This window comes from Streptomyces filamentosus, from assembly GCF_014654895.1.
Lineage (GTDB): Bacteria > Actinomycetota > Actinomycetes > Streptomycetales > Streptomycetaceae > Streptomyces > Streptomyces filamentosus.
In genome coordinates, this window is record NZ_BNBE01000004.1 from 1 (window position 1) to 450609 (window position 450609).

Annotated in this window: 398 protein-coding genes, 22 pseudogenes and 2 riboswitches (1 of these 422 only partly in view); of the genes and pseudogenes, 212 read left to right on the plus strand and 208 right to left on the minus strand. The window is 74.0% G+C overall.

Annotated elements, in window-relative coordinates; all coding sequences use genetic code 11:
• Window positions 1-940 (minus strand): peptidoglycan-binding domain-containing protein (locus IE326_RS41760; RefSeq protein WP_190044291.1); only part of this gene is annotated, 940 nt, incomplete at its 3' end.
• A gap of 495 nt (window positions 941-1435) precedes the next feature.
• Window positions 1436-2593, minus strand: a complete 1158-nt coding sequence (locus IE326_RS33795; protein WP_308440362.1) for a peptidoglycan-binding domain-containing protein — start codon at window positions 2591-2593, stop codon at window positions 1436-1438.
• 120 nt (window positions 2594-2713) lie between these two features.
• Here IE326_RS33795 and IE326_RS42090 point away from each other — a divergent pair, with 120 nt between their 5' ends.
• Window positions 2714-4525, plus strand: coding sequence for a peptidoglycan-binding protein (locus IE326_RS42090; protein WP_506417384.1), 1812 nt, complete (start codon window positions 2714-2716; stop codon window positions 4523-4525).
• A gap of 661 nt (window positions 4526-5186) precedes the next feature.
• On the opposite strand, the gene IE326_RS33805 is transcribed toward IE326_RS42090, so the two are convergent.
• From IE326_RS33805 to IE326_RS33820, 4 genes are all read right to left on the minus strand, one after another.
• Window positions 5187-5405, minus strand: coding sequence for a hypothetical protein (locus tag IE326_RS33805; protein WP_190042298.1), 219 nt, complete (start codon window positions 5403-5405; stop codon window positions 5187-5189).
• Between the two features lie 291 nt (window positions 5406-5696).
• The gene (locus IE326_RS33810; protein WP_190042299.1) at window positions 5697-6215 is read right to left on the minus strand and encodes a HEAT repeat domain-containing protein; all 519 of its coding nucleotides are present in this window, start codon (window positions 6213-6215) and stop codon (window positions 5697-5699) included.
• Between the two features lie 609 nt (window positions 6216-6824).
• Complete coding sequence (locus tag IE326_RS33815) at window positions 6825-7316, minus strand: hypothetical protein (protein WP_190042300.1); 492 nt, start codon at window positions 7314-7316, stop codon at window positions 6825-6827.
• A gap of 372 nt (window positions 7317-7688) precedes the next feature.
• Window positions 7689-7943, minus strand: a complete 255-nt coding sequence (locus tag IE326_RS33820; RefSeq protein WP_190043535.1) for a hypothetical protein — start codon at window positions 7941-7943, stop codon at window positions 7689-7691.
• Window positions 7944-8030: 87 nt separating this feature from the next.
• On the opposite strand from IE326_RS33820, the gene IE326_RS33825 reads away from it, so the two are divergent.
• Both IE326_RS33825 and IE326_RS33830 read left to right on the plus strand, forming a co-directional pair.
• Entirely contained in the window at window positions 8031-8678 is a 648-nt protein-coding gene (locus IE326_RS33825; RefSeq protein ID WP_190044293.1) for a Type 1 glutamine amidotransferase-like domain-containing protein, read from the plus strand.
• Window positions 8679-8732: 54 nt separating this feature from the next.
• Window positions 8733-9020 (plus strand): hypothetical protein, encoded by a 288-nt coding sequence (locus tag IE326_RS33830; RefSeq protein WP_190044294.1) that lies wholly within the window; start codon window positions 8733-8735, stop codon window positions 9018-9020.
• Window positions 9021-9126: 106 nt separating this feature from the next.
• Here IE326_RS33830 and IE326_RS33835 read toward each other — a convergent pair whose 3' ends face one another.
• The 3 genes from IE326_RS33835 to IE326_RS41640 form a co-directional block, all read right to left on the minus strand.
• On the minus strand, window positions 9127-9894 hold the full coding sequence (locus IE326_RS33835; protein ID WP_190044295.1) for a hypothetical protein: 768 nt from the start codon (window positions 9892-9894) through the stop codon (window positions 9127-9129).
• A 63-nt stretch (window positions 9895-9957) separates the two neighbouring features.
• Window positions 9958-10200, minus strand: coding sequence for a hypothetical protein (locus tag IE326_RS33840; RefSeq protein WP_190044296.1), 243 nt, complete (start codon window positions 10198-10200; stop codon window positions 9958-9960).
• Window positions 10201-10983: 783 nt separating this feature from the next.
• Window positions 10984-11109 (minus strand): hypothetical protein, encoded by a 126-nt coding sequence (locus IE326_RS41640; protein WP_268983056.1) that lies wholly within the window; start codon window positions 11107-11109, stop codon window positions 10984-10986.
• A gap of 223 nt (window positions 11110-11332) precedes the next feature.
• Between IE326_RS41640 and IE326_RS33845 the strand changes: the two genes are divergently transcribed.
• The gene (locus IE326_RS33845; protein ID WP_190044297.1) at window positions 11333-12955 is read left to right on the plus strand and encodes a tetratricopeptide repeat protein; all 1623 of its coding nucleotides are present in this window, start codon (window positions 11333-11335) and stop codon (window positions 12953-12955) included.
• A gap of 45 nt (window positions 12956-13000) precedes the next feature.
• Here the strand turns inward: IE326_RS33845 and IE326_RS33850 are convergent, their stop codons facing one another.
• Together IE326_RS33850 and IE326_RS33855 are read right to left on the minus strand one after the other, a co-directional pair.
• Window positions 13001-13510: a hypothetical protein gene (locus IE326_RS33850; protein WP_190044298.1), complete on the minus strand. Its 510-nt coding sequence runs from the start codon at window positions 13508-13510 to the stop codon at window positions 13001-13003.
• A complete protein-coding gene (locus IE326_RS33855) occupies window positions 13507-13725 on the minus strand; it encodes a ParA family protein (RefSeq protein WP_190044299.1) in 219 nt (72 codons plus the stop codon). Before IE326_RS33855 ends, IE326_RS33850 begins: the two co-directional genes overlap by 4 nt.
• Before the next feature lie 912 nt (window positions 13726-14637).
• On the opposite strand from IE326_RS33855, the gene IE326_RS33860 reads away from it, so the two are divergent.
• Window positions 14638-15003 (plus strand): hypothetical protein, encoded by a 366-nt coding sequence (locus IE326_RS33860; protein ID WP_190044300.1) that lies wholly within the window; start codon window positions 14638-14640, stop codon window positions 15001-15003.
• Between the two features lie 47 nt (window positions 15004-15050).
• Here the strand turns inward: IE326_RS33860 and IE326_RS33865 are convergent, their stop codons facing one another.
• From IE326_RS33865 to IE326_RS33880, 4 genes are all read right to left on the minus strand, one after another.
• Window positions 15051-16226 (minus strand): macrolide family glycosyltransferase, encoded by a 1176-nt coding sequence (locus IE326_RS33865; RefSeq protein WP_229915794.1) that lies wholly within the window; start codon window positions 16224-16226, stop codon window positions 15051-15053.
• A gap of 409 nt (window positions 16227-16635) precedes the next feature.
• Window positions 16636-17529, minus strand: a complete 894-nt coding sequence (locus tag IE326_RS33870) for a phosphatase PAP2 family protein (RefSeq protein WP_190044302.1) — start codon at window positions 17527-17529, stop codon at window positions 16636-16638.
• Window positions 17530-17567: 38 nt separating this feature from the next.
• On the minus strand, window positions 17568-18527 hold the full coding sequence (locus IE326_RS33875) for a hypothetical protein (RefSeq protein ID WP_190044303.1): 960 nt from the start codon (window positions 18525-18527) through the stop codon (window positions 17568-17570).
• Window positions 18524-18865, minus strand: a complete 342-nt coding sequence (locus IE326_RS33880; RefSeq protein WP_190044304.1) for a PadR family transcriptional regulator — start codon at window positions 18863-18865, stop codon at window positions 18524-18526. Before IE326_RS33880 ends, IE326_RS33875 begins: the two co-directional genes overlap by 4 nt.
• Before the next feature lie 68 nt (window positions 18866-18933).
• Here IE326_RS33880 and IE326_RS41940 point away from each other — a divergent pair.
• Window positions 18934-19083: pseudogene (locus IE326_RS41940) on the plus strand (IS5/IS1182 family transposase); the annotation flags it as partial.
• Between the two features lie 584 nt (window positions 19084-19667).
• Window positions 19668-19937 (plus strand): GlsB/YeaQ/YmgE family stress response membrane protein, encoded by a 270-nt coding sequence (locus IE326_RS33885; protein WP_150226157.1) that lies wholly within the window; start codon window positions 19668-19670, stop codon window positions 19935-19937.
• A gap of 1114 nt (window positions 19938-21051) precedes the next feature.
• Here the strand turns inward: IE326_RS33885 and IE326_RS33890 are convergent.
• The 5 genes from IE326_RS33890 to IE326_RS33915 all read right to left on the minus strand — a co-directional run bounded on the left by IE326_RS33890 (window position 21052) and on the right by IE326_RS33915 (window position 27107).
• On the minus strand, window positions 21052-21792 hold the full coding sequence (locus IE326_RS33890) for a VOC family protein (RefSeq protein WP_190044305.1): 741 nt from the start codon (window positions 21790-21792) through the stop codon (window positions 21052-21054).
• Window positions 21793-23789: 1997 nt separating this feature from the next.
• Entirely contained in the window at window positions 23790-24239 is a 450-nt protein-coding gene (locus IE326_RS33900) for an ATP-binding protein (RefSeq protein WP_190044307.1), read from the minus strand.
• Window positions 24240-24458: 219 nt separating this feature from the next.
• Window positions 24459-24878: an STAS domain-containing protein gene (locus IE326_RS33905; protein WP_190044308.1), complete on the minus strand. Its 420-nt coding sequence runs from the start codon at window positions 24876-24878 to the stop codon at window positions 24459-24461.
• A gap of 311 nt (window positions 24879-25189) precedes the next feature.
• Window positions 25190-25345 (minus strand): hypothetical protein, encoded by a 156-nt coding sequence (locus IE326_RS33910; RefSeq protein WP_190044309.1) that lies wholly within the window; start codon window positions 25343-25345, stop codon window positions 25190-25192.
• A 953-nt stretch (window positions 25346-26298) separates the two neighbouring features.
• Window positions 26299-27107, minus strand: a protein-coding gene (locus tag IE326_RS33915) for an IS5 family transposase (protein ID WP_190044310.1) whose coding sequence is annotated in 2 segments (ribosomal slippage) — window positions 26299-26768 and window positions 26768-27107 — 810 coding nt in all. Because the reading frame shifts where the segments join, the coding sequence is not laid out codon by codon here.
• A 314-nt stretch (window positions 27108-27421) separates the two neighbouring features.
• Between IE326_RS33915 and IE326_RS33920 the strand changes: the two genes are divergently transcribed.
• A complete protein-coding gene (locus IE326_RS33920) occupies window positions 27422-28045 on the plus strand; it encodes an SMI1/KNR4 family protein (RefSeq protein WP_190044311.1) in 624 nt (207 codons plus the stop codon).
• Window positions 28046-28508: 463 nt separating this feature from the next.
• On the opposite strand, the gene IE326_RS41645 is transcribed toward IE326_RS33920, so the two are convergent.
• The 5 genes from IE326_RS41645 to IE326_RS33930 all read right to left on the minus strand — a co-directional run bounded on the left by IE326_RS41645 (window position 28509) and on the right by IE326_RS33930 (window position 30648).
• The gene (locus tag IE326_RS41645; RefSeq protein ID WP_268983057.1) at window positions 28509-28640 is read right to left on the minus strand and encodes a hypothetical protein; all 132 of its coding nucleotides are present in this window, start codon (window positions 28638-28640) and stop codon (window positions 28509-28511) included.
• 30 nt (window positions 28641-28670) lie between these two features.
• Window positions 28671-29249, minus strand: a complete 579-nt coding sequence (locus IE326_RS41155) for an RHS repeat-associated core domain-containing protein (RefSeq protein WP_229915795.1) — start codon at window positions 29247-29249, stop codon at window positions 28671-28673.
• A gap of 5 nt (window positions 29250-29254) precedes the next feature.
• Window positions 29255-29470, minus strand: coding sequence for a hypothetical protein (locus IE326_RS41160; protein WP_229915796.1), 216 nt, complete (start codon window positions 29468-29470; stop codon window positions 29255-29257).
• 4 nt (window positions 29471-29474) lie between these two features.
• A complete protein-coding gene (locus IE326_RS41165; RefSeq protein WP_229915797.1) occupies window positions 29475-29912 on the minus strand; it encodes a hypothetical protein in 438 nt (145 codons plus the stop codon).
• Window positions 29913-30237: 325 nt separating this feature from the next.
• A complete protein-coding gene (locus IE326_RS33930; RefSeq protein ID WP_229915798.1) occupies window positions 30238-30648 on the minus strand; it encodes a hypothetical protein in 411 nt (136 codons plus the stop codon).
• Window positions 30649-31043: 395 nt separating this feature from the next.
• Here IE326_RS33930 and IE326_RS33935 point away from each other — a divergent pair, with 395 nt between their 5' ends.
• Window positions 31044-31553, plus strand: a complete 510-nt coding sequence (locus tag IE326_RS33935; RefSeq protein WP_190044312.1) for an SUKH-4 family immunity protein — start codon at window positions 31044-31046, stop codon at window positions 31551-31553.
• A gap of 168 nt (window positions 31554-31721) precedes the next feature.
• On the opposite strand, the gene IE326_RS33940 is transcribed toward IE326_RS33935, so the two are convergent.
• Window positions 31722-31943 (minus strand): hypothetical protein, encoded by a 222-nt coding sequence (locus tag IE326_RS33940; protein WP_229915879.1) that lies wholly within the window; start codon window positions 31941-31943, stop codon window positions 31722-31724.
• Window positions 31944-32025: 82 nt separating this feature from the next.
• Here IE326_RS33940 and IE326_RS33945 point away from each other — a divergent pair, with 82 nt between their 5' ends.
• The 4 genes and pseudogenes from IE326_RS33945 (at window position 32026) to IE326_RS33960 (ending at window position 36177) form a co-directional block, all read left to right on the plus strand.
• Complete coding sequence (locus IE326_RS33945) at window positions 32026-32883, plus strand: hypothetical protein (RefSeq protein ID WP_190044314.1); 858 nt, start codon at window positions 32026-32028, stop codon at window positions 32881-32883.
• Window positions 32884-33069: 186 nt separating this feature from the next.
• Window positions 33070-33882 (plus strand): annotated as a pseudogene (locus IE326_RS33950) (transposase family protein).
• Between the two features lie 247 nt (window positions 33883-34129).
• Window positions 34130-35191, plus strand: a complete 1062-nt coding sequence (locus IE326_RS33955) for an AraC-like ligand-binding domain-containing protein (protein WP_444545380.1) — start codon at window positions 34130-34132, stop codon at window positions 35189-35191.
• Between the two features lie 212 nt (window positions 35192-35403).
• Window positions 35404-36177, plus strand: coding sequence for an alpha/beta hydrolase (locus tag IE326_RS33960; protein ID WP_308440363.1), 774 nt, complete (start codon window positions 35404-35406; stop codon window positions 36175-36177).
• 157 nt (window positions 36178-36334) lie between these two features.
• Here IE326_RS33960 and IE326_RS33965 read toward each other — a convergent pair whose 3' ends face one another.
• Window positions 36335-38587: an ATP-binding protein gene (locus IE326_RS33965; protein WP_190044316.1), complete on the minus strand. Its 2253-nt coding sequence runs from the start codon at window positions 38585-38587 to the stop codon at window positions 36335-36337.
• A gap of 64 nt (window positions 38588-38651) precedes the next feature.
• Between IE326_RS33965 and IE326_RS41170 the strand changes: the two are divergent.
• The 9 genes and pseudogenes from IE326_RS41170 to IE326_RS34010 form a co-directional block, all read left to right on the plus strand.
• Window positions 38652-39676: pseudogene (locus IE326_RS41170) on the plus strand (DEAD/DEAH box helicase); the annotation flags it as partial.
• Window positions 39561-39962, plus strand: a complete 402-nt coding sequence (locus IE326_RS33975; protein WP_190044318.1) for a redoxin domain-containing protein — start codon at window positions 39561-39563, stop codon at window positions 39960-39962. The pseudogene IE326_RS41170 and the gene IE326_RS33975, both read left to right, overlap by 116 nt.
• 152 nt (window positions 39963-40114) lie before the next feature.
• Complete coding sequence (locus IE326_RS33980; RefSeq protein ID WP_229915799.1) at window positions 40115-41353, plus strand: NAD(P)/FAD-dependent oxidoreductase; 1239 nt, start codon at window positions 40115-40117, stop codon at window positions 41351-41353.
• Between the two features lie 20 nt (window positions 41354-41373).
• A complete protein-coding gene (locus tag IE326_RS33985; protein WP_190044320.1) occupies window positions 41374-42129 on the plus strand; it encodes a DUF1365 domain-containing protein in 756 nt (251 codons plus the stop codon).
• Window positions 42126-43463 carry an SAM-dependent methyltransferase gene (locus IE326_RS33990; protein ID WP_190044321.1) on the plus strand — a complete coding sequence of 446 codons (1338 nt, stop codon included), beginning with the start codon at window positions 42126-42128 and terminating at the stop codon, window positions 43461-43463. The genes IE326_RS33985 and IE326_RS33990 overlap by 4 nt, the downstream gene beginning before the upstream one ends.
• Entirely contained in the window at window positions 43460-44746 is a 1287-nt protein-coding gene (locus tag IE326_RS33995; RefSeq protein WP_190044322.1) for a class I SAM-dependent methyltransferase, read from the plus strand. The genes IE326_RS33990 and IE326_RS33995 overlap by 4 nt, the downstream gene beginning before the upstream one ends.
• Complete coding sequence (locus tag IE326_RS34000) at window positions 44743-45573, plus strand: DUF1295 domain-containing protein (protein WP_190044323.1); 831 nt, start codon at window positions 44743-44745, stop codon at window positions 45571-45573. The genes IE326_RS33995 and IE326_RS34000 overlap by 4 nt, the downstream gene beginning before the upstream one ends.
• Window positions 45570-46331, plus strand: coding sequence for an alpha/beta fold hydrolase (locus IE326_RS34005; RefSeq protein WP_190044324.1), 762 nt, complete (start codon window positions 45570-45572; stop codon window positions 46329-46331). Before IE326_RS34000 ends, IE326_RS34005 begins: the two co-directional genes overlap by 4 nt.
• A gap of 56 nt (window positions 46332-46387) precedes the next feature.
• Window positions 46388-46783, plus strand: a complete 396-nt coding sequence (locus IE326_RS34010; RefSeq protein ID WP_190044325.1) for a DoxX family protein — start codon at window positions 46388-46390, stop codon at window positions 46781-46783.
• Between the two features lie 68 nt (window positions 46784-46851).
• Here IE326_RS34010 and IE326_RS41175 read toward each other — a convergent pair.
• The 3 genes and pseudogenes from IE326_RS41175 to IE326_RS34020 all read right to left on the minus strand — a co-directional run.
• Window positions 46852-47131 (minus strand): annotated as a pseudogene (locus IE326_RS41175) (transposase); the annotation flags it as partial.
• A gap of 239 nt (window positions 47132-47370) precedes the next feature.
• On the minus strand, window positions 47371-48810 hold the full coding sequence (locus tag IE326_RS34015; protein ID WP_190044326.1) for an MFS transporter: 1440 nt from the start codon (window positions 48808-48810) through the stop codon (window positions 47371-47373).
• On the minus strand, window positions 48810-50189 hold the full coding sequence (locus IE326_RS34020) for an FAD-dependent oxidoreductase (protein ID WP_190044327.1): 1380 nt from the start codon (window positions 50187-50189) through the stop codon (window positions 48810-48812). The genes IE326_RS34015 and IE326_RS34020 overlap by 1 nt, the downstream gene beginning before the upstream one ends.
• A gap of 1087 nt (window positions 50190-51276) precedes the next feature.
• On the opposite strand from IE326_RS34020, the gene IE326_RS34025 reads away from it, so the two are divergent.
• From IE326_RS34025 to IE326_RS34045, 5 genes and pseudogenes are all read left to right on the plus strand, one after another.
• Window positions 51277-51621 carry an ArsR/SmtB family transcription factor gene (locus IE326_RS34025; protein ID WP_190044993.1) on the plus strand — a complete coding sequence of 115 codons (345 nt, stop codon included), beginning with the start codon at window positions 51277-51279 and terminating at the stop codon, window positions 51619-51621.
• Window positions 51618-51965, plus strand: coding sequence for a hypothetical protein (locus IE326_RS34030; RefSeq protein ID WP_190044328.1), 348 nt, complete (start codon window positions 51618-51620; stop codon window positions 51963-51965). Before IE326_RS34025 ends, IE326_RS34030 begins: the two co-directional genes overlap by 4 nt.
• Before the next feature lie 58 nt (window positions 51966-52023).
• Window positions 52024-52278, plus strand: coding sequence for a hypothetical protein (locus tag IE326_RS34035; RefSeq protein ID WP_229915800.1), 255 nt, complete (start codon window positions 52024-52026; stop codon window positions 52276-52278).
• A gap of 44 nt (window positions 52279-52322) precedes the next feature.
• Window positions 52323-53152: pseudogene (locus IE326_RS34040) on the plus strand (IS5 family transposase).
• 31 nt (window positions 53153-53183) lie between these two features.
• Entirely contained in the window at window positions 53184-53408 is a 225-nt protein-coding gene (locus IE326_RS34045; protein ID WP_190044329.1) for a hypothetical protein, read from the plus strand.
• A 71-nt stretch (window positions 53409-53479) separates the two neighbouring features.
• On the opposite strand, the gene IE326_RS34050 is transcribed toward IE326_RS34045, so the two are convergent.
• On the minus strand, window positions 53480-53773 hold the full coding sequence (locus tag IE326_RS34050; RefSeq protein ID WP_373310357.1) for a hypothetical protein: 294 nt from the start codon (window positions 53771-53773) through the stop codon (window positions 53480-53482).
• A 173-nt stretch (window positions 53774-53946) separates the two neighbouring features.
• Here IE326_RS34050 and IE326_RS34055 point away from each other — a divergent pair, with 173 nt between their 5' ends.
• Window positions 53947-54375, plus strand: coding sequence for a thiol-disulfide oxidoreductase DCC family protein (locus IE326_RS34055; RefSeq protein ID WP_190044330.1), 429 nt, complete (start codon window positions 53947-53949; stop codon window positions 54373-54375).
• Window positions 54376-54809: 434 nt separating this feature from the next.
• Here IE326_RS34055 and IE326_RS34060 read toward each other — a convergent pair whose 3' ends face one another.
• Window positions 54810-55139: a hypothetical protein gene (locus IE326_RS34060; RefSeq protein WP_190044331.1), complete on the minus strand. Its 330-nt coding sequence runs from the start codon at window positions 55137-55139 to the stop codon at window positions 54810-54812.
• A 120-nt stretch (window positions 55140-55259) separates the two neighbouring features.
• Between IE326_RS34060 and IE326_RS34065 the strand changes: the two genes are divergently transcribed.
• Complete coding sequence (locus IE326_RS34065) at window positions 55260-55601, plus strand: hypothetical protein (RefSeq protein WP_190044332.1); 342 nt, start codon at window positions 55260-55262, stop codon at window positions 55599-55601.
• A gap of 123 nt (window positions 55602-55724) precedes the next feature.
• On the opposite strand, the gene IE326_RS42055 is transcribed toward IE326_RS34065, so the two are convergent.
• From IE326_RS42055 to IE326_RS34130, 12 genes are all read right to left on the minus strand, one after another.
• Window positions 55725-57305: a PP2C family protein-serine/threonine phosphatase gene (locus tag IE326_RS42055; protein ID WP_444545381.1), complete on the minus strand. Its 1581-nt coding sequence runs from the start codon at window positions 57303-57305 to the stop codon at window positions 55725-55727.
• 281 nt (window positions 57306-57586) lie between these two features.
• Window positions 57587-59581 carry an outer membrane protein assembly factor BamB family protein gene (locus IE326_RS34080; protein WP_190044334.1) on the minus strand — a complete coding sequence of 665 codons (1995 nt, stop codon included), beginning with the start codon at window positions 59579-59581 and terminating at the stop codon, window positions 57587-57589.
• A gap of 980 nt (window positions 59582-60561) precedes the next feature.
• Window positions 60562-60822 (minus strand): DUF6199 family natural product biosynthesis protein, encoded by a 261-nt coding sequence (locus IE326_RS34085; protein WP_150233259.1) that lies wholly within the window; start codon window positions 60820-60822, stop codon window positions 60562-60564.
• A gap of 105 nt (window positions 60823-60927) precedes the next feature.
• Window positions 60928-61212, minus strand: a complete 285-nt coding sequence (locus IE326_RS34090) for a hypothetical protein (protein ID WP_308440355.1) — start codon at window positions 61210-61212, stop codon at window positions 60928-60930.
• Between the two features lie 792 nt (window positions 61213-62004).
• A complete protein-coding gene (locus IE326_RS34095) occupies window positions 62005-62313 on the minus strand; it encodes a hypothetical protein (RefSeq protein WP_190044335.1) in 309 nt (102 codons plus the stop codon).
• Window positions 62314-62617: 304 nt separating this feature from the next.
• A complete protein-coding gene (locus IE326_RS34100) occupies window positions 62618-63718 on the minus strand; it encodes a DUF5954 family protein (RefSeq protein WP_190044336.1) in 1101 nt (366 codons plus the stop codon).
• Between the two features lie 299 nt (window positions 63719-64017).
• The gene (locus IE326_RS34105; protein ID WP_229915801.1) at window positions 64018-64536 is read right to left on the minus strand and encodes an SDR family NAD(P)-dependent oxidoreductase; all 519 of its coding nucleotides are present in this window, start codon (window positions 64534-64536) and stop codon (window positions 64018-64020) included.
• Between the two features lie 508 nt (window positions 64537-65044).
• Window positions 65045-67657 carry a DEAD/DEAH box helicase gene (locus IE326_RS34110; RefSeq protein WP_229915882.1) on the minus strand — a complete coding sequence of 871 codons (2613 nt, stop codon included), beginning with the start codon at window positions 67655-67657 and terminating at the stop codon, window positions 65045-65047.
• Window positions 67658-67872: 215 nt separating this feature from the next.
• Window positions 67873-68211, minus strand: a complete 339-nt coding sequence (locus tag IE326_RS34115; protein ID WP_190044337.1) for a hypothetical protein — start codon at window positions 68209-68211, stop codon at window positions 67873-67875.
• Window positions 68208-68771 carry a telomere-protecting terminal protein Tpg gene (tpg, locus tag IE326_RS34120; RefSeq protein WP_190044338.1) on the minus strand — a complete coding sequence of 188 codons (564 nt, stop codon included), beginning with the start codon at window positions 68769-68771 and terminating at the stop codon, window positions 68208-68210. Before tpg ends, IE326_RS34115 begins: the two co-directional genes overlap by 4 nt.
• Window positions 68772-68774: 3 nt before the next feature.
• Window positions 68775-70934 carry a telomere-associated protein Tap gene (gene tap, locus IE326_RS34125; RefSeq protein WP_190044339.1) on the minus strand — a complete coding sequence of 720 codons (2160 nt, stop codon included), beginning with the start codon at window positions 70932-70934 and terminating at the stop codon, window positions 68775-68777.
• Window positions 70935-72226: 1292 nt separating this feature from the next.
• On the minus strand, window positions 72227-72868 hold the full coding sequence (locus tag IE326_RS34130) for a type III effector protein (RefSeq protein WP_190044340.1): 642 nt from the start codon (window positions 72866-72868) through the stop codon (window positions 72227-72229).
• Between the two features lie 123 nt (window positions 72869-72991).
• Here IE326_RS34130 and IE326_RS34135 point away from each other — a divergent pair, with 123 nt between their 5' ends.
• The 4 genes from IE326_RS34135 to IE326_RS34150 all read left to right on the plus strand — a co-directional run bounded on the left by IE326_RS34135 (window position 72992) and on the right by IE326_RS34150 (window position 75915).
• Window positions 72992-73423, plus strand: coding sequence for an Hsp20/alpha crystallin family protein (locus tag IE326_RS34135; RefSeq protein ID WP_030763701.1), 432 nt, complete (start codon window positions 72992-72994; stop codon window positions 73421-73423).
• A gap of 228 nt (window positions 73424-73651) precedes the next feature.
• The gene (locus IE326_RS34140) at window positions 73652-74062 is read left to right on the plus strand and encodes a DUF2267 domain-containing protein (protein WP_190044341.1); all 411 of its coding nucleotides are present in this window, start codon (window positions 73652-73654) and stop codon (window positions 74060-74062) included.
• 73 nt (window positions 74063-74135) lie between these two features.
• A complete protein-coding gene (locus IE326_RS34145) occupies window positions 74136-74573 on the plus strand; it encodes a DUF2267 domain-containing protein (protein ID WP_150233276.1) in 438 nt (145 codons plus the stop codon).
• 661 nt (window positions 74574-75234) lie between these two features.
• Complete coding sequence (locus IE326_RS34150) at window positions 75235-75915, plus strand: Lsr2 family DNA-binding protein (RefSeq protein ID WP_190044342.1); 681 nt, start codon at window positions 75235-75237, stop codon at window positions 75913-75915.
• A gap of 236 nt (window positions 75916-76151) precedes the next feature.
• On the opposite strand, the gene rpsR is transcribed toward IE326_RS34150, so the two are convergent.
• The 4 genes from rpsR to rpmG form a co-directional block, all read right to left on the minus strand.
• Window positions 76152-76388: a 30S ribosomal protein S18 gene (gene rpsR, locus IE326_RS34155; protein WP_150233278.1), complete on the minus strand. Its 237-nt coding sequence runs from the start codon at window positions 76386-76388 to the stop codon at window positions 76152-76154.
• A 70-nt stretch (window positions 76389-76458) separates the two neighbouring features.
• A complete protein-coding gene (locus tag IE326_RS34160; RefSeq protein WP_190044343.1) occupies window positions 76459-77610 on the minus strand; it encodes a CobW family GTP-binding protein in 1152 nt (383 codons plus the stop codon).
• Window positions 77610-77855: a type B 50S ribosomal protein L31 gene (locus IE326_RS34165; protein ID WP_150233282.1), complete on the minus strand. Its 246-nt coding sequence runs from the start codon at window positions 77853-77855 to the stop codon at window positions 77610-77612. The genes IE326_RS34160 and IE326_RS34165 overlap by 1 nt, the downstream gene beginning before the upstream one ends.
• 35 nt (window positions 77856-77890) lie before the next feature.
• Entirely contained in the window at window positions 77891-78055 is a 165-nt protein-coding gene (gene rpmG / locus IE326_RS34170) for a 50S ribosomal protein L33 (RefSeq protein ID WP_030036050.1), read from the minus strand.
• A gap of 67 nt (window positions 78056-78122) precedes the next feature.
• Between rpmG and rpmB the strand changes: the two genes are divergently transcribed.
• Window positions 78123-78359: a 50S ribosomal protein L28 gene (gene rpmB / locus IE326_RS34175; RefSeq protein ID WP_150233284.1), complete on the plus strand. Its 237-nt coding sequence runs from the start codon at window positions 78123-78125 to the stop codon at window positions 78357-78359.
• Window positions 78359-78664 carry a 30S ribosomal protein S14 gene (rpsN, locus tag IE326_RS34180; protein WP_190044344.1) on the plus strand — a complete coding sequence of 102 codons (306 nt, stop codon included), beginning with the start codon at window positions 78359-78361 and terminating at the stop codon, window positions 78662-78664. Before rpmB ends, rpsN begins: the two co-directional genes overlap by 1 nt.
• 399 nt (window positions 78665-79063) lie before the next feature.
• Here rpsN and IE326_RS34185 read toward each other — a convergent pair whose 3' ends face one another.
• Window positions 79064-79624 (minus strand): GNAT family N-acetyltransferase, encoded by a 561-nt coding sequence (locus IE326_RS34185; RefSeq protein ID WP_190044345.1) that lies wholly within the window; start codon window positions 79622-79624, stop codon window positions 79064-79066.
• Between the two features lie 147 nt (window positions 79625-79771).
• Window positions 79772-80521, minus strand: a complete 750-nt coding sequence (locus tag IE326_RS34190; protein WP_190044346.1) for a helix-turn-helix transcriptional regulator — start codon at window positions 80519-80521, stop codon at window positions 79772-79774.
• An 86-nt stretch (window positions 80522-80607) separates the two neighbouring features.
• Here IE326_RS34190 and IE326_RS34195 point away from each other — a divergent pair, with 86 nt between their 5' ends.
• The gene (locus IE326_RS34195) at window positions 80608-81567 is read left to right on the plus strand and encodes an LLM class flavin-dependent oxidoreductase (protein WP_190044347.1); all 960 of its coding nucleotides are present in this window, start codon (window positions 80608-80610) and stop codon (window positions 81565-81567) included.
• A gap of 250 nt (window positions 81568-81817) precedes the next feature.
• Here the strand turns inward: IE326_RS34195 and IE326_RS34200 are convergent, their stop codons facing one another.
• Window positions 81818-83077, minus strand: coding sequence for an amidohydrolase (locus tag IE326_RS34200; RefSeq protein ID WP_190044348.1), 1260 nt, complete (start codon window positions 83075-83077; stop codon window positions 81818-81820).
• 517 nt (window positions 83078-83594) lie between these two features.
• Window positions 83595-84035 carry a hypothetical protein gene (locus IE326_RS34205; protein WP_190044349.1) on the minus strand — a complete coding sequence of 147 codons (441 nt, stop codon included), beginning with the start codon at window positions 84033-84035 and terminating at the stop codon, window positions 83595-83597.
• A gap of 307 nt (window positions 84036-84342) precedes the next feature.
• Here IE326_RS34205 and IE326_RS34210 point away from each other — a divergent pair, with 307 nt between their 5' ends.
• Complete coding sequence (locus tag IE326_RS34210; RefSeq protein ID WP_150233301.1) at window positions 84343-84615, plus strand: hypothetical protein; 273 nt, start codon at window positions 84343-84345, stop codon at window positions 84613-84615.
• 351 nt (window positions 84616-84966) lie between these two features.
• On the opposite strand, the gene IE326_RS34215 is transcribed toward IE326_RS34210, so the two are convergent.
• Both IE326_RS34215 and IE326_RS34220 read right to left on the minus strand, forming a co-directional pair.
• Window positions 84967-86928, minus strand: a complete 1962-nt coding sequence (locus IE326_RS34215) for an acyl-CoA dehydrogenase family protein (RefSeq protein WP_190044350.1) — start codon at window positions 86926-86928, stop codon at window positions 84967-84969.
• 293 nt (window positions 86929-87221) lie between these two features.
• Window positions 87222-88196: a DUF1444 domain-containing protein gene (locus tag IE326_RS34220; protein WP_190044351.1), complete on the minus strand. Its 975-nt coding sequence runs from the start codon at window positions 88194-88196 to the stop codon at window positions 87222-87224.
• A 660-nt stretch (window positions 88197-88856) separates the two neighbouring features.
• Between IE326_RS34220 and IE326_RS34225 the strand changes: the two genes are divergently transcribed.
• The gene (locus IE326_RS34225; protein ID WP_434093632.1) at window positions 88857-89138 is read left to right on the plus strand and encodes a DUF3592 domain-containing protein; all 282 of its coding nucleotides are present in this window, start codon (window positions 88857-88859) and stop codon (window positions 89136-89138) included.
• A gap of 242 nt (window positions 89139-89380) precedes the next feature.
• On the opposite strand, the gene IE326_RS34230 is transcribed toward IE326_RS34225, so the two are convergent.
• Entirely contained in the window at window positions 89381-89932 is a 552-nt protein-coding gene (locus IE326_RS34230; protein WP_190044353.1) for a hypothetical protein, read from the minus strand.
• A gap of 94 nt (window positions 89933-90026) precedes the next feature.
• Here IE326_RS34230 and IE326_RS34235 point away from each other — a divergent pair.
• From IE326_RS34235 to IE326_RS34245, 3 genes and pseudogenes are all read left to right on the plus strand, one after another.
• A pseudogene (locus IE326_RS34235) lies at window positions 90027-90677 on the plus strand (transposase family protein); the annotation flags it as partial.
• Between the two features lie 284 nt (window positions 90678-90961).
• A complete protein-coding gene (locus IE326_RS34240; protein ID WP_190044354.1) occupies window positions 90962-91135 on the plus strand; it encodes a CsbD family protein in 174 nt (57 codons plus the stop codon).
• Window positions 91136-91568: 433 nt separating this feature from the next.
• Window positions 91569-91919 (plus strand): PRC-barrel domain-containing protein, encoded by a 351-nt coding sequence (locus tag IE326_RS34245; RefSeq protein ID WP_190044355.1) that lies wholly within the window; start codon window positions 91569-91571, stop codon window positions 91917-91919.
• A 540-nt stretch (window positions 91920-92459) separates the two neighbouring features.
• Here IE326_RS34245 and IE326_RS34250 read toward each other — a convergent pair.
• The 8 genes from IE326_RS34250 to IE326_RS34285 all read right to left on the minus strand — a co-directional run bounded on the left by IE326_RS34250 (window position 92460) and on the right by IE326_RS34285 (window position 99997).
• Window positions 92460-92933 (minus strand): hypothetical protein, encoded by a 474-nt coding sequence (locus IE326_RS34250; protein ID WP_190044356.1) that lies wholly within the window; start codon window positions 92931-92933, stop codon window positions 92460-92462.
• Window positions 92934-93121: 188 nt separating this feature from the next.
• Entirely contained in the window at window positions 93122-93616 is a 495-nt protein-coding gene (locus IE326_RS34255; protein WP_229915802.1) for a DUF3237 domain-containing protein, read from the minus strand.
• A 692-nt stretch (window positions 93617-94308) separates the two neighbouring features.
• On the minus strand, window positions 94309-94812 hold the full coding sequence (locus tag IE326_RS34260; RefSeq protein WP_150233328.1) for a hypothetical protein: 504 nt from the start codon (window positions 94810-94812) through the stop codon (window positions 94309-94311).
• Between the two features lie 687 nt (window positions 94813-95499).
• Window positions 95500-96081 (minus strand): 3'-5' exonuclease, encoded by a 582-nt coding sequence (locus IE326_RS34265; protein ID WP_190044357.1) that lies wholly within the window; start codon window positions 96079-96081, stop codon window positions 95500-95502.
• Between the two features lie 244 nt (window positions 96082-96325).
• The gene (locus IE326_RS34270; RefSeq protein WP_190044358.1) at window positions 96326-96778 is read right to left on the minus strand and encodes a hypothetical protein; all 453 of its coding nucleotides are present in this window, start codon (window positions 96776-96778) and stop codon (window positions 96326-96328) included.
• 138 nt (window positions 96779-96916) lie between these two features.
• Window positions 96917-98650 (minus strand): SulP family inorganic anion transporter, encoded by a 1734-nt coding sequence (locus IE326_RS34275; protein ID WP_190044359.1) that lies wholly within the window; start codon window positions 98648-98650, stop codon window positions 96917-96919.
• A gap of 35 nt (window positions 98651-98685) precedes the next feature.
• A complete protein-coding gene (locus tag IE326_RS34280; RefSeq protein WP_150233336.1) occupies window positions 98686-99027 on the minus strand; it encodes an ArsR/SmtB family transcription factor in 342 nt (113 codons plus the stop codon).
• Between the two features lie 538 nt (window positions 99028-99565).
• On the minus strand, window positions 99566-99997 hold the full coding sequence (locus tag IE326_RS34285; protein WP_190044360.1) for a winged helix-turn-helix transcriptional regulator: 432 nt from the start codon (window positions 99995-99997) through the stop codon (window positions 99566-99568).
• Between the two features lie 97 nt (window positions 99998-100094).
• On the opposite strand from IE326_RS34285, the gene IE326_RS34290 reads away from it, so the two are divergent.
• The 3 genes and pseudogenes from IE326_RS34290 to IE326_RS34295 all read left to right on the plus strand — a co-directional run bounded on the left by IE326_RS34290 (window position 100095) and on the right by IE326_RS34295 (window position 102122).
• Entirely contained in the window at window positions 100095-100445 is a 351-nt protein-coding gene (locus IE326_RS34290; protein WP_150233340.1) for a DoxX family protein, read from the plus strand.
• Window positions 100446-100596: 151 nt separating this feature from the next.
• A pseudogene (locus tag IE326_RS42060) lies at window positions 100597-100918 on the plus strand (hypothetical protein); the annotation flags it as partial.
• 577 nt (window positions 100919-101495) lie between these two features.
• A complete protein-coding gene (locus IE326_RS34295; RefSeq protein WP_190044361.1) occupies window positions 101496-102122 on the plus strand; it encodes a DUF5753 domain-containing protein in 627 nt (208 codons plus the stop codon).
• Window positions 102123-102229: 107 nt separating this feature from the next.
• Here IE326_RS34295 and IE326_RS34300 read toward each other — a convergent pair whose 3' ends face one another.
• The 4 genes from IE326_RS34300 to IE326_RS34315 form a co-directional block, all read right to left on the minus strand.
• Window positions 102230-102631 carry a hypothetical protein gene (locus tag IE326_RS34300; protein WP_190044362.1) on the minus strand — a complete coding sequence of 134 codons (402 nt, stop codon included), beginning with the start codon at window positions 102629-102631 and terminating at the stop codon, window positions 102230-102232.
• 358 nt (window positions 102632-102989) lie between these two features.
• Window positions 102990-103229, minus strand: a complete 240-nt coding sequence (locus IE326_RS34305) for a hypothetical protein (RefSeq protein WP_190044363.1) — start codon at window positions 103227-103229, stop codon at window positions 102990-102992.
• A gap of 382 nt (window positions 103230-103611) precedes the next feature.
• Complete coding sequence (locus IE326_RS34310) at window positions 103612-104754, minus strand: FAD-dependent oxidoreductase (protein WP_190044364.1); 1143 nt, start codon at window positions 104752-104754, stop codon at window positions 103612-103614.
• A 191-nt stretch (window positions 104755-104945) separates the two neighbouring features.
• On the minus strand, window positions 104946-105641 hold the full coding sequence (locus tag IE326_RS34315) for a TetR/AcrR family transcriptional regulator (RefSeq protein ID WP_190044365.1): 696 nt from the start codon (window positions 105639-105641) through the stop codon (window positions 104946-104948).
• A gap of 72 nt (window positions 105642-105713) precedes the next feature.
• On the opposite strand from IE326_RS34315, the pseudogene IE326_RS34320 reads away from it, so the two are divergent.
• Window positions 105714-105878: pseudogene (locus tag IE326_RS34320) on the plus strand (SDR family oxidoreductase); the annotation flags it as partial.
• A 123-nt stretch (window positions 105879-106001) separates the two neighbouring features.
• Here IE326_RS34320 and IE326_RS34325 read toward each other — a convergent pair.
• On the minus strand, window positions 106002-106568 hold the full coding sequence (locus IE326_RS34325) for a DUF4291 domain-containing protein (protein WP_150233349.1): 567 nt from the start codon (window positions 106566-106568) through the stop codon (window positions 106002-106004).
• A 232-nt stretch (window positions 106569-106800) separates the two neighbouring features.
• Between IE326_RS34325 and IE326_RS34330 the strand changes: the two genes are divergently transcribed.
• Window positions 106801-107643 (plus strand): PP2C family protein-serine/threonine phosphatase, encoded by an 843-nt coding sequence (locus IE326_RS34330; protein WP_190044366.1) that lies wholly within the window; start codon window positions 106801-106803, stop codon window positions 107641-107643.
• 94 nt (window positions 107644-107737) lie between these two features.
• On the plus strand, window positions 107738-108772 hold the full coding sequence (locus IE326_RS34335) for an MASE1 domain-containing protein (RefSeq protein ID WP_190044367.1): 1035 nt from the start codon (window positions 107738-107740) through the stop codon (window positions 108770-108772).
• A 24-nt stretch (window positions 108773-108796) separates the two neighbouring features.
• Here the strand turns inward: IE326_RS34335 and IE326_RS34340 are convergent, their stop codons facing one another.
• Window positions 108797-109729, minus strand: a complete 933-nt coding sequence (locus IE326_RS34340) for a DMT family transporter (protein ID WP_190044998.1) — start codon at window positions 109727-109729, stop codon at window positions 108797-108799.
• A 107-nt stretch (window positions 109730-109836) separates the two neighbouring features.
• On the opposite strand from IE326_RS34340, the gene IE326_RS34345 reads away from it, so the two are divergent.
• Window positions 109837-110787 carry a LysR family transcriptional regulator gene (locus IE326_RS34345; RefSeq protein WP_190044368.1) on the plus strand — a complete coding sequence of 317 codons (951 nt, stop codon included), beginning with the start codon at window positions 109837-109839 and terminating at the stop codon, window positions 110785-110787.
• Between the two features lie 842 nt (window positions 110788-111629).
• On the plus strand, window positions 111630-111977 hold the full coding sequence (locus IE326_RS34350; RefSeq protein WP_150233357.1) for a VOC family protein: 348 nt from the start codon (window positions 111630-111632) through the stop codon (window positions 111975-111977).
• Window positions 111978-112010: 33 nt separating this feature from the next.
• Here IE326_RS34350 and IE326_RS34355 read toward each other — a convergent pair.
• Together IE326_RS34355 and IE326_RS34360 are read right to left on the minus strand one after the other, a co-directional pair.
• Window positions 112011-112884 (minus strand): annotated as a pseudogene (locus IE326_RS34355) (IS5 family transposase).
• Window positions 112885-112928: 44 nt separating this feature from the next.
• Window positions 112929-113339 (minus strand): VOC family protein, encoded by a 411-nt coding sequence (locus IE326_RS34360; protein WP_190044369.1) that lies wholly within the window; start codon window positions 113337-113339, stop codon window positions 112929-112931.
• Window positions 113340-113401: 62 nt separating this feature from the next.
• Between IE326_RS34360 and IE326_RS41945 the strand changes: the two are divergent.
• A pseudogene (locus IE326_RS41945) lies at window positions 113402-113794 on the plus strand (ATP-binding cassette domain-containing protein); the annotation flags it as partial.
• Between the two features lie 162 nt (window positions 113795-113956).
• Here IE326_RS41945 and IE326_RS34370 read toward each other — a convergent pair.
• The 6 genes from IE326_RS34370 to IE326_RS34395 all read right to left on the minus strand — a co-directional run bounded on the left by IE326_RS34370 (window position 113957) and on the right by IE326_RS34395 (window position 124463).
• A complete protein-coding gene (locus tag IE326_RS34370; protein WP_150233363.1) occupies window positions 113957-114454 on the minus strand; it encodes a DinB family protein in 498 nt (165 codons plus the stop codon).
• 92 nt (window positions 114455-114546) lie between these two features.
• Window positions 114547-115584 carry a hypothetical protein gene (locus IE326_RS34375; RefSeq protein WP_190044370.1) on the minus strand — a complete coding sequence of 346 codons (1038 nt, stop codon included), beginning with the start codon at window positions 115582-115584 and terminating at the stop codon, window positions 114547-114549.
• A gap of 232 nt (window positions 115585-115816) precedes the next feature.
• Window positions 115817-120118: a GDSL-type esterase/lipase family protein gene (locus tag IE326_RS34380; RefSeq protein ID WP_190044371.1), complete on the minus strand. Its 4302-nt coding sequence runs from the start codon at window positions 120116-120118 to the stop codon at window positions 115817-115819.
• Between the two features lie 1260 nt (window positions 120119-121378).
• Window positions 121379-121624 (minus strand): ferredoxin, encoded by a 246-nt coding sequence (locus tag IE326_RS34385; RefSeq protein WP_190044372.1) that lies wholly within the window; start codon window positions 121622-121624, stop codon window positions 121379-121381.
• 52 nt (window positions 121625-121676) lie between these two features.
• Window positions 121677-122876 (minus strand): cytochrome P450, encoded by a 1200-nt coding sequence (locus IE326_RS34390; protein ID WP_190044373.1) that lies wholly within the window; start codon window positions 122874-122876, stop codon window positions 121677-121679.
• A 330-nt stretch (window positions 122877-123206) separates the two neighbouring features.
• A complete protein-coding gene (locus IE326_RS34395; protein ID WP_190044374.1) occupies window positions 123207-124463 on the minus strand; it encodes an MFS transporter in 1257 nt (418 codons plus the stop codon).
• A 154-nt stretch (window positions 124464-124617) separates the two neighbouring features.
• On the opposite strand from IE326_RS34395, the gene IE326_RS34400 reads away from it, so the two are divergent.
• Both IE326_RS34400 and IE326_RS34405 read left to right on the plus strand, forming a co-directional pair.
• Window positions 124618-125502, plus strand: a complete 885-nt coding sequence (locus tag IE326_RS34400) for a winged helix-turn-helix transcriptional regulator (protein WP_150233377.1) — start codon at window positions 124618-124620, stop codon at window positions 125500-125502.
• Between the two features lie 250 nt (window positions 125503-125752).
• Window positions 125753-126622 (plus strand): D-alanyl-D-alanine carboxypeptidase family protein, encoded by an 870-nt coding sequence (locus tag IE326_RS34405; protein WP_150233379.1) that lies wholly within the window; start codon window positions 125753-125755, stop codon window positions 126620-126622.
• A gap of 65 nt (window positions 126623-126687) precedes the next feature.
• Here the strand turns inward: IE326_RS34405 and xdhC are convergent, their stop codons facing one another.
• From xdhC to IE326_RS34420, 3 genes are read right to left on the minus strand one after another with little or no spacing between them, the layout of a single operon-like run.
• A complete protein-coding gene (gene xdhC / locus IE326_RS34410; protein ID WP_190044375.1) occupies window positions 126688-127497 on the minus strand; it encodes a xanthine dehydrogenase accessory protein XdhC in 810 nt (269 codons plus the stop codon).
• A gap of 1 nt (window position 127498) precedes the next feature.
• On the minus strand, window positions 127499-129853 hold the full coding sequence (xdhB, locus tag IE326_RS34415) for a xanthine dehydrogenase molybdopterin binding subunit (protein ID WP_190044376.1): 2355 nt from the start codon (window positions 129851-129853) through the stop codon (window positions 127499-127501).
• The gene (locus IE326_RS34420; protein ID WP_190044377.1) at window positions 129850-131310 is read right to left on the minus strand and encodes a xanthine dehydrogenase small subunit; all 1461 of its coding nucleotides are present in this window, start codon (window positions 131308-131310) and stop codon (window positions 129850-129852) included. The genes xdhB and IE326_RS34420 overlap by 4 nt, the downstream gene beginning before the upstream one ends.
• A gap of 470 nt (window positions 131311-131780) precedes the next feature.
• Here IE326_RS34420 and IE326_RS34425 point away from each other — a divergent pair, with 470 nt between their 5' ends.
• On the plus strand, window positions 131781-132680 hold the full coding sequence (locus tag IE326_RS34425) for an MBL fold metallo-hydrolase (RefSeq protein ID WP_190044378.1): 900 nt from the start codon (window positions 131781-131783) through the stop codon (window positions 132678-132680).
• A gap of 123 nt (window positions 132681-132803) precedes the next feature.
• Here the strand turns inward: IE326_RS34425 and IE326_RS34430 are convergent, their stop codons facing one another.
• Entirely contained in the window at window positions 132804-133103 is a 300-nt protein-coding gene (locus IE326_RS34430) for a YkvA family protein (RefSeq protein WP_150233390.1), read from the minus strand.
• A gap of 164 nt (window positions 133104-133267) precedes the next feature.
• Here IE326_RS34430 and IE326_RS34435 point away from each other — a divergent pair, with 164 nt between their 5' ends.
• A complete protein-coding gene (locus IE326_RS34435; RefSeq protein ID WP_190044379.1) occupies window positions 133268-133951 on the plus strand; it encodes a class I SAM-dependent methyltransferase in 684 nt (227 codons plus the stop codon).
• Window positions 133952-134323: 372 nt separating this feature from the next.
• On the opposite strand, the gene IE326_RS34440 is transcribed toward IE326_RS34435, so the two are convergent.
• A complete protein-coding gene (locus tag IE326_RS34440) occupies window positions 134324-135019 on the minus strand; it encodes a nitroreductase family protein (RefSeq protein WP_190044380.1) in 696 nt (231 codons plus the stop codon).
• 108 nt (window positions 135020-135127) lie between these two features.
• On the minus strand, window positions 135128-135568 hold the full coding sequence (locus IE326_RS34445; protein ID WP_190044381.1) for a pyridoxamine 5'-phosphate oxidase family protein: 441 nt from the start codon (window positions 135566-135568) through the stop codon (window positions 135128-135130).
• A 202-nt stretch (window positions 135569-135770) separates the two neighbouring features.
• On the opposite strand from IE326_RS34445, the gene IE326_RS34450 reads away from it, so the two are divergent.
• The 3 genes from IE326_RS34450 (at window position 135771) to IE326_RS34460 (ending at window position 138732) form a co-directional block, all read left to right on the plus strand.
• Window positions 135771-136109 carry a thioredoxin family protein gene (locus tag IE326_RS34450; protein ID WP_150233398.1) on the plus strand — a complete coding sequence of 113 codons (339 nt, stop codon included), beginning with the start codon at window positions 135771-135773 and terminating at the stop codon, window positions 136107-136109.
• A gap of 430 nt (window positions 136110-136539) precedes the next feature.
• Window positions 136540-137712, plus strand: coding sequence for a hypothetical protein (locus IE326_RS34455; RefSeq protein WP_190044382.1), 1173 nt, complete (start codon window positions 136540-136542; stop codon window positions 137710-137712).
• 177 nt (window positions 137713-137889) lie between these two features.
• Window positions 137890-138732 (plus strand): PaaX family transcriptional regulator, encoded by an 843-nt coding sequence (locus IE326_RS34460; protein WP_229915804.1) that lies wholly within the window; start codon window positions 137890-137892, stop codon window positions 138730-138732.
• 392 nt (window positions 138733-139124) lie between these two features.
• Here the strand turns inward: IE326_RS34460 and IE326_RS34465 are convergent, their stop codons facing one another.
• From IE326_RS34465 to IE326_RS34485, 5 genes are read right to left on the minus strand one after another with little or no spacing between them, the layout of a single operon-like run.
• The gene (locus tag IE326_RS34465) at window positions 139125-140126 is read right to left on the minus strand and encodes a LacI family DNA-binding transcriptional regulator (RefSeq protein ID WP_150233402.1); all 1002 of its coding nucleotides are present in this window, start codon (window positions 140124-140126) and stop codon (window positions 139125-139127) included.
• Complete coding sequence (locus IE326_RS34470) at window positions 140123-141895, minus strand: glycoside hydrolase family 36 protein (RefSeq protein ID WP_268983058.1); 1773 nt, start codon at window positions 141893-141895, stop codon at window positions 140123-140125. The genes IE326_RS34465 and IE326_RS34470 overlap by 4 nt, the downstream gene beginning before the upstream one ends.
• A gap of 2 nt (window positions 141896-141897) precedes the next feature.
• Window positions 141898-142734, minus strand: coding sequence for a carbohydrate ABC transporter permease (locus tag IE326_RS34475; RefSeq protein WP_150233406.1), 837 nt, complete (start codon window positions 142732-142734; stop codon window positions 141898-141900).
• Window positions 142731-143627, minus strand: coding sequence for a carbohydrate ABC transporter permease (locus IE326_RS34480; RefSeq protein ID WP_150233408.1), 897 nt, complete (start codon window positions 143625-143627; stop codon window positions 142731-142733). Before IE326_RS34480 ends, IE326_RS34475 begins: the two co-directional genes overlap by 4 nt.
• Window positions 143624-145018 carry an ABC transporter substrate-binding protein gene (locus IE326_RS34485; protein WP_150233410.1) on the minus strand — a complete coding sequence of 465 codons (1395 nt, stop codon included), beginning with the start codon at window positions 145016-145018 and terminating at the stop codon, window positions 143624-143626. The genes IE326_RS34480 and IE326_RS34485 overlap by 4 nt, the downstream gene beginning before the upstream one ends.
• Window positions 145019-145175: 157 nt before the next feature.
• On the opposite strand from IE326_RS34485, the gene IE326_RS34490 reads away from it, so the two are divergent.
• Both IE326_RS34490 and IE326_RS34495 read left to right on the plus strand, forming a co-directional pair.
• Window positions 145176-147146 (plus strand): hypothetical protein, encoded by a 1971-nt coding sequence (locus tag IE326_RS34490; protein ID WP_190044383.1) that lies wholly within the window; start codon window positions 145176-145178, stop codon window positions 147144-147146.
• A gap of 58 nt (window positions 147147-147204) precedes the next feature.
• The gene (locus IE326_RS34495; protein WP_229915806.1) at window positions 147205-148347 is read left to right on the plus strand and encodes an aminotransferase class V-fold PLP-dependent enzyme; all 1143 of its coding nucleotides are present in this window, start codon (window positions 147205-147207) and stop codon (window positions 148345-148347) included.
• A 108-nt stretch (window positions 148348-148455) separates the two neighbouring features.
• Here IE326_RS34495 and IE326_RS34500 read toward each other — a convergent pair whose 3' ends face one another.
• The 3 genes from IE326_RS34500 to IE326_RS34510 form a co-directional block, all read right to left on the minus strand.
• A complete protein-coding gene (locus IE326_RS34500) occupies window positions 148456-150054 on the minus strand; it encodes an MDR family MFS transporter (RefSeq protein WP_190044384.1) in 1599 nt (532 codons plus the stop codon).
• A 73-nt stretch (window positions 150055-150127) separates the two neighbouring features.
• A complete protein-coding gene (locus tag IE326_RS34505; RefSeq protein WP_190044385.1) occupies window positions 150128-150826 on the minus strand; it encodes a TetR/AcrR family transcriptional regulator in 699 nt (232 codons plus the stop codon).
• A gap of 101 nt (window positions 150827-150927) precedes the next feature.
• Window positions 150928-151275: a hypothetical protein gene (locus IE326_RS34510; RefSeq protein WP_150233419.1), complete on the minus strand. Its 348-nt coding sequence runs from the start codon at window positions 151273-151275 to the stop codon at window positions 150928-150930.
• Between the two features lie 407 nt (window positions 151276-151682).
• Between IE326_RS34510 and IE326_RS34515 the strand changes: the two genes are divergently transcribed.
• Together IE326_RS34515 and IE326_RS34520 are read left to right on the plus strand one after the other, a co-directional pair.
• A complete protein-coding gene (locus tag IE326_RS34515; RefSeq protein ID WP_150233421.1) occupies window positions 151683-152309 on the plus strand; it encodes a hypothetical protein in 627 nt (208 codons plus the stop codon).
• A gap of 581 nt (window positions 152310-152890) precedes the next feature.
• Window positions 152891-154519: a sensor histidine kinase gene (locus tag IE326_RS34520; protein WP_190045001.1), complete on the plus strand. Its 1629-nt coding sequence runs from the start codon at window positions 152891-152893 to the stop codon at window positions 154517-154519.
• Between the two features lie 84 nt (window positions 154520-154603).
• Here the strand turns inward: IE326_RS34520 and IE326_RS34525 are convergent, their stop codons facing one another.
• On the minus strand, window positions 154604-155365 hold the full coding sequence (locus IE326_RS34525) for a response regulator (RefSeq protein ID WP_190044386.1): 762 nt from the start codon (window positions 155363-155365) through the stop codon (window positions 154604-154606).
• Window positions 155366-155903: 538 nt separating this feature from the next.
• On the opposite strand from IE326_RS34525, the gene IE326_RS34530 reads away from it, so the two are divergent.
• Complete coding sequence (locus IE326_RS34530; RefSeq protein WP_190044387.1) at window positions 155904-156380, plus strand: pyridoxamine 5'-phosphate oxidase family protein; 477 nt, start codon at window positions 155904-155906, stop codon at window positions 156378-156380.
• Between the two features lie 126 nt (window positions 156381-156506).
• On the opposite strand, the gene IE326_RS34535 is transcribed toward IE326_RS34530, so the two are convergent.
• Window positions 156507-157949 (minus strand): globin domain-containing protein, encoded by a 1443-nt coding sequence (locus IE326_RS34535; RefSeq protein ID WP_190044388.1) that lies wholly within the window; start codon window positions 157947-157949, stop codon window positions 156507-156509.
• A 327-nt stretch (window positions 157950-158276) separates the two neighbouring features.
• On the opposite strand from IE326_RS34535, the gene IE326_RS34540 reads away from it, so the two are divergent.
• Complete coding sequence (locus IE326_RS34540; protein ID WP_190044389.1) at window positions 158277-158771, plus strand: SRPBCC family protein; 495 nt, start codon at window positions 158277-158279, stop codon at window positions 158769-158771.
• Window positions 158772-158922: 151 nt separating this feature from the next.
• Here the strand turns inward: IE326_RS34540 and IE326_RS34545 are convergent.
• A pseudogene (locus IE326_RS34545) lies at window positions 158923-159660 on the minus strand (MerR family transcriptional regulator); the annotation flags it as partial.
• 155 nt (window positions 159661-159815) lie between these two features.
• On the opposite strand from IE326_RS34545, the gene IE326_RS34550 reads away from it, so the two are divergent.
• Window positions 159816-160271 carry a DUF6194 family protein gene (locus IE326_RS34550; protein WP_190044391.1) on the plus strand — a complete coding sequence of 152 codons (456 nt, stop codon included), beginning with the start codon at window positions 159816-159818 and terminating at the stop codon, window positions 160269-160271.
• Window positions 160272-160286: 15 nt separating this feature from the next.
• Here the strand turns inward: IE326_RS34550 and IE326_RS34555 are convergent, their stop codons facing one another.
• On the minus strand, window positions 160287-160751 hold the full coding sequence (locus tag IE326_RS34555) for an SRPBCC family protein (protein ID WP_150233432.1): 465 nt from the start codon (window positions 160749-160751) through the stop codon (window positions 160287-160289).
• Between the two features lie 210 nt (window positions 160752-160961).
• On the opposite strand from IE326_RS34555, the gene IE326_RS34560 reads away from it, so the two are divergent.
• Complete coding sequence (locus IE326_RS34560) at window positions 160962-161594, plus strand: VOC family protein (RefSeq protein ID WP_190044392.1); 633 nt, start codon at window positions 160962-160964, stop codon at window positions 161592-161594.
• Here IE326_RS34560 and IE326_RS34565 read toward each other — a convergent pair.
• Together IE326_RS34565 and IE326_RS34570 are read right to left on the minus strand one after the other, a co-directional pair.
• Window positions 161563-162036, minus strand: coding sequence for a DUF3291 domain-containing protein (locus tag IE326_RS34565; protein WP_190044393.1), 474 nt, complete (start codon window positions 162034-162036; stop codon window positions 161563-161565). The genes IE326_RS34560 and IE326_RS34565 overlap by 32 nt on opposite strands.
• Before the next feature lie 31 nt (window positions 162037-162067).
• Entirely contained in the window at window positions 162068-162832 is a 765-nt protein-coding gene (locus tag IE326_RS34570) for a helix-turn-helix transcriptional regulator (protein ID WP_190044394.1), read from the minus strand.
• Window positions 162833-162979: 147 nt separating this feature from the next.
• Between IE326_RS34570 and IE326_RS34575 the strand changes: the two genes are divergently transcribed.
• From IE326_RS34575 to IE326_RS34600, 6 genes are all read left to right on the plus strand, one after another.
• Window positions 162980-163837 (plus strand): DUF4132 domain-containing protein, encoded by an 858-nt coding sequence (locus tag IE326_RS34575; protein ID WP_150233440.1) that lies wholly within the window; start codon window positions 162980-162982, stop codon window positions 163835-163837.
• Window positions 163834-168819, plus strand: a complete 4986-nt coding sequence (locus IE326_RS34580; RefSeq protein WP_444545382.1) for a DNA-binding protein — start codon at window positions 163834-163836, stop codon at window positions 168817-168819. The genes IE326_RS34575 and IE326_RS34580 overlap by 4 nt, the downstream gene beginning before the upstream one ends.
• Before the next feature lie 302 nt (window positions 168820-169121).
• The gene (locus IE326_RS34585; RefSeq protein WP_190044395.1) at window positions 169122-170276 is read left to right on the plus strand and encodes an ATP-binding protein; all 1155 of its coding nucleotides are present in this window, start codon (window positions 169122-169124) and stop codon (window positions 170274-170276) included.
• A complete protein-coding gene (locus IE326_RS34590; protein WP_190044396.1) occupies window positions 170273-173794 on the plus strand; it encodes a vWA domain-containing protein in 3522 nt (1173 codons plus the stop codon). Before IE326_RS34585 ends, IE326_RS34590 begins: the two co-directional genes overlap by 4 nt.
• Window positions 173791-175683: a hypothetical protein gene (locus tag IE326_RS34595; protein WP_190044397.1), complete on the plus strand. Its 1893-nt coding sequence runs from the start codon at window positions 173791-173793 to the stop codon at window positions 175681-175683. The genes IE326_RS34590 and IE326_RS34595 overlap by 4 nt, the downstream gene beginning before the upstream one ends.
• A gap of 236 nt (window positions 175684-175919) precedes the next feature.
• Entirely contained in the window at window positions 175920-176213 is a 294-nt protein-coding gene (locus IE326_RS34600) for a hypothetical protein (RefSeq protein ID WP_150233449.1), read from the plus strand.
• A 45-nt stretch (window positions 176214-176258) separates the two neighbouring features.
• Here the strand turns inward: IE326_RS34600 and IE326_RS34605 are convergent, their stop codons facing one another.
• The gene (locus tag IE326_RS34605; protein ID WP_150233451.1) at window positions 176259-176999 is read right to left on the minus strand and encodes a GntR family transcriptional regulator; all 741 of its coding nucleotides are present in this window, start codon (window positions 176997-176999) and stop codon (window positions 176259-176261) included.
• A gap of 201 nt (window positions 177000-177200) precedes the next feature.
• On the opposite strand from IE326_RS34605, the gene IE326_RS34610 reads away from it, so the two are divergent.
• From IE326_RS34610 to IE326_RS34630, 5 genes are all read left to right on the plus strand, one after another.
• The gene (locus IE326_RS34610; RefSeq protein ID WP_190044398.1) at window positions 177201-178364 is read left to right on the plus strand and encodes an ABC transporter substrate-binding protein; all 1164 of its coding nucleotides are present in this window, start codon (window positions 177201-177203) and stop codon (window positions 178362-178364) included.
• The gene (locus IE326_RS34615) at window positions 178361-179260 is read left to right on the plus strand and encodes an ABC transporter permease (RefSeq protein ID WP_190044399.1); all 900 of its coding nucleotides are present in this window, start codon (window positions 178361-178363) and stop codon (window positions 179258-179260) included. Before IE326_RS34610 ends, IE326_RS34615 begins: the two co-directional genes overlap by 4 nt.
• Complete coding sequence (locus IE326_RS34620; RefSeq protein ID WP_190044400.1) at window positions 179248-180093, plus strand: ABC transporter permease; 846 nt, start codon at window positions 179248-179250, stop codon at window positions 180091-180093. The genes IE326_RS34615 and IE326_RS34620 overlap by 13 nt, the downstream gene beginning before the upstream one ends.
• A complete protein-coding gene (locus IE326_RS34625) occupies window positions 180090-181151 on the plus strand; it encodes an ABC transporter ATP-binding protein (protein WP_190044401.1) in 1062 nt (353 codons plus the stop codon). The genes IE326_RS34620 and IE326_RS34625 overlap by 4 nt, the downstream gene beginning before the upstream one ends.
• A gap of 129 nt (window positions 181152-181280) precedes the next feature.
• Window positions 181281-182780, plus strand: a complete 1500-nt coding sequence (locus IE326_RS34630) for an HAD-IA family hydrolase (RefSeq protein WP_268983059.1) — start codon at window positions 181281-181283, stop codon at window positions 182778-182780.
• Between the two features lie 27 nt (window positions 182781-182807).
• Here the strand turns inward: IE326_RS34630 and IE326_RS34635 are convergent, their stop codons facing one another.
• Window positions 182808-184238, minus strand: a complete 1431-nt coding sequence (locus tag IE326_RS34635) for a DUF11 domain-containing protein (RefSeq protein ID WP_190044402.1) — start codon at window positions 184236-184238, stop codon at window positions 182808-182810.
• 648 nt (window positions 184239-184886) lie between these two features.
• On the opposite strand from IE326_RS34635, the gene IE326_RS34640 reads away from it, so the two are divergent.
• The 4 genes from IE326_RS34640 to IE326_RS34655 all read left to right on the plus strand — a co-directional run bounded on the left by IE326_RS34640 (window position 184887) and on the right by IE326_RS34655 (window position 190281).
• A complete protein-coding gene (locus IE326_RS34640; protein WP_190044403.1) occupies window positions 184887-186236 on the plus strand; it encodes a discoidin domain-containing protein in 1350 nt (449 codons plus the stop codon).
• Window positions 186236-187531 (plus strand): MFS transporter, encoded by a 1296-nt coding sequence (locus tag IE326_RS34645; protein WP_150233466.1) that lies wholly within the window; start codon window positions 186236-186238, stop codon window positions 187529-187531. The genes IE326_RS34640 and IE326_RS34645 overlap by 1 nt, the downstream gene beginning before the upstream one ends.
• A gap of 3 nt (window positions 187532-187534) precedes the next feature.
• The gene (locus IE326_RS34650) at window positions 187535-188524 is read left to right on the plus strand and encodes a TolB family protein (RefSeq protein ID WP_150233468.1); all 990 of its coding nucleotides are present in this window, start codon (window positions 187535-187537) and stop codon (window positions 188522-188524) included.
• A 356-nt stretch (window positions 188525-188880) separates the two neighbouring features.
• Complete coding sequence (locus tag IE326_RS34655; RefSeq protein WP_190044404.1) at window positions 188881-190281, plus strand: APC family permease; 1401 nt, start codon at window positions 188881-188883, stop codon at window positions 190279-190281.
• A gap of 81 nt (window positions 190282-190362) precedes the next feature.
• Here IE326_RS34655 and IE326_RS34660 read toward each other — a convergent pair whose 3' ends face one another.
• The gene (locus IE326_RS34660; RefSeq protein WP_190044405.1) at window positions 190363-191037 is read right to left on the minus strand and encodes a response regulator; all 675 of its coding nucleotides are present in this window, start codon (window positions 191035-191037) and stop codon (window positions 190363-190365) included.
• Window positions 191034-192188, minus strand: a complete 1155-nt coding sequence (locus IE326_RS34665; RefSeq protein ID WP_150233474.1) for a sensor histidine kinase — start codon at window positions 192186-192188, stop codon at window positions 191034-191036. Before IE326_RS34665 ends, IE326_RS34660 begins: the two co-directional genes overlap by 4 nt.
• A 312-nt stretch (window positions 192189-192500) precedes the next feature.
• Here IE326_RS34665 and IE326_RS34670 point away from each other — a divergent pair, with 312 nt between their 5' ends.
• Window positions 192501-194738 carry an MMPL family transporter gene (locus IE326_RS34670; protein WP_190044406.1) on the plus strand — a complete coding sequence of 746 codons (2238 nt, stop codon included), beginning with the start codon at window positions 192501-192503 and terminating at the stop codon, window positions 194736-194738.
• A gap of 107 nt (window positions 194739-194845) precedes the next feature.
• On the opposite strand, the gene IE326_RS34675 is transcribed toward IE326_RS34670, so the two are convergent.
• The 3 genes from IE326_RS34675 to IE326_RS34690 form a co-directional block, all read right to left on the minus strand.
• Complete coding sequence (locus IE326_RS34675; protein ID WP_190044407.1) at window positions 194846-195454, minus strand: GNAT family N-acetyltransferase; 609 nt, start codon at window positions 195452-195454, stop codon at window positions 194846-194848.
• Between the two features lie 525 nt (window positions 195455-195979).
• Window positions 195980-196690, minus strand: coding sequence for a type 1 glutamine amidotransferase domain-containing protein (locus tag IE326_RS34685; protein WP_190044408.1), 711 nt, complete (start codon window positions 196688-196690; stop codon window positions 195980-195982).
• 615 nt (window positions 196691-197305) lie between these two features.
• Complete coding sequence (locus IE326_RS34690; protein WP_190044409.1) at window positions 197306-197881, minus strand: TetR/AcrR family transcriptional regulator; 576 nt, start codon at window positions 197879-197881, stop codon at window positions 197306-197308.
• Window positions 197882-198220: 339 nt separating this feature from the next.
• On the opposite strand from IE326_RS34690, the gene IE326_RS34695 reads away from it, so the two are divergent.
• Entirely contained in the window at window positions 198221-199141 is a 921-nt protein-coding gene (locus IE326_RS34695) for an NAD-dependent epimerase/dehydratase family protein (RefSeq protein WP_190045004.1), read from the plus strand.
• A gap of 202 nt (window positions 199142-199343) precedes the next feature.
• Here the strand turns inward: IE326_RS34695 and IE326_RS34700 are convergent, their stop codons facing one another.
• The gene (locus tag IE326_RS34700; RefSeq protein WP_150233485.1) at window positions 199344-199913 is read right to left on the minus strand and encodes a helix-turn-helix domain-containing protein; all 570 of its coding nucleotides are present in this window, start codon (window positions 199911-199913) and stop codon (window positions 199344-199346) included.
• A 140-nt stretch (window positions 199914-200053) separates the two neighbouring features.
• On the opposite strand from IE326_RS34700, the gene IE326_RS34705 reads away from it, so the two are divergent.
• From IE326_RS34705 to IE326_RS34720, 4 genes are read left to right on the plus strand one after another with little or no spacing between them, the layout of a single operon-like run.
• A complete protein-coding gene (locus tag IE326_RS34705; RefSeq protein ID WP_190044410.1) occupies window positions 200054-200833 on the plus strand; it encodes an ABC transporter permease in 780 nt (259 codons plus the stop codon).
• Entirely contained in the window at window positions 200830-201546 is a 717-nt protein-coding gene (locus IE326_RS34710) for an ABC transporter ATP-binding protein (RefSeq protein WP_190044411.1), read from the plus strand. The genes IE326_RS34705 and IE326_RS34710 overlap by 4 nt, the downstream gene beginning before the upstream one ends.
• A gap of 60 nt (window positions 201547-201606) precedes the next feature.
• On the plus strand, window positions 201607-202602 hold the full coding sequence (locus IE326_RS34715; protein ID WP_190044412.1) for an ABC transporter substrate-binding protein: 996 nt from the start codon (window positions 201607-201609) through the stop codon (window positions 202600-202602).
• 40 nt (window positions 202603-202642) lie between these two features.
• Window positions 202643-203752 carry an aryl-sulfate sulfotransferase gene (locus IE326_RS34720; protein ID WP_190044413.1) on the plus strand — a complete coding sequence of 370 codons (1110 nt, stop codon included), beginning with the start codon at window positions 202643-202645 and terminating at the stop codon, window positions 203750-203752.
• A 24-nt stretch (window positions 203753-203776) separates the two neighbouring features.
• Here IE326_RS34720 and IE326_RS34725 read toward each other — a convergent pair whose 3' ends face one another.
• Complete coding sequence (locus tag IE326_RS34725) at window positions 203777-207352, minus strand: hypothetical protein (RefSeq protein WP_190044414.1); 3576 nt, start codon at window positions 207350-207352, stop codon at window positions 203777-203779.
• Between the two features lie 167 nt (window positions 207353-207519).
• On the opposite strand from IE326_RS34725, the gene IE326_RS34730 reads away from it, so the two are divergent.
• Together IE326_RS34730 and IE326_RS34735 are read left to right on the plus strand one after the other, a co-directional pair.
• Window positions 207520-208812: a hypothetical protein gene (locus IE326_RS34730; protein ID WP_190044415.1), complete on the plus strand. Its 1293-nt coding sequence runs from the start codon at window positions 207520-207522 to the stop codon at window positions 208810-208812.
• A complete protein-coding gene (locus tag IE326_RS34735; RefSeq protein WP_190044416.1) occupies window positions 208796-209572 on the plus strand; it encodes a hypothetical protein in 777 nt (258 codons plus the stop codon). The genes IE326_RS34730 and IE326_RS34735 overlap by 17 nt, the downstream gene beginning before the upstream one ends.
• A gap of 34 nt (window positions 209573-209606) precedes the next feature.
• On the opposite strand, the gene IE326_RS34740 is transcribed toward IE326_RS34735, so the two are convergent.
• Together IE326_RS34740 and IE326_RS34745 are read right to left on the minus strand one after the other, a co-directional pair.
• Window positions 209607-210095: a MarR family winged helix-turn-helix transcriptional regulator gene (locus IE326_RS34740; RefSeq protein WP_190044417.1), complete on the minus strand. Its 489-nt coding sequence runs from the start codon at window positions 210093-210095 to the stop codon at window positions 209607-209609.
• A 172-nt stretch (window positions 210096-210267) separates the two neighbouring features.
• Window positions 210268-210801 carry an EF-hand domain-containing protein gene (locus tag IE326_RS34745; RefSeq protein WP_150236147.1) on the minus strand — a complete coding sequence of 178 codons (534 nt, stop codon included), beginning with the start codon at window positions 210799-210801 and terminating at the stop codon, window positions 210268-210270.
• A gap of 310 nt (window positions 210802-211111) precedes the next feature.
• On the opposite strand from IE326_RS34745, the gene IE326_RS34750 reads away from it, so the two are divergent.
• The 4 genes from IE326_RS34750 to IE326_RS34765 are packed head-to-tail and all read left to right on the plus strand — an operon-like array spanning window position 211112 to window position 215332.
• Window positions 211112-211867: a (5-formylfuran-3-yl)methyl phosphate synthase gene (locus tag IE326_RS34750; protein ID WP_190045005.1), complete on the plus strand. Its 756-nt coding sequence runs from the start codon at window positions 211112-211114 to the stop codon at window positions 211865-211867.
• 8 nt (window positions 211868-211875) lie between these two features.
• Window positions 211876-213306 (plus strand): aldehyde dehydrogenase family protein, encoded by a 1431-nt coding sequence (locus IE326_RS34755; RefSeq protein ID WP_190044418.1) that lies wholly within the window; start codon window positions 211876-211878, stop codon window positions 213304-213306.
• Window positions 213303-214409, plus strand: coding sequence for an NAD(P)-dependent alcohol dehydrogenase (locus tag IE326_RS34760; protein ID WP_190044419.1), 1107 nt, complete (start codon window positions 213303-213305; stop codon window positions 214407-214409). Before IE326_RS34755 ends, IE326_RS34760 begins: the two co-directional genes overlap by 4 nt.
• Window positions 214406-215332 (plus strand): class I SAM-dependent methyltransferase, encoded by a 927-nt coding sequence (locus IE326_RS34765; RefSeq protein ID WP_150233509.1) that lies wholly within the window; start codon window positions 214406-214408, stop codon window positions 215330-215332. Before IE326_RS34760 ends, IE326_RS34765 begins: the two co-directional genes overlap by 4 nt.
• Before the next feature lie 6 nt (window positions 215333-215338).
• Here the strand turns inward: IE326_RS34765 and IE326_RS34770 are convergent, their stop codons facing one another.
• Window positions 215339-216163 (minus strand): IclR family transcriptional regulator, encoded by an 825-nt coding sequence (locus IE326_RS34770; protein ID WP_229915807.1) that lies wholly within the window; start codon window positions 216161-216163, stop codon window positions 215339-215341.
• 536 nt (window positions 216164-216699) lie between these two features.
• Here IE326_RS34770 and IE326_RS34775 point away from each other — a divergent pair.
• Genes IE326_RS34775 through IE326_RS34800 form a run of 6 tightly spaced genes read left to right on the plus strand, consistent with a single transcriptional unit; the run spans window position 216700 to window position 222334 of the window.
• Window positions 216700-217719, plus strand: a complete 1020-nt coding sequence (locus IE326_RS34775; protein WP_190044421.1) for an ABC transporter substrate-binding protein — start codon at window positions 216700-216702, stop codon at window positions 217717-217719.
• Between the two features lie 54 nt (window positions 217720-217773).
• On the plus strand, window positions 217774-218784 hold the full coding sequence (locus IE326_RS34780; protein WP_190044422.1) for an ABC transporter substrate-binding protein: 1011 nt from the start codon (window positions 217774-217776) through the stop codon (window positions 218782-218784).
• Window positions 218781-219626 carry an ABC transporter permease gene (locus IE326_RS34785; protein ID WP_190044423.1) on the plus strand — a complete coding sequence of 282 codons (846 nt, stop codon included), beginning with the start codon at window positions 218781-218783 and terminating at the stop codon, window positions 219624-219626. Before IE326_RS34780 ends, IE326_RS34785 begins: the two co-directional genes overlap by 4 nt.
• Complete coding sequence (locus tag IE326_RS34790; RefSeq protein WP_190044424.1) at window positions 219623-220387, plus strand: ABC transporter ATP-binding protein; 765 nt, start codon at window positions 219623-219625, stop codon at window positions 220385-220387. Before IE326_RS34785 ends, IE326_RS34790 begins: the two co-directional genes overlap by 4 nt.
• Complete coding sequence (locus IE326_RS34795) at window positions 220384-221247, plus strand: ABC transporter substrate-binding protein (protein WP_190044425.1); 864 nt, start codon at window positions 220384-220386, stop codon at window positions 221245-221247. Before IE326_RS34790 ends, IE326_RS34795 begins: the two co-directional genes overlap by 4 nt.
• Window positions 221248-221251: 4 nt before the next feature.
• Window positions 221252-222334: an LLM class flavin-dependent oxidoreductase gene (locus tag IE326_RS34800; RefSeq protein WP_190044426.1), complete on the plus strand. Its 1083-nt coding sequence runs from the start codon at window positions 221252-221254 to the stop codon at window positions 222332-222334.
• A 99-nt stretch (window positions 222335-222433) separates the two neighbouring features.
• On the opposite strand, the gene IE326_RS34805 is transcribed toward IE326_RS34800, so the two are convergent.
• From IE326_RS34805 to IE326_RS34815, 3 genes are all read right to left on the minus strand, one after another.
• On the minus strand, window positions 222434-222805 hold the full coding sequence (locus IE326_RS34805) for a fic family toxin-antitoxin system, toxin component (protein WP_150236148.1): 372 nt from the start codon (window positions 222803-222805) through the stop codon (window positions 222434-222436).
• A 2-nt stretch (window positions 222806-222807) separates the two neighbouring features.
• The gene (locus tag IE326_RS34810) at window positions 222808-223068 is read right to left on the minus strand and encodes a hypothetical protein (RefSeq protein WP_030758226.1); all 261 of its coding nucleotides are present in this window, start codon (window positions 223066-223068) and stop codon (window positions 222808-222810) included.
• 154 nt (window positions 223069-223222) lie between these two features.
• Complete coding sequence (locus IE326_RS34815; protein ID WP_190044427.1) at window positions 223223-224140, minus strand: NAD(P)-dependent oxidoreductase; 918 nt, start codon at window positions 224138-224140, stop codon at window positions 223223-223225.
• 49 nt (window positions 224141-224189) lie between these two features.
• Here IE326_RS34815 and IE326_RS34820 point away from each other — a divergent pair, with 49 nt between their 5' ends.
• Entirely contained in the window at window positions 224190-225185 is a 996-nt protein-coding gene (locus IE326_RS34820) for a LysR family transcriptional regulator (RefSeq protein ID WP_190044428.1), read from the plus strand.
• 81 nt (window positions 225186-225266) lie between these two features.
• On the opposite strand, the gene IE326_RS34825 is transcribed toward IE326_RS34820, so the two are convergent.
• Window positions 225267-226085: a MerR family transcriptional regulator gene (locus IE326_RS34825; RefSeq protein WP_190044429.1), complete on the minus strand. Its 819-nt coding sequence runs from the start codon at window positions 226083-226085 to the stop codon at window positions 225267-225269.
• On the minus strand, window positions 226078-226617 hold the full coding sequence (locus IE326_RS34830) for a VOC family protein (RefSeq protein WP_190044430.1): 540 nt from the start codon (window positions 226615-226617) through the stop codon (window positions 226078-226080). The genes IE326_RS34825 and IE326_RS34830 overlap by 8 nt, the downstream gene beginning before the upstream one ends.
• A gap of 540 nt (window positions 226618-227157) precedes the next feature.
• Window positions 227158-227333, plus strand: a riboswitch (cobalamin riboswitch).
• A gap of 83 nt (window positions 227334-227416) precedes the next feature.
• Between IE326_RS34830 and IE326_RS34835 the strand changes: the two genes are divergently transcribed.
• The 4 genes and pseudogenes from IE326_RS34835 (at window position 227417) to IE326_RS34850 (ending at window position 231799) form a co-directional block, all read left to right on the plus strand.
• Window positions 227417-228463 (plus strand): ABC transporter substrate-binding protein, encoded by a 1047-nt coding sequence (locus tag IE326_RS34835; protein WP_150233536.1) that lies wholly within the window; start codon window positions 227417-227419, stop codon window positions 228461-228463.
• A gap of 98 nt (window positions 228464-228561) precedes the next feature.
• On the plus strand, window positions 228562-229587 hold the full coding sequence (locus tag IE326_RS34840) for a FecCD family ABC transporter permease (RefSeq protein WP_190045006.1): 1026 nt from the start codon (window positions 228562-228564) through the stop codon (window positions 229585-229587).
• Window positions 229584-230414, plus strand: coding sequence for an ABC transporter ATP-binding protein (locus tag IE326_RS34845; protein ID WP_190044431.1), 831 nt, complete (start codon window positions 229584-229586; stop codon window positions 230412-230414). The genes IE326_RS34840 and IE326_RS34845 overlap by 4 nt, the downstream gene beginning before the upstream one ends.
• 186 nt (window positions 230415-230600) lie before the next feature.
• Window positions 230601-231799 (plus strand): annotated as a pseudogene (locus IE326_RS34850) (dihydrofolate reductase family protein).
• Between the two features lie 33 nt (window positions 231800-231832).
• Here IE326_RS34850 and IE326_RS41660 read toward each other — a convergent pair.
• Together IE326_RS41660 and IE326_RS34860 are read right to left on the minus strand one after the other, a co-directional pair.
• Window positions 231833-232378 carry an EF-hand domain-containing protein gene (locus IE326_RS41660; RefSeq protein WP_190044432.1) on the minus strand — a complete coding sequence of 182 codons (546 nt, stop codon included), beginning with the start codon at window positions 232376-232378 and terminating at the stop codon, window positions 231833-231835.
• A 117-nt stretch (window positions 232379-232495) separates the two neighbouring features.
• Entirely contained in the window at window positions 232496-232792 is a 297-nt protein-coding gene (locus tag IE326_RS34860; RefSeq protein WP_190044433.1) for a hypothetical protein, read from the minus strand.
• Between the two features lie 360 nt (window positions 232793-233152).
• Between IE326_RS34860 and IE326_RS34865 the strand changes: the two genes are divergently transcribed.
• The 9 genes and pseudogenes from IE326_RS34865 to IE326_RS34900 all read left to right on the plus strand — a co-directional run bounded on the left by IE326_RS34865 (window position 233153) and on the right by IE326_RS34900 (window position 248242).
• A complete protein-coding gene (locus tag IE326_RS34865; RefSeq protein WP_190044434.1) occupies window positions 233153-233830 on the plus strand; it encodes a macro domain-containing protein in 678 nt (225 codons plus the stop codon).
• Between the two features lie 97 nt (window positions 233831-233927).
• Window positions 233928-235577, plus strand: coding sequence for an ADP-ribosyltransferase domain-containing protein (locus IE326_RS34870; protein ID WP_190044435.1), 1650 nt, complete (start codon window positions 233928-233930; stop codon window positions 235575-235577).
• Between the two features lie 104 nt (window positions 235578-235681).
• Window positions 235682-237013 carry a GH1 family beta-glucosidase gene (locus IE326_RS34875; protein WP_190044436.1) on the plus strand — a complete coding sequence of 444 codons (1332 nt, stop codon included), beginning with the start codon at window positions 235682-235684 and terminating at the stop codon, window positions 237011-237013.
• A complete protein-coding gene (locus IE326_RS34880) occupies window positions 237010-238278 on the plus strand; it encodes an MFS transporter (protein ID WP_190044437.1) in 1269 nt (422 codons plus the stop codon). The genes IE326_RS34875 and IE326_RS34880 overlap by 4 nt, the downstream gene beginning before the upstream one ends.
• Window positions 238279-238508: 230 nt before the next feature.
• Window positions 238509-239879 (plus strand): acyltransferase domain-containing protein, encoded by a 1371-nt coding sequence (locus IE326_RS41665; protein ID WP_190044438.1) that lies wholly within the window; start codon window positions 238509-238511, stop codon window positions 239877-239879.
• A complete protein-coding gene (locus IE326_RS34890) occupies window positions 239876-245665 on the plus strand; it encodes an SDR family oxidoreductase (RefSeq protein ID WP_190044439.1) in 5790 nt (1929 codons plus the stop codon). The genes IE326_RS41665 and IE326_RS34890 overlap by 4 nt, the downstream gene beginning before the upstream one ends.
• Window positions 245666-245780: 115 nt before the next feature.
• Window positions 245781-246200 (plus strand): annotated as a pseudogene (locus IE326_RS41950) (4'-phosphopantetheinyl transferase family protein); the annotation flags it as partial.
• Window positions 246201-246316: 116 nt separating this feature from the next.
• Window positions 246317-247090 carry an SDR family NAD(P)-dependent oxidoreductase gene (locus tag IE326_RS34895; RefSeq protein ID WP_150233554.1) on the plus strand — a complete coding sequence of 258 codons (774 nt, stop codon included), beginning with the start codon at window positions 246317-246319 and terminating at the stop codon, window positions 247088-247090.
• Window positions 247091-247327: 237 nt separating this feature from the next.
• Window positions 247328-248242 carry an eCIS core domain-containing protein gene (locus tag IE326_RS34900; protein WP_190044440.1) on the plus strand — a complete coding sequence of 305 codons (915 nt, stop codon included), beginning with the start codon at window positions 247328-247330 and terminating at the stop codon, window positions 248240-248242.
• Between the two features lie 510 nt (window positions 248243-248752).
• On the opposite strand, the gene IE326_RS34905 is transcribed toward IE326_RS34900, so the two are convergent.
• Entirely contained in the window at window positions 248753-249715 is a 963-nt protein-coding gene (locus tag IE326_RS34905; protein ID WP_229915809.1) for an AraC-like ligand-binding domain-containing protein, read from the minus strand.
• Window positions 249716-250466: 751 nt separating this feature from the next.
• Between IE326_RS34905 and IE326_RS34910 the strand changes: the two are divergent.
• A pseudogene (locus tag IE326_RS34910) lies at window positions 250467-250703 on the plus strand (IS256 family transposase); the annotation flags it as partial.
• A gap of 58 nt (window positions 250704-250761) precedes the next feature.
• A complete protein-coding gene (locus tag IE326_RS34915) occupies window positions 250762-251259 on the plus strand; it encodes an HAD domain-containing protein (RefSeq protein WP_150233561.1) in 498 nt (165 codons plus the stop codon).
• 106 nt (window positions 251260-251365) lie between these two features.
• Here the strand turns inward: IE326_RS34915 and IE326_RS34920 are convergent.
• Window positions 251366-252491, minus strand: a pseudogene (locus tag IE326_RS34920) (MFS transporter).
• A 182-nt stretch (window positions 252492-252673) separates the two neighbouring features.
• Between IE326_RS34920 and IE326_RS42065 the strand changes: the two are divergent.
• The 4 genes and pseudogenes from IE326_RS42065 to IE326_RS34945 all read left to right on the plus strand — a co-directional run bounded on the left by IE326_RS42065 (window position 252674) and on the right by IE326_RS34945 (window position 255139).
• Window positions 252674-253521: pseudogene (locus tag IE326_RS42065) on the plus strand (winged helix-turn-helix domain-containing protein).
• A 72-nt stretch (window positions 253522-253593) separates the two neighbouring features.
• Complete coding sequence (locus IE326_RS34935) at window positions 253594-254133, plus strand: GNAT family N-acetyltransferase (RefSeq protein WP_150233563.1); 540 nt, start codon at window positions 253594-253596, stop codon at window positions 254131-254133.
• Window positions 254134-254241: 108 nt separating this feature from the next.
• Window positions 254242-254349: pseudogene (locus tag IE326_RS41965) on the plus strand (RHS repeat-associated core domain-containing protein); the annotation flags it as partial.
• A gap of 415 nt (window positions 254350-254764) precedes the next feature.
• Window positions 254765-255139 (plus strand): hypothetical protein, encoded by a 375-nt coding sequence (locus IE326_RS34945; RefSeq protein WP_190044442.1) that lies wholly within the window; start codon window positions 254765-254767, stop codon window positions 255137-255139.
• Window positions 255140-255597: 458 nt separating this feature from the next.
• Here IE326_RS34945 and IE326_RS34950 read toward each other — a convergent pair whose 3' ends face one another.
• Complete coding sequence (locus IE326_RS34950; protein WP_190044443.1) at window positions 255598-256101, minus strand: MarR family winged helix-turn-helix transcriptional regulator; 504 nt, start codon at window positions 256099-256101, stop codon at window positions 255598-255600.
• Between the two features lie 374 nt (window positions 256102-256475).
• Here IE326_RS34950 and IE326_RS34955 point away from each other — a divergent pair, with 374 nt between their 5' ends.
• Window positions 256476-257036 carry a peptidoglycan-binding domain-containing protein gene (locus IE326_RS34955; RefSeq protein WP_150233569.1) on the plus strand — a complete coding sequence of 187 codons (561 nt, stop codon included), beginning with the start codon at window positions 256476-256478 and terminating at the stop codon, window positions 257034-257036.
• A gap of 96 nt (window positions 257037-257132) precedes the next feature.
• On the opposite strand, the pseudogene IE326_RS34960 reads toward IE326_RS34955, so the two are convergent.
• From IE326_RS34960 to IE326_RS34980, 5 genes and pseudogenes are all read right to left on the minus strand, one after another.
• Window positions 257133-257243: pseudogene (locus IE326_RS34960) on the minus strand (IS5/IS1182 family transposase); the annotation flags it as partial.
• A gap of 282 nt (window positions 257244-257525) precedes the next feature.
• The gene (locus tag IE326_RS34965) at window positions 257526-257957 is read right to left on the minus strand and encodes a hypothetical protein (protein WP_190044444.1); all 432 of its coding nucleotides are present in this window, start codon (window positions 257955-257957) and stop codon (window positions 257526-257528) included.
• A gap of 228 nt (window positions 257958-258185) precedes the next feature.
• A complete protein-coding gene (locus tag IE326_RS34970; protein WP_190044445.1) occupies window positions 258186-260624 on the minus strand; it encodes an FtsX-like permease family protein in 2439 nt (812 codons plus the stop codon).
• The gene (locus IE326_RS34975) at window positions 260624-261412 is read right to left on the minus strand and encodes an ABC transporter ATP-binding protein (protein WP_190044446.1); all 789 of its coding nucleotides are present in this window, start codon (window positions 261410-261412) and stop codon (window positions 260624-260626) included. Before IE326_RS34975 ends, IE326_RS34970 begins: the two co-directional genes overlap by 1 nt.
• Before the next feature lie 255 nt (window positions 261413-261667).
• A complete protein-coding gene (locus tag IE326_RS34980; RefSeq protein WP_190044447.1) occupies window positions 261668-263020 on the minus strand; it encodes a COG1470 family protein in 1353 nt (450 codons plus the stop codon).
• A 254-nt stretch (window positions 263021-263274) separates the two neighbouring features.
• Between IE326_RS34980 and IE326_RS34985 the strand changes: the two genes are divergently transcribed.
• The 5 genes and pseudogenes from IE326_RS34985 to IE326_RS35005 all read left to right on the plus strand — a co-directional run bounded on the left by IE326_RS34985 (window position 263275) and on the right by IE326_RS35005 (window position 270534).
• Window positions 263275-263904, plus strand: a complete 630-nt coding sequence (locus tag IE326_RS34985; RefSeq protein ID WP_030758266.1) for a helix-turn-helix transcriptional regulator — start codon at window positions 263275-263277, stop codon at window positions 263902-263904.
• A gap of 258 nt (window positions 263905-264162) precedes the next feature.
• Window positions 264163-266244 carry an HYR domain-containing protein gene (locus IE326_RS41770; RefSeq protein ID WP_190044448.1) on the plus strand — a complete coding sequence of 694 codons (2082 nt, stop codon included), beginning with the start codon at window positions 264163-264165 and terminating at the stop codon, window positions 266242-266244.
• Between the two features lie 10 nt (window positions 266245-266254).
• Window positions 266255-266830, plus strand: a pseudogene (locus IE326_RS34995) (Pvc16 family protein); the annotation flags it as partial.
• Between the two features lie 5 nt (window positions 266831-266835).
• A complete protein-coding gene (locus IE326_RS35000) occupies window positions 266836-268830 on the plus strand; it encodes an ATP-binding protein (protein WP_190044449.1) in 1995 nt (664 codons plus the stop codon).
• Window positions 268831-268884: 54 nt separating this feature from the next.
• Window positions 268885-270534 (plus strand): annotated as a pseudogene (locus IE326_RS35005) (ISAzo13 family transposase).
• Window positions 270535-270568: 34 nt separating this feature from the next.
• Here the strand turns inward: IE326_RS35005 and IE326_RS35010 are convergent.
• Together IE326_RS35010 and IE326_RS35015 are read right to left on the minus strand one after the other, a co-directional pair.
• Window positions 270569-271090 carry a hypothetical protein gene (locus IE326_RS35010; RefSeq protein ID WP_190044450.1) on the minus strand — a complete coding sequence of 174 codons (522 nt, stop codon included), beginning with the start codon at window positions 271088-271090 and terminating at the stop codon, window positions 270569-270571.
• On the minus strand, window positions 271087-274536 hold the full coding sequence (locus IE326_RS35015) for a hypothetical protein (protein ID WP_229915810.1): 3450 nt from the start codon (window positions 274534-274536) through the stop codon (window positions 271087-271089). The genes IE326_RS35010 and IE326_RS35015 overlap by 4 nt, the downstream gene beginning before the upstream one ends.
• A gap of 242 nt (window positions 274537-274778) precedes the next feature.
• Between IE326_RS35015 and IE326_RS35020 the strand changes: the two genes are divergently transcribed.
• The 13 genes from IE326_RS35020 to IE326_RS35080 all read left to right on the plus strand — a co-directional run bounded on the left by IE326_RS35020 (window position 274779) and on the right by IE326_RS35080 (window position 286636).
• The gene (locus IE326_RS35020; RefSeq protein WP_190044451.1) at window positions 274779-276332 is read left to right on the plus strand and encodes a phage tail sheath family protein; all 1554 of its coding nucleotides are present in this window, start codon (window positions 274779-274781) and stop codon (window positions 276330-276332) included.
• 10 nt (window positions 276333-276342) lie between these two features.
• The gene (locus IE326_RS35025) at window positions 276343-276786 is read left to right on the plus strand and encodes a phage tail protein (RefSeq protein ID WP_150233589.1); all 444 of its coding nucleotides are present in this window, start codon (window positions 276343-276345) and stop codon (window positions 276784-276786) included.
• The gene (locus IE326_RS35030; RefSeq protein WP_190044452.1) at window positions 276786-277223 is read left to right on the plus strand and encodes a hypothetical protein; all 438 of its coding nucleotides are present in this window, start codon (window positions 276786-276788) and stop codon (window positions 277221-277223) included. The genes IE326_RS35025 and IE326_RS35030 overlap by 1 nt, the downstream gene beginning before the upstream one ends.
• Entirely contained in the window at window positions 277220-277363 is a 144-nt protein-coding gene (locus tag IE326_RS35035; RefSeq protein ID WP_170313940.1) for a DUF6760 family protein, read from the plus strand. The genes IE326_RS35030 and IE326_RS35035 overlap by 4 nt, the downstream gene beginning before the upstream one ends.
• A gap of 21 nt (window positions 277364-277384) precedes the next feature.
• Window positions 277385-279079, plus strand: coding sequence for a hypothetical protein (locus IE326_RS35040; protein ID WP_190044453.1), 1695 nt, complete (start codon window positions 277385-277387; stop codon window positions 279077-279079).
• 36 nt (window positions 279080-279115) lie between these two features.
• Window positions 279116-279556, plus strand: a complete 441-nt coding sequence (locus IE326_RS35045; protein ID WP_150233596.1) for a phage tail protein — start codon at window positions 279116-279118, stop codon at window positions 279554-279556.
• 5 nt (window positions 279557-279561) lie between these two features.
• Complete coding sequence (locus IE326_RS35050) at window positions 279562-280368, plus strand: CIS tube protein (protein WP_150233598.1); 807 nt, start codon at window positions 279562-279564, stop codon at window positions 280366-280368.
• Window positions 280368-282209 (plus strand): VgrG-related protein, encoded by a 1842-nt coding sequence (locus IE326_RS35055; RefSeq protein WP_190044454.1) that lies wholly within the window; start codon window positions 280368-280370, stop codon window positions 282207-282209. Before IE326_RS35050 ends, IE326_RS35055 begins: the two co-directional genes overlap by 1 nt.
• Before the next feature lie 19 nt (window positions 282210-282228).
• Window positions 282229-282513, plus strand: a complete 285-nt coding sequence (locus IE326_RS35060) for a PAAR domain-containing protein (RefSeq protein ID WP_150233602.1) — start codon at window positions 282229-282231, stop codon at window positions 282511-282513.
• 7 nt (window positions 282514-282520) lie between these two features.
• Window positions 282521-282925 carry a GPW/gp25 family protein gene (locus tag IE326_RS35065; RefSeq protein ID WP_190044455.1) on the plus strand — a complete coding sequence of 135 codons (405 nt, stop codon included), beginning with the start codon at window positions 282521-282523 and terminating at the stop codon, window positions 282923-282925.
• The gene (locus IE326_RS35070) at window positions 282922-284889 is read left to right on the plus strand and encodes a putative baseplate assembly protein (RefSeq protein WP_190044456.1); all 1968 of its coding nucleotides are present in this window, start codon (window positions 282922-282924) and stop codon (window positions 284887-284889) included. Before IE326_RS35065 ends, IE326_RS35070 begins: the two co-directional genes overlap by 4 nt.
• Before the next feature lie 5 nt (window positions 284890-284894).
• A complete protein-coding gene (locus IE326_RS35075) occupies window positions 284895-285446 on the plus strand; it encodes a phage tail protein (protein ID WP_190044457.1) in 552 nt (183 codons plus the stop codon).
• A 407-nt stretch (window positions 285447-285853) separates the two neighbouring features.
• The gene (locus tag IE326_RS35080) at window positions 285854-286636 is read left to right on the plus strand and encodes an NADase-type glycan-binding domain-containing protein (RefSeq protein ID WP_229915891.1); all 783 of its coding nucleotides are present in this window, start codon (window positions 285854-285856) and stop codon (window positions 286634-286636) included.
• 94 nt (window positions 286637-286730) lie between these two features.
• Here IE326_RS35080 and IE326_RS35085 read toward each other — a convergent pair whose 3' ends face one another.
• A complete protein-coding gene (locus IE326_RS35085) occupies window positions 286731-287936 on the minus strand; it encodes an MFS transporter (protein WP_190044458.1) in 1206 nt (401 codons plus the stop codon).
• A gap of 193 nt (window positions 287937-288129) precedes the next feature.
• On the minus strand, window positions 288130-289113 hold the full coding sequence (locus IE326_RS35090) for a GlxA family transcriptional regulator (RefSeq protein WP_190044459.1): 984 nt from the start codon (window positions 289111-289113) through the stop codon (window positions 288130-288132).
• A 103-nt stretch (window positions 289114-289216) separates the two neighbouring features.
• Between IE326_RS35090 and IE326_RS35095 the strand changes: the two genes are divergently transcribed.
• Window positions 289217-290056 carry a dienelactone hydrolase family protein gene (locus IE326_RS35095; protein ID WP_150233615.1) on the plus strand — a complete coding sequence of 280 codons (840 nt, stop codon included), beginning with the start codon at window positions 289217-289219 and terminating at the stop codon, window positions 290054-290056.
• 21 nt (window positions 290057-290077) lie between these two features.
• Here IE326_RS35095 and IE326_RS35100 read toward each other — a convergent pair whose 3' ends face one another.
• Complete coding sequence (locus IE326_RS35100) at window positions 290078-290929, minus strand: helix-turn-helix domain-containing protein (protein WP_190044460.1); 852 nt, start codon at window positions 290927-290929, stop codon at window positions 290078-290080.
• Between the two features lie 195 nt (window positions 290930-291124).
• Here IE326_RS35100 and IE326_RS35105 point away from each other — a divergent pair, with 195 nt between their 5' ends.
• Window positions 291125-291922, plus strand: coding sequence for an SDR family oxidoreductase (locus IE326_RS35105; RefSeq protein WP_190044461.1), 798 nt, complete (start codon window positions 291125-291127; stop codon window positions 291920-291922).
• Between the two features lie 55 nt (window positions 291923-291977).
• Here the strand turns inward: IE326_RS35105 and IE326_RS35110 are convergent, their stop codons facing one another.
• Entirely contained in the window at window positions 291978-292859 is an 882-nt protein-coding gene (locus tag IE326_RS35110; protein ID WP_150233619.1) for a diacylglycerol kinase family protein, read from the minus strand.
• A gap of 31 nt (window positions 292860-292890) precedes the next feature.
• The gene (locus IE326_RS35115) at window positions 292891-294486 is read right to left on the minus strand and encodes an FAD-binding oxidoreductase (protein WP_190044462.1); all 1596 of its coding nucleotides are present in this window, start codon (window positions 294484-294486) and stop codon (window positions 292891-292893) included.
• A 74-nt stretch (window positions 294487-294560) separates the two neighbouring features.
• Between IE326_RS35115 and IE326_RS35120 the strand changes: the two genes are divergently transcribed.
• The 3 genes from IE326_RS35120 to IE326_RS35130 all read left to right on the plus strand — a co-directional run bounded on the left by IE326_RS35120 (window position 294561) and on the right by IE326_RS35130 (window position 298624).
• A complete protein-coding gene (locus tag IE326_RS35120; protein WP_150233624.1) occupies window positions 294561-295160 on the plus strand; it encodes a TetR/AcrR family transcriptional regulator in 600 nt (199 codons plus the stop codon).
• The gene (locus IE326_RS35125) at window positions 295157-296731 is read left to right on the plus strand and encodes a glycerol-3-phosphate dehydrogenase/oxidase (protein WP_190044463.1); all 1575 of its coding nucleotides are present in this window, start codon (window positions 295157-295159) and stop codon (window positions 296729-296731) included. Before IE326_RS35120 ends, IE326_RS35125 begins: the two co-directional genes overlap by 4 nt.
• 69 nt (window positions 296732-296800) lie before the next feature.
• The gene (locus tag IE326_RS35130) at window positions 296801-298624 is read left to right on the plus strand and encodes an alpha/beta hydrolase (RefSeq protein ID WP_229915811.1); all 1824 of its coding nucleotides are present in this window, start codon (window positions 296801-296803) and stop codon (window positions 298622-298624) included.
• Between the two features lie 7 nt (window positions 298625-298631).
• On the opposite strand, the gene IE326_RS35135 is transcribed toward IE326_RS35130, so the two are convergent.
• Window positions 298632-299621: an EamA family transporter gene (locus IE326_RS35135; protein WP_190044464.1), complete on the minus strand. Its 990-nt coding sequence runs from the start codon at window positions 299619-299621 to the stop codon at window positions 298632-298634.
• A gap of 41 nt (window positions 299622-299662) precedes the next feature.
• Between IE326_RS35135 and IE326_RS35140 the strand changes: the two genes are divergently transcribed.
• Both IE326_RS35140 and IE326_RS35145 read left to right on the plus strand, forming a co-directional pair.
• On the plus strand, window positions 299663-300268 hold the full coding sequence (locus IE326_RS35140) for a MarR family winged helix-turn-helix transcriptional regulator (protein ID WP_190044465.1): 606 nt from the start codon (window positions 299663-299665) through the stop codon (window positions 300266-300268).
• A 144-nt stretch (window positions 300269-300412) separates the two neighbouring features.
• Window positions 300413-302020: an amidase family protein gene (locus IE326_RS35145; RefSeq protein WP_190044466.1), complete on the plus strand. Its 1608-nt coding sequence runs from the start codon at window positions 300413-300415 to the stop codon at window positions 302018-302020.
• A 267-nt stretch (window positions 302021-302287) separates the two neighbouring features.
• Here IE326_RS35145 and IE326_RS35150 read toward each other — a convergent pair whose 3' ends face one another.
• Window positions 302288-302683, minus strand: coding sequence for a RidA family protein (locus tag IE326_RS35150; RefSeq protein WP_190045008.1), 396 nt, complete (start codon window positions 302681-302683; stop codon window positions 302288-302290).
• A 138-nt stretch (window positions 302684-302821) separates the two neighbouring features.
• Here IE326_RS35150 and IE326_RS35155 point away from each other — a divergent pair, with 138 nt between their 5' ends.
• The 4 genes from IE326_RS35155 (at window position 302822) to IE326_RS35170 (ending at window position 306521) form a co-directional block, all read left to right on the plus strand.
• Window positions 302822-303793, plus strand: coding sequence for a helix-turn-helix transcriptional regulator (locus IE326_RS35155; protein WP_190044467.1), 972 nt, complete (start codon window positions 302822-302824; stop codon window positions 303791-303793).
• An 86-nt stretch (window positions 303794-303879) separates the two neighbouring features.
• On the plus strand, window positions 303880-304608 hold the full coding sequence (locus IE326_RS35160; RefSeq protein ID WP_190044468.1) for a VanZ family protein: 729 nt from the start codon (window positions 303880-303882) through the stop codon (window positions 304606-304608).
• Window positions 304609-304714: 106 nt separating this feature from the next.
• The gene (locus IE326_RS35165; protein ID WP_190044469.1) at window positions 304715-305437 is read left to right on the plus strand and encodes a response regulator transcription factor; all 723 of its coding nucleotides are present in this window, start codon (window positions 304715-304717) and stop codon (window positions 305435-305437) included.
• Entirely contained in the window at window positions 305430-306521 is a 1092-nt protein-coding gene (locus tag IE326_RS35170; protein WP_190044470.1) for a sensor histidine kinase, read from the plus strand. The genes IE326_RS35165 and IE326_RS35170 overlap by 8 nt, the downstream gene beginning before the upstream one ends.
• Here the strand turns inward: IE326_RS35170 and IE326_RS35175 are convergent.
• Entirely contained in the window at window positions 306518-308020 is a 1503-nt protein-coding gene (locus tag IE326_RS35175) for a glycosyltransferase family 39 protein (RefSeq protein ID WP_190044471.1), read from the minus strand. The genes IE326_RS35170 and IE326_RS35175 overlap by 4 nt on opposite strands.
• 170 nt (window positions 308021-308190) lie before the next feature.
• Here IE326_RS35175 and IE326_RS35180 point away from each other — a divergent pair, with 170 nt between their 5' ends.
• On the plus strand, window positions 308191-308811 hold the full coding sequence (locus IE326_RS35180) for a GNAT family N-acetyltransferase (protein WP_190044472.1): 621 nt from the start codon (window positions 308191-308193) through the stop codon (window positions 308809-308811).
• Here the strand turns inward: IE326_RS35180 and IE326_RS35185 are convergent.
• Window positions 308774-310330: a serine/threonine-protein kinase gene (locus tag IE326_RS35185; protein ID WP_190044473.1), complete on the minus strand. Its 1557-nt coding sequence runs from the start codon at window positions 310328-310330 to the stop codon at window positions 308774-308776. The genes IE326_RS35180 and IE326_RS35185 overlap by 38 nt on opposite strands.
• Before the next feature lie 107 nt (window positions 310331-310437).
• Window positions 310438-311643 carry an NADH:flavin oxidoreductase gene (locus IE326_RS35190; protein WP_190044474.1) on the minus strand — a complete coding sequence of 402 codons (1206 nt, stop codon included), beginning with the start codon at window positions 311641-311643 and terminating at the stop codon, window positions 310438-310440.
• 84 nt (window positions 311644-311727) lie between these two features.
• Here IE326_RS35190 and IE326_RS35195 point away from each other — a divergent pair, with 84 nt between their 5' ends.
• The 3 genes from IE326_RS35195 to IE326_RS35205 all read left to right on the plus strand — a co-directional run bounded on the left by IE326_RS35195 (window position 311728) and on the right by IE326_RS35205 (window position 313897).
• The gene (locus IE326_RS35195) at window positions 311728-312708 is read left to right on the plus strand and encodes a DUF2804 domain-containing protein (RefSeq protein ID WP_150233646.1); all 981 of its coding nucleotides are present in this window, start codon (window positions 311728-311730) and stop codon (window positions 312706-312708) included.
• Window positions 312709-312879: 171 nt separating this feature from the next.
• Complete coding sequence (locus IE326_RS35200) at window positions 312880-313329, plus strand: SRPBCC family protein (protein ID WP_190044475.1); 450 nt, start codon at window positions 312880-312882, stop codon at window positions 313327-313329.
• A 25-nt stretch (window positions 313330-313354) separates the two neighbouring features.
• A complete protein-coding gene (locus IE326_RS35205; protein WP_190044476.1) occupies window positions 313355-313897 on the plus strand; it encodes a cysteine hydrolase family protein in 543 nt (180 codons plus the stop codon).
• A 37-nt stretch (window positions 313898-313934) separates the two neighbouring features.
• Here the strand turns inward: IE326_RS35205 and IE326_RS35210 are convergent, their stop codons facing one another.
• The 6 genes from IE326_RS35210 to IE326_RS35235 all read right to left on the minus strand — a co-directional run bounded on the left by IE326_RS35210 (window position 313935) and on the right by IE326_RS35235 (window position 319563).
• Window positions 313935-315521: a phytoene desaturase family protein gene (locus IE326_RS35210; protein ID WP_190044477.1), complete on the minus strand. Its 1587-nt coding sequence runs from the start codon at window positions 315519-315521 to the stop codon at window positions 313935-313937.
• 138 nt (window positions 315522-315659) lie between these two features.
• On the minus strand, window positions 315660-316652 hold the full coding sequence (locus tag IE326_RS35215; RefSeq protein WP_190044478.1) for an SDR family NAD(P)-dependent oxidoreductase: 993 nt from the start codon (window positions 316650-316652) through the stop codon (window positions 315660-315662).
• Between the two features lie 139 nt (window positions 316653-316791).
• Window positions 316792-317460 carry a class I SAM-dependent DNA methyltransferase gene (locus tag IE326_RS35220; RefSeq protein ID WP_190044479.1) on the minus strand — a complete coding sequence of 223 codons (669 nt, stop codon included), beginning with the start codon at window positions 317458-317460 and terminating at the stop codon, window positions 316792-316794.
• Window positions 317461-317558: 98 nt separating this feature from the next.
• The gene (locus IE326_RS35225) at window positions 317559-318047 is read right to left on the minus strand and encodes an isochorismatase family protein (RefSeq protein ID WP_150233656.1); all 489 of its coding nucleotides are present in this window, start codon (window positions 318045-318047) and stop codon (window positions 317559-317561) included.
• 85 nt (window positions 318048-318132) lie between these two features.
• Complete coding sequence (locus IE326_RS35230) at window positions 318133-318690, minus strand: GNAT family N-acetyltransferase (RefSeq protein WP_150233658.1); 558 nt, start codon at window positions 318688-318690, stop codon at window positions 318133-318135.
• A gap of 174 nt (window positions 318691-318864) precedes the next feature.
• On the minus strand, window positions 318865-319563 hold the full coding sequence (locus IE326_RS35235) for an alpha/beta fold hydrolase (protein WP_190044480.1): 699 nt from the start codon (window positions 319561-319563) through the stop codon (window positions 318865-318867).
• 129 nt (window positions 319564-319692) lie between these two features.
• Between IE326_RS35235 and IE326_RS35240 the strand changes: the two genes are divergently transcribed.
• Together IE326_RS35240 and IE326_RS35245 are read left to right on the plus strand one after the other, a co-directional pair.
• Window positions 319693-320970, plus strand: coding sequence for a hypothetical protein (locus IE326_RS35240; RefSeq protein WP_190044481.1), 1278 nt, complete (start codon window positions 319693-319695; stop codon window positions 320968-320970).
• A gap of 126 nt (window positions 320971-321096) precedes the next feature.
• Window positions 321097-321627, plus strand: a complete 531-nt coding sequence (locus IE326_RS35245) for a DinB family protein (RefSeq protein WP_190044482.1) — start codon at window positions 321097-321099, stop codon at window positions 321625-321627.
• A 218-nt stretch (window positions 321628-321845) separates the two neighbouring features.
• Here the strand turns inward: IE326_RS35245 and IE326_RS35250 are convergent, their stop codons facing one another.
• The 4 genes from IE326_RS35250 to IE326_RS35265 all read right to left on the minus strand — a co-directional run bounded on the left by IE326_RS35250 (window position 321846) and on the right by IE326_RS35265 (window position 324407).
• A complete protein-coding gene (locus tag IE326_RS35250) occupies window positions 321846-322109 on the minus strand; it encodes a GlsB/YeaQ/YmgE family stress response membrane protein (RefSeq protein WP_150233667.1) in 264 nt (87 codons plus the stop codon).
• A gap of 45 nt (window positions 322110-322154) precedes the next feature.
• Window positions 322155-322610, minus strand: a complete 456-nt coding sequence (locus IE326_RS35255; RefSeq protein WP_030755788.1) for a tellurite resistance TerB family protein — start codon at window positions 322608-322610, stop codon at window positions 322155-322157.
• Between the two features lie 102 nt (window positions 322611-322712).
• Window positions 322713-323732, minus strand: coding sequence for a HEAT repeat domain-containing protein (locus IE326_RS35260; RefSeq protein WP_150233669.1), 1020 nt, complete (start codon window positions 323730-323732; stop codon window positions 322713-322715).
• Between the two features lie 3 nt (window positions 323733-323735).
• The gene (locus tag IE326_RS35265; protein ID WP_229915812.1) at window positions 323736-324407 is read right to left on the minus strand and encodes a HEAT repeat domain-containing protein; all 672 of its coding nucleotides are present in this window, start codon (window positions 324405-324407) and stop codon (window positions 323736-323738) included.
• 410 nt (window positions 324408-324817) lie between these two features.
• Here IE326_RS35265 and lanL point away from each other — a divergent pair, with 410 nt between their 5' ends.
• The 4 genes from lanL (at window position 324818) to IE326_RS35285 (ending at window position 329688) form a co-directional block, all read left to right on the plus strand.
• On the plus strand, window positions 324818-327484 hold the full coding sequence (lanL, locus tag IE326_RS35270) for a class IV lanthionine synthetase LanL (protein WP_190045009.1): 2667 nt from the start codon (window positions 324818-324820) through the stop codon (window positions 327482-327484).
• 42 nt (window positions 327485-327526) lie between these two features.
• On the plus strand, window positions 327527-327682 hold the full coding sequence (locus IE326_RS35275; RefSeq protein WP_170313941.1) for a VenA family class IV lanthipeptide: 156 nt from the start codon (window positions 327527-327529) through the stop codon (window positions 327680-327682).
• 84 nt (window positions 327683-327766) lie between these two features.
• Entirely contained in the window at window positions 327767-328843 is a 1077-nt protein-coding gene (locus IE326_RS35280; protein ID WP_190044484.1) for an ABC transporter ATP-binding protein, read from the plus strand.
• Window positions 328840-329688: an ABC transporter permease gene (locus tag IE326_RS35285; protein WP_190044485.1), complete on the plus strand. Its 849-nt coding sequence runs from the start codon at window positions 328840-328842 to the stop codon at window positions 329686-329688. Before IE326_RS35280 ends, IE326_RS35285 begins: the two co-directional genes overlap by 4 nt.
• 28 nt (window positions 329689-329716) lie before the next feature.
• On the opposite strand, the gene IE326_RS35290 is transcribed toward IE326_RS35285, so the two are convergent.
• Both IE326_RS35290 and IE326_RS35295 read right to left on the minus strand, forming a co-directional pair.
• Window positions 329717-330136 (minus strand): cytidine deaminase family protein, encoded by a 420-nt coding sequence (locus IE326_RS35290; protein WP_190044486.1) that lies wholly within the window; start codon window positions 330134-330136, stop codon window positions 329717-329719.
• A 151-nt stretch (window positions 330137-330287) separates the two neighbouring features.
• Complete coding sequence (locus IE326_RS35295) at window positions 330288-331133, minus strand: SDR family oxidoreductase (RefSeq protein WP_190044487.1); 846 nt, start codon at window positions 331131-331133, stop codon at window positions 330288-330290.
• 114 nt (window positions 331134-331247) lie between these two features.
• Here IE326_RS35295 and IE326_RS35300 point away from each other — a divergent pair, with 114 nt between their 5' ends.
• The gene (locus IE326_RS35300; RefSeq protein ID WP_190044488.1) at window positions 331248-331850 is read left to right on the plus strand and encodes a TetR/AcrR family transcriptional regulator; all 603 of its coding nucleotides are present in this window, start codon (window positions 331248-331250) and stop codon (window positions 331848-331850) included.
• Window positions 331851-331894: 44 nt separating this feature from the next.
• Here IE326_RS35300 and IE326_RS35305 read toward each other — a convergent pair whose 3' ends face one another.
• A complete protein-coding gene (locus IE326_RS35305) occupies window positions 331895-332542 on the minus strand; it encodes a hypothetical protein (RefSeq protein ID WP_190044489.1) in 648 nt (215 codons plus the stop codon).
• Between the two features lie 98 nt (window positions 332543-332640).
• Between IE326_RS35305 and IE326_RS35310 the strand changes: the two are divergent.
• The 3 genes and pseudogenes from IE326_RS35310 to IE326_RS35320 all read left to right on the plus strand — a co-directional run bounded on the left by IE326_RS35310 (window position 332641) and on the right by IE326_RS35320 (window position 335332).
• A pseudogene (locus tag IE326_RS35310) lies at window positions 332641-333041 on the plus strand (VOC family protein).
• A gap of 156 nt (window positions 333042-333197) precedes the next feature.
• The gene (locus IE326_RS35315) at window positions 333198-334469 is read left to right on the plus strand and encodes an MFS transporter (protein ID WP_190044490.1); all 1272 of its coding nucleotides are present in this window, start codon (window positions 333198-333200) and stop codon (window positions 334467-334469) included.
• 158 nt (window positions 334470-334627) lie between these two features.
• Window positions 334628-335332, plus strand: coding sequence for a glycoside hydrolase family 16 protein (locus IE326_RS35320; protein ID WP_190044491.1), 705 nt, complete (start codon window positions 334628-334630; stop codon window positions 335330-335332).
• Here IE326_RS35320 and IE326_RS35325 read toward each other — a convergent pair.
• Entirely contained in the window at window positions 335329-336036 is a 708-nt protein-coding gene (locus IE326_RS35325; RefSeq protein WP_229915813.1) for a substrate-binding domain-containing protein, read from the minus strand. The two genes, IE326_RS35320 and IE326_RS35325, sit on opposite strands and share 4 nt — an antisense overlap.
• A gap of 109 nt (window positions 336037-336145) precedes the next feature.
• Here IE326_RS35325 and IE326_RS35330 point away from each other — a divergent pair, with 109 nt between their 5' ends.
• The 9 genes from IE326_RS35330 (at window position 336146) to IE326_RS35370 (ending at window position 344681) form a co-directional block, all read left to right on the plus strand.
• Window positions 336146-336913, plus strand: a complete 768-nt coding sequence (locus tag IE326_RS35330; RefSeq protein ID WP_190044492.1) for an IclR family transcriptional regulator — start codon at window positions 336146-336148, stop codon at window positions 336911-336913.
• Between the two features lie 198 nt (window positions 336914-337111).
• Window positions 337112-338326 (plus strand): 4-hydroxybenzoate 3-monooxygenase, encoded by a 1215-nt coding sequence (locus IE326_RS35335; protein ID WP_190044493.1) that lies wholly within the window; start codon window positions 337112-337114, stop codon window positions 338324-338326.
• 32 nt (window positions 338327-338358) lie between these two features.
• Window positions 338359-339384, plus strand: a complete 1026-nt coding sequence (locus IE326_RS35340) for an amidohydrolase family protein (RefSeq protein WP_190044494.1) — start codon at window positions 338359-338361, stop codon at window positions 339382-339384.
• A gap of 27 nt (window positions 339385-339411) precedes the next feature.
• On the plus strand, window positions 339412-340101 hold the full coding sequence (ligK, locus tag IE326_RS35345; RefSeq protein ID WP_150233696.1) for a 4-carboxy-4-hydroxy-2-oxoadipate aldolase/oxaloacetate decarboxylase: 690 nt from the start codon (window positions 339412-339414) through the stop codon (window positions 340099-340101).
• Between the two features lie 10 nt (window positions 340102-340111).
• Window positions 340112-341032, plus strand: a complete 921-nt coding sequence (locus IE326_RS35350; RefSeq protein ID WP_190044495.1) for an amidohydrolase family protein — start codon at window positions 340112-340114, stop codon at window positions 341030-341032.
• 23 nt (window positions 341033-341055) lie between these two features.
• Window positions 341056-342360 (plus strand): protocatechuate 4,5-dioxygenase subunit alpha, encoded by a 1305-nt coding sequence (gene ligA, locus IE326_RS35355; RefSeq protein WP_190044496.1) that lies wholly within the window; start codon window positions 341056-341058, stop codon window positions 342358-342360.
• A gap of 1 nt (window position 342361) precedes the next feature.
• Window positions 342362-343354, plus strand: coding sequence for a Gfo/Idh/MocA family oxidoreductase (locus IE326_RS35360; protein ID WP_190044497.1), 993 nt, complete (start codon window positions 342362-342364; stop codon window positions 343352-343354).
• 141 nt (window positions 343355-343495) lie between these two features.
• Window positions 343496-344158 carry a hypothetical protein gene (locus IE326_RS35365; protein ID WP_190044498.1) on the plus strand — a complete coding sequence of 221 codons (663 nt, stop codon included), beginning with the start codon at window positions 343496-343498 and terminating at the stop codon, window positions 344156-344158.
• A gap of 37 nt (window positions 344159-344195) precedes the next feature.
• Window positions 344196-344681 carry a GNAT family N-acetyltransferase gene (locus IE326_RS35370; RefSeq protein ID WP_190044499.1) on the plus strand — a complete coding sequence of 162 codons (486 nt, stop codon included), beginning with the start codon at window positions 344196-344198 and terminating at the stop codon, window positions 344679-344681.
• Here the strand turns inward: IE326_RS35370 and IE326_RS35375 are convergent.
• Window positions 344678-346144 carry a chlorohydrolase family protein gene (locus IE326_RS35375; protein WP_150233710.1) on the minus strand — a complete coding sequence of 489 codons (1467 nt, stop codon included), beginning with the start codon at window positions 346142-346144 and terminating at the stop codon, window positions 344678-344680. The two genes, IE326_RS35370 and IE326_RS35375, sit on opposite strands and share 4 nt — an antisense overlap.
• Window positions 346145-346290: 146 nt before the next feature.
• Window positions 346291-346959 (minus strand): aspartate/glutamate racemase family protein, encoded by a 669-nt coding sequence (locus tag IE326_RS35380; protein WP_190044500.1) that lies wholly within the window; start codon window positions 346957-346959, stop codon window positions 346291-346293.
• Window positions 346960-347598: 639 nt separating this feature from the next.
• Here IE326_RS35380 and IE326_RS35385 point away from each other — a divergent pair.
• Window positions 347599-348201, plus strand: coding sequence for an ankyrin repeat domain-containing protein (locus IE326_RS35385; protein ID WP_190045011.1), 603 nt, complete (start codon window positions 347599-347601; stop codon window positions 348199-348201).
• 61 nt (window positions 348202-348262) lie between these two features.
• On the opposite strand, the gene IE326_RS35390 is transcribed toward IE326_RS35385, so the two are convergent.
• Window positions 348263-348904 (minus strand): TetR/AcrR family transcriptional regulator, encoded by a 642-nt coding sequence (locus IE326_RS35390; protein ID WP_190044501.1) that lies wholly within the window; start codon window positions 348902-348904, stop codon window positions 348263-348265.
• Window positions 348905-349038: 134 nt separating this feature from the next.
• Here IE326_RS35390 and IE326_RS35395 point away from each other — a divergent pair, with 134 nt between their 5' ends.
• From IE326_RS35395 to IE326_RS35405, 3 genes are read left to right on the plus strand one after another with little or no spacing between them, the layout of a single operon-like run.
• Window positions 349039-350388, plus strand: coding sequence for a flavin-containing monooxygenase (locus IE326_RS35395; protein WP_190044502.1), 1350 nt, complete (start codon window positions 349039-349041; stop codon window positions 350386-350388).
• Window positions 350385-351230, plus strand: a complete 846-nt coding sequence (locus tag IE326_RS35400) for an SDR family NAD(P)-dependent oxidoreductase (RefSeq protein ID WP_150233721.1) — start codon at window positions 350385-350387, stop codon at window positions 351228-351230. Before IE326_RS35395 ends, IE326_RS35400 begins: the two co-directional genes overlap by 4 nt.
• A complete protein-coding gene (locus IE326_RS35405; RefSeq protein ID WP_229915814.1) occupies window positions 351227-352579 on the plus strand; it encodes an MFS transporter in 1353 nt (450 codons plus the stop codon). Before IE326_RS35400 ends, IE326_RS35405 begins: the two co-directional genes overlap by 4 nt.
• Before the next feature lie 64 nt (window positions 352580-352643).
• On the opposite strand, the gene IE326_RS35410 is transcribed toward IE326_RS35405, so the two are convergent.
• Together IE326_RS35410 and IE326_RS35415 are read right to left on the minus strand one after the other, a co-directional pair.
• Window positions 352644-354074, minus strand: coding sequence for an MFS transporter (locus IE326_RS35410; protein ID WP_190044503.1), 1431 nt, complete (start codon window positions 354072-354074; stop codon window positions 352644-352646).
• The gene (locus IE326_RS35415) at window positions 354071-355279 is read right to left on the minus strand and encodes a M20 metallopeptidase family protein (protein WP_190044504.1); all 1209 of its coding nucleotides are present in this window, start codon (window positions 355277-355279) and stop codon (window positions 354071-354073) included. Before IE326_RS35415 ends, IE326_RS35410 begins: the two co-directional genes overlap by 4 nt.
• Before the next feature lie 108 nt (window positions 355280-355387).
• Here IE326_RS35415 and IE326_RS35420 point away from each other — a divergent pair, with 108 nt between their 5' ends.
• Both IE326_RS35420 and IE326_RS35425 read left to right on the plus strand, forming a co-directional pair.
• Window positions 355388-356458 (plus strand): Lrp/AsnC family transcriptional regulator, encoded by a 1071-nt coding sequence (locus tag IE326_RS35420; protein WP_190044505.1) that lies wholly within the window; start codon window positions 355388-355390, stop codon window positions 356456-356458.
• An 88-nt stretch (window positions 356459-356546) separates the two neighbouring features.
• Complete coding sequence (locus tag IE326_RS35425) at window positions 356547-357407, plus strand: maleylpyruvate isomerase family mycothiol-dependent enzyme (RefSeq protein WP_190044506.1); 861 nt, start codon at window positions 356547-356549, stop codon at window positions 357405-357407.
• Window positions 357408-357420: 13 nt separating this feature from the next.
• Here IE326_RS35425 and thpR read toward each other — a convergent pair whose 3' ends face one another.
• On the minus strand, window positions 357421-358014 hold the full coding sequence (thpR, locus tag IE326_RS35430; RefSeq protein ID WP_150233732.1) for an RNA 2',3'-cyclic phosphodiesterase: 594 nt from the start codon (window positions 358012-358014) through the stop codon (window positions 357421-357423).
• A gap of 187 nt (window positions 358015-358201) precedes the next feature.
• On the minus strand, window positions 358202-359260 hold the full coding sequence (locus IE326_RS35435) for a hypothetical protein (protein ID WP_190044507.1): 1059 nt from the start codon (window positions 359258-359260) through the stop codon (window positions 358202-358204).
• Window positions 359261-359394: 134 nt separating this feature from the next.
• Here IE326_RS35435 and IE326_RS35440 point away from each other — a divergent pair, with 134 nt between their 5' ends.
• On the plus strand, window positions 359395-359862 hold the full coding sequence (locus tag IE326_RS35440) for a PadR family transcriptional regulator (RefSeq protein ID WP_150233736.1): 468 nt from the start codon (window positions 359395-359397) through the stop codon (window positions 359860-359862).
• Window positions 359859-360440, plus strand: a complete 582-nt coding sequence (locus tag IE326_RS35445) for an HAAS signaling domain-containing protein (protein WP_190044508.1) — start codon at window positions 359859-359861, stop codon at window positions 360438-360440. Before IE326_RS35440 ends, IE326_RS35445 begins: the two co-directional genes overlap by 4 nt.
• Window positions 360441-360499: 59 nt before the next feature.
• Here the strand turns inward: IE326_RS35445 and IE326_RS35450 are convergent, their stop codons facing one another.
• The 5 genes from IE326_RS35450 to IE326_RS35470 all read right to left on the minus strand — a co-directional run bounded on the left by IE326_RS35450 (window position 360500) and on the right by IE326_RS35470 (window position 367890).
• On the minus strand, window positions 360500-360670 hold the full coding sequence (locus IE326_RS35450) for a hypothetical protein (RefSeq protein WP_190044509.1): 171 nt from the start codon (window positions 360668-360670) through the stop codon (window positions 360500-360502).
• Window positions 360671-360754: 84 nt separating this feature from the next.
• On the minus strand, window positions 360755-362173 hold the full coding sequence (locus IE326_RS35455) for a GH1 family beta-glucosidase (protein ID WP_190044510.1): 1419 nt from the start codon (window positions 362171-362173) through the stop codon (window positions 360755-360757).
• 85 nt (window positions 362174-362258) lie between these two features.
• Complete coding sequence (locus IE326_RS35460; protein WP_190044511.1) at window positions 362259-363350, minus strand: DUF1996 domain-containing protein; 1092 nt, start codon at window positions 363348-363350, stop codon at window positions 362259-362261.
• Between the two features lie 45 nt (window positions 363351-363395).
• Window positions 363396-365564 (minus strand): discoidin domain-containing protein, encoded by a 2169-nt coding sequence (locus tag IE326_RS35465; RefSeq protein ID WP_190044512.1) that lies wholly within the window; start codon window positions 365562-365564, stop codon window positions 363396-363398.
• 133 nt (window positions 365565-365697) lie between these two features.
• On the minus strand, window positions 365698-367890 hold the full coding sequence (locus IE326_RS35470) for a discoidin domain-containing protein (protein WP_150233746.1): 2193 nt from the start codon (window positions 367888-367890) through the stop codon (window positions 365698-365700).
• 190 nt (window positions 367891-368080) lie between these two features.
• Here IE326_RS35470 and IE326_RS35475 point away from each other — a divergent pair, with 190 nt between their 5' ends.
• Window positions 368081-369100: a LacI family DNA-binding transcriptional regulator gene (locus IE326_RS35475; protein ID WP_190044513.1), complete on the plus strand. Its 1020-nt coding sequence runs from the start codon at window positions 368081-368083 to the stop codon at window positions 369098-369100.
• A gap of 72 nt (window positions 369101-369172) precedes the next feature.
• On the opposite strand, the gene IE326_RS35480 is transcribed toward IE326_RS35475, so the two are convergent.
• The 4 genes from IE326_RS35480 to IE326_RS35495 all read right to left on the minus strand — a co-directional run bounded on the left by IE326_RS35480 (window position 369173) and on the right by IE326_RS35495 (window position 373800).
• Window positions 369173-370540: a GH1 family beta-glucosidase gene (locus IE326_RS35480; RefSeq protein WP_150233750.1), complete on the minus strand. Its 1368-nt coding sequence runs from the start codon at window positions 370538-370540 to the stop codon at window positions 369173-369175.
• Between the two features lie 71 nt (window positions 370541-370611).
• On the minus strand, window positions 370612-371451 hold the full coding sequence (locus tag IE326_RS35485) for a carbohydrate ABC transporter permease (RefSeq protein ID WP_150236156.1): 840 nt from the start codon (window positions 371449-371451) through the stop codon (window positions 370612-370614).
• Between the two features lie 37 nt (window positions 371452-371488).
• Window positions 371489-372481: a carbohydrate ABC transporter permease gene (locus IE326_RS35490; RefSeq protein WP_150233752.1), complete on the minus strand. Its 993-nt coding sequence runs from the start codon at window positions 372479-372481 to the stop codon at window positions 371489-371491.
• Between the two features lie 11 nt (window positions 372482-372492).
• Window positions 372493-373800 carry an ABC transporter substrate-binding protein gene (locus tag IE326_RS35495; RefSeq protein WP_190044514.1) on the minus strand — a complete coding sequence of 436 codons (1308 nt, stop codon included), beginning with the start codon at window positions 373798-373800 and terminating at the stop codon, window positions 372493-372495.
• Between the two features lie 171 nt (window positions 373801-373971).
• Between IE326_RS35495 and IE326_RS35500 the strand changes: the two genes are divergently transcribed.
• Window positions 373972-375387 carry an ROK family protein gene (locus IE326_RS35500; protein ID WP_190044515.1) on the plus strand — a complete coding sequence of 472 codons (1416 nt, stop codon included), beginning with the start codon at window positions 373972-373974 and terminating at the stop codon, window positions 375385-375387.
• Window positions 375388-375474: 87 nt separating this feature from the next.
• On the opposite strand, the gene IE326_RS35505 is transcribed toward IE326_RS35500, so the two are convergent.
• Window positions 375475-376242: an NPP1 family protein gene (locus tag IE326_RS35505; RefSeq protein WP_190044516.1), complete on the minus strand. Its 768-nt coding sequence runs from the start codon at window positions 376240-376242 to the stop codon at window positions 375475-375477.
• Window positions 376243-376493: 251 nt separating this feature from the next.
• Here IE326_RS35505 and IE326_RS35510 point away from each other — a divergent pair, with 251 nt between their 5' ends.
• A complete protein-coding gene (locus IE326_RS35510; RefSeq protein WP_308440356.1) occupies window positions 376494-377414 on the plus strand; it encodes an endonuclease/exonuclease/phosphatase family protein in 921 nt (306 codons plus the stop codon).
• 69 nt (window positions 377415-377483) lie between these two features.
• On the opposite strand, the gene IE326_RS35515 is transcribed toward IE326_RS35510, so the two are convergent.
• The gene (locus tag IE326_RS35515; RefSeq protein ID WP_229915815.1) at window positions 377484-378365 is read right to left on the minus strand and encodes a PhzF family phenazine biosynthesis protein; all 882 of its coding nucleotides are present in this window, start codon (window positions 378363-378365) and stop codon (window positions 377484-377486) included.
• A 286-nt stretch (window positions 378366-378651) separates the two neighbouring features.
• On the opposite strand from IE326_RS35515, the gene IE326_RS35520 reads away from it, so the two are divergent.
• The 4 genes from IE326_RS35520 to IE326_RS35535 all read left to right on the plus strand — a co-directional run bounded on the left by IE326_RS35520 (window position 378652) and on the right by IE326_RS35535 (window position 385601).
• Window positions 378652-380499, plus strand: a complete 1848-nt coding sequence (locus IE326_RS35520) for a ricin-type beta-trefoil lectin domain protein (protein ID WP_229915895.1) — start codon at window positions 378652-378654, stop codon at window positions 380497-380499.
• A gap of 32 nt (window positions 380500-380531) precedes the next feature.
• Window positions 380532-383618, plus strand: a complete 3087-nt coding sequence (locus tag IE326_RS35525) for a glycoside hydrolase family 3 protein (protein WP_190044520.1) — start codon at window positions 380532-380534, stop codon at window positions 383616-383618.
• Between the two features lie 93 nt (window positions 383619-383711).
• Window positions 383712-385160 carry an argininosuccinate synthase gene (argG, locus tag IE326_RS35530; RefSeq protein WP_190044521.1) on the plus strand — a complete coding sequence of 483 codons (1449 nt, stop codon included), beginning with the start codon at window positions 383712-383714 and terminating at the stop codon, window positions 385158-385160.
• Between the two features lie 201 nt (window positions 385161-385361).
• On the plus strand, window positions 385362-385601 hold the full coding sequence (locus IE326_RS35535; protein WP_150233770.1) for a hypothetical protein: 240 nt from the start codon (window positions 385362-385364) through the stop codon (window positions 385599-385601).
• Window positions 385602-385665: 64 nt separating this feature from the next.
• Here IE326_RS35535 and IE326_RS35540 read toward each other — a convergent pair whose 3' ends face one another.
• From IE326_RS35540 to IE326_RS35570, 7 genes are all read right to left on the minus strand, one after another.
• A complete protein-coding gene (locus tag IE326_RS35540; protein ID WP_190044522.1) occupies window positions 385666-385815 on the minus strand; it encodes a hypothetical protein in 150 nt (49 codons plus the stop codon).
• A gap of 92 nt (window positions 385816-385907) precedes the next feature.
• The gene (locus IE326_RS35545) at window positions 385908-386564 is read right to left on the minus strand and encodes a DUF7691 family protein (RefSeq protein ID WP_150233772.1); all 657 of its coding nucleotides are present in this window, start codon (window positions 386562-386564) and stop codon (window positions 385908-385910) included.
• 81 nt (window positions 386565-386645) lie between these two features.
• Entirely contained in the window at window positions 386646-387644 is a 999-nt protein-coding gene (gap, locus tag IE326_RS35550; RefSeq protein ID WP_190044523.1) for a type I glyceraldehyde-3-phosphate dehydrogenase, read from the minus strand.
• A 125-nt stretch (window positions 387645-387769) separates the two neighbouring features.
• Window positions 387770-388726, minus strand: a complete 957-nt coding sequence (locus tag IE326_RS35555; RefSeq protein WP_150233774.1) for a GlxA family transcriptional regulator — start codon at window positions 388724-388726, stop codon at window positions 387770-387772.
• A 218-nt stretch (window positions 388727-388944) separates the two neighbouring features.
• A complete protein-coding gene (locus IE326_RS35560; RefSeq protein ID WP_190044524.1) occupies window positions 388945-389985 on the minus strand; it encodes an NAD(P)-dependent alcohol dehydrogenase in 1041 nt (346 codons plus the stop codon).
• Window positions 389986-390144: 159 nt separating this feature from the next.
• On the minus strand, window positions 390145-391245 hold the full coding sequence (locus IE326_RS35565) for a C45 family autoproteolytic acyltransferase/hydrolase (protein ID WP_190044525.1): 1101 nt from the start codon (window positions 391243-391245) through the stop codon (window positions 390145-390147).
• 391 nt (window positions 391246-391636) lie between these two features.
• Entirely contained in the window at window positions 391637-392050 is a 414-nt protein-coding gene (locus IE326_RS35570) for a Fur family transcriptional regulator (RefSeq protein ID WP_150233780.1), read from the minus strand.
• A gap of 267 nt (window positions 392051-392317) precedes the next feature.
• Between IE326_RS35570 and katG the strand changes: the two genes are divergently transcribed.
• From katG to IE326_RS35590, 4 genes are all read left to right on the plus strand, one after another.
• Window positions 392318-394549 carry a catalase/peroxidase HPI gene (gene katG, locus IE326_RS35575; RefSeq protein WP_190044526.1) on the plus strand — a complete coding sequence of 744 codons (2232 nt, stop codon included), beginning with the start codon at window positions 392318-392320 and terminating at the stop codon, window positions 394547-394549.
• A gap of 156 nt (window positions 394550-394705) precedes the next feature.
• Entirely contained in the window at window positions 394706-395416 is a 711-nt protein-coding gene (locus tag IE326_RS35580) for a response regulator transcription factor (RefSeq protein WP_190044527.1), read from the plus strand.
• A 151-nt stretch (window positions 395417-395567) separates the two neighbouring features.
• Window positions 395568-396623: a glycosyltransferase family 2 protein gene (locus IE326_RS35585; RefSeq protein ID WP_190044528.1), complete on the plus strand. Its 1056-nt coding sequence runs from the start codon at window positions 395568-395570 to the stop codon at window positions 396621-396623.
• A gap of 30 nt (window positions 396624-396653) precedes the next feature.
• Window positions 396654-396845: a hypothetical protein gene (locus IE326_RS35590; protein WP_190044529.1), complete on the plus strand. Its 192-nt coding sequence runs from the start codon at window positions 396654-396656 to the stop codon at window positions 396843-396845.
• Between the two features lie 8 nt (window positions 396846-396853).
• Here IE326_RS35590 and IE326_RS35595 read toward each other — a convergent pair whose 3' ends face one another.
• From IE326_RS35595 to IE326_RS35605, 3 genes are all read right to left on the minus strand, one after another.
• A complete protein-coding gene (locus tag IE326_RS35595) occupies window positions 396854-397702 on the minus strand; it encodes an SDR family NAD(P)-dependent oxidoreductase (RefSeq protein ID WP_229915816.1) in 849 nt (282 codons plus the stop codon).
• Between the two features lie 94 nt (window positions 397703-397796).
• On the minus strand, window positions 397797-398633 hold the full coding sequence (locus IE326_RS35600; protein ID WP_190044531.1) for a class II fructose-bisphosphate aldolase: 837 nt from the start codon (window positions 398631-398633) through the stop codon (window positions 397797-397799).
• 41 nt (window positions 398634-398674) lie between these two features.
• The gene (locus IE326_RS35605) at window positions 398675-399598 is read right to left on the minus strand and encodes an SIS domain-containing protein (RefSeq protein ID WP_190044532.1); all 924 of its coding nucleotides are present in this window, start codon (window positions 399596-399598) and stop codon (window positions 398675-398677) included.
• A gap of 231 nt (window positions 399599-399829) precedes the next feature.
• On the opposite strand from IE326_RS35605, the gene IE326_RS35610 reads away from it, so the two are divergent.
• Both IE326_RS35610 and IE326_RS35615 read left to right on the plus strand, forming a co-directional pair.
• Window positions 399830-400636, plus strand: a complete 807-nt coding sequence (locus IE326_RS35610) for a DeoR/GlpR family DNA-binding transcription regulator (protein ID WP_190044533.1) — start codon at window positions 399830-399832, stop codon at window positions 400634-400636.
• Window positions 400637-400819: 183 nt separating this feature from the next.
• On the plus strand, window positions 400820-402856 hold the full coding sequence (locus tag IE326_RS35615) for a phosphocholine-specific phospholipase C (RefSeq protein ID WP_190044534.1): 2037 nt from the start codon (window positions 400820-400822) through the stop codon (window positions 402854-402856).
• A 12-nt stretch (window positions 402857-402868) separates the two neighbouring features.
• On the opposite strand, the gene IE326_RS35620 is transcribed toward IE326_RS35615, so the two are convergent.
• A complete protein-coding gene (locus tag IE326_RS35620; RefSeq protein ID WP_190044535.1) occupies window positions 402869-403528 on the minus strand; it encodes a DUF6197 family protein in 660 nt (219 codons plus the stop codon).
• Between the two features lie 331 nt (window positions 403529-403859).
• Window positions 403860-404047, plus strand: a riboswitch (cyclic di-AMP (ydaO/yuaA leader).
• Window positions 404048-404049: 2 nt separating this feature from the next.
• On the opposite strand from IE326_RS35620, the gene IE326_RS35625 reads away from it, so the two are divergent.
• Window positions 404050-404979: a LysM peptidoglycan-binding domain-containing protein gene (locus tag IE326_RS35625; protein WP_190044536.1), complete on the plus strand. Its 930-nt coding sequence runs from the start codon at window positions 404050-404052 to the stop codon at window positions 404977-404979.
• Here IE326_RS35625 and IE326_RS35630 read toward each other — a convergent pair.
• From IE326_RS35630 to IE326_RS35640, 3 genes are all read right to left on the minus strand, one after another.
• Window positions 404973-406295, minus strand: a complete 1323-nt coding sequence (locus tag IE326_RS35630) for a phosphoribosyltransferase (RefSeq protein WP_190044537.1) — start codon at window positions 406293-406295, stop codon at window positions 404973-404975. The two genes, IE326_RS35625 and IE326_RS35630, sit on opposite strands and share 7 nt — an antisense overlap.
• A 98-nt stretch (window positions 406296-406393) precedes the next feature.
• Window positions 406394-407317, minus strand: a complete 924-nt coding sequence (locus IE326_RS35635; protein WP_190044538.1) for a universal stress protein — start codon at window positions 407315-407317, stop codon at window positions 406394-406396.
• Window positions 407318-407442: 125 nt separating this feature from the next.
• The gene (locus IE326_RS35640; protein WP_190044539.1) at window positions 407443-408207 is read right to left on the minus strand and encodes an alpha/beta fold hydrolase; all 765 of its coding nucleotides are present in this window, start codon (window positions 408205-408207) and stop codon (window positions 407443-407445) included.
• Window positions 408208-408413: 206 nt separating this feature from the next.
• Here IE326_RS35640 and IE326_RS35645 point away from each other — a divergent pair, with 206 nt between their 5' ends.
• Entirely contained in the window at window positions 408414-410999 is a 2586-nt protein-coding gene (locus IE326_RS35645) for a SpoIIE family protein phosphatase (RefSeq protein WP_190044540.1), read from the plus strand.
• Between the two features lie 130 nt (window positions 411000-411129).
• On the plus strand, window positions 411130-411390 hold the full coding sequence (locus IE326_RS35650; protein WP_150233814.1) for a type B 50S ribosomal protein L31: 261 nt from the start codon (window positions 411130-411132) through the stop codon (window positions 411388-411390).
• A gap of 108 nt (window positions 411391-411498) precedes the next feature.
• Here IE326_RS35650 and IE326_RS35655 read toward each other — a convergent pair whose 3' ends face one another.
• From IE326_RS35655 to IE326_RS35675, 5 genes are all read right to left on the minus strand, one after another.
• A complete protein-coding gene (locus tag IE326_RS35655; protein ID WP_190044541.1) occupies window positions 411499-411996 on the minus strand; it encodes a peptidylprolyl isomerase in 498 nt (165 codons plus the stop codon).
• Between the two features lie 124 nt (window positions 411997-412120).
• Entirely contained in the window at window positions 412121-412339 is a 219-nt protein-coding gene (locus IE326_RS35660; protein ID WP_229915817.1) for a hypothetical protein, read from the minus strand.
• Window positions 412340-412417: 78 nt separating this feature from the next.
• Window positions 412418-412921: an NUDIX domain-containing protein gene (locus tag IE326_RS35665; protein ID WP_190044542.1), complete on the minus strand. Its 504-nt coding sequence runs from the start codon at window positions 412919-412921 to the stop codon at window positions 412418-412420.
• Window positions 412922-413119: 198 nt separating this feature from the next.
• The gene (locus IE326_RS35670) at window positions 413120-413827 is read right to left on the minus strand and encodes a response regulator (RefSeq protein WP_190044543.1); all 708 of its coding nucleotides are present in this window, start codon (window positions 413825-413827) and stop codon (window positions 413120-413122) included.
• Window positions 413824-415077: a sensor histidine kinase gene (locus tag IE326_RS35675; RefSeq protein ID WP_190044544.1), complete on the minus strand. Its 1254-nt coding sequence runs from the start codon at window positions 415075-415077 to the stop codon at window positions 413824-413826. The genes IE326_RS35670 and IE326_RS35675 overlap by 4 nt, the downstream gene beginning before the upstream one ends.
• Before the next feature lie 133 nt (window positions 415078-415210).
• Here IE326_RS35675 and IE326_RS35680 point away from each other — a divergent pair, with 133 nt between their 5' ends.
• Both IE326_RS35680 and IE326_RS35685 read left to right on the plus strand, forming a co-directional pair.
• Window positions 415211-416122 carry an ABC transporter ATP-binding protein gene (locus tag IE326_RS35680; protein ID WP_190044545.1) on the plus strand — a complete coding sequence of 304 codons (912 nt, stop codon included), beginning with the start codon at window positions 415211-415213 and terminating at the stop codon, window positions 416120-416122.
• Entirely contained in the window at window positions 416119-416991 is an 873-nt protein-coding gene (locus IE326_RS35685; RefSeq protein ID WP_229915818.1) for an ABC transporter permease family protein, read from the plus strand. Before IE326_RS35680 ends, IE326_RS35685 begins: the two co-directional genes overlap by 4 nt.
• A gap of 26 nt (window positions 416992-417017) precedes the next feature.
• Here the strand turns inward: IE326_RS35685 and IE326_RS35690 are convergent, their stop codons facing one another.
• Both IE326_RS35690 and IE326_RS35695 read right to left on the minus strand, forming a co-directional pair.
• The gene (locus tag IE326_RS35690) at window positions 417018-417893 is read right to left on the minus strand and encodes a YhjD/YihY/BrkB family envelope integrity protein (protein WP_190044546.1); all 876 of its coding nucleotides are present in this window, start codon (window positions 417891-417893) and stop codon (window positions 417018-417020) included.
• 73 nt (window positions 417894-417966) lie between these two features.
• On the minus strand, window positions 417967-418419 hold the full coding sequence (locus IE326_RS35695) for a winged helix-turn-helix transcriptional regulator (protein ID WP_190044547.1): 453 nt from the start codon (window positions 418417-418419) through the stop codon (window positions 417967-417969).
• Between the two features lie 114 nt (window positions 418420-418533).
• On the opposite strand from IE326_RS35695, the gene IE326_RS35700 reads away from it, so the two are divergent.
• Window positions 418534-419052, plus strand: a complete 519-nt coding sequence (locus IE326_RS35700) for a PaaI family thioesterase (protein ID WP_150233829.1) — start codon at window positions 418534-418536, stop codon at window positions 419050-419052.
• Between the two features lie 64 nt (window positions 419053-419116).
• Here IE326_RS35700 and IE326_RS35705 read toward each other — a convergent pair whose 3' ends face one another.
• A complete protein-coding gene (locus IE326_RS35705; protein WP_229915819.1) occupies window positions 419117-419482 on the minus strand; it encodes a luciferase domain-containing protein in 366 nt (121 codons plus the stop codon).
• A gap of 444 nt (window positions 419483-419926) precedes the next feature.
• Between IE326_RS35705 and IE326_RS35710 the strand changes: the two genes are divergently transcribed.
• Window positions 419927-420514 carry a nucleosidase gene (locus tag IE326_RS35710; protein ID WP_190044548.1) on the plus strand — a complete coding sequence of 196 codons (588 nt, stop codon included), beginning with the start codon at window positions 419927-419929 and terminating at the stop codon, window positions 420512-420514.
• A gap of 31 nt (window positions 420515-420545) precedes the next feature.
• On the opposite strand, the gene IE326_RS35715 is transcribed toward IE326_RS35710, so the two are convergent.
• From IE326_RS35715 to IE326_RS35730, 4 genes are all read right to left on the minus strand, one after another.
• Window positions 420546-422234 carry an alpha/beta hydrolase family protein gene (locus IE326_RS35715; RefSeq protein WP_229915820.1) on the minus strand — a complete coding sequence of 563 codons (1689 nt, stop codon included), beginning with the start codon at window positions 422232-422234 and terminating at the stop codon, window positions 420546-420548.
• Window positions 422235-422352: 118 nt separating this feature from the next.
• Window positions 422353-423495, minus strand: coding sequence for a PP2C family protein-serine/threonine phosphatase (locus IE326_RS35720; protein ID WP_190044549.1), 1143 nt, complete (start codon window positions 423493-423495; stop codon window positions 422353-422355).
• A 54-nt stretch (window positions 423496-423549) separates the two neighbouring features.
• Window positions 423550-425013, minus strand: a complete 1464-nt coding sequence (locus IE326_RS35725; RefSeq protein ID WP_190044550.1) for an MFS transporter — start codon at window positions 425011-425013, stop codon at window positions 423550-423552.
• Entirely contained in the window at window positions 425010-425660 is a 651-nt protein-coding gene (locus IE326_RS35730; RefSeq protein ID WP_150233842.1) for a TetR/AcrR family transcriptional regulator, read from the minus strand. The genes IE326_RS35725 and IE326_RS35730 overlap by 4 nt, the downstream gene beginning before the upstream one ends.
• 294 nt (window positions 425661-425954) lie before the next feature.
• On the opposite strand from IE326_RS35730, the gene IE326_RS35735 reads away from it, so the two are divergent.
• Entirely contained in the window at window positions 425955-426539 is a 585-nt protein-coding gene (locus tag IE326_RS35735) for a TMEM165/GDT1 family protein (protein WP_150233844.1), read from the plus strand.
• A 98-nt stretch (window positions 426540-426637) separates the two neighbouring features.
• Here the strand turns inward: IE326_RS35735 and IE326_RS35740 are convergent, their stop codons facing one another.
• Window positions 426638-427648, minus strand: a complete 1011-nt coding sequence (locus IE326_RS35740) for a GlxA family transcriptional regulator (protein WP_190044551.1) — start codon at window positions 427646-427648, stop codon at window positions 426638-426640.
• Window positions 427649-427700: 52 nt separating this feature from the next.
• Here IE326_RS35740 and IE326_RS35745 point away from each other — a divergent pair, with 52 nt between their 5' ends.
• From IE326_RS35745 to IE326_RS35760, 4 genes are all read left to right on the plus strand, one after another.
• Window positions 427701-428096 (plus strand): cupin domain-containing protein, encoded by a 396-nt coding sequence (locus IE326_RS35745; RefSeq protein WP_190044552.1) that lies wholly within the window; start codon window positions 427701-427703, stop codon window positions 428094-428096.
• 194 nt (window positions 428097-428290) lie between these two features.
• On the plus strand, window positions 428291-428818 hold the full coding sequence (locus IE326_RS35750) for a hemerythrin domain-containing protein (RefSeq protein WP_190044553.1): 528 nt from the start codon (window positions 428291-428293) through the stop codon (window positions 428816-428818).
• A 72-nt stretch (window positions 428819-428890) separates the two neighbouring features.
• The gene (locus IE326_RS35755; RefSeq protein WP_190044554.1) at window positions 428891-430186 is read left to right on the plus strand and encodes a M20 metallopeptidase family protein; all 1296 of its coding nucleotides are present in this window, start codon (window positions 428891-428893) and stop codon (window positions 430184-430186) included.
• 82 nt (window positions 430187-430268) lie between these two features.
• Complete coding sequence (locus IE326_RS35760) at window positions 430269-430589, plus strand: cupin domain-containing protein (RefSeq protein WP_150233853.1); 321 nt, start codon at window positions 430269-430271, stop codon at window positions 430587-430589.
• A gap of 81 nt (window positions 430590-430670) precedes the next feature.
• Here IE326_RS35760 and IE326_RS35765 read toward each other — a convergent pair whose 3' ends face one another.
• Window positions 430671-431222, minus strand: coding sequence for a tetratricopeptide repeat protein (locus IE326_RS35765; protein ID WP_190044555.1), 552 nt, complete (start codon window positions 431220-431222; stop codon window positions 430671-430673).
• Window positions 431223-431447: 225 nt separating this feature from the next.
• Here IE326_RS35765 and IE326_RS35770 point away from each other — a divergent pair, with 225 nt between their 5' ends.
• Window positions 431448-432893, plus strand: a complete 1446-nt coding sequence (locus IE326_RS35770; protein ID WP_190044556.1) for a threonine/serine exporter family protein — start codon at window positions 431448-431450, stop codon at window positions 432891-432893.
• A 30-nt stretch (window positions 432894-432923) separates the two neighbouring features.
• On the opposite strand, the gene IE326_RS35775 is transcribed toward IE326_RS35770, so the two are convergent.
• Together IE326_RS35775 and IE326_RS35780 are read right to left on the minus strand one after the other, a co-directional pair.
• The gene (locus IE326_RS35775; protein ID WP_190044557.1) at window positions 432924-434267 is read right to left on the minus strand and encodes a L,D-transpeptidase; all 1344 of its coding nucleotides are present in this window, start codon (window positions 434265-434267) and stop codon (window positions 432924-432926) included.
• Window positions 434268-434413: 146 nt separating this feature from the next.
• Window positions 434414-434902 carry an SRPBCC family protein gene (locus IE326_RS35780; protein ID WP_150233862.1) on the minus strand — a complete coding sequence of 163 codons (489 nt, stop codon included), beginning with the start codon at window positions 434900-434902 and terminating at the stop codon, window positions 434414-434416.
• A 195-nt stretch (window positions 434903-435097) separates the two neighbouring features.
• Between IE326_RS35780 and IE326_RS35785 the strand changes: the two genes are divergently transcribed.
• The 6 genes from IE326_RS35785 to IE326_RS35810 all read left to right on the plus strand — a co-directional run bounded on the left by IE326_RS35785 (window position 435098) and on the right by IE326_RS35810 (window position 439507).
• Complete coding sequence (locus tag IE326_RS35785; protein ID WP_150233864.1) at window positions 435098-435697, plus strand: PadR family transcriptional regulator; 600 nt, start codon at window positions 435098-435100, stop codon at window positions 435695-435697.
• An 87-nt stretch (window positions 435698-435784) separates the two neighbouring features.
• Window positions 435785-436243, plus strand: a complete 459-nt coding sequence (locus tag IE326_RS35790) for a peroxiredoxin (RefSeq protein ID WP_150233865.1) — start codon at window positions 435785-435787, stop codon at window positions 436241-436243.
• Window positions 436244-436348: 105 nt separating this feature from the next.
• Entirely contained in the window at window positions 436349-436756 is a 408-nt protein-coding gene (locus IE326_RS35795) for an SHOCT domain-containing protein (RefSeq protein ID WP_150233867.1), read from the plus strand.
• Between the two features lie 100 nt (window positions 436757-436856).
• Complete coding sequence (locus tag IE326_RS35800) at window positions 436857-437300, plus strand: RrF2 family transcriptional regulator (protein WP_190044558.1); 444 nt, start codon at window positions 436857-436859, stop codon at window positions 437298-437300.
• An 88-nt stretch (window positions 437301-437388) separates the two neighbouring features.
• Window positions 437389-438576, plus strand: coding sequence for a globin domain-containing protein (locus tag IE326_RS35805; protein ID WP_190044559.1), 1188 nt, complete (start codon window positions 437389-437391; stop codon window positions 438574-438576).
• Between the two features lie 166 nt (window positions 438577-438742).
• Complete coding sequence (locus IE326_RS35810; protein WP_190044560.1) at window positions 438743-439507, plus strand: rod shape-determining protein; 765 nt, start codon at window positions 438743-438745, stop codon at window positions 439505-439507.
• Window positions 439508-440386: 879 nt separating this feature from the next.
• Here the strand turns inward: IE326_RS35810 and IE326_RS35815 are convergent.
• The 6 genes and pseudogenes from IE326_RS35815 to IE326_RS35835 all read right to left on the minus strand — a co-directional run bounded on the left by IE326_RS35815 (window position 440387) and on the right by IE326_RS35835 (window position 445126).
• Window positions 440387-441172, minus strand: coding sequence for a polysaccharide deacetylase family protein (locus IE326_RS35815; protein ID WP_150233875.1), 786 nt, complete (start codon window positions 441170-441172; stop codon window positions 440387-440389).
• Window positions 441173-441344: 172 nt separating this feature from the next.
• Window positions 441345-442661, minus strand: coding sequence for a phytase (locus tag IE326_RS35820; RefSeq protein ID WP_190044561.1), 1317 nt, complete (start codon window positions 442659-442661; stop codon window positions 441345-441347).
• Between the two features lie 283 nt (window positions 442662-442944).
• Window positions 442945-443355 carry a hypothetical protein gene (locus IE326_RS35825; RefSeq protein WP_229915821.1) on the minus strand — a complete coding sequence of 137 codons (411 nt, stop codon included), beginning with the start codon at window positions 443353-443355 and terminating at the stop codon, window positions 442945-442947.
• Window positions 443356-443381: 26 nt separating this feature from the next.
• A complete protein-coding gene (locus tag IE326_RS41670; RefSeq protein WP_190044562.1) occupies window positions 443382-444278 on the minus strand; it encodes a DUF6397 family protein in 897 nt (298 codons plus the stop codon).
• A gap of 198 nt (window positions 444279-444476) precedes the next feature.
• Window positions 444477-444566 (minus strand): annotated as a pseudogene (locus IE326_RS41675) (hypothetical protein); the annotation flags it as partial.
• Window positions 444567-444721: 155 nt separating this feature from the next.
• The gene (locus IE326_RS35835; protein WP_150233879.1) at window positions 444722-445126 is read right to left on the minus strand and encodes a roadblock/LC7 domain-containing protein; all 405 of its coding nucleotides are present in this window, start codon (window positions 445124-445126) and stop codon (window positions 444722-444724) included.
• Window positions 445127-445343: 217 nt separating this feature from the next.
• Between IE326_RS35835 and IE326_RS35840 the strand changes: the two genes are divergently transcribed.
• The gene (locus tag IE326_RS35840) at window positions 445344-445769 is read left to right on the plus strand and encodes a PPOX class F420-dependent oxidoreductase (protein ID WP_190044563.1); all 426 of its coding nucleotides are present in this window, start codon (window positions 445344-445346) and stop codon (window positions 445767-445769) included.
• Window positions 445770-445929: 160 nt separating this feature from the next.
• On the opposite strand, the gene IE326_RS35845 is transcribed toward IE326_RS35840, so the two are convergent.
• The 4 genes in view from IE326_RS35845 to IE326_RS35860 are tightly spaced (at most 18 nt apart) and all read right to left on the minus strand, a layout consistent with a single transcriptional unit that may run on beyond the window.
• Window positions 445930-446538, minus strand: coding sequence for a GTP-binding protein (locus IE326_RS35845; RefSeq protein WP_150233883.1), 609 nt, complete (start codon window positions 446536-446538; stop codon window positions 445930-445932).
• The gene (locus IE326_RS35850) at window positions 446519-447019 is read right to left on the minus strand and encodes a DUF742 domain-containing protein (protein ID WP_190045015.1); all 501 of its coding nucleotides are present in this window, start codon (window positions 447017-447019) and stop codon (window positions 446519-446521) included. Before IE326_RS35850 ends, IE326_RS35845 begins: the two co-directional genes overlap by 20 nt.
• Before the next feature lie 18 nt (window positions 447020-447037).
• The gene (locus IE326_RS35855; protein ID WP_150233885.1) at window positions 447038-447472 is read right to left on the minus strand and encodes a roadblock/LC7 domain-containing protein; all 435 of its coding nucleotides are present in this window, start codon (window positions 447470-447472) and stop codon (window positions 447038-447040) included.
• A protein-coding gene (locus IE326_RS35860) for a sensor histidine kinase (RefSeq protein WP_190044564.1) crosses the window boundary here: on the minus strand, window positions 447469-450609 show its 3' portion. Its footprint extends 102 nt past the window's final position; the window shows 3141 of its 3243 coding nt (coding positions 103-3243); its start codon lies off the right edge, out of view; its stop codon occupies window positions 447469-447471. The genes IE326_RS35855 and IE326_RS35860 overlap by 4 nt, the downstream gene beginning before the upstream one ends.

The following is a 450609-nucleotide window of genomic DNA, read 5'->3' on the forward strand; positions in this document are numbered from 1 at the left end:
CCCAGCGGGTGGAGTCGTCGCGGCCGGGGGTGTCCTTGCCCTGGCCTCCGGTGCGGGTCATCTCGCTGTGGATGAACAGCTCGGTGCGCTTGACCGGCTTGTGGCCGGGCTTGGGCTTGCAGGTCTTGTCGGCGAGCTGGATGGCGTAGCCCTTGATGACGGAGCCGTTCCAGGTCGTGGAGTGGGTGGTGATCGGGTAGGTGCCGTTGGGCAGCCATCCGCGGGCCTTGGCGCATTCGTCGGTGCTGCCCAGGCCGGAGCCGGCGCGGTAGCTGTCGATCTCCTTGCCGTCGCGCAGGAGGATGAGCCGGGAGTTGGTGGGGTTGGCGGGGTTCTTCTTGAAGCGGAGGGAGTAGCCGCGGGGGGCGGGCTTGGTGCCGGGGGTGGTGGCCGAGGGGCCGGTGATCAGGGCGGTCCAGGTCTTGGGGCCGGCGACGCCGTCGTTCTTGAGACCGGCCCGGGTCTGGAAGGCGCGGACTGCGTTGTAGGTCTTGGTGCCGTAGATGCCGTCGGGGTGGAGGCCGAGCTGGACCTGGACGGCCTTGACCGCGGGGCCGCGGCTGCCGGTGCGCAGGGTGAGGGCGGTCAGCTTGGCCCAGGTCTTCGGCCCGACAGTCCCGTCGGCCTTCAGGCCGGCGCGCTTCTGGAACTTCGCGACCGCGGCCGCGGTGTTCCTGCCGAAGACCTTGTCGGTCTTCACCGTGTGACCGTGGGCGGCGAGCAGGTGCTGGACGGTCAGGACGTCGTTGCCCCTGGCGCCGGTCTTCAGCACCGGCCACGCGGCGGCCTTCAGGGGGGTCGCGTGGGAGCCGGTGCGGGCCGTCGGCTTCGTCGAGGCGTTGGCCTGGTCGCCGGTGGCGTTCACGGCGCCGAGCGCGCCGCCGGCGAGAAGGACGCCGGCGAGGGCCTGGAGCAGAAGGTTCCTGGTGTTCTTGCGCATGGGGTGTGTCCTCATTCGTGTGGTGGGGGCCTGGCCGCGGGCTGCGGAGGCGGGGCGGGCCGCAGGCTGGGCGGCGCCGGTGAGGTGAAGAGTTCGCGTGCCGGCGTTCCTTCGGAAGCCCGGCTCGCGTTCCGCGCGTTCCGGCCGTTCCGGTGTGCCTGGTGGCGTGTGCCGCAGGCCGTTGAGCTGGTGAAACGGCGATCAGCTGGAACAGCGGTACGCGGCGCAGAAAGGCGAAGGCCGCGTGCGTCCGGATGAGAGGCGGGGCGGCCAGCCAGATCCTGCTGGACCGCGGACCGGGGACGGCGAACCGCGGGCCACCGGCGGGCCGGGGCGGCGGACGGCGGACGGCGGACGGCGGACGGCGGACGGCGGACGGCGGACGGCGGACGGCGGACGGCGGACGGCGGACGGCGGGAAACGCCGACCGCCCCCGGCAGGTGCTGCCGGGGGCGGTCGGGGCGGGGGTGGGGTGGGGTCAGTTGACGTAGAGGGTCAGGTTGTTGGGCCAGCGGGCCTGGTCGAGGCGCTTGAAGAGGTCCTTGATGTCGGTGGGGGTGAGCTTGATGCAGCCGAGGGACTTGTAGTCGTTGGTGTTCTCCCAGCGGTTCGGCGTCGTCGCGACCCGGGTTGTCCTTGCCCTGGGTGCCGTAGCGGGTCATCTCGCTGTGGATGAACAGGCCGGTCCGCGTGACGCGCTTCTGCTTGGTGCCGGCCTTCGGGCGGCAGGGCTTGCTGGGGAGCTGGATGGCGTAGCCGTCGATGGCGTCGGCGTCGCGGTTGGTGAAGTGCGCCTGGACCCGGTAGGTGCCGCTGGGCAGCCAGCCGGCGTCCGAGGCGCACTCGTCCTTGTTCTTGCCGGAGCCGGCGCGCCAGGACTTGAGGGTCTTGCCGTCGCGGACGAGGGAGAGCTTGGAGTAGCTGGGGTGCTTCCAGTTCTTCTTGAAGTGCAGGGAGTAGCCGCGGGGGGCGGGCTTGGCGGAGGAGCCGGTGACCAGGGCGTCCCCACGTCCTGGTGTCGACGGTGCCGGTGCCGGCCAGGTTCTTCCTGGTCTGGAACTTCGCGACGGCGGTGGTGGTGTTCGGGCCGTAGATGCCGTCGGGGTGGATGCCGAGCTGGACCTGGACGGCCCTGACCGCGGGACCGCGGCTACCGGTGCGCAGGGTGAGGGCGGTCAGCTTGACCCAGGTCTTCGGCCCGACCGTTCCGTCGGCCTTCAGGCCGGCGCGCTTCTGGAACTTCGCGACCGCGGCCGCGGTGTTCCTGCCGTAGGCGCCGTCGGCCTTCACCGCGTGTCCGCGGGCGGCGAGCAGGTACTGGACGGTCCTCACGTCCGTACCGCGGGAGCCGGTCTTCAGCACCGGCCACACGCCCCGGAAGCCTCCCGGTGCGCCGGGAGTGCCGTAGGCGCCGCCGCGCGGCTGGGCAGAGGCGTTGGCTTCATCCCCGCCGGCGTTGACCGCGCCGAGCGCGCCGCCGGCGAGCAGGACGCCGGCGAGGGCCTGGAGGAGGAGGTTCCTGACGTTCTTGCGCATCTTCATCCCTCGATCGCGTGACCCACGTTCCCGCTGGTGCGGGGCGGCGTGGGAGCGGTGTCGCCACCCTGGAGGGCGGCGCTGACGAGGTGAAGGTTCAAGGGCCCGGCGTTCCATCGGTAGCCTGATCCACTGTTCCAGTCGTTCCGTGTGTTCCAGCCGTTCCGTTTGGCCGTTGAGCTGCGGAAACAAGGGAAATTGGAACGCCGGTTTCCATGATCGTGTCGAGGGGGACGCGTGCAGTCCGAGGACGAGGGGCGCCGAAACGGGAATCTCCCGGAGGTCGAGGCCCTACGGGCCGAGCTGGTACGGATCAAGGAAAAGAAGAAGCTCTCCCTGGACGCGCTCGCCCATGACAGCGAGATCTCTCGGTCGACCTGGAACCGGGTGCTGAAGGGCGAGTCGTTCCCACCCCGCAAGGACATCGAACGCCTCAGCAGGCGGCCCTCGGTGAAGGCACCGCACCTGGTGGGGTTGTGGGAGGCCGCCGACGCGGCCATCAAGCAGGCCAAGGCCGCCGGCGCCGCGCCGGGCGGCGGGTCTGCGAGTGCGGATGATGCCGGTGCGGTCTTTGCGGCAGCGTCCGGTGCGGCCCCTGCCGGGGGCACGCCGGACCATGTCCCCGCTCCCGTTTCCGCGGAGGAGGCCGGGAGCGCGACCGGCGCCGGGGATCAGGCCGAGGCGCAGGCCACCTCCCTGGCACTCCAGGAAGCGTCCTCCGCGGACGCGCTCCCGGCCACGGGCACAGGCGCGGACGCGGGCACGAACGCGGGCACGAACGCGGGCACAGGCATGGGCGCGGATGCGGACGGGGACGGTGGGGTGCCGGGGACGGCCGGCGGCGTCCGGGTGGGCACTCCGGCCGGGGCGGACACCGTCCCGGCACCGGCGGGCAACCCCGCCAAGACCGGAGGTGAAGCCGGGGCCGGGGGCGCCGGGCCGAGCGGTACGGCTCCCAGGGGCGAGGCACCCGAGCCCGCCGGGCGGGTCCTCCCGGCAGCCGCCGGGGTGGCCGCGGCCGGGGGAGCGGCCGGGTCTGCGCCGGCCGCTGCGGACGCGAGTACGAAGACCGGCTCTGGCAGGCCGGCGCCGGGCGCCTCCTCGCCGGGCTCAGCCGCGGACACCACAGCGGCTGCCGGACAGGCCGCGGCGGATGGGGAACGGAAAACGACCGGGCCCGGTCCGGACGCGGCCGGCACCGAACTCGGAGTCGTCCGACCGATCCCAGCACCGGCATCGGCGCCGGCCGTGAAGACCGGCCGGGCGGCCAAGCTGCTGATCGCCCTCCTCGCGCTCACGGTGGTGCTCCTCATCGGCCGCTGGGCCGCCATGCCCGACGGCGACACGAACAACACCGCGACGCCCGGTGCGCAGGGCGAGACCCTGCCCACCGACACCGGGAACACCGGCGAGAACAGCGAGAGCAGCGGGAACCCGGACACCGGGAACACCGGCGAGAACAGCACCGGCGAGAACACGGAAGACGAAAACGCCGGCGGCAGCACAAAGAGCGGCGGACAAGACGCTCCGGAAGGAGACGGCCCGGCAGCAGGAGGAAGCGACAACAAGCCGCAGGACGCCTCCGACAGCCCCCTCGGCGACGACTCCCCCGCACCCGACACCCCGGCCGGCGGCGGCAAGACCACCCCCCGGCCCGGCCCCGCACCCCAGGACGAGAACCCCGCCACCACCCCACCGGCCGCCACCACCCCGCCGGCGGAAACCCGGACAACCGCTCCGGCACCCACCACCCCGGCCCCGACCACAGCCGCCCCGCTCGGCGAGGAAGGGCGCACCGCGTGCGCCCACTACCGGCCCAACCGCCGCGTCATCCTCGCCGAGGGCATGGTCGGCACCAACGTCGCCCAGGTCCAGTGCCTCCTCAACCACAACTACGGCTACTCCCTGGACGAAGACGGCGTCTTCGGCCCCGCGACCACCGCCGGCGTGAAAGCGATCCAGCGCTGCTCCGGCATCACCGCCGACGGCAAAGTCGGACCCGACACCTGGAAATACCTCGACTACCCCAAACCCGCCTGCACCCCCTGACCCGGGCGGGCCAGCAGCGTCTTCTCGGGCCGCCCAGAGACGTACAGGCGCCCCGGACGCCGATGGGGCGACCGGGGCGCCTGTCAGGACGAGCCCCCGGAAGCCGAGAAACGCACACGGCAGCGGGGCATTCTCGAATCTGAGAATGCCCCGCTGCCGTGTACGGACGACCCGGCGGTACTGCCCCCCGGGGGGGGTGTGCCATGGGCACCAGGCCTCACCCGCACACGCCATACCGGCACGGGCTGCACCCGACCCCACCGGCGGCCGGGCGTAGGGCCGAGAGGGGCGGCGGGTGCGGTACCGGGATCCGCAGGACCGTCCCCGAGCGGGCGCGGAGGACAAGCTGGGCGACGACGGCGAGGAAGACCAGGCGCAGGGCCGGGCCGCCGAGGAGACCGGGCCGGGACCCCGGTTACCGGTTACCGGTTACGGGTTACGGGTTACCGGTTACGGGTTACCGGTTCGGTACTGCCCGGACACCGCCCTGAACAGCACGGACCGGCGCTCCCGGCGGCCTGTAACCGGTAACCGGCAACCGCGGTGGCGGGCGGTTGGGGGCTGGGGGGTGGGACGGCCCGGCGGTACTGCCCCCGGGGGGTGTGCCCTGGGCGCCGGGCCTCACCCGCGCACGCCATATCGGCACGGGCTGCGCCCGACCCTACCCGGGCGTGGCGGGGGCGGTGCCGGGGTCGGCGGGCCCGTCCCCGAGCGGGCTGCGGCCGGCGCGCGGCGCGGGCGGGGTGGTGGTGTCGGGGGTGGCGGTCCACTCTCCCGCGGCAGCGAGGCCGGCGGCCGTGCGCGCCCACGGGTCGCGCACGGGGCGGTCGGGGACGTCGGGACCGGGACCGAGAGGACGACGGTGCGGTGCGGTGCTCACCCCGCACAGTCTCCCCCGCCCCTGACGGGACGCCGGCACTTCCTGGTGACTGGGCTGGCTTTGTACACAAGAACGGAAGTCGCCTGTCGACGGCTTCGGGAGTCACCGCGTGGGCCGGTTCCTTGATCAATGTCGATGAGTTTGGGAGTCACTCCCGGCCCGGCGGGTGGTTTGTGCGACACCCCGTGAGTGGTTGAGGTACGGGAAATCCTGGCGAGATTGATCTTGGTCGGAACGGCTGGCCAAGGAAACGCGGCCGGGCGTTCTGGGTGAGCGGCTACGACTCCGCGGTCAGAGTTCGCCGCGGCGTGCGAGCTGCTTCAGCGCATTCTCACGGATGATCTCGTTCTCGTCGTCGCGCAGGGCTTCGAGGGATTCCTGGGCCTCCGGGCCGGGAATGGCGCCGAGAGCCCAGATCGCCTTCACCGCGAGCGCCCGGTTCTCGTCCCACTCCAGGTGCTCGGGAACCCAGTGGGTCGCCAGGGCCAGCGTCGGCACCGTACGGGGCGAGCGGAGGCGGCCCAGCATCCTGACGATGTCCTCGTGGTCCCTGTGCCAGTCGGCGGGGAACAACTCGGTCAACGGCTCCAGGAACTCCTCGACCGAGGCGCCGGCGGCGGCATGGAGGATCAGCGCCATCTCGACGTCGTCGGCGTCCTGGCGCTCCATGGCGTCCCGGAGCAGCCTCAGCGCCAGGGCCTCGCCGTCGGACTCGCCGAAGTGGGCGAGCACCTCGTCGAGCGTGCGCGTCGGACCATTACCCAGTCCGACCGCCAGGCCCATGATCAGTTCCTGCTCCTCGGGGGTCATCGCTTGACCACCTCCCATGCGTTGAACGCCCTTTGACCGGACCCTAACAAGATCATTCCCGGCGGGTGCCTCCCGGACTCGTGAACATCGGCCTGACCGCCAGCAGAGCGCCTTCTGAACCCATCGACAAACGACTCCCGTTCTCGGGCTCTGGCGCAACTTCCGTGCAGTCGGGCAGATCCTCGGTCTCCGGGGCCGGCAGCTTCGGGGAACCGGCAGGTCGACGGAGAGCCCAGAGGCAGGAACGAGTCCAGCCGGCGTGGTTTCACGGAAGTTGTGCCAGAGCCCGTTCTCGCGAACAGAGCTACCGGGCCACCGCCCCGTACCGCCGGCGCCCGCCGCCCGCCCGCCGGGAGAAGGGGGAGAGAAGGACCTCTTCTGGTATCCAGAAGAGGTGTCGGCGCGGGAATCGACTGACCCACAGGCCCTGACCAGCCCGAACACGGGGGGTGGCTGAAGGGGTCCGCAACCGGTGACGCAACCTATGGCGCAACTGGTGGCGCAACCTACTGCGCAACCGGTGACGCAACCGGTGACGCAACCTCGGCGGTGTCGGCGTACAGGTGAACGTACCCAGTCAGGCACAGACGAACGTGCCCGGCTGGGCCGTCAGGCGATCCGCCGGGGAGGTAGTCCCTCTTGGGCGCGCCAATGGTCGGCGTCGTGTGGATCGGCCAGCCAGCCGGTCAGACGTTCAGCGCCAGCACGGAATGCATCGGGCAACGAAGTCGTCTCGCCGACCGCGAGCCTGAGGGCGTCGACGTCATGCGTGGCGTGATCGGTCTCGCACCAGCAAGCCACGTTCACCGCCGCGTCAACCACAAGCTGGCCCGGGCCGGTCCTCACCACCTGCAACAAGAACTCCAGCTGGTCACCCCCAGCAGCGTGCTCGATCACCACCAACCCAAGGACGATCGGCGTCCCGGGCTGCGAGTCTGCGAAGGCAGCATGCTCCAGTACCCACTCCCAATCCGCCGTGGTTCTGCCTGCACGAGCCGCATCGACCGTGCTGGCTGTCTGGTTCAAGGAGTCCACATCCGCGGGCGTCAGGAAAGGAAAGAGCGCGGCCAGAGGGACGTCGTCGAAGGCACCTCGCATCATGAGGTGATCATCCCTGTCCCCAGCTCATGCCACTGCTCTCCCGCGAAGAAGACCCACGGCTGAATGGCTGTCCACCTGGGCACGTTCATCCGTACCTGGGTGCGTACTCCGACGTGGACGCCGACACGCGGGACCCCGGGCTGTTCACGAGAACGGGAGGCACCCGCCTGCGCTTCGCGCCCCGGACAGGCAGCACGAAGCAGGGGCGGACCGGCCGGGGGTGGGGGGAGGAGTGACCCAAAGACTGACCCTCGCAGGTCACAGCGGTGCGGGTCACGGCTTGGTGAGTGCGGTGGTAAGCACGGTGGTAAGCGCGACCAAGATCATTTTTGCCCAATTGTGCAAACGGCCCGCTTCCCTTGCGGGGCTTGGTCAGGGGGCGACGTTGACGACCTGGACCTCGACCACGCGGACGGTGAACGGGGTCTCGCGGGTCTCGGTGAGGGTGCCCGAGTCACCGAGGACCGGCACCTCCCACCCGACCGTCCAGGCCGAGGTGCCCTTCCCCTTGCCGACGTCGGAGACGCGCGTGTAGCGGTGCCCGCAGTCCGGGGACATGCTCTTGCCCCGGTCGTGGGTGTAGGGGGTGCCGGGGCCCGCGCAGGTGACGGTGGTGCCGTCGCCCATGTCCCAGCGGACCGAGGTGAGCGTCGGCCCCCCGAAAACCCCGGCATCTCACCACCCGGCCGCGCACGTACTCGTTATGGTCCGTGAATGCGCCTCTACCTATCATCCTTCCGCATCGGCAACCATCCCGGCCGCTTACTCAAGCTCCTCGGGTCGAGACCCGGCCGGATCGCCGTCATCGCCAATGCCATGGACTCCGCCCCGGGCGATGTTCGCCAAGCCGGAGTCGACCGTGAAACCGATGCTCTCGCCGGGTTCGGTTTCGACCCCCAGGAGCTCGATCTGCGGAAGTTCTTCGACCGCCCCACCGACGAGGTCGAGGCTGCGCTCGACGCGTTCCCCGCCGTCTGGGTCCGCGGCGGCAACACATTCATGCTCCGTTACGCGATGGCCCGCAGCAGAGCGGATGCCGTCCTGACCTCACGGCTCCGCCAGAACACGATCGTCTACGCAGGCTACAGCGCGGGCCCCTGCGTACTGGCTCCAAGTCTTCACGGCCTGGAACTCAGCGACGACCCCAGCGACGTGACGAAGACCTGGGGTGACGAACCGATCTGGGACGGACTGGGCATACTCGACCACGCCTTCGTCCCCCACATCGACTCCCCCGGACACCCCGGGACCGAGATCTGCGAACGGGTCGCGGAGCACTACCGGACCAACGGCACCCCTCACCGCACCCTGAGCGACGGCCAAGTCCTCGTGACCGACGGCAATGAATCGGTAATCGCCTGACCCACACGGAAACTAAATGATCGTTTCAGAATGAGTTCGGGGCACACTCAGGGGATGAGCCAGCCCATCGAGTCCCCCGATTCCCTCCTGCGTGCCACCGTCGTGACGATCGCCCGCCGGACGGCGGAGGATCCGAGACAAGCCGGGGCGTTGCAGTCGGTTCTCGAACTCGTCGACAACGACGAGGCGGAGCTCGCCCTGGACCACCTCGCGCGGACCGTGGAGTACCACCGCATCCCGCTGCTGCGGGAGGAGTACGACCAGTTGGTTGCCGAGGCGGCCTGTCTGGGATCCGAAGATTCACTGTCGGAGACGGATCTCAAACAGTTCGTCATCGACTGAGCCCACACGTGCCGCGTCCCTGCAACTGTGATGCCGGGCGGCGTGACCGATGAGTGCCCCACCCGACACCGCCGCATGAGTGCCTACGAACCTCATTCTGAAACGATCAGTAAGACAAAAAGCTACCAAGATCATTCTTCTCCCATTTCGCAAGCCGCCCGCGGCGCACACCACGACGTACATGGCGGCACCCTCGCAGAACCCGCCACCGGGACCGGCCGCGTGCGCGGCCGGGGCGAGGACTGCGGCCAGGAGCACGCCCACGGCGGCTGCCCGCCTCAGCACGACGGCTGCCCGTGGGGGTGTAGATGGTGACGATCCATCCGGTCGGCCACTTCTCCAAGACGGTGGCCGCGGCGTAGCGCATCGGCTGCTCGATGGGCAGCGGGATCACCTCCTTGCGCATGGTGCTGTACGCCTCGCAGGTGGTCATGTCGACACAGCTGGTGAGCATCGCGGTCGGGATCTCGACGGCGAGGTCGAGCGAGGTCACCGTGGCGGCGGTCTGACGGGGCGCGCTGCGCACGACAGTGCCGGCCTCCCGCATGCGGGCGAGGTCGAAGCGGATCTTGCCGAGGGCGCCGGCCGTCGCGAACTTCTCCAGCGAGGTGCCCTTCAGGTCGGCCTTCGCGTACACCTTCGCCCGCTCCGCCCACATCGAGGCGAACACCTTGAGGGCGGCGGCCTTCTCGGCGGCCTGCGGATCGGCCGGCGTCGTCGCCGGGGCCGGGGTGACCGTGACGGCCGGGGCCTCGGTGGGTGTCGCCGTGGCCTTCGCGCCGGTGTCGGCGGTGCAGCCGGTGAGGGTGAGGGCGAACGCCAGGCCGCCGCCGCGGACGGCGGCGCAGGCACGTGGGTGTCGGGTCGTCAGCATCGGGGCCCCCGGGGGGTCGGTGCGAGTGGATCATCCGCGCCGTAGCGGGACGATCACCCCCGGTCACAGTCGGGCCGGAGGAGTTCGTCGCGACGTCGAGGAGGACGGCGGCGGGGGGAGGAGGAACGTGGCGATCGCGGTGCCGAGGCCGGCGATGCCGAGGAACGCGGCTCCGGCGGCCGTCACGGACGCGAGGGTGCTGGCGCCGAGGTGGGCCGTGACGATCCCCGCACCGAGGGCGGCGATGACGGCGAGGAGGACGACGATGACGACGGCGGTGATCCGGGCGGTCTGGCGGGTGGACACGGGTGAGTTCCTCTCGGGCGTGGTCTGAGCGGCACCGGTGCGGTGCCGGCGGTAGGTGAGCAGGCCCGGACGGCTAGCGTCCCGGGCCTGCGATGACTCGCTGAACGGGAACGCCCGGCAGCGGACCCGCCCGTCGGTGACAGGCGCGGTGTCGTCGGGGTCGTCGGTGAACAGCCCGACCGTGCCCTCCTGGGCGGGGCGCGGCCCAGCTCAGGGACGTCGTGGAGCCGTTCTCCAGGACGGGCAGCAGGTCGTTGGGCAGGTCGATGTCGCTCTTGTCGAGCTCGTCGATGAACAGGACGCATGGCAGTCCGTACGGCAGCAGGGCGGTGCCCAGCGGGCCAAGGACCCGGACGTGAGCGGCATGAGACTCCTCATCGCAAGAGGACGGGCCGACGCCAGGGACGACAGTCACGGGCCGGCCACCAAGCCGCACAACCCCGATCCGTCAGTACGACTTAGTTATGGGGCGGTGAAGGATCGTTTGTGACGCGGAGCCCCACCTTTTTCTAGGAAGTCGACTGCCGGGCCGTGCAGCGGTGGACGGTAGGCCGGGGATGTCCTGTACGAGCCGCCCCGCGACGGGGCCGGTCGAGCCGGAGCGCGCCGGGCCGGCGGCATGGTGCCGGGGCCGGAAGCTAGTCGCGCAAGAGGAGGTTCGTCGGCACCCCGGCCCGAACTTCGTCCCGGCAGTGGACTGCCCGGCCGGGCCGGGCAGGGGCGGACGGTAGGCCGGGGCGTCTTGTATGGCCCGCCCGGCGGCGGGGCGGTGGGGGCCGGGGGTCACTTCTGGGGCGGTTCGTTGTCGTCGCGGGCGGCCCGTCGGGCGCGGTGGAGTTCGAAAGCGGCGTTCAGGAAGACGCCGAGGAGGGTGGCGATGTCGGCGGCGAGGGAGAGTGCATCGTTCATGGTCTGTCCCTTGGGTGGGGTGGGTGGTCACTGGCTGGTGGCCGTGGGGCAGACCATGGCGGGGAGTTGGGTTGTACGGGCCGTGTGGTGCGGACATCGCAGGTAGGTTCCGGATGTACGGCCCGTTGTTCGCGACGGGCCGGACAAAGGGTGATCGTGGCCGGGGGTCGTGCGGGTGGCAGAGGCGAAGAAGAGCGGGCGCAGGTGGGCTCCGGTGCGGCCGGTGAACACGCATGCGGGGCTGCTGGCGGAGTTCCTGCGGCTGCGGATCGACGAGTCGGGCAAGACGCTGGCGGTGCTGTCGCAGCAGGTCGGGTACTCCACGAGCCAGCTCAGCACCCACCTCAGCGGGCGTGTCCCGCCGCAGCGCCTGGTCGTCGGCCTGATCGCCGCCACGGTGCCCCCGGCTTTACGTGAACGGCGGGAGGCCGAGGCCGTACGGCTGCTGCGCGACGCCCAGCACCCGCCCCGCACCCCGGCCAGACCCATCCCGCCGGTCGTACCGGTCGTACCGGTCGTACCGGGTCAGGATTCCGCCGTGAGTCTGGCTCAGGCGCAGGCGCAGCAGCTCCAGGTGTACGAGCGGCTGACGCGGGCGCTGGAACAGGAAGGGGAACTGCGGCAGGCCGCGGAGAACTCCGCCCGGCTGGTGTGGGTGCTGCTGGGCATGGTCAACACCCTCGAGGACCGGGTCCGGAAACTGACCGGCGAACGCGACCAGCTCGCGGCGAACATGGACGGTGGGGAGCTTGACGCGGCCCGCCGCCGGGTCGGGCGGGCGGAGGAGCAGAAGGCGACGGCGGAGTCAGAGCTGGCCCGGGCACGGGAGAAACAGCGCCAGGCCGAGGAACTCGCCGACCGGCTCCGCCAGGAGATCGAGGCCCTCACCGACGACCTCGACCGCCTCCGCGGCGACGGCACCTCACCCCACGACCACCTCCCCACCCGCGCCACCCCCTCAACGGGGCCGGGTGACCAACGGGATGCGGAGGCCGACGACATCGACGCCGCCCTCGCCCGCGCGACCGCGGTCAACGACCAGGACGCCGACACCATCGACCGCATCAGCACCGAACTCACCGGCACCCCCGCCCCGGTCCCGGAAGCACCGCTGCTTGTTCCGGACAACCCTCTGACCAGCCCGGACACGGCGAACAAATCCGCCGCCCGGCTGAAGGAAGAAGCCGAAGCGGCCGCCGAACGCGAAGACGCTCCCGAAGCAGCGCGGCTGTACGGCACACTCGCGGCGGTCTCGACCGCCTACTTCGGCTCCGACCACCGGAACGTCCTCCTCATCCGTGGCAACCACGCGTACTGGGTCGACGAGGCCGGCGACCCGGCCGGCGCACGCGATCTGTTCGCCACCCTCATCACCGACTGCACCCGCATCCTCGGCCCCGACCACCCCGACACCTTGATCAGCCGGCACAACCACGCGTCCTCTACGGGAAAAGCGGGGGACCCGGCCCGCGCACGTGACCTGCACACCGGCCTCATCAAAGACCGCACCCGGGTCCTCGACGCTGACCACCCCGATACCCTGATCAGCCGGCATGAGCACGCCTACTTCACGGGAAAGGCGGGTGACCCGGGCCGCGCACGCGACCTGCACGCCGGCATCATCGAAGCCCGCACCCGCGCCCTCGGACCCCACCACCCCCACACCCTGACCAGTCGACACGAGCACGCGTACTGCACGGGAAAGGCGGGTGACCCGACCCGCGCACGCGACCTGCACGCCGGCATCCTCAAAGACCGCACCCGCGCCCTCGGACCCCACCACGAAGACACTCTGCACAGCCACCGGCAGTTCGATTACTGGACGAGGGAAGCCGCCGGGGCGTAGCCGAGGCGTCGGGCGGTGGTGGTGATGGCGGCGGCGGTGAGCTTCTTACCGCCGGCCTGGACTTCGGTGATGACCTCGGCCGCCTTGTCTTCGCCGCCGTCGAGCGCGAGGAGCGGGGCGAGTGCCTTGGCCTGGGAGACGTTCGGCGGGGTGTAGAAAATTCAGGATCGCGAGCGGGGTGCCTTTCTCGATGGTCCAGCGGACCTTCGCGGCGCGGACGCTGCGGCCCGCGCGGGCGTCGGCCGCATGGAGCGCGGCCTCGACCTGGGCGAGGCGTTCGGCGGGGGTGCCGGTGAGGGCGGCGGGGTCGAGGGGAGTGGGGGCGAAGGGGTCGGGGACGACGTCGCCGGCCGCGAGGGCGGCCTCCTGGGCGGCGCGAGCGACCTGGTCCCCGACCGCCACGCCGTCCGGGAGGATCGATGCGGCGGCCTGGGCGGACAGCTCGGTCTGCTGCGGGTCCTGCGGCTCGGTGAAGGTGGGCTGGAGCGGCAGGTTCATCGGGGCGGCGGTCTGGCCGTTTCGGCGGCTGCGGCGGCGGTTGGAGGGCTGGCTCACGGGGCGGGCACCGCCTTCAGGAACGACTGGGCGAGGAGCTCGTACATGGCGCGGGGCTCGGCGACGCGGCCGTCGGTGAGCGGCAGGGCGTCGGTGTTCGCTTCGGCGAGGGTGGTGCGGACCTTGATGGCCGGCTCCCACACCAGGTCACCGAAGATCTCCCGGATGGAGTCGCGCTGCTCGGCCTGGAGGGCGGTGGGCGCGAGCGCGCTCACGACGACCCCGCGGACGGTCAGGGTGGGGTTGGCGAGGTCCTTCGGGGCGCGCTGGACACGAACTCGCAGACGCGCTCGGGGAGCCGGGCCACCAGGCGCCGGGGGACGGGGTGGTGGTGCCGGGTCAGGTCCACCCCGAGCCGCCCTCGGCCTGGGCGGGCGCGGCGGCGGGTACGGCGGCCGGGGACGACGGGGCGCGCCGGCGGCGGTGGGCCGGACGGCGCTGGCCACTGGGGCGTGAAACGCCGGAGGGCGGCACCCCGGGGCGGGGGTGTCGCCCTTCTCGGTGCGCGGAGGCAGAGCGTGTGGGGGCCTGCGAGTTGTCCAGGACAGGCGGGGCGTAGCCGCCGTCGAGCAGGGTCTGAGCGTCGGCGCACAGGTCGCTGGCGGCGCTCTGTCCGAGCGCGAAGCGCTCCTGGATGCCGGCGCGAGCGGGACGGTCTTGACGTCGATCTCGGCGGCGGAGGGACGGCCGGGTGCGAGGCTGTCAGGAGCCGGGCGGCGCGGCGTATGTCGCGGTCACAGGGGCTCGAACGGATGAAGTCCCCTGGAGCGTCGGCCCCCGCGGCACGACGTTGCGCAGCGTCGGCCGCCAACAGCTCCGCGTTCGCCTGTCCCTCCTCGCCACGGCGGACGTCGGCGTCGGATGGGGCGACGGGCGGTCTCCGCAGGCCATGGGCATCGTTTCGACGGCACTGTGTGTCGCTCGCTTCGTTTTCCTCCGGAGGGAGCGCCGGGGGTAGGGACGAAGCGGAAGCTCCTGTCCGGAAAAAGCTGCCGTGCGGAAGCGGGTCCGTCCGCACCCTCCACACGATTGGTTGAACCTGCAAGAATTTTGTTCTGGATGCATCCGACCGGACGGACACGGCAACGCCTGCCCGGCTTCGCCCACACACGGAAAGACGAGGCCACATGGTCCCTTCCCGAGCGAGGAAGCGCGGTGCCGCCGTTGCCACGGTCATGACGGCGGCTCTGATCGGCATCGGCGTCGGTGCGGGAACGGCGCACGCCGCCGGCTGGCCGCCATTGCAGCGGGGCGGTCACCTCTACGGCGGGACGAACGGAACGGGCGCGGTGACGGAGGCCGACCTCGGTGACTTCGGCACGTGTCACACGCCGGCGGATCCGGTCTCCTCGGCCCAGATCGTCTCGGGCTCCGCATCGCTGGTGCTCTACCCCCAGGCCGGGTGCGGCGGTTCCTGGGCGTGGGCCAGCGGTTCGCTGGCCCAGAGCAACCTGCCCGGGCAGGCGCTGAGCTACCGCGTGGTCACGCCGTAGCCGGATCGCCGGCCCCGCACGGGACGGGGCCGGGGCCGGCGGCCGGGTCAGGGCAGCAGGGCCTCGATGAGGTCGGCCGCGTGCGCGGTGCCGCCCTCGGCGCGGGTGGTGGCGCTCAGGCGGGCCGAGCGGCGGGCGACCTCCGGGTCGCCGGTGAGGTCGAGCAGGGCCGTCCTGAGGGTTCCGGCCGTGGCCTCGGCGGTGTCGATGCGGTGGGCGACGCCCAGTTCCACGAGCCGGTCGGCGTTCATGAACTGGTCGACGCCCTGGGGCACGGCGATCATCGGGACGCCCGCCCGGAGTCCTTCGCCGCAGCCGCCCATCCCCGCGTGGGTGACGAAGGCGTCCGCGTGCTCCAGGATCGCACGCTGCGGGACCCAGGGATGGACCTCCACATTGGCCGGGATCACGCCGAGTTCCTCCGGGTCGGTGTGCCTGCCGATCTGGAGGACGACGTGCCAGCCGGGGAGGTTTCCGTACGCCGCCAGGCACTGGCGGTAGAACTCCGGCTGACGGGTGTACGCCGAGCCCAGGGAGACCAGCAGGACGTTCTCCGCTCCGGCGGGGCGGGTCCAGTCGCCCGCCTCTGTGCGCGGGTCGAAGCAGGGGCCGACGAAGGTCACCCTGTCGGTGTCGACCCGGTCGGCGTGCGGCTGCATCGCGCTGGGGATCAGGGCCAGACAGCGCGGCGGGCGTCCGGAGAAGGCGTCCACGTCGGTGGTGGTCGCCCCGCAGGTGGCGAGCCACCGCGCGAACTTCTCCCGGTGGGCGTCGGCGCCCGGCAGGGCGCGCAGGTGGACTCCGATCTCCTCCTCGTAGCCCTCCCAGGCCACGAACGTCGGGGACAGCTGGACGAGGGGCCGGCCCTGCTCCTCGGCGAGGGCGCGGGCGGCGTAGGCCCCGATGTCGTACAGGTACAGGTCCGCCGGGTCGTCCCGGTAGGCGGTGCGCAGTCGGGGCAGCGCCTGGACGGCGTCGTCGAGGAAGAGGTCCATCGCGGCGACGGGGTCCTCGGGCCAGTCGTTGTCGGCGACCGGCAGGACGGAGGCGCAGGGGACGAGTTCGGCGCCGGTCCCGGTGATCAGGGCGGCGACCGCGGGGTCGTTGGCGTAGGTGACGCGGTGGCCGCGGGCGACCAGTTCGCGGATGACGTCGAGGCTGGGGCGGATGTGGCTGATGGCGGGGATTCCGGCCATCGCGATATGGGCACGGCGACGTGGCATGGGTGTTCACTCGCTTCAGGTCTCGGTCTGGAGGACGGGCAGGCCCGTGCGCCGCCCCCGCCGAGGGTCTCGGTCGCGGGGGCGCGGGCGGGCGTGGAGGGGAGGCGGGGGCCGCTTCCCTGCCGTGTCGTCAGCCGTAGATCTGCTGCATGAAGAACATGGCCGTGACCGTACCCCACTGCCGGGGAGGCCCACGAACGGTTTTCTCCGGCGGGACCGGGCGGGGTGAGGACGGTGGGACGGGGTGAGGGGGACGGGGCGGGGTGAGGATGGCGGGGCAGGTGTGCCCTGAGACGCCGGGATCCCGTCCGGCCCGGTCGGACGGGTCGGACGGGTCGGACGGGTCGGCCCGGTCGGCCCGGTCGGACGGGATCCCGTGGGCGTTTTGCCGGGGAGGGTGCGGGTGGGCTCAGGGGCCGTCGGCCGGGCGGGGGCGCGGGGCGTGCCGGGTCGCCGTGAAGTGGAGCAGGGCCGCGCTCAGGAAGCCCGCCGCCGCGAACGTCAGCGACTGTGCGAGGGAGTCGTCGCGGGCCCCGGCGAGAAGCGCACCGATCGCCGCGAGGGCCAGGGCGACGGCGGGCAGGGCGCGGGGGTGCGCGGGGGCCGGTTCGCCGGTCGGGGGCAGCAGGCGGGTGGCGAGGGCGTAGCAGGCGCAGGCCAGGAGGGCGGAGCCGAGGACGTCACTGGGCCGGTGGTGATAGGTGGCCTGGACGGCGGCGGCGGTGACGGCGAACCACAGGGTGCCGGCCGTGAGGACGTAGGGGCGCAGCCGCGGGGAGGAGACGAGGGCGGTGCCGAGGGCCAGTGCGGCGGGCACGGCGGCGTGTCCGCTGGGGAAGCTCGCCTCGGTGAGCAGGTCGCTCGCGCCCACCAGGTCGGGGCGGGGCAGGAGCGTGCGGGTGACCTCCTTGGCGCCGATCGTGGCCACGACGACCCCGAGCGCCGCGCACCCCTGCCACCAGCACCGCCGGATCGCGGTGACGGCGGCGATGAGCGCGAGGCCCGCGAGCAGGGTGGGCACGGCGCTGTGTTCGAGGGGCGGCAGGGCCGTGGAGCCGTAGGCCGCGCCCGAGAGGTCGTGGATCCAGGCGGGTCCGGCGCCGGCGTCGCCGTCGAGCAGGGCGTTCTCCGCCCGCTGTCCGAAGGGGGTGCAGACCGCGAGGAGGTAGAGCGCCAGGAACGCCAGGAGGTGGAGCGGGGCCGGGAGCCACGACCGGACCGCCGGAGCCGTCCGGGGTGCCGGGGCCGTCCGGGGTGCCGGGGCGGTGGGCCCGGTCGGGGTCAGGAGGTCTTTCCGGGGCATCGTTCTTCTCTGTCTGCGGGAGGGGCGGGGCGGCTGGCTCAGCCGAGGAGGGCGCGGTCCTGGCGGCGCTGGGCGGCGATGGCCAGGGCCGGGAGGGGGGCGACGAGGAGCAGGAGGACGACCAGGTCCGGCAGGGACCTCATGAATCCGTCCGGCTGGACGACGATCGCCTGGACGCGGACGAACGCGAACGCCGCGACGGGGATCAGCCAGCGGTGGTCGCCGGTGGCCGCCGTCGCCGCCCACGCGGTGAGCAGTCCGGCGATCTCCAGGAGGAACATGCCGCGCTGGAAGGCTGGGCTGACGGCGATGACGTGCAGGCCGCCGGCGACGAAGAGGGCGAGCAGGAGGGGGAACAGCCAGCGGTAGGAGCGGCGGCGCAGGCGGCCGGGGCGGTAGAGGGCCAGTACGGCGCAGGCGGCGCACAGGGTCGCGGACAGGACCAGGTCGCGGGCCGTGATCGGGGCGCCGAGCCCGTAGTAGCCGAGGCCGGCCTTGCCCTCGTCGCCGAAGAGCGTGCCGTGGGGGAAGGAAGCGCCCGCGTAGATCATCGTCGCCGCGGCGGGCAGGGCGACCCACGCCTTGCCGCGCAGCAGTGCGAGGAGGCAGACCAGCGGGAGCAGCCCGTAGGGCAGCAGCCTGGTCCTGCCTCCCTCACCCTGGGCCCAGGGGTACCAGCCGGAGAAGCGGAAGGCGATGGCGTGCGGGCCGGGGTCGACGCGCAGGGCCCAGTGCCAGACGTCCTGGAGGTAGGGGACCAGGGCCAGGGCGGCGAGGACGAGGGCGGCCAGGTGGATGCCGTCCAGCCACCAGGGCCGGGCCGTCTCGTCGACGACGGCCCGCGCGCGGGCCTGCACCCCGGCGCGCGTCAGGGCGGCGACCTCTCGGGCCGGGGGCCAGGAGCGGCCGGGGTATGCCTCGGAGAGGCAGGCCAGCAGTTCGTCTCCCTGCCGGGCGCGGTGTTCCTTGGGGTAGGCGGCGAGCAGCAGGCGGTTCACGCGGGGGCCACCCCGGTGTCCCGGGTGCGGCCGAGGACGACGGCCGCCGCCTGCCGCATGCGCAGCGCCTCCCGGTCGAGGGCGGCGGTGCCCTCCTCGGTGAGCAGGTAGTAGCGGCGTGCCCGTCCGTCGACGATCTCCTCCGCTCCGGGGGCGACGAGGCCGGCGCGTTCCAGCCGTTCCAGCGCGCCGTAGAGGGTGCCGACGGCGATGCGGAGCCGGCCGCCGGTGGCCTGCTCGGCGGCCTTGATGATGCCGTAGCCGTGCAGGGGGCCGTCCAGGAGCGCGGCGAGGATGAAGTACTGCGGTTCCGTCAGGGACGGGTTCGATCGCGTCATGGAGCGAGCATATATCGACGTACGAAGTATATTTTCCGGACGGGTGTCTCGGAGGGGATGACATGACCGACACCCGCCTGCTTGTCGTGGCCGGCCGTCCGCTCGCCGGGAACCGCAACGACTGCACGGCGCGGGAGGAATCCGGTGCCGAAGCCGCCGCAGGCAAGACCTGCACGATCGAGGCCAGACGTCCGCCCGCGTACGGACCGACCCCGCCCGCACCCGGGCAGCCTCCGCCCGGCCCTGCCCGTCGGCCGCGACCTCCTCCGCCACCGCCCTCCCGGCACCCCCGAGGACGCCGAAGGCGGGGACGACGGCCGCACGGTCGCCGCGCACGAGCACGGGCAGGCCACACGGGCACGACCTGCCCGGGCGCGGCCCGATCCGGAGCAACTCGACCCGGAACAGCCCGACCGGACGCGGCGAAGATCACGGCGGTGAAGCCAGACCAGTCGGAGCCGGCCCGGCCTCCCCGCTCACCGGGAACACCGACCCACAACCGGCATACGCCAAAACGCCGACCCATCCCCCGATCACAGAGAGCAGCCGCCCCACATCCCACACCCGACCAACCGGAGAACCGGAGAACCGGATAAATCCATCCCCCGGACCGAGCGGAGAACAGACCTCGGCGGTGGGATGCACCCGCCTGGGAGGCGGGGGTGAAGGAGGTCAGGGCGGTGACGACTGCCCTTCCCATCGGTTTGCACGCAGACGACAGGGAATGAGGGGTTTGAAAGCTCTCCGATCGCGCAGACGCTACGTTGACGCAGCCTTTATATGAGCAGGTAGGAGACGCATCATGGGCATTATCGCGTGGATTCTCATCGGTCTGATCGCCGGTTTCATCGCCAAGGCGATCATGCCGGGCAAGGACCCCGGCGGTGTCATCATCACCATCCTGATCGGCATCGCCGGCGGCCTGCTGGGCGGCTTCCTGGGCAAGGTCATATTCGGCGTGGACTCCATCGACGGCTTCTTCGAGATCTCCACCTGGATCGCGGCCATCATCGGCTCCGTCATCCTGCTCGCCCTCTACCGCCTCGTCACCGGCAACCGACGCCACGCCTGACGGCTCCCCGGCCCGCACGAAACGGCTCCCCCTCTTCCGAGGGCGGAGCCGTTCGCCGTACCCGGGCTTGCTCTCCGAGCACAACGGAGCGACCGGACCGCCACCCCGCCCTGCTTCGGGGACACCACACGAAGAACGGTGTCCGCCCGCGCCCACAAGCCCTCACCTCCGAGCGCGGCCTGCCCGGCCGTTCGTCCGGATCCTGTCTGCCCCAGGTGCGGGGGCCGGAAGGGCAAGCGCCGCCGAGCCGTACGCTTCGGTCGTGGCCGATGTCTCCCTTGCCTCCAGGCAGCGGCTGACCACTTCTGCCCCTCCCTCCGGCAAGACGGAGCAGCGAACCGTGACAGAGAGTTCGTTACAGCAGCCGCACCAGACCGCATGGCCAGCCACGACCGGCGAGCCCACACCGGACTGCACGCCCTCGGCATCGCTCTCAGCAACGCACCCGGCCGATACAGCCGCTGCATCGCAACGATCGATCGGCTCCTCGCCGCCGCTCCAGTCCCGATCCGAACCTGGACCCCGCGCGACATGGACACCGCCCTGTACCGGCTCAGCCACCCCACCAGAACCAGCGCGTAGCGGTGCTCGGCGAACCTGATCGACGCACCCGGAATGCCACCGCGCCTGGCCCATACTCGCGAGAGCGGGAGCGGCCGACGTGCGGGATCACCGTGCGCTCGACCCGGGGGAACTCCGCGCGGGCGCGGCGGCCTTGACTGAGGGGGCGTCTCCCTCAGGCGCGGAACGTGTTCGTGCCGGGGGCGGCCTTGCTTCCTTGGTCGATGTTCCTGAGGCTGCGGAAGCACTGGTGGGACTGCTGCCGGGCGTCGAGGACACGGCGGGCGGCGGCTCTCTTGCAAAATCGAGAAGGGCATGACGGGAGCGAAGAGAGCCCGGTGCGGGAAGGGTGGGAGCTGCCCTCGCCCGGGAAGGCCCGGGCGAGGGCCGGTTGACGGCCGGTTGATGGCCGGGAATGCGCCTGGAACGTGAGCCGCGCGTACGCGGTCCTGGAGGTGTCTCTCTCGCTCCATCACGCCGTCCACCCCCGTACGGGGCCATGGCCCCATAAGCGCACCAGCGTCGCGCGTCGGGGTGTCGTCAGGGCTCCGCGTCAGGACGGGGCGAGGACGCAGAATTCGTGGCCCTCCGGGTCGGTCAGGCATGTCCACGGGACGTCGCCCTGGCCGAGGTCGAGGTCGGTGGCGCCGAGGGCCCGCAGCCGGGCGACGTCCGCCGCCCTGTCGTCACCGGGGTACGGCAGCAGGTCGAGATGAACGCGGTCCGGCACGGTCTTCACGTCGGGTGTGCGGAGGAATTCGAGGTAGGGGCCGGCGCCTTTGGAGGAGCGCAACACCGTCTGATCGTCGCTCGCCTCGTGCAGGGTCCAGTCGATCGCCTCGCCCCAGAACCGGGCCATGGCCCGTGGGTCCGCGCAGTCGACCACCACCGCGGCGATCGGCCCGGTGTCCCGGTAGATCTGGCGAGGTTCCAGCACGCAGAACTCGTTGCCCTCGGGGTCGGCGAGGACCGTCCACGGCACCTCTCCCTGGCCCACGTCGGCGGGCGTCGCACCGAGAGCCCTCAGGCGCGCGACCAGTTCCGCCTGATGGGCCGCGGAGGTGGTGGCGAGATCGAGGTGTACACGGTTCTTCGCCGGTGTCCCGGGTTCGGGGACGGGGACGACGTCGATGCCGACGAAGACCGGGTCCGGCCAGACGAGGCCGCCGGGAGGTCCGACGTAGACGGTCACGCCGGGGCTGTAGGCACTCCAGCCGAGCGCCTCCGCCCAGAACCCGCCGACCGCCGAGGGATCAAGAGCCTTGATGTTCACCATGACAGGTCGCAGCGCCATGCCGACGATCCTATGCGCCCGCCCCGCACCGGCATCTGCGCCGTCGCTGAACAGAGGGCGGCTCGCTCATGAGCCGCCACGGCCGACCGGCCGACGAAGGCTCAGCCTCGCCGAGGGGACTTCTCACTCGTCAGGTGAAGCACTCAGTCACACCAGAACTCTCTGGGCGGGGTGGTCCAGGTCGCTCCACGGCTCGAACTCGGCCCGCTCGATGCCGGTGAGCTCGGTGTCGAGGCCGTGGGTGCGGGTGCCGCCCTGGCGGAGGCAGGTCTCGCCGAGGGCGTCGGCGGTGCCTGCTGGGGCCGGCGGTCGGTGGCGCCGGTGGCCTGGGGATCGAGGATGGGGGCGGCCGACACGGGGGCTCCTCGGCGCCGGCGGTGGACTCCCCCCCCTGTCTTAGCACTCGGATCAGACTCACTGCTCCCCCGAAGGCCCAGGAGGAACGCCCCCGTGGGACCTGGAGGGGCGGAGGCTGCCCCTGCTCGTCGAGGAGCCTGCAGGGCATTCTCGGGCCGGAGACCCGCGGAGGCCCTGCTCGCCGATCTCCCGCCCCCAGCAGCGGCCGCCTCCGCACCGGGCGAGGCCAGGGGCCCGGCCGAACGGCACGCAGGGCCGGAGGGCGGACGGAGTGCGGCGTCGCGGGAAAACGGGAGCGACCCTCGCCCGGGGATGCCGGGCGAGGGCCGGTTGATGGCCGGGAAGCGCGCAGCCGGGGGGATGGTCCGCGCGTACCCGGTCCTGGAGGTGTCCACTTCGCTCCGTCGCACCGCCTACCCCGACCGGCCGCGCACACACCCGCCGTCTCCACCGGTTTCTCCCGAGCGCCGGGCGAAGGGGCGGGGGCCGTGTCCCAGGGGTCCGTCGCCTGCCGGCGGGCAGCAGCCGGCCGGGGTACGCCGATGCCCTCACAGCCGGGGGCCACAGCCGCTGGGACGGGGAGGAGCAGGTCACGGTCCCGGACAACGTGTGCACGGTGTCCGTGGAGGCGTTCGGGGCCTCCTGAGGAGGAGGCCGGTACGGCGTACCGGGCGGCCGGGGGCGAGGGTGTCGGCGACGTTCGGCGTGACACCGGGAGAAGTCCTCACGGTGGACGTGGGCGGCGCCGGGCACTCCGGGAACGACGGCGACCCGGCACGTGCGCAGGGTGGCTACAACGGGGGCGGGCGGAGCGGCGCCCACATCGCGGACGGCCAGTTCTCCGGTATCGCCGCCGGGGGCGGCGGAGGCCGCACCACGATCAGCACGGGGACGACACCTGTCGTCGTGGCGGGTGGAGGCGGTGGGGGCGGCGCGTCGTTCTTCGCCACCGGCATCGGCGGAGGCGACGGGGGCGAGGACGGCGACCCGGGCACCGGGCTCCCGGGCGACGACGAAGGCCGGCCCGGCGGCCAGGGCGGCGTCAACGCGCCCTACACCGATCCCAACGGCGAGAGCCGCCGGGGCGGCCGGAGGAGCGGGCGGGAACAGCATCCTCGACCCCCACGGGCGCGGGCGGCGGCGGAGGCGCGGGCGCTACGGGCGACGATGGCGGAGGCTCCGGCAGCGGCCCCGCGAACGACGGTTACGGCACGCCCGACCGCGCAGCCCACGCCACCTGACCGAAGCCCCCGCACACCTGCCCACGGCGCGCAGAGGACGCGGCAGAACGGCCCACGTCTCTGAGCGCCGAACAACGGCTGCGCGGCCGGGCCGGGGCCGTCTGCCCCGGACGGACGGGGGCCGCGGGGCGGACGGCCCCCGAAGCAGCCACCGTCGAGCAGGGCGGGGCGATCGGTACCGCCCCGGCGTTCCTGCCGCTGCAGGGGGCGGCGGGCAGAGGAAACGACAGCGGTCTCCGCCCGGGCATCCGGGCGGAGACCGCTGTCCGACCGGTCAGCGCGCAGCCGGGGGGATGGTGCGCGCAGACCCGGTCCAAGAGGGGTTCCACTCCGCTCTGCGGCGGCTTCTACCCCAGCGCGCCGCGCACACACCCGAAGAAGCCGGTGGGATGGCGGGGTCTACGCGGGGTCGTCCTCCAGCAGGATCGTCGTGGTGATCCTCTTGCCCACCGGTTCGCGGTGGATGGCGAAGCTCTGCCCGAGGGCCATCACGATCTCCAGGCCGTGCCGACCGATGCGGGACGGGTCGGGTGCGAGGAGCGTGGGCGGGGTCGGGTCGCTGTCCCAGACGGTCACGTGGACGACGGCGCCGGTGAGCTCCAGGGTGAGCAGGCAGGGGCCGGGGGCGTACTTGCGGGCGTTGGTGACCAGCTCGCTGACCACGAGCTGCACCCTGCTCATCGTGTCCGGGGACACCGGCAGGCCGTGGACGGCCTGGACGTCGGTGAGGAAGGAGCGGGCCAGGTCGCGGGCGAGGGCGATGTCCTCGCTGCCCTCGAAGACGCCGGAGACCGTGATCGTGTCCGCCATCGACAACTGGGCGTCTTCATCGGCCGTCACCTGGTGCATCTCAGTCCCCGCTTCCGTCGGTACGCACGTGCGCGGGACGTCTACCCCCGATCCTCCGCCTCACGCAGCACACGGACGAAGATGTGGGGCCTTCGTGTGACACAGCGACCGGAACAGGGGTTTCGGGGTGGAGACGCAGGGACGGGAGAAGACACCGCGCCGGGGCGGGGCCGGGCCTCTGTTCTCCCTGCGGGGGAGAGCAGACGCGTGGACGGCCGTTCAGGGGGCGTCGTCGAGAGCGATGTCGAGGGTGTGGCGGGTGCCGGTGAGGGCGAGCAGGCGCGCGACCCGCCGTGGGAGAGGGCCGAGGAGGACGTGCCGCTGCGGGCGGCTCCGGGCGCCGGTCAGCTCGTGGACGAGCGCGCAGTCGCCGAACGTCACCCCGATCAGGTCCAGCAGCACCAGCTCGACCTGCGGCGTGCGGACCGCATCGAGGACCTCGCGCAGACACGGGACCGTCTCGGCGTCGAACTCGCCGCTCAGCAGCAGGACGGCCATGGCGGGACTGTCGGCGGGGACGCAGCGCACGAGGCCGTCACTGCAGGGCGGACGCCAGACGAAGGTGCCGGCGACGAGGTCCAGGCGGATGAAGGGCCAGTCGCCCGGCGAGCCGTCGCGCAGGAACCGGCCAGAGGTCACGGGAATCCACCTCGATCCGCAGGCGGAGCCCTCCAGGAGGACGCTCCCCCGGCCTCCGCGGAATCCCGGGCGTCGAGGCCCGGTCTTGAGACGACATCGTCGGCGGCGGGAAGGGGAGGCGCCGACAGCAACCCGGATCGGTCCGGCACTCCCCACGATCCTCTCCCCCGGCCCGGAACGCCCCATGGGGGCCACCTGGTGAGACAGACACCCGGGAGGCTGGGGGTGGCCCGGGGTACTGACCCCGGAGGGTGAACCCCCTGAGCACCGGGCCTCACCCGCGCGCCATACCGGCAGGGGTGCGCCCGGTTCTACACGGCCGCGGCGGTACCGGTCCCCGGGTCGGCGGGGTCGTTCACGAACGGGCGCCGGCAGGTGCGCGGGGCGGGCGGGGCGGTGTCGGGGGTGGCGATCCACTCCCCCGCGGCGGCGAGGCCGGCAGCCGTACGGGCCCACGGGTCACGCACGGGGCGGTCGGGGACGCCAGGGCCGGGACCGGGAGGACGACGGTGTGGTGCGGTGCTCACCCGCACCAGTCTCCCCCTGCCCCTGACGGAACGTCGGCACTTCATGGTGACCGGGCCACCGCCCCGGGCCTCCGGCGCCCGCCGCCCGCCCGTCGGGAGAAGAGAAGAGAGGGACCTCTCCTGGTATCCAGAAGAGGTGTCGGCGCGGGAATCGACTGACCCACGCACTCTGATCAGTCAAAAAGCGGGGCACCGCCGTGGTGGTCCGCAACCGGTGGTGCAACCCTCGACGCAACTGGTGGCACAACCGGTGATGCAACCTCGGCGGAGGCCGGGGCTGTTCACGAGAACGGGTGGCCTCGAAGCTGCGGTTAGCGCCGGACGGGACCGCCCGTGCGAGGCCGTGCAGGCGAGGGCGGACATGGTTCTGGCGGACGAGGGGCGGCCCAGCCCAAAGGCGGGCAGAACAGTGACCCAAATACTGACCCACGCAGGTCACAGCGGTAGGGGCCACGGCTTGGTGAGTGCGGTGGTAAGCCCGGCGGTAAGCACGGCCAAGATCATTCTCACCCAATTGTGCGAACGGCCCGCTTCCCTTACGGGGCTTGGTCAGGGGGACGTTGACGACCTGGACCTTGACGACGCGAACGGGGAACGGGGTCTCGCGGGTCCGGTGAGGATGCCCGAGTCGCTGAAAGCCGGCGCCTCCCACTCGACCGTCCAGGTCGAGATGGCCTCCCCTGGTACCGCTCGTCGGGGCCGACGTCGGAAACCTGCGTGTAGCGGTGCCCGCAGTCCGGGGACATCGACTTGCCTCGGTCGGGTGTACGGACGAACGCCAGGGGCTGGCATCGGCCATCAGTCGTGAGTTTGACCCACGAGGTCCAGGCACCCCATCCACTGCCGACTTTCGGGCCGTGGATGGGGCGAGCAGCTAGCGCTTACTGATCGTTTCAGAATGAGATTCGGAGTCGTCGCAAGCAGATGATGCTGCAAGCGAGTTGGAGCAGGCCGAGGTGGAGGTCGGCGCGTATCTCGTAGCGGATGCAGAGGCATTTGAACTGGTGGAGCCGGGCGAAGGTCCGCTCGACGACCCAGCGTGTCCTGCCCAGTCCGGAGCCGAGCGGGACGCCGCGTCGGGCGATCATCAGTTTGATGCCGCGGGCTCTGAGGATGCGGCGGTACTTGTCGTAGTCGTAGCCGCGGTCGGCGAACAGCCGGCCCGGCCGGTGCCGCGGCCGTCCGACCAGGCCCCGGATGCGGGGGATCGCGTCCAGTAGCGGCGTCAGCTGGGTGACATCGTGCCTGTTTCCGGCGGTCAGCCACGCGGCGAGGGGTGTTCCGTGCCGGTCTACGATCAGGTGGTGCTTGCTGCCCGGCCTCGCGCGGTCGACCGGCGAAGGTCCGGTGTGAGCCCCCCTTTCAAGGCCCGGACGTGCGAGCCGTCGATCGCGCAGTCGTCCATGTCCAACAGGCCGGCCTTGCACAGCTCGGCCAGAAGAACCTCGTGCAGGCGGGGCCAGACACCGGCCTCGGTCCAGTCCCGCAGCCGCCGCCAGGCCGTCACCCCGCTGCAGCCGGTCCGCTCGGCCGGCACGTCCCTCCAGCTCACGTTCTTGCCCAGCACATACACAATGCCTCGCAGGGCCGCACGGTCGTCCCCCAGCAACCGCCCGGGATACCGATGACGCCGCGGAGGCCGGGGCGGCAGCAGAGGAGCGATGCGTTCCCACAGGTCATCAGGCACAAGATCATCCGACACCCGCACCACTCTGCCGCCACCCGACCCGACCGCCAAGCCCTCACGCCGAACTCATTCTGAAACGATCAGTAAGTCGATCGGACACAAGACACCGGACCCCCCCCGTGACAGGAAGTGACCCGGATCACTCCGTGAAGGGCATGGCGGGGCCGGAGAGCGAGGGCCCCGTCGGCCGGACTCCGGCCGCCTCAGGGGCGTCGAGCGGTTCTCGCGCTCAGGGCCGTCCGTACAGAGAGGGCCGCTGCAGGGCCCTGGCGAACGTGCTGGACCAGGCCGGAACGTCCGCCCTCGCGCACGGCGTCTAACCTCACGGCATGAAGATCGACTGGAGGACGGAGTACCCCCGCCTCTTGGGCGGCCGTCGCTCCGGGTTCTTTGACCCGGACATCATGCGGCGGGAGGGTTTTCCGCTGCAGCGGAGGCTGACCGAGACGGACCTGCGGGAGGCGGAGGGGGAGCTCGGGATCACGTTTCCGTCCGAGTACCGCGAGCACCTCCTGCGGCGTGGAAACCCCGAAAGGGGCTTCAACCGGCTGTGGCGCGGCCCCCGGGGCTGGGGCTGGTACGGCGACACCCAAACCAACTACGAACTGCTGACCGAGCCGTTCCCCCACCCCGATTCCTACCGCGTCGCCGACGACGACCTCGACGAGCACGAACCGCCCCGCGAGGACACAGAGGCCTGGGAGGCGTGGGACGACGAGTGCGGGGTGCTGGAGGAACGGAAGACGGCTGGCGCAGTGTACCTCCAGGAGGGCGGCTGCGTTCTCCACCCTCCTCGTCGTCACAGGTCCTCACCGCGGCGAGATGTGGTTCGACGGCCGCGCCACCTGCGAGCAGATCCTCCCCCTGAGATGGGCCGGTCGGCCCGTGTTCTTCACGGAGTGGGTCGAGCGGGGCATGAGCCTGACCCCGTGGTGAACCAAGAGGCTTACTGAGTCCGTCTACGTGTCCAGTACTCCGAGGCGTACTGCGTCAAACACTTCGAGGCGCAGGAAGCGGCGTGGCGCCACACCACCCGACTCGCGGAGTACCTAAGCGCCGTACGCACCCGGGGGTTCACCGGCCCGGCCGGGGCCGCGGCCGCACTTGGGGGCAGGCCGGCCGGCGGCCGGGGGTGGGGTGGTATCGACGGTGCCGGGCGACAGGACCCGCAGCGCTCGTACGACGGAGGAACCCACGTGGTCGTTGGCGGTGGCGATGATCCGGGCGGTCAGAAGGCGGAACTGGGTGGTGTGGGCGGGCGAGTCGGGGCGCGGGCCGAGGCGGCCGGTTTCGGGGGCGTAGCCGGTGGCCTGGGCAACGGATCCCGCTCCTGGGCGTGGGGGGACACTGTGAAGTGTCCCCCCACGCCCACACACCGAATACATCTCCTATGGAGCCAAGGCACGTCGGCTGCGGTTACTTCCTCTTCCGTGCTTGTGCGATGCCGAAGAGGACGAGGGCGAGGATGGCGATACCGAACAAGAGCCACAGGGGGACACCGTCGAGCCCCTTGTAGGCCATGACCGCCGTATCAGTAGCTGGTTGCACGAGAGCTCCTTCGGTCGAGGTTTCCTTGGTTCAGCTTGTGGCGTCTTCGTGGGCCGACTCGGTTGCTTCGCCGACCGCTATTCCGCCGACGGCGCAGGGGATTGCTCCGGCGCCTCCGGTCAGGCCGGTGCAGCCGGCGGTGAACGTCTTGTCGGCGGCGAAGCTGAGCGCTGTTCCAGCAGCCGCCTTGTAGTCGCCCGTCACCAGCTGACCGACGAATTCACCGACCGCGATGGCGTCTCCGGTCTTGTCCACGGTGTCCATCACGCCGTTGAGGCTGAGAGACCCGTACGGGTCGATGCGGTTGACGGGGTTGCCTTCGGCGTAGGGGTAGGTGTTCTTCTCCTGGCCGGAAGGGTCGGGCTGGGTGAAGCGGCCGATGTTGGGGGCGTAGTAGCGGGCGGCGAAGTGGTAGAGGCCGGAGACGTCGTGGTGGCCGCCGGCAAACTGGTCCGGCTGCGGGACCTGTCCCGAGGCCCCGGCGCGCTGGGACGCCGTGGGGAGGCTGTAGGAGTACGAGTTGGCCTTGGTGCCGGTCTCGTAGGCGAGCGCCACGAGCGAGCCGAGCGCGTCGGTGAGGTAGTAGTAGGACTTGCCGCCGGTCGTCATGGAGTTCAGGGTGCCCCGGGTTCGCGGTTGAATCCCATGTCGACTCCCCCAAGGCCCTTCGCGGAAAGGCCGAGCGGCCCGTGGCCGTCCCGCTGCAGAGTCGTGCCGGTGCGCCGCTTCGGTTTCTTCTTCTGGGCGCCGTTCTTCTTCGCCGCCTCCCGGGCGGCGAGCAGGGCCTGGCGGGCGAGGTCGACGCCGGACAGCTCCGGGACGGCGTTCACGCGATCACTTCCAGTACCTCGCCGCCCAGGCGGGCGGCGAGGTCGGGAAGACGCCGCGACCACGGCTCGGGCCGGACCGGCTCCGGGCGGGCCTGAGCGGGCAGCAGCTCCAGCTGCGCGGCGAGCAGGTGCTCGGCGGTGCGGGTCTGTGCCCTGCGGCGGCCTCGGTCGCGGCGCGCTGGGTGTCATCGCTGTCGGGCAGGGCCTGGTGCCAGGGTCTGGCGAGCTCGGTGGCGTATGCCTTGCGGGCCTCGGCCTGGGCGTCCTCGCTGCAGCCGAGCATCACCAGTGCCTCGTTCCGGTACTCCGCAGCCGCGCTCTCGGCGGTCAGCATGGCGTTGTGCGCGGCGGCGTCCTCGACGGCGTCCGGACCGACTGCCTCCAGAGCGGACGGCCCAGCCCGGCCCCGGCGCCGGAAGCCCTTCTGCGTACGGGACAGCACCCGCTGTGCCTTCGCCAGCCGCTGCTCGGCGCGGGCGGCGTCACTGTACGGGCGCTCCCCCGCCTCGTGGGGCGGAACCGGATGCTTTTCGCCGCCGTGGCAGGCGACCGGGTTGTGCGCTCGACGGCAGCCATGTGCTCCCCGCAGCCCCGGCCCAGCGCAAGGGTCGTCACGAGTACGAGAACCTGGTCAGCGCCCTCATACCCTGACCATGATCGGTCTCACCGATAACCGCTGTGCTGATGTTCCCCGAGGCCATGGAGGCCCGTGGGTTCAGGGAAACCGAAGTCTGTTCAGCGGGAACTCGCCGGTCGGTCTGTGTGCATCAGCTGGGCGGATCCGTGGGTTCGGCGGGAACCGGGGGGTGGGCTGCGAGCCGGCGGGCTTCGGCGGTGACCTCGGCATTGACCTGGTCCACGGTTCTGTCGCCGTATTCGAGGATGTCGTACTCGTCGTCGAGTTCAGCGAGGCGCTCGGTCAGGGGCAGCTCGTGTCCGTGGCGCTGGTGAATCCGGAAGGTGAGCTCCCGTGGCGTGAGCTCTCCGGCGAGCATGCAGCGTGCCAGGGCTCGGGCGGCGGCTTCCTGACCGGCCTCGCTGCCGACCGGATAGAAGGAGAGGCCGAGTTCGTCGAGTGCGGCGGGGAAGCAGGTCGTGGACGTCGTAGTCCGCCTCGGCGCGCGTGCAGGCGGCGAGGATGCGAAGGCCAGGAGTGCCGAGTCCGGCGACGAGCGCATCGCAGGCGGCATTCACCACGTCGCTCGCGCGGATTTCTCCCATGCTCCAGAGAGCGGCATGGTCCTGGAGAGCGGTTGCTGCTGCTTCGGTCGACGTCACTCGTCCATGATTCCCTTCACGGCGCGTCCAGGTCGAGCAGGTTTCATCGAAGGTGCTGTTCAGCGGCCTGTTCCAGCAGGGCTCCTGCGGAGTCCGCGTAGCGCATCGCGGTCTTCTCATCGAGCCCGAAGACTTCGGCGAGATGCAGTGGGTCAGGGCCTCTTCGAGCTGCCGGTCAACACGGAGCCGTTCCAGGGTGGCGTCCTGTCCCCGCATCGGAGCACTAGGTCCTGTCCGATGGGTCGTCCACGAGGTCTGAGAGGATCGGCGGGACGGATCGAGGAGGGAGTGCCGGTTGTCGAGCGGGCAGTGGCTGTCGTATGACGTGAGTTCTCTCGCGCGCCTGGGTGTAGGCCGCGAGGGGGTGTCCCGGCTGGGAGAGCAAGGCCTTCCGGCCGACTGCAACCGCATGTTCGTGCGGGACTCGGGTCGGGAGCTGGAGGTCCGCGGCCTTCCGCCGGGGCGGGCGGTGTTCCTCGGTGCGTTCGAGGACGGCGTCAACACGTACTGGCTGGTGATCGACAGCGGCGAAGTCTGGATGGTCCGCGGCTATGGCAGCGATGGGGACCAGCAGTACGGGCTGGTCAACTCTTCGGTTGCGGGTCTGCAGAACGTCCTGGAGGTATGGGAGGCGTTCATCGGCTCCGGAAGGAGCGACGCGGACGACGACTACGAGGACCACGTCGAAGACGTGATGGAACGGGCCCGGCAGTGCGATCCGCGGGTTTTCGAGGACGAGGAATCCTGGTGGTCCCGCGTTTTCGAGGAAGTCGAGCTTGGCGCCCTGGTCCCGGAAGACCAGTAGGCGAGGACGTGGCGGTCACGGACGGAGCCGGAGCCGGATCGCCGCGACCGCGACCGTGACCGTCCCGTGGAAGACGTAGGCCCTCTTGTCGTAACGGGTGGGTGCGTCTTCCTCGGGACCGCAACCGTCGCAGCCCTCCTCGTCTGGCTCCGCTCGTGAGGGCGAGGATCAGTCCTCATCCTCAGGCAAGTGGAAGTAGACGGTTCCCGACCGCCAGGGACCGTGCTCGGTCATTTCGGACGCGATCACCACGTCCTGGATCTCGGCGGGACCCAGTGCCTCGATGGAATCCGCCAGCCGCCGCAAGAGGGCGGGAACGCTGTCGCAGCCGGGGCCGGTGGGGTTGGCCTGCGAGAAATGGCGCACGGTCCAGTGCGTCGGGGTATCCATCACGGGCCGATCGTAAGACCTGTCATCGCCCGGTCGGCAAGCGATGGCAGGGCCAGGCAACACATGCAGGACAGTCGAGACGGTGATCGCCCGGATAAGTCCTAGCAGGGGCTTCGACTGTCTGTCAGGCCAACTGGGCTACACAGTTGCCAGTTGGGATCCGATTCAGTTCCTCAAGATCCAGGTCGGCGGCCTGCTCGCGACGGCCTTTCTCCACCTCGGCTCCATCGGCCTGCACCGCTTGTGCGCCCTGCTCGTCAAGGCATCGCGGGAGCCATGCCGACGGCAGCCCTTCGCCCTCGGAGTCCTCCGATCATTCCTGGTGACAGTCCGAACCAGCGGGTGGCACCATGCGGCCATGTGCGAAGTCTGCCTGGTCGGCTACACACGCTGTGTCCACGTCACCGCTGACGCCACCGACGCATACCGCCAGGCCATGCGACTGTGCGCGCTGATGGAACACTACGGCGATGAGGCGGAACTGCTGACGCACCTGGAGAGCGTCGGCGAGGTCCGCCGAATGGCCGCAGTGCTGCCGAACTCCCGCTTTGTGTATCGCCCTTACCCTGGCGCCCGATCCTCTTGCGGCGCCGGCGGCTGCGAACCGGACGTGCCGGTCATGGACGACCGTGAACTGGAGGCACACCTGCCGCTCGAAATGTCGGCACGGTTCGCACCGGCGACGGCCGAGGACCAGGTCATCGCGGCACTGGGCGGCAACGGCAACGCGGTCTTCCTCGTATGGTCAGGCCGCTGGCCGGACAGACCCGAGCACGGCCTGCACGGCTCCCGCCACGACGCGGTACAGGTCGCCTTCCGCGGCGACCATTCCGACCCTGCACTGCTGTCCGGCCGGCACGCGGTCCACGTTCACGTGTCCAAGGAGTCCGGCCACTGCGGCGTCGAGTATCTGGCTGCGCAGGCGGGCGTTCACCCGTGACCAACTCGGCGCTCGTGCACGCCGCCGTACGGTCCGCATCACCGCACTCGTCCAAGCCGTCCTCGCCCTACATCTGACCAGCTCAGTGTGAAGTTGGAAAGAGCTCAGTGAGCCATTTTCATCCTGTCTCTGCGGGGTGAAACGGCAGGTCAGCAGGGGTGTGTGACGAGACGAGGCTCCTGGTCGTTGCGGTGGTGTTCTCTACGCACCACCGCACCGTCCGAGGAGCCTTGCCTGGTCCCGTATCGTGCCCGGTCGACGTCCCGCATGAGCTGATCGAGCATGTTTCCTGGCTCGTCTACGCACGAAGGTGTGAACGCCGCTCGCGGTGGCGGAAGCTGGCTGCACCCGGCAGGCCCTGCTCATGCTGGTCCATCTGCGGAAGAACGAGCCCCTGCCCGCCCTGGCAGCCGGCTTCGGCGTCTCGACAGCCACAGCCTGGCGCCACGTCGACGAGGTCCTCGACGTCCTCGCGGCCTGGGCACCGGGCCCGCACGAGGCCCTGACCTGCCTGGGCGAGGGCGACCACGTGATCATCGACAGCCGCCCTGATCCCCATCGACCGCATCGCCGCCGACGAGCCGTACTGCTCCATGAGACATCGCAAGCACGGAATGAACGTGCAGGTCATCGCCCGTCCCGACGGCACACCGCTGCGGTTCTCCCGCGCGGCACCGGGCCGCACCCAGGACCTGACCGCGGCCCGGCCCCACAGCCGTCGTCCAGACCTGCCTCACCCGGCAGGTCCTCGCCCTCGCAGACCGTGCCTACCAGGGAGCCGGCGCCACCTTCCGCACCCCCTACTACCACCACCGCGAACAGCCCGCCCACTACCAGCAGTTCAACCGAGACCACGCACGGCTCAGAGCCCCCGGAGAACGCGCCTTCGCACAGCTGAAGTCCTGGCGCATCCTCCGTCGCGCCCGATGCTCCACCCACCACATCAGCACCATCGTCCAAGCCGTCCACACCCTGCTGACCTGCAGCTATCCAGGATGAAAACGGCTCACTGCCACAAGCCCGAGAGATCGCAGATCTGGAAACAGGGGTTGCCATTCCTGCCTGCTGTTCTGCCTGGAGACACATGTGTTCCGCTGCTTGGCTGTTCAGGCAGGTACCGGGCCCACCGAAACGAGCCCGGTCCCGTCCAGCGCGATCGCTGGAGCCCGTGATCTTCTGGGGCGCGACGCCCAGGTTCCCGACCGTCGCGACCCCGGATGCGGTTTCCTTCTGACCGGAGAGCAAGTTGCGTTTGGTGTTGACGACCGCCTCCGTGCCTGACCCACACAAGGTCTCGTACTGGAGCGAAGTGATGAGCAGGACGCTTGTACCGATGACGGTCACCTCCCTGAGTGAGGGTCCGTTCGAAGGGCGGATCGTCACCGGCCGTCTCGGATACCTCCAGGTGGCCACAGTGGAGGCGGACGCGGAACGGGTCAGCCGTACTCCGTCCCTGGTCGCAAAGTCGCCCGACCCCCTGGTGGCCGTCGCCGTCCAGGTATCCGGCACTGCTGTCCTCGTCCAAGGTGACCGGCGGGTCGAGGTGAGCGAGGGCGAACTGGTCGTGTACAACACTGCCCACCCGTACTCGATCCACTATCCACGGCGGTTCGCCACCCATGTCTTCCAGCTTCCACGACGCGCGCTGGGCGTGTCCGACGAGGAGCTCGGGCAAGCCACGGGACAAGCCATCGGCAGGGAGTACGGCCTGGGCGCGATACTCCTGCCGTTCCTGGCGAGGCTGGCCTCCTCATCGGCCGACGACTACCAGCCGGCAGTGGCGGACAGGCTGGCCGGCAGCGTCGTCGAGCTGCTCGCGACGCTCATCGCGGAACGGGCCCACCAGCAGGGGAGGGACGACGACGGCCGCGGCCATCTGATGATGCGCATCCTCTCCCACATCAACAGGAACCTCGGGGACCCGGACCTGTCACCGGAACTCATCGCACAGGCTCACCAGATCTCGGTCCGCTACCTGCACCGGCTCTTCGAGGGCGAGGGGACGACGGTGAGCCGGCTCATCCGGCAGCGGCGTCTGGAGGAATGCGGCCGCGAACTGGCTCGTCGTGGAAGGACCTCCCCCACGGTGTCCGCCGTGGCCCAGAGGTGGGGGTTCCTCAACCCCGCCCACTTCAGCCGCGCCTTCCGCGCCCACTACGGGGTCTCCCCTCGTGAATGGCGCATCCTGCGCACCACCGCCGGGCTGCCTCCGGCTACTTCCTCGGCGATGGGGACGGCGTCGTCGGGGGCCGAAGGAACACCCGAGGGCCCCCGGTACGGGGCCGGCCTCGCGGCGGCCGGACAGTGACTTCCTCACGTGACCGACGCCCCGCCCTGGATCACGACACGCAGGCCTTCGTGGCCCGGCACTCCCGCTTGCTGTCGGCCGACGGACCGAACGTGGAGCGGGCGCGGTCGGACCTGGTGCGCCTTCAGGAGACCACCCCTCCTCCTCACGACGAGGAGGCGACGCACACCGAGTGGTTCGCACTGCCGGGTGGCCCAACCGGACACGTGCGCGTGCAGGTCGTCCGGCCCGCTGACAGCGTGGGTCAGATCCCCGTCGTGCTGTTCCTCCACGGTTTGGGCTGGGCTCTGGCGGACGCCGCCAGCCACGAACGGATCGTACGCGCGTTCGCCCTCGGTGCGGACGCGGCCGTGGTCTTCGTCGAGTACGAGCGCGTCCCCGAAGCGCGCTATCCGATCGCCGTCGAACAGTGCTACGCGGTCGCGCGGTGGATCTGCGAGCGAGGGGGCGAGATCGGGCTGGACGGCGGTCGCCTGGCAGCCGTGGGCGACTCGGCGGGCGGCAACCTGGTGGCGGCGCTCACCCTGCTCGCCAAGAAGCGCGGAGGAGTGAGGATTCTGCAGCAGGTGCTGATGTGCCCGGTCACCGACGCCGGTCTGGACACCCCCTCCTATAGGGAATTCACCGAGGGCTACTTTCTCGGTGGCGAGGCCATGCGCTGGTTCTGGGACCACTACGTGCCCGACGTGCGTCAGCGGGGCCGGGCCACCGCATCCCCCTTGCGAGCGACCCTGGAGGAACTCGCGGGACTGCCGCCCGCGCTCGTGGTCACCAGTGAGGCCGATGTCCTGCGCGACGAGGGAGAGGCGTACGCGGACAGACTGCGCGCAGCCGGGGTGCCTGTGGTCTCGGTGCGCTATCAGGGGACGATCCACGGCTTCCTGGTGCTGGATCCGCTGCGCGACACCGACGCCGCACGCGCCGCTCTCGTCCAGGTCCTCGACACGGTGCACGTCGCCCTGCACCGCTCTCGGCGGCCCGTCTGATCCACCGGCCCGCCGCCGACCGCGAGGCTGCACGTCACGGGCCAGCGGCACACGGAGGCCACAGACTCGGAAGCGCGGCTGTCGGGCCGGCCCGTCAACTCCGTCGCCCTCGCCTGGTACGGGTGACCTGTTCGGTTCGGTCGCCGTGTCGAGCAGGTCACCCGTTCAGTTCGGCGAGGCGGCCCCGGGCCTCGGTGAGACGAGTGGGGTCGGCCTCGACGCCGAGGGCGAGGCAGCAGGAGAAGGCGTCCCGGGCCTCGGCATGCAGGCCGGCGTTCAGCAGGCTGTTGCCGAGATGGACCAGGGCACGGCTCTCCATCGCCGTGTTGCCGCTGGTGCGGCAGAGGTCCACGGCGATGCGCAGGTGGTCGGCGGCCTCGGCCCAGTTCCTGAGCTGGGTGTGCGCCCCGCCGATGAGGACCCTGAGGTTCGTCCGGGTGAAGTCGGCGACGTGCGGTTCGATGCGGTCGCCGACTGCGTCGAGGAAGGAGAGCGTGTCCAGGATCTCTGCGATGGACTCCTCGTGCAGTCCCCCGTCCACGAGGATCTGATCGTGTTCGACCCGGCTCTGAAGAGCACCATGGAGGTCACCGGCGATCTCGAAGAACGTGGCCGCCTGACGGTTGTGACGCGCAGCCGCCGCGAAGTCGCCGAGCAGCCTGAAGGCCCAGGCAGAGTACTTGTGGGCCCAGCCCTGCTGGGCCGAATCAACGGCTCGCCGGGCCGCGTCGAGAGCCTCGGCAGAACGTGCGAGGCTGTCGTGGTGGCGGCCCTCACAGACGAGCAGAGCCCAGGCATGGTAGTTGAGGTGGGTAGCCTCCAGAAGAGGGTTTCCCAAGATCTGGGCGGAGCGAGCGCCTGTGGCGAAGACCTCGGGCCAGTGTCCCCAGAAGATCCACTGGTCGGAGAACCAGTGCAGCGCCTCGGTGACCTCGACGACGCGGGCGTGGTCACCCTCGGCGGCGGCCGCGCGCAGGGCGGCCAGCCAGTTGGCGCCCTCCGCCTGGAGCCACCGGCGGGCGTGTTCCGCGGTGGACAGGTCGACGGTGCCCTGCCACGAGGCGGGTGGGGCGCCGTGGTCGGGCTCGTACCAGCGGCCCGCCATGACGGTGTTCTCCAGCAGCCAGCGATGAAACGCCGATCGGGCAGCAGCGGCCACTTCCGGCGACTCCTCGTCGCGCAGACGGCCTCGAGCGTAAAGGCGCAGCAGGTCGTGGAAGCGGTAGCGGTCCTGGTCCGTGTTCAGGAGGCCTGTCTCGACGAGCTCTTCGAGGGTGTCCTCCGCTTCGAACAGGGACTGCCCCGTCAGCCGGGCGGCGCCGGCGGCCGCGGCATCGGGGCCGTCGACCAGGGAGAGCAGCCGGAACATGCGGGCCGCGGTAGGGGTGAGCTGGCGGTAGGACAGGTTGAAAGCGGCCGCCAGGTGAAGGTCACCGGCGGTCAGGGTGTCCAGGCGATGCTCCTCCACGGCAAGACGGTCCGCGAGGCGGCGTACGGTCCAGCCGGTGCGGGTGGCGAGCCAGTTGCCGGCCACCCGCAGGGCCAGCGGCAGGTTCCCGCAGTGACCGGCCACCTCGGCGAGCGCGGCCGGGTCCGCCTCGGCACGCTCGCGTCCCACCAACCCGGCCAGGAGAGCGCCGGCCTCGGCAGGGGAGAGCTCGCCGAGGGCCAGGCGGTGCACGCTCTCCAGGCCGGTGAGCATCCGCCGGCTGGTGACCACCACCATTCCCTCGCCTGCGCCCGGAAGCAACGGACGGATCTGCGCCTCGTCCCGGGCGTTGTCCAACACCACCAGGCAACGCCGCTCGGCCAGCACCCGCCGGCACAGCTCCGCGTGCCCCTGCGGGCCGGCCATGCCCAGGTCACGGTCGGCCACCCCGAGGGCCTTCAGCACGAGGAGCAGGACCTCGGCCGAGTCGGGCGGGTCCTCGTCCGTACCCCGCAGGTCGAACATCAGCTGACCGTCGGGAAAACGCCCGGCCAGCTCCTGGGCGGCGCGCAGCGCCAGAGTGGTCTTGCCGGTGCCGGGTGGCCCGGACACCGCCACCACCACGGGTATGTCCTCGGCTTCCTGCCCTGCCAGCGAAGTCAGCCGTGCCAGTTCCGCTTTCCGACCCACGAAGTCGTTGATTCCGCGCGGAAAGGCGCGCAGCCCTGTCGGCTGCGGACGAGGTGTGCGACCGATCCGAGCGGCGGCGAGCAACCGCTCTCGCTCCGTCGTGCTCAGCCGCAAGCCCTCCGCGAGCGCGGCCACCGTCCTGCGCTGGGGCGTGGTGACGCGGCCTCGCTCCAGGTCGCCGATCCCCCGAACACTGACTCCCGAGGCCTCCGCCAAGGCTTCCAGCGTCAGCGACGCCCCCAGACGCAACCGCCGCAGCAGTGCCCCGAACTCCAGACCGGCGCCGGTCACCTGTTCAATCCTCCCGCTCTGCAAACGCACATGTGGTGACCATTCTGCCTGAGAGTGATCTTCGGACCTGCATGTGCGGACTGCCCAGGCGTGGCACGCCGCGACCACCGGGGCCGGACGGTCGCGGCGTGGTCGCTGGAGAACGACGCCGTCCCCGGCTCGCTGGGCGTACGGGGGACCACCACTCGCCCGATTCAGCTCGCCCTGTGGACCGGGGCCGATTGTCGTACTCGCCGCGTACGCCTTCCTCATGGACCGCGAAGACATCGACGCTGTCAAGGGACAGCGGAAGGTTCGAGGGTCGCCGGAGGCCGCTCTGGCGGGCGGGGAGCGGCTCTACGGGCAGCGCATGGACGGCTTCGACCTCGTCATCGTGGACGTGACCCACGGAACCGCCGGTGATCTTGGCCGTCCGTGGCGGCGATCCACGACAACCAGCGGATCCCCGCCGACTTCCGGCTCTGCCTGACCGCGATGCCGCGCATCCTCGCCGCGCCCCGGCCGCAGAAGGGCACGGACGGCCAGGAGGTGGAGCTCGCGACGACGGCCGACGACCCGGACGGGACGTACGGCGCGTGGCTCGCCGAGCTGGGCCTGCCGGAGGTGATCGAGCGGGAGATCCTCGCCGGGTTCGAGATCGACGTCCTGGAGATCCGCGACTCCTCCCCCGTGCTCGGGGAGTCGGAGAAGGCGCGGCGGGACCGGCGGCTGGCGCTGCTGCAGACGGCACTCCTGGAACACGCCGCCACGTGGAACCTGCGCATCGTCATGACCTTCCACCAGAAGGTCGAGAAAGCCGCCGCGTTCGCGGAGAAGCTGCCCGAGACCGCCGCCTCGCTGTACGTCACCGACGCCACAGGCGCCGATCTGGCGGCCGCCGGGAAGCTGCCCACGTCGTCGATCGAGGCCGAGTTCTACGAACTGGAGGTCGGCCCCCACGTCCCGCCGGACCGCGTCTGGTCGGCGTGACTGTGTGGCGACCACCTCGTCGCCGAGCGCCGCGAGGTCCTGCGCCGGTTCGCAGGCGGCACCGACGCCGACAACCGCCGGGTCCACCGCGCAGCTGTGCCCGCACTCCGACGGCTCGGACCAGCTCCGGTCCGCCGGAGCCACTGCGTGGGGCATCAGCCCGCAAGGGCTCGACCGTCATGAGAAGTGCGCCCGCAACCGCAGGCCGGGCATGCCCCTGCTGCCCGACGAGGAGCGGGCGGTGGCGACGTCCTTCGGGAACAGCGCACCCCTGATCGGCCTGCGCCGGTCGGTGTTCATCATCAACGGCTGCGGCCGCCTGCACCGGAAGCACGTCACCGCCGTAGGAGCCACCTCCCTGCCCACCGTCACGCCGAGCACGCGTCTCGCCGGTCTCACCGGCTGAACCGGCACGCCCCTCCGGTCGGCCTTTCCACCCAGCCATCGCACATCGCGTCCAATCCGCTGCCCCGGCTGCTGCGAAGTACGGGTGAAACGCAGCAGCCGAGCGGCGTGGCGAGTGGCGGGAGGCTTGTGGTGGAAGACCGGAAAGTAGCCGTGGTTGGCGCCGGGGTAGCCGGACTGACCGCCGCCTACATCCTTGCTTCCTCGAACCAGGTCACCCTGTACGAGGCCGAGGGACGGCTCGGCGGCCACGCCCACACCCGCGAACTGGCCGTGCCTGGTGGCGGGGCGGTGCCCGTGGACTCCGGCTTCATCGTCCACAACGAACGCACCTATCCGACCCTGCTGCGGCTCTTCGACGAGCTGGGGATCACCACGCAGGACGCCGAGATGAGCATGTCGGTGCGGTGTGACGGCTGCGGGCTGGAGTACGCGGGAGCCCGCGGCCCGGCCGCTCTGTTCGCCTCCCGTCCCACGTGGCGGGGCCGTTACCTGCGACTGCTGGCGCAGGTTCCGGTCTTCCACCGCGGCGCCCGTCGCCTGCTGGCCCGCGCCCCGCACTCGGGCATCACGTTCGGGGATTTCCTGCGCGAGGGAGGGTTCTCCGCCTACTTCGTCAGCCACTTCGCCCTGCCGCTCGTGTCCGCCGTGTGGTCCTGCCCCGCACGTACCGCGCTGTCCTACCCGGCCGCGTACCTGTTCGCCTTCCTCGACCACCACGGCCTGCTCTCCGTCACCGGCTCCCCCCAGTGGAAGACCGTCACCGGCGGCTCGTCCGCCTACGTCGACGCCGCCGCCAAGCACATCCAGCGCGTCCGCACCTCCAGCCCCGTCCACACCGTCCGGCGCACCAGCCGAGGCGTGCTGATCACCACCGGCGATGGAGCCATCGACGCCCACGACGTCGTCGTGATCGCCACCCACCCCGACCAGGCATTGCGCATGCTCGCCGACCCCACCACGGACGAGAAGCGGCTTCTGGGGGCTTTCACCTACTCCCGCAACCCCACCGTGCTGCACACCGACACCACCGTCCTGCCCCGCGCGCCGCGCGCCCGCGCCTCCTGGAACTACCGCATGTCCGGCTGCGAACCCTCCGCCGACTCCGTCCGTGTCAGCTATGACATGCAGCGGCTTCAGCAGCTGCCCGCCGGCTCCGGCTACGTCGTCACCCTCGGCGGCGAGGACGGCATCGCCGCGGACCGGGTGGTGGAGAGGATGGTGTACGAGCACCCGGTCTACACCCCGACCTCGGTCGCGGCCCAGCGGGAGCTGCCCCGGCTCAACACGGGCGTGACCGCGTACGCCGGAGCGTGGCACGGCTGGGGCTTTCACGAGGACGGCTGCCGCTCGGGTGTCGAGGCGGCCCGGTCCTTTGGGGTGGACTGGTGACGCGCGCCGAAGGAGACGTCATGTCCGCGGGCCCTCTGGGCGCGGAGTCCGTCGCGGCGCTGTACGACTGCGTGATCACGCACGTCCGCCGCAAGCCCCTGCGGCACGCTCTGCGGCACCGCACCTACCTGTGGTGCGTGGATCCGGACCGGTTGCCGGTGCTGCCCCGTCCGCTGCGTCCGCTGGCCCGTTTCGACACCCGCGACCACTTCGGAGGCACCGCCGGGTCCATCCGCGCCGGCCTCGACGCCTTCCTGGCCGCCCACGGCATCGACCTGCAGGGCGGACGGGTGGTGATGCTGGCGCACGCCCGGGTCTTCGGGTACGTCTTCAACCCGCTCAGCGTGTACTGGTGCCACGACTCCTCCGACGCCCTGGTGTGCGTGGTCGCGGAGGTCCACAACACCTACGGGCAGCGCCACTGCTACCTGCTGCGGACGGACGAAGCCGGTGAGGCTGAGGTGGACAAGGAGTTCTACGTCTCGCCGTTCTTCGCGGTCGAGGGCCGCTACCGGATGCGGCTGCCGCTGCCCGGCGAGCACCTCGGCCTGACCATCCGGCTGGAGCACGAGGGAGGCCGGGCGTTCACCGCGGCGGTCCGGGGTGTCCGTCGCCCCGCGAGCGTGCCCGCCCTGCTGTCCGCGGCCGTGCGCAGGCCCTGGTCCACCGCCGCGGTCTGGGCCGGAATCCGCCGCCACGGCGTCCACCTGCTGCTGCGCGGCCTGCCCGTGCGCCCCCGTCCCCGTCACACTCCGCAGAAAGGCATGCTGCCGTGACCCGCCCCGTCCTCACATCCGAACCCCGGCCCCAGCCCGCCGGCCGCATCGTCGGGATCCCTCACCAGACGATCCCGAACAGCGGGTCCGCAGCCGCGCCGACGGCCTGCCGTGCGGACGTCGACGCCGGCCGGTGGCCGGATGTGGCTCGGCTGCCGTCGGCGGCCCCTGCCCGCACCGCCCTCGCCAGGCACTTTGTCGGCCGGGCTTTGGACCGGCTGGCCCTGACCGGGCCCGCCACCGGCGTCCGCTCGTCAGCTGTCGGGCCGCGGCTGACGCTCCACGATCCGGATGCCTTTCACCGCCGGATCGGCCGCCACGGGCTGATCGGCTTCGGCGAGTCCTACATGGCGGGCGAATGGGACAGCGACGACCTGGCCGGCGCCCTGACCGTCCTCGCCGCCCACACCGACGACCTGGTGCCCGCTCGGCTGCGCCGGCTCCGCGGCCTGTGGGTGTCCGCCCGTCCCACCGCCGACCGCAACACGCGCACCGGTGCCCGCGACAACATCCAGCGCCACTACGACCTGTCCAACGATCTGTTCGCCGCCTTCCTCGACCCCACCCTCAGCTACTCCTCCGCGGTCTTCACCGCGTTCCCCGCCCGCTCGGAGTCCCTCGCCTCCGCCCAGCACCGCAAGATCGACAGGCTTCTGGACCTCGCCGGCGTCGGCGAGGGCACCCGGCTGCTGGAGATCGGCACCGGCTGGGGCGAACTCGCCCTGCGGGCCGCCGCCCGCGGCGCGCGAGTCACCACCCTGACCCTCTCCGTCGAACAGGCCGCCCTGGCCCGCGAGCGAATCGCGGCAGCCGGTCTCGCCGACCGGGTGGACGTCCAGCTGCGCGATTACCGCGACATCGAGGGCCGCTATGACGCCGTGATCAGCGTCGAGATGATCGAAGCGGTCGGCGCCGAGTACTGGCCCGCCTACTTCACCGCCCTGCGCCGCGCGCTCGCGCCCGGCGGCAGGATCGCCCTGCAGGCCATCACCATGGGCCACCGGCAGATGCTGCACACCGCCGCCACCCACACCTTCATCAGCAAGTACGTCTTCCCCGGCGGACTGATCCCCTCCCGAGAAGCCATCGCCGAGCACTCCGCCGCCGCCGGCCTGCACACGGCCGCCGACGACGGCTTCGGCGAGCACTACGCCGAGACCCTGCGCCTGTGGCGGGAACAGTTCGTCGCCAACCGCGCCGCCGTCACCGGACTCGGCTTCGACCCGGTCTTCCGGCGCATGTGGGAGTTCTACCTCGCCTACTCGGAAGCCGGATTCCGCTCCCGCTACCTCGACGTCCGCCAGCTCCTCCTCACCGAAGGAACCCCCCGATGAGCCCCGCCGCCGACCGACTCGCCCGACTCCTCGGCCACTTCCTCCCGGGGCCGCTCCCCGTGCGCGTCCGGGCCTGGGACGGCAGCCAGACGGGTCCCGCCGGCGCGCCCCTGGTGCTCCTCCGCTCGCCCGACGCGCTGCGCCGCCTTGTGTGGCAGCCGGGCGAGCTCGGCCTGGCCGAGGCGTACGTCACCGGCGACCTGGACGTCGAGGGCGACCTCGCCGACGCCCTCTCCAGGGCCGGCCGAAGCGTCCGCGACCGGCCCGCGACACGCCCCGGACCCGCGGGCATGACCGCGGCCACCGCCCTCGCGGTCCGCCTCGGTGCCGTCGGGCCGCCCCCGAAGCGCCCCGACGGGCGGGCTCGCCTGACCGGCGGCCTGCACAGCGTCGCGCGGGACCGCGCGGGGATCAGCCATCACTACGACCTCTCCAACGACTTCTACGCGCTCCTCCTCGACGAGTCGATGGCGTACTCCTGCGGCTACTGGACCCGGCCCGGCGATCCGGCCTACACCCTGGCCGACGCGCAGCGCGACAAACTCGATCTGATCTGCCGCAAACTCGGCCTGGGGCCCGGGGACCGGCTGCTCGACGTCGGCTGCGGCTGGGGCTCCCTCACCGTCCACGCGGCGCGCGAACACAAGGTCCGCGTCACCGCGGTCACCCTGTCCCGCGCCCAGCACGAGTTCGTCACCGCGCGGGCCGCACGCGAGGGGGTGTCCGACCTCGTGGACGTCCAGCTGCGGCACTGGCGCGACATCGACGGCGGCGGCTACGACGCGGCCGCGGCCGTCGAGATGGGCGAACACGTCGGCGACGCCGAATACCCCGCCTTCGCGACGAAGCTGCACGACGCGCTGTGCCCCGAGGGCCGGCTCCTGATCCAGCAGATGTCCCGCGGCGCCCACGCACCCGGCGGAGGCGCCTTCATCGAGACGTACATCGCACCCGACATGCACATGCGCCCCGTCGGCCGCACCGTCGACGTGCTGGAGACCGCCGGTCTGGAGGTCCGCTCCGTCGAATCGCTCCGCGAGCACTACACGACCACCATCGACGCCTGGCGCGCCACCCTCGAACAGCGCTGGAGCGACATCGAGGCCCTCGTCGGAACGACCACCGCCCGCGTCTGGCGCCTGTACCTCGCCGGCGCGTCGCTCGCCTTCGCCGAACGCCGCATGGGCGTCGACCAGATCCTCGCCGTCCGTCCCGCCCGCGAGGGGACGTCCGGCATGCCGGCGACCCCCGCCGGCTGGTACGCCGAGGCGGGGCCCGCGTGAGCGGCACCGCTTGGGGCGCCCTCGGCGTCAACCTCGCCGTCTGCGCGGGCACGGCGGCGGCGGTGCTCCTCGCCACCTTCGCCGTCGCCGTACGCCGCAGGCTGCACCGGATCGTCGACATCGCCTGGGGACTCGCCTTCGCCGCCGTCGCCGCCGTCACCTGGCTGCTCTCCGCCGGTGACGGCGACGACGGCCGACGCCTGCTCGTCGCCGCGACGACCGTCCTGTGGGGGCTGCGGCTGGCCGCCCACGTCGCCCACCGCTCCCGCGGCCACGGCGAGGACCCCCGCTACACCGACCTCCTCGACAAGGCCCCCGGGAACCGGACCCTCTACGCGCTGCGCACCGTCTACCTCGGCCAGGCGGCCCTCGTCTGGCTGATCTCCCTCCCCGTCCAGGCCGCCTCCTACAGCTCCGCGCCCCTGGACGCCCTGGCGTACTGCGGGCTCGCGCTGTGGGCGACCGGTCTCGTCTTCGAGGCGGTCGGCGACCACCAGCTGGCCCGCTTCAAGGCGAACCCGACCAACCGGGGACGGATCATGGACCAGGGCCTGTGGGCCTGGACCCGGCACCCCAACTACTTCGGCGACAGTCTCGTCTGGTGGGGCCTGTACCTCCTCGCCTGCACCGCCTGGCAGCCGGCCCTCGCCGTCCTCGTCTCCCCGGTCCTCATGACCCTGCTCCTCACCGTCGGCAGCGGCAAACGCCTCCTGGAAAAGCACATGGCCCACCGCCCCGGCTACACCGCGTACACAGCCCGCACCAGCGGCTTCCTCCCCCTGCCACCCCGGAAGACGGCTCGCGGCACACCGGAGAGCACGAAATGAGCGGATCCGAGCGAAGCGCCGCCCTCCCCGCCCTCCACCTCCCCGAGCCCCGATTTCTGCCCGCGGTCGGCGCGGTACTGCTGCTGCACGGCGGACGCGCCGACTCCCTCGCACCCCCGTCTGCCCTCAACCTGCCCGACCTGCGGATGAGAGCCTTCGCCCGTGCGCTCGGTCAGGACCCCCGCCACGCCGACGTCCTCATCGGTTACGTCCGCTACCGGATGCGCGGCTGGAACGGAGAGCGCGCCGACCCCGTCCACGACACGCGCCGGGCCCTGGCCGAACTCGCCGACCTGGCCGGTCCGCTGCCCGTGGTGCTGCTGGGGCACTCCATGGGCGCCCGTGCCGCGCTGCGCGCCGCCGACGATCCGCACGTCCGCGGCGTCGTGGCACTCGCCCCCTGGTGCCCTCCGGGTGAGCCGGTCACCCACCTGGCGAATCGCAGCGTGATCGCCCTCCACGACCCGGCCGACCCGGTCACGTCCGCCACCGACACCTGGACCTACCTCCGCCGTGCGGAGGCGGCCGGAGCCCGGGTCCGAGGCATCCGCATGCCCGGCGGCCGCCACACCATGATCGGCCGCTCACGCCTCTGGCACAGCCTCGCCGCCCGCAGCACAGTCGAGGTCCTCGGTCGGGATTCCCCGCCCAGCACCTCCGCCCCGGAGACAATGTGGGGGGCAGGACCGCTGGACGCCGTCATGTTCATCCCGTCTGTCGGTGAGCGTCACCCGATCCGTCCGCGCCGCCGCAACTGATCGGTTTCCCGGCCGCCTGCTCCTACGCCCTGCTGTCTCTTGATCGAAGGAACCCCATGTCCCCTGCTCGTTCGGCGCTTCTGCTCGCCGGTCTGATGGCCTCGGCGGGCCTCGCCCACTTCGCCGCACCCAGGCAGTTCGACTCCCTCGTGCCGCGCTCCCTGCCGGGCAGCCCCCGGGCCTGGACCACGGCCAGCGGCGTGGCCGAGCTGGCCCTGGCCGCCGGTCTCGCGCTGCCGGCGACCCGAAGGGCGAGCGCCCACGCGACCGCCCTGTTCTTCGCCGGAGTGTTCCCGGCGAACGTCAAGATGGCCTACGACTGGCGTGACCGCTCGACAACCGCGAGAGCCGTCGCCTACGCGCGGCTCCCCCTCCAGGTCCCGCTGATCCTCTGGGCCCGCCACGCCGGTACGCCGGAGGTCCGGCGTGGCCCCGTCGGCGACCACGGGTGAGAAGGAGCACTGGGGTGGCGAGAAGTGCGAGCACTTGGGCGATGACGACGAGATTCTTGTCAGTGAACCAGGCCGGATCCGTGGGCGGTGCCCTTGCGGGCGGTCTTCGGTGTGGTGCCGCGGGCCCGGAGCAGGCGTCGGTACGTGTCGTAGCCACGGTCGGCGAGCGGCCGACTCGGCCGGTGTGGGGGCCGGCCCACCAGACCGCGGATGCGGGGGATGGTGGGCCGACAGCGGTACGAGCTGGGTGACGTCGTGTCGGTTGCCGCCGGTCAGCGAGACGGCGAGGGGTGTTCCGTGCCGGTCGGCGACCAGGTGGTCATGCTCGTGCGCAGGACACAGGCGATCCCGTGCGGAGCTGAACGATCGTCCGCCGGCAGCCGGGCCATACGTGCTGGTCGCGGAGGGCCCGGCTGAGGTCGGCGCGGTTCCCGGCACCGCGTCGAGGGCGGGGGCAGGGGAATGGGAGCGACCCCCGCCCAGGATGCCTGGGCGGGGGCCGGTTGACGGCCGGTCCACGCGCGCCCGGGGGGGTGAGCCACGCGCAGCCGGTCCAGGAGGTGTTCCACTTCGCTCCGCTGCACCGCCTACCCCCACATGCCGCACCCACACCCCACGTCGCCGATCGGTTTTCCCGGACGGTCGGCGAGAGGGCGGGGCCGTGTCACACGGGCCTGTAACACGGCGGCCGGGGCGGGGTTCGCGAGGTGCAGGCGCAGGTGGGAGCACTTGTGTCGCACAGCTCGCCCGCGGCCCTCGTTCACAAGGGGCGCAGGCGGCTGTGTGCGTTCCGTGATCGGCCAGGTGATGTGGGTGCGGACGGTGGCACCGAAGGCGGTGAGCGCGGCTGCGGCGCCGAGGGCGGCGAGGAGGGTGAAGAGGTGGGGGGTACCGCCGAGGGGCGGGGCGAGGAGGGCGGCGGCGAAGGGGGCGAGGGCGGAGGCGGTCATGGCGGGTGCGCTGAGGGTGCCGGAGAGGCGTCCGTAGTGGGTGGTGCCCCAGCGGTCGGTGACGGCGGTGGCCTGGAGGAGGGTGAGGTTGCCCCGGACGACGCCGGCGAGGACGGAGACGGCGACCAGCAGCCCGTACGGGCCCGGGACGAGGGCGAACGCGACGGTGGTGAAGGCGCCGAGGAGGATGAGGGCGACGGTGCGGGTGGTGGTTCCGGTGTGGCGGGCGAGCGTCGCGTAGAGGGTGCGGCCGAGGGTCTGCCCGGCGCCGCCGAGGCCGAGGATCCAGGCGGCCTGGCCGGTGGTGTAGCCGCGTTCGAGCATGAGCGGTACGAGGGTGACGACGACCGCGTACATCGCGAACGCCGAGAGCAGGAAGGTGAGTGCGAGGAGGAGGAACGGGCGGCTGCGGATCACCTCGTGCGGCGCGGAGGCGGTGTCGGTGGGTGCCGGTGGGGCCGGGGGCCAGGGGGCACGCAGGGCGAGGGCGTGGGCCGGGACCGTGAGGGCGGCGAGGATCGCGGCGAGTACGAGGAAGGTGGCGCGCCAGGTGAGGTGGTCGGCGAGGTAGGCGGTGAGGGGGGCGAAGACGGTGGAGGCGAGGCCGCCGGCGAGGGTGACGATCGTGAGGGCGCGGATGTGGTCGGGGGCGTACCAGCGGGTGACGGCCGCGAAGGCGGGCTGGTAGAAGGTGGTGGCCATGGCGAACCCGGCCAGGAGCCAGCCGGTGAAGAACACCGGCAGGTTCGGCGCCAGGGCCACGGCCACGAGGCTCGCCGTGCCCGTGATCGAGCCGGCGGTCATGACGGTGCGCGGGCCGTGGTGGTCGATGATCCTGCCGACGCGTATGCCGGCGATGCCGGAGACGACGAGGGCGAGGGAGAACGCGGCCATGGTCGCGGTGCTTGACCAGCCGGTGTCGGCGGTGATCTCGGGGTTGAGGACGGGAAAGGCGTAGTAGACGATGCCCCAGCTCGTGATCTGCGTCGCGCAGAGCGCGGGCAGCACGGCGCGGGGCCGTGACCGAACCCCCGTTTCGGTCACGGCCCCGCGCGTGCGGGTGGTCGGTTCTGCCATCAGCCGCAGGACGGCGCGGGGGCCGCGGTGCCGCCGAGCTGGATGAGGGCCGGGGCGGGGGCGCAGCAGCCTCCGCCGTTCGTCGCGTTCTCGTCCGCCCGGGGCTGGTCGAAGAGGCCCGCGCCGCCGCAGACGCCCGTCTCCGGGAGGACGAGTTCGACGCTCTCGGCCGAGGCGTGGTCGCCGGCGATCGAGGCGACGACGGAGCGGACCTGCTCGTAGCCGGTGAGGGCGAGGAAGGTCGGCGCGCGGCCGTAGGACTTCATCCCGACAAGGTAGATGCCTTCCTCCGGGTGGGACAGCTCCTTGACGCCGTGGGGGTAGATGGTCCCGCAGGAGTGCTGGTTGGGGTCGATGAGCGGCGCGAGGGCGACGGGGGCCTGGAGGCGTTCGTCGAGGCCGAGGCGGAGCTCGTCGAGGAAGGTGAGGTCGGGGCGGAAGCCGGTGAGGACGACGACCTCGTCGACCGGGTCGAGGCGCCGGCCGTCCTCGCCGACCAGGACGAGGCGGCCGTCGCCGTCGCGCTCGATCGCCTCCGTGCGGAAGCCGGTGACCGCGTCGGCGTGACCCTGGTCGACGGCCGCCTTCGCGGCCAGGCCGAGGGCCCCGCGGGCGGGGAGCTGGTCGGAGGCGCCGCCGCCGAAGGTGGAACCGGAGATGCCCCGGCGCAGGATCCAGAGCGCCTTCGTCCCTGCGCCGTCCTCGGCCTCGGCCAGGTCGGCGAGGTACGCGAGGGCGGTGAAGGCCGAGGCTCCCGAACCGATCACGGCCGTCCGCTTCCCGGCGTGCCGGGCCCGGACGGCAGGGTCCTTGAGGTCGGGGACGCGGTACGAGATCCGGTCGGCGGCGGCCTTCTCGCCGAGGGCCGGCAGGCCGGAGGCTCCGGCCGGGCTCGGGGTGGACCAGGTGCCGGAGGCGTCGATCACCGCGCGGGCGGAGAACCGCTCCTCACGTCCGTCGGCGTAAGTGACGTGGACGACGAACGGCTGGGCCTCGCGGTCGGCGTCGACGATCCGGTCCCGGCCGGCGCGGGAGACGCCGGTGACGCGGGCGCCGAGGCGGACCTTGTCGCCGAGGGCGTCGGCGAGCGGCCGGAGGTAGCCGGCTGCCCAGTCACCGCCGGTGGGGTACGCCTTCTCGTCGGGCTTCACCCAGCCGGTGGGGGCGAGGAGCTTCTCGGCGGCCGGGTCGATGACCTCGCTCCAGGGGGAGAAGAGCCGTACGTGCGCCCATTCGCGTACCGCCGCGCCGGCCGTCGGGCCGGCCTCCAGGACCAGCGGCTCGATGCCCCGGTCGGTGAGGTGGGCGGCTGCGGCCAGGCCGGTGGGGCCGGCTCCGATGACCACGACGGGCAGCTGCTCGGTGGCGGTGGCGTTCATGACGAATTCCCTTGCTTCGACGTCTGTCGATCTCTTGCTCCCTCAGGATGGCACTCGATATCGATGAACGTCAACATAGACATTCATCGAAATGGAGTGGTCGCCCGTCGAGCGCATCGATGTCGCCACCAACGGCCTCACCGTCTTCTCGCCCACCCGGTACGGCGCCCGCCGGGGCTTGCGTTCGGCGGCGCCCCGGACCGCCACCCACACCGCGACGAGGTGGTGGCCTACCTGCTCCGGTACACCGAGCACCTGGACGCCGACGCCCTCACGGGGCACCGTGCCGCTTCGGCACGCCGGGCCGGGAGGGCTTCGAGCTCGACCTCGACGGCGGACCGCCCCTGAGCGCCCGTGCGGTGGTCGCCGCCAGCGGAGGCTTCGGCCACCCGAACCGGCCCGTCCTCCCCGATCTCGGCACCTTCACCGGCGCGCTGCTGCGCGTCCCGGAGTGCCGCGCCCCGGCCCAGCCCTGCGGCCGACGGGGCGTGGTGGCCGACGCGGGAAACTCGGCGGTGCAGGCCGCCACCGAAATCACAGAGAGGGCGCAGGGGGCCCTGGCGCCCCGGGCCCCAGTGCACTGGCTGCCGCAGCGGCCGCCGGGGCGCGACCTGCGCTTCTGGCCGGCGGTCACGGGCCTGGACTCCGCCTCGCTCGGCCGCTTCCAGAGGCATTCGACCACGAGGGCGGCCATCGACGACGGCCGCCACCGCGCCACCCTCGCCGCCGGCCGGGCAGGCGCCCACCGTTCACAAGCAGCGTCGACGACCCCTCGTGACGTAGAGCGACGGCACGGCGGAGGAGGTCGACCCGACCATCCTGGCCACCGGCTACCGGCTACCGGCCCGACATCGCCCCCGGCCCGGAGCCCTCGACGGCGCGGACCGGCACGGCACCTCCCTCACCCACCCACGCCTCGCGCACCTCGGGCTGGAGTGGCAGCGCAGCCTGTCGTCGGCATCTCTGCGGGGGTGTGGGCCGGGACGCCGAACGGGCCGCGCAGGCTCGGTCGGCAGCTACGTCGCCCGTAGCCCGCACCCTCCTGGTTCGACATGCGTCAACATAGAAAGATGCCGAACACGAGGGGCTGCCGCTGCTCCAGAGCGAGGTCGAGCCGTGCTGCCCGCCGCTGGCCGAGCGCCCGCTGACGACCGAGGAGGCGGAGCGGGCGGCCTTGATGTTCAAGGCGCTGGGTGACCCGGTGCGACTGCGGCTGTTCTCGGCCGTCGCCTCGCACGAGAGCGGCGAGGCGTGCGTGTGCGACATCTCCGACGTGGGCGTCTCCCAGCCCACCGTGTCCCACCACGTGAAGAAGCTGAAGGAGGCCGGGCTGCTGTCCTCCGAGCGGCGCGGGACGTGGGTGTACTACCGCGTCGAGCCCGCCGTGCCGGCGGCGAGGGGGCAGGCGCCGACCGAGGCGGCCACCGTGTGACCGCCTCCGCCCTGGTGATGCCCCTCACCACCGCCCACGCCGGTGAAGTCCTCGCGATCCGCCAGGCCGGGATCGACGAGGGCAACACCGCCTTCGAGACCACCGCGCCTGCCTGGGAGCAGTTCGGCCCGGCCCAGCTGTCCGAGCACCGCTCCGCCACCCTCGACGAGACCTGCCGGGCCCTAGGTGCTGTCGTCAAAGTGGCCTCGGTGAGGCCCGTGGCATCCAGCACCGTAAGCCGCGCGGCGGAGCATCCAAGTGAGGGGAGACGCTCGGACATTCCGGCAGCTGTGGCCACTGGATGCGCCGATATCCTCTCCGAGAACAGCCCCGACGAATTGTGAGAAGCCAGTGATCCGAGACCTGTACAACGTCCGGGTGCAGCCTGGGGAAGACGGCTCCATGCCGCTGACCGAGGAGGAAGAGCAGCGCGTGCGGGCGGTGTTCTTCAGCGATCTCGGCAACACCATCGCCGAACGAGGCTGGGTCCGGTTCCCCGCATACTCGCCGGAGGAACGTCGCCGACTGGTCGATGTCGCGCACCGTCTCAGTGCTCATTGGGGGCAGCAGGTGTTCATCGAGGCCGAAGACCAGTGCGCCATGAAGCTCTATCTCGCCGGGCACGGATCGCAGCCGGCGAATCCGTTGCTGCCGTAGGCGGGAGGTCGCTGTCTGCGTGACTAGTGGATCATGGTCGGGTGATAGGTCGCCATGAACTGTCGGACGCCGAGTGGGAGTTCATCCGTCCTCTGTTGCCTCGGTCGGAACGGGGGAGGAGACGGCTGGATGACCGGACGGTCCTGAACGGGATCGTTTGGAAGTTCCGGACGGGCACGGCTTGGCGGGACGTCCCGGAGAGGTTCGGATCCTGGGCCACGCTGCACACCCGCTTCCGTCGATGGGCCAAGGACGGCACCTTCGAGCGGATGCTCCGGGAAGCACAGGCGCGGGCGGACGCCGCCGGTGAGGTCAACTGGTTGGTATCAGTCGACTCCACCATCGTCCGCGCCCACCAGCACGCTGCCGGGGCCCGAAAAGGGGGCTCCGCAGCCCTGGTCTTGGACGCTCCCGAGGCGGCCTGACCAGCAAGATTCATCTCGCTTGCGATGCCTTGGGCCGCCCGCTCGCGTTCACCGTCACGGGCGGCAACACCAACGACTGCACTCAGTTCACCGACGTGATGGTCGCGATACGGGTACCTCGCATCGGTCCGGGACGGCCCCGGGTGCGGCCTGCCCACGTCTTGGGCGACAAGGGATACAGCTCCAAAGCTATCCGCACCTGGCTGCGGCGGCGCGGCATCGCCCACACCATCCCCGAGCGGGCCGACCAGGTCCGCAACCGGCTCCGGCGCGGCAGCCTAGGCGGTCGCCCTCCGACCTTCGACAAGGAGCTCTACAAGCGCCGCAACGTCGTGGAACGGTGCTTCAATCGCCTCAAGCAGTGGCGCGGCATCGCAACCCGGTACGACAAGACCGCCGAGTCCTACCAAGCCGCCGTCACCCTCGCATCGCTTCTGATGTGGGCGTGACATTTGACGACACGCTCTAGGCCGGGTCGCCGTGTCGAAGGTGTCCGACCGGTGGGCGCACGCGGGCGTGGTCGAGCACTCCGCCCACGTCCACCCCAGCACCCTCGGCCGGAGTAGCGCCTTCTCCCTGCCCGAGGCACCCGTCGACCCCACCGCGGCGGCCGGAATCTGGACCGTCCGGGCCGGCGTCTTCCCCGAGAGCACGACGAGCCTCGCCGTCCACGACACGACAGGGATCGGCATCGCGGGGAAGTGAGCCCAGCGTGTTCCGACCGGAGTCCCGAGTACGGCTGTCCCTGGGCCCCGGTGGCGGGTGCCCGGGCCCGCTCACGTTTCGCCGGTGTCCCGTTCACCGTGGTCGTCGAGTGCGGCCAGGGCGTCGCTCCAGCGGGCGCGGCGCTCGGACTCCTGTTGGTCCCACCAGGGCGTGCCGCGTTCGCCGAGGGCGACCTTCGCGGTGTGCACGCGGTCGCGGGCCGTGCGTTCGGCAGCCGTGTCCTGAGCACGGCGGGCCGCGGCGACGGCGCGCCGCGCGGCCATGAGGTGGGACCGCAGCCGGGCTGCCACGTCCTCGGGCACGGCGGGGTCCGTGGCCCGCCAGCGCCGGCCGTCGATGATCACATACCGTCCGTCAGGGGTGCGGGCGGGCTCTCGCGCATCAGCGGTCACCTCTCCACCCTGACAGACGCCCGCCCTCGCGGACCGCCGGCGCCACGCCGCTCCGACGCCGGGAAAGAGGGAAAGACGAAGGGGGCCTTCGGCGCGATCCAGGCGAGGCGCCGCATGATGGAGGTATGCGCTCTCGGCCTGTGCTCGTCTACGACGGAGACTGCGGATTCTGCACGACGGCGGCAGACTTCGCCGAACGGCGTGTGCGGCCGCGCTGCGAGATCGTTCCGTGGCAGTTCACGGACCTCGATGCTCTTGGCGTCACGCCCGAGCGTGCCGCGTACGAGGTGCTGTGGGTGACGCCCTCGGGAGCGGTGGACGGCGGAGCGCGAGCCGTGGCGAAGGCCCTCCTGAGCGCGGGCGGCTTCTGGACACCTGTGGGCGCGGTGCTCCTGCTGCCTGGTGTGCGGTGGGGCGCCCGAGGCGTCTACCGGCTCATCGCGGCCCACCGACACCGGCTGCCCGGAGGAACTCCCGCCTGCTCCCTGCCCCCGCCGCCCCGGGTGACCGAGACCACCGTCTCCGTACGTCCAGGCAATGACACCAGCCGGTGAACCCGGGAAAGGCCCGTCCCCGGAAACACGGGCGACAACCGACTAGCCCTGGTGGATCAGCAGCGTCCGGGCCTCCTTCATCGTCGCACCGCCGTCCCCACGGTCCGTGCAGGCGTCGCTTCGGTCGCAGCCGCAGCAGACCGCGCCGCTGGTCTCCCGACAACCCGCCGCCACGGACGGCGCCTGAACGGTGACCACCCCGGACGAAAGGCACCCGCGGGACCGGCAGGGAACAGGGCCGCAGCCCGTACGCCGGCCGAAATCGGCGCGAGGAGCAGATCAAGGCGAGGAACGAGGCCGACCGGAAGCGGGGCCGTCCCCGCTCGTCGGGGGGGCAGCACGTCGGCAGCGTCACCGCCCGATCGCCAGCGGCCGGCGCGTGGGAGACGATCCTGCGGCCCGTACAGGTCGGCGCCCGCCGGTCCGTGACTTCCCTAGACCCAGTTCGCCCAGCCGAAGGCGAAGAGATAGGCCCGCCGACCTGCGTCCGATCCCCGGATGCCACGAAGGAACATCACCACCAGCGCGACAAGGAACAGAACAGCAAAGGATCCAGCCACCAGGGCTCCGACGACGGGTCCTGCAAACAGGCCGACGACCACACTCGCCACGACGACGATCCCGAGGCCGAAGTGCGCGGCCTGCAGATCGGCCCTGATGACCTCTCGCAGAGCTTTACGCGACGCCCGCGTATCGGAAACATAGCGTTCCCGCGCCGCCTCCGGATCAGCGGTGGGCCCCTCAGGCCACTGTTCCATCGCCATCCCCCTATTCCGTGCGGACAGAGCCTAACCCCTGAGTCACGCGTCTCGCGGCGGTCAGCCGAGACGGCCCTGGGCAAGACCGCCGCGATCAGCGGGACGCCCCGAAAGTGAGGAGCGCTCATGCGCGAGAACACCGTCGCCGCGCCGCGCGCCCCGATGGAGCCGGACGACGTCGCCGACGCCTTCGCCTGCCTCCGGACGATCCTCACCGCCGACATGGACACCGCCTGCGCGGTCGCCGACGACGCGGGCCCGGAGCTGGACCGGCTGCTCCTGGACGTCGTTGCGGGCACCTTCGTCCCCGTCACCGCCGCGGACGACCACGACGGGGAACTGTGCGAGCACTTCGTCCCCGTCCCCGCGCGAGCGCACTGGGCGGCGGGAGGCGGGCCTGGGCGTGCTGCTGTCCGGAGGCGGTCTCGGCGTCCTCGGCCGAACCGCGAGGTGGGGGCGCGGGGTTGAAGCGGGAGTTCGGGGGCACCCTCGACTCCGTGGCCACTGGGGGCGTGTCCTCGTCGCGGCGCCGGTCGGGGGCACGGTTGTCGGCGGAGAGGGGCACGGTTGTCGGCGGAGTCGGGAGCGAGGTCACGTTCGACGCGGCCTCCCCGGTGTGTGGCCGCGGGAGCAGGGGCGTCGTCGGTGACGGAGGCTGTTCCTGCGTACGGGGGCAGCGGCCATCGCTGCCCGGGCCGGCCCGGGCGGGGAAATGAAGAACCAGGAGATCGAGGAGGAAGTCGTGACGGAGCAGGCCGCGATCTGGTTTCCGAGCGGCACCGGCGGCATCACGCTGCTGGCCGTGGCCGTTCTGGTGATTCTGGCGGGCGTAGCCATGGGGCGGTCGAGGAGGCGCCGGTAGGCATGGCGGCCCTGGCCCCCGGCGGATGGGGGCGGTGGGCCTCGTGTTCCGGTGTCCGGCCGCGCTCCCGTACGCGTTCGCTGCCGTCGGGCGCGGGGCGGGCGTTCGGGGCGGCAGGGGGCGCTCACCGACGGGTGCCGTCGGTGGTGGGATGCCATTCGGCCAGGACGATGGTGGCGTCGTCCTGCAGGCGGCCGTGGTGGTGGTCGAGGAGGGTGTGGACGAGGCGGCGCAGGGCTTCGGGGGCGGGTTCGCCGGCGGCCAGCGCCCGGGTGACGAAGTCGACGAGCCGCTCTTCGCCGAACAGCAGGCCGGAGGCCGAGCGGGCCTCGGTGACGCCGTCGGTGTGGAACGCCGGGTTCCAGCTGGGCCTCGTGCACGGTGCGGGAGCGGGCGTGGTCCGGGCCGAGTCCCAGCGGCAGCTCGCCGTGGGATTCCAGGGCTCCCGGGACGACGCGGTGGGCGCGGATCAGCAGCGGGGGCGGGTGGCCGGCGTTCACCCAGGACAGCTGTCCGGTCTCCAGATGGAGGTGCGCGAAGACACCGGTGAGCAGTCCGTCGGGCTGCCAGCGGTGCAGGTCCTCGTCGATCCGGGCGGTGATGTCGGTCAGGGAGCCGCCCGCGCGGCGGACGGAGCGGCAGCCGGCCAGCGCGACGGCGGAGGCCAGTCCCGCGGCGAGGTCGTGGCCCATCGCGTCGACCACCGTCACGTGCAGGCGGCCGTCGTCCAGGCCGTGGTCGAAGGCGTCCCCGCCGATCTCGTAGGCCGGCTCCAGCGCGGCCGTGGAGGTGACCGTGTCGGTGCCGAGCGTGCGCGGCGGGAGGAACGCCCACACCATCTCCGCGGCGGTGGTCATCGGGCGCCGGCGCGCGGTGCGGCTGAACAGGTCGCTGAACCCGCTCTTGGACACCAACGTCAGCGCGGTGACCGCCGCCAGGTGCCGGGCCCAGTCCAGCGTGGCGGGCGTGACCTGTTCGGCGGTCACCCGCAGCACCCCGATCCGCGCGATGCCGTCGACCAGCGGCAGCCACACCGCCGGCGGCCGGGAGCGCGACAAGCGCGGCGACATCGTCCGGTACGCCCAGCCGGCCACCGTGCCCTCGATCGCCGGCGTTTCGCCGCCGTCGTCCACGCCCGGGCGGGGCAGCGGCACCAGCTCGTCCTCCTGCACGTCCGCCAGGTAGACGGTCGCCGACAGCATCCCCAGCCGGCGGGCCGTCTCCTCGACGAGCCGCGGCACCTGCAGCGGAGCCGTGGTGTGCGACCGCTCCAGGAACACGGCCAGCGCGGCCCCGGGGTCCTCCGTCATCGCACCGGCCCTTCCGCCGCCTCGGTCCCCCGCCTTCGAGTCTGGATCCGGTCCGGTCCTGGCGCACGGCGGCTGGTGCCGGCCCGAGGCTCCTCGCGTGCCGGGACGGCCCCGGGCCGGGCTGCTGCCCCTGCGGTCGCCGGGAGAGGGCCCCCGCATCGCGGGCCGGTACGGGCGACGCTTGCTGTTTCCTGACCGGCCGCGGGTCCTCCGCCCGTGTCCGGACCGCCGCGAGCGCTTGTGGTCGCGGGCTGCCTGTCGGCCTGGGGCGCCGGGCAGCGTCAGGTGAGGCGGAGGGCCCGGAGGTCACCGCCGCGCGTGACGAAGTACAAGACCCCGTCGGTGACCGTGGGAGTCCCTTGGAGATCGACGTCCCACAGCGCGTCCTGGTAACGGACCGACAGCGGTCTGCCGGTGCCGATGTTCCAGGCATGCAGCCGGCCGGTCCGGTCGGCCGCCCAGACCGTGTCGCCCACCAGGTGGGGCGTGCTGACGAATGCCCCCTTGCCGACGCCGGCCTTGGGCCAGGCCGGTTCGCCGGTCCGCGTGTGGAGGGCGGTGACGCGCCCTGGGGTGTGGCCGGCGACAAGAACCAGGTCCTGGGCGACGACGGGCGGCACGGTGACGCGCGTGCCCACACGCACGGTCCACTTTCGGGTGCCTGTGGTGGCGTCGATCGCGTGGACGGTGCCGTCTCGGGTGGTGAGGTAGACCGTGTCGCCCGCCGCGACGGGCTTGGCGACCGGCGCGTCGGGCAGGGAACGGTCCCAGCGCCGGACACCGCTTGCGGTGTCGAGTGCGGTGAGGCGGTGTCCGGCGGCTGCGTGACGCACGAGGTGGACCGCCTGCTCCGTCGCCGTCCACTGCTCGATGCCGGGCAGGGTGACGGGTCGCGGCCAGCGTGGCGTCCCCGTGTCGACGTCCAGGGCCAGCACCTGGCCGGGCCCGGCGCCGGGCGGCTGCGCGTCCGCTTCGAGGACGGCGACGAGGGCACTGCCGGCCATCTGGACGGGCGCAGTGACCAGAGTGCCGGTCGGCGCGGTCCACAGGCGGGTCGCAGAGGCGGTGTCGGTGGCGTGGAGGCGGCCGCGGGCGTCGGGGGCATACAGGGTGCCGCGGTGGTGGACGGCTAGTCCGTCGACGATCTGTCCGGGCAGCGGTGACCTCTTGTTGCCGGTCCGCAGGTCGCGCGGGAGGGGGTACCGGTCCTTGTCCGCGACGTAGACCGCGCCACCGCCGACGGCGGGCCGTCCGCGGTAGGCGGTGTGCTTGGTCCACAGGGCGGCACCGGTCAGGGCGTCGAAGGCGGACATCCGGTAGCCGTGGCGGACGACGACGGTGCCCTCGCAGACCTGGGGCTGTTCGGCTCCGGGCAGCAAGTGCCGTTTGGGCGGCCACAGCTCACGCGGCGGCCCGATCCGTGCCGCGGTGCGGCGCTGCGGGGCGACGGCCTCAGAGGGCTTGCTCGGCGCCGTCGTCACGGGGGCAGCGGGCTCGGGGAGCAGCACGATGCCGTCGCGGAGGCCGGGAAGGCCCTGGAGGTCGGCGAGGAGCGTCTGCCGGTTCACCGTGGCGCCGGCGGGCGCGTACGTGCCCGCTTTCTCGACCAGCGCGGAGAACAGGGCGTCGCCTTCGGCGGGGGTCCCCGACGGTGTCAGGTGCTGCAGGCGGCCGACCGAGTGGGAGCGGTCCTCCTTCCGGGTTCCCTCGAGGCGCAGTTCCACCACGGACAGTCGGGAGAGCAGGCGCCAGGTCACCTCCGCCTGGTCGGCGCCCCCGTCGGGCGCACCCTGGTGGAGGGCTGCGGCGACCAGGGCGTCGAGCTGGTCGAGGCGTCCCAGGACGGCTCGGCCGGGGCGCCCGGGTTCGGTCATGCGGGCGCGGAAGCGGGAGTTGCTGCCCGTCGCGGCCGCGGCGAGAGCCAGTTCGGCGAGCTGGTGCGCGGGGACGCTGACGGAGGCGACAGCGAGGGCGAGGCTCCAGCGGCGGCTTTGGAGCAGGGGCCAGCGGGCCGCGACCGTGGTCAGGTAAGAGCTGATGAGGCGGACGGAGTCGCTGTCGGCTGCGGTGAGCTTGGGGCGGCGGCGGACGCCGATCGACAGGCGGTGCCGCGCCCCGCCGGGGGCGAGTCCGGTGACGTGGATGTCGTCCACGTCGTCGACGGCCTTCGCCTGGAAGCGGACGTCGGTCGGCGTGACGTGGTCCCCCAGAGCCGGGACCGGGGTTTCGGTGAGCAGATGGGACAGCAGCACTGCACCGTACAGGTGTTCCAGCACGGTCCCGCCGCCGCCGGTCGAATAAGGAGTGGCTCCCCGCCTCGTCGTCCTGCCGTTCATCGCCTCACCCGTGCGTGGAGAAGTCCGGACAGCATACCGAGCCACGGGGACGCCGAGTCCGGCATCGCGCGGGGCGCCGGGAGGCGTGGGCCGGGCCCGTGACAAGAGCCGGCCTGGGGCCGACTCCGAAGCCACTCAATGGTGTTGCCGAGGTGATGCGCGTGCCGGGCGGGCGCGGGTACCGTCCGGGCCACTTCTCCCAGAAGGGGCAGGCCGTACCGTTCTCCCCTCGACCGAGACGCCGTGGAGGCTCACCGATTCGCCCCGCGTCGTCCGCTCGGTGTGCTCGCCGGGTTCCTCGGGTGCGGTGTCCCGTCGCAGCCGGACGCCGTGCTGGAAGAGGTGGGACCCGATGCTCCCCCGGGCGGCACTCCTTCTGGGTGCTTCGTCGCGGTGCGCCCGCGTCGCCTCGTACCGGTCGGGCGGGGACTCGGGTCTGTCCGGTGGGCGGCGACGGTGCAGCATCCTCCGCAGAGGCGGCGGATGATGTGGACAGCGAGGTACGGGCCGCTTCCGGAGCCGCGCCGCATCGTGTCGTGTCGTGTCGTGTCGTGTCGTGTCGTGTCGTGTCGGGGCGAACGCGGTCCAGGACGAGGAGGACGCCGGATGGCTCGTTGGTCCCACCGAAGTCGTCGTGGTGGTCGTGTCGTGGCCGCTGTCGGCGAGGGCGGCGCCGGCGATGCCCTCCGGGTCGCCGGAGTGTGCGCCGACTGCTTCCCGTCGGTTGCGCCCGGGCGCAGGTGCACAGCCGATGCAGGGTGTCCGCCGGTCTCGCTGCCCTGCTCCGGCGCCTGGGCGCGGCCCCACGTCGGCACCGATGTCTTCGGCGACGTGGAGACCGGCCGCGCGAAGGCATCGGGGCCGGGGTCTTGGGGCCGTCACACGGGTGGCGCGGGCGGATGCCGGGATTCGTCGAGGGTTCAGAGGGCTCGGACCAGCATCCAGGTGGCCACGGCCAGAAAGATCACTCCGGTGATGCGTTGCACGGCGTATCCCTTTCCTGTGGGCTCGGTGGCGCCCGGATCCTTCACCCACCCCTTCTGCAGGCGGGCGTTGGCTCTCCACAGCAACTGCGGTCGTACGACCTGGATCAGGCCGAGGACCAGGAAGAGGCACAGGAGCGGTATCAGAAGGGCGCTGCTGGTACCGGAAGCGGTCTGGGTCAGCGTGTCGGGGTTCATGGAGCCCCGCATGCCCTGGCTTCCCGTCAGAAAACGGCCGGGCCCCGGAGCGGGCCCGGGGCCGGATGCGGAAGGCTGGAGGAGGCGCTGTGGCGGGGAGGGGGGTCAGGCACCGACGTGTCCTGGGGTGACGGCCCGTCGGGGTGCGGCGTGACGGGCCGGCCGATGGCCCCGGGCGGACCGCAGTCGCGACAGCCAGACGGAGGTGGTGGCAAGCAGGCCGGTGAAGACCGACAGCAGGAGGAGAGAGACCCACATCTGCCGGCTCCCGGGGTGTGTCCATCCCGACCAGGCCCCGGCGGACGCCCACAGGAGGACGCCCGCGGTGTAGAAGGAGCGGATCCGGCGGAGTTCGCGTACGGCCCGCAGGGACGTGAGGTGTGTGCTCATCGGTGCCATGCCGGCCCGTCTACCCCGTGGATCGCGATCCATCGGCGGGAGGGGGACACGGGGCCGGAGGGGCGTCCACGGCACATCCTTATTGCAGGTCCACGGGCAGCCGGGCGCCGCCCACGGCCGGACCGACCACCGCCCCGGCTGGAGGGATTCGGGTGGGCGATGGTCGCTCCACAGCTCGAAAGCGCTCCGGCCGGTGCCGGTTCCGCCCAACGGTCGCCCCGGGCCGGGGCCGGTATCGGTGAAGTCCGGTGACTCCCTCGTGCACGAATTAGGACGCCTGTCGAGACGGACGGGCTGGATTCCGGTCTTCATCTCCTACGGACCTTCGTCATGAAGAACGCCCCTCCTACGATGGCGATCAGAACGATGGCGATGATCCAGAAGGGCGGAGAGCCCTGCCCTGCCCCTTTGGCCAAGAGCTGTACGTGCGACATGCCTTCTCCGATCCGGCCGTAGCGGCTGTGTGTGGCGGTCAGCCGAGTACCGGAGGCACGCATACCCTGTGAACCCTTGCGACTTCGGTGGCAGACACGCCGATTCCGCCGACGCAGGCCGGCGAGGCTCGGAGGCTGGGGCTGGACAGCTCCCCTCCGGAGCACCGCTCCGGCCGTTTCGGTACCCCGGGGCAGAGAGTGATCGGGTTCGTGTTGCCGTAGACCCGCCAAGCGCCTTCGGCGGCCGAGGCGGGCCCGGCCGTCGCCAGGCCCGGTCCGAGGGCAGCAAAGACGTTGCACTCCGCTCCGTCGCACCGCCCTCCCCCACACGCCGGACACACCCGCCGTCTCAGCCGACTTCTCGCGGCTGCCCGGCAAGAGGGCGAGGCCATTGCGCGTGCGCCTGGCATACGTAGGCACGGGCGGTGTGGGGCTCATCGTCCCGGACCGGATGTGAGGCCCACAACGGTCCGGAGGCGTAGACGCCGTCGGTGCTCACGTCGAAGGCGCACAGCGCCGCCACGGTGGTGTCGGCGCGGGCCAGGGCCCGTTCGGCCCGGGTGAGAGTGGCGTCGCAGCTCAGCTGGTCGAGCTCGGTGGTGCCGGCGGGGCGGCCGGCGAGCACTGCCCTGCGCAGCAGGAGCAGTCGGCGGTCCATCGGGTCCGGGCGGCGTCGCCGACCGCCTCCGCCGCTGCGGTCGCCGTGTCGAGGTCGGCTTCCAGGGCGGTGAGGGCGTCGTCCTCTTCGTGCTCGGGCGGGGGCTGTGTGGTAGGCGGTGCGGTAGCCGGGGGCCGGTGAGGGTGAGGTGTCGTACGGCGGCCGGATTCTCCGGCGCGTCGCGGGCCGGTCCGCCCGGACCTGTCCAGCGCCCCCGCTGGTACTCCCCTCACCCGGCCGGGGTGTTCCGGGTCCCGCCTCGGGCTCGGCGGGCGACCGTCCGCTCCGTGCGCCCCGACCTGCGTCAGCGGACGGGTCCGTCATCTGCGAGGCCATCTGTGTGGACGGTGCCGTCGTCGTCGAGGCGCGGATGGAGCGCTGCGGGGGCGTGGGTGCTGATGTCGGAGGAGCGGGGGCCTTCGGGCCCGTCGGGGCCCCAGCGCAGGAGGCGTCGGGAGCGGGTGACGCGGTAGACGGTGCCGTGGACTTCGACCTGGTCGCGGCGGTCGGCGCGCAGTGCGTCCGCGGCCTTCGCGAGTTCCACGAGCTCTGCGGCTGCCTCGTCGGTGGTGCCGACGGGCGGATTGCGGGCGTCGACGGTGCGGTCGGCGTCGTACGGGATCAGGCCGCGGGTGCGGGGTTCCATCCAGGTCAGGGCGAAGTCCAGGGTGCGGCGGGCGTCGTGGGCGGTGGCGTGGAGGCTGCTGCCCGCAGACCACTCGCCGTCGCCGGACCGCTCGGTGATCAGGAACGCCGCCGGCATCAGCAGGACGTCCGGATGGCTCTGTACGGCCCCTGCGGAATCGGCGAGGACCTCGACGGGGAAGCGGATGCCGCTGTAGGCCAGGGGACGCAGGGCGACGCGTTCCGCCGCCTGCAGCGGAGAGAGGGGCGCGTCCGGGTCGAGGACGAGGCCGTCGTCGACCCGCGCGCTGCGGGCGCCGGGGCCCCAATCGAGGGTGAGGGGTTCGGGGTCGGTCGGCCGCGGCGTCTCGATGCCGCCGCGGCTGTCGACGGCCGCGTACTCCTCTGCCCGCACGACCCGGTAGCGGGCTCCGAGCACGGTGAGCTCGTCGAGGGGCTCAGTCTCCAGACGGGCGACCGCCGCCAGCAGCGCGCGGCGCTCCTGGCGGCTCTGCGCATCGTCCTTGGCACGGAACCAGAACAGCGAGTTCAGCGCGTCCCGGGCCTCCTGCGGGCAGCCGTGGGTGACCCCGACGACCACCCGCCACCGCCGCCCGCCCTCCGCGTCCTGTGCGGCTGCACCGAACAGGGGGCCCCGGACCGCCAGCCCGCTGTAGCGGTCCGCGGCGTCACGGGCATCAGCCTCCCTCACAGCGTCCACGGGCTCCACCGGAACCCTCACCACCACCGAGTCTCCCGGCCCCGCGTCCTGTTCGCTCATGTCACCATCGTCCCGGCCCCGGCGCGCCCGCAGCGCGGGATCCGCGAAATTCCACGTCGGTCCCGGGCCGATGGGCATGGCCGTGGTAGCGGGCGGAGGCTGAAGACGCGGCAACAGCCCCGTCCGCTGCCTGGGTTCAGCGACCGGGACTACGGGCGGGGGTGCAGCGGTAGCGGGGAGCGGAGCACGGCGGCCCATGGCCAGGCCGCCGTACTCTCACCCCTGGGACCGTCCCCGTGCGAGCGGGAAGCGGACACGGTGAAGACGCGTTCGGCTTCGTCGTGCTGCGTGTGCAGGTCTCAGTAGAGGGAGGCGATCTCCTCGGCCGGGGCCGCCGGTACTCCGGGCGGGCCGCCCGTGCCGATCCACGCGCCGATGGCGACGTGCGCGGCCTGGACGCCGGTGCCGGCCAGTTCCTTGTGCAGGCCGAGCACCCAGTTGCGCAGCGCGGCCTGGGCGGCGTTGAGGTTGCCGAGCACCGGATCGGGATCGACCGAGCCGGCGCCGTTGGTGTAGAGCAGGGTGCCGGCGCCGGCCTCGCGCATGGCGGACAGCACGGCCCGGGTGGCGGCAAGGGCCCCGTGGAGCAGGACGTCCATCGCCCACCGCACATCGGACGGGCCGGTCCCGGACGGAGCGGTGAGCGGCGTGGATTCGAGGCTCCCGCCCGGGGAGTACTCCAGGACGTCGATGCCGCCGAAGCGGGTGGCGGCGTCCTGGAGCGCCTGGGTGAGCGCGCCATGGTCGAGTACGTCCGCCGGGAACGCGGCGGCGGCTGGTGAGCGTCGCTCCCCCGACGGCCGGCGGACACCTGGCAATCCTGCGAGACGCCGGATCGCTCGACAGCAGCCAGGCCGGTCGCACGGCCACGCACGAGCTCACCCAGGCCGGAACCCTCGGCGCGACGCCTGGGCTCTCGCAAAGGGTCCTTCGCCCGAGCAGGATCGATCACGGGCCGCCGGACCCGGGCGCCCCCGCGGGCGCGGGGGCGGTACGAGCAGATGACGCCCTCCCGCCGACTCCCGGCTCGGCCAGGGACCGTTCCTGTCGGGGGGAGGGCGGGGCGGTTTCCTGTCGGTCGAGGCAGCGGACCAAGCCTCCGCCGTCGCGGCGGCCCAGGCCCGTCGGGCGGGCCGTTCGGTCAGGCGAGCCGGGCACCGGGTCGGTGCCTGCCGACCGCGCGAAGCGGAGCCGAAGCGCACCGCAGGCGGGCGGGTCCGGCACACGGCCGGCGCGGAGGCCGGGCCGACACGGTCGAAGCGGGCAGCGGAGCACCGGCCCGCTGGTCAGCGTGGCCCTGGGAACGGAGCCGGACCGGCCGAGCGGTCAGGCCCAGGCGACTCCCAGGGTGGTGAGGGCGGCGCGCTGGGCGGGGTTCAGCTTGTCGCGGCGCTGGCGGGTGTTGGCGTACCAGATGCCGAGCTTGTGGTCGTGCTGTTCTCCGTCGGTGTGGAGGGTTTCGATGTGACCGCGGGCGGGGGCCGCGCCGACGCCTTCGCGGGCGGTGAACTGGGCGAGGGCTTCGACGCCCCGTAGGAAGGGCGTTGTCAGTTTTCCGTTCGGCGTTCCTCCGGCGGGGGCCGGCGGGGTTCGGGGGGCGGTCAGGCCCATGCCGGTCAGGCGGGTGCGCTGTCCCTCCGTCAGGGTGTCCCACGCCCGGTACTGGCGGAGGATCCAGGCACCGAGGTCATCACCTTCGTGGACGACGCCGGGAGCGACCTCGGGCAGGCGACCGTCCGGTTCGTCGGCGGCAAGACGGCCGAGGACGCGGTAGTGGCGCTGCCAGTCCAGCGGCCAGGGGCAGTTCCAGTCCGGGTCGATCGCCGCGAGCTGCGCCTCGCGGGCCGAGACGCGGTCGGGGTCCTTGCCGAGGGCGCCGGGGCGGCGGAGGTTGGCCATCGACTGGCCGATCGCGAGCATGTCCTGGTCGGTTTCGCCCCATTGCGCGTCCTGGCGGGGGGCGAGGTGGCCGTGGGCCCGGTGGTAGGAGCGCAGGGCGGCGAGTTTGGCCTCCCATGCCTCGTCGCCGGGCTCCCACACCATGCCCTCCTCGTCGAGCCGGGTCCTGCGGTGGTCCTCCAGGGTGTCGGCGCGGAGGTTCTTGCGCTGCTGGTGGACCCAGCGGCCCAGCGGAAACTCCTTCGTCCCGTCGGCGGTGGCGAGGGTGGTCACGGTGTCGTAGGGGACGGCGTACGGGCCGGTGATGCCGTGGCCGGCGCGCCAGCGGCGCAGGGCTTGGTAACCCTCCAGCCAGACCAGGGACTCGGGCCGGTAGACGCGGGTGCGGAGGAACGCGGAGATCGTGGCCGGGTCGCGGGGCCCGGCGAAACGCAGCAGGGCGGACTCGCCGGCCTGCGCTGCGGTCTCCTCGTCGGCTTGCCGGGCCTGGCCGGCGCCGGTGGCGGGGGCGGTGTCGTCGTTCTCGTCGCGGTGGACGTGGGGTGAGCGGGTGCCATGGGTGAGGGCGCGGGAGGCGAGGTCGGCGACGAGGCGTTCGGAGTGGGCGCGCAGGCCGTTGAGGACGGCGACGAGGGGTTCGTAGGAGGCGGAGGCCACCATGTCCTTCGGGTCTTCGCCGGGCTGGAGGAAGACGGGGACGAGGATCCGGGCGGTCTTGGTGGTGCCGTCGGGGTTCGGTCGCAGGGCGCGGCCGATGTTCTGGACGATCTCGACCTGGGAGCCGCGGGTGTCGGCGAAGCAGACCGCCTGCACTCCGCGTGCGCCGGTGATGTCGACGCCTTCGCCGAGGACGCGGACGCTGGCGAGGAAGGCGCGGTGGACGCGGTGGCCGGTGGCGTCGATGCCGTTCGCGAACTGCCGGACGGTCTCGCGGCGCTCGGCGACCGTGTGGTCCCCGCACAGCCACGCCGACCACACCCGGTCCGGCGGGAGGTGCCGGCCGGGGTCGAGGTCGTAGAGACGGGCCCCGATCGACGAGTCGGGCAGCTTCTCCGCCTTCGCGAGCGCGTCGAGGGACGGTTCGGTGGCGTGGAGCTCGGCCGCGGTCCGGGGGAGCCGGGCGGCGAACGCCTCGGCCTCTTCCACGCGGTGGTGGAAGGTCATGACGGTCTTGAGGCTGTGACGGGCGGCGTGCTCCAGGAGGGCGGTCTGGAGGAGGGCGAGGCGACGGCCGCGCAACGCCTCCTCGGAGATGCCGAGCATCGGGTCGGGGTCGCGGATCTCCAGGACGTCGATCTCGAAGCCGGCGAGGATCTCCCGGGTGATCGCCTCGGACAGGCCGAGCTCGTGGATCCACTCGCCGTAGACGCCCTCCGGGTCACTCGCCATCGACACGACCGGCGCCTCCTCGCCGTCCCCGCCGGGACGGGGTACGGCGAGGACCCGCGGAGTCGCGGTCATGTAGAGGCGGAAGGCCGCGGGGATGCGGGTGTTGTCGTGGATCGCGGCCCAGGGACGGGCGGCGTCCCCCGTGGTGACGTGCGCCTCGTCGACCACCGCCAGGTCGAAGCCGTCCAGGCGCTGCCCGTACGTCCGCTCCCCGCCCGCCAGCGCCGTCTCCAGCGGGCCTCGGACCTTCTGCAGGCCGGTGAGGGGGTCGTCGCGGTCGACGAGGGAGGCGTACGTCGCGAACACGACGGCCGGGCCGGTGCCGGCCCACAGGGCGAGCTGGGTCGGGTTCGTGGTGGTGCGCACCCCGATCGCGGCAAGGGCGGCGTCGGCCTCCAGGGAACAGACCGCGACCATGGGCGCGGTGTGGCCGACCCGGCGCCAGGCGGCGGCGGTCTGGGCGAGCAGGTCGAGGGTGGGGACCATGACCAGGATCCGGCCGCGGGGGAAGAACTCGCGGGCGGCGGCCGCGGCGGTGATCGTCTTGCCGGAGCCGGTCGCGGACACGTACGTCGCCCGCTCCCCCGCCGGCCCGGGCGTCCTGGTGCGCGGCCATCCGAGCCAGGAGCGGATCGCGGCCAGGCCGGTCATCTGGTGCTCGCGCAGCTGGACGGTGGCGTTCACGGGGCCCCTCGTCTCCTTCGCGGTCGAGTGCGGGTCAGGGGTGGTCGGGGTGGAAGGGGGGACGGACAGGGTCCCGTCAGGGGCGGTCTGGACGCGGACGGCGAGCGGCGCGAGGGCCTGTCCCGGCGTCAGGCCGGTGGGGCGGTCGCCCGCCGAAGCACGGCGGCCCGGGCCGGAGTCGGTCACGGCTGCGTGCTGACGGCCGTCCGCCGCTCGCGCACGCGGTGCGCGGCGGCCACCGCGGGACGCTCCTGGCGGTGGATCTCCCGCTCGCGCGCCCACGTCGTGCCGGTGGTTTCGGTGTCCGACTGGTGCACGGGGCGGCCGGTCGTCTCCGGCGGGGTTGGGATGCGCTGCCGTCCGGTGTGCCCGGCCGACCAGGCCGCGGGGAGGCGGTGGGGGTCGGCGGCCGTCAGGTCGCTCATGGAACCATGCCGCGGGAGGCGGCGTGCCTCGTCGGAGGTCTCCTGCTTCCGCCGGGCCGTCTCGGTGGCCTTCTCCGCGGCCCGGGTGCCGGTCACAGGTCGAACTCGATGTGCTGGACGTTGAGCATGCGGACTTCGTCCAGGCTCGCCGCCCGGGTGCCGCGCTGCTGGAAGTACACCTCCTTGAGCGCGTCGGCGACCGCCTGGCGCATCTGCGGCTCGCCGCCGTGCTGCTGGGCGTCGAAGATCCGTGCGGCGTGGTGCGGGGGCAGGGCGAGGGTGAGGTGGCGCTCGCGGGCCTCGTCGGTGCTGCCGGCAGCGGCTTCGTAGCCGAGGCTGGCGCGGACGTCGACCATCAGACCCTGGGTGCTGGCGGCTGCCTTCCTCGCCCGCTCCTTCACCTTCGGCTGCCACCGCTTGCGGACCTCCTCGCCCAGCCGGCCGGCCAGGCGGGGGTCGCGAGGCCGCTTGATGTCACCCTTCGCGTACCGCTGGACGGTGCGCTGGGAGACGCCGAGGAGGTCTGCGACGGCCTTGGTGCTCTTCATCTGCTTGACCAGGTAGCGGACCTGTGCCCCGGCGGACTGCGGCGCCTTCCTCGTGACCGCCTTGTCCAGGACGCGGTCCAGGCCCTCGGCGACCGACTTGACCACCATGGTCTACTCCCCCGTGTCCGGGCCGGCCGCGGCCCCGGTCCTGATGGTGCGGGCCAGGTTGAGCAGCGGGTTGCCGGTGTGCTCGCGCAGGCGCTCGGCCCACTGGGGGGTCTGGGTGCCTTCGTGCTTGACCATCCCCGGCGAGACCCCGATCCGGAACGAGCCCGGGACCGTCTTGCCGTCCGCATAGGGGAGGACGTCGAGCGGGGAGGGGCCGTTCGCGGCGTAGACGGCGCAGTCGGACAGGACGGAGACCGGGTAGCGGCCGGTGGCGGCGGCAAGCGCCACCATCTTGCGGTGCATGCCGATCCGCGCCCGGGAGATGACCGCGGCGCGGATGTCGGGGCGCCAGGTCGGGCGGGAGAGCGCCGGCCAGGGCTGTCCCGGCGTCCAGCCGCCGCCGGCGGCCTTCTGCTGGAGCTTGCCGAGGCCGAACTTGACCGTGCCCTTGATGGCGTCCAGGACGATCGCCGCGTCGGGGTCGCGCTCCTTGTGGCCGTCCATCGCGGCCAGGAACTCCTCGGGGGCCAGGCCGTCGGGCACGCCGAGGTCGGCCATCGTGGCCATGTAGGCGTCGCGCAGGCGTTTGTACCAGGCGTCGAGGTAGCGGCCGGAGTCCGGGCGGAGCCAGGCTTCCAGCGGCTGGACCTGGTAGCCCAGTTCGACGGCGTAGGCGACGGTCGGGGTGGCGTACCAGGCAGGGCCCGCGGGGTGCTCGCCGTACTGCGTGAAGGGGCTGGGCAGCAGGTCGCCGCACAGGTCCACCCACTTCTTGCCGACCAGGACCCGGTCGAGGCTGACGTGGGAGAGGTCGACCAGCCACGACCCGGGAACCTTGGGGTCGAAGGCGGGGTCGACGGTGTGCACGGGCGGTGTGGCCAGCCCGACGAGGGCGCCGTTCGCGGCGGCGGCGAAGGCCATGTTGACGTCGATGCCCACCAGGTGGGTGTGCCGGCGGTCCTCGTCGCTCAGTGGCCGCGCCCAGTCGTACGCCTCCTCGAAGATCCGCTCGGCGGGGGTGCGTTCGTGGAAGCGGGGCAGGTGCGCGAGGACCGGGTGGCCGTTGACCGCTTCGCACGGCGGGGGATCCATCGGCTCGGTACCGAGGGATCCCGGGTTGTGGACGCTGTGGCGGCGCCCCTCCGCGTCGGGGGCGGAGGCACGGGTCGGGGGGTGCAGGGCCGTCATCAGCTCCAGCCCTGTCACGGCCGTCGAGCCGCGCGGGGTCATGACGCGGGAGGCGTACAGGCTCATCACCCGGGCCAGGTGGGCCGGCTCCAGGGCGGCGGCGTTCTTCCAGGAACGTGCGTCGAGCGCGTGCCAGGACGGGATGCACAGCTGGACGCACAGACGGCGGCTGCCCTGCGCCGGACGGTAGATCCGCGCCCAGGGCCCGAAGCCCCGGCGCGTCAGCTTCCACTCAGCCGCCTCCAGTCCCTTGACCGCCGGATGGTCCGGGGCGAGGCGGCCGGTGTCCCGCTCGTCCTCGGTCAGCTCGGCCGGCAGGCCGAGGTGCTCCAGCGCAGACGGCGTCAGTACGAGCAGCGGGTCGGCGTCCCGGCCCGAGCCGTCCAGCCTCGGGGCACCGAGGCGGCCCTCGGCGAGCGTCCACTCCACGAGCGCGGGCAGCGTCGCCGCGGGGACGTCCAGGACGAGACCGCCCGCGGCGTGGCCGACGAGCTCGCCGTCCTCGACGGTCAGGACGGCCAGCGGCCCGTGAGCGAAAGGACCGTCCCCGGCCGGCGGGACGGGGCGGGCGGCCGTCTTGCGTACGGGGGGCCGCTTCGAGGTCGGCGCCGGGCGTGCCGTGCCGGGTCCGGGTGGGGCCGCCGCCGGGGCGGGTTCCTGGGCCTGCTCCGGGACCTCGACCGGAGCAGGGGTGGTGGGCGGCCGCTCCTCACGGGGAGCGGGGTACTTCTTCGCCCAGCCCTCCAGCAGCGCCAGATACGGCCCGCGGCGCGGCGGACGGGGCTCGCTCCTGCCCGCCTCCCAGTTCTTCACCGTCTGCGGAGTCGTCTCCAGAGCGCGGGCGAGAGCGGCCTGTGTGACACCGGCCGCCTCACGCAGTCGCGCCCGTTCAGCGGGCGCGGGAAACTCCGGCCCCCCGGCCAGCAGCTCCTCCACAGCCCTGAACAGGGCCTCTTCCTGCGGATCCTTCTTCATGACTCACCTCAGAGGGAACCGTATCGGTTTTTACCCTGGATTTACGGTTGGATTTCAAAAGTATCACCAAAGACGCAGACAGAATGGGCGCATCTGCGAATCCAGTTGGCTCGTTCACCCTGAGGATGCAGTGACAGGGTGCGGACAGGTCAGCGCGGGCCCCTGCCCCGGGGCTCGCCGAGGGGCGAACGGTGTCGCGCCAGACGCAGCGGGCCTCCGACACCCCCGCCGGCAACGAGCGCGCGCACGTGAGGGAGGCCCTGCGGCGGAGGAGCGGCGCCTCGGGCTCCTGCGCTGCAGGCGCTGCGTCCCCCACCCGGAAGCACCCGTCCCGGAAGAGGTCTTCCAGGACTCCCTGTTGCGGGCCACCGGCGGGGGGCCGTGCATCGGGATCGCACCGCGGGGCCGACTGCGGCGCTCGGTCGCCTTTCCGACTCGGGTCCACAGCGCCCCGGTTCATGGGGTTCCCGAGTCGGCCGTCAGCCTCGGCGGATGACTCCTGGGCCGCCGCCGAAGGTCGTCACGCGTCTCCGCGACGGACGGATCCACGCCTACGTCGCGGGCACCGGCACCCACGGGATGCTGGAGCCCGCAGCCGTTTTCCCGCCGCGGGACGGCGAGGAGGCCGTGGCGTCGGTGGTCCGACAGGGTCCGGAGCGGGTCGTCCGCACGACGCCGAACGGGGTGGTCCGCCTCACTCGCGCCGGCGACCTCGTGCGGGCCTCGGACCTCGAACCGCGCTCCCGCGTACGCCATGGCCACCGGCCCGGCTGCGCGTTGCCCCTGGACGGCCGGACGGTGTGGGTCCACCGGCCGGACACGATGGCGGGCCGAGGGGGCGGGGACCAGTGGGTCGTGCACGATGCCGGCAGCGGTGCGGTTCTCGCCCGCTGCGAGCCGGAGACGGTCGGGCACGGTGCCTCCCACCGCGTACATCCCGTGGACGGCAGCGTCTGCCTCGACATCGGCGAGGGCCAGGACGGCTCCGCCGTTCTCCGGGGCGCGGTCGGGGCGGACAGCGAGCCCGAGTTCGTGCTTGCGGACCGACCAGCGGGTGAAGGGACCGCCCGCCACGGTGGGCCGGGTGGCGGCCGTCCGGACGACGAAGTCCTCGCCGCACGGCCTGCTGAAGCTTCTGCCCCCCTGTCCCGCCGGCCTCCGGACCCTGATCGGTGGCGCCGTCCCGCCTCCCCCGCCGGAGCGGGATTCCGGGGCCGGGAGCCCGGGACCAGGAGCCCGGGGTTCGAGGACGGAGGCCTGGGCCGGGGTCCGCTCCGGTGACCGCAGTGCGGTCAGGGGGGAGTCAACGCGTCCAGTCGGGCGGCGAGTTCGGGGTGGGTGGGGGCGATGTGGCGGCGGGTCGCCGCCAAAGGAGCGACGAGGTCGGCCGGATCGTCGTGGGCGAGCGCCGCGTGGAGCTCGCCCACCGGGCCTCGGGCGGCGGGCGGGAGGCCGGTGAGCGCGGTGATCTGGCCGGCGAGGCGCCGCAGGTCGGCGGCGTTCTCACGGGCCCAGTCGGCCGCGGTGCGATCGTCGGCGCGCTGCCGGCGCGTGGCCTGGACGCGCTCCTCGCCCGTGGAGCCCTCGGGGCCCGGGCGGCCGCGCAGGTAGCGGCGCTCGGCGGCCTGGCGGCTGGCGACGCCGAGGGGACCGGCCAGCTCGGCCCAGCTGGCGCCCGCGTCGCGCGCCGCTTCGATCAGGCCGGTCTCCCACCCGGCGAGCTGCTCGCGGACCTGTCGCAGCAGCAGCAGCGAGTCCAGGGCCTGCGCCGGAGCGGGGCCGGTGCCGGGCGCGTCGGCGGGTCCGTCGCCGGCGGCCCGCAGCGCCCGGTCGATGGCCCGGAGGGCCTCGGACGTCGCGAGGAACGACACCGGCCCCGGCCCCGGCTCCGGGGCGCCGGCGCCGGACGCCGTCGGCTGGTCGGAAGGGTTCACGGGCGACTCCTCGGTTGTCATCCAATGGACGACATTGAGTTTGTCATCCATTGGATGACATGTTACAACGGTTTCCGTGAGGCGCATTGGCAGTCACTGCCCGACCCTCTGGAGGTGTTTTCCATGTTGATGCGCACTGATCCCTTCCGTGAACTCGACCGGCTGACCCAGCAGCTGATGGGTCCCGCCACCTGGTCCCGGCCCTCCCCGATGCCGATGGACGCCTACCGCGAGGGCGACGAGTACGTGGTCGCCTTCGACCTCCCCGGCGTCACCGCCGACGCGATCGACATCGACGTCGAGCGGAACATGCTGACCGTCAAGGCCGAGCGGCGGCCGCCGGCCAAGGCCGACGACGTGCAGATGGAGCTGTCCGAGCGGCCGCTGGGCGCCTTCTCCCGCCAGATCGTGCTCGCCGACACCCTGGACACCGAACGCATCGACGCCCACTACGAGGCCGGTGTCCTCACCCTGCGCATCCCCATCGCGGAGCGCGCAAAGCGCCGCAGGATCGCCGTCGGCGGCGACACGGGCCGCAAGGAGATCTCCGGCTGACCGTCCGGTGACACCCACCTGACACCCATCCGGGCAGACGCGGAGGAGCGGGCCGGGCGGCCCCGAAGGGAAGGGCGAGGCGGACGGCGCAGACGGGGCGGGCAGGACGTGCGGCGGGCGGAGACCCCCGCGCTCCTCATCCGCCCGCCTCCCGTCCGCCCCTCCCCCTCACGTCCGTCTCCGCGCCCGTCCGCACTCCGAGGAGAAGGAGAACGGGAGGCGAGCACGATGGCTCTGCGACGCGAGGCGTTCCTCGACCTCGTCCGGGAACGGGGCGCGTACGACACTCTCTACGAGGCGGACCGGGCCGCCCGGGTGGTACTCGCCCTGCTCGGCGCCCACCTCGTCGGCGACGTCCGCGCCCGGCTGGCCGCGCGCCTGCCGGACGACTTCGCCCTGATCCTGCTCAACCCCCTCCAGAGCGCCGAACCCCTGACACCGGAACGGTTCGTCAGGGCCACCGCCGCCTGGATCGAGGGCGCCACCGAACAGACCGCCACCTGGGACGTCAGCGCGGTCCTGTCCACCGTCGCCGACACCGCAGGCGACGACCTGACCGGGCAGGTCCTCCTCCAGCTCCCCACCGGCTACGACCTCCTCTTCGGCCGCCCCCGGACAACCCGACCACCGTCCCCCTGACCACAGAACACCTGGCCACCGACCACCCCGGTGCCCCGCACCGGCGACAGCGAGAAAGGCGACCACCCCAGTGATGACCGACCGGCCCACGCCCCTTCCCACGAACCTCCACGGGGCGGCGTACGAGCAGATGCTGGAGAAGGTCCGTTACGAGGGGGCCTACCCCACCCGGGAGCGAGCCGAGGAAGCCGTCCACCTGGTCCTCTCGGGCCTCGGGCGTCAGCTCACCGGCGACGAGCGCGTCGACCTGGCCGCCCGGCTGCCCTTCGAGGCCGCCCGCGTGCTCACCGTGCAGATCCCCGACACCGAGCCCCTGACCGGCTGGGCCTTCGTCAAGGACCTCGCCGCCCGCTCCGGCGCCTCCCTGGCCACCACCCGGTGGGACACCGGCTCCGTCTTCGCCGCCGTCGCCGCCTACGCGGGCCCCGACCTCACCACCCGCATCCTCCGCGGCCTCCCCGGCGGGTACGCGCTGCTGTTCGGCCGCCCCGAACTCACCCCGGCCGCCTAGCAGGGCTCCTTCGGCACGGCGGCGCCCGGCCCTCGCCCCGGTGGCGTACAGCGGCGACCACGGTCTGTCACTTTGCGGCAGTGTCCACCACAGCGCCGGGGCCACAGGGCCGGGCCCACGGCATCGGTGCCATGGACGCGGTAGACCTCGTGGCTGTCGCCACCGCTTCCCTCACGCTCCCCGTCACGCGCCTGGCCGCCTTGTGGGCCAGGCGCGGCGGCAGGCAATCGGCGGACGCGACGGCCGTTTCAGGTGTCGGCCGGGCCCATGGGTCCGGCCGCGGCTCGTGTCCAAGGGGCGCAGGATGAATACCTGTGACTCTGCAGCAGGTTTCGCTCTCAGCCTTTGATCTGAAGACGTGGGGGCGCGGCGGCACCTTCGATTCGGGTGCCCTGGGAGGGCACTGTCAACGTCTGCCCCAGCCAGTCCGGCGCCTCGGCGACTGCGGTCGGTTCCTCCGCGTCGTCTCCGGGTCCGGCCAACCGACAGGCAGGTGTGCAGCCCTGCAAGACTTGCTCGACCACGTGCCATGGCACGAAGGTCCCATGGCACGAAGTAAGGACCACGGCGGAGGTCTGTTCTTCGACCAGGAAGGCTTCTCCGGCGATCCTGTCCGTCTGGGGCCCCGCCCCGGCGCCGTCCTTGAGCACAGAGGGAACAGATGACCGCTCTCACCGCGCTGACCGGGCTGTGCCCGCCCCCTGCTGCCGCTCGCCCCTCCCCCGACTGGCTGCGGGTCGAAAGCATGCTGGGCAAGGGGCTGCCCCAGGACTACAAGGAGCTCGTCACCGCGTACGGACCAGGTCAGTTCTCCGGGTTCATCACCCTCTACCAGCCGCATGCCCCCAGCGAATGGACCGATCTGACCGGCCCCATGCCGGCGCGGCTGCGCGGGCAGATCGAGGAGGTCCGGCGGGCCGCCCAACGCCCCTGGCGACTCCCGCACTCCCCCGAGGACCTTCTCGCCATGGGAGTCACCGACAACGGGGACCACCTCTTCTGGGTCACCCGGCCCGCCGGCACCCCGGACGAGTGGCCCGTCGCCGTCAGCGAAGCCCTGGGCGCACCCTGGTTCACCTACGACGGCTCCTTGACCGAGTTCCTCGTCAGCGTCCTCAGCGGGACCACGAGCGTCCCCATGTTTCCCGAAGACCTCCTCGACCACGCTCCCGTTTTCACCCCGTCGGCTCTCGCGAGCGGCGCGTCCGCCGCGGACGCTCTGCCACCGGTCAGCACACGTGTCATCCGGGACTGGGCCAATGCCCACGGATACGACCTTCCCGACCGCGGACGCGTCCCGATCAAGATCGCCGAGGCGTGGAGGCGGGCGAACTCGCGCTGAGGCGGGAACCCGGCGGAGCCGCATCGCCTCGGGCCTCCCGTTCCGTCAACAGCGACAGGGATGTGGGGCGGGGCGGTCGGTCCGCCGTGTCAGGGCCAGGAGGCTCCGAGCGACACGTCGGGTGAGCGATGCGGCACGTCACGGATGCGACCTCGCCGGGCGGGAAGCGAAACGACGGTCACCATGGTCGTCCCTCCACGCCGCCGGTACCTCCAGCGGACCGTCGCGTGGGTCCGTCAGCGACTGGAGTACGGCAGCAGGGCCATCTCCCGCGCGTTCTTGATGGCGGTGGCGAGGGCGCGCTGCTGCTGGGCGGTCACGCGGGTGACGCGGCGGCTGCGGATCTTGCCGCGGTCGGAGATGAACTTCCTCAGCAGGTCGGTGTCCTTGTAGTCGATGTACGTGATGCCGGCCGCGTCGAGCGGGTTGGGGCGGGACTTGACGGGCTTGCGGGGGTCCTGGCGTCGGGCCATGGCAGGGTCTCCTTGCGGAAAGGGCTCCGTCACGGCCGGGCCGGGCCGTGGACGGGCGTACGGGTGGGTGTCAGACGGCATCGAGGAGGGTGTCGAAGGCGGCGGGCAGGTGCTTCCACGCCTCGCGTCCCGACGCGTACTCCGCGTCCGTCAGGAGGCAGGAGTCGAGGAGGCGTTCCAGGCCGTCGCGGTCGAGGCCGGGCGAGGTGAAGACGAGGTGCTGGCAGCAGTCGCCGTGCTCCGGGTGCCAGTCCAGGGCGGCCGCCGCGCGGCGCACGGGCGGGACCATCTCCCAGGCGGCGTCCGGGAGCGACGCCAGCCAGGGGCCGGCGCTCTCCACGCAGAGCGCGCCGCCGGCCGCGTCCCAGGCGAGCAGGGTGTCCGGCCGGTCGGCGAGCCAGAACCGGCCGCGGCTGCGGGCCGCCGCACAGCACAGGTCCTCCAGTGCCTCGTACAGCCGCTCCGGGTGGAACGGGCGGTGGCGGCGCCAGACGAAGGTGGTGACGCCGGCCTCGTCCGCCTCCTGGGGCAGCAGCGCGCACGCGGGGTGCTGGGCGGCGGCCGCCGCCTCGACGTCGAAGCCGGCGAGGGCGACGCGGGCGAGTTCGGCGGAGGCCGCCGGCACGCGCAGCGCGGTGGGATGCAGCTGGGCGAGGAGCACGCGGTCCTCGTCGTCGGCCTCGTCGCTGTCGACGACGGCGAGGACCGGGGCGTACTCCAGCTGCCGGGCCCAGGTGTCGCCGACGGTCCGCCGGTCGGTCGGGGCCGCGGCGAGTCCGGCCTCGGCCAGGTCGTCGCCGTTGGCGAGACAGGGCAGGACGAGGGCGGGGTCCACGGCGGTGATCACGTTCGTCAGGGTCAGGCGGTCCCCGCCGTGGGCGGCGATGACCTCGGCCATCGTCTTCGGCTCGACCGAGTCCCACAGCTCGACCACCGCGAGGCGGATCAGGCCGCCGTCGGCCATCCGCTGCAGTTCCGGTACGAGGTCCTCGCGCAGGGCGCAGCACGCGCAGTCGTCGACCAGGGGCGTCTCCCCGCGCGAGAGGACGCCGTCGGCGTCGCGGATCAGCCGCAGGACGCTGCCGTCGGTCGCCCCCGCCAGGTCGTGGTGGAGCGCCACGCTGCCGGGGACGGACCGCAGGAGGCGGTCGACGACCTCGGCCCGCGCCTCGGAGTGGAGCCCGGCGACGATGACGACGGGCAGTCTCCCTTCGCGCTCCATCAGCGGGCTCCGTAGCGGCGCTGGAACTTCTCGACGCGACCGGCCGTGTCGAGCACGCGTGCCGTGCCCGTGTAGAAGGGGTGGCTCGCGGAGGAGATCTCCACGTCGACGACCGGGTAGGTGTTGCCGTCCTCCCAGGTGATCGTCTTGTCGCTGGTCATGGTGGAGCGGGTGAGGAAAGCGGTGCCGGAGGCGGAGTCGCGGAAGACGACGGGCTCGTAGGCGGGGTGGATGCCGGGCTTCATGGCGGGACCTTTCAGGGGTGGGACGGGGTGCGGGGTCAGCGTTCTTCGCGGAAGTCCACGTGGCGCCGGGCGACGGGGTCGTACTTGCGCAGGACCATCCGGTCGGGGTCGTTGCGCCGGTTCTTGCGCGTCACATAGGTGAACCCGGTGCCCGCCGTGGAGCGGAGCTTGACGACCGGGCGGATCTCGTTGCGTGCCATGGGGGCTACTATATGGGAACGATTTCCATTATCAATACGCCCCCCGGCGAGAAAGGCGGCCGCATCCATGTCGGCCCACTGCCAACTGACCGGCGCCAAGCCCGGCTTCGGCAACACCGTCTCCCACTCGCACCGGCGCACCTCGCGCCGCTTCGACCCGAACGTCCAGCGCAAGCGCTACTGGCTGCCGAGCGAAGGGCGGCACGTCCGCCTCGTCCTGAGCGTCCGGGCGATCAGGACCGTGGACACGATCGGCATCGAGGCCGCCGTGGCACGCATCCGTGCGCGAGGAGGGAAGGTCTGATGGCGAAGAAGAGCAAGATCGCGCAGAACGAGAAGCGCAAGGAGACCGTCGAGCGGTACGCCGCCCGCCGGGCGGAGCTCAAGGAGGTCATCCGCCACCCCTCCTCCACCGCGGCAGAACGCGAGGCGGCCCGGGCCGAGTTGGGCCGGCAGCCGCGCGACGCCAGCGCCACCCGCGTGCGCAACCGCGACAGCGTCGACGGGCGCCCCCGCGGCCACCTGCGCAAGTTCGGGCTCTCGCGGGTGCGGACGCGACAGCAGGCGCATGCGGGGTTCCTGCCGGGGGTGACCAAGTCCTCCTGGTAGACACCGGACCCGCCCCGCGTCCGGCCGGTGGGGGCATCCCGGTCGGACGGAGCGGACCCTATTGAAAATGGCTACCATAAGCATTTATGGTCGCTTCCGTGCGCGTGCGGCGCTCCACGGGCCCGCGAGGGGGACCACGGGGAGCCGCACGTGCACGTACCGCCTCCCCCTTCCGCGGCGCCTTCGGCATCAGGTCTGGAACGAAGCGACGCACGCCGAGCGGCGAGGCGACGCCGAAGGGCGTACGGACGTCCTCGTCGGCACCACCCCCGAAGCGCGCGGCGAACTCACCCTGCGGCCGGTCCGCAATCGCCCCGAAGCCGTCACGCTCTCCGTGTCCGTGCAGGCCGGCCGACCACCGGAGTGATCGTCAAAAGTTCCGGATCGGGCCGTTGACGTCTATCGAGGCTGCTCCCACTGGGTCCGGGTGAGTTCATACTCGACCTCGCCGTGCTCGGAGCCCTCGATCGCCTCCGGCCAGTCCCCCGTGAAATTCCGGACGAAGGACAGGCCCGACTTCTCCATGACGCGGCGGGAGCGGGCGTTGACGGCCATGGTGTTCGCGGTGACCCGCTCCACCCCTAGTTCCGCGAACCCCTTGTGAACCAGGGCCCGGGACCCCTCGGTGGCATAGCCACGCCCCCACGCCGCCTGGTTCAACCGGTAGCCGAGTTCGACCACGGCGGGGCTCCGCTCCTCCAGCGGCCGGAACTCGAACCAGCCCAGGAACGTGCCGGTGCCCCTCTCCTGCGCGGCCCAGTAACCGCGGGTCTCCCAGCACGGATAGTCGTGCAGGAGCCGCGGCAGGGTCCGCGTCTCGATCGCCTCCCGACTGGTGGGGCGGCCGCCGTTGATGAAGCGCATGACCTCGGGGTCGTTGTCCAGGGCGAGCAGGTGGTCGATGTCGGCCGCCGTGAACGCGCGCAGGACGAGCCGGTCGGTCTCCAGGAAGTGGGGCATGCCGCGATCTTCACCACGGGCAGGCCGGGCCTGCCACTGATTTTCCGACCGGCGGCAGGCGGTGGCGTTCATGCGGCGCGGGCCTCGGGTGGCTCGGCCAGGGCGCCCCGCTCGCCGTCTCCCCGGCCGGTGGAAACCGCCATGACGTCACTCAGTCGATGCCGCTGCCGCTTCCAGGAGAGCGTCGGCTGTCGCCGGGTCGGCCGGGAGGAAGGCTTCGAGCTTCAGCTCGGAGAGGGTCACGTCGACGGCGGTGGCGAAGCTCGTGACGGTCGTCATGAGGCGGAGTTCGCCGTACGGGGAGCGCAGGTGCAGCGGCACCGCGAATCCGAGGGTCGTCCCGGACGGGTCCGGAGCGGGTACGTACCCGGCGAGTTCGTCCCGGAGTTCTGCCAGGTGGCCGAGGCGGGCCAGGACGTGGCGGCCCCACTCGGCGAGGTTGAGGACGCGGGGCGCGATGCCCAGAGGGTGCAGGGCGAGCCGGTAGACGTTCGCGCCCGGGCCGAGGAGTTCGGGGGCGGCGCCCTCGGCGAGCAGGTCGAAAGCGGTGTTGGCGGCGATCAGGCCGCCTCCGCCGTCGACGACCAGGGCCGGGTAGGGGAGGTGTCCGCGGAGGATGTGGGCGAGGGCCGTGCGGACCGGGGCCAGGGCCGGTCCGTCGAGCGGGGTCTCCGGGTGGGCGGGGGCGTAACCGGCGCGCAGCAGCAGTTCGTTGCGCTCCCGGAGGGGCAGGTCCATCGAGTCGGCCAGGCGCACGACCATGTTCCGGCCGGGGGCGGACCTGCCGGACTCGATGAAGCTGAGGTGGCGCTGGGTGGTGCCCGCCCGCAGCGCGAGGTCGAGCTGACTGAGACGGCGGCGGGCGCGGTGTTCGCGGAGGGCGCGGGGGAAGTCCACGGTCCTGTTGTAACGGCGGGCGGGCTTCCGGGCCATTCCCCCGGGGGAATTGAGCCGGGCCGCCGGCGCCCGCGACGATCCCCGGCATGGACATCGGTGTACTGCTTCCGACCGGATCCGCCCAGTGGGGACCGGCCGACGACCCCCGGGACCTGATCGCCTTCGGGCGCCGGGCCGAACGGGCCGGTTTCTCCTCCCTCTTCGTCAACGACACCCTGATCGGCCCGCGCATCGAGGCACTGACCATGCTGGCCGCGCTCGCCCCCGCGACGCAGACCGTGACGCTGGGGACGGCGGCGCTGCTGCCGCACCTGCGCCGGCCGGTGCAGGCCGCGCAGTCCCTCGCCTCGGTCGACCTGCTGTCCGGGGGCCGGCTCGTGGTGACGGTCGGCGCCGGTTTCCCCGGCCGCTTCGGTCGGCCCCTCTATACGCTGTCCGAGCTGCCGTGGGCCGGGCGCTTCGCGCGCCTGGACGAGACCGTCGCCCTGTGGCGGGCGGTGTGGGACGGGGAGGACTCCTTCCACGGCGCGTTCCTGCGGTTCGACGGCATCCCGGCCGTGACGAGGCCCTACCGGGAGGGCGGGCCGCCCGTCTGGCTCGGTGGGGCCGCTCCCGCGGCCCTGGCCCGGACCGGCCGCTCGTACGACGGCTGGCTGCCCTATCCGCCCGATCCCGGCGACTACGCGCGCGGGCTCCGTACGGTCCGGGCGGCGGCGGCCGGAGCCGGACGCGCCGCCGGAGACGTCACGCCCGCGCTGTTCGTCTCGGTGCGCGTCGAAGACGACGCCGAGCGCGGCCGGCGCGCGCTGGACTCCTACGCGCGGGCCACGTACGGCATGCCGCTGGAGGAGCTGGAGAAGGTCCAGGCCGTCGTCACGGGCCCCGCCGATGAGGTGCGCGAGCGGCTGGCGCAGTACGCCGCCGCCGGCGCCCGGCACGTCGTCGTCCGCCTCGGCGCCCTGGACCTGCGCGCCCAGCACGAACAGCTCGACAGGGTCGCGGGCCTGCTCCCGGCGCTCCGGGGCGAACCTTCGGGCAGGTCCTAGCTTTTGAGCCAGGATTCTGTTCGGACATGAGGCGAGGCGTTCGAAGGTCTCGTCCGCGCTCTGGGGCAAGACGCAGGGCTCGGGACCGGTGTTCCAGGCGGCGGTCCGGTCCGGGCCCGGATGTCCTGTTCCAGGGCCTGGACGGTCCTGTGAATGCTTCGCCGTTCCCTGGGCCGCCCCCGGTCAGAGACCGGGGGCTTGTCGGCGTCATGGCTGCCCGCTGTCCTCGCCCGGCCTGTAGGTGTGGCGGTCACCTGGTCTTCAGCCAGCTGAGAGCTGCTGTCGTCATGGCCGTGACACCTGTGGTGAGGGTGGGCTCGACGACCGGGGCGAAGTGCGGGGAGTGGTTGGAGGGGACGTCGCGGGCGACCGTGCCGGACTTCTGCGCCTTCTCGTACGCGGCGGGGTCGGTACCGCCGAAGAACCAGTAGCAGACGGGCGCGCCGGAGGCGGTGCCGAAGGCGGCGCAGTCCTCGCTGCCGGTCGCGGGGCCGGGGTCGAAAACGCGCTCTTCGCCGAAGCGTCCGCGGAAGGCGGTGAGGGTGCGGTCCGTGGCGCCGGCGTCGTTGACGAGGACGGGGAAGGTGTCGAGGGTCTCGATGAGGGGTTCGCGCGGGGCTCCGGCGGCGGCCGCCTCGCCTTCGACGATGCGGCGGACGGCGGCCAGGACGGTGGCGCGCACCTCGTCGGTGTAGGTGCGGATGTTGAGCTTGAGCTCGGCGGTGTCCGGGATGACGTTGTCCGTCGTGCCGGCGTTGAGCGCGCCGACGGTGACGACGGCGGTGTCGCCGCCCGCGATCTCGCGGGAGACCACGGTCTGCAGGCGCATCACGGTGGCGGCGGCCATGACGACCGGGTCGACGGCGGCCTCGGGACGCGAGCCGTGGGCTCCTTTGCCGAACAGGGTGACCTTGAGCGCGTCGGTCGCGGCGAGCGCCGGGCCGGGATGGCAGCCGACCGTGCCGGCGGGGAACGGGCCGACGTGCTGGCCGAGGACGACGTCCGGGATCCCGACCCGGTCGAACAGGCCGTCGTCCACCATGGCCTGCGCACCGGCGCCGATCTCCTCGGCGGGCTGGAAGACGGCGGTGATCGTGCCGGACCAGGAGTCGCGGCCGGCGGCGAGCAGGTCCAGTGCTCCCAGGAGGCAGGTGACGTGCATGTCGTGGCCGCAGGCGTGCATGACGCCGTCAGTGGTGCTCGCGTACGGCAGACCGGTCTGCTCGGTGACGGGGAGGGCGTCGAAGTCGGCGCGCAGCAGGACGTGCGGGCCGGCGCCGTTGGCGAGGACGCCGACGACGCCGGTGCGGCCGAGCCCGGTGATGACCTCGAGGCCGAGAGCCCCCAGGCGTTCCGCGACCAGGCCGGAGGTGCGGTGCTCCTGGAAGGACAGTTCGGGGTGGGCGTGCAGGTCCCGGTAGAGGTCCGCCAGGCCCGGAGCCGTCTGGGGCAGCCCCGCGAGGACGGTGTCGGCAGCCGTCGTACCGGAGGGGTGTCCCGCATCGCTCATGATCACATGCTGTCGGACCGGCCGCGGTCCGGCCCGCCCGGCGGACCGTCCGGGTGACGCCTCGGCCGTGCTCCCGGTCAGGCGCTGCGGCGGACGGTCTGCTCCCGGATGGCTTCGGTCTCCGGCTCGGTGCCGGCGTCGAGGCGGCGGTCGACGGTGAACGGGGTGGTGCAGGCGGTGCGCGGCGCTCGGCCGGGTGAAGGGGGTGCGGCGCGCCCTCGTCGTGGTGACGGTCATCTCACCGACCTCTGCCCCGAGCCACCACGGCTGCGCGTTGCGGGTGACTGCAGTGCGCCGGGCGGCCGTTGCCGGTCGCGTCGCCGAGGAAAATTCCGAGGGAGCTGCCGAGGGAGCTGCCGACCACGAACGACGGGGCGCCTGTGGGTACGGCATGGCCGCGGTGGTGGCCGCCGTCTCCCAGGGCTTGCCGGTACGCAGGACGGGCCGGGCAGGTCACCAGCGCCCGCTCGCCCTGCGCGAGCGTCGCGGGCGGGTAGGTGCGGAGTCGGTGTCTGGCTCAGGCCGGTGGTCGGAAGCCGACCTGCCAGTGCCACGTGCCACCCCGGCAGCTCAGGACCGTGCCACCGTCCCTCACATACAGGACGTCCTCGTTTTCGTCCCAGGCCATGCGCAGCAGCTCGTCCCGGGGGTCGCCTTGCAGCACCCGCTTCCACAACGTGCCCGTCGGAGCTCCGACGGTCTCCACGCCGAGGGACCGCACGTCTTCGAGGGCCAGGAGCACAGGCCCGATTCGCCGGTACGGCGTCGCTTCGGACTCCACGTACGCATCGGAGAAAGCCAGCTCGACGTGGAGGGACCCGTCCGACGGCAGCACCGACGTGCGGTACCCCTCGGATTCGACGTCCATCTCGCCGATGCCGGGGATCTCCCAGCCGGTGATCTCCCGGAGGGACGGCTCGGACTCTGTCCCCAGAACCGGGGTGCAGCCTTCCCACATGGTCGACCTTTCGTTTCGAGACAGTCGATCGTATCGACCCTTCAACCAGCTTCTGCGGGGCCGCCAGGTCGCGGGCGGGCGCGGCGCCCCGTCGCCCCCCCGGGGGCAGGGGTATACGCACCTCCCGCTGGGCGTCCGGGATCTGTCCGCGCGGCGTCCTGGGCTGCGCCGCCCGCCTCGCGGAGGGGTCCCGTCTGCTTCCCGGACCGTCCGATGGGCGTGTGCGGGCCGGATTCGGGGGCACCCGGGCGTCGAAGGCGGGTCCGACCGGACCGGCCCGGTACAACTGCTCGTGGAGGAGAGGCAGATGACGACGCACTACAGCAACCAGCCCACCGGACAGCAGTCCTACGGCGCGCCGGAGCGCACCGCGACCGACAACGTGCTGAGCATCATCGCAATGGTCCTCGGCGTGGTCGCGCTGCTTTTCCTGCCGATCGTCCTCGGCGTGATCGGCGTCGTGCTGGCCGTCGTCGCCAAGGCCGTCCGGCACGAGCGGCTCGCGGTGCCCGCGATCGTCGTCGCCGCGGTCGGCCTGATCGGCGGCATGGTCCTCGGCGCCCTCGTCGCCTCCGCCTGACCCGCGGACCGGACCGGTCCGTACCACGGGCCCTCCGCATCCGCCCGCCTCGGTCGGCGGCCGTCCCCGTGCTCGACGGAGGGAGACGGCTACCGGCCGAGGCGGTCCGGTGTCCGGGCCCTGTCCTGCCCGCTCAGCGCCGAGCGGCGTACGCCATCGCTCGCGGGTCGTCACGCCCGGGTCCGTACACGGCCCTCCGGAGCGCGGCCCACGGACGAGGCTCCGGTCACGCGGACGGCTGATTCCGAACACACGTGAACGAAGGGCTCCGGACCACGCGGACGAGGTCCCGGGCACCCGCGGACCGGACCCGGGACACGCGGACAACCCGCCCCGGACAGGGCGGCCCCGTCAGCCCAGCAGGTCGGGCGCGCGCAGCAGCTGCGGCGGGATCCGCCAGGCGTCGACCAGGTCGACGGCGAGGGGGCGGACCTCGCGGCACAGGTCGTTCACCTCGCGGCTGATCGCCTTGGACCGCTGCACGGTGAGGCGCCCGTGCTCCATGAACCAGGCCCGGTCCGCCTCGATCACCGTCAGGGCGTGGAGGTCGCACAGCAGCTTCAGGGCGGCCTTGTTCCCGCCGTCGGGCAGGGCCTTCACGGCGTCGACGAACGATTCGAGCACCAGCCGTTCCGCGTGGGCGTGGGCGAGCGCGATCACGTGGTCCTGCACCGAGGAGAAGACCGCTCCGGGGTCGCCTCCCCCGTCGACGCCGGCCTTCAGGCGGCGGGCCAGGCCGCCGAGCATGTGCTCCTCGCGGAAGCGGACCATGGCCAGCTGGTACTCCGGGTCGAGCAGTCCGGCCTCCCGGTCCCACTCGTCGCCGCCGGGCAGCAGGTCGCGGACCCGCTCCAGGAGCTTGTGGGCGGAGGTCTTCTCGATGACGGTCTCGACCGCGAGGCCCGTGACGTAGCGGACCATCCCCAGCTGGTCCAGGTCCTCGAACTCGCCGGCGTGATCGGTGAGCAGCCCCTTCGCCACCAGCTGGAGCAGGACGTGGTTGTCGCCCTCGAAGGTGGTGAAGACGTCGCTGTCCGCCTTGAGGGCGGCGAAGCGGTTCACCGCCAGGTACCCGGCGCCGCCGCACGCCTCGCGGCACTCCTGCACGGTGCGCGTGGCGTGCCAGGTGCCGAGCGCCTTCATGCCCGCGGCCCGCGACTCCAGGCGCCGGCGTGCCTGCGGTGAGTCGTCGTCGCCGGAGAAGACGGCGTGCAGCTGCCCGCGTACGGCGTCCTGGGCGAAGTGCAGGGCGTACGTGCGGGCGAGCAGCGGCAGCAGCCGTCGCTGGTGCAGTCCGTAGTCCAGCAGCAGTTGTTCCCCGGCGCCCGGGGACGCCCCGAACTGCCGCCTGCGCACGGCGTACTTGACGGCGAGGGTGAGCGCGACCTTCGCCACGCTCACGCCGGCGCCGCCGACGCAGACCCGGCCCTGGACGAGCGTGCCCAGCATGGTGAAGAAGCGGCGGTCGGGATTGTCGATGGAGCTGACGTACGCGCCCTCGGGCGTGACGTCGGCGAAGCGGTTGAGGAGCGCCTCGCGCGGGACGCGGACGCCGTGGAAGCGGATGCGGCCGTTGTCGACGCCGTTGAGGCCCATCTTGAGCCCGTCGTCCTCGATCTCGACGCCCTCCAGGACCTCGCCACCGGACCGCAGCGGCACGATCAGCGCGTGTACGCCCCGGGCCTCGCCGCCGACCTCCAGCTGGGCGAAGACGACCGCGAGCTCCGCGTGGCGGGCGGCGTTGCCGATGTAGTCCTTGCGGGCCGCCTCGCCCTCGGTGGTGATCACGAACTCGCCGGCGGCCGCGTCGTAGCGGGCGACCGTGCCGAGCGCCTGCACGTTGGAGCCGTGCCCGGACTCGGTCATCGCGAAGCAGCCCAGCAGCCGGCCGGCCACCAGGTCCGCGAGGTAGGCGTCATGGTGGCGGGCGGTGCCCAGTTGCAGGATCGCCCCGCCGAACAGGCCGAACTGCACCCCGACCTTGACCAGCACCGACAGGTCGCCGAACGCGAGGGTCTCGAAGGCCGCGACGGAGGCGCCGATGTCGTCCCCGCCGCCGTACGCCGCCGGGAAGCCCATACCGGTCTGCCCGGTCCCGGCCATCGTGACCGCGACGTCCCGCACCCGCTCGCGGAACGCCTCCCGGTCGAGCCGCTCGGCGTCGTCCAGGACGGAGGAATGGGCCGCCAGGTTGGTCCGTACGAGGTCGCGGACCCCTGCGTGCTCCCCGTCCAGGAGGCGCGCCAGGGCCTCGACGTCGATCTCGGGCCGTACGGAGCCGCTCGCGGCGGCGGAGGAGTCGTCGGATGCCATGGGCGTCCGTTACCCCGCCGCGCCCGTGTCATACCGGACGTGATCACGGGAAGGAGGAGTTCCGGGTCCGTCAGGAAGAGGACGACGCCGAGCACCGACGGGCGGGAGCCCGTGCCGAGCACGCCTTCGCCCGGATGAAGAGCGGGAAGGTCATGCGCGACTGCCTGGACGGGACGACGGCCTCCACCGCCCCGTCCAGGCCGTCGTCCCATCCGCAACCTCGCCATGACAGGGTGGACCACCCGCGCGAAGCGCCTTCAGACGTGCCCGAGCCGGACCTTGCGCAACGCCCTTCAGGACCCCCGACCTGGCGGGTCGAACGACGACAGGAGGCGCACGAACTCCTCCGATCCGCTGATCGTGCCCGGCGCGTCGCTGCCCGGTGGGGCGGGGGTCACCCCGACGGACTCGATCCGGTCCTCGTGGATCCACAACACGCGGGGGCAGAGCCGGGCGGCCTCCGGGGCCTCGTCATGGCGCTGGAGCGTGACTTCCGAGTAGCCGATCACCGACCACTTGAGCTCGGGCCCGTCGACCGCCTGCATCATCAGGAAACCCTCGTGGGGAACCATCACGAGGATGCCGTGCGGGGCCGGGCGGCCGAGGATCTCGGCGGCGCGCAACAGATGGGTGCAGGTGAAGCCGGCGGGATCGGTCACGCTCACCATCGGGTTGGCCCCGCCGTCGTCCTCCAGGGAGAGCGGTAGGGCACGCAGGTTCGCCAGCGCGGCGTCCCACGCCTGCTGGGGAGTGGCGCCCCAGCGGTCGATCTGCCCCGGCGGTACGGGTGCGGCCAGGCCGCCCTCCAGGCGGATCGCCAACACCGTGGACATCTCCCGCGTCAGCGGGAAGGCCAGGTCGTGCAGATCGTCGGAGACGTGCTCAGCACGGACGACGCGCGGCAGGAGCAGGTGGCGGACAGGGTCGAAAGACCCCGCGTACAGGGCCTCGCGCTCGTCGCCCCGGTGCAGACGCTCCTCCACGAACTCGACGGTCCTGGAGCGCCATCGGTCCTGGGGCGCGTCCCGGAGGGCGACAGCCAGGGAAGACAGGTCGAGGGTGACGGGCGACCCGTCCGGGCCGGCCAGCCGCAGTACGCGGTCAGCGCCCAGGACCAGGGGCGGGCCCGAGGAAGTGCCGTCGACGAACACGTCGCTCAGCAGGGCCTGGAACGTCTGCCACTCGGCGGGACTGAACCAGGAACACCATCCGGGCACGGGAGACGCGGCGGGACTGTCGGACTTCTTGGCTCTCCGGAACAGCGGCATGCCGGACAGGCTAGAGGCACGCGAATCGCCGCGATAGGGGTTGATCCGGGCACCGGAGGAGGTGAATTCCGGCCTGAGCGGGCCGCGCGGGGGCCGGCCACGGGCCGCCGTACGCCACTGCGGGCCACCGCGCGGGTCGTGTCGGTCCCCGTACGCCGCGGCGGGCCGCACGGGGTCCGGCACGACCCGCCGCCGGGCGACAGGCCAGACCCTCCCGCGCCTCCGGCGGCATGCCGTCCGCCGCCCACCAGGTAGTGCAGGACGTCGGTCAAGCTCCCGCAGCGGGAGCAGACAACGGGAGCAGACAACCCGTTGGGGTGCGCGCCCGCACCGTCACGGAGCAGAACAGCCCGCTTCATCCTCCAGCACGAGAGGGAAGAAACTCGGTGACACCCTGCGGCGTAGGCGCATCGGACACCTGAGCCGCCTGTAACGCCAAAGTTTCAACCCCAGGGTGGACGCCCCTCCCAAGGCACCTCCCTAACCTCTATAGCTCCGCAGCATCTGCGCCTGCGTCAGCCGTACAGAAAGAAGGGGGTTGCGATGCGCTTGTTTCAGATGTTCATGCTGATTCTGCTGGGAGGCGCTCTCATATGGGGCTCGGCCGCCGAGGTGACCGGATATCTGCGATCACGTTCACGCCTGGTACGAACCACAGGCGTGGTCATAGGAATAGACGAAGAAGAAACACGGCCCGGCGTCCGCAGACGATCGGCCCTCTTCCGGTTCACCACCGACGACGGCGAGACGATCGAGACCGTCAGCTCCGCCCAGACCTGGCCGGGCCCCAAAGTAGGCGCGCCGATCGCCATAACCTACGACCCCGAGCGCCCCTGGGACGCCGAACGAACGGGCGTCCTCGTCTTCAAGCTGTGCCTGATGCCGTTCACCTTCGCCCTGGGCGTCTTCTTCATCGTCCTGACGGCGCAAGAGCTTCTGTAACCCATTCGTACACGACGCACGGCCGAAACGCCCTCGAAATCCTCGATCAAATTTGTTCGTGAGGCACGAGAGGGCATTTCACTCAGCGCGAAGAGCGCTCTCATTCCCGGGGAAGTGATGTCGCTGAATTTTGAACCCTGAAAAAGAACTTGGGGAGCTTTACCTCGTTTTTGTTTTCCGAGGACTGTCTCGCAGAGATCTCGGTTGCGAGTGCGGAGGTGCCTGCCGAGCCGGCAAAGTGCTCAGATGGTGGTTCGTGAGGTGTCAAGGGACTGGGCGAAGTCGGCGAGCGCGTGGAAGTCGTTCTCACGTAGGCCGATCCGCGGGTTGACGTGGTGGAGGAGCCCGGGTCCTTGGTGGTGGGCGGTCACGTAGCTCTGATCCAGTTCGCTCTGCTCGTCGTCCACCCAGGCGAAGGGACGGCCGCCTGCGTAGCTCACCAGCGGTCCGGTCTTCCAGTGGACTCCATCAGAGCGCTCTTGGAACAGGACGTCGCCGAAGTCCACGAAGGGAAGTTCCGGAAGGCCCAGGACCGGTGCGATCCATCGGTTGGCGTCGTCCATCCATGTGGTGGCCCAGCACAGCTCGAAGCCGAGCCGGAGCAGGAGTGGTCCGTGCTCCGGGTTGAGCCAGACCCTCAGGGGGCGCCGTCGGGGAGCAAGGCCCCTGTCGTCCCCATGGGCATCGTTGCGGGGAATCCGGAGTGTGGTGTAGCCGTCGGGGCGCCTCTCCGGCTTGGCTGCATAGGGGTTGAGCGGCCCGTCCACGTCGAGGAACAGCAGAGGCTGGTTCACGGTTCCCCCCGGGTCTTGCTCACTGTTGACTGCCCCCAGCAGCGTAGCTGCGGGACTGTCTCGGCATGAGGCCGGCCTGCGCGGTGATCATGACGTGGCGAGTGTGATCACGGCATCGGAACCGTCCTGGATGACCCCGTTCCCGGGGCTGAGGCTCCGCCGCTTCGGCAAACCGCTGACCACGCTCCGGCGCCTTGGAGCAGATGTGGTCCACCAGGGGCGGCCGTGGAGCCTGCCCCGGGAAGACCGATTGCTGCTGGTCACGGCCTACTGGCGAACCGACCTGACGTTGCGGCAGCTCGCCCCGCTGTTCGATGTCTCGAAGTCGACGGCGGCCGAGTCATCAACCACCTCGGCCCCCTGCTCGCACTCCAGCCCCCGCAATCTGTTCGCCAAGGACGCCGTCCTCATCGTGGACGGCAGCTTGGTGCCCACCCTTGACCGCACCATCACCGAGTGGTCGAAGAACCACCGATACTCGACGAACCACCAGGTCGCCATCGACACCGATACCGGTCTGGTCGTCGTGGTCGGCCGGCCGCTTGCCGGGTACCGCAACGGCTGCAAGGCGTGGGAGGAATCCGGCGCCAAGGCCCCCGTCGGCAAGACCACCACGATTGCCGACGGCGGCTATCCGGGTATCGGCCTCGTCATCCCGCACCGCCGACAGCGCAGCCGGAGCGAACTCCCGGACTGGGAAGAGGAACACAACAAGTCCCACAGGCAGGTCCGTGCCCGGGTCGAGCTGACAGCGGGTCCCGGCCGGGAACCCACTGCTGTCCGGCGGCGACGCCCTCGCTTTCGCGGTCTCCCCCTGACTGGCGAAGGGCCGAGAGATCGCGCTTACGTGCTTCTTATACGCGCAGGTGGGCGAACGGATCCGTTTGCACCGGGTTGTCGTGCGGCGCCGTCGACTCCGGTCCGCGCCCACGTCCCGCCCGAGCAGCTCGGCAACTCCGCGGTTTAAGTCTCGCCATCCCGAGTAGGCGGTGGTCAAGACCAAACCGGTTACTTCACGAGGAGGTCCCGATGTCGGGCACGGAGAAGAGCAAGGCCCACGCCGAACAGGCCAAGGGCAAGGTCAAGGAGACCGTCGGCCGCGCCGTCGGCAACGAACGCATGACCGCCGAAGGCCAGGCCGACCAGACGAAGGGCAACGCCCGCCAGGCCAAGGAAGACGTCAAGGACATCTTCCGGCGCTAGAACCGGGAACCCCATGCCGAAAGGCCCCGGCCCTTCCCCTTGCCGGGGCCTCTCGGCATACCGGGACACGCCGGAGGAAACCGCCCCGGCTGGACGAATCGATGCTTCCCGAGATCCGAGCCGGCCCGGGGGCCTGCTTGACGCTCCCCTCAGGCCATGGAGGAGAGGCTCCGCTTCGAACGGGCCGCTGGACGACAGGCCCGCGGGCGGCGGGAGCGCGACCGCTTCCGGGCTCCTTCCCGGAGCTACGACGATCTTGGATCCAGCAGAGGGGCATCCGCGGGACAGAACGTCGCACGGGCTCCCCTCCCCCTCCACGCATCGGCCGACGCGGCTCCGGAAAAGATCTTTTGTTTTGAACGGAGTGTTCGGCGAACCCGCCGCTCACACCACCTCGCATTCCGCACTACAGGTATCGACCGAGGAGTCCTGAATGAACAACGACATGTGGAGCTACGTCCCGACTGCCGGCCACGGCCCGGACAGTGACCTCACGGGGTACAGGGTCGAAGCCACCGACGGACACATCGGCAAGGTCGACAAGCATTCCAACGAAGTCGTCAACCAGTACATCGTCGTCGACACCGGTGTGTGGATCTTCGGCAAGGAAGTTCTGCTCCCCGCCAGCACCGTGACGCACATCGACAACGAGGAACGGCGGATCCTGGTGTCGCTCACCAAGGAGCAGATCAAGAACGCGCCGGAGTTCGACAAGGAGAAGCACCTGGGCGACCCCGCCTATCGCGACCAGCTCGGCGGGTACTACGGCGGCTCGGGCCACTGAGCCCATTCACAGGCACACCGGCTCCGCAAGGTATGGCTGCCGTCCACGGGATCGTCCGGGCACCGTTCCTTCCCGCGGCCGCAGGAGCCTCGAAGACATAGCCCCGCTCTCCGCCTAGACCTCCGGGCAGTGGTTCGAGACGTCTGACGTCTCGATCGCTCTGGCCGGAGGTCTCGGCTTTTTCCGTGGCCGACCGTCACTCGGCCGGCGGCCACGAGCCTTTTCCCACCTCACGCCGAGGGGTGAGGAAGGACGAGGACGGCTTGGACGATGGCAGTGATCCGGTTGGTGCTGCAGCGGATGGAGCCGCCCGCGCCCTGGTGCGCCTCGCCGACTCAGTACTTGAGGCCGGCCTCGGGGAGTGCCTCGACGATGACGCGGGCGCGGTGGGAGAGTGCCTGGGTGCCTGCTTCTGGACCTCGGTTGCGCTCTGCACGACGAGGGGCGGGGGGCTGCCGAAGTTCAAGACCGACTCCTGCTGCCTCGTCACCGCCCGGGCCCAAGCGGAACGAGCAGCAGTCTGAGCGTGGTCCGCTTGTTCTATCGAACGGGCCCGCACTCATCGACGGTCACGATCGGCTCCGACAGGAAGACGTCCCGGTCGACGGAGCCGTAAGCGATGTTGAAAGTGTCGAGCCAGTAAGACCAACCTCGGATTCCCAGAGCGCTGGTGAACCTGTAGTTCAACTGCCAGCGGACCCACTGTCCGGGAAGCAGCCGAACTGCCGGCGGTCTGCGCGACCGGGGCGGCAACCCGTAGAGCGGTTCCACACGAGCGAGCACTCGGAGCCGATCGCCTTCGTCCCGCAGGCTGACACCGATCTCGCGAAGGTCTTTTCGACCCGAACGCGGCTCGAAGCCATCACGCTCGGACATCTGGACGAAGTGGGCACAGCCAGAGGGCGCCTGAGGCAGCGAGAAGCCGACCGGTACCGCGTTCCTGCGGGCAGCGGCCTCTCCGCCCCGCGACTGCTTCGTCCAGGATGTCTTGATCCACTGCACCATGATGTCCACCGCACCTGCCCTTCGCCGAGAGCCTACGGTCGGCATTCGTTTGCCGTCACTTGGGTTCCGGCGCAACTGCCTGCTGCCGGTTCTCAGCAACATTCCACAGGGGCAGGGGCCCAGACGGCTCTCCGGAACCGCCTACAGGCGCTCGCCGGTCTCACCTGCGCAGCCACTTGCGGCTTTCGCGGTGGTGGTCACGTCACGGAGTAGAAGCGGATGGCCACTTCGGAGTCGTCGCCGCGGGCGAGGCCGACGAAGACGGTGCGGGCGAGCCAGAGGTGAGCGGGGGCGTCGGTGCGAAAGACGGGGGATGTTCGGTAGTACACGCCCGGCTCGGACACCCGCAGGGCGCCGTCGTACTGGGCGGGGGCGGTGGGATCGTCCTCGTGGTAGTAACCGCGGTTGGTGATGTCGATGACCGCGCCGTCATCGGTCTCAAGGAGGTACCGGGCATCGAGCTGGTAGACCCCGCGACGTCTGTCGCACCAGTCGCCGCCGCCTGCCAGGACGGTGCCGCGCAGGCGGGGGCCGTCGACGGTGCCGCCGGTGATGGGGACGTACTCGGTGACTTCGCCGCCCCCGTGCCCTATGTGCAGAGAGGGAGCGAGGAAGACGCGGACCTCGAAGGCGAAGCTGAGGGCGGGGGTGAAACCCGGCCCGACGACAGGATGCGGCTCTGGGGCAATCACGGCACTCCGTAAGGCTGCGGGGGCTGGCGTGGCGGTCCGGCAGATCCTAGACAGGACACGCCCCTCTCGGTCAACGGTGTTGACGTAGTGCGACTCCGCACCGCTGCAGCTCAGCGGGCATCGACTACACAAGGCGGAACCCTGAACTCTTGCTGAGCCGGCGTTTCGCTTTCCGTTGTCCCGATACAGGTTTCAGCGGGAGCAGTACCAGCAGCACCCTCGCAAGGCCACAGAGAGCCCCAGGGCTCCTGTCGCATGCTCTCCGGACGCGGGCGTGGTCGATCCAGGGGTGAGCGGCGGTGCGCGGCTGAATGCCTTCGCAGTCGTAGCCCTTGTCGACAGGGCTGTTCTTGGCCATGCGGGTGTCACGGATGACCGCGTCGCACGTTTTGGTGTTCGGAGGCGGGACGGGCCTCGATGCTGGGTGCCCTGGGCACGGTGGGTGGTTGTCCGCGTTCTGCCACCGGGCCAGTGCCGGGCCGGCCGGGCCGGCGCCGATCGGCTGCAACCGGCGCTCCTGGCCCACGACCGACACCGCCAGCCTGCCGTACGTCACCCACCGTGCGCTTCCTGCGGAGCGCTCCACCGAACCCAACCGGTTGGTGCTGCGGTTCTTGACCCGGCAGGAGCGCCCGGCGCGTCACGGCGCCCGGCCGGAGGACCGGTCGGACGCCTGCGTGCGGCGGTGCGGATCAGCAGTTCTTGATCTTCCAGATCGGGTCCCAGCTCCACCAGGAGGGAGCGATGTCGGGGGCGGTCGAGCTGTGGGCAACGGCTCCGGAGGAGTTGTAGAACCGGGCGACCGTCCCGTTGGTCTGGGAGTTCTTGTAGCCGCCTCCGTCCCCGCCGCCGCCCCAGTAGGACAGCGAGTAGGTGTTGCAGTAGTACAGGTCGAAGACCTTGTACGAGCCCTGGGTCGGATCCCATACGCGGGCGCACAGGCGCCCGGCCGGACAGGTGTAGGTGCCGTCGCTGACGTAGCGGACGCGCTCGGCGGCCGGCGAGATCGTCGGTGCCGACGCCCTCACGCGCGCCCCGGCCGGGGCGTCGGCCGGAGCGACGGTGACGGCCGGCGCGCGGTCGCCCGCAGGCCGATCGGCGGGAGCGGCTGCCTGGGCTGGCGAGGTGGCCAGGAGGCCGGCGACGGCGAGCCCCGTGCCTGCGATGAGCGCCGCAAACTTTTGACGTGCCTGCATGCGTGATCCTCCGTGTCATTGTCGGAACAAGATGCGTACGCGGTTCAGTATGTGGCGAAGTCGTCTGATCACAGGGCAAGTAAGAAGTTATGGCGAGAAGGCGCCAACAGGTCTTATCGGTCCACCCTTTGAGGTCTCATCAGGTGACCACCCGGCCCCGGTCAGGCTGTTGGAGGTGTTCGGTGCACTGGCACGCGGGGCGGCGGGGCGTCCTCCGGGCGACCCGCCGGAGCGGTCCCGCTCGCCCAGCACGAGCAGTGCCGCCGCGGGGCGCTCGGGTCCGGACCGCCGCCTGCCCTCAACGGCAGCCCGGCACCCAGTAGCCACAGAAGGACGGCTGGGATTCGATCGTGAAATCGGTCCCGGTTCGAACTCCGCGAGTGTCGGAGCACCGCCTCGGCCGGGCTTTCGCCCTCCGCGTTCACTCCTGGGCGCCGGACGCTCTCGAACGGAGAATCAAGTCACCGAAAGTCATGGGGCGATCCCCTTTGTCGCGAAGGTGAGTTCGTCCAGAGGGGGATCCATGCGCATCGCGAAGAGGGTCAGGGCCGTTGTCGCCGCGCTCGCGGTCGCCGGGGGCACGCTCGCCGCGTCGGCCGGTTCCGGGGTCGCGGCGCCTCCGCCACACCCGAGGTCTTCGTCATGATCAAGACCAACCAGCGTCAACAACGGTCGTGATCAACACACCTAAACGGCTGTGACCGGCCATGCCCCGCGGCCCGACAGATCGAGAACGAGTGCCGCGATGTTCCACGCGTCGTCCTCGCCGCGGTGGTGGCGTCCCTCGAGCGGCAGTCCGGCGATCTGCAGGGCCTGGTCCATCCCGGGTTTCTTGCGCAGCCCGTATGCCTCGGTGAACACGGCCTTGGCGTTGGTGTGGGTGCGCTCCGTCGGATGGCCGAACGGGTAGGCCACCCCGTCAGCCCGACTCTGCCGAGCGAACTGCCGGCGGTCGTACTCGCCCCAGCTCGCCCAGGGCCGCTCCCCAGCCCCGTACTCCTCGACGAGGATCCGGCATGCCTCGGCGAAGGAGACGCCCCGGTCCACCTCAGCTTGCGTCAGTCCGGTCAGTTCGGTGCAGAAGTCGCTCACTTTCGACCGGGTAGGGCGGACCAAGAGACGGTGCCGGGACACGCGGCGTCCTGCCGACACGTCCACGACGGTGAGGCCGACCTCGATGATCTCGTTCACAGAGCCGGGCGGCGGCTGCCCGTCCCAACAGGTGGCTTCCACGTCGATGACGTTCAGCAGGGCGGATTCGTGGCGCATGGGATCGAGGATAGGAATGCCCGCCCGGTTCCGGCACCTCGATTTCCGCATGTCCACGCCGCCACCGTCACCACCGGCTTCTTCGGCGTGAAGCTCACGCCTGGATCCGACGGTTCGGCTCATCGTGCTGGGCACGATGAGCCTTGCCGAGCGGTTGGTGGAGGACGGGCCGGCATTCCTCGACGACCGCAGTCCGCCTTGCCGCTTCCTGCGGGACGCACCCCGGCGACGTGGTCGAACATGGCTAGGCCTGCCTGCCCGAACTCGCGCGAGCGATGGTCCAGGGCGGGTGGCCGTGCCGTGCGGCGTGGGTGCGGAAGTCGAAGAAGCCCAGACCGTCGACCTTGTACTCGGCGTCGATCTCTTCGGGCGTCCAGCAGTGGTCGGAGTAGTCGTCGAGGGCGACGCCGCCGGCTTCGAGGACGTGTGACACAAAGGCGCGGATCTCGGCAGTGCCGTCGATGTGGCTGGAGACGCCGACCAGCAGGGCCCAGGACGGGCGATGGCCGAGCGCGGAGTCCAGCAGGCGCACGCCCTCGGGATCCCAGCCGGCGAACAGGTGGCCTTCCTGATCGTCCATGAAGTCGACGAAGAGCTTTTCGTCCGACCAGTACCCGTCCTTGCCGGGCATCAGCCGGTCAAGCCGTGCGACCGTCGCCGTCGGCCCTCCATCGGGGAACACGAAGGCACTGCGCATGGGTGGAGCGTAAACGGGGACGCAGGGCCGCGGCCAGGGAGCTTCAGCCCGGTCATGGACCGGATTCGCCGATGGCGGACGGCGAACGCGAGGGCGTACTCGCCGGCCGCGAAGGTGGCCGTCATGGCCGGGGAGGCGTCAGCGGCGTGCGGGACGCTGTTGGCGACCGGTTCGCCGAGGGTCGGCAGGGCCGGTCCCCTCGTGCTCGCGCGCCGGGACGGCGGTGAGCAGGCCCGTCGTCTGGAGGTGGGTGCGTGCGCCGGCGATGGCCTCGGGGGTCGTCGCGTACTCCCGGCCCTCGTACCGCAGCAGTTCGAGGGCGCCGACCGAGTCGAGGACCTGCCGCTGCCCTGCCCGGATGCCGGAGGTCATGACGACGATGCCGCGCCGGTTCAGCTTCTCCACCGCGTCCTTGAGGACGAGCGCACCGGTCGCGTCCATGGTCGTCACCCGTGACATGCGCAGGATGACGACTCGGACGTCGGCCACTTCGGTCAGCTCGAGGAGGAAGCGGTGGGCGGCGGCGAAGAAGAGGGGGCCGTCGATCCGGTAGGCGACGATGTGCTCGGCGAGGAGCGCGTGTTCCTCGTCGGAGTGCTCGCCGGGCAGGTCGGGGCGGAAGTCCACCTGGTCGATGCGCGCCTGCTTCGCCACCGCTCGCAGGGCGAGGGCGCCCGCGACGGCGAGCCCGATGACCACGGCGTACACGAGGTCGAACGCGACGGTGGCGACGGCGGTGAGGACGAGGACGGCTGCGTCGGAGCGCGTGGCCCGCGCCATCGCGCGCAGTGAGCCGACCTCGATCATCCGTACCGCGGTCGCGAGCAGGACACCGGCCAGGGCGGCGAGCGGGATCTTCGACACGAGCGGGGCGGCGGCGAAGACGATGACGGCGAGGACCGCCGCGTGGGTGAGCGCGGCGAGCCGGGACGACGCTCCCGTACGGACGTTGACGGCGGTACGGGCGATGGCACCGGTCGCCGGAACTCCGCCGAACAGCGGGGCGGCGATGTTCGCCAGGCCCTGCCCGAACAGCTCGCGGTCGGGGTCGTGCTTCTGGCCGACGGTCATGCCGTCGGCGACCTGGGCCGACAGCAGTGACTCCAGCGCCGCGAGCGCCGCCACCGCGACGGCCGGAGCGATCAGGGAACCCAGAGCGGAGGGGTCGAGGAAGCCGAGGGAAGGGGCGGGCAGGCCGGCGGGCAGTTCGCCGATCGGCTCGGCCCGGTCCAGACGGAAGATTTGCGCCACGACGGTGGCGGCGATCACCGCGAGGATCGAGAAGGGGACGGCGGGCCGCCACCGGGCGCCGCCGAGCATGAGTCCGGCGACGCCCAGGGCAAGCCCGAGGGCCGTCCAGTTCGGGGCCTGGACGAACTCCTCGACGGCGCGCCACGTCACCGTCAGGACCCGGTCGCCTCCGGGCTCGGGGACGCCGAGGGCGTTGGGAATCTGCTGGAGGCCGATGACGAGCGCGATGCCCAGGGTGAAGCCCTCGACGACGGAGGCGGGGATGTAGGCCATGTAGCGGCCCGCTCGGAGCAGGGCCAGGCCGACGCAGATGAGGCCCGCGAGCAGGCCCACGGTCAGGACGCCGCTCGTCCCGTGCTGGGCGACGATGGGGACGAGAACGACGGTCATCGCCCCGGTGGGGCCGGAGACCTGGAGGTTCGAGCCGCCGAACACGGCGGCGAGCGCTCCCGCGACGACCGCGGTCGCGAGGCCGGCCGCGGGGCCGAGCCCGGAGGTCTCGCCGAATCCGAGGGCCAGGGGCAGCGCGACGACGGCGACCGTCAGGCCGGCGAGCAGGTCGCGCCGCGGGTCACGGGCCGTCGCGGCGAGGTCGGCGCGGGTGGGCAGCAGTGAACGCACCCGCCTCCCCGGGGCGTTCACCGCCCCTGAGGTGGTCACCGCCCCGCCGTCTCAGTATCCCGCAGCTCGGCGAGGAGCTCGTTCTGCCCCGCCAGCATTTCGGTGAGGATCCGGCGCGCGGCCTGCATCAGGTCACGCACATCGCCGCCCGCCAGGGTGTAGACCACCGTCGATCCCTCGCGGCTGGAGTTCACGATTCCGGACCGGCGCAGCACGGCGAGCTGCTGCGACAGGGCCGGCGCCTCGACGTCGATCTCCGTCAGGAGGTCGCGCACCGGCATCGGGCCGTCCTGGAGGAGTTCCAGGACCCGGATGCGTACCGGATGCCCCAGCATCCGGAAGAACTCGGCCTTCGCCTGGTACAGCGGAACCGGCACGTCCCGACCCTCCTCGTCGTCGAGCCCGTCGGATTCGTGGACGGGGTCTCGGGCTGGCGCTGTGCCCGCGGCTACCTGCGGGCGCAGCCACGCCAGCATCCATGGAAATGCAGAATTACGCAATTGTGTAGTTCACGGATTCGTGAAGTGGAGTGGGTCTTCCCGTGACCCAGAACACCGAGAACCGGCGCACGAGCGCCACACCCCGTACGACGAAAGCGGGCGAGGCGGGAAGCGGATGGCGACCGGACGGCCGAGGGATGCCTCGGGTACGGAGACACCGTGACCGCTCGAAGGCGGCAAACGCGGCACCTGGTGATCCGGGTCGGAGATCGGTCGGTGGTGAGCGGCGGCTTTGCCGAGGATCTCGTCGGCTGTCCTGGTCGGGACGAACGGTCCGGGGTGCTCGTTCCCGTCGGCGAGCCAGGCCCGGCTGCCGCGTTCGAGGGCCCGGACGGAGCGGTGGACGCCGCGCCCGAGCCCCTTCCGCGTGAGTTCGGCGGACCACCGCTCGACCGGGTCCAGCCCCTTCCATCGATCAGAAACGGCTCGGGTTCCCCTCACCGCGAGGGGGCTTCACCGGAGTCGCCCGATCCGCCTCGATGGTCCTGGCCGCCTCGGCTGCTTCCCGGAAGGTGACGACCGCCTCGCCGTTCTCCCGCGCCCATGCGGTGAGCATCCTGATGGGCTCCTCCAGGGTTCGCCCGAGATCGGTCAGGCCGTACTCCACGCGCGGCGGCGCCTCGGCGTACGCGTGCCGCTCGACGAGCCCGTTGGCCTGGAGCCGACGCAACGTCTGGGTCAGCACCTTGCGCGAAATGCCACCGCTCAGCTCGACCAACTCGCCGTGGCGCAAAGGGCCGTCGGTCAGCGCGAAGAGCGTGACCATGGACCACTTGCTGGCGATGATCTCCATGGCCAGGAGAGCGGGACAGTCGGAGAGGAAGACGATTCCGGGGCGCAGGCTCATGCCCCCGAAGGTTACCTGGAGGTACCTGACGGCCGCCTATCGTCGTCGAGGTGCGCACGCTCCCTTACCCGCATCTCGCACGATTGAGGTTCCAGCCGTGTTCGTCTCCCTTGTCGTCGTCACCGTGTTCATGTCGGCACTTCTCCTGGTGTCGGCCGGGGCCAAGTCCCTGCGGACGCGGCACATCACCGAGCAGATGTCCACCCTCGGGGTGCCGCAGGGCATGATGGGTTTCCTGATCGGCGCTCAGATCGCGGGCGCGGCCGGTGTGATCGCCGGTCTCTGGTGGGGACCCGTGGGAATCGCCGCCGCGATCGGCCTGACCCTCTACTTCGCCGGGGCGGTCGCATTCCACCTGCGCGTCGGCGACCGCAAGGGCGCGTCTCCGGCGGCGGTCCTCACCCTGGCCTCCGTCGCCCTGGCCGTGCTGCGTGCCGCCACCCTCTGACAGCGGACAGCCGGTCCGGCGTCGGCCTTGGATCGTGCTGGGCGAGGTGGATCTCCGGTGAGGACGGCCACCGTCGGTCATCGTGAGGTGTGCCGACAAACGGGGATGAGCCGGTGGTCGTGGGCCACGGCGCAGATCCTGCTCGGTGGCAATCGGTGTCCGGGGACCTGGTGGGCAAGGGGCGGGCCGGTTCGCCCGAGTGGAACCCCGCCGCCGAGCAAGGGCGTTCGTGCCGGGGCCGCTCGCGGGCCCGCCGAGGGAGAACTGCCGGGCGATCGCCGAGCACGCCGGTGACGCCGGCGCGGGCGGCGTGCGGCACCTGCTCGGCCGGGCTCGCCGGGGTGCCGACCGAGTGCGTGACGTCATAGGGGGCCCAGGACCCGCAGCGGTGCCGCTCAGTCGGCATCCCCGACGGCCTGAGGTTCGCGACCAAGGCCGCCCTGGCCGCCGAGATGGTCGCACGGGCCCTGGACGAGTGAACTCGGCCTGCTCCAGGGCCTCCCGACCGATGCCACCGGCCTCTCCGGGGAAGCGGCCCGCTGAGAACTCGTGCGCCGGTGGTCCGGCTGACCGCGAACGGCAGCCTCGCCCCCGGCGCCGGTGGTGACCTGATCACCTTCGAGGGGGGGTGCACTGGGCCGCCCTCGGCGACTCAGGTCACTGGTCGAGAAGACCGACGCCCACAACGACTGGGCGGCGGTGGGGCCGGGAGACCGGGAAAACCTGGCGGACCGGATCGTCGAGGAGGCGGGCCGCCTGCTCGACGGTCCCCGGCCACCGCGGGGGTGATCTCTCACCGGTGGCACACCGGAATGCCGCCGCGACAGGAGCTCTCGTACGTCCCCGGGGCGGGCGGTGCGGTCGGCCGCCGAGGTACCGGCGCGGGCGAAGGACACGTCATGCCGGTCCGCCCGGACGATGCCGAAGGCCCGTCCGGCACCGGCCTGGCCGATTCCCGCTCTTACAAGATCGGACGCCCGGCATCGTCCTCGACCGGAACGGCGACGCCCGCCGAAGCCGCCCCGGCGGCACCACCCGGGAGGAGGTGCGGTGACCAGTTCGGTTCCCTGGACGGATCGTCTGTCCGCCGGTACGGAAGCGGTCCGGGAAGACGTGGTGCGCTGGTACCGGAGCACGCGCGAGGGCAAGGCGTACGTGCCCCACATGATCTGGGGCACGCTCCAGACCGAGGCGTACGCCACCGTGGTCCTCGGCCAGGTCGTCGACTTCCTCGGGATCCCGAACGACGTGCCGGCCGGTGTCGCCATGCGCATGCGGCGGCAGCGCGTGCTGTACGACGGCGAGCACCACTACGACGTCGTCCTCGGGGAGCAGGCGCTCTACACGAACATCGGCGGGCCCGACGTGATGCGGGACCAGATCGAGCGGCTCCTGCGCGAACTCGACCTGGCCTCTCTCACCCTCGGAATCCTTCCCTCCACCGCACGGGTGGACCTGTTCCCCGTCCACGGGTTCAACATCTACGGGGACGGGGACGGCGGCCGGGCCCACGTCGAGCTCGTCTCCTCCTCCGTGGACGTCACGGAGCAGAGCGAACTCGCCCTCTACGGCAAAGCCTTCGCCGCGCTGAGCAGTGCGGCATCGTACGGCGGCGCCGCGGAAGGGCTCCTGAGGAAGGCCCACTCCTTCTGGGCCGACGCCTCGCTTCGCGGGTAGGCCCCCTCGCCGGCCGCGCAAAGGGGACGGTCTCGGCCGGAACGTGCGCGGTGGCCGTCCGGCCGGGCCGGCGCGGGCTGTTCCGAAGCGTGCTGCTGCGACTCGGGCTATTCCGATTCGGGGTGTTGCTGGACCCACCGGCCGTCCACCTTCTTCATCTCGACCCCGTAGTAGGGCTGGGGCGTCGAGGAACGGACTCCGATGCGCGGGCCGGCGGGCTTGGGCATGGGCTTGGCGCGAGTGCGGGGCTGCTGCCGTGCGGTGGCCTTCGCCCGCTTCTTCGCGTCGGCCTTTCGCAGTTCCTCTATTCGTTTCAGCAGCGTGGCACGGCTCATCTGCTTCTGCTTCGGCGCCTGGGGCAGACCGACGAAGGCGGGAGAGGAGCCGGGGCCGACACGGACGGGGGCGAAGGTGACCGTGACGGTGCTGGTATCGGGGGCGGGGGCGGGGCAGCAGGCCCGGTGAGCCGGTCTGCCGCCGCTGATGGTGGTGAGCTTCTTCTTGCTCACCGGAAGACGGCAAAAGACGCAGCGCTTGAGCGCAGCCATGACGGTCCCCCAGTCTTTGTTGCCCTACCGAGGCGGAACGATCGAGCGAACCACCCTCCTCGCGTCCTCGTCAATCGTGTTCGGGGCTCGGGCTTCCGGAGGGTGCGGTCGAATCGTCGTACATGGGTCCTGGGGGGGGTCTTCCCCGGGCTCGCCCCGGGCGGGGCCCGACCCGGCCCCCGGCCACCCTGCCCCGGCTTCCGGCCCGGTCCGGGAGCGGCGGCTCGATCCGCGTCCAATGCGCGTCGGTCGACGGCACGGCCGGACCAGCGGGTCGACGACCGGGACGAAACGGCCGCACCGCCTCGCCCGGCGGGAGCTACCGCCCTGTCGGCCCAGGACGGTAGTTCGGATTCGCCTGGTAGCCGCCGGACAGCCTCCCATGGGCGTCCACTTCCCAGGCCGCGATGATGGCCTCCGGGGGCACGGCCCCGTTCGGATCGTCGACCATGCTCCCGTCGATCTCGTAGACCCAGCCCCCTGGATTCGCCTTGGCCTCGGCAACCAGTTCGGGCGGCGGTGGCCGCCGCCCGCTGCGCTTCCTTCCGAAGATTCCCATGTCCCATGCCTTCCCGGTCCTGAGGAGGGATGTTACGCGGCGCCGGATGCCCCGGACGGAGTCGGAGAAACCGAAGGGGTCGCCGGCGTCGGCGAGTTCTTCGGGACAGGCCGAGCCCGACGCCGCACGAGTTGCGCGTGCGCCGAGCACTCCGCTCCAGAAAGCCGGTCAGGACAGCCCACCGGACAAGGGGCGCGGGCCGAGCTTCCGCCGAGAGGCGGAACGACGCGGGGAGAAGCAGCGGCTTTCCGCGCACCGCGATGAAGCGCCCGGTGTCCCTCCTCGACGTCAGAAGGCGGGCGGTGACCCACGGCGCCGGCGGTGTCCGGCTCTGCGGGGGAAGGCCGGTGGGGCCGCGGCCGCGCGGTCGTGAAGGGCGGGGTCAGGGGTTTGCCGGGCCGGCGGTGAAGAACGCCGCCGTCCGCTCCAGGCCCTGCGGGCCGAACATCGTGTCCAGGCTCCGGGCGGAGTCGGCGGCGGAGGCTTCGCTGCGCGGGAAGAGGGCTTCCTCGTAGGCGGTCAGGGCCGCCTCGACGTCGCCGGGGTGGGCGGCGATCGCCGAGGCGAGTTCGGCGCCGTCGAGCATGGCGAGGTTCGCGCCCTCGCCGGCGAAGGGCGACATCACGTGGGCGGCGTCGCCGAGCAGGGTCACGCCCGGCACGCGGTTCCAGCGGTGGCCCACCGGCAGGGCGTGGATGCGGCGGGGGGTCAGGGTGTCCGCGTCGGCGATCAGGCCGCGCAGGGCCTCGTCCCAGCCCTCGAAGCGGGAGAGCACGGCCTGCTTGGCCGCCGGCAGGTCGGTGAAGTCGACCGTGTCGAGCCAGTCCTCGTCCGCCTTGAGGGCGGTGTAGACGTGGAGGCTGCCGTCGCCCTCCTTGTGGGCGAGGAAGCCGCGTTCGTCGCCGAGGCAGATGAAGAACCCGCCGCCGACGATCGCCGCGCTGCGCGGATGGCGGGCGTCCGCGTCCGGCAGATCGGTCTCGACGAAGGAGACGCCGGTGTAGGCGGGCCGGGCGTCGGAGAGCAGGGGGCGCACGCGCGACCAGGCGCCGTCGGCGCCGATCAGCAGGTCGGTGGTGATGGCGGAGCCGTCGGCGAAGGCCACCTCGTGGCGCCCGCCGTCCAGGGCGCGGACGCCTGTGACCTTACGGCCCCACCGGACGGTGCCGTCGGGGAGGGCGTCGAGGAGCAGGTCGCGCAGGTCGCCGCGGTCGACCTCGGGTCGGCCGCCGGTGCCGTCGTCCTCCTCCGAGACGTGGACGGTGCCGTCGGGGCCGAGCAGGCGCATGGCCTGACCGCCCTCGTGAACGATCTTGAGGAAGCCGTCGTGGAGACCTGCCGCGCTCAGGGCCTTCTGGCCGTTCTCCTCGTGGATGTCGAGCATGCCGCCCTGTGTACGGGCCTCCCGCGAGGGCTCCAGTTCGAAGACGGCGGCTTCGATGCCGTGGACGTGGAGGACGCGGGCGGCGGTGAGACCGCCGAGGCCTCCGCCGATGATCGCGATGGGGTGGTGGTGCGTGCTCATGGGGTCCTCCTCGGGGTGGTGGTGACACTGCGCCCGCCCTCTGTCGGGCCGCTCTTCCACCGTAACGAACATGTTCGTAGCGAACAAGTTCGCTCGAGGGTGCGCGGCGTCCCACCCGCGCGGTCCCGGTGGGGACCGGGACCGCGAAACGGCCCCACGGAACGGGAAGTCCCAGCTCAGGGGCGCAGGGATCAGACAGTGGCGTGCGGGACGGGGGTGTGGAGGATGCCGTTGATCACGAGGTCGAAGCCCCAGGACAGACGGGCGTCCTGCGTGCCGGACAGCAGGGCCGGGAGGTGCGCCTTGATCATCGGGTGTTCGGACTCGTCCACGCCGTGCGCGGCGCGGGTGAGCGCGTCCCAGTCGTCCCGGCTCGTGGGGTCGCTTTCCTGGGTGCCGTGTTCCGCCGCGGTGGCGGTCGCGTACTGGAGGAGGTTGTCCACGCCCCAGGCGACCTGCTCGCGCGGGGCACCGCTGCGGGAGAGCAGGCGCAGGAGGCGTTCGACGAGGTCGAGGTAGTTCGCTCCGCTGGGGCGAGCGACCAGGGCGGAGCGGGCTAGCTGCGGGTGCTCGAAGAGCAGGCGGGTGTAGGAGGTCAGGGCCGCGACGAGATCCTCGCGCCAGCCGGTCCCGGACCGGTCGGCGGGCAGCTCCACCTCGCCCAGGAGCGCGTCCAGGACGGCCGCGTGCAGCTCGGCGGTGTTGGCGACGTAGACGTACAGCGAGGCCGGGCCGGTGTCCAGCTCCTGGGCCAGGCGCCTCATGGTCACCTTCTCCAGCCCCTCGGACCGCATGACCCGCACCGCCGCCCCGACGATCCCCCGCCGCGTGAGGGCGGGCTTCGCGGGTCGTTCACGTCTGCTGATCGGTTCTCGCTTCGCAGTCATGCCCTGATCGTAACGAACGCGTTCGTCGCTGGGTGAGAGCCTGGTGGGGCACGGGCCGACGGGAGGGCCGCCAATGAGAAGGAGGGCGCGCAGCTCACTCCGCTGGGGCGGCACGCAGAGCCGGAGGAGATCGCGGCCGCGGTGCTGTACCTCGGGTTCGACGCGACGTTCTCGACGGGGACGGTGCTGCACGCCGACGGCGGGATGGGGCAGGGCATTCCGCCGCTGTTCGAGTGACCGGGCGCCAGATCTCGGCTGCCGGGTGTCGGATGCCGTCGCTTCGCCGGCTGTCCCTTCAAGCCGCTGAACCGGCTCGGTGCGGAGCGGCTCGGTTCAGCCGGGTGCCCCGGCCGGCGGCCTTCACCCACCCGGGAACAGACGGTCCTCCAGAGCCCTGGGCAGCGGGTAGACGCGCTCTGCCGGGAACAGCCGGCGCGCCTGTGCGGCATGCCCGTTCTGCATCAAGGAAGCAGCCTTGCGGACCCGTGGGGTGAGGTCGGTGAGGCCCACCACCCAGTCGTCGGTGAACGTGCGGATCAGACGGCGGCCGATCCCCACCTGGATGCTGTAGTGGTTGAGCGCCGCCCCGCGCGGCGAACGCTCCGGGTCCCACTGGACGTGGACAGCCGCCTCGGCGACGGCCGCCGGATCCCCGGTCGTGAGCGCCGCCCGGGACAGGGCCTCCTCCCAGCCCTCCCTCGTCATCCGCACCGCGAGGACACGCTCCTGCGCGGGCTTGCGGGCCCAATTGCTGCGGTGCATCAGCCACAGGAACGACGGCTTGATCCACGTCATCCTCTGGAACGAGAACGGCGCGACGAAGCGGCCCGCCCTCAAGGCGGCGTCGGCGACGGCGGGCGCGTACGCCTGGTAGACCACGATCGTGCGGGCATCGTGATCGGCACGGATCTGATACTGGGGCGGCATGCGTCGCACCCTGTCATCCGTCCCGCGAGCCTCGCGAGCCGTTTTCCGCCCCCTCACCGCACAGCCGGTCGCGGAAGCACCGAAACCGGAGCGCGCGGTCGATGAGATGCGGGGGTCGTGCTCTGCGGGCACAGTGGGGAGGGAAGTGTTCCCACCGAGGTGGTCCCTATGGTCCTGCACGCCGGAGACGGAACGGGTTGATGCGGGGATTCTCGTGACGGCGGAGTGATCGATGTTCCGCAGACGGCCGGCCGACAGCGGCGAGGACCTTCTGGTCCGGCTCGGGTGGCTGACCGCCAGGGCGCGGGAGCTGGCCGAAACGCAGCGTTCCCGCGTCGAGCTCGCCGTAGCCCTTCAGCAGGGCATGCTGCCCCGGGACCTTCCCCGTTTTCCGGGTGCCCGGCTGGCCGTCCGCTACGAGCCCGCCAACCACGGGCTCAACGTGGGCGGTGACTGGTACGACGCCTTTCCCCTGCCCGGCGGGCAGATGGGCATGTCCATCGGTGACGTACAGGGGCACAACATCGAGGCCGCCGCCTTCATGGGGCAGGTCCGCGTGGCCCTGCGGGCGCTGGCCTCGGTCACGGGAGACCCGGGAGAGCTGCTCGGCCGCACCAACGACCTGTTGGTCTCCCTGGGCGCCGACCTCTTCGCCACGTGCACCTTCCTGCGGCTCGACCCCGCCGCCGGCACCCTGGAGTACGCCCGTGCCGGCCACATCCCCCACATCTGGGCCACCGCGGACGGCCATTCCGGCATCGACGACGGCGAGGGCGGGCCTCCCCTGGGGGTGCTCAGTGGCATCGACTACCCCACCACGCGCCGCCGGCTCACCACCAGCGGTGTCTTCGTCCTCCTGACCGACGGGGTGGTGGAGGGGCCCTCGCTCCACCTCGACGACGGGCTGGACCAGGTGACCCGGCTCGCCGGGATCACCGCCGTCGCCGGGCTGGACGTCGACGCCCTCGCCACCGCCGTCATGAAGATGGCGGCCACCGTGGGGCACGAGGACGACGCGGCCGTCCTCGTCGTCGGCCATGACGGCGGCCCGGCCCGGCCGACGGCCGAGGGGTGAAGGAGGGAGGGGCGCATCGAGGCGGACCCGTACGTACGGTGACGTCCGACACGCAGGCGTCCTTGCCCCGTCATGGCGGCTCCGCCGGTGTCTGATGGCGGACGTGTTGGTTATTCGGCAGTTCCGGCCCTTCACCGAGGTGGCTCTGATTTCGCTGGCCACGGCGGCCTGCTACTACGCGGCCGGGCGGCTCGGCCTGCTGGGCAGCCTGGTCGTCGGGGGCGCGGTGGCCACCCCCATCTGGCCGCCCACCGGCATCGCCGTCGCCGCCCTGCTGCTGTTCGGCACGCGGGTCTGGCCCGGGATCGCCCTCGGTTCCTTCCTCGTCATCGCCTCCCTCACCACCCCCGGACCCACCACCGTGGTCAACGTGGTGAGCAACACCGTCGCGCCGCTCTGTTCCCTCCTGCTGCTGAGACGGGCCGGGTTCCGGCACGACATGGCGCGGTTGCGGGACGGGCTCGCGCTGGTCTTCCTCGGCGGGTTCGGCGCCATGCTGATCAGCGCGACCGCGGGCGTCGGACTGCAGGTGGCGACGGGGTCCCTGGACAGGGACGAGTTCTGGGCCGTGTGGCTGGCCTGGTGGGTGGGCGACACGATGGGGGTGCTGCTCGTCACCCCGCTCCTGCTCGCACTCGCGGAGCCGTCCGTGCGGTTCCCGGCGCGGCGCTGGAAGGAGGCCGTCCTCCTGGGGCTGACGGCCCTGGTCCTCGTTCCCGTGGCCGTGCTCAGCCCCATGAGCCTGCTCTTCCTCGTCTTCCCCCTGCTGGTCTGGGCGGCGCTCCGCTTCCAGTTCGTCGGCGGCGTGCTGTGCGCGCTCTTCGCGTCCGTGTTCGCCACCTTCGGGGCGGACGCGGACAAGGGCGCGTTCTTCGGCCTGTCGGAGGTCGAGATCATGATCAAACTCCAGACGTTCAACGGTGCCGCCGCGCTGACCGCCCTGCTCCTCGCCTCGATCATCACCGAGCAGCGTGCGACCCGCCGTTCGGTGCGCCGCGCCTGCGAGGAACTGGTGGAGGTCCTGGAGCACCTCGCGGCGGGCGAACCCTCCCCCGGGCCGCCCGCCGGCTCCCCGCCCGGCCCCACCGGCAGCCGGATGGCGCCACCCGGCGACCAGCGGGGTCCGTGACCCCCGCGTCCGCGGCGGATCCGCTCAGCGGTGGCCGCGGCCCTCGTAGGCGGGCCGTCGGCCCGGGGACCGTGGCGGGAAACCGGGCGGCGCCGACCGGCGGGTCAGGGCGACACCGGCGAGGACGACGGCCATCCCCAGGGCGATCCGGAGGCTGAAGTCCTCGTGGAGGACGACGGCCCCCAGGGCCACGGAGACCACGGGCAGCAGGTAGCCGACCGTGGCCGTGTGGGTGGCGCCCTCGGCCGCGATGTTCCGGTAGGTGAGGTGGAAGGTGACGCCGGTGGCGACGACGCCGAGGATCACCGTGGCGACCAGCTGTCCCGGGGTGATCTCGACCGGTTCCAGGCCGCCCGCCGCCAGGGTCGGCGCGGTGAGGAGGGTCGCGGCGGTGAGCTGCGCGGCGGAGAGGGCGAGGGTCGGGATGCCCTTGCCGACCAGGTGGCGGCTCATGAACAGGAAACCGACCGCGTAACCGGCCGCGGCGCCGATGACGGCGAGGGCGCCCCAGCCGCCCGACCCGTCGGCCTGCCACGGCGCGAAGATGAGCACCACGCCGGCGAACCCCAGGAGCAGGCCGGCCACCCGGGCCGGCCGCAGCGCTCCTTCCGTACCGACGGCCGCGCCGAGAAGCAGGGACCACAGGGGGGTGGTGGCGTTCAGGACGCCTGCGACGCCGGAGTCGATGCTCTGCTGCCCGAAGCTGAAGAGGGTGAACGGCAGGGCGTTGCAGAAGAAGGCGGCGACGGCGATCCGGCCCCAGACGGCGGGGTCGCGGGGCAGCCGCCGGCCGGAGAGCAGACAGAGGGCCAGCAGGGTGACCGCTCCGAGCAGGCAGCGGCCGAACGTCACCTGCACGGGTGTCAGCGCCTCCAGGGCCACCTCGATCCAGAGGAAGGTCGAACCCCAGAGCAGGGCGAGCACGCCGATGCGCACCCCTGTCCGGCTCCTGTCCATGACACCGTTCACGGCTGCCTCCTGACGGGTTTCCTGAACAGGAACGCTGCCGCACTCTTCTCGGAAGGACAAGAAAAAGGTTCTACACTTCTTTTAAGCTGTTCTTCATGATGGACGTGAGGCGCATGCAGGTCCTGCGCGCCGTGATCACCAGCGGGTCGGTGACCGCGGCGGCCGCGCACCTCGGCTACACCCCCTCCGCGATCAGCCAGCAGATCGCGGCCCTGGAGAAGGAGGCGGGGACCACGCTGCTCGAACGGGTCGGCCGGGGAGTACGGCCCACGGAGGCCGGGCTGCTGCTCACCCGGTACACGGCCGTCATCAGCGAGCACCTCGCCGAGGCCGAGACCGCGCTCGCCGATCTGCGCGCCGGGCGCGAGGGCCGGCTGGCCGTCCGTTACTTCGCCTCCGTGGGACCGACCCTGCTGGCGCCCGCCCTGGCCCGCGTGCGCCGCGACCACCCGGCGGTCGCGATCGACCCTCGGCTGACGGACCCCGACGACGCGGTGGCCGAGGTGCACCGGGGCGACGCCGACCTGGCGCTGGTCGTCCGGCCCCCGGCCGACGCGCCCCGGCAGGGCCTCCATGTCGTGCACCTGCTCGACGACCCGTACCGGGCGGTCCTCCCCGCCGGGCATCCGCTCGCCCCCAGACGCGTACTCGACCTCGCCGACCTCGCCGGTGAACCCTGGGTCCGAAGCGAACCCCCCGGTCCCTGCCTCGCCCCCGTCACCGATGCCTGTGCCGCGGCGGGCTTCAGCCCGGACTTCGCGGCCACCTCGCAGGACTACGCCACCGCGCAGGGCTTCGTCGCCGCCGGACTCGGCGTCAGCCTCGTCCCCCGGCTCGGGCTGAGCGCCCGACACCCCGGCGTCGTGGTCCGCCGCATCAGGCACCCCGAGCCGGTCAGGGCGATCCACGCCGTGATCCGCACCGGTTCCCTGCGACAGCCCGTCCTGCGCACCCTCCTCGACGCCTTCCGCCAGTCGGCCGAGGCGGGAGGAGCGGCACCGGAGGCGGGAGGGCGCGCCGCCCCGCCCGGCCCGAGCGGCGACTGAGGCGACGGAAGCGAACGAAGCGCCGGGCATCCGTGCACGCCGTCTCCGGACGACGCCGTCCGTCGGCCGCCGGCCGCCTGGGGTGGGTGTCAGGGGGTCGGGCTCGACCAGGACGACGACCTCGCCGGTTCGCGGCCCCCCGGGGTCCGGCACGCGGTGGGCGATCACCACCTGCCCGGGTGTCGGCGCGGGCACCATGCTCTCGTCGACGATCGTGCCCCGCAGACGGCCGCGGCGGATCCGGAGCTCGCCTCCCCACCGAGAGCCGGTCGTTCGAGGGTGCCGCCGTACGGATCGTGGAGGCGGCCGACCGCAAGAGCCTCCTGCTGTCCGGTCCTCGCCCTCGGCGTCCGCGCGCTGTTCCTCCTCGGCTCCGCGTCCGCCGCCGCCCGGGACTGCGGACGCGAACTCGCCGTGCCGATTCGTCCGGGCCGGACCCGCGCCCGGGTCGGGTCACCGCGCTCGTCCTCGGCGAGACGGCCCTGCTCGCCGCCGCCGCGGGAGCGCTCGGCACGGCCCTCCCTCTGCCGTCCACCGGTCTGTCCGGTCTCGACGTCTCGCCCACGCAGGCGGCCGCGGCCGTCCCCGCCGCCCCCGCCCTGCCCCGGCTCGGCACGACCCGCCCGCGCCCAGGGACTCGGCGGGTCATCGGGCGGCGAGCCTGCGGCCGGCGGTGCGTGCCGCCCTGCCCGGTGCCTTCGCCGCTGCCGTGCTCACCGGGAGCCCGGCTGACGCCCTTCTCCAGGAGCAGCAGGGCGTGTATCGGAAGTGCGTGCGGCGGCGGACGTGTCGTAGTACTTCTGGGGAGACATAGAGACACTTTTGCTCACTTGGAGTCGTCGATGGCCGTTCGCCGTGTCGTGCCCAACATCCAGTCGGAGGCCGCGCAGGAGAGCCGGGAGTTCTATGGCCTGCTGGGCTTCGAGGAGGTCATGAACCACGGCTGGATCATGACGCTCGCCTCCCCGTCCAGTCCAGCGGCGCAGATCAGCGTCATGACCAGCGACAAGAGCGCGCCTGTCACCCCCGACATGAGCATCGAGGTGGACGACGTGGATGCGGCCTATGCCGTCATGCAAGCGAGCGATGCGGAGATCGTTCACCCCTTGCAGGACGAGGAGTGGGGCGTGCGCCGGTTCTTCGTCCGCGACCCCAGCGGGCGGGTGGTCAACGTGCTGGGCCACCACTGACGGCCGCACCCCCACCCCTGGTGAACGGGCTGGTCACAACCACTCGTTGATGGCCGCGACCAGGACAGTCGCTTCGTAGCGGACGGCGAGCTTCTCATAGCGCGTGGCTACCGCCCGGCGCTTCTTGAGGCGGTTGGTCCCGCACTCCACCGCGTGCCGCTCGCGATGTTCGATCTTGTCGAAACTCGGCGGACGGCCGCCGCGGGAGCCGGGCTTCTTGCGGTTGCGGGCTTGGTCGGCCTTGTCCGGGATGGTGCAGCGGATCCCGCGCCGCCGCAGGTAGTCACGGTTCTTGCGGGAGGCGTACGCCTTGTCGGCCCGCACCCGGTTCGGCCGGGTGCGGGGCCTGCCGGGCCCGACGCGACCTACCCGGATCTTCTCAGTACGGGCTCGAACTGCGGGGAGTCTCCGCGCTGCCCGGCCGTGATCACGGTCGACATGGGCTTCTGGCCATGCTCGACGGCCAAGTGCAGCTTGGTGATCAGGCCGCCGCGCGAGCGTCCGAGCCCGTGGTCGTCCGGCTCGGTGTCGACGCCGCCGGGCGGCTCGACCTGCAGGTCCCCTTTTTCCGTGCCACGGCGGCGTGCTGGTGGGCCCGGCAGACAAGGGAGTCGACGTCGATGTCCCAGGTGATCAGCCGCTTCGCGTCGGCTTGGGCCTGCAGCTCGGTAAAGATCCGCTTCCAGGTGCCGTCTCGCTGCCGGCGGCGGAACAGGTCGTACGCCCGCTCCCAGGGCCCGCACCGCTCCGGGACATCCCGCCACGGTGCCCCGGTCCGCGTTCGCCCCCGTATGCCGTCGATCAGCTGTCGCCTGGTCTATACCGGAGGGCGTCCCGGCTTCTTGCCCACTGACAGCAGCGGCTCTAGGCGGGCCCGCTGCACATCGGTCAGATCTCCACGTGCCACGAAGCGAGACCATCTGACCTCAAGATCCACTTTCGGTGCACGCCCTAGTCGCGCTTGGGCCAGATCGGGCCCTGGTCGGTCCAGATGACGCCCTTGTTGCGGCACAGGCAGAAGGGGTGGCCGATCGGGTCGGTGTAGACCCGCCAGCCGTAGCCGTTGGGGCCGATGAAGTCCTGCCTCAGCGTCGCGCCGAGGTCGAGGACGCGGCGCTGCTCGGACTCGATCTCGTCCACTTCGAAGTCGAGGTGGAACTGCTTGGGGTGCTCGCTGTCCGGCCACTGCGGAGCGCGGTAGTCGTCCACCCGGATGAATGCCAGCTCGATCTCGCCGAACCGGATGCCGGCCCAGTCCTCGGAGCTGCCTTCCTTGATCGGACGGCCCGTCACCTCGGAGTAGAAAGCCGCCAGCTTCATCGTGTCCGGGCAGTCGATGATGAAATCGGTGAGTCGCAGCATCCCGTGATCCTTCCACAAGCTCACACCCGGCTTCGAGGCGTGCCCCGAGCAGCTCCGCCGAGGTGCGGGAACAGGGGGTTCCCGGGGGCTTCGCCCCAGAGCCCGTCCCCCAGGGGCGGTCAGGTCCGTACCGCAGATGCGGATCAGCAGCGGACTTCGGCGGAGCCGCTCAGGAAGTCACGTCGCTCACCGGACCGGACCGGGCGGCGGGACCGGCGGGCGCCGCCGTCAAGGTCACCGGACTCACCAGGGCCTTCGGCAAGGGCGCGACAGTCATCACGGCGGCCGACGGCATCGGCCTCGCGGTCCCCGCCGGGCATATCGTCGCCCTCGCCGGCCGTTCGGGGTGGGGCGCGTCCACCCCGCTGCATCTGATCGGCGCCGTCGAACGCGCCGACGCCGGCTCCGTGCGGGTCGACGGCACCGAGGCGACGGCCCTGCGCTCCCGCGGGCCCGCCGCCCACCGCCGTACCGTCGGCTTCGGCTTCCAGCGCTTCCACCTGCTGCCGCCCTCACCGTCCTCGACGAGGTCCTGGCCCCGTGCTGTCGCGCCGGCCGCGTCGGCCCTGCCCCCGGCGCTGGACGATCTCGGTCGGCGGTGGGGGGCGGGGCTCCCCTCAGGGGACGACCAGTCGCTGGCGGCCGTCGATGAGTTCGCGCACGACATCCAGATGGCCGGCGTGGGTGGCCGTCTCGGTGATCACGTGGAGGATGACCTCGCGCAGGCTGTCGAGGCGGTAGTCGCCGAAGAAGTCCGGCCACCAGGCCGGGGGCGCGTTCAGGTCGGCGCCGGCCAGGAAGCCGTCCGCGAGCTCCGCCTCCTCGCGGTAGAGGGCGAAGACCTCCTCGGCCGTCAGCTCCGGCGCGGGCTGCCACGCGCTCTCGCCGGCCCCGAGGATCTCCTCGATCGCCGTCGGCTCCCCCGCCGCGACCGCGCGGAACCAGAACTTCTCGTCGTCCAGTGCGAGGTGGTGCACCAGTCCCAGGCACGTCCAGCCGGACGGCAGTACCGGGCGCCGCAGCGCCTCCTCGTCCAAGCCCTCCAGGATGTCCAGGACGTGCTTGCGCTTGCTGTTCAGGGCGTCGAGCAGTGCGGTCAGTTCCGTGTCAGCCATGGGCGGGACGGTATACGGCCCCACTGACATCCGGGCCTGGCGAGCCTTCCCGGGTCCGGGACCAGGCCCGGGTCCGGTCCCGGGAAGGTCGTTCAGTTCGTCTGGGCGTTGAACAGGTGGTCGCCGAAGTACCCGACCACGATCAGGCCGCTGCGGTCGGTGTCGTCGAGGAAGTGAAGCCGCGGTGCGGGAGGTTCGCCGTCGCCGATGCGGATGTGTTCGACCATGACCGCCGTCCCTGTCCGCGAGACCTCCGCCGGCACCGGACACGTGCGGCCGGACCGTCCGCGTGGGCTGTTGCGGGCGAGTTCCCCTTCGTAGTGGGCGACTTTCTGTTCGCTGATCAGCGGGGTGTCGAGGGACGCGCAGTACGCGCGGAGGTTCGCGAAGCCGGCGCCGGCGCTGCCGTTGCCGGATGCCCGCGCGAGGTTCTTGGCCTCGGCGTACATCTGCATGGTGGCCAGGGAGTCGGAGAGGCGGGCCCGCCAGCGTACGGCCTTGCTGTGGTGCTCCAGCTTCCGCGACTCCCCGGGGTCGGCGGTGATCGCCAGGCACGTGCAGTACTGCCGGGCGCGTTCCAGGATCTCGGCGAAGGTCGGCGCCTCCAGGAGTTCCCGCAGGGTGCGGACGTCGGCGTCGCCCGAGTCGTCGTGCCCGGAGATCCGGTAGCGGGCGACGAGCGCGTCGCGGGCCCGTACGGCCGCCCGCCGTTCGGCTTCGCTCTCCTCCAGCAGCGCCCTCAGCGTCGCCCGGTCCCCCTCGCTCTCCTCCAGCCGCCGCTCCAGCTCCGCCGTCCCGGGCGCCGGGGAACCGTTGCCGATCTCCTTCGCCAGGCCGGCCAGAACCGAGTCCATGTGCTCCTCAAGTCTCCGGCCCTGCCGGAGGAGAGCCTTGGCCTGCTCCACGCCGTGCTCCGCCGCGCGTCGGCGTTCCGTCTCCGCGGCCAGCTTCCGCTCCAGGCGGGCGATCGTGCGCCGGTGTTCCTCGACGAGATCGAGGCTCTCCTGGCGCCACTGCTCCAGCCGTTTCATGAACTGCGCCGGGATGTGCGGGGCCTCGTGCGGGGAGCGGTTCGCCGCGGGTCCGAACGGGCTGCTTTCCTTCGTGTTCTCCTTCATGCCTTTCTGCATGCCCACTCCCCCGCCGTTCCCCCCATGCGCCCGCGGCTCCGGCGCCGAGGGCGTCCCGGACCTGACGCGATCGGGGCGGCCGCAGGTTCCTGATCGGCGGGCTCTGGTGGGATGTCGGCGGCCGCGCGGGACACCGGCTCGGGGTCGTACGCGCCGGACGGCGGCCCGCACGCCGAAGGGCCGTACCCGCCGGTCGGCGGGTACGGCCCTGGTGTCGCGGGAGTGGTGGCCGTCAGGGCCGGTAGGTCTTCACGAAGAGGGAGTCACCGCCGTCCCGGTGGCTGCCGTCGACGCCGAGTCCCCCGGTGTAGTCCCTGTTCTCCTCTCCGGCCCAGTCCGGGATGGGGTTCGGGTCGCCGGTGCCGTAGTCGAGGGGCTTGAAGGACTGCGGGGAGCCCTCGACGGAGCCGAACTGGTAGACGCGACCCCGGGTCGAGTAGGACTGGTAGGGCTGGTAGGGGCCGTTCTTGACGGTCTGCTTCGTCAGGTCGTTGTTGAAGAAGACGTTCTGGGGACCGCTGGAACCGGACCACTTGCTGGCCTTGTAGCCGGCGCTCCAGTAGATCGGCCACCAGGTGCCCTTGTCGCCGACGCCTCCTTCTCCGCCGCAGTTGACGGTGCAGCTGCCGGAGGAGTGGTTGTAGGGGACGTGGACGGTGTTGTTGTCGAAGAGGTTGCGGCGTTCCCAGCCTCCGTGCAGGTTCAGGTCGGAGTCGAAGTCGTTGGCGAAGACGACGTTTCCGGAGGCGGACCACTGGAAGGTGAAGTGGCGGAGGTTCCGGGTGGTGTTGAAGGCGTAGAGGGAGTCCCAGACGCGGGAGCCGCGCAGGTATCCGTTGCCGCCCTTGCCCTTGTTCCAGGCGCCGTCGAAGTAGTTGTCCTGGATCTGGAGGTTCTTGGCGACCTCGGTGACGACGGGATGGGAGCCGGTCATCTCGCCCCTGGTCCCGCGGACCCAGGAGTTGGCGGCCCACTTGAACACGATGCCGTGCATGGCCGCCTCGGGGGCGAGGTTGCCGTAGTTGTGGGTGGCGCAGTTCGGGGCCGGAGCGGCGCACTCGGCGCTCAGGCCGTCGATCTGCTGGGTGAAGGTGAAGTTCTCGAACCCCACGTCCGTGATCATCTTGAGCGGGGTGACCTTGCTGGGGTAGATGGTGTTGTCGATCGGCGGGGAGCCGTCGGAGACGGAGTTGACGGGGACGTCGAATTCCAGCGGCTTGTCGATGGTGACGGTGCGGGCCGCGCTGTCGACGGAGGAGATGACGAAGACCTGCTGACGCATGTGGAGGTTCTCCTTCTCCCCCGACATGCCGGTGACGCCGATCCCCTGGCTGTCGTAGAAGGCCACGCTGTTCGCGGCCCCGACCCACAGGTAGCCGCCCGGCTTGAAGGCGGACATGTCGGCGGAACCGCTGAGCGGGATGGTGGTGTCGCCCTGACGTGCGGCGTAGCCGGGGGTGGCGGGGTTCTCGACGAGGGTGACGCCCGATTCCCAGTGCTGGTTGACCGAGCCCTCGAAGAGGTCCCGGCGGTTCTCCGGGATCGAGGAGATGTCGCCGCACATGCGCTGGTGCTTGGCCGACACCTCGCGGGTCTGCACGCGGAACAGGGCACGTCCGGGCCAGATCCACCCGCCCGTGCCGGTGATCGAGCCGCCCAGCTTGCCGGGGCACTCGTAGCGCATCGCGTCCTGGTCCCAGCGGCTGCCCTGGTACAGGGTGTCGTACCTGGTCGCGGCGTCCGGCCGGAAGACGATCTTGGTGCCGGTTCCGGGCGTCGTGCCCCGGCCCCTGATGACGAGGTAGGAGGCGTCGACGGACACCTGCTTGCTGACCTCGACGGTGCCGCGGGGCAGTTCGATCAGGGAGAGGTTGTTCCGTGAGGCGTAGGGGGTGCAGGAGGTGCGGATGTAGTCGATGGCCTTCTGGATGCCGGCGGTGTCGTCCTGACCGTCGTCGGACTTCACGTCGTACTGCTCCGCCAGTTCCTCAGGGGTGATCGCGCAGCGCGGGTTGCCCAGTCTGACCACCAGCGGCAGCAGTTCGCCGCCCCGGTAGCCGGCCTTGCTCCAGTCCGGGAGGTCACCGCCCAGTCCGGTGCGGCGGTTCTCCTTGTGGAGGTTCGCGGAAGCCCGGATGTCGTACTCCACCGTCTGCACGGAGGGCTGCGCGGAGCCGGCCGTGGACGTGCAGCGGAACTCCCGGCCGCCGATGCCGATCTGACCGCTCGCCTGGGTCAGGCAGCCGCTGAGCGCCTTCTGCCCGTAGGCGTTCGGGTGGACGGCTTCCTGCTGGTCGCCCTGGGATCCCCACGGCAGCAGCAGATAGGGGACCCAGCGCACCCATTCCGCCTTCGCCGCGGGCAGCGGCGACGTCAGGGTGTGGGCCGCGGTGGCCTGTTCGGCGCCCTTGTGGCACAGCTCGTGGCCGGCGAGCGCGTCCTGCACGTCGAGGAAGAAGGCGTCCCCGCGGCGTGCGGCGCTCCTGATCATCGTGCTGATCGCGGGGATGACCTCGTCGCGGGCCCAGGTGGCGTCCTCGTCGTAGAACGGGCAGCCGCCCGACGTGTAGCGCTCGTAGCTCTCCGTCGGGTACCGCATGTCGGCGCTGCGGGCGATCGGGCCCGCGTAGGACTGGGCCACCAGGCGGTAGTACCTGCTGTCGTAGCCCTGGGAGCGCATGGCGGAGTGGATGCCGTTCATGGTCTCCACCACCTTGTCCTCGACCCCGGTGAGCTTGCTCCGGAAGGCGCTGTCCTGGCCGCTCCTGCAGGCGCCGAAGCCGGACAGGAAGCGCTGCGCGCAGCCCGACACGATCCCGGAGAAGTCCAGGTCGTTGCCGCCCACCGAAAGCACGATCGTCCTGACCCGGTAGTGCCTCGCGAGGTCCTTCAGCTGCTCGACCTGCGGCCGCTCCCCCTTGAACCCGCTGCGGAGCACGTGGTCCGTGGTCGCCCCCGAACAGGCCAGGTTGAACCGTCGCTCGGGCGGGATGCCGTCGATTTCGGCGCCGGCGATCTCCGAGACGTCGGAGCGGTCGCAGCGGTTGCCCCCGTCGTAGGAGGTGTGTCCGTAGACCTCCTCCAGATCGGGCCGGCAACTGCTCTCGTCGGCGTTGCAGCCGGACGCGGCGCGGTCCGTGCCCCAGGCGGAACCGGCGTTCCCGGTGTTCGCGTTGCCGGCCCACCGTCCGGCCTCGCCGGAGATGTAGCTGTCGCCCATCGCCACCACGGCCGTCGGCTTCTGCCGTGCGGTCCAGATCACGGTGGCGTTGTTCCCGGCGCCGCCCTGCCGCTCGACCCTGAACGTGGAGAAGTCGCTGCCGTTCTCGTCGTAGCCGTTGGATCCGATGAACGGGTTGTTCCAGTGCAACTGGATCTGACGATTGCCGTCGCTCGGTTCCAGGCAGTTCTGGGTGACGTACCGGACGGTTCCCTCCGTCCCCGTCGCGAGCCCCGAACTCTCCGACGCCCATGCCGCGCCCTGTTCCCTCAATATGAGCTCGGGCGGGGCGGCGGACCAGATGCCGTGCGACAGCGCGTGAAACTCCAGCGTCAGGTCGCACCCCGTGCGGTTGACGAAACTCACCCCGGTGCTGCGTGCGGCATCGGGGGCCGGCGGCACGCACGGGGCGTCCGCTCCCCTCACGCCGAACGCCGCACACACGGGCACGGGTTCGAACTCCACCGTGCAGTGGTCGGAAGGGGAGTTCGACGTGCCCGGGTTCGCCGTCGCCGTCAGGGGGCCCTGGTCGTTGGTGACCATGTAGTCGTACTCGTTGCGCCGTTGGCCCCCCACGCCGCAGTGGTAGGTGGGGTTCCCGCTGGTCACGAACCGGGCGCCCGGCGGGAGCTGGTTGTCCCACGTCGGGATGGTGTTGAAATCGCCCATGACCGCCCACGGCCGGCCGTTGGCGGCCCCCGACGCGGTGCGGACCAGGTCGCCCACGTCGCCACCGCCGTTGAGGGCGTGAGCACTGAAGAAGATTCCCTCGTGGCCGGCGGCATTGGGGACGATCGCGCCCAGCATGGCCTTGGACGCCACGTCGTCCGCGACCTCCGGCACGAGGAAGAAGTCATCTGTCGGTATCGGCGCACGGACTATCAGGGCCACCGCGCGCTGCTGCCTGATGTTCGTCAACTTGTAGACGAACACCTGCCGCCCACCGGGTGGGGTCCACGTGTACGAGAGCAGGCGCACCCATCGCCCCTGGGTGCTCTGCCATTCCCCGAGCACCCGCTCGTCCTCGAAACCGTTGGCCCCGTTGGCGTCGCCGCGGTACGGGTCGTCCCGCACCTCCTGGAGTGCCACGACGTCGTTGCGCGCGACCAGCCCGGCTATTTCCTCCCAGCGGTGCGGCTGGTTCGAGTTCCGGATGTTGTAGGTCGCGGAACGGAAATGGCTGACGCTCCACGCCTCGATCTCGCCGGCGGCGGCTGCCGGGCCACTGCCGACCCCCACGAAGAGTCCGCTGAACAAGGCGAGGACGAGAGTGAGGAGCAGAACTCTCGGCGGTCTCGCTCTTCTTCTGTTCATGTAATATTCCACATATTCTCTGAGTGTGACGCCGGAAAATGCACCGGATACGACCCGAGAAATCGATGGTGTTGTCATCCATGACGATTCCCTTCGGGTTTCCCATTTCTCAGGCACGGATCAACCGGAAGACAATCCCATGTGCCGCTAGCGGTTCGCTAACGAGCAGCTAGCGCGGACCAGCGTTCCGCGTCAGGCACTGTTCCTCATGGGCCGGTCATTCACTTGCCGGCACCGGATGCCGCCGGATGTTCGGCTACGCTGACGCCTCTCGACCCCCGGATCGGAATGATTCCCGGGGCGTCGCGCGCGATATGCCCCGTTCTTCGAGGAGAGCGCAAACAGCCGAAGTCGAAGAGCCACCGCGGGCACCCTGCTGTCCACGGCGGTCGTCCTCACGTCACTGACGCCGCCCGCGGCCACCTCCGCGCACGCGGACGGCATCATGAGCACGCCGTCGTACAAGAGCCTGGGTTCCGCCACGGCCGGTTCGGACTGGATGAAGGGCGTTCCCGACCGTACGCATCCGGGCGCCATGTCCATCCCCCCAGTCCGCCGACACCCGCGGCGGAGGACGGCAGCGGACTGGTCGAGCGGACCTGGAAGGCCACCGAGCACAACATCGACGTCGGCGCCTTCTTCGCCATGCTCCACCGGCTCACCGGCGCCCCGACCTGGAAGACCCGCTCCGACGACGCTTTCACGTTCGCCAGGTCCATGATCAGCGACGACCGGAACCACCTGTGGACCGGCACCGGACCGGACGGGGTCACCGTCGACGAGAAAGCCGTGCCCGAGGACGTCCAGGTCTGGAGCCACCTGGACGCCTACGATCCCGAAGCCCCTCTCGACAGCCCCTACGCGCGCACCGTCGACTGGGCCGCCGACCGCATGGCCGCCACCGACGGCCCCTTCACCGGCGTCAGCTTCAGCACCGTCGACACCAGCGGCGTCTGGTTCGAGGGCACCGCCCACCTCCTGGCCGCCTGCAAGGCCCGCAACTCCTCCGGTGACGCCGCTGCCGCCAAGACGCTGACGGACACCCTGGAGAAGGCCCGGGCGCAGGCCCCCACACCGGCGGCGAGGGCATCGTCGCCTCCTCGCACGACGGCCTCGACACCGGACAGGGCGACCGCTCCTACGCCTCCCTGCACACCGGTGCCACCCTGGTACCTCCTCGCCGCCCTGGGGAAGAACCCCCTTCCGGCTCTGAACCCGCACCCCCGTCCCCGCTTCCGCCGCGAAGCGGGGACGGGGTCCTCACGGGGTGCGGGGCCGTTCCCCGAGGGTGATGGCCTGGACGGGGCAGGCGCGGGCGGCTTCGCGGACCAGGGTCCCGTCCTCGGTCTCCCGGCCGGGGAGGACGGTGCCGAAGCCGTCGTCGTCCTGGGTGAAGACGTCCGGGGAGAGGAGGGCGCACTGCCCGGCCCCGATGCAGACGCCGGTGTCGATGGAGAGGGAGGCGGGGGCGGAATCGGATGGAGGCGGGGAGGGGGAGGTGCTCACCGGGCGGTTTCCCTTCTCTGTGCGGTCGGCCTCGCGCGTCGCGGGGCGGGGCTCACCAGGTGACGGGGAGTTCGAGCATCCCCTGGATCGTGTCGCCCGGCTTGAACGGGATCTCCTCCGCCGGCGCGGCGAGGCGCAGGTCCGGAAACCGGCGCAGCAGCGTGCCGAGGGCGATCTCCAGTTCCGTACGGGCGAGGTTCTGCCCGAGGCACTGGTGGATGCCGAAGCCGAAGGCGACGTGGTGCCGGGCGGGCCGTTCCCAGTCGAGTGCGTCGGCGTCGGCGTAGACCGTGCCGTCGCGGTTGATGAGGGAGGTGGAGAAGATCACTCCGTCGCCGGCGCGGATGACCGTGCCGTCGACCTCCACGTCCTCGCGGGCGACGCGCAGCATGCCGTCCGCGATCGACAGGAACCGCAGGAGTTCCTCGACCGCGGCGGGCAGCAGGCCGGGGTCCGCCCGCAGTTCGGCGAGCCGCCGGGGGTGCCGGAGGAGGGTGTACGTGCCCAGGGAGATCATGTTCGCGGTGGTCTCGTGGCCCGCGACGAGCAGGATCGTGGCCAGTTGCACCAGCTCCTGGCGGTCCGGTCCGCCCTCCTCCGCCTGCCGGGCCACCAGGTCGTCCAGCACGCCCTCGCCCGGTTTCCCGCGCTTGCCGTCGATCAGCTCGCCGAGGTAGCCCTCCAGCCGGGCGAGCGCGTCCTCGGTGTCCTCGGCCGTCGGGCCGCGCAGCAGCCGGCGGGACTGCTCCTCGAAGAAGTCGTGGTCCTCGTACGGCACGCCCAGGAGGTCGCAGATGACGACCGACGGCACCGGCAGCGCGAAGGCGCTCACCAGCTCGGCCGGCGGTCCCGCGGCCTCCATGGCGTCGAGCAGCCGGTCGACGGTGGCCTGGATGCGCGGCCGCAGTCCCTCCGTGCGCTTCAGGGAGAAGCTCGGGATCAGCATCCTGCGCTGGGCGTTGTGCTCGGGGTCGTCCCAGCCGAGCAGCGCGGCCCGCCTGCGGCGGCGCAGGGCGGCGACCCGTTCGGCGGTGATCGGGAAGTCGGGGCGGGTGGAATCGGTGGACAGCCGCTGGTCGGCGAGGAGCGCCCGGGCGGCCCGGTGGCCGGAGACCAGCCACACCTCCCGGCCGTCCCACAGGGTGACCCTGGACAGGGGCCGGTTCTCGCGGAGGGGGTCGTAGGCGGCGGGCGGGTGGTAGGGGCAGGACCGGTTCTGGGGGAAGGAGACGGCTTCTTCGGTGGTCGTCATCGGGAGACCTCGCAGACGCGGACGGCGATTCATCGACTCCGGCAGGTACCGCCTCCCACTACATGCCTCAGGCATCTATTCGGTCTACGCGGAGTTCGGCCAATCCACCGGAACGGACGGATCCGTTCGGCCGGGGCTGCCGCACCCGGGGAACCCCGCCTTCACCCGCGCCTCCCCTGCGGACGCGGGAGACCGGGCACTCCCGCCCGCGCGCCTCGGCGGCGGGGCGCGCCGGGCCGAAAACCGTCGCCCTCCCCACCGGAGTCCCCCGCCCCGCGGGGGCAGAAGCCCGACGGGAAGGGACCGGGCAGGAGTCGGCCGGGCCAGGTGTCAGGCGAGGTCGCGGTGGCGGCCCACCCGGGTGGAGAGGAGGTAGAGCGGGGGCACGAGGGCGGCGGCGCAGACGGCCCAGAGGGCGGTGCGGGCTCCGGTGTGGGTGGCGAGGAGGCCGGCGGTGAGGGCGCCGAACGGCATCGCGCCCCAGGAGACGAAGCGGACCGTGGCCATCACGCGGGACAGCAGCTCGGGGGGCGACTGGGTCTGCCGGTAGGTGCGGGTGGTGATCGAGCCGATGACGGTGCCGAAGGCGAAGCCGGCGTTGCCCAGGGCGAACCAGTACGCGTCCCCCGCCGACGTGGTCAGCGGGGCGAGCAGGAGCAGCGCGCCGCCGGCCAGGTCGGCCGCGATGATGCCCCACGCGGTGCCGAGGCGGGTGGTGACCCGGACCGCGACGGCGGCGCCGGCGAGCGCGCCGACCCCGTCCATGGCGAGGACGAGACCGAGCTGTACGGAGCCGAGGCCGGCCTCGCGGACCAGGTAGAGGGGGGTGAGGGCGACGAGGGCCGCGTTGAGGAAGTTGGCGGCGGTCGCCCAGATCATGCAGGGCCGCATGACCGGGTGCCGGGTGACGTACCGCCAGCCCTCGCGCATCAGCCGGAAGGCGTTCTCGCCGGTGCGGGGCGCGGGGCGGGTCTCGGGGAGGGTGCGCAGCAGCAGGGCGGAGGCCAGGTAGCTGGCGGCGTCCGCGACGAGCGCGCCGACCGGGCCGGTCACGCCGATCAGGACGCCGCCGAGGGAGGGTCCTCCGGTGTCGGTGACGGCGTGGGTGCCGGACATGACGCTGTTGCGGGCGGCCAGCTGCCGGGCGGGGACGACGGCGGGCAGGAAGGTCGAGTTGCCGATGTCGAACAGCACCGTCGCCGCGCCGGTGACGAGCGCCGCGCCCAGCAGGTGCGGGTAGGTGAGGGCGCCGAGCCACCAGGCGAGCGGCAGCGATCCGAGCGCCGCGAACCGTACGAGGTCGAGCGCGACCTGGAGCCGGCGCAGCGGTACGCGCTGGGCGACGACGCCCGCCGGGAGGCTGAGCAGCAGCCAGGAGACCTGCCCGGCGGCGGCGAGCAGGGCGACCTCGAAGGCGGTGGCGTCGAGGACGGTGAGGGCGACGAGCGGCAGGGCGAGGGCGGTGACGGCGGTGCCCGCTCCGCTGACGGTGGCGGCGGCCCAGTACCGCCAGAAGACGCCCGGCGGCGAGGTCTTCTCCTCGGTGTCGCGTCGGTCGTGCTCCTGGATCGCGCGTGCCCCGCTCATACGGTGGCCACCCCCGGGTCTAGTCAGTCTCTTTTGGGAACTCACTTGTTCCGGGTGAGTTTCTATCGGGAACCCACCCGATGGCGCAAGATGGACCCGAGGGGCGCCGCCGTGCGCGAAGGAGCGCGGAGGGGCGCGGAGGAGTGGAGACGCTGTGACGAGATCGGTGCCCGAGCGGGACGCCGCCTGCGCGATCGCGCAGGCCGCGGCGGTGGTCGGCGACTGGTGGAGCCTGCTCCTGATCCGCGAGGCCGCGCGGGGCCACCACCGGTTCGACGCGCTCCAGGAGGAGCTGGGCATCTCCCGCAAGGTGCTCACCGAACGCCTGGCGCACCTGGTGGAGACGGGGGTCCTGGAGAAGGTCCCCTACCAGGACCGGCCGGTGCGGCACGAGTACCGGCTGACGCCCAGCGGGCAGGGACTGCTGCCGGTGCTGCTGTCGATGCAGGACTGGGCGGACCGCTGGGTCTTCGGCGACGGCTCGCTCAGCGGCACCGCCGACGAGACGAGCGCGGAGGCCCGGCGCGTGGCGGGCCTGACGGGCCTGCGGCTGCCCCCGCTGGAACTGCCGGGCCACCGGGACGGCGCGCCGCTGGACCCCGTGGCCGCGGACCCGGCGACCGTCCTGTTCTGCTACCCGGCGACCGGGCGCCCCGGCCCCCTGCCGGACCGGTGGGCGGACATCCCCGGAACCGTCGGCTGCACGCTGGAGAACCGGCTCTTCCGGGACGCGTACGAGGACTTCCGCGCGGCGGGCGCGGAGGTGCACGGCGTCAGCACCCAACGCCCGGACGAGCAGCGGGTCTTCGCGGTCGAGGAGGGGATCCCCTTCACCCTCCTCTCGGACGTCGACCTGCGCCTCGCCGCCGCCCTGCGGCTGCCCACCTTCCGGGCCGGCCAGCTGCTGCGGCTGAAGCGGGCCGTGCTGGTGGTGGACCGCGACCGCGTCGTACGGCACGCGCGCTTCCCGGTCACGGACATCCCGGCGGCGGTGGCGGAGGCGCTGACGGAGGTGCGGCGCCTGGCGGCGCAGGGCTGACCGCGCCCCGGACGGGCACGCTCGGCGCTCCGGCCCCGAGCGGGGCGGCCGGCGGGCGGCGGAATGCGGAAAAGATCACGGGATTCCGGTGCATCCCTCGGGGCCGTTCGTGCGTCTTGTGTGCGAGGACCTTGCGGCCTCCGTACGCAGAGACCTCGAAGACCCCTGCGCACGGAGGCCCCCACGGGCCTCGCCGACCATCGCACCTCCTATCCAAGGGCAGAACACTTTGATATCTACGCCACTGCGCGTGCGCCGTGCCGTGACGGTCGCGGTCACCACCGCCGCCGTGCTGGCCGGCGGCTTCTCCGCGAGCCAGGCGCAGGCCGCGACGCCGCCCACCCCGTCGATCACCGCCCCGGGCGGCTTCGTCATGAACAACGGGACGGCCGCGACGCTGTTCGGGAAGGGCGCGGACACCCGCCGTCCGACCGGCTCCACCACCAAGATCATGACGGCGAAGGTGGTGCTGGCCCAGCGGGGCCTCAACCTCGACGCGAAGGTCACGGTCCAGAAGGCCTACAGCGACTACATCGTCTCGAAGAACGCCTCCTCGGCCCGGCTCATCGTCGGGGACAAGGTGACGGTCCGCCAGCTGCTCTACGGCCTCATGCTGCCGTCGGGCTGCGACGCCGCCTACGCGCTGGCCGACAAGTTCGGCACCGGCACCACGCGGGCGGCCCGGGTGAAGTCGTTCATCGGGAAGATGAACGACGAGGCCCGGAAGATGGGCCTGCGGAACACCCACTTCGACTCCTTCGACGGGATCAGCAACGGGTCGAACTACTCGACCCCGCGCGACCTGACGAAGATCGCGAGCAGCGCGATGAAGAACACCACGTTCCGCAGCATCGTGAAGACCAGGTCCACCACCCAGAAGGTGACCACCAAGACCGGTGGCTACCGGAACATGGTGTGGACCAACACCAACAAGATGCTGGGCACCTACAGCGGCATGATCGGCGTGAAGACCGGCTCCGGCCAGCAGGCCAAGTACTGCCTCGTCTTCGCGGCCACCCGCGGCGGCAAGACCGTCATCGGCACGGTCCTCGCCGCGCCGAACGAGGCGAGCCGCACCGCCGACGTGAAGAAGCTGCTGGACTACGGCTTCGCGCGATGAGCGACGGCGGCGGGGCACCCACCGGTGCCCCGCCGCCACCCCTGAGCCGCCGGGGTCCCGGCGGCTCAGTTCCCTTCCGCCTCGAAGGCGTGCAGGAGATCGGCGGCCACGCTCACGGCGATGGCCGCCGGGGTCTTGCCCGTGATGCCGGGCAGCCCGATCGGCGTCTTGACCCGGGCGACGGCGGCCTCGTCGTGACCGCCCTCGGTGAGGAGGCGCCTGCGGAAGCGGCTCCACTTGGCCGCCGACCCGATCAGCCCGATGGAGCCGAGGTGCGGGGTGCGCAGGGCCGCGTCGCACAGGGCGGCGTCCTCCGCGTGGTCGTGCGTCATGATCAGGACGTGGGTGCCGGGCGGCAGCCGCTCCAGGACCTCCTCGGGGAGCAGCGGGGTGTGGTGCACCCGTACCGCCGCCACCGCGTCCGCGAGGACCGCGAGCCTTTCCTCCGCGAGGAGTTCGGCCCGGCTGTCGACGAGGTGGAGGTCGAGGTCCTGGCGGGCCAGGATCCGGGCCAGTTCCATCCCGACGTGGCCGGCGCCGAAGATCGCCACCGCCCGTACGGTCGGGAGGGGTTCGAGGAGCACCGAGACCTCCCCGCCGCAGCACTGCACCCCGTGACGGTTCGTCACCTTGTCGTTCAGGGCGAAGTCGAGCAGCTCCGGTCCGGCGGTGGAGGCGGCGATCATCTCCCGGGCGCGGTCGATCGCGACCGCCTCGACGTTGCCGCCGCCGATCGAACCCCAGGTCTCGGTGCGGCCCACGACGAGTTTCGCGCCGGCTTCGCGCGGGGCGTGGCCCCGCACGGTCGCGACGGTCACGAGCACGCCGGGCTCCCGGCGGGCCCGCAGCCGCGCGACCGCGGTGATCCAGGTCATGTCAGGCGCCGTTCGGGGAGGGCTCGGCCCGGCGGGCCGCCTCGACCGCCCAGTACACCGCCTCCGGGGTGGCGGGGCTGGCGAGTTTCACGACGGTGCCGGCGGGGCCGAACGCCGCGGCGGCCTGCCGCAGCGCCTCGCGCACCGAGAACGCCAGCATCAGCGGGGGTTCGCCCACGGCCTTGGAGCCGTAGACCGCGCCCTCCTCGGTGGCGTTCTCCAGCAGGCGCACGTGGAACTCCTCGGGCATCTCCGAGAAGCTGGGCAGCTTGTACGTGCTCGCCGCCCGGGTCAGCAGCCTGCCCCGGTCCGGGCCGTCGCCGGTGTCCCAGCGCAGGTCCTCCAGCGTCAGCCAGCCCGCGCCCTGCACGAAGCCGCCCTCGACCTGGCCGACGTCGATCATCGGGGAGAGGCTGTCGCCGACGTCGTGCACGATGTCGACCCGCCGGACGCGGTAGGCGCCGGTGAAGCCGTCGACCTCGACCTCGGTGGCGGCGGCGCCGTAGGAGAAGTACTTGAACGGCGAGCCCCGGAACGCCTTCGCGTCCCAGTGCAGTCCCTCGGTGCGGTAGAAGCCGGCGGCCGACAGCTGGACGCGCTGCAGGTACGCGGTGCGCACCAGCTCCTCCCAGCCGATCTCCGCGTCGCCGCCGAGGAGGCGGGCGGTGCCGCCGGCGAGGCGCACGTCCGAGGCGTTGCCGCCGAGCCGGGTGGCGGCGACCCTCAGCAGCCGTTCGCGCAGCTGCTCGCAGGCGTTCTTGACCGCCCCGCCGTTGAGGTCCGCGCCGGCGCTGGCGGCGGTGGCCGAGGTGTTGGGCACCTTGTCGGTACGGGTCGGGGCGAGCCGGACCTTGTGCGACGGGATGCCGAGCGCGGTCGCGGCCACCTGGATCATCTTGGTGTGCAGGCCCTGGCCCATCTCGGTGCCGCCGTGGTTGATCAGGACGGAGCCGTCCTTGTAGATCAGCACCAATGCGCCGCCCTGGTTGAAGGCGGTGAGGTTGAAGGAGATGCCGAACTTGATGCCGGTGATCGCGAGCGCCCGCTTGGTGTGCGGGTGGGCGGCGTTGAAGGCGGCGATCTCCCGCTCGCGGTCGGCGAGGCGGGCGTCCTCCTTGACCTGCTCCCAGACGGCGGAGATCCGTCCGGCCTGGGTGACCGGCTGCCCGTACGGGGTCGTCTGGCCCTGGCCCGGCCGGTAGAAGTTGCGCTCGCGCAGCTCCCTCGGGTCGAGGCCGAGGCGGGGTGCGCAGCGGCCGAGGATGTCCTCGATGACCAGCATGCCCTGCGGTCCGCCGAAGCCGCGGAAGGCGGTGTTGGAGACGGTGTTGGTCCTGGCGATGCGGCCGGCGACGCGGGCGTGGGGGATCCAGTAGGTGTTGTCGATGTGGCACAGCGCGCGGGCGAGCACGGGTTCGGACAGGTCCAGGCTCCAGCCGCCGTCCGCGACCAGGGTGGCGTCCAGGGCCTGGATGCGGCCGTCCGCGTCGAAGCCGATCTTCCAGGTGGCGTGGAAGCCGTGCCGCTTGCCGGACATGGTGAGGTCCTGGGTGCGGTTGAGCCGGAACCTGACCGGGCGGCCGGTCAGCTTGGCACCGAGCGCGGCGACGGCCGCGAAGCCGTGCGGCTGCATCTCCTTGCCGCCGAAGCCGCCGCCCATCCGCAGGCACTGCACGGTCACCTCGTGGGCGGGGACGCCCAGTACGTGCGCGACGATCTCCTGCGTCTCCGAGGGGTGCTGGGTGCTGCTCTGGACGAAGAGCTGCCCGCTCTCGTCGACCAGGGCCAGTGCGGCGTGCGTCTCCAGGTAGAAGTGCTCCTGGCCGGAGAACTCGAACTCGCCGGTGAACACGTGGGCGGAGTCGGCGAATCCGGCGTCGACGTCGCCGGTCTCCATCAGGGGCCGCGCGCCGTGGTAGCTGCCCGCCTCCATCGCGTCCCGCAGGGACACCAGGGAGGGCAGTTCCTCCAGTTCGACCTCGACGGCCGCCGCGCCGAGCCGGGCCGCCTCCAGGGTCTCGCCGAGCACCCAGGCGACGGCGTGGCCGTGGAACATGACCTCGTCGGGGAAGAGCGGTTCGTCGTGCTTCATGCCGGCGTCGTTGACGCCGGGCACGTCGGCGCCGGTCAGCACGCGGACCACGCCGGGCACGGTGAGCGCGGGCCCGGTGCGCAGCGCGGTGATCCTGCCGCGGGCCTTCATGACCTGGACGGGGTGGGCGTGCAGCACGTCCTTGGTGCGGTGGACCAGGTCGTCGGTGTACAGCGCGGTGCCGGTGACGTGCTGGTAGGCGCTCTCGTGCGGCATCGGGACGCCGACGGCGGGGTCCTCGGGACGCTGGGACAGATGGCTCATGACGGCACCGCCTCGGTGGTCTGTGCGTACAGCTTCAGCAGGCTCTGGCCGAGCATCGCGGAACGGTAGAGGGAACTGGCGCGGTGGTCGTCCATCGGCGTGCCCTGGCCGCGCAGCACCCGGGCCGCGGCCTCCGCGGTCTCCGCCGTCCACGGCTCGCCCTCCAGGGCCTCCTCGACGGCGAGCGCGCGGATCGGGGTGGCGGCCACGCCGCCGAGGCCGATGCGGGCCTTGCGGACGGTGCCGTCCTCGATGTCGAGCGCGAAGGCGACCGCCACGCTGGAGATGTCGTCGAAGCGCCGCTTGGCGATCTTGTGGAAGGCGGTGACGGGCGAGAGCGGCAGCGGGACGCGCACCGCCCGGATGAGCTCGCCGGGGCGGCGCACGCTCTGCCGGTAGCCGGTGAAGTAGTCCGCCAGCGGGACCGTCCGCTCGCCCTCGGTGCCGGCGAGCACCACCGACGCCTCCAGGGCGAGCAGGACCGGCGGGCTGTCGCCGATGGGGGATCCGGTGCCCAGGTTGCCGCCGAGGGTCGCGCTGTTGCGGACGAGCCGGGAGGCGAACTGCGGGAACAGTTCGGCCAGCAGCGGGACGCGGCCGTCGAGGCGGCGCTCGATCTCGGTGAGCGTCAGCGCCGCCCCGATCTCGACGTGGCCGGACTCGACGACCAGCCCGCGGAGTTCGGGGAGCCGGTCGACGGCGATCACCCGGTCGGCCCTGCGGGAGCGGAGGTTCACCTCCACGCCCCAGTCGGTGCTGCCGGCGACGACGACCGCGTCCGGGTGCCCGGCCAGCAGCCGCAGTGCGTCGTCCAGCGTGTCCGGACGCAGGAACGTGCTGCCGCCCCGGGTGTACGCGGTGGCGGCCGGCGCGGGCGGCGCCTGCTCGCGCCGCCGGGCCAGCGGGTCGTCCTCGGCGGGCGCGCCGACGGCGAAGGCGGCGTCGCGGATCGGGCGGTAGCCGGTACAGCGGCAGAGGTTGCCGCTCAGGGCGTGCAGGTCGAAGCCGTTCGGGCCGTGCTCGATGCCGGTGCCCTCTCCGGTGTCGTGGGCGCAGCGGTCGGGGCGGTAGTACTCGGCGGCCATGCTGCACACGAACCCCGGTGTGCAGTAGCCGCATTGGGAGCCGCCGCGTACCGCCATCTCCTCCTGGACCGGGTGCAGCGCGGCGGGCTCGCCCGGTTCGCCGGGGGTGGCGAGGCCCTCGGCGGTGACGACCTCCTGGCCGTCGAGCGCCGCGACCGGCAGCAGGCAGGCGTTGACCGCCACCCAGTCGGTGGGCTTGTCCGTGCCGGGGCGGGCCACCAGGACCGAGCAGGCGCCGCACTCGCCCTCGGCACAGCCCTCCTTGGCGCCGGTGAGGCCGCGCTCGCGGAGGAAGTCCAGCACCGTGGTGTGGGGCGCGGCCGGGGCGATCGGGGTGTCTTCCCCGTTGACGGTGATCCGGGCCGCCGTCATGCCGGGCCGCCGTCTCGGCGCGCGACCGACCGGTTCATCTGTTCGTCCATGTCAGGCAGCTTTCTGTGTTCGGACGCGCCGCGGGAGAGGGGAGCAGCCGAGCGGGCGCGGAGAGGCACGGGACGGCGAGGTCCCGGGAAGCGGGAAAAAGCGAAAAGAAGCGGAGGACGGAAAAGGCGGAGAACCGCGGGGGTGCCGCAGAAGGGCACGGGGGAAGCGTGCGGTCAGCAGCCGTGCGCGATTTGGCCGGGGGCCCAGGCGGTGCACTCGGTGAGACGACCGGGACCGGAGGGGGTGGACATCCGCGGGTCGCCTCCTTCCGGGAGCCATGGGACGACGCTGTCGGCAAGTTAACGGCTGGCGTCATGAGGGGTCAAGGGGCCTGGCCTGCGTGTCCGCCGGCCGCGTCCGGTGACCGGTCACGGCCGAACACCCCCGGCGTGCCCCGAAGGAGTGACAGGATCGCGAGCATGTCCCCCGGCTCTTCCCCCTCCCCCGAGTCCTCCGGTCCCTCCGACTCCCCCAACTCCCCCGGTGTTGCCCGTCTCCGGATCGGCTCGACCGAGATCATCGCCCTCGCCGACGCCGAGGGGCCGTTCTTCGCCCCGCGCGCCGAGGCCTTTCCCGGCGCCACGGCCGCGCAGTGGGCCGAGGCCGACCGCCGCGATCCGGGCGCGGTCGACGCCGAGGGCCGCTGGTGGCTCCGGTTCCGGGCGTACGCGATCCGCGGCGAGCGGGGGCTCACCCTCGTGGACGCGGGGATCGGTCCGGCGGACGGTCCCGCGAGCTCGTGGGCGCCCGTGCCCGGGGTGCTTCCCGCGTCGCTCGCCGCGGCGGGCATCGACCCGGCCGAGGTCGACACCGTCGTCCTCACGCACCTGCACACCGACCACGTCGGATGGGCCGTCGTGACCGCGGCGGCCCCCGACGGGGCGACGGCCAAAAGCCGCCGCCCCTACTTCCCGAACGCCGAATACCTGCTCCAGCGGGCCGAGTTCGAGGCCATCGACGCGATCAACCCGCAGCTCCGGGAGACCCTCACCGATCCGCTCGCGGCCGCCGGCCGGCTGCGGCTCCTCGACGGGGACACGCCGCTGCGCACCGGGCGCGCGATCGCCACCCCCGGCCACACTCCGGGGCACCAGAGCGTGCTGGTCACGGACGGGGGCGAGTCGGCGCTCGTCACCGGCGACCTCCTGGTGCACGCGCTCCAGCTGCTCCACCCCGGGCTGGCCTACGCGCACGAGACGGATCCCGAGGCGGCCAGGCGCTCCAGGGAGCGCGTGCTCGGCCGCGGCACCGCTTCCGCGCCGCACCTGGCGACGCCGCACCTGACGGAGCCGTTCCTCTCCCCGGAACAGTGGCGGTGAGGATCCTTCCGGCGGCTGCGGCGCGGTGACGACCGGGGTCGCGTCGTGGCCGTCCGCCCCTCTCGCGCCGGCGTGCGCGGGCGGCTCGGGCGGCGGGACCGGCACCTGGATCCGCCCGGAGGGTCAGGCCACGCCGTCGGGCTCCCGTGCTCCTGCGCGGGCCCCGGCCTGGTGCAGCGCGCGCAGGGCGGCGAGCAGGATGCCGATGTCGTCGAGGAGGATGGGGTCGGGGAGGAGGTCGGCGGGGCTCACGAGATAGACCAGGGCGCCCCAGAAGAGCACCTTGCGGGACATCGGGATGCCGGAGTCGCCGAGCATTCGGCGCGCCCGCACGAGGCGTACGGCCAGGACGACGGCGATCGCCAGGGTGACGGCCACGGCGATCGCCGCGGCCACCCACCAGATCGTGCTCGTGTGCTCCATCCCGGCCTCCTCGCTTCCAGGGCACCTGGAGAACGTGTACCCGGAGCCGTCTGTTCCACCGCCGTCTCCCCCTCTCCTCGCCACAGTCCACCCTCGCGCTCGTGCTTTTGCCGTTTCGGCAAGAGGACTGGCCCGGGGAGGAGGTGCTGCGTGACGGTGGGGGCATGGCCGATGACAGTGCAGCAGAAGTCCTCCCCTCCGGTGGTTCCCCCTTCTCCGACGGTTACGTGGGGGATCCCGCCGTGCGCGACGAGTGGGACAACCGTTACTCCGAGCGCCGGCAGCTCTGGAGCGGGCAGCCCAACGGGGCGCTCGTCGCGGAGGTCTCCGGCCTCGCTCCCGGGCGCGTGCTCGACGTCGGCTGCGGCGAGGGCGCGGACGCCATCTGGCTCGCCCGGGCCGGCTGGGACGTCACCGCGCTTGAGGTTTCGGGGGTGGCCCTGGCCCGGGCCGCCGCGCACGCGCGGGACGCCGGCGTCGCGGTCCGCTGGGTGCACGCGGGGCTGACCGAGGCGGCGCTCCCCGCGGCCTCCTTCGACCTGGTCTCCGCGCAGTATCCGGCGCTGCTCCGGACGCCGGGGTCGGCGGCCGAGCACGCCCTGCTCGGCGCCGTCGCGCCCGGCGGGGTCCTGCTGCTCGTCCACCACGCGGGCATGGACCGGCGCCACGCCGGGCAGGACGACGCCTTCGACCCCGCCGACTACGTGTGGCCCTCGATGGTCGCCGCGCTCCTCGGCGACGACTGGCGGATCGAGGTGGACGAGGAACGGCCCCGGGTGGCCCCCGAGGGCGGGGCGGGCGCGCACCACACCGACGACGTCGTGCTGCGGGCCCGCCGCCTGCGCTGACGCGGGTACGGCGTACGCGGTACGGCGGTGGCGGGCTCCGTCCCAGGGCCCCCCGGCCGGGGCCTTCCGCACCGTCCGGCTCCCACAGGGTCCCGCCTCCGCGCTTCTCCTCCACGACGCCAGTGCGCCCGCCGCCCGTCCGGCGGCCCTCGCACCCCCACGGTGACGGACGGGCCGGGGCGGGCGGGCGCAGGCAAACGCACGCGTGTTCCACCGGCGAGTGACAACAGACCTGCCGGTCGAGGGGGCCACGGCTTCCCGGACGGGCCGTCCCTCGGCCCGGTCACCACCTCCGCCGACGGCACGGCCGCCGTCCCCCGCCCCGGGCGCCACCGCGCGGGGCTCACCGTCCGCACCGGTGGGCGGAGGCGGTCACAGGCGGATCATCACCTGTTCCAGGGGCTTGCGGTGGATGTCGGGGACGCGGGCGTCCTCGGCGGGGTAGCCGACCGGGATGACGTAGGCGGCGCGCTCCTCGGGCGGGCGGTCGCAGACCTCGTTGAGGAAGCGCATCGGGCTCGGGGTGTGGGTGAGCGTCGCCAGGCCCGCCTGGTGGAGGGTGGCGAGCAGCAGGCCCACGGCGATGCCGACCGACTCCTTGGTGTAGTAGGGGCGCGGGGTCTCCGGTCCCTTGTGGACCTCGAAGACGACGATCACGGCGGGCGCGACCTCCAGGAACGGCTTGCTCCAGTCCGTGCCCAGCGGGGCCAGGGCCTCCAGCCATTCGGCGGAGGCGCGGCGGCCGTAGAACTCCCGTTCCTCCGCCTCGGCCGCCTCCCGGAGCCGGCGCTTGCGCTCCGGGTCGGTGAGGACGACGAAGCGCCAGGGCTGGACGTTCGCCCCGCTGGGGGCGGTGGCGGCGGTGCGGATCGCCCACTCCAGTACGCCTTCGGGCAGGGGACGGTCGCTGAAGTCGCGCACGGTACGCCGGCGGTCCATCACCTCGTGGAAGGTGCGGGCCCGTTCCTCGGCGGCCCCGGCCGGAACCGTCAGCGGCCGGTGGGGCACGGTGGGGTACGCGAGCCCGCCGGTCGGCACTCCGCTCGGCTGCTCATTGGTCTGGTCCATGGGGGCAGCACAGCACGCGCCCCGGGGTCCGGTAAACGCCAGAACCGGCTGGGAATTGTCCGGTCGCCCCCTGGGCAGCAGGGGGTGGCCGTGCTCCCTCCGGGCGGTTCAGCCCTGGGAGGGGATGTCCAGGGCCGTTCCGTACAGGCGGGCGACCCGGACCAGGATGGTCACGCGCCGGTCGGGCAGCACCTGCTCCCCGGGGGCCGCGGCGTCCGCCGGGTCCAGGATCTCCGCCTCGCCCTCCGCCACGGCGAACGACCAGACGTCCGGGCCGCTGACGTGGAGGGAGGTGTGCGGGTCGCGGCGCAGCTGGCGGACCTTGAGGCGGTCGGCGGTGGAGGAGATCCGCAGGGTGCGCTCCTCCGCGTTCCAGGCGTAGAGGACGGTGGAGAGGTGCGGGTGACCGGTGGCGCGGACGCTCGCGAGCACGCCGAACTGCTGCCCGCCCAGGAGCGCGGACAGCTCCTCGTCGGTGAGCGCCCGGGGCGCCGGGCCGTCGTTGCGGGTGGTGGTGGGGGCGGTCTCGGGGGCGGCGTTCCGGCTCATGGGATCGGCCTTTCGGGTCAGCAGGGCGGGGCGGGCGGGAGTGGACCGGGGATCTTTCGGGCTCTCGCCCCCGTCCACTGGAAAGACAATAGCAGATAGTTTTGTTGCAGACTATCTATTGCGGATCCGGCTCGGGGTCCTCTCCCGCGCGACCGGGAGATGATGGGAGGAAGCACGACCGCACACCGAGGCAGGAGCTTCCATGACGAAGCGGGTTCACCAACCGCGCGAGGACGCGGAGTTCGACTTCATCCTCCGGATGAGCGAAGTCCCCGTCCTCGCGTACTTCATCGGGACGTGGCCCAAGGCGATCGAGCCCTGCCGGACCATGGACCTCGTCGTGGGCGGTCTCGCCGACGAGTACGCGGGCCGACTGACGGTCGTCCGCGCCGACATCGCGCGCTGTCCTGACGCGACCGCGCGGTACGAGGTCACCGGCGCGCCGTCCTGCGTCCTCCTGGAGGAGGGGACGGCGGTGGCGCGCGGTACGGGGGTCCTGACCGGCGCCGAGGTGCGGGAGCTCCTGGACGCCCGCCTCTGAACGGTCGCCCCCTCCGGCCCGGAAGGCGCCCCGCCGCACCGCCTTCCCGTCACCGTGTCGGGTGATCTCGGCCTCGTGGACGCCACCTCGGCGCGTGTCGGACGTTGGGGTGCAGTGACGGTTCTGCACAGGGCCGTGTCGAGGACGATCCCCCAGGGTGGCGAAGGTGCGGCCTACAGGCCAGGCAGACGACGTACGACTCACGGACCCCCGGCGCGCGACACCGGTGGCGGCTGCCGCGCCGACCGTCGCGGCAGCCCCGTACGGCGGCCCGTGGGAGGCCGTGGTCCGGGTGCGGGACGAGTGCGCCGGGCTGGTGCGGTCGGTGGTGGACGCGGCCGGGTTCGGACTGCGCGTGCTGGTCGCGTCGGGACGGCCGTTCGTCGCCGGACGAGGGCACCTCGTGCGCCCACCTCTTCGCAGAAACGATTTGGCACAGGGTTCCGCGTCCCTGCTCCCGCCCGCGCACCCGACGCCGCCGGGCGACGCGTTCGCGGAGCTCCGCTCCGTCCACTCCCGGTGCGCGCCGCCCTCCCGGGCGGTCTGGCGGCGGGCCGGGGTCTTCGCGGGCGCGTTCACCGAGCGGGCCGCCGTCTCCGTGTGCCAGGACGACGGGCTCTCCGCCCGGCAGGTGGCCGAGGCGCTGGTACGGCTCGCCGCGCTCGGCGTCCTCGTCCCCCACGACGATCCCGGCGCCGGGGGCGAGCCGCGCTACCTGATGCCCCGGGCCGCCCGCGCCTTCGGGCAGACGCGGCTCGCGGCGGCGGGCGAGACGGACGCCGCGCGGGACCGCCACGGGCGCCACTGCCACGGCGTGGCGGTGGCGGCGGAGGCACTGTGGAGCGCGGGCCTCCAGCGGGACGCCGCGCGGCTCGTCCGGGAGGAGCGCGAGGCGCTGGCCGCCTTCCTCGGCGCGGTCCCCCGCCGGCCCGCCGACGCCGAGGCCGCCATGGAGACCGCGCTGGCCCTGTGGTTCTGGTGGGCCGCCCACGACCGGGCGCCGGAGGGCGCCTCCCACGTCCTCGCGCTCCTGCCGCGCCTCCCCTCGGACAGCCCGCTGCGGGTCCGGGGGCAGTGGCTGGCCGGCTGGCTCCTCGCCGCCGCGGACCCGGGGACGGCCGGCCGGCTCCTCGGGCTCGCCTGGCCGGCGGCCGTGCTCGCCGGGGACGACGCCCTCGTCGGCCGGATCGCCCACGCCCAGGGCACCCTCGCCTGGCGGCGCGGCGACCCGGCCGCCGCCGAGGCCCACTACCGCAGCGCCGCCGAGACCATCCCCGACCACGCCCCCGCGGGGCCCTCCCCCGTGATCAGCCTCGCCGCCCTGGCCGTCGTCCAGGCCAGGACCTCGCCCGCGCGGGCCGCCCGGACCGCCCGGCGGGCCCTCGCCCGGCCCGCCGCGCACCACGACGCCTGGGCGGCCGCCCTCGCCCACTGCGCCCTCGCCCACGCCGAGCACCACGCGGGCGACACCCCGCGCGCCCGCCACCGCGCCCGGCGCGCGCTGGCCCGCCTGGACACCCCGCTGGACCCCCCGCACGCCCGCGCCGCCCTCGACGACCTGCTGCGGCACACGGCTCCGCGCGCGGGAGGGCGGACCGACTGATCTCCACCGGAAGCCGCACCGGAGCACGGAGGGCGTCGGGGACCCCGCGGCCCGCCGGCCGTCAGCCGCGCGCCGCCGCCTCCTCCTTGAACCGCCCCGGCCCCGGGTGCGGCCCCGTGCCGGACGTACACGGCGCCGCAGCCGGGGGCCCCGGCGAGCGGCCGTACCCTTTCCCCCGTGGAGAACGACGACTTCCCCGAGACCTCGGAGGGGCCGCAGCAGCGGTCCCAGTCCCTCATGCTCGCCTTCTTCGGCAACCACGTGCTGGAGGACGACGGCCTGTGCGTGTACTCGGGCAGCGTCATCGACGTCCTCGGGCGGGTGGGCGTCGGCGAGCAGGCCGTCCGCTCCACCCTCGCCCGCATGGTCAACCGCGGTCTGCTGCTGCGCCGTCGCGAGGGCCGCAAGATGTTCTTCGGCCTGACCCCGCAGGCGCGGCGCGTCCTGGAGGACGGGCACGTCCGCATCCGGGAGCGGGGGGCCGTCGACGACGCGTGGGACGGCTCCTGGACCCTGCTCGGCTTCTCCCTGCCCGACTCCTGGAAGAGCCGCCGGCACGGGCTGCGTTCGCGCCTCGCCTGGGCCGGCTTCGGGCCGCTGTACAGCGGACTGTGGATCGCCCCTGGGGAGGTCGACGTCTCCGCGGTCGTCGCGGAGCTCGACCTGGCGGACCACGTCAAGGTCTTCCACGCGCGGGCGGCCGAGTTCACCGACATCGAGGGGATGATCCGCGACACCTGGGACCTGGAGTCGATCGCCGCCCGGTACGCCGCCTTCGACGCGCGCTGGACCGCCCACCCCGACGGCGGATCCGGCGACGACCCCATCGGCACCCGTCTCCTCCTCGTCAGCGAATGGCTCCGGACCATCCGCGCGGACCCCCGGCTCCCCGCCCGCCACACCCCGCCCGACTGGCCCGCACGCCGGGCCCAGGAGACCTTCCGCCGGGTGGACGCGCGGACGGAGGGACCCGCGCGGGCGGCGGCGCGGGAGCTGCTGGAGACGACGCGGGCGGACTGACGCGCCGCCCGCGGGGGCGGCGTACCTCCACGGACGTGCCGGCCGTGCACGCCCGCGAGGAGTGGCTGGACGCGGTCCTGCCGGTGGTGGAGCGGGGGGCGGGGAGGGCCTTCCCGATGCCGCCGGCCCTCGGGGAGGACGACGTCTCCGGGTTCCTCCGCCCGTACGGCGGCGCACGCCCGATGCCCGGCGCGCGGGACGGCGGACCGGGCGAGGAGGGGATGCCGGTGGCCACGCCCGGCGGGCGCGGGCCGGCCCCCGCCACGACCCGCGCTTCCACCTCTCCGACGCCGCCCTCGTGCAGGGCGTACGGCTCCATCGCCCGTCGCCCGCGGCCACCCGGCCGGAACGGTCGCCCCGCGGGGTGAGGGCGCGGGCGGCTGCCGGGCCGGTCAGGGGCGGTCCTTCGCGGGGGCGGTGGACGCCCGGATGACGAGCTCCGGGTCGAAGAGGAGTTCTCCGGTCGGGACGTCCCTGTTGCTGACCAGGGCGAGGACCGAGCGGGCGGCCTCCAGGGCGAGGCGGTCGGCCGGCTGGCGGACGGTGGTGAGCGCCGGGTCGGTGAACTCGGTGACCGAGGTGCCGTCGTAGCCGACGACGGAGACGTCCTCGGGCACCGCCAGGCCGAGCCTGCGCAGGCCCCGGACGGCGCCGAGGGCCATGTAGTCGCTGGCGGCGACGACGGCGGTGGCGCCCCGGTCGGCGAGCGCGGAGGCGGCGGCCTGGCCGCCCTCGACGGTGTAGGACTGGCGGACCACCCACCGCTCGGCATCGGTGGCGCCGCGCCGGGTCATGGCGTCGACGAAGCCGCGGACCCGGCGGTCGGCGGGCCGGTTGCCCGCCGGTCCCGAGGCCATGCCGATGCGGCGGTGACCCAGCCGGTGCAGGTGGTCGACGGCGAGTTCGGCGGCGAGGGCGTCGTCGGTGGAGTAGACGGGCACCGGCACCCCGTCGGCGAACTCGCCGTTGAGGCCGATGTACGGCACCCGGCGCTGGCGCAGCAGTTCGTAGCTCTCGGTGTCGGCGCCCTCGACCGTGTTGGAGGCGGAGAGGAAGACGACGGCAGCGACGCCCTTGTCGACGAGGGCGGTGAGGTAGTCCAACTCCTGGACGCCGCCCGGGAAGACGGGGCACAGGACGGTCTTCAGGCCGTGCGGGGCGAGTGCCGACTCGATCCGTTCGGCGACGTCGGCGAAGAACGGGTTGGAGACGAACTCGGTTATCACCGCGACGAGTTGACCTTGGGTGGGTCGCTCGTACCCCAGCTCCGCCATGGCCCGCTCGACGGCCTCGCGGGTCTTGCGGGACACGCCCTGGCGCCGGTTGATCACCCGGCTGACGGTGGCCTCGCTGACCTGTGCGTGGGCTGCGAGGTCGGTGATGCCGACCTTCATCGCGGTCCTTCCGTGAGAGTGAGCGACACCAGGCCGCCGCGCGGGACGGCCAGCGGCCGTGGTCCCTCGGGCAACAGCGTCAGGGGGTCATTCATCATACGTCCGTCGGGTCCGTGGATCCGGAGGGAGACGACGGCCGCACCGCCGGTGGCCTCGACGACGATCCGGTCCCGGGAGGAGCCGTTGACCAGGTGGAGGACGCGGTGGGCGGCGGTGTCGAGCGGCACGACGAGGTCGTCGTGCACGCTGATCAGGCACTCCTCGCCGCGGGCCGCGGTGACCAGCGGGTAGAGGGCGTCGGGCCGGCCGGGTTCGGTCTCACCGTCGAGGAGCAGGGCGCGCCGGTCCCGCCACCAGCCGAGCCAGAAGCGGACGGTCTCCCGGTGTGCCGGAGGCACCTCGTCGAGGCGGACGGAGATCTGCGGCACGGAGTGGAGGGCGCCGATGAGCTGGCGGGCGACGGCCTCGGTGCTCGCGTCGGCGGACCACATGAGCATGTCGGAGTGGACGGCGCCACCGACGGCGAGGAGGGCGGTGTCGAGGGTGCGGACCCGGTTGGCGGTGGCGTCGGCGGGGCAGTCGAAGGAGCGCAGCATGTTCCCGTACGGGGCCATGCCGGGTCCGGTGTACGGCTGGCGCAGTTCGAGCAGCACGTCCGGGCGGACCGCCTCCAGGGCGCGGCGGAGTTCGCCGAGCAGGGTGGTCATGGCGCGGCCGACGTCGCCGCGGCCGTCGCCCGCGTAGACGGCGGCCTCGTCGAGGAAGTCGAGTTTGAGTCCGTCGAGGCCATGCCGGGTGACGAGGGAGACGCACAGGTCGGTGACGTGTCGGCGGACCTCGGGCAGGCGGGGGTCGAGGACGTGGGCGCCGGGCGCGGTGGCGGGGCGGGGTGCGGCGGCGGCCCAGTGGTGGTGGCGGTCGGAGCCGGGGCCGAGGAGGAGCGGCGCGACCCAGAGGAGGTAGCGCAGGCCGTGGGAGCGGACGCGGGCCACGTGGGCGGTGAGGTCGGGGAACTTCGCCGGGTCGGGTTCCCAGTCGCCGAGGCCGGCGTAGCCGCGGCCCGAGCCGTGTTCCTGCCAGCCGTCGTCGAGGATGAGCGCGCCGCAGCCGAGGTCGGCGGCGAGGACGGCCTGGGTCTCGACGGCTTCGGCGGTGACGTCCTGGTTGAAGGCGTACCAGGTGGAGTAGACGGGGACGCGGGCCGCTTCGGGGACGGGCATGGGCGGGTGGGCGGCGGCGAAGTGGGCGCGCAGCGGGCGCAGGGCGGCGGCGACGGTCGGGGCGCGGGGGGCGAGGAGGATGCGGTGGGGGCGGTCGGCGGCGGGGAGGCGGAGGTGGACGACGTGGGTGTCGTTCTCCTCGGAGACGCCGTAGCGGACGGTGGCCTCGGTGACGGGGTCGGCGGCGGCCCAGGTGAGCAGGGTGGCGCCGGAGTGTTCGTAGAGGCTGCCGGCGGCGGGGCCGTCGACGAGGCAGGTGGCGGCGCGGCCGGCCCAGTCGGGGACGAGGGTGCGGCGCCAGCCGGCCTGGGGGTGCCAGTATCCGGCGGCGTCGCCGAGGGGGACGGAGAGCCGGATCTCGACGGGGGCGCCGGGAGCGTGGACGTCGAGGGCGTGGAGGGCGCCGGGGCCGGGGAGCGGGGTGAGGGTCCAGGCCGGGTCGGTCCCGGGGGCGTGGAGGGCGATCGAGACGCGGTCGAGGAGGGGCGCGGCGGGGGCGGGGGCGTCGTGGGCGGTGGTGACGGGTTCGGGTGCGGGGTGGGTGTGCATGGTCATTCCTTCACCGCCCCGGCGAGGAGGCCGGAGACGAAGTGGCGCTGGAGGAGCAGGAAGACGATCGCCATGGGGACGGCGGCGATGGAGGTGCCGGCGAGGATGGCGCCGTAGTCGGTCTCGTCGAGTCCCTGGAGGGAGGCGAGGGCGACGGGGATGGTGAAGGTGAGTTCGTCGCGGAGCACGATGAGCGGCCAGACGAAGTCGTTCCACTGGTAGAGGAAGAGGAAGATCGCGAGGGCGGCGAGGGCGGGCCGCATGGGCGGCAGCGCGACCCGCCAGAAGAGCCGCAGTTCGCCGCAGCCGTCCATGCGTCCGGAGTCGAGGAGTTCCTTCGGGAGGGCGGCCATGGACTGGCGCATGAGGAAGATCCCGAAGGGGAGGGCGAGGTTGGGCGTGATGACGGCCTGGTAGGTGCCGAGCCAGTGGAGTTCCGCCATCATCCGGAAGAGCGGGACGAGGGTGATCTGGGCGGGGACGACGAGGCCGAGCATGAGCAGTCCGAAGAGGGCTTCGCGGCCGCGGAAGCGGTGGGTGGCGAAGCCGTATCCGGCGAGGGTGCAGACGGTGCCCGCCAGCAGGGTGTAGAGGGCGGCGATGCCGAGGGAGTTGAGGACGACCCGGCCGAAGTGGGCGGTCTCCTGGAGGGTGGCGAGGTTGTCGGCGAGGTGGCTGCCGGGCAGCAGGGGCGGCGGGCTGGAGAACAGCTCCTGGGAGCTGTGGGTGGCGCCGACGGCCAGCCAGTAGAAGGGGACCGCGACGGTGGCGAGGGCGAGGGCGAGGCCGGAGGTGAGCAGGATCGACCTGCCGGGCCGTCCGCGGGTGGTGGTCGTCACTGCTTGCCTCCCAGGAGGCGGAACTGGAGCAGGCCGAGGAGCCCGATGAGTAGGGTGAGGGCGTAGGCGACGGCGGAGGCGTAGCCGAAGTCGAAGTAGGTGAAGGCGTTGCGGTAGAGGTACATGCCGAGGGTGAGGGTGGCGTTGTCGGGTCCGCCGCCGGTGAGGACGGTCGGTTCGTCGAAGAGTTGGAGGGTCCCGATGGTCGACAGGACGGTGGTGAGGAGGAGGGCGGGGCGCAGGCCGGGCAGGGTGACGTGGCGGAAGGCGGTGAGGGCGCCCGCTCCGTCGACGGCGGCGGCGTCGTACAGCTCGCGGGGGACGGTCTGGAGGCGGGCGAGCAGGATGACGGCGTTGTAGCCGGTGTAGTGCCAGGTGAGGGCGAGGCCGAGGGAGATCCGGGCCCACGTGCCGTCGGTGAGCCAGGGGACGGGGTCGGCGCCGACGTGGCCGAGGAGCCAGTTGACGAGTCCGTAGTCCTTGTTGAGGAGGACGGAGAAGACGATGCCGTACGCGACGAGGCCGGTGACCATCGGCAGGAAGAAGCCGAGCCGGAAGAGCGGACGGCCTTTGAGCAGGCGGGAGTCCAGGGCGACGGCGAGACCGGTGGCGAGGGCCAGCATGAGCGGGACCTGCACGGCGAGGATGACGAGGGTGTTGCGGAGCGCGGTCCACAGGAGCGGGTCGTCGATCAGGCGGGCGTAGTTGTCGAGGCCGACGAAGGTCTCCGTGCCGCCGGTCGTGCGGTGCAGGCTGAGGAGGAAGGACCAGCCGATGGGGTAGAGCTTGAAGGCGGCGAAGAGCAGCAGGGCGGGCAGGACGAAGAGGTAGGGGGCCGTCCGGCCGCGCCGCCGGGGGCGGGCGGCGGCCGGGAGCGGCTTCGCCAGGGTCATTCGGCGGCCTTCCGGCCGGTCTGCCGGGCGAGTTCGGCGGCGGCGTCCCGGAGCACGGCGGCGGGGTCGGCGCCCTTGAGGAGGACCTTGGTCTGGGCGTCGGTGACGAGCTTGAGGGCGCGGGAGTAGTCGGCGGTGTAGTTGACGGGCGGAGAGGGGGCCTTGAGGGCGGCGAGGAAGACCTCGCCCTTCTTCTGGCCGCCGAAGAAGGCGGACGGCTCGTGGAAGACGGAGTCGTCGTACGCCTCCATGAGCGCGGGCGCGATGCCCTTGCCCCGGTAGATCCGCACCTGGGAGGCGGGGCGGGTGAGGACGTGCTCGACGAAGGACCAGGCGGCGGCCTGGTGCCTGCTGCTGCCGGCGACGGCGAGGTGGGTGGAGTTGACGGTGGCGGCGGTGGGGCCGCCGCGGCGGACGGCCGGGGGCAGTCGGACCCTCCACTTCCCGGCTTCCCCGGGGACCTGTTCCTCGATGATGCCGCCGAACCAGGTGGGCCAGGGAACGACGGCGTTGGTGCCCTTCTCGAGGGAGCTCATCAGGGCGTTCCAGCCGCCGGAGAGGTCGCTGACGAGGCCGGCGTCGTTCATGGTCTTGATGAGCGTCATGGCCTTGACGGCCTCGGGCGAGGCGAGGGTGATCCGGCCGTCCCGGTCGAAGTAGAAGGTGCCCTGGAGCTGGAGCAGCATCTGGAAGAAGTTGGCGGCGTCGGGCTGTGAGGCGGGCTTGTCGAGGCCGAGGAGGTGGGCGCCGGTCTTCGCCTTGAGGACCTTGCCGGCCTCGATGGTCTCGTCCCAGGTCTGGAGGGCCTCGGCGTCGACGCCGGCCTCCTCGAAGAGGTCGGCGCGGTAGTAGAAGCCGGCCGAGTTCGCCTCCCAGGGGAGGGCGTTCACCCGCTTGCCGTCGGGACTGACGGTGCCCCAGAGGCCGGCGGCGAAGGAGTCCCGGTACGCGGTGGCGCCGAGGGGGGCGAGGTCGGCGAGGCCGCCGGGGAAGCGTTCGACGTAGCCGGGGAGGTAGTCGACCCCGATGTGGAGGACGTCGGCGAGGCCCTGGCCGCCGGCGGCGAGACCGGCGGTGATCTTCTCCCAGATGGCGGGGTTGCCGATGTCCTCGACGGTGACCTGGATGCCGGGGTGGGTCTTGTTGAAGTCCGGCACCAGGGCCTTGAGTTCGGCGGCGGGGCCCTGCCAGGACCAGACGGTGATCCGGCCCTTCTCCGGGTCGCCCTTCTCGCCTCCGCCGCCGTCCGCGCCGGTGCCGGAGCAGCCGGTGAGGGCGAGGCCGGTGGCCGCGAGGGCGCCGCCGCCCATGCGCAGGAGGTCCCTTCGGGCGGGGCGGGCGGCGGCCGTCGGGTGGGTTCTGTCCGCGTCGTTGCGGTCTCTGGGTGCCATGGGCCGGGACAGTACAAGCACCGTTCCCACATTTGCAATTGTTCTATGAAAACTTTCAGCGCTGTCAGCATCTTGCTGATGCGAGAAGCATTGCAAGCCTTCCCGCTGATTGCTAGCGTGCCGCGCGCCGACCTCGACCACCCTCCGGGAGAACCCGATGACGCGTTCCCGTACGGCCCTGGCCGCCGCCGTGGCGCTGCTGACCGCCCTCGCCCCGCTCATCACGGCACCGGCCGTCGCAGGCGCCCCGCCACCGGTCGGCCCCGCGGTCCTCACGGTCTCCGATCCGGGCTTCGAACAGGGCGGCAGGGGCTGGGAGTTCACCTCAGGCGCGGGGACCGCCACCAACCAGCCGCACGCCGGAAGCCGGCTCGCGTACCTCGACGCGGGCGAGGGCCTGAAGGTCTCGCAGACGGTGACCGCCACCGGGCACGGTGCGTACGTGGTCTCCGCCTGGATCGCCACCGGCGGCCCCGGCGGTCGCTACGCGCTCCGCGTCAACGGCTCTCCCGCCGCGGCCCTCGACCTGCCCGCCGCGTCGTCCTACCGCCGCCACACCCTCGGTCCGGTCGCCCTCGCACCGGGCGACCGTCTGGAGATCGCCTTCGAGTCGGGCCGGGGCTGGGTCAACGCCGACGACGTGATGGTCTCCCCCGCCGCCGCCGTCCCCCACGTCACCTCCAGCGATCCCGAGGCCGCCGAGATGTTCGCGTGGGCCGCCGGCAAGGCCAACAGCTGGGTCCATCTGCCCGGCACCGAGGGCCCGTTGAACGCGGACGAGCGCCAGACCGGCGGCATCGGCAGCGGCGTCTACGCCCCCTCCTACTGGGCGGGGTACGCCAACCGCAGCGGCTACTACTCGCGGGACACGGCCCACCAGCTCTCCGGGGCGGGGGTGCTCGGCCTGCACGCCGAGAACAAGGCGATGCTGCGGGCGTTCGCCGCCTCCGCCACCGCCGAGCACGCCTACTACCCGGTGTGGGCGCTCAACTTCGACAACCGCACCTACCTGTCCATCGACTACCGGCGCCCGGACCTCTTCGTCCGCGAGGTGCCCGCCGTCTTCGAGCTGGTACAGAAGGCCGAGGAGGCGTACCGCTGGACCGGCGACCGGAGTTATCTGGACGACCCGGCCCTGTGGGAGTTCTACCTCCACGCCACCGAGGAGTTCGTCGCCCTCCACGACGGACGGAAGGACAACGGCCGCAGGGTGAAGGTCGCCGAGGGCACCGGCAAGGGCATCTTCCAGGGCGTGGCCAGCTACAACGAGCAGAGCGACGAGCCACTGGCCGAGGCCGGCGACGCCATCGCCTCCCAGTACCGGGCCTACGAGGCGATGGCCTCCCTCGCCCGCGCCAAGGGCGACAAGGCCCTCGCCGCCGACTTCGCCCGCCGCGCCCGCGATCTGAAGCGGTACTTCAACGCCGAGTGGAGCGGAAGCGGTTCGGGCGCGGAGATGGTGCGCGGCTACACCACCGACGGACAGCCCCTGACCGGCTGGGGCAAGGAGAACAGCTGGTTCATGCCGATGAAGGGGATCGTCGCCCCCGGCGCCCGCCGCGAGGCGTACCTCGACTACATCGAGGCGCAGGCGGAGGGCGAGGGCCGTCCCGACAACATCGAGGCGCTCACCTACCTTCCCGACACCTTCCTCGCGGGCGGCCGCCCCGACACGGCCTGGGCCTGGATGCGGCACGTCTACGCCCAGAAGGACGTCCCTCACGTCAACAGCCGGCAGGGCACCAACGGCGACTACCCGGAAGTGTCCTTCACCCTCGTCGGGCAGACCGTGCAGGGCCTGATGGGCGTCTCCCCCGACGCCCCCGCCCGGACGCTGACCACCCTGTCCCGGCTGCCCTCGGGCATGGAGTGGCTGGCGGTCGAGGACCTGCGGATCGGCGACTCCGTCTTCGCCCTGCGGCACGAGGGCGCGGACCGCTCCGTCCTCACCCACGCCGAGGGTTCCGCCCCCTACGTCTGGGAGGCCCGCTTCCCGGGCGCCGGGCGCACGGTCACCGTGGACGGCACGGTCCGCCCGGCCACCACGAAGGTGATCGACGGAACGGCGTACACGACGGTGCGGGTGAAGGTCGCCCCGGGCCGCACGGTCACGGCCGAGGCGCGGTGACATGGAGGACAGGCGGATGAGGGACGGCGGGACGGGCGCCGGTGGCACGAGCTCCGGCGTGGCCGGTGTGCCCGGTCCCTTCCCGGGCGGAGCGGAGCTCTTCCGGCTCGACGGCCGGGTGGCCCATCTCAACCACGGTTCCTTCGGCGCGGTGCCGGTGCCCGTGGCCAGGGCGCACCGGCGGATCGCCGCCGCGGCCGCCGCGGATCCGGACGCGTTCTTCCTCGGCGTCCCGGACCTGCTGGCCGGTGCCAGGGCCCGGGTCGCCGCCCTGCTGGGCGCCGACCCGGACGGCCTCGCGCTCGTCACCAACGCGACCGAGGCCGCGAACCTCGCCCTGGACGCGCTCCGGCTCGCGCCGGACGACGAGGTGCTGGTCACCGACCACGGCTACGGCACGGTCGTCGCGGCCGCCGCCCGCCGGGCCCGGACCGTCACCGTCCGGCTGGATCCGGGGCTCGCGGACGAGGAGGCGGTCCGCGAGGCGGTGCTCGCCGCGGTGACGCCCCGCACGAAGATCGCGCTGCTCGACCTGATCAGCTCCCCCACGGCCCGGATCGTCGCCGGCCCCGGGCTGCTGCGCGCGCTGGCCGCGCGCGGGGTGACGACGGTCGTGGACGGCGCGCACGCTCCCGGCATGCTGGCCGATCCGCTCGCCGGCGGGCCGGACCTCTGGTTCGGCAACCTCCACAAGTGGGGGTACGCGCCTCCGGGGAGCGCCGTCCTCGCGGTCGCGCCCGCCCTCCGGGACCGGGTGCCCGCGCCGGTGCCGTCCTGGGAGGACCACCAGGGCTTCCCCCGGTCGGTGGAGTACCGCGCGACCGCCGACTACACGGGTCTGCTCGCCGCCCCGGAGGGCCTGGAGCTCCTGGAGGAGCTGGGCGCCGGAGCCGTACGGGCGCACAACAGCGCCCTCGCGGCGTACGGCGCGGGGCTGCTGGCCCGGCTGCCCGGGGTGCGGCCGCTGCCGTCCGACGCCCGGCTCGCCATGCGGGCGCTGCGCCTCCCGGCCCGCTTCGCGCGGACGAAGCCGGAGGCGGAAGCGCTGCGCGAGGAGGTCATGGCCCGGCTCGGGTGCCGGGTGCTGGTCTGGCCGTGGGCGGACGGCGGCGGGATCCGGATCTGCGGGCAGGTCTACAACCGGGCCGCCGAGTACGAGCGGCTCGCGCACGGCCTGCGGCCCCTGCTGGACGGCCGCTGAGGCGGCCGGCCGGGCGCGGGAAACGCGGCGGCCCGCGGCCGGGGGACGTGTGCCGTCCTCCGGCCGCGGGCCGTCGTCGCGTACGCGGGGGTGTGCCGCCCGGGGCCGTCAGGCCTTCTCGGCGGGGGCCGCCGGGGTGCCGGCGGGCAGCGGGGCCGCCGCGTCGTCCTCGGCGCGTCCGGCGGCGCCGGACTCCTCGGCGAGGCGCTCCATGCCGCTGGTCGTCTTCAGGGGCTTCTCCTTGACGAAGAGGACCGCGAGGACGGCGAGGAGCGCGAAGGGGGTGGCGACGAGGAAGAGTTCGCCGGTGGCGGTGCCGTAGGCGTGCTCCACGATCTCGCGGATCGGGGCGGGCAGCGTCGTCATGTCCGGCACGGCGCCGTGCCCGGCCGCGCCTCCGCCCGCGGGGATGCCGGCCTCCTGGAGGCCCTTGCTCATCTCCGTGGCCACGCGGCTGGCGAGGATCGCGCCGAGGACGCTGGTGCCGATGGTGCCGCCGAGGCTGCGGAAGAAGGACAGGACGGAGGTGGCGGCGCCGAGTTCGGTGGCGGCCACGTCGTTCTGCGCGGCCAGGACCAGGTTCTGCATCAGCATGCCGACGCCGACGCCCATGACCGCCATGTAGAGGCTGAGCAGGCCGAAGTGGGTGTCGGCGCCGATGGTGGAGAGGAGGCCGAGGCCGGCGGTCATCAGGATGCCGCCCGCGACCAGGTACGCCTTCCAGCGGCCGGTGCGGCTGATGAGCTGTCCGGCGACGGTCGAGGAGACCAGCAGGCCCATGATCATCGGCAGGCTCATCAGGCCGGCGACCGTCGGGGACTTGCCCAGCGAGATCTGGAAGTACTGGGAGAGGAAGACGGTGCCGCCGAACATGGCCAGGCCGACGAAGAGGCTGGCGACGGTGGTGAGCGTGACCGTGCGGTTGCGGAAGATGCCGAGCGGGATGATCGGCTCCGGGACCCGGGACTCGACGAACACGGCCGCGACGAGGAGCACGAGGCCGCCGCCGGTCAGGGCCGCGGTCTGCCAGGACGCCCAGTCGAAGCTGTTGCCCGCGAGCGACACCCAGATGAGGAGCGCGCTGACGCCGGCGACGATGAGGAAGGCGCCCAGGTAGTCGATCTTCGCCTCGCGGCGGACGGTGGGCAGCTTCAGGGTGCGCTGGAGCAGCACGATGGCGAGGAGGGCGAAGGGGACGCCGATGAAGAAGCACCAGCGCCAGCCCAGCCAGGAGGTGTCCACGAGGACGCCGCCGATGAGCGGACCCGCGACGGTGCCGACGGCGAAGACCGCGCCGAACATGCCGGCGTACTTGCCGAGCCTGCGGGGCGGGATGACCGCCGCCATAACGACCTGCGCGAGGGCCGTCAGGCCGCCGGCGCCGATGCCCTGCGCGACCCGGCTGAAGATCAGCAGGCTGACGTCGTGGGAGAAGCCGGCCAGCAGCGAGCCGACCACGAACAGGCCGAGGGAGATCTGGAGGAGCAGCTTCTGGTTGTAGAGGTCGGCGAGCTTGCCCCACAGCGGCACCGTCGCCGTCATGGCGAGCAGTTCGGCGGTGACGACCCAGGTGTACGAGGACTGGCTGGCCCCGAGGTCGGCGATGATCCGGGGCAGTGCGTTGGCGACCACGGTGCCGGCCAGGATGGACACGAACATGCCGGCCATCAGACCGGACATGGCCTGGAGTATCTGTCGGTCCGACATGGTGGTCGGTGGCGCCTCTACCGGCGCCGTCGTTGCGTTCACAACTTCTCTTTCAGGGGGTTCAGGGGGTCCGTTACGAGGCGGGGGCGTCGGGGGCGGGGGCGGGGGCGGGGAGGCCCGCGGCGAGGTGTTCGAAGGTCTCGCGGAACACGTCCGCGAAACCGGTCTCGCCCTGCCGGACGCACCAGTGCTCGACGGCGACCCGGACGGCCGTCGTGCCGACGGCGGCCAGGAGGCGGGGATACAGCCCGAGGGCGCGGCGGCGCTCCTGGTCCGCGGGGGTGGAGAAGGCGGGGCGCTCCGGCGTGAAGAGCGGGGAGCCCCCGCCGATGCGTTCCGCGAGGGTCTCCGCGAGCCCGAGTTCGTCGGCCATGTGGGCGCCGAGGCTCCGGGCGAGGAGTTGCGGGGCCCCGCGCAGGACCTCCGCGTGGAGGTGCCACAGCTCCTGGTGCCGCTCGATCTCCTCCAGCTCGGACGCCAGCGCCTCGCGCAGCGCGTCCAGCGGGGACCTGTCGCGGGGGGCGGCGAGGACGGCGCGGCGGACGCGGTCCCCGGAGTCCGCGCCGATCATGACGAAGACCTCGTCGCGGGAGTCGAAGTAGTTGAAGAACGTGCGCGTGGACACGCCCGCCGCCGCGCTGATGGCGTCGACGGTGACGTGCTCGACCCCGTGTTCGGCGGCGAGCCGCACGGCCGCCTCCACCAGGGCGGCGCGGGTCGCCTTCTTCTTTCGCTCCCTCAGTCCGCCCCCGGCGGACACCCCTTCCGACATGTGTGCATGATAAGCAAAAATGCAGAGTCTGCAAAAATATATACGGGTGCGGCGGCGGTCCCGGCCGGACCGCCGCCGCACCCGTGCCCCCCGGCGGGCCGTCAGGAGGAGAAGACCACCGAGCGCACCTTCAGCCGCGCCGAGGCGCCGCCGGTGTGCGGGCGGAGGGTGAAGGAGTCCCCCTGGCAGTCGGTGCCGGTGAAGACCGTCGCCCAGGCGTCCGTGCGGTTCTTCGGCGAGTGGCCCGGCTCCGGGTTCTCGTCGCCGACACCCGGGAGGTTGACGCACTCGTCGCTGGGCGGGGAGTTGAGGAACCCCGTGGCGTCGTACCCCTCGACGGTCACGTAGTCGTAGCGGAACTGGCCCTCGGCGGCGGAGGCCGGGGCGGGGACGGCGGCGAGGAGCAGACCGGCGCCGAGGGCGGCGGTGAGGGCGGAACGCAGACGCATCAACGGATCCTTCTGGGGGGAACTGGCGTGAGGGGACGCGGGGGATTTGGGGATGCGGGGAGGTAAGGGAGGTGGGGATGCGAGGTGTACGGGAAGCCGGGGGTGAACTGCCGCAGCGATCTCTGCCCTGCCGGACCCCCTTCATCCCGCCCTCACCCGGACGAGGGATGAGGAAACGATCCTGTCTCCGCCACTCGGGGCACGTGCGTCAGCACGCGGGGGTGAGCCCGGCCCGGAAGCCGGGCCGACCAGGGGAAAGAGGGGGAGGCAGGGAGCGAATGGGCGGGCGCCTCGGCGAGGGTTCGGAGCTCGCCGCTGCCGCGCCTTCGGAGGCGAACCCACGCCAGACCTTCACCACCCGACAGTAAATACTGTCGCCAACTCTTCTCGACAGCTAAACTTGTCACATGAGCGATGCGAGTGGAATCCCCACCCCCGACAAGACCGACGAGGACTTCTGGACCGTCTTCTCCCACCTGGTGGAGCCCCCTTGGAACGAGCCCGCCACGGACGACGCGTTCACCATGGACGAGCGGATCCACGACGCCGTGCGCGCGCTGGCCGAGGGGATCTCGACGCGGTTGCTGGCCTACCGCGCCGCGGGCAAGCCCCTGGATCCCGTGCTCATGGCCGCGCCGGACGTGCAGCTGGCACTGCTGCGGGCCCTGTACGAGGCCAAGCTGTCCGTCGACCGGCTCGCGGAGAGCGCGGCCACCGTCGCGGGGCGCAGCGGGGCGAACTACGCCCAGCTCGGCGCCGCCTGGGGCGGCATCAAGCGGCAGTCGGCCCGTCTCAAGTGGCCCCACGCCGTGGTGCGGAAGTCCGCCAGTGAGTCCATTCCGCTGCACTACGCGGGCGGGACCGCGGTCGTGCACCACGATGCCGACGCCGACGCCTGGTGGTACACCGCCACCGCCGCGGACCAGGAGGAGAAGGAGTCCGATCCGGTCCACGGCACCTACGCCGAGGCGATCGCGGGGGCGACCGAGTTCCTCCTCGCGCACGCGCTGCCGGACCGCCCTTCCGGCACGTGAGGCGGGCGCCCTTCAAGTCCTCACGGTCTCAAGCCTTTTGATCCTCCGGACCGGGGAACCAGCTTTTCGATCCTCCGGACCGGGGAACTCCGGGCGGTGACGGCAGGGAGCGCGGGCCGGGAAGCGCTGGGACACGGGGGATGGTCACTGCGCTTCCCGGCCGCCCCGCCATCCTCCCCGGCGCGGACCCGTGCGCGGCAGGGCCGAAGGGCACCGGGAGGTGTCCGGGGCCGGGGCCGGACGGCCCGGTCCGAAGGCAGGGCCGTTCGGCCCTTCCGGGACGTTCCCGCAGGTCGCGTACGCTGCGGGCGGGGGCGGCGGCGGACCGTCGTCCCGGCAGGACGAGGCGAGAAGAGAGCGGGGCCGCCATGCCCGAGACAGCCGGCCCGGCGACGGAGGACACCGGCAGGGGGGACACCGGGACGGAGGAGACCTGGACGGAGGGCACGACGGAGGGCACGACGGCGGGCGTCGGGACGTGCCGCGCGTCGGCGCGCGGCACCGCCGCGGGCGGTGACGTCTCGGGCGCCGGCGTCTCGGGCGGTGGGGCCGTTCTGCCGCGGCTCGACGTGCCCGAGCGGATGCACGGACTGCTCGCGGCCGTCATGGACCTCGGACGGGACCTCGAACTCCCGCAGGTGCTGCGGAGCATCGTGGAGGCGGCCGCCGGTCTCACCGGCGCCGAGTACGGGGCGCTCGGCGTGATCGACGACCGGGGGAAGCTCTCCCAGTTCCTGCCCGTCGGGATGGCCGACGAACTGGTGGCCCGGATCGGCCCGGCCCCGTGCGGTCACGGCATCCTCGGCGAGCTGATCCGCAACCCCTCGCCGCTGCGCCTGGACGACCTCGCCCGGCACCCCAGCAGTTTCGGCTTCCCCGCCCACCATCCTCCGATGCGCACCTTCCTGGGGGCGCCGATCCGGATCCGCGGCGAGGTCTTCGGCAACATCTACCTCACCGAGAAGCGGGGCGGCGGCGCCTTCGACGCGGACGACGAGGCCGTGCTCACCGCGCTGTCGATGGCGGCGGGCGTCGCGGTCGACAACGCGCGCCTCTACCACGACAGCCGTCGCCGGGAGCACCGGCTGGAGGCGCTGGGCGAGATCACGCGGGCCCTGCTCGCGGGCACGGACACCGACGCGGTGCTGCGGCTGATCGCCCGCCGGGCGATGGAGGTGGCCGACGCCGACCTCGCCGCCGTCCTGCTGCCGTCCGTGCCGGCGGGCGACCTGACGGTGCGGGTGGCGCACGGCGACGCGGCCGCGCGCGTCCGGGGCGCGCGGCTCCCGGCGACGGGCTCGCTCGCGGGCCTCGCGGCCCGTACGCGCGGCCCCGTCGTCGCCGCCGACGTCCGCACCGATCCCCGGGCCGCGCCCCTCGACGGCGGCGCGTCGGATGCCGAGGGGGCGCACGGGCCCGTGGTGGCGGTCCCACTGCCCGTCGACGACGCCCCGTGCGGCGCGCTGCGGCTGAGCCGGCGGGCGGGGCGGCCCGGTTTCGACGCGACCGAGACCGAGTTGATCAGCGGCTTCGCGGATCAGGCGGCGATCGCGCTCGAACTCGCCCGCAGGCGGGCGCAGTCCGAGGAACTGGCGGTGCTCCACGACCGCGACCGGATCGCGCGGGACCTCCACGACCTGGCGATCCAGCGGCTGTTCGCGACGGGGATGACGCTCCAGAGCGCGACCCGGTCCATCGAGCGGCCGGAGGCCGTGGAGCGGGTCGCGCGCGCGGTGGACGACCTGGACGCCACGATCCAGATCATCCGCTCGACCATCCTTCAGCTGCGGACGCCCGACGACGACCGGACGGCCGGTCCCGCACTGCGCCGGCGGATGGCGGAGACCGTCCAGCTGGCCGCGCAGCACCTCGGTTTCCCGCCCGCCCTGCGGATCACCGGGCCGGTCGAGACCGGTGTCCCCGACGAGCTGGCGGAGCACGTCCTCGCCGTCACGGCGGAGGCGCTCAGCAACACCGCCCGGCACGCGCGGGCGGGGCGGGCCGAGGTCTCGCTCGCCGTGCCGGACGCGGCGGACCGGCTGGTGCTGACGGTCACCGACGACGGGACGGGGCTGGGCGCCGCCGTCCCCACCGGCGGGCTGCTGAACATGCGCGCGCGGGCGGAGCAGTGCGCGGGGACGCTGAGCCTGGAGACGCCCGCGGAGGGCGGCGCCAGGATCGTGTGGAGCGCGCCCCTGCCCACCGACTGACGTCACGTCGGGGAAGACCGGGGCCTCCTCCCATGGCGTGCGCGGGGAGGCCCCGGCCTTCCCCGACGGCGTGCGCGGGGGTTCTCACGGCAGGTCGTGGTGAGGTTCCCGGAACCGTTCGGCGATCATCGCGGCCTGGATGCGGCGGCCGACGCCCAGTTTGCCCAGGATCGCCGAGACCCTGTTCTTCACCGTCTTCTCGGCGAGGAAGAGCCGTTCGGCGATCTGCCGGTTCGTCAGGCCGAGCCCGATCAGGTCGAGGATCTCCAGCTCGCGCGGGGTGAGCCGGTCGAGTTCGGCGGGCACGGCGCTCCGGGGTCCCGTGTCGGTGCCGCGGATCCGGGCCATGACCCGCTCCGTCATCCTCGGGTCGAGGAGGGACTGCCCGGTGGCCACCGTGCGGACGGCCGCGACCAGGTCGGAGCCGCCGATCTGCTTGAGGACGTACCCGGCCGCACCGGCCATGATGGCGTCGAAGAGGGCCTCGTCGTCGTCGAACGAGGTGAGCATCAGACAGGCCAGGCCGGGGAGTTCGGTGCGCAGCTCGCGGCAGACGCCGACGCCCTCGTGGTCACCGCCGGAGGCGCCGCTGAGCCGGACGTCGAGCACGGCGACGTCGGGCCGCGCGGCGGGCACCCGGGCGAGCGCCTCGCGTGCGCCGGCGGCCTCGCCGACGACGACGATGTCCGGCTCGGCCTCCAGGAGGTCCCGGACGCCCCGGCGGACGACCTCGTGGTCGTCGAGCAGGAAGACACGGATGGGGGCGGAGTCCGCCGCGGTCCCTCCGGCGGGTACGGGGGCGGGGACGGACGCGGGGGCAGGCGTCGATGCCGTTGCCGTCAGCATGCCGGTGCCTCCGGTGCGGCGGGGGCGGGAGCGGGGGACGCCGCAAGGCCCGGGCGCGGGGGAAGGACGGCGGGACGACGAGGTGGGGGCTTCACGGAGGACTCCTCGGAAGGGGGTGCGACGGCCGCGCCGACAGGGGTGCCCCTGGCCACGGCCATGATCACCGGGCCGGGAGCGAGCGACAGTATGGCACCGGGGCCTCAGGGCCCTTCGGCCCCGGTCCCAGGGGGCCGAAAGGCCCTGTCCGGCCGGTGCCGGTCCTTGGTCGAATGCCTCCGCGCCCTCCGCTCGCCCTCCCCGGAAGCCTGGGCGCGCCCCTCAGGGACGGGCCCGTACGGAGGCCGTACGCGGATCGGCGCGGGGCCCGTACGCGGATCCGCACGATGGTCCGAGCGGCCCCGTCCCCGGAAAGCGGCGGGGGCCGAACGACCCTTCCGAAGTCGCCTCCGGTTGGCGTGTACTGGGATGACCGGGCCCCGTGTGCTCGCCGCGCGCCCGCAGCGCGCCCCCCTCACCCACCACTCCCGGGAAGGCACCCGTGCACGACGAAGCCGCCCCCGTCCCCGCCGAGGCCCCTCGGGGCGACTCTCCGGCGGGGCCGCGCAGACGGGCCGTCGACCTCCGTCCGGACGAGGCGCTCCGGCTGCTCTCCGGGGTGCCGCTCGGGCGGATCGTCTTCACCGAGCAGGCGCTCCCGGCGGTCCGCCCCGTCAACCACGTCGTCGACGGCGGCGACGTGGTGATCCGTACGGCCGAGGGCGCGGCGCTCGCCCGGCGCGCCCGGGAGGCCGGTACGCGCGGGGTCGTCGTGGCGTACGAGGCCGACGAGATCGACGCCGTCGCCCGGCTCGGATGGAGCGTGGTGGTCACCGGTTACTGCCGGCTGGTCACCGACCCCGAGGAGGCGGCCCGTTACGCGGAGGTGCTGCGGCCCTGGACCGACCGGCACCGGGAGCAGGTGGTCCGGATCCGGCCGGACCTGGTCACGGGCGTCCGGCTGGTCGCGGCGGACTGAGTCCCGGGCCCGCGCGCGCCGGGCTCCCGGGCTCGCCGGGCGGGCGCCGCAGACCCGCGCCCCGGACCCGCGCCCTGGATCTGCTCCCCCCTGATCCGTCCTCGGCCCCGCCCCCGAACCCCCTCCTCAGACCCGTGCCGCGGGCCCGTGGGCGAGGGGGACGGTGCCGCCGACCGGGTCGTGCCGCACCTGCGCGGCGGGCACTCCCGCCTGCGCCAGCAGGTCCAGCGTGGCGGTGACCACGGCGGGCGGGCCGCTGACCCGGACCAGGTGGCCGGACCAGTCGCCGTGCCGGACGACGGCGCCGGCGACCGGGACCGCCTCAGCTCCCCCGGCCCCGTGGCCGACCCCGTGCCCGCTCTCGTACCCGCCGCCGTCGCCGATGACGGGGACGACGCGCAGCCAGGGCCACCGGCGTTCGAGTTCCGCGACGGCGGCCGTGTCGTAGAGGTCGTCGAGGGTGCGGGCGCCGAGGAAGAGGTGGACGGTGCGGCCCGGCGGGCGGCGGAGGCCCTGCTCCTCCAGGAGCGCCTTGGCGGTCGCCCAGCCCGTGTCCCCGGCGACGAGCAGCACGTCGCGGGCCTCGTCCCCCGTCCCGGGCCCCTCCGGTGCCGGGGCGTCGTCCAGGGTCGTGGTCCCCTGCGGGGGCCCGAGCCGCAGCGCGTCGCCGACGCGGGTCCGCGTCACGAGGACGTCGGCGAGGCCGCCGGAGCCGGTGCCGCGGACGTGGAACTCCAGCTCGCCGTCGGCGCGGGGCGCGCAGGCGATCGAGTACGGCCGCCAGGCGTGCGGGAGCCTCGGGGACTCGATGCTCGTGTACTGGCCCGCGCGGTACGGAAACGGTTCGGCGGTCCGTACCCGCAGGACGGCGAGATCGGGACGGCGGAGCTGATGTCCGGTCACCGTCGCCTGCCACGAGACGGGCTCCCCGACCGCCTCCTCGGCCCCGCCGACCATGGCGGCGACGGCGAACCCCACCATGCGCAGCCAGGCCGCCTCCAGCTCCGGGACCCAGGCCGCGCCGGCCCTGCGGCGCAGCGCCTCGGCGAGCGCGGCCTCGAACACCTCGAAGTGCACCGGCCGGACGCCGAGCTTGCGGTGGTCGCGGCCGAGCCGGGCGCAGAACGCGGCCACCTCGTCGGGGCGGTCGAGGTTCTCGACGAGGTACCAGAAGGCGCGTTCCAGGTGGGCCCGCTGGAAGTCCATCGAGTCGGGGAAGAGCCCGCGCAGGTAGGGGTGCTGTTCGAACATCGCCCGGTAGAGGTGGGCGATGAGCGCGTCGAAGGGGGCGACCAGCGGCAGGTGCCGCCGGATCGTCTCCCGGTCGGCGGGGCCCGCGGGAGCGGGACCGGCCGGGCGGGCCGGGCCGGGTGTGCGGTCCGTGCGATCCGGTCGGGCCGGGCGGTCCGGACGGGCTGGGGCGCTCAGTCGCCTGCGCAGGCGCATCGCGTCCTGCCGGGCGAGGAGCGCGTGGTACTCGTCGTACCCGGCGGCTCCCGCCGCGCCGGGGCCGCGGTCCCCCGCTCCCCGTCCCGTACCCCACCGTTCCGTCCGGTCCGCGGTCGTCATCGGCCACCCTTCCACGTCGTCCACCAGGCATCGCGCCCGTCGCGGAGGGGCCGCCGGTCATCGACGGCCCCAAGATCGCGAACGGAGCGCGCGCCAGTGTGGCACCGCGCCGCAACCGCCGTCCGGCCCCGGGCGGCGGGGGCCGACCGGCCCTGGCGTTCCCGCCGGGGAGCGTGTACGCGGGCGGCGTGCCCTCCGTCACGTCCCGGGGTTCCGGGGGCGGACGGCGGACGCGCCCGCTAACGTACCGGCGAGTAGGTGGTGGGCGGCGGTCCCGCGCGGCCGGAAGGCCGGGGGCGGGGCGGGAGGGTACGAGGGGAGCGGGCCATGGACCGACTGCGGGGCCTGGAGGAGAGCGTGGTGGTCGACGCGCCGCCGGCGGTCGTCTACCGACTGGTGTCGGACCTGCGGAACATGGGGCACTGGAGCCCGGAGTGCCGGTACGTGTGGGTGCCGCGGCCTCCGGTGCGCGCCGGCTCCCGGTTCGTCGGGATCAACCGGCGCGGGCCGTTCCTCTGGCCGACGCTCGGACGCGTCACCCGGGTGCGCGCGGACGGCGAGTTCGTCTTCGACGTCAGCGCCTTCGGGCTGCCGATCGCCCGCTGGGGCTACCGGTTCGAGCCGGAGGGGACGGGGACGCGGCTCACCGAGTTCTGGCAGGACCTGCGGACCGAAGGCCGCCGCGCCAAGGCCGCCGAACTCCTCGGAACGGTCTTCGCCGGGACGAACCCCGCCCGCAGGATCGCGCTCAACCGGTCCGGGATGCACACCACCCTGGAACGCATCGCACGGGCCGCGTCCGAGGCGGCGGCCACCGGCTGACGGGACGTCAGGGGGCGTCGCCTGGGACCGGGTCCGAGTTCGGGTTCGGATTCGGGTCCTGGTTCGGATTCGGGTCCGGGTCCTGGTCCGGGTCCGGGTCTTGGTCCGGGTCCGGGTCCGGATCCTGGTTCGGGTTCGGATCTGGGTCCGGGGGTTCCTGCCGGGCCCCGGCGGACGTGACGACGGCGGCCAGGTCGCTGCCCGCGCGGAGCAGGGCCACGGTCCTTTCCGCGATCCCGTCGAGGCGCCGCCGGAGGAGGCGTCGCGTCTCCTCCGGGCCGCCGAGGCCGGTCAGGGAGTCCATGACGGCGCGCACCTCGGGGATGCCGTGGCCACCGCCGCGCAGGGCCGCCACGATGCGGGCCGCCCGGATCGCCGGAAGGCCGTACCGGCGCGCCCGCAGCGAGGTCACGCGCTCCGGCGCGACGAGGCCCTCCTGCTCCCAGAAGCGCAGGGTCGAGGAGCGCACGCCGAGCGCGGAGGCCAGCTCCGTGATCGTCATCGTGTCCCTCTCCTCCTCCCCCTCTCCCGCCTCCCCTCCTCCCCCGCTCTCCGGGGCGTTCCTCTCGTCCTGGATGGCGCGCAGGGCCCGCTGGGCGCGCAGGGCCTCGTCCCGTTCGCGGGCGAGCCGGACGTGGACCGCGCCGATCGCCGCGGCGGCCGTCTCGACCGTCCCCGTCCGCAGCTCCGCGAGCGTGCTCCGGGCCTCGACGGGCCCGACGGCGGCGGCGAGTCCGCGATAGGCGCGCAGGGCCCGGACGTGGACCGGGGCGTAGGAGCGGTAGCCGTTGGCCGCGCGGGCGGCCGGCGGGATGACCCCCAGCCCTTCCAGGTCGCGGACCTGCTGCGCCGAATAGCCCGACTCCCTGGCGACGTCGGCGGTCCGCAGCGGCACCCGCCCCGGCCCGGCCGTGCGCTCGCGGCCGGTCTCAGTCTCAGTCCCGCTCCCGGCCTCGGTCCCGCTCCCGGCCTCGTTCCTGCTCATCGGCGAACCCCACACAAGCACTTGAAGGTGACACTTGAACCATGAGTACGGACCCGAGTATGGAACAGATCATCGCGACCGTGCGGGGCTTCGACGGCGCGCACGTCCTCCGTCCGGAACCGGGCGGCGACTTCCCCGAGGTCGCCTGGGGGGACGTCTTCTTCTTCTACGCCCCCGACGGCCGGACGCCGGGGAACGTCCAGCCCTACGGGACGATCGTCACCAAGGACCAACCGGGTGACACCGCCTCCGAGCTCGACTCGCCGGGCCGCTGGCGCGTGAACGTCCGCGTCGGCCGCGCGGTCTTCCGGGAGCTCACGGGAGAGGAGCCGCGCGGTCTCGTCCTGCCGCGCGACCACGCGGCCCCCGACGTCGTGGTGCCGCACCCGGTGTACGGGCCGCTCGGCTGGATCTCCGTCGTCAATCCCGGCGGGCGGACGGCGGACACGGTCGTACGGCTGCTGCGCGACGCCCACGAGGCCGCCAGGGCCAGGAGCGCCCGGCGCGGGGTGTGAGGCGGCCGGCGGTCGTCAGGACGCCGGGGCCGAGGCGGGGGCGGCGTGCTGTTCGCGGACGGCGATCCGGGCCAGTTTCGTCAGCATCATGCCGTTGCGGATGGAGACGAGGTAGTCGACGGGGAGGCCGTGCATGCGGGTGCCGGGGCCCCGCAGGGGGTGCCATTCGAGGAGGAAGAGGGTGTTCTCGCCCCAGGGGACCAGGTTCATGGCGATGCGGGCCGCGCCGAAGGGTTCCGCCTTCGCCTCCAGTTCCAGGCGGCGCTCCGGCTCGCAGACGCGGACGACGCAGGTGTCGTCGAGGGTGAGGGGGCCGAGGCCCACCCGCACCCGGAGGCGGGCGCCGACCTCGGGCCAGTGCGGGTCCGCGGCCGTGACCTGCTGGGTGCCCGAGACCCACTCCCCGTAGCGGTGGCCGTCGGCCAGCAGGCCCCACACGCGGGACGGCGGGCTCAGGATCAGACGGCGGTTCCGGGACACCGCGACCGCCTTTCGTCTTCCGTCGTTCGTCGTTCGTCGTTCCGGAGGGAGATCGGTGGGGGACGGCGTCCCCGCTCCCGGCCGAGGCTAGCCGTACCGAGCCTCTCCCGCGCGTCCGGACGGCCGGCTTCGACGGGGGGCCGCTCTTCCCGCGCACCCGCGCGGCTTCCACACTGTGCGGGGACACCGCCGATCTCCGAGGGGGACGAGATGCTGACCGGGATCGTGATCGACGCGGGGGACACCGCACGCGTGGAACGCTTCTGGCGGGAGGCCACGCGGGGCCGGACGGGCGGCCTGCGGCTGCGGTTCGCCGCGACCGGGGAGCCGAGGACGGCGCGCAAGAACCGGATCCACCTGGACCTGGCCGGGGGGCCCGAGTGGGAGGCCGAGGTCGCGCGGCTGCTCGCGCTCGGCGCGACGCGGGCCGACATCGGCCAGGGGGACGTGCCGTGGGACGTGCTGGCCGATCCGGAGGGCAACGAGTTCTGCGTCCTGCGCCCGGGGCATCCCGGGGTGCTCGCCGACTCCGGCCTGGTCGCGGTCTGCCTCGACGTCGCCGAGGAGGACCTCCGTGCCCAGGCGGCCTTCTGGGAGTCCCGCACCGGATGGCACGCGGCCGAGCACCACGACCGGTGCACCCGGCTGCGCCGGACGCCCGCCGACCCGGTCGCGCTGGTGATGGGCCCGCCCTCGGCCCCGAAGGAGGGCCGGAACCGGATCCGGCTCGAAGTCGCCCCTCATGAGGGCGGGTCCGGGGACTTCGGCGGATGCGGGGAGTTCCTCGACGTCGGCGGGAACGAGTTCCACGTCACGCCCCGGCGGCCCCGGGCGCCTCGGTGAAGGAGGCGAAGGTGAACGCGCGGGACGACGGTCCGTGCGCACGCAGGTCGGCGAGCCGGTCCAACGCCTCGCCGACCGTGGGGAGATGACCGGCGGGGACCCACCAGAGCACCAGGTGCGCCTCGACGTGCCGCTGGAACCACTCGCGGCGCCGCCGCATCACCTCCAGGTGGCCGCTGCGGTAGGCGAAGTCCCACAGGGCGTCCCGGGTCTCCCACACGCTGAGGTTGACGATGACGTTCTCGCCCGCCGGGCGCAGGCCGGTGGCGTCGGGCGTGCCCTCCTCCACGAGGCGCCACACGAAACCGGGGGCGGCGTCGGCGGCGGCGTTGACCGGGTCGAGCAGCTCGACGAACGGCGCGGTGCGCGGGTCGTCGAGGGGGTGGCGGAGGGTGGCCAGGTTGAGCTGGGCGAGGTGGAAGGCGTGCGCGGACGGGATCATGCCCTCATCCCAGCATGGCGCCTTTTCTATGTCAATCTTCGTTGTTTTTAGAAGGCTCGACGACGTTCTCAGAAGGTTCGACGACCACGCAGCACTCCCCCGGCCGGGCGTCCATGCGGGCGCGGACGGGGCCGTCCGTGCCGAGCAGCCCTTCGAGCAGCGCGAGGTTCATCCCGCAGACCAGCGGCGGGAAGCGCTCGGAGACGGCGTGGAAGGGGCAGTTGCGCATGCGGACGACGGCCGTCTCCCCCTCCGTCACCTCCTGGGCCCCTTCGCCCCCTTCGGCTCTGTCGACTCCTTCGGCGCCTTCGGCTCCTTCCGGCCCGTCGCCCCTTTCGAGGTGGGGTTCGTACCCTCGGGCGGCCAGCATCCGCATGGCCTCGGCGAGGTCTCCGCAGGGCGCCTCCGCGCCGCGCAGGGCCTCGCCCCGGCGGCGCGCCGCCTCGTTGAGCAGGTCGTCCAGACCGGCCTGTTCGGCGGCCTCGGCGAGCAGTTCGGCGGCGGTGCGGTAGTCGCGGCCGGGCAGCGACACCGACCGCTCGGCCCGCGCCCGCGCGTACACCTTGGCCGGGCGGCCCGCCCCCGGTCCCGAACGGCCCGTGAGGCGGCGGCTGCCGCTCTCCAGCAGCCCGGCCTCGGTCAGCTTGTCCAGGTGGTGCGCGGCGAGCGTGCGGGCCACCCCGGTCGCCTCGGCGGCCTCGTTGCGGCCGACCTCCCGGCCCTGCGCCGCCACGTACTCGTAGAGGCGGCGGCGCACCGGGTCGCCCAGTACCGCGATCGCGTCGATGTCCTTCATCCGAGCATGCTAATGACCTGCGGGGGAGGGCCGGGAGCGCGTTGTCAGTGGGGCCGCATAGATTCCTCCTCATACCGCAGTCCGGGGTGACGAGCCCCTGGTTCGGGCTGCGCGGACGAGAGACGTACGGGTGGAGGGGCGCGGCTGATGGCGTGGCTGGATGCGGGTGAGGGGTACGAGGTCACCCTCGACGAGGGCGGACGGGTGGTCGCCCGCCGGTCCGGGGGGCGGCAGTTGAAGACCGTCCCGAAGGCGCTTCGGGACGATCCGGGGGTCGACCGGCTGCGGCGCCTGGCCGAGTGGCTGGACCGGCACGCGGACGCGTGCGTGGCGCAGGTGGACGCCTGGATGGTGTCCTCGCTGCCGGTGCCGACCGCGCTGATCGCCCGGGTCTGGCCGGACGAGGCGTGGCGGTCCGCGCTGCGCGACATGGCCGTCGTCGGGGACGACCCGGACGAGGTCGGCTTCCTGCGGGACGTGTCCGAGGACGGCGGGCTGAAGGTCGTCGACCTCGACGGCGAGACGGTCCGGATGGCGCCGCGCACGGTGACCGTGCCGCACCCGGTGCTCCTCCCCGACCTCGACGACGTGCGGGAGTTCGCCGCCGAACTGGGCATCACGCAGCGCGTGGAGCAGATCCACCGCGCCACCTGGACGCGCCCGGAGGCGTTCGCGGCGAACGCGACGGAGGTGCGGGACTACGCGGGCGGCAAGTTCGCCTCCCGCTTCGGGCTCGCCGCGCGGGCCACCGGCCTCGGCTACCGGGTCTCCGGCGGCTACGCCACCTGCAAGGTGCGGGACGGCGGCCGCGGCACCGAGGCGTCGGTGTGGATCGGCGAGCCGTACTGGGACGGGGAGTCGGAGACCGGCGGACTGGGCTGGCACGACGACGAGGGCCGCGCGGTGCGGCTCGACGAGGTCGGACCGGTCGCCTGGTCCGAGGGGATGCGCATGGCCGCCGCGCTCTACGCCGGCCGCACGATCGAAGAGGGTGGGAACGCGTGACCGGCACGACCGCTACGAACGGCACGACCACGGTGGACGGCACCGCGAACGGCACCGCCGGCGGCACGACCGCGGCGGACGGCGCCGCGCTGCTCGACGCCGGGGCCGTGCTCCCGGTCGGCACCGCGGGGGCCGGACCCGCCGCCGTGGAGCTGACCGCGCGGACCTACCGCCACCCGGTGCTCGGCGAGGACCGGGTCGTGGTGCGGCTGACCGCCGCCGAGCTCGGCGCCGCCGAGGACCTGGCCGCGGGCTTCCTCGGCCTCGAACCCGCCGCCGAACCGGTCGTGGTGGGCCTGGGCCGGCGTCAGGAGCTCGGCTTCCCCGAGTGGGTGCTGGTGCACCACCCGGAGGACGGCCACCACGCGCTCGCCGTCGTGCCCGAGCTGGACCGGCTCGCGCGGCAGGCGAAGACCAAGCCCAAGGCGGCGCTCGACGCCTGCCTCGAACTCGCCGGCCGGCTCGCGGCCTCCGTCCCCCACTTCCTGCCCGTCTTCTACGAGCAGTCCGCGCGGATCTTCCTCGCGGTGGAGAACACCACGTACGCGGGGCAGCTGTTCGGCCGGGCCCGCACCAGCGAGGCACAGCACGGGCTGCCCGTCGACGAGGACCGGCTCGACGCCGTGTTCCTGGAGTTCGCGCTCGCCGGCGCGCTGCCGGTGAAGGTGCTGTCCGGGTACGGCAAGGAGCTGTCGGCGCGCCTGGCGCCCCAGGAGGCGTACGAGCGGTTCCGCCGCCTGTGCGTGCGCCGCACCGCCGGCGGGCTCGCCCCGTCCGCGCAGGCCGCCACCGAGCTGCGGCGGCTCGCCCGCGCGGCGGGCCTGCCCGCCGCGGAGGCCGAGCAGGACCACCTCGCCGAACTGCTGCCGCTGCCGGCCACCCTCCGGGCGGCGACGGGCTGGTGGAAGGCGCAGCGCGGCGCGCTCGTCGCCCTGGCCCGGCGCGTGCCGGCGGTCCGCGGCACCCTGCTGACGCTGACCCCGTCGTCGGACGACGGCGCCCTGAGCGAGCTGTGGCTGGAGATCCTCGCGGAGTCCGGCGCGGAGGCGGGCCTCGTCGACGCGGACCTGCCCGCAGAGGAGCGGTGCGCCGACGGCGCCGACGGCTGGCTGGAGCGCTTCCACGCCGCCCGGCACCGCGGCTGGGGCCCCCGGCCGACGCCGACGGCGCTGCTCGACCTGGTCGAGCGGGCGGCGGACCGGATCCGGGAGGGGCTGGCGGCCCGCCCCGAGGGCCGCCGCGAGGTGCGGATCGGCATCGAGGACGCCAACCTGCTGGACCTGCTGCTCGCCCTGGACATCCCCGTCACCGCCCCGGCGCCCGAGAAGGAATCGGGCGGCCGGCGGTACGGCGTCTCGCTGGACCTGACGGACTGGCACAACTCCGAGCGGCCCCGGGACCTGGCCGCGCTCGCCGCCGACCCGCGTTTCCACCGGGCCTTCGACCGGGGCGCGGACTCCTTCAACGGCGGCGGCCACGGCGAGGACGTGATGCGCCGGCTGGCCGGGGCGGCCGGCGGCCGCGAGCTGCTGGCCCGCTGGACCCGCGCGGTCGCCCGGAAGTCGGTGGCGGCCGGACTCCCCGGCCTGCCGGACGCCCTGTCCACCCTGTCGTGGCTGCCGTCCGAGGCGCTGGCGCTCGCGCCGGACGAGGTGGCCGCCGCGGCGGGCGCCGACCTCGGCGAGACGCTGGCGCGGACCCTGCGCGGCGGGCTGTGGGAGGAGCTCGGGTGGCCCGAGTGGGAGCGGGCGGTGGCGGAGCTGTCGCCGGGCCGGTCCGACGCGGAGGGACTGACCGTCGCCGAGGCGTGGCCCTACCTGATCGTGGCGAACGCCACCCAGGCCCGGGTCATCGGCGCGGACTCCACCGTCCTCGTCCACGACCTGCGCGTCCCGTCCTCCGCGTCCTCGGTCCGCAGCCGCGGCTTCCACTACGTGGACGGCGCCCTGTTCGTGTTCTGGAGCGCGTACGGCAGCGGCACGGCGCAGGGCTACTGGCACACCGCGCCCGACCGGCTGGTCACCCTCGACGAGAACGTCAATCACTGGTCCCTGCGGTCCGGTCAGGTCAGCCTCCCGCTGCCCGGCGGCGGCCGCACCACCGGGCGCGGCGTGCTGCACCCCGGCGACAGCCGCCTCCCCCAGGAGGCCGCCGTGATCTCCGACGGGACGTCGTACTGGGTGTACGAGAACGGCGGCGGCACGGACGAGAGCGGCTGGGTCGAGTACGACCCCGCCGAGGGCGCCTACGGGCGGCGCTCGCAGCCCGGCTTCCTGGCCGACGCGCTGCGGCCGCACGGCCCGGACGCCGTGCTCGGGGCGTTCTCCTCCTGGCTGCGGCCCGCCCCCGCCGTGGAGGGCTCCGTCCTGGGCGCGCCCGTCGACGGCCTGCTGGGCTGGCGCGTGGTCCGGCTGCCCGGGAACGGCTGGCACGCGGACGACCTCGCGGGACGCACGGTGACCCTGCCGGAGGGGGCCCAGCTGCCGCTCGCGGCGGTGGCCTTCCCCGGCGACGACCGCCCGCGCGCCCTGAGCCGGGAGTGGCGGACGCTCGCCCTCACCGACCCGGACGGCGTCGTCACGCTGACGAGCGAAGGCGGACGGAACGACCTGTTCCGCACCGCGTCGTCGCTGCTCCCGCCGCTCCCCTTCCTGTACGCGCTGCGCGCCCGCGACCCTCGGGGCTCGGCCGCGCTGCGCGCCGCCGACGGCGGGACCACCGGCACGCTGCTGAAGGCGGCCGCCGCCACGCAGCGCGTGGAGGACGTCGCGGCCCTCGTGCGCGACGCGTTCCCGGCGCTGACCGCGCCCGAGCTCGTCGCCGGCGTGGTGAAGGCGCTGGGCTTCGCCGTCCGGCAGCAGAAGGCCCTGGACGCGGTCGCCGCCCGTCTCGACCCGGCGGGCGCGCCCGTCGCGGAGCGGGCCGGGGGCCCGGCCGACCGGATCCTCGCCCAGGCGCTCAACGGCGTGGTGGGCTCCGGCTACTACCGGTGGGGCTCCGACGCGGACGTCTCCCACCAGTACCTGGAGCAGCTGGCGGCGGTGACCGGCGACACCGACGCGGTGGCCGTGCCCGGCCGCCTCCACTTCGACCTGCCGTCGCTCCCCTGGTCCGGGCTGCCGTTCACCCCGCTCCTCGACCGGCCGGCCGCGCTCGCCTACCGGGCCGTCGCGCCCGGCACCGACCCCGGCCACCGCGACGCGCTGCTCGGCCTGCTCCGGAGGGCCGACGCCCTCGGCCTGCTGTCGGCGGCCGGATCCGCCGACCGCTGGCGGCGGGTGCTGCTGCACCTGGCGGAGCCGCATCTGACCGCCCCGGACGGGCAGGCGCGGAACACGTCGCACCGCAGCGTGGTGCCGCTCGGCGGCGGGGCCGCCCTCGGCCTCACCGAGCACAGCGACAGCGTGCCCGACGGGCGGGAGTTCGGCGCCCTGCTGTACGACCCGAGCGGGCGCTTCGAGGTCCCGGGGCCGTACGCGGTGCGCGGCAGCGGTCCCGTCGGCGACCGCGGGCGCGGCGCGGACTGGGCGGCGGCGTTCCTGAAGGAGGCGGAGGCGCAGGGCGCGGCGCCGTTCCCGCCCGGGGCGGCCGAGGAGTTCGGGCGCCTCACCGGGGCCTCCCGGGCGCTCGCCGGGCTCGTTCTGACCGGCATGCCCCAGGTCGACAGCCACGAGAACAACTTCCTGCCCGTGGAACTGCGCAAGACCCTCGGCCTGAAGGTCGCCGAGGCCGCGCAGGCCCGGGACGAGCTGCGGGCCCTCCCGGTCGAGGTGCGCCAGGAGGTCGTGGCGGCGCTGCTGCCCGCCGACCCGGCGCGGCTGTGGACCGAGGGCCCGGACGTGGCGGCCGCGGCCGAGGTGTGGAACGCGCGCGTCGGCCGCCGGGTGCCGGTTCCCGACTGGCTGACGGCCGAGGCCGCGCGGGCGGTGCGCGGCGGCTGGCCCGCCCCCCGGGCGCTGGCCGCGGTGCTGGACCCGGCGGGCTCCCCCGAGCTGGGCACGGACGTGGCCTGGCGGATCGAGCGGGACCGGCCGGAGCCGGCGGAGCCCGCCGAGGCGCCGTTCACCGGCACCGTCCTGACGGGCGCCGTGAGCCTGCTGGCGTGGCTGGCGCACCGCCTCCCGGCGGGCGAGCCGCTGCGGGCGGCGCTGCCGGGCGCGCTGACGGCCGTGCGGCAGCGGCTGGCCTCGCCCGACCTGCTGGTCGCCGTCGGGCGCTACACCAGCCTGGCGGAGTTCCGGAGGGTGGCGGGCGCCCCCACGGAGACGGCCCCGGACCACGAGCGCTACGGGGCGGTGCTGATGGCCACGCACGACGGGCAGCCGCTGCCCGCGGTGCGGACGTCGCTGCTGGACTCCACCGGCTCCGACCCGTACCTGGTGGCGCTGCGCGACCCCGATCAGGGGCCGACGGCGGTCGAGACGGCGCTGCGCCGCTGCCACGACCCGGCGTTCGCACGGCTCCTCGCCGATCCGGGCGCGCCCGCGGCGGGCGCGCCGGACGGGGACGGGACGTGGTGGCCGCAGGACCCCTCGCGGTCGGTGCCCGCGCTGGTGGCGGAGGCGGCGCAGGCGCACGGCCTGGGGGCCGACGCCGCGGCGCTGTACCTGATGCTGCTGGCCCTGCCCGACCCGACCGACCGGAACACGGCCCGATGGACGGGGTGGAAGCCGGCGCGCCTGAAGGCCGCGCGGGCCGAACTCGCCGCCACCGACCTGGTGGTGTCCGCCGTCCGGGCCCGCGCGGGACGCTCGCTGTTCCTGCCGGGCGCCTGGGCGGAGCAGCCGTCGCCCGGACTCCCCGTCGAGCAGTGGAAGCTGACGCTGTTCGGCCTGCCCGCGAGCGGCCGGCCCGTCCTCGGGCCGCTGGTGCCGACGGAACCGGTCGCCGAGCTGTACGCCCGGGCCTGGCGGCGGATCACCGACGGCGACCTCCCGCGCTTCGAGGAACTGAAGGTGAAGCGCACCCGCCGGCGCCGCTGACCGGCCGTGCCGTGCGCGGCGGACCCGGCGCCCCCGGAGACGGGGCGCGCCGGGCCCGGCGCACGGCGGGGTTCCCGGCACGGCCCGCCCTGCCTCCGGGCCCACCCGTCCCGGGCCGTGCCCACACCGCGCGGGACGGGGCCGCTCCTCCGGCACCCACCGTCCTGGAACCCGCGGCCCCGGGGGCCCGCGCCTCCGAGGCGTCCCGGCCCCCTCCCCGTGCCCGATCACGCCCCCTCCCCCGCTGCCCCCGTCCGTCTTCCCTCCCCGCCCGCTCCCCCTCCCTCCCGAAGGAACCGCGCATGACCGTCACCGAACAGTCCGTCCCCGCCCGGCAGGTCCGGCCGGCCGAGGAGCGCCACGCCGCCGAACTCGCCTTCCTCGCCGCCCAGGACCCGGGTCCCCGGCCGCCCGGCTGGCTGCTCACCCCCCGGGCCGTCGTCACCTTCGTCTGCGGCAGCGCCGGGGTCGAGCTCGCGCTGCCGGAGCGGCGCGAGGGGCTGCCCGCGAAGCTGGCGATCAGCCCGAAGTTCGTCGGCGAGCGGGCGCTCGTGGAGCGGTGCGTGGTCACCCTGGCCGGTGAGCGCGGACTGCTCCTGACCGGCGAGCCGGGCACCGCCAAGTCGATGCTGTCGGAACTGCTCGCCGCGGCCGTCTGCGGCACGAGCGCCCTCACCGTCCAGGGCACCGCGGGCACCACGGAGGACGCCTTCCGGTACGGGTGGAACTACGCCCTGCTGCTCGCGCAGGGCCCCACCCCGCAGGCCCTGGTCGACTCCCCGGTGCTGTCCGCGATGCGCACCGGCCGGGTGGTGCGGGTCGAGGAGATCACCCGCTGCCTGCCCGAGGTGCAGGACGCCCTGGTGTCGCTGCTGTCCGACCGCCGGGTCACGGTCCCCGAGCTGACCGCGACGGAGGACGCCGTGGTGAGCGCGGCCCCCGGCTTCACGGTGATCGCGACGGCCAACCTCCGGGACCGGGGCGTCTCGGAGATGTCGGCCGCGCTCAAGCGGCGCTTCAACTTCGAGACCGTGGACCCGATCGCCGACGCCGACGCCGAGGCGACCCTGATCCGGCGTCAGGCGGTCGCGGCGGTGCGGCGGGCCGGGGCGGAGTTCGGGGTCGACGACGCCGTCCTGGACGCCCTGGTGACGGTCTTCCGCGACCTGCGGTCGGGCCGGTCCACCGAGGGCTGGGACGTGGAGCGGCCGGGCACCGTCATGTCCACCGCCGAGGCGGTGCAGGTGGCGGCCTCGCTGGGACTCTCGGCGGCCTACCTGCCCGGCGGCGACGTCCTCGACCTGCTCCCCGGCCACCTCCTCGGCGTCGTCCGCAAGGACGATCCGGCCGACCACGCCCGGCTGCTCGGCTACTGGGACGGGCCGGTCCGCCGCCGCGCGGAGACCGGTTCGGCCATGTGGCGCCGTCTCTGGGACCTGCGCGGGAGCCTGCGGTGACCGTCCCCGACCCCAGGGCGGCCGTCGACGCGCTGGCCGCGTCGCGCGCCCCGTACCTGCTGGGCGTGCGGCACCACAGTCCGGCGCTCGCCGCCGTGGTGCCCGCCCTGCTCGACGCGGCGGACGCCGAGGTGGTCTGCGTGGAGCTGCCGCCGGACTTCCGGCCGTGGCTGGAGCACCTCGCCGACCCCGAGACGGTCGCCCCGGTCGCCCTCGCCGGGACGGGCGAGGGCGGACGACTGGCGTTCTACCCGTTCGCGGACTTCTCGCCGGAACTCGCGGCCGTACGGTGGGCCCGTGACCGGGGCGCCGAGGTCGTCTGCTGCGACCTGCCCCTCGGCGACCCCGGCTGGTCGGCGGGGGCGGAGGAGGTCCCGGCGGAAGGGGAGGAAGCAGGGGCGGGAACGGGCCCCGGGCGGCGGCTGTTCGCCGACGCGCTGACCGCCGCCGGCACCGGCCGGGACGGGGACGACCTGTGGGACCGGGCCGTCGAGGTGCTCGCCCCCGGGTGCGCGCCCGAGGCGGTGCGCCGGGCGGCGCTCGGCGTGGGCTGGGCGCTGCGCGCCGACGCCGTCGTGCCCGCCTCCGACCTGGCGCGCGAGGCCCGGATGCGCCGGGTGATCGCGGCGGCGGGCACGGGCGGGAAGCGGGTCGCGGCCGTGGTCGGCGCCTTCCACGCCCCCGCGCTGGCCCCGGCCCCCGACGGGACGGCCCCGGGGGACCTCGACGGCGCACCGGCCGAGGGGGCCGTCACCTCCTTCGTGCCGTACTCCTTCGACCTGCTGGACTCCCGGTCGGGCTATCCGGCGGGCATCCGCGATCCGCGCTGGCAGCAGGCCGTGTTCGAGGCGGGCGGCGTGCCGGAGCGGCTGCGGGACGCGGCCTCGGCCGCCCTGACGGGGCTGTGCCGGGAGCTGCGCCGCGCGGGCCACACCGCCGGTACGGGCGAGGCGGCCGAGGCGCTGCGGCTCGCCTGCGACCTGGCCGCCCTGCGCGGGCTGCCCGCCCCGGGCCGGGGCGAACTCCTGGAGGCCGTCACCACCGTGCTGGGGCAGGGCGAACCGCTCGGCCGGGGCCGGGCCCTCGCGCGCGCCCTGGAGGCCGTGTTCGTCGGCACCGTACGGGGCAGGCCGACCCCGCACGCGCCCCGGTCCGGCCTCGGACCGTCCGTGGAGGAGGAGCTGGCCCGGCTCCGGCTGCCCCGCCCGGACGAGCCCGAGCCGCGCGAGGTGCGGCTCGACCCGCTGCGGTCGCCGCTGGACGGGCGCCGCGAGGTGCTGCTCCAGCGGCTCCTCGTGATCGGCGCCTCGTACGGCGAGCCGATCGCCGTGGCGGCGACCGGGGACGGCACCGCGCTGGGCACCAAGTGGCGGCTGGCGTGGACGCCTTCGGTGCCGGCGCGGCTCGACCTGGCCGGGGCCCGCGGGGTGACGGCCGCGCAGGCGGCGGCGGGCACGCTGGGCGAGACCGCGCGGCGGGAGGCCGCCGAGGGCGGGCCGACGCCGGCGCAGGTGCTCGCGGGGCTCACCGCCGCCGCCCGCTGCGCTCTTCCCGAGCTGGTCAAGGAGCGGCTGCGGGAGGCGGCGTCGGTGCTGCCCGACGCGGCGGACCTGCCCGAACTCCTCACCGCCCTGGACCTGCTGGAGGGCCTGCGGCGCGGGCACTTCCCGGGCGCCGGGCCGGAGGCGCGCGAGGCGGCGGGCGCGCTGACGGGCGAGCTCCTGGAGGCCGCCGTGCGCGCGCTGCCGGGACTCGCCGGGAGCGACGCGCCCGCGGACGCCGCGGCCCTGGTCGCGCTGGCCGACCGGACGGCGGCGCGGCAGCTGGGGCTGCGGATGGACCGGGCGCTCGCCGACCTCGCCTCGGACGGTTCGCCGCTGGTCCAGGGCGCGGCCCTCGCGGTCCGCGTCCTGCTGGACCTCGATCCGGCCGCCGGGCTCGGGGAGCGGGCGGCGGGCTGGATCGACGGCGCCACCGGCCCCGAGGCGCGCCGGGCGCTCGCGAAGCGGCTGGCCGGTCTGCTCACCGCCGCCGGGCCGCTGCTCCAGATGTCCCCGGACGCCCTCGGGCCGCTCCTCGACCGGGTCGGCACGCTGGCCGACCAGGACTTCCTGGACCGGCTGCCGGCGCTGCGGGGCGGTTTCGACGCGCTGTCGCCGGCCGCCCGGGACCGGCTCCTCGCCACGGTCACCGAACGGCTCGGCGACCGGCTCGACCTCTCCCTGGACGCCCCGCCCGAACTCCTCGCCCTGTGGGCGGCGGCGGACGCGGCGGGCCTGGCTGCGCTGAAGGACCTGGCGCTGCCCGGCGCGGCGGCCGGTTCCGTACCGGAGTCGCGGGCGCCCGCCCCCGTACCGGCGTCCGGCGGTGCCCCGGTGCCACCGGCGGCGGAGCACGGGATCGGGGCCGCCGACCGGTGGCGGCTGCTCCTCGGCAGGCACCGGGAGCGGCTGGGCGACCGGGCCCGCCGCTACGCCCACGCGCTGGACGAGCTGTACGGCCACGGGCGCGGCGAGGGTTCCGACGGGCTCGACGGCGGGGCGGCCGGGCGGGGCGGCGGGCAGGAGGCGTCGTTCCCGACCGCCCGCGAGTGGGCGGAGGAGCTGGAGGCCCTGTTCGGGGCCGACGTCCGCGAGGAGGTCCTCGCGGACGCCGCCGACGCGGGCCGCTCCGACGTGCTGGCGCAGCTGGACCCGGCCGCCGTCCGGCCCTCGGTGGAGCTGCTGTCCTCGGTGCTGTCGCTGGCCGGCGGCATGCCGGAGGCGCAGCTCGCGCGGCTGCGGCCGCTGGTGAAGCGGCTCGTCGACGAGCTGTCGAAGGAGCTGGCCACCCGGGTGCGTCCGGCCCTGTCGGGGCTGTCGTCGCCCCGGCCCACCCGGCGCCCCGGGGGGCGCCTCGACCTCGCCCGGACCCTGCGGGCCAATCTGGCGCACACCCGGCGGCTGGACGACGGGCGGGTCGTGGTGGTCCCGGAGAAGCCGGTGTTCGGCACCCGGGCGGGCAAGGAGGCGGACTGGCGGCTGATCCTCGTGGTCGACGTGTCCGGCTCGATGGAGGCGTCCGTCGTCTGGTCGGCGCTGACGGCCGCGGTGCTGGGCGGCGTGCCGACGCTGTCCACGCACTTCCTGGCGTTCTCCACGCAGGTGGTGGACCTCACCGACCGGGTGGAGGACCCGCTCTCCCTGCTCCTCGAAGTACGGGTCGGCGGCGGCACCCACATCGCCGCGGGTCTGGCGCACGCGCGGACGCTCGTCACCGTGCCCAGCCGCACCCTCGTCGTCGTGGTCAGCGACTTCGAGGAGGGCGGGCCGCTCTCCGGCCTCCTCGGGGAGGTCCGCGCGCTGGCGTCGTCCGGGGTGCACCTGCTGGGCTGCGCCGCCCTCGACGACGCGGGGGCGCCCCGCTACTCGGTGCCGGTGGCGCGCCGGCTCGTCGCCGCCGGGATGCCGGTGGCCGCCCTCAGTCCGCTCGCCCTCGCCCGCTGGGTCGGCGACCGCCTCCGTGGAGAAGCCCGTTGAGCACCGCATCCCTGCCGCCCGTCGCCCCCGAGGTCCTCGCCGAGGCCGTGGAGCAGTTGACCGCGCGGCTGCGCAAGAAGCTCGACGCCACCGTCGCGGAGTGCGCCGGGCGCGCCGCCGAGGGCCCGGACGGCACGGTGGAGGTGCGGTTCGGCGAGGACACCCTGGTCATCCTGCGGCCGGGGGCGTCCGGCGCGGTGACCGGACCGGAACAGGCGGTCTGCACCTGCCTGCTGGCGCCGCGCTGCCTGCACCGCGCGGCCGTCCTCGGCGCGGCGCCGATCGCGGACGGGGACGTCCTGCCCCCGGCGGGCCCGCCGTCCCCGGAGCCGCCGGTGTCGGGCCCGGTGGCGGCGGGCCCGGTGGCCGCCGGGGCCGTCGCCGAGTCCCGGCCGGAAGCGCCCGGCGTACCGGAAGCGCCGGAAGCACCGGGCGTACGGGAAGCGTCCGAGGTGCCGGGGACGTCGCCGTCGCCCGCGCAGGTCGACGCCGGGGCGGCGCTCTGGCGGGCCGCGGCCGAGGCCCTCGCCGCGGGGGTCACGGCGGGCGGGACGGTCGTGCAGGCCGAGCTGCTGCGCGCCGCGCACACGGCGCGGCTCGCGGGGCTGCCGCGCGCCGAGGCGGCCGCGCTCGCCGTCGTACGGGGACTGCGGACCGCGCGCGAACAGGGGCGGGAGCAGCGGCTCTCCGACCTGACGGCCGCCTTCCGCGAGCTGCTCGCCGGGGCGGTCCTGCTGGCCTCGGGCACGGCGGGGGCGGCGGCGGGGCCCGGGCGCCGCGCCTACGAGCAGGGCGGCGCGCTGCGGGTGCTCGGGCTGTGCCGGGAGCCGGTGCTCTCCGCGACCGGCTACGGCGGGGTGACGACCCATCTCCTCGGCCCCGGCGGCGTCTTCCACATCCTGTCCGACGTGCGGCCGGGCGGCCTCGCCCGGGCCAAGGGGGCGGGCACGGCGTCGGTCGCGCTCGGCGGGGGCGTGCTCGACCACGCCGGGCTGGCGCGCGGCGGCCTGCTGATCGCGGGTGCGACGGTCTCGGCCGACGGGCGGCTCGGGGCCGGGAGGGACGTCCGGGCCACTCCGGTGCGGGGCGCGGACTGGTCGGAGGAGCCCGTCGCCGCGCTCTTCGCCCGGCCGGTGCGGGAGGCCGTGACGGCCGTGCTCGACGCGGCGGAGCCCCGGGGCGGGGCGGCGCCGCTGCTCGGCTGCGACGTGGAGGTGCTCGGCGCGGCCGGCGACCATCTGGCGGTCCGGGTCCTCGGCGGCGGTCCGGTGGTGCGGCTGTGCGTCGCCCATCCCCACCCGGAGCTGCCGCACACGGCCAACCTGCGCCGGATCGGCGGCTTCCCCGGTCTCGCCCTGCGCGTCCTGGGCCGCCCCGACCCGGAACGGGCGGCGACGCTCCGGCCGCTGGCGGTGGGCCCGGTGCCGGGCGCGGCGCACTCGCTGCGGCTGCCGGAGGAGTGGCGGGGCCGCGCGGACCTGGGCTACGACCGCCTCCAGGGCGACCACTTCCCGCGTCCGGCGCCGGACGCCGCACCGGACGGCGTCGCGGGCGCCCCGGTCCAGGCCGGTCCCGATCCGCTGGCGGACGCGCCGCTGTGGCGGGTCCGGCGGCTGCTGGAGACCGGTGTCGCGGGCGGGCGGCGGGCCGTCGCCGAGGCCGCGCGGGGAGCGGACCGGGCCGCCCTGCCGGTGCCGCTGCGCCGGGCGGGCCTCACCGTGGCCGCCGACCTCGCGGAGGCCCTGGCCGCCGAGGCGGACCGCAGGCCGCGGGACTCCTTCGGCCGGCTGAAGGACGCCTCCTCCGACGCGTACGCCCGCGCGTGGCTGGCCTCGGCGGTCCATCTGCACGCCGCCGAGCGCTCCTTGGTGACGGCGTCCTGGTCCTGAGTGCGCCCGCCGCCCCCGATCCCGGGGGCCGGCGGGCGTGCTCCGGATCCACGCGGCGCCCCGGCCCGTCACGCGATGGGGTGGATCGCGGCGGCCGGGGGACGAGGGTCCGGCCCAGGTCAGGGGTCCGGCCCGGGTCGGGCGGGCGTCTCCCGTCCCGCGGGGTCCCGGCGGGACGGGATTAGCCTCGCGGCACCGTCGCAGCCAGGCGGCGGACCGAGACAGGGGGCATCCTCATGGCCGTCATCGTCACCTTCGAATTCCCGGGCGCCGGGCAGGAGCTCTACGACGCCGTCATCGACCGCGTGACCGGGGGCCGGGGCTTCACGCGGTTCGCCGACCTCGGGGACCCGGGACTCATCTCGCACGCGGCGGGGCCGGTGGACGGCGGGTTCCGCGTGACGGAGGTGTGGGAGAGCGCGGAGGCGCTGGAGAAGCACGCGCAGACCTTCGGTCCGATCCTGGCCGACCTCGGCCAGGTCGACGTGCGGCCGACCGTCGTCCCGGCGCACCACGTCGTCGTCCGGTAGGGCGGCGCCGGGCCGGCGGCCGCCCACCGGCCGGCGGCCCGGCCGTCAGCCGGCCGTCGTGCGGACCAGCGGGTTGTGGCCGATCGCGTTGTGGACGGTGAAGCTCACCGCGTCGGGGCGGTAGCGGTCGTCGGACCACTCGACGGGGCGTCCGTCGTGGGTGGTGGTGACGCGGCGGACGCGGAGGAGGGGGCTGGTGCGGCGGACGGCGAGGAGGGCGGCGTCCCGCGCTCCGGCGGCGACCGCGTCGATGACGTGCTCGCCGTGCGCGAAGACCAGGCCCGTCTCCTCGTGGAGGCGCTGGGTGACCGAGGCGCAGTCGGGGTCGAGGGGTTCGACGGCCGGGGAGATCCAGTCGGCGTAGACGGTGCGTTCGACCAGGACCGGTTCCCCGTCGAGGCCACGGACGCGGAGCACGTGGAGCAGGGGGGTGTGCTCGGCGAGGTGCAGCCGGGCGGCGTCCTCCGGGGTGGCGGGGCGGTACTCCTGGGCGAGGACGCGGCCGGTGGCCTCGCGGCCCATGGCCTGGGCCCACTGGGCGAAGCTGCGCAGTTCGGCGAAGCTCTGGCTGCGGTGGCCGGCCAGGACCACGCGCCGGGCGCCCTGGCGGGAGCCGATGAGGCCCTCGGCGGTGAGGGCGGCGACGGCCTGGCGGACGGTGCCCCGGGAGACGCCGTGCCGGGCGGCGAGTTCGGTCTCCGCGGGCAGCCGGGCGCCGACGGGGTACTCGCCCCGCCGGATCGCCCGCCGCAGCTCCGTGGCGATCTGCTCGTGGCGCGCGGTCATCGCTGGTCCCCTCCTCGGTGTGCCGTGTACACAGGAGAGGAAGGGTAGTGGAAGCCGTGCATGGCTGAAAAGCACTGCCAATGTGCAGGAGATCGCGGGTGACCGTTCCCTTTTCGTTCACCCCCGCGCCATCGGCGCCGGGCGTACTGGGGCCGACTTGTTCAGACAAGTCGAGAACCCGACCCTCTTCCTGGAGCTTCCGTGCCCGTCCCCGCGCACCTCCCGAGAAACGCCGTCCTCGGCGGTTCCCTCGCCCTCCTCGCCGCGCTCGCCCTCACCGCCTGCGGCGCAGCCCCCGAGACCGCCGGCACCACCGCCGACGGCAAGAACGCCGCCACCGCCACCTCCGCCGCCGGCTTCGGCGGCATGGACGCCCTGATCGCCGCGGCGAAGAAGGAGGGAAAGCTCCACGCGATCGCGCTGCCCCGCGACTGGGCCAACTACGGCGCCCTCATCGACGGCTTCCGGCAGAAGTACGGCATCGAGGTCGAGGTCGAGAACCCGGACGCCTCCAGCCAGGACGAGATCAACGCCGTCACCTCCCGCAAGGGCCAGGACCGCGCCCCCGACGTCCTCGACCTGGGCAGCTCCTTCGCGCTCACCGCCGCCCAGCAGGGCCTCCTCGCCCCGTACCGGGTGACCGCCTGGGACGACATCCCCGAGGGGCAGAAGGACCCGGAGGCCCGCTGGTACAACGACTACGGCGGCTACGTCTCCATCGGCTGCGACGCGAAGCGCGTCAAGAACTGCCCCACCACCTTCAAGGACCTCCTGAAGCCGGAGTACAAGGGCCAGGTCGCCCTCAACGGCAACCCCACCAAGTCCGGTTCCGCGTTCGCCGGCGTCTTCGCGGCGGCCCTCGCCCGGGGCGGCTCCTTCGACGACATCCGGCCGGGGCTCGACTTCTTCGCCCAGCTGAAGAAGAACGGCAACTTCACCCCCGTCGAGTCCACCCCGGCCACCGTCGAGAAGGGCGAGACGCCCATCAGCATCGACTGGGACTACCTGAACGCCGGATACGCCCAGGAGTTCGCGTCCAAGGGCCTCGACTGGAAGGTCGCCGTCCCCACCGACGGACGCTACGCCCAGTACTACTCGCAGGCGATCAACAAGGACGCCCCGCACCCGGCGGCCGCCCGCCTGTGGCAGGAGTACCTCTACAGCACCGAGGGCCAGAACCTGTGGCTGAAGGGCTTCGCCCGCCCGGTCCTGATGCCCGCCATGGAGAAGGCCGCCACCCTGGACCGGGCCGCCGCCCTCAAACTGCCCGCCGTCTCCGGCGTGCCCTCCTTCCCGGCCGAGGCCCAGCAGGCCGGGGCCAAGAAGGCGCTCGCCGAGGGCTGGGGCGAGGCCGTCTCCGGATGACCGCCTCCGCGACCGTCGCCGTCGCCGCCGGGCAGGCCCCTGCCCGGCGGCGACGCCGCCGCTCCCCCGCCCCGCTCGCCGCCGTCCCGCTGCTCGTGTTCACCGCGATCGCCTTCGGCGTGCCCGCCGCCGCCATGCTCGACGGCGCCCTCACCACAGGGGATCCGGCCACCGGCGCCACCGCGTACGGCACCGGGAACCTGACCGCCTCCCTCCAGGGGGCCTACCGCACCGCCCTGCTCGGCAGCGTCGAACTCTCCGCGACGGCCGCCGGACTGGCCGCCCTGCTCGGGCTGCCGCTCGCGCAGGCCGTCGTCAGCTCCCGCTCCCGCGCCCTGCGCGAGGCCGTGCTGACCGCCTCCAGCGTGCTCGCCAACTTCGGCGGCGTCCCGCTCGCCTTCGCGTTCGTCGCCACCCTCGGCAACTCCGGCGTCCTCACCCGGCGGCTGGGCCTCGCCGAGCACGGCTGGAGCCTGTACAGCTTCTGGGGCCTGGTCCTCGTCTACCTGTACTTCCTGGTCCCGCTCATGGTGCTCACCATCGCCCCGGCCCTCGACGGGCTGCGCACCCAGTGGCGGGAGGCCGCCCGCAACAACGGCGCCACCACCCTCCAGTACTGGCTGCACGTCGCCCTGCCCGTCCTCGCGCCCAGCCTGCTCGGCGGACTCGTGCTGCTCTTCGGCAGCGCCTTCGCCGCGTACGCCACAGCCGCCGCGATGGTCGGCAGCACCGTCCCGCTCGTCACCCTCCAGATCTCCGACGCCCTGTCCGGCAACGTCCTCGTCGGCCAGGAGAACGTGGCGCTCGCCCTCAGCCTCGACATGGTCGTCGTGGCCGGGCTCGTGATGGCCGTCCACCTCCCCCTGCAACGCCGGAGCTCGCGATGGCTGGACTGACCCCCCTGACCCGCGCCTGGCGCCCGGCGGTCCTCGGGCTCGCCGGCCTCTACTTCCTGGTGCCGCTCGCCGCCTCCGTGGTCTTCACGGTCGACGTGCCGGGCCGGGGCCTCACCTTCGACGCGTACACGCGGATCATCGGCACGGAGGGCTTCCTCACGAGCCTGCTGCTCTCGCTCGGGCTCGCCGCCGCCACGATCGCCGTCGTCCTGCTGCTGCTGGTGCCCGCCGCGGTCGCCCTGCGGCTCGGCGCGCCCCGGCTGCGGCCGGTGGTGGAGGCGGTGTGCTCGCTGCCACTCGTCGTGCCGCCGATCGCCTTCGTCGCGGGCATCGGCACCGTCCTGAAGTGGGGACCCGAACACCTCTCCCGCACGCCCCTCTTCCAGACCTTCGTCGCCCTGCAGAACCCGGACTTCCCCGTCGTCCTCGTCCTCGCGTACGCGGTGATGGCACTGCCCTTCGCCCACCGCGCCCTCGACGCGGGCCTCAGGGCCGTCGACGTGCGCACCCTCGTCGAGGCCGCCCGCAGCTGCGGGGCGGGCCCGGTGCGGGCCCTGGTCACGGCGGTGCTGCCGAACCTGCGCGGGGCGCTGATGAACGCGGCCTTCCTCACCCTGGCCCTGGTCCTCGGCGAGTACACGGTCGCCCAGCTCCTCGGCTTCCGGCCCTTCGCCGTGTGGATCGTGAACGTCTCCGGCTCCCAGGCCCAGATGTCCGTGGCCGTCTCCGTGCTCAGCCTCCTCGTCACCTGGGTGCTGCTCCTGGCCCTCGCCGGGGCCGGGGGCCGCACCCCCGGCGCCCGCCGCGCCCGTACCGCCAAGGGAACACCATGACCCCCACCCCCACCCCCACCGCCGCGACCGTCGAGTTCCGCGGCCTGCGCCGGACGTTCGGGACGACCACCGCGCTCGACGGGCTCGACCTGACCGTCGCGCCCGGCGAACTGCTCGCCCTGCTCGGCCCCTCCGGCTGCGGCAAGACCACCGCCCTGCGGATGCTCGCCGGCTTCGAGACCCCCGACTCCGGGTCGGTGCTCGTCGACGGCCGGGACGTCACCCGGGTGCCCGCCCACCGGCGCGACGCGGGCATGGTCTTCCAGTCGTACAGCCTCTTCCCCCACCTCGACTGCGTCGACAACGTGGCCTTCGGACCACGCATGCGGAAGACCGGGAGGGCCGAACGACACAGGCAGGCGGCCGAGTTGTTGGAGCTCGTCGGGCTCGGCGACAAGGGCGACCGCTATCCGCACCAGCTCTCCGGCGGCCAGCAGCAGCGCGTCGCGCTCGCCCGCGCGCTCGCCCTGCGCCCGCGCGTCCTGCTGCTCGACGAGCCGCTGTCGGCGCTCGACGCCAAGGTGCGGCTGACCCTGCGCGACGAGATCCGCCGCATCCAGCGCGAACTCGGCATCACCACGCTCTTCGTGACGCACGATCAGGAGGAGGCGCTGTCGACGGCCGACCGGGTCGCCGTGATGCGCGGCGGACGGCTCGAACAGTGCGCCCCGCCCGCCGAGCTGTACGGGCGGCCCGCGACCGCCTTCGTCGCCGAGTTCGTCGGCACCATGAGCCGGATCCCCGGCCGCCTCCACGGCGGCACGGTGGAGGTGCTCGGACACCGGCTGCCCGTCGACGGCGAGGCCCCCGCCGCGCGCGAGGTCGACGTGCTGGTCCGCCCCGAGGACCTGCGGGTCACGGCGGACGGCGCGTGCTCGGCCCGGATCGTCGCGACGGCCTTCCTCGGCGCGACCACCCGGCTCACCGTGCGGCTCGCCGACGCCACCGAGGTAAAGGCCGACCTGCCCACCCACGAGGCCGCCGCCCTCGCGGCGGGGGACGCCGTGACGGTCGCCCCGCGCGAGCGCCCGGTCCTCGTCGCGGCCCGCCCGGCCTGAGACCGCGTCCCACACGGCCCGGGACCACGGCCCACCCGACCCAGGACCGCACCCGCCCGGCCCGGGGCCACGGCCCGCCCGCCCCGGGACCGCGCCCCGTACCCCACGGAACAGAGGAAAGAGAACCGCGTGACCACTCAACTCCCCCTGCAAGCAGTCCTGTTCGACATGGACGGCACGCTCGTCGACACCGAGGGCCTGTGGTGGGAGGCGGTGGAACGGGTCGCGGGACGCCCGCTGACCGAGGCCGACCGGCCGGAGGTCCTCGGCCGCCCGGTCGAGCACACGGCGGCCTGGCTGGCCTCGGCGCACACCGGCGGCGGGCCGGACGCGACCGGAGGGCCCTCCGCCGACGGGCTCGCGGCCGCACTCCACCGGGAGTTCGCGGACCGGGTCCGCGCCGGGGTCGTCCCGCGCCCCGGGGCGCTCGCGCTGCTCGCCGCGCTCGCCCGCGACGGGGTGCCGACCGCCCTGGTCACGGCCTCGCCGCGGGCCGTCGCGGACACCGTGCTCCGGGCCCTGGAGGCGCTCGGCGCACCGGAGTTCGCGGTGGCGGTGACGGCGGACGACACCGTCCGCACCAAGCCCGAGCCCGAGCCGTACCTGGCCGCCTGCCGTGCGCTGGGGGTCGACCCGGCGCGCTGCGTGGCCGTCGAGGACACCCCCACCGGGGTCGCCTCGGCCGAGGCGGCGGGCTGCGCGGTCCTCGCGGTCCCCTCGGTCGTCCCGATCGGCGCGGCTCCGGGGCGGACCGTCCTGGACGGGCTGACGGAGGTCACCCCGGAGCGCCTGCGGGCGCTGGCGGGCCGCCGTCTCACCGTCATGAGCTGGAACCTGTGGCTCGGCGGGACGATGGTCGACGACCACCGGGTCAAGCAGCTCGCCGCGATCCGGGCCTCCGGCGCCGACGTCGTCGGACTCCAGGAGACCGGCGGCGCCGCGGCCGGGGAGCTGGCCGCGGCACTCGGCTGGCACCACCACCGCGCCGGCGAGAACCTCGGCCTGCTCAGCCGCCACCCGGTCGTCGCCCGCCTCGGCGATCCGGACGTCGGCTTCTACGGCGCGGCGGGCGTCCGTCTCCTCGTCGACGGGGAGCGGGAGGTGGACGTGTGGACGGCGCACCTCCGTCCCGCCCCGTACGGGCCGTACGGGGCGGCCTTCGAGGGACTGCCGGCCGACGGCCTGGTCGCGCACGAGGGTGCCCGGCTGGCCGAGGTGCGCGACGTCCTGCGGCGGATCGCGGAGGCCGCGGGCGGGGAGCGGCCGGTCGTCCTGGTCGGCGACTTCAACGCGCCCTCGCACCTGGACCGGTCCGACGCCGCCTGGCCGGTGACCCGGGCCGCCGAGGAGGCCGGGCTGCGGGACTCGTACCGGGAGGCGCGCCCCGATCCCGTGCGGGACCCGGGGCACACCTGGTCCCCGGTCCACCCCGTCCACCCGGAGGAGGGCGGCCGGCGGGGGCGCCCCGAGCCGCAGGACCGCATCGACTACGTCCTGCACAACGGCCGCGGACTGCGCGTCCTCGCCTCCCGCACGCTCGTCACCGGCACGCCCGCGCCGTGGCCGGACGTCGCCGCGAACGCCTGGCCGTCCGACCACGCCGCGGTGGTCACCACCTTCGCTTTTTAGGGCTTTTCTGGCAATTCTCCCCGGGCCCTAGGCGGTCGCCCCGGGGGCCGTGCCGTCGCCGCGCGGCACGCACGGGACGCAGCAGGAGGGGGCGGGTTCGACGCACAGGGTGACGGAGTCGGTGTTGTCGGTGGGGTCGGGGTCCTTCTCGGCGGCGGTGGCGGTCGCGGTGTTGACGGGGCGTCCGGTGCGGGTGGCCTTCGCCCGCAGGACGAGGGTGGCGCGGGCCCCGTCGGCCAGTTCGCCGACCGTCCACCGGCCGGTGCGGGGGTCGTAGGAGCCGGTGGAGGGTTCGGCGGAGAGGAAGGCGAGGCCGGCCGGGAGCCGGTCGGTGACGGTGACCCCGGTCGCCCTGTTGGGTCCGGCGTTGTGGACGGTCACCCGGTAGACGACCGTCTGGCCGACGGTGACGGTGGTGGCGTCGGCCGCCTTGGTCACGCCGAGGTCGGCGGCCGGCCTGACCTCGGTGACGGCCTCGCCGGAGGTGGCGGTCAGCGGTTCGGGGGTGTCGCCGAGCCGGTTCTCGTAGGTGGCGGTGGCCGTGTTGACGACGCGGGTGCCGGCCGTCTCCAGGCCGAGGACGACGCGGTACTCGACGGTGGTGCCGCCGGGCAGCGCGGCGGTGTTGGCGAGGCTGCCGCCCTGGTCGGCGGTGGCGCCGGTGCCCAGCCGGAAGACGACCGCGCGGGCCTCGGGGTCGTACGCCGCCTGGTCGTCGCCCGGCCGGTCGGTCTTCGCCCCGGCGCCCGGGCCGTCGACGACGCGCAGCGAGCCGGGCACGTAGGTGGTGCCGGGCGGCAGGACGTCGGTCAGGGTGAGCCGTTCGGCGGCGCCGCCGCCCTCGTTGCGCGCGGTGACGCGGTAGGTGACGACGTCGCCGGCGTCCAGTGGCCCGACGGGGATCGCGGCCTTGGTGAGCACCACGTGCGGGGCGGTGCCGAAGAACACCCCGTCGAGGAAGTTGCCGACGCTCCGGTTGCCGCCGGCGGCGGAGACGGACCGGAAGGCGAAGCGGGTGGTGGTCTGTCCGGGCGGGACGGTGTAGGTGCCGGTGTAGTGGCCCCAGGCCGTGTTGCCGTCGGTGAAGGTGCGCTGTTCGACCACGCCGCCGGGAGCGCCGATGTCGAGGGCCATGGTGTCCGGGCCCTGCCTGCCCCGGTGGTGGAGCCGCCAGTAGAGCTTGGTGCCGGGGGTGGTCGGCAGGTCCTGGTAGAGGGTGGAGACCTGGTTGGCGTTGAGTTCGGCGAACTGCTCGCCCTCGGCGGAGGGGACGCCGTTGAAACCGGAGTGCCACAGTTCGATCATGTGGTCCGTGGCGGTGGTGAGCCAGCCGGGGACGTGCCGCGGGACCTGGGTCTGCGAGGCGTCCGGCAGGATCGCCATGTCGGCGACGGCCGGCTCCTCGAAGCTTCCGTTGACGAGGGCGACCCGCAGGGGGGCGGTGGGAGGAGTGCTCATGCTGACCTCTCCGTTCGGTCGACGGTGCGCCGTGGCCCCGCCGCCCCGCGTCCGGGGTGCGGACGGGAGGGGCGGGGCCGGACTCCCGTAGCTCAGCGCCCCGCACGGGTTCACGTACAGTCGCGGCGGGGAGGTCCCGGCCAGCGCCCGCCGGAGGGTTTGGGCGGGGCGGGTCCGTGCGCCACGGCGCCGCCGTCGCGTCCGCACCTCCTCCGGTCCGTCCCGTCCGTCCCGTGCGGCGCGCCGGACCCGGGGGCACCGCCCGTGCTGACCGGATGGCACCTCCGTCTGACGGACTCACGCCACGGGGTGGGGTGAACTTATCTTCACCGAGTTGACGCACGTGCGTTCCCTTCCGGAGGAACCGCGTTCACTCCTGACGGAGCGACAGAAGTGCCTGCTCCGGGGCCTGTTCGGAGTCTGGTAGGAAACCTTCCTATCCGCTAACATCCCCGCAGCGGCTTGGCGCGGCGGCCCCTGCACACGGACGTGACGCGCTCAGCGAGAGCTCTGACCCGGCCGCCGGGCACCACCCTTCGCCGTACGGCGCCCCACCTGCCGTACGGACGGGCTTCTGTGCGGGAGCCCGGTGCGGGTGCCACGTCACGACGTCCAGCTCTCACCCCCCTCAGGCCAGGGAGACCAGGCATGCGCCTGCTCACGTCCGCTCCACCTCGCCGAACCACCCCCACCTCACTCTCCGTCGTCCTCGCCGCCGTGCTGCTGCTCGTCGGCGGGCTCCTCCTCGCCCTCCCGGACCGGGCCGGCGCCGGTCCGGTCGCCGACTCGCTGATCTCACAGGGCCGTCCGGCCACCTCGTCCTCCGTCGAGGACTCCACCTTCGGCCCGGAGAAGGCCTTTGACGGCGTCTCCACCACCCGCTGGGCCAGCACCGAGGGCGTCGACCCCCAGTGGCTCCGGGTCGACCTCGGCCCCTCCGCCACCGTCTCCCGGGTGAAGCTCGTCTGGGAGGTGGCCTACGCCAAGGCGTACCGCGTCGAGATCTCCTCCGACGGCACCACCTGGACCCGCCTCGCCACCGAGACCGCGGGCAACGGCGGCACCGACGACTGGACCGGACTGACCGGGACCGGCCGCTACCTGCGCGTCTACGGGACCGCCCGCGGCACCTCGTACGGCTACTCGCTCTGGACCGTGGAGGTCTACGGCACCACCGGCTCGACGACCCCGCCCACCGGCTCCTTCACCGTCGTCGCCGCCGGTGACATCGCCGCCCAGTGCACCGCCTCCAGCAGCTCCTGCGCCCACCCGAAGACGGCCGCGCTCGCCCAGCGGATCGCCCCGTCCTTCTACCTGACCATGGGCGACAACCAGTACGACGACGCCCTGCTCTCCGACTTCAGGAACTACTACGACAAGAGCTGGGGCGCCTTCAAGGCGAAGACCCGGCCCGTGCCCGGCAACCACGAGACCTACGACCCGGCCGGCTCGCTCGCGGGCTACAAGGCGTACTTCGGCGCGATCGCCTACCCGCAGGGCAAGCCCTACTACAGCTACGACCAGGGCAACTGGCACTTCGTCGCCCTCGACTCCAACTCCTTCGACGACGCCGCGCAGATCCAGTGGCTCAAGGACGACCTCGCGCGGAACACCAAGGGCTGCGTCGCCGCCTACTTCCACCACCCGCTGTACTCCTCCGGCGGCCACGGCAACGACCCGGTCTCCCGGCCCGTCTGGAAGATCCTGTACGACGCCAGGGCCGACCTCGTCCTGAACGGCCACGACCACCACTACGAGCGCTTCGCCCCGCAGGACCCCGACGGACGGGCCACCGCCGACGGCATGGTCGAGATCGTCGGCGGCATGGGCGGCGCCGAGCCCTACGACATCGAGACCGTCCAGCCCAACAGCCAGAAGCGGATCAGCGGCACCTACGGCGTCCTGAAGCTGGACCTCACCGACACCACCTACACCTGGCAGTACGTCGGCACCGACGACCAGGTCAAGGACTCCGCCCCGACCTACACCTGCCACTGATGTACCTCGCGACCACCGGTCGCCCCGACGCGCCGCCCACCCCCTCCGGGGTCCGGCGGCGCGTCCCGGGCACCGTCCTCGCCCTCGGCACGGTCAGCCTCGTCACCGACGTCTCCTCGGAGATGGTGACCGCCGTCCTGCCGCTCTACCTGGTCCTCGGACTCGGCCTGTCCCCCCTCCAGTTCGGGCTGCTCGACGGCCTGTCGACCGGCGCCACCGCCCTCGTACGGCTCCTCGGCGGAGCCACCGCCGACCGCGGCGGACGGCACAAGACGGTCGGCGGACTCGGCTACGCCCTCTCCGCCCTCTCCCGGCTCGGTCTCCTCCTCGCCGGCGGCGCGACCGGCTGGATCGCCGGCGCCCTCGGCGCCGACCGGCTCGGCAAGGGGATCCGCACCGCCCCGCGCGACGCCCTCATCACCCTGCACAGCCCGCCCGAGGACCTGGGCCGCGCCTTCGGCACGCACCGCGCCATGGACACCACCGGCGCCCTGCTCGGGCCGCTGGCCGCCTTCGCCCTGCTGTGGGCGACGGCCGACGCGTACGACGCCGTCTTCGCGGTCAGCTTCTGCGTCGGGACCCTCGGCGTGCTGCTGTGGCTGCTGTTCGTGCCCGGCCGGGGCGCCCTCCCCGCCCGCCCCCTCGGCGCTCCGGCGGCGCCCCCGGCGCGCGGCGGGCTCCTCGCCGCCCTGCGCGCGCCCGGCTACCGGCGGATCGTGCTGTGCGCCGGGCTCCTCGGGGCCGCCACCGTCGGCGACTCCTTCCTCTACCTGCTGCTCCAGCAACGGCTCGACCTCGACGCCACCTGGTTCCCCTTCCTGCCGCTGGGCGCCGCCGCCGTCTTCCTGCTGCTCGCCGTCCCGGCCGGCCGGCTCGCCGACCGCCTCGGACGGCGCCTCCCCCTCCTGTACGGGCACGGGGCCCTGCTCCTCGCCTACGGACTGCTCCTGACCCCGCTGCCCGGGCCGCTGGTCCTGACCGGCGTCCTCGTCCTGCTCGGCCTGTTCTACGCCGCCACCGACGGCGTCCTCATGGCCCTCACCGGCCCCCACCTGACCGAGGGGCGGCAGGCGGGCGGGCTCGCGCTCGTCCAGACCGCGCAGGCCCTCGCCCGGGTCGGGGCCGCCGTCGCGTTCGGCGCCGTCTGGACCGCGAGCGGCCCGGAGACCGCGCTCGTCGCGGCGCTCGCCGCCCTCGCCGCCGCCGTCTGCTGCGCCGCGCGCCTGCTCCCCCGCGACCCCGGTCCGGGCCCCGGCGGGCGCCCCGGCCCCGAGACCTCCGAGAGGACCGACTGACCCATGCCCCTCCCCACCGGCGCCTCCACCCGCACCCGCGTCTGGATCGTCGTCCTCGCGCTGCTGCTGCTCGGCGGCGGCGCCACCGCCTACACCCTGCGGGCCGCCGCGGGCCGCGAGGCCGACACCACCCGTACCGCCGACCCCGGCTTCGTCCTCACCGGCGGCCCCGGCACGCTCTACGCCCGGGACACCGCGACCGGCCGCGTCGCCCGCCTCGACCGGGCCGCGCCCGGCGGCCGGACGGCCGGCGGCCCGGCCTGCGACCGCTTCCACGCGGCGGGCGGCACCGCCCTGTGCCTCCGGCGGCGACCGGGCGTCCCGGCCCGCTCGTACGTCATCGTCCTCGACCGGCAGCTGCGCGAGGTGCGCCGCATGGCCCTGCCGGGCATCCCCAGCCGGGCCCGGGTCTCCGCCTCCGGGAACATGCTCGCCTGGACCATGTTCGCGACCGGCGACTCCTACGCCCGCTCGTCCTTCTCCACCCGCACCTCGATCCTCGACCTGCGGACCGGCTACCTGGTCAAGAACATCGAGCAGATCCCGCTGACCCTCGGCGGGCGCCGCCACCACGCGCCCGACGTCAACTACTGGGGCGTCAGCTTCGCCGCCGACGACAACCGCTTCTACGCCACCGTCTCCACCGGCGGCCGCACCCACCTCGTCGAGGGCGACATGGCGGCGTGGTCGGCCCGCGCGCTGCGCGAGAACGTCGAGTGCCCCTCGCTCTCCCCCGACGGCACCCGGCTCGCCTTCAAGAAACGGGTCTCCGACGGGCCGCGCGAGCCGTGGCGGCTGTACGTGTACGACCTGGCCTCCGGCCGCGAGCACCCGGTCGCCGAGCGGCGCGGCATCGACGACCAGGCCCTGTGGACGGACGGGGAGACCCTGGCGTACGGCTACGGCGGCGGCGTCTGGTCGGTGCCCGCCGACGGCACGGGCACGCCCCGGCAACTGGCCGCCGGGGCCTCCTCCCCCGCGGTCCCGGGCTGAGCCGCCTCCCCGCGGCCCGGCCGGAACCGCCCCGGACGGGCCGCCCCGGGCGCCCGCGGGGCCCCGGGCGGGCCGCGCACGGCGTCCCGGGAGGTAAAGCGCGGTAAAACTCCTGCCGGGAGCGCTGCGGTTCCCGCACGGAGCGTTCCCTCAGTCTTGACACGTCCTTGACGCCCGACGGCCCCCGCCGAACCGTCCCCCGACGACGGATTCCGCACTCATCAGGCCATTGACCTGCGGGTTCGGTGGGGCTTCCATTCAGCCCGGGAGCCACGGACACCCCCATCACCGGCCGCCTCGGAGGCGATACCGCTCCCCCTCGGACACACACCGCACGCACCGATCGGAACCGCCTGATGACCGACACCCTCAGCGCACCCCACGCACTGGCCCCGCAGACCGGCCCCGTGCCGCAGAAACTGAAGCGTTCCATCGGTGTCGTCGGCGGCACCCTCCTGACGCTGTCGTGCGTCACCCCCGCCTCGACGCTCTTCGTGGTGGTCCCCGACCTCTTCGGCAGCGTCGGCACCTTCACCGCCCTGACCATCGCCATCGGCTCGCTGCTCTGCGTCGGCGTGGCCTTCGTCTACTCCGAGCTGGGCACCCTGATCCCGAGCGCGGGCGGCGAGTACGCGATGGTCTCCACGCTGGCGGGGCGGCTCGCGGGCTGGCTGGTCTTCGTGCTGTCGCTGCTGGTGGTGATGATCGTGCCGCCGGTGATCGCCATGGGCACCGCCGACTACCTGGCGCCGCTCGTGCACGTCCCCGCCCCGCTCGCGGGTGCGGGCGTCATGCTCCTGGCGACCCTCGCGGGTCTGCTCGACCTGCGGGCCAACGCCTGGATCACCGGTGTCTTCCTCGTCCTGGAGGTCATCGCGGCCGGCGTCGTCGCCGTCCTCGGCTTCGCCCACTCCCAGCGCGGCGCGGGGGCCCTGCTGCACGGCCAGGTCGCGGGCGGGAACGGCGCCCACTCGCTGGTCACCGGCGGCCTCGTGGTCTCCGGCCTCGCCATCGCGCTCTTCATCACCCAGGGCTTCTCGACGGCCGTCTACCTCTCCGAGGAACTGGAGAACCCGCGCCGCAACGTCGCCCGCACGGTCCTCGCCACCCTCGCCATCTCCACCGCCGTCATCCTCGTGCCCGTCGTCGCCATCACCCTGGGCGCCGACGACCTGGAGGCCCTCACCGGCGGCGACCTCAGCGGCATGATCACCGCCTGGTCCAACTCCGCCGTCGGCACCTTCATCAGCCTCTGCGTGGCGCTCGCCATCATCAACGCCGGCATCGTGATGGTCATCCAGAACTCGCGCGTGCTGTTCGCCTCCGCCCGGGACAAGGCGTGGCCCGAGCCGGTCAACAACGCCCTGTCCCGCCTCGGCCGCTTCGGCTCTCCGTGGGTCGCCACCCTGGTCGTGGGCGTGCCCGGCGCGGCCCTCTGCTTCGTCAACCTCGACACCCTGTACGGCGTCACCGGCGTCTCCGTCACCGGCATGTACCTGCTGGTCTCGGTGGCGGCCCTGTTCAGCCGGCGCGGCGCGCACCGCGAGGTCGCGGCCTGGCGCATGCCGCTGTGGCCGGCCGTCCCGGTCCTGCTCATCGGCGTCCTGCTGTACGTGCTGTCCGTGCAGGACACCGCGTACCTGCTGTGGACCGGCGGCATCACGGCCGTCGCCACCCTCTACTGGGCCCTCTACCTGAGGCCCCGCCAGGACACCCGCTGGCTGGTCAGCCTCCCCGAGGACGAGCGGCAGGACTGACCCGCGGGGCCGGGGCATCCGGGAGGCCGGGGCGGTCGGACACCGCCCCGGCCTCCCGCGTACGGCTCGGGGACCGGGGCCTCACTGCTCCCGGCGGGCCGTCACCAGGCCCGTCTCGTACGCGGCGATGACCGCCTGCGCCCGGTCGCGGACCCGGAGCTTGGCGAAGAGGGCGGTGATGTGGTTCTTCACCGTGGAGGGGCTGACGCCGAGCCGGCCGGCCATCTCGGTGTTGTCCAGGCCGTCCGCGATCAGCCGCCACACCTCCCGCTCGCGCGGGGTGAGTCCGTCGGCGGCGGGCGCCGGGGGCGGCGTCCGCCGGGCCGGGGCGGTGACGTGCGCGGAGATGAGGCGGGTCAGGAGCCGGGGCGCGAGGATCGCCTCGCCGCCGTGGACGACGTGGAGGGCGGCGACGAGGTCCTCGGGCGAGATGTCCTTGGGCAGGAAGCCGCAGGCCCCGGCGCGCAGCGCGGCCACGACGTGCTCGTCCATGTCGAAGGTGCTCAGGGCCAGGACGCGGCAGCCGGGCAGTTCGGCGGTGAGGCGTTCGGTGGCGGCGATGCCGTCGAGGACCGGCATCCGGATGTCCATGACGACGACGTCGGGCCGGTGCTCGTGGGCGAGGCGGACCGCCTCGGCGCCGTCCGCGGCCTCGGCGACGACCCGGAAGCCGGGCTCGGGGGCGAGCATCAGGGCGAGGCCGTGGCGGACGAGGGCCTGGTCGTCGGCGATGAGGACGGTGACGGGCGCGCTCACGCGTACGCCTCCTGGCGGCCGGCGGGCAGGGGCAGCCGGGCGCGGACGGCGAAGCCGCCGCCCTCCGGTCCGGTGCGCAGGGTGCCGCCGTGCAGGGCGACGCGCTCGCGCATCCCCATGAGGCCGTGGCCCGGGGGCCGTACGGCGGGGCGCGCGGGGGGCGGGGCGTCGGTGACGTCGGTGACGTCGACCCGCACCTCGTGGGCGGCGAAGGCGATCCGCACGTCGGCGCGCGCGCCGCGGCCCGCGTGCTTGCGGGCGTTGGTGAGGGCCTCCTGGACGATGCGGAAGACGGCGAGCGCGACGCCGGGCGGCAGGGCGCCCGGGTCGCCGTCGGTGGTGAGGACGGTGGGGAGGCCGGCGCGGCGGCTCTCCTCGACCAGCCGGTCGAGGTCGCCGACGCCGGGCTGCGGGGCGGTCGCCTCGCCCTCGTCGCCCTCGTCGCCGGCCCGCAGCACGTCGAGCAGGTGGCGCATCTCGCGCAGGGCCGCGCGGCCGGAGCCCTCCAGGGTGACGAGCGCCTCGCGGGCCGTCTCCGGGGAGCGGTCGAGGTTGGCGCGGGCCCCGCCGGCCAGCAGCTGCATGGTGGTCAGGTGGTGGGCCACGATGTCGTGCAGTTCGCGGGCGATGCGCCGGCGTTCGTCGGCGACGGCCCGTTCGGCCAGGAGCCGCCGGTGCCTCGCGGCGTCGTGCTGCCACCGGCGGACGGCGACGGCGGCGCCCGCCACGAACAGGCCGGACGCGACGTTGGCGGCGCACTCGTAGCCGGACGGCCCCGCGACTCCCGGGTGGACGAACTGGAGCACCGCGACGCAGCCGGCGACGGCCGCCGCGCCGATCGCGGGCCGGTGGTGGTGGACGGCGGTGTAGAGGGCGACGACGGTGGCGGCCCCGTAGTGCTGGCCCACGGAACTGAACCAGCCGAGCGACACGTTCACCGCGAGGACGGCGGCCAGGACGGCGAGGGGCGCGCGGCGGCGGGCCAGGAGGAACAGCGCGGCGGCGACCACGATCAGGCATCCCGCCACGGGGACGTGCCCCCGGTCCATCTGGCTGGTGACGGTGAAGCCCACCAGGTCGACGGCCGCCGCTCCGACCGCGACGAGTCCGTCCTGCCGGCTCCACGGGCCGGTGCCTTCGCGCCCTTCCATCCCCGTCCCCCTTGTCGTCCTTGTCGTGCCGAACCGCCGTGCAGCCCCGCTGACCTGCGGTTCGTCCTCGGTTCGCCCTGTGAGTCTCCCATGATGCCGGTGCGTCCCGGGCACCGCGCCGGGCCCGGGAGGGAGCGGGGACCAGGAGCAGGGTCCCAGGCGCCGGGCGGCGCGGGGCCGTGCTCCCAGGGGGTTTCTCGTTCCCGGCTCCGAGGAGCGGGCCGTGCGCCGCTGATGTGCTGGAGGGGTGCCGGAAGCCGCCCCGGATCCCCGGTGGCACGGCCCGTGCGTACTCGTTCCTGGAGGTTTTCCGTGATCCGTGCCCTGACCGGGTTCTCGACCCGCAGACCCTGGCGGGTCATCGCCGTGTGGGGGGTGGTCGGCGTCTTCCTGTCCCTCATGGGGCAGGCGCTGGTCTTCCGCGTGACGGAGACCGACAGTGCCGGGTTCCTGCCCGCGGAGTACGAGGCGGCCGCGGCGCTGCGGGTCGCCCGGGAGGAGTTCGGCGCGGAGACCGGCGACGGCACGGTGACGGTGCTGGCGGCCCGGAACGACGGCGGGCCGATGGAGGAGGCGGACCGCAGGCGCGTGGAGGAGGTGGCGCGACGGCTGAGCGCCACCCGCGTGGAGATGCCGTGGACCGACGAGCAGATACGGGGGGTGTCCCTGGACCACTCCCAGGTCCCCCGGGTGTCCGTGGTGACGACCGCTCCCGACGGATCGTTCGTCCTGCTCGGCGCGCGGTTGCGGGGCAACTCCATGGACCCCGGCATGCAGGACGTGTACCGGGTCTTCCGGGACGGTGCCGAGCGGGAGTTCGCCGGGGCCGGGCTGCGCACCGGTTTCACCGGGGGGCTGGCGGACGTGGTGGACCGCGCCGACGCGGAGAAGACCACGCAGACGGTGGTCGGCCTGGTGATGGTGGGGCTGATCGTGCTGGTCAACGTGCTGGTGTTCCGCAGCGTCCTGGCCGCGTTCGTCCCGCTGTTCGCGGTGACCGTCGTGGGCGGCGCCGCCGCCGGCACGGTCGTGGGGGCAGCGCTCCTGACCGGCTTCGAGCTGGACGCGGGGACCCCGAGCATGATCGGCACCGTGCTGATCGGCATCGGCGTCGACTACTTCCTCTTCCTGCTGTTCCGTTTCCGCGAGGAGCTGCGGCGGCGGCCGGAGGAGCACCCCCGGGCGGTGGCCGCGGACGTGGCCGCGCGGGTGGGCACGGCGGTGACCTCGGCGGCGCTGACGATCGTGGCGGCGTTCGCGACGCTGGGGACGGCGACGTTCGGTCAGTTCCGGGTGCTGGGGCCCTCGGTGGCCGTGTCGGTCCTGGTGATGCTGCTGGCGAGCCTGACGCTGATGCCGGCGCTGCTCGCGGTGAGCGGGCGGAAGATGTTCTGGCCGGGGCGGAGCCTCACGAAGACGGAGCGGCCCGGTCTCGCGGGGCGCACCGGCGGGCTGGTGGCGCGCCGCCCGCTGACGGTGCTCGTGGGGTCGGTCGCCCTGCTCGGCGCGCTCGCGGCGGGTGCAGTGGGCGTCCGCATGGACTTCGACGCCGGTGGCACGCCGCGCGACACGGCGGCCGCCGCGACGGCCCGGGAGATCGCCGGGGCCCTGCCCTCGGGGGTGTCCGATCCGACGACGGTGTACGTCACCGCCGACGACGGCCGTGCCCTCGGCGCCGCGGAACTGGCCGGGCTGCGCCGGGCGCTGGCCGGGACGGCCGGCGTGGGCGAGGTGGCCGCCCCGGTGCTCTCCACCGGCCGCACGGCGGCCCGGCTGGACGCGTACCTGACGGTGGACTCCTCCTCGCAGCAGGCCCGCGACCTCGTGACGGGGCCGGTGCGCCAGGCCGTGCGGGAGGCGACGCCGGCCGGACTGACCGCCCGTGTGGGCGGCACGGCGGCCGTGTTCGCGGACGTGGCGACGGCGGTGGACCGGGACCTGCGCACGGTGTTCCCGGTGGCCGCGGCGCTGATCGCGCTGATCCTGGTGGTGCTGCTGCGCAGCCTGGCGGCCCCGGTGGTGCTGCTGCTCGCGGTCGGCCTGTGCTTCGCGGCGACGCTCGGCGCCTCCGCGCTGGTGTTCCAGCACGCGGGCGGCGCACCGGGGGTGAACTTCGTCCTGCCGCTGGTGCTGTTCCTGTTCGTGGTGGCGCTGGGCACCGACTACAACATCCTCGTCGGCGACCGGCTGCGCGAGGAGATGCACCGCGCGGGGGCGGGCGGCCCGAAGGCGGCCCGCGCGGCCGTGGCCCGCGCGGTGCGGCACACGGCGCCGGCGATCGCCACGGCCGGGGTGGTCCTCGCGGCCTCCTTCGGCGGCCTCGCGGTGAACGCCGACCCCTCCACCCGCCAGCTGGGCTTCGCCACCGCCCTCGGCATCCTCCTGTCCGCCTTCGTCGTGTCGCTCCTCCTGGTGCCGGCGGCCGCGGCGCTGCTGGGCCGGGGCATGTGGTGGCCGCTGGGCGGGGCGAAGGCACCCGACCTCCCGGCGGACGGACCGGGAGAGGCGTACGCGGCCCGGCGTCCGGAGCACGCGGGGCGGCGCGGCTGACGGGAGCGCCGGGGAGCTCCGGGCCCTCACCGGTCCGGGGCCTCCCGGCACCCCCGTACCCGCCGCGGCCGGCCCGCCCGGTCCTGCGGAACGGCGCAGCTCCCCCCTCACTCCTGAGGGGGCGTGACATCCGGCGACAGGGCCCGGCGGACGGCGGACGGTGCGGTCGCCGGGTGCCATTCGCGGCGGAGGAGACCGAAGACCCAGGAGTCGGAGACGTCGCCGTCGACCACGCAGTCCTCCCGGAGGGTGCCTTCCCGGACGAAGCCGAGCTTCTCCAGGACCCGGGCGGACGCCGCGTTGCGGGTGTCGGTCTCGGCCTGGACGCGGTTCAGGTCCAGGGTGTCGAACGCCCACCGCAGGACGGCGTGCGCGGTCTCCGTGGCGTAACCGCGGCCCCACGCGGCGGTGTCGAAGGCGTACCCCAGGGACGCGCTGCGGAAGTCCGGGTTCCAGCCGGTCAGGCCGCACCAGCCGAGGAACGCGCCGTCGGAGAGGCGGTCGACGGCCACCCTCGCCCCCGTGCCCTCCTCCTCGATCCTCCGGCAGACCGCGAGGAAGCGCTGGGCGCGGGCCGGTTCGCTCCACGGCGGGGAGTCCCAGTACCGCATCACGCGGGCGCTGCCGTGCAGGGCGTGGAGCGGTGCCGCGTCGGCATCGGTGAACGGCCGCAGTCGCAGGCGGGCGGTGCGCAGTTCGGGGGTGGGCAAGGCCATGCGGAGCATCCTGCCGCCTCGCACGCGCTCCCGGCCATCCGTTTATGACGGATGGCCGAGCGGGCGGCTTCTGCCGAAGGCCGGGTCCCAGAGGGAGCGCGAGGCCGGTGGGGAGCATGAGGGGCCCGTCCGATTCGCTTCGTACCGGGGTGGGTCGGTGGCGTTCTGCCACCGGAGCCGGGGTCGTTCCACGAGGCCGAGGATCTGGCGCAGGAGACGCTGCTGCGCACCTGGAAGACCCGTGACCGGAACGCCCCGGCGCGGGCTCCGGCGCGGACCCGGCTGTACCGGATCGCGGCCAACGCGTGCCCGACCGCGCCGGAGGGGCGCGGGCGGCGTCCCCTGCCGACCGGGCCGGGAGCGCCGGACGGCGATTCCGGGGCGCCGCCGGTGCCGGCGCTCGACGTGCCCTGGCTCCAGCCGTTTCCCGACGCGCGGTGCGACGTGGAGGCCAGGGCCGATCTGCGGCCGGCCGGGGTGCCGACGGCGCGGTGGCCTTCCGCCGCGGAAGGACCGCGCCTCGGTTCAGCCCCGCTTCTTCGCCGCGGCGCCCTCGACGGCCTCGACGACCTTCTTCGCCGTGGCCTTGGCCGAGACCGGGTTCTGGCCGGTGACGAGGTTGCCGTCCGTCACCACGTGGGAGACGAAGGGCAGTACCGCCTTCTCGTAGAGCGCGCCGCGCTGCTTGGCCCTCTCCTCCGCGTTGTAGGGAACCAGCTTGTCGACGCGGGCGAGGACCTCCTCGGTCCAGGCGAATCCCGTCATCCTGCGGCCGGCGATGAGGTGGGAGCCGTCGGAGAGCCGGGTGTCGAGCAGGCCGCAGTAGCCGTGGCAGACCGAGGAGACGATGCCGCCCCGCTCGTAGATCTCGCGGGTGATGTGCTGCAGGCCCTCGCTGCCGGGGAAGTCGTACATCACCGCGTGACCGCCGGTGAAGTAGATCGCGTCGTACTCCGAGGGGTCGATCCCGTCCGGGCTCGCCGTGTTCTCCAGGAGCGCCGTCTTCGCGGGGTCGGCGCGCCACGCCTTGGCGGTCCTGTCGTAGTTCGGGAACTTCAGCGCGCGCGGTTCGAGAGGCACCGCGCCGCCGGCCGGACTGACGAGCTTCTGTTCATAGCCGTGCTCCTCGAAGACGTGCCAGGCGTGCGTGAGCTCGGAGAGCCACAGGCCGGTGGCGTGGGACGGGTCGTCGTAGTGGCCGACGTTGGTGACGACGTGGAGGACGCGCTTGGTCATGGCTGATCTTCTTCCATGCGGGCCGGGACGGCGGGGCGACGGGCCGCGTCGTGACGGGTGACGGGTCGGCGGGCGCCCAGGGCACGCGGAGTCCCGGACGTCCGGTCGGCATCCGTGCCCCTGCTCGTGCTCCCCACCGGGTGTGGCGGGGCGTGCCTTCGGGGGCTCTGGTGGGCGACGGCCTGGTCTTCGGCGCACTCGGCCGGCCCGTCGGCGTCGCAACGGCGGAGGCTCGATTCACCCATGCCGCCCCATGGGGCGGCGAAGGTCCCGTGCCGGCGCCGGCGTGGGCCGGGTGCAGGAGTCCGCGCGGTCCTTGGGCATCCGGCGGAAGGAGTCGACGCCGTGGACCCGCGGGTCCCGTTCGGTCCCGTTCGGTCCCGTTCGGTCTCGTCCAGGTCGGTGTCCCTGCGGAACCCGGTCGTAGAGGCCCCCTCGGGGGCGGGGACGAGACGCGCTCCGAGTTCGACCCCTGCGGTTCGCCCGGTCGCTCCGCCCGTTGACGGCATGGACACCCTCCTCCGATGTGAGCGGCGCTCACACCGAGGATCGCACGGGATGCGAGCACCGTCGACAACAGGGGACGGGAGGCGTCCGAGGCACGGGCACTGCGCCTCAGGCACCGACCGACACGAGGGCGAGGAAGGCGCCGCGCACCCGGCCGGCGACCTCCTCGTCCGACGCGGCCCGCAGCTTGCCGTCGAGATACAGGCAGGCCAGCCCGTGGGCGAGCCCCCAGCCGGCCGACGCCAGCGCCTCCGCGTCCGCGTCGGGGAAGACGCGGTCGAGCGCGTCGGCCAGCAGCTGGTGCAGGGCGTCGGCGGCCTTGACCCGTTCGTCGTCCGCGCCGTCGCACGGCTTGCCGAACATCACGCGGAACAGCGCCGGACGTCGCAACGCGAAGGCGACGTAGGCCACGGCGAACTCGGCCAGGTCCGGGAGCGAGGCGGGCAGGCCCCGCCCGCCGCCCAGGCCGTCCAGGAGGTCCCGGAAGCCCTCGGCGGCCAGTGCGGACTCCAGGGCGTCGCGGTCCTTGAAGTGGCGGTACGGCGCGGTCGGCGACACGCCGGCCCGGCGCGCGACGGCCCGGAGCGAGAAGGGCTCGCCGCCCTCCAGCATCTCCATCGCGGCCGACAGCAGCGCCGCCCTCAGATCGCCGTGGTGGTAGGCGGTCTTCCCCGATGTTGACATCGCTTACTTCACCCTCCCATACTGTGTTAGCACTGCAAACATAACGCACGTCCGGAGGGCCCGGAGCTCCGTGCCGCCCCGCACGTGCCCCCCTTTCGACGTACCCCTTCGCGTCGCAGGCTTTCCCGGCGCCCCGTCCACCACGCACCTCTCCGTCCCCCTCCGGAGCCGGCCGACGCCCCGTCGGCGCTCCGGAGCCGGAAGGCCCGGCCGTGGACCGGGCCCGCCGATGCCGCACCTCGGGGGGACGTTCCACCCGTCGCCGCGTGGCGGCGAAACGCTCCCGGCAGTCGAGTTGCCATGGACACCCACACCATCCAGCCCAAGGAGACCAGCCCCATGCAGACCGTTCTCGGCGCCGGCGGACCCATCGCCGACGAGCTCGCGAACGAGCTCCACCGCAACCACACCAAGGACATCCGCCTCGTCAGCCGCAAGCCGTCGAAGGTGAACGACACCGACGAGCTCGTGGCCGCGGACCTCACCGACGCCGGCGCCACCAGCCGCGCCGTCGCGGGCAGCGACATCGCCTACCTCACCGTCGGGCTGCCCCTGGACTCGGAGCTGTGGGAGCGCCGGTTCCCCGTCATCATGCGCAACGTCATCGACGCCTGCGCCGAACACGGCACGAAGCTCGTCTTCTTCGACAACACCTACATGTATCCCGGGACGCCCGCGCCCCAGACCGAGTCGACGGCGTTCGCACCGGGCGGACGCAAGGGGCGGGTCCGCGCACAGATCGCGACCACGCTGCTGGAGGCCGTGCGGGCCGGCCGGGTCGAAGCCCTGATCGGGCGGGCGCCCGAGTTCTACGGTCCCGACCGGACGAAGAGCTACACCAACTCGCTGGTGTTCGACCGGATCAAGGCGGGCAAGCGGCCGTTCGTCCCGGTCGACGCCCATGCGAAGCGTTCCCTGATCTGGACCCCCGACGCGAGCCGCGCCCTCGCCCTGCTCGGCAACACCCCCGACGCCTACGGCCAGACCTGGCACCTGCCGGTCGACCCGGACCGGAAGTCCTACGCCCAGCTCATCGAGATCGCCGGCGAGGTCACGGGCCGCACGATCGGTTACACGGTGCTCCCGATGGTCGCCTTCCGGCTGGGGCGCCGCTTCGTCAAGCCGCTCGACGAGATGTTCGAACTGATCCCCCGTTACCGTGACGACAACCTCTTCGACAGCTCGAAGTTCGCGGCCCGTTTCACCGGCTTCCCGGTCACGCGCCACCGGGAGGGGGTGGAGCGGATCCTCAACGGCTGACCCGCCGACGGACCCTCCCGCCGGCCGCCACCGGTGACGCACCCCGCCCTGGGGCCCGCGTCCGCGGCCCCGCGGTCAGCCCCTGACCCACCACGGCCGCACCGCGGCGAAGCGGCAGCCGCCCCGGAAGCGCTTTCGGCACGCGCGCCGGGTCGCCCCTCCGGAGCGGGCCGCGAACCCGGCGGGGTCCGGAGGTCGTGGCTCAGGCGCTCGCGATGACCAGCAGGGTGCGGGCGGGGACCGGGCCGGCCAGGCGGCAGCGGTGCGGGACGTCGCCCCGGTGGTGGGCGCTCTGGCCGGCGCGGAGGGTCAGCGGCTCCTCGCCCCGGACCTCCAGGACGATCTCGCCCTCCAGGACGTGGAGGAAGTCCTCGCCGGGGTGCTCGAACCAGCCGCGCTCGCCCCCGCCGGGCTCGAAGTGGTGCTCGTACGCCTCCATGAGCGTGCTGCTCCCGCCGGGGATGAGGACCCGGGCGACCTGTCCCCCGGCCTCGTTCACCCGGATCACCTGGGGGTCGCTCTCGTGGCTGACCGTCCCGGGGCGGGCGGGCGGCCGGAGGAAGGTGCCGGGCGTGACGTCCAGTGCCTCGGCGATCCGGTAGATCGAGCTGAGGCTGGGGGTGGTGAGGCCCCGTTCGAGCTGGCTGAGGAAGGGCTGGGAGAGGCCGGAGCGGGCGGCGAGGACGGCCATGGAGACGCCGCGCTGTTTGCGGCAGTTCCGGACCACCCGTCCGACCTCGATGGCCTCGGGCGTGGGTTCGGGGCGGGACACGCAGGTGAACGTATCGCATCGCCGCAGGGGGCCCGGGGGTCCCGGTGACGTTTCATGCCGCCGCAACACCCTCTTCATAAGCGTGGTCAATTATTGACCTCACTTATCAAGGCCGCGAGAACGAAGCGAGGAGCCGCCCCGTGCACGCCACCCCCTCACCGCCCGGCCGGACCCGCGGAAGGCCCGGTCCGGCCCTGGGCGCGGCCGGCGCCGTGCTCGTCCTGTGGTACCTGCTCGCCCGTTCCGGCGCCGTGGCCCCCGGCCTGCTGCCCACGCCCGGCGAGACCGCGGCCGCGCTGGCGGACAGCGCCCGCAGCGGTCTGCTGGCCACCGACCTCGGCGCCAGCCTGGCCCGCGCCGGACAGGGCTTCGCCCTGGGCGCCGTCACCGGCGGCGCGCTGGGCTTCGCCACCGGCTGCCTGCCGGGACTCTCCGCCGCCGTCACCCCGGTGATCTCCTTCCTGCGCCCGATCCCGGCCATCGCGCTGGTGCCGCTCGCGACCGCCTGGTTCGGCATCGGGGAGACCGCCAAGCGTCTGCTCATCGCCTACGCCGTCCTCCTCGTCGTCTGGCTGTACGTCCACGACGGGGTCTCCCGGATACCCGTCTCCCACCTGCGGGCGGCCCGCTCCCTGGGTGCGCCGGCGCACCGCAGGTTCACCGAGGTGCTGCTGCCCGCCGCCGCGCCCGCGCTGCTCGCCGCCCTGCGGTACGGGGCGTCGGTGGCGCTGCTCGCCCTGGTGGCGGCGGAACTGGGCGGCGCGGACAGCGGACTGGCGTACCGGCTCCAGGTGGACGGCCAGTTCCTGCGCGTGGACCGGATGTTCGCGGGGCTGCTGGTGCTCGGGCTGCTCGGCGTGGCCGTCGACCTCGTCCTGGCCGCGATCGGCCGCCGGTTCGTCCACTGGAGCGCGTCATGAGCCTGGGGGTACGACTGGAGGGACTGGCCGTCCGCCACGGGGACGCCCACGTCCTGGAGCGCACCGACCTGGAGCTCCCCGCGGGCTCGTTCACGGCACTGCTCGGTCCCAGCGGATGCGGCAAGTCCACCCTCCTCAACCTGGTGGCCGGCTTCGCACGGCCCACCGAGGGACGGGTGACGGCAGGGGGCGAGCCGGTGCGGGGGCCGGGCCCGGAACGGGGCGTGGTCTTCCAGCACTACGCGCTCTTCCCCTGGCGCACCGCCCGGGGGAACGTCGAGTTCGCCCTCAAGCGGCTCGGCCTGCCGCGCCCCGAGCGCCGCCGGCGGGCGCTCGCGGCCCTGGCCGAGGTGGGCCTCGCGGACGGCGCCGGGAAGTACCCGGCGCAGTTGTCCGGCGGGATGCAGCAGCGCGTGGCCCTGGCCCGCGCGCTGGCCGCCGAGCCCGAGGTCCTGCTGATGGACGAGCCGTTCGGGGCGCTGGACGCGCTGACCCGGACCAGGATGCAGACCCTGCTGCGGGAACTGTGGAAGCGCCGCGGCACCACCGTCCTGTTCGTCACCCACGACATCGACGAGGCGCTGTCCCTCGCCGAGCGGGTCGTCGTCCTCGGCGGGACGCCGGGACGGATCCTCGCCGACCGCGCCGTGCCCGCCGGACCGCCGGACCCGGAGCTGCGCTCCCTGATCGCCCGTCACCTCGGCTCCGGCTGAAGCCCCTCCCCTCTCTTCGTACTTCTTCCCGCTCCTCCCCCGTCCCCGGAAGGACCACCCATGCCCGGCCCCCGCGCACTCGCCGCCCTCCTGACGGCGGCCCTGCTCTGCGCCCTCGTCACCGCCTGCTCCTCCGGCCCCGCACCGGCGGGCGGTGGGCGTCCCGCGGTCTCCCTCGCCACCAGCGACCACCTCGGCGGGGCACCCGTCCACGTGGCGCAGGAGCGCGGGCTGTGGTCCGCCGAGGGGATCGACGCCACCCTGACCACGCAGCCCACCGGACGGGACGCGCTGAACGCCGTGCTCGGCGGTCAGGCGCAGCTCGGCGTCGTGGGCGACCTGCCCGCGGTCACGGCCGCGCTGGGCGGGCGCGAGCTGCGGATCGTCGCCGACCTGTCCCGCTTCTCCGACTGGCGCCTGCTGACCAGGACCGACCGGGGGATCACCGGTTTCGCCGCGCTGAAGGGCCGCAGAGTAGGGGTCCCGCAGGGGACCAACGTCGAGTACGCGCTCTCGCGGATGCTCGGCTCCACCGGGCTGACGGCCGCGGACGTGACCGTGGTCAACCTCGCCCCGAACCAGGTGACTCCGGCGCTGGCCCGCGGGGACGTCGAGGCCGGGGTCACCTTCCCCAGCTTCTACGGCTCCGCCCGCACCGCCCTCGGCGACCGCTACGCCGAGCTCCGCTTCACCGGCTACACGGCCCGCACCCTGCTCGTCGCGGGGCCGAAGGCGGACCGCGGGACCACCACGGCCGTGCTCCGCGCGCTGCGGAAGGCCCAGCGGGAGATCGCCGCCGACCCGGCCGCCGCGCGGAAGGCCGTCCTCGTCCAGTCCAAGGGCGCCCTCCAGGCCGACTACGTGGAAGCCTTCCAGCCCCGTTACGGCTACGGCGCCACCCTCTCGCCCGCGCTGCTGACCCAGCTGACGCAGGAGGCCGCCTGGGCGAAGGCCGCCCAGGGGCTGCCGGGTCCGGCCGATCGTCCCGCGCTGCTGCGGCACCTCGACCCCGCTCCCCTGACGGCCGTCGACCCGGCCGCCGTCACCGTCCGCTGACCCCTTCCCACCCCTTCCCACCCCTGTCCGAGGAGACCCCATGACCGTCGACCAGAACACCCTGCGCCGCCGCGGCGTCGGCCTGATCGCCCACGACCCCGCCCTCAGCTACGGCGGCCACACCCTCTACACACCCATCACCAGCACCGGGGAGATCCACCTCGTCGACATCGAGGGACGCCCCGTCCACACCTGGAACTCCCCTCACCCGCCCGGCCGGCAGGCCCAACTGCTCCCCGACGGCAACCTCTTCTACGCGGCCAAGGACACCGGGGGCCCCGTCCTCTTCCCCATCTGGGAGGTCTACCACGGCGGGATCTTCCAGGAGCTGGCCCCCGACTCCACGGTCCTGCGCGAGGTCCGGCACCCCTTCCACCACCACGACGCCTCGGTCCTGCGCAACGGCAACCTCGTCGTCACCGTCGTCGAACCGCTGGCGCCGGCCGACGCCGCACGGATCCGGGGCGGCATCCCCGGCTCCGAGGCCCCGGGCGGGGTGATCTACGGAGACGTGGTCGTCGAACTGGACTGGGACGGCCGGGAGGTGTGGCGCTGGGCCGCCATCGACCACCTCGACCCGGAGGACTTCCCGCTCGACCCGCACTTCGCCCGCGAGCACTGGCCCATGGCCAACACCGTCAACGAGAGCGCCGACGGCTCGCTCGTGGTGGGCTTCCGCAGCGTCTCCTCGGCCGTCTCCGTCGACCGTGCCGACGGTTCCGTGCGGTGGCGCCTCGGCCCCGACGTGCTGGCGCAGCAGCACCACCCGCACGAACTCCCCGGCGGCACCCTCCTGGTCTTCGACAACGGCTCGTACCGCGACACGACCTCCCTCCCCTACTCGCGGGTCCTGGAGCTGGATCCGCGCACCGGCGAGGAGGTGTGGTCCTACCAGGACAACCCGCCGCAGAACTTCTACAGCCCGTACATGTCCAGCGCGCAGCGCCTGCCGAACGGGAACACCTTCATCGCGGAGGGCTCCTTCGGGCGCCTCTTCGAGGTGACGCCCGGCGGCCGGGTCGTCTGGGAGTTCGTGGTCCCGCAGTTCCGGGCCTTCGGCGACGGCGTGGGCCTGGAGTCCTCGGCCGGGGCGCAGAACTCCGTCTTCCGCGCCCACCGCTACGCCGCCGACCGGTTCCCCTGGCTGTGAACGACCGCCCGGCCAAGGCCCCGGTCACGGGTCGGTGAGCAGCGACTCCACCGTCGAGAACGGGTCCCAGGCGGGGTCGAGGCCGGTGAGCCGCTCGGCGACCCGCTGCCAGGCCGCCGGGTCGGTGCCGAGCGCGGAGCGCACGAGGTCCGCGAGGACGGCGCGGGCCTCGGCGGCGCCGGGCGGGGCGTCCGTGCGGCGGCCTGCGGCGCCCAGGTGGGCGAGGATCCGTACGGCCGGGGCCGCGAGGCGCACCAGGTCGGCGCCGTCGAGGAGCCCCGCCGCGAGCAGCCCGTCGATCTGGGTGGACGGCGCGCAGTGGTACAGGCCGCCGAGGCCGTGCCGGGCCCGCTCCCTCGTCGGGCCGGCTCCGCCGGGCAGGCCGTCGGGGCCGGGTTCGTGCAGCAGCGCCGCGTGGCGCAGCCGTACGTCCTCGGGGACGTCGTCCAGATTGACGAGGTCCTGCCAGTGCGGGATCGGGTCCTGGGCGTGGGCGGCTTCGAGGGCGGCCCAGTCCACCGGCTCGCCCGGCGGGAGGGAGCGGGCGAGGTCGCGCGTCTGGTGGGCGTACCGGGCTCGCCGCAGCTTCCGGACGAGCTTCTCCGGCGCCAGTTCCCGGTCGAGCCGGGCGCGGAGGACGGCGGCGGGGTCGGCGGAGGCCAGGGCCTTCGCGCAGACGGTGGTGGCGGAGCGGCCCAGCGCGTCCGCCGCCGCGAGCCGGGCCAGCCGGTCGGCGCCGCCGTGCTCGAACAGCCGGAGGCAGCCGAGCAGTTGGTCTCCGAGTCCGAGCCGCCGGCCTTCCCTGGTGAGGATCTCCTCCACGAGGTCGGGTTCGGCGGAGCACAGCCACGCCAGGCCGCCGTCGGGCCGGGCGGCGCCCCCGGCCCGCCAGTCGGCCAGCACCCGGGCGCCCAGGGAGGGCCGTCCGGTGCCGGGCCGGGAGCGGGCGACGATCCGGTGGACGACGGCGTCGGGGTTCCAGTGCCGCAGCAGGGCGCGGTCGACCTCGGGGTCGTCGAGGTCGACGAGCCGGTCCACCGCGCCGCTCCGCTCCATCCAGCGGGACTGGGCGGCGAGGACGCGCAGCGCGTCGGGGTCCCGGTCCGCGAGCAGCCGGTCGAGGACGGTGCGGGGGGTGCGGTCGTGGCGCAGGAGGTACGCGGCGAGCAGCCAGGGCGCGTCCGGGCCGAGCCGGGGCAGCACGGCCTCGACGACCTCGGCGTCGGCGAGGCAGAGCAGGGTGCCCTCGGGCCAGCCCCACAGGTGGTCGCCGCGCTCCAGCAGTCCGATCGCCTCGTCGGGGGTGGTCGGCCTGTTCCTGCCGACGGCCCCTCCGGTGTCCGGTCCCGGCCGGTCGCCGGATCGTGCGCGCTCCACCAGTTCGGCCCAGGTCCGTCCCTCCGAGGCGGTCTCGGAGGCGGTGACGGTCGCGGCCAGGCGGAGCCAGGCGTCGGGGTCCGTGCCGAGCTCGGCGCGCAGCAGGCGGGCGAGGGCGGCCCGCCAGGCGTCGGCGAACGCGAGCCGCCGCCAGTCGTGGGGCAGCAGGAGCAGCCGCCGGGCGGGCAGCAGGGTGAGCAGTTCTCCGGCGGGCAGCACGCCCTGCGCGTACGCCTGCTCGATGTGCCGGGCGCCGGAGCCGTACGTCTCGGGGAGCCGGGCCCGCACCTGCGCGAGGGCGGGCGCCCCGTAAGCGAAGCCGTCCTCGGACGGGGGGATCCCGTGGACGGCGCAGGCGAGGGCGAACCAGCGGGGGGTGGCGAGACCGGGCGCGGTCGCCTGCTCGTGCACGGCGAGCGCCTTCAGGACCCGGGGGTCCCTGGGCCGGGGCGCGCCCTCCGGGGCGAGGGAGTACAGCAGGTCCAGCGCGGCCAGGGCGTGCACCCGGTCGCGCCGGTGGAGGACCGGCCGGGGCGGGACTTCGGAGGCGGACGGGAGGGAGGCGGTGTCGGGGCCGGAGTCGGGCTCGCCCGGAGAGCCGGGCTCGACTGCGGACCCGGTCTCCGGCTCGACCGCGGACCCGGTGGCGGGCTCGTGCTCGGTGGCGGGCTCGTCCGGGGTCCGGCCCGCCGCGGCGATCAGTTCCGCGAGGGTCCCCGCGTGGTCGGGCAGCAGGGTGTCGAGTTCCGTCCAGGCCCGGTCCCGCTGCCCGAGGTGGGTCTGCGTCAGGGCGTGCAGTTCGGCGGCGGCGGTGCCCGGCAGGTTCCGTTCGGCGAGGCGGACGAGCGCGGCCAGGGCGCGGTGGGCGGGGCGGGCGGTGCGGACCAGTTCGGCCGGGTCGAGGAGTCCCGCCGCCGCCATGCCCTCCGCCCAGCCCGCGGCGCTGTCGTCGAGCTCCTCCTCCGCGAGGCGCCGGGCGGCCGGGGTCGTGTTCCCCGCACGGCGGCCCCCGGCCCGCCACGGCTCGTTGAGGACGCTCAGCCGGAACGCGTGGCGCTGGGCGTCGCTCGCGGCCTCGTGGCGGACCAGTTCCTCGCACGCCTTGGGCATGAACGGGGTCGCGGCGTGGGCGGCGGCGAGGGCGTCGAGGTCGTGGGCGTACGGCTCGGACAGCAGGTCGCGCAGCGTGCTGGTGCCCCGGGCGGTGGCGAGGAGCGCGGGCAGCCGGGCGGGGTCCTCGTACGGCTCGCCCTGGGCGCGCAGCAGGCGCGGCCCGTCGCCGTCCGGGGCGGCCAGGGCCTCGGTGACCTCGTCCACGACGTCCCGGCTCAGCCCCGCTGCGGCGGGGTCGTCGAGCAGGGCCCGTACGGCGCCGGGGCCGGTCCGCTCCCAGATCCTCAGCAGCGCGTACTGCTGGGCGACCCGGCGCACGCCCCACCGCAGCGCGGGCACCACGAGCTGGGGGTCGCCCGAGGCGAGCAGCGGGGCGAGCCAGGTGCGCGGGGCCTCGCCGTGGGGCGCCGTCAGTTCGGCGCGCAGCGCCTCGTCGAGGGGGACGGCGTCGATCCGCTCCGCGATCGTGCGGCGCAGGGACTGGGTGGTGCGCGGGTTGCGGTAGACGGCCGCGGCGACCCGGGCGTCGCCGGACGCGGCCAGCCGGGCCAGGACGCGGGTGTCGAGCCGGGGGTGGCGGGCCAGGGCCGTGCGGGTGGGGGTGCCGCCGTGGTCGACGACGGCGTCGGCGAGCGCGGGCTCGGGCGGGGTCCCGCCGGCGAGCAGTTCCGTCGTCACCCGCTCGGGCAGGGCGGCGAGGGCGTCCGCCGCGTGCCGCGGCTGCGCGTGCGCGAGGAGCAGGCCGAGCGTGCGGTGGACGCTGCGGGGCGCGGGCGGGCGGAGCGCGTCCCGGGGGGCCGGGGGCCGCGGCGACGCGGCGAGCAGTTCGGGCAGGGTGCCACGGTGTCCGGTCAGGGCGTCGTGCAGGGCGCACCAGCGGGCCGTGTCCCCGCCGAGGTGACGCTCCACCAGCTCCCGGAGCAGGGCGGCCGTCTCCGCGTCGGGGCCGCCGGCGGCGGCGACCCCGGCGGCGACCGAGCGCGCGGGCCGCGCCCGCTCCACCACCCGACGTGCGTCCTCGCGCGGCGCGTCCGCGCCCTCCGCGTGCCGGCCGGTCGCGGCCATCTCCCGCAGCAGCCGTTCCGCCGTCCCCGCCCGCGTCTTCGTCATGATCGCCATGCTAGACACGGGCACTGACACTCCCTCCGGGGCCGCCCCCGTCGGCGCCCGTGCCGCCGGGGGCGCGGCGGAACGCCGTTGCCCGCCGGCGGGGGCCGGTCTACGGTTCTACGGTCCCGGTACTCCGCCGGGAACCGCGAACGACAGGTGCCGTTTTGATGTACGCGACAGAGCTTCCGGAGGCCCGCGTCGATGGGACGGGCAACCTCCTGGTGGCGCCTTCGGCGCCGGGGGACGGCGCGTTGACGGGTAACTTCTTCGGTTCCGTGCTGACGCCCGAGGAGTTCGCCGCCGGCGCGTCCGAGGTCACGGGGAGGACCGTCTACCTGTGCGGCGACCTGTCCGCGATCGACGCGCGCCGACTGCGCGGCGCCGACCGGGTGTTCGTCGTCCGGGAGCTGTCGCACGGCCGTCACGAGGAGGCCGGCCGGTCCTGGGTCCCCGTCGGGCTCGGCCGGGTCCCCCTCCGCGTGCACGGCGTCGGCGTGCACTACCGCCGTTTCTTCGAGCCCGCGGACGACCACTTCGGGCGGATCCGCGCGGAGCACGCGTTCCAGACGCTGACGGAGTCCACCAAGCCCGGTACGGCCCACCGCAGCGGCATCTATCTGACGCCCGTCACGCGCAGCGGCGACGACCTGCGCTTCCGGCTGCTCCGGTGCTCGACGAACCTGTCGGGGCCGACCGAGAACTTCCGCCCGGTCGACACGCGGATCGTCGAGGACCTGAACCGCGAGGCCGCCACCGTCTTCCGGGGGCACGCGCCGCTGAACCACGTGCTCGCGCAGGTCTACCACAACACCCTCGCCACGGCCGGGCGCAAGCAGTCGAAGGCCAGGATCTCGGCCCACGCCGACAAGACCAAGGACATGCCCGTCGACGGCGTCATGGCCTTCTGCACCTTCTACGACCGGCTCGACGGGCTGCAGCCGCTGGAAGGGGACCCCTTCGACCTCGGGGTGAAGGGGGTCAGCGGGCTGACCCGGCTCCGTTTCCGCCTGAAGGAGCCGAAGAAGACGGAAGGGACGGAGAAGACACAGGGGACGGAGAAGGCCGAGGAGACGCGGGAGACGGCCGCGGAGCACGACGGGGCCGCGCTCCCCCGGGAGTTCACGCTGACCCTCCACCCCGGGTCGGTGTTCTTCATGCCGCTGTCCACCAACCGCCTGTACACGCACGAGATCCGGCCCTCGGCGCTGGACGCCGGACTGCTCCCGACCCGCCTGGGGTACGTGGTGCGGTGCTCGGGCACCGAGGCCGTCCACCGGGACGGCCGCACCTTCCTCGACACGGGCGGGGAGCCGGTGGAACTGGAGCCCCCGACGGAGGCCGGCATGGACGAACTGCGCGCGCTGTACGCCGAGGAGAACAGGTCGCCGTCCTTCGTCGACTACGGCGGCCGGTTCCGCTTCAGCATGAACACGGGGGACTACCTTGCCCCGCGCGTCTGAACTCCCGGCCGGGATCCTCTCGTGCGTCCTGCCGGCCGAGGAGGGGGACCCCTTCGCGGAACTGGCCGCGTCCGTCCGCTGGGAGGAGCTGGGGAAGGGCCGCAGGGGCGCCGTGCTCACCCGGCCCGACGAGGCGGGGGCCGTGCCCCTGGTGCGCACCACCACCCGCTACGGCGCCCCGGCGCAGCGCTTCCGGCCGGTGCACGAGCGGCTGGCGCGGCGGATCCGGGAGCACGCGGCGCTCCCCGTGGACTTCGACAACGCCCTGGTGGAGCGGTACACGAACGCGTACGCCACCATGGGGAGCCATTCCGACCAGGCGCTCGACCTGGCCGACGGTTCGTTCGTCGCCGTCTTCTCCTGCTACCGGGGTCCCGGCGGGGCGACCCCGTCGAGGAAGCTGGTCTTCGAGTGGAAGGAGGGCGGGGGCGAGGCGTTCGAGGTCCCGCTCGCCCATCGGGGCGTCGTCGCGTTCTCCGTCGCCGCGAACCGGCTGCTCCGGCACAAGATCGTGCTGGACGCGTCGGCGCGGACGGCGGACGAGGAGTGGCTGGGCGTGACCTTCCGCACGTCGAAGACCGCCGTCCGGTTCCGCGACGGGCACGCGCACCTTCCGGGCGGGGTCCGGCTCGCGGTGGCCGACGAGGAACAGCGGCGGGAGTTCTACCGGCTGCGGCGCCGCGAGAACACCGAGACGGACTTCGCCTACCCCCCGCTGGACCACACCGTCAGCGAGAGCGACCTGCTGCCGCCCGTCTGAGCCCTCCCGGGGTGGTGCCCGGCGCTCCGGCGGCTCAGTCGTGCGCCTCGCGCTCGGCGGCCAGTTCGGCGTTGAGCGCGTCGAGGAAGGCGGCGACCGTCGCGAGCTCCTCGGGGGCGAACCGGCTGCGCGCGGCCTCCGTGGCGCGTGCCAGCGGGCGGAAGTACTCCCGGGCGAGGGCCCGCGCCTCGGGGTTGTAGGCGATGTGCACGACCCTGCGGTCCGCGCTGTCGCGCACGCGGCTGATGTGCCCGGCGCGCTCCAGGCGGTCGAGACAGGCCGTGACGGCCCCGGAGGTGAGGCGCAGTTCCTCCCTGAGCCGCGAAGGGGTCACGGGCCGGTCCCCGTCCGCCGGGGAGTCCATGATCACGGACAGGGCGTGGATGTCCGTCGCGTGCAGCTTGTGCTGGTGGGCGAAGTCCAGGGTGGTTCGGTTGATCTCGCGGTTGAGCGTGCGCAGCAGGACGGCGTAGCGGGCGAGATCGCTGGTCCGGCCGTCGGCGACCGGCGGAGGTGACTGCATCCCTCCAGTGTAATATCACTCGATCATCGAGATAGTTTACCCTTGAGATACCTGCGGGCCCGCAGTTCCCCGCCTCCGTCCCCACGGGGTCGGAGGCGGGTCGTGCGCACTTCCCGGACCGGTTCGAACGTGCCGCCGGACTCGCCCCGCCGGCGCGGGGGCGGAGGAGCCGTCAGGCGGCCGGGAGGGTCACCAGGCGGTCGCCGGGGATCCCGGCCAGGTCCGGCGCGTAGAAGTCCCTGATGCCGGCGTCCCAGGTCGCGACGGTGATGCGGTCCTCGGCGTCCGGGCCGAAGGCGTCGAAGAGCGCGTGGACGTTCGCGCGCTCGAAGCCGATGGCCTCCATCAGCCCCAGGAAGAGCGGGCGTTCGATCAGGCCGTCGCCGTCGGGGTCGCCGAGCGCGGAAAGCGCCTCGGCGAACTCGGCGACCGCGGGGCCGAAGCGCGCGGGGTCGAGCACCAGCGGGCGGAACTCCTCGACGGTGATCACCCCGTCGCCGTCGGCGTCCAGTTCGGCGGCGAGCGTCGTCCAGTAACGGCGGAGCGACGCCCGGAGGGCGGCCCTGGCGGTCTCGTCCGACGCGACCGCCACCTTCAGGACCCGGTCCGTCATGAGGTCGAAGTCGTCCGACTCGACGACCCCGTTGCCGTTGGCGTCGAAGAGGGTGAAGACCAGCTCCACCCGCCGGGCGGCCTCGGCGCGCACGTCCGTCATCCGTTCCTCCTGCTGTCCCGCGCCGCCCGCCGTTGCCGGGCGGCGACTCCGTGGACACCCCACGGACGCTCCGTGGAGTGCACCTGCGTAACCGCGCCGGGGCGGCGGGCGTGGCGCCGGCCCGGCCCCTCCCACCGGAAGGAGTGAGCGGGCGGACCGGATCGCACTCATGTGCCCAGCGCATGACGCCGGGAGGCATGCGCCCCCGCGGGACTCTCCGCGCGCCCTCCCGGCGCCCGGGAGCCGCGGAAATGATGAACGCACCGCAGAGCGGACCCGCACCCCACCCAAGGAGCCCATGGTGCTGCTTCTCATCTCCCCGGACGGCGTCGAGGAGGCCCTCGACTGCGCGAAGGCGGCGGACCACCTCGACATCGTCGACGTCAAGAAGCCCGACGAGGGCTCGCTGGGCGCCAACTTCCCCTGGGTGATCAGGGAGATCCGCGCGGCGGTCCCGGCGGACAAGCCGGTCTCCGCCACCGTGGGGGACGTCCCCTACAAGCCCGGCACGGTGGCCCAGGCGGCGCTCGGCGCGGTCGTCTCCGGCGCCACGTACATCAAGGTCGGCCTCTACGGCTGCACGACGCCCGAGCAGGGCGTCGAGGTGATGCGGGCGGTCGTGCGGGCGGTGAAGGACCACCGGCCGGACGCGCTCGTCGTGGCCTCCGGCTACGCAGACTCCCACCGGATCGGCTGCGTCAACCCGCTCGCGCTGCCCGACGTCGCCGCCCGCGCCGGCGCCGACGCGGCCATGCTCGACACCGCCGTCAAGGACGGGACGCGGCTCTTCGACCACGTGCCGCCGGACGTCTGCGGCGAGTTCGTCCGGCGGGCCCACGCGGCCGGTCTGCTCGCCGCCCTCGCGGGCAGCGTCCGGCAGGAGGACCTCGGCGCGCTGACCCGCATCGGCACGGACATCGTGGGCGTGCGCGGAGCGGTCTGCGAGGGCGGCGACCGCACCGCGGGACGGATCCGGCCGGACCTGGTGGCCGCCTTCCGGGCCGAGATGGACCGGCAGGCCCGGGAGCACGCGGTCGGCCTCCCCTCCGCGAACTGACCGCCGGCATGCGGACGACCGCCGGACCACCGGCTCCCCGCCCCGCCCCCTCGCACGGGGCCGCCCGGCTCGCCGTCGTCGACCCGGCCACCGGGGAGCCCTTCGCCGACGCCCCCGACGAGCCGCCGGACCGGCTGGACGCCGTGGTCGAGCGGGCCCGCCGGGCCTGGCACGACTGGCGCGCCGACCCCGGCGCCCGTACCACCGCGCTGTGCGCCGCCGCCGACGCCGTGGAGGCGGCCGGCGACGACCTCGCCCGGCTGCTCACCCGGGAACAGGGCAAGCCGCTGGCCGAGGCGCACGCCGAGGTCACCCGCACGGCGGCCCGGCTGCGCCTCTTCGCCGGGCTGGCCCCCCGCGTCCGGCGGATCGACGACGGCCGGCCCGTGCACAGCGAGGTCCGCTGGCGGTCCCTCGGGCCCGTCGCCGCGATCGTGCCGTGGAACTTCCCGCTCCAGCTCGCGGCGGCGAAGTTCGCGCCCGCGCTCGCCGCCGGCAACACCGTGGTCCTCAAACCGTCCCCGTTCACCCCGCTCGCCACCCGGCTCCTCGGTTCCGTCCTCGCCGGCGTCCTGCCCGAGGGCGTGCTGACCGTGGTCACCGGCCGCGAGCCGCTCGGCGCCCGGCTCGCCGCCCACCCCGGCATCCGTCACGTCACCTTCACCGGCTCGGTGCCCACCGGGCGGGCCGTCGCCGCCGCCGCGGCGGCCTCGCTCGCCCGGGTCACCCTGGAACTGGGCGGCAACGACGCCGCGATCCTGCTGGACGACGTCGACGTGGACCGGATCGCGGACCGGTTGTTCTGGGCCGCGTTCCGCAACTGCGGGCAGGTCTGCATGGCCGTCAAACGGGTCTACGTCCCGGCCCGCCTCCACGCCGGGGTCGTCGAGGCCCTCGCCCACCGGGCGCGGACCGTCCCCGTCGGCCCCGGGCTCGACCCGGACGTCCGGCTGGGTCCCGTCAACAACGCGCCCCAGCTGGCCCGGGTCGAGGAGGTCACCCGGCGGGCCCTGGCGGACGGGGCCAGGGCGGCGGCCGGCGGACGGCGGCTCGACCGGCCGGGGTACTTCTTCGCCCCCACCGTCCTCACCCACGTGCCGCCCGACAGTCCGGTGGTGACCGGGGAGCAGTTCGGGCCGGTCCTCCCGGTGCTGCCGTACCGGCGCCTGGACGAGGCCGTCGAGGCGGCCAACGGCACCGGGTTCGGGCTGGGCGGCTCCGTGTGGAGCGCCGACCCCGACCGGGCGGCTGAGGTGGCCGACCGGCTCGAATGCGGCACGGCCTGGATCAACCACCACGCCGAACTCTCCCTCGCCCAGCCCTTCGCGGGCGTCAAGGACAGCGGGGTCGGCGTCACGGGCGGGCCGTGGGGGTTCTACGGCAACCTCCGGCCGTTCGTCGTCCACCGCCCCCAGGAGGAAGGACCCGGGAGACCATGAGGTTCCAGGCCGCCGTGCTGCGCGCGTACGAGGACCCGTTCACCGTCGAGGAGGTGGCCCTGCGGGCGGAGCCCGCCCCCGGGGAGATCCTGGTCGAGATCGCGGGCTGCGGGATGTGCCGGACCGATCTCGCCGTGCGGCGGTCGGCCGGCCGCAGCCCGCTCCCGGCGGTGCTCGGCCACGAGGGCGCCGGGGTCGTGGTGCGCTCGGGCGGCGGCCCGGACGGCGGGATCGGCGTCGGCGACCACGTGGTGCTGAGCTTCGACTCCTGCGGGACGTGCCCGAACTGCCTCGGCGCGGCCCCCGCCCACTGCGAGTCCTTCGCCGCCCTCAACCTCTTCGGGGGGCGGGCGGAGGATCCGCCCCGGCTGACCGACGGCGCCGGCCGGGCGCTGGCCCCCCGCTGGTTCGGCCAGTCCTCGTTCGCCGCGTACGCGCTGGTCCCGGCCCGCAACGCGGTACGGGTCGACCCCGCGCTGCCCCTGGAGCTGCTCGGGCCGCTCGGCTGCGGCTTCCTCACCGGCGCCGGAGCCGTCCTGAACACCTTCCGCGCCGGCCCCGGCGACACCCTCGTGGTCCTCGGCGCGGGAGCGGTGGGGCTCGCCGCGGTGATGGCGGCCACCGCCGCCGGGGTGCGGACCGTGGCCGTCGACCGGAACCCCCGGCGACTGGTCCGGGCGGAACGGTTCGGCGCGGTGCCGCTGTCCGCCGGGGCGTCCGGACTGCCGGAGCGGATCCGGCGGCTGACCGGCGGCGGCGCGCAGTACGCGCTCGACACCACGGCCGCGCCCCCGCTCGTCGCCGACGCCCTCCACGCCCTGCGCCCCACCGGCACCCTCGGTCTGGTGGCCCGTTTCAGGACCGTCCTCCCGCTGGAGCCGGGCACGCTGGACCGGGGGCGCGGCATCCGCCACATCTGCGAGGGCGACGCCGTGCCCGGACTGCTGATACCGCGGCTGATCGACCTGTGGCGGGCCGGCCGCTTCCCCTTCGACGAACTGATCCGCACCTATCCGCTGGCCGAGGTCAACGAGGCCGAACACGACTGCGGGACGGGCCTCGTGGTCAAGCCCGTCCTCCTCCCGGAAAGGGGAAGCCGATGACCGAGACGGCCGGCGGGGGCCCGGAGAGAAGGACCGACCGGGGAGCGGACGGCGGCGTGGACGGGGGCGTGGGGCTGACCGCCCTGCTGGTCGCCGCGGCGCGCGCGATCGAGACCCACCGCCACGACAGCCTGGCCCGGGACGTCCACGCGGAGCACTTCGTGCGCGCCGCCCCGGCGTCCGCGGACTGGCCGGTGCGGATCCAGCAGGTCCCGGACGGGGACGGGAACCCGCTGTGGGGGCGGTTCGCCCGCTACTTCGGCCTGCGGACCAGGGTCCTCGACGACTTCCTGCTCCGGTCGGCCCGCGCGGGCGTCCGCCAGGTGGTCCTGCTGGGCGCCGGGCTGGACACCCGTGCCTTCCGGCTGGACTGGCCGCCCGGGTGCGTGGTCTTCGAGATCGACCGGGCGGGCGTGCTGGCGTTCAAGCACCGGGTGCTCGCGGGCCTGTCCGCCGCCCCGGGCGCGACCCGCGTCGCCGTGCCGGCCGACCTGCGCTCCGACTGGGCCGCCGCGCTGACCGGCGCCGGCTTCGACCCGGCCGCCCCGAGCGCCTGGCTCGCCGAAGGGCTCCTCTTCTACCTGCCGGGTCCCGCCGAGACGGCCCTCGTGGAGACGGTGGACCGGCTGTCCGCCGAGGGCAGCGCGCTGGCCTTCGAGGCCAAGCTGGAGAAGGACCTGCTGGCGTACCGCGACAGCGCGATCTACACGGCGACGCGCGAACAGATCGGCATCGACCTGCTCCGGCTCTTCGACCTGGGCCCCCGCCCCGACTCCGCGGGCGCGCTGACGGAGCGGGGCTGGTCCGCCTCGATGCGCACCCCCTTCGACTTCACCCTCCGGCACGGCCGCGGTCCCCTGCCCGAACCGAACGACGCCCTGGAGGGCAACCGGTGGGTGTTCGCCCACAAGGTCCGGGCCTGACACCCGTCACCGGGGTGCCGCCGCGTCCGGCGCGGCGGCCGTCCCCTCCTCGGGGGCCCTGCGGTCCGCCGGGGGCAGGAGCAGGACCTCCAGGGCGCGGGCGCAGGCGTGGGCCCGGGACAGGAACCAGTCGAGCCGGGCGTCCGTGATCAGGTCCGGGGTCGCCCGGACCGCGAGGGCGAAGCGCGCGTGGCCGGTCCGTTCCAGGACCGGCACCGCCACCGTCCGCACCCCGCGCGCCGACTCGCCGTCGTTGAGCGCGTGGCCCGCCTCGCGGACGCGGGCCAGCTCGGCCGCCAGCGCGGCGGGTTCCACGATGGTGCGGTTCGTGAAGGCGTACAGCGGCGGCAGCGCGAGCGGGCCGGTCTCGCCCGCCCGGGGCCAGGCGAGGAGCACCTTGCCGAGCGCGGTCGAGTGCAGCGGGCGGCGCAGTCCCACCTTGGGCGTCACCGAACCGCCCGCCACGATCACCGCGTACGGGCCGCTGCGCAGCGCCAGGTCGGCGGTGGCCCCGGTCCGCTCGGCCAGGTCGGCGAGTTCGGGCGCGGCCAGGTGCAGGCCGCGCTGGTGGTACGAGAGGCGGCCCAGCTCCGTGACCGCGGGACCCAGCCGGTAGCGGGCCGTGCGGGCGTCCTGTTCCAGGAAGTCCGCGGCGAGCAGGGTGCGGACCAGCCGGTGCGCGGTGGAGGTGGAGAGGCCGAGCCTGCGCGCCAGGTCGGAGACGCTCAGGTCGGGCCGGTTGTCGTGGAAGCTGTGCAGCACGTCGAGCGCGCGGCGGACCGCCTGGGCGCCGGCCGGAGGACGTACGGGCTCGGCTCCGGTGGTCGTCACGCTCGCTCCCCCTGGGTGGTCATGCCCGCACGCTGCCACATCGTGGGAGCCGGGACGACACCCGCCCGGGGGTGGAAACACGCTGTTCACGTGCGTTCCCACATGGTGGGAAGCGAGTTGTGGAGGGCGGGAACGCCGTGTCATGGTTCCGGCCACAGCCCCGCTGAAGAGCGGACGACCGGAAGGGAGCAGGACCGCCATGGACACGTGCCGTACGGCGACGACCGCCGTTCCCTTCCGCCCCGTCCTCCCCGCTCCGCCCGGGCTCACCCGGCGCCGCCACATCGACCTGGCGCGGGTCTCCGGCACGGGCTGTCCCTGTAGCTGACGCCCGGGGGCGCGGCCGGGCCGGCACCCTCCGCGAGGCCGGTGCCCCGGGGCCGTGAGGTCCCGTACCGCTCCTCCCCACCGTCGTCCGCCGGGTCCTCCGCCCTTCCCCGCCCGGCTCCTCCCCGCCCTGCGCCGCCGCGGCCGCCGCCGCGTCCGCCCGTGCGCGGGCCCCTTCCTCTTCCCTCCTCCTTCCGGGACTCCTCTCCATGACCGACGCCCGCGTGCCCGACACGCTCTGGTTCACCCGCTGCCCCGTCCCCACCGCCACCGGCGTGGCCGCCGACCGCGGCTGGCTGGCGGCCGAGTTCGCGCCGGACGGCATCGCCGTCCGCTCGCTCCAGGACGCCGAGCCCGGCGCCGACCGCGCCGCCCACTACACCCACGGCCTGCCCGGCCTCTTCCGCGAGGGCGGCAACGTGCCCGCCCTGTGGGCCCGTTCGCGGGGCCGGAGCACCCGGCTCGTCGGTCTCACCTGGATCGAGGAGCGGCAGGTGGTGCTCGTCGCCCCCGGGTCACCGGTGCGCGGGGCCGCCGCCCTGCGGGGGCTCCGGCTCGCCGTGCCCCGGCACGAGGTGCCCATCGACTTCTGGCGGGCCATGGCGCTGCGCGGCTTCGAGGGCGCCCTCGCCTCCGCGGGTCTCGGCCTCGACGACGCCCGGCCGGTCGACGTCCCCGCCACCGGGCACTCGGGGCAGTGGGCCGCCGAACTCGACGCGCTGCGGCGGGGAGCGGTCGACGCGGTGTACGTGAAGGGCGCCCTCGCCGTCGAGTCGGCCCGCCGCGCCGGGGCCGAGGTCGCCGTCGAGCTCGACGCCCTCCCGGACCCGGTCCACCGGGTCAACAACGGGACGCCCCGTCCCCTCACCGTCGACCAGGAACTCCTGGACGAGCACCCGGAGTTGGTGGACCGCTTCCTCGCCGTCCTGCTCCGGGCCGCCGACTGGGCCGCGGACCGGCCCGAGGAGGTCGCCCGGATCCTCGGCGCGGAGACCGGCGCGGGCGCCGAAGGGGTCGCGGGCGCCTACCGCCCGGGCACCCACCGCACCCTGCACCCCGACCTCTCCGACGCCCGGCTCGACCTGCTGGCCCGGCAGGAGGCGGCCCTGCGCGCCCACGGTTTCCTCCCCGAGGCCGTGGACGTGCGGGCCTGGGCCGATCCCGGGCCGCTGCGCCGGGCCCGCCTGCTCCTGGCCTCCGGCGCCACGGCGCCGAGCCCCGTCGCGTGACCCCGGCTCCCCCCCTTCCCCCTTTCTTCCCACCGCTCCTCAAGGACGACCGCCATGCGCCCTCTTCCCGCCCTCACCGCCCTGACGGCCCTCGCCGCCCTCGTCACCCTCACCGCCTGCGGCGCCGATCCGGCGGCCGACTCCGGCCGGAGCGGCGGGGCGAAGGGCGCCACGGTCACCGTCCGCATCCCCGACCCCGGGAACTCCGGGGTCCTCGCCCGGGGCAAGCAGGACGGCAGCCTCGACAAGGCGCTCGCCGCCGTGGGCGCGAAGGTCGCCTGGACCGGCAGCGCGGGGCCGTTCGCCCCCGCCGCGCAGGCGATGAACGCCGATCAGCTCGACTTCGCCACCGGTTCCATCACCTCCGGCATCACCTCCCTCTCCCAGAACCCCGGCTTCGCCTTCTTCACCGCCACCGATCCCGACCCGGTCGGCGAGGGGATCCTCGTCCGCGAGGGGTCCGGCATCGACTCCGTCCGGGACCTCGTCGGCCGCAAGGTGGCCGTCAACAAGGGCGGGACGGGCGAGTACCTGCTCCTCAAGGCGCTCGCGAAGGAGGGGATCCCCGCCGACCGGGTGGAGCGCGTCTATCTGCGGCCCGACCAGACCGCCGCCGTCTTCAACGCCGGACAGGTCGACGCCTGGGCCGTCTGGTCGACCTACGCGGTCGCCGAGATCGGCAGCGGCAAGGCCCGCTTCCTCGTCGACGGCAAGGCGATCGGTTCGGACAACTACAGCCTGAACGCGGTCCGTTCGGACTTCGCGAAGGAGCACCCGGCGATCGTGAAGGCGCTCTACCGCTACCTCCACGACAACAGCGCCAAGGAGCGGAAGGACCCGGCCGCCTACCTCAACGTCTTCACCGACGCCGGCCCCACCGCCGTCACCGGCAAGGCCAAGGAGGTGCAGATCGGGTTCACCCGCGAGGGCGGGACCGTCGACCCCATCGGCCCCGAGGACGTCGCGCGGTTCAAGACCGTCGCCGGCTTCTACGCCGACCAGAAGGTGACGCCGGACACGGTCGACGTCGCCGCCCACCTCCTCGACGTGGAGTCCCTGTCGTGACCACCGCCCCGGCCGCCCCGGCCGCCACCGGTCTCGTCGCCCCCCGGCCGCCCGCCCACCGTCCCCGTCCCCGTACGTACGCGCTCGCCGTCCGCGCCCTCGGCCCGGTCGCCCTCCTCGCCCTGTGGTGGGTCGCGTCCGCGACCGGCGCCCTCACCCCCGACGTCCTCGCCTCGCCCGCCCAGGTGCTCGACGCCGTCGGCGAGCTGTGGGGCAACGGACAGCTGCCCGACGCCCTCGCCACCTCCCTGACCCGTTCCGGCACAGGGCTCGTCATCGGGCTCGCCGCCGGTCTCGTCCTCGGGATCACCACCGGCTTCACCCGGCTCGGCGACGAACTCCTCGACTCCTCCCTCCAGACCCTGCGCACCATCCCCTTCCTCTCCCTGGTGCCGCTGTTCATGGTGTGGTTCGGCATCAACGAGACCGCCAAGATCCTGCTGATCGCGGTCGCCACCACCTTCCCGATGTACGTCTCCACCAGCGGCGGAGTCCGCAACACGGACCGGAAGCTCGTGGAGGCCATGCGGAGCTTCGGGCTCGGCCGGCTCGCGATCGTCCGCCAGGTCGTCCTGCCGGGCGCCCTGCCCTCGCTGCTCGCCGGGCTGCGCCTGTCGATGACGCTCAGCGTCATCGCGCTGATCGCCGCCGAGGAGATCAACGCGACGGCGGGCATCGGCTATCTGATGTCCCAGGCCCAGAGCTACGCCCGGACCGACGTCCTCGCCGTCTGCATCCTCGTCTACGGACTCCTCGGCCTCACCGCCGACGTCCTCGTCCGCGGCCTGGAGCGGATCCTCATGCCCTGGCGCGCCACCGGAACCGGAGGGACGACACGATGACCGCCGTACGCGTACGGGGACTGCGCCGGGTCTTCGGGGACCGCGCCGTCATCGACGGCCTCGACCTCACCATCGGGCGGGGCGAGTTCGTCGCCCTGCTCGGGGCCAGCGGCAGCGGGAAGACGACCCTGCTGCGCATCCTGGGCGCCCTCGACGGCGCCGATGGAGGGGAGGTCCTGGTCCCGCCGGCCCGCACGATCGTCTTCCAGGAGCCCCGGCTCATCCCCTCGAAGAAGGTCCTCGGCAACGTGACGGTCGGGCTGCCGCGCGGCGCCGCCACCCGGGAGACGGGCCTGCGGGCCCTCGCGGAGGTCGGCCTGGAGCGGCACGCCGATGCCTGGCCGGCCACGCTCTCCGGCGGCGAGGCACAACGGGTCGCACTGGCCCGGGCACTGGTCCGCGAGCCCGAACTCCTGCTGCTCGACGAGCCGTTCGCGGCCCTCGACGCGCTGACCCGGCTGCGGATGCAGGACCTCGTGGGCGAGCTGCGACGGATCCACCGACCCGCCGTGCTGCTCGTCACCCACGACGTCGACGAGGCCGTGCGGCTCGCGGACCGGATCGCGGTCCTGCGCGACGGGCGGCTCGTCACCGACGAGACCGTGACCGTGCCCGGGCCCCGCGACCCGGGCGACCCCGAGGCGGTCGCCCTGCGCCGCCGCCTCCTCGCCGACCTCGGCGTGCGCGCCGGTCCCCCCGCCCCGCGGGAAACCCCCTCCCCCGCAGAAACCCCCGTTCCCCAGAAGGAGTTCTCCGCATGACCGTCACCCTCGGCGTCCACCGCAGCAACCCGTCCCTCTACCACCTCTCCCGCCTCGGCTACGCGGAGGAGGAGCTCGCCGCCCTCGGCGAGACCGTCGCCTGGCACGCGTACACCGACGGCGTGCGGACCGGCGCCCTCCTCGCCGACGGCACCATCGACTTCGGCGGCACCGGCTCCACCCCGCCGGTCACCGCCCAGGCCGCGGGCCACGACATCGTCTACGCCGCGATCTCGGCGCCCCGCCCCGACCACGGCGCGCTCCTGGTCCCCGAGGACAGCCCGGTGCGGACCGTCGCCGACCTGAAGGGCGGCACCGTCCACCTCGCCATCGGCTCCTGGCAGACGCACCTCGTCGCCCAGGCGCTGGACGACGCGGGCCTGTCGTACGCCACCGACATCACGGCGGTGCGCGGCGGCTCCGGCAGCGAGGCGAAGCTCCGCGCCGGCGAGATCACCGCCTGGGTCGCCCAGGGCGCCGAGCTGGCCGCCGCCCGCCGGACGGGCGGGCTGCGCACCCTCGTCCGCACCGGGGACGTGATCACCGACCGGTCCGTCTTCTTCACCCGCCGGGACCTGGCCGAGCAGCGGCCCGAGCTGGTCGAGGCGCTCGTGCGGGCGCTGCGGCGGGCCGACGCGTGGGCCGCCGCCCACCCCGGGGAGGCCGCCGCGATCGCCGCAGCCGACCAGGGCGGCACCGCCGAGGACTGGGAGACGGCGCTGCGCGCCCTGCCGTGGACGATCGAGGAGGTCGGCGAGGAGTTCGTGGCCGAGCAGCAGCGGGCGGCGGACGTCTTCCACCGCACCGGTTTCATCGAGCGCGCGGTCACCGTCGCGGACGCCCTGCCCCGGAAGGCCTGAACCCATGACCTCCCCCGCACCGGAAGTCCTCTGGTACGTCATCCCGCGCGAAGGCGCCTACCCCTGGGAGCCGGAGGGCCGCAGGCCCGTCGACCTCGGCTACCTCCAGCACCTGGCCGGGACGGTCGAGCGCCTCGGCTACACCGGCGCGCTGCTGGCCACCGACCTGTACGACGTCTGGCCGCTCGGCTCGGCGCTCGCGGCCGCCACCAGCACCCGCTTCAAGCCGCTGCTCGCCGTCCATCCCGGCCTGATCTCGCCCACCCTGCTCGCCAAGACCGCGCTCACCTTCGACAACCTCTTCGGCGGCCGGCTCCGCTTCAACGTCGTCAACGGCTCGACCGAGTCGCTGCGGGAGTACGGGCTGCACGTCGGGCACGACGAGCGGTACGAGCTGAGCGCCGAGTACTGGTCGATCGTGAAGCGGCTCACCGCCGGCGAGGTCTTCGACCACAAGGGGAAGTTCTACGACCTGAAGGGCGCGGGCTCCTCCTTCGGGGAGCTGCGGCCGGTGCAGGCGCCGCACGTCCCGCTCTGGTTCGGCGGCTCCTCGGCCCCCGGCATCGAGATGGCGGCGGAGCACGTCGACGTCTACCTCACCTGGGGCGAGCCTCCGCACCTGCTGAAGGAGAAGCTCGACCACGTGCGGGCCCGGGCGGCCGCCCACGGGCGGACCCTCCGCATCGGGCTGCGGCTCCACCTCATCGTCCGCGACACCGAGGACGAGGCGTGGGCCGCCGCCGACCGGCTCCTCGACGTCACCAGCGCGGCGACGTACGCCCGGCAGCTCGGCGGGCGGGCGGACGAGGACGGCGTGGGCTGGCAGCGGCAGTTCCGGCAGCACGGCGGGCGGGTGCCCGCGCGGGCCCGGGAGCTGGAGACCTACCCCAACCTCTGGCCCGGCATGGGGCTCTTCCGGCCGGGCCCGGGGACGGCGCTCGTGGGTTCCACGGCGCAGGTCGTGGAACGGCTCCAGGAGTTCCGGGAGCTGGGCGTGGACACCTTCATCCTGTCCGGCAACCCGCTGCTGGAGGAGGCGTACCGGGTCGCCGAGACGGTGCTGCCGGCACTGGGGCTGGGCCGCTGACCGGCGGGCCCCCGGGCCGGCCGGTCCTGGAGGGGGGGCTCCGGGGCGACGCCGGGCGGAGCCCCCTCGCTTCCCCCTCCGAGGCCCCCTCGACGTCCCTCAGGCGTGCCAGGTGCGCAGGAGCGCGGAGATGCGCGCGGTGGTGGTGCGGGGGTCGTAGAGCTCGTGGGCGAGGGCCGCGAGCTGGTCGCGGGTGGGAGCGGCCGGGATGCCCCCGGCGTTGAGGTACATGACCGCGGCGGCGCAGGCGACGGTGAGGTTGGAGCGTTCCAGCCAGCGGCAGCGGCCGAGGGTGTGGACGAGGGCCGCGGCGCGGGCGTAGGGGCCGTCGTAGACGGGTCGGCCGAGGAGTTCGGCCTGGTGGCGGGCGACGGCGGCGAGCGGGACGCCGAGGTCGTCGGGGGCGGGGTCGGCGCGGCCCGCGCGTTCGGCGACCTCGAGGATCCAGGAGAGGTCGATGTGCAGGTCCATGCTCACGCGGCCGCGCCCCGGCCCGGACCCGCGGGGGCGTGCCGGGCGTCGAGGACGCCCTCCAGGTCGTCGAGGAAGCCGCCGTGGTCGTCGATCAGCGCCTGGGCCGCGGCCATGCCCGCCGCGCGGGCGCCGCTGGTGTCCTCCGCGATGAGGCGCTCGACGTAGCGGTTGAAGTCCAGCCCTCGGGCGGCCGCGGCGTCCTTCCCCGCGGCGAGGAGGTCGGGCGTCAGGCGGAGCTGGGTCTGCTTCCTGGTGCTCATGCGCACAAGGTAGCAGGGTGGTAGCAGTACGGGCGAGGGATCTTTCCTCATGCGGGGGACGGAATTCCGGGACGGGATTCCGGGGAGGGCATCCGGTCGGCCGGAGGTGGCGGGCCCTGGACGGGTGGCGGCCCGCCCCCGCGCCCGCCCGGGGTCAGCGGGCGACGGCGGCCAGGTCCTCGGCGAGCAGGGACGGGTCCTCCAGGAGGAGGCGGTGGACGGCCTCCAGGAGGGGCAGCTTCGTCACCCCGGTGGCGAGGGAGACGTCCTTGGCCGCGAGGGCGACGGGGAAGTACGAGCCGGTGGCGGTGGCCCGGCCGACGGCACCGGCGAGCGGGCCCGCGCCGAGGGTGCGCAGGGCGAGGTCACGGGGCAGGCCGAGCGCCTCGGCGAGGGCGAGGCTCTCGGCGACCAGGGCGACGCCTCCGACGGCCGCGTTGATGAGGACCAGTTTCAGGGCGGCGCCGTCGCCGGGCCCGCCGCAGGCGGTGACCGTGCCCAGCAGGCCAAGGAGGTCCGCCACCGGGGCGGTGTCGCCGCCCGCGAGGATCAGCAGCTCGCCGGTGGCGGCGCGGTCGACGCTGCCCATGACGGGCGCGTCGATCAGGGTCACGCCCTCGGGGAGGCGGGCGGCGAGGGCGCGGGTGGCGTCCGGGCCGATGGTGGAGGTGTCGATCCAGTGCGTGCCGGGGCGCAGGGCGGGGATCAGCACGTCGGCGACGGCGCGGGCGGCGGCCGGGTCGGCCAGCATGGTGATGACGACCTCGGCGTCCCGGACGGCCTCGGCGGGGCTCCTGGCGAGGGTGGCGCCGGCGGCGGCGAGCGGAGCGGCCTTGGCGGCGGTGCGGTTCCAGACGGTGAGCGGGTGTCCGGCGTCGAGGAGGCGGCGGGCCATGGGCAGGCCCATGGAGCCGAGGCCGAGGAAGGCGATCCGCCGCGGGGCGGGGGCCCTGGTGGTGGCGTCCTTGTGCTGCGGGGCCGGGGTCCGGGCGGGAGCAGCGGTGTCCACGGGCTGCGGGGCCGGGGCCCGGGAGGAGGCGGCGGGGTCCGTGTGCTGCGGAGTGGTGTCCATGGCGCCGACGCTAGATCCGGCTCAGCCATGCGACAAGCGAATGTCTAGCATGGTTCCCATGCTGCTCACGCATGGCTCCTACGAGGCCTTCCTCGCCGTCGCCCGGTCCGGGTCCTTCACCTCCGCCGCCCGGTCCCTCGGCTACACCCAGTCCGCCGTCTCCCGCCAGGTGCGGTCCCTGGAGGAGGAGTGGGGGGCGGAGCTGTTCGAGCGGCTGCCGCGCGGGGTGCGGCTCACCGAGGCGGGGCGGGTGCTGCTGCCGCACGCCGAGGCGGTGCGGGACCGGCTCGCCGCCGCCCGCGCCGAACTGACCGCGCTGCGCACCCTGGACGGCGGGACGCTGCGGCTCGGCGCCTTCTCCAGCGCCACCGCCGCCCTCGTGCCGCGCGCCCAGGCGGCGTTCCGGGAGCGGCATCCCGGGGTGGTAGTGACCCGGGTGGAGGGGCCGTCGGTGAAGCACCTGGGGCTGGTCGCGGCCGGGGAGGAGGACCTGGCGGTGGTGAGCCCGGCGGCGGACGCCGCCCCGCCGCCGGGGGTGACGCTCCACCACCTGCTGGACGAGCCGATGCTGGTGGCGCTGGAGCGCGGGCACCCGTACGCGGGGCGGCGGGACGTGCGGCTCGCGGAGCTGGCCGGGGAGGAGTGGATCGTCGGCAACGAGCGCCTGGAGGACACCCTCTTCCGGCCCGCCCTCGCGGCCGGGCTCCGGCCCAGGACCGGGCTGCTCGCGCACGACTGGATCGCGAAGCTGGGCGCGGTCGCGGCGGGCCTCGGCGTCACCCTCGTACCGGCGCTCGCGGCGGCGTCGGTGCGGCCGGACGTCGCGCTCGTCACGATCCACCCGGAGGACGTGCCGTACCGGCGGATCTGCGCGGCCGCGCCGGGCTCCCCGAGCGCGGCGGCGACGGCCTTCCTGTCCCTGCTCCGGGAGACGGCCGAGGAACTGGGGGCCGTGGCGCCGGAGACCGGGGAACCGGAGGCCGGGACGCCGGAGACCGGGGAACCCGGGGCCGGAGACCGGGGAGCCGGGCGCCACGGCACCTGAGACCGGGGAGGCCGAGACCGGGGAGGCGGGGGCCAGGCGGCCGTGACCCTCCGGGGCGGTCCTCTCCCCGGGCAGGAGGTCCTACTCCCAGGTCGCGGTGTCGGGGTCGATGCCGTGGGCACGCGCGTCGGCGTCGACGACGCGGCGGAACCAGGCGGCGAGGCCGGGGCGGACCGCGTCGTAATGGGCGGCGAAGCCCGGCTCGGCCTCGAACCTGCGGCCCAGGCAGACCTGCATCCGCCGGGTGAGGGGGAAGTACGCGGAGCCGAAGACCGCGCGGTGGCGCGCGGCGAGCCGGCCCGCCTCCGGGCTGCCGGGGGCGACGCCCGCGTCCATCGCCTCGCCCAGGGCGCGTTCGAAGCCGGTGACGGCTTCGGTGACGGCCCGCCACTCCTCCGGGCCGCGCCCGGCGGAGCGCTCGGCGTACTGCTGCCACTGCGGCGTGTCGCCGTAGGCCGCGCGGGCCCCTCCGGTGAGTTCCGGGTCCCAGCGCGGGCCGAAGACCTCGGCCTGCTGTTCCGCGGTGAGCAGCGGGCCGCGCTCGTGGGCCTCGATCATCCGGTCCAGGCCGTCGCCGAGCCGCCGGAGGCGGGCGATCCGCTCGGCGACCTGGGCGCGCTGGGCGCGCAGCGCGCCGGACACGTCCGCGGCGCCGTCGTCCAGGACGGCCCGGATCCGGTCCAGGCCGAGACCGAGCTCGCGGTAGACGACGACGCGGTGCAGCCGTTCCAGGTCGGCGGCGGTGTAGAGCCGGTATCCGCCGCTCGTGCGCAGCGACGGCCGGGCCAGGCCGATCTCGTCCCAGTGGTGCAGCGCGCGGACGGTCACGTCCAGACGCGCCGAGACCTGGCCGACGGTCAGTCCGCCGGCCGGGCCGTCGGTGTCCAGGGGGTCAGGCATGCTGCCCATTGTCGGCGCCGTCGCCCCCGCCCGGCGGGCGGATGCCGATGGCCGCGAGGTTGCGGGCCTCCTGGCTCGCCGGGTCGAAGGGCTTCGCCGCGGTGAAGACGATCCGGGCGTTCTCGGGGGTGATCACCTCCACGTCACGGGTGTTCCAGGGGGTGTCCCGGGGGCCGTCCACCGCGTCGGGGCGCAGCGCGCGGCACGCCTCGGCGAGGGATTCGACCTGGCCGAGGACCCCCGAGAAGCTGTAGCTCATCGCCGGCGGCCGGGCGGGGACGCTCTCCGCCACGACGAGCAGCACGTCCTGGAACGCCCATCGGCGCAGGTGGACGAGGACGCCGGGGACGGAGAACAGTGCGAAGAACCCCAGCCCCCGGACCCAGAAGTCCAGGGACCCGTCCAGGTCGGCGGTGGGGATCGTCACGAAGGAGGGCATGCCGTAGATGCCGTGGAACGGCTCCGGCGGGACGGCGTCCGGGCCGGGGGCGGGGACGGGACTCGTCTCGAAGGCGTCGTAGTGGTCGCTCATGCGGACCACTCTTCGGCCTCACGCCGCGTGAGGGTCAAGCCGGAGCCCGCAGGGGTGGTGCGACTCCGCGGCGGGCGGGGCCGTACCGGACGGCGTGGGTGGCGCCGTACCACCCCGACGTCCTGGAGGAGGCGGCCCGCCAGACGCGCTCCTGCCGCCTCGGGTGACGGGCCGTCCGGGGGAGGGCGGGCCTCCACCGGGCCCGTACGACGGTCTCGGGCCCGTACGACGGTCTCGGGCCCGTACGCCACCGGCGCCATCGCGTCCGGCGACGGCACGACGAGACCGGTGACGGCGGCCGGTTCTGCCGGGCACCGTCGTCCGAGAACTCCTCGGCGCCGGGTACGGCACCCTTCGAAGTGGTCAGGACGGTCATGCGGACGCGCTCCTCACGACCGGGCTCCGCTCGGCGTCCGTCCCCGGCCCGTACGCGTCCGCCCTTCCTGACGCGTTCTTGCCGTCGCCCGCCCCGTCCCTGACGGTTCTTCGACCCGGAGACGGCCCGGAGGGGGCGGGGGCCGTCTGTGGTAACTTGCCCGGGCCAGTCGCACCTCTGTACGTATCGACACGGTATGTGCACGGGTCAGGGAATCCGGTGGGAATCCGGAGCTGACGCGCAGCGGTGAGGGTGACGGGCGGAGCATCGGCCACTGGGTCCCGAGAGGGCCTGGGAAGGCGTTCCGTCCGGACGATCCCGAGTCCGAAGACCTGCTGGCGGCCCGGGCGGTGGGCATCGCCGTCCGGGGAGCACCGTACGACAGGCTCCGCGCATGAGCCGTGACGCAGAGGACTCCCTTCCGTGCCCTTCGCACCCCCCTTCCGTTCCGCCGTGCTGCTCGTGGCCGGTGCCGTTCTCGTGGCCGGCTGCGGCTCCGGCGGGGCACCGGCCCCGTCCGGGGCGAAGGCGGAGGGGACGGCCGCCGGCCGTCCCGTGCGCCTCGACAACTGCGGGCAGCGCGTCGAGGTCGGCTCCCCGCCGCGCCGGGCCGTCGCCCTCGACCAGGGTTCGGCCGAGATCCTGCTCTCGCTCGGCCTGGCCGACCGCATGGCCGGCACCGCCACCTGGACCGACCCCGTCCTCGAGGGCCTGGAGAAGGCGAACGCGAAGGTCCCCCGGCTCGCGGACCGCTATCCGTCGTTCGAGAAGGTCCTCGGCGCCGAGCCCGACTTCGTCAGCGCCTCCTTCCTCTACACCCTGGGCAAGGGCGGCGTGGCGCCCCGCGAGCGGTTCGAGGAGCTCGGCGTGCCCACGTACCTCTCCCCCTCCGACTGCGTCGGCAAGGACAACAGCGGCGACGGCGACGGCGTGCGGACCGAGCCGCTGACCATGGACGCCGTGTACGGCGAGGTCCGCGACCTGGCCCGGATCTTCGGCGTGCCGGAGCGCGGGGAGAAGCTCGTCGGCGAACTCCGCGCCCGGGTGGAGAAGGCCAGGACCGGCGCCGACTTCGGCGGCGCGTCCGTCCTGTACTGGTTCTCCGACTCCCGGGGGCCGTACATGGCCGGGTGCTGCGGCGCGCCGGGGATCGTCAGCGACGCGCTCGGCGTGAAGAACGTCTTCGACGACACGAAGGAGGAGTGGCCGCAGATCAACTGGGAGACCGTCGTCGACCGCGATCCCGACGTGCTGGTGATCGCCGACCTGACCCGCAGGGCCCAGTCGGCGGAGAGCGCCGCGAAGAAGATCGAGTTCCTGGAGTCCCATCCCGTCACCCGGAACATGACGGCGGTGCGGAAGAAGCGGTACGTGCTGCTCAGCGGCCAGGCCATGAACCCCACGATCCGCACCGTGGAGGGCGTCGAGAAGGTGGCCGCCGCCCTGCGGGCGTACGGACTCGCGAAGTGACGGAGACCGGGACGGCCGACAGGACGGCCGACGAGACCATCGCCGGGGCGGAGGGGGCGGCCGGGGACGGCGCGGGGCGGAAGCGTCCCGCGCGGCCCGTGCGCCTCTCCGCGCGGGCGCTTCCGCCGGTCGCCGGGGCGGCGGGCGCCGTCTTGCTGTGCGTCTCCGTCGCCCTCGCCCTCACCCTCGGTCCGGCGGACATCCGCGTGGCGGACGCCTGGTCCGTCGTCGTCTCCCGTCTCGGCGGGGCGCCGTCCGGTCTGAGCGCGCTCCGCGAGGGCATCGTCTGGGACCTGCGGCTGCCCCGCACCCTCCTGGCGGCGGTGTGCGGGGCCGGGCTCGCGGTCTGCGGCGCGGTGATGCAGTCGCTGCTGCGCAATCCGCTCGCCGACCCCTTCGTCCTCGGCGTGTCGTCGGGCGCGTCGACCGGGGCGGTCGTGGTCGTCGTCCTCGGCGCGGGCGGCGGCCTGGTGTCGGTCACCGGCGGCGCCTTCCTGGGCGCGGTCTGCTCCTTCGCCCTGGTCCTGCTGCTGAGCCACACCCTGGGCGGTTCGACGGACCGGGTCGTCCTCGCGGGGGTCGCGGCGATGCAGCTCTTCTCCGCGCTGACCTCCTTCGTGGTGATGACGGCCGCCGACGCGGAGACCACGCGGGGCGTCCTCTTCTGGCTGCTCGGTTCGCTGAGCGGCGCGGACTGGACCGACGCGGGGGTGTGCGCGGCGGTGCTGGCCGGCGCGCTGCTGGTGTGCGGCGGACACGCCCGTACGCTGGACGCCTTCGCGTTCGGCGAGGACGCGGCGGCGACGCTCGGCGTGTCCGTGGCGCGGACCCGGCTGGTCCTCCTGACGGTCACCGCCCTGCTGACGGCCGTCCTGGTGTCCTCGGCGGGGGCGATCGGCTTCGTCGGCCTGGTCCTGCCGCACGCGGTCCGCGCCCTCGCCGGCCCCGGGCACGCCCGGCTGCTGCCGCTGGCGGCGCTGGCCGGGGCGGTGTTCCTGGTGTGGGCGGACACCCTCGCCCGCACGGTCCTCGATCCGCAGGAGGTGCCGGTCGGCGTGGTGACCTCGCTCATCGGCGTCCCCGCGTTCGTCCTCGTCCTGTACCGCACCAGGAGCGGCCGATGAGCGGCACGTCCGCGTCCTCCACGGGCGGCGCCGGCACGGGGCTCCGCGCCGACCGCGTGTCCCGTACGGCGGGCGGCGCGCTGGTCCTGGACGGCGTGACCCTCGCGCCCCGGCCCGGCACGCTCACCGGTCTGCTGGGGCCGAACGGGTCGGGGAAGTCGACGCTGCTGCGGCTCCTGGCGGGCGTCCTCGCGCCGGACGCCGGCGTCGTGACCCTGGACGGCGATCCGCTCGGCTCCGTCCCGCGCCGCGCGCTCGCCCGGCGCGTCGCCGTCGTGGAGCAACACGCCGACACGCAGGTCGACCTGACGGTGGCGGACGCCGTACGCCTCGGCCGGATCCCGCACCGCAGGGCGTGGTCGCCCGCGACGGCCGCCGACGAGGAGGCCGTGCGGTCCGCGCTCGCCCGCACCGGGCTCTCCGGCCTCGCCCACCGCACCTGGCGGACCCTCTCCGGCGGTGAGCGCCAGCGCGTCCAGATCGCCCGCGCCCTCGCCCAGGAACCGCGCGAGCTCCTGCTCGACGAGCCGACGAACCACCTCGACATCCAGCACCAGCTCGACCTGCTGGCCCTGGTGTCGGGGCTGCGCCTCACCTGCGTGGTGGCGCTGCACGACCTGAACCTCGCCGCGATGCACTGCGACCACCTGGTGGTGCTGCGGGAGGGCCGCGTGGTGGCGGCGGGCCCGGTACGGGACGTCCTCACCGAGCGGCTCGTCGCGGACGTCTACGGCGTCCGCGCCACCGTCACCCGTCCCGGCCCCGACGGCCGCCCCCACGTCCGTTTCCTCGGCACGGCGCGCGGGGAGGCGGCGCCCGCCGAGTGAGGGCGTGCCGCCCGGGCGAGGGCGTGCCCGCCGAGTCAGGGCGCGTCCGTAGGGCAGGGGCACCGTGTCGCTATCGTCCTGTCACGACCGCCGCCGGAGGGAGAGCTCCCGGGTGGGGGGAAGGCGGTGAAGCGCCCCCTCCCGCCGCTCCCCCGCCGGCACCCCCGTCCACCTCCTGGAGACCGCGTGCCCCGCCCGTACGTCCTGCTGTCCGCGGCCGTGTCGCTCGACGGCCACCTCGACACCCGCCCCGGCGAGGACCGCCTCCTGCTGTCCAACGCGGAGGACTTCGACCGCGTCGACGCCGAACGCGCCGCCTCCGACGCCGTCCTCGTCGGCGCCGGGACGCTCCGCGCCGACGATCCCCGGCTCCTGGTCGGCTCACCGGAGCGCAGGGCGGCGCGGGTCGCGGCCGGAAAGCCGGAGTACCCGCTGAAGGTCACCCTCACCCGCACCGGCGACCTCGACCCCGGCTGGAGGTTCTGGCACCACGGCGGGGGAAAACTCGTCCTGGCCGACGGCGACGCGGCCGCCGCGCGGGCCCGCGCCCGCCTCGGCAGCCTCGCCACCGTGGAGACCCTCCCCGCCGGGCCCCCGTGGCCGGCCGCGCTCGACCTCCTCGGCGCCCACGGCGTCGAGCGGCTCATGGTCGAAGGCGGCGGCACGGTCCACACCCAGCTCCTGGCGGCGGGCCTCGCCGACGAGCTCCAGCTCGTCGTCGCCCCGCTCCTCGTCGGCCAGCCCGACGCCGTGCGCATGCTCGGCCCCGCCGACTACCCCGGTGGACCCGCCGCCCGCCTGCGCCTCCTGGAGGTCCGGCGGATCGGTGACGTGGTACTCCTGAGGTACGCCCCCAAGGACACCGCGACGGAGCCCCGATGAGCACCACCCCTTCCCCTTCCCCCGCGTCCACCGCCCCCGGCACCGGCCGCGAGCCCAACGCCGCGGACCGCGACTGGCTCGCCCTCGCCTGCGAACTGGCGGCCCTCTGCCCGCCCTCGGCGACCGCCTTCAGCGTGGGCGCGGTCGTCGTCGCCGCCGACGGCACCGAACTCGCCCGCGGCTACTCCCGCGAGAACGACCCCCACGACCACGCCGAGGAGGGCGCCCTCGCCAAAGTCCCCGCCGGCGACCCCCGCCTCGCCACCGCCACGATCTACAGCTCCCTGGAGCCCTGCGCCAGACGGGCCTCCCGCCCCCGTCCCTGCGCCCGGCTCATCGAGTCCGCCGGTCTCCGCCGCGTCGTCACCGCCTGGACCGAACCCGACACCTTCGTCCCCGACGCCGACGGCACCGGCCTCCTGGAAGCCGCCGGCATCCCGGTCCTCACCCTCCCCGACTACACGGCCGCCGCCCAGGCCCCCAACCGGCACCTGCTCGGATAGGCAGTCCCGCCCCCGTCCGGCGGTGGGCGCGCGTCAGGTGAGGGTCGGTACGGGGCCGCAGAGTTCGTTGCCCGGTTCGGCCGGGTCGTCGCTGATCCAGAACTGGATCCACAGGTCGGTGAACTCGGGGCGGCCGAGGTAGCCGTCCCCGTCCTGGTCGAGGCGGTCGAAGACGTCGGCGACGTCGACGTGTTCGCCGTGCCAGACGTCGACCAGCCGGCGGTGCTCCTCGGGGGAGATGCGGCCGTCGCCGTTCTCGTCGACGGCGTCGAAGACGGTCTCGGCGGTGGCGGCGACGGCCTCCCGCATCGTGGGCAGCAGGTCCACCATGGCGAGGAGTTCGTCCAGGTCGACCCTGCCGTCGCCGTTGGTGTCCACGTGGGTGGCGAGGTGGTCCCACCAGCCCAGCATCACCGCCTCCACGCGCGCGGCCAGTTCGGAGCCCGGCCGGACGCGGGGCAGGCCCTTCCAGCGCTCCGCGAGGGCCTCGAAGTCGCGCCGGTCGAGGTAGCCGTTGTCGTCGGCGTCGAACGCGCGGAACATGTTGACGAGCTTGACGCGCTGGAACTCACTTGCCACGGTCGGCCTTTCCGTCGGTTACCGGGCGATCCTGCCCGCGCGCGACCGTGCCCCAACGGCGTGCGGGAGTGCGCGGGGAGCGCCCGCCGATGCTCGCGCGCCGCCTCCGTCCGCCCGTCACCGGGCGTGCGCGCCCGCGGAGTCGGGCTCCGACACCGTGAGCGTGTCCACCATGCGGTTCAGCTTGTTCCGGGCGCGTGCCGCGTGGGTCCGCGGCAGCCTGATCTCGGCGACGGCCCGCGCCGCGCTCGTACCGGTGCCGGTGCCGGTGCTCGTGACCGCGTAGGCCAGGGCCAGTACGGGGATGTGGGCGAGGGTCGCCGTGATGCGGGCCAGCGCGCCGGGGGTGTCCCTGAGCGCCACGACCATCGTGCACGTGTCGGCGGGGACGTGGGGGGCGGTGTCGTCCGTCATGGGGGGTCCTGTCGGGGGCGGGGAAACAAAAAGACCCCTCGCGGATGCGAGAGGTCTGCGTGCGGGCGGTGGGGCGGCGGCTGAGAGGGATCGCTCTCAGGTCGGCCTCGGTGCCGGCACGCGGGCGCTGATAATGAGACGCCGCTGCATGCCCGGATCGTCCCACGGTGGGCTTCCCGTGGGAAAGCCGTCTCATCTTTCGGACAGTGGACGGTGGGCGGTGAACGACGGGCGGCGGGCAGTGGGCGGCGGATGCCGGACGTCGGACGTCGGCGGGGCGCGGGCGTCCGGAGGGCGTTGTCAGTGGGGGCCGTTAGCTTCGGAGGTGTTGCGGAAGACCGTTGCTGACAGGGGGCATCGATGACCGAGAACTGTGTGGACACCGCGCTGCGGGTGGTCCTGACGGACGTCAACGCGGGAGTGGTCGAGGCGTGGCGGGCGGCCTTCGCCGACGTGCCGGGGATCGAGATCCGGCGGGGATCGATCCTCGACGAGGACGTGGACGCGTGGGTCACGCCGACGAACGCGGCGGGGCGGATGGACGGCGGGGTCGACGCCGTGATCAAGCGTCACCTGGGCGCGGGGATCCAGCTGCGGGTGCGGCGGGCGATCCGGGACAGGTTCGACGGGAGCATGCCGGTCGGCAGCGCGGTGTGCGTGCCGTCCGGGGCGACCGTCCCGAGGTTCGTCATCTCGACGCCGACGATGGTCACCTCCTCGCAGAACGTGAGCGAGACGCTCAACGTCGCCATGGCCTGCGCGGCCGCGTTCCAGGCGGTGCACCGGCAGAACCGGAAGGCGCCGGGCAGCGTCCGTTCGGTGGCCCTCGTCGGGATGGGCGCCCGTACCGGCGGGGTCCCGGCCCGGGTCTGCGCCAATCTGATGTGGACGGGATACACCCTCTTCCACGACCACTGGTTCCAGGACGACGACGAACTGCGCGCGGTCATCACGGAGCAGCTCGCCGGCATCGAGCAGGCCCCGCCCACGGCGCGGGTGCGGATCACGCCGCCCAAAGGGCATTCCTTTCGCCGCTGACGCGACCCCTCCCGCCCTTTCCCCGGCGGCCGTCCAGGACTCCGGGGCCGCCACTCCCCCGCACCCCCACGGTGCGACGACCGGAGGTTCTCCCGCCATGAGCGACGCCACCACGTCCCCGACACAGCCCGGCCCGACCGATCCGGGCGACCCGCTCGCCCTCGCCGACCTGTTCGCCGGGGGCGGCGAGGCGTGGCTGCCGCTCCTGAAGCCCGTCCTCGAGGGCCGGCCGGATGCCGAGCGGTTCATCGGGCCGGGGCGCCCCCCGGAGGTCGTACCGGTCCGCGAGCTCACCTTCCAGGCGCTCAAGCCGAATCCGCCGCACAGGTGGAAGGTCGTCGTCTTCGGCCAGAACCCCTATCCGCGGCCGGAGAGCGCCACCGGCATCGCCATGTTCGACAACACCTTCAACGACTGGGAGGACAGCCAGTTCGGACGGGTCGTCAGCATCCGCTGCCTGATCAAGGCGGCGGCGATGTGGAAGTATGGCATCGTCAAGAAGACCCCCGTCGGCGACGTCCGGGCGCTCCTGAAGGAGCGCGACGCGGTGCAGCCGCCGGAGTGGTTCCAGGCGATGCTCACCCAGGGGGTGCTGCTGCTGAACGCCTCGCTGACCGCGAGCGCCGACGGCGCCCTGGGCACCGACCGGCACACCGCTTTCTGGCGGCCCGTCGCCGAGCGGATCGTGGAGGAGATCCTGCGCGCCAAGCAGGACGCCGAGGACCCCGAGGACCGGGGGGTCGTCTTCGCCTGGTGGGGCGCCCACGCCCGCAGCCTGAAGAAGACGGTGCAGCGGCTGGAGAAGAACTATCCGGGCGTCGAGGTCCGGCACCTCGACCACGCCAATCCCGCCGCCCAGGGCGACCTGTTCTGCGAGGGAGACCACCTCGCCGCCGTGAACGACGCCCTGATGTCGCTCGGCGCGGAGGCCGTCGACTGGCTGCCGAGCAAGGGGTGGGACCGGGCGGCGGCCGGGCCCTCGGCGGGACCGGGCACCGGTGGTGCGGACGCCGGCGTCGCCGCCCGCATGGGCGCCTTCATCGCCTCGACGATGGAGCTCCACCAGCTCTACCTGGAGCGGCTGACCGGCGTCCGTGACGAGGGGCACGTCCTGCCTCCGCTCACCGGCGTCCTCGACACGCCGCTGATGTCCTTCGAGGAGGCCGTCGGGCCGGTCACCGGCGTGCTGTCCGGGCTCGGCCGGCACATCGACCGCTCCCGCGAGTTCGGCAAGCGGCGCGCCGACGAGCAGGCGGGGGCCGGGCTCTCCGCCGACGCGATCGCCGCGCTCTTCCTCTACACCTGCGAGTCCGGTTTCTACCGGGACATCAACGCCGTCCTGCGGTCCCCGGACCGCGAGCGGGCGGTGCCCTACCTGCCGTACCTGCGGCTGCTGTTCTCCGCGGTGGAGTCGCTGCCGGTCCGGACGGAGCCGCTCTGGCGCGGTGTCGCCCTGGACCTGCGCCGTCAGTACCCGGTCGGGTCGACGGTCACCTGGTGGGGCGTCTCCTCCTGCACCTCGGAGCCGGCCGTCGCCCGGTCGTTCCTCGGCGGCCGGGGGAAGCGGACCCTGTTCGAGGTGACGCCGGCCCGCGCGGTGGGGATCCGCGCGTTCTCCGCGTTCACCGGCGAGGAGGAGTACATCCTCGTGCCGGGCACCCAGCTGGAGGTGACCGAAGTGAAGGCCGAGCGCGGCGGGCTGTGCACGGTGCGGCTGAGGGAGGTCGAGACCCGGCTCGTGTCCTGACCGTGCCGTCCTCCCGCGAGGCCGCCCCCGGCCCCGCGGGAGGACAATTCCCGTTCTTCGCAAGGGTGTTGACTTCCTACTGACGGGTACGGAAGATCGCGTCCATGACAGCCACCTCGGACGCGCTCCCGACGTTCCCGCCCGGTTTCCTCTGGGGCGTCGCCACCTCGGCCCATCAGATCGAAGGGGACGTCGCCGGGCGGGCGCGCTCGGTGTGGGACGTCTTCGGGGCGGAGCCCGGCCGGATCCGGGACGGGTCCACGGCGGACGTGGCCTGCGACCACGTGGCCCGCTACCGGGAGGACGTGGCGCTCGTCCGCGACCTGGGGGCGGACGCGTACCGCTTCTCGGTCTCCTGGCCCCGGGTGCTCGCGCCCGGCGGGCTCGACTTCTACGACCGGCTGGTCGACGAGCTGTGCGCGCAGGGGGTGCGGCCCGTGCCGACGCTCTTCCACTGGGACCTGCCGACGGAGGTCGAGGAGGCGGGCGGCTGGCTGGAGCGGGACACGGCCGCCCGCTTCGCCGCGTACGCGGAGACCGTCGTGGGGCGGCTCGGCGACCGCGTCCGGAAGTGGATCACCCTCAACGAGCCGGCCGAGCACACCCTGCTCGGGCACGCGCTCGGCGAGCACGCGCCCGGCCGGAAGCTGCTCTTCGACGCGCTGCCCGCCGCCCACCACCAGCTGCTCGGGCACGGGCTCGCCGCGCAGGCGCTGCGCGCGGCCGGCGTCACGGACATCGGCATCGCCAACTCGCACGGTCCGACCTGGCCCGCGTCCGGCGAGCGGGCCGACGTGGAGGCCGCGGAACTGTACGACGTCATCCTCAACCGGCTGTTCTCCGACCCGCTGCTGCTGGGCCGCTACCCGGACGGCTTCGGCGAGCTGATGCCCGGCGGCGACGTGGACGGCGACCTGCGGACGATCTCGGAGTCCACGCTCGACTGGTACGGGATCAACTTCTACCAGCCGACGAAGGTGGGCGCGCCCGGCACCGGGGACGTGGAGTTCTCCGGCGTCACCCTCCCCTCCGGGCTGCCCTTCTCCGTGCGGCACATCGAGGGCCATCCGCTGACGGACTTCGGCTGGCCGGTCGTCCCGGGCGCGTTCACCGAGCTCCTCGTCTCCTTCCGCGACCGCTACGGCGACCGGCTGCCGCCGCTGGTGATCACGGAGAACGGCTGCGCGTACGACGGCATCGACGACCAGGAGCGGATCGCGTACCTCGACGGGCACCTGCGGGCGCTGCACCGGGCCGTGGAGGCGGGCGTCGACGTGCGGGGCTACTTCGTCTGGTCGCTGATGGACAACTTCGAGTGGGCGGAGGGCTACACGAAGCGCTTCGGGCTCGTGCACGTCGACCACACCACCCAGGAGCGCACGCCGAAGGCGTCGTACGGCTGGCTGCGGGACGCGCTGAGAGCGCAGCGGGCATGACGGCGGGGGGCGCGGCGGGCACGGCGTCCCCCGGCGCGCTGGAGGAGCCGTCCGAGCGGGTCGGGCGGGGCTGGACGGCCGCGCTGTCGCTGGCCAACGGCGCGATCTGGGTGGGCTGGTACGGGCCGCTCCAGATCCTCCTCGCGCAGCAGTCCGAGCGGTTCGCGCCCGGCGCGGGCCTGTCGAAGGAGGCGCTGCTCGCCTGGGTGACCGGGGCCGGGGCGGTGGTGTCGCTGGTCGCGAACCCGCTGTTCGGGGCGGTGTCGGACCGGACCGTGTCGCGGTACGGGCGGCGCACGCCGTGGATCGTGGCGGGGGCGGCGGGCGGGGCGCTGTCCCTGCTGCTGCTCGGGGCGGCGGGCACGGTGTGGGTGCTGTTCCTGGGGTGGTGCCTGGTGCAGCTGACGCTGAACGCGGCCTTCGCCGCGGTCACCGCGGCCGTGCCGGACCGGGTGCCGCGGTGGCAGCGGGGCGCCGTGGGCGGCTGGCTGGGCGCGGCGCAGATCCTCGGGGTGGTCGGCGGGACGGGGCTCGCGACGGCGGCGGGCGGGGTCGGCGCGGGATACGCGGCCTGCGCCGTGTTCACGCTGGTGGGCGTCGCGCCGTACGTCCTGCGCCACCCGGACCTGCGTCTCGCCGAGGCGGACCGGCCCGCGTGGTCCTGGCGGGGGTTCGCGGCGGGGTTCCGGCTGAGTCCGCGCGCCCATCCCGATCTCGCGTGGGCCTGGCTGACCCGGTTCCTGATCAACCTGGGCAACGCGCTGGTGCTGCTCTACCTCTTCTACTACCTGCGCGACCGGCTGCACCACCCTGATCCGGAGTCCGGGGTGCTGGTCCTGACGGCGGTGAACGGCGTGACGCTGCTCGCCACCGTGGTGGCGGGCGGCGCGTGGTCGGACCGGACCGGCCGGCGCAAGCCGTTCGTGCTGTGGTCCGGGGTGCTCATGGCGGCGGCCACGGGGCTGCTGGCCGGCTGGCCGACCTGGACCGGGGCGCTCGTCGCCGCGGCCCTGCTCGGGATCGGCTTCGGCGTCTTCACCTCCGTCGACTTCGCCCTGATGACGGACGTCCTGCCGGCGGCCCTCGACCGCGGCAAGGACCTCGGCGTCGTCAACATCGCGAACTCCCTCCCCCAGGTGGCGGCCCCCGCCCTGGCCGCCCCGCTGGTGAACCACCTGGGCGGCTACCGGACGCTCTTCCTGGTGGCGGCCGGGATCGGCCTGCTCGGGGCGGTGCTGGTGCGCAGGATCAGGGCGGTGGACTGAGCCCCCTCCGGGCTCGGCGAGGAGATCCGCGAGGAAATTCAAACTGGTGGACAGCCCCTCGCCGGTGTGGGTGATGACAGCGCATACGGCACGACGAGACTATTAACCGACCGGGGGAATGCGTCCTCGCCTCCGTGGCGAAGCGTTCTCCCCCGCCGTCGGGCGATGCCGTCCCTCCTCTGCTCGTGCGCCCTTCCCCGCCCTCACCCGCGCGCCTCGGAGGAGTTGCCGTGACCGACTGCGCCGTCCTGTTCCCCGGGCAGGGCGCCTACCTCCCCGGAGCCCTCGCGCCGCTGGCCGAGGACGAACCGCTCGTCCGCGAGACGCTCGGGACGCTGGACGCGGCGGCGGTCCGCCTCGGACGGACCGCCCCCTCGCGCCTCCTGCTCGACGAGCGGGCCCCGTCGCTGGCCGACCTCGTGGCCACGGCCCCGGCAGACCTGCACACCGCGCTGTTCGCCGCCGAGATCACCCTCTTCCGGATCCTGACCGAGCGCCACGGGCTGCGGCCCGGCGTCCTGCTCGGGCACAGCTTCGGCGAACTGGTCGCCCTCACCGCCGCCGGCGCGTACGGCCCCGAGGAGGGCCTGGCCCTGGTCGCCGCCCGCGACGACGCCTTCGCCGCCCGTCCCCCGGAGCCCGGCGGAATGGTGGCGCTGGGCATCTCGGCGCCCCGGACGGCGGGGCTGCTGAACGGCCTGGGCGAGTGGGAGGTGACCCTCGCCGCGGACAACAGCCCCCGCCAGTGCGTGGTGTCCGGCCCCGCGGAGCCGCTGGAGCGGGTCCGGGCCGCGGCCGAGACCCTCGGCCTCGGCGCCACCCGCCTCCGGGTCCCCTACGCCTTCCACCACCGGAGCCTGGCGGCGGTCGCCGACGACTTCGCCCACCGCGCCGCCGCGCTGCGCACCGGCCCGGTCCGGCACGTCCTGCACTCGGCGATCCTCGGCCGCCGCCTGGAGGACGCGGACGCGGTGGCCGACCTGGTCGCCGCCCACCTGGTGCGGCCCACCCGCTTCACGGACACGGTGCGCGAACTGCACGCGGACGGGGTGGACGTGTTCGTGGAGTGCGGTCCGCGCGGAGTCCTGAGCGACCTCGTGGCGGCGACGGTACCCGGCGTACGCGTCGTCGCACCGCTGCGCCGCAGGGCCGGGGGCCGGGAGGTGGCGGCCGCCCTGGACGGCGTGGCGGGCGGCGCCGCCCGTACCGCCGGCCCGTTCGGCGCTTCCGGTGGTACCGGTACCACCGGCGCCGCCGGTCCCGGTGACCCCGAACCGGACGGCTCCGCACCGGCCGCGCCCTCCGCCGGGCCGGGCGGGCTCGACCCGGAGGAGGTCGTGGCCACCCTGCGGACCCTGTACGCGGACGCCCTGGGCTATCCCCCCGAGGTGCTGACCCGGGACGCGGACCTGGAGGCCGACCTGGGGGTGGACTCCATCAAGCAGACGGAACTGTTCGCCCGGGCCGTCACCCGCTACGGGCGGGCCCTGCCCGCCGAAGGGTCCCGGCTGACGAGCTACACGACCCTCGACGCGCTGGCCGGGCTGCTGGGCACCCTGCCCGCCGCCGGGACCGCCGGGACCGCGGGGGTGACGGCGTGAGCGGCGGCCCGTCTCCCGTGCCCCCGGCGGCGCCCGACCTCCGGGGGAAGGTCGCGGTCGTGACCGGCGGCGGCAAGGGCGTGGGCGCGGCCATCAGCCGGGAACTCGCCCGGCGCGGCGCCCACGTCGTCGTCAACCACTTCCACTCGCCCGGAGCCGCCGAGGAGACCGTCGCCGCGATCCGCCGCGCGGGGGGAAGCGCCCAGGCCCTGCGGGCCAGCGTCGCCAAGCGCGAGCAGGTCGAGGCGCTGTTCGCGGCGGTCGCCGCCGAGCACGGCGGGGTGGACGTCCTCGTCAACAACGCGGCGCGCGGCGTCTTCGCCCGCTACGACGACCTCACCGACACCGAATGGCAGCGGGCCCTGGACACCAACCTCCACGGCGCCCGCTGGTGCGCCCTCGCGGCGGCGCCGCTCATGGCCGCCCGAGGGGGCGGGGCGATGGTCAACGTCTCGTCCATCGGCTCGGCCCTGGCCATGGACAACTACCTGCTGGTGGGCGTGTGCAAGGCCGCGCTGGAGGCGATGACCCGCTACCTGGCGGCCGACCTCGGCCCCTTGGGCATCCGCGTGAACACCGCCTCCGCCGGGCTCCTGGACAATCCCACCGCCGGTCTGTTCCCCGGCGCGGCCGGACTCCGGGACACCTGCCGGGCGGCCGCTCCCCTGGGGCGGCTGGGCACCGAGGAGGACCTGGCCCGGGTGGTGGCCTTCCTCGCCTCTCCGCAGGCGCACTGGATCTCCGGACAGTGCCTGCTGGCGGACGGCGGGCTGTCCGTGGGCCGGGCGATGCTCACCCCGGGGCCGGGACCCGCGGCCGAGAGGACGGGGAGAAGTGAGGGAAACGGGAGGCCCGGAAGGTCCGAGGGCCCCCGACGGGGCGCGGAGGCCCCCGCCCATGCGTCCCCCGTCCCTCCGTCCGCCGGGGACCGGACCGTCGCCGTGGTCGGGATGGGCCTGGTGGCGCCCGGTGCGGACGGTCCGGACGCGCTGTGGCGGCGGCTGGTGGAGGGGGTGCCGCAGTTCGGCGAGGCTCCGGAGCGGTTCGCGCCCGAGCACTTCTGGTCCCCCGACGCCTCTCCCGAGCGCACCTACAGCCGCGTCGCCGGGTACGTCCGGCCGGCCCCGGCCGGAGACGGAGACGGAACCAGGGGCGAGGACGAGGACGAGGACTTCCTGACGGCCTGGACGCACACCGCCCTCGTCCAGTGCGGGGTCCGGGGGCTGACCGCCGCCGCCGGGACCCGTACGGCCTGCTTCGCCGGGGCCTGGAGCGAGGGTTCCCAGCACGTCGAGGAGAGCCTGCTCGTCGAGGCCGCCGTCGAGGGGATCGCCGCCCACTGGCCGGGGACCGCCGACGAGGAGCGGCCCGGAGAGCTGCGCGAGCGGCTGCGGGCCCTGCTGCGCGGCCGTTACCCCCGTGCCGGGCGGCCGGCGCGGCACCTGCCGCAGGCCGCCGTCCAGCGGGCGGTCGCGCGGCTGCTGCCCGCGGGCACACCGGTGCGGGTCGTCGACACCGCCTGCTCGTCCTCGCTGTACGCCCTCGACCTGGGGGCGCGGGCCCTGCTCGACGGGGAGTGCGACGTGGCCCTGTGCGGCGGGGTGTTCTCCCTGGGGCCCCGCTACAGCGTGCTCTTCTCCCAGCTCAAGGGGCTCAGCAGGGCCGGCGCGGTGCGGGCGTTCGACCGCGGCGCGGACGGGGTGCTGTTCTCGGACGGGGCGGGGTTCGTCGCCCTCAAACGGCTGGACCGGGCCCGGGCGGACGGCGACCGGGTCCTCGGGGTCCTGGCCGGTTTCGGGGCGGCTTCCGACGGTCGCGGGCGCGCCGTGCACGCGCCCCACCACACCGGCCAGGAGCGGGCGTTGGCCCGGGCCCGTACCGCTTCCGGGATCGGCGCCGACGCCGTCGACTGGGTGGTGGCGCACGCCACCGGGACCCCGGTGGGGGACGGGGTGGAGCGCGACGTCCTGGCCCGGGAGCTGCCGCACGCCTGGTGCACGTCCAACAAGTCGGTGATCGGGCACACCGGCTGGACCGCGGGCGTGGCCTCCGTCGTCCACGCCCTGCAGGCCCTCGCCCACGGCGTGATCCCGCCGCAGATCCCCTACGCAGCCCCGGACGGCGCGCCCTCGCTGCGGGTGCCGACCGGTCCCGTGCCCTGGCCCCGGACCGCCGGCCGTCCCCGGACGGTCGGGGTGTCCTCGTTCGGCTTCGGCGGCACCGGCGCCCACCTGCTGATCCAGGACGCGCCCCGCCCCGGGGAGGCCGCTCCCGCCTCCCTGCCGGAGCCCGTCGCCGACGATCCCGTGGTGGCGGTGGCCTGGTCGGCCCACCTGCCGGGCGCGCCCGGCACGGCGGAGGTGGCCCGGCGCCTGGCCGCGGGCCTGCCGCCCGCCGAACGGCGCTCGTTCGGGCCGCGCTACCCCGCGCCGTCCTTCGGCGAGGTCCGCATGCCCTCCCGTACGGTGGAGGCCGTCGACCGCGCCCAACTGATGGCCCTCCAGGCCGCGGCCGGGCTCACCGGCCCGGACGGCTCCCCCTGGTGGACGGGGCTGGAGGAGCGCTGCGGGGTCTTCGCCGCCCACGCGGGCATCCCCTCCCGCTCCCCCGACGTCACCCTCCGCTGTTACGCCGCCTCGCTGACGGAGGCCGTGCGCGACCCCGCCCCTTCCGCCGGCCTCGACCCCCGGGCGCTCGCCCGGGCCACCGCCGGCCTCCTGGCGGCGGTGCGCGAACGGACCGAGCCGGGCGAGGACACCCTGGCCGGACTGATGCCCAACGTGATCCCGGCCCGGATCGCCGCCCGGTACGACCTGCACGGGCCCACCATGACCCTGGACACGGGCGTCACCTCCGGCCGCACCGCGCTGCGCACGGCGGCGGCCCATCTGCGGCGCGGCGAGCTGGACCTGGCGCTGGTGATCGGCGTCAACGGCGCGGGCGACCCCTTCTTCGGCCGCCTGTACGCACCGGAAGGGACGTCCGCCGAGCCGGAGGAACTCGCCGAGGGCGCCTTCTCCCTGCTCCTCGCCCGGTCGTCCGTGGCGGCGGCCCGCGACTGGCCGGTGCTGGGCGAACTCTCGCCCCTGATCGAGGAGTTGCCCGAGGAGCCCAGGATCCGGTCGGGCCGAAGCTACCGGGGCGCCGACGACCTGGTCGACGTCCTCGGACGCCTCGCCACCGCCGGCCCGGACGAAAACCCCACCACCACGGCCGAAAGCCCGGCCGTCACGACCCAAAACCTCGACGGCCCGACCGAAATCCCCCCTCTCGCGGCCGAAATTCCCGCCGTCCCCGCGATGCTGACCTGGCGTCACGTCCTGCGTCCGGAGCGGCTCGGTGACGCCACGGTCGGGGAACGGCCGCTGCCCGACCGCACGCTGGTCGTCGCCAGTGCCCGGTACGCGGCCGGGCTGCGGCCGCTCGTACGGGGCGGCGCGCACAGCCGGCTCCTTCCCCTGGACGGCACGGAGGACCCGCAGGAGGCGGTCGACGCGTTCCTGGCCGGGCATCCGGAGGGGTTCGCGCACCTGCGGGTCGTCGCCGACCTGCACGCCCCGCAGGACTGGCCCGCGCCGCCGTCCGCCGGGGTGCGGGCGGTGCAGGAGGCCGCTTTCTGGGCCGTACGGCGACTGCGGGACTCCCTCGTGGCGGGCGGGACCTGCGGCGTGGCGGTGACCGCGCCGTTCGCGGGGGACCGGCCGGCGCCGCACGCCCGCCTGTTCACCGGCTTCGTCAAGTCCCTCGCCTGGGAGCTGACCGGCTGCACGGTGCGCGCCGTGGTCGGCGACACCGCCTCGGGCCGTGCCGCGCTGGCCGCGCTGGAGGACGAGCTGGCCCGACCCGCCGAGGGCCTGCCCGTCGTCCACCACCGGGGCGGCGCGCGGTTCGCCGAACGGCTCGTCGAGGACGAGGGGCCCCCGCCGGACGACGGCTTCCCGCTCGCGCCGGGGGACGTGGTCGTGGCCACCGGAGGGGCGCGCGGGATCACCGCCGCGTGTCTCCTGGCGCTGGCCCGCCGCCTCCCCCTCCGTATCCATCTGGTGGGCTCCGGCCGCCCCGGCGACGTCCCCGGTGCCCTGCTCGACACTCCCGACGAGGCCCTGCCCGCCGCCCGCGCCCGGCACATCGCGCAGGAGCGGCAACGCAGGCCCGGACGGCCGGTGCGCGAGATCAACGCGGACTTCGACCGGCTGCTGCACGCCCGCGAGTCCGCCCTGACCCTGCGCGCGCTGCGCAGCCTGTGCGGCGACGAGCACGTCCGCTTCCACACCTGCGACCTCACCGACCCGAAGGCCGTGCACGCCCTGGCCGAGGCCGTGCGCGCCCGCGAGGGCCGCGTCGACCTGCTCGTCAACGGCGCGGGACTGCACCACCCCGGCGACATCACCCGCAAGACGCTGCCCGGCATGCGGCGCGTCCGCGACGTCAAGCTGTACGGCCACCACCACCTGCGGGCCGCCTTCGCCGGGGCGCTCGCCCCGCGCCTGTGGTGCAACTTCGGCTCCGTCACCGGGGTCGCCGGCCTGCCCGGCGAGAGCGACTACTCGCCCGCGAACGACTTCCTGTCGGGCGCCGCCCAGGCCGGTCCGCCGGGCGAGTACACGATCGCCTGGACCATCTGGGACGAGACCGGTCTCGGTTCCGGGGCGGTCGTCCAGTCCTACACGGCCCGCACCGCCCGGCTCTCCCGCATGTCCACCGCGGAGGGCGTCGCCCACTTCCTGGCGGAGCTGCGCCGCCGCCCCCGCTGCGAGGACCGGCTCGTCACCTTCGTCGGCGAGGCCGAGCACCGCTCCTTCGACCTCCGCTTCGCGGGCCTGCGCGCCCCGGCCGGCGCCCCCGCGGGCTCCGGGACCGGCGGCTCCGGCCTCCCGGGGCTGCTGTCCCGCCCGGCCGGGCGGGGGCGCGACCGGGCCTCCTGGGAGCTCGTCCTCGACACCGGCACCCACCCCTTCCTCCTGGACCACCTGGTCGACGGGAGGCCCACCGTGCCCGGTGTCGTGCTCGCCGACGTCGCCGTCCAGGCCGCCCGCACACTGGTCCCCGGCCTTCCGGTGCGCAGCGTCGACGACCTGTCCTTCAGCGCCTGGGTGCGGGCCCGCGGCGACGGCCGGCCCGCCGCGTTCCGCGTGGAGGCCCGCCGCGTCGAGTCCGGCCGGGCCGGCTCCGCCTCCTCCGCCGCCGTCGCCGTCACGATCCGCTCCGACGTCACCGCCCCCGGCGGCCGGGTCCTCGCCCGCGACCGCGCGCACTTCCGCGCGACCGTGCGCCTCGGAGCCGTACCCCTCCTTCCTCCTCCCCCGTCGCCGCCCGCGCCGCCGGGGCGGCCGGTGGACGATCCCTACTACGATCCCGCTTCGCCGGTCCGGCTCACCGGGGCCTTCCGCGCCACCGACGCGTGGCACGCGACGGACCTGGGCACCGCCGCCCGCTGGCGCCCCGGCGTCCGGAAGCTCGCCGGGCTGCCCCGTCTCGGCACCCCCTGCACGCTGCTCGACGGCCTCGCCCGCACGCCCGCCCTCCAGCCCGCCCCGGACGGCCGACGGCCCGTCCTCGTCCCCCGCTTCATCGAACGGATCGCCCTCCACGAGCCCGGCGACGACCTCGACCTCCTCGCCCGCCATCCCGGCGGGCTCCTCCTCCGGCACGTGCCCGCCACCGCGACCAGCACCGCGACGACCGGGGACGGCCGGGTCGTCGCCCGGATCACCGGCCTGCGCGGGACCGTCCTCGTCCGGCTGCCCGCGTCCGCCGCCGCCCGTGACGACGCGGCCGCCGACTGACCCCGGGCACCGGCGCGTGCCTTCCGCGATCGGGCCGGTGGACGTGTGGTGGCGAGTGGGTCCGGCGGCCGCGGGGCGGGGAAGCGGGCGGGCGCTGCTGCGGCACGCCGTCGCGGTGCGCTGCGGCCGGGAACCCGATGGGCTGCGGCTCGCCCCGGACGAGCGGGGGCGGCCCGTCCTCCTTCCGGGGCAGGGGCTGCCCGCGCTGCTGCTCACCGCGGCCCATTGCGGTCCCCTCACCGTCGCCGCCCTGGCCCCGGCCTCCGCGGTTCCCCCCGGCCCCGGCGGGGCCGCCCTCGGGATCGACGCCGAGCACCTGGCCTCTACGCCGTCCCCCGCCCTCCTGCGCCACGCCCTCCGGGCGGCCGAGCGCGCCGAGTTGGGCCGGCACTCCACGCGGACCGGCGACTTCCTGACGCTGTGGACGGCGAAGGAGGCCGTCGCCAAGGCCGTGGGGTGGCCGCTGCTCCGCGCCCTGGTCGACGTGGAGATCGCCCTCCGGCCCCGGCCGGCCGTGGTCCGGCTCGGTGCGGACGCCGCCCCGCGCGGCTGGTACGTCGTACCGCTGCGCCTGCCCGGCCTCCCGCACACCGTCACCCTCGTGCTCCGCGCGCCCCGCCCTCCGCACCTCACCCCGGAACGGGAGACCCCATGGACCTCACCGGCAAGACCGCGCTCGTCACCGGCGGCACCCGCGGCATCGGCCTGGCCATCGCCGACACCCTCCTCCGGCACGGCGCCCGGGTCGTCGTCACCGGCCGCGACCGGGAGCACGGCGACCGGGCCCTCGCCCGTCTCGACGCCGGCGACGACGTCACCCTCTGCCTCGCGGACGCCACCCTCCGGGCCGACGCCGAACGGGCCGTCGACACCGTCGTGGAGCGCTACGGCCACCTCGACGTCGTCGTCAACAACGTCGGCGGGGCGACCGACTTCGCGACCGTCGCCGACATCACCGACGACGTCTGGCACCGCACCCTCGCCCTCAACCTCGATACCGCGCTCTACACCACCCGCCACGCCCTGAGCCTGCTCGTCCCCCAGCGCTCGGGGCGCGTCGTCAACATCTCCTCCATGGAGGGGCGGGACCCCGACCCCGGTCTGTGCGCCTACGCCGCCGCCAAGCACGCCCTCATCGGCCTCACCCGGGTCCTGGCCAAGGAGGTGGGACCGTACGGCATCACCGCCAACTGCGTCTGCCCCGGCGCCGTCGAGACGGACTGGGTCGTCGAGCAGGGTCCCCGGGCGGCGCGCGTCCTGGGCACCGACTACCCCGGCCTGATCCGCCACTTCGTCGGCCGCACCGCCACCGGGCGCCTCACCCGCCCCGACGAGGTCGCCGCCGCGGTCCTCCTCCTCGCCTCCCACGCGGGTTCCGGCATCACCGGCGCCTGCCTCGCCGTCGACGGGGGCACGACCGTGTGACCGCCCCCCGGCCGGACCCGCCGGACGGATCTGCGCGAAGGGGCAGCGGTTCCTGCCCCCGGCGGCCGGGGCCCGTCCTGGACGGGGGCACGGGGCGGTGGGGAGGCTGGGGAGGGGCCGCTGCCGCGGCCCGTGGAGGGGACGGCCTCCGGGAACCGTTCGAAAGCCGTTCAGAGGCCGTCCGGCGGCGTCCGGACACTGTCCGGAGGCGTCCGGCGACCGTTCGGGGAGCTGACGATGAGCGGGTACGAGTACGAGCACGACCACCAGCACGAGCACGAGCACCACCAGGAGCACGGCCCCGAGCACGCGGGGGACGACCGGCTCCGCGACGACAGGGCCCAGGACGGCGGTCCGGGTGCGGCGCGGCTCTTCGAGGCCGCGGCGGCCGGGCGCACCGACGTCGTGGGGGCGTCCGGGCTCGGGGCGCTCCAGCGGGCGGTGGGCAACGGGGCCGTGGGGGCGATGGTCCAGCGCAGCCGGAACGCGGCGGACGAGGACGCCGAGGGCGGGGCGGCCGGGGGCACGGCGGGCGGGGGCACGGCGGGCGGGGCCGGCGGGCGTTCGCCGGTCCACGACGTGCTGGCCTCGGGCGGCGGGCAGCCGCTCGACACGGCGATCCGCGGGGACATGGAGGCGCGGATGGGCGCCGACTTCTCCGACGTGCGGATCCACACCGACGCCGCCGCGGACGCCTCCGCCAAGGGCATCGGCGCGCATGCGTACACGGTCGGCAACGACGTCGTGTTCCAGCGGGACGCGTACGATCCCTCGTCTCCGCAGGGCCGGACGACGCTGGCGCACGAGCTGACCCATGTGATCCAGCAGCGCAGCGGGCCCGTCGAGGGGACGGAGGCGCCCGGCGGGATCCGGGTGAGCGACCCCTCGGACCGCTTCGAGCGGGAGGCCGTCTCCAACGCGGAACGGGTCATGGCCGAGCCACAGGCCGCCGCCGCTCCGGAGCCCGTGTCCACCGCCACCGCCACCGCTCCCGCTCCCGCGTCCGTCTCCCCGGCGGCCTCCGCCGCGCCCGCCGTGCAGCGGTCCGCCGAGGACGAGGACGAGCAACCCGCCGACGTCCAGGGGTCGTTCGTCCAGCGGGCGGCGGAGTCGGGCGCCGAGGAGGAGGAAGAGGCCCCGGCCGCCGGGTGATCCGGGTGATCCGGGTGAGCGGGACGGCCGAGGCCGCCCGGACGACACGGCCTCACTCGGACGGCGCGGCCCCACTCCGGCCAGGGGTTGTGCCGGTCGGTGCGGCTGCGACCGAGCAGGAAGGCGCGGGCGGCTTCGGCACCGTCGAGCTCGAAGCGCCGGCCCTTGGCGGCGCAGGCCGGGATGAGGCCCAGGACCGGTGTGATCCACCGGTTGGCGTCGGCCGCCCCTGTGGTGGCCCAGCGCGGCTCGAAGCCGAGCCGGAGCAGGATCCGTCCGCGCTCCGGGTCGAGCCGGACCCGCAGAGGTCGTCGGGACGAAAAGCCTCTGTCGTCCGGGTGGACGTCGTTCCGGGGGCCCTGTCCAAGGACGGGAACGGCATGGCGTCCCCAGCGCGTGCGCCGGCCAGGTGCTCCGGGTCCCCTGCGGCGGCGCGGATTCCCGGTGGCCCTCGTCCAGGTCTCCTGGACTACGGCCAGTCGCCCTCCGAGGATGCGGGGCGCCAGGGAATCAGCGGCTGTTCGTGCGGACGCCGGCTCGGTAGGAGGTCGGCGTCATCCCGCTGGCGGCGCGGAAGGCACGGGTGAAGTCCGAAGGCCGAAGGTAGCCCCAGCGCGCTCCGATCACGCTGACCGGCAGATGGGCCAGGGCGGGATCGGCGAGGTCACGACGGCAGCGAGACATCCGTTCACGGCGGATCGTGTCACTCACCGTGGCTTCGTGCATCCTGAAGACCCTGTGCAGGGTGCGCGTAGAGATGCTGTGGGCCGCAGCGATATTTCCCGGACCGAGGTCCGGGTCCTGCAAATTTTCGCCGATAAATCCGAGTATTCGACGGTACAGCAAAGCCATATGCGAATTCCCGGAGAGAGCGACATCCCGGTCCAGATGTCCAGCGATCGCCGTCGCGGCAAGGTCGATCACGGTGGAACCGAGCCGGAGCCGGTCGGCTTCGGTGAATTCATTTTCCGAGCCGGCTATCGCCCTCAACGTCTGCCCGAACACGTGGCTCATCCCACTCGACACGCTCAGCGCTTTTCCGCACAGAGGGGCAACTCTGCTGTCGGGAAGCGGGAGGATTTTCCTGGGAAATTGCAGAAGCAGTGAACTGGCGTACTCCCCATCGATCCCGGCGGCCGCCTCGAAGGGGCGAGAACTGTCATAGAGGACGAACTGTCCCGGTTCGAGAAGGGTGCTGTTCTCGCCCTGCTCGATCGCCTGCTTCCCCGAAGTGATCAGAGCGATTTGATAAAGCTCCGGATCCGACTGCTTTATCAACTTCGAGGAACGGTAGGACTGCAGGGGCGCGTACGATATCCGCGAAAGCTGAACCGCCCCCAGCTCCATGGCCGATATCCGCGCGTTGAAATGCTCGGGCTCCGGAAACCTGAAGCGCGTCGTCACCAGAGCCAGATCCGCAGTCTCCATCCATGCCGCAGTCCGCTCCTCGCGCGGCAGACTTCCCACATCCATGACTATTTCCATCATGATCCCCCCGGACTCATGGCCGCATCATCCTATGCTTTCGAACGGATACCGGCCACTTCGGAATCGGTCATCTTCAGGTGGCCGATTCCTCCGCACAACGCCACTCCTGACCGTGGATCCGGCACAGCATCACCCCGCCGTTCCCGGCCCGTCGAAGGGAGAGGCACCCGGTACGGGTTCTGAAGAACCGCCAAGACGTCATCTCGTTCGGTGGGTCCGCGGCAGCGGACGAGGATGCAGGCGATGCTGGTGAAGACGGGGAAGCGGTCGGCTTCACGTTCGTGGCGTCGGTGGAGTCGTCGGCCGCCGACGAGTCAGGACAGGATGTGCTCAATGGTCCGGCGGTAGCGGCTCTGCCGCTGCGAGGGTTCGATCCCTTTGCGGGCGATGCGGTGGATGAGGCCGCTTCCACGCAACCATCGCCGCAGGTGGGCCGGACCGGCCCATAGTGCGATGGCGGCAGGAACGTAGAGGAGAGGTCCCGGACGATCGAAATGGTGATCAGCGCACCCCGCCACAGCAGTTGCAGCGCCTCAGCGGCGGCCACCTCGCGCCGTGCACTCCACTCACGCGCTGCCGACGCCGGCCGCATACGTTCCGCTGAGCAATGCTCAGGGCCTGTGGAACGGGCTCGGGAGGGGTGCCTCGCGGAACGCGGAGGGCGTACCTTCCCGAGTGATCGACTTCTGGTCATCGAGTAGGCCCGCGATGCAGCGCGGGTCGGAAAGGCGCGCCCGTGCTGAGCGTAGTCAACGAGGACGTCACCACCCAGAGCGGTTCCCTGATAGACGACATCGCCCATGAGGGAGCCCGCCGGATGCTCGCCGGGGCCTTGGAAGCCGAGGTCAACCCTTACATAGCTGAGTTGGTGGGCGAGCGGGCCGAGGCAGGTCGCCGTCTGGTGGTCCGCAACGGCCGCCACCGCGAGCGGACGGTGACCATCGCCACCGGGCCGATTGCGTCGCCCTCGCCCGCAATGGCGCCCACTTCGAACGCGACGTCCTGGTCGAGCGTGAGCGGGAGGCTGCGGCATGAGTGAGTCCCAGGAACGCCCGCTGCTTTTCCTGGATGTCGACGGGCCTCTCCTGCCGTTCGGCGACGGCCCGCAGCGCGAGCCGTCAGGCACCGCGACGGATTCGCACCTGGCGCGGCTCGATCCGCACCTCGGGCCTCGCCTCGCGGCACTGCCGTGCGAGCTGGTTTGGGCCACCACCTGGGGGGATGCGGCGAACACCGACATCGCACCACTGCTCGGTCTGCCGCCCCTGCCGGTCGTGCACTGGCCGGAATCCTCCGACGCGCAGGAACGCGAGGACCAGTGGTTCGGGCTCCACTGGAAGACCCGAACCTTGGTGGCTTGGGCGGACGGCCGCCCGTTCGTCTGGGTCGACGACGAAATCACCGAGGCCGATCAAGATTGGGTGTCCACCCACCACCCCACCCCAGCCCTCCTCCGCCGCATCGCGTCGTCGCGCGGTCTCACGAACGAAGACTTCGCAGTCCTCGACCAATGGCTGCAGGCCACTTGAGACTCCCGCGGTGATCCACAGGAATTGGCAATTACTCTCTTCTTCACACGCAAAAGCTGCACGAGTAACTGGACAAGGAAGCCACCAGCGGCCCGTTGACGGCGCTCTACTTGACGCAATCAGGTTGTTGACGCAGCAGTCGCCCGCCGAGTAGCACCGCACAGGCAGCGACAGAAAGCAGGCTGCCGGCGAGGAAGGTACCGTGCACGCCGGCAAGCGGCAGTACGAGTGCCCCGAGTGCGGCGTCCGCCGCGATACCGGCGTTGCAGGCGCCGGAATTCGCTGCAAGCGCGATGTCCATGCGTCGCGGAGCGGAATGCAGCATCGCGTTCTGGGTCGCCATGAACACCGACCCGAGTGCACCACCCATCAGCACCAGGAACACCACCGCTGCCACTGGATCGGTGTCAACCGCGTACAGCCCGAGCATGCCCACCGCCGGAGTGGCCACGGCAGTGGTCAGCGCGGCATGCGGAAAGCGATCCAGCAGAGCCCCGATGATGCTCACCCCAGCCAGACACGCAACGCCGAAGACCATCAAGAGTGAACTGACTGTGCCTGGAGAAAATCCGCTAATTTCGCCCAGGAACTTCGCAATGTAGGTATATCCCGCGAAATCCCTGGTAGCGGACAAGGTTCCGGCCGCCAGCACAATCCCGAAGCGGCGGACATCGGGGCTGATGCCGTAGGCGGCGTGCTCTTCTTCTGGACGTGAGGTCGGGAGCAGGGCGGCGATCGTCACCAGGGAGATGATCCCCAGACCCGCCAGGATGGCCTCTGGCACCTGCCAGTCACGCTGCCGGCCCAACCAGGTGCCGCCCGGCACACCGAGCACGAGGGCGAGCGAACCGGCGACGGACAGCGCCCCGATCACACGCCCACGGACCGCGGGCGCGAACAGTCCCACCGCGACCGGCCTCATCACGGCCCAGAACAGCGCTTGAGCAAGCGCGGTCACCAGCCGCGCCACGAGAAACAGCCAATAGGAAGTGGCCAGCGCGGCAACGAGACCGGATAGGACCAGCGAGGCCAGGAGTCACGTGAGCACGTGACGTCGGGGCACTGCCCGCATGGCATGGGCGAGCGGCAGAGACGCGACGGCCACCGTCACGCCGTAGCCGGTGCCCAGAAGACCGACCCGCCGACACCGATACCCGCAGACTTTCGGAGAGGACTTCCAGAAGACCGATCGGCAGGTTCTCCGCCGTGTTGAAGGTGAGGACGGCCAGCATCAGAGCAACAAGCGCCGCCAGTCTGCGCCATGGAGCCGGTCGTGGCGCGACCGTGCGGTCCCTTCCTGGCCCCGCCCGTTGCACCGGCTCCGTGGCACCGCCCATGGAGATACTGAACTTGATTGGGTGTTGTCTGGCATGTTCGCCTGACGGCGGCCGGTCCGCTCCGGTAGCCCTGGACCGTGAGATACGCACAGGGCGGCGGGTTGACCGACGCTGGGCGGGCCGCGAGGGAGCGGGTCCGGCTGCAGGCCGTGGAACGCTTTGATGGCGGGCAGAAGAACAGGGAGATCGCTGCCGCTCTGCGGGTCAGTGAGCGGTCGGTGGAGCGGTGGCGCCGCCAGTGGCGCGAGCGCGGCGAAGCGGGGGTCCTGTCGAAGGGATCGCCGGGGCGGCCGAGACTCAGCGAGGCACAGGTCGCGAGGCTGGAACGGGAGCTGGACCGCGGGCCGCTGGTCCACGGCTGGGCCCGATCAGCGATGGACACTGGCACGGATCAAGACGCTGATCGGCCGGCTGTTCCACATGGGCTACACGGTGGAGGGAACATGGCTGTTGCTGAAGCGGCACGGTTGGTCCTGGCAGCAGCCCGGCGGGCGATCGAGCGCGACGACGCGGCGGTCGAGGCGTGGAAGAAGGAGACCTGGCCACGGGTAAGAGCAGCGCGGCGGCGTGTGCCGACTGGATCGTCTTCGAGGAGAAGCCGGCCAGTCGATGACGCCGCCGCGCGCGGAAAGCTGGGGACGCAAGGGCTCAACGCCAGTGGTCCGCGTCCGTGGCCGAGCCGCTGCGCGTGTTCATCACCGACCACGCGGACTGGCGCACTGTCTTCCAACTTCCGAGTCACTCACCGGAGCTGAACCCGCAAGAGGGCATCTGGTCGCTGGTCAAGCGTGGCATCGGCAACCTCGTCGCCGCCGACTTGGGCCAGATCACCCGGGCCGTGAAGCGCAGACTCAAGCAGATCCAGTTCCGCCCGGACCCAGTCGACAGCTGTCTCACCCGCACCGGCCTGATCATGGACGGCTGACCGGCATTCAGTCGCTGCACGCCACCGAAAAGCCATGGCAGGGGCCCCTTCCCCGTCGTAGGGTCAGCCGGCATGGCCGGTAGTCATCACGACAAGCACGTCTTTCCCCAACTCAAAACCAGCGTCTCCGGATTGACGCTGTGTGCACTCGATGCCGAGCAAGCCGACGAATATTACGCGCTCATCGACCGAAATCGCGAACACCTCACCCAGCACGGCGACTACCGGGCGTTGGCCGCATCGGACTACAAGACGGCACGTGCCGAGCTGCTCGACGAGCCCAGCCCGTCCCTTCGCTGCGGCGTCCTCCTTCACAGCGCCCTCATCGGCCGCGTTGACCTTGTGGCCGTCGACCCACCCAAGTACGGCTTCGGATACTGGCTCGACCACGAGGCAACGGGCCATGGGTACGCCACTGCAGCCTGCCGTGCGCTGATCAAGTACGGAGCCACCATGTTGGACACCACCGACGTGTTCGCGGGCGTCACCCACGGAAACGGAAAGAGTGACGCCGTACTGACCCGGCTCGGCTTCAAGGTCGCCGAGGTCTTCGAGACCTACACCCGATACCACCTGACCCTCGTCGCCTCACCCTGCACATATCCCGCGTAACGGTGCGATCGGACCGAACCGGCAACCGTTAGGTGGACGGGCCCGGCACCACCCGATCAACTTCAGTGGCTCGGCGGCAAGCAGCGGTCGAGCGAGACCCTCACGGGCGTCCGCCCCTACAACCCTGCTACCGGCAGCTTCCTCTCCGTCGACCCCGTCCACGGTGGAAACGCCAACGCCTACGACTACGTCCACGCGGACCCGCTGAACCGCTGAACCGCTACGACCTCGACGGCAAGTGGGGCTGGTTCAAGAAGAAGTTGAATGCGGTCAAGAAGAAGACGCGCGGTTTTCGGCAGGGCATGCTGCGGGTCGCCACGAACAAGTGGGTGAATCGCTGCGCAATGTGGTGCCCGGGCCATCTGGGTGCCGTGGCGAACGCCTTCCAAGGCGTTGCCTACGCGGCAAACGGTCAATGGCGCAACGCCGCAGGATCCGCTTTCGCCGCCGGAACGTCCTACGCGGGAGGCCGACACCTCCGGTCGATCACCAGGACACGCACCTACAAGTCGTTCGGCCGACGGGGACGGGGCTTCCTCCGGCACAACGTTTCCTATCATTACGCACTGGCTGGAAACATAGGGGCCGCACGCATCAACGGTGGCCATCGGAGCCGGTACGGAGGACTGTGGTGAGTTTCTGGATCATCACGGCAGTGGTGGGAGCCGCAGCACTGCCCCAACTGCTGCGCAAGCACCTGCCGGGCCGAAGGGTCCGCCGGGGGCTTGCTCCACTCGTGGCGGCTTCCGTCGCGGTGAGCCTTTTTCGTGACCCGCAGGCGTGGGGCCCTGCCCTCTTCGCCTGCGTGCTGAGCATCGGCTTCCTCCTGGAAGGCGGACGCCACCGCGTGATGGACGACTACGAGTACCGGATCGAACATGGAATGCCACCGCTGATGAAAAGGGGCGATCCCTACACCCGCGGCCTCTTCGACTCGGTATGGCTGATTCGCTACCGTCTCGGAATGCGTAGGCATCCGATCCCCGAGGAGCAGCCTCCGGCGTGACCCGGCTCTTCGTTCCGGATCCCCACGGGGAGCGCTTTTCGTGAAAGACCGAATGGCTGCCGCCGGCGATACGACCGTGCGGCAGCCGTTCGGCCGGTCCAGCAGATGCGGACTACGGTCGGCCCCGTGACACAGGTCCTCACAGCCGGGACCGTGAACCGTTCGACTCCGCCCCGTGCCGCCGAGTGGTCGCTCGTCGTCGCGGCCACGCGACGGGTGGCCATCCCCTCGGGGAGGGGACCGTCTCTCACGTGGTGATCTTGGCGAGCTTCTCGCAGCAGGTCATGGCTGCAGCAAGGCCGAGGAGGGCGAGAAACCGTCCGTCCTTTCGTTCACGCCGGGCGGTCGGGCTGCGGTATCCGAAGGGTCACGGGATCGACCTTTCGCTCTTCGACCGGTGTCTCTCGGGACGTCGGGAGGGCTCCACGCCCGGCCGGGTCCGTCACGAGACCGCGGCATCAGAACGGATGACCAGGAGCCCCCGCGCCCTCGACATTGGCCACCATCCTGCGCAGCACCTTGAGCGCGGCCACGTACTCCTCGTCGCTGATGCCCTGGTGGACCACGGCGCGTACCTCGGTCGCCAGCTCGCGGAGCCGTACTCTGGCGGCTTCTCCGGAACCCGTGAGGTGCAGACGCTGCCCGTCGCCGATCCGGAGCCATTCGCGGTGGAGCAACTGGTCGACGGCCCTGGCGATCTCGTGCGGCCCGTCGGCGAGGTGCGTCAACTGCGCGACGACCTCCTCACGGGTCGGTGCCTCGGGGCCGCCGTTCACGCGGTTGAGCACCCAGTACTGGGGCTGCGTGACGTCGACCCTGGCCATGGCGTCACGCAGGTGCCGGGTGACGGCCGTGTGGGTCAGCCCGCACCAGTACCCGACCGGCTGGGTGGCCAGCATGTCATCGGTCGCGGCCGGGTTCGCCGGCGCCTGGTCGGTGGTGGTTCCGGTCAGCGATTCCATGATCGCGACGCTACATTCCCCCACCGGCGCACCGAACCATCGGAATGCGCCGTTCACTGCGACTCGTCCTGGACGGGCGTCAAAACCGCCGGCCACCGCCACTCCCGGGACCGCCGCAGCCTCGTGTGCCGCCCAGCCCGAACTCCTGGAAGACCGGCCCCAGCAGCGGGAAGACGCCGGGAAACCCCGGAGCCCGGGGCGCCCACGCGCCGGCATTCCGGCCGGCCGCAGGAGCCACCGCCTCGCCCTGGGCGCCGTCGGATTCTGGCGCTCGGCGCCAAGGTGTTGGCGCCGAGCGCCAACCTCGTCGGCCGTCGTGGTGTGCACGATGTGTCCAGCCTCCGCCGGAGGACAAGTGAGAAGGGAAAACTGACGTGACGGACAAGGCGACAGGGCCTGCTCTCGGAACCGGCCTGCGCAAGAAGGTCGCGGTGCTCGCCGCGGCGGCGGGGATCTTCACCGGACTCGCGCTCTCCGGCGCCCCGGCTTCCGCCACCCCGAGCCAGGGAGTCATCACGGGTGCCGACATCCCGTGGGACGACTGGGCCGACGAGGGCCCGATCTCCGCGACGAGCTACGCCACCAGCAACGTGACCGCGATGTGGCAGCAGATCCTGTGGGCGGACGGCTTCCTGGCCTGGTCCGACATCGACTGCCAGTTCGGCGCCACGACCACGGCCGCCACCAAGAAGTGGCAGACCAAGTACGGGGTCGCCGGGGGCGCGGACGGAATCGTCGGCCAGAACACGCTGAACCGCGCCGCGCTGCACCTGAGCGGGGCGGAGGGCACGGGCAACCGCATCGTCTACAACGGCCGCTACGACGGCCGCAAGATCAACATGACCAGGACCGACGACGGCCGCTGGGGCATGTGGATCAGCAGCGACATCCGGCCGCTCTGGTACAACGCCGCCACCTTCAACGTGTGTCCCTGATTCGGTGACACCCTGTGTTCTGGGGCGACCCTTCTGGATCGCTTCCAGAACACAGGGATCGGGCACGGCGAGGACCGGCTGCCGATCACGCGAAGCTCCGGCACCTCTCCGGCGGCAGTCACGCAGGATCTTCCAGGTCTTCATCCGGTCGAAGGCGTGCTCGACGCGGGCACGAACCTGCCGATGGGGCCTGTTGTGCGCCTGTTTCCCCTCCGGACCGTTCGTCCGGGCCAGGACGGCCGACGAGATCCCCGACGAAGCCGCCGCCTACCGCCGACCGGTCTCCGACCCGGATCACCGGGCCCTGTCGGGTGGAGCGTCGAATCGGTCACGGCAGCCGTAAGCCGGGGCCTTCGTCGCGGGGTGAGCCCTTTCGGAGGTCGGGGCGGTGTTCACCGGCGGCCGGGACCGGCCCGGGCGCCTCACCGGCGGCCGGGACCGGCCCGGGCCCGTGCCGTCCGCACCCCGCCGCCGGCCGTTCTCCAGGGATCATGACTCCTTGGCCTTGAGCAGTGTCAGGGTGATCGGCCCGTCCACGTCCGGCTGCAGGTACACCTCCTTCGAACTCACCGTCCAGAGCTGGATGTCGCTCATCCCGACGGGGTCGGGTTCCAGGTACACGAAGTTCGAGGGCGTGGGATCCCAGGTGCCACCGAAGTCGTCGAGGAGAGCGTTCTCCCCGGCGATCCCCACATCGTCCCGGGAGAAGCCGACGGCGGAGAACCGGCCGTCCGTGTCCAAGCGGATCTCCGCACCCGTGCCGTCGTTCCGGTACACCCCGGGCAGGCGGTCCGGATCGACATGAACCGGACCCATACCCGTGCACCCCGCCACGAGAATCGTCATCAGCGCGACCAGCACAGCGACGAAGCCGCTCCTCCCCGTCTCCCGTACGGTCTTGATGTCGATCTGCGTGCCCATCGCTTCTCCCCCCGGACCAGGCAGCCGGCTTGCCGCCCCACCACCCATTTGAACACGCTCAAAAAATTGGTGTGCAACTGGCCTCCGGCAAGGCTTCGTGGGGTTGAGCGGCGCTGGTCCCTCCTCGTTCCGGCCGGGGGAGGTGGCCGATCGTGTTCCTGCGGCCGGCGGGCGCGACCGTCGGTCGATGAGGACGAAGATCTGCCGGAAAGATTCCGACTCGCGACGCTAGGACGTTCTCTCCGGTCGCAGCGCGGCCCGGGCCGGGAGGGAGGTCGAGACCAGGGCGAGGAGCAGCGCGGCGGCGGCGAAGGAGCCGACGAGGAGCGGCGGCAGGTGGGGTCCCTCGCCCGTGAGGCCCCGGACCATGGGCACGAGGGTGGCGCCCGCGATCACCGCGCCCAGGACGGTTCCGGAGACGCCGACCACCAGGCCCTCCCAGCGGATCATGCGCAGGACCTGGCGACGGGTCGTGCCGATGAGCCGGAGGGTGCGGAGCTCGTGGCGGCGGGCGAGGACGGTCATCACCAGGGTGTTGGCGGCGGCGACGGCCGCGAACCCGCCCAGGACGGCGGCCATGGTGGTGTTGGCCCAGGCGTTGACCTCGCGGTCACGGCTCTGCGCGGCGGCCCGGCCCGCGGCGTCGGTGACCGTGCCGAGCGCCGCGAGGCGGTCCGGCGTACCGCCGCGGACCAGGAGCTCGTCGGCGTACGGGACGGTGCGGTGGCCCGCCAGGTCGGCGGCGGGCAGGGTGACCTCAGCGAGGCCGAGGCCGCGCCCGTAGGTGGCGACGACGCGGGGCGAGGCGGCGCGGCCGTCGGGAAGCCGCAGGTGGAGGCGTTCGCCGGGGCCGACGCCCACGGCGTCGGCGAGGTTGGCGTCGACGGCGACCGTGCCGGGGCGCAGGCCGTCGAGGGAGCCGGTGCGCACGTCGAGGTCGAGCACGGGGCGGGGGTCGGCGGAGACCGCCAGGGCGGTGGCGCTCCGGAAGCCCGTGTCGCGGTCGGGGAGCAGGACGCCGGTGTGCTGGACGGCCACGGCGGCGGTGACGCCGGGGAGGCGGGCGGCGCGGGCGGCGGCGTCGACGGGCAGTCCGGCCGGTGCGGTCACGACGTGGTCGGCGACGACGCCGGCCCGCTGCTGGTGCTCGGTGGCGCGGTCGGTGCTGGCGTGCAGCAGGACGAGGGTGGAGGCGAAGGACGTCGCGAGCACGAGGGGGGTGAGCGCGGAGGCGAGCCGGCGGGCGTGGGTACGGGAGTTGGCGGCGGCCAGGTGTCCCGGGGCGCCGGCGGCGCGGAGCGGCAGGCCGAGGACGGCGGCGCCGGCCCGGGCGACCAGCGGGCCGAGGAGCGCCACCGCCAGCATGAAGAGCATGACGACGCCGAGGGCGGCGTGGGCGGCGTCCTCGCCGGAACCGGCGGCGGCGACCCCGGCGAGCGTGGCGCCGCCCGCGGCGGCGGCCAGGCCGAGGACGGCGCGGACCGGGCCGATCGCGCGCCGCTCGGTCTGGGCCTCGGCGAGGGCGCTGCCGGGTGCGACGCGGGAGGGGCGGCGGGCGGCGGCGAGCCCCGCGCCCAGGGCCGTCAGGGCGACGACGAGGACGGCGGCGGCGTACGGCAGGGGCCCGGTGTCGAGCCGTACGCCCTGCGGAACCGCGCCCTTGTCCCGGAGCTGTCCGAACCACCAGCTCGCGAGGGCGAACCCGGGCAGGCAGCCGAGGGCGTCGGCGAGCGGGGCGAGCAGCAGGGTCTCGGTCGCGAGGGAGCGGCGCAGCTGGCGCGGGGTGGCGCCGATGGCCCGCAGCAGGGCGAACTCGCGGGAGCGCTGGCCCACGGAGAGCGCGACGGTGCCGGCCGCGGTGAACACGGCGACCAGGGTGGCGATGCCTCCGAGGGAGCCGCCGAGCGCGACCAGGAGCTCCTTGGCGGCCGGGAGCGCGGCGCCCTCGGCGAGACTGCGGTCGTCGCCGGTGTGCACCTCGGCCTTGCCGCCGAGGGCGCGGGCGACCTCGGCGGCGAGCGTGCCGGGGTCGGTGCCGGGAGCGGGCAGGACGGCGATGGCGTCGACGGTGCGGGAGTGGCCGGAGAGGGCGAGGGCCTGGGCGTCGGTGAACCAGGCGCCGGGCGTGCCGGTGGTTCCGGAGACGGTGAAGCTCCGCCGGCCGAGGGGGGTGTCGAGGGTGACGCGCTCCCCCACGCGCGCGTGGCCGCCGCCGAGCACGACCCCGCCGGGTCCCGGGGCGGTGCCGGAGGCGAGCCGGGTGCCGGTGAAGGCGGTGGAGCCCCAGCCGGAGGCGGTGAGCGGGGTGCCGGCGGCGTCGCGTACCGGGTAGCTGACGTCGCCGACGGCACGGGCGGCGCCCGGGGCGCGGGCGGCGTCGTGGACGAGGGAGGCGTCGAGGCGGGCCCGGTCGGGCAGGGCGGCGGAGAGGGTCTCGCGTTCCGGTCCCCGTCCGACGGTGGCGTGCGCCTGCTGGTCGGCCGCGGCGACGACGGGTGCTCCGGCGTAACGGCCGGGCGGCACGGACGCGGTGAGGCCGGTCTGGAGCAGCAGCCCGCACGCGGAGACGACGGCGGCGGCGAGCAGCAGCGCGACGAAGGTGCCGACGAAGGAGGAGGGCTTGAAACGGACGGCCGCGCGGGCGAGACCGTTGGGGCGGAGCGGCATCAGGCGGCCGCCCCGGCCCCGGCAGCGGCCGTGGCCGTCGTCGTGGAGGTGAGGTCCTTCATCAGGGCGGCGATCCGGGCCGGAGCGGACCGGGGCAGGCGGTCGGCGAGGGCACCGTCCGCGAGGAAGAGGACCTGGTCGGCATAGGCGGCGGCGACCGGGTCGTGGGTGACCATGACGACGGTCGCGCCGAGCCGGTCCACGGCGTCACGGAGCAGGGCGAGGACCTCGGCGGCGGTGGTGGTGTCGAGGGCGCCGGTGGGCTCGTCGCCGAAGATCACGTCCGGCCGGGTGACGAGGGCGCGGGCGAGGGCGACCCGCTGCTGCTGGCCGCCGGAGAGCTCGGAGGGCCGCCGGGCGCCCTTGTCGGCGAGGCCGACCTGTCCGAGGACCTCGGCGGCGCGGTCCCGGTCGGGGCGCCGGCCGGCGAGCCGCAGCGGGAGCAGCACGTTCTGCTCGACGGTGAGCGAGGGCAGCAGGTTGAACGCCTGGAAGACGAAGCCGAGGCGGCTGCGGCGCAGCCGGGTGAGCTCGTTCTCGCCGAGGCCGGTGATCTCGGTGCCGCCGAGCCGGACCGAGCCGGCGGTGGGGCGGTCGAGTCCGGCGGCGCACTGCAGGAAGGTCGACTTGCCGGAGCCGGAGGGTCCCATGACGGCGGTGAAGCTGCCGTGCGGGAGGCTCAGGTCGATGCCGCGCAGGGCGTGCACCGCGCGGTCCCCCTTGCCGTAACGGCGCCGTACTCCGGCGAGTTCGACGGCTGCCGTCGAGGGGGCGGCTTCCCGTGCCATGGGTCCTCCGTACGTTCGGGTCGGTCCTGTCGAACGTACGGATCGGGGCAGGTGGGGCACCATGGCGGCGGCCGGTGGATCGAGGGTGGGGTTGTCCCCACCCCCGATCCACCGGCCGGTCCGGTCCGGAGCGGAGCGGTCCGGGCCGTTTTCTCCGGACCGGGCCCGTCCGGTCCGGTCCAGAGGAAACGGCCCGGGCCGGAGCGCGGGGACGTACGGTTTCGGCCATCCGCGGGCAGGCCACGGTTCTCCGGTTCAGGGCTTGACGGACTGCATCGTGCCGCCGAGGAGGAGGGATTCGGCGCACCGGCCGGGGGCCGGGGCGCCGACCGGGCGGCCGACCTTGCGGCAGGTGACGGTCATGGTCACCCGGCCGCCGGCGGGCACCACGATCGGGGTGACGAAGTGGTAGTCGGAGTCCCGGAAGTTCTCCAGGGCCAGGGTCAGGAAGCGGGAGCCCTCGCCGGTCGTGACGACCACCGATCCGGCGTCGCCCTGCGGGTTCTGGACCACGATGTCGGTGAGCCGGAACGCCTTACCGGACGGCACCGTCAGTGCCGTACCGCTGCTCGGTCCGCCGCCGACCGCATCCCTGACCTGCACCTGGGCACTGGTGGGCACGTCGGGCGGGAGCGGCTTGGCACTCGGCTTCGGCTTGGCGCTCGGTTTGGGCTTGGGCCTGGGCGTCGGGGTGGCCTTGGCGGTGGGGGCCACGCCGGGGGCGGTGGTCGGGGCGGGGGCCGCCGAGGGGCCGCCGGAGCCGCCGTTCGGGCCGCCCGTGCCGTCGGTGCCGGTGGTCGCGGAGGCGATGACCTCGGGCGTGATGGCCTCGCGGGCCGCGGACTTCACGGCCGGCCGGAGCAGCCCGTACCAGAAGCCCGCCAGGATCAGGGCGAGGACGCAGACGAGGGCGAGGGCCCGGGGCAGCCAGCGCGGCAGGACGGCTTCCTGCTGGTAGGAGCCGTCGAGCACGACCGGCGGCGCGGCCGGTTCCTCGCTCTCGGGGGCGGGCGGCGTGACGACGGCCTGGAAGGTGTGGACGACCGGGGTGCCGCGCCACAGGTGCTTGCCGGGCTTGACGCGCAGTTCCGCGAAGGCCGCCCGGCCGGGTTCGACGGTCAGCTCGGACCGGTCGAAGGAGACCCGGGCCCGCTCGGTGCCGGAGCGGGCGGTGAGCCCGACGGTGAGCGGGGTGTTGCCACGGTTGTCGACGGCGATCTTGTGGGCGCCGCGCCGCACTCCGTGCGAGCCCCGGGGCACCAGTTCGGCGGTGACCTCGGTGAACGGCGCGACCGTCACCCTGCCTTCGGGGACGACGGGTTCGGCGTGGTCGCTGGTGGGGACCACGCGCACCCCGAAGGGGGTCTCGCCCGCGGGGACGGACGGGTCGCGGGGCGGGCGGAAGACGACGGAGACGCTCTCCACGTCGCCGGGGTAGAGGGAGAGGGTCGCCGGTTCCACCGTCGTCCAGGCGGCGCAGGCGCCGGCCACCTCGAAGCGGTACTCCTCCACGGTGGAGCCGGAGTTGCGCACCTGAAGAGGGAGGCTCGTCTCTTCGCCCGGTACGGCGGTGGCGGACGATGCGTCGAGGCTTGCCGTAAGACTCATGGGCGCACCGTAGGGTCCGGGCTCCTCCACGACATCGTCAGGGAAGGAACACTTTCGGGCAGATTCAGTGCCCGAAGCAACGATCCAGTTTTCATGACGGTCAGTCAGGGCATCTCCAGTCCGCCGAACTACCAGAGAGACTGGCGTTGTTGACGATGCCGGTGGTGTTCAGGGGCTCCCTGCAGACGGTTTCCGCGGGCCCTCGCCTCCCCTCGTCGACCGCCGAACTCCGATCGTCCGGGGGGAGCCCGATCATGGAACGTACGGCTGTCGCACTGCGCGCGCAGGACCCGATCTCGCAGGCGGGGGTGACGAGTCAGTTACGGACCCGTCCCGAGATCACGGTGACGGAATGGAGCGAGACCGCGGACCCCGCGCCCGAGGTCGTCGTGCTCGTGGTCGACACGGTCGACGAGGACGTGCTGCGGCTGCTGCGGCACATCAACCGCACCAGCACGGCCCGCCCCGTCCTCGTCACCACCGACATCGACGAACAGAAGCTGGTGAGCGCGGCGGAGTGCGGGGTCGCCGGGGTGATCCGGCGTGCGGAGGCGACCCCCGAGCACCTGGTGCACGTCATCGGCACGGTCGCGAAGGGCGCCGGACACCTCCCCTCCGACCTGGTGGGGCGCCTCCTGGAGGAGGTCGGCCGGCTCCAGGGGCAGGTCCTCGGCCCGCGCGGACTGCACTTCACCGGCCTCGCGGCGCGCGAGGTCGACGTGCTGCGCCTGGTCGCGGAGGGCTACGACACGGCGGACATCGCCGCGAAGCTCTCGTACTCCGAACGCACCATCAAGAACGTCCTGCACGCCGTCATCACCCGGCTGCAACTGCGCAACCGGTCGCACGCGGTGGCCTACGCGATGCGACAGGGGCTGATCTGAGAACGATCCGAGGCCCTCCGCCCTTGCCCTCGCCGTCGCTCCGCCCTCGCCTTCACTTCGCCCTCGCCTTCACTCCGTCCTTTTCTTCGCTTCGCCCTTGTCTTCACTTCGCCCCTGTCTTCACTTCGCCCCTGTCTTCACTTTGCCCTTGGGGGCACGAATCCCTTCCCCCAAGGGTGACTTGGCGCCCGAAGACAGCGGCGGGCCGGTGCGGCATCCTCGGCCCGTCGAGCGACGTGAGGCCGAGGGGGTTGTGCCGTGCGCTGGTTCCAGTCGTCCTGGCGTACGGAGCCGCCGGCGCCCCGGCGTCCCGGCCGCCGTACGTCCGCCCGGGCCTCGCTCGCCCTGCTGCTGCTCGCCGCCGGGGCCGTACCGGCGTCGACGTCCGCGTCGGCGCGACCGATCCCCGACGAGGGCCCGGTGACCCCGGCGAGCGTGTCGCAGGCGCTGGACCCCGGCGCGTCGATCGCCGTCGACAAGCAGGTCCTGACGCCGGTGGTGCCGCCGATGCCGGAGGTGGTGCTGCTGGTGGACGGGACGCGGAGCATGGAGCAGGTCATCGACAACGTACGGGGCGGGCTGCGGAGCATCATCGAGAAGGTGCGGTCCAGTCAGCCCGACGCCAGGTTCGCGGTGGCGACCTTCGGCGACCAACAGGTCGACCCCGGCGCCGGGTTCGACGTGACGGCCGGACTGACGCAGGACTACGACCAGATAGAGACGGGCGTCGGGAAGCTCGGCATCGGGCGCGGCAACGGCAGCATGGGCCCCTCCGAGGACTGGATCAACGGCCTCTGGCAGATCGCAGACGGCGCGGGCGGCCGGACCGTCTTCCGGGAGAACTCCAGCCCGGTGGTCGTCCTCGTCAGCGACGCCTCCAGTCACAACCCGAGCAACGGACACAGCATCGAGGACACGATCTTCGCCCTCCAGGACAAGAACGCCCGGGTCCTCGGCATCGACGTGGACACGAGCATCGGCGACGGCCTGGACGGCACCGGATACGCGGGCAATCCGAGCCAGATCGAGAACCCGCGGACCACTCCCGGCCAGGCCACCCGCATCATCGAGGCCACCGGTGGCCGCAAGCTGAGCGGCATCGACCCCGACCGGGTGGCCGAGGCCATCGTGGAGGGCCTCGGCAATCTGCCCACCCGGGTCGGCCACCGCCCGGAGTCCTGCGACCCCGGGCTGACCGTGACCCTCGACCCGCCCGTGCGGGACGTCGTCAGCGGCGAGACCGCCGCCTTCGCCGAGACGATCGCGGTCGCACCGGACGCGCCGCAGGGCGCGACGCTCACGTGCACCGTGGAGTTCCTGCTCGGCACCCGGTCCCCGGACGCCGCGACGATCACGGCGGCCGCCGCGGCCGATCCGGCGTACGTGCAGCAGATCTCGATCACCGTCAACGACGTGACCGCGCCCGTGGTGACCGTCGACGACCGCACCTCCCGCGCGACCGGCTCCGACGGCACCCGGATCGACTTCGCGGCGACCGCCGTGGACGCCGAGGACGGCCCGCTGCCGGTGACCTGCGTTCCGGCCTCCGGCTCCGTCTTCCCCGTCGGCACCACCACCGTCACCTGCACGGCCACCGACGGGGCGGGCAACACCGCGACGGACACGGCCGCCTTCCGCGTCCTGCCGCTCATGCGGCCGCCCGGCGGCGGAACGCCGCCTCCGCCGCCCCCGCCCTCCCTCGCGGACGTCGCCGTCGCCGTCTCCCTCTCCCCCGAACGCGCCTACGCGGGACGGGCGGTGGTGGCCCGCTACACGCTCACCAACGCCGGCCCCGACGCGGCGGAGCACGTCGCCGTCGACACGGCCTGGCCCGCCGGAGCGGGGCGCGCCCTCTCCCGTACCGACCGGTGCACGGCCGCCGCGCCCTGCTCGATCCCGCCCGGCGGCCGGGTGGTGGTCACCCAGACCGCCACCTACGCGGAGGCGGCGGCGGGCACGGTCCGGGCGACCGTGCGCGACCGCCTCCCCGACCCGGAGCCCGGCGACAACACGGCGACGGCGGCGCTGCGGGTGCTCCAGCCTCGCCTGGAGGTCACGCCGCGGGTCGTCAGGCCGGGCGAGCCGGTGACCGTGCGGGGCACGGACTTCCCGCCGGGCGAGCGGGTGCGGCTCGTGTGGTCCGCCGGTCTGACCGCCGACGCGCCCCCGCTGACGGCGGACCGCGACGGCCGCTTCGAGACGCAGGTGCTGGTGCTGCGCAAGGACCGGACGGGGCCGCGGCTCCTGCGCGCGGAGGCCGTCCGCCTCGAACGCCTGGAGCAGCCCGTGCTGGTCGTCCGACACTCCCTGCAACCGCCGGACTTCGCGGGTCGGGGGTGACGGGGCTCCGATGATCCACGAGGTCGACGACGTGCTGCGCTCCCTCATCCGGGCCGAGGTCCTGGAGGGCGGGCAGGTGGCGGTGGTCTTCGACGCGCCCACGCGCGAGTGGGCGGCGAAGGTCAACGCACCCATGGTGAACCTGTACTTGTACGACATCCGCGAGGACATGCGGCGGCGCGAACGCGGCCTGCACAACGAGTACGACGAGCGCGGCGTGGTCGTCGCCCGCCGCCGCCCGCCGCGCTACTTCAAGCTGTCGTACCTGATCACCGCCTGGACCAAGCGCCCCGAGGACGAACACCGTCTGCTCTCCTCCCTGTTGGCGTGCCTGCTGCGGTACGAGGCGTTGCCGCCGGCGCGGCTCACCGGCACGCTCGCGGAGATCGGCGCGGCCGTCCCCCTGTCGATCGCGCTGCCGCCGCCGGAGGACCGCTCGTTCGCGGACGTGTGGAGCGCGCTGGGCGGCGAACTGAAGCCGTCGCTGGACCTGGTGGTGAGCGTCCCGGTGACGGCGTCGCCGCGCTACCCGGCGGGCCCGCCGGTCGGCGACGAGGGCCTGGAGGTCCGCTTCGGCGACGGGCCCACCCGATGACGGCCGAACTGCTTTCCCGCGCGCGGGAGATGGAGCTGCGGATCCGCCGGGCCGTGGAGGCCCGGCGGGAGGTGGACCCGAACCCGGACGACGCGTTCCGGGGGCTGTACCTGACGGAGGAGACGGTGGAGCGCCTGCTGGAGGCCCCGCGCGCCTTCCCGCCGCCGGAACCGTCGGCGCCGGTGTCCTCCGCGTCCCGGCTGGGGAGGCTGGCGGGGGACTTCGGCCTGTCCGCCCTGGACGTGGACATCCTGCTGATCGCGCTGCTGCCGGACCTGGACGACCGCTTCGAGGCGTTCTACGGCTACCTCAACGACGACGTGACCCGGCGCAGGCCCTCGGCCGGCCTGGCCCTCGGCCTGTGCGGCATGCCGCACGCGGACCGCGAGGCGCGGGCGCGCCTCGGCGAACAGGCCCCCCTGCGGGCCGGCGGCCTCCTCCTCGTCGAGGACCGCGACCGCCCCTTCCTGGGCCGCGCGCTGCGCGTCCCCGACCGGGTGACGGCGTACCTCCTGGGCGACGACACCCCGGACCCGCGCCTCGCCGACGTACGCGCCCCCCGGGAGGCGATCCGGGGCGCGGGAGACCCGGCCCCCCTGGCCCGCTTCCTGTCGGGCCCCGCCGCCCTGGTGTACCTCCAGGAGGACCAGGGCGGTGCCGGTACGGCCCTGGCCGCGTCGTCCCTGGAAGCGGCGGGCCGCGCCGTCCTCGCCGTCGACCTGGCCCGCCTCGCCGAGGACCCGGCTCCCGCCGAGGCCGTCCGCTGCCTCCTCCGCGAAGCCCGCCTGACCAGCGCCGGCCTGGTCTGCGCCCCCCTGGACGCCGTGGCCCGCGAGCGCCCCGGCCTCCTCCGCGCGGTGACGGACCTGCCGCTCCCGGTCCTCCTGGTGGGCCGCCTGCCCTGGGACGCGTCCTGGTCGACGGCCCCGCCCCTGCTGGTCCGCGCGCCGAGGGTGACCCCGGAGACGAGAGCGGCCCTGTGGCGCGAGAGCGCGGGCGAGGACGTCCCTCTCCCCCTGGAGGACCTCCTCTCCCCCTTCCTCCTCACTCCGGAGCAGATCGTCCGCTCGGCGAAGGCCGCGATCCAGAAGGCCCGCCTGGACGCGAAGCCCGTCGACGCCGACCACGTACGCCAGGGCGCCCGCGCCCAGAACGCCGCCGGCCTCGACCGCCTCGCCCGCCGCATCGAACCCACCGTCGGCTGGCACGACCTCGTCCTCCCCCCGGACACCGAGACCCAGCTCCGCGAACTCACCTCCCGGGCCCGCCACCGCGACCACGTCCTCGGCACCTGGTCCATGCGCCCAGGCGGCGGCCGAGGCCGAGGCGTGGCCGCCCTCTTCGCCGGCGACTCGGGCACGGGCAAGACGATGTCGGCGGAGGTCATCGCGGCGGACCTGGGCCTCGACCTCTACACGGTCGACCTGGCGACGGTCATAGACAAATACGTGGGCGAGACGGAAAAGAACCTCGAACGCATCTTCACCGAAGCGGCAGGCGTCAACGGCGTCCTCCTCTTCGACGAGGCGGACGCCGTCTTCGGCAAACGCTCGGACGTGAAGGACGCCCACGACCGCTACGCCAACGTGGAGTCCGCGTACCTCCTCCAGCGCATGGAGTCCTTCGACGGCCTCGCCATCCTGGCGACGAACCTGAGGGCCAACCTGGACGACGCCTTCACCCGCCGTCTGGACCTCGTCATCGACTTCCCCGTCCCCGACGCCCCCCAACGCCTCCTCCTCTGGGACCGCACTCTGGGCCCCCAACTCCCCCGCGCCACCGACCTCGACCTCCCCTTCTGCGCGGAAGCCTTCGAACTGTCAGGCGGAAACATCCGCTCGATCGCGGTGACGGCGGCGTACCTGGCGGCGGAGGCGGGCGGGCCCCTGACGATGCGGATGCTGATCCACGCGATCCAGCGGGAGTACCAGAAACTGGGCCGATTGACCCTGCCCTCAGAGTTTGGAAGTTATTCCGTCTTCCTAAATTAAGGGCCTACCGATCATCAAGGTGTTGCTTTCAGGGCTGGGGCTCGTTGGTGTCGTATGCGCATCCCGGACGAGATTCGTGATCAACTTGCCGTGAAGTTCGCGGTGTTGTTCCCACACCTGGACGAACGACAGCGGCGGCTGCTGATGGCCGCGGAGGCCCGAGGGCTGGGCCATGGCGGCATTCGAGCCGTGGCCCGGGCGGCCGGGGCGAGCGGGACAACGGTTCGCAAGGGCATGTCCGACCTGGAGGCGGGCCAGTTCCTGACCGGGCGGGTGCGGCAGCCCGGCGGTGGACGCAAACGCGTCACGGAGCTCGACCCTGGACTGCGGGGTGCCCTGCTGAGCCTGGTCGAGCCGGACGAACGTGGTGATCCGATGTCGCCGTTGCGGTGGACGACGAAGTCGACCCGCACGCCGGCGGCCGAGCTGACCCGTCAGGGTCACCGGGTCGGTGCGGACACCGTCGCCGGTCTGCTGCGGCAGGAGGGGTTCCGGCTGCAGGCCAACGCCAAGACACTCGAGGGCAGCCAGCATGCCAACCGGGATGCCCAGTTCCGCTACATCAACGAGCAGGCACGTGATCACAGGGATGCCGGCCAGCCGGTGATCAGCGTGGACACCAAGAAGAAAAAGCTGGTCGGCGACTTCCACAACCATGGCCGTTCCTGGCGGCCCACAGGCGATCCGGTGCCGGTCCGCGTCCATGACTTCGCCGTTCCACAGCTGGGCAAGGCCATCCCTTACGGCATCTACGACCTGGCGGCCAACACCGGCTGGGTCAATGTCGGCACCGACCACGACACCGCCGCGTTCGCGGTGGAGTCGATCCGCCGCTGGTAGCACGACCAGGGCCGGACCGACTACCCGCACACTTCCCGACTACTGATCACCGCCGATGCGGGCGGGCCCAACGGCTACCGCACCCGGGCCTGGAAACTCCACCTCGCCCGTCTGGCCGCGGAAACCGGGCTGGTCATCACGGTCTGCCACCTGCCGCCGGGCACGTCGAAGTGGAACAAGATCGAGCACCGGCTCTTCTCCCACATCACCTGTCCACAACCTCCCGGGACAGAACAACTAGCGCGGCCGCCCGCTGACCAGCCACGAAGTCATCCTCGAGTCGATCGCCGCGACCACCACCCGCACCGGACTGCGGGTGAAGGCCGAACTGGACATCAACACCTACCCATCGGCGTCGGTGTCGGCGACGCGGAGATGGCGGCCCTGCCTCTGACCCGGCACACCTTCCACGGCGAATGGAATTACACCCTGCACCCCCAGCCGAGCCCGGCCGCCCCGGCAGCCCGCAACGGCCGGCCACCGACACCACCGTGGAGCCCAGCCATCCTGTCCGACCCCGAACTGACCGGCCTGACTCCACACCAGTTGCAGCACCTCATCCACACCCTGACGCCGGCAGGAGACACCCGGCGCGGACGCCCGCCCCGCCCCACCTTCGCCGACCAGGTCCTGGCCACCGTGCTCCACCTGCGCGTCAACCTGGCCACGGAACCTCTTGCCGTTCTGTTCAACAGCAGCCGTACTGCCATGCACCGCACCCTGCTGAAGACCAGGAAACTGCTTGAAGCACAGGGCGTCACCATCTCGCCGGCCATCACCCCACCGACCGCCCTGACAGCCCTCCGAGCCCGAGTGGCCGCCCAAAGCAGCAGCCCCAACACCAAGATCAAAGCGGCAGGTTAATGATCGGCAGACCCTTAGGAAAATTCCCTAAAGGTCACACGAAGAGATAGCTTTTGATGTATTCATTTAGCACTGCTGGAACTTCCTTCAAGTCACTTCGAGTAACGTGGCAATAACCCTTCCCACCCATCACTGGAGCACCCACAGCACCCATTTTCTCCGCAACACTCCTCAGACCTACAAAAGACCTCTCGCTCAACACGGAACCCTCTGACCACCACGACTGGAACCCATCACCCGTCACAGCGCCAAGAAGCTTCAGGCCCGCCATGCGAAGATAGCTATTCGGATCAGACTCCAGCAGAATACATCGTTCTCGCACTCCTACGGAAAATTCGGATACAGCCTCCATATGTCGATGGAGGAGTATATCGAAAGAACTAGGGAGAAAATCCCTTGGCTCATCAGTCACTTCAATTTCATATTCCCCCAAAGAGCCCAACTCTCGGGTAAACCGATCATACCGGAAGAGCCTCCACCCATCCACCTCGAGCACCCCATCAGAACTATTCCTGACCACCATTCCCGAACGCACCACAAGGATCTTTACACTCACCTGAAAGGCTCCAGATCGCATTCGATATCAAACATCACCAGGACTCTCGAATCGAGACCAATACCGTATTCCTGCTGAAGCCACCGTTCAGCGCCGTCTCGACCTCTTTCCGAGATCTTCTTCACTACCACTTCCAGGGAAAGATCTTCAAGCGCCTCCTGAAATCCACCTACGACTTTCTGACTTCCAGGAACAGGACGATGATGCGACTGCTGAATTGCAGTCAAAGCATAGCTCCAACTTTTGGTCTTAGTGATCTCCAGGTCTGCCCTACCAGCATAATCCAAGGAGGTCAATTTCGCCAGCTCCAATATAGCTTCTTCGTTCGCAATATTATGCCATTTCTGCTTCTTGATCTCTCCGGGTTCGACGGAAAGAAGTTTTTTAAGGCGGAGAGTGGCATAGGTGACCAACGGGGTACCTTTGCCGTTAGGGAATGACGGCTTACTGGGGACCCATGCCGGAAGCTTGTCAAGGAATGCCGCGATCAATCCGAAAGTTTTATTAGAAGGGTCCCACTCCCGGGTAATGCGCCCTTGCGATCCATCGGGCCCTGTAATGATGCACTGAATCCTCTTACGGCCGGTGGATGCATCTTCTCCAACAACTTCATCATAGAAAGCCCAGCCCGCCGGAGGGTTCTCCGGATCAATGTTCCTGAAGAGATGAGGGATAGGCTCCTTCACCCTCGCTTTCTCCTTGGGTATCACTTCATTGGAGTCGTCCTTACTATCCTCTTTTGGATTAATCTCGGCTCGAACGTGGTACTGATCTTGGTTAGAGACGATCGAAAGTTCAGAGAGATTGAACTTTTTCTTGATCGATGGCAAGGCGCGGACTACCGTCGTCCGATCGCTCTCCGGTTGGTCCATAATGAGCTCAACGGAGCGAATCGCGCCCTTTACCGCGAGCTGCTTATCCCTTAGCGTCCGCCGATCTTCACCATTGCCACCACTTCTATTTTTCCCTTGAGTTTTCTCCCAGAATTTCTTCCCCATTCGAGCAATGGATTCGACGAGCTTGTCGATGGCTCGGTTGACGGGTTTCGAGGCCGCCTGGAAGACCGATTTGACCTTGTTGGCCAGGCTGCCAATGCCCAGCAGTGACGCCAGGAAGCCGATCAGGAGGGGAATGCTGGCGGCCAGGGCCGTTTCGACCGTCTTGGGGACGCCGGCGGCGCCGCCGTTGGCGATCTGGATGACCGCATCGAGGACGGCGTTGACGAAGTCGGCTATCTGGGTGCCCTGGTTCACGACGAAGGTGACGATGTCGATGATGCCCTTGACGGCGCGGACGAAGGCGGAGGCGGGGTTGAGGAGGGAGATGATCCAGGTGATGCCGGCGACGATCACCGTGGGGATCAGGTATTCCGTGAGTTTGGAGAGGATGGTGGACTTCAGGTCGCCGGTTTCGGCCTTGATCTCCTCGTAGGCGCCGGCCGGGCCTTCGGTGGCGAGTTTCTTCGCGACCGGGACGCTCGACTCGACGGCGGTCATGGCTTCGTCGGGGACGCCCTTGCGGGTGATGCGGGAGCGGATGTTGTCCCAGGTCAGGCCGAGGAGGGAGGTGATGAGCTGGATGATGCCGCGGAGGTCGAAGCGGGCGGGGAGTTCCAGGCCCGCTTTCGTCGCCGTGCCGAGGAGCCAGGAGACCAGGCCCGTCTTCAGGTGGCTGCCTATGTTCGTGACGAAGAGGTCGAGGCCGGCGCCCACGGCCTTGACCAGGTTTCGCAGGAAGCCGATCGGGTCCTTGATGATCTTCATGACGGCCGAGGCGGCTTTCGCCAGGATGCCCAGGAGGAGGTTCTTCAGTTCGTTGATGGTCTTGACGACGCCGACGATGGCGTCCTTCGCCTTGTCGATGAGGCCCTTGTTGGCTTCCTGGAGCTTCTTGATCTCCTCGTCGACGGCGTCGAGGGCGGCTGTGTACTTGGTCGCGAGGTCCTGGACCAGTTGTTCCGACTTCTCGTCGACGGTCGTTTCCAGGTCCTCGAACTTGCCGGCGAAGTCCTGCCGGGCCTCCTCGCCGAAGGCCTTGAGGTCGGCGGGGAGTCTGTCGACCTCCGCCTTCAGGTCGTTCCGGCCCTGGGCGATGCGTGCCTTGGCGCGGCCCAGTTCGACACCGATCAGGTCGGCCACGGTGGAGATGACCGTGCGCATGCGGGCCACGTACAGCTTGCGGGACTCCTGGTAGAGGTCGTTGGCCTCCTGGGGCAGGCCGGCGAACTTGTCCTTCAGCCAGCGGCCCTTGCCGAGGAAGCCCCCGTAGCGCTTGTCCTTGTACTTCTTCATGCGGGCCTTGTGGTCGGCCGTGAAGGCGTCCCGTGCGGCCTTCTCGCCCGTGGTGAAGGCGGTGTCGACCTTCTGGTCCAGGCCGGTCAGGGTCGACTCGACGTCCTTCTTCGTCGCGTCGAAGACCTTCTGGAGCTTCGCGGTGACCTCGGCCCGCTTCTGTTCGTCCTTCGACTTCGTCTCGCCCTTGCCGCCGTCGACCGCCTTGCCCGCCTCCGTGCGCGTGGCCGCCAGGGTGTTCATCGCCTGTGCGCCGGCCGCGGCCGCGCCCGCCTTCGCGGTCGCCAGCTGCTGGTCCTCCGCGGTGTGCGCCTTGCCGGGGGCCTTCGCCGAGTCCGTCTCCGCGGTCTTCTTGGCCTTCAAGGCGTCGTCGAACTCCGGTTCGTTGCCCTTGGCGAGCTGTTCCTCGGTGACCTCGGCGTCGGCCATCGCCTTGTCGTTCTCCGCCGGGCCCTGGGAGAAGTCCGTCACCGCCGGCGGCTGCTTCTCCGGGATCGCGTCGGACGCGGACGGGGCGCCGGGGTTGCCGGGCGGGCGGTCCGGTACGAGGGGGGTGACGGGCTTGTCCTTGGCCGCCGACGTGTCGGGGGGTGCCTTCGTCGCGGTCTCGATGTCCTCGGCGGAGGTGTCCTTGCCCTCCCCGACCTTCCCGTCGACCTCCGCCTTCACCTTGTCGGCCTTGCCGGACTTCGAGAACTTGTCGGCCTCGTCGAGGTTCTTCGGCGCCTGCGCCTCGATCGCCTTGTCGACGGCGGCGACGAACGCCGCCTTGTCGAACTCGCCGGGCTTCGCCGCGTTCATCTTCTCGGCGTTCGCGGCCTTGCCCTGCGCCTCCTTGTCGTCGACCGGCGCCACCGCGGCGTCCTGCGCGGACTTCGACTCCGCCGCCGCGGGGGGGTGCGCGGCCAGCGTCCGCTTCTTCGCCGCCACGTCCGCGCCGACCCGCCGGAAACCCGGGGCCGCGTTCGGGGGCGTCTTCACCGGGGCCGTATGGCGCTGGGCTACCAGACGGGCCACCGCCGCGTTGCCCACCGCGCCCTGGAGGCGCTGGACGGCGTGCGGGGAGAGGCCGCCGGGCTCGTGGAGGGCCGTCTCAGGGGTGGCCGTCCCGGGTCGGCGGTCGGTCGTCGGCTTCTTCTCCGGGACCTCCTTCATCCGTCCCCTCCCGGTAGCCGTAGCCGTGGCCGCACGGCCAGGCTGCCCGCCGGGCCGGGTCCCGGCGGAGGGCGGCGGGGGTCCCGTGCGTCCCCGACTCCCTTGCACCTTCGGGCAGTTCACGCTGCCCAGGCGGGCGGCCGATCATCCGTTCCGGGTGATCGTCACGCTGGTGAGAATGGCCCGGTTCCACGGGAGCGGTTCCCCGGTCGAGGAGTGACGTCGAGGAGAGAGAGCACCGTATGCCGTCGTACCTGTCCCCAGGCGTCTACGTCGAAGAGGTCCAGTCGGGCTCGCGGCCGATCGAGGGGGTGGGCACCTCGGTGGCCGCCTTCGTCGGCTTCGCCCGGCGGGGGCCCTTCGACGAGCCGACGCTGGTCACGAACTGGAGCCAGTTCGTGAGCCGTTTCGGCGACTTCGTCGAGGGGACGTACCTCGCGGCCTCGGTGTACGGCTTCTTCGCCAACGGGGGCGGGACCTGCTACGTCGTGCGCGTCGACGACGGCACTACGCCCGCACCGGCCGCGGCGGCCGGCGAGGGCACCGACCCCCGCGCGGTCGAGGCCGCCGGGCCCACCGCCATCGGCGCGTACTCCGTCGTCGCCCGGCCGGGCGTCACCGGCACGATCACCGTCGAGATCGCGGACGTGGAGGGCGACGACCCTCCGTCCGACGCCTTCCGGCTGATCGTGAAGCGGAACGGCAAGGCCGTCGAGACGTACCCCTCCGTCACCACCAAGCGCAGCAAGGAGAACGTCGCCACCCGCGTCAACGCGGCCTCGGCGCTCGTCGAGATCACCGAGCCGGGCACCGGCGCGGCGCCCGCCCGCCCCGAGGCGCAGACGGTCACCCTCGCCCCGGCGCCGCCCGTCCCGGCCGGCGGGCCGCTCACCCCCGAGGTGTACGTGGGCGACGCCGACCGCCGCTCCGGCCTCGGCGGTCTGGAGGCGGTCGAGGACGTCACCGCCGTGGCGGTTCCGGACCTGATGAGCGCGTACGAGCGCGGACTGCTCGACCTGGACGGGGTGCTCGCCGTCCAGCAGGGGCTCATCGCGCACTGCGAGCTGATGGGCGACCGGGTCGCGGTCCTGGACCCGCCGCCGGGACTCAGCCCGCAGGAGGTCGCGGTCTGGCGCTCGGAGCGGGCGGGGTACGACTCCAAGTACGCGGCGCTCTACTACCCGTGGATCGACGTGGCCGACCCGTCGACCGGACGGGTCTCCCCGGTCCCGCCGAGCGGGCACGTCGCGGGGATCTGGGCCCGCAACGACGACCAGCGCGGGGTGCACAAGGCCCCGGCCAACGAGGTCGTCCGGGGTGCCGTGTCCCTGCGGACGCAGCTCACCAAGGGCGAGCACGACCGGCTCAACCCGATCGGCGTCAACTGCATCCGCGCGTTCCCCGGCCGGGGCATCCGCGTGTGGGGCGCCCGCACCCTCGCCTCCGATCCGGCCTGGCGCTACCTCAACGTGCGGCGGCTCTTCAACTACCTGGAGGAGTCGATCCTCGCCGGCACCCAGTGGGTGGTGTTCGAGCCGAACGACGACGCCCTGTGGGCGCGGATCCGCCGGACCGTCTCGGCCTTCCTGGTCAACGAGTGGCGCAAGGGCGCCCTGTTCGGGCTGACGCCCGACGAGGCGTTCTACGTGAAGTGCGACCGCGAGACGAACCCTCCGGAGAGCGTCGACTCGGGCCACGTGGTCTGCGAGATCGGCGTCGCGCCGGTCCGGCCGGCCGAGTTCGTGGTCTTCCGTCTGTCCCAGCTGACCAGCGGCACCGGTGCCGTGGACGAGTGAGGAGTCCCTCGTGCCCCTTCCCGATCTCGACAGTTCCGTCGGACACTCCTTCGGCCTGGAGTTCGACAGCGTCATCATCAGGCAGATCACCGAGGTCAGCGGTCTGAAGATGGAACAGGACGTCATCGAGCTCAAGCAGAACACCGCGGACGGAAAGTACGCCATCAAGAAGCTGCCCGGCCGCCCCAAGGCGGGCGAGGTCACGGTCTCCCGCGGCCTCACCGAGGACAACAGCTTCGAACGGTGGATCAAGGACTCGCGGTTCGGCCGGATGAGCGACGCCCGCCGCAACGGCGCGATCATCGTCTACGACTACGAGGGCCTGCCCATCAAGCGGTACAAGCTCATCAACGCCTGGCCCAAGTCGCTGGAGATCGGCGCGCTCAAGGCCGGCGACACCTCCGTCCTCACGGAGAAGCTCGTCATCACCTACGAGAGCATGGAAGTCGACTGATGCGGCGCACGACGGCCGCCGCGCCGTCCCGCGCCGGCGACGGAGCGGGGGGCGGGGCGGAGGCCGGGCTGCGGACCGAGTTCCCCTTCCGGCTGCCCCGCGGGTACGTCGACGAGCAGGGCACCGTCCACCACGACGGCGTCATGCGGCTCGCGACCGCCCGCGACGAACTGGTCCCGCTCCGGGACGACCGGGTCCGGGAGAACCCCGCCTACCTGTCGGTGGTGCTCATCTCCCGCGTCGTCACCCGGATCGGCACGGTCGACGACGTCCATCCGGGGGTCGTCGAGGACCTGTTCGCCTCCGACCTGGCGTTCCTCCAGGACTTCTACCGGCGGATCAACGCCGAGGGGCACACCCGCGCCGCCGTCACCTGCCCCTCCTGCCGGGAGGAGTTCGCGGTGGACCTCGCCGGTGGCCGCCTGGGGGAATCGTGACGTACGCGACCGAGCAGCTGTACGAGGAGGTCGCGTACCTCGCCCACCGTTTCCACTGGCCACTGGATCAGCTCCTCGACCTGGAGCACGCGGAACGTCAGAGGTTCGTCGCCCACGCGGCCCGCCTCGACGGAGGATGACCGACGGGGAGGGGACCGGACATGGGACTGCTGTCCTGGCTGCGCGGTACGCGGGGGACGGAGCGCCCCGCGAGGGCGGACGCGCCCGCGACCGCACCGGCGTCGGCTGCCGCCTCCCGCGAGGACCGGTTCGACCTCGTCGAACTCCCTCCGCTCCAGCGGACCCTGGACGCACCCGCGCTCGTCACCGACCCGTCCGCCTTCGAGCGCGGACTGTCCACCCGGCGGCCGACCGCCCTGTCCACGTCCCTGGGGCACCTGGTCAGCGCGGAGGCTCCGGGCGGACTCGCGGGGGGCGTGACGACCCCCGTCCAGCGGTCCCTGGTGGAGTTCTCCGTACGGGCCTCCGGCGGCGGCCCGTCCCTCGGATCACCGGGCGACGTCTCCAGCGGCTCCGGCGACCGGCTCCCGGCGAGCGGGGCGGTGTCGGCGCCGACGTCGGCGTCGCTGTCCGGAGCGCCCGCGCCGGGGAGGGCCGCCCTGCCGGAGCCCGTGCAGCGTACGGCCTTCGGCCCCGCGCCGACCGGTGCGTCCTTCCCCTCCGGACCGGGACCGGTGGAGGTCCGGCGGACCCCGGAGACCTCCGGCGGCGTCACAGAGCCCCCGGCAGCCCCCGAAGCCCCGGAGACCCCTGAGGCCCTGGGCGGCCCGCCCGCACCGGATCTCGTGGGCACCCCGGAGCTCCGGGGGGACGGCGGGACCGCCGAGCTCCCGGTACGCCCTCTGGTCGGCGAGCAGCCGCTGCTGGAGGTGCCGGAGCCCGGCCCCCTCCCCGCCGAGACCTCCGGTGGAGGGCTCCCGCCCGTCCAGCGGTCCCTGTCTCCCGCCCCCGGCACGCCTCCTCCCCCGGCATCGGCCCCGTCCTCCCGGCGTCCCTCCGGCCTGGGCGCGCCGCTCCCGGCGCTGCCGCCGACGGCCCAGCGCGAGGCCCCGGGCGCCGCGCCCGTGCCCGCACCCCGCTCCGTACCGCCGGAGCCCGCTCCCCCGCCGCTTCCGGCTCCCGCTCCCGAGCCCGTGCCCGAGCCGGTGGCGCCGCTGCTCGCCGACCGCCCGCTGGTGCTGCGCACCGTGGCCCCGGAGACCGGCGCGACGGCGACGTCCCCGATCGGGGTGCCCCCGGGACCGGTCTCCGAGGCGCCCGCCGTCCCCGTGCGGTGGGAGACGCCCACCGTACAGCGGCACACACCCCTCACGGCCACGAGCACGACCGGAACCACGGTCACGACCGCTCCCGCCCCTCCCCCGGCCGCCGTCCAGCGGGCCGTCGCGCCTTCCGTGCCGGCCGCGCCCCGGGCGCCCCGGGACGCGGGGGACGTGGCCGTCGCCGCCGGCATCGCGCAGCGGATGACCGACGGGAGCGTGGTCTTCGCGCCGCCTTCCCCGTCCGTCGCCCGACGGGCCCTGCCCCCGGGGACGTTCGTCCAGCGGGAGGCAGCCACCGAGGACCCCCCGCCGCCCGCGCCGGAGGAACCCACGGGAGCCGTCCCCGACCCCGTACCGGACCCCGCACCCGACCCCGGAGCGGAAGCCGAGGACAACGCCCTTTCCGCGTACCCGAGTTCACCGGGAGGCGCGTCCTCCGGGGCCCCGCCCGCCGCTCCCCCCGTCACCGACGAGTTCGTCCGTGCCCTCTATCCGCCGCTCGCCCGGCTCTTCAAGGCCGAGCTGCGGCTGGAGCGCGAACGGGCCGGGCGGCTCATCGAGACCCGGTTCTGACCGGGCGAGGCAACGAACACCGGAAGGAGCGACCCCATGGCCACCCCCGCCCAGAGCGGCGAACCCGCCGTCAGCGTCTGCTTCGTCGTCACCATCGACGACATCGAGCTCGGCTCCTTCAACACCTGTGAGGGGCTGGGCTGCGAGGTCGTCCTGGAGACCCGCGAGGAGGGCGGCAACAACGGGCACGTCTGGCAGCTGCCGACGCGGCTCAAGTACTCGAACGTGAAGCTGTCGCGGCCGCTGACCCGGGAGACCGAGAAGGTGGCCCGCTGGTTCGCGAGCATGACGACCGGGTTCACCCGCAAGACCGCCCACATCGAGGCGCGGACCGGCGACGGGCGGAAGGTCGCCCAGTGGGGGCTGCTCGAAGTGGTGCCGGTGCGGTGGACGGGTCCGTCGTTCACGCCCGAGTCGCCGAAGGTGGCGATCGAGACGATCGAGATCGCCCACCACGGCTATGTGATGGAGGGCTGAGCCCCATGACCCCACCCGGCGCCCCGATCGCCTTCAGCGCGGCCGGCACCTCCGGTGTCGCGTCCGCCGGGAAGGGCCGGTCGGCCCGGCCGAAGCTGGAGCACGCCTACCTGGAGCTGCGGACGCCGCCGTCGGGCGGCGGGCTGACGCCGGGGGCGCCGTGCGGGCGGATCGACTTCCAGTTCAATCCCAAGGAGTTGAGCCTCACGAAGGCCGCGGCGTGGAAGCGGACGCCGGCCAAGGGGGCGAAGAGCGCCGGCCCGCCCGAGTACCAGGGCTCGCAGCCCAGCAAACTGACGGTGGAGATGTTCTTCGACGCGGGCGACACGCAGGACACCCGGGTGGTGACCTCGGTGGAGCAGCTGTTCGCGTGCTGCGTGCCGACGAGCGAGACCCGGCAGCAGCAGCGGTCGTCGCCGCCGTGGGTGGTGTTCCACTGGGGCGGGCTGACCGGCTTCCCCGGCTACGTCAGCCAAGTGCAGGCGAAGTACACGCTGTTCACGACGTCGGGGGTGCCGATCCGGGCGGTCTGCCTGGTGACGATGGAGGAGATCAGCGGGGAGACTCCGGGGCAGAACCCCACGTCGGGGGCGCTCACCGCGCGGCGCACGCACCGGGTGGCGGCCGGGGACTCGCTGCCGTCCCTGGCGCAGCGCGAGTACGGCGATCCGGCGGCCTGGCGGGTGATCGCGGAGGCGAACGGCATCGACGATCCGCTCCGGCTCGCGCCCGGCACGCGGCTGTTGCTGCCCGCTCCGGACGAACTCGGGCGGCTGCGGGCGGAGTCCGCCCCCGCCCGGCGGGGGCTGTGATGGCGGCGCCGGGCGTCGCGTCGGCGCTCGTGGTGGAGGTCGGCGGGAGTCCGCTGCCGGCCCGGCTGATGAACACCCTGGTGGAGGGGTACGTCGACGACAGCCGGACGCTGCCGGACCTGTTCCTGCTGCGGTTCCGCGACCCCGACCGCACGCTGCTCGCGCAGGGCGGGATCGAGGTGGGCGCGGAGATCGCGCTGCTGGCGCGGAGCGGGGGCGGCACGGAGCCGAGGCCGCTGCTCGACGGGGTGGTGACCGCGCTCGAACTGGAGCTGGACGAGTCGGGCACGTACACGGTGGTGCGCGGGCTCGACGAGACGTACAAGCTGCTGCGCGGGGCGCGGGTGGCCGGCTACCAGAACATGACGCTGTCGGACATCGTCGCGCAGGTCGCCCGGCGGGCCGGGCTGAAGCCGGGGACGGTGGACGTGGCCGGGCCGGTGCTCGACCACGTGGCGCAGGCCAACGTCAGCGACTGGGAGTTCGTGCGCGGGCTCGCCGAGGAGGCGGGCGCCCAGGCGTACGTGCGGGACGGGGCGCTGCACGTGGTGAAGCCGGCCGAGGCCGGCGGGGCGCCGGACGCGTCGGCACGCGCGGACCGCGATCCGCTGGTCCTGGAGCGGGGGGCGAACCTGCTGCGCTGCCGGGCGTCGGTGTCGGCGGCCGAGCAGGTCTCCGAGGTGGAGGTGCGCGGCTGGGACGTGCGGGGCAAGCGGGCCCTGGTGGGGCGGGCGCCGGCGGGCGCGTCGGCGACGCTGGCGCTGGGGGTGACGGCGGCGCAGGTGACGGCGCCGTTCGGGGAGGCCCGGCACGTGGTGACGGACGGCGGGTACGGCACGCAGGAGCGGGTGGACCGGGCGGCGAAGGCGCTCGCCGAACGGATCGCGGGCTCGTTCGCGGAGCTGGAGGCGGTGATCCGGGGGAACCCGGAGGTGCGGGCGGGCACCGCGGTGGCGCTCAACGCGGTCGGCGCGCCCTTCGAGGGCCGGTACACGGTCACGTCCTCCCGGCACGTCTTCGACGCGCTGCGCGGTTACGAGACGTGGCTCACCGTGTCGGGGCAGCAGGAGCGCTCGCTGTACGGGCTCACCGGGGGCGGTCCCGCGGCGGACCGGCGGCCCGGCGGGCTCGTCAACGCGACGGTGACGGACACGCAGGACCCGGAGGGTTCGGGGCGGGTGAAGGTGGCGTTCCCGTGGCTGTCGGACGAGTACGCGAGCGACTGGGCGCGGACCGCGCAGGCGGCCGGCACCGGCGGCGGGGAGCCGTACATCCCGGAGGTCGGGGACGAGGTGGTGGTCGGCTTCGAGCTGGGGCGCCTCGACCGGCCGTACGTCCTCGGCGGGCTCTACAACGGGCAGGACCGGCCGTCCGGGGGCGGGGCGGTGGACCCGACGTCGGGGGCGGTCGACCGGCGCGCCTTCGCCTCCAAGGGCGGGCACCGGCTGGAGCTGCTCGACGCGGCGGGCGGGGCGCAGGGCGTGCGGCTGCGGACCGGCGACGGGAAGCTGACGATCGACCTGGACCAGGCGGGGACGGCGGTCACCGTCGGCAGCGACGGGGCGGTGCGCATCACCGCGAAGGAGAAGGTGTCGATCACCGCCTCGGGCGGGGTGAGCGTCGACGCCGAGCGGGGGGCACTCGAGCTCAGCGGTGACAGCGTGTCGGTGACGGCACGTCAGGGCGTGCGGGTGGACGGCGGCCAGGGCGAGGTCCGGCTGGCGACCGGCGGCACGGTCGACGTGCGGGGGGCGACGGTCACGGTGGACGGGACGCAGCGGACGGAACTGAGGGGCGGCACCACGCTCTCCGTCGAGGCGCCCCTCGTGAAGATCAACTGACGGCTGGGGGACGAGGGACATGGCACAGGCTGCCGCCGCCGCACGGGCCGGCGATCCGACCGCGCACCCGGGGGTGATCGGCCCCTCGGGGGTGCCGTCCGTCCTCATCGGGGGCCGGCAGGCCGCCACCGTCGGGACCGCGCACCGGTGTTCCTCTCCGGCGGCGCACCCGCCGTCGGCGCTCGCGCCGCCCGGGTCGGCGACGGTGCTGATCGGCGGGCGGCCCGCGGCCCGGGTCGGGGACCTGTCGGGCTGCGGCTCCGCGATCGTGGCGGGCTGCGCGTCGGTGCTGATCGGAGGCTGAGGGGACCATGGGACAGGAGTTCATCGGCGCGGGCTGGGCGTTCCCGCCGCGCACGGACGCGACCGGGTCGATCGCCCTCGTCCGCGGCGAGCGCGAACTGGAGGAGTCGATCCGGCTGATCCTCGCGACCTCGCCCGGGGAGCGGCCGATGCGGCCCGAGTTCGGCTGCGCCGTCAACGACTACGTCTTCGCGCCCGCCGACGCGGGGACGGCCGGACAGCTCGCGTACGAGGTGCGGCTCTCGCTGGAGCGGTGGGAGCCCCGGATCGAGGTGACCGAGGTCGCGGTCCGCTTCGACGAGGCCGACAGCGGGGTGCTGTACATCGACGTCGGCTACACGCTGCGCGGCGCCAACGACCCCCGCAACCTGGTGTTCCCGTTCTACGTGATCCCGGAGGAGGACCGCGGATGACCCTGCCCAGCCCCCATCTGGACGACCGGCACTTCCAGGGTTTGGTGGACGAGGCCAAACGGCTGGTGCAGCGGCGCTGCCCGGAGTGGACCGACCACAACGTGTCCGACCCCGGCGTCACCCTCATCGAGGCCTTCGCGACCATGGTCGACCAGCTCGTCTACCGGGTGAACCGGGTGCCGGAGAAGAGCTATCTGACCTTCCTCGACCTCATCGGGGTGCGGCTCCACCCGCCGACCGCCGCCGGCACCGACGTCACCTTCCGGCTGTCGGCACCGCAGCCCGAGCCGGTGTTCGTGCGGGCCGGTACCGAGGTGGCGACGGTCCGCACCGAGACCGAACCGGCCGTGGTCTTCACCACCACCCGGGACCTGGCGATCGTGCCCTGCGCGTACGCGGCGCTCGCGACGCTCCCGGCGGGGCCCGGCCCGGGATCCCCGGCCGAACCGGCGGACCGCACCGGCGAGTTGGGGATGGGCCGCGCGGTGCCGTGCTTCTCCCCTGCGCCGGTGCCCGGCGACGCCCTCTACGTGGGCCTGTCGGCGGCCGTGCCCGCCGGGGTCGTGGTGCTGCGGCTCGACTGCGGGGTGCAGGGCGTGGGCGTCGACCCGCTGCGGCCGCCGCTGGTGTGGGAGGCGTGGGACGGGCTGCGGTGGGCGGCCTGCGAGGTGGAGAAGGACGACACCGGCGGCTTCAACCGGTCCGGCGAGCTGATCCTGCACCTGCCGGCGACGCACACCGCGCTCAGCATCGTCCGGCGGCCCGGCGGCTGGCTGCGCTGCCGCCTGGTGGCGGCGGCGCCGGACCAGCCGACCTATGTGGCGCCGCCGGTGGTCCGCGGGGTCACGGCCTTCACCATCGGCGCGACGGTGGGCGCCGAGCACGCCGAGCGGATCACCGACGAGGTGCTGGGGACGGCCGAGGGGGTGGCGGGGCAGTCCTTCACGGTCGCCCGTCCCCCGGTGGTGCCCGGCGAGTTCGCCCTGGAGGTGGTCGCGCCGGACGCCTCCGCGGCGCCCGAGGCGCCCTGGACGCGGGTGGACGACTTCGCCCATTCCGGGCCCGGCGACCGGCACTTCACGCTCGACGAGGGCACCGGGCGCGTCGACTTCGGCCCGGCCGTCCGCGAACGTGACGGCACCGTCCGGTACTTCGGGCAGGTGCCGGCCAAGGGGGCGACCGTCCGGGTCCGCGCGTACCGCACCGGCGGCGGGGTGCGGGGCAACGTGGCCCGCTCCACCCTGCGCGTGCTGCGCGGCACGGTGCCGCTCGTGGCGCGGGTGGAGAACCGCCGCCCGGCGGTGGGCGGCGTCGACGCCGAGACCGTGGACAGCGCGCGGGTGCGCGGCCCGCTCACCCTGCGGACCCTCCAGCGGGCCGTCGTCCCCCGCGACTACGAACTCCTCGCCCGCGAGGTGGCGCCGGACGCGGCCCGGGTGCACTGCGTCCCCGACGACGACGAGGGCGGGGTGCGGCTGCTCCTCGTGCCGGCCGGGCGCGGCGACGCGCGCGGCCGGATCGCCTTCGACGAGCTGGTCCCGCCGCCCCGGACGCTCGAAAGGATCGCGGAGCACCTCGACGCCCGCCGCCCCATCGGGGCGCGGGTCGTCGTCGAACCGCCCTTCTACCAGGGCGTCACCTTCGTGGCGACCGTGCAGGCGAGCCGCGGCACGGCCGGGGAGCGGGTGCGGGAGGAGGGCCTCGCGGCCCTCGACGGCTACTTCAACGCGCTGACCGGCGGCCCGGCCGGCGACGGCTGGCCGTTCGGCCGCCCGGTGCAGACCGGCGAGGCGTACGCGGTGCTCCAGCGGGTCCCGGGCGTCGACCTGGTGGACGACGTCCGGCTCTACCGGGCGGACCCGGTGACCGGGCAGCGCACCGAGGTGCCCGACGGTCGGATCGCCCTCGACCGGCACGCCCTCGTCTTCTCGTACGAGCACCAGCTGAGGGTCCGGGAGGGCTGACCGCCGTGCGCACCGACGTCCCCGGGCTGCCGAGCCCGCACCCGCTGGCCGAGCTGCTGCCGGCGGTCTACCTCGAACACGACTTCCTCACCCGGTTCCTGGCCGCGCTCGACGAGGTCCTGGCGCCGGTGCTGCTGAGCCTGGACAACCTGCCCGCCCACCTCGACCCGCGCACCGCGCCCGAGGACTTCCTCGACTGGCTGGCCGGCTGGGTCGCGGTGGAGCCCCGCGCCGACGGCCCGCCGGAGCGGCGCCGCGCCGCCGTCCTCGGCGCGGTGGACCGGCACCGGGCCCGCGGCACCCTGCGCGGCCTCGCGGAGGCGCTGCGCCTGGAGACGGGCGGGGCGCGGGTCCGGATCACCGAGAGCGGCGGCACCGTCTGGTCGCCCACCCCCGGCACCCCGCTGCCGGGCACCCGGCGGCCGTGGGTGACGGTCCGCCTCGAAGCGCCGGACCCGGGGCGGGCCGACCGGGCCCGTCTGGAGGAGCTGATCGCCGCCGAGGTCCCGGCCCACGTCGGCTTCACGCTGGAACTGCTCCCCGGGGGTGCGCCTTGACCTGCCCGACCTGCGGCCTGCGCAACCCCCCGGGCACCCCGTTCTGCGCGTCCTGCGGGGCGTTCCTGGAGTGGGACGGGGAGCGGGGGGAGGAGGGAGCGGGGTCCGGTGCGGGGTCCGGCCCGGGTTCCGCCGGGAGTTCCCGTACGGGGGCGGGTACGGGTACGGGTACGGGTACGGGGTCAGGTACGGGACCGGACCCGGCTCCGGCCGCCCGCCCCGCACCGGCCCCGGCGCCCGCACCGCCCCCCGCGCCGGTGGCCCCGCCGGTCGCACCCCCGCCGGTCGCACCCCCGCCGGTCCCGGCCCCTGCCCCCGTACCGCCGCCGGTCCCACCCCGGGCTTCGCCCGTGCCGCCGCCCGCGCAGGCGGGGCCGCGGCGGCCCGGGGAGGAGACCGAGGCGCCGGTGCCCGGGCCGGCGGCCGGGGCACCGGTGGCGGCCGTGCCGGTGGCGGCGCCGGCGCCGGTGGTCCGCTGCCGTCACTGCGGCACCGCGAACGAGGCGGGCCGCACCCTGTGCGTGCGGTGCGCGCTGCCGCTGGATCCGGGGCCGGCGCCCGCGGCTCCGCCGCCGTGGTGGCGCCGGCTGCTGCGGCGCGGAGGGCGGCAGGCCCCGCTCGCGGGGACGCGGCCCCGCCGGGCCTGGCGCAGGCCCCGGATCGTCCTGCCGCTGGTGCTCGTCCTCCTGGCCTGCGGCATCTGGTTCGGGCTGCCGTACGCCAAGGACCTGCTGGGCCTGGTCCGGAACGAGGTGGTCCCGCCCGAGGCGCTGCCTCCGTCGGCGGTGCGGGCCTCCGAGGCGCTGAAGGGGCATCCGGCGACCGCCGCGTTCGACGGCTTCAGCAATCGCTACTGGGCGGTGGCGGGGACCGGCCCGACCCTGGAGGCGGACTTCGGGGAGCCGGGGGTGGGGGTGACGAAACTGGTGGTGCTGGCGGGCACGTCGACGAAGAAGGACGAGTTCCTGACGCAGGCCCGCCCCGCGCGGCTCCGGGTGGAGCTCGTGGCGGCGGACGGCGGCACGTCGACCCGGCGGATCACCCTCAAGGACCAGCCCGGCCAGCAGACCTTCGATCTGCACGGCTCGGGGGTGACCCGGATCCGCGTCACCCCCGAGACCGCGTACGGCGCGGCCCGGGGGCGTCATGTGGCGCTGGCCGAGGTCGAGTTCTTCGGCCACCGCGGCTGACCGGACCCGGGCCGCCGCGGCTGACCGGACCCGGGCCGTCGCGGCTGACCGGACCCGGGCCGTCGCGGGCCCGGCATGATCCGGAAGGCGCGGGTCAGGAGCGGCGCGAGGCCGGGAAGAGGGCGGCGGCGACGAGGGCGGTCGCCAGGCCGAGGACGGCGACGGCGGCCGCCAGGGTGCCCACGGCCGCCTTGCCGGCGAGCAGGACCAGCGGGCAGACGAACTCGCCGAGGAAGAAGGCCGCCGTCCACAGGCCCATGCCGCGGCCCCGGTCGGCGAAGTGGAGCCGGGACATGGCGAGCGTCACCAGGGACGGGAGCAGCAGACCCGTGCCGACGCAGTTCAGGACGGCGCCCGCGATCAGCAGGGGGAGGCTGCCGCCGAGGCCCATGAGGAGGAAGCCGGCGGCGCACAGGGCGAGGAGGACCGGGAGGGGGCGGCGGCCGGGCGAGAGGCGGGTGAAGGCGATGGAGCCGAGGACGGTGGCGGCGCTGGCCAGCGCGGTGACGGCGCCGATGGTGCCCGGGGAGTCCACCCCGGCGTCGTCCAGGAGGTAGGCCATCTCGACGGGGACGGTGTAGAAGACGACGGCGCCGAACACGGTCAGCAGGCAGATGCCCGCCATGCGCCGCACGGGGAAGGGGCGGCGCTCCGGGCCCTCGTCCCCGGTCTTCCCGTCCTCCTCGGCGGAGGGCACGGGGTCGGGGAGGAAGCGGGCCATGACCGGGGCCAGGGCGAGTCCGACGGTGTACAGCCAGAAGGGGACGCGCCAGTCGGACGCGCCGAGGGCGCCGCCGAGGACGAAGAAGAGGGTGGCCGACACGGCGGCGCACATCGTCTGGAGGGCCAGGTATCTGTCTCTGACCCGGCCGCTGTAGTAGTCGCCGATCAGCGTCGTGCAGACGGTCATGATCGCCGCCTCGGCGACGCCGACGAGGACGCGGCTGGCGAGGATGGCGGGCAGCGACTCCAGCCACAGGGGCGCGGTGCCGAAGACGGCGTAGAGGGCGGTGGCCACCACCAGGAGCCGCTTGCGGCCCAGCCGGTCGACGATCACCCCGGCGAACGGCGCGAGCAGGGCGAGGGACAGGGCCGGGACGGTCAGGACGAGCGGGACGAGGGCGGCGGCGCCGGGCACCGTCTCGAAGTGGTCCTGGATGCGGGGCAGTACGGGCGCGAGGAGCACCGCGCCCAGGACCGGCAGGCAGCTGCCGGTCATCAGCAGCGCGGCGGGGAGCCGGCCGGGCGCGGGGGCGAGGTCTCCCCGGGGGTGGGCGTCGGGGACGACGGGTGCGGACATGCGGGAACTCCGGTTCACAGGGGACGTCGGTGGTGCCCGTGGACGGGGTCCGGCCGCGCGACGCCGTCGGCGCGCGGTGCGGGCACGCCCCGACTATGCGTGACGCGCCCCCGTCCCGCCCAGCCCCTCCGGCCTCCGGTTCGGCCCCGGAAGGAGACGTTCGAGGGTATTTCTCCGGTCATTTGATGATGCCTCAGACATATGCCCGTCCGGAGGGGCGGGTCCGGTGCGCGCTCGGGCGGCGGCCCGTGTGGCGGACGACGAGGGCGGCGAAGGTGCCCGGGTCGCGGTAGCCGACCTCGGCGGCGACGGCCGCGACGGTGCGGTCGGTCGTCTCCAGGAGGTGGACGGCCCTGCGCACCCGCGCCTCCTGGAGGTACGCGAGGGGGGTCCGGCCGGTCTCGGCGCCGAAGCGGCGCAGCAGGGTCCTGTCGCTGACGCCGAACTCCCGGGCCAGGGCGGGGAGGTCGTAGCGGGCGGCGAGGTCCTGGTCGAGCCGGCGCATGACGGTAGCCGAGAAGGCGTGCCCGGTCGCCGGGAGGAGTTCCGGGTCGACGTACGGCCCCTGGGCGGAGCGGTTGTCGTCCAGGAGGGCGACGCGGGCGGTGGCCCGGGCGGTCCGGGGGCCGTCGTGGTCGCGGACGAACCGCAGCGCGAAGTCGTACATGGCGCTGAACGCCGCCGTGGTCGTCACCCCGCCGTCGGTGACGACCAGGCGCTCCCGGCGGACCCGGACGCCGGGGTGGCGGCGGGCGAGGTGGTCGGCGTACAGCCAACTGGTCGTGGCCTCGCGGCCGTCGAGCAGTCCGGCCTCGGCGAGGAGGAAGGCGCCGACGCAGATCGACACCACGGGCGTCCCGGCCGCCGCCCGCTCCCGGATCGCGGCGATCTCCGGGCCGTACGCGGCGAGCGCGGCGCCCGGGTTGGAGCCGGGCGGCGGTTCGAAGCCGGGCACGATCAGGACGTCGGAGGGGCGGACGGCGGAGACGTCGAGGCGGAAGCCCCCGGAGGCGTGCACGCTCCGGCGCGGGGAGACCACCGTGGTCGCGTACCCGGCCTCCGGCCGGCCCTCGGCGGCGGCGACGTGCGCGGCCATGGTGAGGAGGTCGGGGACGCCGAAGACCTCCGAGGCGAAGCAGCCGGGGTAGGCCAGGACGCTCACCCTGAGCGGGGTCATGCGGAGCCTCCGGGAGGTGCGAGGGCCGAGTGGCGGGATTCCCCGGAGGAGCGGCGGCATCGCCGGTTCCCCGGGGTCCCAGGGTGTCGCCATCCTTCCTGTCATGACAAGCACACGGGAACGGGGCGGGCCGGGCGGGGACGATCCGCTGGAGGACTTCGAGCGCCGGGAGGTGGAGGTGGCGGGCGTCCGCAAGCGCGTGTACGTCTCCGGGGACGGGCCCGCGGTGGTCCTCATGCCGGAGATGCCGGGCATCAGTCCCGACGTCGCCCGGTTCGCGCGGTGGATCCGGGAGGCGGGCCTCTCGGTGTACGTGCCGTCCCTGTTCGGCGTCGACGGGGCCCGGCCGCTCGCCGGGGCGGCGGAGACGGTCGTCCGGCGCGCCTGCGTCAGCGCCGAGTTCCGGGCGTTCGCCGGGGGCGGCACCAGTCCGGTGGCCGGGTGGCTGCGGGGGCTCGCGCGGGTGGCGCACGCGGAGCGGGGCGGGCCGGGGGTCGGGGCCGTCGGGCTGTGCTTCACCGGGAACTTCGCCCTGTCCATGGCGCTGGAGCCGGCGGTCGTCGCACCGGTGGTCAACCACCCCTCGCTGCCGCTCGACGATCCGGCGGGGCTCGAACTGAGCGAGGAGGACGCGGCGGCGGTGGCCGGGCGGGTGCGGCGCGACGGGCTGAAGGTGCTCGCCTACCGCTTCGAGGACGACCGGTGGTGCACGGGGCAGCGGTTCGCGGCGTACCGGGCGCTGCTCGGCGACGCGTTCGACGGGCGGGTGCTGCCCTCCGGGGTGGCGAACCCCGATCCCCCGCCCTTCTTCCGGGAGGTCGTCGGCTGCGCGCACAGCGTGGTGACGGCCCATCTGGTGGACGTCGCCGGGCATCCCACGGTGCGCGCCCGCGACGAGATCCTCGCCTTCCTGACGGAGCGGCTGCGGCCCGGGGCGGGATGAGGGCGGCCGTTCCCGGCGGGGTCAGCGGGTGGGGGCGGGGGCGGTCCAGGAGCTCAGGAGGCGGAGGGCGTCGGCCGTCGCGGAGCCGGGTTCCACGTTGTAGACGCAGAGGGTCTGCTCGGTGTCGCCGGGGACCTGGAACGACTCGTAGGAGAAGTGGAGTTCGCCCGCGACGGGGTGGACGTACCGCTTGTCCCCGTGGGTGCGGCGCAGCACCTTGTGGTCGTTCCACCACGTGGAGAACTCGGGGCAGCCCAGGGTGAGTTCGCCGACCAGGTCGGCGAGCCTGCGATCGTCCGGGTGGCGGCCCGCCTCCAGGCGGAGCATGGCGACCGTCTCCGCGGCGATCCGCTCCCAGTCGCCGACGCGCTCGCGGGCCTCCGGGTCCAGGAGGTAGTAGCGGGCGAGGTTGCGCCGGGGGGCGGGCAGGGCCTCGAAGTCGGTGAGGACGGCGCGGGCCGGCGGGTTGGAGGCCAGCACGTCGGTGCGGCGGCCGAGGACGAACGCCGGTACGCGGCCCAGCGTCTCCAGCATGAGGTGCAGGCCGGGGCGGACGCGCTGGGGGCGGTTCGGGACGCGGCGGGCCGCGCCGGGGGCGGGCAGCAGGAGGTCGGCGAGGTGCTCGCGCTCGGAGGCGTCGAGCCGCAGGGCCCCGGCCAGGGCCGCGACGACCTCGGCGGAGGGGTGGCCCGCACGGCCCTGCTCCAGGCGGGTGTAGTACTCGGTGCTGACCCCGGCCAGGCGCGCGACCTCGTCCCTGCGCAGGCCGGGGACCCGGCGCGCCCGGCCGTCGTCGGGGAGTCCGGCCAGGTCCGGGCTGATCGCGGCGCGCCGGCCGCGGAGGAAGTCGGCGATCTCTCTGCTGCGCTCCATCCCCCCAGTGTGCGGGGTCCCGGGTGCGGCGGGGACCGCCCGGGTGGCCCTGCCGGTACCAGTTCCGGGAGGGTCCGCCGCGGCGCCCCGGGAGGGGCCGCGGGCTGGTGTGCTTGAGCCGTGCCCGGGTCCGCCCCGACGGAGCGGACCGGCACTTCCCTCCCGTTCCCTTTCCTCCCGGAAGGACACCGCGCCATGTCCGCGTACCCCACCGCCCTCACCGCCTCCACCGCCGTCGCCCCGCTCCGGGGCCGCGTCGCCGTCGTCACCGGGGCCTCCAGCGGCATCGGCGAGGCCGCCGCCGCGAGGCTGGCCTCCCTGGGGGCCCGGGTCGTCGTCCTCGCCCGCCGGGCCGAGCGGCTCGACGAGCTGGTCTCCCGGATCGGGAAGGACGGCGGCAGCGCCCTGGCGATCACCGCCGACGTGACCGACCGGGCGGCCGTACGGGCCGCGGCCGACCGGGTCGAGGCCGAACTGGGCGGCGCCGACCTGCTGTTCAACAACGCGGGGGTGATGCTCCCGGCGCCCTTCGAGGAGTCGGCGGCCGGTCAGTGGCAGCAGCAGATCGACCTGAACGTCACCGCCCTGACGCACGTGACCGGGGCGTTCGTCCCGCAGTTGGTGCGGGCCGCCGGGGAGCGGGGGGTGGCCGACCTGATCACCACCTCGTCGATCGCGGCGCAGAACATCTTCCCGACCTTCGCCGTCTACTCGGCCACCAAGGCGTACGTCACGCACTTCTCCCGCCACCTGCGGGCGGAGCTGGGGCCGAAGGGCGTGCGGGTCGCGGCGGTCGAGCCGGGCATCGTCGGCACGGAGCTCCAGAGCCACGTCACCGACGAGGGCGCGCGGGAGTGGCTGGCCGGCTCGAAGGAGGCCATGGAGTGGCTCGCCCCGGAGGACGTCGCCGAGACCGTCGGCTTCCTGGCGTCGCTGCCGCCGCGGGTCAACCTCCAGCAGGTCACCGTCATGCCGACCGGGCAGACCGCCTGAAGCGGCGGACCGGCGGACCGGCCCCGGCCGTCCCGGAGGGCGGCCGGGGCCGGGGTCAGGCCAGGACCCGGAGGGCGCCGGGACAGACCCGGAGGGTGACCGGGAGGGAGGCGTCGACCTCGCCGTCGGCGCCGTACGGGAGGGGCCGGTCGGCCTCGATCCGTATCTCCCGGCCGCGCAGCACCTCGACCTGGGGGCGGGCCAGGTGGGCGCCCGTCTTCAGCTCGTTCATCAGGGCGAAGAAGAGGTGCTTCGGGGCCTGCTTGATGACCACGACGTCCAGGGTGCCGTCGTCGACGCGGGCGCCCGGCGCGATGTTCCTCCCGAAGCCGTAGAAGCCGGAGTTGGCCGCGACCACCGTGTAGCCGCTGCGGTCGTGGCGGACGCCGTCGACGGTGATGCGGTACGCGGCCGGCTTCCAGGCGAGGACCGCCCGCAGGCCGCCGGCGTAGTACGAGGCCGCGCCCCGCAGCACCCGGGAGGCGTTGGCGTGCCGGTTGGCGACCGCGTCCACGCCCGCGTACACGCTGCCCAGGACGCGGATTCCGGGGTGCGCGGCGGACTCCACCTCGATGGTGTCGACGGCGCGCGGCTCGGCTTCGAGGAGGATCCGGGCGAGGCCCGGGGCGTCGGTGGGCAGGCCCAGGGCTCGGGCGAAGTCGTTGCCGCGGCCGGCGGGCACCAGGCCGAGCACCGCGTCCGTGCCGCTGAGCGCGCCGCCGACGCCGCCGGCCATGCCGTCGCCGCCGACCGCGAGGACGACGTGGCCCCGCTCCCCCGCATGCAGGGCGAGTTCGCGGGCGTGCTCCAGGCTGCGGCTGTAGACGGTGTCGAGCCGGGCGCCCGCCTCCCGCAGCAGCCGGGCCAGCGGGAGCAGACCCGCCGTGCCGCTGGAACCCCCTGCGGTGGGGTTGACGACGGCGGTGAACTGTCGCATGGATCAGACCTCCGGGCGGCAGGAGAGGCGGTCAGCGGACGGGGAGGAGGACGCCGGGGTTGAGGACTCCGGAGGGGTCGATCTCGGCCTTGACGGCCTGGAGCATGCGGATGCCGAGGGGTCCGGTCTCGCGAACGTACCAGTCGCGGTGGTCGGTGCCCACGCCGTGGTGGTGGCTGATGGTGCCGCCCGCCGCGAGGATGGCGTCGTTGGCGGCCCGCTTCGCCGGCTCCCAGTGCGCGACCGGGTCCTCGCCCTGCGCGGAGACCACGGTGAAGTAGAGCGAGGCGCCGTTCTCGTACGTGTGCGAGATGTGGCACATGACCAGGGGCGGGGTGCCGGCCTCGGTGAGCGTGCGGGTCAGGGCGTCGCGCACCGCGGCGTGGAGACCGGGGAGCGCGGACCAGAAGGCGGCCGTCTCCAGCGTCTCGGCGAAGGCGCCGGCGTCGAGGAGGGCGTCGCGGAGGTAGGGGGCGTCGTACCGGCCGTGCGCCCAGCGGTCGCCGGGCTCCTCGCCCGTGAACTCGCCGCCGCAGGCGCGGAGGACCTCGTGGACGGCGGCGCGGCGGGCGGCCGTCTCCTCCTCGGTGCCCTCGTAGCCGACGACGGCCGCGCAGCCCGGGTTCTGCGGGAGTCCGCCGCTGCCGATGGCGTCCGGCTGGGCCAGGCCGACGAAGGTCTCGGTCTCGTCGGACAGCCGCAGCACGGTGGGGCGCGGGCCGTCCTGGGCGAGGCGGCGCAGCGCCGCCGTGCCGGCCTCGAAGGAGGCGAAGCGCCAGCCCTCGTAGATCCGGCGGGCCGGGAGCGGGCGGATCCGGACGGTCACCGCGGTGATGACGCCGAGGGCGCCCTCGGAGCCGAGGACCAGCTGGCGGAGGTCGGGGCCGGCCGCCGAGCGCGGGGCCCGGCCGGTCTCCAGGGTGCCTTCGGGGGTGGCGACGGTGAGGCCGAGGACCATCTCGTCGAAGCGGCCGTAGCCGGCGGACGCCTGGCCGCTGGAGCGGGCCGCCGCGAAGCCGCCGACGGAGGCCCACTCGAAGGACTGCGGGAAGTGGCCGAGCGTCCAGCCCCGGGCGTTGAGCAGCTCCTCGCACCGGGGGCCGCGCAGGCCGGGCTGGAGGGTGGCCGTGCGGGAGACCTCGTCGACGGCGAGGAGCCCGTCCAGCCGGCGCAGGTCGAGGGCGACGAACGGGCGCTCGGTGGCGGGGGCGAGGCCGCCGACGACGGAGGTGCCGCCGCCGAAGGGCACGGCGGCGACGCCGTGTTCGGCGCAGGCGCGGAGCACGGCGAGGACCTCGTCGTGGTCGGCGGGGAGGAGGACGGCGGCGGGCGCGGTGCGGACCTCGCCGGCGCGGATGCGCAGCAGGTCGGGGGTGGACTTGCCGCGGGTGTGCCGGATGCGGCTCTCGGCGTCGTCCCGCAGGCCGTCGGGGGCGGCGACGGCCGCGCGCAGCGCGTCGTACGCCTCGCCGGTCAGGGCCGGGGCGGGCGGTTCGACGGCGTCGAGGGTGGTGGGGCCGCCCTCGCGGGGGGTGACGCCGAGCAGGTCGCGCAGGAGGCCGGTGACCGCGTCGGGCAGGGGTGCCGCCTTGGCCGGGTCGCCCCAGCCGCTCCACAACATGTCCACTTCGAGAGGTTCCTCACGGTCTGGTTCACGGACGGCTCTGCCGCTCGGCCCGCACTGGCATTACACTGTGACAGATGACGCCCATTCGTCACAACCATGCAGACTCAGATCCCGTGCTCGACGCCGCCCGCGACTGCGTGCTCGCCGTCGGCGTGCGGCGCACCACCCTCACCGACGTCGCCCGGCGCGCGGGGGTGTCCCGGATGACGCTGTACCGGCGCTGGCCCGATGTGCGCAGCCTGGTCGGCGACCTGATGACCCGTGAGTGGATCGGCGTCGCCGCGGACGCCATGCCGCCCTCCGACGACGACCGGCCCGAGCGGGAGCGCATCGTCGGGGGACTCGTCGCGGGGGCCGCCGCCTTCCGGGCCCACCCGCTCTTCCACAAGATCCTCGACGTGGACCCGGAACTGCTGCTGCCGTACGTCCTCGACCGCCGGGGCGCCAGCCAGGACGCCCTCCTCGGCCTCCTCCACACCGCGCTGGAGAACGGCCACGAGGACGGCTCGGTCCGCGTCGTCCGGACGGACCTCCAGGCCCGCTCCCTGCTGCTCGTCGTGCAGTCCTTCACCCTCTCGCTGCGCACCATGACCGACGAGACCGATCCCGAACTGAGCGAGGCCGCCTTCCTCGGCGAGCTGCGCACCCTGCTGGAGAGGACCCTCACCCCGTGAACCCCACGAGCGGCACCGCCCTGCCCGGCTCCTCCCTCGACGCCGGGCGCCGCCGGCGCGAACTGGAACGGCTCGCGAACGACACCGCCGGCACCGTCGACGTGCTCGTCGTCGGGCTCGGCGCCACCGGAGCGGGGGCCGCGCTCGACGCGGCCTCCCGCGGGCTCTCCGTCGTCGCGGTCGACGCCCACGACCTCGCCTTCGGCACCTCCCGCTGGAGCTCCAAACTGATCCACGGCGGACTGCGCTACCTCGCGTCGGGGCAGCTCGACGTCGCACACGAGAGCGCCGTCGAACGCGGGATCCTCATGGAGCGCACCGCCCCCCACCTGGTGCGCGCCCAGCCCTTCGTGCTCCCCCTCACGCCGCTCGTCGGCCGCGCCCAGGCCGCGCTGGCCCGGTCCGGCTTCCTCGCGGGCGACCTGCTGCGCGTCTCGGCCCGCACCTCGCGCCGCACGCTGCCCCGGCCCCGTACGCTCTCCGCCGTCGAGACCCGGCACCTCGCCCCCGCCCTGCGGCCCACCGGACTCCGCGGCGGACTGCTCTCCTGGGACGGGCAGCTCTCCGACGACGCCCGGCTCGTGACCGCCGTCGCCCGCACCGCGGCCGCCCACGGCGCCCGCGTCCTCACCCGCGTCCGCGCCCTCGCGCTCCACGGCGACGGCGCGACGCTCCGCGACGAGACCACCGGCGAGGAGCTGCGGATCCGGGCGCGCGCCGTCGTCAACGCGACCGGCGTGTGGGCGGGCGGCCTCGTCGGCGACGTCCGGCTGCGGCCCTCGCGCGGCACCCACCTCGTGCTGCGCTCCGAACGGCTCGGCCGCCTCTCCGCCGGCCTGCACGTCCCCATCCCCGGCGAGACGAACCGCTTCGTCCTGGTGCTGCCCCAGGGCGACGGACGCGTGTACGTGGGCCTCACCGACGAACCCGTCGACGGCGACGTGCCCGACGTGCCGGAGGTCCCCGAGACCGACATCGGCTTCCTCCTCGACGTGCTCGGCTCCGCGCTGGACGTCACCGTCGACCGGAGCGACGTGGTCGGCGCCTTCGCGGGCCTGCGGCCGCTGCTCGACACCCGGGACGCGGCGGGCCGCACCGCCGACATCTCGCGTCGGCACGCCGTGCTCACCTCCCCCGAGGGCGTCGTCACCGTCGTCGGCGGCAAGCTCACCACCTACCGCCGGATGGCCCAGGACGCCGTCGACGCCGCCGTCGCCGCCCGCTCACTGCCCGCCGGACCGTGCCGCACCGCGTCCCTCCCCCTCGTCGGCGCCGCCGCGCCGCGGGTGCTCGCGGGGCTCGACGTACCGCCCCGCCTCGTGCACCGGTACGGCTCCGAGGCCCCGGCCGTGCACGCGCTCGGCCTCGCGGACCCGGCGCTCGCCGGGCCCGTCGTGCCGGGCCACCCCGTCACCGGCGCCGAACTGGTGTGGGCAGTCCGGCACGAGGGAGCCCTCGACCTCGCCGACCTCCTCGACCGGCGCACCCGCATCGGCCTGGTCCCCGAGGACCGGGCCGCGGCCGGGACGGCGGCCCGCGAGGTCCTCGCCGGCGCCTCCCTGGCGGTCTGACGCCCCGGACGGCGGGCCCGGGTGGCACCCCCGGGCCCCCGTTGGGACCATGGGCGCCGGAGGACAGCCATGGCACCCGACCCACACCCGTCCCCGCCGGACGACCCCTCACCGGACGGCCCTTCGACGGCCGGCCCCCAGGCCCGCGAGGACGCGTCCGTCCCCGAGGAAGCCGGGACCGAGGACGAGGCTGAGGCAGGGAACGGCGTCGGGAACGGCGGGGCCGGGGCCGTCCCGGATCGTGGGGGCGGGCGGTGGCGGCGGGCCTCCCGGCTCGGGCTCACGCTGCCCGGCTGCTGGGGCGCGCTCCTGCTGGCCTGCCTCTCCTTCACCCCCTCCCTGCTGCCGCGCGGCGGCGTCCTCCAGGGCGTCGTCTGCGGCATCAGCGCGGCGATCGGTTACGGGCTCGGCGTCGTCGCCGCCCACGTCTGGCGGGCCTTCGCCGACCGGGAGACACGCGCCCCGTCCCCCGCGTCCCGGCGGATCCTCGCCGTCGCCTCGGCCGTCCTGCTCGGCCTCGCGTTCGGCCTCGGCCAGTACTGGCAGCACGAGATCCGGGTGCTCCTGGAGGTCACGGAGTACAGCGCCCTCGCCACCGTCGCCTGCCCGTTCGTCGCCGTGCTCCTCTTCCTCCTGCTGCTGTCGGCGGGGCGGGGGCTGCGGCGGCTGTACCGGTGGGTCGCCCGGCTGCTCCGGCGCTGGACCGGGCCGCGCGCGGCGCGGGCCACCGGCTGGATCGTCGTGGCGGGTCTGGCGTGGGCCCTCGTCAGCGGGGTGCTGCTGTCCGGTCTCGTGAGCGCGGCCAACGGGGTGTTCTCGCTGCGGGACGAGGAGACCTCCGAGGGCGTGCGGCGGCCCGTCTCCTCCCTGCGCTCCGGCGGGCCCGGGTCACTGGTGCCGTGGGACTCGCTGGGCCGGGAGGGCCGGGCCTTCACCGGACGCGGCCCGACCGCCCGGGAGATCGGCGCGCTCACCCACCGCCCGGCCCTGGAGCCGGTACGGGCCTACGCCGGACTCGCGACCGCCGACGACGCGGAGGTCCGCGCGGAGCGGGCCGTCGCGGACCTCCGGCGCGCCGGCGGCTTCACCCGGGCGAACCTGCTCGTGGTCACCACCACGGGCAGCGGCTGGGTCGACCCGGCGGCCGTGGACTCCTTCGAGTACCTCGGCGACGGCGACGCGGCCACCGTGGCGATGCAGTACTCGTACCTGCCGTCGTGGCTGTCGTACCTGGTGGACCGGTCCAAGGCGCGGGAGGCGGGCCGCGAGCTGTTCGACGCGGTCTACGACGTCTGGTCCAAGCTGCCCGCCGACCGGCGCCCGCGGCTCTTCGTGGCGGGCGAGAGCCTGGGGGCGTTCGGCGCCGAGACGGCCTTCAGCGGCGAGTACGACCTGCGCAACCGCACCGCGGGCACGCTCTTCGCCGGACCGCCGAACTTCAACACCCTCTTCCGCGAGTTCAGCGACCACCGCGAGGCCGGGAGCCCCGAGGTCGAGCCCGTCTACAAGGGCGGGCGCACCGTGCGGTTCACCGCCGACCCCGGCGCGGGCACCGCCCCGGAGGGCCGGCCGTGGGACGGCACCCGGGTGCTGTACCTCATGCACCCGTCCGACCCGATCGTCTGGTGGAGCCCGGACCTGGCGTTCTCCGAGCCCGACTGGATCGGCGAGGCGCCCGGCGGCGACGTATTGGAGGGGATGGTCTGGATCCCCTTCGTGACCTTCTGGCAGGTCACCGCCGACCTGCCGTTCTCCACGGGCGTCCCGGACGGCCACGGCCACACGTACCGGGCGGCGTACGTCGACGGCTGGAACGCCGTCATGCGCCCCTCCGGCTTCACCCCGCAGGACCTGGACCGGCTGCGCGAGGTCGTCAGCCCGCCGAGGAAGTGACGCGCGGTCACCGGCGGGGGGTCGGGGGCGGGTCCGGGGCTGGGGCCGGGGGCGGGGTCGGGACCGGGGCTGGGGCCGGGAGTACGTCCGGGGCGGGGTCCGGGGCCGGGAGCGGGGCGTCGGCGGGGGACCGTCCGGCGCGCCGCCGGCCCGCGCGGGACGGGCCGCCGAGGAGGACCCCGCCGAGGACGAGGCCCAGGCCGGCCAGCTGCTGGGCGGTCAGCGCCTCCCCGGCGACCGCGACGCCGAGCAGGACGCCCGTCACCGGGTTGAGCAGCCCGATCAGGCCCACGCTCGCGGCGGGCAGCCGGCGCAGTCCGGCGAACCAGGCGGTGAAGGCCAGCGCGGTGGCGACCAGGGAGACGTAGCCGAAGGCGAGCAGCGCGGAGGGGGAGAGCGCGGGCGGGGCGCCCTCGACGACCACGGCGGCGGGGAGCAGGAGGAGGCCGCCCGCGGTGAGCTGCCAGGCGGTCGAGGAGAGCACGTCGGCGTCGGGGGTGGCCCACCGTTTGGTGAGGACGTGCCCGAGGGACGACACCAGCATGGCGGCCGCGGAGGCGAGGACCCCGGCCGCGTTCACCTCCCCCGCCCCCCTGAGCAGCATGAGGGCGACGCCGGCCAGGCCGGTCACGGCCCCGGTCAGGGCGGCGGCGCCGGGCCGCTCGGCCGTGAGGGCCCAGGCCAGGAGCATCATCGCCAGCGGCGCCACGGCCATGACGGTCGACGCGATGCTGGTCGGCAGCAGCTGGGAGGCCAGGTAGACGAGGACGAAGAACAGGCTCACGTTGAGCAGCCCGAGCACCGCCGAACGCCACCACCAGTCGCCGCGGGGCCGTTTCCGCGCCAGGAGGAGCAGGGCGGCGCCGGCCGGCAGGGCGCGCAGCGCCGCGCCGTAGAGCGGACTGTCGGCGGGGAGGAACTCGTGGGTGACGAAGTAGTTGGCTCCCCAGGCCACCGGGGCGACGGCGGTCAGGACGACCCAGCGATTGGCTTCCATGGAAGCCAATATATAGCTTCCCGGGAAGATAAAGTGGGGGGATGGACGTTCCGCCGCCCTCCGCCCCTTCCCCGGACCCCTCCGCCTCCCCGGCCCCCTCCAGTCCCCCGAGCCCCTCCACCTCCCCCGGCGGCCCCGCCTCCCCGCCCCCGCCGGACCGCGTGGCCCGCATCCAGGCCGACTGGCGCCGCGAGCGCCCGGACCTCGACGTCGCCCCGCAGGGGGTCATCGGCCGTCTGCACCGGCTGGCCGACCGCCTCACCGGAGAGCTCACCCCCGTCTACGACCGCCACGGACTCGGCGAGGGCGAGTTCGACGTCCTGTGCGCCCTGCGGCGTGCCGGAGCGCCCTACGAGCGCGCGCCGGGCGAGCTCGCCGCGCACACCATGGTCACCACGGGCGCGATGACCAAGCGCGTCGACCGCCTGGAGCGCGCGGGCCTGGTCACCCGGCGCCGTTCGGAGGGCGACCAGCGGGGGCGGGTCGTCGCCCTGACGGAGTCCGGCCGCGCGCTGATCGACCGCGCGTTCACCGACCACATGCACAACGAGCGGCGGCTCCTGGACCTGCTGACCCCGGCCGAGGCCGAGACCCTCGAAACGCTGCTCACCGGCTGGCTCGCCCGCCTGGAGCGGCCCCCGTCCTAACTCGCCGCCCGGGGCGCCGCCGTCCAGGGGACCGGTCCCGGACGACGCCTCCTCCCGGATCCCGGGGAGAACCCGTCTCCAGCACCACGATGGTTTCCACAAGTCCCTTGCACGCGGGCGATGTCGTGCAGTGGGGTGGGCGCCATGAAGAAGAGAAGCCTCGCGGCGCTGACCGCGGCACTGGCCGTCGCACCCCTTCTGACGGCAGGTGTTCCGGGCCAGCGCGCGGCGGCCGCCGCATCCGGCGCCGACCGCTCCCCCGCCCCCGTCGAGTCGGCGCTCCTGCGCGGAGTGGACCTGGACACGGTGACGATCCCCGAGTTGCAGGCGCGCATGAAGCGGGGGTCCCTGACCTCGTCGGAGCTGACCCGGGCGTACCTCGGGCGGATCAGGGCCGTGGACCCGAAGATCAACGCGGTGCTGCGCGTCAGCCCCACGGCCCTGGGCCAGGCGGCCGCCAGCGACGCCCGGCACCGCCTCGGCAGGACCCGCGGCCCGCTCGACGGAATCCCCGTGCTCCTCAAGGACAACGTCGACACCCGCGACATGCCGACGACCGCCGGATCGCTGGCGCTGGCGGGCGGCCCGCCTGACCGGGACGCGGAGCTGGTCACCCGGCTGCGGGCGGCCGGCGCGGTGATCCTCGGCAAGGCCAACATGTCCGAGTGGGCCAACTTCCGTGGCGCCAAGCCGACTTCCGGCTGGTCGGCGGTGGGCGGGCAGACCCGCAACCCGTACGTCCTCGACCGCAACCCCTGCGGCTCGTCCTCCGGTTCGGCCGCCGCGCTCGCCGCCTCCCTGGCGCAGGTCGCGATCGGCACCGAGACGGACGGCTCCATCGTCTGCCCCGCCGGGATGAACGGGGTCGTCGGGCACAAGCCGAGCCTCGGCCTGGTCAGCCAGGCCGGCGTCGTCCCGATCTCCGCCGAGCAGGACACCGCCGGTCCGATGGCGCGCAACGTCGTCGACACCGCGCTCACCCTCTCGGTGCTCGGCGGCCGCGGCGCCGGGGACACTGCCCACCTCGCGGAGGCGGCCACCCGTCCCGGCAGTCTGCGCGGCAAGCGGATCGGCCTGTGGCGGCTCCCCTCGCTCGGCTCCGGGGTGAACGCCCTGATGACCCGGACCGCCGCGCGGCTGCGGTCCGCCGGGGCGACGGTCGTCGAGGTGACCCCGCCGTACCAGGCCAGGCTCGCCGAACTCGAATTCCCGGCCCTGCTCAGCGAGTTCCACCGCGACATCGACGCCTATCTGGCCACCCGGCAGGGCCCCCGGGACCTCGCGGGGCTGATCGGGTTCAACCGCGCGACCCCGGCCGAGCGGACCTGCTTCGCCGGCCAGGAACTCTTCGAGATGGCGCTGGCCGCGCCGCCGACCACGGACCCCGGGTACCGGGCCGTGCGCGCCGAGCTGAAGGACCTGTCCCGGCGGTCCATCGACGAGACGATGGCCGCGCACGACCTGGACGCCATCGCCTCCCCGGCCAACCCGCCCGCCTGGACGACCGACTGCGCGCGCGGCGACAACGACGTGATCCCGTCCTCCACCCCCGCCGCCGTCGCCGGATACCCCTCGCTGTCCGTCCCCGCCGGCTTCGTCGGCGAACTCCCGGTCGGCATCCTCCTGATGGCCGGCGACCGCCAGGACGCCCGGCTGCTGTCCCTGGGGGCGGCCGTGGAGCAGCGCCTCGGCGCCTGGCGCGCGCCCCGCTACCTGCCCACGACGCCGTCCGGCGCGGCGGGCGAGCGGTAAGGAACCGGGCCGGCAGGGCCGAGAGGTCCTCTCAGGAGCGGGGGCACGCAGCCGCCGACCCGTGGCCCGGGCCACGGGGGTGACGGTCGCACGGCCGCCGCACCTCGGCCCGGGGCCTGCCCCTTCCGGCCCGCCCCGGGGCCAGCCGGAAGGGGCCTGCCGCCTTCGCCGCCCTGCGCGCCCAGAAGCCGGAGCCGGCCCGGACGCGGCCGGCTCCGGCTTCTGGACGAGGTCTTCGAGCACCTGGAGCGGCCCTCCGGGGGCCCGTCAGTCCACGGCGGTCCCCTCCAGCTCGACCAGCTGTCCGGGGATCGCCAGCCGGGTCACTCCGAGCATGGTGGTGGCCGGGGCCACCCCGGCGGCGGCCAGCCGGGCGGCGAGGACGCCGTAGTGCCGGAAGAGCAGGTCGACGTCGGTCGTGTAGACGTCGAGGCGGACCAGGTTCGCGAGGGACATGCCGGCCGCGCCGAGCACCGCCTCCACGTTGTCGGCGCTCAGCGCCAGCTGCGCCGCCATGTCGCCCTCGTGCTGGGGCCTGCCGTCCGCGTCCATGGCGGTCTGGCCCGAGAGGTACAGGGTGCGGGTGTGCCCGGAGACGAGCTCGCCCTGGTTGAAGCCCAACTCGGTCGACCACGTCACGGGGTTGATCGCCGTTCGTTCCATCGTCACTTCGACTCGCTTCGCTTCCGCAGGGGTACGTGCGCCCGCCGGAGCCGGTCTGCCACCGGTCCCCGACGTCGTGGGCACGAGCCTCGCAACAAAACATGACACCCCCGGTCATGTATTCGGTACGGTTCCCGCATGCGCGCCGACCGGCTGGTCTCCCTGGTCCTCCTGCTGCGGCAGCGCGGCCGGATGACCGCGGACGCGCTCGCCCGCGAGCTGGAGGTGTCCGCCCGTACGGTGCTCCGCGACATCGAGGCGCTGTCCTCGGCGGGCGTCCCCGTCTACGCCGAGCGCGGCCGTCACGGCGGCTTCGCGCTGCTGCCCGGCTTCCGGACCGAGCTCACCGGGCTGAACCACGACGAGGCCCTCGCCCTGCTGACCGCCGGTTCGAAGGGCGGCGAGCAGGCCCTCGGCCTCGGCTCCGCCCTCGCGTCGGCCATGCGGAAGGTGGTCGACGCGCTGCCCGACGGCCACCGGGCCGCCGCCGGCGACGCGGCCCGGCGCTTCCTCGTCGACCCGGAGAGCGATCTGCTCTCCCGGCGGCTGACCACCGAGGAGGTGCCCGCCGCCGTGCTGGCCGAGGTCCGGCGCGCCGTGCTCGCCGGGCACCGGCTGCGCATCCGCTACGCGGCCGCCGGCCAGGTGCCGCGCCCGCGCACGGTGGACCCGATCGGCCTGGTCACCGTCCGGGACCGGGGCTATCTGCTGGCCACGCGGTCCGGCGAGGACCGCACCTACCGGCTGTCGCGGATCCTCGCGGCCGAGGAGCTCCCGGAGAAGGCCGAGCGCCCGCAGCGGGTCGACCTGGACCGGATCTGGCGCGACCGCTCCGCGCGGTTCCTCTCCGAGGGCGACCACCTGGCCGTGCGGCTCCTGCTGGAGCCGGCGCGGCGGGAGGAACTCCTGGACACCGCCCTGGCCGTCCGCGCGGAGGAGCCCGGCCCGGACGGCCGGCTGCACCTCACGGTGACCTTCCAGGACGCCCGGCACGCCGAATGGGCCCTGTGGCAGCTCGGCACGGACGCGGAGGCCCTGGCACCCGACTCCCTCCGCGCCTCCCTGCACGCCCGGGCCGCCGCCCTCGCCGCCCGCTACGACGACCGGTAGGAGCGCCTCGCGGGCGGAGCACATATCGCGGGCGTATCGAAAATCCCATACGCCGCCGCAACGACCCGTCGTCTTCCATGGAGGGCATGGATACGGATCACGACGCCGCTCCGCCCGCACCGCAGCGCCCCGCTCCCTCCGCCCGCCCGGTCCGGCGGTTCGCGCCCGGTGTGCTGGCGGGCCTCTGCGCGGCGGGCGGGCTGTTCGCCATGCGGGGGCCGCTCATGATGTCGGCGCCCCGGTGCGCGGCGGGACGGTGGCACGGGTGCCTCGACACCTTCAACGGCGTGGTGCTCGTGACGCTGGTCGCGGTGCCGCTGTCGCTGCTGGTGGCGTGGGGGCCGGCCCGCCGCAGGCGCGCCGCCGGGGTCCCCGGCGCGTGGCGGCGGTCGCTGGCCGAGGTGGGCATGGTGCACGGGACGGTGCCGTTCGTGTGGCTGACGATGATGCCGGGCGCGGGCGCCGGCACCGTGCCGGGGCGGCTGAGCCTGGTGCCGCTGCGGGACCTGGTCACGATGGGGCCGCTCGGCATCGCCGGCAACCTGCTGGTCTTCGCCTCGCTGGGGTTCTTCGGGCCGGTGCGGTTCGCGGCGCTGGCGTCCGTGCCGCGGGTCCTGGCCCTGGGGGCGGGCTGCTCGGTCCTCGTCGAGACCGCGCAGTACGTCCTCCGGCTCGACCGGGTGTCCTCCGTGGACGACGTGCTGGTCAACGCCGCCGGTGCCGGGCTCGCCGCGCTCGCGTCGCGCCGCTGGTGGCGGACGGCGGTCCCGGCCCCGGCGGACCTCCCGCGCCCCGCGGCCGTGAGGGCGGGCTGAGCCGCGTGCCCGCACGGACGCGTGCGCTGCCCCCGCCCCGTACCCGCGCCCTCCCCGGACCCGTTCCCGGACGCGGACGCGTCCCCGGCCTGCTTAGGCTTCCGGCATGCGCGTACTGATCGTGGAGGACGAGCCCGCCCTGGCGGAGGCCGTCCGGGACGGCCTCCGGCTGGAGGCGATCGCCGCCGACATCGCCGGCGACGGCGACTCCGCCCTGGAACTGCTCCGCCTGCACTCCTACGACCTCGCGGTCCTCGACCGGGACGTCCCGGGGCCCTCCGGGGACGAGGTCGCCCGGTACATCGTCGCCTCCGGCAGCGGCGTCCCGATCCTCATGCTCACCGCGGCCGACCGGATCGACGACAAGGAGTCGGGCTTCGCGCTGGGCGCGGACGACTACCTCACCAAGCCGTTCGAGCTGCGGGAGCTGGTCCTGCGGCTGCGGGCGCTCGACCGCAGGCGCGCCCGCGCCCGGCCGCCGGTCCGCGAGCTCGCGGGGCTGCGGCTCGACCCCTTCCGCCGGGAGGTCTTCCGCGAGGGCCGGTACGTCGCGCTCACCCGCAAGCAGTTCGCCGTGCTGGAGGTCCTCGTGGGCGCCGAGGGCGGGGTCGTCAGCTCCGAGGAGCTGCTGGAGCGGGCCTGGGACGAGCACGCCGACCCCTTCACCAACGCCGTCCGCATCACCGTCTCCGCCCTGCGCAAACGGCTCGGCGAGCCGTGGGTCATCGCCACGGTGCCGGGCGTCGGCTACCGCATCGACACCGGTCCCACCCCCGCCCCCGATTCCGACCCCGGCTCCGGCTCCGCCGGCGGCCGTCCCGGTGCGTAGGCGCCCCGGGCTCAGCGTCCGGCTGAAGCTCACCCTCAGCTACGCGGGGTTCCTCGCCGTCGCCGGCGCGCTCCTGCTCGCCGTGGTGTGGGGTTTCCTGCTGCGGTACGTCCCCGACAACTCCCAGGGCCTCCTCGGCGTCTCGCCCAACCGCTACCTCCTCGTGCACACCTTCGCGCCCGCCGCGGCCGTGGCGATGGCGTTCCTCCTCGTGTTCGGGCTCGTCGGCGGCTGGGTCCTGGCGAGGCGGATGCTGGCGCCGCTCACCCGGATCACGGCCGCCGCGCGCGGCGCCGGCGACGGGTCGCTGTCCCACCGGATCCGCCTGGAGGGCCGGCGGGACGAGTTCCGCGAGCTCGCCGACGCGTTCGACGGGATGCTCGACCGGCTGGAGTCGCACGTCGCCGAGGAACGGCGGTTCGCCGCGAACGCCTCCCACGAGCTGCGCACCCCGCTGGCCATCTCGCAGACGCTGCTGGACCTCGCCCGTGAGGATCCCGCGCGGGACCGGGAGGACCTCCTCGCGCGCCTGCGGACCGCCAACACCCGCGCGATCGACCTCACCGAGGCCCTCCTGCTGCTCAGCCGCAGCGACCGGGGGACCTTCGCCCGCGAGGCCGTCGACCTCTCCCTCGTCGCCGAGGAGGCCGCCGAGACCCTGCTCCCCCTCGCCGAGCGGCGCGGGATCGCCCTCGACGTCACCGGCGGCGCGGCCTGGACCGGCGGCTCGGCCGAACTCCTGCTGCGGATGGTGACGAACCTCGTCCAGAACGCCGTCGTCCACAACCTGCCCGCCGGGGGCACGGTGACGGTCCACACGGCGGCGGAGGGCGACACGAGCGTGGTACGGGTCGAGAACACGGGCCCGCCGCTCCCTCCGGAGCTGGTGCCGACCCTCACCGAGCCCTTCCGGCGCGGGACCGACCGCGTCCGCACCGACGAGCACGCGGGCGCCGGCCTCGGCCTCGCCATCGTGCACAGCGTCGTCCGCGCCCACGGCGGAACCCTCGACCTCGTGCCCCGCCCCGCCGGCGGCCTCCTCGCCACGGTCCGGCTGCCCGCCTCCCCGGACGGGGCCCGTTAGGCCGTGCCTTCCGGATCAGGCCGGATCCGGAAGGCACGGCCCCACGCCCCGGTGCGGTTTCGTGATGCACCCCCGGGTGCGGCCCTCCGCTCGTACACGGTCACCCGCCGCCCCCGGACCCGGACGTCCGCCACCACCGCGAAGTCCTCCGCGAGGACGGCGGCCTTCGTCCTGTCGCGGGCGGACGGGAGCGGGTCCGGCGGCGTGCCCGCGTCGGTGACGAGGAGGATCCGCCGCTGGTCCCGCATGGCGGCCCTGATGGCGGCCGGGCCGGTCTCCACGCCCTTCAGCGTGCCCGACTCCCGCGGGCCCTCGGCGAGGGCGAGGTCGCGCAGGCCGCGGAAGGCGTCGGGGGAGACGAGCGCGGTGTCGCGGCGGGCCGCCGGGACGAAGAGCACCCCGTCGCCGGGCTCCTTCAGCCGCCCGACCTCCTCCGCCGCCGCCAGGACGTCGTCGACCCTGCTGTCTGGGGAGCGCTTCGCCTGGGCCTGGGGCAGCAGGGCGGCGGCCGTCACGGCCAGCGTCACGGGCAGCACCCACGGCGCCGTCCGGGCCGCCACGGCCAGGCCCGCGCCGATCAGCAGGGCCAGTCCCAGCAGGCTGAACAGCACGTACCGGTCCAGGAACAGCGGCCGGACGAGGGAGATCCCGGCCAGTGCGGCCTGCGGCAGCGCCAGCAGCGGGAACCCGACGGCCGCGGCGGAGAGCCGGCCGCGGCCCGGCCCGGCCAGGCGTGCCCCGAGGCCGCCGATCGCGAGCAGCACGGCCGGGCCGACCAGCGCGGGCCAGGTGAGCGGCGGTATCCAGTCCACCTGCCCGGCCTGCCCGGCGCTGAAGAGGACCAGCGGGAGGGCGCCCGCGACGGCGGCCCCCGACGCCACCGCCCAGCGCCTCCGCAGCCCGCGCCCGGCGCGGGTCCGGAGCAGGGTCGCCAGGTGTGCGGGCAGGAGCAGCAGCGACAGCCAGTTCAGCAGCGCGCAGACCAGGACCGTGCAGCCGTACGCGGCCCAGCTCCGCGTCCGGTCGTGTCCTTCGAGGGCGCGGACGAGGAGCAGCGTCGAGACGGCGGCCCCGGCGGCGACCAGCGCGTACGGGCGGCCTTCCTGGAGGTGGAACTGCACGGCGGGCAGCAGCCCGAGGACCGTCCCGGCCGCCAGGCCCGCCCGCGCCCCGGCCAGGCGCCGCCCCAGCTCCGTCACGCAGGCCGCGGCCACCGCCGTGGCCAGCACGGACGGGAGCCGCAGGGTCGTGGTGCCGGGGCCGAAGGAGGAGAAGAGGCCGTGCATCAGGAGGTAGTAGAGGCCGTGCACGACGTCGACGTTCTCCAGCATGTGCCCGATCGCCCCGGCGGGCCGCAGGGCCACCTGCCAGGTCGCGGCCTCGTCCCGCCACACGCTGTCCTGCCGGGACAGTCCCCACAGTCCGAACGCGACGGTCCAGGCGGCGGGCAGCGTCCACAGGGGAGGATTCGGGCGCGTGCCGAGGATGCGTAAGATCATGGGATCCACAGCCTGCGGCATCACCGGGCACCTCGGCAACGGATCTTTCCCGCAGGGGACTTCCTCCTCCGGAGGAGGACTTCGGGGGCCGGTTCCGGTGCCGGTGCCGGGGCCCGCCGTACGGTACCGTCCTCGGGTCCGGCCGTGCGCCGGGCAGTAGATTGCCCGTCATGAACGCGCTCGGGAACACCACTTGGCCTCCCGCTCCGATACGGACCGAACGGCTCCTGCTCCGCCCGGCCGAGGCCCGGGACCGGGGTCCGTTCGTCGAGCTGTTCGCGTCGCCCGAGGTGGGTGCCCACATCGGCGGCGCCCGGCCGCGCGACGAACTCGACCGCGTGGTGCCGGAGGTGCCCGGGCAGCGGCCCGGCGTCTTCGTGGCCGACCTCGGCGGGACGATGATCGGCATGATCACCCTCGACCCGCGCGGTGCGGAGCGCCCGGGGCACGTCCGCGCGGAAGGCGCAGAGACGGAACTCGGCTGCCTGTTCCTGCCGGAGGCGTGGGGGCGGGGTTACGCCTCCGAGGCGTGCGCGGCGGTCCTCGGCTGGTTCGCGGGCGTGCTCCCCGGCGAACCGGTGGTCCTCTCCACCCGGACCGCCCACGACCGCGCGGTGCGCCTCGCCGGGAAGCTCGGCTTCACCGAGGCGGGGCGCTTCGAGGAGTACGGCGCCGAGCAGTGGTTCGGCGTGTGGTCCCCGGCCCGCGCGGAAGGAGTCGACGCCGGCGGGTCCGGTGTCTGCGGGCCCGGTGTCAGCGTCTCTGGCGAGCGGGCATCAGGGCGCCCATGACCACGGCGGTGGTGAGCCATGTCGCCGCGCCCACGGCCGTGATGGCGACGACGGCCCCGGTGTGGGCCGCCGTGATCCCGGACGCGGTCACTCCGGCGAAGAGGCCCGAGGTGGAGGCCAGGTCGCGCTGGAGCGGGCCGCGCCGCCACGGGTTCACCGCCCTCCGCACCACGGCCGAGCCGCCCATCAGCAGCGGCGTTCCACCCATCAGCAGCAGGAGGGAGACCCACCAGGGGGCGGGGGTCCGGACGAAGACGATCACCGCCAGGGCGAGGGTGATCGCCATCATCGCCAGGAGCGCCCAGATGGCGGGCGGATCGAACTCCTCCCCCTGCTCGACGCCGAGCTCCTCGCCCAGGTAGGAGAAGGCGAGGAGGGCGGTGGCGGCCAGGCCGATCAGCACGGCCCACACCACGGCCATGCCGGTCAGCAGGAGCAGCCCGCCGGCCACCAGGACTCCGGTCAGCCACACCGTACGGCCCATGCCCCACTTGACCCTCCCGGCCGGCGTGCTCGTCCCGGCCGTGGGCTCGGAGGGCTCGCCTCCCCGTTCCGGCTCCGGCTCCCGTTCCGGCTCCGGTCGCCGGCGCGGGGCGGTCCGGGTCGGGGCGTCCGGCAGACCGGGGGCGGGGGGCCCGGCGGGCTCGGCCACGGTCGGCGTCGGTGCGGCGGGGGCGGGCCCCGGGGAGGGCGCCGAGGGCCGGGTGCGGACCTCGGCGAGGCGGCGGGCGACCTCGGCCGCGTCGGCGGGGCGCGCGCCGGAGTCCTTGGCCATGAGGTCGGCGACCAGCCGGTCCAGTTCCCCGGCGGCCTCCGGCCGGAGTTCGCGCACCGGCCGCGGGGCCGTCTCCAGGTGCCGGGCCATCACGGCCAGCACCTCGCCCGTGAACGGGGGCCTGCCCGTGAGGACTTCGTACAGGAGGCAGCCCAGGGCGTAGAGGTCGGCGGCGGGGCCCGCGCCGTCGCCGCGGATCTGTTCGGGCGCCATGTATCCGGGCGTGCCGACCACCATGCCGGTCATCGTCAGGGCGGGGACGGACGGCTGGGTGCGACGGGCGATGCCGAAGTCGCACAGCTTCACGTCGTCGCCGGTGACCAGCACGTTGGACGGTTTGATGTCGCGGTGCACCACTCCGGCGCGGTGGGCGGCGCCGAGGGCGCGACAGATCTGCCGCCCCCAGCGCACGGCGTCCGCCACGGGCGGCGGTCCCTCCGCGAGGACTTCGTTCAGCGGCCGGCCGTGGACGAGTTCCATGACCATGAACACCGAGGTGCGGCCGTCGAGTTCGGTCTCGCCGACGTCGTGCACGGCCACGGCGTGGGCGTCGGAGACGACGGCCGCCGCACGGGCCTCGGCGACGAGCCGGGCGGCGAGGTGCTCGTCGTCGGGGGCGGCGAGGACCTTGACGGCGACCGGGCGGTGCAGCCGCTCGTCCGTGCCCCGCCAGACCTGACCCATGCCTCCTTCGCCGAGGAGTTCCTCCAGCCGGTACCGTCCGGCCAGGATCCTGCCGCGCATCGTCTCTCCTCCCCTGCCGCCCCCGGCGGCCGCCCCGTGCGTGGCACCGATCGTGCCCAACTTCCGGCGGCACGCAAAATCCTCGCGGGGGGAGCGGAGGCCGCCGGTCAGTCGGCGGGGGCCACGGGGCAGTGGGTGCCGGTGTAGATGGTGGGCACGCAGCGGTTGCAGTGGATGCAGAGCGAGCGCGTCGCCGGGGCGCCGGCGATGCGGTGCACCAGGTCGGGTTCGCGGAGCAGGGCACGGGCCATGGCGACGAACTCGAAGCCCTCGGCCATGGCCCGGTCCATCCCCGCCCGGTCGGTGACCCCGCCGAGGAGGACCAGCGGCAGGGCGAGGCCGGCGCGGAACTCCAGGGCGCGGTCCAGGAGGTAGAGCGGTTCGTAGGGGTAGGCGCGCAGGAACGACCGGCCGACCGTGCGCAGGCCGAGCCGCTGGGGCAGCGGGAAGCGGGCGGCGAACTCCTTGAGCGGGGCGTCGCCGCGGAACAGGTACATGGGGTTGAGCAGCGAGCTTCCGGCGGTCAGGGCGAGGGCGTCCACCGAGCCGTCCTCCTGGAGCCACCGGGCGACCTGGAGGCCGTCCTCCGGGGCGAGGCCGCCGCGCACCCCGTCGGTCATGTTGAGCTTGGCGGTGATCGCGATCCGGTCGCCGACCTCCTCCCGCACGGCGCGGGCGAGGTCGAGGGCGAGCCGTGCCCGGCGGGCCGGGGAGCCGCCGTAGGTGTCGGTGCGGCGGTTGAGGCGGGGGCTGAGGAAGGCGCTGGCCAGGTAGTTGTGGCCGAGGTGCAGTTCGACCGCGTCCGCCCCGGCCGCCACGGCCAGCCGGGCGGCCGAGGCGTGGGCGCGGACCACGCGGTCCAGGTCCTCGGCCGTGGCGGCCCGGTCGCGGCGCAGGCCGACCGGGTTGAGGCCGCCCATCGGGGAGAGGGAGGGCAGCCGGTTCGAGCGGGCGTCGGCCACCGGCCCCGCGTGGCCGAGCTGGAGGGAGACGGCGGCGCCGGCGTCGTGGACGGCGTCGGTGAGCCGGCGCAGTCCGGGCAGCGCCTCGGGCCGCATCCACAGCTGCGCGCGCCGGGTGCGTCCTTCGGGCGCGACGGCGCAGTAGGCGACCGTGGTCATCGCCACTCCCCCGGCGGCGGGCCGGCGGTGGTACTCGATCAGCTCGTCGGTGACCACGGCGTCGGGGGTGCGGCCCTCGAACGTGGCCGCCTTGATCACCCTGTTGCGCAGCCGCAGGGGTCCCAGCCGGGCCGGGGCGAGCACGTCGGGTGTCGGGCCGGAGGGTCGCGGGGGCCGGTCGGCTGCGGTCATGCGCGGAGCATCGCACAGAACTGACGAGGTGTCAGCTCACGCGGAGGGGGCGGCCTGAGCCCTCCCCGGGGCTATCCTGCGCGGATGACGCGCGAGCCGGAGCTGACCTCCCCCGTGGACCTGTGCCTCCCCGGCGGGCGGCTGAACCCGGCCGCGGTGGGCTGGACCCGGCGTCCGCTGCACTCCTCCGGGCTGCGCGGCTGGGGGCGGGCGAAGCGCTGGGAGTACTGGGGCATCGTCACCCCGGACCACATCGTCGGCCTGGTCGCCTCGTCGCTGGACTACGCGGGCGTGCACGGGCTCTACGTGCTGGAGCGGGCGACCGGCCGGGAGACCCGGAAGGACGTGGTGGTGCCGCTGGCCCTCGGGGCGCGCTTCCCCGCCCGCAGCGGCGCGGGCGAGGTCACGGCGCGCGGCGGCGGCCTGACGATCGCGATCCGGCAGCGCCCGGACGGTTCGACGGTCCGCGCGGCGGCGGAGGGCGTACGGCTCGACGTCGAGGTGCCGCTGCCGCCGGGCCACGAGTCGCTGGGCGTGGTGGTGCCGTGGAGCGCCCGGCGGTTCCAGTACACCGTCAAGGACGTGGGCCGCCCGGTGCGCGGCACGCTGGAGCTGCGGGGACGGACGTACGAGGTGGGCGGGCCGGAGGCGTTCGCGGTGCTGGACCACGGCCGCGGCAAGTGGCCGTACGCGGTCACCTGGAACTGGGCGGCCGGGGCGGCCCCGGGGCGCGCCGTCCAGCTGGGCGGCAGGTGGACGGACGGCACCGGCGCCACCGAGAACGCCCTCTTCGTCGACGGCCGGCTGCACAAGATCGGCGAGGAGCTCCGCTGGACCTACGACCGCGCGGACTGGCTGCGCCCGTGGCGGATCGAGGGCGAGCGGGTCGACGTCCGCTTCCGCCCGTTCCACGAGAAGGCGTCCCGCACGAACCTGGGCGTCGTGGCGAACGAGACGCACCAGTGCTTCGGCCGCTTCTCCGGCCGTGCCACGGCCGACGACGGCACGGAGCTCGACCTCGACGGCCTGGTCGGCTGGGCCGAGGAAGCCCGCAACCGCTGGTAGACGGGCCGGGCGCGCCCCTGTGCGGAGAAGGCGGCGGGCGTCCGGCGGCCCCGGACACGGCTGCGGGGCCCGGAGGAGCGGTCGGGGTGTACGGACCGGCCGCCCGGGGCACACGCCTTCGCACGGGCGGCCGCCCGGCCGCCCTCCGGCGCTCCGTTCCGGGGAGGAACCATGGCCGTACGGATCCGACTGGTCCACGCAGCGCCCCACGAGGTGTGGGCGGTACTCGCCGACGCCTCGCGCTACGCGGACTGGGTCGTGGGCACCAGCGAGTCGCACGCCGTCGACGGCGTCTGGCCCGAGCTGGGGTCCGCCCTGGAGTACGACGTCCGGCTCGGGCCGTGGACACTGTCGGGGACCACCGTCGTACGCCGGGTCGAAGCCCCCCGGGAGCTGGAGCTGGAGGTCCACAGCGGTCCCCTCGGGACGGTCCGGGTGGCCGTCGAGGTCCGCCCCTGGGGCCGGGAGGCCCTGGTCATCGTGGACGAGCACCCCCTGCGGGGAGTCGCGGGCGCGCTGCACAACGCCGCGTTCGACGTGCTGATCCAGCTGCGCCACCGCGACATGCTCCGCCGGCTGGCGAACGTCGTGGAAGGTGGAAGGGTGGGTTCCCGGGGGTGAGGAGAGGACGAGAGGCGGTGGTTCCGTGCCCCGTACGGCGCTCATCGTGATCGACATGCTCAACGCCTACGAGCACGAGGACGCCGACGACCTGGTGGCCTCCGTGCGCGAGGCCCTGCCCGGCGTCACGGCCCTGCTGAAGCGCGCGCGGGCCGGGGAGTCGCCCGTCGTGTACGTGAACGACAACTTCGGGAGGTGGCGCTCCCACCACGGCGAGATCCTGGACGTGGCCCTCGCCGGCCGGCACCCGGACCTGGTCGAGCCGGTCGCCCCCGAGGAGGACGACCTCTTCGTGGTCAAGGCACGGCACTCGGCCTTCTACGAGACCCCGCTGGCCTATCTGCTCGGACGGCTCGGGGCGGAGCGGCTCGTGCTGTGCGGCCAGGTGACCGAGCAGTGCGTGCTGTACTCGGCACTGGACGCCCACATCCGGCACTTCGACGTCGTCGTCCCCCGGGACGCGGTCGCCCACATCGACGGCCGGCTGGCGGAGGCGGCCCTGCGCATGATGAGCCGCAACATGTCCGCGGACGTCTGCGAGGCCGCCGAGGTCGCCTTCGACGACTGACGCGCGGTCGGCCCGCGCAGCGCGCGCCGACCGGCGCTCACCGCCCGGGGCGGAGCCGGCCGAGGCGGTGGGCGCGCAGCGCGGTCCGGGCGGCGTTGGCCCCCGGAGCGCCGTGCACGCCGCCCCCGGGATGCGCGGTGGCGGAGGCGAGGTAGAGGCCCGTCACGGGGGTGGTGGGACGCCCGCTGCCCGGCAGGGGGCGGAAGAGGAGCTGCTGGTGCAGGCTGGTGGTGCCCTGGTTGACCGCGCCTCCCACGAGGGCGGCGTCGAGGCCCTCCAGGTCGGGCGGGGCCAGGAACCTGCGGGCGCGGATCAGACCGGTGAACCCCGGGGCGTGCCGCTCGACCTGGGCTTCGACGCGCCGGGCGAAGACCTCCCTCTCCCGTTCGTCCCAGCGGCCCCGGAGGGCGTCGTCGCCCGCGTCGCCCGCGATCGCCTGGGGCACGTGCGTGTAGGCCCAGGCTGACTCGGTGCCCGCCGGGGACCGGCCGGGGTCCGCCGTCGTCATCTGCCCCAGGACGAGGAAGGGGACGCGGGGCACCCGGTGCATGGCGAGGTGCGCCGCGAAGAGGGTCAGTTCGTCCATTCCGCCGGCCAGGTGGACCGTCCCCGCCGTGCGCGGTCCCTCCGCGCGCCAGGGGATCGGCCCCGACAGGGCCCAGTCGACCTTGACCGTGGAGAAGTCCCACTGGAAACGCTCCAGGTCCGCCCGCAGCCGCGGGGGGAGCTCGTCCGGCGGCAGGAGACGTCCGTACACCAGGGGGGCGGGGAGGTCGGCCAGCACGGCCCGCCGGGCCGGGACCAGGGTGCCGTCGACGGTGCGGACCGCCACGGCCCGCCCCGAGCGGACCACGATCCCGCCGACCTCCTGCCCGCACCGCACGGTGCCGCCGCGGTCCGTCAGCCGGCGGACGAGGGCGTCCGTCAGGGCCTGCGCGCCGCCTCGCGGGACGGGGAAGCCGTAGGTCTGGCCGAGCATGGACATCAGCCAGCCGAAGCCGCCGCCGAGCGCCGATTCGGGAGCGAGATCGGCGTGCAGGGCGTTGCCCGCGACGAGGAGCCGGCCGCCCTCGCCCGCGAACTCCTCCTCGCCGAACCGGCGGGCCGGGAGGAGCATCATGCGCGCCACCCGCAGCGCCTCTGCGCGGCCCAGCCGGGCCGCGAGGCGCACGCCGGCGCGGACCGGCGGGAAAGGCGTGAAGAGGCAGGCCAGCAGGTCCTCGCGGATGCGGTCCCACAGGCCGTACAGGCGCTCCCAGGCGGCGCCGTCGCCGGGCGCGAAGCGTTCCAGCGACGCCGCCGTCTCCTCCGGGCCGGAGGCCAGGACGGCGCAGCGGCCGTCCGGCAGGGGGTGGGCGACGACGGCGGGGGCGCGGCTCCAGCGCAGCCCGTACCGCTCCAGCCGCAGGTCTGCGATCAGGGGGGAAGCCGCCGCGAGCGGGTAGAAGGCGCTGAACAGGTCGTGCACGTAGGCGGGGTCGAGGCCGCGGTCGCTGCGGACGGCCCCGCCGGGCGTGGGCTGCGCCTCCAGGACCAGGACCTGCCAGCCGGCGTCGGCGAGCAGGTTGGCGGCGACCAGTCCGTTGGGGCCGGCGCCGATCACCACCGCGTCAGGGTTCGTCACGTTCGTCACCGCCGTTCTCGGGTGCGCGGGGCTCTGCCACGGGGTCCTCCGTCCCGGTCCGGGTGGTGTTCCGGCGGGCGGCGCCGGTGCCCGGGGCGTTCCTGCGGGCAGCCCCCGTGAGCGGCCCGGGCCCGGCGGCTACCCGGGGCACCGGGGTCCAGACGTGCGGGCCCGGCGGCGGGAGGCGGCCAGGACCGTGCCCAGGGCGAGGCCCGCCGCGGCCGTCCGGCGGCCCGTGGTGCGCAGGCCCCCGTGGCGCCCGCCGCGCAGGGCCGCGCCCGCATCGCTCGCGCCGTACAGGATGCCGCTGCTCGGCGGCGCGTCCCCGGCCGGCCCGAAGTAGGTCCGGTCGGTCCGGCGTGCCGCCGCGCGGCCCAGGGGCCGCCGGGCGAGGGCGTGCGCCGTGACCAGGAGCCGCGCGTACGGCCCCACGAGGACGCGGGGCCGGGGCCGGGCGGTCGTCCGCACGACGGCCCGGGCGACGCGCTCGGGCGTGGCCACCGGGGGCAGCGACCTCACGGCGCGGCCCGAGCGGTTCCCGGCCTGCCGGAAGAACGGGGTGTCCACGGCGGCCGGCAGGAGGGTGCAGACCTGGATGCGCCGTTCACCCGCGAGCGCCAGTTCCTGGCGCAGGACGTCGTCGAAGACCACCAGCGCCGCCTTGGACATGGCGTAACCGCCCAGGTAGGGCGCCACCACGACCCCGCCGAGCAGGGAGGCCACGTCGATCACCACTCCGCGGCCCTGCCGGCGCATCACGGGCAGCACGGCGCGGGCCCCGTGGACGGCGCCGAGGACGTTCACCTCCAGGAGCCTTCGCAGCTCCGCGGAGGGCACCTGGTCGAACCGTCCCAGGATGCCGACGCCGGCCGCGTTGACCCACACGTCGACGCGGCCGAACCGGTCCACGGCGCGCTCCGCGAGTTCTCGCACGGCCCGCTCGTCGGCCACGTCGGTGGGCACGGCGAACCCCTCGCCTCCCCTGCGCCGGCATTCCCGTGCCACCTCGTCCAGCACCGCCTCGCTCCGCGCGGCCAGGACGACCCGCGCGCCCCGCCCCGCGCAGGCGAGGGCGGTGGCCCGCCCGATCCCGCTCGAAGCGCCGGTCACCACCACGACGGCGTCGCGCATCCTCACACCGTGCTTCTCACCGCGCCGCCGGCTTTCATGCGCGCCGACCGGGCGCGGTGACGGCGCGCCCGCCCCGGAGCGGGGAGGGCGGAAGGCAGCACGGTCGGAACGCGGAAGGGCGGGGCCGGGGCCCGGGCGGTCAGGAGGGGCGTACGGCCATGACGACCACGCCCGGGCCGACGTGTTCGTCGGCGGGAAGCCGGAGCTCGGCGACCGTGCGCAGTCCGGCCCGCTCGACGAGGTCCACGAGCTGCTCCGGACGCCACTGGTGGGTCGTCCAGCTGACGGGCACGCCCCCGTACGCCTCGGTGCGCACCAGGTCCTCGTCGCCGACGTGGGTGGCGGTGATGAGGTGCCCGCCGGGCTTCAGGGCACGGGCGAAGCCGGCCAGGACCTGGGGAAGGACGGTACGGGGGAGGTTGAACAGCGACCACCAGCCGAGCACGCCGCCGAGGGACTCCTCGCCGAGGTCGAGTTCGGTGGCGGAGGCGACGTCGAAGCGGCAGTGCGGGTGGAGGCGGCGCGCGTGCTCGATCATCCGGGGCGAGAGGTCCACCCCGGACACGTCGAGCCCGCGCCCGGCGAGATAACCGGTCACCGTCCCGGGCCCGCAGCCGACGTCCAGGACCGGCCCGAGGCCCGCCACGCTGTCGGCGAAGGCGTCGATCGCCGCCTTCAGCCAGGGGTGCTTGCGGATGTCGCCGAGCCCCGTCGTCAGGACCATGTCGGCGTAGTTGTCGGCCACGCGGTCGTAGGACGCGCGGACCAGGTCGAGATCGGCGGGGCGGTCGATGCGGTGTGAGGACATCGCGCCACCCTACGGGCCGGCCGGGGGGCCGCGCCTCGCCTCGCGGGAGTTCGCGGGAACCCCTCTTCCCCGGTGGGGCCAGGACTCGGCGGGGGCGCCTACAGGTAGTCCCGCGTCGCGGTGACCCGGCCGAAGCGCGGGAAGGTCCTCGCCACCGCGAAGTCGTGCTCCTCCGCGACCGGTCCCGACATGGCGTCGGCGACGAACTCGACCTCGTAGCCGAGGTCGCCCGCGGCCCTGGCCGTGGACTCCACGCCCATGGTGGTGACGAGCCCGCCCAGGACGATCGTCCCGACGCCCAGCTTCCGCAAGCGGTCGTCGAGGTCCGTGGTCGCGAACGCGCCGATGCTGCGCTTCACCAGCACGACGTCCCCCTCCTCCACCAGACCGGGCGCGAAGCCGCTCCCCGGCGGCTGCTCGGCGACGCCGGGCCGGTCGACGCGGACCTGGACCACCGGGCGCCCCTGCGCGCGGAAGGAGTCCGCCAGCTCCCGGCACCGCGCCAGCACCTCGTCGCCCGTGTGCGGGGCGAGGGGGAGCGCGATGATGCGCGGCATCAGGTCGATCAGCAGCAGAGCGGTCGTCATGTCGCCCGACCTTAGGCCCTGTTCGCCGGCGGCGCGGGGAAAATCGTCGGTCGGCGGGCCGGGCCGCCCGGGGGCGCCGCGGAGGTCACGCGGACGGCAGGAGGCCCCACGTCTGGAGGGCGTAGGGACGGCCCTTCTCCTCCCCCTCGATGAGGGGGACGTCGAGCAGGGTGAAGCCCGCCTTGGTGGCGACGGCGACGCTGGGCGCGTTCTCCGCCTCCAGCTCCAGGATCACCCGCTCCGCCCCGAGCTCCTCGAAGGCGTACGCCGCCATGACCCGCACCGCGCGCGCGGCCAGGCCCTGGCCCCGGTGGGCCGGGCCGACCGCGTAGCCGAGCTCCACGCCCCCGCCCTCGGCCTCGGGGAGGCGGCGCAGCATCCCCTCGCCGAGCGGTTCGCCGCCGTCGAGGGTGATCGCGAGGAGGATGACCGACTTCTCCGCGCGCAGTTCCCGGGACCGCACCAGCCGCGCGGCCGCGGCCGCCGCGTCGAAGGGGGAGACAAGCGGCGTCCAGTACGCGATGTCGGGGTCGTCGAACAGCGCCGGCATGGCGGGCACGTCCGTCTCCGTCCAGTCGCGCAGGACGAGCCCCTCGCCCGTCAGCCGGACCCGGTCGGGAAGCGGCGGATGTGTGCTGTTCATGAACGGTTTTCCTCCCTGACGGCCAGGCCGGGCAGCCTACATCGGAAGAGATCATCCGATCATCCGCTTTCAGGACGCCCCTCGCCCCTCAGCGGACGCCGTCCCTCTCGGCGGACGCCCGTCCCTCTCCGTTCCCAGTGGACGTCCGCCCCGCCACGCCGCCGTCCGCTCTCCTCAGCGGTCGTCCGCCGGGGTCGCCGCCTCCGCCAGGACGCGGGCGAGTTCGCGGGGACGGGTGACCATGGGCCAGTGGCCCGAGTCGAGGTCGACGTGGTCGAGGCGGGCGACGCGGGCGAGTTCGGGGCTCTCGCCCGCGGCGATCCACTCCTCGGCCTGGGCGGGGGTGAACTCGGGGCAGACCAGCACCACGGGGACGTCGAAGCGGCGCTCGTCCGTCAGGCGCACGACCCCTCTGGCGACCCCCTCGGGGACGGGGACGGCGGTGGACGCGATGCGGTCCCGGGCCGCCTCGTCCAGGTCGGCCGCGTCGGGCCCCTCGAAGGGGCCCCAGCCGGGGAAGGGCACGATGCCGTCCTCGATCGCGAAGTGGTCGGCGTAGGCACGCCCGTCGTCGGCGGGGAAGCCGCCGATCAGGACGGTCTTGGCGACCTTCGCGGGCCGGGCGTCGGCCGCCAGCCAGGCCAGGGTCGCCGCGGCGGAGTGCCCCACCACCACGGGCTTCCCGGGCGCCGCGTCGACGGCGGCGAGCACCGCCGCCAGCTGGTCGCCGAGGGTCGCGGACGAGTCCCCGTCGCCCTGTCCCGGGAGGGCGACCGGGACGGGTCGGTGGCCGAGCGCGGCCAGTTCGGGCACGACGTCGTCCCATGCGGAACCGCCGTCGAGCCACAGACCGGCGATGAGCAGGATGTCCACGGTGTTTCCCCCCGGTGGTGGTGTGCCGAACGTCGCTCCCGCCACGCTATCGGAGACCTCCGACAACGCCCCCGGACGACCGGCCGCGCGCTCCCCCGCTGTCGGAGGCGGGGGCTACCGTGCTGACGCATGAAGATCGAATCCCTTCTCGACGACCTGACGAGCGACGATCCCGCGCGGGTCGAGGCGGCCGTGGCGGGGGCGGTGGAGCGGGCCGACGGGGTACTGCCCGCGCTGCTGCGCGGTTTGGAGGAGAAGCGGGGCACCGCGGCGCTCCGGCCCGTCCTGCGGGTGCTCGGGGCGGCCGGCCCCGCGGGCTTCGACGCCGTGCTGGCGGCGTGGGACCGGGGCGAGGTGACGGACTGGCAGGCGGGGCGGCTGCTGGGCGCGTTCGACGAGCGCTGCGCGGACCGGTACGCGGCGCTGGCGGCCGACCCGCGCCGGGGCAGGTCGGGCAACGGCTTCCAGGGCCTGCACCGGCTGCGCACCGACTCCGACGCCGGACTGCGCGCCCTGGTGGAGTGCTGCGCCCGCGGCCGTGCGCTCCCGTACCGGGCCGCCGACTACGCCCGCGCGCTGCACGGCTCCTTCGCGCCCCGACTGCGCGCCCTGCGCCGGGATCCCGCCGCGTCCCCGCGGATCCGGCGGGGCGCCCTGGGGGCGCTGGTGGAGGGCGGCGGGGCCGGCGCGCTCGACGCCCGCGACCGCGCGGCGGTCGAGCGCCTGATCCGCGCGAAGATCCCGCACGAGGTCCCGAGCGCGCCGTCGGCCGTGCTCAGCGGCTGGTGGATCGCGGTGCCCGGCGCCACGTACGAGGGGCTCTTCGCTGCCTTCGACCTGCACGACCGGCGGCCGGTCACCTGCGCGGCGGGCGTCGCGGCGGCGGAGGGCCGCGAGATCGACGTGCCCGCCGGTGCGGACGGCGCCGCCCGCACCGCGGGCCGGGTCTTCGTCACCCCCGAGCTCGACGGCTGGCGGCTGCTCTTCGGCCCCTTCTCCCTGCTCGTCCCCGACACCTGGGACGGCATGGTCGAGACGGTCGAGCGGGTCAGCGCCCACTGCGGCCGGGCCCAGTTCTTCTTCCTCGACGACGCCGGCGGTTCCGACGTGTGGATGGTCGCCGAGGAGGGACGGGTGATCCGTCAGTACGCCTGTGAAAGCGACCCCGAGTGGGAGGGCGACCCGCTGCCCTGGGAGAGCCTCGCGGCCGACGACCCCGATCTGGACCCGGAGTACGACGAGGTCCCGCCCCACGCGGGCACCGCGGGCGCGCGGGAGGCCTGTGCGCACCTCTCGGTCGATCCCGACGCGGTCGGCCCGGACACCGTGGTCCGCGGCCACGGCTGGCTGGCCCTCACCGCTCCGGGGGTCGACCACGGGGCGTTCCCGGGCCGACTGCCCCTCTGAGCCCTTTCCCCGCCTCCGGCCCCGAACCCCGACCTCGACCCCGCCCGCGTCCTCGTCCTCCTCCTGGCGGCCCTGACTCCCCGGTGCCCGCTTGCCCGTTCCCGGGCGGCGGGGCAGGGTGGGGGGATGACATGGACAGCGCCGCCGGTCGCGCGCACCCAACAGCTGGGCACGCTCGGCACGGTGAGCGAGCGTCGGATGCTGGAGGGCTGGCTGCGGTGGCACCGGGAGACGCTGCTGGCCAAGTGCGCGGGGCTCGACGGGGCCGCGCTGGCGCGGGCGGCCGTGGAGCCCTCGAACCTCACCCTGCTGGGCCTGGTCCGGCACATGGCGGAGGTGGAACGGTGGTGGTTCCGGCGCAGCTTCGCCGGTGAGGACCTCGGCGACGTCTTCACCGGCCCGTCGGACGGCGACGAAGGGCTCGACGGCGTCCGCGCGGCCGACGCGGAGCGGGACTTCGCGCGGTTCCGGAGCGAGATCGAGGCGTGCGACGCGGCGGCCGCCGGGCACGACCTCGACGAGACCTTCCCCTCGTCCTACGGGGTGCGCCTCAGCCTGCGCTGGATCTACGTGCAGATGATCCAGGAGTACGCCCGCCACAACGGCCACGCCGACTTCCTGAGGGAACGGACCGACGGGACGACGGGCGACGCGTGACGCCCTGACGGACGGCCCGGTCCGGGCGGGGCCGGGCCGGACGGTTCGGGCGCGGGCTCCGGTACGAGGACCCGTACGGCCGGCTCCCTGCGGCCGGGCCCCGTACGACCGGCCGCCTGCGACCGGGCCCGTACGACCGGCCCCGTACACGCCTCCGTACGACCCGGTACGGCCCCGTGCGGTGTCCGCACGGGGCCGTACCGGTCGTCACGCGGGGGTCAGCCGCGTGCCCGGCTCCGTTCCAGGGCGGCCACGCCCGCTGCCGCGAGGCCGATCTGGATGAGCCACTCGATCCAGTCGATCCCCTTGGTGTCCGCGACCCCGAGGGCCGCCGCGAGGGCGGTGCCCACGAGGGCGGCGACGATGCCCACGGCGATCGTCCACAGCACACCGATCCGCTGCCGGCCCGGCAGGACCAGCCGTCCGAGCGTGCCGATGACGATGCCGATGACGATCGCGCCGATGATGCCCGAGATCTCCATGGATATCCCCTTCCCCGCCTCGCGCGGCGGTGACTCCGGCGCCGGTTACAGGTCGAACTCGTGCGGGGGCAGGTCGAGGGTGAAGCACGCCTCGCGCACGACCGCCTGCTCGGTCTTGTCGAAGTCCCCGTCCGCGCCGCCGATGACGATGCCGATCTGGATCACCGCGCGGGCCTCGGCCGGCTTCTTCTTCGCCTTGGCGACCTCCTGGAGCACGCTGACCTTGCCGAAGTCGAAGTCGGCCGTCAGCTTGTCCAGGTTCGCGTCGAAGCGCCGCTGGAGGTCGCTCGCGTCGAAGTTCTGGAGCACCTCGTTGGTGGCGATCAGCTGGGCCACCCGCCGCCGCTCCGAGGGGTCGATCGTGCCGTCCGCCGCCGCCACCAGCGCGCACATCGCCATCGAGGCGTCGCGGAAGGCACCGGACTTGAGGTCGTTCTTCTTCGCGATCAGCTGCGTCTGCATCGTCGACGCGGATTCCTTGATGCGGTCCCACAGGGCCATCGTGGACTCCCTCTCCCACTCGCTTCTACATTGCTGTAGAAGTTACCAGGAGGCGTCCGCTCCTCGCGGAGGGGGACGGGTGACCTGGCGCGCCCGGGAGGATCAGCGTGCCGCGCGGAGCCGGCGGAGGTAGGTCGCGGTCAGGGCCACCGCCGGGTCCTCGTCCCGCGTCAGGCGGGTGAGGGCGCGGGAGGCGGTGGGGCCGGGGAGGTCGGCGAGGGCCTGGGTGAGCCGGCCGCGCGCCGGGGGCGGCGTGGCGGCGCGGCCCAGGTGGTCGACGAGGGCGGCCGCGATCCGCTCCGCCGTGCGGGCGTCGTGCGCCAGGGCGCTCAGCGCGTCGGCCGCGTCGGTGTCGTTCCTGCCCTCGACGACCATGTCGACGAGGACCGGGATCACCCCGGTCTCGCCGCGCGCGGCGAGCGCCAGGGCCGCGTGGCCGCGGACCACGGCGTCGGGGTGCGCCAGGGCGTCGCGGAGCCGGGCGGTCGCCTCCTCGCCGGACAGCGCGGCGAGGGTGCGGACGGCCCGCTCCCGGACGGCCGCATCCGGGGAGCCGAGGCCCCGGGCCAGGAGCGCGGGGCCGCCGTCGCCGGAGCGCGCCAGCGCCCACCGGAGGGCTCCCGCGACATTGGTCTCCGTCTCGGTCAGGGCCGCCTCGACCAGCGCCTCCACCGGCACCGGGGCCTCCCCGGAGTCCGGGGCGGGGGCCGAGGAGAGCGCGGCGCGCTGCCGGACGTCCTTGCTCTGCGAGCCCAGCGCCTGGAGGAGGGCCACCGCCCGCAGGACGTCGTCCCAGCCGGCGGGGCCCGCCGCGTCGATCCGGCGGAGCCGGGTGAGCAGCTCGGTCTCGGCCTCGATGCGGGCACGGGTCTGCGCGATGAGGTCTCCGACGAGCTCCGCGGGGGTGAAGCCGGGGTCGTCGAGCGCGCGGCCGATCTCGCGCAGCGACAGTCCCAGCGAGCGCAGGCTCTCGACGTGGAAGATCCGCCGGATGTCCTCGTCGCGGTACTCCCGGTAGCCGGAGCCGGTGCGGCCGGAGGGCCGCACCAGACCCAGCGACTCGTAATGCCTGAGCATGCGGGCACTGACCCCGGACCGCCGCGCCACCTCACCGATCAACACGCCTCAGTGTCCCTCCTGCCCGGAGCCTCCGAGCGCCACGACGCGCTTCGCCTCCTCGATCGCGTACTCGAATCCGGCGTCGGGGTCGTCCAGGAGCCGCCGGGTGGCCAGCGCGTGCGTGCGGACGTCCGGGCCGGGGTCGTCCCCGGCGGCGTCCAGGGCCGGCAGGATCGCGTCCCCCAGTCCGACGAGCGCCCGGCTGAGGCTCAGCCGCGTCTCCCGCCCGCCGCGCCCCAGCTGGGTCGCCAGGACCCCGGCCAGGGCGGGCCCCTCGCCCTCCGGGGCCAGCAGGACCGCCGTCCGCCAGGCGGCCCGCGCGACCTCGTCGTCGGCGTCCGTCAGGTGCTCCCGGGTGATCGCCGGCCACGTCCCCGGGTCCCCGATCTTGGACAGCGTGTGCAGCGCCTGGCTCCGGGCCCGGGCGGACTCCGAGCGGAGCTCCCGCAGCACCTCGGGGAGCGTCAGGGACACCGGGTGCCGGGTCAGCGCCCAGGTCAGCATGTCGCGGACGAAGAACTCGGGCTCGACCGCGCACCGCTCCACCAGCTTGCCGACGAAGCGGGCGTCGGGCGTCGTGCCGACCGCCAGCGCGGCCCGCAGCCGCACCGACGAGCGGTCGTCCTCCAGGGCCCGGAGGGCGCGCCGCACGTCGGCGTCCTGATTCGTCATGGTCATCGGGACCACCTCCTCGTCGAGCAGTGAAGACCTTGTCACCGTGTCAAGGTCAACCGCGCCGCGGCCGGGGCGCGGTCCGAAACCGCCCCCGAGCGAGCGGTCGTGCGCCCTTCTGCGCCGGGCGCGCCTCCCGGTGGGACAAATTCGGCGCGCGCTCGCCGGTTCAAGTGAATGCGGTGTTCGGTGTGTTGGTACGACAAGCACCTTGGGGCACGCTCCCGTCCAGCGGTTCTCGCCAGCGGTTCTCGCCGTAAAGAGGGATGGGCATGACGAGCCACGCCACCGAAGGCACACGCAAAGCCGACGCCGGACCCGAAGCCGGGACCGACGCCGGCGCCGGACCCGAAGCCGGGATCGAGGCCGGACCCGGAGCCGGGGTCGCGGCCGACGCCGGAGCCGGCACCGGATCCATGAGCGAGCTGGAGGACGTGCTCCGGCGGGCGGTGCGCGCCACGGGCACGGGCGGACGCTGGACGACCGAGTCGGACGACCTGTGGTGCCGGGTGGCGCCGAGGTCCGGGTCGGGACGCCGACAGGGGTGGAAGCTGCACGTGTCGGCGACGGCCGCGTCCGCGCCCGTGGTCCTCGCGAAGGCGCTGGAGGTGCTGCTGCGGGACGGCTCGGGGTTCAAGTTCGCCCGGTCGCTGGAGCGGGTGAGCGCGCTCAACTCCCGTGCGACGCCCCGCGGGAGCGCGGGCAAGTTCCTCACCGTCTATCCGCGTTCCGACGCGGACGCGGCCCGGCTCGCCCAGGAGCTGCACCGGGCGACGGCGGGCCTCGCCGGCCCCCGGATCCTGTCGGACCAGCCGTACGCCCCGAACAGCCTGGTGCACTACCGGTACGGCGCCTTCGTCGGCCGGCAGCGGCTGTCGGACGCGGGCCTGCTGGTGTGGTACTTCGAGGACCCCGACGGCAACCCCGTGGAGGACCGGCGCACCGGGCAGTACACGCCCCCGGAGTGGGCGGTCAGCCCCTTCCCCGCCACGGTGCCCGCCGCACCGCGCGCCACGGAGGCGGCGGCCCGGCCGGTGGTGCTCGGCGGACGCTTCGCCGTGCGGGAGGCGATCCGGCACACCAACAAGGGCGGGGTCTACCGGGGCAGCGACGTCCGCACCGGCGCCCCGGTCGTCATCAAGGAGACCCGGCCGCACGTCGAGGCCGACGCCTCCGGCTCCGACGTCCGCGACTGGCTGCGCGCCGAGGCCCGGACGCTGGAGAAGCTGACCGGCACGGGCCTCGCGCCGGAGCCGCTGGCGCTGTTCGAGCACGGCGGGCACCTGTTCCTCGCCCAGGAGGAGGTGCCGGGGGTCCCGCTGCGCACCTGGGTCGCCGAGCGGTTCCGCGACGCCGGCGGCGAACGCTACCGCGCCGAGGCGACGGAGCAGGTCGCCCGGCTGGTGGAACTGGTCGCGGCGGCGCACGCCCGGGGCTGCGTGCTGCGGGACCTCACGCCCGGCAACGTCATGGTCCGCCCGGACGGGGAGCTGCGCCTCATCGACCTGGAACTCGCCGTCCTCGCGGACGACGCAGCCCTGCCGACCCGGGTGGGCACGCCCGGTTTCAGCCCTCCGGAGCGCCTGCTGGACGCGCCGGTCTCGCCGACCGGCGACTACTACAGCCTCGGCGCGACCGTGTGCTTCGTGCTGGCCGGCAAGGTGCCGAACCTGCTGGCGGAGGAGCCCGCCGACCGGCCCGCCCAGGAGCGGCTGGCCGACTGGCTGACCGCCTGCGACGCCTCCTTCCGCCTGCCGGACGGCATGCGGGAGCTGATCCTGGGACTGATGCGGGACGATCCGGCCGAGCGCTGGAGCCCGGACCGGGCCCGGAGGTTCCTCCGCGGGGAGGCGCGCGCGCCCCGGTCGCCGGTCCCCGCCGCCCCGGCCCCCGTGCCGTGCGGCGCGGGCGGCGCGGACGATCCGGTGGACGCCGCGGTGGCCGGGATCGTGCGGCACCTCGTCGACACGATGACCCCGGCGGACGGCCGGCGGCTGTGGCCGGTCTCCACGACGGCCGGCGAGACCGATCCCTGCACCGTGCAGCAGGGCGCGGCCGGCGTCCTGGCGGTGCTGACGCGGTACTTCGAGGTGACCGGCGACCCCCGGCTGCCGGAGCCGATCTCCGCCGCGGGCCGCTGGATCGCCGAGCGCGCCGGCACCCGTTCGACCCGCCCCGGGCTGCACTTCGGCGGGCGGGGCACCGCCTGGGCGCTGTACGACGCCGGGCGCGCCGTCGGCGACCGGGCGCTGACGGACCACGCCCTCGCCCTGGCGCTGGCGCCGCAGGAGCCGACGCCCAGCCACGACATCACCCACGGCACGGCGGGCAGCGGCCTCGCGGCCGTGCACCTGTGGCGCCGCACCGGCGATCCGCGCCTGGCCGCCCTGGTCGGGGAGGCGGCGGACCGGCTGGTGGCCGCCGCGCGGATGGAGGGGGCGGGCGCGAGCTGGCCCGTTCCGGCGGAGGCCGTGCCCCAGGAGGCGGGCAAGCGGTACCTGGGCTTCGCCCACGGGGCGTCCGGCATCGGCTGCTTCCTCCTCGCCGCCGCGTCCGTCACGCACCGCCCCGAGCACCTGGCGGCGGCCGTCGCGGCGGGCGAGGAGCTGGTGGCCCACGCCGTGGACGTCGGCGGTGCGGCGCAGTGGCCGGCGCAGGCCGGGGACGTGCCCACGGCGGCGTACTGGTGCCACGGTTCGGCCGGCATCGGCTCGTTCCTGGTGCGGCTGTGGCGGGCGACCGGCGACGACCGGTTCGGCGACCTCGCCCGCCGTGCGGGGCGGGCCGTGGTGGAGCGCGCCTCCCGCGCCGCCCTGACGCAGTGTCACGGTCTCGCGGGGAACGGCGACTTCCTCCTCGACCTGGCCGAGGCCACGGGCGATCCGGCCCACCGCGCGCGGGCCGCCGAGCTGGCCCGCCTCATCGTCGCCGAACGGTCCCTCCGCGGCCGCCACGTCGTCTTCCCCAACGAGTACGGGGACGTCACGACGGGCTGGAGCGACGGGTCCGCCGGAATCCTGGCGTTCCTCCTGCGGGTGCGCCACACAGAGCCCCGGCACTGGATGGTCCAGCAGCCGGTATGAGCGGCAGAAAGCCTGCCGCCGCCTCACGAGAAGGAGAATGCCATGGAGAACCAGGACCTCGAACTGCTCGCCCGCCTGCACGCCCTTCCGGAGACCGAGCCGGTCGGCGTCGACGGAGCCGCCTTCGGCGGCACGTGCGAGTGCGTCGGCCTGCTCACGCTCCTCAACACCGTCTGTATCGGTGTGAGCTGCGCGTAGCCCGTACGCCCTCCCCCGGCCGGTGGCTGTCCCGGGGCAGCCACCGGCCGGGGCGGGGGCCCCGACCCCGAGGACCCCACGCCGATGCAGCTCTCCGCCGGTGACGACGCCGTCACCCCCGCGCCCCTGCTGACCGCCCCCGCCCCCGCCGCCGTCCCGTCCGCGCGGGACGACGCCCCGCCCGCCATCCGCACGCGCGGCCTCGCCAAGAGCTATCCGGGCCCGGACGGCACCACCGCCCACGCGGTGCGCGGCCTGGACCTGGAGGTGCGCCGGGGCGAGACCTTCGCCTTCCTCGGCCCCAACGGCGCCGGGAAGTCCACGACCATCGCCCTGCTGTGCGCCCTGGCCCGCCCCACCTCCGGTCACGCCACCGTGGCCGGCGCCGACGTGCTCACCGAGCCCGAGCGGGTGCGGCGCCGGGTCGGCCTCCTCTTCCAGCACAGCGCCCTCGACCCGGACCTGACGGCCGAGCAGAACCTCCGGGTCCACGCCCGCCTGTACGGGCTGCGCCGCCGCGAGGTCCGCCGCCGCACGGCCGAGGTCCTCGACGTCGCCGGGCTGGCCGACCGGCGGCGCTCCGCCGTCCGCACCCTGTCCGGCGGCATGCGGCGCCGCCTGGAGATCGCCCGGCAGCTGCTGCACTCCCCCGGCGTGCTGTTCCTGGACGAGCCGACCACCGGTCTCGACCCCCACGCGCGCGCCCGGATCTGGGAGCACCTGGGGGCGCTGCGCGACCGGGACGGCAGCACGCTGTTCGTCACCACCCACTATCTGGACGAGGCGGAGAACTGCGACCGGCTCGCCATCATCGACCGGGGGCGGCTGGTGGCACAGGGCACGCCCCGGGAGGTGAAGGCCGCGATCGGGGACGACCGGGTGGTGCTGCGGACGAGCGACGACGCGGCCGCCCTGCGGGTGGTGACGGCCGTGGCGCCGCCGGACCGGGCGGTCGCGACGGGCGCGGACGGGGTGTGGCTGCGGGTGCCCGACGGCAGCGCCTGGATCCCCCGGCTGTGCGCGGCGCTGGCGGCCCGGGGCGTCGCCGTGCACGCCGCCTCCGCGACCCCGCCGACGCTCGACGACGTCTTCTTCCACCACACCGGCCGCACCATCGTCCCCGGTGCCGGGGCGGGCGCGGGGCCGGGAGGCGGCCGATGACGGCCCTCGCCCCGGCGCGTCCCCGGGCCACCGCCGGGCGGCTGCCCCGGCTGCGGCACGAACTGCGCGCCGTCCACGCCCTCGTCCACCGCGATCTGCTGCGGCTGGCCTGCCAGCGGGTCCCCACCGCGCTGATGCTGCTGCACCCGGTGCTCTACCTCTTCATCCTCGGCGGCGGTCTGGCGGCCCTGATCCCCGCCTCCTCGCTGGGCGTCGGCTACCAGACCTACCTGTTCCCCGGCGTGCTGATGATGACGGTGCAGACGCCGGCCATCATGGTCGGCATCCGGCTGATCACCGACCGGCAGAGCGGTTATCTGCGCGAGCTCCTGATGGCCCCGGTGGGCCGCGCCACCCTGCTGCTGGGCAGTTGCGCGGGCGGCACCCTGGTGGCGGCGGTGCAGGGGGCCGTGCTGCTGGGGCTGGCCGGTGCGGTCGGGCTGCCGTACGACCCGGTGCTGCTCCTGCTGCTGTTCGGCGGCATGCTCCTCGCGTCCTTCACCATCACCTCGCTGTCCCTGGCGCTGGCGGTGGGCCTGCGCAGACCGGAGACGTTCCACACGCTGCTGGGCCTGGTGATGATGCCGCTCCTCTTCCTGTCCGGCGGCTTCTTCCCGCTGTCCGCGCTGCCCGGCTGGGCGCGGGCGCTGGCCGCCGCCGACCCCCTGGCGTACGGGGTGGACGTGCTGCGGCGCTGCGTCGCCCTGCGGGTCCCCGGGCAGACGGCCGAGGGCGTCGAGTGGGCCGGCCAGCAGCCTCCCCTGCCGGTGGAGGCGGGCCTGCTCCTGGCCGGCGGGGTGCTGGCCCTGCTGTGGGCGGCCCGCCGCTTCGGCCGGCCGGAGTGACCGGGGCGGCGGCCCGCGCCCGGCGCCTTCAGTCCTGTCCGCCGTCGAGCTGGTGGTCGGCCCAGACGTAGCCGTCGGGCAGCAGGTCGGGGACGGGGACGGCCAGGGGGCGGCCGTCCCTGTTCACGATGACCTCGGCGCCGGGGAAGTAGTCGAGGAGGACCTGCCGGCACCGGCCGCACGGGGGGACGATCCCCCGGTCGCGGTCGCCCACGGCGACGATCGTCCGCAGGTCGTACACCCCTTGGGCGGCGGCCGCGCCGATGAGGACGAGTTCGGCGCAGGGGCCGCCGGTGAAGTGGTAGGCGTTGACGGCGGTGACGATCCGGCCGTCCCGGGCGCGGCCCGCCGCCGCCATGGTGTGTTCGTCGCCCCGGCAGCGGGTGCGGGCCACGCGGGCGGCGGCCTCGACGAGTTCCTCGTCGACGGGGTGGGGCTGGGGGTTCATCGGCTCCGCTTCCGTGAGGTGTCCGCCGACTGTGCCCCGGGGTGCGGTCCCGCGCAAGCGGATATCGGGCGCGGGCCGCCGGGTCCGGCATCCGGCGGAGTGCTCCGCCGGATGCCGGACCCGGCGGCCGGTCCCACGACGTCCCGGGGGCCTACCGGAAGGCCGGCAGGTTGCGCGCCACCCACGCGCCGAAGGGGGCGGCGGGGCGGCCGAGGACGGTCTCCACGTCGGTGCCGGCCTTCTGCTCCTCCGGGAGCGGGTCGCCGAGCACGTCGAGGGTGCCGGACACGACCTCGTCCGGCATGAAGCGGGACAGGTGCTCCCGGGCCTCGGCCCGGGAGAGCTCCACGAAGGCCACTTCCTCCCCGAGGGCCTCGGCGAGGACCTCGGTCTGCCGGCGCGGGCCGATCGCCTCGGGGCCGGTCAGCACGTACGTACGCCCGGCGTGGCCGTCCTCGCGGAGCGCGGCGGCGGCGACGGCGGCGATGTCCGCGGGGTCGACGACGGGCAGGGCCACGTCCCCGAAGGGGGCGAGGACCGTGCGCCGGGTGCGGACGGTCTCGGCCCAGGCGAAGGCGTTGGAGGCGAAGCCGCCGGGGCGCAGGACGGTGAAGTCGCGTCCGGAGCCGCGGACGGCCGCCTCGAACTCCCGCAGGCGGGCGTGCGAGAGGGCGTCGGGGCGGGTGCCGGCGGCCTGCGAGGAGACCAGGACGATTCGCTCGATCCCGGAGCCCTCGACCGCGCCGAGGAGGGCGGCGGGGTCCTCGCCGTGGCTGTTGAGCTCGCCGCCCAGGAGGAGGAAGAGGGCGCGGGACCCGTCGACGGCGGCGCGCAGTCCCGCCGCCGTCCCGGTGTCGGCCGCGGTCCACCGGACGCCGGGCGTCCGGTCCTCGGGGCGGGGCCGCCGTGACACGGCCACGACCTCCTCGCCCGCTCCGGTGAGCAGTTCCACGAGCGTCCTGCCGATGTTGCCGGTCGCACCCGTCACGGTGATCATCTCGTACCCCCATCGGATGAGTCGGCCGGCAGTGCGCCGATCGACTGTGAGTTAGTTGACTAACTGAGAAAGACCGTAGCACGCCTCCACCTCGGGCTGTCTATAGTCAGTCGGGTGACCAACTCGGTGAATCGGCGGGAGCGCGCGTCGCAGAAGCGGCAGCGGCTGACGGAGGCGGCGGCGCGGGTCCTGCACGAGCAGGGGGTGGAGCGCACCACCCTCGCCGACATCGCGCGCGAGGCGGACGTCCCCGTCGGGAACGTGTACTACTACTTCAAGACCAAGGACGAACTGGTCCTGGCCGCGCTCTCCGCGCACCGCTCGCACCTGGACGAACTGACCGGCCGGCTGGCGGAGTCGGCGGGGCCGCGCGAGCGGCTGAAGGCGCTCGTCGAGGGGTGGATCGCCCAGCGGGACACCGCCGCCCGCTACGGCTGCCCCACCGGCACCCTGGCCGCCGAGCTCGACAAGCGGGCCGACGGGGTCCTCGACGCGGAGGCCGGGGCGGTGATCCGCCGCCTGCTGGACTGGACCGGGGACCAGTTCCGGGCACTGGGCCTGCCCGACCCCGAGGGCCTGGCCCTCACCCTCGTCTGCGGCTACCAGGGCATGTCCCTCATGGCCAGCGCCCTGCGCGACCCGGACGTGGTGACCCGCGAGGGAAACCGCCTCCTGGCCTGGCTCGACTCGCTCCCCGTCCCCGCCGAGGACGCCTGACGGGAGGTCACGGGGCGTCGGTCACCGGGTGTCAGACGCCCCCGTCACGCCGGTTCCAGCAGGACGGCCTGCAGGGCCTCGGCGAGGACGGCCCGCCGGGGCAGGGAGAGCCCGAAGAACTCCCCGACGACGCCCAGGGCGAGGTGGTGCACCTCGTCCCGGGGCCGGCCCGGGTCCGGGAGGCCGGCGGCGGCGAACGCCTCCTCCAGGCGGCCGGCCTCGGCGGGGTCGCCCTCGACGCCCCGATACCCCCACGTGGGATCGAGGTGCAGGTTGCAGGCGGCCCGGAGCCGCCCGTCGCGGAAGCGGGCGAACCGGGGCGGCACCGGCTTGCCGTTCTCCTCCTCGTACTCCAGGAGGAAGACGTCGGCGCCGCCCCGGGAGATCCCGGCCGCCACCTCGAACTCGCCCTGCCAGCCGCCGTACCCGATCGCGTACGCCCACTCCCCCGTCCGGCCCAGGCGCAGGCCGAGGCCGTCGAGGGGGTCGCCGTACTCGTCGTCCATGAGCTCCAGCAGGGACGCGCCGGTGTGCTCCCCCGCCTCCTCGACGACGTGCCCGTCGCCGTACCGCACCGCCTCCGCGAGGCGGTGGGCGAGGCCGTCCGGGGAGAGGCCCCGGGCGAGCACCACGAAGTACCCGCCGAACGCGACGGATCGGGGGGCGGCCAGCCATGTCACTGCGTCGGTCATGCCCCCATCCTGCCGTCCGCCTCCGACAGCCGGGGCGGCGCACCCGGTCCGGCCGGAAGGCACCGGCGGCGCCCGGGCACCGCCCCACCCCGCCCCTCATGATCGCCAAGTTGCAGTGCCTGGTCCTGGACTGTCCCGACGTCCTCGAACCGGCCCGTTTCCACCGGTCCCTCCTCGGCGGCGAGGTGAACCGGCCCGACCCCCGGTGGTCGCCCGACGAGCACCGGTCGACGCTCCACACCGACGGGGGGGGTTCGTCCTGGCCTTCCAGCACGCCGCGGACCACCGGCCGCCGCGCTGGGGGGATCCCGCCCGGCCCCAGCAGTTCCACCTGGACCTGGGCGTCGAGGACCTGGACGGCGCCGCGGCCGGGGCCCTCGCGCCGGGCGCGGCGGTCCTCGACGACGGCGGGGGCGAGCGCGGCCGGGCCGTCCTCGCCGACCCCGCCGGACACCCCTTCCGCCTGGTGCGGGAGCAGCCGTCGCGCCCCGGCGCGTGACCGCGGTGACACCCGTCCACCCTCGCTCCGCACACACCCCCTCCCATACCCCCTAGGGTATTGAGGATCACAGGGGAAAGCCTCTCCCGCCCTGGGGGTAGAAATACCCGTGGGGGTATGGTGGTCTGCGGATACGCGAACGGATGGGACAGCGAGATGACACGAGCGACCGCCACGGCGCCGCCCTCCCCCGGCGGCGTCCGGCTGGGGCTCCGGGAGAACCGGGCGCAGTTCGTCCTGCTCGTCGTCGTCACGGCGGCGGTCGGGGCGCTGGTCGGGCTGGAGCGGACGACGGTCCCCCTGATCGGGACCGAGGTCTTCGGGCTCGCCGGGAACCTGGCGGTCTTCTCGTTCATCATCGCCTTCGGCCTCGCCAAGGCCCTCACCAACCTCGCCGCCGGGGTGCTCACCGCCCGGTTCCGGCGCCGGCAGCTCCTGCTGGCCGGCTGGCTGATCGGCGTGCCCGTGCCGTTCGTGCTCGCCTGGGCGCCGTCGTGGTGGTGGATCGTGGCGGCGAACGTCCTCCTCGGCGTCAACCAGGGACTGACCTGGTCGATGACCGTCAACATGAAGATCGACCTCGTGGGGCCCGCCCGCCGGGGGCTCGCCACCGGCCTCAACGAGGCCGCCGGTTACGTGTCGGTGGGCGCCACGGCCCTGCTCACCGGCCACCTCGCCACCCACTACGGGCTGCGGCCCGCGCCCGAGCTCGTCGGCGTGGTCTTCCTCGCCGCCGGGCTCGGCCTGTCCCTGCTCGCCAAGGACACCGCCGCCCACCTGGCCCTCGAACTCTCCCGCCACCCGGCACCCGGGGGCGACGGGCCGGACGGGCCGTCCTTCCGGAAGACCTTCGCCCTCACCTCCTGGCGCGACCGCTCCCTGCGCGGCGCCAGCCAGGCCGGTCTGGTCAACAACCTCAACGACGGTCTGACCTGGGGCGTCTTCCCGCTGCTCTTCGCCGACCGCGGCCTCGGCATCGCCGCCATCGGCCTGATCAAGGGGATCTACCCGCTGTTGTGGGGCGTGGGCCAGATCCCGGCGGGCCACCTCGCCGACCGCGTCGGCCGCAAGCCGCTCGTCGTGACGGGCATGCTCGTCCAGGCGGCGGCCCTGCTGCTCGCCCTCGCGCTCCCGGGCGACCCGCTCCTCGCCGGAGTCCTCTCCGCCGCCGGCCTGGGCCTCGGCACCGCGCTGGTCTACCCCGCGCTCATCGCCTCCGTCTCCGACCACGCCCACCCCGCCCGGCGCGCCCACGCCCTCGGCACGTACCGCTTCTGGCGGGACGTCGGCTACGCCGCCGGCGCCCTGGTCGCGGGCGTCCTCGCCGACGCGCTCGGCCTGAGCGCCACCGTCCTCGCCGCCGCCGTCCTCACCGCCCTCTCGGGCCTCCTCGCCGCCCGCTGGATGACCGACCGCCCCGGCCCCTGACGCCCCGGGAGCGGAAACGGGAGCGCGGACGGGCGCAGGGGAGGTCCGGGCGGGGCACGTCTGGCCAGTTCTCGCCAGGAGCGGAAGGTTCCGCATGTGCGGGACGGGAGGGGGGAGATAGGGCGGTGACCGTCGTTCCCCTCCGGACAGGAGTCAGCATGTCCTTTCCGCCGCTTCCCGCGGACCCGGTGTTCACCGCCGACTTCGGATCGTCCGAGCAGTGGGTCGCCGGGCGCTCCTGGGCCTATCCGGGCGGAGGGCCGGTCAACCCCCGGGACAACAAGCTGGACCACCTGGTGGCGGATCCCGCGTACAGCCGCTCCGGGACGTTCCGGGCGACGCGCCGCCGGGACGGTCTGTGGGACAGCGGGCTGCTGACCACGGAGGGCAGCGCGGAGGGGTTCGAGGTGCGGACCGGCGACGTGCTGGAGGCCCGGGTGCGGCTGCCGGAGGAGACGGGAGCGTGGCCCGCGATCTGGACGTGGCGGGACGGCGGACAGGAGGTCGACGTCTTCGAGTACCACCCGGACAACCCGGACCTCCTCGAACTCTCCAACCGGGTGCGCGGCACCTACCACTACCACCGCTCCCCCGCCGTGCGGCCCGGCGGATGGGTGGACCTGCGCACCGAGTTCGGCGCGCGGTCCGTGGTGTGGTGGGTCGACGGCACCCAGGTCTTCGCGGACGGACGCGGGGTCGGCCGGTCCTGGCACGCCGCCCTGATCGTCAACCTCTCGGTCTGCGCGGGGCGCTACCACCCCGCGCCCGACCCTGAGACGACCGAGATGTCCTTCGAGGTGTCCGGGCTCCGGGTGTTCCGCCGCCGGGGCCGGGCCGGGGCCGTCCCGGAGGACGCGGCCTAGGGGCGGGGAGGGACGGGGCCCGCGGGGGTCATGCCCCGGGCGCGGGCGAGGGCCGCCGCCCGGTCGGAGGCGAGGAGGTCCAGGGCGGCGAGGGAGCGGGCGGGGTCGGCGGCGGTGGCGGGGACGCCGGCCGTGAAGAGGGAGGTGAGGGCGGTGTCGCCGGGGAGCGGGCCGAGGACGGTGACGCCGGGGAGGTCGATGAGTTCGCTGTGCTGCTGGAAGGCCAGGTCGGCGCGGCCGGAGGAGAGCAGGCTGCCGGCGGGGACGCCGGGCGGGACCTGGACGAGCCGGCCGGCGAGGGCGTCGAGGCCGAGGCGGTGCAGCAGACCGGTCAGGGCCGTGCCGCTGGGGCCGGTGGAGCAGGCGATGCGGGCCGCCGAGGTCAGGACGGCACGCAGGTCGGAGACGGTGGCGAGGGCGGGGGCCGGGGCGCCGGCCGGGACCGCGGCGACGACCTGGGAGACCCACAGGGGGCGGAGCGTTCCCGCCCGGAGCAGGCCCTCCCGCTCCAGCGCGGTCATGGCGTCGTCGGCGAGGACGAGCAGGTCCGCCTCCGCGCCCTCGCGGATCCGGCGGGCGACCTCGACGCCGCCGGCGGACTCGAAGCGCACGGGGACGCCGTGCGCGGTCCGGAGGTGGTCGGACAGGTCGGCGAGTATCGGGCGGGTCGCCATCGAGGACAGGCCCACGAGTTCACGGTGCACGTCGACTCCTCAGTCGGGAAGGGTCCGCGGAAGCGGTGGGAGCGGGGAGGCGCACGTGGTCCGGTGGCTCGGCGCGGGCCCGCGAGAGGGGGTCTGCGAGACTGGCGGCGTGAGCACGACCCGGAGCACGGCGGCAGGAAAAGTACTGGAGGTCCTCTCGGCCTTCGACCGCGAGCACCCCGCGCAGACCCTATCCGAGATCGCCCAGCGCACGGGCCTCGCCCTGAGCACCACCCACCGGGTGGTCATGGAACTGGCCGGCTGGGGGGCGCTGGAGCGGGGCGAGGACGGGTCGTGGCACGTGGGGCTGCGGCTGTGGGAGATCGCCTCGGGCTGTCCCCGGACGCAGATCCTGCGGGACGTGGCGCTGCCGTTCATGCAGGACCTGTACGAGGCGACCCACGAGAACGTGCAGCTCGCCGTGCGGGAGGGCACCGAGCTGGTGTTCGTGGAACGGATCGCGGGGCACCGGTCGGTGGAGCTCCTGACGTCGGTCGGGACCCGTTTCCCCGTCGGGTCCACCGGCATGGGCCGGGTGCTGCTGGCCCACGCGCCGCGGGACATCCAGGAGGAGGTCCTCGGCTCGCCGCAGCGGGCGTGGACCCCGCACACCGTCACCGACCCGCGGACGCTGCGGACGCAGCTGGACCGGATCCGGCGCGAGCAGGTCTTCCTCAGCGACCGGCAGCTCTCGGAGAGCACGGTGGCGGTGGCCGCGCCGGTGCGGATCGGGCGGACCGGGCCGGTGAGCGCCGCGCTGGGCATCGTGCTGGCGGCGCCGGACGCGGGCAGGGCGCGCGGGCTGCGCGAGCCGCTGCTGCGGGCCGCGTACGGCATCTCCGACGAGCTCGGCAGACGGACCCGCCCGACGGGCTGACTCCGGGACCGGTGTCCCGGCCGGCGTCCGGGCCGACTTCCGGACCGGCGTGCCGACCGGCGTCCGCCCCGGAAACCGGCCCGGCTTCCGGGGTGGTTTCCGTCTGGCGGAAACACCGCAGACCGGGGGTCAGGCGGGCTGGCAGCGTTCGGGCCGTTCCGAAGCGTTCGGAGCGTTCACCGCCGTTTGGGAGCTGCCATGGCCGACGTCCCCGTCGACTCCATCACCTCGGTCCCGGTCGCGGTCGTCGGCGCCGGGCCGGCCGGCCTCATGCTGGCGCACCTGCTGGGCCGGGCCGGGGTGGAGACGATCGCCCTCGACACCCGCACCCGCCACGAGATCGAGACGACCCAGCGGGCCGGGATCCTGGAGGCCGACGTCGCCCGGGACCTGGTCGGCACCGGGGTGTCGGACCGGATCCTGCGCGAGGGGCACGAGCACGAGGGCGTCGAACTCCGGTCGGCCGGACGGTCGTACCGCATCGACTTCCAGGAGCTCGTCGGCGCGTCGGTGTGGCTCTACCCGCAGACCGACGTCTTCACCGACCTCGCCGACGCCCGCGAACGCGACGGCGGCACCGTCCACTTCGGGATCCGCGACACCGAGGTCCTCGACGTCACCACCGACGCCCCCCGGGTGCGCTACACGGCGCCCGACGGGACCCGGCACGAGATCCGGGCGCGGTACGTCGTCGGCGCGGACGGCTCGCGCGGCACGTGCCGCGACCTGGTGCCGGAGGACCGGCGGGTGCGGTACGGCGCCGAGTACCCCTTCGCCTGGTTCGGGATCCTCGCCGAGGCGCCGGCGAGCGCGCCGGAGCTGGTCTACGCCCGCTCCGAGCACGGCTTCGCGCTGATCAGCCAGCGGACCGAGAGCGTGCAGCGCATGTACTTCCAGTGCGCGCCCGACGAGTCCGCCGACGCCTGGTCCGACGACCGGATCTGGGAGACGCTCCAGGCGCGGGTGGCCGGCGAGGACGGCTTCCGGCTGAAGGAGGGGCCCGTCACCGAGAAGACGGTGCTGCGGTTCCGGTCCTTCGTGCAGGAGCCGATGCGCTGGGGTTCGCTGCTGCTCGCCGGCGACGCCGCGCACACCGTGCCGCCGACCGGTGCCCGCGGGCTCAACCTGGCGCTGCACGACGTGAAGATCCTCGCCGACGTGCTGGCGCGGGCCCTCGGCGGCGGGGGCGAGGCCGCCCTGGAGGAGTACCAGCCGCGGGCGCTCCGGCGGGTGTGGCGGGCGCAGCACTTCTCGTACTGGATGACGCAGCTGCTCCACACCGCGCCCGGCGCCTCCCCGTTCGACCTGCGGCGACAGCTCGGCGAGTTCGACCACGTGGTGGGGACGCGGGCCGGCCGCACCCACCTGGCCGAGCAGTACACCGGCTGGCCCGCCCGCGAGCACGACCGCTGACCCCACCGCCCCCGACGGACCCGAGGCCCCCCATGATCATCGACTGTCACGGTCACTTCACCACCGCCCCGCCGCAGCTCGCCGAGTGGCGGGACCGGCAGATCGCCGCCGCCGAGGGCCGCGGCCCCGTGCCGGACCCGGTCGAACTGGTCGTCACCGACGACGACCTGCGCGCCGCGATCGAGGGCAACCAGCTGCGGCTGATGGACGAACGCGGCAGCGACCTCACGGTCTTCTCGCCGCGCGCCAGCTTCATGGCGCACCACATCGGCGACTTCGCCGTCTCCTCGGTGTGGGCGCGGATCTGCAACGACCTGGTCCACCGGGTCGCCGGCCTCTACCCCGGCCGGTTCGCCGTGGGCGCGATGCTGCCGCAGTCGCCGGGCGTCGACCCCGCGACCTGCCTGCCCGAACTAACGCGGGCAGTCGAGGAGTTGGGCGCGGTCTCGGTCAACCTCAACCCGGACCCGTCGGGCGGCCGGTGGACCGCTCCGCCGCTGACCGACCGCAGCTGGTACCCGCTGTACGAGGCGCTGGTCGCGTACGACGTCCCGGCGATGATCCACGTCAGCACCTCGTGCAACCCGGCCTTCCACACCACCGGGGCGCACTACCTCAACGCCGACACCACGGCCTTCATGCAGCTGGTGCAGGGCGACCTGTTCGCCGACTTCCCGGCGCTGCGGTTCGTGATCCCGCACGGCGGCGGCGCCGTGCCGTACCACTGGGGCCGGTTCCGCGGGCTGGCGATGGCGCTCGGGAAGCCGGACCCGGAGCGGCTGCTCGACAACGTCTTCTTCGACACCTGCGTCTACCACCAGCCCGGCATCGACCTGCTGACCCGGGTGATCCCCAGCCGGTCGGTCCTCTTCGCCAGCGAGATGATCGGCGCCGTCCGCGACGTCGACCCGCGCACCGGCCACCACTTCGACGACACCAGGCGGTACGTCGACGCCACCGCGCACCTGTCGGACGAGGAGCGCGCCGCCGTGTACTCCGGCAACGCCCTGCGCGCCTACCCCCGTCTCGCCGCCCGCCTCGCCGCGGCCGGCCGCTGACCCCCACCCTCCAGGAGAAGAACTCCCATGGAACACACCGAGATCGGCGTCGTCCGCACGAAGATCGAGCGGGCCGACCCGGAGGCCGTCGCGGAGCTGTCGAAGTTCGGCGTCGCGACCGTCCACGAGGCGATGGGCCGGGTCGGCCTGATGCGCCCCTACCTGCGGCCGGTCTACCCGAGGGCGCGGATGTGCGGCACGGCCGTGACCGTGCTCCTCCAGCCCGGCGACAACTGGATGCTGCACGTCGCCGCCGAGCAGATCCGGGACGGGGACGTCGTCGTCGCGGCCTGCACGACCGAGAGCGAGGACGGCTTCTTCGGCGAGCTGCTCGCCACCTCCTTCCGCGCCCGGGGCTGCCGGGGCCTGGTCATCGACGGCGGCGTGCGGGACGTCGCCGACCTGGAGGGCATGGACTTCCCCGTCTTCTCCCGCGCGGTCAACGCCAAGGGCACGGTCAAGGCCACCCTCGGGTCGGTCAACGTGCCCGTGGTCTGCGGCAACGCCCTGGTGCGCCCCGGTGACGCGGTCCTCGCCGACGCCGACGGGGTCGTCGTGGTGCCGCGCGAACGGGCCGCCGAGGTGGCCGCCGCGGCGGCCGCCCGCGAGGCCGCCGAGGAGGGCAAGCGCGCGCAGTTCCGCGCCGGGAAGCTCGGCCTCGACCTGTACGGGATGCGCGGCCCGCTGGCCGCGCTCGGACTGCGGTACGAGGACTGAGGAGGCCGCCGTGAGCACCGACTTCGAGAAGACGCCCGGCTGGCTGGACTGGTGTGCCGACCCGAGCCGGCCCGCGTACCGGCTCCCCCGGGGCGCCGTCGACGCGCACTGCCACGTCTTCGGGCCGGGCGGGGAGTTCCCGTACGCCCCCGAGCGCAAGTACACGCCCTGCGACGCGTCCAAGGAGCAGCTGTTCGCGCTCCGCGACCACCTCGGCTTCAGCCGCAACGTCGTCGTGCAGGCCACCTGCCACGGCGCCGACAACCGCGCCGTGGTCGACGCCCTGCGGGCCTCCGGCGGGCTGGCCCGGGGCGTGGCGACGCTGCGGCCCGACGTCACCGACGCCGAGGTGCGGGAGCTGCACGAGGCGGGGGTGCGCGGGGTGCGGTTCAACTTCGTCGCACGGCTGGTGGACGCGGCGCCGAAGCGGGACCTGCTCGACGTCGTCGAGAAGATCGCGCCGTACGGCTGGCACGTCGTCGTCTACTTCGAGGCCGCCGACCTCGCCGACCTGCGGGACTTCTTCCTGTCGATACCGGTGCCGCTGGTCGTCGACCACATGGGCCGGCCCGACACCGCGAAGGACCCGGACGGGCCCGACTTCGAGACCTTCCTGGACTTCCTGCGGGCCAGGCCCGACATCTGGTGCAAGGTGACATGCCCGGAGCGGCTGACGACGAGCGGGCCGCCGGCCCTCGGCGGGGAGCGGGCGGCGTACCGCGACGTCGTGCCCTTCGCCCGGCGCGTCGTCGAGGAGTTCCCCGACCGGGTGCTGTGGGGCACCGACTGGCCGCACCCCAACCTCACCGACCACATGCCCGACGACGGGCTGCTCGTCGACTTCGTCCCGCACATCGCGCCGACGGCGGAACTGCGGCACAAGCTGCTCGTCGACAACCCGATGCGCCTGTACTGGCCCGACGCCGACTGACCCTCCCCCGATTGGAGCCCAGCATGTCGCTGGACAAGACCTACAGGCTGGTGCCGGGGACGACGATCTTCGACTCCGAGCAGTCGGCCAAGGGCTACCACCTCAACCAGTTCTGCATGTCGCTGATGACGGCGGAGAACCGCGCGGCCTACCTCGCCGACGAGCGCGCCTACCTGGACGCGTGGCCGCTGCGGGAGGAGCAGAAGCGGGCGCTGCTCGACCGCGACCTCAACGCCGCGATGCGCGAGGGCGGGAACATCTACTTCCTCGCCAAGTGGGGCGCCACGCTGGGCTTCTCGTTCCAGCAGATGGCGGGCTCGATGACCGGCATGACCGAGGAGGAGTACCGCGCCATGATGGTGGGCGGCGGCCGCTCCGTCGAGGGCAACCGCATCGACCACGCCGTGCTCGAAGCGGCCCACGCGCCCGGGGAGCCCGCCGGACACGCCACCGTCACCGGCGCCGTCTTCACCTCGCACGTCCCCGCGATCGGCGCGGCCCTGGACCACGGAAAGACCGAAGAGCCCTACTGGCGGCCGGTCTTCGAGGGGTACGAGTACGCCAGGGCGTGGGAGCGGGACAACGTCCCCGACGTGGTCTTCCTGGTCTACAACGACCACGCCAGCGCCTTCGACCAGTCGCTGGTCCCGACCTTCGTGCTCGGCACCGGAGCCTCCTACCCCGTCGCCGACGAGGGGTACGGGCCCCGCCCCGTGCCGGCCGTCGAGGGCGATCCCGACTTCGCCGCGCACCTCGCGCACTCCCTCATCCGGGACGACTTCGACCTCACCCTCGCCAACGAGATGGCCGTCGACCACGGACTGACCGTGCCGCTGTCGCTGATGTTCGGCGACGTCGAGAAGTGGCCCTGCAAGGTCGTCCCGTTCCACGTCAACGTGGTGCAGTACCCGGTCCCTTCCGGCGCCCGCTGCTTCGCCCTGGGCCAGGCCCTGCGCAGGGCCGTCGAGTCGTACGACCGGCCGCTGAAGGTGCAGGTGTGGGGCACCGGCGGGATGAGCCACCAGCTCCAGGGGCCGCGCGCCGGGCTGATCAACCGGGAGTGGGACAACGCCTTCCTCGACCGGCTGGTCGCGGACCCCGCCGGGCTCGCCGAGGTCCCCCACCTGGAGTACGTGGAGGAGGCCGGCTCCGAGGGGATCGAGCTGGTCATGTGGCTGATCGCGCGCGGCGCGCTGAGCGACGTCGACGGATCCGGCGAGGTCGAGCTCAAGCACCGCTTCTACCATGTGCCGGCGTCCAACACCGCCGTCGGGCACCTGATCCTGGAAAACCGCCCCCGGGCCGAAGAGCCCGCCGAGAAGGAGTGACATGACTGACGACCGGACCCTGCGGATCGCCCTGGCGGGCGGCGGTGCCTTCGGCGCCAAGCACGCGGCCGCGCTGAAGCGCATCGAGGGCGTCGAGGTCGCCGCCGTCGTGAGCAGCAGCCTCGAACGGGCGCGGAAGTTCGCCGCCGAACAGGGCGTCGGCCGCGCCGCCGCCTCCCTCGACGAGGTGCTGGCGATGGACGACGTCGACGCCGTCGTCCTGGCCACCCCCACCCAGCTGCACGCCTCGCAGACCCTGGCCTGCCTGGAGGCGGGCAAGCACGTGCAGGTGGAGATCCCCCTCGCCGACTCCCTCGGCGACGCCGAGGCGTGCCTGGCGGCGCAGGAGCGCACCGGGCTCGTCGCGATGGCGGGCCACACCCGCCGCTTCAACCCCAGCCACCAGTGGGTGAAGCGGCGGATCGACGCGGGCGAGTTCACCGTCCAGCAGATGGACGTGCAGACGTACTTCTTCCGCAGGCAGAACCTCAACGCGCTCGGTGAGCCCCGCTCGTGGACCGACCACCTGCTGTGGCACCACGCCGCGCACACCGTCGACCTCTTCGCGTACCAGACGGGGTCGCCGATCGTGCGGGCGAACGCGATCCAGGGGCCGGTCCACCCCGAGCTGGGCATCGCGATGGACATGTCGATCCAGCTGGGCGCGGCGAACGGGGCGATCTGCACCCTGTCGCTGTCCTTCAACAACGACGGCCCGCTGGGCACGTTCTTCCGCTACATCGGCGACACCGGCACCTATCTCGCCCGGTACGACGACCTGTTCACCGGCAAGGAGGAGCCGATCGACGTGAGCGGGGTCGACGTGTCGACGGACGGCATCGAGCTCCAGGACCGCGAGTTCGTCGCCGCGATCCGCGAGGGCCGCGAGCCGAACTCCTCGATCGCCCAGGTGCTGGCCTGCTACCGCACGCTGGCCGGCCTGGAGGAGCAGCTGAACGCGGCCACGGCCCCGTGGCCTCCGCGCGCGGGCTGAGGGCGTGCCGGACCGGCCGGGGAGCGGGCGTCCCCGGCCGGTCCGCTCAAATGACGCTCAAGTCGCTTGCCGGGAAGGTCCCGTGGGAGGCAGGGTCGGTCTCGCCATCGACCCATGGCGAGACACGGGGGGAACCACCACATGCGCAAGACCACGGAGCGGCGTGTCCTGACCCGGCTGACGGCGTGCGCCGCGGCCGTCCTGCTCGCGGGCACGGCCGCCTGCTCGGCCGACGGGGACACCCGGGCCGACGCGACCGCGCGGCCCGCCACGCCGACCGCCGCCTGCACCTACACCTGGTCCGGCGTCCAGCAGCGGGACGTCCTGACCGGCGTCGCGGAGGAGCAGGCCTTCGGCGAGGACGGCGGGAGGCTCACCCGGCCGCTGAAGCGGGTCCACAGCCCGTCCACCGGGGCGACGACGGAGACCGGGCCGGAAGCCGAGGCGAAGGACGTGCTGCTCTCGCTGGCCGCCCACCTCGAGGACACCGGCACGGAGGCCCCCTTCGACCGCGCCGCCTTCGTCCGGGCCGGCCGGCCCGCGCCGGCCCTCGACGGGAACACCACCGAGACCAGCGGGGCGGGCACCCTCGTCGCGTACGCCTTCGTGCGGCAGGTCACCGGCGACTACCGCCGCGCCTGTCCCGGCGGGAAGCCCTCCACGGGCAGCGCCACGAGCTGGACCACCGAGGGGTCGGGCGTCCTCGACTGCAAGGAGCCGTCGAGCACCTTCGACGAGGGCGAGCCGTCCCAGGAGGCGGCCCTCCGCTCCTGCCCTCCCGGCTCCCCCGCCGCCCGGTCCTGACCTACGGACCGACGGACCGACCGACAGGAGACCGCCCGTGCGCATCCGGCCCGCCGGCGCCCCCGACTCCGGCCTCCTCCTGCGCGTGCTGCTGGAGGCGTACAACTGGAACGGGGAGGAGCGGTTCACCGCCGCGGAACTCGCCGCCGATCCGTACGCGGCCCGCTACCTCGACGGGTGGCCCCGGCCCGGGGACTTCGGAGTGGTCGCCGAGGACGACGACGGAGAGCCGGTCGGCGCCGCCTGGGCGCGGACGCTGACCGCCGACGCGCCCGGCCACGGCTTCGTCGCCCCGGACGTCCCCGAGCTGACCATCGGCGTCCTGCCCGGCCACCGGGGCCGGGGCACCGGCCGGGCGCTCCTGGAGGCGCTGGTCCGGGCCGCCGCCGCACGGCCCGGACCGGTCGCGCGGCTCAGCCTGAGCGTCGAGGACGGCAACCCGGCCGTGCGGCTGTACGTCTCCCTGGGCTTCACCGCCGTGGGGCGCGACGGCGGTTCGGACACCATGGTGCTGGAGCTCTAGACGCCGGAGGCGTCCGGGAAGGAGCCGGGGAACAACTCCGCCGGGGTGCGGTGGCGGTGGTCGCGGTCCGCGTAGGCGGCCTTCATGCGGTCGAAGAGCCCCTGGGCCCGCGCGCTCCGGGCCGCCTCGTCGACGCCGGGGACGGCGCCGCCGCGCAGCACCGTCCGGCCGTCGATCACGACGGTGTCGACGTCCGCGCCCGAGGTGTTCATCAGGAGGGTGCGGACCGGGTCGTCGACCGGGCCGGTGCGGGGGGCGTCGAGACGGACGACGACCAGGTCGGCGAGGGCGCCGGGGGCGAGCCTGCCGAGGTCGTCGCGGCCCAGGGCGCGGGCGCCGCCGAGCGTCGCGGCCCGGTAGTAGTCGGCGGCGGCGCCCGCGTCCAGGCGGCCGGTGGTCAGCTTGGAGAGGTTGGTGCCGTAGTCCATGTTGCGGATCATGTCCGGCGGGAACGAGTCGGTGCCCATCGCGATGTTCACCCCGGCCGCGCGGTACCGGTCGAAGTCCTCCAGGGCCGCGCCGTACCGGACCATCGTGTGGGGGCAGTGGACGATCCCGGCGAGCGTGGCGAGGGCGTCGAGCTCGCCCGCGTACGGGGTGTCGACCTCGCTGTGGCCGCCGATGTACACGGCGTGCGGGACGAGGAGCCGCGGGCCGAGGAGCCCGGTCTCCTTCAGCAGGGCGAGGGGGGTGGTGCCGCGTTCGGCCAGGCGCCGCAGTTCGCCGGTGCCCTGTAGGCAGTGGAGCCGTACCGGGCAGTCCAGTTCGTCGGCGGCGCGGGCGGTGGCCCGCAGCAGGTCCGTCGTGAGGGTCTCGATGCGGCAGGGCAGCAGGGCGCCGCGGATCAGGCCGTCGTGCGCGCCGTCGAAGTCGCGGACGAAGCGGATCGCGTCGGCCAGGCCCTCCTCGCCGCGCTCGGGCCGCCAGTGGAGGGCGCGGGTCCCGTCGGCGTCGACGACGGGGACGGCCGAGCGGTAGCTGGGGCCGAGGTACGCGCGCAGTCCGAGGCGGGCGGCGGCGTCGGCGGTGGCCGCCAGGTCCTCGTAGGTCTCCGCCCACGCGGAGTGGGTCTCGGCGGCGATCGGCATCGCCGTGGTGATGCCGTTGCGGAGGAGCTGGGCCAGCGCGTACGCGCGGATGAACGCCCGCTCCTCGGCGTCGAACACGGCGACCGGCCCCCGGAGCGCGTACTCCCGCGACCACTCCAGGCCGCGGCCGTCGGCGTGCCAGGTGTCCAGCAGCGCGTGGTCGATGTCGGCGAGCGCGTCCAGGTCGACGAAACCCGGACCGACGAGCGCCTGCCCCGCGTCGACGACCTCGTCGCAGTCGGCGGGGTCGTGTCCGCGGCCGACGTGGACGATCCGGTTGCCCTCGTAGACGACCTGGCCGTCCCGGATCAGGACGTGGTCGTCGGTCCGGTGGTCGTAGCCGATCACGTGGCTCGCGGTGACGAGGGTGCGCATGCGGGGGCTCCCGTGGGGTGAGGGATCGATGGGCCGGGGGGGGGACGGGTCGGGGCGGTGGCCCGGGGGACGCACGGAGCGGGCCGGGGTCGTGCCCCGGAGGGCGTACGGGGCGGGTTCGCGAAGGGGTCCGCGGGCTCCGGGGGTCAGGACGTCAGCCGGGCCGCTTCCCTCGCGGCGGCGGGGACGGGGCCGAGGACCGGGACCGGGAAGCGGTCCCTGAGGGCTTCGGCGGCTTCGCCGAGGGGGCCGCCGCCGATGATCACGGCGTCGGCGCCGTCGTCCCGCACGCACGCCCGGACGGCCTCGGCGAGGCGTTCCGTCATCTCGTCCGGGGCGGCGGCCAGTCGGCGCGGGTCGCCGGGGGTGAGGCGGAGGCCGGTGTACTGCGCGGACCAGCCGAGGCGGGCGGCCCGCGCGTCGATCGCGGCGGCGAGGCCGGGGGTGGTGGTGGCGATGCCGAACCTGCGGCCGTCCGCCCCCGCCTCCCGCATGGCGGCCTCGGCGAGGCCGACGACGGGGACGCGGAGCCGGGCGCGGAGCTCCTCGGCTGCGGGGTCCCCGAAGGCGCCGACGACGAGGGCGGCGACGCGGGTCCCGTCGGGTCCGGCGAGGAGCCGGTCCGCCGCGTCGAGGACACGGGGCACGGAGGCCCGCAGGTCCTCCTCGTCGACGAGCATCGGCGGCCCGGCGGCCACGGTGACGCCCCGGACCTCGTACCCGTCCTCCGGGCGCAGGGTGCGGCGGGCGATGGCGGCCATCATCGCGGTGGTGGCCCCGGCGGTGTTGGGGTTGACGAGGGCGACGAGGGTCACGCGCCGCTCACCCCGCTCCGGGCGGAGCCGGCGTCCGCCTGGGGGGTTCGGGTGGGGAGGGCTTCCACGGGGATCCTTCTCGGCCGGGCACGACGCTCCGGAAGCACGGGGCTCCGCGGAGCGGACGACGGGTTTCGCGGTACGAGGACGCGCCCCGCGGTACGGACGACGGGCCTCGCCGCACGCGGACGCGGGCCGCCGTACGGAGGACGGGCTCCGCCGTACGGAAACGCGCGCCGCCGCGCGGAAGACGCGCCCCGCCACGGAAGACGGGTTTCGACCTGCGGAATTCTGGTTTCGCCCCCGCGTCCCGTCAAGGACCCGGCGTCCCGGCGGCCGTATCCACCGATCGGCCGACCCCCGCCTCCGCCGTCCGCCCGCGTCCTGTCGGCCGGCGGGCCGACCGTACGGGCTCCGCGGCGCGTCCAGGATGGAGGCGGGAGCGGGACGGCGCGAACGGCCTCCCCCTCTCGTCCTGTCCTTCCCGTCCTTCGTGAGGAGTGTCCGCGCGTGAAGCCGTTCCCGTGGCGCGCCCGGCTCCGTGCCGGCCTGCGGGGCGGGGTCGCGGTCTACGTGCGGGCGGGGTCGAGGACCGCCGTCCACGCGCTGTGCCGCCCGATCCTCCCGAGGAGAACCCCCGTGCCCCCTGCCGATCTGAAGCTCCGGGCCGCCGTGCGGGCCGACGACGCCGGCGCGGTGCGCGCGGCCCTCGCCGGCGGCGCCGGTCCGGAACACCGCGACGAGCACGGCCGGACCCCGCTGCTGATCGCCTCGGCGGAGGACCGCGTGGCGGCCGCCGCGGCGCTGGTCGCCGCCGGGGCGGACCCGAACGCGCGGGACGACCGCGAGGACACGCCGTGGCTGGTCACCGGCGTGACCGGCAGCGTCGCCATGATGCGGGTGCTGCTCACGGCCGTCCCGGCCCCCGACGTCACGCTCACCAACCGCTTCGGCGGGACCAGTCTCATCCCCGCCGCCGAACGCGGCCACGCCGACTACGTGCGGGCCGTGCTGCGGGCGACCGACATCGACGTCGACCACGTCAACCGGCTCGGCTGGACCGCGCTCCTGGAGGCGGTGATCCTCGGCGGCGGCGGCCCCGCCCACCAGGAGGTCGTGGAACTGCTCATCAGCGCGGGCGCCGCTCCCCACCTCCCGGACCGCGACGGCGTCACCCCGCTCCGGCACGCGCGGCGCCGCGGTCTCGACGAGATCGCCGGGCTGCTCGCGGCCGTCCGCTGACGCGGGGCCGGAAGGAGAGCGGAGGGGGCCGGAGGGGCCTGGACGCCAGGGGTCCGGGGCGTCAGTCCTCGCGGTCGAGGACGCCGGTGACCACCGCGTGCAGGTGGCGGCGGAAGCGGTCGAAGGTGGGGAGGTCGCGGGGGCCCCGCCGCCGCCCGTCCGGGTCGATGACCCCGGCCTGGGCGAAGGAGTGGGCGGTCCACACGATGGTGAACACGAGCAGTTCGACGTCGGCCCCGGCGCCGAGGCCGGCGCGGTCGAGGACCGCGCGGACGGCGGCGGCCACCTCGGTGACGAGGGGCCCGGCGAACTCGGTCTCGATCTCGGCGAGTTCGCCGCCCTCGGCGAGCCAGCGGCGCATCCACAGGGCCGGCACCTCGGGGTGGTCGAGGCAGAAGGCCAGATAGGAGTCGACGAAGCCGAGCAGTCCTGCGCGCGTCCCGCCGGGCGTGGGGGCGCAGGCGTCCAGCCGGCGCAGGGCGGCGGTGACGGCCTCCCGCTGGGCCAGGTGGGCGCGGCGCATCACCGCGCGGTACAGCTCGGGCTTGGCGCCGACGTGGTAGGCGACGGTGGCGATGTTGAGGCCGACGGCCTCGCCGATCGCGCGGGTGCTGGTGGCGTCGTAACCGCGCTCGGCGAACAGCCGGGTGGCGGCCGCCAGGATGCGCTCGCGGCTGTGGCCGTCGTCGTGCTGGCTGCTCATGCGCCCGAGGCTACCGGACGTGTCCGGTCGGGTTCAATCAGGTGCTGGAGGATGAAAAGCCAGGTCAGAGACGATTGCGCGGCTCTCCATCATTCGATTGAATGAACGCCCTCGGACGAAGGGAGGGCGCTCTCATGGGCAGGGGCTCGACGAGGGTGGCGGTGATCGGTGCCGGGGCGGCGGGACTCGCCGCGGCCAAGGCGCTGCTCGACGAGGGGCTGGACGTCACCGTCCTGGAACGGGGCTCCCGTCCCGGCGGCCTGTGGGCGGGGGACGACGGCGCGGCCGGCGGCTCCCCCGCGTACGACAGCCTGCACCTCAACACCAGCAAGGGACGCACCGAGTTCGCCGGCTTCCCGATGCCCCGCGAGTGGCCGGACTTCCCGTCGGCCGCGCTGGTCGCGGGCTACCTCGCCCGGTACGCCGACGCGTTCGGGGTCACCGCGCGCATCCGCTTCGGCACCGAGGTCACCGCCGTGCGCCGGACGGGGACGGGGTGGGAGGTGACGGCGGGCGGCGGAGCGGAGGAGTACGGCGCGGTGGTCGTCGCCAACGGCCACAACCGGGACCCCAAGTGGCCCTCGCCCGCCCACCCCGGCGTCTTCGACGGCGTCCAGATGCACGCCCACGACTACCGGGACCCCGGGGTCTTCGCGGGGCGGCGGGTGCTCGTCGTCGGGATGGGCAACTCGGCCATGGACCTCGCCGTCGACGCCTCGTACGTCTCCTCCGGACCCGTGCTGCTGTCGGCCCGGCGCGGGACCCACATCGTGCCCAAGTACCTCTTCGGGCGGCCCTCCGACGCGACCGGCGGGGCCCTCTCCGTGCTGCCGTGGCGGATCCGGCAGGCCGTCGCGCAGACCGTGCTGCGGCTCGCGGTGGGCGGGCCCGAGCGGTACGGGCTGCCGCGCCCGGCCGGGGGCCTCTTCCAGGACCATCCGACGATCAGCGACACGATCCTGCACCGGCTCACCCACGGGGAGGTCGTCGCCCGGCCCGGCGTCGCCCGGCTCGACGGGCGCCGGGTGGTCTTCGCCGACGGCACCGCCGAGGACGTCGACGTGATCGTGTGGGCGACCGGCTACCGCGTCACCGTCCCCTTCCTCGGCCGCGAGTGGGTGGGCGGCGACCCCGAGGCCATGCCGCTCTACCAGCGGGTCTTCCACCTCGACGACCCGACGCTCGCCTTCGTCGGCCTGATGCAGTCGACCGGCGCGGCGCTGCCCGTCGTCGAGGCGCAGGCCGCGCTGGTCGCCGCGCACCTCGGCGGCCGGTACGCCCTGCCGTCGCCGGAGAGGCAGCGGGCCTCCGTCGCCCGCGCCCACGCCGCCGCCGTACGCCGCTGGGGCGACCGGCGGCCGATGATGCGGGTCGACTTCGACCGGTACGTCGCCGCGCTCCCGCGCGAGATCCGGGCGGGCGTCCGCCGGGCCGCCCGGGCCGCCTCCCCCGCCCCGACCACGAAGGCGCAGGCCCCCGCATGACCCTCCTCCCCTCGCCCCGGCTCCTCGACCCGCGCGGCCGACGCGTCCTCGTCACCGGTGCCTCCGGCACCCTCGGCCGCGCCCTGGGCGAGCGGCTGGTCCGGGCCGGCGCGGACGTCGTCGGGCTCGACCTGCGGCCCTCCGGCGACGAGCCGTTCCCCGTGCTCGGCTGCGACGTCACCGACGACGCGTCGGTGGCGGCGGCCGTCGCCGAGGCCCTGGAGCTCCTCGGCGGGCTCGACGTCCTGGTGAACAACGCGGGCGTCGGCGGGCCCGCGCCCGCCGAGTACGCCCCCGGCGAGGAGGTCCGCCGGCAGCTGGAGGTCAATCTGCTCGGCACCTGGCGGGTGACGGCCGCGTGCGTCGGGGCGCTGGTCGCGGCGCGCGGCCGGGTGGTGATGGTGGCGTCCCGGATGGCGGTGATGCAGCTGCCGCTCGCCGCCGCGTACGGCGCGTCCAAGCGGGCCATGGTGGCCTACGCCGACGCGCTGCGGCTGGAGCTCGGCACGCACGTGTCGGTCAGCTGCGTGTACCCCTCCGCCGTCCGCAGCCCCATCCACGACTCGACGCGGGCGGCGGGGCTGTCCCTGGAGGGGATGAGCGTGTACGAACCGCTGGAGGGCGTGGTCGACGCGCTCGCGGGGGCCGTGCTCGCGGTCCGGCCCCGGCGGGACGTGACGACCACCCGCAAGGGCGCGGTGGAGTTCTTCCTGGCCCGGCACCTGCCCGCCCTCACCGACCGGATCGTGGCACGGACGCTGGCCGCGCGGGCGGCGTCCGGGGCCTTCGAGGGGGCGGCGCTCGCGGCGGGCGTGGTGGAGCGCAACGGGGGACGGCCGTGACCGCCCCGGCCGGCGTCCCGCTCCCGGTCCGCGCCGGGCGGGGGACGCTCGCGCTGTACGCCTCCGGCTCGGTCGGCATGGGCGTGTGGGTCACCGTGCCCGGTCTGCTGCTGCTCTACTTCCTGACCGACGTCCTCGGCGTGCCCGCGTCCCTGGCGGGCCTGACGCTGCTGCTGCCGAAGGTGGTCGACGTCGTCGTCCACCCGCTGCTGGGCTCGCGGTCCGACCGGGAGGCGCGGCGCACCGGCCACCGGCGGCGGATGATGCGCGCCGGGGTGCTGCTCGGGGTGGCGATGGTGGCGTTGTTCAGCGTGCCGCCCGCGCTGGACGGGGTGTCGGCGGCGCTGTGGGTGGGCTGCTGGTTCACGGTGGGCAATCTGCTCTTCGCGGGCTTCCAGGTGCCGTATCTGACGACCCCTTCGGACCTGCGGGTGGGCTATCACGAGCGGACCCGGGTCTTCATGTTCCGGATGGTGCTGCTGACGCTCGGGCTGCTGGGCGCCGGGGTCGCCGCGCCCGCGCTGGTCGCGGCGGGCGGCCGGGGCGACTACGCGCTGATGGCGCTGGTGCTGGCGTCGGTGACGGCGGTGTCGGCGGGGGTCGCGCTGGTGGGGGTGCGGCGGCTCACCGACGCGTGCGGGTTCCGGGTGCCCGACGAGCGGGCGGGGCACGCGGTCCTGGCCGACCTGCGGGTGGCGTGGCGGGACCGGGACTACCGGGCGCTGGTGCTGTCGTACCTGTTCACGGGCACGACGACGCACCTGTTCCTGGCGGCGCTGCCGTACGTCACGGCGTACGTCTTCGACGACACCCGGCTCACCGCCCTGTTCATGGGGCTGTTCCTCGCCCCCGCGCTCTTCGCGAGCCCGCTGTGGACGGCGTGGTCGCGGCGGTTCGGGAAGCAGCGCGGACTGCTGCTGTCGCAGGGGGTGTTCGCGGCGGGGTCGCTGGCGCTCCTGGCGGGGGCGCTGCTCGGCGGGACGGCGGGGGTGGCGGTCGCCGCCGTGGTGGTGATGCTGATGGGCGTCGCCTTCGCCGGGCTCCAGCTGTTCGCGTTCTCGATGGTGCCGGACGCCGTCGCGGCGGCGGGGGCGGCGGGCTCCTCGAAGGCGGGGGCGTACACGGGGGTGTGGACCGCGACGGAGGCGACGGGCACGGCGATCGGGCCGTACCTGTACTCGGCGGTGCTGGCGCTGGGCGGGTTCGTCTCCCGTACGGCCGCCGAGCCGGTCGCGCAGTCCGGTACGGCGCTGGGCGCGCTGCTCGTCGGGGTCACGGTCGTGCCGGCGGTGCTGATGGCGGTGGCCCTGGGGTTCCAGCGGCGCTACACCCTGGACCCCGCCGCGTGACCGCGCCGCCGGCCGGTCCGTGCGCGGGCCGGCCCGGGTCTCCCGCCCGGGCCGGGCCGCCGGCTCAGCCTGCCGGGCGGGCGGGGCGGCGGGCGGCGAGGGTGAGGGCGGCGGCAGCGGCGGAGAGCACGGCGCACAGGAGCCAGACGGTGACGTACGCGGACTCCGCCGGGACGGCGCCGGCGGCGGGGGCGGTGGAGGCGGTGAGGACCGCGGCCATGACGCCGCCGGCGATCGCGCCGCCGAGCGTCTTGACGTTGTTGTAGAGGGCGGTGGTGACGCCGGTCCGCGAGGGGTCGCCGGCCTCCGCGATGACGGTGGGCATGGCGCCGAGGGCCAGCCCCAGGCCGAGGCCCGCGAGGACCTTCGCGGCCACGAGCTGCCAGAGCTCCGCGTGCAGGGCGGCAGTGGTCAGGAAGCTCGCCGTGATCAGGGCGAAGGAGCCGGCGAGGGCGGGGACGTAGCCGGTCCTCCCCGCGATGCGGGCGGTGAGGGAGGAGGTGACGACGGCCATGACCGCCGCCGGGAGCGCGACCAGGGAGATCGACAGGGCGGAGAGCCCGAAGCCGTAGCCGGTGGCGTCGGGGTCGGCGGCGAGGAAGGTGGCGTCGGGCGCCTGGCCGCCGAAGTAGACGACGCCGAAGGCGAAGGCGCAGAGGAAGAAGGGGGCGACCCGGCGATCGGCGAGCGCCCGGACGTCCACCAGCGGTTCGGCGGTGCGCAGTTCGACCCGGGTCCAGACGGCGCCGAGCGCGGCGGCGAGGCCGAGCAGGCCCAGGGAGACCGGGGTGGGGCCGTCGTCCTGGGCGGCGGAGACCCCGGAGAGCAGCAGCAGGGTGGCGGCGCCGAGCAGGACGGCACCGGGCAGGTCGAGGCGGCCCCGGGCGGGGTTCCGGGTCTCGGGGATGGCGAGGAAGGAGACGGGGACGCAGGCGGCGGCGAGGGCCGCCGGGACGAGGAGGGTGAGGCGGACGTCGTCGGTGAGCGCGTGGACGGCGCCGGTGAGGACGCCGCCGAGGAGGGTGCCGAGGGCGAGGGCCCCGACGAGGCGGGCGATGGCGGAGCGGGCCGGGCCGAGCGGCAGCCGGTCGCGGACGAGGGCGATCTCCAGCGGCAGCAGGGCGGCGAGCGGGCCGGTCAGGACGCGGCCGGCGAGCAGCACCGGCAGGTTCGGGGCGAGCGCGACGAGCAGGGCGCCCACGGCGACGGAGACGAGCGACCAGCGCAGCACCTTCCGGTGGCCGTGGAGGTCGCCGAGGCGGCCGAGGACGGGGACGGCGACGGCGGCGGCGAGGAGCTGGGCGGAGATCACCCAGGTGAGGTCGGCGTCGGGGACGTCGAGCTCCCGGCCGATCTCCGGCAGCAGGGGCGCGATGCCGCCCTGGAGGAAGCCGCTGGTCAGCTCGAAGAGGACGAGCAGCCCGACGACGGCCCGGACGGATCCGGCCTTCGGGGAGGCGTCCTCGGGGGCGTCGGGGCGGTCGGTCGTGCTCATGCGGGGTCCTCGGCGGCTTCCTGGAGGCGGCGGGCCGCGAGTTCGGCGAGCAGGACGGCGGCGTCGAGGACGGCGCGGTCGTCGAAGGCGGCCTGCGGGGCGTGGTTCATGGGGGCGGTGGCGGGGTCGCGGTCGGGCGGGCAGGCGCCGAGGGCGAGATAGGCGCCGGGGACCTCGCGCAGGACGAGGGAGAAGTCCTCGGAGCCGGTGAGCGGGCGGGGCGCCTCGAAGGCGTGGTCGGCGCCGAGGAGGCCCCGCGCGGTGCGGAGCGCGAAGGCGGCCTCGGCGGGGTCGTTCTCGGTGACCGGGTAGTTCTCCCGGTAGTCGAGGTCCGCCTCGACGCCGTGGGCGGCGGCGACGCCGTGGACGACGCGCTCGAAACCGGTCCGGACGGCGGCCTGGGTGGCGGTGGAGAAGGAGCGGACGGTGGCCTCCAGGACGGCCCGCTCCGGGATGACGTTGCCGGCGGAGCCCGCGTGGAGGGAGCCGACGGTGAGGACGGCCGGGTCGAAGACGTCGACGGTGCGGGTGACCATCGTCTGGAGGGCGGTGACCATCTCGCAGACGGCGGGCACCGGGTCCTTGGCGGAGTGCGGCGTGGAGCCGTGGCCGCCGGCGCCCCGGACGGTGACGGTGACCGCGTCGGAGGCGGCCAGCATGGGGCCGGGGCGGACGGCGGCGTAACCGGCGGGCAGCAGGGTCGAGGTGACGTGGAGCGCGTAGGCGGCGACGACGCGGCTCCCGGCGGCGTCGAGGACGCCCTCCTCGATCATGAGGCCCGCGCCGCCCATGCCCTCCTCGCCGGGCTGGAACATGAGGACGACGTCGCCGGGGAGCTCCTCGCGGCGGGCGGCGAGCAGCCGGGCCGCGCCGACCAGTCCCGCGGTGTGCAGGTCGTGGCCGCAGGCGTGCATCACGCCTGCGGTCTCGGAGGAGTACGGAAGGCCGGTGTCCTCCTGGACGGGGAGGGCGTCCATGTCGCCGCGGAGCAGGACGGCCGGGCCGGGGCGGCCGCCGCGGAGGACGGCGGTGACGGAGCTGAGCCGCTCACCGAGGGTGATCTCCAGGGGGAGTCCGGCGAGGGCGTCGAGGACCGCGCGCTGGGTGCGGGGCAGGTCGAGGCCGAGTTCGGGAGTGCGGTGGAGCGCGTGCCGCAGGGGGATGAGGGCGTCGGCGTGCGCCTGGGCGTCGCTGTGCGTGAACATGGCGGGTATAGTGCCGATCCGCCGGATGAACGCCGCCTCCTTGCAGGGATCCGCCGGTCCATGGTGATCGTTTGCGCGAATGCGCCGTTTCGGGAACGGGGTGGGGGCTTGCTCGACGAGCTGGACTATCTGCTGGTGACCGCCCTTCAGGTCGCCCCGCGCGCCGACTGGCAGACCGTGGGCGGGGCCCTGGGCCTCGACGCGTCGACCGTGGCGCGGCGCTGGGCGCGGCTGACCCGGGCGGGGAACGCGTGGATCAGCGTCCACCCGGCGGTGCGGGCGCAGGCGCCGGCGGTGGTCGCCTTCATCGAGGTGGACTGCGCGGCCGGCCGGCTGCACGAGGTGGCGGCGGAGATCGCCGAGGATCCGCACGTCTTCAACCTGGAGCACGTCAGCGGCGGCCGGGACCTGCTGGTCACGGCGGTCTTCGCCGACCAGGGCGAGCTGGCCCGGTACGTGGGCTTCCGGCTGGGCGCGCTGGCCGGGGTCGCGGCCTCCCGCACCCAGGTGGCGACCACCCTGCACACCGAGGGCAGCCGGTGGAGGCTGGACCGGCTCACCGAGGAGCAGCGGCGCGCGCTGGCCGGGGCCGGACGGCCGGCCCCGGGCCGGCCCGCGGGCGGCCGGCTCCTGGAGGAGCGGGACCTGGAGCTCGTACGGGTGCTGAGCGAGGACCCCCGGCAGCCGGCGGCCCGGCTGGCGGAGCGGACCGGGCTGAGTCCGACGACGGTCCGGCGGCGGCTGGAGCGGCTGGAGGCCGAGCACGCGCTGGTGTACCGCTGCGAGGTGGCGCGGGCGCTGTCGGGATGGCCGGTGTCGGTGTCGCTGTGGGCGGCGGTGCCGCAGAGCCGGGCGCCGCGGCTCGCGGAGCGGATCGGGGCGCTGCGGGAGATCCGGCTGTGCGCGTCGCTGTCGGGGCCGCACAACCTGCTGCTGGCCGCCTGGCTGCGGTCGGTGGACGACATCCCGTCCTTCGAGTCGAGGCTCACCGAGCGCTTTCCCGAACTGGCGGTCATGGACCGGGCGCTGACCCTCTGGCCGATGAAACTGGGCGGTCACCTCCTGGACCCCCGGGGCCGGCACCTGCGGGCGGTGCCGCTCGGGCGGTGGAGCGACGCGCGCTCGGAGGCGGCGGAGGCGGCGCTGCTCGACCGGCTGCGGACGCCCCGGGCGCGCTGACCGCGGCCCGTTCGTGACGCGCGGACCCTGTCGCCCGGAGACTACCGGGCGGTAATGTGCGGGCCCGTCCACAGCCTTGGGGGAACACATGGATGCGGTCACGCCCTTCGACCCGGCGGCCGAGCACGAGCGGACACGGGCCGCGCTGGAGGCCGCGATCGGGCGGCTGGGGGAACTGGTCGGCGGGATCGGCGACCTGGAGGCCCCCTCGGGGGTGCCGGTGTGGTCCGTCGGGGACGTCGGCGCGCACCTCGCCGCCGTGTACCTCGCCTACGGCTCCGCCGTGACCGGGGACGGCGGCGTCGACTGGGACGCCGTCCCCCTGGAGCGGGAGGGGACCTTCGGCGAGCGGATCGCCGCCGTCAACGAGCTCTCCCTCGGACTCCTCTCCGGAAAGGAGCGCGAGCGGCTCGCGCCGCTCCTCGCCGAGCGGGGCGCCGCCTTCCTGCGGGCCTCGGCGGGCCTCGCGCCCGACGCGCCCGTGCCCGCGCCCTGGTACGGCCCCGGACGGACCGTGCCGCTGGCGGCGGCGACGGGCCTGATGCTCAGCGAGACCCTGGTCCACGGGCTCGACATCGCGCGGGGCGCCCGGCGCCCCTGGACCGTCTCCCCCGGGGACGCCGCGCTGGTGATCGGGCAGGCGATGGTGACGATGATGCCGCTCGCCCTCGACGCCGGGCGGGCAAAGGGCGTCCGCCTCGCCTTCGACCTGGCCGTCCGGGGCGGCCCGCGCCTCGCGGTCGTGGTGGAGGACGGGGCCGCCACCGTCACCCGGGACGCGCCGCCGCGCCCGTACGACTGCCGGATCACGGCCGCTCCGGAGGCGTTCCTGCTGGTCTCCTTCGGCCGCCTGCCGCTCTGGAAGGCGGTCGCGCTGGGCCGGATGCGGGCCGGTGGCCGCCGGCCGTGGCTCGCCCCCCGGCTGAGCCGGCTGATCACCGCGCCTTAGCGTGTCTCTCGGATCATGCCGGGGCCGCCGGTCCGGCGAACGGCCAGGAGGCGATGTCGCGGTAGCGGACCGGGGCCGGGCCCCTGGCGTCGCCGCTGCCGACGAGGTGGAGCCGGGCGGCCCGCCAGGGGCGGCCTTCGAAGCCGTCGAGGACGCGGGCCGCGTCGGGCACGCTCGTGAGGTCGCCGCGGCGGGCCCGGGCCAGGGTGAGGTGGGGGCGCAGCGGGCGTCCCTCGTAGGGGATGCCGGCCTCCTTCACCAGGGTGCGCACCTCGTCGGCGAGGCGGTGCAGGCCGGGGAGGTCCCCGGCGACGCCGCTCCACAGGACGCGGTCGTCGAAGGTGCCGCCGCCCCGGAGGGAGAGGGCGAGCGGGCCGCGGGCGGCGGCGAGTCCCGCGAGGGGCCCGTGGAGGCCGGGCACGACGGCGACGGGCAGCTCGCCGAGGAACGCGAGGGTGATGTGCCAGTCCTCGATGCGGTTCTCGCGCATGTCCGGATGGGCCGCGTAGACGGGGGCGAGGGCCCGGGCGAGCTCGTCCTTGGCCTCGTCGGGCGGGGCCAGCGCGATGAAGACGCGGATGGTCGCGGGCGGGGTCGTGTCGTTCACAGGTGTCTTCGTACCGTGCCGGGGCGGAGGCCGTGCGGGCGGGTCCCGGGTACGGGGGCGGGCGCGGCCCCCGTACCGGCGGGCCCGGCCGTACCCGTACCCGCGCCCGTTCCCGTGTCCGTGCTCGTGCCCGTGGACCGGCCGGGGCCGGCGGGCCGGTCCGTGCCCGTGGACCGGCCCGCGCCCGTCACCAGTCGCCGTCGGCGATCGGTGCGCCCGGCGGGGGCGGGGGCGGGCCGAGCGGCTTGACCTGGTGGGGGGCGGGCGGGGTCCACGGGTCGAGGTCGTCGCCGAGCCATTCGCCGACGGGCTTGACGTCGGCGAGGGCGTCGGAGGGGGCGAGGTCGGTGCCCTCGGGGTCGTCGTAGTCGTACCAGGGCAGACCCGCGCGGGTGTAGGCGGCGCGGTCGGCCGGGGACGGCGGGGGCTCCTCGCCGGTGATCCTGCGCCACTCCGGCGGGGTCACCAGGTGCACGAAGACGCGGGCGTCGGCGGTGTCGGACCAGTCGCGGGCCGGACGGTCGTCCTGGTACACCTCCTGCCGCATCGTGCCGCCGGCGCCGATGCCCATGGCCGCGCCCGCCGGGGGCGCGCCCGCGGGGGCGGCCATCGGCATCGGGGGCGGGGCGCCGTAGGCCATCATGGCCGCGCCGGGCTGCTGGGGGTGCGCGGCGAGGAAGCGGGCCCGCTCCTCGGCCAGCCGCCGCTGCTCCTCGCGCCAGGCGGCGCGGGGCTTCGGGGCGAGCGGGAACGCCTGGAGCTGGAGGCCGCCGACGGTCTCCTCGCCGGTGACCTGGCCCTCGACGGTGGCGCCCATGCCGAGCGGGACGGCGACGAACTGGCGGACCGTGCCCTTGCCGGAGTTGATGCCGTCGAGCCAGGGCTGGCGGGGCAGCACCACGTAGTTCTGCGGGCGGCGGGAGAGCTTCCCCGTCCACTTCTTCCCGGAGACCGCGCAGACCTTGCCGACGCCGATCTGGAGCGCGGTGGGCTCCGGGCTGCCGGCGAAGCTCAGCCACATCGCCTCGCGCAGGTAGACCGGCAGCATCACGCCGCCCTTGGCCAGCCACTGCTCGGGCACGGTGTCCGGATGGTCCTCGACCCTGCGCAGCGGGAAGGTGCCCAGCCCCGGGGGGAGCCGGTGGGTGCCGGTCTCCGGCAGCCGCAGCGTGCGCACGAAGCGCACCCGCACCCCGTCCCCCAGCAGCAGGGTGTCCCCTTCGATCCTCGCCTTGTCGGCCGCCACCGCGTCTCCCCTCGCCCGGTCTCGTCCCGGTCCTGCCCGTCGGTCCCGTCCCCCTTTACACGATCGGGCGGAGCGGCCGGTTCCCGCCGGGTCGCGGCTTGTCGTGACCGCCCGGCCGAAGTATCTTGCATTGCATGGTTCCTGGTAACGCAAAGAACGACGGCGGGGGCAGGGTCTCCAGCCAGCTCCGCAAGGGGGTGCTGGAGTACTGCGTCCTCGCTCTGCTCCGGCACGAACCGAAGTACGGCGTCGAGCTCCTCTCCGAGCTCTCCGCGGTCAGCGTGATGGCCACCAGCCAGGGCACGATCTACCCCCTGCTGTCGCGCCTGCGGCGGGAGGGGTTCGTCGACACCGAGCTGCGCGAGTCCCCCAGCGGGCCGCCGCGCCGCTACTACGCGCTGACGGCCCTCGGCCGGACCTCGCTCGCCGAGTTCACCGGGGCCTGGCCGCACTTCCGGAACGCCGTCGACCACTTCCTCGACGACCCTCGGCACGACCCGCAGAACGGCCCTCGGCCCGATCCGCAGAACGACGCACGGCACGACCCGCAGAGCGGTCCACGGACCGACCCGCAGAACGACCCACAGGGGGACACCGCATGAACGCCATCGACCACCCGCTCGTCGCGGCCTACCTCGACGCCGTGGCCCGTGAGACCACCGAACTCCCGGCCGAGCGCCGGGCGGAGCTCCTCGCCGACCTCCGCGAGCACATCGAGGTCAGCGGCGCCCCGGACGACGCCGGGATCCGTGCCGTCCTCACCGAACTGGGCGAGCCCCGCACGGTCGCGGCCTCCGCGCTCGCCGAGGAGGGGACGGCCGGCGGCAGTGCCCCGAAGGCCCCCGACGCCCCGACCGGCCCGCTCGCCGGCCGGCAGACGGCCCGGCTCATCGTGGCGCTGCCCACCCTCGGCGGCCTGCTGGTCCTCGGTTCGCCGTTCGCCGGCACGCTGATGCTCGCGATCGGGCTGGCGCTGCTGTGGAAGTCCCCGCTGTGGGGCAACCGCCACAAGTGGATCGGCACCGCCACCTCGGTGGCCGGACCCGGCCTGCTGCTGCTCGGCGGGCTGGCGCTCTCCGCCGGACGCCTCGGCCCGGTGGAGGTCCTGCTGATCTCCGTCTTCATGATCGGCGTCCCGCTGCTGGGCGCCCGCGTCCTCCTGAGGGCCCTGCGCGGCTGACGCGGGCCCGCGCGGCCGGGGGCCGGCGCGCCGGACGACCGGGCCCGCCCCCCTGCCCCCTACTCCTCCCGCTCCAGGTCGGCCTCGGCCCGTGTCTCGTCGAGGGTGGACTGGGCATAGGCATAGAGGTCGTGGACGAACGCCCTGGCGTCGTCCGGGGAGATTCCGCCGCCGAGACGGAGCAGTCGTTCGGTCCAGGCGGCGAGCGGGTCGTCCTGCGCTTCGGCCATGACGTCTCCTTCGGTCCTCCTCCCATCGTCTGCCGCGCCCCGGGCCCCCGCAATCGCGGCCCCGGCGGTCCGGGCCCCCTCCCCTCAGGCCGGGGCCGGGGTCCGCTCGCGCAGCCTGCGGGCGGTGTCGCCGAGCCAGTGGGCGCTGCGCTTGGGGACGCGGGCCTGGGTGGCGTAGTCGACGCGGACGATCCCGAAGCGCTGGGCGTAGCCGTAGGCCCATTCGAAGTTGTCGAGGAGCGACCAGGCGAGGTAGCCGCGGACGTCGGCGCCGGCCTCGCAGGCGCGGGCGACGGCGGCGAGGTGGGCGGAGAGGTAGGCGGTGCGCTCGGCGTCGTCGACGTGGCCGTCCGCGTCCGGGACGTCCTCGTAGGCGGCGCCGTTCTCGGTGATCAGCATCGGGGTGCCGGGATAGTCGCGGGCGATGCGGAGCAGCAGGGCGGTGAGGTCGTGGGGCATGACCTCCCAGCCGAGTCCGGTGACGGGCAGGCCACCGTGCGGCAGGCCGCGGGTGACGGGCAGGCCCTGGGCGTCGGTGGTGGCGCCGCTCTCGTCCGTTCCCGAACTCCGCATCGAACGGTAGTAGTTGACGCCGAGGGTGTCGATCGGGGTGGCGATGGCCGCCAGGTCGCCGTCGCGGACGGGGATCTCGACGCCGTGCGCGGCGAGGTCGGCGACGAGGTCGTCCGGGTAGGCGCCGCGCAGGATCGGATCGAGGTAGAAGCGGAAGCCGAAGGCGTCGGCGCGGCGGGCGGCATCCCGGTCGGCGGTGCCGTCGCCGGCGGGGGCGCTGGTGCCGAGCAGGTGGGTGACGGCCAGGTCGAGGGGGCGGCGGGCGTCGGCGCGCAGCCGCCGGGCGGCGAGCCCGTGGGCGAGGTGCAGGTGGTGGACGGCGGCGACGCCGTCGGCGAGGGAGCGCCCGCCGGGGGCGTGGACGCCCTCGACGTGCCCGAGGACCGCGGAGCAGAACGGCTCGTTGAGGGTGGTCCAGTGGGTGACGCGGTCGCCCAGCCGGTCGTGGACGAGGGCGGCGTAGTCGGCGAAGCGGTGGGCGGTGTCGCGGGCGGGCCAGCCGCCGGCGTCCTGGAGCTCCTGGGGCAGGTCCCAGTGGTAGAGGGTGAGCCAGGGGGTGACGTCCCGGGCGAGGAGTTCGTCGACCAGCCGGTCGTAGAAGGCGAGCCCCTTCGGGTTCGCGGGGCCGCGCCCGCCGGGCTGGACACGGGGCCAGGAGACGGAGAAGCGGTACGCGTCGAGGCCGAGGCCCGCCATCAGGGCGACGTCCTCGGGCATCCGGTGGTAGTGGTCGCAGGCCGTGTCCCCGGTGTCGCCGTTGTCGACGGCCCCGGGCACGCGGCAGAAGGTGTCCCAGATGGAGGGGGTGCGGCCGTCCTCGGCGGCGGCGCCCTCGATCTGGTAGGCCGAGGTGGCGGCGCCGACGCGGAAGCCGGGCGGGAGGCGGTCGATGAGGGCGTCGTCGTCGGGGAAGCGGTCATGGGCGGGCATGGGGACTCCGGGCTGGGGGCCGCACGGGGGCGGCCCGGGCGCCGCGGCGGGCGTCCGGGCCGCCCCGTGACGGGGTGGACGGGGGTCAGGGCAGGCGGTGGTCGGCGTCCAGCACCGTGCCGCGCTCGGGGCGGTAGAGGTCGAAGCCCCGGGTGTCGCACTGGAGGCCGCCGTTGATGCAGTGGTCGACGAGGGCCTTGAGGGTGCGTTCCTCCCACGCGTTGAAGAAGTCGTAGTGGAAGGAGTAGCCGCGGCCGCTGGCGAGGCGGACCCGGCTCATGTCGCCGTTGACCGGCCACGCCATCTTGAACTCGATCATCGGCAGCGCGACCGGGTGGGAGGCCGGGCACATGTTGTCGTTGGTGCCGGGCTTCACGACCGGGTACGCCATGTGGCTCTTGTGGTCGGGGGTGTCGAGGTACAGACCGTTCCAGCAACTGGGCGCCTGCATGCGCAGGTTGAGCTGGACGTCGGGCCGGCTCGGACAGTTCGCCGGGATGTCGGTGTTGAAGAAGCTGTCACCGCACTCCCAGCCCTCGACGAAGCCCTTGTGGGCGCGGAACTCCTGCTCGGTCTGCATCGGGTTGCCGACGACGAAGCGGAGCCCCTTCGGGAAGGGACGCACGCTGCGGTAGTCGGTCACGCCCGCCTTGTAGTAGATGACCTGCGGACCGACGGGCAGGACCTTCTGGTCGCCGTTGTACAGCGAGGGCATCCAGTACGCCGAGGCGTCCGCGGGTGCCTTGCAGGTGGTGGCGCCGCCGTAGAGGGAGGCGGTGGTGCTGGCGGCGTTCGTGGAGGTGTTGCCCATGAAGGTGTGGTCGTGGGACTTGCCGAACTGGCCCGGGTAGACGATCGGGTCGTCCGGCGCGGTGTGGGTGACGGAGCAGCCGGCCTGGAACTCGTGGTGGTAGGCGGGGGGCGGGACCTCCGTGGACGGGGTGACGCCGGTGACCGGCGGGACGGCGGGGATGTACCCGTCCCCGTCGGCGTCGTCGCCGGACGCCTGGGTGGAGGCGGCCATCCGGTGCCCGGTGTGGTTGACGGCCGCGGCGACGGCGGCCGGGACGCCGTCGGCCGGGTCGGTGGCCTGGGCCATCGTGCCGAAGCCGAGGGCTCCGGCGATGAGGGCCGTGCTGACGAGGAGTACGGAGAGCCGCTTCGGACTCGATCTCATGGGGATCTCCTCAGTGGGGTGGGAGGTGGGGGTGGTGCGGGCCGGTCAGCTGTAGACGCCGAACTCGTGGAGCGAGTAGCCCCAGCCGGTGCCGCGCGCGGTCATGTGCACGCGCACGTGGCGGGCGGTGGCTCCCGTCCCGATCGTGTCGACGTCTCCGTCGCCGGCGGTCTGGGTGTGGATCGTGCGCCAGTTCTGGCCGTCGTCGGAGACCTGGACCTCGTAGGCGCGGGCGTAGGCCGGGTCCCAGACCAGCTGGAGCCGGGAGAAGGCGCGGACGGAACCGAGGTCGACCTGGATCCACTGCGGGTCGGCCCAGTCGCTGGCCCAGCGGGTGTTCGGGTTGCCGTCGGTGGCGTTGCCGGCCGGGCAGGGGCAGTCGCCGTACGAGGCCTGGAAGGAGGAGGCGGTGGTGGGGCGGCCCTGGGCGATGTTCGTGCCGCTGACGGGCGGGGCGACGACCTTCACCGACTTCGTCTCGATGCCGGCGTTGCCGCGGCCGTCCTCGGCCTGGACGTACACCTTCCACACGCCGAGCTTCGCGGGGGCGGTGACGGTGAGGGAGCCGTCGGCGTTGCGGCGGTGGGGGGTCTCGATCAGCCGCTTGTCGCCGTCGGCGTAGTTGCCGCTGAGGAAGACCTTGGTGGTGACGGGGTCGCCGTCGGGGTCGCGGACGTCGGCGCGGATCGTGAACTCGCCGCCGGCCGGGGCGGATCCGGACGGGGCGACGGTCATGTTCGAGATGACGGGCGGGGTGTTGTCCCCGGCGGTGCCGCCCGTGTACGCCTTCTTCACCGCGTAGTAGGAGAGCCGCTTGAGGCCGTCCGGCAGGAGGTTGAACCAGACTCCGCCGAAGTCGTGCTCGGTGCCGTAGTGGAAGACGGTGGCGCCCAGCGCGACGCCCCGGTGTCCGGTGACACAGCCCCAGGCCCGGGTGTAGCCCTCGGCCTTCTGCACGTCGGTGGGTTCGTCGGCGACGCCGTTGGCGTCCTTGGGGGTCTCCCACTCCCCCGCCGGGCCGGTCTCGGTGATGAGGTACGGCTTGGTGTAGCCGCCCTGCTCCCAGTCCTCGCGCACCCCGCACAGGTCTCCGTAGGCGTTCATCGAGTACAGGTCGAGGTCGGGGGCGTTGCGCTTGTAGTAGGGCCAGGCGCCGGTCCACGCGTCCGTCGAGGTGACGGGGTGGTCGGGGTCGATGGTGTGGATCTTCCGGGCGACGTCGTTGACGAAGCTGGTGTAGGCGTTGCGCTGGGCTTCGAGCTCGGTGCCGGAGTAGCAGTTCTGGAGTCCGAGGACGGACTCGTTGCCGACGTTCCACATGAGGGTCGCCGGGTGGGACTTGTACTCCTCGACCCACTTCGCGAACTCGTTCAGCATGTTCGTCTTGTACGTCGTGTCGGTGACGTAGTTCGCGCAGCCGCCGGAGCCGGGGCCGCCGCCGGGCTGGAGCCAGAAGCCGTTCATGACGCGGATGCCCTGGGCGGCGGCCGCGTCGAGGAGCGGCCTGGTGGAGCCGTCGGTGCCCCAGGTGCGGATGGTGTTGACGCCCATCGACCTCACGTCGGGCATGTAGCGGCCGGCGTCGGCGACGGACGGGCCCCAGGTGACGCCCTTGACGGTGTACGGCTGGCCGCCCACGGTCAGCTGCCAGTTCCCCTGGCTCCCGGTGACGCGGACGGCGCCGCCGGTCTGCGGCGGGGTGCCGCCCTCCTCGCCGTACACCTTGAACTCCCAGAGGGAGAGGCCGTAGCCGCCGGAGCGGGTGACGCCCTGGAGGCGGACGTACCGGCCGGTGCCGGAGACCGCGAGCTCGTCGGTGCCGCCGTCGGCACCGGTCACGGACTTCACGGTCCGCCAGGTGGTGCCGTCGTCGGAGAGCTGGATGTCGTACGCGGTGGCGTGGGCGGCCTCCCAGTTCAGCACGATCCGGCTGACGGTGGCGGTGCGGCCGAGGTCGACCTGGAGCCACTGGCCGTCGCTCCACTGGCTGGCCCAGCGGGTGCCCGGGTCGCCGTCGACGGCGGCGGAGGCGGGGAAGCCGGCGCCCTCGGTGGTGGAGGCGGTGGCCGTCCTCCCCTGCGAGAGCAGGGTCTCGGCGGCGGAGGCGGGGGCGGCGGCGAGGGTCGTCAGGGAGGCGGCGAGCAGGGCGCCGAGCGAGACGAGGGAGGCGGCGGTGCGGGCCCGGGTGCGGGTCGCGGGGTGGTGCGCGGTCATGGCGGCTCCAGGACGGACGCGGTGGGGGAAGGGGGAGTCGGTGCCTTCCGGGCGGCGCGGCGGGGCAGGTCGGTCCGCCGCCCGGAAGGGGCCGGGGGCCGGGGCGCGGCGGGTGCCGCGCCCCGGCGGGTCGTCACGGGAAGTTGACGACGGTGGAGGGCACGGTCGAGCTGCCGGCGGGGGCGGTGGAGGCCCCGGTGTCGTTGATGACGTGGTTGAAGTGGCCGTTGCCGCCGAGGGAGACGGTCAGCAGGCTGTGGAACTTCACACCGGGCTTGACCGGGGCCTTGAAGCCGTGGTCCTGGACGATGGTCGGGTCCACGTTGTAGTAGCAGTAGCTGCCGAGGCCCCAGCCCTCGTGGGTGTTCACCGAGTCGTCGACGCGGTAGGCGGCGTAGCCCTTGGTGGAGCCGTTCTGGATGGCGGCCTGGTTCGGGGCGTCGTACGCCTTCTCGTTCTGGAAGAAGACGGTGCGGCCGCGCTCGCCGTACCACTCGACGTCGTACTTGTTGAAGTGCTCGACGAAGAGGCCGGTGGCCAGGACGTCGTCGCCGTTGACGCGGACGCCGTAGTCGGCGCGGTTGGTCTCCCAGCCGACGCCGGCGCCGTGGTCGGCGCGCCAGACCCAGGTGTGGTCGACGATGACGTCGTCGCTGTTGACGACCATGCTGGTGGTGGCCTTGCCGGGACCGGCGCCGCCGATGCGGATGTAGACGTCCTGGACGGTCGTCGGGTTCGCGGCGTGGTCGGCCGAGGAGTTCTGCGGACCGAGCTCCAGCAGCGTCGGGGAGTTGACCGGGCCGGCGTCGACCAGGAAGCCGGCGAGGCGGACGCCGTCGACGTCGGCGACCTTCATCGCGGTCACGCCGTTGTCCGGGATGATCGTGGCGAGGCCGAGGCCGAGCACGATGGTGCCCGCGCGGTTCACCTCGATGGTCCGGTCGACGTGGTAGACGCCCGGCGTGAACAGCAGGTGCAGGCCCTGGGCCAGCGCCTGGTTGATCGTGGCGGCGGTGGTGCCCGGCTTGACGACGTAGAACTGGGTCAGCGGGATCTTCTCGCCCTGCGGGGTCCCGTTGGCCCAGGTGGTGCCGCGGGCGTTGGTGCGCTTGGCCGGGGAGAAGACCTTGTACTGGTTGTCCTCCCAGATCAGGTACGGCTTCTCGCGGGAGATCGGGGTGGTCTCCAGGGTGGTGTACTTCGGCTCGGGGAAGGCGGTCGGGGGCGCGCCCTCGGTGCCGGAGAAGACCTGGTTCCAGACGCTGTTGGTCCAGCCGCCGATGGAGCTGTCGCGGGTGTACCACTGCTGCTGCGAGTAGTTGCCGACCTGGCCGTCGATCTTGGAGTCGGCGATGTAGCCGCCCGACGCCCAGCCGTAGCCGTTCGGGGACAGGTTGAGGCTGCCCTTGACGTGCATGCGGCGGAAGGAGGACGCCTGGGACACGGCCCAGCGGTCGGTGCCGTTGACCGGGTTGAGGGCGAGGCCCTCGGCGCCGCGCCAGAAGTTCTGCGTGGCGTTGCCGTTGAACCAGCCGGCGTCGACGGTGACGTCGCCGTTGACGGTGGTGTCGTCGGGGCGGACGCCGAGGCCCGCGATCTGGGTGTAGAAGCCGAGCTGGGCGTTGAGCCCGTCGTACGTGCCGGGCTTGAGGAGGAAGGCGTGGCGGCCGGGGCCGAACTGGTCCGACTCCTGCTGCTGGAAGACGGCGTCCAGCTTGGCCTGGAGGCCGGGCGTGGACGGGTCGAAGACGTGCACGTTGGGGCCGAGGTCGCCGCCGCCGGGCAGCGTCGGGCCGGTGCCGCCGGCCTCGCCGTACACCTGGAACTCCCAGAGGGAGTAGCCGTATCCGGTGCCGCGGGTGAGGCCGTTCATCCGGACGTAGCGGCCGGAGCCGGAGAGGGCGACCTCGTCGGTGCCGCCGTCGCCGGCCGAGACGGCGGTGACGGTGCGCCAGTCGGTGCCGTTGTCGGACGCCTGGATCTCGTAACTCTTGCCGTAGGCGCCCTCCCAGGTGAGGACCGCGCGGCTGAGCTGCTTGCTCGCGCCGAGGTCGACCTGGAGCCACTGGGCGTCGTTCCACTGGCTGGCCCAGCGGGTGCCGAGGTTGCCGTCGACGGCGTTGGAGGCGGAGAAGACGGCCCCTTCGAGGGAGGAGGCGGTGGCCGTCCTTCCCTGCGAGAGCAGGGTCTCGGCGGCCTGTGCCGAGGTCGTGGGGACGACCGCGAGCAGGGTGCCGGCCAGGGCGGCGACGAGGGCGCCGGCCGTGGAACGGCGGGGTGCGGGGGCGGGGCGCCGGCGGACCGGCGGGGACCCAACGGGGGACATGAGTCTCCTCGGTGATACGTGACGGACACATGGGAGAGCGCTCTCCGAAACCTTGCATGGGGGCGGAGTTGACGGTCAAGGCGTGTGACACGACTTTTCTTTTGACTTGCATTAAGCGTCGATCACGAAAGGGGGCGCTCCCGGGCCGACTGCCCCGCCAGCGGACGCGGCGCACCGATAAAGTGCGCGGATGGGGAATCGGGGACCGACACTGGAGGACGTCGCACGCGAGGCGGGGGTGTCGCGCGCGACGGTGTCCCGGGTCGTCAACGGCGTGCGGAACGTGGCCCCGGGGATCCAGGAGGCCGTGCGCGAGGCGATCGCCCGCACCGGCTACGCGCCGAACCAGGCCGCCCGCTCCCTGGTCACCCGGCGCACCGGCGCGGTCGCCCTGGTCCTGTCGGCGACCGGTGGCTCCTTCACCGCGCGGCTCTTCTCCGACCCCTTCTTCGGCCGGGTCGTCGACGGCGTGCTCCCGGTGCTGCGGGAGCGCGCCGTGCAGCCGGTGCTGCTGGTCTCGGAGTCCGAGCCGGCCCGCCTCCAGCTCGTCGACTACCTGCGGCGCGGCGGCGCCGACGGGGCGCTGGTGGTGCCGCTCGACGAGGACGACCCGCTGCCCGGGATGCTGGTGGCGGCCGGACTGCCCACCGTCCTCTTCGGCCGCCCCCGCCCCGGGGTCCGCTGCGGCTGGGTCGACCTGGACAACGCGGCGGGCGCCCGGCTCGCCGCCGAGCACCTGTGGGCCGCGGGGCGGCGGCGGCCCGCGGTCGTGGCCGCGCCGGAGTCGGCGCCGGCCGCGCGCGAGCGGCTCGACGGCTTCACGGCCGCCCTCGCCGCCCGCGGGGCGGTCGCCGTGCCGGTCGAGCGGGGCCGCTACACGGAGGAGAGCGGCCGGGACGCGATGGCCCGGCTCTGGGCGCGGGACCCGGGCATCGACGCGGTGTTCGCGGCCAACGACCTGATGGCGCGGGGCGCCTGCCGCTTTCTCGCGGAGCGGGGCGTGGCCGTGCCGGAGGCCGTCGCCGTGGTCGGCTTCGACGACTCGACGGCGGCCCGGGACGCCGCTCCCCCGCTCACCACCGTGCGGCAGCCGGTGGAGGAGATGGCCTCGGCGATGGCCCGGCTGCTCCTGGCCCGCCTGGACGCGGGCACGCCGAGGACCGGTTCGAGGCTCTTCGAACCGGTCCTGGTGGTGCGGGAGTCGGCCTGACGCCCGCCGGGCCGTGCCTTCCGGATCAGGCCGGGGCACCCCCCGGGCGTCCGGCACGCGGGGGCGCCGGGGTCAGCCGTGCAGCTCCCGGTGGGCGCGGATCAGCTCGGCGTACCGGCGTCCGCTGCTCTTCACGGTGCGCTTCTGGGTGGCGTAGTCGACGTGGACGAGGCCGAAGCGCTTGTCGTAGCCGTAGGCCCACTCGAAGTTGTCCAGGAGCGACCAGGCGTAGTAGCCGGCGAGCGGGGCGCCCTTGCGGACGGCGCTCGCGCAGGCGGCGAGGTGCTGTTCCAGGTAGCGGACCCGGTCGGGGTCGTGGACGGCGCCGTCGGGGCCGGTGGCGTCGGGGAAGGCCGAGCCGTTCTCGGTGACGTACAGCTCGCGGACGCCGTACTCCTCGGTGAGCCGCAGCAGCAGGCTCTCCAGGCCCGCCGCCTCGATCTGCCAGTCCATGCCGGTGCGCGGCACGTCGGGGAGGCGGACCTCGCGGGCGTGCGGGACGGGGCCCTCGGGGTCGTCCTCGACGGTGACGGGGAAGTAGTAGTTGAGGCCGTGCCAGTCGAGGGGGGCGGCGATGGTCTCCTGGTCGCCCGGCTTCTCGGGGAGTTCGACGCCGTAGAGCTCGCGCATGTCGGCGGGGAAGCCCTTGCCGTACACCGGGTCGAGCCACCAGCGGTTGCTGTGCCCGTCCATGCGGGCGGCGGCCGCGAGGTCCTCGGGGCGGCCGGAGGCGGGGGCGACCGTGGAGTGGTTGGTGACCAGGCCGACGCGGGCGCCGGGGACGGCGGCCCGGACCGCGGCGGTGGTGAGGCCGTGGCCGAGGAGCAGGTGGTACGAGGCGCGGACGGCGGCCGTCAGGTCGGTGAGGCCCGGCGCCATCCGGCCCTCCAGGTGGCCGATCCAGGCGGAGCAGAGCGGCTCGTTGAGGGTCGCCCAGGTGCCGACCCGGTCGCCGAGCCGGCCGGCGACCACGGAGGCGTACGCGGCGAGGTGCTCGGCGGTCTCGCGGGAGGTCCAGCCGCCCCGGTCCTGGAGGGCCTGCGGCAGGTCCCAGTGGTAGAGGGTGACGGAGGGGGTGATGCCCGCGTCGAGGAGGCCGTCGACGAGCCGGTCGTAGAAGTCGAGTCCGGCGGCGTTGACGGGGCCGTCGCCGCCGGGGACGACCCGGGGCCAGGCGATCGACATCCGGTAGGTGCCGGCGCCGAGCTCCTTCATGAGGGCTATGTCCTCGGGCCAGCGGTGGTAGTGGTCGCAGGCGGTGTCGCCGGTGTCGCCGTTGTCGATCGCGCCGGGGACGCGGGAGAAGGTGTCCCAGATGGAGGGGGCGCGGCCGTCCTCGGCGACGGCGCCCTCGATCTGGTAGGCGGAGGTCGCCGTGCCCCAGGCGAAGGAGGGCGGGAAGGCCGCCAGGTCGAGGGGCGTGGCGGTGGGGTCGGACACGGGGTGCCTTTCTGCGGTACGGAGCCGGGTGCGGACCCGGGCGCGGGCCGGGGTCCGGGGCGGGGAGGACGTCACTTGACCGCACCCGCGGTGAGGCCGGCGACGAGGTAGCGCTGGAGGAGGAGGAAGCCGACGACGACGGGGACGCTCACCACGAGGGAGGCGGCCATCACCTGGTTCCAGTAGACGTCGTTCTGGGTGGAGTAGCCCTGGAGCCCGACGGCGAGCGTGCGGGTGGTGTCGTCGGTCATGACGGAGGCGAAGAGGACCTCGCCCCAGGCGGTCATGAAGGCGTAGACGGCGACGGCGACGATGCCGGGGCGGGCGGCGGGCACGATCACCCGGAAGAGCGCGCCGATCGGTCCGCAGCCGTCGACCTTCGCCGCCTCGTCCAGCTCGCGCGGGATCGCGTCGAAGTAGCCGGTGAGCATCCAGATGGAGAAGGGCAGCGAGAAGGTCAGGTAGGTGAGGATCAGGCCCTCGCGGGAGCCGAAGAGCGCGAGGCCGGTGGCGTTGCCGATGTTGACGTAGATGAGGAAGAGCGGCAGCAGGAAGAGGATGCCGGGGAACATCTGCGTCGACAGGACGGTGACCGTGAAGACCCGCTTGCCGCGGAAGGAGTAGCGGCTGACGGCGTACGCGGCGAAGACGGCGACGGCCACGGAGAGGACGGTGGCGGCGCCGGCGACGACGATCGAGTTCGCGAAGTAGTCGGCGAGCGGGATGGTCTCCCAGATGTCCGCGTAGGGGCGCAGGGTGACGGTGGAGGGGATCCACTCGAACCGGCCCGTCACGTCCTCCAGCGGCTTCAGCGAGCTGGAGACCATCACGTACACCGGCAGCAGGACGAAGCCGGTGAGGAGGGCGAGGACGATCCGCCGGGTCCAGAGGAAGGAGCGGGGCGGGGCCATCGGGGAGCGCGGCCGGGCCGTGCGGGCGCGGGTGGCGTCAGACATCGGAGGTCTTCCTTCCGCGGGTGGTGAGCAGGAGGTAGACGCCCGTGACGAGGAGGAGGAAGAGCAGCAGGAGCACGGACATGGCCGAGCCGGTGCCGAAGTTCCACGTCTGGAAGGACGACTGGTAGATGTGGAGCGAGATGAGGTCCGCCGCCTCCGGGGCCGCCTTGCCGAAGAGCACGAACGGCGTGTTGAAGTCGTTGAAGGTCCACAGGAAGAGGACGAGGACGAGGACCTGGTTGACGGGCCGCAGGGACGGCAGGGTGATGTGCCGGATCTGCTTCCAGACGCCGGCGCCGTCGAGGGCGGCGGCCTCGTACATGTCGCGGGGGATGTTCTGGAGCCCGGCCATGACGGTGAGGAAGGCGAAGGGCCAGCCCTTCCAGACGGAGACGGCGAGCAGCGCCCAGAAGCTGTTGTCCCCGATGAGCCAGAAGGCGGGGCCGTCGCCGATGCCGAGCTGGTCGTGGAGGACGTGGTTGATGAGGCCGTTGTCGCGCTGGAACATGAACGCCCAGGTGATGACGGCGGCGTAGACGGGCAGGGCGTACGGCACGAGGAAGAGCGTGCGCAGGACCGCCCGGCCGCGGAAGTTCTCCTGGAGGAGGATCGCGGCGGCGGTGCCGAGGAGCCAGCACAGGCCCACCGAGAGCACCGTGAACTGGCAGGTGGTCAGGAAGGACTTCAGGAGCGACTGTCCGACGGCCGCGTCGAAGTCCAGCGTGACCGAGAAGTTGTCCAGGCCGGACCAGGGGGCGTTCGCCCAGTCGCGGATGAAGAACTGGGTGAGCTCCTTGAAGCTCATGGCGACGCCCATGAGCATCGGCACGAGGTGGACGAGGAGTTCGAGGAGCAGGGCGGGCAGGAGGAGGACGTAGGGCAGTGCGAGGCGGCGACGCCCGGAGCGGCGCGGGGTGCGCGCCCCTCCGGGTGCGGCCTTCCGCACCGCCGGCTCCCGCTCGGGGGTGACGGCGGTCTGGGTCATGGGGGCGGTGCCTACTTCTTGGGCATCTGCTGCTGGGCCTTGTCGAGCTTGGCCTTGACGGACTCGGTGGTGACGGGCCGGCCGGCGGCGGCGTCGGCGAAGAGCTCCTTGACGGCGGTGCCGACGACGGTCTCGAACTGGGACTCCTCCGGGACCTGCGGGAGGGCGGCGGCGCTGGAGGCCAGGGTGTCGCGGATGACGGCGAGGGACGGACCGGAGAAGGCCGGGTCCTTCTGGGCGTCCTTGACCGGCGGCACGGAGCCGTAGGTCTTGTTGAGGACGGTCTGCTCCTCGTCGCTGGTCATGAACTTCACGAACTTCAGGGCGCCGTCGAGGTTGTCGGTGTTCTTGAAGACGGCCATGTTGATGCCGGCGACCATCGAGTTGACGGCGGTGCCGGTGCCGGGCTTCCCGGAGGCGACGGGGGCCGGGACGACGCCCCACTCGTCCTCGGTCATGCCCTGGGAGGCGAAGGTCTGGGACGGGGTCTGCCACAGGACCATGCCGGTCCTGTCCTTGGCGAAGTCGCTGAGGGACTGGTTCTGGGCGTACTCGGCGTTGCCGGGGGCGACGATCTTGTGCGTGGCCATCAGGTCGACGTACTGCTTGACGGCGGCGACGGCGCCGTCGGAGGTGAAGTCGGGCTTGCCGTCGGCGGTGAAGAAGTCGGCGCCGTGCTGCTTGCCGAGGACGAAGACCTGGTGGATGTTGTTGGAGAGGTTGGAGCCCTCGACGCCGATGCCGGACTTCCCGTCCTTGCTCAGCTTCTTGCCCGCGGCGACCACCTCGTCCCAGGTCGTCGGCGGCTTCGCTATGCCGGCGTCCTTGAACATCTGCTTGTTGTAGTAGAGGGCGTAGGCCATCGAGTAGAGCGGGACGGCCGCCGGGTCCTGGCCGGGCGCGCCGGTGGAGCCGAGGGCGGAGTCGACGAAGCGGTCCTTGCCGCCGATGGCGTCGAAGTTCTTCGCGTCCCAGGGCAGCAGGGCGCCGGTGGCCTGGAGGGAGGCGCTCCAGGTGTTGCCGATGTTGAGGACGTCCGGGCCCTGGCCGGAGGTGGTGGCGGTGAGGATCCGGTTGAGGAGGTCGGACCACGGGACCACCTCCAGCTTGACCTTGATGCCGGTGCGGCGCTCGAACTCGTCCAGTTCGGGCTGGAGGACCTTCTTGTCGACCTCCAGGCTGGAGCCCTGGTTGGAGGCCCAGTAGGTGAGGGTCTTCTTCGCCTGACCACCGTCGTCCGCTCCGCCGCCGCCGCCGCAGGCGGTGAGGGCGAGGGAGAGGGTGACGGCACCCGTGACGGCGGCTCTGATTCTGCGCATGGCTCCTGGTCCCTTTCAGGGAAGGCGGGAGGACCGACAGGGGGAGCGCCCGGACCGCTCTCCGCCGCATCGGCTTAATTTAGGATGTGAGTTAAACCCCATGAGAAGGTCGCGTCAAGGCTTGTCGTGCGGGTATGTTGCAGCCGACGACTACGACGGACGGGGACGACAGTGCACGGGAAGAGTGGCCGCACGGTGCGCGACCTGCGGCGCGAGAACCGGACGGCAGTGCTCCGGCGGCTCTACTTCGACGGTCCGATGAGCCGGCTCGTCCTGGGTCCCGCGACCGGCCTCAGCTCGGGATCGATCAGCAACGTGGTCGCGGAGCTGGTCGCCGAGGGCCTCGTCGAGGAGGCCGGCAGCGTCGACTCGGCCGGCGGCCGGCCCCGCACCCTGCTGCGGATCGCGCCGTCCAGCGGCTGCATGATCGGCGTCGACATCGGCGAGACCCGCGTGCGGATCGAGCTCTTCGACCTCGCGCTCACCGAACTCGCCCGCACCGAACGCCCTCTGGCCACCTCGGGGCCGCGGACCGGGCGGTACGAGGTCGGGCTCGTGGTGCGGCTGCTGCGGGACGGCATCGCGGAGGTGCTGCGCGCGGCCGGGGTCCCCGCGGAGCGGCTCCTCGGCGTCGGCATCGGCGTCCCCGGCATCGTCGAGCGCACCGAGGGCGGGGCCGTGGTGCACGGCCAGACGATCGGCTGGGACGCGGTCCCGCTGGAGCGGCTGCTGCGCGAGGCCGTCGACCTGCCGGAACAGGTGCCGTACCGGATCGAGAACGGCGCCAAGACCCTGGGCCAGGCCGAGATGTGGTTCGGCGCCGGGCGCGGGGCCCGCAGCGCCGCGGTCGTCCTCTTCGGCTCCGGCGTCGGCGCCTGCGTGGTGACCGACCCCCTGGGCCAGGGCCGGGCCCTGGAGTGGGGCCACCTGACGGTCCGGGTCCGGGGGCGGCGCTGCCGCTGCGGCGCCCAGGGCTGCCTGGAGGCGTACGCCGGCGCGGAGGCCCTGCTCGAACGCTGGCGGGAGGCCGGCGGCGAACCCCCGGCCGGCGCCGACGAGGAGACCGCCCTGACGGCGATGCTCGCCGCCGCGTACCCGGCCGAGGCCGACGGGGCGGAGGACGGTCCGGCCGGGAGCGGCGCGGCCGGGGACGGCCCGTTCGGGAGCGGGGCGCGTACGGCGGACGGGTCCGGGGCGAGTACGTCCGGGGCGGGCGCGTCCGCCGGGTCCGGGGCCGCCGCCCTCGCCGTGCTGGACGAGACCGCCGAGTACCTGGGGGCCGGACTGGCCGATCTGATCAACCTCTTCCAGCCCGAGCGGATCCTCGTGGGCGGCTGGGCCGGGCTCCAGCTCGGCACCCGCTTCCTCGCCGCCGTGACCGCGTACGCCCGCGCGTACGCGCTCCGCCACCCCGGCGGGCGGACGGAGATCGCGCTCGGCACGCTCGGGCCCGAGGCGGTCACCGTCGGGGCCGGACTGCTGCCGCTGGTCGACTTCTTCGCCCAGGGCGGCCGCCGCCCCGAGCGGGCGCCGAGCGTTCCGGCGCCCGCGTGGCAGACGGCGCTGCGGGACCGCGTCTCGTCCTGAGGGGCCGGCGCGGCGGCCGGGCCGCGTCTTCCGGACCATGCCGGGCCCGCGGCGCCCGGCACCGCTCCCCGATCCCGAAGACGCGCCCTAGGCGTACGGGTCGAAGGGGATCCCGGCCGGCTTCGCCTTGGCGAGGTGCGCGGCGAAGTTGCCGTCCTTGAGGCCGAAGACGGCGCTGCCGAAGTCCGCCCGGCTCAGCTTGTCGCGGAGGCCGGGCGGGTAGCCGTTCCAGCCGACGAGCGCGGGGAACTGCCAGGTGCCCCGGTGGTTCTCGGGCGGCTCGTCGTTGCCGTTGGCGGCCCGGAAGCAGTGGGTGCCGATGCCGTCCTTGTGGTAGACGACCTTGGGGTGGGTGCCGTCCCAGCGGAGGGCGTCCCTGCCGTGGACGGTGAAGGAGCCGTGGTTCGAGGTGGAGACGTACCGCGCCTGCCCGTCCTGGATCCAGACGACGACGTGCTCCCAGTCGTGGCGGTGGCCGCCGAGGCCGCTGCCCCAGACGGCCTGGTCCTTCTCGAAGTAGAGCCCGTAGAGGACCGCGCACCACCCGTTGTTGCAGAGCGAGCGGGCGTAGCCGTTGGTCTGGGCGAGGTCCCCGGCGTCGTGGCACTGCCCGCTGACCGTGCCCGAGGGGTTCAGGCCGGGGTTGAGCGTGCCGTCCGGGCCGATGGCCGGGGTCGGGTAGCAGCCGTCGGTGTCGTAGTCGTACGCCGGCTGGAAGGTCTGTTCCAGGGCGTCCGCCTGGGCGGGGAGCGCGGCGGGCGGGGCGGCGTGGGCGCCGCCGGGGAAGGCGAGGAGGAGCGCGAGGGCGCTGCCGAGCACGGCGGCTCCCTTGGTGACGCGGCGCGGGTTCTTCAACTCCGGCTCCCTGTGGGGGTCGAGGTCCGGTGGCGGGGTCCGGCCGCACACGACGGCCGGGCGCTGACATGCCCACCACAAGGGCGGGTGAAACCGCGCGGCAACCACCGGCCGGTCCCGCACGTCCTGAGCAGGGAGGACGGGGACCGGCTGGAGAAGGGGCGGACACGGTGGCGGGGCGGGAGCGAAGGCCGGACGGCGGCGGATGGCGGGTGTGGACGCGGCGGCCGGGCGCGGGACCGAGGGGGCGGGTGCTCGCGGCCCTCGCGGTGGCCGTGGCCGCGCTGACCGCGCTGCACCGGTTCGTGCCGAACGCCGGGCTGCGGCTGGGCAGCCTGCTGGAGAACCTCCTGCCGTGGAGCGGCGCCGCCGTCGTGCTGCTGGCGCTGTGCGCGCTGCTGCGGCGGGCGCGGGGAGCGCTGGTCGCGCTGCTGCTCCCGGCGGTGGTGTGGGCGGTCCACTTCGGACCGCTGCTGCTGCCCGGCGGCCCGGCCGGCGCGCGCGAACTCCTCGTCGCGCAGCACAACGTGGCCGACGACAACCCCGACCCGGCGGGCACGGCCCGGGCCCTGTCCGCCGCGAACGCCGACCTCGTCGCGCTGGAGGAGCTGGTCGAGCCGGCGCTCGGCACCTACCGGGAGGCGCTGGCGTCCCGCTACCCGTACCACGCCGTCCACGGCACGGTCGGCCTCTGGTCGCGGTACCCGATCACCGGCCACCGGCCCGTCGACATCAAGCCGCGGGACGTCACCGAGCCGTGGCTGCGGGCGCTGCGGGCCGTGGTGCGCGCCCCGCACGGGGAGACCGTGGTGTACGTCGCCCACCTGCCGTCGGTGCGGGTCGGGCCCGGCGGGCTGGCCTCGGCCCGGCGGGACGAGAGCGCGGCCCGGCTGGGCGCACTCCTGGCGGCCGAGGAGGCCGACCGGCTGGTCCTGGCCGGCGACCTCAACGGCACGGTGGACGACCGGGGGCTCGCGCCGCTCACCTCCCGGCTGGCCGTGCCCGAGCGGGGTTTCGCGCTCAGCTATCCGGCCGCGCTGCCGGTGGCGCGGATCGACCAGGTCTTCGCGGGCGGCGGCACCGTGCCCCGCGTCCGCACCCTCCCGGCCACCGGCAGCGACCACCTCCCGGTGCTGGCCGGGATCGCGTGGACCGGCCCCGCGGGACGCTGAGGCCGCCTTCCCGCTCCGGCCCGATCCGATCCGGTCCGACCCGATCCGGCCCGATCCCGAAGACGCGCCCTAGGCGCGGTCGAGGATCGCGGTGCCGCCGAGGGTGACGGCCGGGCCCTCGGGGCCGGGGCGGGCGGTGGCGGTGAGGGTGGCGGGGGCGCCGAGGGAGTCACCCGTGTCGACGGTGAGGTCGAGGGGGCGGCCGTCCGCGAGGTGGGCGGCGAGGCAGGCGGCGCTGTTGGCGTTGGCGACGTCCTCGTCGACGCCGATGGAGGGGGCGAACATCCGGGCGGCGAGGCGGACGGCGGTCCGGTCGCCGGGGCCGGGGGCGGTGTGGACGTGGACGCCGAGCAGTCCGAGGGCGTCGCAGGCGGCCCGGAGGCGGGCGAAGTCCGGTGCGAGGGCGGCGAGTTCGGCACGGCCCCGGACGGGGAGCAGCAGCCGGGGGCGGCCGACGGAGGCGATGCGGCCCGGGGCCGGCGGGCGGAGGCCGAGGGCGGGGAGGACGAGGTCGTACGCGGCCGGTGCGGGGTCCCGGAGCGTCACGGGGCCGGGGTCGAAGGCGGCGCGGAAGCCGGGGCCGCCGGGGTCGGGCGCGGCGTGTCCGGCGAAGACGCGGCCCCCGGCGTGGAGGCGGGTCGCGAGGGTGCCGGTGCGGGTGCGGGCCGCGAGGTGGGCGAGGGCGGCGAGGGTGCCGTGGCCGCAGGCGGGGAGTTCGCCCGCGGCGGTGAAGAAGCGCAGGGCGTGGCCGGGTCCGTGCGGGGCCGGTCCGACGAAGACGGCGTGGGAGGTGCCGGCGAGGGCCGGGATCAGGCGGCGCTCGGCGTCGGTGAGGGGCGCCCGTCCGGGGGCCGGTTCGTCGAGGACGGCGGTGGGGCTGCCGCCGTCGCCCGCGCGGACGCAGGTGCGGACGAGGGTCGCGGTGCGGACGAGGGCGGCGGGCCGGTTCACCGTTCCACCGTAACCTCCTGAACGCACCCCGGACAGGGGGGCGTCGACGGGGGCGCGGGGCCGGGCGGCCCGTTCGGGAGTCGTATGCGGGAGGGGTTGACGGGGGCGGTCGGCCTCCATAAGTTCACAGCTTGATAAAAGCCCTGCCGCCTTGTGGGACACGCACGGACCCGGACCGCCGGGGTCGTGCGGCAGCGCGGCACCCTCCCATCGAAAGGGTTGTCAGGTGCATATCAAAGCTCTGCGGGGTGCGGAACGGCGGTCCCGCCGCCGTTCCCTCGCCGTCCTGCTCACCGGCGCGCTCGTGGCGACGGGCCTGGTCCTCGCCGCGCCCGGCGGCGCACAGGCCGCCGGGGAGCGGGTGGACGTCTGGCTGACCACCACCTCCGACGCCGGAGGCCGCACGGTCACCCGGGGACTCGCCCCGCAGGCCCCGCTCTCCTTCGGCCCCGCCGGCGGCGCGGGCCGTACCATCACGGTCGACGAGTCCACGACGTACCAGCGCTTCGAGGGCGGCGGCGCGTCGATCACCGACACCACCGCCCACCTCTTCCGCGGCGGCGCGATCAGCGCCGCCACCCGCGACGAGGTGATGCGCAGGCTCTTCTCGCCCACCGACGGCATCGGGCTCTCCTTCGTCCGCAACCCCGTCGGCGCCTCGGACCTCTCCCGTCCCGGGCACGTCTCCCTCGACGACACCTGCTGCGACCTGAACGACTTCGGCACGAACGGCTACGACACGAACGTGCGGCTGCTGACCGCGCAGGCCAAGGGGCTCAACCCGGCGCTGCGGGTCAAGGGCGTGCCGTGGAGCGCACCCGGCTGGATGAAGGACAACGGCCGGATGGACCAGATGGGCTGGTTGAAGTGGGAGCACTACCCCACCTACGCCCAGTATCTGGTCAAGTACGTCCAGAGCTACCAGGCGGCGGGGATCACGGTCGACTACCTCTCGGTGCAGAACGAGCCGAACTGCTGCCAGGCCGGCAACCCCACGGCGATGAACTACCCCGGCATGAGCTGGAACCCGTCCGGCCTGGTCGAGTTCACCAAGAACCACCTCTACCCCGCCCTCCGGTCCGCCGGCCTCACCACCAAGGTCCTGGTCCACGACTGGAACTACGGCGACTACGCGAACTTCGGCGCGGCGGTCCTCGGTGACGCGGGGGTCAGGAACGACCCGCTGTTCGGCGGCATCGCCTGGCACGGCTACTTCGGCGACCCGGCCGTCGGCAGCCAGGTCCACGACCAGTACCCGTCGGTGCGGCAGTTCTCCACCGAGCACTCCGGCGGCACCTGGATCGGGAACCAGCACGACGAGGACCTGAAGGACATCGTGTCCTACGCCCGCAACTGGAGCAGCAGCCTGGTCAAGTGGAGCCTCGCGCTCAACCAGGACATGGGGCCGCACAACGGCGGCTGCGGCACCTGCACCGGCCTGGTCACCGTCCAGGAGGGCGGCCCGCGCGCCGGGCAGGTCGACTACACGATCGAGTACTACACGACCGGCCACCTCACCAAGTTCGTGAAGCCGGGCGCGTACCGGATCGCCTCCACCGACGACGCGACCGTGCGGAACGTCGCCTGGCGCAACCCGGACGGCTCCAAGGCGCTGATCGCGCACAACGGCGGCGGCTCGGCGCAGTCCCTGCGCGTCGACTGGGGCGGCCAGTCCTTCGCGTACAGCCTCCCGGCCCGGACCACCGCGACCTTCACCTGGGGCGGCACGCCCGGCCCCGCGCCGCAGGCCGGGCCGCTGACCGGGCTCGCCGGCAAGTGCCTGGACGTGGCGGGCGCGTCGAGCGCCGACGGCACCGCCGTCCAGCTGTACACCTGCAACGGCACCGCGGCCCAGCGGTGGACCCTCGCCGCGGACGGCACGATCCGCGCCCTCGGCAAGTGCCTCGACGCGACGGGCGGCGCCACCGCCGACGGGACAAAGGCGCAGCTGTACACGTGCAACGGGACCGGAGCCCAGCGGTGGACGTACGACGCCGGCACCCACGACGTGGTGAACACGGCCGCGGACAAGTGCCTGGACGTCACCGGGAACTCCTCCGCCGACGGCACCCGGGCACAGATCTGGTCCTGCACCGGCGGCGCCAACCAGAAATGGACCCACCAGCCGTCCTGACCGCCCCCCTTCCCCCGTCTCCAGGAGACCGCATGCCGCACCAGCACCCCCGCCGGAGAGCCCGCGCCCGAGGGCTCGCCGCCACCGCCGCCACCGCCCTGATCGCGGGGCTCGCCGGGGCCGCACCCAGCGCCGCCGCGCCCGGCGCCGACGATCCGCCGCCCCGGGCCGTCGACCGCTTCGAGGGCGAGGTGCCGTTCGCCTCGCCGCCCGCCGAGGGGCTCTTCACCTGGGGCAGCGACGCCGACGACCACCCCGCCCTCACCCTCGCCGAGCGGGCCGACGCCCCCGAGGGGAGCAAGGTCCTCGAAGGCCGCTACGACATCAGCGGCTGGGGCGGCCTCACCCACGACTTCGCCTTCGACCTGCCGGCCCAGGACTGGACCGCCCACGGCGGCGTCCGCTTCTGGTGGTACGGGCAGAACACCGCGCCGCTGCCGCCCGGTTCGGGCAGGCGGATCCACTTCGAGCTGAAGGACGGCGGCGCGAACGGCGAGGCGTCCGAGCTGTGGACGACCTCCTTCACCGACGACTGGGAGGGCTGGCACCTCGTCGAACTCCCCTTCTCCTCCTTCCGGTACCGCGCCGACTACCAGCCGGTCGGCGGCATCGACCACGTCCTCGGCCTCGACCGGATGTGGGGGTACGCGCTGACGCTGCCGACGGGCGCGCCGGGCTCCTTCGCGCTCGACGCGGTGGAGCTGTACGGGAAGGCCGACCCGGCGCTGACCACCAAGGTGGTCACGGGGGCGGCCGTGCACCCGGTGGCGGAGGGCTCCGCCGCCCGGATCGACGTCACCGTGAACACGACGGGTGCGGTGCCCACCGACCAGCCGGTCACCGTCACGTACGCGACGGACGACTCCGGTCCCGCGGTGGCCGGGAAGGACTACCGGCCGGTGGCCGGCAGCTTCGTCCTGCCGGCCGGGACGCCGTCCGGCACCACCCGCTCGATCACCGTGGAGACGCTGAAGGACCGTTCGGGCGAGGTCGCCGAGACGATCCCGGTGAGGCTCACCGTCGAGGGCGCCGAGCCGCCCGCCGAGGATCCGGTCGTCGTGGTGGACGCGCACGGCCTCCCGTACCTCGACGAGCGGCTTCCGGTGAAACGGCGGGTGGCGGACCTGTTGTCGCGGATGACGCTCGCGGAGAAGGCCGGGCAGATGACCCAGGCCGAGCGGAACGCGCTGCGGGCTCCGGGCGACATCGCCGGGTACGCGCTCGGCTCGCTGCTCTCCGGCGGCGGCTCGGTGCCCGCCCCGAACACGCCGGAGGCGTGGGCGCGGATGGTCGACGGCTACCAGCTGCGGACCCGCGCCACCCGGCTCCAGATCCCGCTGGTCTACGGCGTGGACGCGGTGCACGGGCACAACAACGTCGCCGGCGCCACGATCATGCCGCACAACATCGGCCTCGGCGCCTCCCGCGACCCCGCGCTCGCCGCACGGACCGGCGCGGTCACCGCGAAGGAGGTGCGGGCGACCGGCGTCCCGTGGGACTTCGCGCCGTGCCTGTGCGTGACCCGGGACGAGCGCTGGGGGCGGTCGTACGAGGCCTTCGGCGAGGACCCGGCCCTGGTGACCGCGATGGAGACGGTCATCCAGGGGATGCAGGGCGCGGCCGACGGACGCGACCTGGACCGCAACGACAAGGTGCTGACCAGCGCCAAGCACTTCGTCGGCGACGGCGGCACGGAGTTCGGCTCCTCGACGACCGGCTCGTACACGATCGACCAGGGCGTCACCCGGGTCACCCGGGAGGAGCTGGAGGCGGTGCACCTGGCGCCGTTCGCCGAGGCGGTGAAGCGCGGCGCGGGCACGGTCATGCCCTCGTACTCCTCGGTCGACGTCATCGGGGACGGCCGCGGCCCGGTGAAGATGCACGCCCACGCGGAGCTGATCAACGGCGTCCTCAAGGACCGGATGGGCTTCGAGGGCTTCGTCATCAGCGACTGGCAGGCCATCGACCAGCTCCCCGGCGACTACCCCAGCGACGTGCGGACCTCGGTCAACGCCGGCCTGGACATGATCATGGTGCCGACGAACTACCAGGAGTTCACCCGGACCCTGGTCGCCGAGGTCGGGGCGGGCCGGATCCCGGTCTCCCGGATCGACGACGCCGTGTCCCGGATCCTGACGCAGAAGTTCCGGCTCGGGCTGTTCGAGAAGCCGTACGCGGACACCACGCACCTCCCCTCGGTCGGCTCGGCCGGACACCGGGCGGTGGCCCGCGAGGCGGCGGCCGCCTCCCAGGTCCTGCTGAAGAACGACGGCGGGGTGCTGCCGCTGAAACCGGAGCAGAAGGTGTACGTGGCCGGCTCCAACGCCGACGACCTGGGCAACCAGACCGGCGGCTGGACGATCAGCTGGCAGGGCTCCTCCGGGAAGCGGACCACCGGCACGACGATCCTCGAAGGGATGCGGAAGGCCGCGCCCGGCCTGACGTACTCGAAGGACGCCGCCGCGCCGGTGGAGGGGTACGACGCCGGGGTCGTGGTCGTCGGCGAGACGCCGTACGCGGAGGGCGTCGGGGACGTCGGCAACGGCCACGACCTGGAGCTGAGCGCCGCCGACAGGGCGGCGGTCGACCGGGTGTGCGCGGCGATGCCGTGCGCGGTGCTCGTCGTCTCCGGACGTCCGCAGCTGATCGGGGACCGGCTGCCGGAGATCGACGCCCTGGTGGCGTCCTGGCTGCCGGGCACCGAGGGCGACGGCGTCGCGGACGTGCTCTTCGGCCGGAAGCCCTTCACCGGGCGGCTGCCGGTGACCTGGCCCCGGTCGGAGGCGCAGCTGCCGATCAACGTCGGCGACTCCGCGTACGACCCGCAGTTCCCGTACGGCTGGGGGCTCACCACCCTGACGGCGGCGCCGAAGGGCGGCGAGACCGCGCTGAAGGCGCTCGGGCTCACGGCCCGGGTGCTCCAGGCGGCCGGCCGGGGCGATTCACCCGAGGCGCGGCGCCTGGTGGCCCGGGCCCGGCTGCTGGTGCAGGATCGCATCGGGCAGCGGATCACCCAGGCGGTGGCGAAGCCCTTCGCCGAGGCGGACCACCTGCTGCTCTCCGGTGATCCGGCGGGCGCGGTGGCGAAGCTGACCGAGGCGTACCGCGCGGCGGGCTGAGCACGGGGGCCGGTGGGCCGCCCTCCCCCGGGTGAGCGGCCCGTCGGACCCTCCGGCGTTGCATAGCCATGCGGATTCATGCATACTATTGCCATGTCCAAGGTTCTCACCTCCCTTCCCGTCGGCGAGCGCGTCGGCATCGCCTTCTCCGGTGGTCTCGACACCTCCGTCGCGGTCGCGTGGATGCGTGACAAGGGCGCGGTCCCCTGCACGTACACCGCCGACATCGGCCAGTACGACGAGCCCGACATCGCCTCGGTGCCCGGGCGCGCCCAGACCTACGGCGCCGAGGTGGCCCGTCTGGTCGACTGCCGCGCCGCGCTGGTCGAGGAGGGGCTGGCCGCGCTCACCTGCGGCGCCTTCCACATCCGCTCCGGCGGCCGGGCCTACTTCAACACCACCCCGCTGGGCCGCGCCGTCACCGGCACCCTCCTGGTGCGGGCGATGATGGAGGACGACGTCCAGATCTGGGGCGACGGCTCGACCTTCAAGGGCAACGACATCGAGCGGTTCTACCGCTACGGCCTGCTGGCCAACCCGCACCTGCGGATCTACAAGCCGTGGCTGGACGCCGACTTCGTCACCGAGCTCGGCGGCCGCAAGGAGATGTCGGAGTGGCTGGTCGCCCACGACCTCCCCTACCGCGACTCCACCGAGAAGGCGTACTCCACCGACGCCAACATCTGGGGCGCCACCCACGAGGCGAAGACCCTGGAGCACCTGGACACCGGCGTCGAGACCGTCGACCCGATCATGGGCGTGCGGTTCTGGGACCCGTCCGTCGAGATCGCCACCGAGGACGTGACGATCGGCTTCGAGCAGGGCCGCCCGGTCACCATCAACGGCAAGGAGTTCGCCTCCGCCGTCGACCTGGTGATGGAGGCCAACGCCATCGGCGGCCGCCACGGCCTGGGCATGTCCGACCAGATCGAGAACCGGATCATCGAGGCGAAGAGCCGCGGCATCTACGAGGCCCCCGGCATGGCGCTGCTGCACGCCGCCTACGAGCGCCTCGTCAACGCGATCCACAACGAGGACACCCTCGCGCAGTACCACAACGAGGGCCGCCGGCTCGGCCGCCTCATGTACGAGGGCCGCTGGCTGGACCCGCAGGCGCTGATGATCCGCGAGTCGCTCCAGCGCTGGGTCGGCGCCGCCGTCACCGGCGAGGCCACCCTGCGGCTGCGGCGCGGCGAGGACTACTCGATCCTCGACACCACCGGCCCGGCCTTCAGCTACCACCCGGACAAGCTGTCCATGGAGCGCACCGAGGACTCCGCCTTCGGTCCGCTGGACCGCATCGGCCAGCTGACCATGCGGAACCTGGACATCGCCGACTCCCGCGCCAAGCTGGAGCAGTACGCCGGAATCGGCCTCATCGGCTCCGGCAGCCCCGCCATCGGCGCCGCGCAGGCCGCCGCCACCGGCCTCATCGGCTCCCTCACCGAGGGCGGCGCCGAGGTCATCGCCTCGCGCGGCGAGACCCCCGACAGCGAGGAGACGGCGCTCGACCGCGCCGCCATGGAGACCGGCACCGACTAGCGCGGTGCCCCGCCGGACCGCCTCCCGGGGCGGTCCGGCGGCAGTACGGAGAAGTGCGGATCGCGCAGGGCAGCACGCGCGGTCCGCACGCGCACGCTCCGGGGCCGTCCCCGCTCCCCCCGCCCCCGAACGGCCGTGCCGGTGGCGGGGCGGGCGGAGCGGGCCCCGTGCCCTGGTGGGGTCCGTGTCGTTGAGCCCGGCATGACGATCTTCCACCGCCGCGCCCTCGCCGCAGCCGCCGTCGCCGCCACCGCCGTCCTCGCCTCGGCGGGAGCGGCCGCCGCGGACAGCGTGGGGAACCACCTGCCCGGACTCGGGCTCCTGTCGCAGAACTTCGGGAACGGCACGCCGCAGACCGCCGCCGACCAGGCGCCCGGTTCCGGTGACGCCACCGACGCCCTGCCCACCCACGACGCCCTCAACAACGTCACCCTTCCCTGACCGGAGCGGACACCTCCGGAGCGGAAGCCCCCGCCCCCCCCTCCCGGGGCGGGGGCTTCCGCTGTCACGGACGGCGGGCGAAGGTGTTCCGGCAAGCGGCCACGGCCGCGCCGTGGTCACGGTCGACGAGGTGAAGGCGCGGGTCGCTCCCGGCGGCCGAGCCCGCGCCGGTGAGGACCGCGCGGTCCTCGGCGAACAGCCGGTCGGCGTCCACGCGCACCGAGGGGAAGGCGCTCCGCGGTCTCTCTCCCCCCTTTGCGCTCCGCGAAGCGCTGACAGCCCGGCCCGCACCCGCACCCTCCCCCTTCAGCCGTCGATCGAGAAGAAGATCGTGTCGTGGGTGTACCAGTCGTAGCCGCGCGCCTTGGTGGACTCCCACTCCTCGTGCTCGAACTCCAGCTTCTCGATGAGGAGGTCGAGGTCGTGGACGAAGTCGCCGTCGATCGCGTCGCGGACCGCGCGGTAGGCGTCGACGGCCTCCTTCGCCCGGGCCAGCGGCAGCACGCCGATGTCCGGGCCGTCGATCGCGCAGGGGAGGTGGAAGGGGATCTCGTCCGGCGGGCCGGAGAAGAGGTAGTCGTCGGGCAGCAGGCCCGCGGGCACGCCGTGCTGCCGCAGCTGGTCGCCGAGGAGCCCGAAGAAGGTGGCGGGCCTGGAGTAGACGCCCAGGTCGCAGGGGTCCGAGCCGCAGTGGTCGATGACGTGCTGGAGCGCCCGGGCGTACGCCTTCCCGGCGTACTCCCCCGGCGCGTCGGCGCGGCCCTCGATCAGGTGCTCCAGCGCCTCGGGGACGGTCAGGCCCCAGTCGAGGCCCTGCCGGTCCAGCTCGCGCTGGCTCGCCTCGGCGCGCTCGCGCATCATGCCGAGCACGCGCCGCTGCTCGTCGGTGAGTCGGCCGGCCGCCCCGAGGTAGGCGACGGCCTCGGCGCGGTCTCCGGTGGTGTACGAGATGATTCGGCTCATGATCGACATCATGCCGGGGAGCACGGACAACGCCCCCTCGGCCGGGGGCCGAGGGGGCGTTGCGGGGGAGGTGACGGATGGTCAGCTCGCGGCGAGCATCTCCAGCGTGTCGATGACGCGGTTGGAGAAGCCCCACTCGTTGTCGTACCAGGCGACGACCTTGACGTGGCGGCCGTCGACGCGGGTCAGGGCGGCGTCGAAGATCGAGGAGTGCGGGTTGCCGGTGATGTCGGAGGAGACCAGCTCGTCCTCCGAGTACTCCAGGACGCCGGCGAGCTTGCCCTCGGCGGCCGTGCGGTAGGCGTCGAGGATCTGCTCGCGGGTGACCTCGCGGGAGACCGTCGTGTTGAGCTCGACGATCGAGCCGACCGGCACGGGCACGCGGATCGAGTCGCCGGAGAGCTTGCCGTCCAGCTGCGGGAGGACCAGGCCGATGGCCTTGGCGGCGCCGGTGCTGGTGGGCACGATGTTGACGGCGGCGTTGCGGGCGCGGCGGGCGTCGCGGTGCGGGCCGTCCTGGAGGTTCTGCTCCTGGGTGTAGGCGTGCACGGTCGTCATGAAGCCGTGCTCGATGCCGGCCAGCTCGTCGAGGACGGCGGCCAGCGGGGCGAGCGCGTTGGTGGTGCAGGAGGCGTTCGAGACGATCGTGTGCAGCTCGGCGTCGTACGTGTCGCTGTTCACGCCGTACGCGAGGGTGACGTCGGCACCGTCGGAGGGGGCGCTGACCAGGACGCGCTTGGCACCGGCGTCGAGGTGGAGGCGGGCGTCCTTGGCGCTGGTGAAGCGGCCCGTGGCCTCCAGGACGATGTCGACGCCCAGATCGGCCCACGGCAGCTTCGCCGGCTCGCGCTCGGCGAGGACCTTGATGCGGCGGCCGTCCACGACGAGGGTGTCGCCGTCGACGGAGACCGGGCGGCCGAGGCGGCCGGAGGTCGAGTCGAAGGCGAGGAGACGGGCGAGCGCCTTCGGCTCGGTGAGGTCGTTGACGGCGACGACCTCGAGCGTGGTGTCGCGCTCCAGGAGGGCGCGGAGCACGTTGCGGCCGATGCGACCGAAACCGTTGATGGCGATGCGAGTCATGAGCGGTGTCCCTTCCGTTTCTTCGCCACCCAGCCTCGCTCGCCGCGGCGCCGCGCGGCAGGGGCGAGATCGCCATGGTCCGCAAGGATCATGCCAAGATCCGGGCCGGGTGGCGCGCGGGCGGGTCAGTCGCCCTTGGTGAAGGTGCGCCGGTAGTCGCTCGGGGTGGTGCCGAGGATCCGCTGGAAGTGCATCCGCAGGTTGGCCCCGGTGCCGAGGCCGGTCTCCGCGGCGATCTGCTCGACGCCGAGTTCGGAGCGTTCCAGCAGTTCACGGGCGCGGTCGACGCGGGCCCTCAGCAGCCACTGCATGGGGGTGTAGCCGGTCTCCTCGACGAAGCGGCGGGAGAAGGTGCGGGGCGAGACGGCGGCGTGGCGGGCGAGGACGTCGAGGGTGAGGGGTTCGTCGAGGCGGTGCAGGATCCATTCCCGGGTGGCGGCGAAGCGCTCGCCGTGGGGTTCGGGGACGCTGCGGGGCACGTACTGGGCCTGGCCGCCGCTGCGGTAGGGGGCGGCGACGAGCCGGCGGGCGGCGTGGTTGGCGGCGGCGACGCCGAGGTCGCCGCGGAGGATGTGGAGGCACAGGTCGATGCCGGAGGCCGCGCCCGCGGAGGTGAGGACGCTGCCCTCGTCGACGAAGAGGACGTTCTCGTCGACCCGGACCAGGGGCCGCTTCTCCGCGAGGGCGCGGGCGTAGTGCCAGTGGGTGGTGGCCCGGCGGCCGTCGAGGAGACCGGTGGCGGCGAGCGCGAAGGCCCCGGTGGAGATGGCGGCGAGGCGCGCCCCGCGCGCGTGGGCGGCGATCAGCGCGTCGACGACCTCGCGGGGCGGGTCCTCACGGTCGGGGAACCGGTAGCCGGGGACGAAGACGATGTCGGCCCAGCCCAGCGCGTCGAGCCCGTGGGCGACGTTGTACGACAGTCCGTCGCCGCCGGTCACCAGGCCGGGGGTGGCGCCGCAGACCCGCACCTCGTAGGGCATGCTCGCGCGGGTCGTGAAGACCTGCGCGGGTATCCCGACGTCGAGGGGTTTGGCGCCTTCGAGGACGAGGACGGCTACGCGGTACAGACGGGTGGGCGGCACCCCACGAGCCTACGCGGCACCGGCGAACGGCCTGGCCACGCGCGTGCGTGGGGGCGGACCAGGACGGTGAGCGGTCCGGCGGCCGGGGCCTGGCCACGCGGGGGCGGGCGGCGGCCGGGGGCCGGTGCATCCCGGCCACGCGCGCGTGGGCTCGGGCACCGGCACGTCCGGCTCGCCCGAGGGCAGCGGATGCCGGCCACGCGCGCGTGGGGGCGGGGTCAGCCGTGCGGGAGGATCACCGCGCGGCCCTCGATCCGGCCCGCGTGCAGTCGCTCGTACGCCTCGGGCGCCTCGTCCAGGCCGTAGGTCTCGACGTGGACGTCCACGGCGCCGGCCCGGGCCAGGTCGAGGACCTCGACGAGTTCGGCGCGGGTGCCCCAGTACGGGGAGGTGACGCTCACCTCGTAGGGCAGGGCGCCGAAGCCGACGGGCAGGGTGCCGCCGCCGAGGCCGACGATGGTGACGTCGCCCTCGACCGCGGCCATGGCCCCGGCGGCGGCGGTGGTGGGCGGGGCGCCGACGAAGTCGAGGACGACCTCGGCGCCGCGGCCGCCGGTGAGTTCGCGGACGGAGGCCGCGGCGGAGGCGTCGGAGAGGAGGGCCTCGTGGGCGCCGACGGCGCGGGCGAGGGCGAGCTTCTCCTCGGTCACGTCGAGGGCGACGACCCGCGCGGCGGTCATGGCGCGCAGCAGCTGGACGGCGACGTGGCCGAGGCCGCCGGTGCCGATGACGACGGCGGTGGAGCCGGGGACGAGCTTCGGCAGGGAGCGCTTGAGGGCGTGGTACGGGGTGAGGCCGGCGTCGGTCAGCGGCACCGTCTTCACCGGGTCGAGGGCGCCCAGCGGGACGAGGTGGCGGGGGCTGTCGACGATCATGTACTCGGCGATGGCGCCGGGCGCTCCGAGGCCGGGCGGGTGGATGCCGAGCTCGGCGGCGCGCAGGCAGTAGTTCTCCTTGCCCTGGGCGCACATCCAGCAGCTGCCGCAGCCCCAGGGGCCGTAGACGGCGACGGCGTCGCCCTCGGCGAAGCCGGTGACGCCGTCGCCGAGGGCCGCGACGGTGCCGGCGCCCTCGTGTCCGAGGGTGAGGGGCAGCGGGAAGGGCAGCTGCTCGGCGGGCCAGCTCATCACGGCGATGTCGGAGTGGCAGACGCCGGCGGCGGTGACCTTGAGGAGGACCTGACCGGGGCCGGGTTCCGGATCGGGGACGGTGACGACTTCGGGGGCGGCACCCACGGTGCGGTACTGCAGTGCCTTCATGGCGCGTTCCTTTCCGGCGTCGCTGGGGCGCCTCGGCCGCGAGGGCGGGCACGCCTCCTCCAGGGTGCGGCCGGAGCGCCGCACGCGCGCGGCGGATCCCGCCCGGCGGACATGTCGGATATAGATGCAATCTACACCCATGCGCCGGGCGGGGGCCGGTCAGGCGCGCAGCTCGTACCAGGGGCGGTCGGCGTGCTCGGCGGGGGTCCCGTCGAGGATCCGCGCGGTGCGGGCCACCGGGTCGAGGAGCACGGTCGCGAGGCTCGCCCAGCGCCGGCCGAGCGGGGCCTCGGGGTCGGGCACGCAGGTGACCGGCGGCTCGCCGGGGCCGGTCACCAGGAGCCGCAGCAGCTCCTCGTGCGTGGTGGCGGGCTCGCGGCCGAGGCGGCCCCGGAGGAAGTCGTACCGCTCGCCGGAGTCGGGCTGGTAGAGCCAGGTCTTCTCCCGCCGGGCGGGCACCGGGCTCAGGAAGTGGTTGGTGCGCAGGTGGGTGGCGCCGGCCGTCGCGGGGACCTCGAAGACGCCCTCGGGGCTGAGGTCGAGCAGGACGGCCCGCTCCCGGTCGAAGAGCAGGAAGGAGCCGGAGGAGGCGACCGGCGCGGAGCGGACCAGCTCCACGGCGTGGGCGGCGTCGCCGGCCTCCTCCAGGACGAGGGCGGCGAGGACGTGCACGGGGAGGCCGCCGACGCGGTCGCCCTGGTGGCCGAGGATGTTGAAGTGGAGGGCGAGACCGGCGCTGTTGACGCCGATCTTGGCGAGGATGCCGTGCTCGGTGAGGCCGACGTGGCGGTGGGCGCCGCCGGCGGAGTCGACGGTGTGCCAGGAGGCGCCGAGCTCGACGTGCCAGTCCCAGGTCTGGACGCCGAGGTGGGTGGTGCCGCCGCCGGGGACGGGCACGCGGCGGACGATCGTGGAGCACTCGCCGGGCGGGACGGCGCGCCCCCGGGCGAGGATCTCGGTGCGGGCGTTGAGCGCGGCGACCCGCCACGGCTCGACACCGGCCCCCTCCGCGACGCCCTCGATCTGCTCGCGCAGCGCGGGCCGGAAGGCGTCGACCGCGTCCAGGGCGCGGCGGGCGTCGTCCCGGACGGTCCCCTCGGCTATCCCCGCGAGGGCGAAGAGCCGGTCGTAGACGTCGAGGGCGCCGTGCAGCCCCTCGGCGATCAGGCCGCCCCGCTGCCGCCCCCGCTCGCGCGGGTCGGCGGAGTCGACGGCCACGTGGAGCCGGCGCTCGGGGCGGGGGAAGGCGGTGAGGGACATGGACGGGCTCCCTGGGCGGAGGGCGGGCGGCGCTTTCGGACCACTCTATTGGCCGTACGACCAATAAGGTGTGGCTCATCCAACAGCGCGGGAACGCGGGCGTCAAGCCGCCCCGGGGCACGCCGAAGGACCGCCGCGCCGGGAAGGGCGGGCGGTCGAGCGGGACGGAAGCGGGGAGAGGGGCGGGGGGCCCGCGGCGCCCCGGACAGGTCGGCGCCCCCGGGCACGCCCCACGCGCGTGGCCGCGTCCGAGGAGGCGGAGCCGCGCGACGGAGGCGGGGGCGACCGCCGGACGGACCCCGGCCGCGTACGACCGCCGAGCGCCGCGCAGCCGCGCACGACCGACGGGCCGGACCCGCACCTCACGCGACGGGCCGGACCCGCCCCGCTCTCAGCCCGCGCAGGAGGGGCAGAGGCCGCGGTAGGTGACGTCGACCTTGGAGACCGTGAAGCCGTAGCGCTCGGAGTCGGGGAGGACGGCCAGCGGGTCGCCCGCGGGACGGACGTCACGGATGGTGCCGCACTCGGTGCAGACCAGGTGCTGGTGCGGCCGGCGGGCGTTGGGGTCGTAGCGCTTCGCCCGCCCGTCGGTGGAGAGTTCCACCACCTCGCCGAGGGAGACCAGTTCGCCCAGGGTGTTGTAGACGGTCGCACGGGCGATCTCGGGGAGTCGCTCCACGGCGCGCGCGTGCACCTCGTCGGCGGTGAGGTGCACGTGCTCGCCGGAGAGGACCTCGGCGACGACGCGCCGCTGCGACGTCATCCGCCACCCTCGGGCACGCAGCCGCTCCAGCAGGTCGCTCATCTGGGGCCCACCTGTTCCTTCTCGGCGACGACCGGGGCCGCGGAGCGTCACGCCCCTCGGTCCGGCGTCACCAGTTTGGCGTTGTTCTTGACTTGGACTTCGTCCATTGTAGGATCGGTTTTGTTGATGGCCAAGGGACAGGAAGAGTCCGACACGGCGGGAGACGAGGGCGTGACGTGCCGCTTCCGGGGGGAAGTCCCCGCGCGGTGCCTCTTCGTCGAGTCCCCGTGTTCATGACCTTCCCGCGCGTGTCCGGAAGGAAAACCCATGTCTGAGAACCTCGAAGCACACGGCGGCGACGTGAAGGCCGAGGGCACGGGCGGCTGCCCCGTCGCCCACGGGCGCGCCCCGCACCCCACCCAGGGCGGCGGCAACAGCCAGTGGTGGCCGAACCGGCTCAACCTGAAGATCCTCGCCACGAACCCCGTCGTCGGGAACCCGCTCGGCGCGGACTTCGACTACGCCGAGGCGTTCAAGGCACTCGACCTGGCCGCCCTCAAGCAGGACATCGCCGAGGTCCTCACCACCTCGCAGGACTGGTGGCCCGCCGACTTCGGCCACTACGGACCCTTCATGATCCGCATGGCCTGGCACAGCGCGGGCACCTACCGCATCAGCGACGGCCGCGGCGGCGCCGGCGCCGGCCAGCAGCGCTTCGCCCCGCTCAACAGCTGGCCGGACAACGGCAACCTGGACAAGGCCCGCCGTCTGCTGTGGCCGGTGAAGAAGAAGTACGGCCAGTCCGTCTCCTGGGCCGACCTCATGATCCTCGCGGGCAACGTGGCCCTGGAGACCATGGGCTTCGAGACCTTCGGCTTCGCCGGCGGCCGCGAGGACGTGTGGCAGGCCGACGAGGACGTCTACTGGGGCCCCGAGAAGACCTGGCTCGGCGACGAGCGCTACACCGGCGACCGCGAGCTGGAGGACCCCCTCGGCGCGGTCCAGATGGGCCTCATCTACGTCAACCCCGAGGGCCCCAACGGCAACCCGGACCCGCTGGCCGCCGCCCGCGACATCCGCGAGACCTTCCGCCGCATGGCGATGAACGACGAGGAGACCGTCGCCCTCATCGCCGGCGGACACACCTTCGGCAAGACCCACGGCGCCGGCCCGGCCGACCACGTGGGCGTGGCCCCCGAGGGCGGCTCCCTCGAGGACCAGGGCCTCGGCTGGAAGAGCACGTACGGCACCGGCAAGGGCGCCGACACGATCACCTCCGGCCTGGAGGTCACCTGGACCTCCACGCCCACCAAGTGGAGCACCAACTTCTTCTGGAACCTCTTCGGCTACGAGTGGGAGCTCACCGAGAGCCCGGCCGGCGCCAAGCAGTGGAAGCCGAAGCACGGCGCGGGCGAGGGCTCGGTGCCGGACGCCCACGACCCGTCGAAGCGCATCGCGCCGGGCATGCTCACCACCGACCTGGCGCTCCGCTTCGACCCGGCCTACGAGAAGATCTCCCGCCGCTTCTACGAGAACCCCGACCAGTTCGCGGACGCCTTCGCCCGCGCCTGGTACAAGCTGACCCACCGCGACATGGGCCCGGTCGTGCGCTACCTCGGCGCCGAGGTCCCCTCGGAGGAGCTCATCTGGCAGGACCCGCTGCCGGCCCGTACGCACGAGCTGGTCGACGCGGCGGACATCGCGCTCCTCAAGGAGGAGATCCTCGCCTCCGACCTGACCGTCGCCCAGCTGGTCGGCGCGGCCTGGGCCGCCGCCTCCTCCTTCCGGGGCAGCGACAAGCGCGGCGGCGCCAACGGCGGCCGCATCCGCCTGGAGCCGCAGCGCGGCTGGGAGGTCAACAACCCGGACGACCTCGCCCAGGTGCTGCGCGTCCTGGAGGGCGTCCAGGAGTCCTTCAACGCGGGCCGCACCGACGGCAAGCAGGTCTCCCTCGCCGACCTCGTGGTCCTCGCGGGCTCCGCGGCCGTCGAGAAGGCCGCCGCCGACGGCGGCCGGACCGTCGAGGTGCCCTTCACCCCGGGTCGTGTGGACGCCTCCCAGGAGCAGACGGACGTCGAGTCCTTCGCCGCCCTGGAGCCGCAGGCCGACGGCTTCCGCAACCACCTCGGCAAGGGCGCCCGCCTCCCCGCCGAGTACCTGCTGATCGACCGCGCCAACCTGCTCACGGTCAGCGCCCCCGAGCTCACCGTCCTCGTCGGCGGCCTCCGCGTCCTCGGCATCACCGCGCCGCAGACCGAGCTCGGCGTCCTCACCGACCACCCGGGCACGCTGACGAACGACTTCTTCGTCAACCTGCTCGACCTCGGCACCACCTGGACGGCGACCTCCGCCGACGCGAACACCTTCGAGGGCCGCGACGACGCGACCGGCGAGGTCAAGTGGACCGGCAGCCGCGTCGACCTGCTCTTCGGCTCGAACTCGGAGCTCCGCGCCCTCGCCGAGGTCTACGCGAGCGACGACGCCAAGGACAAGTTCGTGACGGACTTCGTGGCGGCCTGGACCAAGGTCATGGAGCTGGACCGCTTCGACCTCCGCTGAGTCCCCCGCACCCCGCGGGGCCGGCCTCCCGAAGACCGGCCGGCCCCGCCGCCCCGCGCCCCCGTGACCTCCCCCCGGTCCCGGGGGCGCACCCCTGTCCGGGCCCCGCACCCGTGCCGAGCTGCCGAGGCCCCGGACCGCGGTTATCGTCCAGGCATGCAGTCCGCCGCGTCCCGCCCCCTGGTCCTCCTCGCGCTGCGGGACGCGCGCGTGGTGGACCTCGTCGGCGGGATGCTGCGGGACCAGGGGCACGAGGTGCTCCAGACCACCGACGGTCCCGCCACCCGGCGCGCCCTGCGCGAACGCCGCCCCCAGGGCGTGCTGCTCAGCCTCGAACTGCCCCGCTGCGACCCCTGGCGGCTGCTGACCGACCTCCGCGCCCACGACCACTGGCTGCCCATCGTCGTCACGGCCCCGGTCCACATCGAGATCGACGCGGCCCGCGCCTACCGCCTCGGCGCCGACGACTACGTCACGTACTCCCTCTCCCGGGAGCAGGGCCTCCCCCGCCTCGCCGCCCGCTTCCGCCGCCTGCTGCCCCGCCCCGGCGCCGGCTCCCCCGCCGCCCCGGCGCCGGAGCACGTGGTGATCGACCGGGCCGCGCACACCGCGACGGTGCACGGCACGGCCCTGGACCTCACCCCGCTCGAGTTCGACCTCCTCGCCGCCCTCGTGGCCCACCCCGAGCAGGTGCTGAGCCAGGGGCAACTGCTGCGCGAGGTGTGGGGCGCGCACGAGGACGGCGACCCGCGCCGGGTGAAGTACGCGGTGCTCCGGCTGCGCCGCAAGATCGCCGCCGCCACCGGAGGCCGCAGCGGCATCTCCACCGTCCGGGGCGTCGGCTACCGCTACCACCCCGCCGGCTGACCCGCGGGGGACCTTCGGCACCTCCCGGCGCGGGGCGTTCGTCGCCCCTTCCCCCGCCGCAACCGGGCCGCACCGCGCGTACACCCCTCCCGCAACCCGCCCGCGCCATCGTGATGGACGAAACCGGACGAAACGCCAGGGAGGTGGTCCGATGCGCGTCGTGGCCGTGGTGCCCGCGCACAACGAGCAGGACCGCGTCGTCGCCACGCTCACCGGGCTGTACCGGCAGACGCGGGTGCCGGACCGGATCGTGGTGGTGGCCGACAACTGCACCGACCGGACCGCCGAGCTCGCCGAGCGGTGCGGCGCCGAGGTGTTCGTGCCCGACGGCAACCGGGACAAGAAGGCGGGCGCGCTCAACCAGGCGCTGCCGGGCCTCCTCGACGAACTGTCCCACGACGACCTGGTCCTGGTCCAGGACGCCGACACCGTCCTCAACCCCGGCTTCGTGGCCTGCGCCGTGGAGACCCTGGAGGCGGACGCGGGCGTCGGCGCGGTCGGCGGGATCTTCTACGGCGAGGAGGGCGGCGGACTCCTCGGGCTGCTCCAGCGGATGGAGTACGAGCGCTACGCCCTGGAGGTGCACCGCAAGGGGAACAAGGCGGTCGTGCTGACCGGCACGGGCACCGTCTTCCGCGCCCGCGTGCTGCGCGAGGTCCGCGCCGCCCGCCGCGCGGGGCTGATCGGCGGCGGCGACGGCGTCTACAGCCTGGCCTCCCTCACCGAGGACGACGAGATCACCAAGGCGGTCAAGACGCTGGGGCACCGCACGCTCTCCCCGGACGCCTGCTGGCTCGTCACCGAGGTGATGCCGACGCTGCCCAAGCTCTGGCACCAGCGGACGCGGTGGCAGCGCGGGGCGCTGGAGAACCTCCGCGACTACGGGCTGACCCGGGTGACCCTGCCGTACTTCGGGCAGCAGCTGATGCTGGGCGTCGGCGCGCTCGCGCTCGCGCTCTTCGTGACCTTCACCGTGCTGGTCCTCGCCACCGCCGGCCGACAGGGCTTCTCGCCCTTCTGGACGGCGATCACGCTCCTCTTCGTCCTGGAGCGGACCCTGACGGTCCGCCGGGCGGGCCGCCGGGCCGTGCTCCTGGCGCTGCCGCTCGTCCCCGAGCTGCTGTACGACGCGTTCCGGCAGCTGGTGTTCGTGAAGTCCCTGATCGACCTGGCCCTGCGCCGGCAGGAGCGCTGGGTCGCCACCTGACGGCGCGGGAAGCCGAAGAAAGGAATCCCCATGTACGGAAAGCCCATCGGAGCCGGTGCGGTCGGCGGCGGGGGCGCCGGTCTCGCCGCGACCGGCGGCGGCCTCTCCCCGCTCGCCGTCCTCGGTCTCGTCGTGGCGGCGACCACCCTGATGGCCGCCGGACTGGCGCTGCGAAGCCTCGTCCCCGTCATCCGCGGCGGAGGCCCCGACCGGCGCCCCTGACGGGCGCGTCAGGCGCCCGGCGCCCCCGTGCGCACCCCCGTCCAGAGGTCCGTCAGCGCCATGAGGCGCCGGCGGGCCTCGGGGTCGTACGCCTGCTCGTGCGCCCGCGCGTCGGTGAACCGGTCGAAGTACCGTCCGGTGACGCCGGCGAGCCCGGGGTCGACGACGAGGCGGACGGTCGGACGGACGCCCTCCTCGACGCCGACGAGCGGGGTGAGGCCGTAGGCCCGGACGCCCTCGGTGTCCATGAGGTGGGCCGGGTGGAGGGCGTTGACGGTGACCCCGCTGCCGGCGAGTTCCCCGGCGAGGGCGAAGGTCGCCGTGACGAGGGCCAGTTTGCTGCGGCAGTACGCGCGCAGCCCCTCGTACCCCTTCTCGAACCCGGGGTCGTCGAGGTCGACGGGTTCCTGGCCGAGGGAGGCGACGTTGACGACGCGGGCCGGCGCGGAGGCGGTGAGCAGCGGCAGCAGGCCGCGCGTGAGCGCGTAGGGGGCGAGGTGGTTGACGGCGAGGCGCAGCTCGTGGCCCTGGGCGGAGACCTCGCGTTCGAGGGGCCTGGGGCCGGCGCCCACGACCGCGTTGTGGACGAGGGCGTCGAGGCGGGGTTCGGCGTCCGCGATCCGCGCGGCGAGCTCCGCGACCCGGTCGAGGTCGGCGAGGTCCGCGCGGTAGGTGCGGACCTCGCCGCCCGCGTCCAGGGCGCGGAGCTCGGCGGCGACGGCGGCGAGCCGGCCGGCGTCGCGGCCGTGGAGCAGGACGGTGCCGCCGCGGGCGGCGAGGTCGAGGGCGATGCCCCGGCCGAGGCCCTGGGTGGCGCCGGTGACGAGGGTGGTGTGGTGGTGCGGGAGCCTGGTCATGGACGTGATCATGGCCCGGCCGGTGCGGGAGTGGGGAGGGGGCGCCGCACCTGGTGTCGACACCACCACCCTGGCCCGGCCGGGCCGGGGGCGGTCAGCGGGGGGCGAGGAGCGCGAGGAGGTGGGTGACCTCCCCGGCGACGGCGGAGCGGGCCGGGGTGAGGTAGCGGCGCGGGTCCACCTCGGCGGGGTGGGCGGTGAGGTGGTCGCGGACGGCCCGGGTGAACGCCTTGTTGAGGTGGGTGGAGACGTTCACCTTGGTCATGCCGGCGGCGACGGCGAGGGCGAGCAGCGCGTCGGGGACGCCCGAGGAGCCGTGCAGCACGAGGGGCACGTCGACGGCGGTCCGCAGCCGGGCGATCAGGTCGAGGTCGAGGACGGCGTCCCGGGTGACCATCTGGTGGACGCTGCCGACGGCGACGGCGAGGGCGTCGACGCCGGTGGCGTCGACGAAGGCGCGGGCCTCGCCGGGGTCGGTGCGGACGCCGGGGTCGTGGGCGCCGCCCTTGCCGCCGACCTCGCCGAGCTCGCCCTCGACCCAGACGCCGTGCCGGTGGCAGTGGTCGACGACGTCCCGGGTCGCTGCCGTGTTCTCCGCGTACGGGAGCTTCGAGGCGTCGAACATGACGGAGCCGAGGCCGAGTCCGACCGCCTCGTGGACGAGGCCGGGGCTCTCGGCGTGGTCGAGGTGGACGGCGACGGGCACCTCGGCGGCGCGGGCGAGCGCGAGGCAGGCGAGCGCGACGGGTTCGAGGGCGCCGTGGTAGCGGACGGTGTTCTCGCTGATCTGGAGGACGACGGGCCGGTCGGCCCGCTCCGCGCCGGCCACGATGGCCTGCGCGTGCTCCAGCTGGAGGACGTTGAAGGCGCCCACGCCGGCGCCGGCGGCGCGGGCCCGCCGGGCGATCTCGTGGGTGGGGGTCAGGGGCATGGTCCTGCTCCGGATGCGGGTGGGGAGGGAAGGGGGGCGGTTCAGGCGCCGGGGTCCGCGAGGACCACGGAACGCGTGAGGTTCCGGGGCCGGTCGGGGTCGAGGCCGCGGGCCTCGGCGACGGCGACGGCGAGGCGCTGGGCCAGGACGAGCCCGGCGAGCGGGTCGAGGCCGTCGGCGACGAGGGTGCCGCCGACCTCGCGGATCTCCTCGGCGAGGCCGTCCGGCAGCGGGCCGAGAGCCCAGGCGACCCGGCCGGGGCCGGTGATGCTGATGGGGCCGTGGCGGTACTCCATCGCCGGGTACGCCTCCGTCCACGCGCCGGCCGCCTCGCGCATCTTGAGCGCGGCCTCCTGGGCGAGGCCGTAGGTCCAGCCGGTGCCGAGGAAGGTGAACTGCCCGGCCTCGCGGACGGCGGCCTCCAGCGGCCGCGTCAGGGCGAGTTCGGCGTCCTCTGCGGCCCCGGCGACGGTGGCGACGCCGCCGGGGAGGGCGTCCTCGGCCTCCAGGTGGGCGCGGAGGAGGGCGAGGGCGGTGGTGGCGAAGCGGGTCTGGACGACCGACTCCTCGTCGGCGAAGTCGAGAACGGCGACGGCCCCGGCGAGGTCCATGACGGGGGTGGCGGGGTCGGCGGTGACCGCCGTGGTGGCGACGGTCCCGGCCAGCCGGCCGAGGACCGCGAGGACCTCGCTGGTGGTGCCGGAGCGGGTGAGGGCGACGACCCGGTCGTAGCGGCGGCCGTGGGGGAAGCGGGAGGCGGCGAAGGCGTCGGTCTCGCCGTGGCCGCCGGCCTCGCGGAGGTCCGCGTAGGCCTGTGCCATGAACCAGGAGGTGCCGCAGCCGATCACGGCGACCCGCTCGCCGCGCCGGGGCAGGGCGGCCGCGTGCCGGGGCAGGGTGCGGAGCGCCTCGCGCCAGGCCTCGGGCTGGGTGGCGATCTCGGCGGTGGTACGGGAGGGGGCCATGCGCACTCCTTGCACGTAAGGAACAGCAGAGATGCGTGAAGTTGCTCGAAACGAGCATCATTCAAGCAGATTCGAGCATCTACGTGCCAGGGTGCGTACGAGAACCCGGCGCCGACCCCGCCCACCGGGACGCGCTCCGGTGGTCCGCCGGGACGCGCCCTGATCGCCCTCCGGGACGCGCCCCGGGCCGACGTAGGATCGGAGCCGCGCCAACGGGAGGAACGGGTCGGCATGTCCAAGCACGAGCGGTGGAACGCGGTCCTGGAACTCCTGGCCGCCGAGGGCCGGGTGGAGGTCGAGGAGGCGGCGACCGCCCTCGGCGTCTCCGCGGCCACGATCCGCCGCGACCTCGACGAACTGGCCGAGCAGCGGCTCCTCGTCCGCACCCGGGGCGGAGCGGTCGCGCACGGCGTCTCGTACGAGCTCCCGCTGCGCTACAAGTCGGGCCGGCACGCCGCCGAGAAGGCCCGGATCGCCGCCGCGGCGGCCGACCTGATCGCGCCCGGCGAGGTCGTCGGCCTGAACGGCGGCACGACCACGACCGAGGTCGCGCGGGCGCTCGCCGTGCGGTTCGCGGGCGAGCCCGCCGAGGCGGCGCAGCCCCCCGCGCCCTCCGGCCCGGCCCTGACGGTGGTCACCAACGCGCTGAACATCGCCGCCGAGCTGGCCGTGCGCCCCCAGATCAAGATCGTGACCACGGGCGGGGTGGCCCGCCCGCAGACCTACGAGCTGGTGGGCCCGCTCGCCGCCGGGGTGCTGGGCGAGGTGGTGCTCGACGCGGTGGTGCTCGGGGTGGACGGGGTGGACCCGGCGCTCGGGGCGATGGCCCACCAGGAGGAGGAGGCGAGCATCAGCCGGCTCTTCGCCGAACGGGCGAGCCGGGTCGTGGTGGTGACCGACTCGTCCAAGCTGGGGCGGCGGGCCTTCGCCCGGATCTGCGGCCTGGACCGGATCGACCTGCTGGTGACGGACACCGGCATCGCCCCGGAGACCGAGGACCGACTGTCCGAGGCCGGGGTCCGGGTCCTCGCCGTCTGACGGGTCCTCACCCTCCTATTGGTACCACCTGATACCAATGCCCGTACTGGTCGAACCAGGGTGAACGAGCACGACCTTGCTGTTCACCAACCCCTTACCACACGGGCGTATACCTTTGCGCACCGCTCCCCCATCATGTCTCCGACGTGCCGCAGGGGCACACCGCGACAGGAGAGGCGGGGCATGCTTCCCATCAGCCGCAGGGGATTCGTCGGGATCGGCGCGGGGATCGGCGCGGGACTCGTCACGGGGGCGGCGCTGCCGCCGGCCACGGCCTCCGCCGCCGCGCGCGCCGCGACCGGCACCCTCACCGACGTCCGGCACGTGGTGATCCTCATGCAGGAGAACCGCAGCTTCGACCACTACTTCGGCACGCTCCGCGGCGTGCGCGGCTTCGGCGACCGCGCGGCGGGCAACATCCCGGGCGGCTGGGGCACCTTCCAGCAGCCGAACTGGGGCGGCCGGCAGTTCCCGTGGAAGCTCAGCGACACCCCGCCGGCCGGCGGGGTCGACGGCGAGACCCTCGCCCAGTGCAACGGCGACCTGCCGCACAGCTGGACCTCGCAGCACGCGGCCTGGAACAAGGGCCGGCTCGACAACTGGGTGACCGGGGTGGGCAACACCCGCACCCTGGGTCACCTGGACCGCGAGGACATCCCCTTCCACCACGCGCTCGCCGACCACTACACGGTCTGCGACGCCTACTTCTGCTCGGCGCTCAGCGCCACCGGCCCCAACCGCACCTTCCTGTGGAGCGGGAGGATCGACGGCTCCAGCAAGGACGGCGGCGACGAGTCGGGCCTGACCTGGGAGACGTACGCGGAGGCGCTCCAGCGGGCCGGGGTGAGCTGGAAGGTCTACCAGAACGCCCAGGACAACTACGGCGACAACGGCCTCGCGTACTTCAAGAGGTTCACCGACGCCCGGCCCGGCGACCCGCTGTACGACCGGGGCATGGCCTCGGTCCCGAAGGTCACCGGCTCGACCCCGGACGACATCGCCGCCGCGATCCGCGCCGACGTCCTCGCCGGCACGCTGCCGCAGGTGTCGTGGGTGGTGGCGAACGAGGCGTTCTCCGAGCACCCGTACGCCCCTCCCGGCGACGGCGCCCACTTCGTCGACCTGGTCTACCGCGCCCTGACGGCGAACCCCGAGGTCTTCGACTCGACCGTGATGATCCTCAACTACGACGAGAACGACGGCTTCTTCGACCACGTGCCGCCGCCCGTCGCCCCGCCCGGCACCCCAGGCGAGTACCTCGACGGCGTTCCGATCGGCCTCGGCTTCCGGGTCCCCATGCTGGTCATGTCCCCCTGGACGCGCGGCGGCTGGGTCAGCTCGGAGGTCTTCGACCACACCTCGGTGCTGCGTTTCCTGGAGACCTGGACCGCCGCCCTCGGCACGCCCGCGACCTGCCCGAACATCAGCGCCTGGCGGCGGAGGGTGACGGGCGACCTGACCGGCGTCTTCGACTTCGCCCACCCGGTGTACGGGGTCCCCGCCGGCCTCCCGTCGACGGCGAAGGTCATCGGCATGGCCACCTGCGGCCCGCTGCCGAACCCCGCGCCGCAGAACAACGCGCTGCCCGCCCAGGAGCCCGGCACCCGCCCGGCACGGGCCCTGCCCTACCAGCCGAACGGCAACCTGGACCGCTTCGAGTTCGGCGCCGCCGGCAAGATCCTCGCCTGGTTCTCCATGGGCAACCAGGGACCGCAGGCCCGTGCCGCCGCCCACTTCTCGATCCACCCGCACCAGTACCGCGACACCGCCGCCTGGCAGTACACGGTGGACCCCGGGGCCGTCGCCACCGACTACTTCAACATCGGGCTCGGCTCGGGCTCGGGGAAGTACGACATCTCGATGATGGGCCCCAACCGCTTCCTGCGCCGGTTCACCGGCGACGCCTCGAAGGCCGGCAGGGCGATCGAGGTGGCGGCCCGCTACGCCACCGAGCCGGGCACCGGGAAGACGGCGATCTGGTTCAAACTGACCAACGCCTCCGCCGGCCCGGTCACCTTCACGATCCGCTCCGACGCCTACCGCACGGACGGCCCGTGGACGTACACGGTCCCGGCGAACTCCTCCCGGGAGGACTTCTTCAACGCGGTGGCGTACGCGGACGGCTGGTACGACTTCACGATCCTGGCCGACGTCGACGGCACCTGGTCGCGCCGGTACACCGGACACATCGAGACCGGCGCGCCCAGCGTCACCGGCTGAGCGCGCCGGCGCTCAGCGGCCGGCCAGGGCCGCGCGCCGGATCGTGGCGTCGAGCAGGCCGAGCGCGTCCTCAGCGGTGCGGCCGGGGGCGCGGTTCCAGGGGCCGATGAGCCCGTGCCACCCTTGGGACCGCAGCTCGGTCATGATCCAGGCGCCGGCCTCGTTCATGGTCGACGCGCTGCCGTGGCCGAGCCGATGGGCGGCGAGCAGGGCGCCGCAGACGCACCGGGCGCCCCGCGCGTCGCGCAGCCGGTACGGGGTGTTCTGCCAGCCCCATTCGACCAGGACCCGGCGCGCGTGGGCCAGGTGGACGGAGGGCGGCACGTCGCGCCGGCCGATCCGGCGCCAGACGTGCAGCCGGTCCGGGAGCGCGGCCCCGATCCGTCCGGGCAGCGGGCGCTCGGCGGGCGGCGCCGGCGGCAGCGCGCCGACGGCGTCGAGCGCGTCGGCGACGAGCCGGTCCACGGGGACGGAGAGGAGGCTCCGCCAGCCGTCGGCTGCGGGCTCCGGGGGGACGGGCAGGGCGGGAGTGGACGGGGCGGGCTCGGCGGGCGCGAGGATCCGTTCCCAGGCGGCGCTCTCGTAGAGGCGGGCCGCTTCACGGTCGAGGGTGTCGAGGGCTTCGGAGACGTCGGGGGCTTCGGAGCCGAGCAGGGGGACAGAAGGGGACATTCCCACATCATTAGCAAGGAATGTCCGGCTTGCCACTTATGCGACACGCACCTCTCCCGCCCCACCACTCCCCAGCCATTCGCATTACGCCGCAGAATTCCCCGAAAGGAATGAGTCTCCCTATTCGGACATTACGCTCCCCGTGACGCGACTCACTTCCCCCGCCCCGCCGGCGACCCCGCACCCGCCACCGGCCGTGCGGCACAAGGGATTCGAACGGAAGGCCGGAAGCGGTCGATCTTGAATTCCCGCCATTCGATCTTTACCTTTCCTTTTCCCGTGCATTCGCGTCTTGTTCCGCCCCGCATTCCTCGCCTACGGTCACCTCCATTCGAGCGGATCGCCGAATCCTGCCACCGCCCGAAGGACCTCCCATTTCACCCGACGGCAGGAGCGGGGGACCCACCACACCGCCGGCCCGGTCATCCGGAACGGCTCGGGGTGAAGCCGCGTGCGCGCGGCCGGACACCTCCCGTCCGAACCCGACAGCTCACCTCGCAGGCGCCGGAGAGGAAACCGTCATGCCCGCTCACGGCAAGCACCGCCGCCCCCGACGCCGCCCCGTCTCCCGAGGTCTCGCCTTCGCGGGCACCGGCGGAGTCGCCCTGGCCCTGCCCCTGGTCGTGCCCGCCGCGGCCGGCGCCGCACCCGCCGCGCAGTCCGCCGCCCCGGCCGCCGCCGCCCCCTCCACCGCCCTGTCCGGCGCCGTGCACGCCTCCGCCGTCGCCGCAGGAGCGGTCTCCGCGGTGCCGGCCGCTCCCGCCGCCGCCCCGCGCTCGTACACCGTGATGAAGGGCGACTCGCTTTCCCTGATCGCCCAGCGAAAGGGAATTCAGGGCGGCTGGAAGTCGCTTTACCGGGCGAACGAGAAGGCCGTGGGTGACAATCCGTCACTCATTCACCCGGGTCTCGAACTGACGATTCGTCGGGATTCCGCGAAGGCCGCTCCCGCGCCGGCGAACACCGCCCGGAAGACCACCGCCGAGCCCGCCTCCACCGGTGCCGGAGGTTCCGCCGAACGGGCGAGCCGGTCCGTCACCCGTACCGCGACCCCCGCCGTACGGGCCGCCGCCGCGGAGGCCGCCTCGCGCACCGCCGCGCAGGCGGTGCCCGCCGCCGCGACCCGCTACACCGACGACCTCGACGGCTGGATCCGCGAGTCGCTGGACATCATGGGCCGCTACGGCATCCCCGGCTCGTACGACGGCATCCGCCGCAACGTCCTGCGCGAGTCCTCCGGCAACCCCCGCGCCATCAACCTGTGGGACTCCAACGCCGTGAAGGGCACCCCCTCGAAGGGCCTCCTCCAGGTCATCGACCCGACCTTCGCGGCCTACCACGTGCCGGGCACCGCCGCCGACCCCTTCGACCCGGTCGCCAACATCACCGCGGCCTGCAACTACGCGGCCGACCGGTACGGCTCCATCGACAACGTCAACGGCGCCTACTGACCGTCCCGTCCGCCCCCGTCCCCCACCGCCCCCGCCTCCCCGAAGCGGCCGGTGAACCAGGCCGTCGCCAGCGCCGCCACCTCCTCCAGGGCTCCGGGCTCCTCGAAGAGGTGACCGGCGTCCGGCACGACCTCCAGCCGGCGCTCGCAGCGCAGCAGTTCCAGGGCCCGCCGGTTGAGGTCCAGGACGGGCTCGTCGGCCCCGCCGACGATCAGCAGGGTCGGGGCCCTGACCCGGCCCAGCCGCTCCCCCGCCAGGTCGGGCCTGCCGCCCCGCGACACCACGGCCGTCGCGTCGTCCCCCGGTGAGGCCGCCGCCCACAGCGCGGCGGCCGCGCCCGTGCTCGCCCCGAAGTAGCCCCGGGGCAGGGCCCCGGTGCCCGGCCGACCGGCCGCCCAGGTCGCGGCGCGGGCCAGCCGCCCGGCGAGCAGCGGGGTGTCGAAGACCCGCGCCCGGTCGGCCGCCTCGGCCTCGGTGAGCAGGTCGAAGAGGAGCGTCCCGAGGCCCGCCCGGTTCAGGGCGGCGGCCACCGCGCGGTTCCGGGGACTGCGCCGGCCGCTGCCGCTGCCGTGGGCGAAGAGGACGAGCCCGGTGGCCCCGTCGGGGAGGGCCAGGTCGCCCGGCAGCTCCGGTCCCCCGGCCGGGATCCGTACGTCCTCGTGGCGGACGACCGGGTCGCGCGCCGCCCGGCTCCGGTCGAGCCGGGCCACCACCTCGGCGTCCCGCGTCTGCCCGAAGTCCCGGTAGAACTGGCCGACCGCGGCGAAGGACGCCGGGGCGCGGACGGCGACCGTCTCGTCGGCCTCGCCGCCGAGCCGGACCGTCCAGTCGCGCGGCGCCACCGGCACCGCGAGCACGATCCGGGCGGCGCCCCCGGCCCGTACCACCCGGCAGGCCGCCAGCGCGGTCGCGCCGGTGGCGATCCCGTCGTCGACGACGACGACCGTCCGCCCCTCCAGCGGCACGGCCCGGCGGCCGCCCCGGTACGTCCGGGCCCGCTCGGCCAGCACCGCCCGCTCGCGCTCCTCGACCGCCGCCAGCTCCCGGCCGGTGACGCCCGCGCCCCGCACGATCTCCTCGTTGAGGACCCGGACCCCGCCCTCCCCGATGGCGCCCATGGCCAGCTCGGGCCGGCTCGGCACGCCCAGTTTCCGCACCAGGCAGACGTCCAGGGGCGCGCCGAGGGCCTCGGCGACCTCGGCCGCCACCGGGACGCCGCCGCGCGGCAGGCCGAGGACGACGGCCCCGGCGCCCCGGAGGTGGTCGAGGCGGGCGGCGAGCTGCCGTCCGGCGTCCGTGCGGTCGGCGAAGTACATGGCGCGCCGCCTTCCCGGTGGGCGTTGCCTGCGGGGCCTTGGCACCTCCAGGGTCCCACCCCTCCCCTCCGGGCGGCGCGACGCGGCCGGGCGGCAGGTCAGTCCGCGGTGTTCCGGACGACGGCGACGGGGCAGTGGGCGTGGTGCAGCAGGGCCTGGCTCACGGAGCCGAGGAGCAGCCCGGCGAAGCCGCCCCGGCCGCGGGCCCCCATGACGAGCAGCTGGGCCCCTGCGCTCTCCTCCAGCAGGACCTCGCGCGGCTTCCCGCGCAGCAGCCGGGGCTCCGCCCCGATCCCGGGGTGTCGCACGGCGGCCCGGGCCAGCGCCCCGTCGAGGACGTGTTCCGCCTCCTCCCGCACCTTCTCGGCGTCGTGGAAGGCGAAGGTGAGGTCCCCCGGCCCGGAGCGCGGGGTCCAGGCGTGGACGGCGACGAGCGCGGCGCCGCGGGTCCGCGCCTCCGCGAACGCGAAGTCGACGGCGGCGTCGGAGTCCGGCGAGCCGTCGACCGCGAGGAGCACCGGTCCGTCCGGCTCGTCCCGGCCGCGCACCACGAGGACGGGGCACGCCGCGTGGGCGGCGAGGTGGACGGCGACCGAGCCGAGCACGAGGCCGCTGAAGCCGCCGGTGCCCCGGCTGCCGACGACCACGAGCTCGGCGCCCCGGGAGCGGGTGGCGAGGACCACGAGCGGTTCCCCGGTGATCAGCTCGCCGGAGACCTCGGTGCCGGGGGCGACCGCCTGGGCCCGGGCCACCGCCGTGTCCAGGACGATCTGCGCCTGCCGCCGCAGGCCGCTCTCGGTGGGCCCGTACACGGAGGGTTCCAGGTCGACGCGGAAGAGCGGCCAGAGGAAGGCGTGCGCGACGACGAGCCGCGTCCCGCGCCGGGCCGCCTCCAGCGCCGCCGTCTCGACCGCTTCCAGCGCCGACCGCGAGCCGTCCGTGCCGACGAGGACGAACGGCCCGCCGGACGCCTCCGCGGGGGTGGTCTCCGGCGTCGTGGCCCGTCCGTCGCTGCGTTCCATCGCTGTTCCGTCCTTCCGGTGGGGGTGCGCCGTGCGCGGGTGTCGATCGAGTACACCCGTCGGCTGCCCCCGGGGCCCGGAGGCACGCGGGCCGGAGGTCCCGCGTGACCCCGCCGAAGGCCCCGTCAGGCGGCGAGGAACGCCTCGACGGCGCGGGCCAGGTCCTTCGGGTTCTCCTCAGGCGGGTAGTGCCCCGCATCCGCGAGGACCTCCAGGCGGGCGTTGGGGTACCAGCGCAGCCAGGTCGCCTCCATCGCCTCGGCGCCGAGCGCCGGGTCGTGGGCGCCGACGACCAGCAGCACGGGGACCGGGTTGTCGCGGACCCGCTCGTGGAAGTCGGCGGTGGCCCAGGAGTCCAGGTAGGAGCGGAAGGCGGCCGCGGAGGAGCGGTTCACCGAGCGGTCGACGGCGGCGTCCAGCCACGGGGCGCCGTGCCGGCCGCCGGTGGTGTGGTCGATGATGGCCCGGCGCAGCGCCGGGTCGTCGACGGCCCCGGCGAACAGCTGCCGGCTCTCCTCGTCCAGGGGGAAGCCGGCGGCGGAGACCGGGGAGATCCCGATGAGCGAGCGGACCCGGCCGGGGGCGTCGAGCAGCATCAGCTGGGCCGCCTTGCCGCCCATGGAGTGGCCGATGACGGAGAAGGAGTCCCAGCCGAGGTCGTCGGCGACGGCCAGGGCGTCCGCGGCGACCTCCTCCATGGTGTAGGCGCCCTCCGCGTCGAGGGCCTCGCCGTAGCCGCGGCAGTCGAGGAAGGCGTAGCTGCCCGTCGTCTCGTCGAGGTGGGCGCGGAGCGGGTCGAAGGTGCTGCGGTCGCCGAACCAGTTGTGGAGGACGAGGGCCCTCCCCGGGCCGTCGCCGTGGACGTCATACGGAAGGACCCGGCCGGTCATGGTGCCCCCTGCGTGCGAGGTGGTGGAGGTGGTGGGTGGTGTCCTCCGCGCGCTCGGCGCGACGGCGGACGACGACCGAGTGTGACGGTCCGGAAGCGCTTGGTCAACAGGATCCGGGATTCCGGGGACGGCGCGGGCACGCGCGCGCGGCACGAGGGAACGGCCGTTCCTGGCCCGCTCCGGTTCGGTGCCGGGCCGTCGCCGGGATGCGGCGGGTTTCGCAGCGGGCGCATGCTGGCTGTGTGACCCCGCGCGCCCCGTCGCCCGGCCCGCCTTCCGGCCGGGCGTCCCCCGGTACGCCGCCGCCGGCCCTGACGCAGGCGCTGGCGGAGGCGGCGACGGGCGCCGTCGAGGAGGTCGACGGCTATGCCGGCGGGGTGTACCTGCGGTCCGGCACGGAGGGGCTGCTGCGGCTCTCGGTGCTCGCGGGGCTGCCGGGCGAGCTGTTCCGGCCGTGGTCGCGGATGCACACCAACCGTCCGTTCCCGGTCGCCGAGGTGCACCGGTCCGGGCAGTCGGTGCACCTGTCGGACGTCGAGGAGTCGATGCGCCGGTTTCCGCAGCTGGTGGCGAGCCTCCCGTTCCCGTTCGCCTCGCTGTACGCGCCCGTGGTCGCCGGCCGGGAGCGCTTCGGGGTCCTGGTGGTGCTGCGGCCCCCGGCCCCGGGCCTGCCCGTCGGTGCGCGGGACAGGGAGCGGACGACCCGGGCGGGACTGCGGCTCGGGGAGGTGCTGGCGGGGCTCGCGGCGAAGGGGACGGCCGTGGCGTGGCCGGGCGAGCCGGTCTGCGTGCAGCTGCCCTCGGGGGCGGTGCCGCCGGTCCGGTTCGGCTCCTTCGACTGGGACCTGGCGGCGGGGACCGTGGCCATGGACGACGGGCTGCGGGCGATCCTCGGCGTGCGGGAGGCGTCCCCGCTGCCGGTCGAGGCGCTGACCTCGCGGCTGGACCCGGAGGACGGCTACGCGCTGTGGGCGGTGGCCCGCAGGACGGGCGCGCCGGACGGCGGGGGGTCGGTGCGGCGCCTGCGGCTGAAGGGACCGGACGGCGGGCTGCACCTGCTGGAGGTGTCGGCGCGCTCGCGGTTCGTGGGGCGGGACGGGCACGGGCACCTGGCGGGCGCGCTGGTGGACCTGGGCACGGGGCTCGTCGGCTCGGACGCCACGGACCGGCTGCCGCGGGCCATCCTGGCCATCGACCGGCTCGGCCGCGTCACCTACGTGAACGAGCGGACCGAGCGCCTCCTCGGGCGGCCGCGCGGCGCGCTGGCCGGGCGGCCGCTGTGGGAGGCGCTGCCGTGGTTCGCCCATCCGTTCCACGAGGAGCAGCTGCGGGCGGCGCTGCTGTCGTCCGAGCCGGTGCGGTTCCTGGCCCGCCCGGAGGGGGACCGGTGGCTGTCGGTGTCGCTGCACCCGGGGCGGGACGGCGTGACCATGGTCCTCGTCCCCGAGGAGGCCCCGGTGCCGGAGGCGTCCGCGCCGCCGCCCGTGCCCTCCTCCGTACCGCCACCGGCGCCGGCGCCGCCCCGGCCCGCGGCGTCCCCGCGGGCCGGGGACGGGATCGGGTCGGCGGGCGCGCGGGCGTCGTCGCTGTACCGGCCGGTGGCGCTGGCGATCGCGCTGACCGAGGCGGTGACGGCGCGGCAGGTGTCGGCGGTGGTCACCGAGGAGCTGCTGCCGGCCTTCGGCGGCCGGCAGCTGGCGATCTACCTGCTGAGCGACCGGCGGCTGTACCTGGCGTGGGAGACGGGTTTCCCGCCGGGCTTCCTGGACCCGTTCGACGGGGTGGCGCTGGACGCCCGGGTGCCGGGGGTGGACGTGCTGACGACGGGGCGGGCGCTGTTCTTCGAGTCGATGGAGAGCCTGGGCCGGGCCTATCCGGAGCTGCCGCTGGACGCGGAGAGCGGGGCGCGGGCCTTCCTGCCGCTGATCGCCTCGGGCCGTCCGGTGGGCTCCTGCATCCTCGGTTTCGACCGGCCGCGCGACTTCGACCCGGAGGAGCGGGCGGTGCTCACCGCGCTGACCGGGCTGATCGCGCAGGCGCTGGAGCGGGCGCAGCGGTACGACTCCGAGGCCGCGGTGGCGCGGGGGCTCCAGGACGCGCTGCTGCCGCACCGGCTGCCGGTGCGGGCGGGCGTGGAGACGGTGGGCCGCTATCTGCCGGGGACGCAGGGCATGGACGTGGGCGGCGACTGGTACGACGTGGTGGAGACGGGGCGGGGCGAGCTGGCGCTGGTGATCGGGGACGTCCAGGGGCACGGGGTCGCGGCGGCGGCGACGATGGGGCAGCTGCGGAGCGCGGTGCGGGCGTTCGCGCTGAGCGGGCTGCCGCCGCAGGAGGTCGTGCGGGGCACCAACCGGCTCCTCATCGACCTGGACCCCGGGCAGTTCGCGAGCTGCTGCTACGTGGTCCTGGAGCCTCGGACGGGCGAGGTGCGGGCGGTGCGGGCCGGGCATCCGCAGCCGCTGCTGCGCCGGCCGGACGGGACGGCTCAGGTGCTGGACGTCGCGGGCGGGGTGGTGCTCGGGGTGGACGAGCGGGCCGCGTACCCGGTGACGCGGCTGCGGCTGGATCCGGGTGCGGTGCTGGCGCTGCACACGGACGGGCTGGTGGAGCGGCCGGGCGCGGACATCGACGAGGGCGTGGAGCGGCTGCGGCGGACGCTGGCGTCGACGGGGTCGCTCTCCCTGCCGGAGGCGGCGGACCGGCTGATGCACGAGGCGGTGCGGGCGTCGGACCGGCCCGACGACATCGCCCTGCTGCTGGCGGCCCGGGAGGGGCCCGGCGGCGGGTAGGGCTCACCCGGTCGGGTCAGCGGCGCTGGTCGGCGGGGGCGGGCGCGACGAGGCTGGGGAGGGTCCGTGCCGTCCGGGCCCGGACGAGACGGGGTGGCCGCGCGGCGGCCGCCCGAGGCGAGGAGGTCCCGTGCAGCAGGACAAGCAGCCCGACTACCGTCCCGTGGTCTTCCGCGACCGTTCGGCGGGGTACGCGTTCCTGACCCGGTCGACCGCGACGAGCGAGCGGACGATCGAATGGGACGACGGTGAGACGTATCCGGTGATCGACGTCGAGATCTCGTCGGAGAGCCACCCGTTCTACACGGGGAAGGCGAGGACCGTGGACACGGAGGGCCGGATCGCCAAGTTCGAGCGCCGCTACGGCGAGGGCGGCGAGGGCGCCTCGTAGGGGCGCGCCGTGGGCGGGGGCGGTGGGCGGTGCGTCCGGTGGACGCCGCCCGGCCGCCCCTGCCTCAGGGGTGTCCCCCGTTTCCGGGGAACGGCGGGGGCGGGTGGATCAGCCCTCGACGACGCCGGACTTGGCGATCTGGATCTTGGCGCTGGTGGCGCCGGAGCGGGAGCCCAGGGCCTCGACCTGCTTGACGACGTCCTGGCCCTCGACGACCTCGCCGAAGACGACGTGCTTGCCGTCCAGCCAGTCGGTGACGACGGTGGTGATGAAGAACTGCGAGCCGTTGGTGCCCGGGCCGGCGTTCGCCATCGAGAGCAGGAACGGGCGGTCGTGCTTGAGCTTGAAGTTCTCGTCGGCGAACTTCTCGCCGTAGATGCTCTTGCCGCCGGTGCCGTTGTGGTTGGTGAAGTCGCCGCCCTGGAGCATGAAGGCGGGGATCACGCGGTGGAAGCCGGAGCCCTCGTAGCCGAAGCCGTTCTGGCCGGTGGCGAGCTCGCGGAAGTTGCGCGCCGTCTGGGGGACGACGTCGTCGAAGAGGTGGAAGACGATGCGGCCGATGGGGTCGCCGTTGACGGTGATGTCGAAGAAAACGTTGTTGCTCATGGGGACATCCTGTCATTACCCGCGCACCGCGCGCGCACGGACCGCCCCCCGGCGGGTCACGACGTGCCGGTGCCCCGCGCGGACAGGGACGCGGGGCACCGGTGACGGAGGGGGAGGCGGCGGGTCAGCGCAGTCCCTGGGCGGAGCTGTCGGCGACGGTGCCCTCCACCGTCGTGACGGTCTCGTGGAGGGTGGACGCGGCGCTGTCGTCCTGGAGGAGCCCGGTGGCCCCGCCCAGGCCCAGGGGGGTGTCCGCGGCGCTGGCCTGCGGCGGCGGGGTGACGAGGGCGGTGACGACGCCTGCGGCGAGGGAGGCGATGGCGAGCATGCTGCGCTTCTTCATGCCCTGGTCAACTGTCGGGACGGAAAAGGGTTACGGGTCTCGGCCCGGCCGGTGGCGCCGGCCCGCCGGCGGCCCGGGTCAGTCCTCGTCGGGGTCGGTCTCCACGTAGACGGTCATCCCGGTCCTGCGGGCCCGGTCGATCTCGGCGAGCCGGGTGAACTCGCGCGGTTCCATCTCCCGCTCCCACTCCTCCAGGGTCCCCAGGCGGTACTCGCTGTGCTCCCGCGGGTCGAGGACGAGACCGGCGATCTGCTCGTCCGTCAGCTCGCCGCCGTCGAAGATGAAGCCGATGCGGTTGGCGGGCCACTCCGCGCCCCGGTCCGTGGCGAAGTGGGTGCCGAGGAGGCGGGGTTCGCCGGTGAAGACGATCCCGGTCTCCTCGCGGCACTCGCGCACCGCGGTCTCCCAGGGGGTCTCCCCCGGGTCCATGTTGCCGCCGGGCCACTGCCACCGTTCGCCGAGGTAGGCGGCGCGGAGCTGGAGGGCCCGGCCCGCGGTGTCGGTGAAGTAGAGGCAGGCGTACGCGGTCGCCCTGGGGAGGGTCTCGACGTACTCGGCGGGCGGCAGCCAGGTGTTCGTCATGGAGGGCTCTCTCTCGACGGACCGATGGGTCGCCTCCCATCCAAGCGGTCCGGCGGGGGCGGTCCGGCCGCTCCGGGGCCGATCACCGGATCGTGTGATCGACTCCGGCGGGAGGGTGCCCCCGCCCGTCCCCGTCCCCGTCCCCGTCCCCGTCCCCGTCCCCGGGGCGACCGTGCCCCGGCTCCGGCCGGGGGCGGGTCAGCCGGTCGAGACGAGTCCGGCCTCGTAGGCGAGGATGACGAGCTGGACCCGGTCGCGGGCCTCCAGCTTGGAGAGCAGCCGGGTCACGTAGGTCTTGACGGTGCCGGGCGTGATGTGGAGCCCTTCCGCTATCTCGGTGTTGGACAGGCCGCGGCCGACGAGGGTGAGCACCTCCCGTTCGCGTTCGGTGGTGCGCTCGGCGAGCCGGAGCGCGGCGGGCGGCGCACCGGCGGCGCGGGGGCCCTGGCCGTCGCGGGGGCGGCGGGTGAACTCCTTGATGAGGCGTCCGGTGACGCCGGGGGCGATGAGGGCGTCGCCGGAGGCGACGATCCGGACGGCGGCGAGGATGTCGTCCATAGCCATGTCCTTGACGAGGAAGCCGGAGGCACCCGCGTGGAGGGCGCCGTAGACGTGGTCGTCGTCGTCGAAGGTGGTGAGGACGACGACCCGGGCGCCGGTGGGTCCCGCGGTGATCCGCCGGGTGGCCTCGATGCCGTCGGTGCCGGGCATGCGCAGGTCCATGACGACCACGTCGGCGCCGGTCTCCTCGACGAGCCGGACGGCCTCGTCGCCGTCGGACGCCTCGCCGGCGACGAGGAGGTCGTCGGTCTCGGCCATGACCATGCGCAGGGCGGTGCGGATCAGCGGCTGGTCGTCGGCGAGGACGACCCGCACCGGGGGCCGGGACGGGGCGGGGGCGGTCATGCGGGGGTGGCTCCTGACGGGAGGGGGAGGCGGGCGGTGACGCGGAACCCTCCGCCGGGGCGGGGTTCCGCGGTGAACTCTCCGTGCAGCAGTCCGACGCGCTCGCGCATGCCGACGAGGCCGTAGCCGGAGCCCGTGCCGGCCCGCCCGCCGCCGCGGACGGGGGCGCGTCCGGGGCCGGGGCCGGGGTCCTCGACGGTCAGGGCGAGGACGTCGGGGTCGCGGTGGTCGACGGTGACGGTGCAGGTGTCGGCGCCGGAGTGGCGGACGACGTTGGTGACGGACTCCTGGAGGACGCGGAAGGCCGAGAGGTCGAGGTCGGGGGGCAGGGGACGCGGGGCTCCCACGCGGCGGACGGCGACGCGCACGCCGGCGGCCCCGGTGGTCTCGGCGAGCCGGTCGAGGTCGGCGAGGCCGGGCCGCTCGGGCAGCGGAGGTCCGGCGGAGGCGTCGGCCGGGGCGGCGGGCTCGTCGGCGGTGCGGAGGGCGCCGAGCATGCGGCGGAGTCCGGCGAGGGTCTCGCGGCTGGCGGCCTCGATCTCGTCGAGGGCTTCGCGGGCCAGGTCGGGACGCTTGTCGATGACGAGGCGGGCGGCACCGGCCTGGAGGGCGACGATGCCGATGCTGTGGGCGACGGTGTCGTGCATCTCGCGGGCGATCCGGAGCCGTTCGTCGGTGACGGCCCGCTCGGCGGCGCGGGTGCGGGTCTCCTCGGTGTGGCTGCGGGTCTGGTGGGCGGCGCGGCCGAGGAGCCAGGCGACGCAGGTGGTGGAGAGCACGGCGAGGGCGGTGGTGGTGCCGACGCTCCAGCCGGAGAGGAGCCGGACGCCGAGGTGGCCGAGGAGGACGCCGGCCGCGAGGAGGACGGCGCGCTCGGACTCCTTCCGCGGGCGGGCGGCGGCGATGGCGTAGAGGGCGACGTCGACGGCGAGGTACTGGGCGAGCGGGATGGCGTTGACGCCCAGGGGGGTGGAGCCGACGACCGCCGCGGCGAGGAGGTGCCCGAGACCGGCGGCGGGCCGGCGGCCCAGGAGCGCGCTGCCGCGGAGGGCGAGGGCGGTGGCGAGGGCGAGCATGGTGAGCCCGTCCCAGCGGAGGAAGACGACGCCCCTGAAGACCTCGGCCTGCTCCTGCCCGGGGAGGCGTATTCGCAGGAGCACGGTGAAGAGGAGCCCGGCGCACCAGGCGAGCGCGGCCCACCGGCCCGGGGTGACCCGTCTGAGGAGCGGCACTGCCGAGGTCGCTGGCATGCGGGGATCCTAGATCGCGGAGAGGTGGCGGGTCATCAGCCCCGGGGCATACGACCGGGGGTGACACGGGGTCGGGGGATTGTCGGTCCTGGGTGGATGTCCGGGTGCGGTGCCCCGCGGCACCGTGGTGGACATGATCGAAGTCAAGGAAGTCACGAAGCGCTACGGCGCCACCACGGCGGTCGACCGGCTGACGTTCACCGTGCGGCCGGGCCGGGTCACCGGGTTCCTCGGGCCCAACGGCTCGGGCAAGAGCACCACGCTGCGGATGGTGCTGGGGCTGCACACGCCGACCGCCGGCTCGGTGACGGTCGACGGCCGGCCGTTCACCGACCGGCCGCGGGGCCTGCGGCACGTCGGCGCGCTCCTCGACGCCGGGGACGTGCACGGCGGGCGGACGGCCCGGGCGCACCTGGCGGTGCTGGCGCGGAGCAACCGGATACCGCTCGCCCGGGTCGACGAGGTGCTGGAGGAGGTCGGTCTGGCCGGGGCGGCCCGGCGGCGGGTCGGGGGGTACTCGCTGGGCATGCGGCAGCGGCTGGGGATCGCGGGCGCGCTGCTCGGGGACCCGCCGGTGCTGCTGTTCGACGAGCCGCTCAACGGCCTCGACCCGGAGGGCGTGAAGTGGGTGCGGGGGCTGTTCCGGCGGCTCGCCGAAGAGGGCCGCACGGTCTTCGTCTCCAGTCACCTCATGAGCGAGATGGAGCACACGGCGGACGACCTGGTGGTCATCGGCCGGGGCACGCTCGTCGCGGCGGAGAGCCTCGCCGAGTTCGCGGCGCGCGGCGGCCGGACGAGCGTGACGGTCGGCGCGCCGGACGCGTCGGCGCTGACCCCGCTGCTGCTGTCGGCGGGCGCCGAGGTGACGTCGGAACCGGGCGGGCGGCTGACCGTGACGGGGCTCCCGGCCGGCCGGATCGGCGAGATCGCGCTGGCCCACGGCCTTCCGCTCGACCAGCTGACGACCCGTACCGCCTCCCTGGAGGAGGCCTTCATGGAACTGACCGCCGACCGCGTCGACTACCCGGCAGGAGCCGTCCGATGACCTCGCTTCCCCTCTCCCCCGCCCCTTCCGCTCCCTCCGCCTCCTCCGCCTCCGCCTCCGTGGTGGAGCCCCCGGCCCGTTTCCGCGATCTGGTGGCGTCGGAGTGGCTGAGGCTCCGGTCGCTCCGGTCGACCGGCTGGGCACTGCTGCTGAGCACGCTCTTCGTGGTCGCCTTCAACGTCGGGACGGCCTGGGACCACTACCGCTACTGGGACCAGTACGGCGCCGAGGGGCAGGCGGACTTCCTGGAGAGCGCGATGGGGCTCTCCGACGCCTTCACGGCGAACGCGTCGATGGTGCTGGTCCTGTGCGCCGGGGCGATGGGGGCGATGGCGGTCGTCGGCGACCACGCCGGCGGGCCGGCGCGGACGGTGTTCGCGGCGGTGCCGGCGCGGAGTTCGCTGATGGCGGCGAAGGTCCTGGTGGTGGCGACGGTGCAGACCGCCTTCGGGGCGGTGGCGGCGGGGACGTCGTTCTGGCTGACGCAGGCCGTGCTCGCGGAGCGGGGCGCGGGGCTGTCGCTCTCGCACCCGGGGGCGCTGCGGATCGTCCTGGCGTCGGCGCTGCTCGCGCCGGTGTGCGCGCTGACGGGCATGGCGCTGGGGGCGCTGCTGCGGCGTGCCGCGACCTCGGTGCTGGGGTGCGTGGCGGTGCTGCTGGTCCTCCCCATGATGCTGGGCGAGCGGCGGCACCTCACGGCGGTGCTCGCGCACGGCACCCCGGTGCACGCCTGGCGGCGGCTGGCCTGGCAGGGGCCGTTCGAGCCGCCGTTCCCGTGGACGCCGGGCGGGGCGTGGACGGTGTACGCGCTGTGGGCGGTGGGCGCGGCGGTGGTGACGGTGGCGGCGGTGCGGCGCCGGGACCAGTGACGCGGGGAGGGACGGGGCCCGGCCGCTCAGGAGGAGGGCGGCCGGGCGGGGGCGGTGCGGGTGAGCCGGCGGCGGACGCGGGTCTCGTGGACGAGGCGTCCGACGAGGGCGCTGCCGTAGACGACGAAGCCGACGCCCACGAGCCAGGACTGGAGGACGAGGACGGTGCCGAACTGGCCGTAGGTGACGGCGTTGGAGGCGATCAGGGGGGAGAAGACGAGCTGGGAGAAGACCCGCAGTCCGAGGAGGCCGAGGGCGGTGAGGACGGCGCCGGGCAGGAGGGCGCGCCAGCGGATGCGGCCGCACAGGAGGAAGCGCTGGGACCACCAGAAGAACAGGAAGGTGCCGAGGAGGTCGCCGAGGGCGACGAGGGCGGTGACGCCGACGGGGGCGTTCTCGGGGGCGGGGAAGCTGACGAAGAGGAGGAGGGCGGCGATGAGGACGGCGAGCCAGACGACGTGGCGCCACATGGTGTGCCAGCGGGCGGTGGGAAGGTCCCAGGCGCGTTCGTAGCCGGTCTGGACGGCGGAGCCGAAGGTGACGCCGAAGGCCGCGAGGGCGGCGAGGCCGAAGGCGGTGGTGCGCTGGAGGGCCTGGCCGGGCCGGCCGAAGAGCCGTTCGACCTCTTCCTGGGAGACCTCGGTGACGCCGAGGCCCTGGATGAGCCAGCGGGCGAAGCCCTGGCCGCGGGCGAGGTCGGCGGCGGCCACGACGATGAGGAGGGGGACGAGGGTGAGGAGGCTGAGGGCGGCGAATCCCATGGCACGGTGCATGAGCTCGATGGCGCGGCCGCGGTTCCAGGCGAGTCCCACGGCCGATCCGAGCAGGCGGGCGTGCAGCCGCCGGAACCGGGTGGCGGGTTCGGGCGGCGGTTCGCTCGGCGTACCGGGGGTGGGGGGCATGTCTGGTCCGGTACCCGCCGGAGGGCCGGGGACCGCAGCGATGGGGCCGAACGGGTGCGGGGAGGCGGCGGGGTCAGGGCCGGGGGGTGGCGGTGACCTCGCGGGCGGTGAGGACCTCGGCGTCCTCGCCGGCGCACCGGACGACGACCTCGACCGGGGAGCCGCAGGCGGTGTGGTGGACGTCCAGGGGGGAGGCTGCGGGGTCGCCGGTGTGGGTGTCGCCCCACTGCTTGAGGGCGAGCATGACGGGCCAGAGGTCGACGCCCTTGGAGGTGAGGCGGTACTCGTTGCGGGTGCGGGCGCCGGGTTCGCGGTAGGGGACGGCGCGCAGGATGCCGGAGGCGACGAGTTTGCGGAGCCGGTCGGCGAGGACCGCCTCGGAGAGGCCGATGTGGCGGCGGAAGTCGTCGTAGCGGCGGACGCCGTTGAAGGCGTCCCGCAGGATGAGCAGGGTCCACTTCTCGCCCACGAGGTCCAGGGTGCGGTGGACCGGGCAGTTCTCGGTGTCCGTCTCCAGCCACTTCATCGTCCCACTCTAGCCACCTGACTGCGTCGTTGACAGTCAGGTGACGCGCGGTCTAGCTTCGCATTACAGAGCCAGCCGTCGCTGCGGCGGCCGGGACGACGGAGTGGAGTGGTCATGGGGCGGTCGCGGACGATCGAATGGGAGGACGCGGGGGCCACGGCACGGGCGGCGGCGTCGATGGCGGGGCTCGACTTCCTGCGCGAGATGATCGCGGGCCGGCTGCCGGGCCCGCCCATCGCGGCACTGCTCGGCTTCTCCCTGGAGGAGGCCGAGCACGGGCGGGCGGTCTTCGCCCTGGAACCCGGCGAGGAGCACTACAACCCGATCGGCAGCGTGCACGGCGGGGTCTACGCCACGCTGCTGGACTCGGCGGCGGGCTGCGCGGTGCACACCACGCTCCCGCGGGGCACCGCCTACACCTCGCTCGACCTCCAGACCCGCTTCCTGCGGCCGATCACGACGGACACCGGCAAGGTGCGGGCCGTCGGCACGGTGCTCTCGCAGGGGCGGCGCACGGCGCTCGCGGAGGCGGGGCTGTACGACGCGGAGGACCGGCTCCTCGCGCACGCCACCAGCACCTGCATGATCTTCCCGGTTCCCGGCCGGGAGACGGGCGACGGCGCACGCGCCTGACGCCCGGCCCCCGCCCGCCCGGCCGGAGTCCGCCCGGACGACGTCCGGCCGGGCGTCCGTCCGGTCAGCGCTGGACGACGGCCGGGCGGGCGCGGGTACAGCGGTCCGGGGCCGTGTCCGGGGCCGTGGTGGCCTGGAGCGCGGCGCTCACGAGGGTGGCGAGCAGGTCGATGTCGGAGCCCGCGTCGAGCCGCACCGTCACCCAGCCGGACCCGGCGCGGAGCCGTACCGCGGTCGAGTTCTGGAGGGCGGGCCGCAGCCTGGCGACCATCGCGCGGGTGAGGTGGACGTCGGCCTCGTGCTCGCCGTGGAAGTGGACGATCTCCTCCGTCGCCGTCCCGAGGCCGAGCTCAGCACCGCAGTGCGTACGGCCACGGGTCAGCGAGGGCCAGCTCATCAGACGTTCACTGGCATGCCTGGCCGTGTTCATACGAGGAGCGTGCCGGGCCGCGGGGCGCCGCACAAGCGTCCTGGCGAAAGAATCCCGTCGAGGCCGGAAACCGGTGTTCGGGGAGGGGCTGGTGACGGTTTGTCACCACTATGGGTGGGGTGCGCGGAGCACTGCGTCACCGCCTTCGGCCCTCCCGGACGGGCCGAGGAGGTGCGCGTCCCGCCACGGCGGGGCGGGACCGCCGTCACCGTACGGGGGCGCGGCGCGGGCGGGCGTGACGGCGCCCGGGGCGGGTGCGCGGTCCCCGGCGAGCGGGGCGGGAGGGCGGGCGGGCGCTTTCCGGCCGTGGCGGGTCGGGCGGGGCCCTGCCACGCCGCCCGCCGGCCCGCCGGGCGAAGCGGTCGGTCCCCTGCTCCCGGTCCGGACCGCCCCCGTCCCGGGCCCGGCTGTACGGCCCCGGGGCGGGCGAATTAGCGTGGGGCCATGGAACTCCTGGGAAGCATCACCTCCGACCGTCCGCTGCTCGTCCTCGCCGTCAAGGAGGAGGCGCAGTTCTTCGACACGGCCCTGCCCGTGCTCCTCACCGGCATAGGGAAGGTGAACGCGGCGACCGCCCTCACCGCGGTCCTGGCCCGGGAGCCCCGGCCGTCGGGGATCGTCAACCTCGGCACCGCGGGCGCGCTGCGCGCCGGCTGGTCGGGCACGCACGTCGTCGGCACCGTCGTCCAGCACGACCTGGACGGCGAACTGCTGGCGAGGCTGACCGGCGAGACGTACGGGGCGCCGATCGCGCTCCCCGACGGCGGTGACGTGGTCCTCGCCACCGGGGACGCGTTCGTCTCCGACGAGGCCGTCCGCGCCCGGCTCGCCGAGCGGGCCCCGCTGGTCGACATGGAGGGGTACGCCCTCGCGGCCGCCGCGGAGCTCGCCGGGATGCCGCTGCGGATCGTGAAGCACGTGAGCGACGAGGCCGGCGACGGCGCGGACCGCACCTGGCGCGAGTCCGTCGCCGCCTGCTCCCGCGAGCTGGCCGACTGGGCGGCGGAGCACATCCCGGCGTACCGCGGCTGAGCCCCCGTCTCCCGGCCCCTCCCCCGCCCGGTCACGGGTTCTGGAAGCGGACCTCCGGGTGGTCGGGGGAGGGTCCGCCGAACAGCCCGCCGGAGGCCCCGCGCAGGTGGCGGTCGAAGAAGGCCGCCACGTAGGTGCGGGTGAGGGCGACGGCCCGGTCGGCCGCCAGGTCCGGTCCGGGCAGGCCGAAGTGACGTTCGATCAGGGGGAAGTCCGAGAAGGTGCCGTGCGTGGAGCCGGTCACCGTCAGCCACCGCCTCCAGCCGTCGAGCCGGGGCCACATCCGGTCCCAGGTGGCGTCCGGGCCGCCCGGCCGGTGGGTCTCGTCGGTGCCGAGGAGCAGGAAGGGCCTCCCCCGCAACCCTTCGGCCGGGAGGTCCTCCCAGAACGCCCCGTCCATGTTCACGCCCGCGTCGACCCGGCGGTCGGCCGCCATCGTGGCGGTCGCGCTCGCGCCGCCCATGGAGTGGCCGGCCATGCCGATCCGGCGGGCGTCGATCACGCCCGCGTGGCGCCACGCGGGCCGGGGACCGGTGAGCCGGTCCAGGACGAAGCGCATGTCGGCGGCCCGGGTCGCGGTCACGACGCCGCCGGGGACGCCCTCCTCGTCGAGGGCCGCACAGGCGACGCAGGGCAGCGTCTCGCCGCCGGGGAGGGTGATGCCGTACGACTCGTAGGCGTGGTCGACGGAGGCGACGACGTAGCCGCGCGAGGCGAGGTCCTCGGCGAGGTGGGTGAGCGTCCAGCGGGAGACGGAGAAGCCCGGGGAGAGCAGGACGAGCGGACGGCGGCCGGGCGCCGGGCGGACGCCGGTCCGGCTGTGGGTGCGGGTGGCGGCCAGGACGTCCGCGGGCACCGCCCCGCCCAGCCCCAGCCCCTCGGCGACCCGCCGGGCCTCCTCGCGGGTCGCGTACGGCGCGGGCGTCCCCCCGCCGGCCCGCGCGGCCGGGTAGTGGAGGGTGACCATCAGCCGCCGTCCGTCGGCTGTCGGCACCCAGGGGTCCGTACGGGAGCGGTCGACGAGCGGCAGGACGGTGCTGCCCACCGGGTGCGGCCCCGTGGGGACGGGCAGTGCGAGCGGCGGGGCGGCGGCACGGTCGGCGCCGCCGCCGTGGGCACCGACACCGGCACCGGCTTCGGCGGCGCCGGCGGCGGTGCCTGCGGATAAGGCGAGGGAACAGGCGAGAGCGGCGGCCGCGGCCGCCCGGACGATGCGCTTCATGCCGGTCACGCTAGAAGCCCTCCCCCGGGCGCCGCATCCACCCCGAGGCGTAATCCCGCGGGTCGACGCACCGCGGCCGAGGGGCGGTTCGAGGAAGGCGGTGGCCCCGGACGGCGAACCGATCCCGGGCCCCGTCCAGGTGGCGGAGGCGTCGCCGTAAAACGGGTCCTCGCTGTCGACGACGGGCATCGGGCGGTGCCCGGCGGGGAGGTCGTGGGCGGCGGCCCGGGGCCGCCAGGTGACGGTGGTGTCCGGATCGGCCGTCAGGTCGCGGGCGTCGAACGGCTCGTGGGTGACGATCCGGGCCGTGCCGTCCCCGGCCAGGTCGAAGAGGTGGGCGATCAGGCCGGCCGCGGTGACGGCGGAGCGGACGGCGAGGACGACGGTCCGCGGTGAGGGCCGTCCCGGTCCCGGGGAATCCCGGGAACTCCTCGGACGGGCCTCCGGTGTGAGGGCTGGGGCACGTGCACCCGTTCCTCTCCGCCGGAACGTGACCACGCGTCATGCGGACGCCCGCAAGCCTCACGTGTCGGGGACAGAGCGCGCGAAGGGCGCACGGGGCGGGTCGCCCCGAAGGAGGTGCGGGTACGGGCGGAGCACGCCGCCGCGACGGTCCTCAGCGGGAGCCCGGGGGCTCCGCGGGGGCCTTGTCGCGGGCGATGAGCAGGGCGGCGATGTCGTCGTCCAGGCCGCCGTCCCCGTAAGCCGCGAGGTCCTCGTGGAGCAGTTCCGGCACCCGCTCGGAGGGGGCGGAGACCCAGCGGCGGGCGCGCTCCTCCAGCGGGTAGAAGACGCCGTCGCGGTCGCGGGTCTCGCTGACCCCGTCGGTGTAGAGCAGCAGCCGGTCCCCCGGGCCGAAGGGGAACTCCTCCACGCGGTGGCGGGATTCGGCGAGCCCGGCGAGGTTGAGCGGCAGCGAGGGGTCGGCGGCCTCCACGGCGGTGACGTCGTCGCCGTGCTGGAGCAGCGGGGCGGGGTGGCCGCAGTTGAGGAGGCGGGCGGTGTCCCGGCCGTCGGGGAGTTCGACGAGGACGACGGTGGCGAAGCGTTCGGCGGCGTCGGAGTCCGGGTCCCAGGCGGCGTAACGGGCCAGGCCCTCGTCGAGCCGGTCGGCGAGCGCGGGCAGGTCGGGGGCGTCGTAGGCGGTGGAGCGGAAGGCGCCGAGGAGGACGGAGGCGGTCTCGACGGCGCCGAGGCCCTTGCCCTGGACGTCGCCGAGCATGATCCGCACGGCTCCCGGGATCTTGACGGCCTCGTAGAAGTCGCCGCCGATGCGGGCCTTGGCCGCGGCGGCGACGTAGAGCAGGTGCAGCTCGACGGGGCCGAGGCGGGGCGGGGGCGGGCGGAGCACGACCCGCTGCACGACGTCGGCGACGGCGGTGACCTCGGCGAGGTCGCGTTCGTAGCGGGTCCGCACCGCGCTGACCCAGGCGGAGGCGGCGGTGATGCCGAGGATGAGGCTCTCGCTGGCGAGGAGGTCCTCGGCGCCCGGCCCGCCCCGGACCACGACGAGGAGGGCCCGCAAGGTCATGGCGAGGAGGCCCATGCCGATGGTGCCGTGGACGCTCCAGGTGGCGGCGGCGAGCGCGGGGACGGTGATGAGGAGCCGGTCGACGCGCTCGGAGTCGGGGGTGATCAGGTCCGCGACGACGACCAGGACCATGACGACCACGGGCAGGGCCCGGCCGAGGCCGACCTGGGTCCGCGTCGGGGCCGCGGCCCTGGGCCGGGGCCGCGGCGGGGGGCCGGCTGCGCGCATTTCATGATCGTACGCAGAACGGGCGCCCGGGCCGGGGTGTCGCGGACCGGCGTGTCACGGGCGCCCGCGGGGCGCCCCCTCGCCCGGGGCGTCCGCGCGGGGCGGGAGGGCCAGGGCGGCGGGCAGGGTGAGGGCCGCGAGGAGCGCGAGGGCGGGCAGCGCGGCGCCGTGGGCGGGGACGAAGCCGCCGCCGGGGACGAGCGCGAGGAGGAGGGCGGCGGTGGCGACGCCGAGCACCGGGCCGGTGTTCATCGCGGTCTGCTGGAGTCCTCCGGCGACCCCGGCGTGCTCCTCGGGGGCGTGCCGGACGACGGTGGCGGTCGCGGTGACCATGAGGGTGACGAAACCGGCCCCCACGAGGGCCGCGCCCAGGCCGGTCGCCGCGGCGCCGGAGCCCGCGTCGAGCCGGGCGAGCACCAGGACGCCCGAGGTGAGGAGCGCGCCGCCGGCGAGGGCCGCGCCCCGGGGGCCGAGGCGGCGCTGGAGGGGCGGGCAGAGCACGGCGCCGAGGACCATCGTGACGGCGAGCGGCAGGACGCGGAGGGCGGCGCCGAACGGGTCCAGGCGCTGGACCTCCTGGAGGAAGTACGTGGTCACGAAGAGGGTGCCGGAGAGCGCGGCGGAGGCCGCGAGCAGTGCGGCGAGCCCGCCGGCCACGGCCCGGCTCCGCAGCAGCGCGGGCGGCAGCAGCGGGTGCGGGGCGCGCCGTTCGTGGCGTACGAGGAGGAGGGCGGCGGCCGTCGCGGCGGCCAGGGTCGCGGCGGCCCGCCCGCCGGCGCCGGGGTCCGGCAGGGTGACGAGGCCGTGGACGAGGAGGCCGAGCGCCCCGGCGAGCAGCAGGGCGCCCAGGGGGTCGCCGCCGGTCCGCGCGCGGGGCGGGGCGGTGAGGGGCCGCGGGGCCGTCCGGTCCGGGCGGCGGGGTTCGCGGACGGTGAGGGCGAGGAGGCCGATGGCGAGCGTCGGGGGCACCCCGAGGAGGAAGACCGCGCGCCAGCCGTACGCGGAGACCAGGGCGCCGCCGAGGAGCGGACCGGCCGCGGCGGCGAGCCCGATGGCGCCGGTGCGCAGGGCGACGGGGCCGGTGAGCCGGTCGGGCGGGTAGGCGGTGCGCAGCATGCCGAGGGTGGCGGGCTGGAGCAGCGCCCCGCAGGCCCCCTGGAGGACCCGCAGCAGCACGACGGCACCGATGCCGGGGGCGAGGGCGACTCCCGCGGAGGCCGCGGCGAAGCCGAGGGACCCGAGGGCGAAGACCCGGTGGTGGCCGTGGCGGTCGCCCAGCCGTCCGGCGAGGACGAGGAGGCTCGCGACGGCGACGAGGTAGCCGGTGCCGGTCCACTGGACCTGGGCGACACCGGCGTGCAGGTCCCGCTGGAGGGCGGGCTGGGCGAGGGTCAGGACGGTGCCGTCGAGGGCGACGACGGCGGCGCCGGTGACGCTGCACGCCAGGGTCCTGGCCCGGAAGGCGCGGGAGGCCCGGGCGTCCTCCGGGCGGGCGGGGGCGGGGCGGGTGAGGCTCACGCGGCGGGCTCCGCCGGGCCGAGGTGGGCGTCGAGGGCGGCGCGGACCAGGGGCCCGGGGTCGTCCGAGCCGGTGGCGAGGGAGAGGCTGCCCCAGTGGCGGAGCTGGGCGAGGCCGTGGAGGTTCGCCCAGAGCGCGCCGGCGGCGGTGACGGGGTCGGCCCCGGGGCGGAGCTCGGCGACGAGGGCGGTGAGCCGGCCGAAGAGGGGCAGGCTGGTGCCGCGCAGCCCCAGCCGCCCGCTCTCCAGGAGGTCGTGGCGGAACATCAGCTCGTACATGCCGCGGCGGTCGGCGGCGTACGCGAGGTAGACGCCGGCCAGGGCCTCGACGCGCGCCCGGGCCCCGGCGTCCGCCCGGTCGGCCTCCCGGTCGGCCTCGGCGACGCGGGCGGCGAGTTCGGCGAAGCCCTCGCGGGCGATGGCCGAGAGCAGGTCGAGGTGGGTGGGGAACCAGCGGCGGGGCGCTCCGTGGGAGACGCCCGCGCGGCGGGCGATCTCGCGGAGGGTGAGGGCCTGGGCGCCCTCGGCGTCGACGAGGGCGACCCCGGCCGCGACCAGCCGCCCGCGCAGCCCGCCCCGGCCGTCCTCCTCGGCGGCCCGGTCCTGGTCCTGCCGTTGACGCTGATCCTGAGGTGCAGGGTGAGACATAGACACTGTCTACCACCCCCCGCAGACACTGTCTACGCTCTCGATCGCCCATCGGCTACACTGGTGGGCAGCGAAGGGGAGTAGCCCTGCGAACCGGTCGTCGACACACTGGAACCCCCGGGTTCCCGGTGACCGGGTCCGCGTGACGCGCGGACGGGCGAGACCTTCGGCCAGGCATCACCGCGTCCGCACCTCCGTGGGCGTGGTTCGTCATGCCGGGCCGAGTGGTCCTCCCATCGCCTCGCCGAGGTGCCGTGCGGAGCCACGGGCCCGGACCGAGCAGAGAGCGCCGGTATGCACCTCGACCCCTTGGCGATCGTCACCGCCTTCGGGCTCATCTTCCTCGCCGAGCTTCCCGACAAGACGATGTTCGCGTCGCTCGCCATGGGCACGCGCATGCGTCCCCTGTACGTCTGGTTCGGCACCTCGACCGCCTTCGCGGTGCACGTCGCCATCGCCGTGGGCGCGGGCAGCCTCCTGGGGATGCTCCCCGGCTGGATCGTCAAACTCGCCTCCGCGCTGATGTTCGGCTTCGGCGCCTTCATGCTGCTGCGCAGCGGGGGCGACGACGACGAGGAGGACACGGGCGGCAAGACGGTCACCGGCTTCTGGCCGGTGTTCTCCACCGCCTTCATGGCCGTCTTCATCAGCGAGTGGGGCGACCTGACCCAGATCACGACCGCCAACCTCGCCGCCACCAACGGCACCGCGTCGACGGCGATCGGCTCCTTCCTCGCCCTCACCTCGGTCTCCGCCCTGGCCCTGGTCGCCGGCCGCTTCATCGCCAAGCGCGTCCCGCTCAAGACCGTCCAGCGCATCGGCGGCATCTGCATGGCGGGCCTCGCCGTCTGGTCCCTCGTCGAGGTCTTCACCGGCTGACGCCCACCCGCACCCCGCTCCCTCCGGGGCCGCGGCCCGCACTCGCGCGGACCGCGGCCCCGGAGTCGTACGGGGGCGGGGCGCGGCCTCCGCAGCGGTCACCCCCCGGCGGGGCTTCCGTTCGTCCCGGGTCCGAACCGGCGTCTGTACGCCGACGGGGTGATGCCCGTCTCGCGGCGCATCAGGGTGCGCAGGTTGGCGGCGGTGCCCAGGCCGCTCCGCCGCGCCACCGCCTCCAGGCGTGCTTCGCCCCGCTCGATCAGCCGGCAGGCCAGGGCCAGCCGTTCCCCCGTGAGCCACGCCAGCGGGGTCGTCCCCAGCTGGGTCCGGAAGCGTCGGTGCAGTGTGGCCTGGCTGACCGCCGCCCGCACCGCCAGGTCCGCGACCGTGAGGGGCGCGTCGAGCCGTTCCTGCGCCCAGGCCAGGACGGGTGCCAGGGACTCGTCGGGGAGGTCGGGCAGGGGGCGTTCGACGAACTGCCGCTGCCCGCCGTCGCGGTGGGCCGCGAAGACCAGCCGCCGGCTCACGGAGTTGGCGATCTCGGCTCCGTGGTCGCGGCGGACCACGTGCAGGCCGAGGTCGAGCGCCGCGGCGCTTCCCGCGGCGGTGAGGATGTCGCCGTCGTCCACGAACAGCACGTCCGGTTCGAGGCGGACGGCGGGGAAGCGGGCCCGGAAGGCGTCCGCCCACTGCCAGTGGGCCGTGGCCCGGCGTCCGTCGAGGACTCCGGCCTCGGCCAGGGTGAAGGCGCCGCTGCAGAAGCCGATCAGGCGTGCGCCGCGCGCGCGTGCCCGGCGGATGGCGTCGAGCACGGCGGGCCGGCGGGGCACCTCGACGTCGGGGCGGTTGGGGACGATCAAGGTGTCCGCCGCATCGGCCGCCTCCAGTCCCGCGACTTCCGTGAGGGTGAAGAACCCGTCGCGCATCGGGATGTCGGGCCTGGGGGAGCAGAGCCGGAAGTCGTAGAGCTCGCGGCCGATCTCCGGTCTGCGCAGGCCGAAGATCTCGGTCGCGCAGCCGAGTTCGAACGGGTTGGAGTTGTCGTCCACGATCACGACCACCCGATGGACGCCCGCGGCTTCGCCGCGGTGCGAGGATTCTTTCGCCATGTGCGATTTCTAGCACTCACGTCGCCCGCGCGAAGCCGCCGAGGATGGAGCCATGAACAACCAGCCGATCTCCCTCCGCCAGGCCCTGGACTCCTTCGACGCCCTGTGGAGTCCGCGCATCGTCACCCACGTCAACGACTACGACGTGCGGGTCGCGAAGGTCGAGGGCGAACACGTCTGGCACGTCCACGACGACACGGACGAGTTCTTCCTGGTCCTCGACGGGGAGCTGCGCATCTCCCTGCGCGAGCCCGGGGGCGAGCGCACGGTCCTGCTGCGGCAGGGGGCGGTCTTCACCGTCCCCGCGGGGACGGAGCACAAGCCGTACGCGCCGTCCGGAGCCGCGATCCTCTTGTTCGAGCCGACCGGGACGCCGACGGTGGGCGACCGCCACGACGAGATCCCCGCTCATGTGGACGCGACGACCGGACACGCCCTCGGAACGTGAGCGGACGGGCCTGATCCGGGAGCAGCCGCCCGCCCCGGTCGTGAGCGCCCCGGGAGCGGGCGTTCGCACGGCCGTGCCACGATCACAGCGGCACGGCCTCCTCCTCCCCCGTGCCGCCGAAAGGCGCCTCCGTACGGGCCGGAGGTGGGTACAGTCGCGCCGATGCAGGTCGATGCCGACAGAGGGACCACCCCGTGCGGAACACGCCCACCACCCCCGGACCGGCCGACCGCCTCACGGCGTTCGGGAACCAGCTCGTGGACGTCCACCTCTGGCTCCGCGAGGAGCTCGCCCGGCTGCGCTCCGGGCTCGACGCCTTCCTCTCCGGCGAGGGGGAGCGCCCCCGCGACCTGCGGGCGCACTGCCTCGCCTTCTGCTCCGCGCTCACCCGCCACCACACCGCCGAGGACGGCGGGGTCTTCCCCGCGCTGGCCGGGGCCCGCCCCGAACTGCGGCCCGTCCTCGACGAGCTCACCCACGACCACACGCAGGTGGAGGAGGTCCTGGGCCGTCTCCAGACGCTCCTGGACGGCCTGCCCGCCGCGCCCGCCGCACCCCTCGGCCCCGAGGAGGCCCGCCGGGTGAGCGGCGAACTCGACGGACTGATCGCGCTCGTCGAGTCGCACTTCACGTACGAGGAGAAGAAGCTCGTCGCCGCCCTCAACGGGCTCTCCGTCCCGCTCTCCGAGGACTTCGCGCTCCACGACCTCACCGGCCGCTGACCCGCGCCCCCCGCCCTTGCCTCCGTCCCTTCACTCTTCCCCCGCCCCCGAACCGCCACGAGAGGACGCCCCGTGACCGACTCTCCCGTCCACGCGGAACTCGACCGGCTGGCGGACCTGGCCGCCGGCCGGGTCGTCGCCTGGCGCCGCCACCTCCACCGGCATCCCGAGCTGTCCAACCGCGAGGAGGGGACGGCCCGGCTGATCGCCGGCCACCTGCGGAGCCTGGGGCTCGACGAGGTCCGCACGGGCATCGCCGGGCACGGGGTGGTGGGCGTGCTGCGCGGAACGGCAGGCGGGGGCGGCGGGCGGGTGGTGGCGCTGCGCGCGGACACCGACGCGCTGCCGGTGAGGGACCTGTGCGGGGAGGAGTTCGCCTCGCGGGTGGTGGACGCGGACTATCCGGGCGGCCCGTTCCCCGTCTCGCACGCCTGCGGCCACGACTGCCACACGGCGATGCTCATGGGGGCGGCGACCGTCCTCTCGGAGGTGCGCGACCGCCTCCCGGGCACGGTCCTGTTCGTCTTCCAGCCCGCGGAGGAGGGCCCGCCGGTCGCCGAATCCGGCGGGGCGCGCGCGATGGTCGAGGCGGGCGCCTTCGCCGGTCCGGTGCCGACGATGGCGTTCGGGATGCACGTGACGCCGTACCCGAAGGGGTACGTCGGCTACCGCGCGGGCGTCCAGTACGGGGCCTCGGTGCTGGTCCGGATCACGCTCACCGGGAAGCAGGTGCACGGCTCCACGCCGTGGCAGGGCGTGGACCCGATGCCGGCGGCCGGGGCGGTCCTCACCGGGATCGGCCAGCTCTACCGGCAGGTGTCCGCCTTCGACCCGGTCACGGTCACCATCGGACACGTCGAGGACGTCGGCCGGTTCAACGTCATCGGCGAGACGGTGACGCTCTGGGGCACCGTCCGCTGCGCGGCGGAGTCCGGCATGGCGGAGGTCCAGGACCGGCTCCGGCGGCTCGCCGAGCACTCGGCGGCGGCGTACGGGGCGACGGCCGAGGTCTCCTACCTCCAGCCGGTGCCGCCGGTGCGCAACACCACCCCGTGGGTGGAGGCGGCCCTGCCGACCCTCCGGCGGGTCGCGGGCCCGGAGCGGGTCGCCGAGACCGGCACCACCCTCGGCTACGACGACGTCTCCGAACTCGTCTCCCGCTTCGGCGGCCTGTACGTGATGCTCGGCGTCCAGGACGCGGTGCTCGACGCCGACGGGCGGCCGGTGCCGGAGGAGGGCGGGCGGGGGCTCGTCATCAACCACAACCCGCGCTTCTACGCCGACGACGACACGCTCGTCACCGGCGTCCGGCTCCACGCGCACGTGGCGTACGACCATCTGACGGGGGCGCTCCTGCCGGCCGGGTGACCGGGGCGGGGACGCGCAGCCGGGCGGCGCAGCACGTCACGTCCCGAGTTGCGTCCCGCGGCCCGGCCGGGAGGCTGGGAGCATGAACCTGGACCTCACCGCCCTCGCCGACGAGCACCTGGCCGCCGCCCGCACCGCCCCGCACGGGCGCAGCGCCCACCTGGTGCTGCACGACGGGGTGCTGCGGCAGACCGTGATCGCGCTGAAGGCCGGCACGTCCCTGGACGAGCACAACGCTCCCCCGGCGGCCAGCCTCCAGGTGCTGAGCGGGCGGGTGCGGCTGACCGCCCCCGGCTGGGAGGACGAACTGGCCGCGGGCACGCTGCGGGAGATCCCCAAGGAGCGGCACGGGCTGACCGCGGTCGACGACTCGGTGGTGCTCCTGACCGCCGTCAACGACTGACCGCCGAAGAAGGCGGAAGCGCCGGAGACGGCTGGGCCGTCGCCGGCCCCGGTCGCGGCCGGCCCCGGCCCGTCGCGGTCGTCACCCGGTCGCGTCGAGGTCCCGCGCGTAGTGCGCGATGGCCTCGCGGTACTCCCGCACGGACGGGTCCTCGCTGGTGGCGGCGAGGAGGGTGAGGAGTAGCCGCACGGAGTCGTGGTGGCGGCCGGTGTTGTAGAGGGCCATCGCGAGGAAGGCGCGCAGGGCCCCGTCCTCCGGGAACTCCTCCGCTGCACGGCCGAGGAGCGCCGCGGCGTCCTCGTACCGGCCGAGGGTCCGGTAGGTGCTGCCGAGGCCGAGGAGCGCGCCGCGCCGGTCGTCGGGGGTGAGCCCGGGGCCGGCGAGCGCGATCTCGTAGTACGGCACGGCTTCGGCCTCGCGGCCGAGGACGTCGTGGGCCCAGGCGGTCTGGTAGGCGACCTCGGCGTCACCGGGGAGGCGCGCGGCGAGGGCCACGAGCCGCTCGCGGGCCTCCTCCCGGCTCCCTCCCGCACGGAGGGCGACCGCCTCGGCCAGCAGGCGGCCGCGTTCTTCGGGAGCGGGGCCGGAGGCGGAGACGGGAAGCGGGCGGGAGACGGGAGCGGTGTCGTTCATCCGGTCATGTTCCCCGGGGGAGCGGAATCGGGCCAATTCATTTCGGACCGTCGGCCGACGGAGGACCGCTCTTCCATCCGCCCCCGCTCTTCCGTCCGGAGGGCCGCCCTTCCGTCCGGCGGGCCGTCCGGCGGCTCTCCGGACGGAAGGGCGGGGGCGGGCGCGGGGGCTGACGGCCCGTCGCTCGCGCCCTGTCCGGTACGCATCCCCTGTTAACGTTCAGAAATGCGCGCTTTGTCCCGATTCGATGTGCGGGGGCTCGCTCGGCGGGCGGCCGCGCTGCGCCCCCGGCGGCGCACCGGCACCGTCACCCTGCCGGAGGACGAGAACGCGGGCCGGGAACGGCTCCGGGAGCTCGCCTCGCTCCTCTGCGAGCTGGGCTCCGACCTGCTGCGGGCGGCGGAACGCAGTGCGGAGGTCGAGCGGACCCTGCACGACGTCGCCGCCCGCTACGGCACCCGGGCCCGCTGCTTCGTCGTCCCCACCGGCCTCTTCGTCCGGGTCGGCGGCGGACCCGACGGCCGCGGCGGGGAGCTGGACTTCACCCCGGTCGACGGGCCCGACCTGCGCCTGGACCAGGTGGAGGCGCTCCAGGCCCTGGTCACCCGGATGCGGGCCGAGGCGGTGCCCTTCGACGAGGTGCGCCGCGCCCTGCGGGAGAACCGGGAGCGGCCGGAACGCTTCAGTCCGGCGGCCACCGTCCTCGGTTACGTCCTGCTGACGGTCGGCCTCGGCACCATGCGGCACGCGACCGTCCCGGCCGTCGCCGGGTACGCGGTGCTGGGCGCCGGGGTCGGTCTGCTGCGGCTGTTCGGCGACCGGCTGCCCTCGGCCCGCACCGCCCTGCCGGTGGTCACGGCCATCCTCGTCACCGCCACCGCGCTGCGCTGGGCCGGGCCGCTCCTCCACGAGAACCCCGCCGTGCTCTACATCCCGCCCCTCATCGCCTTCCTGCCCGGCGCCGCGCTCACCCTCGGCGCGATCGAACTCGCCACCGGGGCCGCGCTGTCGGGGCTGTCGCGGCTGGCCGGCGCGCTGACCGTGCTGCTGCTGCTCTCGCTCGGCATCCTGGTCGGCTCCGAACTGCTGCGGGCCCACCCCTCGGGGGGTAAGGCCGCCGAACCGCTCGGCGCGTGGGCGCCCTGGGCCGGGGTGCTGCTGCTCGGCTTCGGCTTCCTGCTGTACTTCTCCGCCCCGCCCCGGGTCACCGGCTGGCTGCTCGGCGCGCTCCTCGCCGAACGCCTCGTGCAGTCGACCGCCTCCGAACTGGCGGGGGCGACCTTCGGGGCCTTCGCCGCCGGGGCGCTCCTGCCCCCGATGGCGAGCTGGATCGAGAAGCGTTCCCGCACCCCCGACCAGGTGGTCTTCCTGCCCTGCTTCTGGCTGCTGGTCCCCGGCGCGATCGGGCTCACCAGCGTCTCGGAGATCATCGTGGAGAAGGACACCGACGGCGGCCTGGAGAGCCTCGTCGGCACGGTGATCACGGTCGCCGCCATCGCCCTCGGTGTGCTCGTGGGCGCCGGGCTCCAGCGCCGCCCCCGGATGCTGCTCGGCGAACCGGTCCCCAGCACCCCGGACACGCCCTCCGCCGGACCGGAGGAACAGACGGACCCGGCGGACCCGGTGGACCCGATGGGCCCGGCGGTCGGGGAGCCGCCCGTCAGGACCTGAGCGCCGTCCCGGCGGGCGGCTACCGCCGGCTCAGAGCGCGGGGGCGAGCGGACCCGCGGCCGCGCGGGCCGGGACCGTGCCGGTGCCGACGGCGCTGCCGCGCAGCCACGCGGACCAGTCCAGGTTCCAGTCGCCGTAGCCGTTGCCGAACGGGGCCATCGGCTCCCCGTACCCGTTGACGACCCGGACGAGGTCGCCCTCCCGGAGCGTGCGGAAGAGCCAGCGGGCGGCCTCGGTGGACATGCCCGTGCAGCCGTGGCTCACGTCCTCGCTGCCCTGGGCGTCCAGCGACCAGGGGGCCGCGTGCAGGTACTCGCCGCTCCACGTCACCCGAGTGGCCCAGCGGACCTTGAGGTCGTAGAACTCCCGGCTGCCGCGCGCGATCCCGATGGAGTCGCCGCGCATCCGGACCACGGCCTCCTTGCCGAGGACCACCTTGGTGCCGACCCGGGTGCGGAAGCCCGGCTTGCCGGTGGTGACGGGGACGACCCGGAGCAGCCGGCCGTCGCGGTGGACCCGCATCTCGTGGGCGGCGACGTCGGTGACGGCCTCGACCCGCGCCCCGGTGGAGAAGGCGAGCGGGCGCGAACGGCCGCCGAGGAGGCGGTCCGTGACGCGGACCCCGTCGAGCTCGGAGCGGACCTCGACGGTGGCGCGGGGCGGCCAGTAGGCGCGCGGCCGGTAGTGCAGGGTGTCGGCGTCCACCCAGTGCCAGGCGCCCTCGGCGCGGGGCTCGCTGCGGACGCGCAGGGCGCCCTCCACCACGCGGCGGGCGGCGGGGTCGGCGGCCGGGACGGGGTGGCTGAGCTCCGCCGTGACCGGCTGCCCCACCCCGTACGTCCGTCTCCTGCCGTCCCCGTCGCCCCCGCCGGGGCCGAAGGCGACGGTCAGCCGCTCCCCCGCCGGGGCCTTCGCGGTGCGGAGGGCGAGCCGGACCACCCGGCGGCGCGGGCCGTCCGGGCCGGGCTCCTCCAGGACGATCCGGGCCGTGTACGTGCCTCCGGCGGGCAGCGCCGCGTCGCTGGTCCAGCGGGCGCCGGCGGCGTCGAGGCGCCCGGCGATCCACCGTCCCCGCCCGTCGCCGACGGTGACGTCGCTCAACCGCCCGGGGGTGCGCAGGGCCAGGTCGACGGGGCCGGTGGCGGCCGGGAGGGCGACGGCGGCGGGGGCGTCCAGGTGCACGGTGGTGCGGGGCACCCGGCAGAGGCCGCCCGCTCCGGCGCAGGCGCCGACCGTGACGACGGCCGCGCCCTGGGCGGGTGCGGCGCCCGCGCGGCCGGCCGGCGGGGGCTGCGCCGCGGCGGTGGTGACGAGTACGGCCCCGACGGCGAGGGAGAGCGCTCCCCACCCCTGTACGTATCGGCGTGACGGCACGTCGGACACCCTCCCCTTTCGTCGCTGACCGGTCGGAAGGCCGGCGGACGGGCGCCGACCCGAGCATCAGAACCGACGAGAGGAGAAAAAGATGATCAAGGGCGCGGGCGTGGCGGACCTGAGGTCCGGGAGACGACCCGAATGGGTCAACGGGGCGGTTCCGGAAGCTCCTCGCCGGTCTCCAGCAGCGACTTCAGGCTGGAGACGATCGCGGGCCAGCCCTCCCCGACGAGCCGCCGCACGATGCCGTCCGCCTCCAGGCCGGCGTGGGCGACGGTCAGCCGGACCGTGGCGTCGCCGGAGGGTTCGAGGGTGAAGGTGACCGTGGACCTGCGCTCGCGGGAGAGGAGCCCGTACACCTCGTCGTCCAGGCCGACCGCCTTCGCCCATTCGGGGGTGAAGGTGTGCCAGGTGTAGGAGAGCAGGCGCCCCGGGACCGCCTCGACGACGACCTGTTCGGGGTCGGCGGTGCGGCGGCCGCCCTCGTCCCAGACCATCGGCGCGCCGGGGACCCACTCCGTCTCGAAGGCCACGCCCCAGTAGCGCCGGGTCAGTTCCGGCTCCGTCAGCGCCTTCCACAGGTCGTCCGGGGTGGTCCTGATGTAGCTGGTGTAGGCGTACGCGTCGGTGTCCATGGCGCTGCTCTCGCTCCTCCGGCCCCCGGTCGGCTCCCCGTGGTGTCTGGTGGTCCACCAGCCTAGGCAGAGCGCGGGGCCGCTGCCAGGCAGGCCGTACGGGGCCGGAGCCCCGGCCCCGTCGAAGTCGTACAGGTGCGGTCGAAGTTGAATAGGTGCGGAGGAAACTATTCAACGGGCTGCTAGCGTGTCCGGATGTCCCTCAAGCACGCCGTCCTCGCAGCTCTCCTGGAGGGCGAGGCATCCGGATACGACCTCGCCAAGATCTTCGACGTGTCCGTCGCCAATTTCTGGGCCGCCACCCCCCAGCAGCTCTACCGCGAGCTCGACCGGCTCTCGGCGGCCGGGCTGATCACCGCGCGGGTGGTCGAGCAGGAAAGGCGCCCGAACAAGCGGATGTTCAGCCTCACTCCGGAGGGGCGCCGGGACCTCGACTCCTTCACCTCCGTGGCACCGCGGCCGACCGCGGTGCGCGACGAGCTGATGGTGCAGGTGCAGGCGTGCGACGGCGGGGACACCGAGGCCGTACGGGGCTTCGTGGCACGTCACATGGAAGCCTCGCGGGACAAGCTCGCGCGGTACGGGCGGCTGCGGGAGTGGCTGCTCGGCGGCCGGGACGAGGAGACCTACCTGCGCGAGGCCGACCGCGTGGGACCGTATCTGACGCTGCTGCGCGGCCGGCTGATGGAGGAGGAGAACCTCCGCTGGGGCGAGCGGGTGCTCGCGGTACTGGACGCCCGGATCGCCGCGGGACGGGGCGGCAGCGGGGTGACGCGGACTCCTACCCTGCGGTAGAACTCTCGGGTAGCCCTCGGGAAGGCCGGCGGGCGCGGGAAGGGCGGACGCCGGGGAACGGCGCGCCCGGCGAAGGGGCGGACCTCCATGAACGTCGGTGACCTCGTCGAGGACTTCACCCTTCCGGACGAAACCGGTGCCTCGCGCTCCCTCGGCGGACTGCTGGCCGAGGGGCCGGTCGTCCTCTTCTTCTACCCGGCGGCGATGACGCCCGGCTGCACCGCCGAGGCCTGCCACTTCCGCGACCTGGCCGCCGAGTTCCGCGCCGCGGGCGCGCTGCCCGTGGGGGTGAGCGGGGACGCGGTGGAGCGGCAGCGGGAGTTCACCGAGCGGCACTCCCTCGGCTATCCGCTGCTCTCCGACCCCGAGGGCCGGGTGCGGGAGCGCTTCGGCGTGCGGCGCGGCTTCTCGCTGGCGCCGACGAAGCGGGTCACCTTCGTCATCGGGCAGGACCGGCGGGTGAAGGAGGTCGTCCGCAGCGAGCTGCGGATGAGCGCCCACGCGGACCGCGCGCTCGCGGCCCTGGCGGCCCTGCGCACCTCCTGACCCGGCCGCCGGCGGGCCCGCCACGACATGCGGGCGCGGGCCGGACGGGTGAGACTCGCTCCAACGCACGGCCTCCCGGCCGGCGAGCGAACGGAGTGTGCAGGAATGGACGACTACCCTCTCCTGAACGTCTTCTGGACGATGCTGTGGTTCTTCCTCTGGATCATGTGGCTCTTCCTGCTCTTCAAGGTGATCACGGACATCTTCCGGGACCACGGGCTGAGCGGCTGGGGCAAGGCCGGCTGGCTGATCTTCTGCATCGTGCTCCCCTACCTGGGCGTCCTGGTCTACGTCATCGCCCGCGGCAGGAGCATGGGCGAGCGTGACGCAAAGCAGGCGAAGGACGCGGAGGCCCGTTTCCAGGAGTACATCCGGCAGACGGCCGGGACCCAGGCCGCCGCGAGCGGCTCCCCGAGCGCCACCGACGAACTGACGCGGCTGGCGGACCTGAAGGAGAAGGGCGCGATCTCCGAGGAGGAGTTCCAGCAGGCGAAGGCCAAGGTCCTCGCCTGACCCCCTCCCCGCCCTCCATTCCGCCCGATCGCGGCGGCCCCGTGTCCCGGACCCGCACCCTTAATGCGAGTCCGGGATACCGCTTTGATACGGTCGGCGCGTGAGGTTGACCAAGTTCACCGACCTGGCCCTGCGTGCCGTGATGCGCCTGGCGGTCGCCGACGGCGAGGAGCCCGTCACCACGCGCGCGGTGGCGGAGGAGATGGCGGTGCCCCACGCCCACATGGCGAAGGTGGTCACCCGGCTCCAGCACCTCGGCGTGGTGGAGGCCCGGCGCGGACGCGGCGGCGGGCTCGCGCTCACGGACTTCGGCCGGCACTCGTCGGTGGGCTGGCTGACCAGGACCCTGGAGGGCGACGAGGAGGTCGTCGGCTGCGAGGCCGATCCGCCGTGCCCGCTGCGGGCGGCCTGTCGGCTCCGCGGCGCGCTGCGGGAGGCCCAGGACGCCTTCTACCGCGCGCTCGACCCGCTGACGGTAGCCGATCTCGTACGGTCGCCGACCGGTCCCGTACTCCTCTCGCTGACCCCACACCCTCCGTCCTGACCTCCCGCACGCTTCCCGCCCGGCGCCCGCCGCACGGGATTTCCTCTCTCCTTAAACACGAAGATCACCTACCAGAATGCGAGTTCCGATGCTGTCCGAGCAGGCCGTCCCCGTCGTCCGCGCCACGCTGCCCGCCGTCGGCGGAGCACTCGACCGGATCACCGAGCGCTTCTACGGACGTCTCTTCGACGCCCACCCCGAACTGCTGCGGGACCTCTTCAACCGGGGCAACCAGGCCAACGGGGACCAGCGCAAGGCCCTCGCCGGCTCCGTGGCCGCCTTCGCCGTCGCCCTCCTGGAGCACCCGGACACCCGCCCGGACACCCTGCTCTCCCGCATCGCGCACAAGCACGCCTCCCTCGGCGTCACCGCGGACCAGTACAAGATCGTGCACGAGCACCTCTTCGCCGCGATCGTCGAGGTGCTCGGCGAGGCCGTCACCCCCGAGGTCGCCCAGGCCTGGGACGAGGTCTACTGGCTGATGGCGAACGCGCTCATAGCCCTGGAGGGCCGCCTCTACCAGGAGGCGGGCGTCGAGGAGGGAGCGGTCTGGCGCACGGTACGGATCGCGGAGCGGCGCGAGGAGACCGCGGACACCGTCTCCCTCACCCTCACGGACCCCGACGGCTCGCCGCTGCCGCCCTTCCGCCCCGGCCAGTACGTCAGCGTCCGCGTCGCCCTCCCCGACGGCGCCCACCAGATCCGCCAGTACAGCCTCTCCTCCGCCCCCGGCCGCCCCGCCTGGCGGATCACCGTCAAGCGGGTCGACGGCGACCCGGCCGGAGAGGTCTCCCAGCAGCTCCACGCCCACGCGGCGGCCGGCGACCTCCTGGAGGTCTCCGCCCCCTTCGGCGACCTCGTGCTGCCCGAGGGCGACGGCCCCCTGCTGCTGGCCTCCGCCGGCATCGGCAGCACCCCGATGCTCTCCATGCTCGACCACCTGGCCACCGCCGGCGCCCGGCGCCCGGTCCTCGTCGTGCACGCCGACCGCTCCCCCGAGGCCCACGCCCACGCCGAGGAGCTGCGCGAGCTCGTCGGCCGGCTGCCGGAGGCCAGCCTGCACCTCTGGTACGAGGAGCCCGGCACGTCCGGTGCCCGCGAGGGCCTCGCCGACGTGACCTCCCTGGAGGTGCCGGCCGGCACGAGCGCGTACCTCTGCGGCCCGCTCCCCTTCCTGCGGGCGGTCCGGGGCGACCTCGTCGCAACCGGCGTCGCCGCGGCCGACGTCCACTACGAGGTCTTCGGTCCGGACCTCTGGCTCGGCGCCTCCGCCTGACCCGCCCCCGGCCGGATCCGGGAGCCCGCGCCCCGGACCCGGCCAAGATCCACTCCGTGTGACCCTTCGATCCCCAAGCACCGTGGCGTTCCCGCTGCGGATCCTGCATAGTGTGGGCGCGGATCGGCCTCGTAATCAGTGGGCCGACAGGGAATGGACGGAAGCGATGGGATCGTACGGAGCGGGCGGCACCCACCTCGACGCGCAGCGGCCGGTACGGGGGATCGCCCTCGACATCGGCAGTTCACGGACCCGGGCGTGGGCCCCGGGGGCGGGCGTCTTCGCGGACGTGCCGAGCGCGCCGGTCCAGCGCGGCCAGGCCCCGGACGACTCCTCCCGGCTGCTGCTCCTGAAGCGGCTGGCCGCCTCCGCCCCCGGCGGGGAGAGCCACGACACCGTCGTGATGCTGGCCCACCCGGTGCTCGCCGCGCCCGCGGAACGCGAGGCGGTCCGCCGGGTGGTGGCCGGCCTCGGCCCGGTCCGGGTGATCGCCGTCGACAGCGCCCGCGCCGCCGCGGCCTACGCGGCCCCGCCCGGCGGCGGTCCGCTGCTCGTGGTGGACCTCGGGGCCCGGCTGACCGAGGTCACGCTCGTCGTGGACGGCCAGGTGCAGGACGCCCGGCTCGCGGAGCTCGGCGTGGACGACCTCCCGGCCCACGGCGACGTGCCGGACGCCGTGGCGGGCACCGCCGCGGACATGGTGAGCGACCTGTGGCGCGAGGACCGCACCGGCGCGGTCCGCGGGGCGCTGCGCCGCGGCGTCCTGGTGACCGGCGGCGGGGCGCTGCGGCTCGACGTGACCGCCCGCCTGGCCCACGTGCTGCGCGGCCGGGTCCGGCTGGCCAACGACCCCGCGACCAGCGTGGTCCGGGGCGCCGGACTGATGCTCGCCTCCGCCCTGCGCCACCCCGGGACCCGGCACACCCTGTAGCGGAGGCACGCCGGCCCCCCGGGCCTGCAACCGACGGGCCGGAAGTGGGGATCATCGTGGACGGTGACGGCGGCCCCCGTACCGAGCGTCACGGAGAGTTCCCGCTGCCCCGTCCCGAAGAGGACGGCCCGGAGGGCCCGGCCCCCGGCCGGCGCGCGCGGCTCGGCGGTCTCCCTGAGCCCGCGGTCGGCGAGGCAGTCGTCGACGCGTCTCCGCTCCGCCGCCCGGAGAAGGGCGTCCTGCTCCGTGCGCGCGGTCGGCACCAGATGGCGGCCCGGCGGGCCGGAACGGGCGGAGGCGGAGTCGGCGAGCAGAGCCAGCGAGGCGGCCAGCAGGGCCCGGCGGGTGAACGACGGAGTGGCGGGCGGCATGATTCCCCCTTGGCACGCGGTGGCACCGCGGTCCTGCGGCGCCCGGTCGACGGGGGCCGGACGATGACCACCGGCCGACCCGAACGATTACTGCCCGTGACCGCCGCGGTCATGCCGCGGCTCACTCGAACGGGTCGAACGCGCCGTCGCGCGCGCCTCTCGGGCGCCGCGCGGGCCCCTTGGAAAAGCCTCGGACACCAAGGGGCTCGGGCACACAGCCCCCGGCACACAGGCCCCGGACATGGTGGAGCCCCGGCTGGACGGGGGATTCCAGCCGGGGCCGCTCACCGTGACGGACGAAGGGCGGTCACCTCTGGGGGGGACCTTGGGGACCGGGCCCCTTCGTCGTCACATACAGGAGAACGGTGGACGTTTGCGTAATGTTCCGGAACGTCTGGATGAACGGTGTGAGTCGGGTCACCCGTCTCCCGTACCGGCGTCTTCGCACGGCCCGCCCCGTCCGGCTCCGCCCGGTCGCCACGGGCCGATCACCGGAACCGGAAGCCGGTCAGTCGTCCTTCTCGGGCCGGTAGACGGCGCCGGCGCGGGCGGCGCCGGGGGCGAGGAGCTCGGGGACGGTGACGAAGGTGTAGCCCTGGCGCTGGAGCTCGTCGATGATGCCGGGGACCGCCGGCACGGTGCCGTCGTATATGTCGTGGAGCAGGATGATGCCGTCGCGGTGCGCCTGGGTCAGGACGCGTTCCCGGATCAGCGCGGAGTCGGTGGTGGAGTAGTCCTTGGCCGTGATGCTCCACAGCACCTGCGCGAGGCCGAGCTCGCGGCTGACCTCGCTCACGGTGGAGTCGGTCCGCCCCTGCGGCGGGCGCATGAGGACGGGCTTGCGGCCTGTGATCCTCTCGACGGCGTCCTGGGTCCGGGACAGCTCCTCGCGCACCTCGCCCTCGTCGAGGTCGGTGAGGATGCGGTGGGACCAGGTGTGGTTGGCGACCTCGTGTCCCTCGTCCGCGATCCGCCGGACGACCTTCGGATAGCGGTCGACGTGCTTGTGCCCCAGCAGGAAGAAGGTGGCGGGGACCTTCTTCTCCTTCAGGACGTCGAGCAGGTGCGGGGTGTCCTTCCCCGGCCCGGCGTCGAAGGTGAGGGCGATGCACTTCGCCTCCGCGCAGTCGACCCGGCGGGAACCCGCGCCCGCCTTCCCGTCGTCGCCCGCGTCGGCCCGCGCGGCCTGCGGGGTGACCGTGTCCACCCCGCAGCCGCCGAGGGTGAGCATCAGCGTGGCGGCGAGCAGGGCGGCGGTCCTCCCACCCCGACGGCCCGGCCTGGATCGGAACATGGTGGTACCCGCTTTCCCCGGTTTCATGATCGGAACGGCCGCGTCCACGCCTGGTCAGGGCGGGTTCCCAGCGGCCGTTCCGAACTCTACACACGGTGTATACGGGCTCCGGAAAGGGGGTCCCCCCTCCCCCTCTCCGCTCCTCCCCGGCCGCCGTTCCGCCGGGCCGGGATCAGTCGTCGAGGGCGTCCATGACCTCGGCGAGGTCCACGAACTTGAAGTTGGTGGAGTCGCGGTCGCCGTCACCGGGGGCGTCGTGGCCGTCCTGGACGACGAGGAGCCCGTTGGGGTACTTGGAGCCGAGCGGGGCGTTCAGGACCGCCGCGCCGTCGCACTCCTCGGAACCGTCGAGGGTGTCGTCCGCGGCGGCGACCCGGAAGCCGCCCTCGTACTCGTTGGCGTCCTCCAGCTCGCGGTCATAGGCGGCGAAGGTGTTGTCGCCCTGGCTGGAGGCGAGGACGTAACCGTCGCCGTCGGGCTCGGTGAGCAGCGTCAGGCCCTCGACGTCCGAGGAGATCCTCGTGCCGCCGAAACCGGGGTCGGCGCCCGGCGTGCACTCCTCGGTCTCCTCGTCGTAGACGCCGGGGACGCCGTACTCGCGGACCTTGTCAATCAGCTTCGGCGTGCCGGTGAGGTCGGCGCGCATCCGCCAGACGCCGATGTCCTCCTGGCCGGCGTAGAGCATGCCGTTGGCCGGGTCGACGACCATCCCCTCGACCTGCGGCAGTTCACCGGGCTCGGCGCACGGGGACCACGAGGTGCCGTCGGGCAGCCGGAAGGAGGAGGGCAGGTCCAGGGCGCGGACCTTGCGGTACGTGACCTTGCCGCCCGCCGCCGGCAGCAGCTCCAGGAGGGCGATGCTGGTGCGCTCGCGACGGCTGACCAGGGCGTAGGACTTCCCGGTCGTCCGGTCCGTCCAGGTCGCCAGGCCGTAGGCGGTCCGCTGGTCGTTGATCTCGGCCTGGTCCTGCGAGAACACCGGCGGCGCGGCCGGGTCGGTGACGTCGCTCAGCGGGCCGCCGGCCCGGTCGCGGTCGATGCGGTAGAAGCTCAGCCGGTCGTTGCCCCGGTCGCTGGTGACGGCCAGATCGGCCTTCCCCGAGGAGAGCCGCAGACCGTGCACCAGGTCCACGTTGTTGAACCGGCCCGGAGCGTCGTCCTCGCCGGCGGCGGGCGGCGCGGCTATCGACTGCACCGGACGCGCGTCCAGGTCGTAGACGCGCAGGCCGCCCTCCTTCGCCGTGGCGACGACGAGGCTGCGGTCGGGCGCAGCGGCGTTGCGCCAGATGGCCGGGTCGTCCGCGTCGGCGTTGCCGCCCTCGTCGTCGTCGTGCAGCGCCGGCGTCTCCGCCCGGGGGGTCACGGACGGCAGCGAATCGGCGAAGACGCGGTGGTGGCCGTCGGCTTGGGCCGGCACGGCCAGCGCCGCCGCCGTGAGGGCCGTGGTGGCGGCCAGTACGGCGGACCGGACGATTGTGGAGCGAGTCACGCGGTTCTCCTCGAAGAGGGGCAACTGTCTCGCGAGAGCTTGACCCCTCTTCGTTGCGACATGACTTCGCCGAACGTCACCTTGCATGTACATGAGGTGAACGACGTGCCAGGGAGCGCGGGGCGGGAGGCGGGACGGCCAGGGTCCTCACATGTGCGCGCCCGTCAGCTCACCCGGAGGGCCCTCCCCCCTCCCCCCTCCCCCCTCCCTCCCCCTTTCGTTTTCCTGTCCGTGTCACCCAGGGCGGGGCCCGTCCGCCCCGCCCGGGGAGCGTGGTCCCGGGTCAGCGTGCGGCGAGCAGGAGGCGGGCTTCGGTCTCCTGGTCACCCGAGACGGACTGCCGGGATTCGACGTCGAAGCCGGTGGCGAGCGTCTTCTCCACTTCGCCCACGGCGTGGTAGCCGCCGGTCAGGAGGACTCCCACCTTGCCGGCGAGTCTGGGTGGAGTGGCCTTCTCGTGCCGGCCGTCGGAGGTGTCGAAGGTGGCCGTCCAGACGGTCGTGACCGGCCCCGGGGCTTCCTTCTGGCCCGGCGGCACGACGTCCTCCAGCCGATAGGCGTGGTCGAGGACCTCGAACACGGCCTGGGCGTCCTCCCGGCAGCAGTCGCTCAACTGGACGGTGACGTCGGTGTCGATGTGCAAGTCGTACACGTCGCTCATCTCCTCGCGGCCCTTGTGCCACCCTTCCAGCATCCCCCTTCCCGTCCCGGAACGTCGCCTCATCCCCAGTCGCGCCGCCCCCTCCAGGCCCCGGCGGCCGCCGTCCCGCCGGGGAGGGAACGGCGGAGTCGTTCCAGCAGACCGGGGCGACGGGGGCGGGAGGGGCCGCCCGGCGGGTGCGTGTTTCGGGCGCGCGGCCGGCCCGGGGGGCGGTACGCCGGGGCGGTCTGCGGTGGGGCGCCCCGGGGTGGAGCGGCCTGTGGCAGGGACCGCTCCTCGGGCACGGGTGCGGGCGCGGGTGAAGGAGTGGGGGCCGGTCGGGCGGCGCGGGCTTCGGCCAGGGCGAGGGTGAGGTTCGTCCGGTGCCATCGGATCTCGTCCGGGCCGTCGGCGCGGAGGAGGCGTTCGGCGGTCTCGCGGGCCGTGCCGGCGAGCGGGAGGCCCGGCGGGGGCGCGGGGCGCAATCGGTCCAGGAGGGCGCGCTCGTGGGGGTCGTCGACGGTCTCCGCGAGCCGGTCCGGGTCGAGCAGGGAGGCGATCGCCGCCGCGCGGGCCCAGGGGTCGGCGGTGCCGCGCAGCAGCAGGGCGAGGTGACGGGAGCGCCAGTTCCTGGCCCGCAGGTCCTCGCCCGCCGCTTCCCTTTCGCGCAGTGCGACCGGCAGGCGGCCGGTGAGCAGTTCGGGGTGCGCCTCACCGAACGCGGTCACCTCGGCCGCCACGTAGAGCCAGATCACCGAGCGGTAGCGGTTGAGGTAGAAGCGCACCGGGCTCAGATGCCCGGTGCGGACCAGGCGGGCGAACCGGGTGGGGGCGACGGAGAGGAGGGCGGCCGCCTCGCCGGCGCCCACGGCCCGGACGCGGTCCCGGAGTCCGGCGGGGAAGTCCGGGGCCGCCTTGAGCCGGTCGATCTCGGCCCGCTCGACCGGGCGCCGCTCGGGCGGCTGGTCCCAGCCCACGGCCTCCCAGCCTCCGGACCGGGCTCGGGGCCGGACTCGGGGCCGGACTTCGGACGGATCACCGGCCCCGAGTCCAGCCCCGTCTCGGTTTCCGGGGCGGCCCCGGGCCGTTCCCTCCGCCCCCACGTCCGCATCCCCGTTCGTCTCCGCCCCCGTACCCGGGGGCGGGGACGGGATCGTCCTGATCAGGCCCAGCCGGACCGCGAGCCGGAACTCTTCGCGCCTCAGTTCCAGCTCTTCCGCGGCCCGGGCCGGTGCCACCGTCCACATCGTCTCGTCCACCGTCATGGCGTCCGCCGCCTCCCCCGCTCGTTCGTCCCGGCCTCGGGCCGGTGCGGGTCCGGGCGACCCGACACGACGAAAGTAACGGAGAGTGATGGTCGCCGCACTCCCTGTGGAAAAGCGCCTGTGGACAACTCTCGATGCGTCAGGGCATCGGTCGGTCAGGGCGCGAGGCCGTCCGGCTGGCGCGCGGAGACTCCCAGGTGTTCGCCCACGCGGTTGACCAGGAGCGTCATCTCGTACGCGACCTGGCCGACGTCTGCCTCCGCGTCGCTCAGCACACAGAGGCAGCTGCCGTCGCCGGCGGCCGTCACGAACAGCAGGGCCTCGTCGAACTCGACCATCGTCTGCCGGGGCCGCCCCGCCCGGAAGTGGCGGCCCGAGCCGCGCGCGAGGCTGTGCAGGCCGGAGGAGACGGCGGCCAGGTGCTCCGCGTCCTCCCGCGCGAGGTCGCTGCTCGCGCCGGTCACCAGGCCGTCGTTCGACAGCACCAGCGCGTGCCGTATCGGTCCGACCCGTCTCGTCAGGTCGTCCAGGAGCCAGTCGAGCCCCTTGTCCAGCGCCATGTGGTCCTCCCCCTCGTCGGTGCGGTTCCGCCGGCCGGGCCCCGTGCCCGCGTTCGCCGGTACGGACCGCGTGTCGCGGCAAGCCTTACGCACTGTCGTGGACAGGGCAAGCACCCCGTCGGCCCGGGTGTGCCGCCGAGCGGTCGCCGGGCCCCGGGTACCGGATGCCGGGCGTCATGTGCCGGGCGCCGAGGGCCGGGTGCCGCATCATGGACCCATGACGAGGATGACCGAGGAACAGTGGCGGGCCTTCGTGTCGCAGGGGACCCGGACCGGCAAGCTCGCGACCGTCCGCGCGGACGGCAGTCCGCACGTGGTGCCGGTGTGGTTCGTGCTCGACGGCGACTCCTTCGTGTTCAACACGGGGAAGGACACGGTGAAGGGACGCAACCTCGCCCGGGACGACCGGGTGTCGCTCTGCGTGGACGACGACGCCCCGCCGTTCTCGTACGTCACCCTGAGCGGGCGGGCCGAACTGAGCGAGGATCCGGCGGAACTGGTCCGCTGGGCCACCCGGATCGGCGGCCGTTACATGGGCCAGGACCGGGCCGAGGAGTTCGGCGCGCGCAACGGGGTGCCGGGCGAACTCCTCGTCCGGGTGAAGATCGAGAAGGTGTCCTCGGCGGGCGGCGTCTCCGACTGACCTCTCCGAGGACGTCCTGCGGATCCGGCCGGCCGCAGATGACGCCGTACGCCTCCGGCGCGCCTCCTCTCCGACCCTCATCCCCTCCGGCTCGCATCTCCCCCGGCGCCTCCCCCGAAGGCGCCGTCCCGAGAACACCGCCCCGAGAACACCGTGCGGTTCAGCCGACCGTGTCGAGGAGGCGGGCGGTGTGCATCCGGCCCGCGTACTCGACGACCCGGATGAGGACCTCCTTGCCGGAGTCGCGGTCGCGCGCGTCGCAGAGCACCACGGGGGTGCCCAGGTCCAGGTCGAGGGCGCGGGACACGTCCTGCGCCCCGTAGGAGCGGGCGCCCTCGAAGCAGTTGACGGCCACCACGAAGGGGATCTTCCGGTGCTCGAAGTAGTCGACCGCCGGAAAGCAGTCCTCCAGGCGGCGGGTGTCGGCGAGGACGACCGCTCCCAGGGCGCCCTGCGAGAGCTCGTCCCACAGGAACCAGAAGCGGTCCTGTCCCGGGGTGCCGAAGAGGTACAGCGACAGGCCCGCGCGGATCGTGATCCGGCCGAAGTCCATGGCCACGGTGGTGGTGGTCTTCCGGTCCACTCCCCCGGTGTCGTCGACGTGCTCGCCGGCCCGGCTGAGCCGTTCCTCGGTGCGCAGGGGCCGGATCTCGCTGACCGCGCCGACCAGGGTGGTCTTGCCGACGCCGAAGCCGCCGGCGACGAGGATCTTCAGGGCGAGAGCGTCGCCGCCGTCCGCGCCGGTGCTGTCAGAGCGCTCGTAGGCCATCGATCACTTCTCTCAGGATGCGTTCGTCGGGGAGCTGCGCGGGCGGTACGGGTCGGCTGACGCGTACGAAGCCCGATTCGAGGAGGTCGCCGAGGAGGACCCGGACGACGCCCACGGGGAGGTCGGCGTCGGCGGCGAGTTCGGCCACCGACTGGGTCTCGGACCGGCAGAGGGCGAGCAGGGCGCGGTGTTCGGGGCCGAGGACGGCCTCCTCGGCCGGGCCCGGCGGGTCGTCGTCGACGACGACGAGGGCGATGAGGTCGAACCGTACGTTGCTGGGACCGGGTTTGGTGCGGCCGCCCGTCATCGCGTAGGGCCGGACGAGCGGCCCCGCGTCGGCGTCGTACCACTGGCTGCCGGGCGCGGGCGCCCCTCCGCCGAAGGGGTTCCCGCCGGCAGGGCTGCCGTCCGCGGAGCTCCCTTCCCCGGAGCTCCCCCCTGCGCGGTTCCCGTCCGTGGGATTCCGGCCGGCGCTGTCCATGGTCATGGGGGTCTCCGGTCAGCCGGCGGCCGGTGGGGTCACCGTGAGCCGGGGCGGGGTGTGGAGGTGTTCGCCGACGCGCTTGACGAGCCGGGCCATCTCGTAGGCGATGAGGCCGATGTCGGCGCTGACGGAGCTGAGGACGGCGAGGCAGGAGCCGTCTCCGGCGGCGGCGACGAAGAGGAAGCCGTCGTCCATCTCGACCATGGTCTGGCGGACGCCTCCGGTGTGGAACTGCCGGCCGGCGCCCTTGGCGAGGCTGTGGAAGCCGGAGGCGATGGCGGCGAGGTGCTCCGCGTCCTCCCGGCTGAGCCCGCTGGAGGCGCCGACCGGGAGGCCGTCGCTGGAGAGCACCACCGTGTGCCGGACCTCGCGGACCCGGGTGACCAGGTCGTCGAGGAGCCAGTCGAGTTCGCCGGAGCGGGGGTGGGAGACCCTCTCGTGGTCGATCATGCGTCGTCTCCTTCGGGTCGGTGGTCCTGGGGCGGGGTGGGGCGGGCGCCGAAGTAGGGGCCGAGGTCGGTACGCGCGCGTGCGTCGCTGCGCGGGTCGTCCGGGACCCGGCGCCAGGGCGGGTCGGACGGCCCGTCGTGGCCCCTGCCGGCGCGGGGCGGGGTGGCGTGTCCCGTACCGGCGTTGGACGGAGTGGCGTGTCCGGTGCCGGCGGGAGGCGGGGTGCCGTGTCCCGTACCGGCGTTGGACGGGGTGGCGTGTCCGGTACCGGCCTGGGGCGGGGTGGCGGGCGGGGCGTCGTCGTGCGGGCGGGTGGTGCGGCCCCGCGCGTGGCCGGGCGGCGGGGCGGCCGGAGTGGCGCCTTCGCCCAGGGGGCGGCGGGTGCCGGGGGCGGGGCCGCCGCCGCGCTGCCAGCCGTCCCGGTAGGCCGCCATCCGGTCCCGTACCTCCTCGGGTGTCCGCTCCTGAGTGCCCGGGACCGCGGTGACGGGTGCAGGGGCGGGCGCGGGGGCCTCGCGCAGCTGCGGGACGAGGCTCGCCTGCCGGATGCGGCGCGGGAGTCCGCCGTCGTCCCCGCCCTCCCGGTCCGCGGCCCCGGGGCCGCGCTCGTGCGCGGGCTCGGGCCTCGGCGCGGGAACCGGCCGCGGCGGTACGGCGTGACCGCGCGGGCGCAGGGTGGTGACTCCGGCCGGTACGGGGGCGGGTTCGGGGGCCGGGGCGGGCGCGGGTGCGGCCGGGGGCGTACCGGGGAGCGTCTTCGGGGCGGCTCCGGCGGACGCGGGGGTACGGGGCGCGGCCGGGGGCCGGGTGAAGCGGCGGGCCTCCGCGCGGTGGGCCTCCTCGCGCTCGCGGGCGGCGCGTTCGGCGGCGGATCCGCCGTTCCCCCCTGCGAGCCCGCCGATTCCCCCTGCGGGACCTCCCCTCCCCTCGACGGGGCCGCCGATTCCCCCCACCGGTCCGCCGATTCCCCCGGCGGCCGTCTCCGGGGCCGTGGCGGTGTCGGCCGTCCCCGCGCGGGCGGGGGCGGCGCCGGGGCCGCGGCCGGTCTCCGGAGCCTCCTGGAGGAGGTCGGTGGGGAGCAGGACGACGGCGGTGGTGCCGCCGTACGGGGAGGTCCGCAGGTGGACCCGGACGCCGTGCCGGGAGGAGAGGCGGCTGACGACGAAGAGGCCGAGGCGGTCGCTGTCGAAGAGGTCGAGCGCCTCGGAGCGGTCGATGCGGGCGTTGGCCTCGGCGAGGGTCTCCTTGCCCATGCCGAGGCCCCGGTCCTCGATCTCCAGGGCGTAACCGTTGCCGACGGGTTCGCCGCTGACCCGGACCTTGGTGTGGGGCGGGGAGAACTGGGCGGCGTTCTCGATGAGTTCGGCGAGGAGGTGGGTCAGGTCGGCGACGGCACCGCCCGCGACGGCGGTCTCGGGGAGCCCGCGCACCTCCACGCGCGCGTAGTCCTCGATCTCGGAGACGGCGGCGCGGACGACGTCGGTGAGCGGGACCGGCATGCGCCAGGCGCGGCCCGGGGCGGCTCCCGACAGGATGATCAGGCTCTCGGCGTGCCGCCGCATGCGGGTGGTGAGGTGGTCGAGGCGGAAGAGGTCGCCGAGTTCGGCGGGGTCGTCGGCGCGCCGCTCCATGCTGTCCAGGAGGTTGAGCTGGCGGTGGACGAGGACCTGGCTGCGGCGGGCGAGGTTGACGAAGACGCCGGAGATGCCGCTGGCCAGTTCGGCGCGTTCGACGGCGGCGGAGAGCGCGGCCCGGTGGACGGTGGTGAGGGCTTCGCCGACCTGGCCGATCTCGTCCTGGGGCGCGGGGCCGGGCGGGGCCTCCGCCTGGACGTCGATCTCCTCTCCGGCGCGCAGCCGGCCCATGGCGGCGGGGAGTTTGCGGCGGGCGATGCCCAGAGCGGTGTTGCGGAGGGTCACGAGTTCGACGACGAGGCCGCGGCCGATCCGGACGGAGATGACGAGGGAGGCGGCGACGGCGAGGAGGCCGAGGACGACGGCGGCGCCGGAGGGGCTGAGGAGGCCGCCCGCGAAGGGGCCGGTGTCGGCGGAGGCGGCGCGCGCGTCGCCCTCGACGGCGGTGAGCCCGGTGCGTACGGCGGCGAGGGCGGCGTCCCAGTCGGCGGAGGGCACCGCGCGGACGGCGGGGCGGCCGTCCTCGGCGGCGGAGATCCGGTCCTCGGCCTCGGTGAGCCGGGCGTGGGCGTCGCCGTCGGCGAGCCGGGCCCAGGCGGCCCGGCCGGCCGGGGGGAGGTCGGGCCCGGCCGAGGCGAGGAGGGTGCGGCGGGTCTCCGCCGCGCCGGTGAAGGCCCGTTGGTGGTCGGCGGTCAGCCGGCCGGTGAGGTGGGCGGAGGCGAGGAGGGCGTCCTCGCGGGAGAGCATCTCACCGGCGCGGGCGATGTCGAGGAGCACGCGCGCGTGGGAGCCCTGTCCGGCGTCCTGGAGTCCGCTGAGGGCTCCGCCGACGGCGAGGCCGGACGAGACGGCGGTCGTGTACGCGTGGTACGCGCGGTCCGTGTCGGCGCGTCCCGCGACGGTGTCCGCGCGGAGGCGGACGAGTCCCTGGACCTCGCGGGTGAAGGCGCCGACGCGGTCGGCGACGTCGGCGGGCAGGTCCCCGGAGTCGCCGACCGTGTGGCCGTCGCCGAGCCGGAGCCGGGCGGCGGCCTCGTCGGTGCGGCGGATCCGGTCCTTGAGCTCGGCGGCCCGCCCGGCGCCCGGGGCGGCGGCCTGGCGCACGGCGGCCCTGCGTTCCTCCTGGAGGGCGGCGAGGGTCGCGGCGACGGGCTGCCGGATGTCGGCGTCGACGCGCTGGAGCTGGCGGATCCTCGCCATGTCCTGGGCGGTGGTGACGGTGGCGAAGCCCCAGAGGGCGAGGAGGGAGACGACCGGGACCATGAGGAGCGAGACGATCTTGGCGCGTACGGTGCGGGGGCGCAGGCCCCGCCGGCCCGGCCGGTCCCGTACGACGGCGGGGGCGGGGGCCGGCGTGGGGCCGCCCGCCGTGTCCTCCGGCCCCTCCGGCCGTCCCGGCTCCGTCGGCGGCTCCGGCCGCTCGGGCCGTCCCGTTCGCCGCCGCCGGTCGGTGGTGTCGGCCGCCGGGGCGGCGGCAGCGGTGGTGGCGTGCGGGGTTCCGGG

Excerpts from the sequence above, each read along its gene's own strand:
- IE326_RS34900 (WP_190044440.1), top strand. The coding sequence starts at position 247,328 with ATGAGCGGGTACGAGTACGAGCACGACCACCAGCACGAGCACGAGCAC.
- IE326_RS34760 (WP_190044419.1), top strand. The coding sequence starts at position 213,303 with ATGAGGTTCCAGGCCGCCGTGCTGCGCGCGTACGAGGACCCGTTCACC.
- IE326_RS35100 (WP_190044460.1), bottom strand. The coding sequence starts at position 290,929 with ATGGAGCGCAGCAGAGAGATCGCCGACTTCCTCCGCGGCCGGCGCGCC.
- IE326_RS34425 (WP_190044378.1), top strand. The coding sequence starts at position 131,781 with ATGTCCCCCGGCTCTTCCCCCTCCCCCGAGTCCTCCGGTCCCTCCGAC.
- IE326_RS35090 (WP_190044459.1), bottom strand. The coding sequence starts at position 289,113 with ATGACCCCGCTCAGGGTGAGCGTCCTGGCCTACCCCGGCTGCTTCGCC.
- IE326_RS34715 (WP_190044412.1), top strand. The coding sequence starts at position 201,607 with ATGCCCGGCCCCCGCGCACTCGCCGCCCTCCTGACGGCGGCCCTGCTC.
- IE326_RS35395 (WP_190044502.1), top strand. The coding sequence starts at position 349,039 with ATGGGCAGGGGCTCGACGAGGGTGGCGGTGATCGGTGCCGGGGCGGCG.
- IE326_RS34645 (WP_150233466.1), top strand. The coding sequence starts at position 186,236 with ATGTACCTCGCGACCACCGGTCGCCCCGACGCGCCGCCCACCCCCTCC.
- IE326_RS34520 (WP_190045001.1), top strand. The coding sequence starts at position 152,891 with ATGCACGGACTGCTCGCGGCCGTCATGGACCTCGGACGGGACCTCGAA.
- IE326_RS35825 (WP_229915821.1), bottom strand. The coding sequence starts at position 443,355 with ATGCTGGAAGGGTGGCACAAGGGCCGCGAGGAGATGAGCGACGTGTAC.
- IE326_RS35645 (WP_190044540.1), top strand. The coding sequence starts at position 408,414 with ATGCGGCGGGTTTCGCAGCGGGCGCATGCTGGCTGTGTGACCCCGCGC.
- IE326_RS34525 (WP_190044386.1), bottom strand. The coding sequence starts at position 155,365 with ATGCTGACGGCAACGGCATCGACGCCTGCCCCCGCGTCCGTCCCCGCC.
- IE326_RS35805 (WP_190044559.1), top strand. The coding sequence starts at position 437,389 with ATGCTGTCCGAGCAGGCCGTCCCCGTCGTCCGCGCCACGCTGCCCGCC.
- IE326_RS35835 (WP_150233879.1), bottom strand. The coding sequence starts at position 445,126 with ATGGCGCTGGACAAGGGGCTCGACTGGCTCCTGGACGACCTGACGAGA.
- IE326_RS35770 (WP_190044556.1), top strand. The coding sequence starts at position 431,448 with ATGCGCGCTTTGTCCCGATTCGATGTGCGGGGGCTCGCTCGGCGGGCG.
- IE326_RS35220 (WP_190044479.1), bottom strand. The coding sequence starts at position 317,460 with ATGTCCTCACACCGCATCGACCGCCCCGCCGATCTCGACCTGGTCCGC.
- IE326_RS35475 (WP_190044513.1), top strand. The coding sequence starts at position 368,081 with ATGGGGAATCGGGGACCGACACTGGAGGACGTCGCACGCGAGGCGGGG.
- IE326_RS35845 (WP_150233883.1), bottom strand. The coding sequence starts at position 446,538 with ATGGCCTACGAGCGCTCTGACAGCACCGGCGCGGACGGCGGCGACGCT.
- IE326_RS34870 (WP_190044435.1), top strand. The coding sequence starts at position 233,928 with ATGAGCGACGCCACCACGTCCCCGACACAGCCCGGCCCGACCGATCCG.
- argG (WP_190044521.1), top strand. The coding sequence starts at position 383,712 with ATGTCCAAGGTTCTCACCTCCCTTCCCGTCGGCGAGCGCGTCGGCATC.
- IE326_RS34285 (WP_190044360.1), bottom strand. The coding sequence starts at position 99,997 with ATGAGCCTGCGCCCCGGAATCGTCTTCCTCTCCGACTGTCCCGCTCTC.
- IE326_RS35175 (WP_190044471.1), bottom strand. The coding sequence starts at position 308,020 with ATGATCTTACGCATCCTCGGCACGCGCCCGAATCCTCCCCTGTGGACG.
- IE326_RS34215 (WP_190044350.1), bottom strand. The coding sequence starts at position 86,928 with ATGGCATCCGACGACTCCTCCGCCGCCGCGAGCGGCTCCGTACGGCCC.
- IE326_RS35625 (WP_190044536.1), top strand. The coding sequence starts at position 404,050 with ATGCCCGCTCACGGCAAGCACCGCCGCCCCCGACGCCGCCCCGTCTCC.
- IE326_RS35110 (WP_150233619.1), bottom strand. The coding sequence starts at position 292,859 with ATGCGACAGTTCACCGCCGTCGTCAACCCCACCGCAGGGGGTTCCAGC.
- IE326_RS33940 (WP_229915879.1), bottom strand. The coding sequence starts at position 31,943 with ATGGATACCCCGACGCACTGGACCGTGCGCCATTTCTCGCAGGCCAAC.
- IE326_RS34740 (WP_190044417.1), bottom strand. The coding sequence starts at position 210,095 with ATGCAGTCACCTCCGCCGGTCGCCGACGGCCGGACCAGCGATCTCGCC.
- IE326_RS34370 (WP_150233363.1), bottom strand. The coding sequence starts at position 114,454 with ATGGCTGACACGGAACTGACCGCACTGCTCGACGCCCTGAACAGCAAG.
- xdhC (WP_190044375.1), bottom strand. The coding sequence starts at position 127,497 with ATGACCTGGATCACCGCGGTCGCGCGGCTGCGGGCCCGCCGGGAGCCC.
- IE326_RS35410 (WP_190044503.1), bottom strand. The coding sequence starts at position 354,074 with ATGAGCACGACCGACCGCCCCGACGCCCCCGAGGACGCCTCCCCGAAG.
- IE326_RS34755 (WP_190044418.1), top strand. The coding sequence starts at position 211,876 with ATGCGGACGACCGCCGGACCACCGGCTCCCCGCCCCGCCCCCTCGCAC.
- IE326_RS34185 (WP_190044345.1), bottom strand. The coding sequence starts at position 79,624 with ATGCCCCACTTCCTGGAGACCGACCGGCTCGTCCTGCGCGCGTTCACG.
- IE326_RS35160 (WP_190044468.1), top strand. The coding sequence starts at position 303,880 with ATGGATACGGATCACGACGCCGCTCCGCCCGCACCGCAGCGCCCCGCT.
- IE326_RS34360 (WP_190044369.1), bottom strand. The coding sequence starts at position 113,339 with ATGCTGCGACTCACCGATTTCATCATCGACTGCCCGGACACGATGAAG.
- IE326_RS35040 (WP_190044453.1), top strand. The coding sequence starts at position 277,385 with ATGGGACTGCTGTCCTGGCTGCGCGGTACGCGGGGGACGGAGCGCCCC.
- IE326_RS35720 (WP_190044549.1), bottom strand. The coding sequence starts at position 423,495 with ATGCGCGCAGCCGGCCCCCCGCCGCGGCCCCGGCCCAGGGCCGCGGCC.
- IE326_RS34820 (WP_190044428.1), top strand. The coding sequence starts at position 224,190 with ATGGTTCCCATGCTGCTCACGCATGGCTCCTACGAGGCCTTCCTCGCC.
- IE326_RS35200 (WP_190044475.1), top strand. The coding sequence starts at position 312,880 with ATGGCCGTACGGATCCGACTGGTCCACGCAGCGCCCCACGAGGTGTGG.
- rpsN (WP_190044344.1), top strand. The coding sequence starts at position 78,359 with ATGGCGAAGAAGAGCAAGATCGCGCAGAACGAGAAGCGCAAGGAGACC.
- IE326_RS35280 (WP_190044484.1), top strand. The coding sequence starts at position 327,767 with ATGCAGCTCTCCGCCGGTGACGACGCCGTCACCCCCGCGCCCCTGCTG.
- IE326_RS34685 (WP_190044408.1), bottom strand. The coding sequence starts at position 196,690 with ATGACCAAGCGCGTCCTCCACGTCGTCACCAACGTCGGCCACTACGAC.
- IE326_RS34570 (WP_190044394.1), bottom strand. The coding sequence starts at position 162,832 with ATGAAGGACATCGACGCGATCGCGGTACTGGGCGACCCGGTGCGCCGC.
- IE326_RS35425 (WP_190044506.1), top strand. The coding sequence starts at position 356,547 with ATGGATGCGGTCACGCCCTTCGACCCGGCGGCCGAGCACGAGCGGACA.
- IE326_RS34205 (WP_190044349.1), bottom strand. The coding sequence starts at position 84,035 with ATGTGGGAAGGCTGCACCCCGGTTCTGGGGACAGAGTCCGAGCCGTCC.
- IE326_RS35795 (WP_150233867.1), top strand. The coding sequence starts at position 436,349 with ATGGACGACTACCCTCTCCTGAACGTCTTCTGGACGATGCTGTGGTTC.
- IE326_RS35460 (WP_190044511.1), bottom strand. The coding sequence starts at position 363,350 with ATGAGATCGAGTCCGAAGCGGCTCTCCGTACTCCTCGTCAGCACGGCC.
- IE326_RS35445 (WP_190044508.1), top strand. The coding sequence starts at position 359,859 with ATGAACGCCATCGACCACCCGCTCGTCGCGGCCTACCTCGACGCCGTG.
- IE326_RS34725 (WP_190044414.1), bottom strand. The coding sequence starts at position 207,352 with ATGACGAAGACGCGGGCGGGGACGGCGGAACGGCTGCTGCGGGAGATG.
- IE326_RS34650 (WP_150233468.1), top strand. The coding sequence starts at position 187,535 with ATGCCCCTCCCCACCGGCGCCTCCACCCGCACCCGCGTCTGGATCGTC.
- IE326_RS34220 (WP_190044351.1), bottom strand. The coding sequence starts at position 88,196 with ATGCCGCTGTTCCGGAGAGCCAAGAAGTCCGACAGTCCCGCCGCGTCT.
- IE326_RS35610 (WP_190044533.1), top strand. The coding sequence starts at position 399,830 with ATGTCCAAGCACGAGCGGTGGAACGCGGTCCTGGAACTCCTGGCCGCC.
- IE326_RS34010 (WP_190044325.1), top strand. The coding sequence starts at position 46,388 with ATGTCCCCTGCTCGTTCGGCGCTTCTGCTCGCCGGTCTGATGGCCTCG.
- IE326_RS35230 (WP_150233658.1), bottom strand. The coding sequence starts at position 318,690 with ATGAACAGCACACATCCGCCGCTTCCCGACCGGGTCCGGCTGACGGGC.
- IE326_RS35690 (WP_190044546.1), bottom strand. The coding sequence starts at position 417,893 with ATGCCCCCCACCCCCGGTACGCCGAGCGAACCGCCGCCCGAACCCGCC.
- IE326_RS34465 (WP_150233402.1), bottom strand. The coding sequence starts at position 140,126 with ATGAAGGTCGGCATCACCGACCTCGCAGCCCACGCACAGGTCAGCGAG.
- IE326_RS34150 (WP_190044342.1), top strand. The coding sequence starts at position 75,235 with ATGACCGCTCTCACCGCGCTGACCGGGCTGTGCCCGCCCCCTGCTGCC.
- IE326_RS35165 (WP_190044469.1), top strand. The coding sequence starts at position 304,715 with ATGCGCGTACTGATCGTGGAGGACGAGCCCGCCCTGGCGGAGGCCGTC.
- IE326_RS34435 (WP_190044379.1), top strand. The coding sequence starts at position 133,268 with ATGGCCGATGACAGTGCAGCAGAAGTCCTCCCCTCCGGTGGTTCCCCC.
- IE326_RS34210 (WP_150233301.1), top strand. The coding sequence starts at position 84,343 with ATGACGACGCACTACAGCAACCAGCCCACCGGACAGCAGTCCTACGGC.
- IE326_RS34780 (WP_190044422.1), top strand. The coding sequence starts at position 217,774 with ATGCGCCCTCTTCCCGCCCTCACCGCCCTGACGGCCCTCGCCGCCCTC.
- IE326_RS35535 (WP_150233770.1), top strand. The coding sequence starts at position 385,362 with ATGACGATCTTCCACCGCCGCGCCCTCGCCGCAGCCGCCGTCGCCGCC.
- IE326_RS34165 (WP_150233282.1), bottom strand. The coding sequence starts at position 77,855 with ATGAAGCCCGGCATCCACCCCGCCTACGAGCCCGTCGTCTTCCGCGAC.
- IE326_RS35780 (WP_150233862.1), bottom strand. The coding sequence starts at position 434,902 with ATGGACACCGACGCGTACGCCTACACCAGCTACATCAGGACCACCCCG.
- IE326_RS33815 (WP_190042300.1), bottom strand. The coding sequence starts at position 7,316 with ATGATGCGAGGTGCCTTCGACGACGTCCCTCTGGCCGCGCTCTTTCCT.
- IE326_RS34575 (WP_150233440.1), top strand. The coding sequence starts at position 162,980 with ATGGCGTGGCTGGATGCGGGTGAGGGGTACGAGGTCACCCTCGACGAG.
- IE326_RS35335 (WP_190044493.1), top strand. The coding sequence starts at position 337,112 with ATGGCCGACGTCCCCGTCGACTCCATCACCTCGGTCCCGGTCGCGGTC.
- IE326_RS35670 (WP_190044543.1), bottom strand. The coding sequence starts at position 413,827 with ATGACCGCCCCCGCCCCGTCCCGGCCCCCGGTGCGGGTCGTCCTCGCC.
- IE326_RS34800 (WP_190044426.1), top strand. The coding sequence starts at position 221,252 with ATGACCTCCCCCGCACCGGAAGTCCTCTGGTACGTCATCCCGCGCGAA.
- IE326_RS33930 (WP_229915798.1), bottom strand. The coding sequence starts at position 30,648 with ATGCGCTCGTCGCCGGACTCGGCACTCCTGGCCTTCGCATCCTCGCCG.
- IE326_RS33995 (WP_190044322.1), top strand. The coding sequence starts at position 43,460 with ATGAGCCCCGCCGCCGACCGACTCGCCCGACTCCTCGGCCACTTCCTC.
- IE326_RS34060 (WP_190044331.1), bottom strand. The coding sequence starts at position 55,139 with ATGGCGATGGAACAGTGGCCTGAGGGGCCCACCGCTGATCCGGAGGCG.
- IE326_RS34420 (WP_190044377.1), bottom strand. The coding sequence starts at position 131,310 with ATGACGGCGGCCCGGATCACCGTCAACGGGGAAGACACCCCGATCGCC.
- IE326_RS34625 (WP_190044401.1), top strand. The coding sequence starts at position 180,090 with ATGACCCCCACCCCCACCCCCACCGCCGCGACCGTCGAGTTCCGCGGC.
- IE326_RS34350 (WP_150233357.1), top strand. The coding sequence starts at position 111,630 with ATGGCCGTTCGCCGTGTCGTGCCCAACATCCAGTCGGAGGCCGCGCAG.
- IE326_RS34485 (WP_150233410.1), bottom strand. The coding sequence starts at position 145,018 with ATGGCACCCAGAGACCGCAACGACGCGGACAGAACCCACCCGACGGCC.
- IE326_RS35155 (WP_190044467.1), top strand. The coding sequence starts at position 302,822 with ATGCGCGCCGACCGGCTGGTCTCCCTGGTCCTCCTGCTGCGGCAGCGC.
- IE326_RS34240 (WP_190044354.1), top strand. The coding sequence starts at position 90,962 with ATGTCGGGCACGGAGAAGAGCAAGGCCCACGCCGAACAGGCCAAGGGC.
- IE326_RS33820 (WP_190043535.1), bottom strand. The coding sequence starts at position 7,943 with ATGGGCGACGGCACCACCGTCACCTGCGCGGGCCCCGGCACCCCCTAC.
- IE326_RS34135 (WP_030763701.1), top strand. The coding sequence starts at position 72,992 with ATGTTGATGCGCACTGATCCCTTCCGTGAACTCGACCGGCTGACCCAG.
- IE326_RS35305 (WP_190044489.1), bottom strand. The coding sequence starts at position 332,542 with ATGACCGACGCAGTGACATGGCTGGCCGCCCCCCGATCCGTCGCGTTC.
- IE326_RS34830 (WP_190044430.1), bottom strand. The coding sequence starts at position 226,617 with ATGAGCGACCACTACGACGCCTTCGAGACGAGTCCCGTCCCCGCCCCC.
- IE326_RS34110 (WP_229915882.1), bottom strand. The coding sequence starts at position 67,657 with ATGACCGGCCTGGCCGCGATCCGCTCCTGGCTCGGATGGCCGCGCACC.
- IE326_RS34330 (WP_190044366.1), top strand. The coding sequence starts at position 106,801 with ATGTTCCGCAGACGGCCGGCCGACAGCGGCGAGGACCTTCTGGTCCGG.
- IE326_RS34665 (WP_150233474.1), bottom strand. The coding sequence starts at position 192,188 with ATGGAAGGGCGCGAAGGCACCGGCCCGTGGAGCCGGCAGGACGGACTC.
- IE326_RS35855 (WP_150233885.1), bottom strand. The coding sequence starts at position 447,472 with ATGATCGACCACGAGAGGGTCTCCCACCCCCGCTCCGGCGAACTCGAC.
- IE326_RS33870 (WP_190044302.1), bottom strand. The coding sequence starts at position 17,529 with ATGCCCCGGAAAGACCTCCTGACCCCGACCGGGCCCACCGCCCCGGCA.
- IE326_RS34005 (WP_190044324.1), top strand. The coding sequence starts at position 45,570 with ATGAGCGGATCCGAGCGAAGCGCCGCCCTCCCCGCCCTCCACCTCCCC.
- IE326_RS34390 (WP_190044373.1), bottom strand. The coding sequence starts at position 122,876 with ATGACGACCACCGAAGAAGCCGTCTCCTTCCCCCAGAACCGGTCCTGC.
- IE326_RS33900 (WP_190044307.1), bottom strand. The coding sequence starts at position 24,239 with ATGCACCAGGTGACGGCCGATGAAGACGCCCAGTTGTCGATGGCGGAC.
- IE326_RS34880 (WP_190044437.1), top strand. The coding sequence starts at position 237,010 with ATGACGGCGGGGGGCGCGGCGGGCACGGCGTCCCCCGGCGCGCTGGAG.
- katG (WP_190044526.1), top strand. The coding sequence starts at position 392,318 with ATGTCTGAGAACCTCGAAGCACACGGCGGCGACGTGAAGGCCGAGGGC.
- gap (WP_190044523.1), bottom strand. The coding sequence starts at position 387,644 with ATGACTCGCATCGCCATCAACGGTTTCGGTCGCATCGGCCGCAACGTG.
- IE326_RS35185 (WP_190044473.1), bottom strand. The coding sequence starts at position 310,330 with ATGCGCGGCAGGATCCTGGCCGGACGGTACCGGCTGGAGGAACTCCTC.
- IE326_RS34795 (WP_190044425.1), top strand. The coding sequence starts at position 220,384 with ATGACCGTCACCCTCGGCGTCCACCGCAGCAACCCGTCCCTCTACCAC.
- IE326_RS35360 (WP_190044497.1), top strand. The coding sequence starts at position 342,362 with ATGACTGACGACCGGACCCTGCGGATCGCCCTGGCGGGCGGCGGTGCC.
- IE326_RS34510 (WP_150233419.1), bottom strand. The coding sequence starts at position 151,275 with ATGCGTCTGCGTTCCGCCCTCACCGCCGCCCTCGGCGCCGGTCTGCTC.
- IE326_RS35620 (WP_190044535.1), bottom strand. The coding sequence starts at position 403,528 with ATGTCCCCTTCTGTCCCCCTGCTCGGCTCCGAAGCCCCCGACGTCTCC.
- IE326_RS34020 (WP_190044327.1), bottom strand. The coding sequence starts at position 50,189 with ATGAACGCCACCGCCACCGAGCAGCTGCCCGTCGTGGTCATCGGAGCC.
- ligK (WP_150233696.1), top strand. The coding sequence starts at position 339,412 with ATGGAACACACCGAGATCGGCGTCGTCCGCACGAAGATCGAGCGGGCC.
- IE326_RS34605 (WP_150233451.1), bottom strand. The coding sequence starts at position 176,999 with ATGACCGCGCGCCACGAGCAGATCGCCACGGAGCTGCGGCGGGCGATC.
- rpmB (WP_150233284.1), top strand. The coding sequence starts at position 78,123 with ATGTCGGCCCACTGCCAACTGACCGGCGCCAAGCCCGGCTTCGGCAAC.
- IE326_RS34260 (WP_150233328.1), bottom strand. The coding sequence starts at position 94,812 with ATGCAGGCACGTCAAAAGTTTGCGGCGCTCATCGCAGGCACGGGGCTC.
- IE326_RS34790 (WP_190044424.1), top strand. The coding sequence starts at position 219,623 with ATGACCGCCGTACGCGTACGGGGACTGCGCCGGGTCTTCGGGGACCGC.
- IE326_RS35730 (WP_150233842.1), bottom strand. The coding sequence starts at position 425,660 with ATGTCTCACCCTGCACCTCAGGATCAGCGTCAACGGCAGGACCAGGAC.
- IE326_RS35085 (WP_190044458.1), bottom strand. The coding sequence starts at position 287,936 with ATGTCCGCACCCGTCGTCCCCGACGCCCACCCCCGGGGAGACCTCGCC.
- IE326_RS35055 (WP_190044454.1), top strand. The coding sequence starts at position 280,368 with ATGGCGGCGCCGGGCGTCGCGTCGGCGCTCGTGGTGGAGGTCGGCGGG.
- IE326_RS42055 (WP_444545381.1), bottom strand. The coding sequence starts at position 57,305 with ATGACGGAGGACCCCGGGGCCGCGCTGGCCGTGTTCCTGGAGCGGTCG.
- IE326_RS35695 (WP_190044547.1), bottom strand. The coding sequence starts at position 418,419 with ATGAAGTGGCTGGAGACGGACACCGAGAACTGCCCGGTCCACCGCACC.
- IE326_RS35635 (WP_190044538.1), bottom strand. The coding sequence starts at position 407,317 with ATGGAACGCAGCGACGGACGGGCCACGACGCCGGAGACCACCCCCGCG.
- IE326_RS35685 (WP_229915818.1), top strand. The coding sequence starts at position 416,119 with ATGACCTCGCTTCCCCTCTCCCCCGCCCCTTCCGCTCCCTCCGCCTCC.
- IE326_RS35850 (WP_190045015.1), bottom strand. The coding sequence starts at position 447,019 with ATGGACAGCGCCGGCCGGAATCCCACGGACGGGAACCGCGCAGGGGGG.
- IE326_RS34600 (WP_150233449.1), top strand. The coding sequence starts at position 175,920 with ATGGCCGTCATCGTCACCTTCGAATTCCCGGGCGCCGGGCAGGAGCTC.
- IE326_RS35415 (WP_190044504.1), bottom strand. The coding sequence starts at position 355,279 with ATGTTCACGCACAGCGACGCCCAGGCGCACGCCGACGCCCTCATCCCC.
- IE326_RS35105 (WP_190044461.1), top strand. The coding sequence starts at position 291,125 with ATGTCCGCGTACCCCACCGCCCTCACCGCCTCCACCGCCGTCGCCCCG.
- IE326_RS34775 (WP_190044421.1), top strand. The coding sequence starts at position 216,700 with ATGACCGACGCCCGCGTGCCCGACACGCTCTGGTTCACCCGCTGCCCC.
- IE326_RS35615 (WP_190044534.1), top strand. The coding sequence starts at position 400,820 with ATGCTTCCCATCAGCCGCAGGGGATTCGTCGGGATCGGCGCGGGGATC.
- rpsR (WP_150233278.1), bottom strand. The coding sequence starts at position 76,388 with ATGGCCCGACGCCAGGACCCCCGCAAGCCCGTCAAGTCCCGCCCCAAC.
- IE326_RS34515 (WP_150233421.1), top strand. The coding sequence starts at position 151,683 with ATGAGCGATGCGAGTGGAATCCCCACCCCCGACAAGACCGACGAGGAC.
- IE326_RS35070 (WP_190044456.1), top strand. The coding sequence starts at position 282,922 with ATGACCCTGCCCAGCCCCCATCTGGACGACCGGCACTTCCAGGGTTTG.
- IE326_RS34730 (WP_190044415.1), top strand. The coding sequence starts at position 207,520 with ATGTACGCGACAGAGCTTCCGGAGGCCCGCGTCGATGGGACGGGCAAC.
- IE326_RS35180 (WP_190044472.1), top strand. The coding sequence starts at position 308,191 with ATGAACGCGCTCGGGAACACCACTTGGCCTCCCGCTCCGATACGGACC.
- IE326_RS34085 (WP_150233259.1), bottom strand. The coding sequence starts at position 60,822 with ATGAACCCCGACACGCTGACCCAGACCGCTTCCGGTACCAGCAGCGCC.
- IE326_RS35135 (WP_190044464.1), bottom strand. The coding sequence starts at position 299,621 with ATGGAAGCCAATCGCTGGGTCGTCCTGACCGCCGTCGCCCCGGTGGCC.
- IE326_RS34310 (WP_190044364.1), bottom strand. The coding sequence starts at position 104,754 with ATGAGCACGCACCACCACCCCATCGCGATCATCGGCGGAGGCCTCGGC.
- IE326_RS35060 (WP_150233602.1), top strand. The coding sequence starts at position 282,229 with ATGGCACAGGCTGCCGCCGCCGCACGGGCCGGCGATCCGACCGCGCAC.
- IE326_RS34200 (WP_190044348.1), bottom strand. The coding sequence starts at position 83,077 with ATGAGCGATGCGGGACACCCCTCCGGTACGACGGCTGCCGACACCGTC.
- IE326_RS34430 (WP_150233390.1), bottom strand. The coding sequence starts at position 133,103 with ATGGAGCACACGAGCACGATCTGGTGGGTGGCCGCGGCGATCGCCGTG.
- IE326_RS41155 (WP_229915795.1), bottom strand. The coding sequence starts at position 29,249 with ATGACGACCGGCGGCAAGTCCTACTACTACCTCACCGACGCGCTCGGC.
- IE326_RS35030 (WP_190044452.1), top strand. The coding sequence starts at position 276,786 with ATGCGGCGCACGACGGCCGCCGCGCCGTCCCGCGCCGGCGACGGAGCG.
- IE326_RS35240 (WP_190044481.1), top strand. The coding sequence starts at position 319,693 with ATGAAGATCGAATCCCTTCTCGACGACCTGACGAGCGACGATCCCGCG.
- IE326_RS34065 (WP_190044332.1), top strand. The coding sequence starts at position 55,260 with ATGCGCGAGAACACCGTCGCCGCGCCGCGCGCCCCGATGGAGCCGGAC.
- IE326_RS33860 (WP_190044300.1), top strand. The coding sequence starts at position 14,638 with ATGGTCCCTTCCCGAGCGAGGAAGCGCGGTGCCGCCGTTGCCACGGTC.
- IE326_RS34270 (WP_190044358.1), bottom strand. The coding sequence starts at position 96,778 with ATGCGCAGTGCCTTCGTGTTCCCCGATGGAGGGCCGACGGCGACGGTC.
- IE326_RS34640 (WP_190044403.1), top strand. The coding sequence starts at position 184,887 with ATGCGCCTGCTCACGTCCGCTCCACCTCGCCGAACCACCCCCACCTCA.
- IE326_RS35285 (WP_190044485.1), top strand. The coding sequence starts at position 328,840 with ATGACGGCCCTCGCCCCGGCGCGTCCCCGGGCCACCGCCGGGCGGCTG.
- IE326_RS35250 (WP_150233667.1), bottom strand. The coding sequence starts at position 322,109 with ATGGAGATCTCGGGCATCATCGGCGCGATCGTCATCGGCATCGTCATC.
- IE326_RS34140 (WP_190044341.1), top strand. The coding sequence starts at position 73,652 with ATGGCTCTGCGACGCGAGGCGTTCCTCGACCTCGTCCGGGAACGGGGC.
- IE326_RS34975 (WP_190044446.1), bottom strand. The coding sequence starts at position 261,412 with ATGGCACGGGAAGCCGCCCCCTCGACGGCAGCCGTCGAACTCGCCGGA.
- IE326_RS35225 (WP_150233656.1), bottom strand. The coding sequence starts at position 318,047 with ATGACGACCGCTCTGCTGCTGATCGACCTGATGCCGCGCATCATCGCG.
- IE326_RS35840 (WP_190044563.1), top strand. The coding sequence starts at position 445,344 with ATGACGAGGATGACCGAGGAACAGTGGCGGGCCTTCGTGTCGCAGGGG.
- IE326_RS34145 (WP_150233276.1), top strand. The coding sequence starts at position 74,136 with ATGACCGACCGGCCCACGCCCCTTCCCACGAACCTCCACGGGGCGGCG.
- IE326_RS34980 (WP_190044447.1), bottom strand. The coding sequence starts at position 263,020 with ATGAGTCTTACGGCAAGCCTCGACGCATCGTCCGCCACCGCCGTACCG.
- IE326_RS35565 (WP_190044525.1), bottom strand. The coding sequence starts at position 391,245 with ATGTCCCTCACCGCCTTCCCCCGCCCCGAGCGCCGGCTCCACGTGGCC.
- IE326_RS34895 (WP_150233554.1), top strand. The coding sequence starts at position 246,317 with ATGGACCTCACCGGCAAGACCGCGCTCGTCACCGGCGGCACCCGCGGC.
- IE326_RS35660 (WP_229915817.1), bottom strand. The coding sequence starts at position 412,339 with ATGAAGAAGCGCAGCATGCTCGCCATCGCCTCCCTCGCCGCAGGCGTC.
- IE326_RS34875 (WP_190044436.1), top strand. The coding sequence starts at position 235,682 with ATGACAGCCACCTCGGACGCGCTCCCGACGTTCCCGCCCGGTTTCCTC.
- IE326_RS35215 (WP_190044478.1), bottom strand. The coding sequence starts at position 316,652 with ATGCGCGACGCCGTCGTGGTGGTGACCGGCGCTTCGAGCGGGATCGGG.
- IE326_RS34265 (WP_190044357.1), bottom strand. The coding sequence starts at position 96,081 with ATGCGCCACGAATCCGCCCTGCTGAACGTCATCGACGTGGAAGCCACC.
- IE326_RS34540 (WP_190044389.1), top strand. The coding sequence starts at position 158,277 with ATGGACCGACTGCGGGGCCTGGAGGAGAGCGTGGTGGTCGACGCGCCG.
- IE326_RS34500 (WP_190044384.1), bottom strand. The coding sequence starts at position 150,054 with ATGTCGGACCGACAGATACTCCAGGCCATGTCCGGTCTGATGGCCGGC.
- IE326_RS35745 (WP_190044552.1), top strand. The coding sequence starts at position 427,701 with ATGAACAACCAGCCGATCTCCCTCCGCCAGGCCCTGGACTCCTTCGAC.
- IE326_RS35665 (WP_190044542.1), bottom strand. The coding sequence starts at position 412,921 with ATGACGAACACCTGGCTGCCGCCCGCCGAGTACGTCGAGACCCTCCCC.
- IE326_RS35150 (WP_190045008.1), bottom strand. The coding sequence starts at position 302,683 with ATGGAACGAACGGCGATCAACCCCGTGACGTGGTCGACCGAGTTGGGC.
- IE326_RS35815 (WP_150233875.1), bottom strand. The coding sequence starts at position 441,172 with ATGTTCCGATCCAGGCCGGGCCGTCGGGGTGGGAGGACCGCCGCCCTG.
- IE326_RS34805 (WP_150236148.1), bottom strand. The coding sequence starts at position 222,805 with ATGGACCTGCACATCGACCTCTCCTGGATCCTCGAGGTCGCCGAACGC.
- IE326_RS34950 (WP_190044443.1), bottom strand. The coding sequence starts at position 256,101 with ATGGAATCGCTGACCGGAACCACCACCGACCAGGCGCCGGCGAACCCG.
- IE326_RS35655 (WP_190044541.1), bottom strand. The coding sequence starts at position 411,996 with ATGAGCAACAACGTTTTCTTCGACATCACCGTCAACGGCGACCCCATC.
- IE326_RS34015 (WP_190044326.1), bottom strand. The coding sequence starts at position 48,810 with ATGGCAGAACCGACCACCCGCACGCGCGGGGCCGTGACCGAAACGGGG.
- IE326_RS35095 (WP_150233615.1), top strand. The coding sequence starts at position 289,217 with ATGACAAGCACACGGGAACGGGGCGGGCCGGGCGGGGACGATCCGCTG.
- IE326_RS35595 (WP_229915816.1), bottom strand. The coding sequence starts at position 397,702 with ATGACCAGGCTCCCGCACCACCACACCACCCTCGTCACCGGCGCCACC.
- IE326_RS33890 (WP_190044305.1), bottom strand. The coding sequence starts at position 21,792 with ATGGCGCTGCGACCTGTCATGGTGAACATCAAGGCTCTTGATCCCTCG.
- IE326_RS35485 (WP_150236156.1), bottom strand. The coding sequence starts at position 371,451 with ATGGCCCCGCCCCGCTCCTTCCTCTGGACCCGGCGGATCGTCCTCGCC.
- IE326_RS34865 (WP_190044434.1), top strand. The coding sequence starts at position 233,153 with ATGACCGAGAACTGTGTGGACACCGCGCTGCGGGTGGTCCTGACGGAC.
- IE326_RS34160 (WP_190044343.1), bottom strand. The coding sequence starts at position 77,610 with ATGGAGCGCGAAGGGAGACTGCCCGTCGTCATCGTCGCCGGGCTCCAC.
- IE326_RS33830 (WP_190044294.1), top strand. The coding sequence starts at position 8,733 with ATGAGCCAGCCCATCGAGTCCCCCGATTCCCTCCTGCGTGCCACCGTC.
- IE326_RS34535 (WP_190044388.1), bottom strand. The coding sequence starts at position 157,949 with ATGACGACCGCGGACCGGACGGAACGGTGGGGTACGGGACGGGGAGCG.
- IE326_RS34815 (WP_190044427.1), bottom strand. The coding sequence starts at position 224,140 with ATGGACACCACTCCGCAGCACACGGACCCCGCCGCCTCCTCCCGGGCC.
- IE326_RS35640 (WP_190044539.1), bottom strand. The coding sequence starts at position 408,207 with ATGACCGGCCGGGTCCTTCCGTATGACGTCCACGGCGACGGCCCGGGG.
- IE326_RS35765 (WP_190044555.1), bottom strand. The coding sequence starts at position 431,222 with ATGAACGACACCGCTCCCGTCTCCCGCCCGCTTCCCGTCTCCGCCTCC.
- IE326_RS35545 (WP_150233772.1), bottom strand. The coding sequence starts at position 386,564 with ATGAGCCGAATCATCTCGTACACCACCGGAGACCGCGCCGAGGCCGTC.
- IE326_RS35600 (WP_190044531.1), bottom strand. The coding sequence starts at position 398,633 with ATGCCCCTGACCCCCACCCACGAGATCGCCCGGCGGGCCCGCGCCGCC.
- IE326_RS35740 (WP_190044551.1), bottom strand. The coding sequence starts at position 427,648 with ATGGCGAAAGAATCCTCGCACCGCGGCGAAGCCGCGGGCGTCCATCGG.
- IE326_RS35525 (WP_190044520.1), top strand. The coding sequence starts at position 380,532 with ATGCCGCACCAGCACCCCCGCCGGAGAGCCCGCGCCCGAGGGCTCGCC.
- IE326_RS35700 (WP_150233829.1), top strand. The coding sequence starts at position 418,534 with ATGGGGCGGTCGCGGACGATCGAATGGGAGGACGCGGGGGCCACGGCA.
- IE326_RS34035 (WP_229915800.1), top strand. The coding sequence starts at position 52,024 with ATGCCGCTGACCGAGGAGGAAGAGCAGCGCGTGCGGGCGGTGTTCTTC.
- IE326_RS33880 (WP_190044304.1), bottom strand. The coding sequence starts at position 18,865 with ATGACGCGATCGAACCCGTCCCTGACGGAACCGCAGTACTTCATCCTC.
- IE326_RS35440 (WP_150233736.1), top strand. The coding sequence starts at position 359,395 with ATGGTTCCTGGTAACGCAAAGAACGACGGCGGGGGCAGGGTCTCCAGC.
- IE326_RS35015 (WP_229915810.1), bottom strand. The coding sequence starts at position 274,536 with ATGAAGGAGGTCCCGGAGAAGAAGCCGACGACCGACCGCCGACCCGGG.
- IE326_RS35680 (WP_190044545.1), top strand. The coding sequence starts at position 415,211 with ATGATCGAAGTCAAGGAAGTCACGAAGCGCTACGGCGCCACCACGGCG.
- IE326_RS35255 (WP_030755788.1), bottom strand. The coding sequence starts at position 322,610 with ATGGCCCTGTGGGACCGCATCAAGGAATCCGCGTCGACGATGCAGACG.
- xdhB (WP_190044376.1), bottom strand. The coding sequence starts at position 129,853 with ATGAGCCATCTGTCCCAGCGTCCCGAGGACCCCGCCGTCGGCGTCCCG.
- IE326_RS34095 (WP_190044335.1), bottom strand. The coding sequence starts at position 62,313 with ATGGACCGCCGACTGCTCCTGCTGCGCAGGGCAGTGCTCGCCGGCCGC.
- IE326_RS34550 (WP_190044391.1), top strand. The coding sequence starts at position 159,816 with ATGGAACAGATCATCGCGACCGTGCGGGGCTTCGACGGCGCGCACGTC.
- ligA (WP_190044496.1), top strand. The coding sequence starts at position 341,056 with ATGTCGCTGGACAAGACCTACAGGCTGGTGCCGGGGACGACGATCTTC.
- IE326_RS34825 (WP_190044429.1), bottom strand. The coding sequence starts at position 226,085 with ATGCCTGACCCCCTGGACACCGACGGCCCGGCCGGCGGACTGACCGTC.
- IE326_RS34345 (WP_190044368.1), top strand. The coding sequence starts at position 109,837 with ATGATGGACGTGAGGCGCATGCAGGTCCTGCGCGCCGTGATCACCAGC.
- IE326_RS33865 (WP_229915794.1), bottom strand. The coding sequence starts at position 16,226 with ATGCCACGTCGCCGTGCCCATATCGCGATGGCCGGAATCCCCGCCATC.
- IE326_RS34090 (WP_308440355.1), bottom strand. The coding sequence starts at position 61,212 with ATGAGCACACACCTCACGTCCCTGCGGGCCGTACGCGAACTCCGCCGG.
- IE326_RS34690 (WP_190044409.1), bottom strand. The coding sequence starts at position 197,881 with ATGTCAACATCGGGGAAGACCGCCTACCACCACGGCGATCTGAGGGCG.
- IE326_RS35560 (WP_190044524.1), bottom strand. The coding sequence starts at position 389,985 with ATGAAGGCACTGCAGTACCGCACCGTGGGTGCCGCCCCCGAAGTCGTC.
- IE326_RS34375 (WP_190044370.1), bottom strand. The coding sequence starts at position 115,584 with ATGCAGAAAGGCATGAAGGAGAACACGAAGGAAAGCAGCCCGTTCGGA.
- IE326_RS35735 (WP_150233844.1), top strand. The coding sequence starts at position 425,955 with ATGCACCTCGACCCCTTGGCGATCGTCACCGCCTTCGGGCTCATCTTC.
- IE326_RS34970 (WP_190044445.1), bottom strand. The coding sequence starts at position 260,624 with ATGCCGCTCCGCCCCAACGGTCTCGCCCGCGCGGCCGTCCGTTTCAAG.
- IE326_RS35785 (WP_150233864.1), top strand. The coding sequence starts at position 435,098 with ATGTCCCTCAAGCACGCCGTCCTCGCAGCTCTCCTGGAGGGCGAGGCA.
- IE326_RS35050 (WP_150233598.1), top strand. The coding sequence starts at position 279,562 with ATGACCCCACCCGGCGCCCCGATCGCCTTCAGCGCGGCCGGCACCTCC.
- IE326_RS34100 (WP_190044336.1), bottom strand. The coding sequence starts at position 63,718 with ATGAGCGAACAGGACGCGGGGCCGGGAGACTCGGTGGTGGTGAGGGTT.
- IE326_RS35275 (WP_170313941.1), top strand. The coding sequence starts at position 327,527 with ATGGAGAACCAGGACCTCGAACTGCTCGCCCGCCTGCACGCCCTTCCG.
- IE326_RS34675 (WP_190044407.1), bottom strand. The coding sequence starts at position 195,454 with ATGGCCTTGCCCACCCCCGAACTGCGCACCGCCCGCCTGCGACTGCGG.
- IE326_RS35490 (WP_150233752.1), bottom strand. The coding sequence starts at position 372,481 with ATGACCCAGACCGCCGTCACCCCCGAGCGGGAGCCGGCGGTGCGGAAG.
- IE326_RS35195 (WP_150233646.1), top strand. The coding sequence starts at position 311,728 with ATGACGCGCGAGCCGGAGCTGACCTCCCCCGTGGACCTGTGCCTCCCC.
- IE326_RS35495 (WP_190044514.1), bottom strand. The coding sequence starts at position 373,800 with ATGCGCAGAATCAGAGCCGCCGTCACGGGTGCCGTCACCCTCTCCCTC.
- IE326_RS34765 (WP_150233509.1), top strand. The coding sequence starts at position 214,406 with ATGACCGAGACGGCCGGCGGGGGCCCGGAGAGAAGGACCGACCGGGGA.
- IE326_RS34490 (WP_190044383.1), top strand. The coding sequence starts at position 145,176 with ATGACGCGTTCCCGTACGGCCCTGGCCGCCGCCGTGGCGCTGCTGACC.
- IE326_RS35000 (WP_190044449.1), top strand. The coding sequence starts at position 266,836 with ATGACGGCCGAACTGCTTTCCCGCGCGCGGGAGATGGAGCTGCGGATC.
- lanL (WP_190045009.1), top strand. The coding sequence starts at position 324,818 with ATGAGCGAGCTGGAGGACGTGCTCCGGCGGGCGGTGCGCGCCACGGGC.
- IE326_RS35760 (WP_150233853.1), top strand. The coding sequence starts at position 430,269 with ATGAACCTGGACCTCACCGCCCTCGCCGACGAGCACCTGGCCGCCGCC.
- IE326_RS41640 (WP_268983056.1), bottom strand. The coding sequence starts at position 11,109 with ATGAACGATGCACTCTCCCTCGCCGCCGACATCGCCACCCTCCTCGGC.
- IE326_RS35315 (WP_190044490.1), top strand. The coding sequence starts at position 333,198 with ATGACACGAGCGACCGCCACGGCGCCGCCCTCCCCCGGCGGCGTCCGG.
- IE326_RS34860 (WP_190044433.1), bottom strand. The coding sequence starts at position 232,792 with ATGACGGACGACACCGCCCCCCACGTCCCCGCCGACACGTGCACGATG.
- IE326_RS35790 (WP_150233865.1), top strand. The coding sequence starts at position 435,785 with ATGAACGTCGGTGACCTCGTCGAGGACTTCACCCTTCCGGACGAAACC.
- IE326_RS34305 (WP_190044363.1), bottom strand. The coding sequence starts at position 103,229 with ATGGGAATCTTCGGAAGGAAGCGCAGCGGGCGGCGGCCACCGCCGCCC.
- IE326_RS33985 (WP_190044320.1), top strand. The coding sequence starts at position 41,374 with ATGTCCGCGGGCCCTCTGGGCGCGGAGTCCGTCGCGGCGCTGTACGAC.
- tpg (WP_190044338.1), bottom strand. The coding sequence starts at position 68,771 with ATGGTGGTCAAGTCGGTCGCCGAGGGCCTGGACCGCGTCCTGGACAAG.
- IE326_RS35570 (WP_150233780.1), bottom strand. The coding sequence starts at position 392,050 with ATGAGCGACCTGCTGGAGCGGCTGCGTGCCCGAGGGTGGCGGATGACG.
- IE326_RS35065 (WP_190044455.1), top strand. The coding sequence starts at position 282,521 with ATGGGACAGGAGTTCATCGGCGCGGGCTGGGCGTTCCCGCCGCGCACG.
- IE326_RS34635 (WP_190044402.1), bottom strand. The coding sequence starts at position 184,238 with ATGAGCACTCCTCCCACCGCCCCCCTGCGGGTCGCCCTCGTCAACGGA.
- IE326_RS34560 (WP_190044392.1), top strand. The coding sequence starts at position 160,962 with ATGCTGACCGGGATCGTGATCGACGCGGGGGACACCGCACGCGTGGAA.
- IE326_RS35190 (WP_190044474.1), bottom strand. The coding sequence starts at position 311,643 with ATGACCGCAGCCGACCGGCCCCCGCGACCCTCCGGCCCGACACCCGAC.
- IE326_RS34965 (WP_190044444.1), bottom strand. The coding sequence starts at position 257,957 with ATGGGCACGCAGATCGACATCAAGACCGTACGGGAGACGGGGAGGAGC.
- IE326_RS34565 (WP_190044393.1), bottom strand. The coding sequence starts at position 162,036 with ATGATCCCGTCCGCGCACGCCTTCCACCTCGCCCAGCTCAACCTGGCC.
- IE326_RS35590 (WP_190044529.1), top strand. The coding sequence starts at position 396,654 with ATGTACGGAAAGCCCATCGGAGCCGGTGCGGTCGGCGGCGGGGGCGCC.
- IE326_RS34985 (WP_030758266.1), top strand. The coding sequence starts at position 263,275 with ATGGAACGTACGGCTGTCGCACTGCGCGCGCAGGACCCGATCTCGCAG.
- IE326_RS35585 (WP_190044528.1), top strand. The coding sequence starts at position 395,568 with ATGCGCGTCGTGGCCGTGGTGCCCGCGCACAACGAGCAGGACCGCGTC.
- IE326_RS35140 (WP_190044465.1), top strand. The coding sequence starts at position 299,663 with ATGGACGTTCCGCCGCCCTCCGCCCCTTCCCCGGACCCCTCCGCCTCC.
- IE326_RS34710 (WP_190044411.1), top strand. The coding sequence starts at position 200,830 with ATGAGCCTGGGGGTACGACTGGAGGGACTGGCCGTCCGCCACGGGGAC.
- IE326_RS34325 (WP_150233349.1), bottom strand. The coding sequence starts at position 106,568 with ATGCCGCCCCAGTATCAGATCCGTGCCGATCACGATGCCCGCACGATC.
- IE326_RS33920 (WP_190044311.1), top strand. The coding sequence starts at position 27,422 with ATGAAGATCGACTGGAGGACGGAGTACCCCCGCCTCTTGGGCGGCCGT.
- IE326_RS34915 (WP_150233561.1), top strand. The coding sequence starts at position 250,762 with ATGAGTGAGTCCCAGGAACGCCCGCTGCTTTTCCTGGATGTCGACGGG.
- IE326_RS35375 (WP_150233710.1), bottom strand. The coding sequence starts at position 346,144 with ATGCGCACCCTCGTCACCGCGAGCCACGTGATCGGCTACGACCACCGG.
- IE326_RS35470 (WP_150233746.1), bottom strand. The coding sequence starts at position 367,890 with ATGTCCCCCGTTGGGTCCCCGCCGGTCCGCCGGCGCCCCGCCCCCGCA.
- IE326_RS35810 (WP_190044560.1), top strand. The coding sequence starts at position 438,743 with ATGGGATCGTACGGAGCGGGCGGCACCCACCTCGACGCGCAGCGGCCG.
- IE326_RS35245 (WP_190044482.1), top strand. The coding sequence starts at position 321,097 with ATGACATGGACAGCGCCGCCGGTCGCGCGCACCCAACAGCTGGGCACG.
- IE326_RS33825 (WP_190044293.1), top strand. The coding sequence starts at position 8,031 with ATGCGCCTCTACCTATCATCCTTCCGCATCGGCAACCATCCCGGCCGC.
- IE326_RS35120 (WP_150233624.1), top strand. The coding sequence starts at position 294,561 with ATGACGCCCATTCGTCACAACCATGCAGACTCAGATCCCGTGCTCGAC.
- rpmG (WP_030036050.1), bottom strand. The coding sequence starts at position 78,055 with ATGGCACGCAACGAGATCCGCCCGGTCGTCAAGCTCCGCTCCACGGCG.
- IE326_RS34905 (WP_229915809.1), bottom strand. The coding sequence starts at position 249,715 with ATGGATGTGGGAAGTCTGCCGCGCGAGGAGCGGACTGCGGCATGGATG.
- IE326_RS33795 (WP_308440362.1), bottom strand. The coding sequence starts at position 2,593 with ATGGAACGCCGGGCCCTTGAACCTTCACCTCGTCAGCGCCGCCCTCCA.
- IE326_RS35020 (WP_190044451.1), top strand. The coding sequence starts at position 274,779 with ATGCCGTCGTACCTGTCCCCAGGCGTCTACGTCGAAGAGGTCCAGTCG.
- IE326_RS34245 (WP_190044355.1), top strand. The coding sequence starts at position 91,569 with ATGAACAACGACATGTGGAGCTACGTCCCGACTGCCGGCCACGGCCCG.
- IE326_RS35580 (WP_190044527.1), top strand. The coding sequence starts at position 394,706 with ATGCAGTCCGCCGCGTCCCGCCCCCTGGTCCTCCTCGCGCTGCGGGAC.
- IE326_RS34480 (WP_150233408.1), bottom strand. The coding sequence starts at position 143,627 with ATGACCCTGGCGAAGCCGCTCCCGGCCGCCGCCCGCCCCCGGCGGCGC.
- IE326_RS34470 (WP_268983058.1), bottom strand. The coding sequence starts at position 141,895 with ATGCACACCCACCCCGCACCCGAACCCGTCACCACCGCCCACGACGCC.
- IE326_RS35605 (WP_190044532.1), bottom strand. The coding sequence starts at position 399,598 with ATGGCCCCCTCCCGTACCACCGCCGAGATCGCCACCCAGCCCGAGGCC.
- IE326_RS35045 (WP_150233596.1), top strand. The coding sequence starts at position 279,116 with ATGGCCACCCCCGCCCAGAGCGGCGAACCCGCCGTCAGCGTCTGCTTC.
- IE326_RS35365 (WP_190044498.1), top strand. The coding sequence starts at position 343,496 with ATGCGCAAGACCACGGAGCGGCGTGTCCTGACCCGGCTGACGGCGTGC.
- IE326_RS35630 (WP_190044537.1), bottom strand. The coding sequence starts at position 406,295 with ATGTACTTCGCCGACCGCACGGACGCCGGACGGCAGCTCGCCGCCCGC.
- IE326_RS35455 (WP_190044510.1), bottom strand. The coding sequence starts at position 362,173 with ATGCCCGCCCATGACCGCTTCCCCGACGACGACGCCCTCATCGACCGC.
- IE326_RS34445 (WP_190044381.1), bottom strand. The coding sequence starts at position 135,568 with ATGAGCCGGAACGCCGCCCCCGAGACCGCCCCCACCACCACCCGCAAC.
- IE326_RS34720 (WP_190044413.1), top strand. The coding sequence starts at position 202,643 with ATGACCGTCGACCAGAACACCCTGCGCCGCCGCGGCGTCGGCCTGATC.
- tap (WP_190044339.1), bottom strand. The coding sequence starts at position 70,934 with ATGAAGAAGGATCCGCAGGAAGAGGCCCTGTTCAGGGCTGTGGAGGAG.
- IE326_RS35705 (WP_229915819.1), bottom strand. The coding sequence starts at position 419,482 with ATGAACACGGCCAGGCATGCCAGTGAACGTCTGATGAGCTGGCCCTCG.
- IE326_RS34615 (WP_190044399.1), top strand. The coding sequence starts at position 178,361 with ATGACCGCCTCCGCGACCGTCGCCGTCGCCGCCGGGCAGGCCCCTGCC.
- IE326_RS34195 (WP_190044347.1), top strand. The coding sequence starts at position 80,608 with ATGGACATCGGTGTACTGCTTCCGACCGGATCCGCCCAGTGGGGACCG.
- IE326_RS34845 (WP_190044431.1), top strand. The coding sequence starts at position 229,584 with ATGAGCGGCACGTCCGCGTCCTCCACGGGCGGCGCCGGCACGGGGCTC.
- IE326_RS35450 (WP_190044509.1), bottom strand. The coding sequence starts at position 360,670 with ATGGCCGAAGCGCAGGACGACCCGCTCGCCGCCTGGACCGAACGACTG.
- IE326_RS34335 (WP_190044367.1), top strand. The coding sequence starts at position 107,738 with ATGGCGGACGTGTTGGTTATTCGGCAGTTCCGGCCCTTCACCGAGGTG.
- IE326_RS34935 (WP_150233563.1), top strand. The coding sequence starts at position 253,594 with ATGGCCGGTAGTCATCACGACAAGCACGTCTTTCCCCAACTCAAAACC.
- IE326_RS35265 (WP_229915812.1), bottom strand. The coding sequence starts at position 324,407 with ATGACCATGACGAATCAGGACGCCGACGTGCGGCGCGCCCTCCGGGCC.
- IE326_RS34440 (WP_190044380.1), bottom strand. The coding sequence starts at position 135,019 with ATGGACCAGACCAATGAGCAGCCGAGCGGAGTGCCGACCGGCGGGCTC.
- IE326_RS35675 (WP_190044544.1), bottom strand. The coding sequence starts at position 415,077 with ATGCCAGCGACCTCGGCAGTGCCGCTCCTCAGACGGGTCACCCCGGGC.
- IE326_RS33885 (WP_150226157.1), top strand. The coding sequence starts at position 19,668 with ATGGGCATTATCGCGTGGATTCTCATCGGTCTGATCGCCGGTTTCATC.
- IE326_RS35390 (WP_190044501.1), bottom strand. The coding sequence starts at position 348,904 with ATGAGCAGCCAGCACGACGACGGCCACAGCCGCGAGCGCATCCTGGCG.
- IE326_RS34655 (WP_190044404.1), top strand. The coding sequence starts at position 188,881 with ATGACCGACACCCTCAGCGCACCCCACGCACTGGCCCCGCAGACCGGC.
- IE326_RS35130 (WP_229915811.1), top strand. The coding sequence starts at position 296,801 with ATGGCACCCGACCCACACCCGTCCCCGCCGGACGACCCCTCACCGGAC.
- IE326_RS35400 (WP_150233721.1), top strand. The coding sequence starts at position 350,385 with ATGACCCTCCTCCCCTCGCCCCGGCTCCTCGACCCGCGCGGCCGACGC.
- IE326_RS33810 (WP_190042299.1), bottom strand. The coding sequence starts at position 6,215 with ATGACCCCCGAGGAGCAGGAACTGATCATGGGCCTGGCGGTCGGACTG.
- IE326_RS35465 (WP_190044512.1), bottom strand. The coding sequence starts at position 365,564 with ATGACCGCGCACCACCCCGCGACCCGCACCCGGGCCCGCACCGCCGCC.
- IE326_RS33835 (WP_190044295.1), bottom strand. The coding sequence starts at position 9,894 with ATGCTGACGACCCGACACCCACGTGCCTGCGCCGCCGTCCGCGGCGGC.
- IE326_RS34450 (WP_150233398.1), top strand. The coding sequence starts at position 135,771 with ATGACGAAGCGGGTTCACCAACCGCGCGAGGACGCGGAGTTCGACTTC.
- IE326_RS35145 (WP_190044466.1), top strand. The coding sequence starts at position 300,413 with ATGAAGAAGAGAAGCCTCGCGGCGCTGACCGCGGCACTGGCCGTCGCA.
- IE326_RS35710 (WP_190044548.1), top strand. The coding sequence starts at position 419,927 with ATGGAACTCCTGGGAAGCATCACCTCCGACCGTCCGCTGCTCGTCCTC.
- IE326_RS35340 (WP_190044494.1), top strand. The coding sequence starts at position 338,359 with ATGATCATCGACTGTCACGGTCACTTCACCACCGCCCCGCCGCAGCTC.
- IE326_RS34055 (WP_190044330.1), top strand. The coding sequence starts at position 53,947 with ATGCGCTCTCGGCCTGTGCTCGTCTACGACGGAGACTGCGGATTCTGC.
- IE326_RS34380 (WP_190044371.1), bottom strand. The coding sequence starts at position 120,118 with ATGAACAGAAGAAGAGCGAGACCGCCGAGAGTTCTGCTCCTCACTCTC.
- IE326_RS35320 (WP_190044491.1), top strand. The coding sequence starts at position 334,628 with ATGTCCTTTCCGCCGCTTCCCGCGGACCCGGTGTTCACCGCCGACTTC.
- IE326_RS34340 (WP_190044998.1), bottom strand. The coding sequence starts at position 109,729 with ATGGACAGGAGCCGGACAGGGGTGCGCATCGGCGTGCTCGCCCTGCTC.
- IE326_RS34695 (WP_190045004.1), top strand. The coding sequence starts at position 198,221 with ATGCAGACCGTTCTCGGCGCCGGCGGACCCATCGCCGACGAGCTCGCG.
- IE326_RS34505 (WP_190044385.1), bottom strand. The coding sequence starts at position 150,826 with ATGTCGGAAGGGGTGTCCGCCGGGGGCGGACTGAGGGAGCGAAAGAAG.
- IE326_RS34395 (WP_190044374.1), bottom strand. The coding sequence starts at position 124,463 with ATGAGCGGGGCACGCGCGATCCAGGAGCACGACCGACGCGACACCGAG.
- IE326_RS34810 (WP_030758226.1), bottom strand. The coding sequence starts at position 223,068 with ATGAGCACCAGGAAGCAGACCCAGCTCCGCCTGACGCCCGACCTCCTC.
- IE326_RS35295 (WP_190044487.1), bottom strand. The coding sequence starts at position 331,133 with ATGATCACCGTGACGGGTGCGACCGGCAACATCGGCAGGACGCTCGTG.
- IE326_RS35290 (WP_190044486.1), bottom strand. The coding sequence starts at position 330,136 with ATGAACCCCCAGCCCCACCCCGTCGACGAGGAACTCGTCGAGGCCGCC.
- IE326_RS34315 (WP_190044365.1), bottom strand. The coding sequence starts at position 105,641 with ATGACTGCGAAGCGAGAACCGATCAGCAGACGTGAACGACCCGCGAAG.
- IE326_RS34620 (WP_190044400.1), top strand. The coding sequence starts at position 179,248 with ATGGCTGGACTGACCCCCCTGACCCGCGCCTGGCGCCCGGCGGTCCTC.
- IE326_RS34585 (WP_190044395.1), top strand. The coding sequence starts at position 169,122 with ATGACCGTCACCGAACAGTCCGTCCCCGCCCGGCAGGTCCGGCCGGCC.